Source organism: Asticcacaulis machinosus (assembly GCF_028550435.1).
In the GTDB taxonomy this organism is placed as follows: domain Bacteria; phylum Pseudomonadota; class Alphaproteobacteria; order Caulobacterales; family Caulobacteraceae; genus Asticcacaulis; species Asticcacaulis machinosus.
In genome coordinates, this window is record NZ_JAQQKV010000001.1 from 517565 (window position 1) to 977128 (window position 459564).

A 459564-nucleotide genomic window follows, 5' to 3' on the forward strand; every position below is an offset into this window, starting at 1 on the left:
CAATATATTCAGCGTCTTCTGGCCGCCAAACCTATTGGCGGCGACATTTTGCGCGCGGTTGCCGCCTATAATGCCGGCCCCCGTCCGGTTCAGGATGCCGTCAATGCGCTGGGCCCGGATGCCGACGCCCTGCTCATTATGGAATCGATACCAGTTGCTCAGACCCGGCAATATGTCGAAGAGGTCGTAGCCGCGTACTGGATCTATAGCCACCTGATGGGCGAAACACCCGCCAGCCTTAAACACGCCGCCAAGGACGCCCGCGCCATAAGCCTGAACTAGGCTTTTTTGGGTGGCTTTGGCGGAAACCCCAGCAGATAGGCTATAAAGCTTAATCCCTTGCCGATCTGGGAAAATGCCCAACCTTTGCGCTTAAAGCGCTCACCACTGGTGATTAGCGGCGTCGATATGGCTCTAAGCCGCGCCCGTCCCAGAGACAGATCCATACTCAGAGCTTCGTAAGCCGCCTGATCCTTGTAGCCACCGACCGCATCATAGAGCGCGCGTGACATAAACAGTCCGTGATCACCGGAGGGTGCCCCAAACCAGCGCGCCCGAAACGCCAGCGCCTCGGCCCAGAATGCCGCCAGCCAGGACGGATCATCAAAGGTCAGCCGAAAATAGCCCGCCCTCTGCGGGTACTGGCGCATGTGCAGGTGTATCTGATCCATCCACCCTTCACCCAATTGCGAATCCGAGTGCAGGATCAACAGCCAGTCTCCCCGCGCCTCCCGGCAGCCCTGCCACAGTTGCAGGCCCCGGCTGGCATCGGCATGAACGATGCGGCAGCCGGTAGAATCGGCAATCTCCAAGGTCGCATCGGTCGAGCCGCCATCGACCACAATAACTTCTTTGATCAGCCCCTCAACGACCCCCGGCACCAGCGCACTTAAAGTGCGCACCAGCGAATCTTCGGCATCGATCGTGGGGATAATGACCGATATCATCGTGACAATACTCCGATCACCTCGACATGACCCGACCATAGAAACTGATCAATCGGCGTAACGCTATCAAGCGTAAACCCAGCATCGCGAAGTATGCGGACATCGCGAATAAAGGTCTGCGGGTTACAACTGACCGCCACGACCCGTTTGACGGATGACAGGGCAATCTCACGGGCCTGCTCTTCGGCCCCTGCGCGCGGCGGATCAAAGACAATAGCGTCAAACCCGTTCATTTCGACTGCCAGCATCGGCCGCCGATAGAGATCACGCACCTCAGCCGTTATGGTCTTAAGACCATTCACCCGCCCCATAGCCGACTTTAGCGCCCCCACGGCACCGGCGGCCCCGTCAGCCGCATAGACCACCGCCTGCTCGGCCAGCGGAAAAGTAAAGGTACCCGACCCGCAAAACAGATCAGCCACCTTCTTTGCGCCCGCCACAGCCTGCGTGACCAGACGCACCATGTCGGCTTCTGACTTTGGACTGGCCTGAAGGAATGGCCCAAACGGCAGATCGACCATCGCCCGCCCAAAGCGCACCTGCGGTGATCTGGCCATATATTGAATTTCATCGGACAGGGTAACGCGCGCAAAATCAGCCGCCGATGCCGTCATAGCAATCTGCATCCGCCCGTCCGCGCTCAAACCACCGCTTTTGCTGCGCTCTACGCCGCGAATGTCGATATCGAGCCCCGTCTCAGAGACCGTTACATTCAAAATGGGGGCTGACTTGGGATGCTCGAACAGCGCCTGCGCCAGTTCGGTCAGATGCGGAAGTGCGGCCACAATACGCGGATCAGCCACCGGGCATTCTTCGATACGCACCTGATCCCAGGACTTGCGCATCTTAAAACCCAGTTCGACACGAAACGTACCTTTGGGCCCGTTGATGCGTTTGGCATGAAGTCCTACGCGTCTGCGGGTATGGGCCGGCGTAGTCAGTATGGGCTCTACCTGGGTTTCCAGACCAGCCTTCGTTAGCATGGATGCCACCAGATCATGCTTCCACGCACTGTAGGCCGCCATATCCCAGTGCTGAAGCGCGCAGCCCCCGCAACGGCTGAAATGGCGGCAAGGGGGCGCCACACGGTCGGGACTGGGGGTGAGCACCTCGATCAGATCGGCGCGGTCCTTGTGGATGTCAGCCCGCACTTCTTCGCCCGGAAGAGTGAGCGGCACAAACACCCCATCGGCGGTGATGCCGTCGCCCTGAAACCCTATATGGGCAATCGATAAGGTGTGTTGCGCCATAGGCTTTGAACTCAAACTGACGTGAAGGAGGCTCCTCATAGGGCCTAAGCGAGGATTTGAGAAGGGCTGGCGCAATTTAGGCCGGGTTTAGTCGCGAAATATCTGCATTAATTTTACCGGCCACCAAATGCGCTTCACTCAAAAACCACATAAACATATGATTTTATGAAATAATTCTAAGATTATATATTTTGAATGTGAACGAAAATGAACAAACCTCTCAAATCCCGTTCATGTTGGCAGGCTTATAAAGGTTCTCAACAACGGTGATGAAGTTTTTCACCACCGGTTTTCAAAGGTTAAAGGAGCAAACCATGTTGAAGATGAGCAAAACCAATAAGATCGCTTTGTCGGCTCTGGCCGCCGCCGCCATGATCACCACCGTCGCCGCCCCTGTGAGCGCTTCGGCCCGCGACCGTTACAACACCTGCTCGGTCGACCGCTCAAACGGTAAGGCCAATGGCGCCATTATCGGTGCGGTTGCTGGTGCGGCTCTGGGTAACGGCGTGTCTGCCCGTAACGCCAAGACCGAAGGTACGATTTTGGGCGCCGTCCTTGGTGCCGCCGTCGGTTCGCAGGTCGGTAAAAACAGCGCCGATTGTGATCCGCGCTACACCAATGCCTACCAAAACAATGGCTATGGCCGCCCACGTTATGAATACCGCCAAACCGGCTATGGTCACGATCGCTACGACCGCAATGACCGTTACGATGATCGCCGTGATCATCATGACGACCGCTACGACCGCCGCAGCGACCGCTGGTAATGGATAAGGTTCGGGGATCGGCGTCCCGCTCCTCCCCTTATCCCCTCCGGTTTCCGGGCCTTACCCCCACCCTCTGCGCATTCGTGCAGAGGGTGATTTTTTAGACGCCCTTCTTGCGATTCCAGGCGAACGCCTTGGCACCCCAATAGTTCCAAACACCACTTAAAAGTGCAGCACTGACGCCTGCGGCGAACCAGTGAACACCCAGGTAATCCTTCAGCAGAATAGCGACCCCAAGGCTCAACAACGCTCCTATGCTGCATGCAAAATAGAACCCGATCAAGCCAGTGATCATGGGCCATCCGCTCAGTCGTTTATCGCGGAAGGTAATGATATTATTGATATAAAAATTCCAGGTCATGGACAACCATATGGCCAGACCATAATTAATAATGTCGTCGAACCGAACCTGATAACGATAAAGAGACATTCCGCCTTCCACGCGCGTTATGGCATGGCTTAAGGCCAGCATCAAAGCATAGACGAATACGCCCGAAACACCGACCACACCGAACAACACAAATCGCGCGGATAGGAATCCGTTAGTCGCCTTTTCTATCAGGAGGGCCGCGAGATCCAGAACAACCCGCAGATCAAGCTTAGATTCACCGCCCTGTCGTTGACGAAGGGAAGCCTTAACCTCGCCAAATTTCGGACGGATAGAGGTCGACGCCACCAGATCAACAAGGATTTTAAATCCAACCCCCGTCAGCTTGGGGCGCGCATTGAGGTACCACTCACGCGTCATGATGAAGCAACCGCTTAACGGATCAGTCAAAGGTGCCTTCAGTACCAATCCTGAGACAGCCGTTGCAGCCTTTGACCCCAGATCACGGAACCAGCTCAACCCGGTATCAGCATCGCCCAGATAACGCGAAACACACATCAGGTCTTTTTTCTCAGACATAATCTTGTCGGCCATTTCACGGATAGCCTTTGGGTCATGCTGACCATCGCCGTCCATCACCCCAAGATAGCGCCCGCGGGCATGGTCCCAGCCCATAATCGCTGCTGATGACAAACCACGCTCATTGTAGCGAACATGCAGATGAACACGCGGGTTCGTCTTGGCCAGATCGAGAACTTCGGATTGGGTCTGATCCTTAGAGTCATCGTCAAGGACGATTATCTCGTAATCGATGCCGGCCAGAGCGTCACAAATCTCCGTGACAACACTGCGTATAGCGGCCCCTTCGTTAAGGGTGCAGATAATCATGCTGAGATCAGGTGCGCCGGGCCCTGCCTTGGTATCAACGTCCGACAAAAAAAACTCCTGATTTAGCTAATTCTTCGTAAAAATGCCTATGGCCTGCTATAGCGGCAAGATAATGTCCCGCCAATAGGGGTCATGAGGTCAATTGTTTCGATGAAGTCACTTTTAACGCCGAAGGTGAAATATGTCGCCACGGTTTTCATTTTCAGTCTGCCCCTTTTATCCGGCCTGATTGGCAAGATCGGCAAGTCCAAAGCGTGGTTTGGGGATTATCAGGCCATTGCCTGCGCTGGGCAAAAGATCATCGAGGGGCAGCCGATATATGACCTTCAACTGGCGTGCGAGGGTATGCGCCCGGCGGTTTTTGTCTATCTGCCGGTTATTGCGGATATTGCCGCCGCACTTGCCCGTATTTTAGGTCAGCCCGGCCTGCAAACGGCGTATGCCATAGTCTATGTCTTTAGCCTGCTGGCATTGATCTGGTTGATTTATCTGCGCAAAGAAACACCCGCTCAACTGATCCAGAAAATACCTTTTGCCGCATTTCTGACCGGCAGTGCCGTGGTGTGGGGTAATATCGCCGTTCTATGCCATGCCGCCGTCGGTTTTAGTGCCTTACTGGTCACCACCAGCTTTTGGTGGGGGCCTTGGCTGTTTGTGGCGATTGTCGCCCTCTGCGGGATCGTAAAGCCCGTGTTCCTGACCTATTTGGCGGTCGTACTGTTTATAGACGCGCCGATCGTTAAGCGCTTAGGACTCTTTATAACCGGAGCTATCCTTGGACTATTGCCGACGGTTCTGTTCGCCACCGATGGATCGGCCCTGTCAGCTATCTGGCGCGAAACCCTCTCTCATTTTGTATATCAGGTCACACCCGGTGAAAGCTATTATGGGTGGCTGGCTTTATTCGGCCTTAGCGGCAACGGAACCTTGGCGGGCTTAGGGTTTATCCTGTTTGCCGGTCTTATGACATTGGCTGGTTTTGCGATTGCTGAGGCGCTTAAGTTATCAGCAATCAACCGGGCATGGCTGGGCTTGAGCCTCGGTGTGCTGATGATCCCGCGCCTGATGTCACAGGATGTATTCCTGATCGGTGTGGGTCTGGTAGTCATTGCCTTGAACAGTCGAAGCCTTAGCCCATCACATAAGCTCGCAATCTGGATCAAGGACAAAGGTCTTACGATCCTGACATCAATCTGTGCCTTTGTCCTCATCGGTAATGCGGTGGAACTGGGCGATTATACCACACGTATAGCGACCCTGGCCTTAAGTCTTTATGTGCTGACGGCAGGTTATCTTAGCTTCAAAAGCGATCCACAGGCGGTGATGGCCCCCATAAAACGGCTTATGCCTGCACGGAAGTCTGCCTGATGTCGGCTCTGGAGTGGCTAAACCGCAAAACGCAGTCAAAATGGTCAATGGGACTGCTGATCTTTTTTTTCACCCTGCCGGTGACGTCAAGCCTTTTGGGGCGCCTTACCAAGGGCAAGTGGTGGTTCAATGATTTCGACGCCCTGATTTGTGGTGCGGATCATATCCGGCGTGGACTGTCGCCCTACGACCTAGCCCCCGTATGCGAAGGACTAAAACCCGCCGCCTATGTCTATGCGCCTCAGGTGGGTAAAACGCTCATCCCGTTCATAGACGCGGTCGGTCTGGACGGGGCAAGGCTATTATATGCGTGCCTGCTGATCCCTCTGCTGCTGCTGACCGCATGGTACAGCCTGCGCAAACCCTTTGATCATATCCCGCTGAATGTGCGGGCCTTAGGCTTTGGGCTGCTGACCGGGTCATCCATCGCCAGCGGCAATATTGGTCTTTTCCTGCACGGCCTGATCCTTCTGGTGGCACTGGGAATCCATAAAACCCGCTGGCCGTTTTTGCTGGCCGTTGTGTTTGCCGCCCTGATCAAACCGACTCTACTGACCTATCTGGTTGTCTTTCTGTATCAGGATAAACCTGTTCTCAGCCGTATCGGGTTTGCAGGCCTTGGGGCAGTGCTGGGCCTCACCGCCGTTGCTTCTGTTTTTGCGACCGCAGGCCCATTTTTTGATATCTGGCAAGCGCGCATCGATCAGATTGTCGTTTCAGAACAGTCTGGCATGAGCTTCTTTGCCTGGGCCGCTGCGTTGGGACTTGGTGCCTCATCCCCCATTACCCTCTCAGTATACTTATTATTTGCAGGCATCATGGTTCTGGCCGGATGGTTCATAGCCGAATTCTCAAACGCCACCCGTGATGAACGTATTTTACTAGGCCTTGGCATGGCCCTCATGCTCAATCCACGTCTTATGGATTATGATCTGCTGATCGTGCCGGCATTCATAGCGCTTATCGTCATGCTAAGCCGATCTTTGGGTGAGACATATTTCAATCGGATCGTCATTGGCTTCTCGGCTCTATCAGTCATGACGCTCATTTTGCGCATGGCAGATATCGAAGGCATGTCCCCCGACGCCTTAACGGTATTTATGTATGCTGTCCTGATTATTTTTTCGGGCGCCAGCATGGCAATGGTTCACCGCCATGACATAAAAGCGAAGTTATGGGCCGGGTAAGCTTATATTAAGAGGCATTTTCACCACACTTGCGCAAAGCCTTACAAACTTAAGACTTTTCGTCTCATTTGACACAAATATGGCCGGTTTCGGAGCCTATTTAGCCTCAATTCACGCTCAGTTGGATGAAAAGCTAAAAAACAACCCATCCAGCCTTTAGTGAACCTCCATGTTAGTAAACCTCCCGCCGCTTACGGTCGATGCCGCCTCATGGCTATCGGCACGATTACGCACACCCAAGGCCATAGGCTGGTATATTTTTGCCTTCACCCTGCCTTTGAGTGGTGGATTGATCGGCCGGATTATAAAAGACCGGCCCTGGCTGGTTGATTTCGATGCTCTGGCCTGCGCAGGCGATCATATGACGCGCGGCCTTTCGCCCTATGATATCACCCCGTTTTGCCAGGGCATGAAGGCCACACCTTACGTCTATGCACCGCAAATAGCAGGCATATTCGGGCATATGATTGAGGCCTTGAGTTACAATGCCCTCAAAGCCCTCTATCTGCTGGCTTTGAGTGTTGCCTTGGTGTTTATCGGCTGGGTAGGCATGGTCAGAGCCCTGCCTAACGCGCCCAATGCTTTGCGTATTCCGGTTTATGCCATCCTCACCGGCGGCAGCGTGGCCTCAGGCAATATAGGCATATTACTGCACGCTATTATCCTTTTGTGCGCGTTAAACCTGCATAAACACCGCTGGCCATTCATAGTCGCGGTGATCTTTGGCGCCTTTTTCAAGCCCACATTGATGACCTATTTCATCGTCCTGCTGTATCAGGATCGACCGCTAAAATCGCGTCTAGGCTTTGGGATATTGGCGGGTGTGGCGGGCATTGCCGCCTATATGTCGCTCATCCTGTTCGCCGGCCCGCTGGCGGTCGACTGGAAACACAGCCTTGATCAGATCGTCATGACCGAACAGCCCGGCATAGGCTTTTTCTCATGGATGCCGTGGATTGGCCTTGAGCCCGGATCACATCTGTCGCTGGCCCTTGCGGGCCTGTTTATGCTGACTATCGCGGGGATTGGCTTTGCCATGACCCATTGGGGGCAAATTACCGCCCATGAACGCATCATGCTGGGCTTAGGCATAGCGCAGCTACTCAATCCGCGCCTGATGGACTATGACATTCTCTACATAGCCCCGGCGGTAGCTCTTATGGCCACCATGAGCCGCCATTTAGGTGTCACTCAGTACCGCGTTGTAACATGGGGCTTGTTCGGTATGTGCACGGCCGTTTTGTTGATCAACAACTGGGACGCCAACGCCCTGCCGATCATTCCGATGTCAGGGCTGGCGGTCACCATTCTGATGCTGTGGGTCGGCGGGCAAATCATCTGGATGAACCGCGATAAACTTACCCGCCCGCTAAAAGGCTGGCGCAAACCGCGGCTACAGGGCGGCCTTGAGCCGCTCTAGGGCCGCGGCCAGCTTAGCCTTGCCACCTTCGGCCTCGGCCAGACGTTCGCGATTTTCCTCGATCACCTCTTCCGGGGCTTTTTTGACGAATTCAGGATTATCGAGCTTTCGGCGCGTGCCGTCGATCGATTTGTCAAAGGCGGCGATGTCTTTCAGCAAACGCGCTTCTTCGGCCTTAAGGTCAATGAACTCGGCGATCGCCAGATGCCCCGTAGCATCACCTGCTATAAATGGAACGGAGCCAGTTATGGAAGGATCACTTTCCTTATCTGTAAAACTCCATTCTCCTTTAAGGCGTCCAAGCGAATTGATTGTTTGAATGTGCCGATCCAAATATTCAGATGTTTTTCCTACAACCCCAGTAAATGCTAAGCTAGGACGCGCTGATCCGGGTACATTCATTTCTGAGCGTATGGAACGCACCTCGGAAATCAGGTCGATCAGCCAGTTGATTTCGTCGTCAGCCGACGCATCGATCCAATCGGCCTTAAACTCAGGCCATGACTGAACAATCAGGGGGTTAGAATGTACTCCGTTGGCGGTCTTGTCCCACAGTTCTTCGGTGATGAACGGCATGACCGGATGCAGGAGAATCAGGCACTGATCCAGCACCCACGCCGTTGTGGCGCGGATTTCGGCCTTGGCCACTTCATCATCGCCGTTCAGGATCGGCTTGGCCAGTTCCAGATACCAGTCACAGACCACGTTCCAGACGAATTTATAGAGCGCCGACGCGGCATCATCAAAAGCACAGGCTTCCAACGCCGTTGTCACCGCCTGCACCGTCTTTTGAACTTCGCCGCGTATCCAGCGGCTGAGGGTCAATTCCACGTTCGCCGGATCAAAGCCTTCGGCATGGGCACATTCGTTCATCTGGGCAAAGCGAGCCGCATTCCACAGCTTGGTGCCAAAATTGCGGTAGCCCTCAATGCGTTGTTTGGCCAGCTTGATATCGCGGCCTTGGCCCGACATGGCGGTCATGGTGAAGCGTAACGCATCAGCGCCAAATTCATCGATCAGCACCAGCGGATCCATGACGTTGCCTTTGGACTTGGACATCTTCTGGCCCTTGTCGTCACGGACCAGCGCGTTGATAAACACGCGCTCAAACGGGGCCTTACCGGTAAAATGCAGGCCCATCATCATCATCCGGGCAACCCAGAAGAAGATGATGTCAAAGCCGGTAATCAGGGTATGGGTCGGGTAAAAGCGCTCTAAGTCTTTGGTCTGCTCCGGCCATCCCATTGTCGAAAACGGCCACAGCGCCGATGAGAACCACGTATCGAGAACGTCTTCGTCTTGCGTCAGTTCAACGTCTTTACCGTAATGGGCTTTAGCAACGGCAAAAGCCTGACTTTCAGTTTCTTCGACGAAGATTGCACCATCAGGCCCAAACCAGGCGGGAATGCGGTGCCCCCACCAAAGCTGACGGGAGACACACCACGGCTCGATATTTCGCAGCCATTCAAAGTAAGTCTTTTCCCAGTTTTTCGGTTCAAAAACCGTGCGGCCATCTTCAACAGCCGCCAGCGCGTCTTTGGCCAGTTCACCGGCATTAACGTACCACTGATCGGTCAGATAAGGTTCAATGACCACGCCGGAACGGTCACCATGCGGCACCATATGTCGGGTCTTTTCAATCTCTTTGAGCAGACCCAGATTTTCAATCTCAGCGATGATAGCTTTGCGTGCCGCGAAACGATCCTGCCCGCGATAGGCTTCCGGCACGGTGTCATTCAACCGCGCCTGACCATCCAGAATATTGATAGACTCCAAACCCTGCCGCTTACCGACCTGAAAGTCGTTAAAGTCATGGGCGGGCGTAATCTTGACGGCACCAGACCCCTTGGCCGGATCAGCATAGTCATCAGCTACAATCGGGATACGACGACCAACGATCGGCAAAATCACCTCTTTGCCGACTAAGCCTTTATAGCGCTCATCATCGGGATGCACCGCCACAGCCGTGTCGCCCAGCATGGTTTCAGGCCGCGTGGTCGCCACCACAATGTAGTCGCGCGTCTCAAAGGTTTCATTGCCCTCTTCATCCTTGATGGGATGCTGATAGGTCAGCCCATCTGCTAAGGGATAGGCGAAATGATAATAGGCGCCGTCGACTTCTTTTTGCTCGACCTCAAGGTCGGAAATCGCCGTCTGAAAATACGGGTCCCAGTTGACCAGACGCTTATCGCGGTAGATCAGGCCCTCTTTATGCAATTGCACAAACACCTTGCGCACGGCGGCAGACAAGCCTTCATCCAGCGTAAAGCGCTCCCGCGACCAGTCGCATGACGCCCCCAGACGGCGCAATTGCCCGACAATCGTGCCGCCCGATTCAGCCTTCCAGTCCCAGACCTTTTGCACAAAGGCCTCACGGCCCATGTCCCGGCGCGATTGCTGACCGGCGGCGGCCAGTTGGCGTTCAACCACCATCTGGGTCGCGATACCGGCGTGATCCGTCCCCGGCAGCCACAAGGCCGCCTTACCGCGCATCCGCTCAAAGCGGATCAGCACGTCCTGAAGTGTATTGTTGAGCGCATGGCCAATATGCAGCGATCCCGTCACATTGGGTGGCGGTATCACAATCGAAAAGCTCTCAGCCCCCTCTTTGTCCGTCGGCTTAAAAGCACCGGACGTTTCCCACATCTCATAAAGGCGCGGCTCAACGGATTTCGGATCGAAAGTCTTATTCAACATGCTCAGGCTTTGACAATAAAAACAGGAAGGGGAAACAAAAACGGCGCCCGCAGTGGACGCCGTTCTCTCTATAACCATTTGCGGCGAAACGAAAGTCTTTAGCCGCCTCAGATAGCGTCTATGATTAGCGCCGGGCCTGACGGGCGATACGCTCGACCTCAAGGCGGACCTGCTCTTCAACGATGGCGGCCAGATTCTTATCCAGCCAGTCCTGAAGCATAGGGCGCATCAATTCCTTAAGTACGTCCTCCAAGGTGCGGCCATCTTTGGGCACCAGCAGAGCATTGGTCAGGGCACCAAAGGCATTCGCCGCCGTGCTCTCCGTCCGGTCACTGACCAGACGCGACGCGCCAAAATCAGTCTCCGGTGCCGAATAGACGGGCTTAGGTTCCGGCTTAGGCGCAGGCGGTGCCACAGCCGCAACCGGCTCATACGCATCCAGATCACCAATAGAGGCTACCGGTGCGGCCACATAAGGCTCGGTCAATTCCAGCACGTCATCCTCCGGCTCGTCCTCTTCAAACGCGACCACAGGTTCCGGCTCCGGTTCAGGCGCAGGTTCCGGTTCTGCCACCGCCACTTCAGCCGGGGCCTCAGCCGCCTCTTCAGGCGCGTCATCTTCGGAGATAATGCGGCGAATGGAGGCAAGGATTTCCTCCATAGTCGGCTCGTGTGCGGATTGGTCTGACATGGTAATATCGCCGTTGAATCGGAAAACTGTGCTATAAAGACACGGCTTAAGGGATTTTGGCAACTCTTAAGCTTATAAGCCGCCCATTAATTCGCGAAACGGGCTAATTTTCCTGTTACTCATTGAAAAATCAGCCGGTTTTGTAATGGCGAAAATGACTATTTTTCAGTCATACCGTCGGTCACGCCCGCGCCAAGACCGTCAATTGCGCGAATCACCGGCTCAATGGTCATGCCTTTATTCTTGACACGATCAAAGTTCTTGGCGGGATCATAGACCTCAGCCTGGGGCACCAGTTCACGCGCATTGAGGCTGCCCATGACCGCCAAAAGCTGGGATGAGGCCACATATTCGTCACGCTGGGCATTAATCAGCGCCAGTTGCGCCGACCGGTATTCCTGTTCGGCATTCAGCACCTCGATATTGGTACGCAAGCCGACCTGAAACTCCATCTTGACACCTTCGGCTGCCAGACGCGTCGCGCGCACCTGCTCCTGATTGGCTGCCGTTGCCGACTTGGCCGCAACCATTTGCGCCCAAGATGACGAGGTATCCTGAATGACGCCGCGGCGGTTTTCTTCGACCGTCATCTTTTGAGCCGTGTGACCTTCGGCGGCCTGACGAATGCGTGAGGAGTTAAAGCCGGCTGAAAACAACGGGATCGACAAACGCAACGTTGCCGAAGCTGCATCGCGGTTATCGAGATTATTGAAATCATTGGTCGGCGCAAAGGCGCCATAGCTGGCCGACAATCCGATCGTTGGCCCCAGGTTTGACCGGGCGGCTTTCACACGGGCCCGCGCGGCGGCTTCGGCAAACAACGCCGAGTTCAGATCAGGGTTATATTTTTCAGCCGCATTCAGTGCCACATCAAAATCGGTAGGGATATTGGGCAGGGCCGTCTCCGGCTCCAGACTGGTCGGGGCCTGGCCGACGATCGCAATATATGACGCACGGCTGGTGTCCAGTTGCGCTTTGGCCTGAGCCAGAGACGCCTGCGAGGCCGCCAAACGGGCTTCGGATTGCGCCACATCGGTTCGGGTATTGTCGCCCACCGAAAAGCGCGCATTGGCTTCATCCAGTTGGCGCTTCAAAACCTCGTAATTTTCCTGACGGATACGCAGGGCTTCCTGATCACGGCGCACGGCGGTGTAGACCGAAATCACATTCAACAGAACCGATTGTTCGACCGAACGAAGGCCCTCCTGCCCGGCCAGAACATCAGCCCTGGCGGCATCAAGTGTCGATACCAGCGCGCCCGACGCAAAAATCGGTTGGCTGGCCGACAGCGTCAAAGATGTGGTTGAGCGATTGCCCGACAAGTCAGGCAGATCATTATACCCGACATCCGCCCCGGCATTCAGCGATGGTCCAAGGCTGGAGCGCGCCTGTACATAGGTTTCGTCCTGCGCGCGCTGAAGGGCCCGTTGTCTCTGGATAGTGGGATTACTGGCATAGGCCATAGCAATCGCATCGTTAAGCGTCTCCGCAGATGCCATCCCGGCACCGCCGATACCCGCCATTAGCGCCAGAACACTTAAACCGACACGTAACTGAACAGACTTCGCACCCGTCATAAACGACTTCCCTAAAAAGATTAATGACGCCCCTACGCGCCATGCCCCAGCACCGTTGGCGCAAAGAACCCTTAGCGCCATCTCTGGCACAAGTTACGGTATTTGGCGAATTAAGCTTTTTTCACATTTGCCCGTTTGACGGGCTTTACGCGAGCGCCGATATCAAAATACGAAGCTTTTGGCCGCCTCGAAACCCGGCAGGGTCGACGGCGACGAATCAAAAGCCTCACGCGCCGAAACGCCTGAATCCAGTTGAGAATAGACCATGGCCTTACCCACAGCAGAGTTCCGTACAACAACGCCCAGCCGGCCGCCGGGCTTTAAGGCCTTGAGCCAGGCGTCTGGGACGGCGCTTACCGCACCCTCGACGACGATGATGTCATATTCACCGGCTACCGGCGTTGCAAAAGGCTGACCTTGCGTTTTAACGCCCAGGCGCTTCAGGTAAGGCTCAATAATCGCAAACGTGCGCGCGTCCTCTTCCTGTACTGTGACGTTCAGGCCCGCATAAGCCAGGACAGCCCCGGCATAAGGTGCCGCGATCGCCAAAACACTTTCACCCGCCTTGGGCGACAAAGCGTGCATGAGCTTAGAAATATCACGGGCCTTCATCAGATAACGATTGGGCGAAATAAGCGCTTCAACCTCACCGTAAGCCGCAAAGCCCTGAGACGGCGCACACAAACGCTCACGCTCGACATGACGCATGGCTTTTTGCAAGGCCATGTCGGTGACATCGTTCACCCGCACCTGAGATTCGACCATATTATTGCGAGCGGCGACATAATCCATGTTCAGACCCTTTAAACGCTGGAGAGATTCCTTCGCTTATAGGCGCTCAAAAGCGTTTCAGCAATTCTCCCACACGCCAAAACAAGCCATAAAAATAAGAGTTTTCCAAACAATTCTGCTGAGAGCCTCTCAAAACCAATTGCAGGGCGACATGTGATCTGATAGCTGCACTGACCTTACGCTCTTAGATCGGCCTGATGGCGGAGCGGTTACGCAGCGGATTGCAAATCCGTGTAGCCCGGTTCGACTCCGGGTCAGGCCTCCAAATCCCTTACAACCTAGAGCCAGACTCTCATGAGCTTGAGAGCCGTTTTGCTATGGCTGGAGTTTTGCTTAGACACGCGCCAGCACTGCGCGTCCATATCAAAACATTACAATTGCACCCATAGGGTGCATTTTATATAATTAAAATCTAAAATACACAAATCGAGTCACTATGCCCACATCCACACTCCCCACCCCTACAATTCCATTGAAGGCGCTCTCTTATCGTCTGCGTTTAGCATGGCTGCTTCTGCCGGCGTTTATATCCGCCACCGCGCTGGCCGGCGCAGTAGGATGGAAATTTGGCAAGGACAATGGCTTGGAGAACGCTCAGAAAAACCAGCCTATCGCCCATTTCCCGCAAAGGCTTAACGCCATAAAATCCCAAGCCGGTCAGATGGAGGCCAAATCCATTGTTTTTGGAGACAGCCTGACTGAGTTTGCAAAACTTGATACTCTCTGCGGAGCGCCTGTGCTTAACGCAGGCATCAGCGGCGCGACCATTCAGGACACCGCCGGATGGACCGACGATCTGATAGCCTCATCTAAGCGGCCTGAACGTCTGATCTTTGCCCTTGGCACCAATAACGCCAAGACTCATTTAATTCAGGTGCAGCCGGTTGAGCAAACGCTTATGGCCTACCGCGCGCTCATTACCCGCTATCAGGGCTACGACATTGCTATTGCGACCATCCCTAATATCGGTGCCGCGGCCGCAGATCGTTTTGATCAGGCCTATATCGACACTCTGAACGCAGGGATTCGCACCCTGGCGCATGAGACCGGTGCGACACTTATTGAACTGGGCCGCCCTATTCCTACGCATGACGGTGTGCACTTACAGCCCAGCGGCTACATTACCTGGAACGCGCAAATGGCCAGCGTTTGCAAGGCATAACCTGCGCTGGCGGCAACGATTGATTTTAATGATAACGCCGATACGATATTCATATTTGATTAACCCAAATCAGTCAGACAGGTAGTGTCTTTGCTTTTTTGAAGACACCCACCATCACCAAACTTTTAAAGCCCGAAGTCTCTTCGGGCTTTTTTTATGTCTTGTTCGCAGATCAGATAAGCGCCTAAGTCCCGGAATATTGAAATTCGTGGATAATTTGAAACTTAGGCCTTGCGCGCGGCCCTGACAGCTTGCTATAGGGCGCTCCTTCGCTGCTGAAACATTCCCCGGTAGCTCAGTTGGTAGAGCAGTCGACTGTTAATCGACTTGTCACAGGTTCGAGTCCTGTCCGGGGAGCCAGCGTCCAACTTTCAAATATATTTATACGTTATTGGCTTTCGGGCTAATAAACAATCGTGGTTTGTGCCCCGCCACCCGGCAGGCTCCAGTCAACGCGCCACGCATTGCCGGTTTGCAACACTCTGTCAGTCGCGACTTCGGTGCTCACAATATCCACCTGGCGATTGTCGATAGCGCCTTCTGAGCGAGCTTCCAATGTCACCGTCTGTCCGACCAGACTTTGACGAAGTGGCAATATGGTGTGATAAAGCCCTGTGTCATCAGCCTTAACGCGCGCAATGTCACTGCCATTTACCGCCAGTGACACCAAAGAGCCCGCTTTTGCACGCCCTGCCACAGCCACCCCTCCCCGCGAATCATAATCCACAACCGCCAGCAAAGGCGCATGAGGCGACAACGGCAGACTGGGCGATCCTGAGCGCATAAAAACGGCGCGCTCTGGCTGCGCCGGCGGCACAAACAACCGCCCCTCCGCCTTCATCAGCCGGCCAGATTCTTCCATAGACACATCATAGAGGCTACCCTGAGCATTTCCGGGTAAATCCGCCTCAAACTCACCGCGGGTATTGGCGGTGACACCAAAGGCCTGCCCCTGCCCGCTGATGAGGCGCACCCGGCCATCAGGCCGCGCTATACCGCTTATCCTGACGATACCGTTCTTACCGATGGCAACCGTCAGTATCTCAGGCGCCCGAACATAGCCCATATTCGTGGCCAGAAACGGCCCTTCGGCATTCGCCTGATTATCGCGGGGCTGACAGCCTGTTATCAGGCTGCTGACTGTCAGAAGACCTAGACAAACAATGTACCGGACGGTCGGTTTCAGGATCGGTTTCAGGGCGGATGACAAGACCATAATATCCAGATCATAAGGCATAGACGTCACCAATAAAATAGCCTCCGACCAGCCTTTGTACGAATTAAGTTCTTTTAATTTTAAGCCTCTCGCCCCTACTATAAAGCATTAAGCTGTACCTGCGCCTTGAGTTTAAGCGGCGCAGTTTGTAAGGCGATGCGAAAGACAAGGAAAAACATGACGCATCAGGACATTAAAACCATCTGCCTTTATTGCGGGTCATCCGAGGGTGCAAATCCTCAATATATGCAGGCGGCACGTGAATTTGGGGCCCTTCTGGCCCAGACCAGATTAAAGCTCGTTTATGGCGGCGGCGATGTCGGCCTTATGGGCGCTGCGGCGCGCGCCGCTTACGACGCCGGGGGCAAGGTCAAGGGCATCATGCCGCGCTTTTTGCGCACCCGTGAGCGCCTGTTCGACGAAGTTGAAACCGTTGTCGTCGATTCCATGCACGAACGCAAAATGCTGATGTTTGAAGATTCCGATGCGTTCGTTGTATTTCCGGGCGGCGTAGGTACGCTTGAGGAAGTGATCGAATTGCTGTCATGGCGGCGGCTGGATCTGCACAAAAAGCCAATCATCTTCTTCAATCAGAACGGCTACTGGGATCCGTTTTTCGACATGATCACCTACACGATCGGTCAGGGCTTCACCCCCGAAGCGTTCAAACGCACCTATATGAGCGTGGACAAGGTCTCGGATATACTTAAGGCCGTAAGCCATATGTCCACGCAGGATGAGGATATCGACACACGCAAAGTGCTGTAAATAAATTCACTTGCGAAATGAAATTGTTTTTATCCGCAAGGCTTATAGGTGAAATCGACACTTCGGGATTGGCCATTAACAACGCCCTCAATGCGCGCCGAGAGGCCGTTATCAGCCTTGCGATAAATAACACGCTGGGGAAAATCATGGGAGAGGCTCTCGAAAATCACCTCACCCTCGGCCTGGGATTTCACCGGAAAGCTGGCCTGAGCCTGTCCTGACGGGATCGCCGTAAAGGTCAGCACACCAGCAATCGCCTCAATGCGCATATGCTCATAATTGCGTAATTTTCCGGCACGCAGCGTCTTGCCCGCGCCCATCAGGACACCACCGGATGGTGTGGTCCAATATTCTTCGACCACACGATCACCGTCTGCCTGAACCCAGCAACCGGTTATCCAGCCTAAGCTAGAGGCGCCTTCAGCATTGGCAGCACCGCCTAAAGCCGCGAAACCAATTGCAATCAGCAAGGCCTTCATATCACCCTCCGTTTCCAGTCAGGGTAACGCCCTTACAGGTCATCTGCCAAGGCATTAAACGCTTAGGCCGCGACTCCCAAGCGCTTGGCGATCTTTTCACGGCCAATCAGGAACGACAAAGCCCCCATGTCCGGGCCATGCGGCTTACCGGTCAGGGCCAGACGTAGCGGCATGAACAGTGTCTTACCCTTGGCACCGGTGGCGTCCTTAATGGCTGACGTCCACGCGCTCCAGCTATCACGACCGTAGTCGGTCGGCAACAGCTCCAACGCCTTTGCCGCAAAGCCCTCATCTTCAATGACGGTTGCCACATCATCACGGACAATTGCGGCCCATTCAACGGCGTCGGCAAACTTATGCAGGTTCGGCTTTATGGTATCCCAGAACAACTCGCCCAGATTGGCGCTAAGCGCTTCCAGACGGGGATTCGCCTCGGCATAGGACATAGCTTGCAAAACACCAGCATTTAGTCGCATCAGGTCATCAAAGTCATAACGCGCCGGGGCCCGGCCCATCTTGGCGAAATCCTGAGCCTCAGCCAGAACCTCCAGCGACGGCGCAACCTCCAGCGGGTCGGACGTGCCAATCTTGGCCAGATGCGACGTAATCGCCAAGGGCTCCAAGCCATCTTCACGCATCTGGGAAATCGACATAGACCCCAGACGCTTCGACAGCCCCTCACCATCCGCCCCGACCAACAAAGTCATATGGGCAAAGGTCGGTAGAGGTGCCCCCCCGAAAAAGGCCGATAAGGCCTCAAAAATCTCAATCTGCGTACCGGTATTGGCGACATGATCTTCGCCGCGGATGACATGGGTGATCTTCATGTCGATGTCATCGACCACCGACGGCAAGGTGTAGAGAAACGCACCGTCTTCGCGGATCAGCACCGGATCAGACATGGAGGTCGTGTCGACCTCACAATGCCCACGCACCAGATCTTCCCAGGCAACGCGCTTGCCATCCAGCTTAAAGCGCCAGTGCGGCTTACGACCCTCGGCTTCAAAGGCGGCTTTTTCAGCCTCAGTAAGCTTAAGCGCGGCGCGATCATAGACCGGCGGCAGGCCGCGCGATAGCTGCACCTTGCGGCGGCGATCCAATTCATCGGCGGTTTCATAGCAGGCATAAAGACGGCTATCGGCTTTCAGCGCATCGGCGGCCTTTTGATAGATATCAAAGCGCTTGGATTGGTTGTAACGCTCATCCCAGTTGAGCCCCAGCCATTTGAGGTCGGTCTCGATCAGGTCTTCGTTTTCCTTGGTGGAGCGCTCAAGGTCGGTATCGTCGATCCGCAGCACGAAAAGGCCCTGCTGCTTCTTCGCGAACAACCAGTTGATCAGGGCGGCGCGAACATTGCCGGCGTGGATACGGCCGGTCGGCGAAGGGGCAAAGCGTACCTTAACGGTCATGGGGGATAGTCTCTGGGTTACAGTCCAAAATCAAGGGACTTCCCATACGCTTTAAGGTGGCGATTTTAAAGGCCTAATTGGGATTGTTTTTAAAACCTAATCGTCACGGTGAACGCGCTCACGGCGCTCATGACGCTCCTGAGCCTCAATGCTGAGGGTCGCGGTCGGGCGGGCTTCAAGTCGGGCCAAACCGATCGGCTCACCGGTTTCTTCACAAAAGCCGTAAGACTGATCATCAACGCGACTGATGGCTTCTTCGATTTTGGAAATCAGTTTGCGTTGACGGTCACGAGTGCGCAGTTCCAGCGCGCGATCCGATTCCGATGACGCACGGTCAACCAGGTCGGGATGGTTCTCGGTTTCTTTTTGCATGGTGTTGACGGTCTCTTTCGAGCCGCGCAGGATATCTTCCTTCCATTCCACCAGCTTTTTACGGAAATAGGCCAACTGACGCTCGCTCATATACTCTTCGCCGTCAGACGGTTTGTACCCCTCACCCTTAACCTGAATATCGAGTGTACTCATAAGACCTGCACTCCGAATCTAACTGTTAAGTCCCCAAAGGTCTCAACAGACCCCAAACCATTTAGCTCCGGCTGCAAACATCACGCCACAAACCGGTCAGCCCTTTTTTAGGCGGCTTATAGACACCGGAGTAAGACGATTCAATGACTTTGCGCAGGATTTTTTCACATGGGATACAATAGGCCGCCGTGTTGAGGCGTCCGGTATAGCTAACCCATTCATTGCTATGAAAATTTAGCTTAAGCCGCGTTTAGCCAGTTCAACCAGCGCCCGCGTTTCAATATGATCCAGAACCGCCTGAAGTTTCTCATCTTCGACGCCCTCGCGCCGATCCGAGATCATGGTTTTTAGATTAAGCAAGGTGGCGTCCGCCAGAGTGCCATCCAGAAGCGAGACCTTAACGTCCTCCAGCACATCCAGAATGTCATTGGCCCGGCGGATCTGACGGCGCCTGCGTCCCGTCAATACGTCTTCTTCCGCCTGCAACGCCAAAAGCGCATCAATGCCGCCCACACCAAAAGCCCCGGCGGCGGGCGCTGCACCGGCTGCCGATCCCGCACCTTGGGTTGAACTGCCTTTCGATAAGGAAAACCCATCACCACCAGCACGCTTGACGCCGCCTGTCGTCGCAGAAGCGCTTAAACCTTGAGAGGGATTGATCCTGAGCGTCATCGCCAAAAACACCTGTACTATGGATGAAATATGCTCAGGCCTTATGCCTGCTTTCAAAAAGCGTCCGCTTTCGGGGCGCAGGATCATAGTCCTTATGCCATAGGCCAATATTTCCCTGTGATGGTAACTTTGACGTTAATATCCGGGCAAATTTTTCCCAACACGGCCACAGCGCGCCAATTAACCAATTTATACGCTGTTTTTATTAAGAAAATTCACATCACCAATTGGCACAAACTTCGCATAGCCCCTTCCAACTAATGTAAGGTTTAGGTGATTATGCGCTTTTTCACGTCCATCCTACCTCGATTGCTGCTTTTATCCACGGCGCTTTTGACCTTTGCTGCACCGGGTTTCGCGGCGTCCCGCATCAAGGACATTGTCGATGTCGAAGGCGTGCGCAAAAATCAGCTTATCGGCTATGGCATCGTCGTCGGCCTGAACGGCACTGGCGACAGTGTGCGAAATGCGCCCTTCACCAAGCAAAGCCTTGAGGCCATGCTGGAGCGGCTTGGGGTCAATGTCCGTGATGCAAATCTGAACGTTAAAAACGTCGCTGCGGTTATGGTGACGGCGGAACTGCCCGCCTTTTCGGCATCTGGCTCACGCATGGATGTATCGGTGTCGGCTATGGGTGACGCCAAAAGCCTTTTGGGCGGCACATTATTAGTGACCCCGCTTCTCGGTGCTGACGGTGAAGCCTATGCGGTCGCGCAAGGTACCGTTCAGACCGGTTCAATCTCAGCCGGCGGCGCATCGGGCTCCTCCATAACAAAGGGCGTGCCGACGTCCGGCCGCATCGCTTCGGGCGGGATTGTTGAGCGCGAAATTGCTTTTGACCTCAATGCCATGCCGGTTGTGCGCCTGACGCTTAAAAATCCGGATTTTACGACCTCAAAACGCATCGCCTCGGCTATCAATGCCAGCTATCCCGGATCGGCTTTTGCGGATAACCCCACCATCGTGTCGCTGAAAGCGCCGCAGGGCGCCAATATGATGAACTTCATCACCGATATCGAACAGATGAGTGTCAATGTCGATACGCCTGCCAAAGTGGTGATCGATGAAGTCAACGGCGTCATCGTCATGGGCGAAAACGTCCGCGTCTCCCGTGTCGCCATCGCTCAGGGCAATCTGACGATATCGGTTCAGGAGCAACCGTTCGCCAGCCAACCGGCACCATTTAGCCAGGGGCAGACCGCGCTCGTCCCCGACTCTCAGGTCTCAATTGATGAGGAAAAGGGCAAGAAGCTTTACGATCTCAAGGCTACAACCTCCCTCAGTGATCTGATCGAGGGTCTGAATGCGCTGGGCGTGTCACCACGCGACATGATCTCGATCCTGCAAGCCATCAAAACCTCTGGTGCCCTGCAAGCCGATATCGAGGTGATGTAATGAATTTAACCAGTAACGCCCTTCTCAGCCTGCAAGGCCAAAATACAGACGCAAAGATTGCGGCCGTTGGGGATCAGGCAAAATCGGCCAATCAGGCGCGCGCTCAAAAGACCGGGCAAGAGTTTGAAACCATGGTTCTGTCGGCCATGCTACAGTCTATGTTCCAAGGCGTTGGTGATACGGACGGCCTGTTCGGCGGCGGCGAAGGCGAAGAAGCCTTCAAATCCTTTTACACCGAAGCCATCGCCAAGCAGACCGCCCTTCATGGCGGCATCGGTATTTCTGACGCCATTCAAAAACAACTGCTGCAACTTCAGGAGGCCAAGGCCGCGTCATGACCCTTTCAGCTAACAACGCCTCTGATCGTGCCCGCCAGATTCTAGGGCTCACTGAACGCCTTGGGACACGTCTGGCATCAGAGACGGCCGCCCTGGAGGCTCATCGCCCGCAGGATATCCACGCCAGCATCGAAGAAACCCGCCAGTTATCCAACCTGTATCGGATGGAAACCGCGCGTCTGAAAGCCGACCCAACCCTGCTGTCAGGCCTGAGCGATGACATGAAATCTCAGTTGCGAACCGCAACCGAAACTTTCATGGCTATCGCCAAACGTCACTCTATTGCTGTTGAGGCCGCCCGTACCGTCACCGAAGGTATATTGCACACCATCGCCACTGATATTTCCGAACGCAAGGCGCAAGGGGCAAGCTACGGCCCGGGCGCGCGGCAAGTGTATCGTGACCCGACATCCCTTAACCTGACTCACAGGGCATAATTGCTATAAAATAGAGTCATGCTGACACTTTTGGTCAGTGCCAAACCGTCCTATATAGACTTCTTACCGACAAACCGGACTATAGGACTTCATGGCTGATCCTGACTTTATCAAGATACGTGGTGCGCGCGAACATAACCTCAAAGGGGTCGATGTCGATATCCCCCGCGGCAAGCTGGTGGTGCTCACCGGTCTGTCAGGGTCTGGCAAATCTTCGCTGGCGTTCGATACCATCTATGCCGAAGGTCAGCGCCGCTATGTCGAGTCACTGTCCGCCTATGCGCGTCAGTTCCTTGAACTGATGTCAAAGCCCGATGTCGATCTGATTGAGGGGCTTTCGCCGGCAATCTCGATTGAGCAAAAGACAACCTCTAAAAATCCACGCTCAACCGTCGGCACTGTGACGGAAATCCACGACTATATGCGTCTGATGTGGGCGCGGGTTGGCATTCCCTACTCACCGGCCACGGGACTGCCGATTGAGTCCCAAACCATATCCCAGATGGTCGATAAGCTGGTATCGCTGCCCGAAGGGACGCGTATCCTCTTGCTGGCCCCTTTCGTGCGCGGCCGAAAGGGTGAATACAAAAAGGAAATCGCCGATCTCCAGCGTCAGGGCTTTCAGCGCCTCAAGGTCGATGGCACCTATTACCCAATAGAAGACGCCCCCAAACTTGATAAGAAATATAAGCACGATATCGATGTCGTCATCGACCGCGTGGTCATCAAAGATGGCCTGATGGCGCGACTGGCCGATAGCCTTGAGACCGCCCTGCGACTAGCTGATGGACTGGCCATTGCCGAATATGCCGATCTGGCCGAAGGGGAAACTGAACCCAAGCGCATTATCTTTTCGGAAAAATTCGCCTGCCCTGTATCTGGGTTTACGATTGCTGAAATCGAGCCGCGACTATTTTCATTCAACAACCCGTTTGGGGCCTGTCCGACCTGCGATGGCCTGGGCGTCAAACTTACTTTCGATCAGCAATTGGTCGTGCCGGATGAGACATTAAGCCTTAAAGACGGGGCGGTTGCGCCGTGGTCCAAAGGCACGTCGCCGCTCTATACCCAGACCCTGCAAGCCCTGGCGCTGCATTACGGTTTTGAGATGGACACCAAATGGCGCGCCCTGACACCTGATGCGCAAGCTGTCATCCTGCATGGTTCGGGTTCCGAAAAAGTCAAGTTCACCTATGCTGACGGCTCGCGCCGTTATGATGTGACGAAACCGTTTGAGGGCGTCATCCCCAATATGGAGCGGCGCTGGCGTGAAACCGAATCGGCCTGGGCGCGCGAAGATCTGGCGCGTTATCAGTCCGAAACCCCGTGTGAAGCGTGCGGCGGCAAACGTCTCAAACCCGAAGCTCTGGCCGTTAAGATCAAAGCGTTTGATATCGCACAGGTATCAGGCCTCTCGATTCGCAAGGCTCATGAATGGTTTGCCGATCTGGAAAATCACTTGTCCGAAAAGCAAATGGATATCGCCCGGCGCATCTTAAAGGAAATTCTGGATCGCCTGAAATTCCTCAACGATGTCGGGCTGGACTATCTCAATCTCTCGCGAAATTCCGGTACCTTGTCAGGCGGGGAATCCCAGCGTATCCGTCTGGCCTCACAGATTGGATCAGGTCTAACCGGCGTGCTTTACGTGCTGGATGAACCGTCGATTGGCCTGCATCAGCGCGATAATGACCGCCTGCTCGAAAGCCTTCAGGGTTTGCGCGATCTGGGCAACTCTGTGCTGGTGGTGGAACATGACGAAGATGCCATTCTGACCGCCGACTATGTGATCGACATGGGGCCTGCCGCCGGTGTGCATGGCGGTGAAATCGTGGCGCAAGGCACGCCAGACGATATTAAGGCCAATGCGAACTCTCTAACTGGCCAGTATCTGACAGGTAAGCGCGAAATTCCGGTGCCACTTGACCGTCGGCCAATCAACAAAAAGAAGATGCTCAAGGTTATCGGCGCGCGCGGCAATAACCTGAAAAACGTCACGGGCGAAATTCCGGTGGGTGTAATGACCTGCATTACCGGCGTCTCTGGCGGGGGGAAATCGACATTTACACTTGAAACCCTGCATAAAGCCGCCGCGCGACGCCTCAACAACGCTTCGGCCAATCCGGCCCTGCATGATAAGATTGAGGGCCTCGAACATTTCGATAAGGTCGTCGAAATCGACCAGTCGCCGATCGGCCGCACTCCACGCTCCAACCCGGCGACCTATACCGGTGCGTTTGGCCCGATCCGCGACTGGTATGCCGGTTTGCCCGAAAGTAAAGCCCGTGGTTATGGCCCCGGTCGGTTCTCGTTCAACGTCAAGGGCGGCCGCTGTGAAGCCTGTTCCGGCGACGGTCTGATCAAGATCGAGATGCACTTCCTGCCCGATGTCTATGTCACCTGCGATGTCTGCAAAGGTAAGCGTTACAACCGTGAAACGCTCGAAATTTCTTTCAAAGGCAATTCAATAGCGGATGTGCTTGATATGACGGTTGAAGAAGGTGCCGAAGCCTTTAAGGCCGTGCCGACCATCCGCGATAAGCTGGAAACCCTGAAACGGGTCGGCCTCGGCTACATCAAGATCGGCCAGCAGGCGACCACCCTGTCGGGCGGTGAAGCCCAGCGCGTCAAGCTGTCCAAGGAACTGTCCAAACGCGCCACGGGCAAGACGCTTTATATCCTAGATGAGCCCACGACCGGCCTGCATTTCGAGGATACCCGCAAACTGCTCGAAGTCCTGCATGAACTGACCGATAGCGGGAATACCACCATCGTTATCGAACACAATCTCGATGTCATCAAAACGGCCGACTGGATTTTGGACTTCGGCCCCGAAGGCGGTGACGGCGGCGGCGAGATTGTGGCCTTTGGCTCCCCCGAAGCCGTGGCGGAAAATTTGAAATCGTGGACCGGACGGTATCTTAAAGATCTGCTGGCCCGGCATAAGGAGCGCAAACGGGCGTAAGACAGGTTACTTAATCTAAATTAACCATTATCGGCGCATGGTAAACCTGATTGAGATTAAGGATTCTACCATGCGCTCCGCCCAACTTCGTTCGCTAACCTTAGCTGGCCTCATGCTGCTGGCCGTTTCAGGATGCAGCGGCGGCGAAAAATCTGTAAAATCGGATGAAGCGCATGGCGATAGTCACGGTGACACTCATGGTCAAGCCGACGCTCATGGCGGCACGGGTGGCGCAAAACTTACGCATTGGGCCTATAGCGGTGATGAAGGTCCGTCACACTGGGCACAATTAGGCGGAGACGCTGCGACCTGCGCCAGTGGTGCCCGCCAGTCTCCGATTGACCTGACCGGCAGCGGCCGGCCTCAGATGTCCAAAATCACGCTGGACTATCTGTCCTCCAACGCCACCATTCAAAATGACGGCCACAGCATCAAGGTGGTGCCATCTAAGGGTGGCGGTCTCATCGCCGATGGTACGCAATATGACCTGAAGCAAATCCATTTTCACAGCCCTAGCGAACACACCATTAATGGCCGCCGCGCCGCACTTGAAAGCCATTTTGTTCACCAAAATACCAAGGGTGAGTATTTGGTGGTGGCCGTTCTGTCCAATGTCGGGGTCGCCGATCCTATGCTGGCGCCCATATGGACCTATTTACCCAGTGATCAGACGACACCGGCCGCCATCCCTGATCTGTTGATTAATGCGCGCGATCTCATGCCTGCGGCTGAGGAGTTTTTTGTCTACTCCGGGTCGCTAACCGTACCGCCGTGCTCAGAGGGCGTAACCTGGATGGTGTTCTCAGCGCCCTTAAGTGTTTCGCCCGAACAGGTCAGCGCTTATGAAACTCTGCTGGGGTCGACCGCCCGCCCCATTCAGGCGCGCAAAGACCGTGATGTCCTGACAATTATCAGCGCGGGCTGATTGTTTCCGGCACGCGTGACTGAGCCTGCTCACGCAAGGTCAGCAAAAGGCGACTCTGGGCTGAGGCCATCATGAGTTCACGTAAAAATGCTGAAATCGCCGTGACCATCAGCATGACCGAAAAAAACGGCAAGAAGGGCATGAGATCATTTAAGGTTTTAACCTCAAGACCTTGCTTGAATAAACGAAACTGCTCAATGAGGTCCATATTCAAGCCAATGACGGAAATGACATGCACCGATGTCATGCAAATCACCAGCAGCACATAGGTGAACAGGTAAACCAGAAATATCGACCAGAACTGGTGCCGGGTCAGCAGAAATGAGCCTATAAAATCTATCCGTCGTTTACAAAAGCTGTCCATTGAGGCCAGCGACAGACGCAATTTTAACCAAACCACGCCTAAGAACTGTAACAGCCCCACCAGAAGCACGATCCCAAATGTGGCGTAGTTGCGGCCGATGTGGATTTCCAAGGCCATATTGGCAACCCAGGCCAAAAGCACCACCACCAGGAACAAGGCTACCGACAACACCATAATCACGACAAACTTGAGACCGTAGAACACTACCTGACGCACTTCATCCGACCCGAATGTAAGTGTAGCCGCTCTCCGGTTATCTACGGCGATCTGCGCACGATATATAGCGCATTTTACCACCAGATGTGTAAGCCCCACAATAATTCCACATACCGTTGCCGCCATCAGGGTTGTGTAAATTAAGCCTGACAGAAGTTCCGGTTGCGTGCGCAGCGCCTGCCAGAAAGCCAGCCAATGCTCACCGAACGCCAGCACACTGAAACCATAAGCCAGCCCATAGCCTATGAACATTATGGACAGCCATTTGAACGCTGTTAAAGGCCGATCACGCAACAACCTGAGACCGTCAAACGCGATGTCTTCGGATAAAACCCTGTTCACGCCACACCCCGTTTACGTCTTCAGGGTAACGCCCCTGCCCCTGAAAGACTTTTTTGTGCAAAAAAGCCAATGGCGACATTTTGCACAGACAGGGTTTAGACTGTCGCCTACATACCCCAAAACCGTGTCATTTTTTTTCGGCGCATCCCAAAAGGAGTGTCATATTTCTAAGTGTCAGTAAATTTTTAAAATCAGATGGTTGCGTGATTATTCTTGAGGAGTTTATACGCCGCCGCCTGCGCGCCAATCATGATCGCTGACAGCAATGGCGCCCTTAATGCACTCATCAGCATATAGCCAATAATCGCCGGATTATTCAGGTTTTCCAGCTTTGAAAAATCGCGCTGATAGACAACATTCAAGCTGCCCATATCCCCGCCCAAGGCCGACACCGCGACGGCCGCGAAAATAATCTCGCACAAGGTTATGACCAGAAAAATCATAATGATCGCGACGGTATAACCGCTCAAAAGTTGCCAGAAATGCCCTTTGGTCAACTTGAAGCTGCCCGTAAAATTAATCCGTCCCTGATCGAAGCTTTGCACGGGAATGAGGGACAGGCGCACTAACAACCAGATATAAAAGGCGACGGACACCACGCCGGTGACTGATGCCACGACGGTATTGGGCACAGACAAGCCACCTATCAGCACGCTGCCCAGAATGAGCAGCGCTATGGTTGAGACAATGGCCAGCAGCACCACAAAGCACAGCAACAGCACAGAAACGACAATCTGACGCAGTTCATCTTTTCCGAATTTTAAAAACCCTGCCCGGTCGCCCGTTCCGCCCAAAACCGCCCGATAAACAGCGCACAGTACAATCGCTGAAAACAACATGGAGACGATAAAAGCAGCCGCCGTTGCCGGGGTTACCTTTTGCATAAGGGACAGCATGGACATAACAGCGTCAGGATCCGTGGCGCCGTTATTACGTTGCATTTCCATCATGGCCATGAATTCCGGCCCGGCCATGAGAATAAGTATGACCGTTGACATGACCTGAGACAACAACAGAACCGGTGCCCAGAAAAGGATCAACATGGGCCGCTCGCGGATAATACGAAAGCCTTCGAATGCAAAATCAAGCGTTAGCGCCACTTCAGTCCACCTAAATCTGCCCCGGCATGGGGCACGCGCACTCTATACACCGGCTCGCACCTCAATGCGAAGCCCGCAAATCCGTAATCTGTTTATAGGCCGAAGACAGAAAACCAACCGTCACCGGCAATACGAACAACACAGCCACGACGGCATTAACCAGTCGAGCCAACCAGTGATTTTCAATCTGTTGCAGCCCATAGGCCAGCACCACAACCGGCAAGGTCAGAATAACATAGCCTACAAACAGCTTAATCACCTGCCCTGAAGACAGCGACAGGGCATTGAGCGAAATCATCTGCCGCCCGGCTATGGTCGCCGGCTGATACAAACACAATTTGAGAGATAAGATACCCAACACCACGAGCGTCAGAATGATAAATCCAATGACGACATAACCGGCCACGGCACCGTGCGTCAGTTCCTGGAACAGGCTATCCAGATTATTGTAGGTTTCGGCCCCCAGACCTGACGCACTCAATATTACCGCCAGAACCAGACTTAAGGTGATAAACACCATGATCCAGAACAGTGACACCAGAAGTGTCGCCCCGATCAGGCGCCATTCAGGTTTGGAAAACTGCAATCCCCCCGGCCCCAGGCCTTCGGCGCGCGCATACTGCTCAAATATTGCGACCCGGTACAAAGCGCCAATGGCCGCAAACTGCAACAGAATCGCGGCAATGAGCAAAATATTACTGGCCTGTTCAGGCACAATATTAGCCTGAGTGATACCGAAAATGACCAACATCAAACCCAACGACAGCCAAGCCCGGCGGATACCTTTCGGTATAAATCCGAATGCCGCCTTCACCGCCGTCACCACCGAAAAAGCCGCACCTGCGCTCATAATAAACTGCCTGCCCGCCAATACTTTTTTGCCGAAGCCCCCATAGGCTTTGATGCGGCACTTTCAAACTATCCGGCTTTTAGTGACAAATACATTCTCTTGAAAAGCATATTTATCAAAGCGGTCGCATTTCCTGAAAACAAGGGCTATAGAGCCACACTTTAAAGCCCAAACTCAGGGCCGCTATCATCAAAAACCAAGTGCGCATTCCATGACCAACATCAAACCCGTACACGTTATCGGCGGAGGCCTTGCCGGTTCAGAGGCTTCGTGGCAACTGGCAAATTCAGGCGTGCCGGTCATTCTCCATGAGATGCGAGGCGCGGCGTCTGAAGATGGGGCTGCCATAACCACAGATGCGCACCAAACTGATGATCTGGCCGAACTGGTATGTTCCAACTCATTTCGTTCAGATGACTGGCAATTCAATGCGGTAGGCCTGCTGCACGAAGAAATGCGGCGCATGAATAGCCTGATTATGGCCTGCGCGGACAAACATCAGGTGCCCGCCGGCGGGGCACTGGCCGTTGACCGCGAAGGTTTCGCTCAAGCGGTGACGCAGGCCATTCAGTCGCACCCGCTGATCACAGTCGTGCGCGAAGAGGTCGTAAGCCTGAAAGGTACCGACTGGGACAATATCATCTGCGCCACCGGCCCGCTGACGTCGCAGTCTTTGTCAGACGTCATTCTGGAACTCAGCGGCGAAGGCCACCTGAGCTTTTTCGACGCCATAGCCCCGATCGTCCATACTGACAGCATCGATATGGGCATAGCCTGGCGCCAGTCACGCTATGACAAGGAAGGCCCCGGCGGTGATGCGGCGGCCTATATCAATTGCCCGATGAATAAGGCCGAGTACGAGACCTTTATCGACGCACTCCTGGATGGCCCCAAGGCTGATTTCAAGGATTGGGAGCATGTCCCTTATTTTGATGGTTGCCTGCCGATCGAAGTCATGGCCGAACGCGGCCGTGAAACCCTGCGGCATGGCCCGTTGAAACCGGTCGGTTTGACCAATCCGCGAGACCCACTGGTCAAGGCTCACGCAATTGTTCAATTACGTCAAGATAACGCATTGGGCACGCTCTATAATATGGTGGGTTTTCAGACCAAACTTAAGCACGGCGCACAAGCCGATGTCTTTCGTCTGATCCCCGGTTTGCAAAACGCTCAGTTCGCCCGGCTTGGGGGGCTGCATCGTAACACCTTTATCCAGTCGCCTAAGATTCTGGATCGAAAACTCCGGCTTAAAACGTTGAATACCGAAGGTATATCCCTGCGTTTTGCCGGGCAGATCACCGGCGTCGAAGGCTATGTCGAGTCCTCAGCCATTGGCCTGCTGGCCGGGCGTTTCGCGGCATCTGATCGTTTGGGTCGGGACATGGTTGCTCCGCCTGAAACCACAGCGATGGGGGCCCTGATCAATCATATCACCGGCGGGCATCTGGCGGGAGGCTCTTTTCAGCCCATGAACATTAACTACGGCTTGCTGCCACCGCTCGAAGCGCCAAAAGTTGATGAAAACGGTCAGAAAATCCCGTTGAAAGAGCGTGGACGGGCGAAAAAACGCCTGATGAGCTTAAGGGCATTAAATGACCTTAATTCGTGGTTAGATGAATCGTTTAAACGATAGCCTGCCAAGGCTGTCTTAGCTTAAGTTTGTGTGTTTAAAGTCGGGTTATGGGGATGAAGGTTTCACGTATCTGCCTGGGGCTGGCAGGTTTAGCTGTAATGTGGCTGGCAGGGTGTAAGACAATGCCGGAGCCAATCACTACAACAGTCTATGTCCCTGTGGTCGTGGCTCCGCCCCCGCCGCCCAGTTCCTTAACACCCCAGCCGATCATGCTGTTCAACATGACCAAGCAGGGCCGCAAACTGTTTGTGCTCAATGACGAGTTTCCCTATTGTGATGCGGTAACCGGAAAAGTCGTGGTCGTGCCTAAGTGGTATGTCACCGACTTCGCCTCGGTTCCCTGGTATGGTCAGGGCGTGGTCAATCCGCAGGGGCCGACGGCGCGCGCGGCCATCATCCATGACTGGCTCTACACGGTGGGCGAAAAAGGCAAGCGTCAGGAAGCCGATGATATTTTCTACCGCGCCATGAAAAAATTCGGTGTATCGGATTTCGAAGCCGGCATTGCCTATAATGCGGTGCGGGCGGGCGGTGAGCGCGGCTATGGTCTGGCTGACGACTGGATGTTTATCGACCCAACTCGCCCACTGGCCAAGCAACCGGCGCCATTTGGAAAGCCGCGTACCGGTGCGACTAAAATCATGCCTAAGTGCATTGGTTTTGAGACCCTGATTGCTGGCGGCTGGAAAGCTTATCCGGTAGCGCGGGCCTCATACGCCGTGCCGCAGATGCCTACAGCCGCGCCCGCAGGAACGCCCAAAAAACCTTAAGTCGACGCATAAGGGGCCCGTTGTGCTTTTGTGCAGCATAGGTTTCCGCCAAAGCCGTGTGAGTTATCAGCGGCACCAAAGACGGCGGGATTTTCTGGAATGCGGCCGTAGCCTCTTCCCTCAAGGCCTTAAACAGCGGGGCTGGCGGCGCGATCATCTGTCCGGCATGAAGCCTTGCCAGCGCATAATAGCGGGCCGGTTCAGCAAGGGTGGCGGCATCGACATTAGGATCAAGCACCTGAGCCGCAATCCGGGCCAGCAAAACCTCGCTGCGATCCGCAAGCGTCAGGGCGTCTTTGTGGTTTAGGGGCTGCTTATCCAGCAAAACCATCTGGCCTTCGATCAGATCCAGCAGTATCTGCCCATCAAGGGGATAACGCCCGAATATGTCCTCAAGCGCAGCACTCAAAGGATGGTAGCGCACGGGCACGCCCGCCATGATTTCCTCAACCGCCTCGTACCACCAGCGCAGACGAATTTCCCCCATCAGCGGTTGGGTTACGCGCTCAGGCACTTCACGCAACGTGTCAAAAAACGCATATAAAGTACGTATATCCGCGCGCTTCACCGCATCATCGATAAAGGCCGAAGACAAAAGCAGGTCTTCGTTCTTCACGCTCAGGTCGTCATCAGACATAATAACAGACTACCCAAACAGCGTCTGGTACATCGCCATAACCGCCAGCATCGGCAGCGACAGCAGCACATTTATGCGTGAAAACCGCATGGCTTTTACGGAAGCCGCAGCCTTGGCTTCCGGCGTCGCCTCACGGATACCCAGCGCAATCCTCTGGGCCGGCCAGATGACATGCCAGACGTTGAAAAACATGATCAAAGCCAGCCACATGCCGATACCGATAAAGGCCAGCGGCAGATCGGCTGGGCTGAAACCACCGGCAAACCCGAAACTCAAAGCCTCAGCAATATAGCCCCGCGCCCAGGCCAGCCCCAAACCAGCGATCACGGTAAACAGGGCCGAATAGCGGAACCAGAACAGGGCTTCGGGGGCAATATACTTCGTCACAGCCGGTTTCATTTCGGCCGGAATTTCGGGCATGACCCGCATCTGCACGAAATTGAAATAGTATAGTAAGCCGACCCACATGATGCCGAAAAGCACATGCAGCCAGCGTAAAACTCCGTGCAGAAAGATCAGATCAAACCCGCCCGCACTGTGCATGCCAAGGCCTACGATCATGATGATCGCCAGCACCAGACTGAAAATCAGGGTCGCCGTCAGATTATTGAGAATTTTCAGCATAGTCCCGCCCCCTAAGCGCATCCCGAAAAGTGTAAAGCGGTTTTCGGCCAAGATGCGCGTTAAATTTAGAAACCTGCGGTCAGCATAAGGTATTTCACCCCAAACTGACCACAGGTTTATGAATAAGGCTTAGCGTTTGCCTTTGAAACCACCCATATCAACGATTTCAGCGTCCGCATCGCTGCGGTTCACGCCCCAGATCAGAATGACGGGGGCAGCCACATAGATCGACGAATAGGTGCCGACAATGATCCCGAAGATCAGGGCAATCGAGAAACCAAACAGCGCCTCGCCGCCCAGCACCGCCAGGCCGACCAAGGCGCCCACCGCCGTAATGCCGGTCATGATCGTGCGCGACAAGGTTTCATTGAGCGAAAGGTCAATCACATCGGCCAGCGGCATCTTTTTGTATTTACGTAAATTTTCGCGCAGCCGGTCGCAAACTACGACGGTATCGTTCATCGAATAGCCGATAATCGTCAGGATCGCCGCCACCGCCGTCAGCGTAAATTCCAGATTAAACAGGGCAAACAAACCGAACGTCAGAATCACGTCGTGCAAAAGGCCCAGAGCCGCCCCCACCCCGAACTGCCATTCAAAGCGGAACCAAATGTAGACCATCATCAGCAGGATGGCGAAAAACAGCGCCATAACGCCGCCAGTCAGCAGTTCACCGGACACTTTTGGCCCCACGACTTCGGTCCGGGTAAACTGAGCGCCTTCGAATTTACCGGACAGGTGAGTTTTAATCTCATCAACCTTCTGAGCCGGGTTACCGCCTTCGGGGGTTTCAAAGCGGATCATCGCCTCGACATTTTTCCCCCCATCGCCCTGAACCTGAACGTCATGCAGCCCTTCGGCATCATTCAAGGTGTCGCGAAGAGCGCCCAGATCGATAGGCTGGCCGCCGCGGTTCATATCAAGCACCGTACCGCCCTTGAAGTCGACACCGCAGTTTAGGCCACCACACGGTCCTTCAAACGGGATAAGCACAGATGCGATCGAACCGATCACTAAAACGACCGACAGGATCGCAGCGAACTTTGAGAAAGCGACAAAACGAAAATTCGTTTTCGCCGGCAGTAATTTGATAAGTGGCCAAGCCATATTCGTTACGCCTTTAAATCGGGAGCGTCTTGGGTTTCGCCGAGCGATACCACCAGACCAGCAGAACCTGAGTGATGAACACAGCCGTAAATACCGAGGTGAACACCCCGATCGTCAGCGTCCAGGCAAAGCCGCGAACCGGCCCTGCGCCAAAGGCAAACATGATGAGCGCTGCCCCAAGGGTGGTAATGTTAGCATCCAGAATGGTTTCAACCGCCCGTGAGAAGCCCGCATCCAGCGCCCCAATAAGACTACGCGCTTTGATTTCTTCACGCATCCGCTCATAGATCAGGACGTTCGCGTCGACCGCCACCGCCAAGGTCAGGATAAGACCCGCGATACCGGGCAAGGTCAGGGTCGCCTGCGTCACCGACATGGCGGCGATCAGCATGACCAGATTGGCAACGAGAGCCGCCACGGCGATGCCGCCGAAAATAAACCCGTAAGCCAGGATCATGAACACCACCACGAAGATGAAGGCGATCATGGTGGAGAACTGCCCTTTGGCGACCGCATCGGCACCCAGTTCAGCGCCGACGGTCTTTTGTTCTTCGACCTTAAGCGGTGCAGGCAATGCTCCGCCTTTCAGGACATTGACCAACTCAGAAGCTTCCTGAGTCGAGAAGGTGCCGGTAATCTGCCCCGAACCACCCGTGATGGCGGACTGAATGGTCGGCGCTGACACGATTTTACCGTCCAGAATGATAGCAAAACGCTTACCAATGTTCTGGGCCGTAGCATCACCAAACTTACGCGCGCCCTGACCGTCAAAGCGGAAATCGATAGCTGGACGAGTATACTGATCCGTACCCACCGACGCATTGGTCAGGTTATCGCCCGACACCAGAACTCGCTTTTTGACCACCAGATATGGCTCACCCGGATTTTCGGACGGCAGCAGTTCTGAGCCCGGCGGCACTCGTCCGGCCTGAACCTCGCTAGGCGATATGGTTTCATCAACCATCTGGAAGGTCAGCTTGGCCGTCTGGCCGATCACGCGCTTAAGCTGCTCCGGATCAGATTCGCCCGGCGCCTGAACCACGATGCGGTTAGCCCCCTGACGCAGGATCGTCGGCTCTTTAGTCCCCAGACTGTCGACCCGGCGGCGCACAATCTCGATAGAGGTATCAACGGCTGAGGCCGAATCGGCGCGGCGACCATCGGGCGTAAAGCGCAAACTGATGGTTTGATTGTCCCCGCGGACAACATTTATATCCCTTACCGCCGGATTTTTAGGCAGAGGCTGCGGCAATTTCTGCAATTCCGTTAAGGCCGCCTCAAACTGCGCAGTATCTGTAATGCGCACATTGACCGCTTCGGAGGTTGCCGCAAGCCCGCTGAAATTGATAGACTTTTGGCGCAAGGTAGAGCGCACATCTTCGGTCAGGTTCGCGGTCTTTTCACGCGCCAGCGCATCTGTATCGACTTCGAGCAGCAGATATGACCCGCCCTGAAGATCGAGCCCCAGATTAAGGGTCTGCGACGGCAGGTAATAGCGCGCCAAAGTGGTGCGCACATCCTGCGGCAGGAAGTTTGGCAGCGAATAAAGTATGCCGAAGATCGTGGCGGCTATCACCATCCATATCTTCCAGCGGGAAAATTCCATCATAGCGTTTGCGCCCTTTGAAGGCTTTCGGGACAAACCGTGCGGTTCGCCCCTCCTTATTTAATATTCACAAAAAACAAGCCCCTGCGGGACACGCAAGGGCTTGGGAACTCAAAGGCGCTTAAGCGGCCTTGGAATCGTTGGCTGGCGCCGGCTCACCCTTAGTACGGATCTCAGTGATGAAGCCCTTGACCACGCGCACGTTCACGCCTGATGCAATTTCCACCATGACCTCAGCATCTTCGACGCGGGTTACTTTGCCAATCATGCCGTTAGACAGAACCACCGTATCGTTACGCTTGATGGCGGCGATCTGAGCCTGGTGCTCCTTGGCGCGCTTTTGTTGCGGGCGCAGGACGAGGAAATACATCAGAGCAAAGATACCGATTAGCGGCAGGAAGCTGGTGAAAGCACCGGCCAGACCACCAGATGCGGCGGCAGTATCGGTGGCGGCTTGGGCAAAGGCAGGTGTGGCGAACACAAGTGTCTCCTGAAAATATGATGCCGAGCCCACTGCAGGCTTAACCGCGTGGATATCAGCGTTCAAGACTACATAAGGCCAAGTTTCAAAAGGTCAATGGGGGATGGCGGTTTACAGCGTGCCCTTAACCTTACGGCAGAACCAGATTGGGATCGATGGGCTTGGCGATTTCCGTCGACGGCGTATAGCGGATCTCAAAATGCAGTTGCGGTTTTTCGACCGCGCCGGTCTTACCGACCGTGCCAATGACTTCACCCTTTTGAATCTTTTGGTTAGTTTTTACCCCCAGCTTATCAAGGTGGGAATAGCCGGTATACCAGCCGCCCGCGTGTTGAACATAGACGGTATTGCCCAGTTCCTTCACGTGACCGCCGACATAGACCACCTCGCCGTCAGCGGCAGCCCTCACCTCAGCCCCTTCGGAAGCGCCGATATTGATGCCGTCATTGCGAACATTCGGCCCCAGTTGACCATAGGGCACCAGAAGCGGCCCCTTGACGGGCCACAGAAAACGCCCCTTGCCCATCTGCGCCAGAGCCGATGACGTCGGAAAGGTTCCGGCCCTGGCGACCACAGGCTTTTCCACCGGCTTAGCCACAGGGGCCGTGGTGGTTATCACAGTCGTTGTCGTGGGTTTGGCGGGCTCAGAGACCGCCACCGCAGTGGTAACCTTGACGTCAGGCTTTGGGGTCTCGGCAGGCTTGGCAACCGGCTTTGGTTGCGCGACAGCGATGGTTGTCACGACCTTCGCCGGTGCCGGGCCAGTCGCATGGGCAGCTGATCCCGCATCCTTCGCCGCATCCGGCAGTTTGATTTTCTGGCCAATCGACAGGCCCGCCCCTTCGGCCAGACCATTCTGGCTCATCAGGCTTTTGACCGGCACACCAAAGCGACGGGAGATACCGTAAAGCGTATCTTTGGCCTGAACCGTATAGATATGGGTCGTCTTTGTCGTGGCAACCGGCTTTGGAGCGGCGGTTTGGGTTGGCGTCTGAGCTGCCACAGGCTTGGGCGCCGCGGCAGGGGACGCCGGTGCCGGTGCCGGCAGGGCCGCTAAAGGCGACGAACTGACCTGACCACTTGGAGCCGCCACAGGAACCGCCTCGACAGGAGCCGGCGTAGGCTGGACGGGCGCACTCGCCTGCCCCATCGGATGGGGGGCCATCGCGGGCGGACGATCCTGCATATAGATCGGATATTTTGGCTCAGCATTTTGCATCGACGCACAGGCCGTCAGGGTCATAACCCCCAAGGCCGCAACGGCGGTAGTGTTAACAATCCTAGAGACAGCTTTGAAACGGTGCATGATCTTGCCCTCTCCGATCCTGAAAGACACGTAAGTCGCGACATAGTTATCAATCATGGCTAACGAATCGTTACCTTCGCACCATTACCGGTAATAAACCGTCAATAAGTTCGCAACGTGCCGGAGCGCTTACATTAAACTTACTTAACTGGCTAACCGGCACAAATGATGCTAGTGGATATATAACATTGTTATCAAATGTAACCCTGGGTTACATTTTACAGGTTTGAAGAGGGGGCTTCTTATGGGGGCGTACCGCTTCGAAGATGGAGATCACTCACTCTGGTCTCCGGATTAACTTATCCCCCTGTCATCCGGCAGGGGGATCTCTTTATTCAGGCGTCTTTCGCGACCCCTTCGAGCAGCGGTACAAAACGCACCTCGCCCAAGTCCTCAACCTCATAATGATCATCTTTGGTGCGGGTATAGCGCAATAGCTGCTGCACCGATCCGCGCCCTTGCGGGGCGACCATCACCCCATTGATCTTCAGTTGCGATAACAACGGATGCGGCTCATCAGGCAGTGCGGCGGTCACCAGAATACGATCAAATGGCGCCTGCTCCGGCCAACCGTCCCAACCATCGCCGTAGCGATAGATGATGTTTTCCAGCATCAGCCGCTTATGGCGTATTTCCGCCTCCAGCATCAGCGACCGGTAGCGCTCAATGGTGTATACATAGCGGCACAGGCGCGACAGTATAGCGGTCTGATAGCCCGACCCCGTGCCGATTTCCAACACCCGGTGCCGCGCTTCCAGCTTCAGCGATTGCGTCATCAGGGCGACGATATAGGGCTGGGATATAGTCTGTCCCGCCGCGATCGGAATGGCCGAATCTTCCCAGGACCGGTCAAGAAACAGCTCCGGCACAAACAGATCACGCGGCGTATATTCCATCGCGTGCAGCAACCGCGGCTCGGAAATCCCCTGCGCTTTCAGGCTGTTCAGCAGGCGGTGCAGCCGCGTTTCGGGAATGTCGCCCTCTTCGCTCATGACGCCACCTCGATCTTTTTGGGCGCGGCCCCACCAAGGGTTTTGCGCAAATGATGGAAGGTATCATAATGCGTCAGATCCAGATGCAATGGCGTCACCGAAATCCGGTTTTCGGCCACGGCCTTAAGGTCAGTGCCATCAACCAGCGTATGTTCCAGATTATGGAAATTCATCCAGTAATAGTCGCGCCCGCGCGGATCAACGCGTTTAACGGCGTGCATTTCGTGCAGGTCGCGGAACCCTTGCTTGGTCACCTCAACACCGGTCACCGCCTCAGCGTCACAATCGGGGAAGTTGATATTGATGACAATATCCTTGGGCCAGCCATGTTCGAGCAGGTTGGAAATCACCGGTGCACCATAGGCCACCGCAGACGACCACTGCGCCTCAACGTCTATATCGAAATCCAGACACTGTGACAGGGCAATCGACGGCACCCCCAGCGACATGCCTTGCAATGCGCCGGCGACCGTCCCCGACAGCGTCACATCCTGCGCCAGATTAAACCCGCGATTGACGCCTGACAGCACCAGATCCGGCGGCTCAGGCAACAGGTCATTGATCGCAATCTGCACACAGTCGGTCGGCGTGCCACTCACCGCATAGACCTGATGGTCGATCCGCTTGGCCCGCAGCGGTTCATGCAGGGTGATCCCCCGCCCCTTACCCGACTGTTCCGTCAGCGGGGCACAAATCCAAACATCGTCGGACAGGGCATGGGCGATATCACGCAGGACCTTAAGGCCATAAGCCTCGATGCCATCGTCATTGGTTAGTAGAATACGCATGTGACCATCATGGGGGGAAACGCCCCCCATGTACCCCCTTTTCATCAGGAGAAAAACACCCTTGGGGCGGCCCTTCGGGGTTTTTCACATTTTGGGTTTAAATAATTCAGGGCTAAACCTAGTGTGATTTTAGCTAGCTGCGCAAGGGAGAGCCAAGAATATAGCTCAAGAACTCCCCCTGATGCAGGGGGAGCTGATTTTAAGCGATAGCTTAAAGTCAGAGGGGGTTAAACGCCACCTCCGCTCTTTACCCGATATGCGTCAAACCACCCATATAGGGTTGCAGCACCTCAGGGATCGCAATCCGGCCGCCCTCGTCCTGATAGTTTTCCATAATGGCCACCAGAGTGCGCCCAACCGCCAGCCCCGACCCGTTGAGCGTATGGGCAAAGCGTGTGCCTTTTTCGCCGGTCTTGCGGATGCGGGCATCCATGCGTCGGGCCTGAAAATCACCGCAGTTCGAGCAGGATGATATCTCGCGATAGGTATTTTGCGACGGCAGCCATACCTCAAGGTCATAGGTTTTGCGCGCTCCAAAACCCATATCGCCGGTACACAGCAACATGGTGCGGAAGCTTAAACCCAGCTTTTTCAGGATGGTTTCGGCACAGTCGGTCATGCGGTCATGCTCAGCTGCCGACTGTTCAGGCGTGGTGATCGAAACCAGTTCAACCTTTTGAAACTGATGCTGACGGATCATGCCCTTGGTGTCGCGTCCCGCCGATCCGGCCTCAGCGCGGAAACAGTTGGTCAGCGCCGTCAACCGCAGCGGCAGCTCTTCTTCGGAGGTGATCGCATCACGGACAAGATTGGTCAGCGACACTTCCGCGGTGGGTATGAGGTAGCGCTCATCATTCAGGTAATTACCTGAATGATGAAGGCGTGCATATGCTACCCTGGCAACTTCCCATTCTGGTACGCTAAGTTTTCCAGCGAGCATATCGTCAAGGTTCATTTTTGAAAGATCATTGGCATAATCAGCATGATTAAATGAGATCGCCTTAAACAAATCTTCTTCAAACTTAGGCAGTTGCCCTGTGCCAAACAAGGCATGGTCGCGCACCAAAACCGGCGGATTGACCTCCAGATAGCCATGCTCAGCCGTTTGAACGTCCAGCATCCACTGACCGATGGCGCGTTCCAGTCGCGCCAGTTGGCCTTTCAACACCACAAAGCGTGAGCCGCTGATCTTGGCGGCGGCTTCAAAGTCCATCATCGACCCAGAAGGGCCTTTCAGCGCTTCGCCCAGATCGGCATGATCCTTGGCCGCAAAGCTGAGAATATTCGGCGCGCCGTGTTTGCGCAGTTCAACATTGCCGGCTTCGTCTTCGCCTTCCGGCACATCCTCAAACGGCAGATTGGGCAATGACGCCAGCAGGTCTTTCAGCGCCTCACCCTTGGCACGTTCCTGCTCTTGGGCTTCGGCAATCGCGCCTTTCAGGCTCTCAACCTCGGCCATCAGTTCGGCGGCTTTGGCCTCATCCTTCTGAGCCTTGGCCTTACCGATTTCGCCCGACAGTTTTTTCAATTGCGCCTGATTGGTCTCAAACGCGGTCTTGGCGGCGCGCAGATCTTTGTCCAGGGCCAGCAAAGCCTCTACATCAGCCTGCGCGGTCTCACGCCCGCGGGATGACCAGCCCTTGACAAAAATCTCAGGAGTTTCGCGCAAAGCCTTGATATCGTGCATGGTCTTAAGTCCTTAGATCAATGCGGGGGCTAAACCACCCCCTCTGAGATCAAAGCGTGCGCTTTGTCTCAGTGAGAATTCAGAGGGGGTTAAATTAAGCCTCATCCTTGCGGCGCAACTCGATCGCCCGCACACACCAGATCGAAATCTCGTACAGCAACACAATCGGCACGGCCAGCATAAGCTGCGAAATCGGATCAGGCGGGGTCACCACCGCCGCCACCACCACAATCCCCATAATCGCATAACGACGACCCGCGCGCAGCATTTCCGCCGACACCATCCCCGACAGGCCGAGCAAGGTCAGCACCACCGGCAACTGAAAACACAATCCAAACGCCAGCATCAGCGTGGTCACCAGCGCCAGATAGTCCGACACCTTAGGCATCAGTTGTACTGAAACCCCGGCATCGCCAATGATTTGCTGGCTTAAGCTAAACCACAGCACCATCGGCAAAATGATGTAATAGACCAGCGCCATGCCAATAATAAACAGCACTGGTGCGGCAATCAGGAACGGCAGAAACGCCGCCCGCTCACGCTTATAAAGCCCCGGCGCCACAAAGCGATAAACCTGATAGGCCAATACCGGAAAGCTCAGGATAATCGCACCAAATCCGGCCATCTTCATCTTGGTGAAGAAAAACTCCAGCGGCGCGGTATAGATAAGTTCCAGCTTACTATTCCCCATGGGCATGTCCTTGAGGCCCAGCAAAACCGCGACCAGGTCAAACATACCGGCGGGATGGCCGCCGGATTCTTGTTCGGCCGCCAATAGGCGACCTGCCATTGCAAACGGATGCAGCAGAAGCTTATAGATCGGCGTGGCCAGCGCAAAACAGACGATAAAGGCCACGGCAAACGCAACCACCATCCAGATCAGGCGGGTGCGCAGTTCAACCAGATGCTCCATCAGCGGCGCACGCGACGCTTCCATTTCGGCTTCGTCGGGATCAGTGTCCTGAACGACCAGTTGGCTATCGGAATTACTCACTGATCACCTTTTGGGTCACCTTTTTGGCACGGGGCTTTCTAGGTTTGGGCGCCGCATCGACAGATACGGTTTCCGCCGCGACTTTACGGGTACGGCGCGGCTTGGGCGCCGGATTTTCGGGCACATCCGCAGACGCAAGCGTCTCGACTTGCTCAGCATCAGCCGCATCGGGCGACGGCACTTCAGCGCCGTAAGTGTCACTGCTATAGGCACGCGACGGGCTATGGATGGTGTTGTCGATATCCGCCTGAACCGACTTCATCTCTGAATCGATGTCATCGATAATCGGCGACAGAGATTTGCCCGACCGCAAAGCCTCCACCTCCTTGCGCAGATCATCCAATTCGGACTGGCGGGCCATGTCCTCAAAACTGGTGCGAAATTCATCCGCCATAGCGCGCATCTTACCGACAAAGCGGCCCAGTTGGCGCAACATTTTGGGAAGGTCTTTCGGCCCGACAACGATCAGGGCCACGACGGCAATGACTATGAGCTCAGAGGCCCCAATACCGGGCAGCATTAATTCAGGCCCTCATCATACAGGCGTAAAAAACACACAACAGGCCGCCCGCACCTTAAAGCGGGGGCCTGACGGCAATACATGAACCAAGGCTTAGGCAGCCTTGTTTTCGTCTTTCTTTTCGGACGCGGCGACCGTGGTGTCCTTTGAGTCCGGCTCATCTTTCAGGCCGTCCTTGAACGCCTTGATGCCCTTGGCAGCGTCACCCATGATGCCCGACAGCTTACCCTTGCCGCCGAACAGGATCAGCGCCACAACCGCGACAATGGCGATGTGCCAGATGCTGAACGATCCCATGTTACATCTCCTTCACACGATCCGGAAAATTTTCGGATCAGACTTTACCCCATATAGTCAGTCTTTATCCTAACATCAAAGCGGAAATTGGGCCACCTGTCCTTTTCAAGGGGATCAGGGCTTGTCCTCTTCAAATTCAAAAAAGTCCTGATGGAATTCCGGTTGCTCCAGTTCTTCAATCGTCAGCGGATCTTCCGGCGCCTTTATGCCCGATGGGTCGGGCACAAAGAAATCAGCCGGCACATTAAGGTCCAGCAGCCCCGCCGCCCGCATCTCGGACGCCCCCGGCAGATCGGCCAGGCTGGGCAGGGAAAACTGTTCAAGAAACCCTTCGGTCGTGCCATAGGTCACCGGCCGTCCCGGAGAGCGCCGGCGCCCCCTCAGCTTGATCAGATTAAGCTCGTGCAGCACATCCAGCGTTCCACGCGACAGGCCAACGCCCCGAATGGTTTCGATCTCCGCCCGCGTGACCGGCTGATGGTAGGCGATGATGGCCAGGGTCTCAAGCGCCGCCTTGGACAGCTTGCGCGGTTCTTCGCGCTCCTCAACCATCAGATAGGACATATCAATAGCCGTACGAAACTGCCATTTATCCGCCACGATATCAAGCACGACCCCGCGCCCGGCGTAGTGCGCCTTGAGAGCGGCCAGAGCCTTACCGACCTCCGCCCCTTCGGGCAACCGTCGCGCCAAATCCGCCGCCGACAAGGGGCCTGCAGCGGCAAACAACAGTGCCTCAACGGCGCGTTCTGTGCCCTTGGTCACATCTTCAGGTGTCATGATAAACCTCCTGCGCAGATTGTTTTTGTCGCAGATAAAGCGGCTCAAAAACCCCAAGCTGCTGCAGCGACAAAGCCCCCTCCTTGGTTAGCTCCAGTGATGCCGCAAGGGTCGAGGCCAGATAAGAGGGGCGTTTGGGGCCATGTTCACCGACCGGCACCGGGGCTACACTCTCCAGCGTCGTCCACTGGGTCAACTCAGGCAGGATATCGCGCAGGTGATCCCGCGCCTCCTCAAGTTGGTAGGCTTCGGTGCGGCGGGTCGGATCGTAATGCCTATCGATTTCTTTGCGACGCTGGGTGACATAGGCCGTCATAAGGTCAAAAATCGACGCATCAATGCGCGATGACGGCACAATCACCAGCGCCTGCGGATCACCACGGGCAAAGACATCGCGCTTCAATTGCGGTCTGCCCTGAATAGCGTCCACGGCCTTTCTGATGGCGTTCAGCTTTTGCAGCCGAAAAGCCAGGGCGGCGGCCAGTTCCTCAGGCGGCGGTTCGTCCGTCGCCTTACGTTCGGTCTTGGGCAGAAGTAACCGCGATTTGAGATAGGCCAGCCACGACGCCATCACCAGATAATCCGCCGCCAGCGAAAACCGTAACCGACGCGCCTCCTGAATGAAGCGCAAGTACTGTTCAGCCAGAGTGGTGATCGAGATTTTCAGCAAATCGACTTTTTGCTGCCGTGCCAGCTCAAGAAGGACATGCAGTGGCCCTTCATAGCCATCCAGATCAAGCACCAGCGCATCATCGGCTTCGATATCCGGCGCATTGTCAGCCCGGCCATTGTCGAAATCCAGACGATGCTGGAAAACCTCGTTTTCCAGAGTCTGGGCCAGTATATCGTCTTTTGAAAGTTTGGGGGCCACCTTTGCCTACACGCCGCCCAGTTCGCGCATAGCCGCAAGAGACGTGTCCGCAAAGGCTTCGGTCGGATCGGTACGCCGTGGGGACGACTTATCGATACGCGACAAAGCTTGTTGAAGGCGCAGACGCGCTTCATCAATATTGACAGGCTCAATCCGTTTGTTCAGGCGCGCCCACGCGGCCTCAAACCGCTTTTGTGCAATCCCGCGCAATCGGGGGCTATGGGCGACCACGGCCTCCATCTCCTCCATCTTGCCATTACAGTGCAACATGACGTCACAGCCCGCGGCGCGCGCGGCCTTGACGCGGTCAGTCATCGTACCACTTAGGGCATTCATCGACAGATCATCCGTCAAAAGCAGGCCATCAAAGCCGATTTTTTGGCGGATCAGGCGGATCATTTTGCGGGATGTCGTCGCCGGATGTTTGCGTTCATAGGCATCATAGACAATATGCGCCGTCATCCCCAACGGCATATCGGCGTTCACCTCAAACGGCAGGAAATCAACGGCTTCCAGTTCCTGACGCGTCGCCGTCACCACCGGCAAAGCATGGTGACTGTCGGCCACAGCACGGCCATGTCCCGGCAAGTGCTTGATCACCGGCAAGACCCCACCCGCCAGCAAACCTTCGCAAGTCGCACGCCCCATGACGGCGACCGTCTCGGCGTCAAACCCATAGCCACGGTCACCCACTATATCATGCCCGCCCGGCAAAGGCACATCCAGCACCGGCGCGCAGTCAACATTGATCCCAAGCTCATAAAGATCAGCCGCCATCAGTCGGGCACTAAGGCGCACCAATTCGCGTTGCTCATATATATCATTACTGACACGGGCAAATGTACCCGCCGCCGGATAAGCCGGCCAGTGCGGCGATTTGAGGCGTTGAACCCGCCCGCCCTCCTGATCAATCAGGATCAATACATTCGGATGGCCTGCGCTGGCTTTCAGATCCGCGACAAGACGTTTTACCTGCTCCGGATTATCAATATTGCGACCGAACAGAATAAAGCCCAGTGGCCGCTCCCGCCGGAAAAACTCCGCTTCCCGATGGGTTAGCTCAAGGCCGGAACAGCCCAGTATGCACGCTTTAACCACAGCATAACCCTACCTGACAAAGCAGGACTTGCCTGCCGATTTCAGCGCGTCACAAAAGGCCTTAGCCTTGTCTTTCGAGGCAAAGCCGCTGAAGGACGTACGGTACAATGTCGTGCCGTCACGGTCCACGGTCTCTACCGATTTTTTAGTTCCAGACACAAACAGGCCGTAGCTGGAAGCCAGGGCAGCATATTGTTGATCTGCAATTTCACGTGACGCAAAGGCACCGATCTGAACCGCAGCCCCAGCCCCCGCAGTTACAGGCTTTGGTGTTTCAACTTTTGCAATGGGCGCAGGCACCTCAGCAGGGACTGCCGGAGCCGACGCAGGCGCTTCAACCGCATTACCCGGAATGGCGCCGATTTTAGCCTCTGCGGGCGGGGGAGCTTCGGACACGGTGGCCGAGGCGTCAGCACGCGCTATCGGGTCTTCGGTGCCCGGTGCAAATTTAGGCTCGGCATCCGGCGCTACCGGGTCAAGCAGATCCTCATCGGTCAGAGGGCGTGCATCTTCGATGCGATTGTCCTTATAGTTGGACAGCGACTCACCTATCTCTGCCATATCCTTTCGGCTGTTGAGGCCGGAATTATAGAACATAACCACCGCCAGCAGCAGCACCACCAGAACAATCCCGCTGGCAATCAGGGTAATCGGCGTTTGTGGACGCCCGCCATTGCCGCCTTGTCTGGCTTCATAGCTCAGATTATCCTCTGTGGGCGGTGTATATGTCCCGCGATCCTTATCAACCATAACCGTCAGACCCTGTGATCAAAAATTTCTGCCCCGGCTTTATCAAGCCGCCCAGAGACGCGCAACGATTCGCCAAAGGCTATCTGCGCCACCATGAGCGCAGGAATCATCTTAAACTGTAGGTCTATTTTGGCATCTATATGGCGAAAATCCAGAGGTGATTCGCCTCAGGGCCATGTTTTGTTCCGCAATCGCCCGCTTAGGTAAACGAAAACAACTTACGATGCTCGTCTATGGCGTACGAATCGGTCATGCCGGCAATATAATCGCATATGACCCGCGCCCTGCCGGCTTCTGTATCCTTTGAACAGACCAGTTGATACCATTCTTCCGGCAGCACGTCCTGCTCTTCCATATAGAGGTTGAACATCTGATTGAGGATGCGCTTGGCATGAGAGCGCGTGCGATTGAGGTGATGGTGTTTATACATGCGCGCAAACAGGAAAGCCCGCAACCGTGACAAACTCTCCATTACCGGAGCCGAGAATGTTACCATCTGGCGCGAGGCCAGACGTACATCCTCTGCGGAGGCAATATTATCAGCCTCAAGGCGGCTCAGGGTTTCCGTGGTGACATCATTAATCATGGTGCCGATCATGCGCCGCACGCCTTCAAGGCGCAGCATCCGGTCGTCTATATCAGGCCAGTCTTTTTCAGTCGACGCTAACGCCGGGCCAATCAGCGGCACGTCTCTGAGATCATCGATCGTAAACAATCCGGCCTTAAGTCCATCATCAACATCATGATTATTATAGGCGATATCGTCAGCGATAGCGGCGATCTGGGCTTCAATTGACGCATAAGTATCCATGCGTAAATCATAGATATCATTGAAATCCTTGACGGCCTTCCAGCTTGGCCGCGACAGAAGATGCACTGACGGGCCATTATGCTTTATGATGCCTTCAAGCGTCTCCCAGGTCAGGTTCAGTCCTTCAAAGGCCGGATAGCGATTCTCCAGCTTTGTGACGACGCGAAAGGTCTGAACATTGTGATCAAAGCCGCCCCACGGCTCCATGCACTTATGCAGTTCGTCCTCACCGGCATGACCAAACGGGGGGTGGCCCAGATCATGAGCCAGAGCCACGGTCTCTGCCAGATCCTGCTCAACATTCAGCGACAAAGCCAGTGAGCGCGCAATTTGCGCCACCTCCAGTGAATGCGTAAGACGCGTACGGAAATAATCGCCTTCGTTGGCGACAAACACCTGGGTTTTGCCTTTCAGGCGCCGGAAGGCCGTGCAGTGAATGATGCGGTCGCGGTCGCGGGCGAAGGGCGTGCGCGTGGAGCTTTCATCTTCACGATGAAGGCGGCCGCGGCTTTCACCTGCATTTTCAGCATAGGGCGACAGGGTCACGTCGATTTTATCCATATAATACAAGTCTGTTGTGAGACTATATTCGCCTAAATCCGAAACAAACACCTAAATTCAGGCTGTAATTGCCAAAATTTTTAAAGGATGGCTGAACTTCGGCGCAAATCCGACTATATAGGACCTATGAGCACTTCACATTCCATCTCCTTGTCCGCCGCCGCCGCGCGCCACATCAATACCCTGTCCGCTGAGTCCGGTCATGAAATCATGCTTCGGGTCGCGGTCGAAGGCGGCGGCTGTTCGGGTTTTCAGTACCAGCTTGATCTGGTCGATGTCTCAGAAGACGGGGATAGCATCATTAGCTATGAAGGCGCGCGTGCGCTGGTCGATGAGGTTTCAGCGCCTTTGTTAAGTGGATCCATCATTGATTATGTTGAGGAACTGGTAGGGTCGCAGTTTAAAATCCTTAATCCCAACGCCAAGTCTTCCTGTGGTTGCGGTGTTTCTTTTTCCATTTAAAAAACAGATATTTTCATGAAAATTGCGACCTGGAACGTCAACTCTGTCAATGCGCGGCTTGAAGTCATCATCAACTGGTTTCGTGACGAACGCCCGGATGTCTGCTCGCTTCAGGAACTAAAGTGTATCGACGAAAAATTTCCCTATGAGGCCTTTGAATCGCTGGGCTACAACATCGTCGTTCACGGCCAGAAGACCTATAATGGCGTCGCTATTCTGTCGAAATTTCCGCTTTCCGACATTACCAAAGGCCTGAAAGGCGAGGACGAAGACGAACAATCCCGCTACCTCGAAGCCGTGGTTGATGCCCCGACACCTTTTCGGGTGACCTCTATATATCTGCCTAACGGCAATCCGCTGGGGACCGAAAAATATAGCTATAAGCTACGCTGGATTGACAGGCTTTATGCCCGCGCCACTGAACTTTTACAGTTCGAAGAGGCTACGATTTTATCCGGCGATTTCAACATCATACCAGAACCAATTGACTGTTACAATCCGGCGGTGTGGATGGACGACGCGTTGTTTCAACCGCAGGTGCGAGCTGCATTTCGTAAGTTTAAAAATCTGGGCTATACGGATGCGTTCGATGTTCTGCCCCCGGCTGATAACCGCTATACTTTCTGGGATTATCAGGCCGGCGCCTGGCAAAAGAACGAAGGCATCCGCATCGACCACCACCTCTTGTCGCCGCAAGCCGCCGACAAACTATCCGGCTTTACCATCCATAAGGCGACGCGCGGCATAGCCACCGATAACGCCAAAGCTTCAGACCACGTGCCGGTCAGCGTTGAATTTGCACCCTGACTTAGCCTAAGCTGATCCTGAAAGGCTGATTCCACCTATGGATGAGACACTGCGGGTCATGTTGTGGTTTTTGGTGGGCGGCCTTGGCCTGCTCATCCTCTCGTCAGTCGTATTGTGGTGGTTTGAGTCCAGCCGCCGCCTGACGCGCGGATTATTGCGCGCACTGGGCAAACCGGCAGATGCCATAATCTATGACCTTGATGGGCAAAAGGCCGCAGGCCTTGATTTTACGGCGGGCGATGTCGCCGTTTTATGGGAACATGGTCGTCAAGGACTGGTGTTCAGCTTTGATGAGATCGATGGTGCCGAGCTGATTGTCGACGAAAAAATCGTGGCCCGCACCCAAAAAGGCGAAACCCGCCGGGTGATGGATGAGACCTACCCTAATGCGGGTCAGGTCACGCTAAGGCTAATGTTTGACGATGTTGAGACGCCTGAGTTCGAAGTCGAATTGTTTGGAAAGCTTACTCAGAACCCGGTGCACCCAAAAACCGCCGCCGATGCCGTGCGCCTGGGGCGTAAATGGCTGTCGCATGTTGATGCTGTGATTAAACGCCCGCCCAGCGTCAGGTCTCGCCCTTCAGGCGAAGATCATGACCTTGATGACACGCCGGACGAATAAAGCCGTCTAAATTCAACAAAGACTTTAACTGCCCCCTTACCCGCTGATATAATTCATGGTTAATATGCGCACATTCAGCGGGGTGGACTGATTGGAACGGTTTTTACCGACATTGATAATTCTATCGGCGGCAGGCATTGCGATTCTGCTGATCCTTTATCGTGTCTGGAACTCACGCGTTGAGCAGCCTAAAAAGCTTGAGGACGAACTCAATGAAGCGCTGGACGGCACCCGCCCCGACGTTCAGGCGCTTGAACCCGTCAGGCGGGCCGCCTGCGCCATAGCCTATAACCTCAATCGTGTGGTGATTGTGCGGGAGTTCGGAAAGATTCCGACGCGCATCTATCCCATGCGCGAATTGATGGGCATTGAAATCTTCGTAGATTCAAAGGTCGTGGCCCGGGTTTTACGCTCCGGCCCGCATAAAATGCTGGATGATATTGCCCCACAGGTTAATCGCGTCACCATGCGGCTTATCTTCGACGATCCCGCGCGACCTGATTTCGAGCTGGTGCTCTGGGATCCGAACGACAGCCTCACCGCACGCGCCGAAGGCCCCCGTGGGGCTATGGAAACGGCCCGGCGCTGGTTTTATCATGTCGAAGCCGTCATTCGCCGCCCGAAGGATGAGTTAGAGGTGAAGGCCAAAGAGGCCGCGCCGCCCGAATCTCCGGCACCGACACCGCCCTCCACGCCAACACCACCGAACACGCATAAACCGTTCCCGCCCCCTGGGGAATCAGTGGTAGCCCCGCCTGCAAAGCCGGTCGCCCCAAAAGACACGTCTGATGTACTTGATGCGCCCATCATTCCCTACCTTGACCTGAGACCCTGACGGAAAATACAACTGTCGCCACGCTGTTGCGGCCTTGTAAGGGCCAGAGCCGTCATGATAGTCATGAAGGGTTGTGAACGGAGATCGCTATGTGGACCCTTGCGCTGGCCTGCGCTTTCTTCCTGTGTATCCACCTGATGATTTCCGGAACGGTGTTGAAACTTCAGATCATTGGCGCGATTGGCCCCACCGCCTATTACATCTTGTTTTCGCTGTTTTCGCTGGCAGGGTTGATATGGATGATGCACGCCTATGCCATAGCTATGGTGGATCCGCTTAATCTACGGGTATGGCAAGCCCCTGTTTTATTGAAAGCCCTGGCGTTTGTAACCAACTTCGTCGCGTTTCAGTTGGTGATTATCGGCTTTTTAAATCGCAGCCCGACGGGCATGGGCGCTTTGAAACACCTGAGTGACAAACCGGTATACGGCATTATCCGCGTATCCCGTCATCCGATTTTGTCAGGTATCGGCTTATGGGCCCTGACGCACATGGCCTGCAATGGCAATCTGGCGGCCTGGATATTTTTCGGGTCGCTGTTTGCCCTGTGCGCACTGGGGGCGAACAGCATTGATAACAAGCGGTTGGTACTGATGGGTGACACCTATCGCTCTATTAAAAAGCGCACTTCGATTGTGCCATTTGTCGCTATCCTGACAGGCCGCACCCCGTTCGTGCCGGCTGAGATCGGAATGGTCAAATTCCTGTTTGCATCGTCCATATATTTCGTAGTTCTGGTGTTCCACGAATTTATGTTCGGCCTCTCGGCGGTATGATTTTTACGCGCAACTTATCCAAAAACCGCTTCACACTTTTTGGATTGCGCTTACCCCAATTCCTGAGAGCGCTTGAACGCCGCTTCAACGGTCGCCTTAATCAGGTCATCAAGCCCGCCGTCAGCACACAGCACTTTCAAACCAGCTTCGGTTGTACCGCCGGGTGAGGCGACTTTACGGATCAGGTCATCAGGTTCTTCACCCGTTTCATCCAGCAAACGCGCGGCGCTGATCAATGTGGCCCGAGCCAGAGTTCGGGCATCGGCAGGCGTCAGGTTCACACTTAATGCGGCTTTTTCCAGCGACCGCGCAAAAGCATAGACATAGGCGGGCCCCGAACCGGACACGGCCGTTGCCGCGTCGATTAGCCCCTCATCACTCAAGGTCGCCGTAGCCGCAATGGGTTCAAATACAAACCGTGCCGCTTCAAGTGCTGACGCATCGGCGGCATATATGCTGGCCACGCCCTTGCCCGTGGCGACACCGGTCGTCGGCATAACCCGCGCGACCTTAACGGGCGCAAATACCTCGGCCAGATCCTTGGTGCGCACCCCGGCCATGACCGAAATCAGCACAGCCTCAGGATCAAGCTTGCCGGCCAACATCTTCGCCATATCGCGCCAGCTTTGCGGCTTGACGGCCACGATAATGGTCTTGGCCCGCGCCCACACTTCGGGTGTTGGATTTAACTGCGCGCCATCGGCACCATAACTTTGCGCTTCGCCCTGCGGCTTGAGGTCAAGGATCATCACATCGGACGGCGATATGTGCCCCGAACGGCGGAAACCTTTCAGGATAGATGACCCCAGCGCGCCTGCGCCGACCAGAAGAATGGGGGTGACAGACATATTGTACTCTTTTGCTTACGCTTCGCCGACCGTTTCAAACAGGCAGGCCTCTAACGCGGCCATCGGTGAGCGCGCGCCTTTGAGATAAAAATCAAACGCCGGGAAAAACCGGTCAACGGCGTCAGCCGCCGAATTGATCATATGCGCGGTCTGCACGGCCGAGGGTTTATCCAGCGTTGTGAACGCCAGGGTATGACGAAACACGATATCATTGACCGGCTCAGCATCATCCATCCCCGGCTCGCGGTAGATTTCAAAATGCCCGAACCAGACCCGCTGATTAACCAACGACAACAGTTCATAAAGCCCGGTCACATGCTCAGGCTTAAAGCCGATATCCAGACCGCAGCACAGTTGCAGGCACTCACCTTCGGGGCGCCAGACAAACCACATGTCATAGCTTTTCCAGTCGCCGGACAGCATGAAGGTCAGTTCACCGTCTTTGGTGCGTTCAAAATTCAACCCCTCATCAGTGAGGATGGTTTCCACCATCTCCAGCGGGTCAAGGCTGAAATCGCTGTCAAAAGCCAGAGGCTGATCCATAATATTGTCTTTATCTCTATATTGCCGTCGCTTAGCGTAGTCTGACCTGAATGGGCCGGATATATACGCCGCCTAGCCGGCTTCGTCTTTTTTGGCCGCAGGCTTTTTGGCAGCCTTAAGCGTTGCCAGTTCGGCGCGCAGTTCCGCGACCTGAGCGGCCAGGGCTTCGTATTCATCACGGCGCACCAGATCCATGTCGGCCACCCATTTGTCGGCCTGAGCCCTGAACGCGGACTTGGCTTCTTCGCCCGCCGCCTGTGCCAAAGACATGGCATTGGTGGTCATTTTGGCAAATTCATCCATGAAGGGATTTTTGGTTTGCATAGCCGTCTCCTCAAGGGGGGGTACAACAGGGTCAGACGCCATATAGTACACTTTCACAAACATTTTTCATGATTCTTCATTTAAGCGCGACGATTCGATGCGATCTTGCTAAACGGACTTTTGGATATGTCACGAAAGCGCGCCCCTGCATGAGCCCTGTGCCTTTAGTTTTACCCGATTTCGATCCCGTACTTTTGCAGATCGGCCCCGTTGCCATCAGATGGTATGCGCTGGCCTATGTCGGCGGGGTACTGTTTGGCTGGATGTATGCCGCCAGATTATTGAAGAAAGAGGTGTTGTGGCCCCATGACCGCGCCCCGATCACGCGCGAGCAACTCGAAGACCTGATCCTGTGGCTGTTTTTGGGTATCATTCTGGGCGGGCGGATCGGATACATCCTGTTTTATGATCTGGGGCCGGTGCTGGCGAACCCCATTCAGGCGCTCAAGGTCTGGGAAGGCGGCATGTCCTTCCACGGCGGCATAACCGGCGTGGCGATCGCGGGCATATTGTTTGCCCGCAAATATAAGGTCAGTCCCTATAGCCTCGGCGATCTTCTGGCCTGTGCGGCACCCATTGGGCTGTTTCTGGGCCGGGTGGCCAATTTCATCAATGCCGAGCTATGGGGCCGCACCACAGATGCACCTTGGGGCATGGTGTTTTGTAATAAACATGTGCTTGCGGCCTATGGGTATTGTCCCGCAGGCCCCCTGCCGCGCCACCCGTCGCAGCTTTATGAGGCCGTGCTGGAAGGGCTGGTGCTCTTCGCTGTCGCGTATGTTCTGGCGCATATCTATAAGCAACTGAAGCGCCCCGGCCTGATCATGGGCGTGTTTGTGGCGGGTTACGGTATTTTCCGCACCATAGTTGAAATGTTCCGCGAACCGGATGAGCAAATGCTGCCGTTTTTCAAGAACGTCATCACCATGGGTCAGAGCCTGTCGCTGATCATGGTTATCATCGGGGGCTGGCTGATCTGGCGCGCCTTGTCGGGGAAAACCCAAAACACCCCGCAGAATAGTTCAGAGGATAAAGCCGCCTGATGTCGCTGAAAGACCGGCTGAAGCGGGATATTGCTCAGGACGGGCCGATGACGGTCGCCGACTATATGTGGCGCTGCCTGCTTGACCCAAAGGATGGCTATTACACGACCCGTCCGGCTTTGGGCGAAGACGGTGATTTTATCACGGCCCCAATGATATCGCAGATATTTGGCGAACTGATCGGCCTGTGGTGCGTTCAGGTCTGGCAGGATTTAGGGTCGCCTGAGCGGTTCACTCTGGTCGAAATCGGCCCCGGCGACGGCACCTTGATCAGCGATATTGTGCGGGCCGGACGGGTGGTGCCTGAATTTCTGGCCGCGGCAAATATTGTGCTGGTTGAGCCGTCTCTGCCGTTGCGCGCCTTACAATCCACCAAAGCGCCTCATGCGACGCATATAAATGATATAGCCGACATACCCGTCGATGCCCCTCTCATTATAACTGCCAATGAGGTTCTGGATTGTCTGCCCGCACGTCAGTTTATCCGGCGTGACGGCATATGGCTTGAGCGGCGCGTGGGTCTTGATGACAATGGCGAACTGATTTTTGGTTTGAGCGACGCGCCGTCTGATTTTATCCCGCCACAAGATGCCGAAGACGCAGAAATTTACGAAATCTCTCCCGCCCAAAGGCTGATGGCGCAAATTCTGGCGGATAAGCTGAAAGTATCGACGGGCGCCGCCCTGCTGATCGACTATGGCCGCGATATGCCGGGTTCAGGTGATACCTTGCAGGCCCTTTACCGCCATCAGAAATTCGGTCCACTGGATGCACCGGGTGAGCATGACCTGACAGTGTGGGCCGATTTCTCGTCCGTTGCTGCCACCGCCCGCGCCACAGGCGTCACTGTCAGTGAAATCACGTCTCAATCAGCCTTCCTTCAACGGCTTGGCATCGTCGCGCGCCTTGAGGCTTTAAGTGCTAAAAACCCCAGTCGCGCGGACATGTTGTCGCGTCAGGTTGAACGCCTGATCGCGGCAGAGCAGATGGGCGAACTATTCAAGGTGCTGGGTTTAAGCTTTCCTCAAAACCTTGCCCTGCCAGCGCTTGAACCAGCCTTATTGAAAGCCTAAACTGATCTTATGACATCTATCCCGCCCCGTATGCTTCACCCTCTGCTTGACCTGCCCGGCATTCAGCACGGTTTTTTCACCCGTCTGGGCGGGGTGTCACAAGCTCCCTACGACAGCCTCAATATCGGCTTAGGCTCCAGTGACGACCAAGCCTCCGTGCGTGAAAACCGCCGTCGTGTCGCCGCCAGTTTTGACCGCGATGAGAACCACCTCCTGACGTGTTATCAGGTGCATTCAGCCATCGCCCTGACGATCAATATGCCGTTCCTGCACGATGCTCGGCCCGAAGCCGACGGACTGGTCACCGGCAAGGCCGGACTGGTGTTAGGAGCGTTATCGGCGGATTGCGCGCCGCTATTATTTGCCGACCCGATCAACCGGGTCGTGGCCTCGGCCCATGCCGGCTGGAAAGGCGCGCTCGGTGGCATTATCGAGGCGACGCTTAACGCCATGCTGACTCAAGGCGCAGATCTGCGCCATATCCGCTGCGTGGTGGGGCCATGTATTCAGCAGGCGTCCTATGAGGTCAGCGCCGATTATGAAGCCACTTTTGCAGAAACCGATCCCGACAGCCCCGCCTTCTTTATCCCGGGTGCCAGCCCTGACAAACGCTTTTTCGATTTACCGGGTTACTGCCTGATGCGGCTTAAGCGTTTTGGAGTCACCATGACCGCCTCGACCGACCATGACACCTGCGCGCAAGGAGAATTGTTCTTTTCAAACCGTCGCGCCTTTAAGACCGGTGAAAGCGACTATGGCCGGTTAATTTCAGCCATCATGCTAAGGCCGGAATAGTCTGAAACGACGCAACCCTGCCACGCCTTCCACAAAATTACATATTTACGACGAATCTCCTTGTCCCTGTGGTTTCTCCTGCTAAAAGCCGCATAAATTCTTGTGCCTTTAAGCGCACATCCTTCGGTTTGCTCCAACCAAATTTTTAAGTTGTGCTAACGCTTCGCTCCTTGAGCACAAAGGCCCCATCATGAAACTCCTCTCCGCCAATTCCAACCGCAGCCTGTCTCAGAACATCGGCACCTATCTCGATATGCCGCTGACCAAGGCGCGGGTTCAACGATTTGCGGACAACGAAATCTTCGTCACGATCGACGAAAATGTGCGCGGCGAAGACGTGTTTGTCATTCAGTCGACCAGCTTTCCGGCCAATGACAATCTGATGGAGCTTCTGATCTGCATTGACGCCCTCACCCGCGCCTCGGCCAAGCGCATCACAGCGGTCATCCCCTATTTCGGTTACGCCCGTCAGGACCGCAAGGTCGGCGGCCGCACCCCAATCTCTGCCAAGCTGGTCGCCAATCTGATCACCCGCGCCGGTGCCCACCGCGTGTTGACGATGGATTTGCACGCCGGTCAGATTCAGGGCTTTTTCGACATCCCGACCGACAATCTGGTGGCTATTCCGTTCATGGCTCGCGACATCAAGGATCACTACCCCAATGCGGCAGAAATCATGATCGTGTCGCCTGACGTCGGCGGCGTGGTTCGTGCCCGCGCTTTGGCCGACCGTCTGGGTGGAGACCTCGCGATCGTCGATAAACGCCGCCCGCGTGCCGGTGAATCCGAAGTCATGAACATCATCGGTGAGGTCGAAGGTCGCGACTGTATCCTGTTTGACGATATTGTTGACTCTGGCGGCACGCTGGTGAACGCCGCCAAGGCTCTGGTGGAACAAGGCGCTAAGTCGGTCTCGGCCTATATCAGCCACGGCGTCCTGTCGGGCGAAGCGCTCAACCGCGTCGATAAATCGGTGCTGAAGGAACTGGTGATCACCGACTCTATCGAAGTCCCGGAAGTTATCCGCAATCACCCGAAAATCCGTATTGTCGGTGTGGCCCCGCTGATTGGTGAAGCCATCCGCCGGATCGCCAACGAAGAATCCGTCTCGAAACTCTTCGACTGATTTTCAACGGTTCGGATAGTTCCGAAATCACAATTCTCCCCTGCCTTGCAACGGGTCATAATTTCGGCGCTTTTTTTGCCTGATGTAATAAATCGGCAAGGAAATAGGCTATACAGTCGCGGAAAATTGCGCACAGTGAAAACGCCTTGCGGCATCCGCACAGGCGCCACCAGTTGCGCATATCCACCGCGCCTGATGTATTTTACGGGGAGTTGTTATGAAGTCGGTTGTTTATAAAGGCGTATTGGTGTCGATGTTCGCGCTGGCTCTGGCCAGTTGCGCCACGGAAGCGCCACCTCCCCCACCACCTCCGCCGCCAGCCCCAGCCGGCCCGCCGGTTGCCTTGTCTCCGGTCGTATCGGATGCCGCATCTGTCTACATAGATTACGTAAAAACCGCGCGCGAAATGACCCCTGATTTCGCCACCGCCGAAGCCATCCAGACCAAGCTACAGCAGGGTGCGGCCTATGAGCCCAAACAACTAGCCAGAGGCGCGGTTGCCTATGCCGCCATCGTCGCCATGCAGGAGCCCAGCTTCCGCTCAGAACTGCGAGCCTATGCTGCCAATCCGGAAACGCGCGCGCAAATCATCAATAATCTGCTAAGCAATCCAGCATCCGCCGCTAATATTCCCGGCGCCAATATCGCGGCCCGCCGTGTGATACTGGCGCTATCCAGCCACGGTGAAGGCGTTTATAAGGCAGGCGCCCGCGTCAAACAGGCTGCCTACGACATTCAGAAACAACACTGGTCACGTGAGTTCATTAAAACCCGCGATGTGCGCTTATCGCAAGCCAAGCTGAATTCTACCACGTCGCATCCCGTTGTCGCCGACAAATCAAACCAGCTTCTGGTCGCCGCCCTGACGGGCCAGGGCCTTGTGACACAAGCCACATCCGCCGCCTATTCGACTGATCAGGCAGCGACCATTGCCGCAACCTCTACGGGGCAGGGGGACCCTATTGTGGCACAAAAATTAACGGCTCAGGACTTGCAACCGGGCGTCACCCTGCCCGCTAACATGTTTGATGCCCCCTATACCGCCACGGTCAACCGCGGGTTAGCGATCGCAGCCCTTGCCATTTTGGGTGAAGGCGGCGGCGCCAACGAAGCCAACATCTCTATGCTGCTGGATGAGCGGGACGGTCCGGGCTGCCTGAACATGGCCAAGCTCAACCTTTACCAGTGCCTGGCCGTTGCCAAGCCGCACTTTGAAGACGTCTTCTGCATCGGTCAGCACATTCTTATGGATACAGGTCAGTGCATCGGCCAGATTTCATCGAACGCGCTTGATCTGGCCCCGCAACGGGTGGTCGATCGTAACGCTGACGGCACTGAAAAGCTGAAATATGCCAACGCCAAGCCCTATATAAAGCCGGCTCCGGCCAAGAAGGCCCCGGTGAAAAAGACGACGGCGAAAAAGAAAGCCGCCTGATCGATTCTTATCGGGTTTATTCTATTGGGGCCTGAAGAGCATTTGATGTTTTTCAGGCCTTTTTACTGTATAGACGGCTGAAAAAGGCGTCATATGACGCCGAAAATTGCATTTTTTGCCCGGCTTGACGGTTGCGTATTCAGGACAATGCGTGTATCAACCGGCCTCTTTGGAATTTCGGGTATTCACCCACGCCGCAGGCTTACGCTGTGTCCGGCGCATTTTGTTTGAGGAAGTGGCTTATGGCCGAGATCGTTTTAGACGTTGAAGTTCGTGAGCGCACCGGCACCGGTGGCGCCCGTGCTGCCCGCAATGCCGGTAAACTGCCTGGCGTTCTTTATGGTGGCGATAAGGCTCCTGTGCCGATCGCTGTTAGCCTGAATGAATTCAAGAAGGCGCTTTACACCGGCAAGCTGGCGGGTCACCTCGTCACGCTTAAGCATGGTTCTGAGACCCAGAAAGTTATCGCCAAGGCGATCGATTTCCATCCGGTCACTGACGTTCCGGTACACTTCGACCTTTACCGCGTCGATGAGCACCAAAAGATCAAGATCAACGTCGTGGCTCACTTCATCAACCACGAACTGTCGCCCGGCCTGAAAAAGGGCGGAACGCTCAACGTTGTGCGTCACGAAGTCGAACTGTGGGCTCCGGCTGACCACATCCCGGAAGATCTGGTGTTCGACCTGACCGGCCTTGAAATCGGCGACACCGTGCGTATTTCTGCAGCCAAGCTGCCGTCAGACGTTGCCCCTACTGTTGACCGTGATTTCGTGATCGCGACCGTTGCGGCCACCGGCGGCATGGGTGCTGATGCAGAGGCCACCGAAGCTTAAAGTTTAGCGACTTTAGCATTGAAATTGATTGAGGCCTTGTTCTAGCTTAAGAACAAGGCCTTATTCTTTGGGAGATGTCTGTGTTCCTGCTGGTCGGCCTCGGAAATCCGGGCGATAAATACGAAAAAAACCGCCATAATATCGGCTTCATGTTTATCGACGCTCTGACAGGTGGCGGCGGATTTGGGCCTGAAAAAAAACGGTTTCTATCCCTGTCCTCCGAAGGCCAGATCGAGACGGCGGCTGGTCTCAAAAAAGTGCTGTGCCTTAAGCCGCAGACCTACATGAACCTGTCCGGCAATGCGGCCCTCGAAGCGGCCTCATTCTATAAGATCAAGCCAGAGCATATTATCGTGTTTCACGATGAACTGGATCTGGCGCCCGGACGGTTCCGCATGAAGCTGGGCGGCGGCCATGCCGGTCACAACGGCCTGCGGTCGATCATGGGGCATCTGGGGCCTAATTTCGTGCGCGCCCGCATGGGCATCGGCCATCCCGGCGACAAGTCTATGGTGCATAATTGGGTACTATCCGATTTCGGTAAATCGGATATGGCGTGGGTTGATGATCTCAACCGCGCCTGCGTCAAGTCCCTGCCGCTATTACTTGGCGACGCGCACGGCAAACCCGATAATGACCGCTACCAGAACGAGGTCATGCGACTGGCGCCTGCACCTAAGTTCAGCCCGCGTCAGGTCGGCGCGGCCGAGGCAGGATAACTGCCCATGAAAATCGTCCTGGCCACTCACGGAAGCTTGGGCGATCTTCACCCGTTTATGGCGCTTGGGCTGGCGCTCAAGTCACTGGGCGCAGAGGTCATACTGGCTTCCCATCCCGACTATCGTCAAAAGGTCGAGGCTGCGGGCCTTACCTTTCATGATTATGGCGCCAGCCGTGAAACCTATACCCGCGATCTGCGCATGGCCCCCGAAGCCATCATTCACCGCCTGACTCGCGACCACGGTTTTATGATCAAACGCCTGATCGCGCCCTATCTTGAAACCTCTGTGGATCACCTGAGGCCCCTGATAACTGATGCCGATATGGTTGTCGGTTCATCCTTTGCCTACGGGGCACATATAGCCGCTCAACTTGAACAAAAACCGTTCACAGTCATAGCCTTACAGCCAACGGTTATGATGTCGGCTTACGATCCGCCCAAGGTCAAAAAAGCTCCGTTTATCTTCAACCCTACCCATGACTGGCAGCGCCATTACAACCGCTTGATCATTCGCGCCGGCGAAGCCTTCATGGCCTCCACACAATCCAGCATAAGGCGCATCTATAAAAAATTTGGCCTTGAACCCCACATAAGTCTGGGGGGAATTTTATCCGACCATCAGACTCTGGCGCTTTATGACCCTCTGATAGGTAAGGTCGAGCCTGACTTTCCGCCCAACACCCACATCTGCGGTTTTCCATTTTACGATAGTGAAGATGGGCATGCCCCACAATTATCACCTGAACTGACAGCTTTCTTGAGTAATGGCCCTGCCCCGCTCGTCTTTGGTCTGGGCAGTGCTGTTGTGACGGGCGGTGGAGCCTTCTATCGTAACGCTATAAAGGTCACGCGCCATCTTAACACCCGTGCCGTGCTGCTGGTCGGTGAGGGTAGTCCGCTATTGAGGGAAGACCACGGCCCGGACATACTGGCTATTGCCTATGCCCCACATTCTCTATTGTTTCCGCGGTGCCGTGCCATCATTCACCACGGCGGCATAGGCTCTACGGCTCAGGCCCTGCGCTCTGGCCGCCCGCAGCTTGTGGTACCGGTGTTTGCCGATCAGTTCGATAATGCGCGGCGCGTCGTCCGGTTGGGCGCAGGCAGACACCTCAACTACGATCAATGGACCTTACCAAAAGCCATCACCGCCCTGACGCCCGTACTGGATGACCCCGACATCACCATCCATGCTCAGGAAGCCAGACTGTCCTTAACCCGCCACGATGGTGCTGCCACGGCAGCCGCCCTTATTCTTAACCCTAGAAATACCGATTGGCCTTGAACCAGACATTCCCGTCACGATCATAAAGACTGTTGAACCGACGCAACAATCCCATGCCCATAACGGCATCAGCACCCGCCATATCTGGGTCATCGCTTAGCGACGGATCCGAAAAGGTCACGGGACAGGGATCAATCCGGGACGCCCCGATGTCAAAACCACTTACGCCTGTAAAGCGGGTCTTCACAAAATGCTGCGGGTCGCTGTAAGCCAGACGATCCTCGGCCTTGGGGAAGGCGTCCCAAAGATTGCGCGCCCGTACTGTTTGCGGCGGCAGCCACAGGCCATAGGCCGTGCCGGTCTGCATCAGGCACTGCGTATCCTTGCCCATCAGTTTTGCCGCCACAATCAACCGCCCGTCAGGTGCCTTTGTCACGGCCATACGCTCAAAACCGCCCGTATCCTCATCACCGCTTTTAAAGAAAACCAGACTGTTAGTGTCGAAATCCAGTAAGGACGGATAAAGCCGAAGAAAATCCAGCCCAAGCACGGCACCACTCTTGGGGTTACTGGCGACCTTAAAACGCAACCCCTCCAGTGACAGGCCCTGAATGGAAAGCGGCGCACCCTGATAATAGCCATCCGTCGCCGATAACCCAAGCCGTGCAGCCAATGCCTCACCGATTGAACTCTGGGCACCCGTATCCAGTCTGGCGATTGCCGGCAGCCCGTCCTTACCCGTCAGTCGAAACAATATCTGACGGCTGCTGGTGTAGTCAAAGCCCAGCACGGGTTTATCTGCCGATGTTTCAGGCCGAACCTCAGAAGTTACGGCCAAACGCGCAGGCGGCGCCATAGCCATCAGGTTCTGATTACGCTTGATGTAGACCGCCTTCTGCGGCGTAAACGCCACCGTGAAAGCTCTGAGGAATGGCGCGCCCACAAGGCCGTGAAAATGGTCTTTGGATTGAATCGTGTCCTTTTCCGAGGGATCAACCAATGCGGCGGCCACTTCCGGCACCCATACCCCGCCAATCTGCACATCCTTAATACTGACCAGCCGCCCCTTAAGCTTACGGCCATTGGCGCCGGTCATCTCGGCCTCACGATAAACCGGATACTTGTCCCATAGCTTATGCCGCCTGACGATATCGCCAAAGACCATCATCGGGCCCGTCGCCCCGGTATCAAGCGCAAGATTCAGCGCAACGTCCGGCAGTTTGATCTGCACATAGACCTTTTCCACGCCCCCCTGATATTCGGATCTGTAGATGCCATTCAGTTTGCCAAACCCCGTCAGATCCATAGGCGCGCCGACATAGTAGCGGATTTCCCTGGCTTCGTAGTCAAGTTGGCAAGGCAATTGGGTGAGTATATTGGCCGACAGCAGGCCGTCATATTCGCGGTCTTTGAAGGCATCCGATCCGGCAAACCGCCAGTTTTCCACCCGCAGCGTCCCGCCAAGGACAATCTCTCCCGCCGCATAGGCCTTATGGATATCGGTTCCCTTAATGCTGCCGGTCGCCGCCTTGCCATCCACGCGAAGGCCCAACTGCCGCGCCAGATCCTCACGGATCATGCTGACCGATGCCCCCGTATCGAGCATAAACGTAAAGGGCCCCTGCTTATTGATCTTGAGTTGTACCAACGGCAGCCCGCCTTTGGATAAGGTAATGGGCACCCGAACCACCTGCCCGTCAGCGGCATAAACACCGCCCGCAAAGCCCATACCCGCGGTCGCCGTAGCGCCCGTCATAAACTGACGTTTCGTGATCATAATTCCCCCTGCCGATCATTTTCGATCCTTTACCACTGGCTACCACACCCTTTTTGCGGCGTCACATTGATTTTACAACTTCGTGCCCCACAGGGTGCGGGCACTTTAAATCTGGCCTTAGCCGTGGTTCCATGATAGCGGAACGGCCAATTTACAGTTTCCCATAGTCACGGATTCCCATGGCCCTCAAAGTCGCTATCGTCGGTCTGCCCAACGTCGGCAAATCAACCCTGTTCAATGCCCTGACCCAGACCGCTTCGGCACAGGCTGCCAACTATCCGTTCTGCACCATTGAGCCGAATACCGGCGATGTCGCCGTACCTGAACCGCGCCTTGAGGTGCTGGCCAGGATCATGGGCTCCAAGGAAATCATTCCGGCGCGCATCAATTTTGTGGATATCGCGGGCCTCGTGCGCGGGGCATCCAAGGGCGAAGGCCTAGGCAACCAGTTTCTGGCCAATATCCGCGACTGTGATGCGATTGCCTTTGTGGCGCGCTGCTTCGTCGATACAGATATCACCCATGTCGAAGGCCGCATCGACCCGATCAGCGATCTGGAAATTATCGAAACCGAGCTGATGCTGGCCGATCTGGAATCCCTTGAAAAACGTCTGCCCAACCTTGAAAAGCGCGCCAAAACCGGCGGTGATAAGGATGCGGCCATCACGGTTGGTCTGATCAATGCCGCTCTGGCCGAACTGCGTGATGGCCGCCCTGCCCGCATCGCCTATGAAAAGGGCAAGGTCTCTAAAGAAGATCAAAAGGCCTGGGACATGTTGCAATTGCTGACGTCAAAGCCCGCGCTTTATGTCTGCAATGTCGATGAAGGTTCAGCCGACAAAGGCAACGACCTATCCGAGCAAGTCGCCACCCGCGCCAAGGCCGACCACGCCAATTCGGTCGTGATCTCCGCCCAGATCGAGTCGGAAATAGCCTTGCTCGACGCCGAAGAACGCGCCGAATTCCTTGAAACGCTTGGTCTCGAAGAACCGGGCCTGAACCGTTTGATCCGGGAAGCCTACACACTTTTGGGTCTGCAATCCTATTTCACGGTCGGCCCCAAGGAAGCCCGCGCCTGGACCATCCATGTCGGCGATACCGCCCCGCAAGCCGCCGGTGTGATCCACACCGACTTCGAGAAGGGCTTTATCCGTGCCGAAACCATGGCCTATGACGACTATGTCAAGTTCAATGGCGAAGCCGGCTGCAAGGAAAACGGCAAGTTCCGTCAGGAAGGCAAGGAATATCTGGTCAAGGACGGCGATATCCTGAACTTCCGGTTCAACGTTTAACGGATAAGACTAAATTCAATCTCCGTCGTAATTTCGATCCGGTCGCCCACGACATCTTTGGGCGGTTTCGGGAACGGCTGGGCGCGCTCAAGCACCGCCAATGATTCCTGATCGAAGGCCGCGATGCCGGATGATTTGACGATACGGCTGGCGAGCAATCGCCCGCTGCGGTCAATAGCAAAGCTAATAGTGACCACACCTTGCTGGCGCAGGCGTTTCGCGCCGCGCGGATAAACCTTGTGACTCTCAACATAGGCCCTCACCCGCGCCAGATAGGCGTTGGTATGATTGCGCGATGTGTTGGACATTGCAGCCGGTTGAGCCACAGGACTGGCCGCGCGGGCCGTCGCTTCGGAGACCGGTGCCGCATTTTGCGCGGCGGCCGAAGAGGATGTCTGAAGTTTTGACGGCGCCTCCTGAGCTATGGACTGATTTTGAGACGTTAAAGGCTCACTGGGGGCGCGGGTTACCGGTTCAAGCGGTGATGGCTTTACAGGCAGCGGTTTTACGGCCTCAAGCTCATGGTTTTCAGACGGCTTATTGTCTTGCTGAGTATCTGGCTGAGTGTCCGATTGGGGCAGATCAGGGGGCGAAGGTGCATTTTGCGCCTCCGAAGACGGCCCCACCATAGTCACCATCATGGCCGCCTCCTCGAACACCACCGGATGCGGTTCAGGGGCTATAAACATGACCATAGCGAGGAAGCCTCCGTTCACCAGAACGGAGGCTCCGACGGCCAGAACGTGAGTTCTTATCGACGCAGACATTGAGGATTAGAATGTCTTGCCGACGCTGAGTTTCACCGTTCTGCCTTCCGCGGGCAGGGAGGATAGATGCCTGCGGAAATATTCATCACCGACATTATCGACGCTTAAGCGCACATCCACATCGCGCAGAACCGTTTCACCCTGCGGCTTCCAGACGGCATAGAGGCTATGGATGTTATAGTCATCGGTCGTACTCGTCACAGCCCCCGTGGTGACATTGTACTTATGAGCCTCTTTGGCAAATTCACCGCGCCAACCCAGGGTCAGGTTCCACGATGGAATGACATAACCCGCGTTAAGGGTCAGCTCATCAGCCGGGATCGTATTGAGGGGAATAGCCTTTGCCCCACTGCGATCATCACCATCCACCAGCGACAGAGCCGCACGGGTGAAGAAGCTGCGGGTGGCATATTCAGCCTCAAGCTCAACACCTTCAAAACGCGCCTTACCAAAGTTTCGGAAGTAAGGTGACCCGGTTGTGCCGCGTGCAATCAGATTGTCGACATCGTTGCGGAATACCGTCAACTTGGCGTGGAATTTGTCACGATCGGCAAAGAGGCTGTCAAAAGCCAAAGCGCCGCCGACTTCGATATTGTCAGACTCTTCGTTTTTTAGCGTCAGGTTAGCCGGTTGAGCCGTCGTAGCCGAATAGACCTCATCCAGCACCGGCATCCGCACGGTGCGCGACACCGACCCGAACAGGTTGAAATTGTCGTTCAGGCTATAGAGCACCGCGATCTTCGGTGACACGCCCGTATCCTTAACTGTGTCAGGCTTCGTGCCTGTGGCAATCAGCTTTTCCGACTCCAGCTTGACGCGGTCCACGCGCACGCCGGGGATGATGGTCAGCTTTTCTTTCCAGATAAACTCACCCTGGATGAAGGCGCTGTAACGGGTCAGATCGCCTTCCGGGTGGGTGGTCGCCCCCGGATTGATGTAGGTGCCGTCCTGACGATAGCGCGGGTTGCGGCGTTCCTGCTTATAGGTTTGCAGGCCCGTCGTCACAAAGGCATTCCAGTCCGGCCCGAACGTAAAGGTCGAGGTATTTTCCAGCCGCCCCTGAACCGTCTTATAGATATAGGACGAATTATAACCCACCGTATTGGGGCTGAAACCGGCATTGTCGGTCTGATCGACCTGCATGTTGGAATAGGCCAGTTGCGCCTTTACATCCAGCCAGTCATTGCCTTCAAAGGCATTGTCGTAGCCGACAATATAGCTCTCGTTCACTGTTTTGCGGCGCACCGGTGTGGTGGCAAAGGCTTCGGCCTGATCATAGACCTGATAGGAATCGTTCTGCCATTTTTCGGCCGACGCCCACACGCTGTGCTTCTTGTCGCCGCCGACATAATAACGCGCCTTGGCCAGCACAGAATCGCCTTCAGCCTTGGACGGCACGACTACATTGCCGTTGCCGTCCTTATAGTCATCACTGACCCGCGACGACAGGCTGAACAGGACATCAAGGTTATCGCTGGGGCGACCGGCAATGATCACCGATCCGGCGCGGGCATCGGCATTGGTCTCCCCGCTGCCCTTGACACGCACGCTCAAACGATCATCGCCGCGCAGGAAATCCGACGCATCCTTGGTCTGGAAATTGATCACGCCGGCCAGAGCGCCCGCGCCATAAAGGGTGGAGGACGACGGCCCGCGCAGCACTTCGACGCGCTTATAAAGTTCAGGTTCCGAGAAAAACCCGCCCATGCGGTACTGCTCGAAAAACTTTGAGACGCCATCGACATTGATCAGAATGCGGCTATCGGAATCAGCCACCCCCGTGCCCATGCCGCGGATGTTAAAGCCCTGCCCCAGACCGCTGACGCCGCCAACCGCCGACACGCCCGGAATCCCTTCCAGCAGGTCGCCGATAGTTGAGGCCTGAGCGTTATCGATGTCTTCCTGATCAAGCGTGGTCACCGACTGCGGCGTATCGATGGCGACCTTATCGACGCCGGTCGACACCACAATTTTACCCAGCGACAGTTGCGAGACCGCGCCATTGTCTTCAGCAGAGAGATCGGTTTTGGAATCGGCATCCTGCGCCAAAGCTGCGGGTGCGATGACCTGAGCCCCCGCTGCCAGCGCTAACGCCAATCCCAAAACCGATACGCCCCCACGGCGCCCTATGTATGTCTTCGACATGCCCCATACTCCTTGAAAAATCAGACGTCACTGGACGCCACACAAAACAGATTGATATTGCGATTAATTCGCATTAAAGCGTCATTAGGCCTGCTCAAATGCCCTGTCAACCCACTTGCAAATAATAATGAGATTCATTATTAGATCGAGACAATTCAATCACAGCGGAATCGTTTCCGCCTGCTTTTACGAAGGTATCCTGATGCGCAAGATCTCATGGCTGACCGTCAGTCCGTTGTTTTTAATAGGCTTAATGGCCAGTACGTCCCTGGCCCACTCGCCCTATTTGCGTCCCAACTATTTCGGTCCGGATAAAGCGCGCAAGCACGTGACCGTCGAGGCGGCCTTTGCCGAAGGTGAAATCAACCCCGATGTCGCCATGAAGTCGGACGCCTTTAACCTCACGGCCCCTGACGGTGCGACCACCCCCCTGACCCCGGCTGCCACCCTGAAAGACGTTGTTCTGCTTGAGCCCGCACTGCCCACCGAAGGCACCTACCGGGTTTCATCGGGGGTGCGTACCGGACGCGTCGCCAAGGCTACCATCAAGGACGACAAGGTCGTCTTTGGCGAAGGCCCTGGCTCTGCGCCAAAGCCTGATGATAAGGTCGTCGATGTCCAAAGCCTGACCCGCGCCGATGTCTATGTGACCAAGGGCGCCCCCACGACCGGCGCCTATGCCAAGCCGCAAGCCGGTGTGGCTATCCAGCCCATCACCGCGCCTAATGATGCCTATGCCGGCGAAGCTTTCGTCTTTTCGGTGCTCAATTCCGGCAAACCCGTCGCTGGTGAAGACATCGAAATCGTCCGCGACGGCGAAATCTACGAAGCCCAGAAAACGGCTCCGTTACACTTGAAAACCGGCGCCGACGGCAAGGTCAGCTTCACGCCGCCAAAAACCGGCGTCTACCTCATTCAGGTGCGCGTCCGCAGCCAGAGCCCTGAGCGCGCCGATCTATGGCTATCGGAAACCGCCACCCTCACTCTTGAAGTTCTGCCTCAGTAATACAGGATAAGATTATGAAAATTCTCACAGCATTAGCGACGGCTCTGGCTTTTATCGCCGGATCTCAAGCCCTCGCGGCCTCACATTCGACCACGACCTTCATCGAGGAACAGGACACCAATAAGGACGGGGTCGTAACTCTGGCAGAATTTGATGCCGAGCGCGCCGCCCATTTTAAGGTCATGGATGCTGATGGCAACGGCACACTGTCTGAGGCCGAATATATCGGTGAATACGAAACGCGTCTAAATAAACAACTGGAATCAGTCACCGACGCTGAAAAGAAGAAAGAACAGTACCAACGCCAGATGCGTCAGGCCAAGGTGCGCTTTGGTGTGCTCGATAAAGATAAAGACGCCAAAATGACGTTCGCGGAGTTTCAGGCCTCCGGACACGCCATGTTTAACCGTCACGATGCTGATAAGGACAACACCATCACCTCAAAGGATGTCGAGCTTCTGACCCAGCAAAAGAAAGACAAAAAGGGCGACGATTTCGTCAACCCGTAAATATATCGGTGAGGCGATGAATGTGTCGCCTCACCGATACCTGCCATAGAATAGCTATGATCAGTTTTCCGGGGGCGGTGATTTCATTTTTTGGGCTATAAAGGCGCACACAATCAACTGGATCTGATGGAACAGCATCAGCGGCAAAATCACCGGCCCCAGCATGACTGCCGGAAACAGAGTCGAGGCCATCGGCACGCCGGACGCCAGGCTTTTTTTCGAACCGCAAAACAGGATGACCACCCGGTCTTCACGGGCAAACCCTAACCGGCCGGAGATAAACCACGTCCCCCACAGAACGATTGCCAAAACGACCGAGCACAGGATCAGGACACTGATCAGATCAACGCCGGAGACCTTCGACCACAGGCCCTCAACGACCGACGCCGAAAACGCCGTATAGACCACCAGCAAAATCGAGGTGCGATCGACCCGTCCCACCAGCGCCTTATGTTTAGCGATAAACCCGGCAAGGAACGGCCGCGCCAGATGGCCCAGCACAAACGGCAGCAGCAGTTGCAGGGCGATCTTTTCAATCGCCGCCATCGATACGCCAGAGGTCGCCCCCATAAACAGCCCGACCATTAACGGCGTCAGGAAAATCCCCAGCACGTTAGACAACGACGCGGCGCACACGGCGGCGGCGACATTACCACGCGCTATGCCGGTAAAAGCGATCGACGACTGTACGGTCGATGGCAGCAGGGTGAGGAACAAAAATCCGCTCAGAATCATGGGCGCGATAATGCCGCTGAGGCTTACCTGCATGAGAAGCCCGATCAACGGAAAGACAATAAAGGTCGTTGCCAGCACCACGCCGTGTACCCGCCAGTTGGAAAAGCCAGCGACTATAGCCTCACGTGACAACTTGGCGCCGTGCAGGAAAAACAACAGCACAATGGCAGCATCGGTGACAATATCCGCCACCACCGCCGCTTGACCACGCACCGGTAGAACGCTGGCCAGCACCACCAATCCCAGCATAATCACGATGAACGGATCGATCACCTTGGCGGCGTTTTTGAGTTTGTTGATCATTAGCCTATCCGGTTACAGGTCAAGCACGAGCTTAGGCGAGCGCGATCCGGAACAACATACCATCATGGTCGTGTTGGCAGCTTTTTCGGCATCGGTCAGCACACTGTCGCGATGGTCGGGGATACCCGATAAGACCCCGCATTCACAAGCGCCGCAAATACCTTCAGCGCAACTATGCGGCACATTAATGCCGTGAGCCTTAAGGGCCTCAAGGATGGTCAGCCCCGAAAGCACTTCATAGCAGCCGCCGGTGCGGGCCAGTTCGACCTCGAAACCGCCTTCGGTCGCTGCCGCCTCAACGCCGGAGAACCGTTCATAGTGAACATGGTCTGCCCCGCGCGACGCCCCCGCGGCAATATAGGCATCCAGCATACCCGATGGCCCACAGGCATAGAAATGCGTGCCGTCAGGGGCTGCCTCGAAAATATCCGCCAGATTGAGCCGGGCCCCACCGTCTTCCTCAAAACGAGTTTCAAAGTGCACACCTGCCGCCCCTAGCGTTGTTTCAATTTCCGTTAGCAAAGCGGCCTGACTGCACGCGCGGGCACCATAATGAAACGCGAACGGCCGGCCCAATTCCAGCAGGCGCTGCGCCATCGACCACACCGGCGTCACCCCGATCCCACCGGCGATCAGCACCGTATAGGGGCTGTCTTCATTCAGATGGAAATGGCAGCGCGGCGCGCTGATGGTCAAAATATCGTCAGGCTCAACCCAGTCATGGAAATGCTTTGACCCGCCACGGCTTGAGGCATCCAGGGCAATGGCCACGACATAGCGATGACGCTCCGACGGCGCATTGAGCAGGGAATATTGCCGCACCAGCCCTTCGCGCGCCACGATATCGATGTGCGCACCCGCTTCAAATGCGGGCAAGTCCGAACCATCTTCGGCTCTCAGGTCAAGGATGCGCACACAACCGGCCTCGCCACTTTGGCCAACCTCAGTCAGATTATGGACGCGCACCCGAAGCTGGGTTTCCGACATACTCACTACCTCAAAGCAGAACTCGATGAGCCACCATAGCGAGACCCGCGGTGCATGACTTGTCGATAAAGGCACATAATCTTGAACAGGTATCCGCCCTCCGGCAGGTGACCAAGTTTCAGGACGCCTCTGATCAAGACCCAGACCTCCTGTGACTTTACGGCTTATATGCCCGCCTCCCCGTTGAACTTGGGCCGGTCACAATGGACCCGATGTAGTTTTCCCTCAGATGTTTTGCACCGGGCAGCGTTCCATTGTGACCGTTTTTTGCATTTGCGAGATTTTCCGGTTTCGTCCTGCACGATTTCTTGTCTGCACGCGCACAAGGCAGCACCTGTCGTTGACAGATTTTTGCTTTACCCTGTCAATAACCCCACAGGCGACAAGGTGACGCAACGGAGCTTTCCCGAACTCACCCCGTCATTGAAAATCACAAATTAACGTTAAAATACAATGCACAAGATAGAACAATCTTAGGCAACCCCTGCACCTGCGCGTTCACCTCAACCACCGGATTAACCGATGTTACGTTTTACGACCAATGCCTACCCTAAGGAGCAACGCTGGGATTCCTGGCGATTTGCATTGCAGCGTAAATCACTCAAGCTTGAGGCCCTGAGCGCAGACACCGCCTATGGCGAACTGTCCAGTTACCAGAGTGCGCAGGGGGTCGATTTCATCAGCGTGTCCTCCACCGCCCAGATCGTCAGGATCGACATGCAGGATCAGCCGGATCATATCTGGCTGCTGCAACTGCTGGAAGGCGACCTGCGGGCTAGTCACGGCGCAACCCTTCTGAGCGTACGTGAAGGCGATATCGTCTTTGGTGATGGAACCCTTCAGGCCAATCTCGATTTTCACCGTGACCACCGCTTTTTGCTGATCAAGGTGCCAAAACCCTATCTGTCCCTGCGCGTGCGAAATCCTCTGCCTGAAGGTATTAACCTGATCGCCAGCGACACCGGCGCGGGCCGGATATTGTCGGGCATGTTGCGTTCGGTCGCCGATACCATCAATGACCTGAATACCGATCGGGTGCGCCCGGTAGAACTCAGCCTGCCGGAATTTCTGCTGACCGCCCTGATGGAAGGCGCACCGTCCAAGTCGCTGGGTGGATCAGCGGGGGCGCGCGCCATGTTGCTGGAGCGGGTATTTCAGACCATTGAAATGCACCTGTCCGACCCAAACCTGAACCTGCAACAGGTGGCGTCCGAGCATGGCATATCCATGCGGTATTTGCAGAAACTGTTTGAAACGGTTGATGAAAGCTTTGGGCATTATGTCAAGCTGCGCCGGCTAGAGCGCTGCCGGATGGACCTGTTGAGCCCGCTCCATGCCCAGAAATCCATCTCCGATATTCTGTTCCAGTGGGGCTTCAACGACTCAGCGTCTTTCAGCCGGGCCTTTCGTGAACAATACGGCGTCTCCCCGCGCGAATACCGCAAATCGCCGCCGCTTGAGAACGAAGATAGTGAGGCTCCCCGTCGGGGCCGTCCGACCGCCCGTCAGGAAAAGCCGCCCGTTCCCGAAGACGAACCGCTGGACCTCGATGAGGCCGTGACGGCAGAGGCCGATGCCGAAGACGCCCCCCTGCCCGTGCAATCCGGCGTGCGCCACCACTATCTGCCCGCCTCACCGGAGACCGTGCACTGGGGTTATATCAGCCGTAACCTAAAGCCCACGCTCAGGGTACAATCCGGCGATTACGTGACCATTGAAACCCTGACCCACCATGCCGCCGACGATTATGAACGCATGATCGAAGGCGATCCAGGTGCCGAAAGCGTCTATGCCTGGACACCCGAAGGTAAGGCGATTGAACGGCGCGGGGCCGGGCCAATGGATGGGTCTGCGGTCGGGCGCGGCGCCGGCGAAGGCTTTGGCGTCCATATCTGCACCGGCCCGATCGGGGTCATGGGGGCCAAACCCGGCGATGTGGTTGAGGTGCGCTTTCTGGAGATCAAGACCCGCCCATCCGCCAATCCGAAATTTGCGGGCCGCAGCTTTGGCAGCAATGTCGCCGCCTATTGGGGGTTTCATTACCACGACCTGCTGACCGAGCCGAAACCGCGCGAAGTCGTCACCATCTATGAGGTCGAAACCGGCCATGAACGCTGCTGTGCCCATGCCGTCTATAATTTCCGATATACGCCGCAGATCGACCCTTACGGCACCAAACACGACCGCTACGACTATCCGGGGGTGCCGATTGATCATACGACGATCCAGAAAAACTATGATGTTCTGCGCAATGTCGAAATTCCGGTGCGGCCGCATTTCGGCTTTGTGGCCGTGGCGCCCGCTCAGGAGGGGCTGGTCGATTCCGTGCCCCCGGCCAATTTCGGCGGTAATATCGACAACTGGCGCTTAGGCCCCGGCGCATCGATTTTCCTGCCCGTCAATGTGGCCGAAGCCCTGCTGTCGCTGGGCGATCCCCATGCTTCACAGGGGGATTCAGAACTGTGCGGGACAGCGATTGAGTGTTCGATGACGGCCCTGATCCAGATTGTCCTGCACCCCAAATCGACCCAGCGTGATCCGCTGCGGGATCTGGATTACCCGCTGATCGAAACCAAGGACGAATGGGTGATCATGGGCTTTTCCCAGCCCAATTATTTACGCGAACTGGGCGATAAGGCCCAGAGCGAAATCTACAAAAAAGCCTCGATCGAAGGGGCCATGCGCGATGCGTTTCGCAAGGCGCGGCGTTTCCTGATGACCACTAAGGGTCTGAGCGAAGATGAGGCCATATCGCTATTGTCGGTCGGGGTCGATTTTGGCGTCACCCAAATGGTCAATGGCAACTGGGGCGCCCACGCCATTATCCGCAAAGGCATATTCACCGGATAGTTCGCGGTAATATGCCACATGGCGAACGCACGGCCTCATCCCGTAACAAGAGGTCATGCGCCCCAGGACAAGACCATCGTTTGTGGACTTGTCATATCATGAATCCCGCCTTCGGAGAGTGTCATGTCTACGCTTGATAAAATCATGCCTAAAATTGTTGTCGTTGGTTCGATCAATGCGGATTTCATCGTTGAGGTCAAAGCCTTGCCGCGTGCCAATGAAACCGTGATGGGTAAGCGCTTTACCACCGTCATCGGCGGTAAGGGCCTTAATCAAGCGGTAGCGATGGCCAGACTTGGCTGTGATATCCACATGGTTGGCGCGGTCGGTGACGATGCCTTTGGGTCGCAGGCCCGCGCCTATCTCAAGGCTAATGGGGTCAATGATCTGCATATCGAAACCGTGGCCGCAACACCTACAGGAACGGCCCATATCACCGTCGCCGCGGATGGTCAGAACACGATTGCCGTCGCCCCCGGTGCCAATGCCTGCGTCACGCCGGAGATGATTGAGGCCGCCGCTCACCTGATCGCCGTCGCCGATGTGGTGGTGGTGCAACTTGAAATTCCGCTTGAGGCCGTGCGCAAAGCCCTTGAGATCGCCCGCGCGCATGGGGTGAAGACTATACTTAACCCCGCCCCCGTTGATATGGCGGCGCTCGACCTTATGCCGCTGGCCGATGTGGTCACACCCAACGATACCGAACTGTCCAGCCTGACCGGCATAGAGGGATTGGGTGACGCTACACTGCATGCCGCCCTGCACGCCCTCAGCAAGGCCGGAGCCGGTCAGGTGGTTTCAACGCTGGGGTCAAACGGCTGTGCGGCTCTGATTGAGGGGACATTGATCCGCCTGCCGGCGTTTCGGGTTGACGCCGTGGATGCGACCGGGGCCGGTGATGTGTTTAATGGTGCGCTCGCCTGCGAACTGGCCGGGGGACGGTCATTGATTGACGCGCTTGAGTTTGCCTCAGCCGCCGCCGCTATTTCCGTGTCGCGCCCGTCGGCCAATTCCGCCCCGACCCGCGCTGAGGTCGAGGCGTTTTTGTCAGAGACGGTTTGAAAGCAAACCTCTCTGTATTACCCGACCAGTCAGTTTGGGTCTTTTAATTTGTTCTGAGTGTCAAGCCATGCACCAAAACTGGCTGATACCTTAGAGACTTCATCAAAATCATGATTGTAAAACCATACCCCTGACCGGCCATCTCGCCTAAAGCAGAAGAGATTACCCAAATCATCACTGGCAAAAGCAATTAAATCATTGGGCAAGCCGATAGATTGCCAATTTTTTGTGGTGCTTATGATATCTGCTGGCTTAAAAAAATCACTGACCACGGGAAAGTCCGTATCTTTTTGAAGCGCGGCTTCAAGAAGGTCTCCCGTAGCGCTCAGAAGCCCTACCTCAGTTACTACAGCTTCATATTCAGGCGGAAAATTAAACCTTAAATCAGAAGCGGCTTCAAGCAGCACCGCCTTATCAATTTTTTCAGGTGGGTAATCTTCGGTCATCCATAATCGAACAAACTGCGTTGCCGAGGATACGACGTGCCTTTGCTCACTGACCTCAGCCGCCTGAGATTGAACTGCAACCGTAACAAAAGCCACGGCGAGTATAACTCCACGCACCATAATTAAGATGTTCAAGCTGGTAACCCTCAGACATAGCTACATCATTCATACATGAAGCTTACATCTGAGCCAGCCTAAAACGCGGTTCAGTCCTTAACTTACTTCGCTGTCGCAGCCTCAAGCGCATCAAGGCGGGCTTTGGCGAAGTCTTTGACCGGTGCGATGCCGTCCTTGCCAAAGTGCATCAGGGTGCGCGATTTGACGGTATAGGCAGGCCACGCCGTCAACCCCTCGCCATTCGGATTACCGGTCTTAGCGAAATTGGCCCAGTAGCGATTCATGGATGACGCCATCTTAAGGTCCGCCGCCGTCCAGTCATGACGCGCGGTGCGGCTATCGCGGATGTCAAAGACCATCTCGATCTCGTTCTCATGCCCTGCCCCCGGCGTGGTCGCCCGCAGAGTTTCCGGCACATAGGAAAAGCGGTAGAGCCAGACTTTTCCACCCGATTTGGCTCTCTGATCGGCACGCCAGCGGGCGGGCAAGGTCATGGCATACTCGCCCCACACCCGCTTTTCGGCAACGTCGCGCGGCGTGCCGTCGGCCATGTAAAGCTTCACAACTGCCTCGCCCTTGGGGCCCAGACTTTCGATCAGTTTTTTCTCAGCCCCCGGCAGCCATTTGATCAGGCTTTCTTCATAGTCATTGGCCCCGACCAGATAGGGAATATCGGCGATTTCACCGGCCAGATAAGCGTCCGGTGTCGATTTCGACACGATCTGGCCATCGGCAATGACGCTTTCAGGGGCAATAACCGGCGCGCCCAGCACGGTGGCGGCGGGTAGTTTGCGCAAATCTTCGGCAGATTTCGCTCCGACGGTTTCACCCCACGCAACAGCATCGATATGGGCCTTAGTCAGCGGTTTGACATAGGCGTTGGTGCCGCCGGACTGAGCTATGGCTTTATGGAACAGGCCCCTGGCCGCCGGTGACGCCATCAGGAAGTTGACCGAAGAGGCCCCCGCCGACTCACCGAAAATGGTGACGTTATTGGCGTCGCCGCCAAAGGCCGCAATATTGGCCTGCACCCATTTCAGGGCGGCAATCTGGTCCATCAGGCCGAAATTGCCGGTGGCTTCGCCCGGCACAGTTAACTCAGGATGAGCAAAGAACCCTAACCGGCCAACGCGGTAGTTCATCGACACCACGATCACATCCTGTTTGGCAAAGGCTGTGCCGTCATAGCTGGGGTAGGACGACGCCCCCATGATAAACGCCCCGCCATAGATCCACACCATGACCGGCAGTTTCTTGCCCGCAGCTCCTTCGGGGGCCCAGACATTGAGATAAAGACAGTCTTCGGATTCCGGATTGACGAACCCCGGTCCCGGCGGGCTGTCCATATCCATCTGAACGCAGTCAGGGCCGTACTGTCTGGCCTCAAGCACAGATGACCACGGCACTACGGCTTGTGGTGCCCGCCAGCGTAATTCACCTACCGGCGGCGCGGCGTAAGGAATGCCCAGATAGCGGTCGATGCCTGCCGCACTCCCCCCCTCAATCGTCCCCGCGTCAACCTGAACCTTTGGCCCCGCCCAAACGGCAGGCGCCGCAATGGCCATCAGGGCCGCCGACATCAAAATCGCCTTACGCATCATCCGCTCCTTAAACACACAGGAACAGGTTCGGCACCGGAGTGGACCGAACCTGTTTTTTACGCAACACACCACTGGCTGTTCGGGGTGGAACAGTCCTCACCGTACCTTAAAAAGTCCGGCTGAGCTTTATACGCATTGTCCGGCCGATACCGGGCAGGACGTTGGCATTGGCATCGGTATCGCTGTTGGCCAGGAAATATTCCTCATCGAACAGGTTATCGACATTGAAATCAAACCGGTACGGGCCGTGGATGTAATAGGCCCCAGCACGGGCGACGACATATTCCGGCAGAACGATCGAACCCGGCAGAAAGCCACCCGTTTCCGACGCATAGGTCACGCCGCCAGTGAAACCCCATTTGCCGCGCTTATCGTAGGTCGCAAACAAAGACCCGCTCGTTTCTGGCGTAGCGTGCAGGTAATAACCGTCTTCCATGCCGGGGAAGTAGTTGGCATTGGAGAAGGCATAGCCGCCGTACCCTTCGGTACATTGGATACCCGCCAGACAGGACGGCACGGTGATGAAGAAACCGGCACCGGCAGTCGGCTGCATCTTGGTCTTTTGCTTGGTCAGCGTCGCCGTCATGCCAAAGCTTTCGGTGACGAGGTAGCGCAGTTCCGCCTCAATCCCTTGCGTGCGCAGGGCGCTGACGGTCTGCACGCCCGACGGTGGCTGGCTGAGGTAGGAGCGATCCTGATCATAGACGGCCAGAGCGGCAAACAAACGGCCACCGAATTGCGAGGTCTTAACCCCGGCTTCACGCAGGCGCGAATTGCCGAGATAGGCCCCACTATTAATCAGGCTGGTGGCCAGACCACCTCCCTGATCGAGCTGAAGCGACTTGGCGCGGGCATAGGTGGTGTAGAAGGTCGCCCAGTCAAACTTATAGGCCAGAGAGGCGTTATAGCTGTAGGCCGTATCATCGTCAGCCGCGACAACATTCACGGGGCCTGTTTCGGTACCGATGTTTTTGGCTTCGACCTCATACTTGTCCGAACGGCCACCAATGGTCAGGCTGACCGGCCCCCAGGTCGCATCCGCCAGCAGGAACGCCCCATAGTTATGGATCTTAGAGGTCACATCCGTGGCCCAGTTATATCCCGCCGCAAACGGATTATTGAAGCGGTCGTCGGGGGTGGCCCCGACGCTCAGGTCACGGCGATCCTCAGAGAGGACAAAGTCATTCAGGCTGCCCTGAACATGGGCATGGGTGAAACGGTGGCTGACACCGGATACCGTCTTCCACTCGACCGGGCCGGTCGTGAAGTCCTGCGTATAGGTGATGCGCTGCTCGCTCAGGGTCGACATATATTTGCTGCCGAAGCCGTAGCTCTGGTAGTTCTCGGAGTCGAGCGTGTTGAGGAAGCCCTCGAATTTCAGCTTGCCACCGCTTTCGAATACACGTGACACACCGGCATACAGGGTGTGGGTCATGGCCTCATTGAGGTCGACGCCTTCGTCAATGAAGGTGGTGCGCGGCGACAGCTTGACCAGCTTAACGGTTGCCGGATCAAGAGTGGTGAAATCGTTCGGTGTCGGGGTCACGCCGATAGACGGCGCGGTAAACAACAGGGTCGAGCCAAAGGCCGTGCCAAAAAACTGACCGGCGGTGATGAACGGCGTCGAGCCATCATTGATCTTGGCGATGGGTGAGCCTGAGATATAATTGCCGTTGTCAATCAGGTCCTGCGTGACGCGGTTCCAGCCGATGTTCTTCAGATAGCCATCGGAATGAATGAACTGATAGCTGGTTTCCAGCGACCATTTTGAGCCCAGGTCACTGGCAAAGGCAATCTGCGCCACTTCGGACGATGGGTGCATACCCTTGTAAAAGCTGTCGGAATCTTCGACCTTGGCGAAGACGTGAAGGCCCGCACTGTTGCCTTTCCAGTCGACCGGCACCGACAGGTTACCAGTAGCCACCTTCTCGCCGTAAGAGCCGATGGTGATCGACGCATCGCCGCCCAGTTCGTTGACGTATTTGGTGTTTTCACCATAGCCGGTCTTCGGAATAAAGTTCATGAAGCCGCCAACCTGACCGGCACCGTAAACCGGAGAGGTCGGACCGCGTACGATTTCGATCGATGAAGTCGCATCAACCGGCGTCGGGTAGTTGGCAAAGTTCGACAGACCCTGAAAGCCATTATAATAGTTGTCAGCCATCGTGCCCCGAATGTTCAGGCTGCCCGGAACGCCGAAGTAGGAACCGGTATAGGTGCCGGCGGCCACCGCCGTAAAGTCATAGACACTCTTGATCGAATAGCGCGACAGCAGCTTATCCGAAATTTCGGTCACGGCGCGTGGGGTATCGACCAGCGGCTTATCGATGCCGAAGACGCTGCTGGTTGAGCGCTTTTGCTTGACGCCAGCCAGATCGCGGGCACCGGTGACGACCACTTCGGTCACCGCATCGTCCTCAGCCACCACTTGCGCAAATGCCGGAGCCGACATGATCCCGCTCAGGGCCGTCAGCCCCAGCAGATAGAATTTTAATTGTGTACGCTTGCCGTTCATCTTGCCATATCCCCTTGGTCAAAATTGAGCTTCTATTACCATGCTGCATTCGCCGGGAGGTGCGAAGACCGCGTTCAGGTTTGGTGTCCGATCCAGCCGATCGTTGCTAAAAATCTGTCACAATAGTCATGCCACCGTCTTGAGCGCCTGCGCCCTGTAACTTGCGCCGCGGCCCTGCCTGCGCGTCAAACGATGTATTTTTCCCACATGGCCAATGGCTCACCGGCCCCCTTGCGTGCGCGTGCGGACAAGATTTGACGGAGATGACATGGCCTTATGGCCCTCTGACACAAGCCAATAGCGCCGCCGAACAACAATTCAGACGCAAATTATCAAGACCGGAGCCCGTGGCATACTGATGATCGCGCCCGAATTCACAGGCGCAATACGCGTTCTCAAACTCCCATGAGGCACACTATGAAATGGTTTATCACCGGCGTCAGCAAAGGCTTTGGACTGGCGATTGCACAGGCGGCCCTTGCGCGCGGCGATTTCGTGGCGGGTACGGTACGCAGTGAGGCCGACCGTATGGCGTTTGAGGCCTTGGCCGGTGACACATTGGGCCTGATCGCTGATGTGACCGACCGCGCCAGCATAGACGCGGCTATGGCCGCGGCTGAAAAAGCCTGCGGCGGCATTGAGGTTCTGGTCAACAATGCTGGTTTCGGCCTGATCGGGGCGGTCGAAGAAGCCAGTCTTGAGGAAATCCGCAAATGCTTTGATGTCAATGTGTTTGGCGCGATCAGTGTGCTGCAAGCGGTACTGCCCTATATGCGCGCCCGTCGCTCAGGCCACATCATCAATGTCACCTCGGTCAGCGGCTATGCGCCGTGGGCCGGGTCGGGCATTTACGGGGCGACAAAATTTGCCATGGAAGGCCTTGGCCGGACACTGGCCGAAGAGGTTGAAGAACTGGGCATCGGTGTCACCAACCTGGCGCCCGGCGGGTTCCGTACCCATTTTGCCGGCAGCTCGCTCAATATCGTCACATCCAAAATCGGCGATTATGACGACAAGGCCCGCGAAGCTGAGCGCACACTGGCCGCTCACGGCGGCCATGAGCCGGGCGATCCGGCCAAGCTGGCTGCTGCCGTTCTCAAAATCGCCGGTATGAAAGCCCCGCCCCTGCATCTGCTGCTGGGGGCTGATGCCGTCGGTTACGCCGAAGAAGAAATGGCCGAGATTAAAAAAGATATCGATCAATGGCGCGACCTGTCCCTATCGACCGCCTTCGATTAGAGCACTTCATCTGATGGGAAAGCGCTCTAACAAGTTGTTGTGCGCCTAAACACAAGACCGGATGCGTCTGCGGGATTTAGGTTTACCCTCACGATGGCATCCGCCTGAGCCGAGGACTCTCAGGGGCGCTGCCACGAAACGACTGAACACGGGGTGTTCATTATGGCTTTGAAACTTCCTTCCCGCGACCTTATCGCCTCATTTGACTCGTCCGACATTGATCTGGCGGATGCGCAGACCCTGCCGCCCGAATGTTACACGGATGCGGATTTCTATGAGTTTGAAAAAGAGGCGCTCTATTATCACGAATGGCTGTGCGTTGGCCGCGAAAGCTGGGTGAAAAACCCCGGCGACTATTTCACCACCAAGATCGTCGATGAACCTATCGTTGTCGCCCGCGGCCGTGATGGCAAGGTCAATGCCATGTCGTCAGTCTGTGCACACCGCGCCATGCTGGTGGCCGAAGGCTCCGGCAATACGCGTATGTTCCTGTGTCCGTACCACCACTGGGCTTACGGCCTCGATGGCAAGCTGACCGGCGCACCGGCGATGGAAAAAACCTGTAACTTCAACAAAGAAGACCACGGCCTGACCCGGTTCGCGGTTGAAATCTGGCATGGCTTTATCTTCGTCAATTTTGACTTGGACGCCGCCCCGCTGGCCCCGCGCCTGACGGATGTGTCGGATGCCATTGCAGGCTATGATCTAGCCAATGCTGACGGCGACAAACCCGAAAAGCCCGGCGTCTTCCCGTGGAACTGGAAGGTCATGTTTGAAAATAACAATGACGGTTACCACGCCTCAAAACTGCATCAGGGGCCGCTGCATGATTTCGTCCCGTCCGATCTGGCTGAGTTTCCGGAGGCTGATCCGGCCGATGCCGGGTTCTTGCGCTACAACGGCACGCTTCACGCCGACGCCAGCTTTAACGCCACCCAAAAGGCGCTGCTGCCGGTGTTCCCGAATCTGACGGAGGCCGACCGCAACCGCATGACCTTTGCCAACATCCCGCCCACCTTATCTCTGGTGATGATGAGCGACATGGTTATCTATCTGATCCTACGCCCGACCGGTGCGGAAACAATGGAGCAGGACACGGGTGTGCTGGTCGCCCCCGGCGCCTCAAAGCATCCGTCCTTCGGGCATAAGATGGAAATGAACATGGTCGCGGCCATGCATATTATCGATCAGGACATGCACGTCGATGAGCTGGTGCAGGTGGGCTTACGCTCCAAATTCGCGCCGCGTGGCCGCTATTCGTGGCAGGAAGGGGCGCAGATCCAGTTTAACCGCTGGCTGATCAAGCGCTACCGCGACGCCTATGATCGTTTGACCGGCCCTAAACTGACGGCGGTCAAGGGCGCAGCCTGAACCACCTGAAACCTTATCGTTTTCGACTCCGTTCGGCCCGCCCGAACGGAGATAGCCCTCCCCTGTTTTTTTGCATAACCTCATAAGAGATCGCTTCATGGCCTTTATCTGCACGCCCGGTGAGACCCGTCAGGACACCGAACCGAAAAACCTGCACATCCTGCGCGCCACGCCTGAGACCGTGCACTGGGGCTATTTCCACCCGGAAGTGAAGCCATCCCTGACCGTCAAATCCGGCGACATGATCATGGCCGAAGCGGTCACTCACCATGCTGGCGATGCGCCGGAACTGATGTTTGATGAAAACATCAAACGCATCTTCACCGAAATCCCCGAAGCCGACCGTAATCCGGGCGTGCACATCATGACCGGCCCGATCTATGTCGAAGGTGCCGAGCCCGGCGACATGCTGGAAGTGCGCTACCTCCAGATGACGCCGCGATTTAACTACGGCTCGAATCTGGCCGCCAACTGGGGCCATCTGTATGAAGAGTTTGACAAGAAAGAACGCGTCACCATCTATGAGCTGAATCCCAATTCCAATACGGCGTCAGCCCTGTATGCCTATGACTTTCCGGGCGTTTATATGACGCCAGGGACCATCACGCACTGCGCCGAATGTGACCGTGTACCGGCCCTCAAAGGCATTTCCATTCCGGCCCGTCCGCATCTGGGCACCGCCGGGGTCGCACCTGCCGTTGATCAGCGCGTCTCGACCATCCCGCCCGGCCTGCACGGTGGCAATATCGACAACTGGCGCATTGGCGCAGGGGCTACCATGTACTATCCGGTGCAGGTCAAGGGCGGCTTATTCTCGATAGGCGATCCGCATGTCTCCCAGGGCGACGGCGAAATCTCCGGCACCGCCATCGAGGCCTCGCTCAACTGCCTGTTCCAGATCATATTGCGTAAAGATTTCAAGTTCCCGTCGCCGCTGCTGGAGACCCCAAACAACTGGATCGTCCACGGCTTTGACGAAGACCTGAACAAGGCCATGAAGAACGCGTCGCTCGATATGCTGGAACTGTTGACCGAGCATCAGGGCCTGTCGCGCAATGACGCCTATTCGCTGATGTCGGTTGCGGCTGACTTTGGCGTGACGCAGGTGGTTGACGGCACCAAGGGCATTCACGTACGCATTGATCGTAATATCTTCCCCGATAAGGGCGTGGTCAAAGATCCGGATTAAGATGCCGCTTTGGAAGTTCTCGGTTGATCCGCTCCCCGAAACGGAGCGTCAGGCGGCGTGGGTTGATGTCCTGCGCCGCCTGAAGCTGCCTGTGGCTGATATCGGGTCACTGGCGCGGGTGCGCGGGTCGGTCATGATCACCACCACGCCGCTGGGCTGTGAGTTTGCCGTGCTGGACTCAACGCCGCAGACCTATTCCGGGCGCAACCCAGATCACAATTCCGCCGTCTGGCTGGCCGTGCTGGCGCGCGGCGAAGGCGTGCTGGATGTCGGTGGGGTGGCCACCAAACTCAGCGCCCGCTCGATCATTTTCGGCGCATCAGGCGTGGAGACGACGCTGACACTTACCACCGAATTTCGGATGCTGTTTATCAAGATCCCGCAACTGGCGGTCAGCCCGCGTCTGGTGACACCTATGGGGCAACGTGTCGGGATCCTGACCGGCGGGACGGGGCTGGAGCGGATATTCCACGGCATGCTGATCACCCTGGCCGATACGCTGGAGACCCTGACCGACGATCAGTTCCCACCAGTCGAACAATCAATGATCGAGTTTCTGGCCGCGTCTCTGGCCAATGATGGGCGGGCGGAATCGCGCGGAGGTGCCGCCGGTGCCCGCGCTTTTCACCTGCGCCGGATCTGTCAAAAGATCGAGACCCTGCTTCATGATCCCGACCTGTCGCTAATCAAGGTCGCCAACGAAAACGGCGTATCGCCGCGCTATGTGCAAAAGCTGTTTACGGCGTCGAAGATGACGTTTTCGAACTACCTTAAGACCCGCCGGCTGGAGCGGTGTTATGCCGACCTGATCAGCCCGGTCCATTCACAGCTATCGGTATCGGAAATCTGCTTTCGCTGGGGGTTTAATGATGCGGCCCACTTCAGCCGCACCTTCCGCGAACGCTTTGGCATCTCCCCGTCCAAACACAGACAGGCCGCACAAACCAAATAAATCCCCTCGCCGCGTCAGATTAGACTGAGTGTAACGAGGGGCTTTGGTGAGATAAATTACAGCCCGCCATGATTAACACTGGCCACTTCGGCGGCACTAACCTTGATGCGGTACGATGGAAACAGCATGATCAGCCCGGCCACGATCAGCAGGCAGATACCGATGATCACGATCGACCCGAAATAGGCCTTATGGGCATCAAACCAGATATCCATCAGATACGGTGTCACCCCCTGGGCCAGCATCACCACTGAATAGATTACGCCGGTTATGACGCCGTACGCTTTAAGGCCAAAATAGCGGGAGATGAAATAGGGTAAGGCGCCGAACGCGGTCCCCAGCCCTACGCCCAGCAAGGCACCGGCCAGAATCAGCAGCGGTGTCGATGAACCGGTTTCCAGCAGCCACAGGCCAATGGTCGCCACCACAAACGACGGCGCAGCTACCCGCGGGGATTTGATGTGGTCAAGCAGAGACCCCACCGCCACCTGCCAGCCGGAGGTGACCAGCGCCAGCACCACCATGACCGTGGTCGCAATGGTCAGGCTCTGGCCACGGTCGGTCAGCACCGGAATGACGTGCGAAAATATCGCGGTCAGACACCCCGCCCCCAGACCCAGAGACGCAATAATCAGCCAGAACGGTACGGATTTCAGCGCCTCAGTGAGCGTCAGACCTTCCAGCGCCTCAGACGGCGCATTAGGATGGTATTTCGGATTAGTCGCCTCAGTCACCACCGGGCGCGGTGCATCCTTAAGCAAAAAATACGTCGCCGGAAAACCAAGCGCGAAAATCAAGAAGCCTATAACCGCATAGCTCATCTGCCAGCCCATGTAGCCCAGCAATATGGCCGCAATAATCGGCATCAGGGTCGCGCCCACGCCGTTACCCACACCGGCGGAAATCCCCAGCATCAGGCCGCGGCGCTTATCGAACCACTCCGACACGACTTTTGAGAACATGGCCGTACAGGGGATAGCCCCCGCAATCCCGATCAGGGCGAACAGCAGATAAAAATTCATCAGGTTGTTATTGACCTGACTGACGGCGGCCACGCTTAAGGCAAAAAACAGATTGCCAACCAGCAGAACCTTACGGCCACCGTAAATATCCATCAGCCGCCCGACAATCGGAAAGGCGATGATACTGACCAGAGAGATGATCCCCAGCACTGCCGTCACCTGCGACCTTTGCCAGCCGAAATCCTCAGAAATCGGCACCAGAAATACGCCGAATACCGCACTTACCGTCGCGGTCAGGCACACCACATTGCCGATGGTACAGGCAATCACAACACCCAACGCGGTCTTGGCGTTGGCTTTGGTCTCAATCGTCATTCAGGTCACTCCGACACGTAACCGCCCCAATCACAGGCGGCCTAATCCCCGCCTTCAGAGAAACCAAGAAAGGCCCGTCCGTCAAAGCCAATCGTCAGCATTCACCCTTTTGACAAAAATCAGTGCGTTTGGCGTATAGTCCGCGCGGCCAACAGCCCGCAGGATAGGCACGACCATTTTTAAGGATTAGTACCCTATGCCCCGCACTGCCTGCCTTACCGCCTTAGTCCTGATAAGTCTGCTTGCCACTAACGTCAGCGCCGATGAGGCCGCTAAGGCCCGTGCCATAAAGCTGGAGCAGGCCCTGACACTGGATGAACGCATCAGCATAGTGAATGGTACCTGGCCGGTGCCGTGGGTGCCGCGCACACCTGACAATCCGCAACCGGCCGATGCCATTCCCGCCGCCGGCTATGTGCCGGGTGTGCCGCGTCTCAATATTCCGGCTCTGTTTGAAACGGACGCTAGTCTGGGGGTGACCAACCCGTCCGATGTGCGTCCCGGCGATATCGCGACCGCACTGCCCTCAGGCCTTGCGATCGCGGCTACTTTCAATCCCAAACTGGCCTATGACGGCGGCGCAATGATCGCGTCCGAGGCCCGCGCCAAGGGGTTTAACGTCCTGCTGACCGGCGGCGTCAATCTGACCCGTGACCCACGCAATGGCCGTAATTTTGAATATTTCGGCGAAGACCCGTGGCTGGCCGGAATCATGGGGGCTGAATCCATCCGCGGGGCACAATCGCAAAAGATCATCGCCACCATCAAGCACTTTGCCGTCAATGACGCCGAGACTAACCGCGACTGGTCCAACAGCGTCATCGGTGAAGCGGCTATGCGCGAGTCCGACCTTTTAGCCTTTCAGATCGCCATTGAGCGCGGAAATCCGTTGTCGGTCATGTGCGGTTATAATCTGGTCAACGGGGACTATGCGTGCGGTAATGATCATCTGCTGAACACGGTGCTCAAAGGCGACTGGGGCTATAAAGGCTTTGTTATGTCCGACTGGGGCTCAGTCAAGGCCACTGATTTTGCCCTCAAAGGTCTTGATCAGCAGTCGGCCAAGGAACTGGACGGCGCGTTTTGGTTTGGCGAACCGCTCAAAAAAGCGGTCGAAGACGGCAGCGTACCGGCCACCCGCCTGTCAGACATGGTGCAGCGCATCCTATATGCCCAGATCGCGTCGGGCATATTCGACAACCCGCCGCAAAAAACCGCCATCGATTACGCCAAAAATGCCGAAGTCAGCCGCGCTGCCGCCGAAGAAGGCATAGTCCTGCTGAAAAACGACGGCGGCATACTACCTCTGGCCAAGACCGCCCAGACTATTCTGATCATCGGCGACTATGTCGAAAAGGGCGTGCTGTCGGGTGGTGGGTCATCGAATGTGACCGGCGATTCAGGCACCCCCGGCCTGCCGCAACCGGGCCTGCCCATGAGCGCCGAAGGCCAGTTCGCCCAGTATGTGAAGGAGCAATACCACGCCTCATCGCCGCTTACGGCCATCCGTGCCCGCGCCCCGCAGGCTAAGGTTTTGTTCGACAATGGCCGCAGCCTGAATGAGGCCGTGCGCAAGGCCAAAACCGCCGATCTGGTCATTATCTTTGGCAATCAGTGGATGACCGAATCGCTTGATGCTCCCGACATGTACCTACCCAGAGGTCAGGACGCCCTGATCGCCGCTGTGACGAAGGCCAATCCGAAAACCGTGGTGATCTTGCAAACCGGCGGGCCGGTCGCCATGCCGTGGGTGGATCAGACCCCCGCCATAGTCTCCGCCTGGTATTCCGGTGCCAGAGGTGGCGAAGCCATTGCCGATGTCCTGTTTGGTGAGGTCAATCCGTCCGGCCACCTGCCTATGACTTTCCCGCGCGATATTGCTCAAACGCCTCGCCCGGCGGTACTCGACGGTTTCGATCTACCAGCCAAGGTGCAGTTTGATGTCACCTATCACGAAGGTTCTGATGTCGGTTACCGCTGGTTCTCTAAGAACGGTGCGACCCCTCTGTTCCCATTCGGGCACGGCCTTAGCTATACCACCTTTGACTATAGCGACCTTAAGGTCAAAGGCGGTAGTACCCTCTCCGTCAGTTTCAAGGTTACCAATTCGGGCAAGTTCGCAGGCAAGGATGCGCCTCAGGTCTATCTTACCGATGCGGCGGGCCGTAAACTATTGCGCCTGATCGGATTTGATAAGCTTGACCTCAAACCGGGTGAACACCGCACCGTGTCGCTGACCGCCGACGCGCGACTACTGGCCCATTATGACGAAGCTAAACCGGGCTGGGTCATTGGGGGCGGAAGCTACGGCGTCGCTGTCGGTCATTCGGCCACCGATCTGGTGGTCAAGGGTTCGGCCCGTATTAAGTCTCAGCGCCTCAAACCCTAACTCTTAGCCCCTCCCCTCTTGGAGGGGGGCCCGAATGGAGCGGGTGGGGTAAAAAACCGTAAGCGGCTTCAACGAGATTTACCCCCTCTTATCGTCTAACTTTGTTAGCCGGTAAGCTCTCCCTGCCACAGGGGGAGTTCTCATCCCGCCGTTTTACGACAAGTTTCAAAACGCCCTCAGACAAGACGCCCCTCGTCCGTGCGCGTTAAAGCAAACTTCACCTTAGTTATGGATGAGCCTTATGCCAGATTCAGCATCACCTGCACCTGCTGCCACCCAGCCGACCCTGTTTATTCCGCACGGCGGCGGCCCGTGCTTTTTCATGGACTGGTCGCTGATGGGCGAGCCGGCCAACACCTGGGACAAGACGGCGGAGTGGTTGAAAAATCTGGCCTCGACCCTGCCGGAACGCCCGAAAGCTATCGTCGTCATTTCTGGCCACTGGGAAGAGACGGTGTTTACGGTCGCGACCTCCCCGGCGCCGGAAATGATCTATGATTACTATGGCTTCCCAAAACATACCTATGAATTGCAGTATCCCGCCCCTGGATCGGCGGCGCTCGCCAACCGCATAGTTGAGCTTCTGACCGCGGCCGGAATTGCCGCTAAAACTGATGCCGCGCGCGGCTTTGACCACGGCGTTTTTATTCCATTCCTGCTGGCTTTCCCGGATGCGACCATCCCGGTTGTGCCGCTGTCATTGAAGAAAAACCTCGATCCGGCCGAACATCTGGCCGCCGGTAAGGCCTTGAAAGCCCTGCGTGACGAAGGCGTTCTGATTGTCGGTTCCGGCATGAGCTACCACAATATGCACGCGTTTCGCACGCCGTCCGCGACCGCGCCGTCAAAGGCGTTTGACGACTGGCTGACCTCATCTTTGTCGCAGGACGAAAAGGCCGTGCGCATGGACGCCCTGTCGCACTGGTCACACGGTCCGTCGGCACGCAATGCCCATCCGCGCGAAGAACACCTGCTGCCGCTGATGATCGCCGCCGGTGCCGGTGACGACGACAAGGGCGAGCGCATCTTCTCCGACGTGGTTATGCAGGCCACCGTCTCCGCGTTTAGATTTGGATAAAGAAAGTAACTTATGACCTATCCCAATACCCTGATCTTTGTTGACCTGGCGTCTGATGATCCCGAAGCCACCGGCACCTTCTATGCCGAGGTGTTCGGCTGGGCCAACGAAGGCCGCCCCGCCGGCGTCTATCACCGTCTGGTGCCCGGCGAGAATTTCAAGAACAAGGACGGCAGCCAGAGCCAGATCGGCAACCTGCACATCGGCATCTATAACTCAAAGAATGCCCGTCCCTTCCCGACCCCCGAAGGCGCTGGTGCCAAAAGCCTGAGCCGCGGCGATCACAAGGCCCGTATCTGGGTTCTGGTGTCGGATGATGACACGCCTGAACGCATTCTGTCGGACGCCGAGGCCCGTGGCGCCAAGATCCTGTGGAAGGATCACTACTGGAAGGAATTCAACGGCTATAACTATGCCTTCGAAGATCCGTGGGGCAATGAAATCATCCTGTGGGGCAAGGCCGGTGAAAATCCAGACATCCCCGCCAGCTACAGCCGCGAATAGAACTGCGTATCAAGGGGCCGGAAACGGCCCCTTTTTATTTGACCCATCCAAAAGCTGACAGCGGTATGGCCTGCGCCATAGCGGCCGCCCCGGCATCATTAGGGTGAAGATGATCGCCCAGATCATATCCGGCCTTCAGCCAGCCGGGCCGCTCAGGGTCCTCCAGCGCCTTATCGAAGTCAAACACGCCGTCAAAGTCCTGAGATTGCCGCAGCCAGGCGTTAAGCGTCTGGCGCTCAGACTCTTTATGGTCGGTGTAATAGTCCTTAAACACCGTGCCTTTGAACGGCGTCAGGGTCGCCACATAGATTTTCATATTGCGTGCCCGCGCCCGCAGCGCCATCTGCTTGAGCCCGCCGATCAGATCCTGCGCCGACACATAGTCCTCAGCATCCGGATTTTTGGCGTGGCCCAGATCATTGATCCCGATCAGGATAATCACCGCCGCCGCATTCTGGCTCAGGACATCGCGGTCAAATCGCGCCAAAGCCCCGGTGCCAAAGCGCGCCCAGGTGCCATGATGCAGCATACGGTTGCCGCTGATGCCGGCATTGATCACATTGACCGGCAGACCCGCCACCTTCAGACGCCCATTAAAGACATCGGGCCAAGTCCGGCCTGTGTCGGGCGTAATGCCAAAACCATCGGTGATCGAATCCCCGAACGCGATGACCGTTGACAGAGGGACCACACTTTCGACCTCAACACCCGACACAAACGGAAAGGCATTACCCAGCCCGATATTGATCGTTTCTTCGGCAAACCTCTCCGTTGCCGCCTGCGCCCCCGCCATCCGGTACAGTACGCCGCGCTGGATATCGTGGACGGTTTTCAACGGCACGGGGTCTTTGGCATAGAAGCTGATCGCCAGATCGCTCATGGCCGTAACCTTAATGTCTGCCGGATCACTGATGACATAGGCACCGGGGGCAAGGGTAACACCTGCCGCGCCGTTAAAGGTCAGGCCGCGGTCACTGGCGGTTTCAATCCCTGATCCAGTCATCCGGCGGGCAATGCGCACATCCGCCAACCGCAAAGGCTTGTCACCATAGGCATTGGACAGGCGCACCCGCACCCGCTCACCACCGGCGCTGACCTTCACGATCTGGCGCAGGGTCATGTCTGAGATGATGGCCTCGGTTGAGCCCGAAGGCTCCGGTGCCGCATAAAAGGCCGGCAACCAGTGCTTGACCTCACCTTCAGCCCATACCGGCGCGGCAGGCGCCATCAGAGCCAGACTTATAACAACAGCAAGAGCACGGCGAGAAAAAGTGAGCATGGGATGGGCCTGTCAGCAAAAAAGACAGCCCCATTTAGAGTGTTTTCCTGTCAAAAAAATAGAGCCTTTCATCTGCCCCATCAGACAAAAGGCTCTGGCTTGGTTTATGCGCCTTCGTGAATGGTTTAAGGCTTAGCCGTGGTCGGCCAGCAAACGCGGCACCGGCGCATCCTTAATACGGAAGAAGCCCTGATCATCGACCGTCTGACCTTCGCGGGGCTTATGACGCACCTGAACCACGCCGTTTTTGCCAAAGCCATCAATGACCGGGCGGTCACCCTGACGGCTCAGCCACAGACGCAGCAGGTGACGGCGGCGCTGGGGTTCGGGATAATCATAAAACGTCGTGCGGGCGTGCAAAGCCGCATAGTTCGACAACCACTGAATGTCGCCGGGACGGAAATCCATCTCAATGGCCATGCCGGGTTCATAGGTAATCTTATCGAACAGCTCCAGCACTTCGATCTGCTCCGGCGTCAGCTTGGGCACGCCCTCATATTCCTGCGCAGTCAGGATATAGAGCGAACCGGCATACATCGAAAACACGCCGTCGGTCAGGTCGATGATCGGTGAGGTATAGGTGTCGGACGGCGCGTTCTTATCCTGACGGCGCCAGTCCCAGTGGTAGGGCTGAAACAACAACGGTGCCAGATCGGGCCGGCGGCGCAGGATCTCATTATAGATCTCAGCTCCCGACACCAGACACGACGCCCCGCCTTCTTTCGCGGGCCGCAGGCACATCAGCGACACCACATCCGATGAGTCCGAATGGAACACCAGATAGTCGCGCACCTTGGATGACTTGGCGGTCGGGTCGTCCATCGTCTTATCCGACGTGGCATAGACGGAATCGATCAGGTCGCCCTTTTCGTTTTGACGGATCGGGTCGCCCATATGCAAACCCAGAATATAATAGATCGCCGCCGACAGGGCATCGGAATAGAGGTGGGTTTTAAGTCCGCGCACCAGCACAAAACCGCGGCCGGAATCGACATCGCGCCCCCATTCCTTAACCGCATCAGCGCACTCAACCAGCGGATATTCTTCCTTTTGCACAAAGCGCAAATCAGGATCTGCCTCAACAAACCGTGCGCCTAAGACTTCAAGTTCCGCGATCTGGGCCTCGGACAACATGTAGACCCATGAATCGCCCTTTGACAGCACATCCCCGCGCCAGGCCGCCGAAGTGGTGATTTCTTTGAGTTCGAGCGGCTTTACGCCCTCTGGTGCGGATACAGCAATATTCATAGGTTTAACCTGCAACTGGCGTGGATATGACTATCCCAACCCTATCAAAGGCCAACCGTTACATCTTGTCCGCGCGGGCATGATAAATTGATCAAAACCGACCATGTGCGCCCACGGGCAAGCTCAGGTGTGGATGCGGTCAAATCTTATGGTCAGCTTTGCTTGCTAAATAACGTCAGCTTTGCAATGCCGGTCGATAAAGGCGGCATGGTCCGGCAGCAGGGCCACAGTCTTTGCGATCGTATCCTTGCGGGACAGTAAGGCTGCCCTGAGTTTGTGCGCGTCCTGAATTCCGGCTAGAGGGTCGCGCCGCTGAGGCATTACATCCATGCCAATCAGGATTGCCAGCCAGCTTGGCAGCACAAAGCTTTCCTGATCCAGCAGCGGCAGCAAACCGGTTTCACGGAAGGTCTCGATTTTCTCCATCAGGGTGTCCGGTAACGGCATATGCTTCACATAGCGCCAGAACGCGCTGTCCTCCCGCCCGGACAGGGCATAGTGCGCAATGATAAAGTCACGCACCCGGTCAAACTCCAATGCCTGAATGCGGTTATACTCCGTGCGCAGTCTGGGGTTAAACGTCATATCCGGCAACATAGTGATAAGGCGCGTGATACCGTTCTGAATAAGCTGAATGGACGTCGATTCCAACGGCTCAATAAATCCGCTGGATAAGCCTATCGCTACACAGTTTTTCACCCAGAATTCACGCCGCCGCCCGGTTGTGAATTTCAAAAGTCGCGGCTCCGCCAGCGCATCACCGTCCAGATTGCCCAGCAATTTGTCGCGCGCGTGGCCTTCATTGGCAAAAGCTGACGAAAAAACATAGCCGTTGCCAATGCGGTGCTGAAGCGGAATACGCCATTGCCAGCCGGCCTCCAGCGCTGTTGAGCGCGTATAAGGGGTCAAGGGACTGACCGAAGCGCACGGCACCGCCCACGCCCGATCAACCGGCAGCCAGTGACTGTAGTCAAGATAGGGCTCCCTCAAGGCTTTGTCGGCCAGCAAACCGATAAAGCCGGAGCAATCTATGAACAGGTCGCCGTCAATTGTACGCCCGTCGTTCATGGTTACAGACTGGATAAAGCCATCATCGGGACGCACAGTCACATCGACAATACGGCCTTCGTGCCGGATCACGCCTTGTGCAATGGAGCGCTCTTTAAGCAGGCGGGCATAGAGTCCGGCATCAAAATGGAAAGCGTAGTTAAAGTGACTAAGCGGCGTGCGCGGATCATTGACCGGGGCCGAAAAACGGTTGTGCCGGGCCATGACCGCCGCAATAGAATAATCGTCAAAATCACCAGCCTCAGGATCATTCTGGTCTCGCAAATGAAGCCAGTGATTGAGCGTCGAATGCGGCCCTTCGTTTATGACATAATCGCCAAAGCCGTGAAAAAACGGCTTGCCTGAACGGCTCCAGTTGACGAATTCAATCCCCAGCTTGAACGAACCGTTGGTTTTGCGGATAAACTCAACCTCCCCCAGACCGATATCCAGATTGAAGGTGCGGATGGTCGGCACGGTGGCCTCACCCACCCCGACGGTGCCGATATCGTCGGATTCAATAAGCTCGATTTGGGTGGTTTTACTATTCACCGCCTGACCCAGCGCCCGGCTAAGGGCCACGGCCGCCATCCAGCCGGCTGAACCGCCCCCGACTATGACTATTTTTCTTAAGCGGCTCATGCGATCTCATCAAGGGAAGGTGCTGCGCAATAGCGTTTTAAGACCTCATCATGCGCTGGCATACGATCAGTCGTCTGGGCACACAGCGTGCGCACCCGCTCAAGCGCGGCGATCAGATCTCTTTCAGGGATGCTGTCCGCCAGCGGATCATATCCTTTTGGCTGGGGCCCCTGCCCCATCAGAACAGCCAACCAGTTCGGTTCCTGAAAAATGGTCTGGTTCGGGAAAATCGCCAGGCCCCGCGTCTCAAACAGGCTTAATTTTTCACGCAGACTGTCCGGGATCGGCATATGGCGCAGATAATCCCACAAAGGCTCCCCCTCACGGGCATTGGCATGGTAATGCAGGATCAGAAAATCACGGATCTGCTCCAGCTCTTCGGCCATGATACGGTTGTAAAGACGGGCCGAGACCTCATCATTTTTCGACATCGGGAAGGTGGCCGCAAACTTTATAAGGCCGTGCTGGATCAGATGGATGGAGGTCGATTCCAGCGGTTCCAGGAACCCGCTCGACAGGCCGATAGCTACGACGTTTTTCATCCGCGACACCTTACGGCGGCCGGTCGTGAACCTTAAAAAACGCGGCTCAGCCAAGGCTTTATTATGGGGATGCTCAGAGCCTAGATTAGCCAGCAGGGTCTGGGCAGCCTCATCATCCGAAATATAATCGCTGACATACACATAGCCATTGCCGGTACGGTGCTGAAGCGGAATACGCCATTGCCAGCCAGCCTTTAAAGCCGTCGCCCGCGTATAGGGCACCGGCGCTTCAAAGCGGGCCGAGGGCACGGCCACCGCGCGATTGGCCGGCAGCATGTCTGACCAGTCTTCGTAACCGGCTTTGAGCGTCTGCTCTATCAGCAAACCACGAAAACCAGAGCAGTCAATGAAATAGTCCCCCTCCACACGCTGACCATCACTGAGGCTGACATACTCAATTGTACCATCGTGAGGATTCTGGCCGACCGAGGTTATGGTGCCCGCTATCCGCCGTATACCGCGTCCCTCCGCCAGAGTGCGCAAATACCGCGCATAAAGCGAGGCGTCAAAATGATAGGCATGAGCCATCGCCGCCCTGGGGTCGCGTGAATTGGGGGCGGCCCGGTCAAAGCGGTTTTTAGTCGCGGCCACATTGCTCATGGAAAACTCGGACAAGTCAGGCTTGTAACCCAATGCTCTGGCCCGCAGCCAATAGGCGTGAAACGATACGCCATTAATGGGAGAGCCATAGGTTCCGAACGGGTGCATATAGCTGTGGCCGTCGTGGCGCCAGCCGCAAAACTCTATCCCCAGCTTAAAGGACGCCTGAGTGGCGCTCATGAATTCAGCTTCGTTGATACCCACCGCCTGATTGAAAAAGGATATGGGCGGAATGGTCGCTTCGCCCACCCCGACCGTGCCGATCTCCGGCGACTCAATCAGGGTGATCTTCATTTGATGCGGTTTGAAAAAGTTGGTTAAAAACGCCGCCGACATCCAGCCGGCCGTGCCGCCGCCAACTATGACTATGTGCCGGATTGTCTCCGCAGGCGCCCCGTGTTGTGTCATTTTTTTATTCCGCCCCAAATTATAAAATAGCCCCGCCAACGTCAGGAAGAAGCGTCGGCAGGGCTAGTTTTATTCATAAGACACGCTTTGACAAATAGCTTTGACAGAACGTGCCTGTTTTTCAGATATCGGTCGAACTCCGGTTAGAAAGTTCCGCGGACAATGAACGATACGCGACGGTCATTGACGGTCCAGCTATGGGTGCGGATCAGGGCCTTGGACATATTGCCCTGTGTCCCTAAGAACCAGCTATCGCGTTGATCCATTTCAAGTTCCATCTGCGAGTTCAGAAGGTTAACCGCCTGCACCCCGACCTTGAAGTTTTTGTTGATCGAGTAAAGGATCGATCCATCAAGCTGGCCGAACGATCTGGAATAGACCGGCACCATCAGGTTGGACGCCGAAGCGCTCATCAGATAGCGCGAACGCCAGTTGTAAGCCAGACGGGCATCAAACCCGAACTTGTTATAGAGCAAGGTCGCATTGGTGGTGTAGCGCGACAGTTGCTCCAGCGGCAGATCAAGTTTGGAGGCCCCGATCTGCGCCCCGTCTGTGGTGCTGCTTGACGTATTCTTGGCGCCGCGGCTTTCCAGAATGGTCATATTGAATTCGGTACCCAGACCGCTCAGGACACCCGGCAGGAAATCGTAGAATTGCTGGTGCTGGAATTCCATGCCCCAGATTTCGCCATGCCCCATGTTCTGAGGCACTATACCGACCGCCTGAACCGACTGGCCAGTGTCTTTAGTGATGGTGATGGCACCTGTGTTGGACTGGATATAGTCATAGACATCTTTCTTGAAGATGCCGGTCGCCAGCATACCACCGTTGAAATACCACTCTGCCGACAAGTCGAAAGAATTGGCCCGCATCGGCTTCAGATTGGGGTTGCCCGAATAGAACCCGAACGCCACGTCCGTATGATACTGAACAGCCGCATTTTGGGCCAGAGCCGCATCCAGTTGCGCCTGCGTATAGGGCGCATTGGTCAGTTCGTTTATGATGCCATCTGCAACGGTCGCATTACGCGATTGCAGGGTGGCAGACATGGTAAGCGAAGGCTGCAACTGATAGAAATCAGGACGAACAATGTTTTTCGAGGCCGCATAACGAATGAAGAAGTTATCGGTGACTTTCAGGCGCAGATTCAGGCTCGGCAACACGTCGGTGTAGCTGGTGCCACCAATGGTTTCAAAGCTTTGACCGTCAGCGAAGTCGATCTTGGCCGCCGCCGTCGGTGACGCATTACGCTTTTGGGCCTGACTGATGAAGCCCACTGTCCCAAAGCCGCGGCCTTCGGTTTCGGTCTTGACGACGCGCAGACCGAAATTACCGTCCCAGCTCATGGCATTGCCATCCCACGACAGCTCTTTACCGAAGAAGGTCTCTCCGCCAAAGCGCAGCTTGGAGTAAATCGCCGTGGTCTTTTCCGATTGACGGTTGATACCGCGACCACCGAAATTCTGGAAGCCGGCATTGTAGTCGCCGTTGAAGGCTTTCCAGTAGTTGATGCCGCCGTTAGCCGATGCCCAGATCGGGTTATAGCTCAAAAGGCTGCCCTGAACGAAGGGGCTGTATTGACCGCCATTAGGCGCCCACGACGGAATGGTGCCATTGGGTCCGCCCTGAGGATAATAGCCGAACTCACCGTTGTTGTAGGCCGGCCCGCCGCCCGGAACCGGGCCGTTCCAGATGACATCATTCAGATAGTCTGACAAAGCCCCTGAATCCTTGGCCAGATCGAAGGACGGCATGATCAGAGAGGGCACGGAGACATCGCCCTTAAAGAAATCGTCGAAAGCTACGATATCCTGATTTTGCGTATAGCGATCAGCGGTTGCGGTGACACGCGTAGCCCAGGGCGCTGAAATCAGGGCCCAGTTATAACCGCCATCACGTTGCGTCGAATAGCGCGAGGTCGCCCGCAGGCCGACCTTGATGTCTTTCAGCCAGAAGCCGTCATCGAACGCATAGGTCGCGTCAAACTTACCCGTATACTGGCGGGCATCATTGTCGTCAGCGTGATCCATAGCCGCATACAGATTAAATACTGACGGGGTGCTGGTGGCGTTGGCCATAGTGATTTTAGGCAAGTCACCCGACAGATCCAGACCAAAGCCGCCCGGCAGATTAACCGTATTATAAACCGTCAGATCAGTGCCTTCGCGGTGCGATTGCACATATTGCAAATCACCGGTCAGGCTCAGCTTCTCACCATTCCACTTGAAGCCGGTTGAAATATCATTGGTGTTGTCGCTGACCTTACCATAGCGGGTGCCGAGGTTCAGAAGGAAAGAGTTGCTGGCGCCGCTGCTGGCATCAACCATCTGACCGCTGACGAAATTGCCATCGTCATCAAACACAAAGCTTGTACCCGTCGCCGGCGCGACAAGAAAGGACTGATTGTTCGTCGCAGAGCAGCAGGAAGAGGTCTGCGCAAAGCGATCCTGCAGAATCTGTTCAGCCTCGGTGCGGAAGAAGGTCGCAAACAGTTCCAGACTGTCCGACGGACGCCACTGGAACGCTGCATAGTAACCTGAACGGGTACGATCCTGATGATTGTTACGATACTGGATACCAACGGGGACAAAAACCCGATCAAAGGGCTGACCGTCAATTTCATTACACTGCGTTGACAGATTGGGAATCTGATTACCGTTACCGTCATCTATTGTATCGTTACAGTTGGCAACCGTGCCATTGAAATTTAGGCTAGTTCCACCATTATACGAAGATTGCACCCCCTCGCCGTGGGCATTGTAGGGATCAACCGCCAGCGTATTAACCGCCGTCTTGAGTTTTGATGTCGAGGCACTCAAAAGGACGCCGATTTCGCCGATATTGGTATCCCAGCGATCACTCAACAAAAGGCTGGCTGAGGGCGAGCCCTCTTTGCGCAAATCACCGCGGGTATAGTCAGCAGAAAATGCGACCTGACGACCTGCCTGATCGAAAGGCATACGGGTGCGCAGGTTAACCGTGCCACCAAGCCCGCCTTCAACAATATCCGCCGAAGGGTTTTTATAGACATCCACGCCTGAGAACAGTTCTGGCGTCACGTCTTCCCATGAAATGGCGCGACCGCCCTTGGCCGAAAACGCGTCGCGGCCATTGAGTTCCGAGCGCACCCAGGTCAGGCCGCGGATCTGAATGCCGGAGCCTTCGACGTTGAGACGATCCACATCGCGCGGCTCATTGGTGCGGCCGATGGTGATGCCTGCCACGCGCTGAAGCGCTTCGGTTACCGAGCGATCGGGCAGACCGCCGATATCGACGGCGGTAATCGAATCCACGATCTGATCTGAGTTTTTCTTGAGCTGCTGAGCCGTTTGAATGGCCTTACGCTGTCCGACGACCACAACTTCCTGAGTGTCTTCGGCCGTTTCGGCATCCTGTGCCTGAGCGGCAAAGCCTGCCGCTATCATCACAACGGTAGCTGAAGACAGCAAAAGGCAACGCTTGCGCGTATTGGATTTCATGTTTTCCTCCCTAAAGGCGCCCAGGAATCCGCCGCACTTCGTCGGTCTTAAGTCCTAAACGTCATAGTATGTTTATTTTGAATCGGACAGGTCACACGCCTGGCTGAGACTTGATGAAAATGACTCCGGCGTCAAATTGTCAAGTTAATTATTTCAACTTTCTTTAATAATTAAAAACCGTGTCACTTGTCACACAAATAAGCCCGCATTTAGCGGGCTTATCAACTTTCAAGGCTGGATAGTTACGGTATTAAGTACACCATGTGCACCGTGCCGCTATTCCCACTCGATGGTGCCGGGCGGCTTTGAGGTCACATCATAGACGACACGGTTGACCCCTCTGACTTCGTTGACGATGCGCGTGGCGCAGCGCCCCAGTACCGGCCACGGGAACTCATAGAAGTCCGCCGTCATACCGTCAGATGAGGTCACAGCCCTAAGCGCCAGCACGTCCTCATAGGTGCGGGCATCGCCCATAACACCGACCGTTTTCACCGGCAGAAGCACGGCAAAGGCCTGCCAGATCTGGTCGTAAAGCCCGGCCTTACGGATTTCATCAAGGTAGATCGCATCTGCATCCTGAAGCGTTTTGACCTTTTCCGGTGTAACTTCACCGGGTATGCGGATCGCAAGCCCCGGCCCAGGGAATGGATGACGGCCCACGAATGCGTCCGTCAGGCCCAGCTCTTTGCCCAGGGCACGCACTTCGTCCTTAAACAGTTCGCGCAAGGGCTCAACCAGTTTCAGCTTCATATAGTCAGGCAAACCGCCGACATTATGATGCGATTTGATGACGGTCGATGGCCCACCATGCGGTGACACACTTTCGACCACGTCGGGGTAAAGTGTGCCCTGCGCGAGGAATTCTGCGCCATCTATTTTAGCCGCTTCTTCGTCGAACACCTCGATAAACAGGCGACCAATGGTCTTGCGCTTTTTTTCGGGATCGAATTCACCCTTGAGCGCACCGAGGAACTTATCTTGCGCCTGAACGTGGATCAGCGGGATATTGTAATGATCGCGGAACAGGGTCACGACCTGCTCGCCCTCGTTTTTGCGCAAAAGACCCGTATCGACAAATACGCAGGTCAGTTGCTCACCGATCGCTTCGTGAATCAGCACCGCGGCAACGGAAGAGTCAACCCCGCCGGACAGGCCGCAGATGACCTTACCAGAACCAACCTGCTTGCGAATTTTCTCGATCATTTCCTGACGGAAGGCCGCCATCGTCCAGTCGCCTTTGAGGCCAGCGATCTCAAACAGGAAGTTGCGGATCATGTCGGTGCCGCGTTTGGTATGCACGACCTCCGGATGGAACTGCACCGCATAGAAGCGCTTGTCTTCATTGGCGATGGCCGCAAACGGCGCGCCCTCTGAGGTGGCAATGACCTCAAAGCCCTCGGGGATGGCGGTGACGCGGTCACCGTGGCTCATCCACACGGTCTCTTTGGCATCCAAACCTTTGAAAATCGGCGATGATTTGGTGATTTCGATCTCGGCGCGGCCAAATTCACGGTGATGACCGCTTTCGACCTTACCGCCCAGCAAATCGCACATCAGTTGCTCGCCGTAGCAGATACCAAACACCGGCAACCCCATATCGAACAGGGCCTTATCCACCGTGGGCCCGGCTTCGACCACGCTGTGCGGGCTGCCCGACAGAATGACCGCGTTGGGTTGCACGGTTTTCAAGGCTTCTGCCGCCTTGGTGAAGGGATGGATTTCGCAATAAACACCGCATTCACGCACCCGGCGGGCGATCAACTGGGTCACTTGCGAACCGAAATCGATGATCAGAACCTTTTCATGGTGCATGGGTTTTAAGCTTTCCGTTGATAGAGGGCGACGAAGAAACCGTCAGTATTTGAGGTGCCCGGCGACAGGCGTAAGCGATGGCTACCGTTGGCCAATTTGGCAAGAGCATCCGCGCCGTCAGAAGTGATTTGCGGCACACGCACAGCGTCTGCAATCGGGCGCGGCTTAAATTGCGGATGATCGGCCTCAAACCGATCCGCGGTCATGTCATTCTCATCCGGCAGGATCGAACAGGTCGCATAGGCCAACAGCCCGCCCGGCTTAACCAGACGCGAGGCGCGATGAAGAATTGCAGATTGCAATTCATGCAGTCGCGCCACTTCCTCTTCGGTCAGTTTATGAGCGGTTTCAGGCCGCCTGCGCCAGACCCCCGAACCGGAACAGGGCGCATCGACCAGCACCAGATCGGCCACGCCGATTAGGTCTTCAAGCCCGTCACCGTCCGTCGTCAACTGGCGAAACTCGGCCTCAAGGCCAGCACGGGCAAGGCGCGGCTTAATATTGTTCAGGCGCGTTTTTTCGACATCCGAAGCGATTAATCTGCCCGATGTTTTACCTTCCAGCGTCTGCATCGCCTGCAATAGGCCCAGCGTCTTACCGCCCCCGCCCGCGCAGTAATCGATCACCGTCATACCGGGTTTAGCACCGGCCAGAAACGCCGCCAGTTGCGAGCCTTCGTCCTGAATTTCGATGATGCCCTGCCTGAACGCAGGCAGTGCGCGCACATTGGGCGGCGGATCGGCCGGCAACCGCAGGCCAAACGCTGAATAGGGCGTCAATTCCGGCTTATAACCCAGCATCTCAAGGCCCTGACGGATCGGTTCGCGGTCGCCATTGACCCTCAGATCAATGGGCGCGCGCGGCAGCATCAGGGCCTCGGCCTCCTTCAGCCAGTCGTCACCATAGACGGCCTTGAGGCGCTCCGACACAAAGGCGGGCAGTCCCGCCTCCAGCCACTGCGGCGCTTCGCCCTCCCCCGCCGACAACCGATTGCGCTCCGCAAGCGAAAGCTTGGGCGGCGCATAACCTTCGCCGGTATAGAGCGCATCAATTTCATCGACACTCACCCCATCCAGCAGGTGTAAAGCGCCTAAAATCAACGACCTGCCGGAATCGGAATCCATTGCAAAAGACAAGCGCTCGCGCGAACGCAGGCATTGATATACCTTATCAGCGATCGCACGGCGGTCTTTTGAACCCGCATAGCGGTGGTTGCGGCCCCAGTCTTTCAGCACCTCTTCGGCCGCCTTGCGCGTCCCTTTGAGGATATCGAGAATGTCGGCAGCGGCGGCTAGGCGAGCAGCAGGGGTCAAGGTTTAGTCCTAAATCAACAAGGCGATCAGACAGGCGATGATACCAAACATCGATACGCCCCAGATCGCAAAACGAAACGGCCAGCCATAAGCATAGGCCGGAATATAGAATATGCGTGCCACCAGATAGACCGTGGCCCCGATCTGCGACAACTCAGATGAGCGGCCCCTCAGCGCCAGACAGATAATGATGACCGCAAAGAAAACAAAGGTTTCCTTGAAGTTGGTAAATGAGCGCTCAAGCCGCCCCGCCATGCCCGTATGCACCACCGGCTCATCGCGCGGGCCTGCCGCCCATTTCAGATTACCCTCCTGCCGACGCGCCGCCAGAGCCGCGATCGCCAAATGGATCAGGCCCAGGATCACAGTATAGACAAGAATGAACACTTCATTGGTCATGGACGGCTCCGGTACAGGTTCAAAACCGCCGAAAGCGGCGGCCCTGACTGATACGCTACTGGCGGTAGTTTGGAGCTTCGCGCGTAATCATCACATCGTGAACATGGCTTTCGCGCAGGCCCGCATTGGTGATACGCACGAATTTGGCGCGTTTCTGGAACTCAACGATATCGGGGGCACCAACATACCCCATCGAGGCCCGCAAGCCGCCGACCAGTTGGTGCACGACCGGCGCGATCGGGCCTTTGTAGGGTACCTGACCTTCGATACCTTCGGGCACCAGCTTCATGGTGTCCTGCACGTCCTTCTGGAAGTAGCGATCAGCAGATCCGCGGGCCATTGCCCCGACCGAGCCCATGCCGCGATAGGACTTATAAGAGCGTCCCTGATAGAGAATGACCTCACCCGGCGCTTCTTCGGTGCCCGCAAACATCGAGCCCAGCATAGCGGTCGAGGCCCCGGCGGCAATCGCCTTGGCCAGATCGCCCGACAGCTTGATGCCGCCGTCGGCGATGATCGGCACGCCGGTTCCCTCAGCAGCGCGTACGCAATCGATAATGGCGGTGAGTTGCGGCACGCCAACGCCGGCGACCACACGGGTGGTGCAGATCGAGCCCGGCCCGATGCCGACCTTAACCGCGTCAGCACCGGCATCGATCAGGGCGCGGGTCGCATCATAGGTCGCGACATTACCGGCCACGATCTGAACGTGGTTATAAGCCTTCTTGATGCGCTCAACGGCCTGAGACACCAAAACCGAGTGACCGTGAGCGGTGTCGATCACCACAACATCCACGCCCGCTTCGATCAGACCGACCGAGCGTTCATAGCCGGCATCACCGACTGTGGACGCCGCCCCGACCAGAAGCCGTCCGGCCTCATCCTTGGCCGCGCTGGGATAGGCCTGCGATTTTTCCATGTCCTTTACGGTGACAAGGCCCACGGCGCGGTAAGCATCATCAACCACAATGATGCGCTCAATACGGTGCTCAGCCATCAGATGACGAGCCACCGATTGCTGAACGCTGCCGTCTTTTAGGGTAATCAGCCCTTCGCGGACCATCAGTTGCGCGGCGGTTTTGGAATTGTCGCTTTCAAAACGGATATCGCGGTTGGTCAGGATACCGACCAGTTTGCCCGTATCGCGCTCGACCACCGGAAAGCCGGAAATGCCGCGCCGCGCGATGATATCACGCACTTCGGCCAGCGTTGTTTCGGGATTGATGGTGATCGGGTTGATGACCATGCCCGATTCAAAACGCTTAACTTCGCGGATTTCCTCGGCCTGACGCTCAATGCTCAGATTGCGGTGGATAATGCCCAAGCCCCCGACCTGCGCCATAGCGACCGCCAGACGTGCTTCGGTGACCGTGTCCATCGCCGATGACACCAGTGGGATATTGAGATTGATAGAACGGGTGAATTTAGATTTCGTATCGACCTGAGTGGGAACGACCTCTGACGGGCCGGGTTCCAGCAAAACGTCGTCGAAGGTTAAGCCTTCGCGTATTTCCATTACGGACTCTCCATTTTGCGGGTTGTTCCTAAGCCAAGCGGGTCTCTGCGTAAAGGGGCCGGTACGAAAAAATTGTTTCACATTCTGCTAAATCGGAGCAGTCTCGTGATTTAGGTTACCATGGGGGATATCCGGAATGACGATGATGCAACGTGTACTCTGGGCATGGTTTGCGGCCGCATTGATGCCGGGCATCGCCCTTAGCCTTTATCTGCTCATAATGAGCGGGGGCTTTGACTTATCTCTTCTTGTATTCGTTACGCTGCTTACAACCCCGATTACATTTATAATTGCGTCGCTGCATATTTTGATTTTGGGATTGCCGCTATTTTACAAACTGGAGACCCTAGGTCGCCTCAATCTGTGGACGTCAGCGCTTAGCGGACTGATAATAGCTGGCACGCCTTTTTTACTGCTGAGTTTAATGAACGCGCCTACCTCTCAGTGGCCCCCCATGATTATGAGCATCTACAGCGTCTCAGGCTTCTTCGGTATTATTGGTGGGATCAGTGCGTGGTGTGTCTGGCGATATACCGCACCGAAGGAAATCGTAACGGAAACCATCCCTTAACCACGCTTGTAACACCGGCCTTAATCACTTCGGGGTAGTGTGAACTATACCCTCACTTGATAAGGCGACACCATGAGCCATTCCACGCAGTACAAAATCGCCACAGGCCTTGTCTGGCTGTCGTACCGCCTGCGTCCACTGTTTGCCGGCCGGGTGTTTGGGGCCATGATGGAACGCCACCGCGCGCGCCTCAAGATCACGGGTGTATTGCCCGTGGTTAAGGCCTAAAACTAGAACCTCCCCTGTTGCAGGGGAGGCTGTCACTCAATCTAAAGATTGGGTGACAGGTGGGGTAAACGGCACATCAGTTACCTACAGTTAACCCCCTCTTTGATTTAAGCGATGCTTATATCAAAGCTCCCCCTACATCAGGGGGAGTTCTGCAAGCTACCCCTTAAACCCCATCGCCACGATAAAGGTCTCGGATGAGCCCTGACGGCTGGCCTTGGGCTTCATGTGCTTCACTTCGGTAAAATTACGCTTGAGGGTATCCAGCACAGCATGGGTTTCACCGCCCTGAAAGGCTTTGGCCACAAAGGTGCCGCCGGGTTTCAGGTTCAAAATGGCAAAATCAACAGCCATTTCAATCAGGCCAACGATCTTAAGGTGATCGGTCTGCTTATGGCCGACCGTATTGTGCGCCAGATCCGACAGCACCAGATCGGGCTTACCGCCCATCATTTCCATCAGCCGCGGGCCTACTTCCGGGTCAGTGAAATCGGCCTGTATAATCTCAGCCCCCGGCACCGGATCGACCGGCAGCAGATCAACCCCGACCACATGGGCCGCGCCGCGCTTTTTGGCCACCTGCACCCAGCCGCCCGGCGCGCAGCCCAGATCAACCACCCGCACCCCACGGTGCAGCAGCTTAAAGCGATCATCGATCTCAATCAGCTTGAACGCCGCCCGCGAGCGCCAGCCCTCGGCCTTGGCCCGCGCCACGAACGGGTCATTCAATTGCCGCTCCAGCCACTTGGCCGAGGATTCCGTGCGCTGCTTGGCGGTTTTGACGGCGGTGTGGCCCTTATTGCGGCCAGACAGATTACCGCCGGTTGGGGGCTTGACCATTTTGCGGCGCGCTTCGGGGGCGTCTTCAGGCGTTTTTTTATCGTTCATGGCAGGGCTATAGCGCGATTTCGTCGTCCGCAAAATGGCCTGACGTTAAATTACTTTTTGAATTACCGGCCACGATGGCCTAAGAGGGGCGCAATTGTATACGCTCAAGAGGACGCACCATGTCGGCTGATCCCGAAAACACCCTTATCCTGACGCTTGAAACCGGCGAAGTCGTCATTGAACTTCGCCCTGATCTGGCGCCAAACCACGTCGCCCGTATCAAGGAACTGGCCCGCGAAGGCTTTTACGACGGCATCGTCTTCCACCGCGTCATCCCCGGCTTCATGGCCCAGGGCGGCGATCCCGAAGGTCAGGGCTATGGTGGCTCCGGCAAGAAGCTTAAGGCAGAGTTCTCCAATGAAGCGCACGTGCGCGGCGTCTGCTCGATGGCCCGCTCGATGAACCCGGATTCGGCTGACAGCCAGTTCTTCATCTGCTTTGACGACGCCCACTTCCTTGACCGCCAATATACGGTCTGGGGTCAGGTCACGTCGGGCATGGAACATGTCGACGCCCTGCCCAAGGGTGAGCCGCCACGCGCACCGGGCAAGATCGTGTCCTTCCGCGTCGCTGCCGACGTCGCCTGATACGTAGCACAATCTTGATCTTTTAAGGCGCACGGCCCCGGCTGTGCGCCTTTTGACATTTTTGTCAAACTTACAAAAATCAACCATTCATTAAACGTCGGCGTATAGCTTAAGACGGCAGATCAAATAAAGGTACACCCGCTATGTCGATCAGGTCCCGGATTACGGTGCGGCTGGACGAAGACCATAAGGTCATCATGTTCAGAGTGGTGGGCGAAGTTGACGGCGCTGACATCGTCGACACCCTGATGAAAACTTACGAATCCCTTAGTGAGCCCTGGCAATATCATCGCCTGCTGGATCTGCGCCGGCACGATGGCCTGATGCACGTCAGCCATATTGATGATCTCAGATGCCGTTGGCAGGCGCTTGTCGGTGACCGCGTGACCATACCGGTTCGCGGCGCTATCATTACCTCGAACGCTTTGAGTTTTGCGCGATTGCCCAGTGTGCGTAAAAACTTTACCGGCAAACAAATCCATACCTTTCACAGTCTTGATGAAGGCATGGACTGGGTGCAGAACGGCATATTGCCTGAGTTTGAAGCCGAAGACACACCTCTGGCGGCCGGTTTTTAAGCTAACAAAGACTTAACGGATTTACCCTAGTCTATCTGTACCGCGTTTTCCGAAAGCTTCTGAATAAAGACCGCCGACATGTCCATTCGTCCGCGCCTCATCTTTGATGTCGATGAAACCCATCGGCTGATGACCGTCAAATATTATGGTGATCTGGATAGCAAAACCATAGCCACGTCTTTGGCAGAGCACTTCAAGACCCTTGATCAGCCGTGGCGGTATGACGCCCTGTTCGACATGCGCCGCTTTGAAGGCGTGGTCGTGCTCGAAGATTTGGCGCAGATGGCACGGGCGTGGAATCAAGGCACCAAAGGTAAGGATGCTGGGCGCCTCACCGCGATCGTCAGCAATGACCCACTGATATTCACCCGCCAGAAAGCCTACGAAGCGGGTCAGCCCTTACGCATCGTCAAAATATTTGATGATATTAATCAGGCCTCAAACTGGCTTACGACTATGCGAAAAGTCACCGACCCTAAGCTCGCCTCTTGACCTTTGGCGGCTTTGCCTGTTTGAAGCGGGCATGTTGGTATCCCAGTTCGATTTTGACCTGCCCGAAAGCGCTATAGCCTTGCGTCCCGCGTCTCCGCGAGAGCACGCACGCCTGATGACCGTAGATGGCAATGGCAATATCGGCGATCACCATGTTGCCGATCTGGTCAGTCTTATCCGGCCCGGTGACATTCTGGTCGTCAATGACACCAGGGTTCTGCCGGTTCAACTGCATGGTCAGCGTAACCGTGACGGCCACAGTGTTACGATTGAAGCCACGCTGATAAAATCCCTATCGCCGGTAATGTGGCAAGCGTTTATCAAGCCGGGCCGTCGGGTGCGGGTCGGGGATATGGTCAGTTTTGGTCATGAAGGCAGCGCGTCAACCTTAAACGCCACCGCCACCGCCAAGGATGATGACGGGCTCTACACCCTGTCGTTCGACCATAACGCCGAAGAGATGGGCACCCGCTTACATGAGATCGGCGGCATGCCCCTGCCCCCCTATATCCGCTCAAAACGCAGCGAAGATGAGCAGGACAAAACCGACTACCAGACCATTTTTGCGGCCGCTGAGGGCTCCGTCGCCGCCCCTACCGCCGGCCTGCATTTTACCCCCGTTACTCTTGAAACACTCACGGCTAAAGGGGTTGAGATCGCACAAGTGACCCTGCATGTCGGCGCGGGCACCTTTCTGCCGGTCAAGGTCGATGACACCCGTGACCATAAAATGCACGCCGAATATGGCGAGGTCACTCAAGCAGTTGCGGATAAAATCAACGCCGCCCGCGCCAAGGGTGGTCGCATCATCTGCGTCGGCACGACGGCTTTGCGGTTAATCGAAAGCGCCTGCGATGATGACGGCGTGATCCATCCGTTTGCTGATGAAACCTCAATCTTTATCACCCCCGGCGTGCGGGTCAGGTCAGCGGATATTCTGATGACCAATTTCCACCTGCCGAAATCGACCCTGTTCATGCTGGTCTGCGCCTTTTCAGGTTATGAGACCATGAAAGCGGCCTATGCCCATGCGGTTGAGACAGGTTACCGCTTTTTCTCATATGGAGACGCTTGTTTACTGAGTAATATGTCCCGTAAATAATCCTAAGCCGGGGGCACTTCATGGATGTAGCGATAGTTTGGGGAACCTTGATGCTGGCACCGCCAGCGGCTTTTGCCCTAATGGCCTTGACAAGAAAACACGTGCCGCGTTTCGCTCGCCCTGTCCTGATCGCTTCAGCCACTTTGATCGGTCTGGTTCTTTTAGCCATGATTCTGAAAATCGCCTTCATAAACCCGATAGCCAACATCGTAGCTTTATCTGTTGCCTACCTGGCCTACACACTGCTGTGGGCCGCCATTTGGCAGCTTGAAAGTCCGGCTCTGAAAATTTTACTCGGTATAGCCAGTTCTTTACCGATCGCTGCGGGTTACTTTTTTGCAGCCTTTGGAATGCTAGGGTTTATGTTTGCCGGTTATACATCCCCTCCCGTATATACAGCCAAAGTCGATGAACGATTTACCTGTGAGATAAGGTATCGTGACGGCGGCCCCTCTTACGGTACATATGAGGTGGGCGTGTATTACAGATGGGCAAATATTCCTGCGATACAGCAGCAGGTAGCCGTGTTTCCGAAAGATGCTAGGCATATGTCTAACTTTGAAGATGAATGCCCCTCATAGTTTCATCATAGCTTTACGGCAGCGTCCATCCTCGCTATTGACGCGCGATGACAGCTTTTCCCTTTGAACTTAAGGCCAGCGATGGTCAGGCCCGCACCGGTGTTTTGAAAACCCCGCGCGGCGATATCCCGACCCCGATCTTTATGCCCGTCGGCACAGCCGCGACCGTCAAGGCCCTGACGCTTGATATGGTGCGCCAGAGCCATGCCAAGATCATCCTCGGCAACACCTACCACCTCATGCTGCGCCCGACGGCAGAGCGGGTTAAGCGTCTGGGCGGCCTGCATAAATTCATGGGCTGGGATGGCCCGATCCTGACCGATTCCGGTGGTTTTCAGGTCATGAGCCTGTCGCAGATATCCAAGGTTACCGAAGATAACGTCACCTTTCAGAGCCATATCGACGGATCGCGCCACATCTTATCGCCCGAACGCTCAATCGAGATTCAGGCTGATCTGCTGGGCTCAGACATCGTCATGCAGCTTGACGAGTGCGTCTCCTACCCCGCCGATGAGGCCCGCGCCCAAAAAGCTCTGCAATTATCGGCCCGCTGGGGACAGCGCTCGAAAGCCGCCTTTGGCACCCGCGACACTCAGGCGCTGTTTGGGATTCAGCAAGGTTCGACCTTTGAGGCCTTGCGCCGCGAATCAACCGATCGGTTGCTGGAAATTGGCTTTGACGGCTACGCTATCGGCGGTCTGGCGGTCGGCGAAGGCCATGAAGCCATGTGCGACACGCTCGATTACTGCGCCCCGATCCTGCCGTGGGATCGTCCGCGTTATCTGATGGGCGTCGGCAAGCCAATCGATCTGGTCGAAGCGGTGGCGCGTGGTGTCGATATGTTCGATTGCGTCCTGCCAACCCGCTCTGGCCGTCACGGTCAGGTCTGGACGTGGGAAGGGCCGATTAATATCAAGAACGCCCGTTTTGCCGAAGACGACAGCCCGCTAGATCCCTCAAGCGATTGCCCGGCCAGCCGTGACTATTCAAAGGCTTACCTGCATCATCTGATGCGATCTGAAGAAATTCTGGGGCAGGTTTTATTATCGTGGCACAACATCGCCTTTTTTCAGGCGCTGATGATAAAAATCCGGGCTGCCATTGCCGCAGGTGAATTTGCTCAGTTCAGATCATGGTTTCGTGAAACCCACCTCGCTTCAAAGACCTAATCCTAAGACGTATGCGATTGCTAATGGCCAATTGCTGATATAAGTTCGAGTCATGAAATCAAGGGCCATAAAGCTGTGTGCGATGCTTATTTGTACAATGGCCATGCTATTGTGCGTAAGCGTCCCTGCACAGGCTGTCGCACTTCCGAGCGATGTGCAGATGGTTATGGCGCCCACAATGTCACATATGAAATGTTGTCCGGACTCTCAGCCGAACGGTCAGCGCAGTTGCGCTGTACAATGCCCTATTGTCATAGGACATTGTTTTGGGCTGGCATTATTCTTGGGGGTTTATGACGTTAAGTTCGATCAGATCAAGAATATTTTGACAGGCCTTAATAACATACCAGACGTGCCGCCCCCTCGATGAATCTTCGATGTCGAATACCACACTATTATTCAACATTTTTGGAGATTATCTAATGAAACTCATCTTTTCAGCGTCAACTCTTATGGCATTGTTATCAGCGACGTCTGTTTTTGCCGCCGCACCTGAAGCAATCACCAAGGCTGTACAGTCGTGTTGCACTTTGCTGTCAGCCTGTTGTGGCCTGCCTTGTTGCGGCTAAGTTAGCGTAGAGGGTACCCGTGCTATAACATATGGCACGGGTACTTTTATTATATCCGCTATAATTAGAACCTCCAATCGACGTACGATTGGTAATGGCATACAAAGACAAAGATACGGCCTCCGCGGATTGAAAGCGCGCCGCTTCATATCTAAGCAAGGTTTCCAAACCCGTGCTCAGGCTCAAAGGGCAGCGCAAGATTAGCCTATTTGTTCGAACTACGTACCGTGTTCGATGTGCGCACAACATCCGACGCCTCGATAACATCGCTACGGCGGCCACGCGGAGCGGTATCCTCAGCCATTTGCGGCATCACGGCCGGCACGAACCACGAAGGGGCTGCCGGTGGCGCGCAATTCTTGTTCAGACCGATCCCTTTGAGGTATGCCCGGCGGACAACGCCAGCCTGGGTGGCACGGTCGATGGATTTTTGATGTTTTTCAGCACCGGTAATTTTGCGCACCAGGCCACGCATCGGGATGATATCGCGGGCGGCTGATCTCACCGCACCTAATGTATAGTTGGTAGCGGCACGACCGCTCTTTTCCGTCATGTCGCTTTCAGGGGGCGGCGGCTCATCGAAATCATCGCCCAGAACTTCATCTAAACGGCGAATTTCAGCGGCAATGCCTTCGCAGCGCTCCATGCCGGTCAGGTCGTAGGTTTTGGTTGAGGCCCGTATCAAAATAGCCGGAATATCGTCACGGCGCAGATTGAGGTCTTCGAGGGGCGCCGCCAGCGCATCACCAAAACCATCACCGACATCCATAGCGCTCTTTTTCATGGTGGAGCCGATTTTGCCGTTTTTTGCCTTAGCCTTATCAGCATCGGCATATACGGGTTTTGATTCGACCAGAGACATCTCGCCCGCTTCGGGTTTAGATGCACACGCTGTCATGCCAAGGCAGGTAAGGGTTATAACCCCCACCGCGCGCCCTAAGCTCAACGAAATTCCAGCGATCACCGAAAACCTCCACACCTTTTACGCCATTAACCAATAAAACTGCGTCAAAATAAAGAGGATATGCTTGCGTAATCAGCAACACCTCTCTATGTAGTCCCTCACCAACCGCCGCCCGGCATTTCGGGCGGCCATTGAGGAGAGTGAGCTCTTAGCTCAGCCGGCTAGAGCATCTGACTTTTAATCAGAGGGTCCTGGGTTCGAGTCCCAGAGAGCTCACCATCTCACAAACCTCACGACATAATGCTCATTCGATTGTGGCGGCGCGCACAGTGCCATCTGATACATTTTGCCATCCGAGATCGTTGCCATATTGCATCACTCAAAAACCGCAAATCAAATACTGTGGTAACAGTGACACGATTTCAGGTGAGGTCAATACCGCAGATGAGTCTAACCGTTCTCTTCTATTATTTTATGACGGAACTTATAGGTTTTCGATTAGGGCTCGCTCACTCAAAATAAGTGACACCTAATTAGCTTAATTGGCCAGACGCATTTTGGGCAGGTAACGGCCATTTTCAAAGCGATCGAAAATCAGATCGGTTTGCGGGTGACGCAAAGGCTGCCCCGTATCATCGGCGTCAAGATTAGCCTCAGACGCGTAGGCAACATAACAACTGTCACCATTTTCAGCCAGCAGGTGGTAAAAGGGCTGGTTCTTTTCGGGCCGCACAGCCTCAGGAATGGCCAGCCACCATTCGTCCGCGTCCAGAAACTGCGGATCGACATCAAAAATGACGCCACGGAAATCGAACAGGCGATGGACAACGACCTGACCGATATCAAATTTTGCACTTCGTTGATGTGTCATCGGACTAACCGTTCTGATCCAGAATTCCGGACAAAATGCACAATTAAATTGTTACCCCCGCCCCAGATCGATTCGCATCGCTTTCATCAGGCCGCAGTCATGTTTTAGCGCGATTATTCAAAAAGGCCTTTCCCCTTCTCCCCTTGGTTGATAGTGTTTTCGCGAAGTGGGTGCATGTGGAGAGGATGCGGCAAAACCGCATCATTTCCAAGCAGACCGAAACATAAAATAACAATAAAAAAGCGGGGTATGAGCCATATGACAAAGGCTCCCTCTGACCACAACGGACGGCCTTCAGCCTCCGGCAAAGCCTTGAACCCCGCCTCGGACAGTCCGGGTGCGGCGCAACGTTCTGAGGGGTTGAAAAGACGCAGACACAGGCCTGCCCCGAAACCCGCAACGACCGATGTGGTTCACTACGCGGCGCTTGATCTGGGTACCAATAACTGCCGGTTGATGATTGCGTCTTTCCAAAATGGCCAGTTCAAAATCGTCGAAGCTTTTTCGCGCATCGTCCGCCTGGGCGAAGGGGTCTCATCGACCGGGAACCTGCAACCCGCGGCAATGGACCGGGCGCTGGCCTCGCTTAAGCAATGTGCTGAAAAAATCAAACGCCGCGATGTTGTCCGTATTCGTGCGGTCGCGACCCAAGCCTGCCGCGCGGCCGCCAATGGAGCCGACTTTATCGCGCGCGTTGAGCGTGAAACCGGTCTGAAGCTGACCATCATTTCCCCCGAAGAAGAAGCCCGTCTGGCCGTGGTCGGGTGCGCCTCCCTGCTCGACACCCCCGCCAAGGCCGCGATCGTTATGGATGTCGGCGGTGGATCGACCGAGATTTCATGGCTGGATCTCAGTCAGTATACGCCCCCTAAAGATATTGCGACAACCGGCAATCTGAAACTGATCAAAAACCACCCGCTGCCGAAATGCTGGCTGTCAATTCCCAAGGGCGTGGTCAATCTGGCTGAGCGGTTCCCAGAACCGAAAGACGGCGATCCCAAGGTCTGGTTTCAGGCGATGGTGGCTGATGTTCAGGCTGAACTGGAAAAATTTCGCGATGCCGACGGCATGACTGAGCATTTTTTCAACGGCGACACCTACATGATCGGCACGTCAGGGGCGATCACGTCCCTGGCCGGAATGCACCTGGGGCTGGAACGCTATGACAGGTCGCGCGTGGACGGCCTGTGGATGACCCATGACGACTGTAAGGCCGTAATCCATCGCTTATTGGAACTGGGCCAAAAAGGGCGGGAGTTTGAGCCGTGCATCGGCAAAGACCGCGCCGATCTGGTGCTGGCGGGGGCGGCACTGCTTGAGGCCGTGCAGAACCTGTGGCCATCCCAGCGCCTGAGGGTTGCCGACCGTGGCCTGCGCGAAGGTTTGCTGCTGTCGATGATCAAAAAGAAAACCCGGCGCCGACGCCGGCGCAAACCGGGCGCAAATAAACCGGCATAAAAAAAGCCCCGGATGTCCGGGGCTTTTTTGATTATTCGGCTTTCGTTGGCACTGTGATGTCGCAGGCGGAGAAATCAGCGCCCTTTTCTTTGCGGGTCTTTTCAATCAGATCGGCAAAAGCTTTTGAGCCGGTATTCATGACCTTAACCTTGGGACGGTCGGCTTCGGGAATGTCAGCCATGATCTGAACCTTGGTCATGGTGTCCGGATCAAGCGCCGGCTCACCGAGTTTCAGCTTACGCACCACATCCAATCCCTGCACCGTCATACCAAAGGCCGTATAGCGCTTTTCCAGAGCCGCATTATAAGAGCGCATCAGGAAGAACTGCGAATTGGCCGAGTTATTGTCACCCGCACGGGCCATACCCAGCACGCCGGCGCAATAGAGCCCCCAGGCGTGAACCTTACCGTCCTTGGCGATCGGGATCAGCTCCTGAACCTGTGACTGCACCGGCATGGCCCCAAGATAGCCAATTTGGGATCCACGCGGACGTGAGGCCGTTACCATCGGAAAATCAGCACCGTGACGGATGGTAAATTCACCGGGCACGTTGGGGAGGGTTGAACCGCCCTCACCGGTACCTTGCGGATCGCCGGTCTGGGCCATAAAGCCCTCAATCACGCGGTGGAATTTCAGACCGTTGTAAAAACCCTGACGGGTTAGTGTTTTCATGCGCTCAACGTGCTGCGGGGCCAGTTCGGGGTACATTTCAACAACCACACGACCTTTGCTGGTGTCGATCACCAGCGTGTTTTCCGCATTCAGGTCACGCCATTCCGATGCTGCCAAAGACTGAGATTGCGCGACAGCCGCACTGACCGGCGCCAGCGCCACAACGGCCGCCGTCAGCCCTAAAACTGCGGATTTAAATTTCAGAACAGACATCATGTCTTATTTTCCCACCTTCGCCAAAAGCCGTGCTGCCACGCTTTCCGATACAAACGGCGCAATATTGCCGCCCAATTGGGCTATTTCTTTGACCAAGCGCGACGCAATCGCCTGATGGCGCGGGTCAGCCATTAAAAAAACCGTCTCAAGCTCACGATTAAGCTGTTGGTTCATGGCTGTCATCTGAAATTCGTATTCAAAATCGGCCACAGCGCGCAAACCGCGGATAATCACGCTGGCGCCCACCTCCTGGGCATAGTGCATCAGCAGGCTGTCGAAGGCCGCCACCTCAACCCGATCCCCCAGATGCCGGGTCTCGAAGCGCACCATTTCCACCCGTTCTTCGAGTGTGAACATAGGCGTCTTGCCGATATTACGCGCCACACCGATCACTAATCTGTCGACCAGCTTGACGGCCCGTCCGATGATATCGGAATGGCCATTGGTGATCGGATCGAACGTGCCCGGATAAAGACCGATACGCATGAACAGCCCCCTCTTTTTTATTTATTCGGTAGCAGTGCCAGCATCAGTCTCGGGTTCTCCGGCGGCATCGCCCTCGTCCTCAGCACTTTCGGCCAGACGCTCCACCGACACAACCTTTTCGCCCGACGTGCGGAAGATGGTCACGCCTTGGGTATTACGACTGGCGATACGCACCTGCGACACACGCGTGCGGGTCAGTTGCCCGCCGTCGGTGACCAGAAGCAACTGATCACTGTCCTCTACCGGGAAGGAGGCCACCAGCTTGCCGCCGCGTTTTGAAAGGTCGATCGCGACGATCCCCTGCCCGCCCCGGCCGGTACGGCGGTAATCATAGGACGATGTACGCTTGCCAAAGCCGGTATCGGCAATGGTCAGGATAAACTCTTCGGCTGCGCCCAGTTCGGCAATGCGTTCCGGTGTCAGCGAGGCTTCGTCCGCACCTTCATCGCCGTCGTCTTCAACGGCCACAGACACGTCTTCGCCTTCTCCACTGACGGCGGCGCGCATGGCAGCCGCGTGTTTCAGATAGGCGGTCCGCTCCGCAGGCGTTGCCGCCACACGGCGTAAGATTGCCATCGAAATCACGCTGTCATCAGCCCCAAGGCGCACACCGCGCACGCCGGTTGAACTGCGGCCCGCAAAGACGCGCACTTCATCGACGGCAAAGCGGATCGAACGGCCCGACGCGGTCGACAGCAGTACATCCTGATCTTCGGTGCAGATGGCCACGCCCACAATCGCATCGCCGTCTTCCAGCTTCATGGCGATTTTGCCGGCGCGGTTGACGTTGACGAAATCCGACAGTTTATTCCGACGCACATCGCCGGAGCGGGTGGCAAAAATGATGTCGAGCTTATCCCAGGCTGCCTCTTCTTCCGGCAGGGCCAGAATATTGGTGACGACTTCGCCTTTATCGAGCGGCAGCAGGTTGACGAACGCCTTGCCCTTGGACTGAGGATTACCGAGCGGCAGCTTCCAGACCTTAAGCTTATAGGCCTTACCCGCCGATGAGAAGAACAGCATCGGCTGGTGGGTCGAAGCTGCGAAAATGCCGGTGATGGCGTCCTCGTCCTTCATGGCCATGCCGGAACGGCCCTTGCCGCCGCGATGCTGGGTGCGGTAGGCGGTCAGCGCCGTGCGCTTGACATAGCCGGAATGGGTGACGGTTACGACCATGTCCTCGCGCGGGATCAGGTCTTCGTCTTCAATATCGCCTTCGCCGTCCACGATTTCGGTCCGGCGCGGCACGGCGAACTGGTCGCGCACCTCAATCAGTTCATCACGGACAATGCCTAAGATTTTCTCACGCGACGACAGGATTTCAAGGAACCCGGCAATCGCCCCCGCCAGGGTGCGGGCTTCGCCAAAGATTTCGTCCTGCCCCAGTCCGGTCAGGCGCGACAGGGTCAGCGCCAGAATAGCACGCGCCTGCTCATCGGTCAGACGGACATTGGAGCCATCCAGCACGATCGAGCGCGGATCGGCGATCAGGTCGATCAGCGGCGACATTTCGCCGGCCGGCCAGTCGCGCGCCGTCAAACGCTCACGCGCTTCGGACGGATCGGCAGAAGAGCGGATAATGTGGATCACTTCGTCGATATTGGCGACCGCAATGGCCAGACCGACCAAGACGTGGCCGCGGTCACGGGCCTTGTTCAGTTCAAACTTGGTGCGGCGGATAACCACGTCTTCGCGGAACTCAAGGAATAGTTCCAGAAGCTTACGCAGGCCCATCTGCTGCGGCCGGCCATGATTGAGCGCCAGCATGTTGACGCCAAAGCTGGTTTGCAGCGCCGTATAGCGGAAAAGCTGGTTGAGGATGACATCGCCCGACGCATCGCGCTTAAGCTCAACGACGATACGCATACCCTGACGGTCGCTTTCGTCGCGGATGTCGGCAATGCCCTCAATGCGCTTATCACGCACCAATTCGGCAATATGTTCGATCAGGGACGCTTTGTTGACCTGATAGGGGATTTCGGTAACGACGATAGCTTCACGGTCTTTGCGGATGGTTTCCACGCTGGCCTTGGAGCGCATGATCACCGAACCACGCCCGGTCATCAGGGCCTGACGCGCTCCGGAGCGGCCTAAGATTTCGCCACCCGTCGGGAAATCCGGCCCCGGCACGAATTCCAGCAGTTCCTCAAGCGAAATATCAGGTGTCTCAAGTAAGGCCAGACAGGCATTGACGATTTCACCCAGATTGTGCGGCGGAATATTGGTGGCCATACCCACCGCGATGCCACCGGCGCCATTGACCAGAAGATTCGGGATGCGTGACGGCAGGACGGTGGGCTCTTCTTCCTTACCGTCATAGTTCGGCTGGAAATCGACCGTGTCCTTATCGATGTCGGCCAGTATCGGCATGGCAGCCTTGGCCAGACGGCATTCGGTATAACGCATGGCGGCGGGCATATCACCGTCAACCGAGCCGAAATTGCCCTGCCCGTCGATCAGCACCAGCCCCATCGAAAACGGCTGCGCCATACGCACCAGCGCCATATAGATCGCCGCATCACCGTGCGGGTGCAGACGCCCCATGACGTCACCGACCGGGCGGGCGCATTTCACATAGGACTTCTCAGGCGTATAGCCCGATTGCTGCATCATATAGAGAATGCGGCGGTGCACCGGCTTCAAACCATCACGGGCGTCCGGCAAAGCGCGTGAAACAATCACGCTCATGGCATAGTCGAGATAGGAGCGCTTCAGCTCATCTTCGATGGCAATATGGGCAATGCCGCCAGAGGGAATACCGGGAAGATTGGAAACAGTCATAAGGCTGCGGTCTTTGCGTTACGGATACGATGGGGAATCACTTAGACCACAAGTTAGCACGGCCCAAAGCGATCATCAAAACAGGCGTTAACCTCTAAACGGTAACGCGCCCCAAAGCAAATAACCGTCGCCATCAGATGTGGATATGAGCCGACGTCAAAGAAAAGGCGGTCCGAAGACCGCCTTTTTACATTACTGATTGGCCGCCGAAACATCGGTGCCGGTCTCAGACACCAGACCGCCACCCAAAGCGCGATAAAGATCGACCAGATTGGCCGAGCGATTATAGCGCGCCTGAATGAGGCCCTGCTGGGACTGGTAAAGTGTGCGTTGTGAATCCAGCAGGGTGATATAGCTGTCCACACCACGATCAAAGCGGGCCTGAGCCAGTCTTTGACTGTCAGTAGACGCGGCGACCACGCGCTCGGAAGCCGTAATTTGCTGATCAATGGTCGATTTGGTGGCCAGCGCATCCGCCACTTCGCGGAAGGCAGACTGAATGGCCTTTTCATAAGCGGCCACGGCAATATCGCGCTGAACCTGCGCGCTTTTCAGGCCCGCCCGGTTAGCGCCACCGGCAAAGATCGGCACCGAAATGGACGGCGCAAAGCTCCAGGTCGAGGTGCCGCTTGAGAACAGATCCCCGAATTCCGGGCTAACCGATCCGGTTGAACCTGTCAGTGAAATACGCGGGAAAAAGGCCGCGCGCGCCGCACCGATATTGGCGTTCTGAGCCTTAAGGTCATATTCGGCAGCCGCCACATCCGGCCGGTTGATCAGCACCTCAGACGGCAAGCCCACCGAAAGGTCGGAGCGCACGGCGCCGGTTTGCGGGAATGAGGTCGGCAGATATTCCGCCGGAACTTGTGATCCGACCAGCAGAGTCAGGGCATTTTTATCGCGTTCGACCTGCGCCGTCAGGGTGGCGACATCAGATCTCGCCTGCTCGGTCAGGATTTCAAGCTGACGCAACTGAAGCTGATCAGCCACGCCCAAATCAAAGCTGCGCTTGGTCAGATTATAGCCGTCCTCGCGCGCCTTCAATGTATCACGCGACAGGCGCAAAAGATCCTGATCCGCCGCCAGAGCCAGCCAGGCATTGGCCGTTTCCGCCATGAGCGAAATCTGAGCCGAACGGCGGGCCTCATCAGTGGCGAAATAGCTCTCTAACGCTGCCCGGCTGAGCGAGCGCACCCGGCCAAACAGGTCGAGTTCGTAAGACAGCCCCAGATTGGCGCTATAGCTTTCGGTCTCTCCCGCCGCCGGTGTGTCAGCCTTGGTGCCCGCCAAACCGGCATCGACATAAGGCACCAGATTAGCGCGCTGGATACGGTATTGAGCCCGCGCCAGTTCGACATTAAGCACCGCCTGACGCAGATCGCGGTTGTTGGTCAGGGCCAGATCAATCGTGCTTTGAAGCGCCGGATCAAGGAAGACATCCTTCCACGGCAGGCTCTCGGCCGAAGCCGTACCAGTGGTATCCGGTGCGATCGGCCAGCTTTGGGCGACCGGCATAAGCGGACGCTCATATTTCGGTGCCAGGGTGCAGGCGCTGAGGGCCAAAGCCCCCAGCACGCTGGTTGTCGTGAGCAGGACAACAGATTTTATACGCGTCATTATTTAGGTCTCCGTGCTCAATTAATGCCCGCCATGATCGCGCGGATCATCGGTGGTGGGCGGCAGGCCCGTCGCTTCGCGCTCACGCGCCAGCTTGGCCATGTGTTTTTCGTCAGCCTTGAATATCTTTTGTACGATGACAAAGAACAAGGGGATGAAGAAGATCGCCAGAACCGTCGCCGCGATAACCCCGCCTAAAAGGCCAGTACCGATGGCGTGCTGCGCCCCGGAACCCGCGCCGTTCGAAATGACCAGCGGCATAATCCCGAAGGAGAAGGCCAGCGATGTCATGATGATCGGACGCAGACGGATACGGACGGCCTCTAACGTCGCCTCAACCAGTCCCTTGCCCTGTTCATGCAGTTGTTTGGCAAACTCCACAATCAGGATGGCGTTCTTTGACGACAGACCGATGGTGGTCAGAAGACCAACCTGGAAGTAGATATCGTTCGATCCGCCGCGCAGCATGGTGGCCAGAAGGGCCCCCAGAATACCGAGCGGAATAACCAGAATGACCGAGATCGGGATCGACCAGCTTTCATAAAGGGCGGCCAACAGCAGGAACACTACCAGAATCGAGATGGCATAAAGCGCAGGCGCCTGATTGCCGGATTCGCGTTCCTGAGCCGACAGGCCGGTCCACTCATAACCGATACCCGCAGGCAGTTTGGACGCAATATCTTCCATCGCCGCCATAGCTGCACCCGTCGAGTTGCCGGGGGATGCCGCACCCTGGATATTCATGGACGACACGCCGTTGTAGCGCTCAAGGCGTTGCGGACCGTAGGTCCAGTCAGAGGTCGCAAAGGCCGTGAACGGCACCATTTGACCGGATGAGTTACGCACATACCATTGGCTCAGGTCTTCGGGACGCATACGGTAAGGTGCATCGGCCTGCACATAGACGCGCTTAACCCGGCCACGATCAACGAAGTCGTTGACGTAAGATCCGCCCCAGGCCGACGACAGGGTCGAATTGATATCAGAGATACTGATACCCATAGCCCCCGCCTTGGCATGGTCAATCGTGACCTTAAGCTGCGGGGTGTCTTCCTGACCGTTTGGACGCACGCCCGCCAGCACCGGATTTTGACCGGCCATGCCCAGCACCTGATTACGCGCGGCCAGCAAGGCTTCGTGACCAACGCCGCCGACGTCCTTAAGCTGGAAGTCAAAGCCCGAAGATGTCCCCAGTTCCGCCACCGCGGGTGGGATGATGGCAAACACCATCGCATCACGGATACCGGCAAAGGCCCCCATAGCGCGACCAGCCACAGCCGGTGCCTTAAGGTTAGCGGCCTTACGATCCTCAAAGTCCTTCAGGCGCACGAAGGCCATACCGGCGTTTTGTCCCGCGCCGGAGAAGCTAAAGCCCGTGATGGTGAAGGTCGACAATACGGCTTCGTCCTTGGAGAAGTGATCATATACCTGCTTTAGAACGCCCTTGGTGCGATCTTCCGTCGCGCCCGCCGGCAATTGAACCAGGGTAAAGACAATCCCCTGATCTTCGTCGGGCAGAAAGGACGATGGCACGCGGGTAAACAGGAAGCCTACCAGTGCCACAATGACGGCAAACACCACCATGTAACGGCCACCCTGATTCAGGATTTTTCCGACCGTGCCCTGATATTTATGGGCAGCCGAATTGAACGACTTATTGAACCAGCCAAAGAAACCGCGCTCGCTCAGGCCGTGGCCCTTGGTGACAGGTTTCAGCATGGTCGCACACAGGGCCGGTGTCAGCACCAGAGCCACGATGACCGACAAGGCCATAGCCGAGACGATAGTGATCGAGAACTGGCGATAGATGACCCCTTGCGAGCCGCCAAAGAAGGCCATAGGCACAAACACCGCCGACAGCACCAGACCGATACCGACCAGCGCGCCGGTGATTTCATCCATAGATTTACGCGTGGCGGCAACCGGCGACAGTCCCTCTTCTGCCATCACCCGCTCGACGTTTTCAACCACGACGATGGCGTCATCGACCAGAAGACCGATGGCCAGCACCATGCCGAACATGGTCAGGGTGTTGATCGAATAGCCAAAGGCCGCCAGAATCGCAAACGTCCCCAACAGCACCACCGGCACGGCAATGGTCGGAATAAGCGTCGCCCGCCAGTTCTGCAAAAACAGAAACATGACGATGAACACCAGCACGACCGCTTCGACCAGGGTCTTTACAACCTCATGGATCGACAGTTCGATGAACGGCGAAGAGTCATAGGGCACAACATACTGGTAGCCGGCCGGGAAGTTGGCTTTGAGTTCATCCATGCGTTGCTTAACCGCTTCGGCGGTTTCCAGCGCATTGCCGCCCGGTGCCAGACGAATAGCCAGACCTGACGCGGGCTTGCCATTATAGAGCGCGCTGGAACCATAGCTTTCCGAGCCCAGTTCGACCCGCGCCACGTCGCGCAGGCGCACAATGGCCCCATCGGTGGCATTTTTAACCACGATCTGATTGAACTGATCGACGGTTTGCAGACGTGACTGGGCGGTGATGGTGGCGTTAAGCGCGACCCCATCCGTAGCAGGCAAGCCACCAATCTGACCGGCCGAGACCTGAGCATTTTGAGCGCGGATGGCATTCATAACATCCGTAGGTGTCAGGCCGTAATTGGTCAGTTGCCCCGGATTAAGCCAGATACGCATGGCGTATTGTGCGCCAAACAACTGCACTTCGCCCACGCCCTGAACCCGGCTTAACGGGTCTTGCAGGTTGGCGGCGATATAGTCGCCCAGATCGGTGTTTGTGACATTGGGGTCGTCCGAATAGAGCCCGACCACCATCAGGAAGTTACGCGCCGATTTGTTGACCCGCACCCCCTGCTGCTGCACTTCCTGCGGCAGGAGCGCCAGCGCTGATTGCAGTTTGTTCTGCACCTGCACCTGGGCAATATCGATATCTGTACCCGCCGAGAAGGTCAGGGTAACCGAAGCCGAGCCCGACGCATCCGAGGTCGAATTCATGTATTCCAGGCCATCAAGGCCCTGCATCCGCTGCTCGATAATCTGAGTAACGCTGTCTTCAACCGTCTTGGCCGAAGCGCCGGGATAGCTCGCCGACACCGATACCTGCGGCAGAGCGATTTCAGGATACTGCGAAATCGGCAGAGTACGGATCGCCAGCAAACCGGCCAGCATGATAACAATGGCGACGACCCACGCAAAGACGGGCCTGTCTATAAAGAAACGCGATAACATGTGACAGGTTCCCTATTGCTTGGCCGATGACTGGGCCGGAGCGGCAGCCGCTTTGGCAGCCGGAGCGGGCGCATCGGATTCCTTGGCACCGACCACAACCGGCTTGACCGGCGCATCGCCGCGCACCTTCATCAGGCCATCCACGATCACCCGGTCATTGGATTGCAGGCCGCTGGTGACGACCCATTTGTCACCCATCATCTGAGCGATCTGAACGGGACGGGGCTCGACCTTATTGTCCTTACCCACGACCATAACCGAAGCATTGCCCTTCGGGTCGCGCTGCACGGCAGCCTGAGGCACCAGAATCCCCTGCCCCACCACGCCCTTGGACAGGCGGGCGCGGACATACATGCCCGGCAGCAGTGTGCCATTGGGGTTATTGAAGATGGCGCGCAGATTGACCGAACCCGTTTCAGGATCGACCGTCACGTCGGAAAACTCCAGCCGCCCCTTTTGCGGATAGACACTGCCGTCTTCGAGGATTAGCTCGACCTCGGCGCTACTGGACGCATTTAACGACCCATCCGCCATCGCCTTTTGCAGGCTGAGCAATTCCGAGGTCGTCTGATTGATATCGACATAGATACGGTCGGTCGCCTGAATAGTGGCCAGCGGGGTCGCCTGTGCCGCCGTGACCAACGCGCCGGAGGTCACGCTCGACTTACCTATGCGGCCGGAAATAGGCGCGGATACCTTGGTGTAGCCCAGATTGATACGGGCATTTTCGACCGCCGCTCTTTGCGCAGCCACATTGGCCTCGGCCGTCTGGAGCGCGGCCTGAGCGTCATCATTGGCCTGTTGCGAGACCGCGTTGATCTTGACCAGTTCAGTATAACGCCCGGCCAAAAGCTTGGCCGAAGTCAGGCTGGCATTGGCCTGAGCCAGGCCCGCCGCCGCGCTGTTGTAGGCGGCCTGATAGGGGGCGGCGTCAATCTGATACAGTGACTGACCGGCGCTGACGACCGAGCCTTCTTCAAACAAACGCGATTTAACAATCCCGTTGACCTGCGGGCGCACTTCCGAGACCAAAAAGGCCGAGGTGCGACCGGATAATTCCGTAGTCAGGGTTACGGGTTCGCTTTGGACAACAACAATGCCGACCTCAGCCGGGCCGCCCGCGCCCATGCCCTGAGCGGCGTTCTTATTGCCGCAGCCGACGAAAAGCACACCCGCGGCGCCGACGATCAGCGCGGCACGGCCCGTATGGCCCATCAGGGTGCGTAAATGAATGCGCATGAAAAACTCCATAGCTGAAAATATCTGGCGCATATCCCGCAAACGGAAATAAGCCCCACCTTTTGGATGACGCAGGCCAAAGAAATTACTGAGAATGAACGATCATTCTCATTTTGGCTGGATTTATGCCGTCAAATGAACTAAAGTCAACCCTACAATAGCTTACAAACGCGTAATTTTTGTGCAACCGCACAAAACCAAGCGTACAATACCGCATCCGTATCACAGGTAAATTCACGTAAAAATGAACACGTCAGTGTCACCAAAGCCCGCCTCCAAACCCCGTCAAAACCGGGAAGCCCGTCAGCAGCATATACTTGACGCGACCGCGCGTTGCGTACGTCAGTCAGGTTTTCATGGTGCCAGCATGGCCAGTATCGCTCAGGAAGCGGGCATGAGCGTCGGCGTCATCTATCGCTATTTTGCCAACAAAGAAGCCATCATCGAGGCCATAGTCGCCAACGATCTGGCGGAACTGCGTGAAAAGTTCGCTGAATTTGATGACATTGCCGATGAGGATCTGATTGATCGCCTGGTCGATATCATTCCGATGGCGATTGAACATAAGTATAACAGTGAAAAAACCGCCCTCGCCCTTGAGGTGCTGGCCGAAGCGGCGCGCAACCCCAATGTCGCGGCCATCGTCAAGAAATCCGAATCTCAGGAACGCGAACTGATTCTCCCTCTGTTGCGGCGTATCTACGGCGACGATATCGACGAGACGACGCTACTGGCACGCAACGAAATCATCAGCATGATCTTTGATGGCATGCTGGTGCGTAGCATCTGTGCGCCCAATATCGACCGGGAGCAAGTGATCCACTACTTACGCAAGGTCGTTCGCTTTGCCTTCGAAATGAAGTGCCTCTAAATCCCGGCCAGACCTTGCAGGCCACCGTTACCAATTGACAAACAGGTTGGCATGGCCAGAGACAGAGGCACGCTAATCATCCGTATGGCTTTGGTCGCGGGTCGGCGCAAGGCCTCAGTGACCATGCCGATATTAAACGCCAGCCGCAGGTCAATTTCCCTGCGCGCCGGCGATAGTGGTGACGTTAGCATGAGCGGCAGGGATTTAATGCCCGCAGTGATTGCTGATCGAGTCAGTTTGCCCGGTTGCGTTGCGGTCATGATGCGTGCGGTTGAAATCCCTTCCCAATAGGATCTTCGGCGCGCCCAGCTCCGGTCAAGGCGGTCAGGTTCGATATCATGCCACACACGGATTCGGTCAGAATGCCATATCCGCCAGCCGCGCGCTTCCAACTGGATGAGCAATAAAACCTCTTCACCGCTCAGCAGGCTGCGGCCATCCCGTCCCAAGCCGCGATTAAAGCCGCCGACCTGCTGCAAAGCATAGACGCGTACCAGCGAATGTCCGATCCCGAATTGCGGGCGCTCAGTCTGGTCGAATTCGCCCTTGGCCATAATCTCCCCCAGAAAGGCCCGCCAGCGCGGCCCGATACGGTTCATATCCGGCGCCAGTTCATAGGCCGGAATCACCACGCCCCCGCAGGCCGCGCAGTCTTCGGGCAGGCGACGGATCAGCGTCATGGCTTCATCCAGCCAGTCCTCAGACGGGACTTCATCGTCGTCGATAAAGCCAATCCACTCGGCACGGGCGTGCGCCACGCCGGTGTTACGCGCCAGAGAGACGCCTTTTTCTTCAACCCGGATAAGTCGCACATCCGCAAACTGCGCCACGATATCAATCAGCGCCCGGCGATGATCGTCATGACTGGCGCTATCGATCACCAGAATTTCAGCCGCATGGCCTTTTAACTGCGGCGTCAGGGCTTTGAGCAGGCGTGCCGTCAGGCTTGAGCGGTTATGGGTACAGATAACGATGCTTAAATCCGGGCACACCACGGCAAACGGCGGCTTCGGGCCCTTAACTTCGCGGGCTTTGTGCGCCGGCGGTATTTTGGCATGTTTCACATGCTACTCCATGTAGACCGTTCTGACGTAGCGGCTGACAAGCTTCTGCCTGACCGGAAGCATTTCCGTCACCGCCACACCCCTTGCCTGTGCCGTCAGCAATATCTGTTCCAGAAGAATGGAAGCGACCTCCCCGACATAGGGCGTGGGGACTCCGATCGGGTCTTCGTGCATCAGGATCGTCGATCCTAAAAAGTTCGGATAAGCGAAGGCCGCCATAACCGCGGCCTCGCAGTTGCGCGTGACATCGGCCACGCTTTCGCACCCGTCAGCCAGCGCAAAATCCTTGAAATCATAACGCCAATGGCCAATCTGACAGCCCGGATGCCAGGTCTTTAATAGCCGGTGCATATCAGGTGATCGATGCCCCGAACCATAGGGCAAACGCACAATGTAGTCTTGTGGCGTAGGCCGGGCCTTTGCCAGAAGCGCTTCGGTGCGCTGCAGTTCATCAAGGGCAGCTTCGGGCGCTAAACGGTCAAGCCGGACGTGGGAATAGCCGTGGGCATATATCGTATTGCCACTATCCACTATGGCCTGTACCAATTCGGGATACCGCTCGGCCCGCTCTCCCGACAGGAAAAACGTCGCCCTGGCGTCATAGGTTTTCAGAAGTTCCAGCACCTTAATCGTGGTACGCGGCGACGGGCCGTCATCAAGGCTTAAGGCAATGCGAGACGGCCCTTTTGGTGCCTTATGTACAATCGGCAGCCACGCCCCGTTCGACACGCCAAACTGTTGCCTCAGATAGCCGAACATATTACCCGCGCCCCATGACGGAACCTGTACAGGTTCCCATAAGGTGCACACTATAGCCGTTAACCGTTAAATCGCCGTAAGACGACACGGTTAAGAAATGTAAAAAGCCACGCTAAATCAATAACGTGGCCTTAAATTTTCACCTGGTTTTCTCAAAACTTTAGAACGGGATTTCGTCATCCAGATCAAAATTTTGAGCCGGGCCGGAGCCCTGCTGACGCGGGCCGGAACTGGCCGGGGCGCCGCCGTAGCCGCCGTCATCACCATAGCCGCCCTGATCATAACCGCCGGAAGACTGGCTGCTTTGGCCGCCGCCATCACCGCGCCCGCCCAACAGAGTCAGTTCACCGCGGAATTTTTGCAGCACGACTTCGGTCGAGTATTTTTCAACGCCCTGCTGATCGGTCCATTTACGGGTTTGCAATGAGCCTTCCAGATAGACGGTCGAACCCTTACGCAGGTATTGTTCGGCAATCTTGGCCAGATTGTCATTGAAAATCACCACGCGGTGCCATTCGGTCTTTTCCTTACGCTCACCCGACATCTTGTCGCGCCAGCTTTCCGAGGTGGCAACCGTCAGGTTGGCAACCCGGTCACCGGAATTAAGCGTGCGGATTTCCGGATCGCGACCCAAATTTCCGACCAGAATAACCTTATTTACACTGCCCGCCATCACGAATACCTTTCTGTCACAGGCCCCGCGACCAAAGCGCTCAGGGGCCGGAGGGTTTGCCCCTCTGATTCCAAGCCCCGACACTATGATGAAGCCGCCCACACGCCAAGCGCAGAGTTCGCATCATTAACACTTAATTAAAGCAGCCAACCACTAAGGCAGATTGGCGGGCTCACGGATCGGGCCTGTGGGTTTTGGCGGCGGCGCTTCTACAATCGAGCCCGGCACGACCAGACGGTCTTCGCTGGGGTGTTTGACCAGCAAAGTCATGCGCCGCCCATCGAGTTCCTGCGAAAACTTGACGTAGCGCGCATCCACAAACAGGAAGTTACCCTGATAGGCCCCATAGACGATCTTGCGGCTGACGCCTTGTTTCAGGAACTCAAGTCGCAGTTTAAAAAGCTGAGCCGCGCAGTATTCGATTGACGGCTGATTACGGGCGACGACGTTGTATTTAATGTCGCCGGATTCCGGGAACCCTATCTGATAACACACGCCCTTATCAAGCGGCGCTTTGACACCGGGCTTTTCACATGACGCCAAACCTATGGCCGCCGCCAGCATCAGGCTAAGACCGGCAATCTGTTTCATCCCATTTGACATATTATCCACCTGATTTCTATTTCACTAACGGGACACTGCAACCCTTGCCCTGCTCAACAAAGGTGCGGAAACTCTTGTTATCGTTAGACACTTCAACCCTGCCCGGCACCAGCCGCAGGGTCTGCTCCCCCCACCGGCCATAGGAAGCCGATCCCGGACGCTCACATCGGCCATCATAAAGCAGTTGCGCGCAGGTGCCGAGGCTCAGGCCCTCAGACAGGCGGCGCCACTCGCCACCTGCATATCTGAGGCAAGCCGCCATTGGCCCACCAGAGTCATCCAGATTCCCAGGCATGACCTCGCCACCGGCTGCCCCCCCCTCGGTCTCTACCGGTGTTGACGCCACAGGCTCCGCCGGCGGTGGCGCCAGAGAGGCCGTAGGGGCCGCCGACAACTCACCACTCTCATCGACACCAACATCCAGAGCCTGCGCTGCAACGCCGTTTTTCTGCGCACACTCAGCCAGCGTAAAGGTACCAACATACTCGCCGCTGACAAAACAGCGCAAAGTGCGCGAGGCGTTGATAGCCGGAGCTTCGGCGATATCCAGTTGCAGGCCCGGCGGCGCTTCGTTCATGCGCTCACCATCCTTTTGACCGGATGACATCGCAAAGGCCAGCACAATACCGATCAACAGCGCGGCACCGGCACCAATGCCCAGATAAATCATCTGCTGCTTTTGCATGATATCTGTTTTCCCCCATTTCATGGCCAATTTACGGCCCATGATAAGCGACACTTAAAATTTTAGGCACACTAAAGCGCAAACCTAAATGTGTGAAGTGTTTTTAGGTTAATGGGGTAGCAGAGTTGGGTCGCTTATCAGCCACCGCCCAGACGGTTCAGGGCATCCTGGTAATTGGCGATCTGCTTGGTCAGATAAGCCGGCACAGTGCCGCCGGTCTTGCCCTTTTGATCAGCCTCTTCGGAACTGTCGCCGTAGCGCAGGTATCGATAGGCGCTGCGGACGTTTTTCATCGCGTCTTCGAGGACTTTTTTGACGGACTCAAAATCGTCTTCGTTGGCGATATTGAGATTGCTGTCGAGATTCAGGCCGAACATTTTCACGTCCTTGCCGCCCTTTTTACTCGATTCTGATGCGGTTAATGAGGCCGCATTGGTGACCAGTCCTTCGCTTAAGCCCAGACTGTCGAGCGCATCCTTACCCTCACCGCCCCGTATGATTTCGATCTCAGCGCTAGCGTATTTGGGCGAAATTGTCAGCACGGATTCGGGCTTGCCCAGCACCTTTGTGACCTTGACATCCATCTTATAACCCGACGCGCGATTGATCTTGGCGGCCAGACTTTCCAGAGTGTCCTTGGCCTCGATGACAATCTTTTTCTTTGAACCGCTCTTAGGATCGCGAATATAAAATTCATCCCCCGGCCGTGCGGTTGTATTGGCCACAAGACTGGACGAATCCTTATATTGCAAGGTTCCGGTCGGCAGGCCCAGCTTATCCAGAATGCTGGAGGAGTCCTTTGATATCGCAATCGCGTTGGGGTTAACCTCGCCGTTCTTGCCGGTATAGCGCGTCTGCCATTCAACATCGCCGCTATCGACATCAAGACGCGCCAGAACGGCATCCTTTTCACCGATCTTGGTCGTACCATCAATGGCGCCCTTAGTCTGGAAGGCAATCCACGCCTTGCCATCACTGAACGTTACCTTGGCGTTTTGTTCGCCCTCTGAGGAGCCATAGAATGACACCCGGTCTTCAGACGTGTCGCTCAGGTCGGTGCTAACCGACAACGCATAGGCATCCTGCCCCCCCGTATAGGCATTGCCCACCGCAACACCGTCCATAAGCTTGGGGTTCGATCCGGTCGCCGCGGCACTTTGGTTAGCGCTACCGCCGACATAGACCTTACCATCATAGACCGAAACCGAACTGATCGAACCGCCGCCCAGATTACCCAGATTGCGCGTTTCAGACAGCACAGGCTTGCCTGACGTCAGATCATAAGACCGCAAAACCGCATTGCCGTTTTCATTGGCCGCGACATAAAGCGTATTGCCATCAACGGTCATGGCATTGGCCGCGTCGGTGCCGCTGGTGCCGAACTGGGTCGTTGACTGATAGCTGCCCGTCGCCGAAAATTTCATGACATAGGCGTCCCAGCCACCCGCGCTGGTGACGCCTTGGGCTGTCGAACCGGCATCGGTCGCGCCAGTCATAGTGCCTTGAGCGCGCCCGCCGACATAGACGGCCCCATCATTACCAAATGACACAGACAGCGCTTCATCCATCCCGATAGAGCCACGACGCTGGGTCCACAACTCTTCACCTGCTGCATCAAAAACCGTGACAAAACTATCTGAAATGCTTTCATTATAGCCTTTGGTCGTCTCATATGTGGAGGTCGTATAGGTCTTACCATCCGCACTGGTAAAGGTCTTGGTGGTCTGGATACCCAACTCCCCCGTCACCGAGCCTGCAATGGCGACCTTACCATCGGAGCTGACCGTCATAGCCATTCCGGACGCCTGATCTGCAGCGCCAAGGGTGCGGGTATAAAGCACCTTACCGGCAGAATCATATTTGATCAGAGCAACATCCTTGGTGCCCTTGATCCCCTGCCCGTCAACTTCGCCGTCAACATCCGCCAGCACATAGACCGAACCATCCGCCCCGGACACGGTCTGGCGCACATTGGTAATGTTTTCTTCCAGTACGGCCTGCCCCGTCCGCCCTTCTGACCAATAGGTGTCAGTCACGCCGGCCACCGCCGTAGACGGATTAGTGCCCGAAATATCGGCCTGAAATTTCACAAGTTGAGTCGACAGATCGTTCAGCGTGTCAGGATCATCCTTGTCGTCATTATCGGTATCGCCGCTGGTTTGCACGACATAGACCGAATCAGCCATCTGAGCCGCTGAAAAGCGGACAAGCTCCGTGGTTGTGCCCTGAACCTTAAGCGAAAAGGTATCCACACCGCTGTTGACCGTAACGTCTTTTTCACCGACCTTGATAGTCTCAGCCTTGGCCGGCGTGCGTTCAACCGCAAAACGGGTGGTGGCACCGGCGTCTTTGAGCTTTGAATTGATGAAGTTCACGACATTACCCATTGAACGGGTCGTTGTGCCCATCTCGGACAAGTCGATTTCAATGCTTTTCGGCGCATAAAGCCCCGCGGTCGGCGGGTTAATGGCAATATTAAACTTAACGTCACCCTCAAACGCCTTCACCGAAGAGGTGACCGAGCCCTTATGGATATCCTTGGCGACATAGGTGGCGTCGGTACGCGCCACGCCAGTCGTGCTTTTCAGCTTTTCAGTCAGCGCCCCCTGAACCAGTCCCACATGTTCAAGCGTTGAGTCAGCAACATAGTCCTGAATCTCCGACATGCCACTGGTGAACAGGCGCTGCAAGGTGCGCATCATGGTCGAGGTCGTCGTATTTTCCTGCGTCTTGTTGGCAATCCTCATCAGGGTGTTCAGCCCCTGATAGAGCGTGAACAGCTTTTTGTAGTCCTGAGACGCGCCGGCCAGATCGAGTGACACATTGGATTCTTTGATAAACTTTGACCCGGCCATGACTTTTTTGACCAGCTCGTCTGAGCTGGCCGCACCGGATTTTGATTCCCACGGCGCGCTGGGGGCCTTGGTAGTGCCTGTGGGGGAGTTGGTCGTTGTCGCGGTGCCAAGCGCTGCCGCGCCGGTTTTCACACCGGCCTTGGCATTATAAAAGCTTAGCAACATATTGGCATCAAGGCCGATCACGACAACTTACCCTTTGAGGCATCAATTTGATACTCAACTATGCCCGAACAAAGCTTAAGATTCGTAAACGAATGTCGTGAAATCCTTTTTGCGCCAAACAAAAGAAAACCGGCCAGAACGATCTGACCGGTAAAATAGCACGCAAATGACAGACGAAACTTAGCCGCCCTGGAACAGGCTCAATATGACCTGCGGCCCTGAGTTGGCGATAGACAGGGCTTGCGTCCCCAACTGCTGCTGAACCTGCAGGGCCTGAAGTTTGGCGCTCTCCTTGGCCATGTCGGCATCGACCAGATTACCGATACCCGCCGTCAGCGAGTCCGTCAGTTTGGAGACAAAACTCAAATGACCATCGATTTGTTTGGCCTGAGACCCCAGCGCCCCTAAGGAAGCGTTGACGTTCTGGATAGAGCTGTCAAGCTGCGTCAGTATATTAGTGGCCAGAGTCGCACTCAGGATGGTGCTGTTCGATGTCAGGGTGACAATCGTGCCCCCCAGTGACAAATCGCGTGTAGACAGGGTGATATTGGCCGTGGCGTCCGCATCGGCGATAAACTGAATACCGTTTGGCAGGCTGCCGTCCAGAATATTGGCGCCGTCGAAATTGGCGCTATTGGTTGTCTGACGGATCTGATTTAGCAGGGCGCGATAGTCAGCATTAAGTGCGTTACGCGAGGCTGAATCGATCGACGGATCCATCGCCGACACGACCTTTTCACGCAATTCAACCAGAAGATCCGAAATCGTTTCGCCGGCCGCCAGCGACACATCCGAAATGGACGCCGCCCGGTTAAGGCTGGAGGTTACTGCCGCTAATGAACTGACGTCAGCGCGTTGCCCCTGCGCGATAGCATAGACCGAGGCATTATCCTTGGCGCTGTTGACGTTAAGACCGGTTGAAATTCTGTTTTGAACACCGTTAAGATTACTCGTGGTGTTATTCAGATTTTGCAAAGCGATCATGGCAGACTTATTCGTATGCACACTGACCGTCATGATCTTACCTCCATAAATTCTGCGCCCCGTGATCCAATAGCTGAACCCTAAAATGCCGGTATTTTCGGCACAGGGAATCGGCGCGACTCACAGTCTTAAAAATTATGGTAAGCAAAAGGTTAACATTAACCAACGACTTTATCCGTACATCTTGCGATGCACGGTGACAATTAACCGATATCAGACATCAGAACTTTATTCTAAATATCTGTTTTAATGACAGAACCTGCGCGATAATTCGCGTCATGCTTCATGTCTAATAATTCTTTACGCGGCAACTGACTAACCACCTGCCCGGTGACGCGGTTAATGGCTTTATAGACAAAATCGCCAGTGTCAGGATCAATTTCGACCACGAGTTTGAGCTGATAAGCCAGAGGCTTAGCCGCCTGCTCGCTCTTTGAGCCCTTGGGCGATCCGTTATTATCCGCTGAACCTTTGCCGGCGCCAGCTTTTACAGTATTCGGCAATTCCTTAGGTACATCAGGAACAGCTCTGACGGGAGTTACGTCTGAAACCTGAGGTACGCCTGATACATTATTGATCATCTCCTGCTACGCTTCACCTTGGGAGATCCGAAACCTTCGGAATTCGATGAAACGCCCTCTGTTGATTGGACCGCGCGTTCCGCGGCCTGATTGAGAGAGGAAGGCAGCGCCTTATGCGCCGCCTTCCCTTCCGAATTAACGGAACAAGCTCAAAACAGTCGAGGTCGACTGGTTGGCGATCGAGAGCGCCTGAATGCCGAGCTGCTGCTTGGTTTGCAGAGCCTGCAGTTTAGCGCTTTCCTTAGCCATGTCGGCATCGACAAGGTTACCAATACCGGCTTCCATGGCGTCCTGAAGCTTCGAGACGAAGCCCGCATGGTTTTCAAGAGCCTTAGAGGACGTACCCAACTTCGACAAAGCCGTCGACACGTTCTTGATGGACGTATCGATCGTGGCCAGCAGGTTGCTGGCCGATGTGGCTGTCGAGAAGGTCGCGTTCGTTGCCAACGAGATGATGGAACCGCCCAGAGACATATTCTGGCCAGAAACCGTCAACGTACTCGAACCCTTAGCATTAGCCAGAGCCTTGATATTGGCATCCGAGCCGTCAACCAGGTTAATCCCGTTGAAGGTCGCATTGGTGAGGGTTTTTTTGATCTGATCGCGGATAGACGCAAAGTCTTCCTTCAGAGCGTCGCGGCTGGTGGTGTCAAGGCCGGTGTCCGAAGCCGCCAGAGCCTTTTCCTTCAGTTGCGTAAGCATGTCGGAAACCGATTCGCCGGCCGCCATCGACACGTCAACGACCGACTGGCCGCGCGACAGTGACTCTGATACAGCGTTCAGCGCGCTGACTTCCGAACGCTGGCTTTGCGCGATAGCAAAGATAGCGCCGTTGTCCTTAGCCGAACCGACTTTCAGGCCCGTATTGATACGTTCCTGAGTGGTCGCCAGAGAAGCATTGGTTTTGTTGAGGTTTTGCAGAGCAATTGCTGCACCGACGTTCGTATTAACGCTATTGAGCGCCATGATTCTATTCCTTCTAATAGATGTAACCAGCGACATTTTGTCTGCTGGCGGCATTTTGCCTGAGCCGAAGGATGCAAAGGCCGCGCCAGATCGCGCGCCATAAGAAATTTTATGTAAACCTATGAAATATTAGAGTTATATGTTTGTTAATTATGATTTTTGACGGTAATTTCTGCCGAGTAAAAATAGCCAAATAGGCAATATTTGCCCACGACGGCAAAATATGCCGCCTAAAAAGGCTGCCGGAGGAGATGGCGTAACCACCCCACTCCGGCCAATGCGATTAGCCCTGGAACAGGCTGAGGATCGTCTGCGGCGCCTGATTGGCAATAGACAGAGCCTGAATGCCCAACTGCTGCTTGGTTTGCAGCGCGGTGAGCTTGGCGCTTTCTTTAGCCATGTCGGCATCCACGAGGTTTCCGATACCCGCTTCCATGGAATCGACAAGTTTTGAAACGAACGTAGAATGAGCCTCCAGAGACTTTGACGATGTTCCCAGACGCGACAGCGCCAGAGAGACGTTCTTCACGGAGCTATCCAGGGTAGACAGCAGGCCACTTGCCGACGTCGCCGTCGAGAAAGTCGCATCTGACGCCAGAGACAAAATCGTTCCACCAAGGGAAAGATCCTGCGCCGCCACCGTCAGCTTATTCACCCCGTCTGCCGAAGCCAACGCATTGATACCATCAGCGCCCGCCTCGATCAGATTGATACCATTGAAGACCGCATTCGAAATCGTCTTCTTGATCTGGTCACGCAACGACTGAAAATCTTCCTTCAGGGCGTCACGGCTGACCGTATCAAGACCGGTATCCGAAGCTGATAGAGCTAACTCCTTCATTTGGGTAAGGATATCCGAAATCCCTTCGCCCGCCGCCATCGCCACATCCACAGCGGACACAGCCCGACTCAGCGAACCCGACACCGCCCCAAGCGCTGCGACATCAGCGCGCTGACTTTGGGCAATCGCATAAACCGCACCATTGTCTTTTGCGCTGGCCACTTTCAGGCCGGTGTTAATACGGTTCTGGGTTTCCGAAAGATCCTTATTCGTTCTGTTCAGGTTTTGGAGCGCGATCATTGCGCCCACGTTGGTGTTGACCGATACGTTTGACATCGGGTGTTCCTTTCCATTCTGGTCGGGGATTTTGCGCGGCGATTTTGCCGAAAAGCCATTTTGGCTTGCGTTAACCATAGCAATGCCAATGCCAGCGCGCGTCGCCGCCATTAATTATTTAATCAGTTGAAATTAAATGATATTTTGAAATTGAAAACGGCGAGAATCAGATGACTCCCGCCGTTCAAATTTTAATACCTAGGCAATTTTGTCCTAAAGGCAAAATTAACCCCGCAGCTTGCGCGTATTTAGCCCAGCGACCCGCGTACACGGCTGGCAAACGCGCCATCAGCCGCACCTTGCGCCTGATTTTGCGGCATAAGCCCCTGCATGATGATACGATTGACCTCAATCAGCGGCGCAATCTCATCCTTGTTACGCATGACCAGCGAGGTGTGCTTTGACACCCAGATCGACAGCGAAATAATCTGGGCCCGCAAGGGCTCAGGCAGGCCATTGGTTGGCGAGGCGCAATCCATGCCAAATACCGACCACATGCGCCGGTTCCAGTCGAGCGCATGAATACGCACCTGAAAATTAGACGTATCGGCGGCCTCCGCCTCCATGAGCGCGCGGGTCACCTGCCCAAACAGGCGATATTCGGTTTGACGAGGATCCTCCGCACGAGCGGCCGTTCTCTGATACGCCTGAAGTGACATTTATCTACTCTTTAGCCCCTAAAAGTGCATCTTCGTAGTCTACCATCTTACGACACCCCATAAGGGCCTTGTAATACTCATGCGCCATAATGCTTTTTGACACAGCCACACATTCGGCCAAAACTGCCGGATTTGAGACAACGCTCATGAATTCAGTCATTCGCCGCAGGAACTCGTCATAATATTTGTCAGCCCCGGATTCATCGAGATACATCATCATGACCGGGAAATAGATATGGCGGGCGGGCGAATTGGCCTCATGCTCCTGCATGATGTCTTTTTCACGTAAGACCGAGGCTTTGTTTTGCAGGATCAGTGAACAGCGGCGATCCCCGTTTTGCACGACGGCACCATTTAAAACGAACTTCTCTCCGGGCTTCAGAGACAGTTTCAAAGGCATAAAGGCATTCCTCAATCTGAAGCCGGTGCGAATCTTAGACCAAGTTCTACCCCCGACCGGGTTAACATCAGGTTCACGCTTATTCCGCCTTTATATTTGGAGTCCAAATTTATAGGCGGTCACTGCACGAATCCTTATATCTACACTGCCACGACAAATCCTGCGGAGCTAGTCATGGTTAAGCGCTCATCTGGTGCTATGCCTTTTATATTGTCCACGCCTTCGGCGTCCGACGCAGACATTCCGGTTTTTCGACCGGCTTTTGATCCACGCCCAAGCGCCAGTCTTTTAGGTGATGCCGGATCAAATGATGCGCTGGCCCGACTTGATTTTGCCGCCAACCGCTCCCGTCAGGTGCAGACCCTGACCTATCTAAAAGCCGCCCTCGTAGCGCTGAAGAAAGCGGATTGGCACGGCGGTGCAGAGCAGGCCATCAAGGCGCTTGAGGTCGATGAAAAAAGCGGCGAAGCCTGGCATGTGCTGGCCATCGCCCGTGAAAAAACAGGTGATATGGCCGGCGCGTTTGCCTGCTATGAAGCAGGCCTGAAGCTGTTGCCTGACAATATCCCGATCATTAATGATCTGGGCCGTCTGGCCGTGCGGATGGAACATCTTGATATTGCGGAAAAGTTTTTCAATTTCGTGCTACGGCTCGATCCCGGCAATACCGAGGCGGCCAATAATCTGGCAACCACCCTGCGTGAGGCCAGCCGATACGAAGAGGCGATCGAAATTCTGCGCATCGCCATTACGCTTAACCCGCAAGACGCCCAATTATGGAATGCTCTGGGCACCGTCGTAAACACTCAGGGCGATGTCGACACCTCGATCATATTTTATCAGGAAGCCTTGAAATTCGATCCCAGGCACGTCCATGCGCTCTATAATCTGGGCAACGCCCTGGGGCTTTTGGGGCATTATGAGGAGGCGCTGGAGCATCTGATGCGCGCCTTACCGCTGTTTGATGATCCGCTCAATTTATACACCTGCCGCCTGTCGATCGCCTTTATTAATGCCGTGCTCAATAATTTCGATGTGGCCTGGGACTACTACGATGCCCGGGTCAAAGACGGCACCACCGAAAAAATCGTCTTCCTGATCGACCGGCCCAAATGGACGCCCGATACCGATGTGGCGGGTAAGCATATCTTTGTGTCTGCCGAACAGGGGCTTGGGGATGAGGTGCTGTTTGCTTCGCTCCTGCCCGATCTGATCCGCGATATCGGCCCCGAGGGCAAGCTGACCATTGCCGTTGAGCCACGCCTGGTCAGCCTGTTTGCGCGCTCATTCCCAAATGCCACCGTCATTAAACATCACACCACCAAGCACAAAGGCCGGGTGGTGCGCCTGTTCCCCGACCTGACCGACGCGGACAGTATCGATGGCTGGGCGATGATGGGCGATTTGCTTAAGCGCTATCGCCGGTCACTGGATGATTTCCCGGCAGCCAATATTTTCCTGACGCCTGATCCGGATCGCGTTGCCTACTGGCAGGCGGAACTGGCAAAGCTGGGGACAGGCCCCAAGGCGGGTATCTTGTGGAAATCATTAATTAAACACTCCCGCCGCGATCGCTACTATTCGCCGTTTGAGGCCTGGAAAGAGGTCATCGCCACCGAAGGCGTTCACTTCGTCAATCTGCAATACGGCGATGTCACCGCTGAACTGGCTGAAGCCGAAGCGGCGGGCTTACGCATCTGGAACCCGCCAGGCATAGACCTTAAGCAGGATCTCGACGATCTGTGCGCCTTGTGTTGCGCACTTGATACCGTCATGGGCCCCTCCAACGCCACCAGCAATATCGCCGCCGCCGCAGGGGCCACCATCTGGATGTCTGTGCCGTTCAAAAGTGCCTGGCTGTGCCTCGGCACCGACCATTATCCGTTCTATCCGACCGCCCGTGTGTTTGCGCCCGCCGTACTCAATGACTGGGGAGATGCGCTGGGTCAGATGAAACAGGCCCTTACATGTGACCTGATCCCGGCCAAGGCACATATTCAGCCCCTATGATACCCGATCCGCTAACCGACAGCATCGCCACCGGAGATTGGCCCAAGGTCGAGGCACTGGCGCGGGTACGTCTGTCACTAAAGCCCGACGATACCGAGGCGCGGCGTTATCTGGCGCTAGCACTGGAGCGGCAGAACCGCCTGCCCGAAGCCTTTGGTACCTATCAGGCGTTGCTGGCGCACCTGCCGTCACCACCGCCGTCTGATATTGTGCATGATCTGGCGCGGCTGGCCTTTCGGCTGGACCACATGGACATGGCTGAAAAGCTGTACCGCTTTGTGGTACACGCCGAACCGGATAATGTCGCCGCGATCGCCGGTCTGGCCGCCAGCCAGCGCCAGCAGATGAAATATGACGCGGCTATCGATGGCCTTAAAATCGCGCTCGATGCCCACCCTGAAACCAGCGAACTGTGGAATGTGCTGGGTACGGTTGTGAATGCGAAGAACGATCCGCAGACGGCCCTGACCTTTTTCGATGAGGCTCTGCGCCTTGATGCGGACAATCATCAGGCCCGTTTCCACAGAGGCATTGCCCATGCCGAACTTGGCGATTTCAACAGCAGTCTGAATGATCTGTTTGCCTGTATCGACGGCTTTTCCGATCCATCCAATATCGCCAGCGTGCGCCTGACGACCGCTCAGATTGCCCTGTGTGCCGGAAAAACCGATATCGCCTGGCCACTATATGAAGCCCGCCACAAAACCGGCACGGCGATGGAGGTTCATTACCCGTTTACCGCGCCGCGCTGGCAAACCGGCCAGCCTCTGGCGGGTCAGCGTCTGTTTGTGTCGGCGGAACAGGGACTGGGTGATGAAATCCTGTTTGGCACGCTTATCCCTGATGTTATTCGCGATCTGGGTGATGAGGCCTTGCTCAGTCTGGGGGTCGAACCGCGCCTTCGCAGCTTATTTGCGCGCTCCTTCCCAAAAGCTCATGTCTATGCCCACCGCACCCGCCGCGAAGATGGCCGCATCAGCCGCCAGTTTGACGATTTCATTGAAGCCCAAACGCCGATCGACCAATGGGCGCTTATGGCGGATTTTTGTGCGACTTACCGCCCCACTCCGGCTCAGTTTCCAGCACATAACGCCTATCTGAAGGCCGATCCAGCAAGGGTCAGCCATTGGCAAAACTGGCTAAACCGTCTCGACGACCGCCCCAAGGTCGGCATTTTGTGGAAAAGCTTAAAGACCGACATCATCCGCGAACGCTATTACTCGCCGTTCGATGACTGGGAAATTCTGCTGCGGCGAGAGGATATTACCGTCATTTCCCTGCAATACGGCGATGCCCGTGCCGAACTGGACGCGGCCGCCGCCCGCGGGCTCCAGATCATCACGCCGCCCGATATCGACCTTAAGGACGATCTGGATGATCTGTGCGCGCTCACCTGTGCCCTTGATCTGACCCTGGGGCCGGCCAATGCCACGACCAATATCGCCGCCGCCGCCGGGGCCCGAACATGGATCATCACCTCGCCCAACAACTGGGTTCAGATGGGTGAGCGCCACTATCCGTGGTATCCGGCTGCCACCGCCTTTATGCCGCATGACCTAAGTTCATGGGATGAGGTTATGGGCCGCGTTGATCAGGCCCTGACCAACCTCATTAGTGGGCCATATAGAGATTAAGCGTTGTGTTCTGCAACAGCGCGCGGGTCGTGCCGCCAAAGGCAAATTCGCGCAGGCGTGAATGGCCAAACGCACCCGCCACCATAAACGCCGCATTATGGCGGACATTGGCGTCAACCAGCGCGCCGACAACATCACCGCCCTTAGGCAGAACTTCAACCTCAGCCGTAATGCCGTGCGCGGCGTAATAATTGGCCAGACGGTTCAAATCGACCGGACGATCCCCGATCGGGGCGCCAATGATCACAACCTTACCGGCCTTTTTCAGCAGCGGCACCGCTCGGCGGGCGGCGCGCGACGATGGCTCCTTACCATCCCACGCCACAATTGCCGTACCCGAAAGATTCAGAGCCTGACGGGCGATGAACACGCCGGTGCGCTCTTCCATCAGGACCTGCGTAAAGGCCTCAGCCAATAGCCCCTGCCCTTTAGCGCTATCGGCACCGAACACCATCAGATCCGACAAGCGCGTCTCACAGGCCAGATCCTGCCACACCGGCGACTTCAGGCTGTAAAATGACTTGGCGGTATAATCGAGGGCCGCAAACTGCGCGCGCGCCAAAGCTTCGGATTCCTCTGCCACCGACTTCAGGCTTTCCATAGCCGTAACCTGCACCGTGCCCATAAAGCCTTCGCCCAGCCACGGGGCGAGTTCGGCCGGATCGGGCGGCGCAAACAGGGTATTTAACTGTGCATCAAAGGATTTCGCGATCTCAAGCCCCACCTCAAGCGGTACACGTTCGGCTTCTGCGCCGGACAAGAGCACGCTGATACGGGCCCAGCCTGAGTGACCTGTGTTGGCATTTGTCATAGCAAACTCCTTTTATGTGCACAGTTTCAACTTTATGCTCCGATTATAAACCTTTAGCCCTAAAAAGGCGATGCGACAGTTTCACCCCATATACCGATTTCCCCGAACACGTCTCTGCACCTTGACATGACCAAGAACCGAAAAACCGCTACAAAATTACCGCCGCGGGCATGGCAGCGCATGTTGTCCGGCCGCCGGCTCGACCTGCTCGATCCGGCGGCCATTGATATTGAGATCGAAGATATAGCACTGGGCCTGGCGCGGGTTGCGCGCTGGAACGGTCAGACTTTAGGCGATCATGGTTTCAGCGTCGCCCAACACAGCCTGATTGTCGAAGATATCTGCGCCCATATCGTGCCGGATCTTGAGGCCAAATGGCGGCTGATGGCCCTGCTGCACGATGCGCCGGAATACGTCATCGGCGACATGATATCGCCGTTCAAAGCGGCCCTCGGTTTTGACTACCGCCGTTTTGAAGACCATCTGGAGCAGGCCATTCACATCCGTTTTGGACTGCCCGCCCTGATGCCCAAGGAGATCAAGGTCTTGATCAAACAGGCCGACCATGCCTGCGCCTATTATGAGGCCACGCAACTGGTCGGGTTTACACCTGATGAGGCGCGAACCTTTTTCGGCCACCCGCCGGAGGGGTATGATCTGGCCTTACATCCCTGGGACAGCCTGACGGCCAAAACCCGTTTCATTGACAGGTTCAACCAGCTTAGTGCTATGCTGAACGCCTGATGGGGCAAACTACGGATCGCACTTGTCGCTTGTAATCGAACTCTCCGCCGTTGTCGTGACCATTCGGGACCATCAGGCCTATGTCCTGTGTTTGCCCTATGACGGCCTGCGTAACGACGGGCCGCAACTGGCGCTACCGTCGGGGCCGTTTCTGCCCCATAATCACCGCACCTTTGATCTGGCGCTGCGGGCTTTTGTGACGGAACAGACCGGCTTTACGATCGGCTATGTCGAGCAGCTCTATACCTTTGGCGATGATGGCCGCTACGCTCCCGTCATTACCGAAGGTCACGCCGTCGCGGACCAACAGGCTGAGCGAATTATATCGCTCGGCTATCTGGCCCTGACGCCGGATAAGGCCTTTCATACAGGCCTCAAAACCGAATGGGTGGCGTTTAACGAACTCTTCCCGTGGGAAGACTGGCGCGAAGGGCCGCCCGCGTGCCTCAGCCGGTTAAAACCAGCGCTTGATCAATGGGCGGCCAGCGCCCCGGCTTCGGAACAGGCTGTGCGGCAAATCCGCATTCAGACCCTGTTTCCCGCCGGTTTCGATCACTGGAACGAAGAACGCGTGCTTGATCGTTATGAATTGCTGTACGACGCCGGCCTGATCCCCGAAGCCCACCGCCATCAGGGCAAGGCGCCTGACCCGCGCACTGGCGGTCATGAGATGATGTCGGATCATCGCCGCATCATCGCCACCGGACTGTCACGTCTGCGTGGCAAGATCAAATATCGCCCGGTGATTTTTGAACTGATGCCGGAGCGATTTACGCTGCTGGAGTTGCAGCGCGCACTTGAGGCCATTACCGGCCTCAACCTGCATAAACAGAATTTCCGGCGCGCACTGGAACGCACCGGCTTTGTCACGCCGCTTGGGGTCTATAAGGATGATACCGGCGGACGACCGGCCGAGCTTTACAGCTATAACCGCGAACAGTTCCGCTTCAGTCCGTCTCAGGGCCTGAGCCTGCCGACCTTACGCTAACTTTGTTGCTTATGATCTTTTAAGAATAAAAGTAAAATCGGGCACAGAGCCGCCTCAAACCCGATTTTTCGTATCTTTTCCCGTAAAAAGTACACTGAGCGCAGCGAAGGACTTTTTACGGATTTTCATTACGCTAGTTTCGCCAGACGCGATTGCTGTAAACGTGCAGCCTGCGCCATCCAGTTTTCACGCGCGATACGGTCGCCATTGTCGATCCGGTGAGCCAGCCACGCGACATTTTCCGGGGTCCAGCTTGCAACCTGCCAGAAGTGGTAAATCCCCAAGACATTCAGCGTCTTTTCCAGAGCCGGGCTGATACCGGAAATGATATGCAGGTCGTCAGCATGGCCCTGTGAGGTCGACAACCGCATAGGCTCAAGCCCCGTACCCGCCTGTACCACTGCCGCCTCAACACTATCCGGTGTCATAACCGCCAAAGTTGATACGGGAGTTGCGATTCTGGCGCGATCACTGCGATCTTCGTAAGCCACTTCGGTTTCTACGGCCACTTCCGGCACGCTGGTGGGTGAGGCCACCGGCGTAGAGACCTGTTGTTCAAACACTTGCGCGGCAGACGGGGCTTCAAACAAAGCCACAACCGGTGCGGCCGCCCGAACGGGTTCAGCCACAGGTTCTGCAACGATCTGCATTTCGGGCTCGGCCTTAGCCGGTGTTTCCCAGTCCCAGTTATGGGCCACAAACGGTTTTGCCACCGGCTGGGATTTTCCGGCTTTTTGGCCAGTTGTTTGACCGGTTTTTTGGGTGGCCTTATCCAAACCGCCCACCAGCCAGCCAATACCGCCCCCCAGCGCAAAACCGATGAGGCATAAGACCGCCGCCTGCAACATCATGACCTGCATCACATCCCCCTACCTGGCCTTACGCGCCAGAAAGCCGGTCAGGAAGCCGATCATGACGGCCCCCACGATAAACCAGCGTAATTCCGAAATCAGATAAAGCATCCCCGCCCCCCCTAAGAATTGCCCGGCGACGTCACATCGTCACCGTGATAGTCGGTTGTCATGACCTTGCCCTTGTTCTGGCTGGGCGGCAAATCCTGCATATAGGCGGGCACAACAGGCTTTTTAGGGGCCGGGCCATAGGTATCCGTGGCCACATCCGCCGCCGACACAGCCCTGTGGGCCGGATGAGGCGCGTCCTGTGTCACCACGGTCGCGACCCGTCCGGTCGCCGCCGGTAAGGCTTCGGTCGTCACCTCAGCCGCCGCTTCGTCAGTCGCAGTCATGACCGCCGGTGCATGATCGCGAACGGAGACCGGCGTCAGGGTTACCCGCGTCACCGGCCCGAATATCGGCCCGCCCTGCCCTTTCAGGCTTAAGCGCTGCGGCCCAACCTCAGGCAGATTAACATCGGTATAGTTACCCGGAAGACCGTTATCGAGGCTCATGACCACCGATTTGGCATCGCGCAGCCTCTGGCGACCATCGGGCGGTGTCGCCCCGTCTTTCAGTTTCAGGGTTACCGCCTGCCCGTCGACCACGGCATCGACATCATCAATACCCTCGGCCTTGAGCGCCTCGTCAACCTGCGTCCGGATACCGGTCTCAATCGCGATCAGCCGCTCACGCACGCCAAAAGCGCCCATGATACTCATGGCGATCAGCCCCAGCCCCCAGACCTTAAGTGATGACATATAACCCCCGTATTATGTCCGCGCGTCGTTAACCCTAATGATGTAGGGCCAAACCTGTGACAAAACAACTGACCTTTGCGGCAGGGATGCGTAATTTTCCAGACTTTACCCCAGCGGCGCGAACGTCTTTTGGCAGCTATGGTAAATGGGCCACGCAAAAAAGAACTCCCCCTGTTGCAGGGGGAGCCTTCATTTGAGGCCCCCTCAAATGAATGAGGGGGTAAACTGTACTTTTTAAGCGTTCTTGATCGCTGCCTGTGCTGCGGCCAGACGGGCGACTGGCACACGATAAGGTGAACAGGACACGTAGTTCAGCCCAACCTTATGGCAGAACTCAATCGAAGCCGGATCGCCGCCGTGTTCACCGCAGATACCAAGCTTGATATCAGCGCGGGTGGCTTTACCCTTCTCTGCCGCGATTTTGATCAGCGCGCCAACGCCGTCCTGATCCAGACTGACGAACGGATCTTTCTCAAAGATACCGGCTTCGATGTACGGGTTGAGGAAGCGGCCCGAATCGTCACGGCTGATGCCGAACGTCGTCTGGGTCAGATCGTTGGTTCCGAAGGAGAAGAACTCAGCCGTTTCCGCCAGCCGGTCCGCCTGCAACGCCGCACGCGGCAGTTCGATCATGGTGCCGACCTTGTATTCCAGAGCCACCCCCGAAGCGGTAATCACTTCGCGCGCAATGGCATGGGTCATGGCCGTCAGCTTGGCCATTTCTTCCTTGGTGGCCACCAGCGGGTGCATGATGTCAGGCTTGGGCGATTTGCCCTGCTTGACCAGATCACAGGCCGCCTCAAACAGCGCACGAAGCTGGCTCTCATAGATTTCCGGGAAGGTGATCCCCAGACGGCAACCACGCCAGCCCAGCATCGGGTTGGTTTCCGACAGTTCCTTGGTACGCTTATAAAGCTTTTCCTCAGACACTTCAGTCACTTCGGCCACATGCTTGATGTCTTCCGGTGTGTGCGGCAGGAATTCATGCAGCGGCGGATCGAGCAGACGGATCGTCACCGGCAGACCGTCCATGATCGACAAAAGCTCGACAAAATCGGCCTTTTGCATCGGCTGGATCTTGGCGAGCGCCTTACGACGGCCAGCTTCGTCATCAGCCAGAATCATTTCCCTCACGGCGGTGATGCGCTCATCGTCAAAGAACATGTGCTCGGTCCGGCACAGGCCGATCCCTTCTGCGCCAAAGCCCTTAGCGGTGTTGGCATCGGCCGGCGTTTCGGCATTGGCCAGAACCTTGAGGGTACGGAACTCATCGGCCCATTTCATGATCTGATGGAAGTCGTCGGAAAACTCCGGTTCGATCATGCGGATCGAGCCTTTGTAGATTTCACCGATCGAGCCATCAAGCGTGACGATATCGCCGTACTTGAACGTCTGACCACGCGCCGAAAACTCCCCACGCTCGGTATATATTTGCAATTCGCCAGCGCCTGACACACACGGACGCCCCATACCGCGCGCCACAACCGCCGCGTGCGAGGTCATGCCGCCGCGTGCCGTAACAATGGCTTTGGCTGCGTGCATACCGTGGATATCCTCAGGTGAGGTTTCATCGCGAACAAGGATCACTTCCTCGCCCGCCGCCGCCAGACGCACCGCGTCATCCGCCGTGAACACGATCTTGCCCGAAGCCGCCCCCGGCGATGCCGGCAGCCCCTTGGCAATAATGGTCCGCTCAGCCTTGGGGTCGAGCATCGGGTGCAGCAACTGATCAAAGCTCGACGGCTCAATACGCATCAGCGCTTCCTGCGGCGTGATCAGGCCCTCGCGCGCCATATCAACCGCGATCTTGAGTGCCGCCTTTGAGGTGCGCTTGGCGTTGCGGGTTTGCAGCATGAACAGCTTGCCCTGCTCAACCGTAAACTCCACATCCTGAACGTCGCGGTAGTGCTTCTCCAGCGTCTCAACGGTCGTTTCAAACTGCGCAAACACCTCCGGCAGAGCTTCCTGCATCGACGGCTGACGGTCGCCCATTTCTTCGCGGGCACGCTTTGTCAGGGCTTGCGGCGTGCGGATCCCCGCCACCACGTCTTCGCCCTGCGCGTTCAGCAGGAACTCGCCATAAAGATTGGCATCGCCGTTCGACGGATTGCGCGTAAAGGCAACCCCCGTGGCCGAAGTGTCGCCCATATTGCCAAACACCATCGACTGGATATTGACTGCCGTACCCCAGTCTTCGGGGATATCGTGCATCTTGCGATAGAACTTGGCCCGATCGTTCATCCACGATCCGAACACGGCCTTAACCGCGCCCCAGAGCTGATCCTGCGGGTCCTGCGGGAAGTCGTGGCCCAGATCGGCTTTAACCTTGGCCTTGTAATCGGCAATCACCCGCGTCCAGTCATCAGCCGTCAGGTCGGTGTCGATCGTGATGCCTAAGCGGTCTTTGTGATCATCCAGAATATCTTCAAAACCGTGGTGCGACACGCCCAGCACCACGTTGGAATACATGGTTATAAACCGGCGGTAGCAATCCAGCGCAAAGCGGCGATCGCCGGTCAGCTTGGCCAGCCCGTCAATCGTCTCATCGTTCAGGCCAAGGTTCAGAACCGTGTCCATCATGCCCGGCATGGACGCCCGCGCGCCGGAGCGAACCGATACCAGCAGCGGATTATCGACGCTGCCAAAGCCCTTGCCGGTCGTCGCCTCAAGCCGCTTCAGCGCCCCGGCCACCTCGGCCTCCAGCCCCTCAGGGAAGGTCTGGCTGTTCTTATAGTAGTGGACGCAGGCCTCGGTCGTGATGGTAAAGCCCGGCGGCACCGGTAAGCCCAGCGACGACATCTCAGCGAGGTTGGCCCCCTTACCGCCGAGAAGATTTTTCATACCGGCATTGCCGTCGGCTGTCCCCGCCTTGAAGGCATAAACCCAGTGATGTGACATGATATTCCCTTTTTTGCCTTGCCACAGGTTTAAAAACACGCCCGTGGCAACTTGTCTGACCAAGTTGATGTATTAAACGTCCCGCTTGAGCACAGGATCATTTGTAGTATTTATTCGCTGCCGTTGTGCCGGAATGAAGCATCCGGACTACTCATTTATAAAAATTACGCCTTAAACTGACTCGATATGCGTTGCGTTGCAAAAATTGCGCATAGTTTGGCGATATAATCCTAAAACCCGTTATCTTTGAATAAGTAATTACAACATATTTTTTCACTGCCGCCAACCCGCCACAGATATGGCGGGTCAAGCTTAAGCGGCTGCATCATAAAAATTCGATTACTGGGTAACCTTTGACAGGTCCGCCACGCTTTCAACCAGTCCGCGAATATCCTGAAGCAAGGCCAGACGGTTCTGCCGGACCGACGCATCTTCGGCATTGACCAGCACCCCGTCAAGGAAGGCATCAACTGCGCCGCGCAAAGTCGACAGCGCTTTGAGAGCCTCAAGATAAGCCTCGCCCTCGATATGCTGACGCACCGTGGCGCCTACACCTGACATGCGCGCGATCAGGTCGGTTTCAACCTCCGGCGCCCCTGACATGATACGGGCATGTCCGCTTGGCAGTTCGCCCTTTTTAGCTTCGGCATTGAGGATATTGGCCACACGTTTATAGAGCGCCAGAACATCCTGCCCTTCAGGTGTATCAATGATGGATTCAAGCGCGCGGATGCGTTCGATCATGCGGATGACATCATCGTCTTTCAGCGCAAACACGGCGTCGATCAGGTCAAACCGAACCCCTTCGTCGCGTAATTGCACCTTGAGACGATCAGCGAAAAACTCAAGGAACTCAGCCTTCACGACCTCAAACGGCCGGAAGGTCAATACCGCGTCCTTAATATCCTGCTTGTTGGTGACATGCTCAAACAGGATATCCAGATCATAGTCGCGCGTATTCGGCACTACCCAAATCTGGCTTTCCAGCAGGCCCTGTTTGAAATCGCGCAGATAGTTCTCATAGGTGTCCGTCGTCCCTTGCGCCCAGCGTGGCCCGGCCGATCCGCGCCAGTTCTCCGTATCGACATGAACCGCGCGGTCAGCATTGGCATAAGTCAATGTTGATTTATACCAGGCTTCGACCAGATCGCTTAAAGATGCCCGCACGCAATGCTCACGCAGGATGCGCAGCACCCCAAGGGCGGCCCGGCGCAGCGCATAGGGATCTTTCGAGCCTGTCGGCTTTTCATCAATGGCAAAGAAGCCGACCAGAGTATCAATCTTATCCGCCAAAGCCACGGTCGCCGCCACCACATGGGCAGGTACTGTGTCGGACGGCCCCTGCGGCTTATAATGGTCGCGCACAGCCTCAGAGATCTCCGGGCGATGACCTGCGGCGACACTGTAATATCCGCCCATAACCCCTTGAAGTTCCGGAAACTCCCCAACCATGTAGGAGGCCAGATCGGCCTTGGCCAGACGTGCTGCCTCACCTGACGCCGTCACATCGGCGCGCATTAGAGGGGCGATATCTTCGGCGATCAGCTTAAGCCGTTGCACCCGCTCATAAAGCGTGCCCAGTTTGGCGTGGAAGGTCACACCTTTCAGCTTTTCCAGCCAGGCGTCGAAATTACCGGCGCGGTTATCCTCCGACCAGAAGAACACCCCGTCCGACAACCGCGCCGACAAGACCTTGGCATTGCCGCGCTTGATTTCTTCGCCACCATCAGCCGCTGCCATATTGGAGACGACCACAAAGTTAGCCGCCATGTTCCCAGTTTTGTTATCCTTGACCGCAAAATATTTCTGGTGAGTCTTCATCGACGTCTTGATGACCTCCGGCGGCAGGGTCAGGAACTTCGGGTCCATATTGCCGAGCAGCGGCGTCGGCCATTCGCTCAGGCCCGCCACCTCTTCCAGCAAGCCCTGATCATCCATCAGCGTCAGGCCCGCCTTGGTGCAGGCCTCACGCGCCTTCGACAGGATCACATTCTGGCGTTCATAATGATCCAGAATGACAAAATTTTCCAATAAGCCATTCTTATAGCTGTCGAAATCGGAAACCTTGATCGGCTTTTTCGAGCCTAAGAACCGGTGACCTTCGGTGATATTGGACGCCGTGATCCCTTCCAGTTCAAACGGAATGACCTTGCCGTTAAACAGAAAAATAATGCGCTTTAATGGCCGCACCCAGCGGAAGGTCGACGTGCCCGACCGCATCGATTTCGGCCACGGGAAGTTCAGGATCACGTCCTCAAGGATTGCGCCCAGAACCTCGGTCGTCTTGCGGGCCGCCTTCTCAATCCGGGCGATATAGATACCGTTTTCAATGACCAGCTTATCAATGGTCAAACCGGTCTTGCGCAGGAAACCTTCCAGCGCCTGCGGTGGCGCGCCTTCGCGCGGCCCCTTGACCTCTTCGGATACCGCCGCCTGCTCCAGCGGCAGACCTTCGATATGCAGCGCCAACCGGCGCGGCCCGACATAGGACTTGATCGTCTCATAGCTAAGACCAGAAGCTTTAAGCTTTGCGTCAAACAAGCGCTCGAAATCACGCGCCGCACCCAGTTGCATACGGGCGGGAATTTCTTCGGAAAACAGCTCGATCAATAGTTGAGGCATGGTACGTTCTTAATCTGAAATCTTAAAGGCTGGGGATGGGCGCGGCATCATTGCGTGCCTCTTCCTGTGCGGCCCATTCGAGCGCACAGGCCTTACACAGGTCACGGATGCGGCCGATATAGGATTGACGCTCGGCCACAGCGATCGCCCCGCGCGCATCCATCAGGTTAAACAGGTGCGACGCCTTCAGCACATGATCATAGGCCGGCAGGACCAGCTTATAGCCCAGTGAATTTTCCGTATTCAGGATGCGCGTGACATTACGCTCCATGTCCTCAAACTGGCGCTTTAAGGTGTCAACATCCGAGGCCTCAAAGTTAAAGGCCGAGAACTGGCGCTCCTGCTCCTTAAACACATCGCCGTAGGTCGTACCGGCATTGTTGAATTTCAGGTCATAGACGTTATCGACGTTCTGCACATACATAGCCAGACGCTCCAGGCCGTAGGTCAGTTCGCCCGACACCACATCGACTTCGATACCGCCAACGCCTTGGAAATAGGTATATTGCGTGACTTCCATGCCGTCACACCACACTTCCCAGCCCAGGCCCCAGGCCCCGACGGTCGGGTTTTCCCAGTCATCCTCAACAAAGCGGATATCGTGAAGATCGGGATCAAGACCGATAGCCTTCAACGAGCCCAGATAAAGCTCCTGAAGGTTGTCAGGATTGGGTTTCAGGATGACCTGATACTGGTAATAGTGCTGCAAACGATTAGGGTTTTCACCATAACGACCATCAACCGGGCGGCGCGACGGCTGCACATAGGCAGCTTTCCACGGCTTTTTACCAAGGGCACGCAAAACCGTCGCCGGATGAAGCGTCCCCGCCCCGACCTCGACATCATAGGGCTGGAGAATCGCGCAGCCCTGCTTACTCCAATAGGCATGAAGGGTGAGGATAAGGTCCTGAAAACTTAACGGTTCGGCAGATTTTGCAGTCATGATCCAAGGTCAGCTCTTACTGATAATGGCCGGAACATAGAGGCTGCGCCCTGACCTGTGAAGCGCTTTATCGGCACCCGCTCATGAAAACCTGTTGTTTTCGGACAGAATCGGCTTTGCTGAGGGCGCACCACCGGAATTTGCCCCATGTCCGCGATCTCTGCTGCCCATACCCGCCTCGCGCCCGTGCTTGACGCCCTGAAACGCGCCTCCGCCTGGCTGATGTTGGCGTTCGGGTTTTCGGCAGGCCTGCCGTTTTTGCTGACCGGCACAACGCTGGGATTATGGCTGCGTCAGGACGGCCAGAGCCTGACGATTGCCAGTTTCGTGCAGTGGGTCAGCCTTATTTACGGCCTGAAATTCCTGTGGGCGCCGGTAATGGATAAGGTGCGCCTGCCTTTATTGCATCGCCTGTTGGGGCAGCGGCGATCCTATATGCTACTCGCTCAGTTGGGCGTCGTGGCAGGCCTGTGCCTTATGGCCGCGATCGGCCCCAGCGGCGGACTGGGCTGGTTTATTACCTCGGCAGCGTTGGTGGCCTTTTCGTCGGCGTCACAGAACGCGGCCATCGACGGTTGGCGGATTGAGCAAACGCGAACCGAGGCTGATGAGGCGCTCAATCCGGCCTTTTATGCCTTTGGCTATAAAATCGCGGTTCTGATCAGCGGCAGTTTGATCCTGATTCCGGCCGAGCATTGGGGCTGGCCCGCCGCGTTCTTCATGCTGGCGGCCACCATGATCATAGGTATTGCCGCCACCCTGATGGCCCCGCGTCCAGTAGATGACGGGATGATCCACGCTGAGCGTAAAACCATCAAAAGTCTTTATGTTGATCCGCTGAAAAGCTTTTTCGGCACGCATGGCAAGGCCGCCGTGTTGATACTCATCACCGTCGGGCTTTACCGTTTGCCGGATTATCTGATCGGGCCGGTCGCCCTGCCGCTTTATAATGACACCGGCATCAGTAACACCGAAATCGCCGCTATGCGATCAACCGTGGGCCTTGCGGCCTCATTCGTAGGGATTGCCATTGGCGGCGCGTTGATTCTGGGGATCGGGGTGGTACGGGCGTTCTGGATCGGGGCGCTGGTCGGGCCATTGTCCAACATCTGTTTTGCGGTTATGGCGAGCTACCCCGGCAATTTGAATGTGTTCGGGGCCACGCTGTTCGTCGATAACATTGCCAATGGCGTGGCCGAGGCGGCGTTCGTGGCCTTTCTGACGCGGCTGTGCGTGCGGGAATTTTCGCTGACGCACTATGCCCTGCTCTATTCAGTGGCCGATTTCAGCGGCAAACTGCTCAAAGGCTTTGCCGGTCAGATTGTCGATAGCCTGACGCCGGATCTGGGCCTGTTCGGAGCCTATCAGGCGTTTTTTATCGGCACGGCCTTGATGGGCATACCGGCCATGCTGTGCTGTTTGTGGCTGGCGCGGACGCAAGCCATTAAACCCGCGACCTCGTAAGCCTGCTCCAAGTTCCGGGTTAAGGGAGCTTGCCCCTGCTTATCTTTTTGCGCTACCGCTTCGCTGCTTGAGCGCTACATTTGCTCCGGTGCGGTTAACCCCATTAAATCAAGGCCTTTTTCGAGTTGCTTAAGCGTCAGATCGACCAGTGCCAGACGCGAGGATTTGGTGGCATCATCTTCGGCAATCAGCACCGGACAGGCGGCGTAGAACTTGGAAAAGGTCTGGGCCAGACGATAGACATGATCCGCCAGAATATTGGGCGCGCGTTTCAGGTAGCTTTCTTTTAACGCGCTATCAAACCCATCCAGCAGCAATACAAGTTCACGCTCGGCCGGTTCGGTTACCGTCACGACAGCCGCGTTCACGCCCTGATCGGCGGCTTTGCGCAGGATCGATTTCATGCGCACGGTCTGATACAGCAGGTACGGCCCGGTCTTGCCCTCAAAGCTCATAAAGCGATCAAGATCAAAGATATAGTTGGTCAGACGGTGATTGGACAGTTCGGCAAATTTCAACGCCGCAATGGCGACCTTATGGGCGGTGTCGGCGAAATCGGCCTCAGACAGATCCTTGCCCAGACCAGCCTCATTAAGACGGATTTTGGCCTTGTCCAGCGCACTGTCGATCAGGTCATAGAGCTTCAGAACCCCACCTTCGCGGGTCTTAAACGGCTTGCCGTCGGGGCCGTTGACCGTACCGTTGGCGGCGTGTTCCAGCTGCCCTTCAACCGCATAGCCGCCCAGATAGGCCGCGCGGAAGACCTGCACAAAGTGGGTCGCCTGACGCTGATCGACGCAATAGAGCACCAGATCCGGCGCAAATTCGACCTTGCGCTGTTTAATCGTCGCCAGATCGGTCGTGCCGTACATGGCCGAGCCTTCGGAAGATACCACCAGCATCGGCGGGATTTCGGATTTGTCATCCTCACGCGCCACACGGATGATCTGCGCCCCCTGATCCGGCACGACCAGCCCTTTGGCGGTCAATTCTTCAACCATCGGCGCCACATAAGGATCAGCGTCGGATTCACCGTACCACAGATCAAACTCAACCCCCAGCGCGCCATAATCACGGATCAAAGCTTCGCGGCTGACGGTCACAAAGTGCTGCCACAGGGCACGATAGCCCTTGCGACCATCCTGCAATTCCTTGGTCGCTTTACGGGCCCGGTCGCGATATTCAGGGTCTTCCTTGCCCTTACCGGACGCCAGCGGATAAAGGCGTTCCAAATCAGACAAACTGACCGGCGATTGCGCCGGATATTCTCCCGCAAAGTCCGCATCGAAATAGGGCAGATCGGGCTGCTCATCGGACACGGCTGTAATCAGCAGCCCCATCTGATAGCCCCAGTCGCCAAAGTGGGCATCGCCGATAACCTCATCGCCCATAAAACGGAAGATGCGTTTCAGGCTTTCGCCGATCACCGCCGTGCGCAGATGGCCGACGTGCATGGGCTTAGCGACATTGGGGCCGCCGTAATCGATAATGACCTTACGGCGCGTATCAACGATTGATGCCCCCAGCCGCTCGTCTTCACGCAAAGCATTGGCGCGATCACTCAAGGCGTTGTCAGAAACCACGAAATTCAGAAATCCAGGGCCAGCAATCTCCAGAGACTTGATATGGGCATCCCCACTCAAATGTCCGGTGATCTTCGTTGCTACCTCACGCGGATTGGCCTTGGCGGCCTTGGCCACGGCCAGCGCACCGTTACACTGGAAATCGGCCAGATCGGGCCGGTCGGAGACATTGACCTGCCCAAAACGCGCCTCAAACCCTTCACGCACGAAGGCACCGGCGGTCAAATCGCCAAGCACGGTTTTGAAGTCTTGCGAGCCCCTAAAGGCTTCGGCTTTCAGATCAGTCATCTTGGCACCTAAAACAAATCAGGACGCTCCGATACCGGAAGCGTCCTGAAAAGTCATTAATTTTAACCGTAAAACTTACTGGCCTGCGCTCACATAACGGAAGCGTTTGCCGTCGCGGTTAAACTCAGCCATTTCCGGCGTCACGTCAAAACCGACCAAAACCTCAAAGTTAGACCCCGCCACGGTCGCGGCCGCCCGCGGGATCACGATGTTTTCAAGTTTGGTGGCCACATCAACGCGGCTCTGATCTGTGCCAAAAGTTACCGGCAGATCGAAGTATTTTTTGGCCAGCACAGCCTGATCCTTATCGGTTACGGCCACCCAATAGCGGTAATTATTGCGATTGCCCTCGGCCGCCGGGCCACGGCCCAGCGAAAAGCCGATCATCATCTCAAGCTCGATCGGATCGCCGCCTTTGTAAGCACAGTCGGACACCACGCCGTTGATTTCACCCGTCCATTTGACAGAGGCGGTAGCCACCTTGCCATCCTGAAAATCCTGATAGCGGGCGGCATCATAAAGCACCTTAACGAATGGGCACGGGCCGTCAGCGCGGCGTTTATCAAGGCGCAGATCGCGGCCTTCCCATTCTTCGCGGTCTTTTTCCTTATCGGCGGCAGACTTTTCGGTGTTTTCACGGCCCGAATCGCGGTCACCGCGGCGTTGTTGCGCAAAGCTGTCGGTCGGCACAGCGCTTAAGGCCACCGCCGCCAAAGCCATGCCGGCTAATAATTGACGCAAAGGAATAGACGAAATCAGCGACATATGGCGTGTGCGCCCCTAAAATTATGATCTGGCTCAAGGCATAGCCAAGCCCTGAGCGATTGTATAGAGTTTTTACACCAAGCGTCATGACGTTAGACTTATGACGCTTGGCAAGGCCGACTGGCCGCCCGAGCTTTGCGAGGAGCCATGCGGCGATTGAGCTGAAGAGATGAATACCAACGAAGCGGTTCTACACCGCGCAGTCTGGTATTTAAAGCGGGATAAAGGCCAAATCACGGCAGATATGTTTGCAGGCCGCCATAGCCAAAGCGCCCATAAGCCCTTATGTTGACCCCATGTCGAACCTTGCTGCCTCCAAATCGCCCCTGAAAGTTTATTTGGCCACACCGCGCGGTTTTTGCGCCGGGGTTGATCGTGCCATTCAGATTGTTGAGCGCGCCATCGAACTTTATGGCGCACCGGTCTATGTGCGCCACGAAATCGTGCATAATAAGCATGTGGTTGACCGGCTGAAAGCCTTGGGCGCGGTGTTCGTCAAGGAACTGGATCAGTGCCCGACTGATCGCCCCGTGGTATTTTCGGCTCATGGCGTACCTAAATCAGTGCCCGCCGCCGCCCAGAACCGCAAGATGTTCTTTCTCGACGCCACCTGTCCGCTGGTGTCCAAGGTCCATGTCGAGGCTGAACGCCACCACCGTGAGGGGCGCGAAATTATCCTGATCGGTCACGCCGGCCACCCCGAAGTCGTCGGCACTATGGGACAGCTTCCGGACGGCGTGGTTCGCCTGATAGAAACCGCCGACGAAGCCCGCGTGTTCACGCCGGTTGATCCGAAAAATCTGGCATTTGTCACCCAGACGACCCTGTCGGTCGATGATACCTCTGAGATTGTCGGCATCCTAAAAAGCCGGTTTCCCGACATTGCCGTACCCCACAAAGAAGATATCTGCTACGCCACCACCAACCGGCAGGACGCCGTCAAAAACGTCAGCGCCGATTGCGATCTGTTTCTGGTGATCGGCTCCAAGGCGTCGTCCAACTCCCAGCGCCTTGTGGAGGTCGCCCTACGCGGCGGCGCCAGGGCCGCCCACCTGATCGACGACGCCAGCCACATAGACTGGTCGTGGTTTGAGGGGGTTAAAACCGTGGGCGTATCGGCGGGGGCGTCAGCTCCTGAAAACCTGATCTCCGACCTGATCAGGGCCATTGGCGATGTCTATGACGCCGAGGTGATCGAAAGCAATGGCGTACAGGAGACGGTGACCTTCAAACTGCCGCGCGTGCTCACTGAAGTCTGATGAAAAAAGTCACGATCTATACCGACGGGGCCTGCAAGGGTAATCCGGGCAAGGGCGGCTGGGGCGCTGTGCTGATGTTCGGCCCGCACGAAAAAGACCTCTATGGCTATGAAGCCGAGACCACCAACAACCGCATGGAGTTGATGGCGGTGATCATGGCGCTGGAGACCCTGAAAGAGCCCTGCGAAATCGAGCTTCACGCCGACAGCCAGTACGTCCTTAAGGGCATCAAGGAATGGATTCACGGCTGGAAGGCACGCGGCTGGAAAACCGCTGACAAAAAGCCGGTCAAGAACGAAGATCTTTGGAAGCGCCTCGATGCCGCCCGCCAGCGCCACAAAATCCACTGGCACTGGGTCAAGGGCCACGCCGGTCATGAATATAATGAACGCGCCGACCAGTTAGCCAATCGCGGGATCATAGAGGCGGCAAGGGAGCAAGCTCCCTTGACCCGTTAGTTGGTGAAGACTGTCAAGATGGTTCTCTATATTCTCCTCCCTACGCTTGCGTGGGGAGCGGGGCGGCCCGTGCCGTGGCTGAGAGCGAAGCGATCAGACGGAGGGGGATTGGCACTCAAAGTGGAGTGCCTCTCTACGCTAAGCAGCTTTATAAAATGAGAGAATTCTTCGCTAGAAATCGAAGATGTCCATGATGCCTTCGAGTTTGGATTTCTTTTTGCGCTTATTGCCGTATTTATCGACGTAATAGTCGTCGTCTTTTTTGTAATACTTGTCCTTACCGTAGTGCTCGCGGCGGCGGTAATCATCGTCGTCATCGCGGTAACGCGGCTGCTCATAGCGCGGCTCCGGTTGACGATACTGGGGTTGAGGCTGTTGCGGCGGCGGATTATCCCGATAGGCCCGCTGCTCCTGCGGGGCCGGAGCCGCCTCATCACCCCCGCGGGCCAGTTCCAGCAGTTTGTCCAGTTCCCCGCGATCCAGCCACACACCCCGGCATTGAGTGCAGACATCAATCAGAATCCCTTCACGCAAAACTTCGCGAAACGCACTCTGGCAGACGGGACAGCGTAGATCGGACATTATGAAAAACCCTTTTTGAACTTGGCATATCTATTTGAGATTGGGTCTCAAACCGATATGTCAAGGCGGCAGGTCGCTAAATCTCGGCCATATCGGCCTTAAATCTCTGCCAATTGGCGATATAGTGCGCCGCCGATCCTTTAAGCCCCTCTATCTGTCCTGGTGTCAGTTCGCGCACTACCCGCGCCGGCTGCCCCAGCAGCAGCACCCCGTCGGGATAGACCTTGCCTTCCGGCACCAGCGCCCCGGCCCCGACGATCGAGTTTTTGCCGATCACGGCACGATTGAGCACCACCGCACCTATCCCAATCAAGCTGTTATCCCCGATCGTGCAGCCGTGCAGCATGACCTTATGACCGATCGTTACCCCCTCACCTATGCTCAAAGGCGAGCCGGGGTCGGAATGCAGCACTGATCCGTCCTGAACATTGGTGCGCGCCCTGATGATGAGCGGCTCATTATCGGCCCGCACCACAGCATTAAACCAGATGCTGACATCTTCCCCCACATGGACATCGCCAATCACCTGAGCGCCCGGCGCCACCCAAAAGCGCTGATTATCCGGTAACTTAGGGGATTTATCACCCAGACGATACAGGCCCATTTCGGCATCCCCTTACAGTGTGGCAAAAACTATCCACAGCCTTTGATCTTTCGCGCACGCAATAAAATTAACTTCCCGGTAACGAGACTCAGCGAATCTGTTAGCGTGAGTGTACGACGTTAGAACAACGCCCGGCAGTTTGGTTTACCATAGGCCATCTGCGACTAAAGACCCAAAATGTTCCTGTCTTTTGACTGAGGTTCTCAAAGTGGCTTTTAAGGTTGCGTCATCTGTCAGCCCCCCGATCTCCGCCCCGGCGGCACTTGGGTCTGACTCGCGCTTCACGCCGCCGCCCGCACCACCACCCACTGCGTATGAGGCCCGTGACTTTCACACCGCCTCGCCCTCCTCCCTGATACATTTGCCGCAGACGAGCCTTTTCGGGTCTCGTCTTTTTTTATGCCCTTAAAGGAGCCATGATTATGACCAAGCGCACTGCCAAACGTTTCTTACGCGAAGGCCAGTTGGATACGGAAGCTTTTGCCACCCCTGATGCAAAAGTCCGCCGTATCCATGTCAATCATGGTAGCTGGTCGCCTATGGGGGCCAACGAGGACCGTGATCAGTCCTATGTCAAAACCATCAAGCCCAAGTCGGACGGTCAGGCCGCCCTCATCAGCGCTATTGATGAAAAGAATCTGGTGCTGGCGCTCGGCCCCGCAGGCACGGGTAAGACCTATCTGGCCATAGCAAAAGCAGTCGAAGCGCTTGAGGCCGGTCAGGTCGGTCGGATCGTCCTGTCACGGCCGGCGGTCGATGCCGGTGAATCGATCGGCTATCTGCCGGGAGACATGGAAGACAAGTTGGCGCCGTACCTGCGTCCCCTCTATGACGCCCTGACCGACCGCCTCAGCATGAAGCGCGTCAAGGCCCTGATGCAGGAAGGGCTGATCGAGATCGCCCCCGTCGGGTTCATGCGCGGGCGTACCCTCAACAATGCCTTTGTGGTCATAGATGAAGCCCAGAACTGCACCTATACCCAGCTTAAGATGCTACTGACCCGTCTGGGCTGGAACTCAACGATGGTCGTGACCGGCGATCCGCAGCAGTCCGACCTGCTGCCCGGCCTGTCAGGACTGGCCGATGTCGCTGATAAGTTCGAGGCGGTTGAGACCATTAAGGTTGTGCGTCTGGCTGATCGCGATATCGTCCGCCATCCACTGGTCGCCCAGATGCTTGGCGTACTCTGAGTTTATAAAAACAAAGTTGCGTACCCATTTAAGCGGCCGGTCATTCCGGCCGCTTTTTTATGTAGACAGCACAGCAGAAACAACAGCGCCCGACCGGGCGTCGGCGATCGTTCGCCGCCCCCGCGGAGCGGTGAGCAAACCGCGCGCCAATCTTGGCGTGCTGCGAACATAAGCGTGAGCATAACAGGAGCGAAGCGACTAGCGCCATTGAGGCGCGCAGCCCGCGCGGCGCCAAGGCGAACGAAGGTGAGCTGAGCGCAAAACCAAAGAGCATTTCGGCTTTGCCGAAATGGTGCGGGCGGCCGGACTCGAACCGGCATGGGATTGCTCCCGACGGATTTTAAGTCCGTTGCGTCTACCGATTCCGCCACGCCCGCTTAAAACCAGCGGCCCTTATACTTAAGGGGCATGGCGGCGTCGAGACTAAATGCGCGTCAAATGGATAAAGCGGGAAAGGTTTGCCGAGATTATCAACACGTTCTCTGTTCTTGGCCCCGATCTTGGCCCAAATTGCGGCTACTTAGGGTTCGGCGCGAAGGTGACGCTGGTATTGGCGATCATCCAGACCGTAGCGGCCCAGGCGGCGACATTCTGATCCATTTTTTTCGGGTCGATGCGATCAAGCACATCATCGACCGTGTGGTGGACATCGAAATAATCTGTGCCGTTTTGCTGAAGGCTGAATACGGGGACTCCCTTGGTTTTCAAAGGCCCGGTGTCCGGCCCGCCGCCGGTAGAGTCTGCGCGATCGGCATAGATATTCAAGGGAAACAACACATTGCCGAGTGTCGCTTTAAATGTCTCATCACTGGCTTTGGGCAGGTTGAGGCTATAGACGACATCGGCACCGAAATCGGATTCGGCGGCGGCGATGTGGGTTTCACCTGATCCGGCAATCGCATATTTTTCAGCATAGGCCACAGCCCCCGACAGGCCCTTATCGTTTGGTTGGGAAACCTCTTCGGAACCCCAGAACACGACGCGGACGGTGCGTTCAGGGCGCATTTTGTTATCAATCATGACCTTGGCCGCCGCCATAGTGATGGCCACACCGGCCCCGTCATCGATCGCCCCGGTGCCCAGATCCCAGCTATCGAGGTGCCCGCCGATGGTGATGATCTCGCTTGGGCGAGTCCGGCCTTTGATTTCAGCGACAACGTTCTGTGACGTGCCATTGCCCAGAAATTTAGGTGTCGACAGTAGTTTCAGCCGCAGCGGCCCGGCCTTGCCTTCGCGTTGCAGCTTCAGCAAGCGCTCAAATTGCTCGGCATCGGGGGGGGAAATCGCCAGCGCCGGCAGGCCCTCGTCCCCTAAGAACCGAGTCGCACCGGTGTGCGCAAAGCGGTGATCTTCGGTGCCTAATGAGCGCATGACGTAGCCGATCGCGCCACGTGCCTTGGCCGATTCCGGCCCCTGACGACGCATGGAGCCTGAACCTACGCCATAGCCGACACCGGTTTGGGTACGCACCGTCGGTTGCAGAATAACGACAATCTTACCCCTCAGATCAGCGGTTGAGGTCGTGAAATCCTGATAGGTCTCAAAAATAGCCGCTTCGCCCGTAACGCCTTCGGGCGGCGTCGCCCCCGATCCGCCCAGCGCCGTGACTACCATTTTTTGGGCGAACGGGCCGGTGATCTCCAGCCCTTCGGCGCCGCGCTCCCACAGCGCTAGCGGGAACGTATCGATGCGGACAGTGTCAAAGCCCATTTTTTTGAGTTCTTCGGCGGCCCAGACCGCCGAATTGCGCTCAGACTCAGACCCTGCCGGACGGGCGCCAAACCGGGTCGTCAGTTGCGAGACAAATTCATAGGCCTCATTAGATTTCAGCGCCGCATCGCGCAGTTTGGCCGCCTCGACTTCGGGCGCCAGCTTGATATCAGGCCTTACCTGTTCCACCTTTTTGGCCTTGCTCTGCGCCACCACAGGCGATGCGGCCATAGCGATCAAAGATAGCCCCATCAGGGCCGACACACACACAGTTTTCGTTCTCATCGTCACTCTCAAATAGGTTTTACGCTGTAATTTCTTCAAACGTTGCTTCGGGGAAGCGCAGTTTTGCCTTGTCCACCACATCATTCATCCCCGCAATCAGACGATCAAACGCTTCATCCAGACTGTCCTTATTACGCCCGCGGATCACCAGTTGCGTGCCGAACGCGTCGGGGAACATGCCGTAGGGATAGCTGCCGAGGCTAAGATCGCTGTAAGCCCTGTCAAGTTCTGTCAGTATATCGGCGGCCAGACTTTCCGGCACATAGTGAGCCTTGAGCGTGCGCGACAAAACCTGACGGCCCTGACGCAGGCGGTGCGGCAGATCATTCAGCATTCCCGCCATGATGCGCGGCACACCAGCCATGACAAAGACATTGTCAAGCTGAAACCCCGGTGCCCCCGATACCGGATTAAGGATCAAACTGGCCCCTTCCGGTACGCGCGCCATACGGCGGCTGTTGACATTGAGCTTATCCAGCCCGCCATAGCGGTCGATCAGTACCTGTAAGGCATCGGCCCGCTCGGCAATCGGCAGTCCAAACGCCTTGGCGACACAATCGGCGGTAATATCATCATGGGTCGGGCCAATGCCGCCGGTCGTGAACACATAGTCGTACTCAGTCCGCAAAGCGTTTAGGGTACGCACCACCTGGGCTTCATCGTCATGAACCATGCGCACTTCCATCAGGTCGATCCCCAACGATCCTAAAAACTTGGCGATGGTGTTGACATTGGTGTCCTGCGTCCGCCCCGACAGGATTTCATCGCCAATGATAACAATAGCCGCCGTCGGATTGGCATCATGGATTGAATTTTGGGCATTGACCGTCATGCGCCGGGCTCCTTATGGACGTATGAACCATACAGGAAATACGTGTCGATCATGTCATCGGGCCACATACAAACTACCCCTTTTGAACATCGCGTGGATGGGCTCATAAAAGGGCGATTGGTGTCAAGATACAAACGCTTCTTTGCCGACATAAGGCTGGAATCGGGCGAGATCGTCACCGCCCATTGCCCTAATCCGGGCAAGATGTTGGGGCTTTTGGTTGAGGATACGCCCGCCCTGATTACCGAATCAAAGAACCCGAAGGCCAAGCTGAAATACCGGCTGGAGGCCCTGAAAGAAGGTGATCAATGGGTGGGTGTCAATACCGGCTGGCCTAATATGCTGATCAAGGAAGCGATTATCGCGGGACTTGTTTCGTCTTTGAGCGGCTATCCGGTTATCCGGCCCGAAGTCAGGTATGGCCACAATTCCCGCATCGACCTTAAGCTGGAGGATCATCCGTCATTTGCCGACGCCTATGTCGAGGTGAAAAACGTCCACTTGTCGCGCACATCGGGTCTGGCAGAATTTCCTGATTGCGTGACCGAGCGCGGTGCCAAACACCTTTATGAACTGATCGATATGGTCGCCGCCGGATACCGTGCGGTCGTCGTCTTTTGTGTTCAGCGCGACGATGTTGATCGCTTTGATGCCTGCGCTGACCTTGATCCGAAATTCGCCGCCGCCTACCGCACCGCCCGTGCAGCGGGAGTGGAGATCATCGCCTTAAGCTTTGGTTTTGATGAAAACGGCCTCAGTTTTAAGCGAACGCTGGAAATCCTGTAGCCTCACGTCTATATTACGCCCATGACCACAGATTCAGATTACCTCGTCCGCTCCCAGTCGATCCGCATCCATACGGCGGAAGACTTCGAAGGCATGCGCAAGGCTGGCCGGCTGGCCGCCGATTGCCTTGATATGCTCATCCCCTATGTGGTGCCGGGGGTGAAGACGTCGTACCTTGATGATCTGGCGCGTCAGTTCATTTTTGACCACGGTGCCCTGCCCGCCTGCGTCTACTATCGCGGCTATTATCATACGGTCTGCATCTCACCGAACCATATCGTCTGCCACGGCATTCCGGGTGAAAAGACGCTTAAGGAAGGTGACATCGTCAATATTGACGTAACCGCCATTGTCGATGGCTGGCACGGCGATACCTCGCGCATGTATGAGGTCGGCCAAGTGAATTCCAAGGCCAAACGTCTGGTCGATATCACCTATGAATCCCTGCGTCTGGGGCTGGAGCAGATTAAGCCCGGCAACACCTTTGGCGATATCGCTGCGGCTATTCAAAAATATGCCGAGGCGCAGCGCTGCTCGGTCGTACGCGATTTCTGCGGCCACGGTGTTGGTCAAATTTTCCACGACAATCCCAATGTTCTGCACTTTGGTAAGGCGGGCACCGGCCCCAAGCTGGAAGAAGGCATGTTCTTCACCGTCGAGCCGATGATCAACCTCGGTAAGCCCGACGTGAAGGTGCTGAACGACGGCTGGACCGCGGTGACCCGCGACAAGTCCCTGACCGCCCAGTGTGAGCACAGTGTCGGCGTCACCAAGGACGGGGTTGAGCTTTTCACCGCCTCACGCACCGATCAATTCCGCCCCATACCCGTGCTTTAAATCCGATGGCTGAGGGGGAAGCCAATCTTGATCCGGCAAGCCCAAATCACGGCGGCCACCGCAATCGCTTACGGGACAGGGCGCGCAAGGCCGGGGTGTCTACCCTGCCTGATTATGAACTATTGGAACTGTTCCTGTTCCGCTCAATCCCTCAACGCGACGTCAAACCGCTGGCCAAGGCGCTGATTGCCCGCTTTGGCAGCTTACCGGCGGCCCTATCGGCGCCGATTGAGGACATGCTTCAGGTATCTTCGCTCGACAATGCCGGTCGGGCGTTGAAAATAACACCGGAAATCGCGCTGGATCTGCAACTGATGTTTGAAGCCACGCGCCGGCTGTTGGCTGAACCGTTGAAACGCACCACCGTTTTGTCATCATGGTCGCAACTGATCGCGTACCTGCGGGTGACACTGGCCTATGAGCCGCGTGAGCAGTTTCGCATTATTTTCCTCGATAAAAAGAACCAGCTTATCGCCGATGAGATCATGGGCCACGGCACCGTCGACCATGCCCCCGCCTATCCGCGCGAAGTCATGCGCCGCGCCTTGGAACTGTCGGCCAGTAATGTGATCTTAGTCCACAACCACTGTTTGGATTACCTAACGCGGACGTTCTTACCCATTGATAGCATTAATTTTTTTCGCTTGAGGATGGTAAGGGTGTAGAAGCATACTTTGGCACCGTGAGGCGGTAATTTTTTGGGCTATCGATCCCAATTAACATCGCGTCTCGGGAAATTGATCCCAGTGAAATCGAGGTGATCGCGGTGCCATATCTAACCAATCTACAGATCGTCCACGCCATCAAGCGGGTGGCCCAAACTGCAAAGCAGGAGAACCTTGTCGACGGCGAAGGTCGTGGGACTGGTCGTCTTCTTCTCTGCATCAAACTCATGCCATCGCGCGTTACGACCGATTGGATGGCGCAGCAGTACCGGGATGGCAAACGCGTAAAGCGCAAGATTGGCACATACCCGACAATGACACTTGCAGAAGCCCGCGAGGTATTCTCGCGGGACTATGCCAAGGTCATTGAAAAAGGTCAGAGCATAAAAATAGCAATGGACACTCGGGCGGGTTCGGTCGAAGACCTCTTCGCTGGGTACGTCTCGCATCTAAAAGAGGCGAACAAAACCTCTTGGTCGCAGATCGAGTACACACTTGGTAAGGTCGCCGTTCTGTTGGGAGCGAAGCGACCAGCACGAGACATCGAGGCCGAGGATATCATCGCAGCAATCCGGCCCATATATCTCCGTGGTAAGCGTTCAATGGCCGACCACGTAAGAAGTCATGTGCGGTCTGCCTATAGCTGGGGGCTCAAATCCGAGCACGACTATCGATCGACCTCTGCGCGAAGATTTCATCTAAAGGGCAATCCAGCCGCCACCATACCGACAGAGCCGAAAGTAGTTGGAAGCCGGTGGTTGAACGAGGACGAATTTGTGAGGCTGTTCCGCTGGCTCGAATGCCCGGACACCCCTGTTCATCCGCCTTACACTCGCGCGACGCGGGTCATCATGCTGACGGGCCAGCGGGTTGAAGAAATTGCGCGGTTGCACATTTCGCAATGGGATAGCTCCGAGCGCATCATTGATTGGTCCAAAACGAAGAACAACCGACCTCACGCGATCCCGGTGCCTCCCCTCGCCGCAGAATTGCTTGACGACATAATCCCGAACGAATTCGGCTGGCTATTTCCTTCGCAGTTCGACCCATCGCGCCCTGTGACAGCAGGTACACTTTACAGCTTCACTTGGCGTCAGCGGGAACGTGGTGTCATCCCATATGCGTCGAACCGAGATCTACGACGGACTTGGAAAACCTTGGCAGGGAAAGCGGGCATATCGAAGGAAATTCGGGACCGAATCCAAAATCACGCTCTCCAGGACGTGAGTTCGAAAAACTACGACCGGTGGACGTACATGCCTGAAAAGCGGAAAGCTATGGACGTCTGGAATGCGTTTGTCGTTGATATGCTTAGACAGCCACCTCAGTCGCCTATGGAGCCCCTTGACAATGAGCTTAGCCCAAACATGGTCCAATTGATCGATTTCGACGAAGCGAGGTCCCGCCTTCGGTGACATCTCCACGGTCAAAATAGAGAACCAAGCCACCCATTTTCGGTTCTTTGTCCAGAGGAGTTACCAATGAAAAATTCCACAACCACCGCCCAGCACGACGAAAGAGGCTGCGGTGCTGTTCAGCCTCTCCCCCCAGACCTTCGAAAAATGCGCATAAGCGGTCGCGGCCCGGTCTACTCTAAAGTTTGCAAGCACTTACGCTACAGGCGCGCCGCGCTTGATACGTGGTTCGAGTCAGGATCACGTACCCGTATTTACGAAGATGGAGCCTGGCGTGCGCTAGAGACACTGGAGATTAGAATGCCAGAATATTTGCCGAAGTCAGATAACGTGAAACGTACGGGCATGAAGAAATGGAATTCCTGTGCAACCCGTATGCTGGCAAAAAGAGGAGATCGTCTTGCCGCATAAGAGACCCTATTTCAAAAAATATGTGTGGCAGACGATTCTCGTCGCCTGCCTGATCGGGGGCGCGGTCGTCCCTTTCGTTTCCAAACCCAATCCATGGTGGCTGTTGTTTGGCGTGGGAGCGATTGTCTTACACTTTCTAGCGCCCAAGAATTAGCCGTCGTCGGCGCCGTTGAGACGGACAACTGATAACCCGAAAAACGATGGACCCAATCCATAAATGTGTATGATATGGTTGGGATAGGAGAACAGATATGGCAATCGCGGTTGATATAGCAGACCGGCTCTACGATTACACTGACGAGGAAAAAGCGGCTGAAGCTGTAGCGTTGTTCCAATTGCAGAACAATTTGGATGACCACGCGTTGATCGCCTTGTGGGAAGACGAAAGGAATCCGAAACGCGTAGAATTGGAAAGATCCATTTTCGAGGCGGTCGATACCAATGGATCGGCCAAACGAGCCGAAGAAACCATTCCGGCGGGCATTTCTCTCGTGATCGAGACGGAGGGTGCCTAAGATCCGACGTCCGCTGGAAATCCTCCCAGGTCACAACTACTTCTGCAAGCCATCGGCCGCAATCGGCGAAAGCGTGGTCATATCGCTGACCTTCTGAAACTGACGCAGTATCTCCGGCTGGTGCAACCCTAAATATCGCACGATGCGAGCGTTTCCCAGAAGTGTACCAAGGTAGCCACGGGCCAGGGTCAGGTTTAGAACGTCCCTTCCATAGGTCTCCTCAACCAACCTGAACTCCCGCTGCAACCCCTCCATCTCGGATTCCATACGGGCCATCTGTGCGTCGTCGAGCCCCTTTATTTTCTTTGGTCGGTCAGGATGCACAAGATGCGCCTTCGGCGTGGCGGCGAGCAATGCCTTCGCATAAGTCGTCGTATATGTGTCGGCGTCATTCATGAGGGTCGCGGTTTCGATCTGACGCAAGGCTGTCATTTTCCTTAGAATGGGAAAGACCTTCGGTGCGACGAATTTGTCCTTCAGAAGGTCTGCGGCCTCCGGGCAAATACCCATAAGTAGATTTCGGATTTCAGCGATCTTGCGGATATCCAGGTTCAGTACCTCCGAAAGCTGCTCCTCCGGAACACCTTTGTCGATCGCCCGCCGGATCATCTTATGCTCTTGAATGGCGGGCATACGACTGAGCTGCTTGTTGTAGGTATAGGTTTCGTCGTCCAGAGCGATCAGGCACGTCACGGATTTCTCACCTAACTCCTTCAGGGCCATAATCCTTAGATGCCCATCCCGGATGAAATACCGGCCCGACTCCGCCGGACTTACCGCCGGCGGCTCGATCACACCAATAGAGCGGATGGAAGTAACGATCTGACGGTACTTGTGGGTCTTCAAAACCTTCGGATCGACCACTTTCGTCGGCATCAACTGATCGAGCGTCACGTCAATCGTACTGTCCTCGAAGCTCGCTCGTATTTCACGTGGTGGAAGCTTAGGTGGCTTTGGCGGCTTTCCTTTAGAAGGCATGACCACCGCCTCGCTCGGCCATCAGCGTGGCCAGCGGTTTAGGCAGGGTATCCAACCCCTCCGCCCTCAGTAGGGTGCAGAAATTTTCATCCTCCATCAATTCCCGTAGGGCTTCCGTGATGAACATTAACCGCGTGGCGACCAAATCGGCCTTACGAGTCATGACCCTTTTCCGGTCCACTTCCCGCTGAAACACTTTCATGACGTCCTGAACGGAAAGACTACGAGTACTCTGTTCGCGATTGGGGCGAGGCCCCTTTCGATAGGCCTTGCCCTGGTTTCTTCGCGTATCGATCAGGCGCTTCGCCATAAGCAGTCGCGTGCCCCGGAGTTGTTGTGTCTCGTAGGCCTCATGTAGGGCGCGCTGCTCATCAGCCGGATTTTCGGCTATTTTTACTGCCAAATAGACAGGAAGATGCCCGTTTTCGACGGCCGTCAGCAGACGCTCCTCCCCCTTCGACATCAGGTTCAGGACGCCATCTACATACTCAATGGAAAGGCCTGTCTTCTTCGCTATTTCCGCAGCCTTGTAACCCTGCCGCGACAGGATTTCGAGGCCTTGAAGCAGGTCGGCCGATCGGTGGTGGCGCCGAGCGAGATTCTCCACGAGACTCATGACGAGCGACTCCCGCTCGTCGGCTTCGATAATCATCGCCGGAATCTCGGTCTGCCCATAGGCCAGAAACGCTTCAAGACGCCCCTGCCCGCAGATCAGATCGTAATCTTTGCTCGACACCCCGGAGCGGCACGGTGTGACCATGATGGGCCGCTTCATGCCAACCTCGACCATGTTGGCCGCGATCTCATGGAATATTTTTTGATTTCGGCTCCGGGGATTCAAGATGTTTATGCGATCGATCTTTATCTTCGCGATTTGACCTTTCCGAATGCCCCGGCTCATGCCGCCACCGGTAGCTCGGCGCGTTCGGCGAGGCGGAAGAACGGCTCAAGCTCGTCGAATCGATAGGCTTCGAGCGCCAGAGGATTTCGGTCGGCAAATCTCAGAGCGGGCGCTTCAACGTCAAGGGCCGGGATGAGGTAGTAATCGAGGATATCCCGGTTATTAGCGCATAGACGCGCTACGATGGTGATGTCGGGCATGAGCCCGGCATCGAACCTGATTTTCCACTGATTGCGCCCGGAGGCGTTCCGACCACATCTTGAAATCACCAACGACGCCTTGATCTCGTCATTGACGATCAGGAAGTCCGTGCCCTCCTCCACACGGACCGCGCCTCCCAACCCGCGTATGCGCATCAGTACTTCCGCGATCACGTCCGGGTGCATTAGACGTATGTGCTTATTGTCGTCGATGAATGACAGGTCCCGGCCCGGGTCGTAACCGATCAGCCGATAGGCGCCTACCAGCCCCCCAAACCTGTAGGCGTAGGCGGCGCTGGACGGCATGCCATCCGTGTCGTCAATCAGAATGCCTGACAGCCAGCCCTGCCGTTCGTGCAACGCCTTTAAGCGATCAAGCATGTCAGCATCGCTGAACTTGCGATTCCGCTCCCGTATGATCCCTTGCGCTGTGTAGAAATATCTAGGCTCGACGACGGCCTGAAATACACCGTCGGCCCTCACCCACATTTCCGGACCGTTGGCTACTCGCCGCTTTTTAAGTTTGAATGACCGGCGATTGAAGACATTGTTGCCGATGTACTTTTCGTTCGTCAGAATGCCATGCACGACGCCTCGTGTCCACGGGCGTCCAAGGTCAGTGCAAATACTGCGCAGGTTCAGACGTGCCGCGATTTCGGATTCACGCAAGCCCTCTTCTGTGAAGGACTGATAGATCCATCTTACGATTTCCACTTCCTCGTCAGGGCCTGCCATAAGTATCACGCGGTCGGTCTGAAGGGATTTGTGCTCACCTCTTTTCAGCAAGCCCTTTATATTACGCTGTTCGTCCAGAAGGACGCGCCTCAGTCCGAATCCCGCAGGCCCGCCTTGCCGATAGCCCAGCTCGATCAGGCGGCATTGACCAGCGAACACCTTGCTCGAAAGCTCGCGGCTGTACTCGCCCGCCATGGCGCGCTTGACACCTTTGACGATCGTTGAGACCGGACTGCCGTCGTTCTCGAATTGCTCGGCGACATAGATGACGTCAATGCCCGCACGGCGACAAATGTACTCGTGAAACGCACTCTCGTCGGCATCCTGAAAGCGTCCCCAGCGCGTGACGTCCAAGACCAGGATAACATCAAAGCCCGGACTGCCTGCTTGCACGTCCTCTATCATTCGCTTCAGAGCGTCCCGCCCTTCCAGGCTCAGACCGCTTTTTCCCGCATCCTCGTAGATGCGGACAATGCGAATGCCATGCCGCGACGCGTATTCACGGATAGTATCCGCTTGGTTTTCGGTGGAATATTTTTGGTGATCCGTGGACATGCGTACGTACATCGCACCGCGTTTTTCGCCCGCCTCGCCACACTCACTTGTCATCGGGTCGTGCATCCTAGGGCTTCCCGTCTCTGACCTTGCCTTCTTGGCGATGGGGAGTTTAAATCGGAGGTCTCCATTTTGTCCCCGTTAAAAACAGGTCGACTTCTGGGCCGGAAAAAAGCCGCTGACGAGGTGCGCCGCATCGCCTCGACGGTATCGGATGCCCTCCGAGAGGACTTTGGCGACTCCCCCTCCGCCATCAAGCAAATCGGACGGATCACAGGCGCCAGTCTGAACACCATCGCGAATTGGTATCGCGCCCGAAACATGCCTTCTTCCAATCACTTATTGGTACTTGCTCGCAGTTCTCCGACCATACTGGTATTTGTCGTCAGAGAGATCGGCGGGGACGATCTTGTCGATGCCTTCGAAACCTTTTCCCGACGACGCACCTCCACTGAAGTAAGCTCTACACCGCCGTTTGTACGGTCAATCAACGTCTCAAATAATGGCACATTAAATGGCACAATAAGTCTAAACCGGCGTCAGACTTGGTTCGTGAGCGAACTCAGTAAGGGCCACGCCTGTGACGCAAGGAATATCGTCAACTACTGGAAAGTCTCTATTCGCACGGCCAGACGGGATCTGGCCGAACTTCTCCGCCATAAACGAATTCGGTACATAGGCGCCAAGCGCAAAGGCATGTATGAAATACAGGGGCTTGGTGGCTCTCCCTGACGGCCGGTCACTACCAGAAAACAGCGCATGTCTGGAATACACAAGCGAGAGATAAAACCGCAGATATACCCCAGACGCCTGCTGGATCGACTTGGCTATTGGTTCAAGCTGAGTTGGTGTGACCTTCCCGGAAGCCCAAATCTGGTCTTAGTGAAGTATAGGGTGGTGGGTTTTGTTGATGGATGCTTCTGGCATTTACATCCAGCCACGACGTGCCGCCTTGCACGGATGCCTAAATCGCGTATTCAGTTTGGGCAAACCAAATTCAAAGCGAATCGGGCGCGTGATGCGCGTGTGATCACTCAACTCGAATATCTTGTTGGGCGGTTATGGGTGATATGGAATGCGAAAGCAGAAATGAGGAGGAGATGGCGCCAGTCATCAACGCCTTTCTTAAAAAGGAGTGAGTAGTGCGAGCGATTGAATTGTTCGCCGGTGCGGGCGGCTTAGGCATGGGCGTCAGCCTTGCCGGCTTCAAGCCAGAGTTGGTGGTCGAATGGGATCGCTGGTGCTGCGACACGCTTCGTCAAAACCGTAAGCTAGAGAAATCCGTCATCCGATCTTGGCCTGAACCCATTGAGGGGGATGTCCGACGTGTCGATTTCAAGTCCTTTGAGGGAAAGCTCGATCTGGTTACGGGTGGACCGCCGTGTCAGCCCTTCTCGATTGGCGGACGACACATGGCGTATGACGATCATCGTGACATGTGGCCAGAAGCGGTAAGAGCGGTTCGGGAGACCCGCCCTCGCGCGTTCATCTTCGAGAACGTGAAGGGGCTCACGCGCGCCTCTTTCGCTACATATCTGGGCTATATCTTGCTTCAGTTACAATATCCTTCTTTGGCTCGCCAAGTAGACGAGAGCTGGCGAGACCATCAGGACCGCCTCCAACGCCATCACACCTCCGGCGGGCGGATTGAATATCGTGTAGTCCATCAGTTGGTGAATGCCGCAAATTACGGCGTGCCCCAAAAGCGCGAGCGGGTTGTATTCGTTGGGTTCGCGGAGGGTATTGATGCCAATTGGTGTTTTCCCCGTGAAACGCACTCCCTGGACGCCCTACTTTACGATCAATTCAAAACCGGCACCTACTGGGACCGGTTGAAGCTCGCGGTCAAGGATCGTGTGATCAACCCCTCCTTGGAATCACGTGCGGGACGTCTGCGCGAGCGCCCTGATGAATTGGCTTGGCGCACAGTTAGAGACGCTCTCGAAGGGCTGCCTGATCCCGAGCACGATAAGTCCGCGTCAGCAAAGATACTCAATCACCGCTTTCAAGCCGGAGCCCGCTCCTATGTGGGGCACACGGGAAGTTCGTTGGACGAACCTGCTAAAACCTTGAAGGCAGGCGTGCATGGTGTGCCCGGAGGCGAGAACATGCTTCGCCGCGCCGACGACAGCGTGCGGTATTTCACCATCCGCGAAAGCGCGCGTCTGCAAACCTTTCCGGATAACTTTGTCCTCCACGGAGCTTGGAGCGAGGCGATGCGCCAGCTCGGAAACGCGGTGCCGGTAACTTTGGCGGAAGTCGTCGCGCGATCCGTGCGCGATCACCTGCGCGCTCACGCGCCTTTTACGGGAAACGCATGACGTCGCCGTACAATCCTCTCGACAAACTCAATCTCGGCAAGTCGGTTGCCGAGGCGCTCCTGAATCAACCAGATCATCCGATGGCCGAAATCCCGCCCTTCGAGGGAGCTGGCATATACGTCATCTACTACAAAGGCGCATTTCCACTTTACGCACCCATTCGTGAAGCGAATGAGGAAGCTCTAAATTGGCCTATTTACATCGGTAAGGCTATTCCCAGCGGCGGTCGGCGTGGCGCGAATGTCTTCGGAACGTCCAAGGGGCGCTGGCTCGCCAACCGATTGTCGGAGCACAAAGACAGCATCGCGGCGGCAGAGGTGGGATCGGCTAGCAACATCAAGGTCGAGGACTTCCGGGTGAAGTACCTTATTGTAGATGACATCTGGATTCCTTTGGGTGAAAGCCTCCTAATCGCAACCTTCAAGCCCCTGTGGAATCGGGTGTTGGATGGTTTCGGCAACCATGATCCAGGTGCGGGCCGCTACAACGGCCTCCGCCCTTTGTGGGATGTCCTCCATCCGGGTCGCGGTTGGGCACTGAAATGCCGTGAACGACCAGAGGGGACCGAGGAAATCGGTCAGCGTGTGTCCGATTTCCTGGAGGAGCATCGGCCGCCCCGAGGGGGACACATGGTTTTTAATCCCTGACCATGATGAATAGATCCCTTCCTCAGCCATGAATCATGACGGTTGTCGTAAAACCTGTGTTTGGGTTTTGATCGACTCTAATAAAATCGATTTGAGGCTTGCCCGCGATGAAGGCTTCGACCTCAACCCCGGGATGCTTGTAGGTGTTTGGGCCGACGGCAACGATTGTATGTTCGAGGTTTGGATAGGCCTCGACCAGATCAGCATGAAAGCTAGGAGTGGCCCCATGGTGGGGAAGGCAAAGCTGACCAACCATGCTGCTGTACCGATGATAGTATTTGATCAGGCTATTGCGTCGCTTGGCGACGGACGCGTCATAGTCACCGGTCGAAATCCACGCCGGATTTAGCGCATTGCCTTCGAAGCTACCCAACTCCGCTGTGCTGAGATGATAGGTCTTGACCGGATGTATCGGGCCTGAGTAAAGTGCCATTGAATGAAGGTTATTGTCAGCTAGCGTTGCATCATAGCATTCGCGTAATTGCTCCCTGCCTGCAGGGGACCGGGCCAGGCCAGCGATTTCTGTCCGCGACTTCGTTCCGAACTTCTGGACGAGCTTGGCCTCAAACACTTTCATCTTTGCCTTGGACGGTCGAAAGGCAAACGGCGAGAGAACCCAGTTGACGACATTCCCCCCAACAACGATAGCTGCCGTTGCACGTGCCGGGACCTGCCGCGCTACAATCCGGGAGGATGTGCCCTCGGCAATGATCTGCCGTTCAGCAACCTTCGTTGGCCGCCGAGTCCACTCTAACTGCGCGCTGCCTGCCTTGAGGTCTCGACGTCCTTCACCGGAGGGGCTTGGATCAGTGGGGCCGTCTTCAAAACCCGGTCCGTCATCATCATCGGACGCGGCAGTCATGTATATGATTTCTTCGGTGCCGCGATCCATGAACCACTGTAGCGGATCACTCACAAGACTGATGAAATTGCCCGATATCGCCCCATCGTTAATGCCGCGCCCCAGATAAAACAGCCAGTCGGTGTCACTGAGGTAAGGAAGCACTACCGTCTTCGCCGGCGCCTTTAAAAGGAGTTCGTCAACGCCAGATACATGGTCCTTATCGAGGTGGGATAAGAAGAGCACATCAAGACGGCTACAGCTTACGGCGTTGATTTCCCTGGTCAGAGCATCGCTCTGATTCGAGCCACAGTCATATGCCCACGTAAAAATGAAATCGGCTGAGAAAACGTCTTGCGTGGTGTCGCGGGCAATTTCATGTATAGCGCCGAAATGGAACCCACCTTGACCCACGGGTCGCTGAGACTGCTCGAAGAAAAGGTACTCCATCATCATCTCCCTGATGCCTATTATTTTGCTTTTTGATTTGCGGACGTGACGATGCCACAGGACTACCAGGCCCCGTGGCAATGACGTAATCATTTTGGGTAGTTTCATCTTAGTCCCGCGACCTCCCCTTTGTCACAGCTATCCTCCAACGACCTTCTGCCTTTCCTATCCCGCTGCCCTGCCCCTACCACGCGCCCCCCTCATAATTCGAACAGGCAAGGCGGCTATGCGGAGGGGCTTAATTATGCATCTCGCGCCAAAACAAGCTGAGACAGAATTGACCCCTGGTTGGCAGGTAGCTGGGCTAGCAAAGCTTCCCAATCATCTTCGAAGTGATCGAACGGGCAGATCAACTGCTGCCCGAAAATAGGGCGACCGCCGTCTACGGCGATGGTGTAAAGCCAAAGTTCGCCGCCGATGCCTACACGTTCCATGCGTGGACGCTCCCTTTCGATCCTTTGTTGATGCAGGCAATATTCAACGAAGGATTGTATGTCGGCGATTCCTTCAAAGGCGGATGCGTCAGCCGGTGCCGGCTTCAATGCCATGCCGTAGCCCAGTTCCTCGCTTTCGAAATTCGAGGTGGACCGGTACGCAAAACCTCGAACTCGTCCCGCTTCCTTGTCGAACCCGAAGGTGTAGATAGTGCTAGTTGCATCAGGATGGAGTTTAGCTTCGTAATCGCTCCAAATCCCCCGCAACCTTTCAGGGGCATATTCAGCCAGGTGCACGATGTCGCGCGCGACTATATGCTCTTTGGCGGATATGAAAAAATCTGAGATTAGCGGTGCCAGACCGATGCCGGTGATCAGGCCATTTAGATGTGGCAAAACGAAGATTTTCGTCATGAAGTTCCGGGGACGCATATCGTCTGCATTCAGAACTAAGGTATCACTAAATATCGCCAGCGACTGCTCTGACATCTCCCAATTTATTAAGGTCATCGTCGCCCCCTCTCCCCAAAATTGTGCCGAGGATAACTACACCAATCTGACGCCTCTGGTTTGAGAATGAAAGGCGTAAATCCCTTTGAGGGGGCTGGTCTGATTTTTGAAACCACAGCCGGGAGAACACGACACTTACATTGATCGCATTTTTCCCACAACCGATACCACTATGGGAACGCCATCACTGGAAGATTTAGGTACTCTTTAGATAGGCTTTAGAGGTGATTTAAACGCCATCACAGATTGTAAAATTGCTACGTTGTGAGAGGCGGTTTATCGCAGTGCCCATTCAATCCCTTTCCGCTATTGATATGATGCACCTAGCGATAAGCAGGCCGCTACCCCGTGACCGTACCGCAATACTCCGTGAACACCTTGACGTTGTCCCGATAAGCCCGAGCCCTTGGTCCGGACCCGTTGTAGGCACGGATGGCCTCCCACAGAACACCTTTTTGAGCGATCAGCTTTTTATCCAGCACCATGGTGGCCTTCCTCAGACACGTATCAAAGCTGCGCCATTCCTTGTTCCGGAAGAACTTTTCATCAGTCTGTATGTGTTGAAGGTCGTATTGAAAGAGTCCATACCCTTTGTACACCCAAGCCTTGTCGCCATAGCCCTGCATACGGCGGGTCTTGTTTGCTTCCTCAATCAATTCGTTGGTAAACGCATCGCCATAGCGAACTCGGAACGCGTTGGTATTGACAGGGAACGCCGAACGCGAGGTGTCCGGAAAGTCGCCGCTGGCATCGTAGACCGCACGTTCAACGATCGTCTGAACCGAGTGTCTACCGATCCAAGGCACCCATTTGTACGCCGTCTCTTGACAGACAATCGCACACAAATGCTTCGCGCCATAAGCCTTGTTCGTCGTCGCCGCTTTGATCTGGTCGCCGAAATTTTGCATTAACCATTGGGCGCACTTGATTGCGGAACTTTTGGAAATTGGAAGAGATGGTGTTTCCGCCTCCGCTAAGGACGATGCAACAATAGCTTCTTCCGACGGGAGAATCTCAGCCATCGGCTCACCGATAATTTGAATTTTGGCTGTTCCAATCCGCGACATGACCTCATGCCTAAAGGCTTCGGGGGCGTGCTGTCGCAACGAATCAAGCATCGCAATTACCCGGTCGCGCGAGTCAAAGAAATTGATGGGATCATCAGGTCCGATTGCGGAGGTCGGATTCAGGCATCCAACGCTTGAAAGGTAAAGCTTGGGTGGATGAGCAGGGTGAATAAGGATGGCTGACCGTTTGCCAGTTGCCGCGAGCGCAATTGCCGGCATTGGATTCTCGCCAGACAAGGTACCATTCGCATACCCCGTCGAACGGTATTTGCCGAACTGCGTCCACAGTGGATAGCTACCGGCCTGAATGCGTTTGCCATTCCCAGGTTTCGAATTGTCGCCCGGTCCCAATCGTTCGCACATATAACCGCTAAGCCCGGGCACTACTACTCCGTCAATACAGACGTCATATTTTCCGTAAGTCCTGCTTTTTGTGGCGGTTGCCCTTTGCACACCGATCCGCTCAACGCGAAGCTCCCAGTTCGCCATCTCCAACTCTCCCTGAATACGGACTCACTGCATGCCACCATGATGAGTTCACCTAGAAAACTGCTCAGCGCGTTGAAGCCACTCGCCGATACCGACGATACCACTGCCAGCTTGGGTTGCATATTGGAAAATCCGTCACCTCAAGGCATGATGCTGTTTATTGTACGAGAGCATTCTCACACCTCAACCAAAAGCTGCCTCCCATTTAACGTAAAATAACCGAATTCGGCGGATGTCTTTATCCTGCCCGGTCAAGCGTTGCGCTATATCGATTAGCCGAGACATCTGTCCAGTATGATCGGCAAACGAACATAGGGTTCGAAGGGCCTGGCGCGCACCTCGCGGGGTGCTGCACTCTTCAGAGAATTTTGACGGCCTGAGATCGTAAGGTTTAATCGGCCAGCACCGCCACATATAATCCGATAAGCGGTACGCAATAGTCTGATCCGAAAGGTAAGTTTCCAGAACTGATGCTAAAGGCATAACAAAATCTTCGGACCGTTTGACGATGGCACCACTATCGGCGCTCCAGTACCCTCTATCGGATTGTTCATTTTCGTGTTCCACAAGCAAAGTCAAAACCTGCTCTGCGCTTAAGTCCCGCGCATCTTTCATCAAGCTCTTGGGCAGGAAGGAGTATCCGCCGCGACGCATGACCAGCTCCAGGTCTGATTTAGACACATCACGGTTCTGAAATAGCCGCCGCTGCTGCAACCGGCCCAACACTCTAATCAAGCGTAAATTATCGGTTGTCTGGCGGTGCGCTTTGCGACTCGATCCCAAGGCCATAAGAAGATCGTACAACTCATCATCTGGTTTGCTTGGGTTATCAAAGCGGCCGAAAATTGCTCCAAACGCAAGGTACCATTGGTTCACCCTCGAATGGACACCTTCCGCATGCTGCTTCAACTCTTCGGCAATGGTTTTTCCTCTCATATCTTGAGCAAGATATGCGGCAAACCATGGTAGATAATACGGTCTAGCGGAACCGAAATTCAGCGCAGGTAAAGTCGGATCGCTTACCAGTGGAGCCGCAACCCGAACGCCCATGTGCCATCGACCAGACGCAATAAACGACCGCAAAACCATTCTCGCCATCGTCGGCGTTCGGCCGCGATCCTCCACGGGAAGCCCTCCAGCGAACTTCAGCCCTTCAACGGGCTCTCGCCGCCGTTCGAAGCCTTTCATTAAATCAACGATCACAGAACTGCGAAGGGCTGAATTCATCTGGCCTAGCAATTGTGGGATTTTGTCGGGCTGATCAAACACGCCCATCAGGGCCTGAACCAGGGGTCGAAGGCCTTCTGGAAAATCATAGAGGAGTCCTTGGAGGTCAACACCGTTAGCCCTGAGTTCGCCGGATCTAAGATTTCGCATGCTGCCGCCTAAAGTGGCAGCCGCAACCGCATAGTAGACAACGCCGGTGCGGTGGAATGTCAGTTCTGTACTGGTCGCTGCAGTTATCTGAGTGCGATGCCAAGCCAATGCAGCGTTGTTGATGCGCAGCGCCTGGCTGCGCGTATCGCCGCTTGTATATAAATTTTGAAGCATCAATCGCCGCAAGTCCGGCCGGTGCTTCACACGCATAGGAGTTGAACTGGCGACCACATCCACCAGCCATGTTTCGGCCACGAGCTGAGCAAAAATCTTATCAAATAACGGCTCCGGATGTTTGTTGTACTCTTCCATCCGGATAACCGGCCAAACCACGGCTTTCAACATCTCAGCCGACACCTCACGCAGAAGAAGTCCGGCCGTCGCAAACCTAGCCAGTTGATCAGGCAAATGGTTCAGCACGCGACCGTAAAGATACTGCGTTACCGCCTCAGCGTTTACCGCGTCTTGGATACTTCGAGTGTCTGACGAGGTCAGATCAACGGCACCTTCGCTTACGAGCCTGGTTAGTAGGCTTAAAATTAGCGGCACACCGATAGTCTGGCGAAAGGCTCTTTCGTCCAGGTGTTCAAAAGATTTCAGAAGTTTCTCGATATTTTCGGAGTTGATAGTCTCACGTTTCTGCAAAAATGCTCTTGCACCCTCAACTGAGAGGCCTGTGAGTTCACGCAGATGCTCCTCCGGCTCAACAACGGGCGTCCCACCAAAACCTGTCGAGAATGCCCGACGACCGGACGCAATCACCACCATCCGCAGCAACGCGTCCCGCCGCAGAGCATGCAACATGTGTACGACATCGTGCTGAGGAACAGGCGCACGTTCCAGGTGTTCGAGTGTGTCGAGAACAAGCAAGACGGGGCGCTCAATCTTCCCTTTTTGCATGGAAATATGCCGAGACAAGATATTAGACGTCAGATTGCTAGAGGTTCTTTCTGACGTGTACTCTCGTGATACTTCGGACGCGCTCGGAGCCAAGCCCGATGGACGGAATCTTCGCAATTCAGTGCGGGCCTCCGCCATTTGCTCAGCCAGATGCGGCAGAGCCCAACTAAGCTGGCGGCTGATGTCGAGCGCAATCGTTGTGACGTCCTCTGAGCGGATGCGTAGGCGATCGTAATCGATCCAAATCACAATGGCTTCAGGGTCAATCAACGGCAATCGATCGCGGATAAAACCGGCGACCAAAGTAGATTTACCTATACCTCCCATCCCTTCTAGACAAAATACAGGTAAGGAACTTGGTGGCAAAGACCAGTTTTGCCTCACGAACGCATGAAGCGCTCTAAGCTCATCTTCGCGACCGACCATGCCGCGGCTGAGGCGTTCGAGTTCTGCATCACGCAAATTCTGCTCCAGCGTTCCGGTGATTTCAGCGGCACTAGGAAGTGACACGGGCACCGAGATCTCGGTCAACCACCTCGCCACATCTTTCACAACTGGGAGGGTACTACTGTCCTCCTTCGCAAGCTGTACCCTTGAAGACAACAACCGGGCCAAGGTCTTGCTGTAGACGTCCTGTGCCATCGACTCCGCTGTTTCGTGTAGAGTACCCGCCTGAGAGAGCTTCTGAAGCTCGGGTAACCTAAACTGGTCTAGCAACATCCAGCGATTAGGGGTTTCGGGATCTACAAAACTCATTCTTCGGAGACTACCAATCCACTCCAGTGGGGCAGCCCCAAGCGATTGCGACGCAAGGCGCTGCCAAATCACCATAGGGTCGAACCAACCGCTGACGGACGCGTATCTCAGACCATCTTGGACCAGATCCGGACTGGTTTCCTCCACCTTTGCTGTATGTGCCTCTTTGTCAGCAGCGGCAAACAGGGCAGCGAAATCGGCTATTGTCTCTTCATTCTTCCCGTTCATGACACCGCCTCCAACATCAGTCCCTTGGCATGATATTTAGCGAGAAACGCTATGAGTTCCTCGTAAGGAGTGCGATTACTTGCCGCAGCCTGCGATTGAAGATGGTCCAGAAAAAAGTCCGGTTTCTCTAGAAATCCCTCCACAAGCCTTTTAAAAGCCGGGGCGACGCCGCCCGACGCCCCCTTCAAAAACCTATGTAGAAAACTACTCAAGTTCTCGGTTGTGAGAGGGTCACCTTCCCAGATCTCTACGCCAATGTCGGATCGATCTTTCAAAATGTCGCGGACAACATCGGCAATCGCTCGATCGGAGCCGGTTATTACAAGACGCCCTCGATCGCCGGGCACAGAGAGTGCGGCACGGTAGAGATGGGCAAGCGCCTCAGACATTTCTCCATCGAGCTTGAGGGTACTGATTTGAACGACCGTCCACACAAGCTTGTTCGACGGTAGGCTGCCGTACCGATCGTTCAAAAGCGTTTCAAAAGAAAGCGCTCGCTTGATATCAGTTGTAAAATTCTCACCGATATCCCCTTCCAAAGGTGCCGGCGTCACGCGGTCGGCAAGCAGCTTTAGTATCTCGCATACGAAACCGGAAGAACCCGGCAGCGCGAAACGCTCAGCGGCAACACGAAACACATCATGAAGAACCGCTCTGTGAATTGGAACAACGATGGCCTTGTCGGCTGGAAGTGTCTCAGGGAGGGCATCACAGAGAACTCTGGACGCGGTGTGGTTTAGATTAGCCACCCACACCCTTTGCCTTGCGCCTTGGACACCGTTGGTCGCTTCGGGTGGGGTTGGTTCTGAGCCCTCGTCCCTCCCTGACATTCTCAGACCAAAATTGGCACCTGCCGCTTCCTGCTCCCTAAGGACTGCCGACAGAATGCGCTCCATACCGATTATGGGATACCCGGTGCCCGCCCCTCCACTTCTTAAAACCTCCCATACCGGGACCACACCTGTTGGCACGGTTGCATGTTCGGCCCCCCATCTCGCCAGCAGTTGTCCCCCTCCAGCAATAAATGTCGCCGGATCTGAACCCAATACCCGCCCATGGTGGACTCCCACTAGTCGGGCATTTCCGTTCAAAATACCCCCTCCGGAACTTCCCCCGAGGCAGACGCAGGTGTGGTGAAACCTTTGCGGCAGGGTGCGCGGCACCAGTCCAAAACTGGTTCGCTGGTCACCAGCTAAAGGGTGGCTGAAGCACACGACACTGTTATGCCCCCCCGCTACCGGAGGCTGAGCTCTGGATAGGTCTAACCAGCCACGCCTGTGTCCAGGTGCCTCGGCCAGCCGCAGAAGCGCCACGTCCTCTTCGCCGATTTGGAGTTGATCGATATCATCGTCAGGCTGTTGCGGAAACGCTCGCGTAACGTCGGCGTCAATCAGTGTATCTATTGGGATATAGGGACCTCCACCCTGCGGGTTGCTGCTGAGCACATCGAAGCGCACGCCAATCGGTTTGGTGAACTCCTCTTTGCCAATGGGTTTGGTGAACGCCTGCCCGTCGAATACATCCTGAATCACATGAGCAGCAGTCAGGACGAGATCGGGTCCGACCAACAGGCCAGTTCCAAAGGGGGTTCCTTGAGACTCTATTCGGCATATGTAGCGCGGTACATCCCTTAGAATTCCCCAAAGAACGCCCGTGTCAATATTGGGCCCTTCCTGGCCGTCTCCGGAGTTGGTAACAACCACATGAGGTAAGTAGTTTTCAAAGACGCTAAAATGACGAGCGATGGCGTCAACAAACCGTCGGCTCCGCTCGCCTTCGTCGTCAATCAGTCGGTCCTGAAATGCACAGTTGAGAAATTTTTTTAGAAACAGGTTCTGATTGGCAAAATGTAGTGCGGCGGCAACGCCGCCCTGGTGTCGTTCGCTAACTACTTCAGCGATCCCATATTCTAGGTCACGACCGTCCTGCGATCGGCGAAATGTACGGTCCAGGGCCGGTACGGACTGTGGAAAAAAGGCCTCCAGGGCGTTCAGATCGGCGTCATCCAACATAGCCGGCTCCTACAGATCAGAAACAATGCTTGAAAGCCATTGCCCGGTATTGCCATCCGTTTCCTTCCCTCCAAGATGGATAGCACCGACCCGGCCTCCCGCTGCAGTCAGGATGGGACCACCGGAAGCGCCTTGCGTTGTCGTTGCGTTGTGCAAGAACGTCCTTGCGTCGAGGGTACTGACTTCGGGGCGGTCTGCGGGAGTAAAAATCCGCGCTGGCATCATGCGCTTCACATTCCAGATGCCCTCGAACAGCCTGTACCATACCGAATCTGGATCTAGGTTAGATCTCACGTGTTCCGGTTTCGCTGGATATCCCACGATCGCGATCTGTCCTCCAGCCGAAGGCCTTGGCCGTATGTCGATCGAAGCTGGACTGGGAAGCGGCCTTTCTGACAGGGGTGGACCAACTTTCAGCAGGGCATAGTCGAAGGTATCAATCGGAGAAGTGTCGGTGATTTCGTCAGCAGAGCACTCAAGGATGCCCGTGAGGGTATGAGCGTTCTGTCCGCTCCCTCCGAACTCACCCAAGAAATCAATCGCAGCGTCGGCAAACATGGCGCCTGACCGATGGGACATAGCCTGAGCGACATGACGGGCCGTCAGGACGCCTTCAAGAGATTGTCCGTTTTTTTCAAGCCGGACAAGCACACCTGTGCCGACATGGCGTGCATTTCCGAAAATTCTACCGGTAGCCAATACAGCCTCTTGCGTGCCATCGAGCAGAAAGAAATCCCGCACCCGTGTATCCAGTGCGTTACGGATGGACGGCCGCCCATTTAGTAGAAGCGTGGCGGGATTTGAGCCATCCGCTTCAATCAGCGCCTGCAATTCTACGCTGCCAGCAGCGCTTGCAGGCACATCACGCGCTCGAATGAGCTCTGCCGCAAACTCTCCCGATCTTTCAAGTTCCTGTTCGAGCCTGAGCCCTTCAATATCTGTGAGTTCGCCCTTTGATTGATCCAGCATGGCAGCAAGCAGCATCGCCGAACCGTACCATCGGGCGTCTGTAATCCGCCCCCGTTCAGACACTGACTGTCGACTGAGATGCGCCTCGCCTAAAACAGGCAAAAGCAAACGATCCATTTTCTCGCGCGCACTTGACATTGATACGCCTCCCCGCCGTCGCCGATAATATGCGCGCAAAAATTGAAGTCAATTGCGCAGAATCTATTTTGACGCGATCAACTTTATCGGTTAGTTTCGTGGTTAATGAGGGGTAAATTCAGCTACGGGGGGAAAATCCGTGTCGAACGAAGAAAGCCTTAGACGTGCATCGCGCATCCTGGAGACTGCGTCAGATTTCGCTGATCGTCTCAAGAACGAGGCCTATGATGGTGACAGCTATACCGGCCAGCTACTGTTGAGCGCCGGCATCTCACCGGATGATCTCGTAGCGGCGCTAGAAGGCAAGCATGTGACCGCCGGATCGAGGCTGGAGTCAACTGACGACGGACGGAACTTCGCTCTTGAGGCCATAATCGAGCGGATTGGCCGTCCGAGCTATCTCATTCAAGCTAATGAAATCAACTGGAAATCGGGCGCGCCCTTCCCAGTTAACATCAAGGAATCTGCATCCGCCTTACAGCCTTTTTTCCGCTCGACCGGGCGGATCAGAGCGATCAACCACCCGACGAAAACGTGGCTTGGGACGGTGTGGCTGGTTGAGAATGACGACGGCAAACCCTTAGCCATCACCAACCGGCATGTGGCAAATGCGTTCGCTGAAAGACGCGCCGGTGGAGCTGCCGTGTTCAGTCGGCTGCCGTCCCTCGCCCCACTGGGGGCCGTTGTCGATTTCTGCCAGGAAGAAAGAACTGCGGATGTTTTTGAAGCGTCCGTAAAATCGGTCCGATATCTGGCCGCCGACACTCACCCCGATATAGCCGTCCTGGAGCTTGAGGACAGTGCGCATTTAGGACCACGTCTTCAGTTAGCTGATCGGGAGGCTCTTCGTGACGAGCTGATTGCCAGTGTCGGCTACCCCGCCCGGGATTCAAGAAATGATGGATCAGCACAACGCGACATTTTCGGAACGGTGTTTGGGAAGAAACGGATCGCACCGGGTTACGTGACGCAAGCGGTAGGCAGAAACACCCTCATATCACACGACGCCTCGACGCTCGGTGGTAGTTCGGGCTCGGCAATCGTAGCTCTTGACGGCAACGATCAAGGCCGAGTTCTTGGTTTGCACTTTGCCGGCGAGTACCTGGAGACGAATTACGCCGTTTCCGTCGCATCGCTTAGGAATGCTTTAAGAAACACCAGTGTGCCGGTAAACCAGCCCATGCCTTCGTCCGCCGACGGGGAAGGCCAATCAGATGGGAAGCACGACGTGGGGCACTTTGACGGACGCGACGGATATGACCCCAATTTCCTGAAAACTGAGACTATAGTTTTCGAGCTGCCTTTGCCGAAACCGCCTGGAGACGAATTGGCCGAGTTGATCGGTAAGCCGGGTACGCACGAACTCAAATACACCCATTTCAGTGTCTTATATTCCAAAGTTCGTCGCGCCCCTCGCCTGACCGCTGTCAATATCGATGGGCGAAAGTCAGTCAAGATAAAGCGGGGCGATGATAAGTGGTTCGCCGATCTGCGGATAGCCGAAGACCTTCAACTCACCCGAAAGGACTTCCCTGGGGATTTCGACAGGGGGCATCTCGTTCGCCGTGAAGATCCAAACTGGGGTGATCAGGCAACCGCCGAACTCGCGGATACTGACACGTTCCATTACACTAACGCCGCTCTTCAACACGCCCTACTGAACCGTAACAAGCAGCGGTGGCTGGGACTTGAAGACTATGTTTTGAATTCAGCTCGGACCTTCGGGTTCCGGGCAACTGTTTTCTGCGGCCCTATTCTGAAGCCCGACGATCCGGAATTAAAGGAGCGTGACGGCATACAAGTGCCATTGGCCTTCTGGAAAGTCATAGTCATGGTGGCAGCCGATAAAAGGCGGCTGCACACAACCGGATACGTCCTTGGCCAAGCGGACTTTGTCAGAACCCTTACTGAAAGCTTCGAGTTCGGTGATTTTAACCAGTTTCAGGTTCCGATCGACATGATCGAAAAGCACACCGACATCACCTTCGGATTGCCAGTGGATGCCGACCCGCTCAAGAAGAGCGCTCGCAATCTCTCCGAAACCGAATATTTAAGGGTCGTTCCGATCGGCTCCTACGAAGACCTAATCTTATAGTGTCCAAACTCATCAGCTCTGGGTAAGTCCGATGGCAAACCTTTTCAAATGGCTCGCGTCCTGGGTGGACGGCGACGCAAAGCATCTCACCGCCATTAATCTACTGGACAGAAATGTCATAACCGAGGCACCACAGACGGGTGTGCCGGTTGTCTCCGAACGTCATTACGTTCGGTTATGGCTGAGCGAGCTTTTTCTTCGCCAGAATAATGTCTGGTTCACAACCCGCTACCCACTTGTCTATTCGCTGGTCCAGACGACCTATGCCGACAAGACACAGGAATTTTCCAATGTCTCGGGTAAGAACGCTCTGGAAATTCCCCAGTCCAAAATCAACAAAACCATTCCCTTTAACTACCCGCTGACTCCACTGATCCCGTTTCGAGGTAATACCATCGGCTTGGATTGCGGACTGGTGTCCATGAAAGCCGACGATCTCGTAAAAGCCTTCGCGGGCGTCTTAAGTGACATCGCTTCAAAAGCGAGCAGTGCGCCCGCCGGGGAAATGATCAAACTTACCGCATCTGTAGCCGAAGGCATTCAGAACCTCTTAGGCGCGGGCGCGGCGGTTCCCAAGCTCTATTTCCATCAGAGCTTCACAGCCAGCGGAGGCGCCGCCCCGCTGAAATCAGGCTATATTTTCCTATCCGAGAAGACGGCAGGTTCAGTGCCGCCCGAAAAGCTCTGGATGACGCCGGACGGGCTGCGTTTCGGAGACACACAAGAGAACTTATCGACCCTCCCACCTCAGGACTACATGGTCCTACACGTACAATGCGTCGAGAAACGCGACGACTACACGTCCTTCTCCTATATCAAGCAACCTTTTGATGCGGCCCTTGATGCCAAGTACGCCGGTTCGGAAGAGCAAGCTAAGGCGCTTCTAGGTCAAGCCTTAAAAGCGGTTCGCACCAGCCTGGACTTCACCAACACAGACCGCGCGCGTATCGTAAAGGCCCTAAACGACTCCTATGTGGAGGGTGCCCTCCCACTTCCGTCCGAGTTGGAGGACGATTTCACTCCGAAGCTCGTGCGCGAGGGAGTTGCACCGCATAGAGTGCGGCTTCAAAGTTATCTAGCATCGTTTCCGTTCGACGAGTCATACCCGGAAGAAGAGCTGCAACTTTGAAGCCCGGCGGCGGCGCTTACCGTCGCTGCGCCTTCAAAATGATTTAGGTCACCGACTCATTAAATCGTAACCAGATAGGGATGCCTGCGAGCTTGACCGAGGCGAGGTAGTGCTCGGCTCTTTTGCTGTATCTAGTAGCGATGGCCCTGAAGTGTTTGAGTTTGCTGAAGAAGCGTTCGACGAGATTTCCGTTCCTGTACGAGAACCATCTTATGTGACGCGATTTGGCATGGGCTTGACGCTAGCCCAAGCACGGTGACGTTCGCACTGTTCAGATTGGACACGGCGTACCGCACCGTTATCGTCGTCCTGGTCTACCTCCGGCTTTGTCGCTCACCAAGAATGCTTCAAGTATGAAAGGAATTAGCTCTACAACTGGTTCCCTGGCCCCATAAGCTTGGGCATAGCGGTCTGCATAGGCTTTCAAAGCTTCGTTCAATTCAGAGCCAATAACGATTGTCAGCTTGACCGGCGTGCGATCTGGCAGCTTGGGCAATTTCAGGTCAGCCATTGGCTGTTTCCCCTTTCAAGTCGAATTCAAGAGACAGGGGATTAGTCAAAATGATCCGGACGGGCCAACCCGGACGAACGGTGATCGTGGCCGGTGCGTCGACGGCCTGTTGAACGATCCGCTGGCCGGTCTGGTTTAGGGTCCGACCAGAAGCCTCGCGAATAGCTCGGGTCAGTTCACCTTCCTCACCGGCGTCACGGCCATCGGCGAGTGCGAGAATGGTCGACAGACCGACGCCTTTGGCCAATGCGGTGGGATGATAGTCAACTCTATCCTTGAGCCCGACATAGCCCGCCTCATCAGCCGCTAAACTATCAACTAGCATCAAGACCCGCCCATCTGGCAGTACCAGCTTGTCCCAACTCACATTGATCCGCTGCTGGCGGGTGCCTGTGGCGCGCTCATATCGACCGATCAGGCGACTTCCTACGGGAATGACCATCGTCCGTCCGGTTCGGCTATCGAAAACCGGTTCTGTAGTCTGGGCCAGAGCGACACCCGGCAGGTCGGAATTCAGGCCCGTGATGAGCGTGGCGGATATGATCGTACCGGCGGCCACTTCAAGATCAGGGGCGTTCCGCATGACCGATACGGGATTTACTGCCCCCAGAACCGTATGGGCCGGGACAGGCTGTGATACCGATACGAATAGCCCGCTCGTACGCGCCTCAACCGCCGGGCTCGCCGCCGTAACAGGCTGCGGTCGCCCCATTACGTCCGATGGCTCAGGCACCTGCGGCAGTTTTGCTCGCTGTGCTTCCAGCATCGGGCCACCTAAATCGCCGGGCAACGGCGGCCCCAGTTGCGGCACATCCGCATAGGTCTTCGGCAGACCGCTCAGGGTTTCCGTTGGTGGGCGCACACGATTTTCGAGGTCTGCGCCTTTCTCCGCCGTCGCTACGGCTTTGATCATGGGCGGTGACAGGCCGATCCATGTAACGCCGGCCAAGGCCAGCGCGCCCACGGCACCGGCGCCGATCAGCAGGTTTCGGCGGAACCGGACGGCGCGACGTGGCTTGGCCCTCAGCACGAGTGTTTCCGGATCTAGCTTTTCTGTGGCTTTGGGCTCAGTCATTGCGACGTCCCTTTGAAGCCGGCGCCGGGATATCTGCCCGGCGCAGTCGCACGACCGTTTGGGGTGCTTTTCCCAGTCGCAGTTCGGCCACCTCAATCAGTCGGTCCACTACATAGTATCCCGGCTCGACGCGGTAATTCACAAGTTGGGCCTCGCCGGTGGGGGATATCAAAAACAGTGGTGGGGCGGCAGACGTGGTCGATGTGGACGGGAAGACAATGTAGGTTTTACTGCCGTCGTCGAATACCTGCCGCGGTCGCCATGACGGAGCCGCCCCCTCGATAACGTATTGGAAATTCAGTTTAGCAATATCGAAACCTTGCGGTTTCGTTTCGACCGCAGGTTTTGGAGTGGCCTCCATCTTCACGATAGGCGGCGTGGGGTAGCGCCACGAGACGGCCGCCATATAGGTCGAGGGCGTGCTTTCAAGCTGGAGGTGGTAGGTGCGGACGCTCGTCAGCACCACGAGGTTGGTTTTCAGCCCGGAGGTGTGCGGCTTGATCAGGATGTGGGTGCGGGTGGCGGCACCTTCGCCGCTCTTGGTGTCGCCGATGATCCAACGCGCCGTGTCGCCCGCAGAAATCGCCTGCACGATTTCTCCCGGCTCCAGCATGAGGTCGGTTACGCGATCCGGCGCAGAATAGACGCGGTAGAGGGCCCCTTCCATATAGGGATAGGTCTGAATCGCATTGAGATAGCTTTCAGTCGCCGGTTCACGGACAGCCGCCCGGTTGGCCGCGTCCACCCGACCGGTGGGCGGCAACTTCTCCACGCGAACCGACGCTTCAGACGGCGCGACGGTGTATTTGACCGGGGGCTTCTTTACCGGGCTGGCCACGGCCATTGTCGTGGCCAAAGACAGGGGCAATAGGCCCCACAGGACAAGCGGCTTCATTGGTCTCTCCTTCAGGGATTGGATTTGGACAGTTCGGGGGCGTAGTCGCTCGACCAGGCGAGGTCGGTGACGTAAAGGCCGAGTGGATTTTTGCGTAAGGTCTCTTCGCGCGTCGGCGTCTGAACCTTGATGCCGACAATCGCGGTCCAGCGGCTGGAACGGACAAGCTGACCATTTTCAAAGACCTGTTCTGTCCACTTCACCTGAAACGACGACTTCGAAGCCCGGACGACGTTGGTGATCGCAACGGTGATGGATTGGCGGCCCACATTGGCGAAGGGATCGTTCAGCCGGGCGTGCTCGCTGAGAAAGGTCGCCGCTTCACCGCTGGCCATATCGTAGGCGTCCAGCCATTGGCTTCTGACCAACACTGGGTCCGTCGGCAGGGAGCGAACCAGGGTAATGAAGCGGCCGAGATGCCAGGCCAGTTGCGCGTCGGTCGGGTTGTAGGCGGTCGTGACCGGCCCTACCGCCCTCACTGCACCCAGACCATCGACTTCGACGACATAGGGCACTACCCGGCTCTGCGTGGTGCTCCAGATAAGGCCGCCGCCCAGGCCGAAGCTGAGGCTTAGTGCGCCAAGCGCCAGATGGCGCCAATTGGCGGCTTGCGCGACGGCGGAGCCGATGCGGTTATCCCAGACCTGCGCCGCCTTTTGGTAGGGTGTGACGGGCTCCGGGGTGACGCCGTAGCGTTGAACGGGACGTTTGAACATGGCTTAGTCCTTTTGCGAGAGATTGGGGGATGCCGAAGTGGAAGCCTGATCGCCGGCGAGGATGGCGGCCTGAACCATCTGGATGCGGGCGCGCGTGCGCTGCTCAGATTGCATCTTCTTCGCCCAAGCCGGCGGTGTCGCTCCATCTGAGAGCGATGCGCTCGTCGGGCTGCTCTCCCCGCCGCCGGATGACGACGGCTGCGGCGGTGGCGGGGGCGGCGACGCCCCAGCGCCACCCGACGTCCCGCCCGAACCGCCCGAACCGCCGCCAAACTTGGACGCGGCCGAGGAAATCGCCTGCATCCCCCCACCGCCGACTCCGGCCAAAGCGCGGGCTGCACCCGACACCGCGCCCCCGGCCAGCAGAGCTGCACCCGCCGCCGCGCCGAGCGTACCGGCAACTGAACCCGCACCAAGTTGCGGCGCACCCGACACCAGACCCGATGCGACGGTCGGACCGAACAGACCGAGGCCCAGAAGGGTCAATGAGGCCAGCACAAGCGTCATGGCCTGCATCAGGTCGGGCTCCGCACCGTCCAACGCCGTGATGAAGGTGTCGAAAAAGCCTGAGCCGATACCGACGATCACCGCCATGACCATGACCTTGATACCGGAGGTGACCACATTGCCGAGGACGCGTTCGGCCAGAAACGCTGTCTTGTTCCACAGGGCGAAGGGCACCAGCACGAAGCCCGCCAGCGTCGTCAGCTTGAATTCCAGCACGCAGATGAAAAGCTGAACGGCCAGCAGGAAGAAGGACAGGATGACCAGAAGCCAGGCGACCAACAGGACGACAATGGTCAGGAGATTACCGAAAAACGTGTCGAGGCCCAGCAGGTCGGCGATCTGCTCCAACAAGGGGTGCGCGGCCTCGAAGCCCGTAGCCGCCAGTCTCCCCGGCCGCAGGAGGTCGTGGGCTGACACCCCGCCGCCGCCTGCCCGCAAGCCCAGACCGGCAAACGAGTCGTAGATGACTTCGGCGAGGAAACTGAAGTGGGTGATGATGAAAGCAAAGGCGCCGACATAGAGCACCTTGCGGATCAGGCGACCGAACAGGTGCGCCTCTTCGTCCATCACCCAGAACAGGGCGGCCAGCGTCACGTCGATGGCAATGAGGATGGCGGCGAGATGTCCGACATCGCCTCTCAGAAGGCCGAATCCGGAGTCCAGATAGGCCAGAAAGGTATCGAGGAAAGTGTCGATAATGTTGAGATCGGCCATGACTGCGCGTCCTGAATAAAGCTACTGCCCGGCCTTGCCGGACCCGAGAAAACGACGAGTGGCAGCCTTGGCGGCGGCTTCCGCTTCCGCTTTGCGCGCGGCGTCGAGCGCCTCGGCACGCCCCTGCGCCGCCAGCAGGGACTGAATTTGCATCTGTTGCTTAGCGGTCAGGGCGAGAAGCTGGTTTGACGCCTGTTGCGCCTCCAGCGCGCCGTCCGAGCTTTCCGCAGCGGAGACAATGTGGTTCAGCGCGGCAGCGTCATCGGCTAGCGTCTCGGAAATCTGGGCCTGTACATTCAGGGTGTGACTGTAGGCATCCATGACGGATTTCCAGCGTGTCTCCGCCCCCGACAGAAGATCGCTGAACTTGAGGTCGCGGCCATAGGCACCGGGAAACTGGAGGGAAAAGGCCTGACGTGTCGCATCGAGGTTCAAGGCAATGCCCTTGGCCTCCTTCATCAGCGCGTCGATGGCGGCGATGTTCTTGTTTAGGCCGGCGAGCGCGCTGACGTCGAATTTTTTCAGGTTCTTCGCCATGTTCTGAAGCATCACCGCCTCGTTTTGCAGGCTAAGGATCTGGTTATTGATCTGCTGCAAGGCGCGGGTGGCCTGAAGGACGCTCTGGGCGTAATTACTGGGATCGTAAACCACCATCTGCGCCTGCGCGGGAGCTGTGACGATCACCGCTGGCGCGGCTGTAAGCGCGAAAGCAGATAAAGCGAATAAGGCACTCTTTTTCATAACGAATAGCTCCATTGCTTAAGGTTTTAAATTCGGCTCATTGACCCCAAGCCGGCGGGGTTTCTGTGACCGTCATCAGGTCCGCCACCCAGGGCAGACCGCGCGCGGCGAGATAGCGGACGCCAAAGGTTTCCGGTGGCCCTTCGGCTAGCACCGCATCGATCAGCCTTTGGTCGTCCGGGCTCGATGCCGCGCAGACGGCCAGCGCCACTGGCCCCAGGCGTAGGTCGAACAGACGGTTGCCGCGCCGGGATTGCAGGTAGTAGTGGCGCTTGGGTGTGGCTTGCCCGATGAGGCTGATCTGACGATCGTTCAAACCAAGGCGTTGATAGGCCGCCCGGCTTTGCGGTTCGACGGCGCGCTCATTGGGCAGGAACAAACGCTGCGGGCAGGATTCGATCAGCACCGGGGCGATGGGGCTATCGACCACATCAGCAAGGCTCTGGGTGGCGAACAGGACGCTTACATTCTTTTTGCGAAGGACTTTCAGCCACTCCCGGATGCGGGCGGCAAACAGCGGGTGGTCGAGGAAGACCCAGGCTTCGTCAAGGATCATCAGAGTCGGACGGCCATCGAAGCGGGCTTCGAGGCGGTGGAAGAGATAGGTCAGGACTGGCGCGACCAGTTGCCGGTCGTTCATCAGGTTTTCCATCTCAAAACCGTGGATCGCCGTCAGCGCCAGCGTCTCGTGGTCGGCATCGAGGATGTGCCCGTAGGGACCGTCCAACGTAAACGGCCGAAGCGCTACCTTGATGTCGTTGAACGACAGGACCGCACAAAGACCCGTGAGCGTGCGCTGTTCGACCGGTGCGCCCGCCAGCGCTTCCAGCGCCGCCCAAAGCGCATCACGTCCTTCCAGCGACAGATCAAAGCCCTGCTGGTCGAGCAGCGCCGACAGCCAATCGAGCGCCCAGGTCCGCTCGGACACCTCATCGATATGGCGCAGCGGCTGAAAAGCCACCTCCCCGTCCCGGCCGATCGCGTGATGGCTGCCGCCCAGGGACAGTATCGCGGCCCGGGCGGAACCTCCCTTGTCGAACACAAAGACCTGCGCGTCGGCATAGCGCGGGAACGACACCGCCATAAAGGCCAACAGCACGGATTTGCCAGCCCCCGTTGGCCCTAGCACCAGCATATGGCCGACATCGGCGACATGGGTCGAAAACCGGAACGGCGTCGAGCCCGTGCTGACCGCGTGGAACAGCGCGGGACCGTTGAGATGGGCGTTGCGCTCAGGTCCCGCCCATAGGGTCGACATCGGCGCCAAATGGCCAAGGTTCAACGTGTGAACCAGGGGTTGGCGCACATTGGCGTAGAGATGCCCCGGCAGGCTGCCGAGCCAGGCTTCCACGGCGTTGAGGCTTTCGGCGATGGCGGTGAAGCCCAGCCCATTGATGACACGCTCGATCTGACGCAGGCGGTCATTGACCGTCTCACGATCCGGCCCCATGACCGTCAGCGTGGTGGTGAGATAGCCAAAGCCCACATGATCACCGCCGATGGCTTGCAAGGCGAGATCGACGTCGGCGACTTTATTGTCGGCATCGGTGTCGGTGAGCGCCGAGGCTTCTTTGTAGAGCACTTCGCGCATGAGCGAGGCGACCGACTTGCGCTTGGCGAACCACTGCTTGCGCAGCTTCGTCAGGGTCTTCACCGCTTCGGGCTTATCAAGCGCGATAAAGCGCGTGCACCAGCGATAATCGAGATCAAGGTGATTGAGCGCGTCGAGCAAGGCCGGGCGGGTGTGGTTGGGGAAGCCCAAAATCGTCAGTGTGCGCAGGTGCTGATCACCCAGTCGGGGCTCCAGTCCGCCGGACAAGGAAGTATCGGTCAGGATGGCGTCGAGATAGACCGGGACGTCCGGCACGGCGACGCGGTGGTCCTTGGTCGAGACGCAGGCGTGCAGGTAGGTCAGTGTCTCCCCATCGTCCAGTGCCCGGATAGACGGGAGGACTGAACCCAGAAGATCGAACACCGCATTGGTCCGGTCGACGAATTTGCGCAGGACGTCGTGCCAGTCGCGGCCCGTCACCTTGTCTTCGCGCTCGACGAAGGCTTCGCCCATGCCATCGATCTGATCGGCCGGGGGCATGAAGACCAGCGTCAGATGATAGCGCGATTCGAAATGTTGCCCTTCCTCGCCCGCGAAGGTCGCTCTACGTTCTTCGTCGATCAGTCGGGCCAGACCGGTTTCGGCACCCACATCAGGGTAAGCTTGGGCCCGACCGCGCCGCGCCTCAAAGAAGACCGCCCAGCCGGAGCCCAACCGCCGGAACACGTTGTTAAGCCGGGCCGACAGCGCCACCAGTTCTTCGGGCGTGGCGCTTTCGACGTCCGGCCCTTCGTAGCTGGCGGTGCGCTGGAAGCTTCCGTCCTTGTTGAGGACGACGCCGGGGGCCGCCAGCACAGCCCAAGGCAGATGATCGGCCAGACGATCCAGGGTCTGACGGTATTGACGCAGGTTCAGCATGAGAAATAGCCCTTCTGGCGCAGGTGGCGCAGAGTGACGGCGACGCAGTGGGGATCGTGTTTGGCGGCGAAGACCGCGAGGGTGTGACCCGATACCCAAAGGCAAAGGGCTGGAATCCACATTTGCAGGCCTAGGCCCAGCGCTGCGGCGAGCGTGCCGTTGAGCAAAGCCAGACCCCGGGGCGCGCCGCCCAGAAGCAGGGATTGGGTGAGCGCCTGATGCAGTGGCACCTCGAAGCCTTCGACCGCCGCGCTCATCAGATCAACGCCCCGCCGCCAAAGGAGAAGAACGTCAGAAAGAAGCTCGACGCCGCAAAGGCGATCGAGAGCCCGAGCACGATCTGGATCAGCTTGCGCAAGCCCCCGCTGGTCTCACCGAAGGCCAGGGCCAGGCCGGTGATGACGATGGCCAGAACCGCCACGATCTTGGCGACCGGCCCTTGTACGCTGTCGAGGATCTGCTGAAGCGGCGCCTCCCACGGCATACCGGAACCGGCGGCCAGCGCGCCGGAGGTCGAGAGGGCGAGTGCCAGACCAAGGGCCAGCGGAAGCGCGTAACGCGCCCGGTCCATATTCGAAAAAGATTTATACATCAGATATCTCCAGGTTGAGGTTGAAGTCAGGTCTCCGCCGCCTCTAGCGGTCGAAGTCGGTAATCGCCCTCGGCGATCAGGCCATCGAGCGCCATCACGGCCTCGACCCGACGCGGCGTGCGGGTAAATGGGTTGTGGTTTTGGATAAAGACGACAACGTCGACGGCATCGGCGATCAGACGGCGCGGTACGTGGACGACCGCTTCCTGAATGAGTTGCTCCAACCGATAGAGCGCACCGATCGCCGAATTGGCATGAAGCGTGGCGACGCCGCCGGGATGCCCGGTGTTCCAGGCCTTGAGCAGTTCTAAGGCTTCGCCGCCGCGCACTTCGCCGACGATAATCCGATCGGGCCGCAGGCGGAGCGTCGAGCGCACCAGATCGCTCAACGACGCGACCCCGGCGCGCGTGCGCAAGGCCACCACATCGCGTGCTGCACATTGCAGTTCGCGCGTATCCTCGATGAGCACGACGCGATCATTCAGGGCCGCGACTTCCGCCAGAAGCGCGTTAGCGAAGGTGGTCTTGCCCGACGACGTGCCGCCGGCAATCAGGATGTTGCGGCGATCCTGAACGGCCGAGCGCAAAAGGCGCGCCTGAACCGATGACAACATGCCGTCACTGACATAGTCCCCCAGGGTGAAGACGCGAGACGCCGGTTTGCGGATGGCGAAACAGGCCCCTTCCACCACGGGCGGCAACAGGCCTTCGAAGCGTTCTCCCCGGCGGTCCGGCAGAAAGGTCGGGAGTTCCGCCGAGACGATCGGCGCTTCGGCATGCACCTCAACGGCGACGTGGCTGGCCACCAGACGCACGATGCGTTCACGGTCGGCGGGCGGCAGGACCACATCGGTCACTACACGTCCCTCGCCGGCCCTATCGAGCCAGACCGTACCGTCGGGATTGACGAGTATTTCGATCACCAAGGGGTCATTGAGGGCGGCGTTGATTGCGTCCCCAAAGGCGGTGCGCAGCATTTCGCGCAGGCGGCGCGCGGACGGAGACGGCGTCATGACGGTAAGTCCTCTGAGGGGGAGAGGTCGGAGCGGCCTTGAGCCAGCTTGCGGCCGACCTGTTCGATGAAGGCTTCGAACCGCTCGCGGCCCCGGGCGCGCGCGGCGGGATCGGGGTCCGGGAGATGGGCGTCGCGCTGAAGCGTTTGGCGGATGTAAAGGGCCAGGCTTTCGAGGATGATCTTCTGGTCGCGCTCAATGCGATCAAGCTGACGGCTCAAGCGGTTGAGGCGGACAGAGAAGCGTTCATCCAGTTCATTGGCACCTCGCCGCTCGATCCAGGCCAAGATAGCGGCCTCCAGCACGGCGGATTTAGTGCGCCCGGGCTCGGTGGCCAGCGCATCAAGTTTGCGGCTCAGATCAGCATTGAGATGAAACTGATGGCGAATGCGGTGAGGTTTCATCGATCCACTCCAAATTCGCGATCGACGTTCAGGGCGGCGGCCCGTTGCACCGGCGTCAAGGTCCGCACGCGGTCCAGTGCCCGCTTGTCCGCCGCCAGATCGCTGTCGTCTTCAGCCGTGCGCTCCGTGTCGCCCTCGATAGCGGGTTCAGTGGCGTCGGTTTCATCACCCAGACTGGGGTGGCGCTGAAGCTGTAATCCGCCCTCGTCTTCCGCCTCTTCGGGCTTGGCTTCCAGCGCCGCAGCGAGCTGGCGGGAAGTGGCGCGTACGCGTCCGTCCCAATCATCGGGGCGCGCGGCCGGACGATCAGCATAACCAGCCTCGGTCAAGGCAGGGGGCGGCAGGCGACGGCACATGAAATTGGCGTCTTCGAAATAGCGAAGCTTCTTGGCCCGGACCGGTGCCAGGCCCGACACCAGTACCAGTTCATCCTGTGGCGGCAATTGCATCACCTCGCCGGGCGTGAGAAGCTGGCGGGCGGTCTCCTGGCGGGACACCATGACATGGGCGAGCCAGGGCGACAGCCGATGACCGGCGTAATTCCGCTGCGCGCGCAGTTCCGTGGCGGTGCCCAAAGCGTCGGAGATCCGCTTGGCGGTGCGCTCGTCATTGGTCGAGAAGGCCACGCGCACATGGCAGTTATCTAGGATCGAGTTGTTTTCGCCGTAGGCCTTGCTGATCTGGTTGAGGCTTTGGGCGATTAAGAAGGCGCGGACGCCGTATCCGGCCATGAAGGCCAGTGCCGTCTCAAAGAAGTCCAGCCGTCCCAAAGCGGGAAACTCGTCGAGCATCATCAACAGTTGATGGCGACGGGATTTGGACGGGTCGCCTTCGAGGCGTTCGGTCAGGCGGCGTCCGATCTGATTGAGGATCAGGCGAACCAAGGGCTTGGTGCGCGACAGGTCAGACGGCGGAATGACCAGATAAAGAGAAACCGGGTGTTCGGCGTCCATCAGGTCTGAGATACGCCAGTCGCAATGCGAAGTAGTCCGCGAGATCACGGGATCGCGGTATAGCCCCAGAAAAGACATGGCCGTCGACAAGACGCCTGAGCGTTCGTTTTCGGACTTGTTGAGAATTTCGCGGGCAGCAGAGGCCACCACCGGATGGGCTTTGGGATGGGCCTTGTCCCCCAGATGGTTTGTGCTGAGCATGCGGTGCAGGGTGTAATCAAACGTGCGCTGCGGGTCCGACAGGAAGGTGGCGACCCGCGCGAGGGTCTTTTCCTCCTCGGCGTAAAGCACATGAAGAATGACGCCTACGAGTAAGGAATGACTGGTTTTTTCCCAGTGACTACGGTGTTCAATCGACCCTTCCGGATCGACCAGGATATCGGCGATGTTCTGAACATCGCGCACCTCATTGGGGCCCTTGCGCACTTCCAGCAGGGGATTGTAGCACGCCGAGCGTAAATCGGTCGGATTGAACAGGAGGCAATGTGAGAAGGTCGAACGCCACCCGGCGGTGAGTTCCCAGTTTTCGCCTTTGATATCGTGGATGACAGCGGAACCGTTCCACGATAGCAGAGTCGGCACCACAAGGCCGACGCCTTTACCGGACCGCGTTGGCGCAAACGCCATGACGTGTTCGGGGCCGTCATGGCGCAGATAATCGCCGCCGACCCTTCCGAGGAACACGCCCTTATCTCGAAACAGACCTGCGGCTTCGATTTCCTGGCGCGACGCCCAGCGGGCGGAGCCATAGGTGGTGACCAATTTGGCCTGACGAGCGCGCCAGACCGAACCGGCAATCGCAGCACCGCATGCCAAAAACCCACTGGAGGCCGCCAGCACGCCTGCGCGGTAGAAAACCTCAGGCGCGTAGGCCTCATAGTGAAACCACCAGATGAAGACTTGCCACGGACGATAGACCGGTACACCCCACCAAACCGCCCAAGCGGGACCGAGTTGCGGCTGGTAGGCCAGTTGCGCGGCAGCCCATTGCGTCGCCGCCCACGCGCCCAACACGACTATGGCGAGGACGATCAGGATTTGGCCGAAAAGGATTTTGGTGGGGGTCATTGCGCAGGTCCGAAAACAACTTGCGCGATGATGGCAATATTGACTGAAATCGCAGATAGCCCGTTTGTACCCATTACCTCCTTTCTGCACCGGTACATCTCTAAACCCGGAGGTCCGTAGTGAAAAAGTTTCCGCCTCCCCTTGATATCCGTTCTACAGAACAGACCTGCCCAAAGTAGCCGTCCGGGCTAAGGCCTAGAAAACGAGAAGTCCTGGTTCTTTTGGGGGGCCAGACTGATCTAAGCCAAATACCCGTCAAAGGGGTAAGCGCAGCATTTTCGCCACTCATGGAAATGGAATCCGATAGGCAGATTGCGTAGGTTGCAAGACGGTGTTTATCTTCAAGGTTTGGGTCGGGGGACTGGACGTGGTCGGAGTAGTTTTCGGAACTTCTGCAGTACTGTGGGCGTTTGTATCGGCAGGTGCTGCGGTTTTAGCGGGCATCACAGGGATTATCGTGCCGATTGTCACGCACAACCAGACGACTAAAGCCAACAAGGCTGGCTTCTATCTGGAATTTACACAGCGTTACAACACTCCTGAGATGCATGATGCACTTCTAAAGCTTACACTTCTTCACACAGAGCTCGGTGCGAGCCTTCCAGAACGGTTTACCTCTGAATTTGCGCGAGGAACTGAACTTGGCCGTGAACTCGATCGAGCACGCCGAGAGGTGAATCGGTATTTCGTCAATATTGCGGAAATGCACACAAATGGCTTGATTGATCGAAAACTGGCTTCAATGCTGTGCAACTTTCAAGGATTGAATATTTTTTACACCGTCGTCATCCCTATGAACGACGCAAAGTACGGCAAGCTGACTCATACACAGCGGCTTTACTCAAAATTAAGACGAATCCGTCCCCAGTATGAAGATGGGACATTTGGGTTGAGGCCATGATCCAGCTTAGAGCGGACGACACTCCTCTACAGAACAGCAGTTGGATACAGGCATGTAATTCATATCTGTCTGATAACTGCATCGCCCCTTTATTTGACTTGTATCACTATAGACGCAGCGTCGCTCGGCTAGCCGCTGAGCCCTACAGTCGTCTGGTTGATGCGGGCCACCCTTTAACCATCGACAATTTCAACTTCTGCGCAAGTTCGCACTTTCTACGAATCACGAATCGATTCCTCTTGAGAACACGGATACCTGAATGGAGTATCGAATGGCTGAACTAGTTCGAGTCGCGAGGTACGATTTTTTAAGTAAACTCTCTGAACCTCAGGCCCCTTTTGGCAGGACTGTTTACACCGGCCGGGATTCATCTGGTCAGGCGATCAGAAGGACCCGGTACATTAAAGTCGTGTTCGACATGCCTTGGCCGGAAAATAAGAAGGCAAATTTAGGGACCGATCTACCGCAGAGCCGTCGAGGCGTGTTCGGAGCGATTTATCGAGTTAAAAGCCTGTTTCAATCGACCCTCGGTGACGAAGTCGATGTGCTCGACATAGTTGTGGGGTGCGTGACAGTTCGCTACGGTTTTCCCGATCACGTTCCGGCCGGTCTCGTGGCCATTGCCGCTAAGCGCTTGTGGGAAACCAGGGACATGTTCACCGTGATCGATATAAAAGCGAACGCCGACGGAAAAGCTATTCGTATAAAATGAAAAATAACTCACGTAGACCAAAGCCGTCGGGAAATACCCCGGCACCACCGCACGGTATCCCTTACGCAGCCATCATCGTCGTTGTGATAGCGCTGCAAGAAGAAAACAACACCTTTCATTCGGTCCTGAGAGCGCGCGGTAATACGAGATGGAAAAACGTGCCGCCTTCGCCTCGACGTACCTATACCTGTGATTTCCACTCTGAGGTCGGTCCCGTCCTCATATCTGTGCAGGGCCTGAAGGGGATGGGCAATATCGAGGCGGTTTTAGGCACAACCGAAGCGACGACTCGCCTCCATCCCGATCTTGTCATTTTGGTGGGCCTTGGTGGCTCTTTGCACCCGGAAAAAGTGCAATTGGGTGACGTTATTTTATCTAACCAAGCCAAATTGTATATGAGCGACAAGGTCGCGGACATCGGAGCAAAAAAGCAGGGTAAAAACCGCTATAGGTTTAGCGATGCTCCCGATCAAGGCGCAGCGTTGATTGTTGATAAACGTGACAAATTTATGGACTCTTCGTTTTTTCGCTACGAGCGCCGATTCATCGAGTCCGAGGGGACACATGATTTATTGGGGAAAGCGGAGCATGATTTATGCACCGATCTCACATGGATGAATCGCGTGCCAGACGCGGTCGTGCCTGATAAATACAAGGCAGCCTACAGTGCCCGGTCAGGCGGCGCTATTCATAGTGGTTGGCTTCTAGCGAGTTCGCAGGTCGTCGACAGCGCGGAATTTCGCGACTATCTACTCGATAAAAATACCTCCCTTCATCTTGATATCCACATGCAAACGGCGGAGCCGGATCGATCGCATTGGAAGGCCGGTGAGATTCTGGCGGTTGATATGGAAAGTTACGGCGTACTAAAAGCGGTCGAAACCCTTCGGGTAAACATTGGCAACACTGTCGGCGGCATTGTGGTCCGTGGTGTGTCAGATCTTTGCGAAGAAAAGGTTGGCACCGATGATTTGTCCGGCAATGCAACCCGTTTAGTCGCGGTCCAAAACGCGTCAGAAGCAACACTCCGAATAATAGAGGGTATGGATTTCCTAAGTCTATTCGATACCTAGTCCACGCCCCTTCCTCGGGAGCGTCCAATTGACCAGTTGATGGTGCCTCTGTCGAATACACCGGCCACACTCTTGCCCACATGCGGCTCCAGCACCGGCCGCCACGGCACCAGCGTAAAATCCCGCGCGCGCTCGATGACGGCCAGACGTCCTTCGGCGGTGTCGCGATAGCCCAGAAGTTTGCCTTCCACGCGCTCACCCTGCCGTGCTGGCACATAGGGCTTCTCGCCGTCCGCCACGACACGCCGGGCGATTGAGTCCCATTCACGCCGCCGAAGGCCCTCGCGCTCGGCTGGCGACAGTACCTGCTGGCCCTCGACCGGTACGCCCATCCCTTCAGACGCCAACCAGGCTGCACGGGCGATACGGGCCTGCCCGACCCGGCCACCGAACGCCACGTCGGAGACATCGGGCCCCATTTCCCGGTCAAGCCAGGTCAGCCCCGGATACTGAGCCAGTCGCTCCAAAGGCAAGGACGATAGCCGCTCGATCTGCACGGGTTTGAGGCGGGCCTGATGGCGCTCGTAGGCCAGTGCGTTTTCGCCGTAGGAAGGTGAGATTACAAAGCTTCCGCTTTCCAACCGCTCGACACCGCCGGTCGCGCGTCGAATGGCTTCCAGACGCCGAATATGGGTCTGGGCAAAAGTATCGGTAGCGGAGGGATCAGCCTTCAGGTGAGCTTCAATATCATAAAGGCTGCCATTGGCCGTCGCCACGCGGAAAATAGTGTGGTCGGCAGGCTTCAGTTCTGGCGTCACAGACACCACCCGCACGATCATCCCTGGCTCGATGCTGTCGGCCGGTCCCAGTCGACCGATGTCGAACACGTGGTCGCGTCCGTCGGTCGCGGCCACGGCCAGATATTGCCGCTCCCCGAAATCGTCCAGTTCGCCCCGGCGACGAACCTCACCAATGATGGCAGGTGCCTGCTCGCTGGCATCCAAATGAAGGACGGCGTGACGCAGGTCCGTTCCGTTCATGTCGTAGGTCAGGGATTTGATGAGATCGCCGCGCTCACCCATCTGTCGTAGGGTCGTCTCCATATCGTTGCTGAGCCGCCACAGGCCGCCGCCCATGTCTTCCGCCAATCCGAAAGCTCCCAGGGTCTGGAGGCGGCCCGCGCGAAGGCTATGTTGGAACGCATCACTATGCCTGGCAACGACGGTCTGATCCGCGCCCTTGTCACGCCAAAGCTGACGGTCAATACGGGTTAGGCGCGGCTGATCGATTTCGCGGCGCAGACTGTCGGCGATTTCGTGGTCGGTTTGTGGCCCGAGATCGAGCGTGACCAGGGCCTCCGCCCGCGCACGAATGCCAGTGCTGATATAGTCGCGAGCCATGACCAGATCCTGCCCCTGATCGTCGCGCCCCCGGATGGCGATATGGGTGTGGGGATGGCCCGTGTTAAAGTGATCGACAGCCACCCAATCGAGCCCCGTGCCCAAGTCCTTTTCCATCTGGGACATGAGGCGTCGGGTCAGTCCCTTCAGGTCGTCATACTGATCCCCATCCTCGGGGGCCACGATGATCCGAAACAGGTGCCGGTCGTCGGCGCAGGTTTCCAGGAAGGCCTTGCCGTCCGCGCGGTCATTGTCGCGATCATACAAGGCCCCGGCCCGCCCGTCGCGTGTGGTACCATCGCGTTGCAGGTATTTGAGGTGGGCGCGGGCGGCTCCCAACCCCTTCCCGGCCAGCCGGGTGAAACGGGCTTTGATAATGACGTGGCGGCTGCCTTTGGGCCGGATACCGATGACCGCTCGCCCGCGCCCCATACGCGCCTTAGTGACAAAGCGCACGCCGCCCTTTCGCGTGCCGCCAGCGCGCTGAACGGCGTGCAAAACCTGACCGCGAAAGCTGCCTTCGCCCCTCGCGCGCATCTTTCCGAGCCGAGGTTTGAACTCATCATCCTTTGAGACCATGGAGGCCACCTTTTCTGTTACTTTTCAGTGTTTTAGACCTAAACACCTCCACACGCCCGGCCTTGCCTCCCTAAAATCCGATGTGCAGACAATGACTTGGCCGACATAGGAGGCCGTGGTTTTATCTTGCCATCCCTTTTCCCTTCTCTTCACGGCCCGCCCTCCGGTCGCGCCATCTGACTCAGCGGCACGAACAAGCCGTTGGCGCCTTCGGGGGGCACCGGCTCAGGGGGCGTGTCCGCTCCGACAAAAATGGCTATGCCCGAGGCCAGGGTGGGCTCGGCGCGAACAACCGTTCGGAGGTAAAGGCGCGTTTCCAAAGGCAGGGGACGGCCTTTGAGCCAGTCAGCGTACCGTCCGGGCCCGGCGTTGTAGGCGCCGAACAGACCGGGGTAGCCGAAGCGATCGTACATGGCGCGCAAATAGGCTGTACCGGCCCGGATGTTGTCGCAGGGGGCGTGCGGATCAGGTCCCAAACCATGTTGGACGCGCATCATGTCGTAGGTGCCGGGCATCAATTGCATCAACCCCATGGCTCCGGCTTTGGAGGTGATCGGCCGACCGTTCAAATGCGTCCGTCCCCCACTTTCCGCCTGTATGACGGCGTCGATCCATGGAAAGGGAATAGCGAAATCTGCACTCGCTTGCATAATGCAAGCCCGCCAGAAACTTGTCTCAGACTGCGCCCACACCGGCCCGCTTACCAGTCCAAAACCGGTGATTAGGCACGGTAGAAACCGCAACGCCCGCATCACATAGGCTCCAGTCGGCCGCGTACTAAGGCCATGGAAACGGCCCCGAAATAGCGACCATCGAAGGAGTGCGGACTGTTAGGATTGAGCGGCAGAAATTCGCCGGATTGCAGAGATCGGCAGTCTTGCCACTGTGGCAAAGGACGCCCCTGCCCGTCGCGGGTTTGGCGTGTGGCAATGCTGTGGCCATTGATCAAAATCGTCATCCCAATGGCGCATATCTCGTCGCCGGGGAGTGCGGCGACGGTCTTGATCATGGGAACCGATTTGGGGAGATACCGGCGTTTGTCCGCCAGATCTCGGACATTCGCCGGCGTGGTCATGAGCACCACATCGCCCCGGTGCAGGACCTTTACAGGGTATACACGGTAGAAGCCTTTGGGGACGCTGGCGCTGGCGTTGTAGACGACCATGGGCGTCTCCCGACCCCACTGATTGAACGCCAGACTGAGGAGCGCGGCCGTGGTGATCCCGGACAAAACCAGGTGGCGACCACGACGGCGGCGCTGGTGCTGGGGTGACGGGGTTTGCCGCATTATTTGGCCTCCCCGTTCGACGGAATTTGCACCCCGTGCGCCTGTGACCACGCGTCGAGATCATCGATATGGTAGCGGATATGGCGACCATGCTTACGATAGGCCGGACCGCGCTTTTTGGGTCGCATCTTCTCCAGGGTACGCGGCGACAAACCGATGTAAAACGCGGCTTGTTTGGTGTTGAGAAACGGGCTGCCCTTCTTGGCGGCGGCCGCACGATCTTGTTCATTGGACATGGAATTCGCCTCTTGTCGGATGGTGGACACCGGCGCGCAATTGAGCGGGCCTGCCGACAAGACTGGGCGTGAAACACGAGACCCGGCAGGGTCGAAAACGGGGGGATGCGAAAACGTCCGTCCCTCCCGCGCGCTGGCTTTGTCCCTGTGGCTGTCTGACTATGCTCGACCCGCGAGCCCTGCCGAAGGCAGGGCGAGCCGCCGGACAATGCTCGGGCTGGGGCTCGGTCCGGGCTCAAAAAAAGGAACCCGCGCGGCTTAACCCAACCGCGCGGGAAAGGGGTTTCAGATGACGGCGGCCATGAGTTTCGTGGCCTTCATTTCGAGGTCGAGGCGGCTGTCTTGGTGCGGCTTCTGACGTGCTAATGCCGTGATGCCCTGCACGAAATCGAAGACGCTTTCCGGCTTCTTGCCCTCTTCTTTCAGCACGGTGTCGATGATTTTCTGGGTTTCCGACTTGGTAAATCCGCGCTTGGTGAGGAAGCCTGAGCGCTCGTCATCGGTCTTTGCCACCACGGTTTCGCGCGCGGCTTTGACGCCTTCGATAAACGGCGTTGGGGACGAATTGGCGAAGCGGGTCAGGGCGGGGGCAGCCTCATAGGCGAAGCGTCCGGCGGCGAATTTGGAATGCCGGATGGTGATGGATTCGAAGTTTTCGACCCCCCAGATATTCCGGTTCTGACAGACGCCACGCAGGTAAAACGACGCAATGCCGAGGCTGCGCGATCCCACCTCAGAGTTCCAGCAATAGAAGCCCCTGAAATAGACATCGGGGTCGCCATTGGGCAAACGTCCCGCTTCGATGGGGTGCGTATCATCCACCAAAAACAGGAACACGTCCCGGTCTGAGGCGTAAAGAGTGGTCGTTTCCTTGGTCACGTCCACATAGGGGTTGTGGGTTCGGGTCGTCCAGTCCATCACACCGGGAACTTTCCAGCGGGTTTCGCCGAGGCCATTCCCGGCGATCTTGCGCACGGCATTGACCAGTTCATGGTCCCAGATGCGGCCATAGTCTGGCCCTGTCACAGCGCGCAATTCGATGCCACCATCTGCGGTTTCCAGTGTCTTGATCTGTTCGGCGCGGTGGTTCATCAGACCGTGTTGCAGGTTAATGCCTGACAGGGGCGCGGGCAACTGGCGCAGGTATCCCGAAGGGGCACCGACAAGGGTACACAGTTGGCCGAAACTCCAATGGGTCGGGGCAATCGGATCGGGTCTGCCGGGACAAATCAGAGCGAGGCGTTCGGCGTCTTCTAAGCTGGCTTCCACACGGACTTGATCACTGGGGACGGTGCGGACATGAGCGCTGTCGGCCCGCCCTCTCACAGCGTCATAAAGGTCATTTAGGTTTAGAAACCGCTCGTCATCGGGGCGGGCAAACCACTGCGAGGACACACGACCATCACGATTGCCGAGGAACGGATTGACGGCGAAGGCTCCGGACACGGCGGTCGGATCAGAGGGGATATTGGACATTTGAAACGCTCCTTTTGGGCTTGGGTTGCAGCGCAAGACCGCGCTGAAACCCTGCCCCTCGGCGAGAGCTGGGGTAGCAAGGGTCAAGGGCGTTTCCGGCGGAGGGGGATCACCCGGCCTGCACGGAGCCGTTGCGGAGGAAGGCCGGGGAGACCGCCGGAAACGGGACTGCAGGGACGCTCCCTTGACCCGCGCGAGGGCGGAGCCCTTAGCCTTAAATTGTCTTATTCCGATCTCAATTCCGCTGCTTTCGGTGGATATATTGTTCTCCAGTCGCCGGAACGCCCTAACACGGACTCCGGTGGCTTGCGGACGGTCTCCCAGCCCCCCTGAAGACCGTTCGCCCCCTCTCAAGGCTAAACGACAGACCCCGCCGTTGCCCCCGGCGAGGTCTCTTTTTTTTACGCTGCAATTCGATTTGCCTCACACCCTTGTGTGTGGCGGCGACAGGGGTCAGGCGATAGGTTCCCCCATGGTCATCGGGATCATTCCCCCCCCCCCTCGACTCCGATGACCGGAGCGGCTTCGCCCCCCGAAGCCGCTCCCCAACCGCCTCCGCATGCATACGAAAAGACCCCGCAGCGCTGGCCACGGGGTCGGGTTGAGGCGTTATTTCGACTGCGGACGGGTCCACAGCAGATTGTAGGTGTCCGGGTGTTCGTCCTGGAACAGGCTGGCATAGATCGGATGCGGGAAGGAGGGGTCGTCGAGCTTGAGGGAGACGTAGTCGCGCCCGTTGTCGGCGGTGCGCTTCCAGCCGGCCCCGATTTCCGCCGGCCCGGTATAGACACGGTAGTCGGGGGCGTTTTCGGAAGCGGGCTCGCTTTCGACCAGACGGGCCTTGAAGTTCAGGGTCGCGGTCTTGATGGAGCCAGAGAAGCCGGATTCGGATTTCGAAAAAGTGCCGATAATGGACATAGGTTTGTTCCTTTCTGCGCTCGGGCCGCGCCAATCGCGACCTCGATGGGGGTCGTGCGAACGGGGCCGGACCGCGCGCACCCGCAGGGCCGAAGGACTGGCGGTGGGGGCTTTTTTGCTTCGCGATGCAAAGCGCAAAGCGCGGCGGAAAAAAGCTCACAGCGCCGGTTGCGCGCTTAGGGCCGGTTGCGTTCAGACCTCTCATCGTCGAGGTCGCGCCAAGGCTTGCGGCTCGGCCAGACAGAGGCGAACCGTGCGCCGTCGTCGCCCGCCGGGACATCCGCACCGGGTTCTCTGGCTCCATCGGGATGGGGCTCCGTTCGAATAGCCCTCGGCGGGGCGAAACGTCTGCGGCCCTCCGAAACAGCCCCCGATGGCCGCGCCCGTATCGGGTCGAAGGGACACGCCAAAAGACGGGAAGCGTACCACCGACGCGGGACGTGAACGCGCGGTGCAAGATGGGTGAGCCACCTTTTCGGCCTCTGGTCTATGCCCGCCTGTTTCAGGGCAAAGCCCTGCCAAAGGCAATTATGAGAGACCGGCGAGTGGTCGAAGCCCCCCTCAACCGATCCCGTGTTCCTCGCTGCCGGGTCTTTTCGAGGGCGTTGGGGCGACAAAAAAAGCCCCGCGCCACCGGCGCGGGACCGTCTAAAAAGATAAGACCGGGACCGCCCAAGCGGTCCCGGTCCCCTCTACTCTGCGGCTTCGGGCAGGTCCGGCAGACCGTCCGTCTCCTCCGGCGCGGGCAAGGCCAGCGCCTCATCCGGCTCATCCGGCTTATCCTGATCCGGCAGCACGGGTGTACGCAGGCACATCGGAAGCCAGCCCGTCGCGGCCACCAGTTGCTCGGCGGCAGCGGCCATTTCCGGCTTTTTCAGTTTGGTCAGACGGTCGGCGGCGTCATCGCCCACGGCTTGGCGCACGGCGGCGAGAATTTGGCCCTTGGTCACGCGGCTGAAATAACTGCGCACGGTCGGACGCCAATGCCCCGTCATATCCAGACCGAGGTGCGCCGCCATGTCGATAGACGCGGCATAGGCCGCCTTGGGCATGTAGGGCTGGATCACGGCGAAGACGGTCGAGGCCGTGCAATGGGCCATGAGCGCCCCCAAGGTTTCGGCGTCCAGTGTCAGAATATGCGCCCACAGGTCGCCCGGAAAATCCGGCAAACCTTCGGCCCATGCGTCATGCCGGGTATTGAGCGCCGCCGCCGTGGGCGTCTCGTCCAGGCCGTCGGCGAAGCTGGAAATTGGTCCGCTGCGGGCGGTGATGTCGAGACAGGTGACGCTGCGCTGCCTATAGAAGGTGTCGAGGGCGAGCTTATGGACGAGGAAGCGTGCGGCCAGTTCCGGCTGTTCGGCTAAAGCGTAGCGCAGGGCGAGTGTGCGGTGGGTGGTCAGGTCGCGCAGCAGGAGGTCGGACAACGGCACGTCCTCCGCCACGTCTGCCTCCCCGTCTTCCTCCGCATCCGGGTCTGGGTTGGCTTCGGTGCTGTCGCGGGTAAAGCCGTCCGTTTCCGGTGCGTCCGCCGCTTCGTCTTCCGGTTCGGGCACCTCGTCTTCGGGGCGGATCAGGCCCCGTGTGATATTGACCGTGCCGTCATGGGCGAGGCTGACAAAGACACCGCCGCGCGCGATATCGTCCGGTAGATAGGCCTCTTGCAGCGCTTCAAGGCGCTCGATTTCGGCCTCCAGTTCGCCCGCCCGACGGTCGATGTCATCGGGCAATTCGTCGGCCCCTTCAAAGGGGGCGACGAGGTCTTCGAGGGTTTCGTGTGCAAGCGACAAAGCTGCGCGGTCGTCGGCTGACAGGTCTTGCGGCTCCTTGTAAACGCGACCCCATCCGTTGCTATAGGGGTAATCCAAAGCGACTTCGGCCCATTTCCAGCCTTCGGCTTGGCGGGTGGTAGCGGCAACCTGCGCCAGATGTTGCATGACCAGTTGGTCCAGCAACGCCGCGTCGGTGAAATAGCCACCACCGTCTTCGGTGAACAGGTCGCGCTCGATGACGCCCCCGGCGGTTTCATAGGCGTCAATGCCGATCAGCCTGGCACGGCGGTCGGTGTGGGGCACCTGCCCCTCGGTCAGAAGACGTTTGATGTGGTAGGGTTCATTATAAACGCCTTTCAGCCGGTCGAAGGCCGCTTCCTGACGGGCGTGGTCTTCGGTGACGGCGTAGGCCATGAGTTGGGACAGGGTCAGCTTTTCGTCGCGGTAGGCCTGCATCAGGACGGGCGACACCGCGCCGAGGCGCAGCCGTTGCTTGACGGTCTGGTCCGACACGCCGAAGCGGGCGGCGATCTCGGCGGCGTCCATGCCGCGATCAATATTCAAGGCGCGGAACGCCTCATACTGATCGGCGGGGGTCATGGCTTCGCGGGTGACGTTTTCGTCCAGACTGACCTCATGGGCGTCATCGGTTTCGCGAATGACGCAGGGCATGGGCGTGTCACGGGGGATTTCGCCGTCCTTGGCGCGGGCGATCTGGGCCAGTCTGCGGCCCTCGCCCGCCGTCACGAAATAGAAGCCGGTTTCGGCCCCGGCCTCATCCACTTCGGCCTTGACGATCAGGTTTTGCAGGATGCCCTTGGCGGCGATACTGGCGCGCAAACCGGCCAAAGATGCGGCGCTGTGCGGGGTCTTGCGGGCATTGTCAGGGGATTTGGTCAGGCGATCCAAGGGGATCAGGGTTTGAAAGCCGGACTGAACCAGATCGGTAGAGACGGGCTTGAGAACAAGTTTAGACATAGCCAGTTCCTTTTCTAGGTTAGGGTTTCAGCGGGCAAAAGGCCGCGCTGAAACCCTGCCCGTCGGCGAGACCGGGGTAGCAAGCGCAAGGGCGGTCGGGCGGAGGGGGATCACCCGACCTGCACAAGCGATGACTGGCGTGAAACTAAGTCTGAACTGAGCGCGCGGAAGGCCGGGGAGACCGCCCGGCCGGGCCGGAGGCCCCTGCCCTTGGGCGCGCGAGGGCGGAGCCCTTAGATCTTTTGAAAAGATACATTGCTTGCGGGATCGCTACCTTGCGCAAACAGACATGGGAGATTTTACGGAAGTCTGCGTCGCCCTCCATAAGGGTATCGACTACGAACAGACTATCTATCGCCGGGAAGTCACCGGCTATTAAAGCGCTAAACACGCCCTCATCGAGGTCTACGCGCCGTTCCGCCGCGAGGACCCGACACAGTCATTCTGGGGTGACATCACCATGGATTACGACACGGCGCGTTGGCCAGAGCCCGCCCGCGTCGCCGAAGCCCTTGAAAACAACAAAATTTAAGTAAGCGCGTCCCTTGAACAGCGCCTACCTGCCCCCTAAATCCAGAAGATTGCATCGTGCCCTTTTTCGGCGCTGAAGATTGCCGCGGGGGGCCTTATGCACATAGACGTAGAGGGAAAGGCGATCGTTCGCCACAAGGAGACGGGCGAAACCTATAGGTTCGACGCCGATGACCTGGACTGGTCTTCCGCTTCGGCTGGAGAGGCGCCTATGGGCGTTCGGATCGAACATAACGCGGAAATTGACCATCCCGCCCTGGGCCCTATCTCGTGGCGCCTGTGGGAATATCGAGGCGGCGCAACTGGTCGTTGAGACGCTCGCTGACACCGACCTTCTGGAGCCCGAAGTCCACGCCGAATTGGAAGCCGAACGTGTACCGTTCATTCTCCCCCTGGAAGGGGATCGCGGAACCGGTATCGAGCGCAAATCCTTCCTTCGCTCGGTCTCAAATACACTGTCGACTATCGCCGACATGGCAGGGAAGTACATTAAGGCCGTTGGTGGGCGTATGAAGATCGGTCATATGAAAGCTTGGGAGACGCTTGGCGAGAGCACAACGCTCACCCTCTTTACGATCGCGATGACGCCGCTTTCCACGCTTGCCGCAGGTTATCCTTATTTTGCTTTCCTCTTGCCCATAATTGCATTCGTCGGTCAGTTTACGGACAAAAAGTGACCTTCGTCACTTCGCCGCCCCTAAGCCCCCTTTTTCTTATGCGCGCATCCGTTTTACCCAACGGGACATCTCTTTGGGCGGTCGTACTTCGAACTGGAACACTTTGCTTTCAAAGGCTTGTTAGCACGACCGCCGGAGTAGTTTAGAACAACTCTACACGCAATTGTGACACTTTCGCATCTGTCGAGATTAAGTCCTTATCGCACTTGCGTTATAATCCAATTATAATCGGCTAACCGCCCAAACCATATTAGATTCAATAGCCTCGGAAGGGCGTTCGGGTATTTGGTTCCTTCACAACTCTTGATTTTACCCCCCTCCTCCCACACTCTTTAAATCCCCTGAGACCTGATGGGTGATGCGCCGCCTTCCGGTTTCGCACATTTTATTGGAGCGGTGGTAGGAGTTTGGCCGATGGTGGGTAAGCCGCTGGCGTATGAAAGGGTGTATGGGATTATCAAACAGGCCATCTTAGAGGGTCTGTTCTGGCCGGGGCAGCGTATCGACAACGAACGCCTGAAATCGCTTGTGGGCACCAGCCACATCCCTATTCGCGAAGCGCTGAGGCGTCTGTCAGCCGAGGGGCTGGTGGAAGCCCATCGTCGCGAAGGCTTCACGGTTCCCTACGTGACCGAACCCATCATCCGCGGTCATTATGAATGGTTGCATATGGCCCTTTTATCTTCAGCGCGCAAAGGCACCCCGCCAGGGGCGGACATCCTCGCCGAGATCGACTTCCCAGAGATGCAGGCCATGTCTATTGCAGATGCCACTGCCCGCTTTTTTCTCGCCGTGGCCATCGCTGGCGGCAATGACGGCATGGAGGCGACTGTCCGGAGGGCCAACGACGGTTTGCACCTGATCCGGATACTCAAAGAGGACCTCCTGACAGACCGTCGGTCTGAACTTGATCAACTCATTGCTCTGTGGCGCTTCGGACCACTGATCGAATTTGAGACCGCGCTGGACGCCTACTTTACGCGCCGATATGCGATCTTACCGGAGATGGTGCGCCTCCTCCACCGCCGTTTTCCCAAGAACTAAAAATAAGACGCGCTTGCATCTAATCCGATCCCTAGACCTCGTCCGTTATAATCGGATTATAATTGTATTATAAAATTCATATAGCCACGCTTCGGCTCTACTCTCGGTTTTGCCATGATCCCCATGGCTTCAACCTTTGATAGGAGCTTTCCATGAATACCCAAACGGAAAAGACCACTGACTTCGCGCCACTCGTCGAAGATATCATCGAACTGGGCGTCGCCTCTGTGGACACCCTCGGCCCTCCGGGCTCGGGTGAAGCCAACGGCTTTCAACCTACCGGCATTTCCGAAGACTGACACGGGCCGGAAGGCGTGCGGGCCCGCTCGCACGCCTGTCCCTAACCGCCATCCCCCATGTCACAGAGTTATCGCCTCCCTAAAACGCTCACCTATTGCCTTATTGCGGGGCGACCGGTGTTTTTTGACGTTTCCAAAGACCGGTATTTCCATCTCCCCACCTCACTGGAGGCCCCTTTCGCGGAAGGTCTCGTGCCGGACGACCTCCCCGCACACACGCTTCACGCATTGCAACACCGAGATATTATCGTGCCATCTGCGCAGCCGTCCCTCGCGTTCTCACCGGTCGTCCATCCCGTTCCGTCTCACAGCTTGTTGGAAATGGGACAGGGCGAGCCTAGGTGCGGCGTTGGCGACATTCTCGAAGTCTGCGCGGATGTTGGTCGCCTTCAGAGGCACTTAAGAACCCGGCCCCTCCTCAGCCTTCTGGAAGCGACGGCAGCCCGTCCAAATTCAGCAACCCGCACCCACCCCGACATTCACTGTCTTGCGCTCAGGCACCGGCGCGCGCGTCGGTACAGCTTCATCGATACCATCTGCCTGCTGGACTCGCTGGCGTTGCTCGCCTTTCTGCGCCGCCGCGGCCACGCTGCAAAGCTTATCTTCGCCGTTAACCTGACGCCCTTTGGCGCGCACTGCTGGGTGGAACATGATGGCATCATTTTGAACGACACGCTCGGCAGCACGCAAACCTTCCAGCCGATTCGGATACAATGAGGTGACGGTGTTTGCCCTCAAGTACAATGTTCACGGCTTGGCACAGAGCCGTGTCGACGCGCCCGCCCCACCACCCCATATTCGATTGGCATGCCAGAACGATGTTCTTTTGTTCGGTGACGTGTATCACCAAGACGTGTCAGATCGTCTGCGCCTACGAGCCTTGTTGGGCCAGATAACGCCGGAGGACTTGCGGCGGACACTCCTCACCAAGTGTTGGGGAAATTTCGTTTGCGTGTTCCCGGCCTCGGCCGAACGCCCTTATCTGGAGGTTCTCCGCTCACCGTTCAGCACGCTCGACTGCTTTACGGCGCTTAATGACAATCACCTTTATATTTTCTCGGATCTGACGCTCGCCCAGGGACTGGGTTTGCCCATCAGGGCCATCGACTGGACGTTCGTGCGTCAGACACTGGTTTATGCCAATCTCGCGGGCGGCCGCACAGGGCTGACCGGCATCTCGCAAATTCTGCCTGGATTCAGTGGCGTCTGGCAGGCTGGAAGCCTCGTCCAAAAGCCTATCTGGTCGCCGTGGCCCTTTACGGATCGCAATCGACAATTTCGGACCTTGCCAGAGGCCACTTTCGCCCTTCGGCAAAGCCTCGACCACACCATGTCACGGCTGACCGACGGCCTGACGCACGCCTTCATCGAACTCTCCGGCGGGTTGGATTCGTCGATCATCGCAGGCTGTCTGGCTGGACGCGGCTTCCCAATGACGGCCCTCAATCTGATCACGCCTGTGCCGGGCGCCGACGAGCGCGTCTACGCGCGTGACGTTTCCGTCCTGTCCAATATCGATACGAGTTATCAGGAACTCGACCTTGAGGCCGTTGAAGCTATTGTCGAACCGGAGACCTTGCACCCTCTTCCGGGCATGGAGATGCTACAGGCAGCGGTTGATCGCATGTCTGTGACCCACTTTAAGCCAACACGCACCGATACCTTGTTCACGGGCGCTGGTGGCGACAGTGTGTTGTGTTACCTGTCAACCGCTGGCAGCGCGGCAGATGCATTACTGACGTTCGGCCCTGGGTCCCGTTTCTGGACAGCGCTGCATGACCTTTGTTCGCTCTACAATATCACGCTCTGGAAAGGCGCCAGGCTGGTTCTGAAAAAGGTTTTTGCTAAGCCGCACCTCGGGTGGAAAGCCGAAAGGCGTTTTTTGAGCGATGAGGCCACCGCCGTCCAACCGTTCGACCATCCCTGGCTGACCCGACCACCCGGCGTACCGCCGGGTAAGGCGCAACACGCATTGGAGTCTCTTTCCTCGAAGTTCTTTATTGAGGGCATGGGCCGACGCTATACCGCACAGGTTCATCTGCCGCTTTTGTGCCAACCCGTCGTGGAAACGTGCTTGCGCATCCCAACGTGGATGTGGACCGATCAGGGTCAAAATCGCGCGATCGCCCGGTACGCCTTTGCTGACCGCCTGCCAGACCGCGTCCGCCTCCGACGCAGCAAAGGCAACTTTGTCGGCTACTATGGCCAGGTATATGAGCGCGCTCGCGATCAATTGCGACCTTACCTGTGCGAAGGTGAACTGGCCACCGCGGGCCTGATAGATGTTGCGGCATTGAATACCTATCTTAACCAGCCCATCGCCAAACGCGACCGCGAGTTTCAGCGGGTGTTCGAGCTGGCGCGCATGGAATCGTGGTTACGGTCTACGAAGCGGCGGTTGGGCACCCCGACCTGACGCTTCTTGGCGAAGCCCTGTATGCGTCCCGCATCTTCGACCAGATCGCGAACTGCTCCGCCTTTTCGTTGGATGGGTCAATCCTGTCAGCCAGCCAGAAGCGAAACCAGTCGATGTTTCGAGTGTAAGCAGCATACTGATGCCGGGGTTGAAACTTCATATGCGGCTCGTCCGGAAAGACATACATATCAACGGGCGTACCTGCGTGACGCATGGGTACAATAAAGTCGAGCATTTCCAGATATTCCTGCTCTGGCACCTGAGCCAGCAAGGGAACGCGCAAGCGGTCGATCTGAAGCGCCGGCGAAATCTCCTTCCAGCGTTCTGGTGTCTCTTCGGGCGCGCCCAGCCCCCAGGTCGCGCGCAGTTCGTCGCGAAACGCCTGATCGCGGAACCCGCGATACCAGTAGTAGCTTGGCGAAATGGCCGTAGAGGTAACCGAAGCCGCCGCTAACAGGTCAGAATGCATCATGGTCCAATAGGTGACCTCGCTGCCAAAACTCAGCCCCCCCATGCCGACGCGGCAGCGGTCGATCTGGCCCTCTTTGCTGAGGCGATTGACGATGGCGCTGATGGCAGACGGTGCGCGATTGTAGCGCGTCAGGGCGTTTCGCGGCGACGGCGGCGGATTATTGATGCAGAGGCTGGCAACTCCTTGCGCCGCCAGAGCGGCGAACGGCCATTCGTCACCTAAGCCCCCGCGCAGGAACCCCCGGCACGTGTAGTAGTTGACGAAAAGCGGGGCGGGTCCCGTTCCGTCGGTCGCCGGATAATAGATACCGCTGTAGGCCTGACCCTCGTCACTCACCCAGTTGAGCGTTTCCGCGACAAGGGGCTTGCCCTCAAAGAGCCCCTGATTTGGGGCATCCAACATGGCCTTCCGGCGCCCCTGGCCATGGAAAGCCACCAATCTCGGCGGCGTGCGGGGATCGGCCTCCACGCAGACGAGAACGGAATTGCCGACGGCGCACGGCGCTTCCGGCAAGCGACCGCCATTGAGTAAGCCGTTCGATCGGGCGACCCTGTCTACCCTGCCCGTATCCGGAAACCATCGGTAGACGCTCTGTGCGTTCGCGCGCGTGTAGTCCCGTGACGCGAAAACAACGGCCCGTCCGTCGGGCGTCCAGACGAGCCATTCCAGCATTCCTGCCGTACAGGCCACCGCGTCACATGACAAAGACATCCCCCGATTGTCTGTTACGACGAGACTGCGCGTTCGGGAGGACGCCATAACCGTCTCATTGGTTTGAGCGATAATTGCGGCGCGACGTCCCTGCCGTGATGTCACGGCCATGACTTCACCAGACAGCGCCGTGCTCGCGCTCACAACACCGGCCAGATCGCCTGAAACCTCGCTCCACGCACCGCTCTGCGTATCCAGACGCCGTACGACCGGCGGCTGATCCGCCAGTAGGGGGGCGCGATCCATCCACGACCCCGAGTAACGCACCGTCGACGGTTGTCCCGTTGTTAGGTTCGATCGGAATAAGGGCTGACCGATGGGAACGGATGCGTCAAGACGTACGCCTTGCGCATATTGACGTGCTTCCTCGCGTGCGATCGCGTCGCGACTTGGGAAGAACGACGCTGTTACCCATCGGCCATCCTCACTCAGGCGGAAGTCCCGGAGATTTGCCCCCGCCCGTGTGACTTGTTCGCTCCGTGCCGTCGACACCTCGACTCGCCAGAGTTCGATCTCTCCTTTGAAGGCCGCCCGGTAATACAGAAAACGGCCGTCCGGCGACCACTGCGGGGCCTCAATCATAGACTGCCCCGCGCTATCGCGCAGTGGCCAACCCCCGTCACTCAGAGGGTGCCCTTCACCGCCCGCAACCCGCGCCACGTACCAGTGTGACTGGATGCTATTATCTTCTATGCGGGCCTGTTCCCGGCGATAGGCGACCCATTGCCCATCGAGGGACAGAGCTAGACCGGACAGGTCGACGACTTCGACCAAATCGCGTGCGGTTGCGTCCGCCAGAACGGGCCCCGCGCCCATCGCGACTATGGCCATCGCCATCAACGCCCCTGTGCAACACTCCCCGCCCCACGCACAGGCGCGCAGGGAGGCATGGGAGCGGCGAACGCCGCTCCCTTTTCTGGCTTTATTCATGGGAGGCCCTTTTAGAAGCGCTTCTTCAGACTTAGGGCCACGTACCGACCAATGGCCGATGTGTTGGCGCTATCAAAGGCAATGCCCTCCTGCGTCAACGCCGGGCCATAGGCATAGGGTGGGTCACGATCCAGCGCATTTTGTATCGAGAGGCTAATATCAACATCCGACAGGGCACGCGTCCCCTCCGGCCGCCAGACCAGTGTCAGGTCGACGGTGGTCCATGACCCCACGTCACCATTGGGTGTGACGAAGGTATCGCGCGATCCCGCCACGTAGTTGACGATGGCCGTGGTTGTGAAGGTGCCCACTGACCATGTCGCCCCGCCCCGCGCGCGCGTTTTTGGCGGATTGAACACCGTTCCGGTCAATGTGCGTTCCGGCATCCCCTCCACCGTGACCTGAACGATATCTAGGCAGGTCGCATTGACGAAAACCTCTAAAGTTTGATCGCCAATATCTACAGGTGCGCGGAACGAAAAATCTGTGCCCTCAATTTCCTGGCGACTGACATTGAGTTTCCGGTTGTCGGCCAGGGCTACAAGGGTGTTGGGATCATAGACCTGACCGCTATAGTTCGACAGGCGGCGCGATATGGCAATGGCATCGGCCTGTTGAGCCGGTGTCGGCGCCAGCGTCACGAATGGGGCATAGACTGGGTTGGACAATGCCTGCGTATACGGTGTGACCGGTGCCAGAACGCGGTCCGTGTAATCTATGCGGAAGCGCGACACCGATAAACGGGCACCCGACCACGCCTCTGGCGACCAGTCGGCACCAATGGTCCAGGTCTTGGCGCGCTCAGGCTTCAGATCGACATTGCCGCCAACGAGCAACATAGCCACCCCCGATGAGGCGGACCCCATAGTCTGCGCGCTGTACAGTAACGCGTTCACAGGACTGGCTAATTCGCTGAGCCCCGGCGCCTTGAAGGAGGTGCCGATAGAGCCACGAATAGCCAAATCGGGCACCGGGTGATAGCGGAACCCGTATTTGTAGGTCGAGGTCAGATCGTATCGATCGTAATCCTCCACGCGGCTGGCCACCGTCAGGTCGAGACGGTTCAAACCGGTCCGATTCTCCGACGGTGCGACAACTGGAATGAGGGCCTCAGCATAGGCAAACGAGACCTTGCGACGGAAATGGTCTACGGCTGGGGTGACCCGGCGATAATCCTCGTCACGATAGCCCGCACCTACAGCCAATTTAACAGGCCCACTTGGCAAGGTCAGAAGTGTGCCGGTCGCCGAGACCTCTCCGGATTTGAGAAGGGAACGGTAATAGTCCGTATATCCCACACCGCCCAGCGGCGCGTAACCATAAGACCCGGCTCCGCGCGAAACGGTCACATCAGCCTTCAGGCTCCAGTCACCGCCCAGTCGCACATCGAGACCCGGTGCCAGCATGTAATTTCGGACATCGTTAAAACCGAGATAGGGGGTGCCCGTACGAGTATATTGGATTGTCGAGCCGGATTTATGCGCGTTGACCAGAGCGTCGACACTCAACTCGATGCGACTGGTAAGCCTGTAACCGCCATTGAGGAAGACCGATTTACGCTCAATCGGGCGCATCAGCGTATTGTATGGACCGGCATTGGCGGTAACTTTTCGATCCTGGGTCAGGATTTCGTCCTGATTAGAATAGTCGAGGTGCACGAGGGCATGCCCCCTCTCCCCGACCCGCCCGATGAGCAGCGTGTAGTTTTGCTCGAAGTCGCCGCCTTGCGTGGCGGCCCCCAGACGTGCCCCAATTTCTGCGCCGTCATAATCTTTGCGTATGATGAAGTTGGCGACACCGGCCACAGCGTCCGAGCCATAGAGGGCGGACGCCCCATCGGTGACGATTTCCACGCGCGCCAGCGCTGAAAGCGGAATGCCGGTGATATCGCTGCCGCCGTAGGGTCCAACGGCGGCCAGACGGTGCCCGTTGACCAAGACGAGATTGGCGTCGGTACCGAGCCCGCGCAGATTTATGGTTGAGGCATTGAACGTGTTGTTATTGGTGTCGATTGGACTTTGCATCATGCCCGGATTCTGGCCACCGGCGAAGGTCTGCGGCAGGCTGCGGATCAGATCACCGGTCTGGCTGTAACCTGACCGCTCAATGTCCTTGCGTGACACGACGTGTACAGGCGAGGTTGGATAGGCGTCCTGAATGCGGGTGCCTGTTACCACAACTTCGGTGGGTTCTTCGACGGCGGCGTCACCGATTGCACTGGCTTGCCTCTCCGACACCTTTAAATAAATAGCGCTATCGGATTCGGAGGCCACGACGAAGCGGGTATTGGCCAAAAGAAACGCCAGCGCTTCTGCCCGCGTGAAGTTGCCATTCACCGCTGGCGCCGTGGTTTTGGCCGCCTCGCTGTAATCAAACATGATGGCGACGCCAGACTGACGCGCATATTCATTTAACGCCGACGCCGTCGATCTGGCTTCGATGTGATAGGCGCGTTTGCCATCGTCGGCTCCCGCGCAAGACGCAGATAGCACAACCATTCCAGCGGCAAGCGCCCAGGCCGAGGTGCGAGTGGCCCAAAAGGAACGCGATTTTACATACATGAACTTATCCCCTCAGATGTACGTCACTTTCGTGACAGGCGGCCGTTATGCGAACGGGCGAGCCTCATCCCTAATTGAGAGAGTAAGATTTAATCCCTAGACGGACAAATACGTTTTATCGAGAAAGTATGATGCTGTGGCTTTCATGCGCCACATGGATACCGAAGGACGCTTCCAAACCGGCGAGAAGTTTTGAGGGATCGTGATTGGCGAACCGCCCCCCCATGGTGATACCGCCCAGCTCTGGGTTGGCGATGATAATTTTTTTGTCGAGATAGCGATTATACTCCTCAACGACTTCGCTCAGGACCTGACCATTCAGAACCAGCTCGTCGTTTCGCCATCCCGTCAAGAAGTCCATATCGTTCGACGATACCGGCCGCACCCGCCCCGCCCCATGCGTCACGATCGCGGCCTGCCTCGGTGCAATTTTCACCAGAGGCGTGCCCCCGCCAGCAATCGTCGCGGTGCCGGACAGACTTATCAAATCCAGAGAGGTGTCGCGCAGTCGGGCGATATATTCCCCAGGAGCCAAATCAGCGGCGTGCTTCCCGGCCTGCAAGCGTAACGCCTTGGTGTTCGGCGCGATCTGTATGGCGATTTCACCCCGTTTCAGCCACAGATCACGGTGCCCCTCCGTCAGCCGCCACTCCACCTGCGTGTCGGTATTAAGTTCGAGTAGGCTTCCATCGGGAAACTTCACAGCTTTACGTTCACCCACCACCGTCTCGGCGCGGACGCGACCGCTGCCGAAGTTCACGGCTACCGCGCCTAGGGCCACCATGGCGACGACACCTGCGGCGATGCGGCCAGACGTCAAAATCGTTCGACGCGTAGGCTGGGGCAAAGGTTCGACTGGGGCGGTCAGCCCCCGAAGTTTTTCCAACTGGCGCATGGAGGCATAGACACGGGCGAAGGCAGCGGCGTTGCGCGGATCGGCCGCGCGCCAAGCTTCGAACTCAGCGTGATCCCCCTCACCGCTGTCCATGCGCGCAAACCACTGCGCGGCGATCTCAGAGAGTTCGTCGATGGTGGAAGCTTCCGATGTCATGCGATTGTCATTCCGCTCAGCCCAAGGATACGCTTAGGTGTTTCTACCGGAGCATAGTTCAATTTTAAGCGGTAGTCTAATCGACGTCTCGAACGATCTTGCGCTTTCCGCCACTAAGCGCAAAGCCCCCTCCCCCTAGTGTGTCCACGCCTTCAAAGCCAGCGTCCATCATGGCCTGATTGAAGAGAAACGCCCCTCGAGCGATATGGTAGTCAACCCCCTTGACCGTCAGGCCCAGTCGGTGGGCAATTTCCTTCACAGACAGCCCATCAAGTCTGCGCATGAGCAGAACGCGCCGCGTCATGTCTGGCAAGGTGTTGATCGCGTCCAGGCCGGCGCGAACCTGCTCGCGAACGGACACTGCTTCAAATCCATCAAGGCTCTGCGTTGCGAATTCCAGCGTTTCGACATCGGGTAAGGCCCGCATCGAAACGATTTTGGATCGGCGGATACGGTCGACGCCGCGCGTCAGGACCGCTCGCATCACCCACGTGTGCGGCCTCTTGGTGGACCGCCACGTCTCACCTGTGAGCAACTCCGCATAGACGTCATGCAGCAGATCGCGAGCTGCCTCCTCTTCGCCCATCAAGCGCTTTGCTAACCAAAGGTACTGGCGCTCGTACGGCACGACGAAATCGGCAAACCAGCGGTCAACATCACGAATCCAAGGCAATTCCTGAGCCGCAGAACTATAGCGACGCTGCAACACTTGCACGAGCCGATCATCTTGAATCGCAGAATTTGGTCCCGGAGGCTTCACTTTTTCACTCAGAAACTAAATGCACTTTCTAAAAATGTGACATTTTATCACTGAATGCGCAATTGATTTCCGCATTATAATTAAGCGAAATTCACTTCAATTTATTTATTTGTGAAATTGAACAACCATGAGGCATGGGAAATGATTTAATGTCTAGATTTGGAGCTTTACTCGCTGCACATCGCAGGGACAAAGATCTCACGCAGGCTGAACTAGCTGAAAAAGTCGGCTTGACGCGCGAAATGATCGGTTTAATCGAGACCGGGAAACATGGGACTAACTTCCTAAACATCGAACTTATTTGCTCGAAACTTGAAATTGACTATTCCGAATTGTTTAGTCTCAACGTCTCAAATCCCGTGGTGGGAGATCCGAAGCTACAATCTATCCTACTGCGGCTAGTCAATTTGCCCGACTCCGATTTGGATTGGGTGGAGAATGTGCTCGAAGTCGTGTTGACAAGAAGACAGTGAAAGGCGTTGCAATCGGCTCTTCAGAAGTGGCATGCGCATTATAAAAATCGACAAATTAAATGCACACGCGCACTCTACTTCCGCATAATAATTATAAGGAAACCAGATTAATTTCAATGGTTTGATTTTCCGCTTACCCAAGTAGATATGTCTAGTGAACTTGCGGATAGATTCGGCTCATTACTAGCCGCCCATCGGAAACGAAAAGGCATGTCTCAAGCTGAGTTGGCTGAAGCGGCTGGTTTAAGTAGAGATATGATCGGCCGTATGGAAACCGGTAGGTCGGGTGCGAGATTTCCAAACATAGAACGGCTATGCGCGGCACTAGATATAGATGTCGGTGAACTCTTCAGCATCGCATCCAATAACCCAGTAGTCGAAAATCCAAAGTTACAGACAATCATGCTTCGCCTTGCAAAGATGTCCGATACGGATCTGGATTGGGTCAGTGGCGTGCTGGATAGCGTTCTTACACGGCGCACGTAGGTTGCGGATTACAAAGACAGCTATCGGGAGGCTTCCCTCATTTAATTAAATCGCTGTAGGCCCCGTCAATCATGCTCCGGGAATAGGCGAGCAGTCGTCGCACCCTTAGCCGCATATAATCCGAACCATCCGCCCACTCGTCCGCAGCGCTTTCTCCGAACAGAGCGATGGCAATATCACGCTGACTGGCACCTGCGGTGTAACCGTCGTACGCGCGTAAAGCGTGAACCCACCGCTCGGCTTTGGTTTCCATGGGATAGAGCTTCTGCACGAACCTGCCCTGCTGGTGTAACCCCACCAGTCGACGTAGGCTCATAATCCGGGGTTCCAAGTGCTTGAACCCGGACAGTGCGTAGCGAAGGTATACCGGCCCCGACAAAACCGAACCTTCGAGAACAAAGAGCTGAAGGTGGCGAACGCCATCGGTCAACAGCACCACCTCAAAGCCTTCTTCGAGTATCAGGACGTTGGCCAAGCCCCCATACTGGTGCAAGTCAAAAGCATTTTCTGCGCTGTAGGCTGGCAGCGTGCGCACCAAAAGAACCGATCTATCCCAGTCCGGTCGCCAGAACACACGCGCCGTATCACCAAAGGACACCTCATCCAATGCGAAAGGATACCCCCCATTGGCCGGCATCTACGGCCGACCGTGCACGAACTACTCTGACCCCGCGCTGCTGGGGGAAGCTAATGGGAGGCATCTCGCTTTGCGGTCGTTCCCGATAACGAGGGTTTCGCCTAAGCCATGCCCACGCCCAGCCAACCCTATCCATTTCGACAAGCGGCCGGTAGGCGGCCCCGTCCCTCCACTGATCAGCGCACGTCATCATCCGCAACTCCATGCCTACTGCGTTGACCGCGTTTAGGTAATTTGTTCACCATAAGTATGATAATGCCGTTTACGGCATTTAAGAAATGATTTTATCCACAGGTCACGCTGTTATTCACAAACACCCTTAATGTTTGTGACAATGCCACAGTCAGAAATGTACCCGCGATAGGGGGTGCGGCTGACTGAAAGCCCGAAAAAAGACTCCCGATTTTCGAGATATCGAGATATCGAGATTGGATGAGAACTTCTCAGCAACTTTCTGTCTAACCACGGATTTCGATCTAGGAAATAGCGCACTTACTGCCATGCGCCAGAAGCAGTCACCAAGCCAAACCGCAAACTCCCATGATCAGACGCCTCGGCATATGATCCTTCGTGGCCCAGTTATGTCGCGGACATGTTCGCGAACACTTCCTTGGCCGCAAACAGCCCGTTGAGCGCCGCTGGGAAACCGGCATAAACCGCCATCTGCATGATGATCTCGGTGATTTCGTCCCGTGACAGTCCGACGTTCAGGCCCGCCTCGATATGTACTTTCAGTTGGGGAGCAGCGTTGCCCATGGCCGTCAGCGCTGCGATGGTAGCAATCTCTCGGGCGCGCAGATCGAGTCCGGGGCGGCTGTAGATATCTCCGAACGGGAACTCGATCAGATAGGTCGCAAAGTCGGGCGCTATATCTGCAAGCGAGGCGACGACGTTCTCTCCGGCCTGGCCGTCGATATCAGCGAACGCGCGCTGCCCGCGTTCCAGTCGGCTTTCGTCGGCGCTCTGGTGGTGTTGCGTCAAAATCTTTCATCCTCTGTTGTTGACCGGCGTACCCGGCGATCTTGCTGTCGAGGACGAGAAGAGAGGCCTGGAGTTCGGCAGCATGGGTGCGGACGCGCTCACGATGCTGTTCCAGCAATTCTCGCCGCTCTGTCTCTGTACTGACGCCGCTCTCCCGCAGAGCTGCATAACGCAGCATGTCCCTGATCGGCATCCCGGTCGTTCGCAGACGCCCAAGGAATTCGATCCAGATCAGGATTGATGCGTCGTAGTCCCGCTGGCTCGACTGGTCCCTGTCCGCACAGGGAAGTAGCCCGATCCGTTCATAGTAACGGATGGTATGGGCTGACAATCCCGAGCGCTTCGCCAGTTCACCGATCTTCATGAGCACCTGTTCTCGTCACGACGCATCAACAGATACGAGTTAGAGTGCACTCTAAGTCAATAGTGTTTTTATGTGAAAAATGGAGGTCTTTAATTTCTGACACCCTTGGACCATCTGCGGGATCAGTCTCATTCGCGCCCAAATGTATGGACCGGCTGCCGATCGCAAGTGAGAATATGCAGGGATAGCAGAAGTCGCTTATATGTATTCGGCCTGTTTGGTCGGCATGCGAGCCGTGGCCTTGATGGATATACGCACACACGTTTGGCCTCATTAGCGGACAGGTCGTTCAATGACCAATTGGGCGCCCAGGCTCAGGGTGTGTTTATCGATCCGTTCCATGCAGTTGTCTCAATCGCGAACTTGGTAGAGGACGGCGGTTAAATCGCCTCGACCTCGATTCTGTGGGTGTCGAATGCTTTGCCGGTGTTCAGGACGCTCCAGGCAATTCGGGCAAGTTTGTTGGCCAAGGCCGCCGCCAGCTTATTTCGATGCATGCGCGCTGCAGCATTGGTGAGCCACTCTCCGAAGCTGAACTTCTCCCAGTTTTGAGGTCGCATCAGCAGGACATTGGCCGCCTGTACAAACAGAGTTCGCAGGTATCGGCTGCCACGCTTGGAAATGCGCCCCAGTATCGTGCGCCCGCCCGTGCTAAACTGTTTCGGAATCAGACCGAGCCAGGCGCCAAAGTCACGGCCCCTGTCGAAGGCTTCACCTGTGCCGATAGCCGCAACGACGGCCGTAGAGATCAATGGACCGATACCAGGCACGCTCATCAGGCGCTTGCAGTTAGACTCAGACTGGCTGATCTCTTCGATCTCGCCGCTAACGGTCTCGATGCGTTCATCGAGCCAGAGCCAATCTTCATAAAGGCCTACGATCAGATCGCTCATGCGTGGTGATATCTCATCCTGCCTGTTCTTCAGTATCTCAAACAATGAGTTGCGCAAGGCCCGAACGCCAACCCTGACGGTGATGCCCTGTTCGATCAGGAAGGCGCGGATCTGGTTGATGGTGGCCGTCCGCCGCGATACCAGCCGGGAGCGAACGCGATGACAAGCCTGAAGGTCGAGCTGATCTTGCGTCTTCTCCGTTACGGTCGACAGGTTCGGTCGCAGCGCCGCTTCTGCAATAGCCTCTGCGTCATTGTAGTCGTTCTTCTGTCCCTTCAGAAACGGCTTCACATATATCGCTGGGATAATACGCGGATCATGACCAAGCCGTCGCAGGGATCGGCTGACGAAGTGGGCACTGAGGCACGCCTCCATGCCGACAATACAAGGCGGTAACGTCTTAAAAGTCTCGACCAAAGCCAACCGTTTGATTTTACGGCGAAACGCGATCTGGCCGTCTGTACTGAACCCGACAAGGTGAAACACGTCCTTGCCGATATCGATGCCTATCGAGGCTAATTGAGGAATGTTGCCCATGGGATGCTTCTCCAAAGTGGAGCGGAGCAGTTTACGCCAACTGTTCCGCAAGGGAAGCAGCCGGTCCATCCCATTACCGGACATTTCCGTTCGACGACACACAAAGTCGCGCGAAGGAAAAGCGGACATTGGGCAAACGAACTCGATGACCTAAATCACAAGTAGCTACTACTCATGAGCTTGCCTGTGGACTATATTGCTACCCATGGTCGTTTTGCCGAGTTGCGCCGAGTATATCAATTGCTCTAAGTCTCTGAGAAAGCCGCTAGCCCGCTGAAGGAACGACAGCTAAATGTGCTCACCCGCAAAGCTATTTTCCATGGCTAGGTTTAAGGCAACTTGTGGTCCGGCCGTCGTTTTCTTCGGAGTAAAACTTTCGTTAAAGTTGTAGAGGAATAGCTTTATGTCGGATAAAAAACTCTCTACCAGTAGATTCATGTAGGTGAATTGAACGAAGCGACAAATCGTCTCGATCGCATCCGGATACTACATCGTTTGGAAACTCTTTTCGTATTCGCTCCAACCATTCGCGCAGCATAATATCAACACGTTTTTCATAGTGATATATTATAAGGTCAGCGTTTGATTGATTTCTTAATCCTGTACCATATTTGAAATTTAATTGGTGAATCCCTTCAATTAACTTTGAATAGCCTCTGTAAATCTTTGCTTCCGCTATCCAAAGAAAACTCTCTCGCCCCTCCACAACAATATCGCAATGACCGCCAAATTGCGTATCGTGCGCCGCTCGAAATCCCATAGATCTTAAGCAGGCGACTATATAAATTGTTAGCTCGTCTTCTTTCTTTTCCTGGTATGCTTGGCGGTGTCGAACCATGTCTTGTGCTATGTAATCAATTGCGTCTTCAACAGCACGAACTTGTTCCGCAGAATTTGATGCAAAGGTCATATCCATTAAAATGCGTGCAGGAACTGACTCCGCGAAACGATTGCGTAAGTCAGTTAAAGTCATGAAATTTTCATCGCTAATAGAGATCAATTGGCTAACCGTCGGAGGAATTCTGGAATACCCGAGTCATCTTCAATTTTTTCAAAAGCGGACCCAACTTCAAAAACGGGAATCAAGTACCTCTCAAAATCATCTATTTTGCTGTGGTATACAGGATGCGCAAGACCGCCTGCAGATTTTGCATGACTAATTTCCTTTTGAGAAAGAAGCTTTCGACATATTTCACCGTCAACAAACAAATACTTAGGGGTAAATATTTGGAAATTTGAATTCGAAATAAAATTAATAGAAGAAAGAAATTTTATGTCAGTCATATCCATTCCAATTCCATTGGATAGGTGTTCGTATGTAATGATTGACCCTTCTTCAACATTTGATGTGTAAATGTATTCGATTATATTTCTGCATATTGCTAATAAATCTGTTCCAGAAAGCTCATGCTTTATCTTTAAAAATAGCATCTCAAGCCGAATTTTTGCCTTATCATTCGTGTCGGCCGTAATCAGAAGACGTTCGCTGATTTTTAAATCAGAACTGTGCTCAGTATTTCGAGTGGCGTCGTTCGGACTACGCACTTTAGTGGTATATGGCTCACCTTCAGTCTCTACATGCTTCTGATTAGTCGGAGTTTGTCGAGCAAGTGGGGGATATAGCTCAGCGGATCGCTCGCTTGAAGAATCCTCGCGCTGGCGTGTACGGAAAACACTCCAGATCGAATGGCGAGTCTCTTCATCCGACGAATGGCGTCGCGGAGGAGCGTCCGTTGCGCTGGGCGCTGCGTTTGGCCTTGCTGGGCCTGAGCCACTGTTGAGTGCCGCGCGCGAAATGGCCCGGCCATCGTCATCGACGTTGGGGTCAACAATGCGGCCAACGATGCGCTGCCGAGTCTCAGGTGCTTTTGGAATTGGTGACAGGGGAGCGACCGGCGTAAAGCCCCTACGCTCACGAGATGTGGGCGGTGCCTGAGCGACATTGTCCATGCCGGTGGCAACGACGCTGACGCGCAATTTTCCCTCAAGGGATGGGTCAAACGCGGCCCCAAAGATGATATTGGCGTCGGGATCGACCTCAGACGATATCGCATTGGCCGCTTCGTCGACCTCAAGCAGGGTCATATCCAGACCGCCGGTCACGTTGACCAGCACAGCCTTGGCACCCTTAAGCGAGGTTTCATCCAGCAGCGGGTTCTGAATGGCGTTTTGCGCCGCCTGCATGGCACGGTCATCGCCCGAAGCTTCGCCGGTACCCATCATAGCCTTGCCCATTTCGGACATAACCGAGCGCACATCGGCGAAATCGAGGTTGATCAGGCCCGGCAGCACCATCAAGTCGGTGATGGAGCGTACGCCCGAATGCAGCACCTGATCCGCCAGCCCAAAGGCTTCGGCAAAGGTGGTGCGCTCATTGGCGATGCGGAAAAGGTTCTGATTAGGAATAATGATCAGCGTATCGACATAGCGTTGCAGCTCGGAAATCCCGGCATCGGCCAGACGCATACGGTGGCGGCCCTCGAACGAGAACGGCTTGGTCACGACCCCGACAGTCAATATGCCGCGTTCACGCGCCGCGCGCGCGATAATGGGCGCCGCGCCCGTGCCCGTGCCGCCGCCCATACCGGCGGTGATAAAGACCATGTGCGCGCCTTCGAGGTGTTCGGCGATTTCATGGATGGATTCTTCGGCGGCGGTCATGCCGACTTCGGGATGCGCACCGGCCCCAAGGCCTTGCGTCACGCCAATGCCAAGCTGCACACGCGCGTCAGTTTTGGAAAACTGCAATTGCTGCGCGTCGGTATTGGCGACGACGAATTCGACCCCTTCAAGGCCGGCTTCGATCATGTTGTTGACGGCATTACCCCCAGCGCCACCAACGCCGAACACGATGATCCGCAATCCTACTGGACGATCACTCATTTAAGATCCAGAAGCTTTAAGTCTCGCAAAATTTCCCTCAATGATTGTGATAGTTCAAACTTTCATACTTGCCAATAGCTGATAAGCCGAATTCCGGCTTCGTCAGATCTCAGCTCGCGGCGAAATAGGTTTTCGCGTTTTGGATCCTCCGACCTTGTGATTCTGAGTCCGAGCTCTTGGGCTTGACAAGTTCGCCCGATCTAGGCGTGAAATTTTAGTATGGCTTCACTTTGTATAGGTTTGCCTCTTACTTTTTTTAACTAACTCCGCTATCTCAGATTGAAATTAATATTTGGGTGGTGCCGTGAAATTTGAAGTCGAGATCGATGACGCCCTGATTGCGTCCCTGTCGCCCGTGATCGGCAAGCAGTTGGAAGCCGATGCCGGAAAACGTGCGCAACTGGCGGGATTCGCCCTTCAGCAGATGTTGGGCTGGATGAACGGCCAGGTCCGTCACCAGTCTATGACGGAGCAGCACACCGAATGGTTGACAGAACTCCTGCCGGTCTTTTATCCGGGTGAGGCACCCTCGGCGGAGAAGATCTTCAACAACTTTTCCGTCCCCTATGGCCGCGCCGCCTATATCTCCCGCGTTCTGCTCGAGAAGCAGCAGACCGAGTGGCGCAAGAAGAGCAAGGCGAACCTGCTGGCGGCGCTCAAGACGAAGAACGCTGAGGCTGAAAAGAACAACAAAGGTGGCGACGCCTTCAAATATGTCCCGGTATCCATCGACAATGTCAGTTACCGCGAACTGAGCGTCATCCTCGAGGAACTTTACGAGGTAGAGGCTGAACTGCCGCCGCCGGTCAACAAAAGCACCTCGCCAGGCCGCCGGACCCTAGATGTGCCGTCGATGCTGTTTCCGAAACTGATCGCAAAACTGGAGAACTGATCGTGGAGCCCACAACCCTGACCTCGCTCGCCGGATCGTTGATGAGCCTATTCGGCGTCCTAGTCAGCCTCTTTTCCGTCCACCTCGGCAACTGGCTAGCCAAGCTCCAGGGCCTGCGGACGAAATGGGACATGAACAACGGGTCGGACGAGAAAGAAATCTCCGCCCGGCGGGAGTGCCGCTATACCATGGCGGAGATATATACCTGGCAACCGTTCATCATGACGGTCATCATCCTAGGGTTTGCCATCGGCGTCATCTACTTCTTCCATGATGTCAGCTGCCATCTGAAGGTGGTCTTTCCCAGCATCTTCGTGCCGCTCTATTATAGCTTCTTCGGGATCATGATCGTCCTGGAACTCTTCCTGCTTTATAGCGGCTGGCAGTTGGGTAGGGCTCTGACGGCTGACATCAAGGCGCAGTTCAAGCCCCAGGGATGATCACCAAGCCGCAGGCCAGGACCTTTCTGCGCCAAGCCCTCGATCGCGGCGCCGAGTTCAACGCATATGATCTGCGCGCCTACCAAGTGACCGCGGCCTATAAGGCCGCGGATGCCCTTCTGGCCGGGCGCCACGCCGTCCTTACGCTCCCGACCGGCACCGGCAAGACCCTGATCTGCGGCATGGCGGCAGCGCTTTATCTCCAGAACCGAACCGTCGGCCGCGTGCTTTTCACCGCGCCGCGGAGGACGCTGCTCAACCAACTGGGCACGAGATCAGCCTGGCTCAACCCGACCTTCCCGGCGACGGCGGTTGGTGCCGATCCGCGCGAGGACGACCGGCATGTCATGGCCAAATTCCGCCACGGCCGGGTCATCTTCGGCATGCCGGAATTCATGGGGACGCGTCTGGCAGCCGGCGTGATTTCTGAGAAGATCCTGTCGCAGGTATCGCTTCTGATCATCGATGAGTTCGATCATTTCCTGACCCTGCGCTACCGCGTAGCCGATGCCGTGGTCACGTTTCACGAGGCGATCGAAAACCTGCTCTCGGCCTTGCCGAGGGACTGTCGCCTTCTCATGGTCAGTGCGACGACGCCTGCAGTGGCTAAGTCACCTGCCGGACTTCGTCTATGAAGACATGGCCCAGGACGTGTCGTCCTATGTCGCCGACACGTTTCGCTACGATCAGGAGCTCGAGCGCAAATACGAAGCCCAGGTCAGCCGGATCGATGGACCGCCGGAGGGCCCGGACGGGACTAAGGTTATGTATCCGCGGCTGGGCCGCAAGGCTGAGGCCCTATTCCGTATCCTTAAGCGCCACCCCGGGCAGCGCGGGGTCCTGTTCTTCCGCAACATTCGCATCCTAGAACGCTTAGAAGCGGAGCTTGTTGCGGTCGGCTATCCTTGTGTCACCGTTCACGGCCAGAAGAAGCCGTCGCAGAACGACCAAACGCTTGACCAGTTCCGCCAGACTGACGGCTTGCTCCTGCTGATCACGCGAGACACCGGAAAGCGCGGTCTCGATCTGCCCGAGGCCGATTTCGCCGTCTTCTACAGCCCCAAGTCGCGCGACGACGTCACGTGGCAGGAGGTTAGCCGGATTCGGAGCACCCTCACAAATCGCAAAAGCACCTATATTCTATATTACAAAGGCACTGGTGAGGAAGAAAAACTCGACAATATGGTAGCGGGCCTCCGCGAAACAACTTATTCGGTTGGTATCCGGAAGGTGAGCGTTTCATTATTCAACGATCTAGATGATTTTGCCGAGACGGCTTGATCTATCTTAACAGGCTTATCTTTTTATGTTTGGGCTCTGTGTGCTCATGTCAGGAATTCTTTATTTCAAGCAGTGAGAAGAGTTTGTAGATACGCCCTTAAGTTGTCAAAGCTGTACTTCAGTGCGGGCTCAGCCTCTAACTGTAGGGTCGCGATTTCTTCCAGAGCCTGTGACGCTGTCCGCCATGGACCGCTTGCCGGTACGCAAATTCGGTCCTTAAATTCCCTACTTATTTCTGTGCGATGTTGTTCGGTAAGCAAGTGGGGGCGTTCGAAATAGGCCAGTCGAGCAGCAAAAGTTTTCAATCGAATGTCTGTCATCCTGTCGACGATGCTGCCTCGCTTTTCCCAGGGCAAATTATGAAAATCGACAGACAGCCGTGCGTCTAAATCCGAGATCCATTCACCATGTAGTCTCTCTTCGGGGTGTATCGACTGGGGATAAAACTTTTCTTTAGATCGGGCTAAGGCAAGCAGCCGTGCCTTGAGTTGGGGATGATCAGCTATGAATGCTGCGCTCTCTTCGGCCTGATCGCAACCGATACCGGTGACGGAAGCATCGTCGAGGTCCCACGCTGCCCAAAGCATGGGCGAGGCATTTGTACGGAAACTACGAAAGACGCCGTCGTAAGTCCCCGCCAGCGCATCGAGATCCTCGTCGGTCATTTCCGCCATCGCGTGGGCATTCGCTCGTAGGTCAAGGCAATGAACCAGGTTTTGATCGCTAATACTGCGTCCCAGTTCTGCTGCCATTGTGAGACCAGGAATGCCGCCACGCACTTCCAGCAGGGCGAAAGCGGGCTCGTTCGCGATGAAAGCATTCGTTGCTTGCTTTGACACGAAACGCAGGAAGGCTGACCAGATATTTGACGCTCGCGATCGTATCAGAGCGCATAACGCAATGGTTGTTTCAACGTCGGCGGCCGCATCATGCTGTTTTCTGACCTGAATGTTGTTTGCAGCGGCCAATGCCTGCAGGGCAAAAGTTGGATTGCCAGTTGGCGCCGTTGGGACCTGCAGCACACCTGGAGCGACGACCGCCGTCGCGCGGGCCACATGCAAAGCATCCCCCCGCAGATTGCCGTTTAGACTGGTAAAGTAAGGTGGATGTAGGGTCTGGAAAAATGCTTGGCGCAGAAACTCTTCATCGAACTTGATCGAGTTGAAACCAACGTAGATTGCTGGGCCCCACGAAGTCAGCTTCTGAACTATCTCGCGAACCATCTCATAATGAGAGAGGCGATCTTCACTGTGCAATTCAGAGAGACTAAGTCCCGTAATACTCAGCGCTTTTGGCGCAGGTATGACGTTAGGTAGCAATTTAGACTTTACTTCGAACCGATCCATTGGAACCAGATTGTCGTCCGTCTTAACAGCGGCGAAATGCAAAATCTGATCGAAGCTTCTGTTCAAGCCCGTGGTTTCAACGTCGTAGAAAATCAGGGGCATATTGATCTATCAGGGCTCCTGAAACGCCAGCAGCCGAAATTGAAGCGCCATTGTGCTGACCTTAAACCGTCGAGCCAATTCGGATAGGCTTTCCTCGTCCTCAACGTCCAGGCTCTTATCCCTCAGGAACTCTCTCAGGAAGGTCTCGGGCATAAGTAGTTCAGCAGCAAACCGATTCGCTTGAATCTCTATGGGGTCGCTCCCTGTCGTAGCCAAGAAATCACGCCGCAATGTGCCCGTGTCGACGTGAACTGAACTTTCGAGAAGTTGCTGGTGCAAAATCATGTGCCCCAGTTCATGTGCAATAGTGAACCGTTGGCGATTCGGGTGATGGGCATTGTTGACCCCAATGACCTTCACACCGTCCTTGATGAAGGCCATGCCGGAGAGTTTGTCGTCAAAGGCGCCGTATTGAATAGTGATACCTAACGATTTTGCGATTCGCTCGACATGTACGGGTGGCGACTTGACTTCAAACCTGGAAATCACGTCTCTAGCGGCTTGAATTTCTAGCAAAACGCTCACGACGAGCGGCCCATCGAGCGTAGAAATTGGTTTACTTGCGCCAGTTGAACGTCGTTAATCGAACTGCCGGACAACTGAATATTGTCGGGTTCAGCACTGAACAAAAACGCAGGCGGAACCAATTCCGATATCGACGATAAAGATAAGGCGTTCGCCAATTTATAAATATGATGCAGCATAAACTTCTGCCTTCCTGTCTCAATATTGGCCAGTGAGGCTCTTGTTAGGCCAATTTCCTTGGCAACTTCAGCCTGGGTCAAATTGAGCTTTTTGCGTTGCGCTGCGACCGCCGCTCCGACGACCTTATATAGTTCCATTTCAGACATGTTGTAACGCTAGGCCGTAACGGCCGTTGATGTCAATAGCACAAACAATATATGTTTGTGATAAAAACATTATGAATAAATACGTGCTTATCATTGACATTTATTGAGTCGTCTGTGCTTTATAGCGACACCGCTCTCATCATCCCTATGCTGGCGGCCAGTTGAAGGATTGTTTTTCCTATGAGTGTTCCTCCCCCCAATGAAGGCGTGAACGGTCATCCCGGCCGCCGCGTGTATGTGTTCGAAACCGGCAATGAGAATTTCGATTTTCAGCGCCATGAGACGGACGACGAAAAGGTCGTTGGCGTCCAGATCTGCGCTGCCGCTGGCAAGCACCCCGTCGAGGATTACGCGGTCCTCCAACAGCTGCCGTCTGGCGAAATCGAGTCGATCCGCCCGACCGAAAGCGTCACGCTGTCGATCGGCCAGGTCACCCGCTTCTTCGTTATCGAAGGCTTCAGCAATCGTCGATTCACCATCGATGGCTTGAGCTTCGAATGGCCGAAATCGGCGCTCGCTGTGTGTCACGCCAAGACACTGGCAGGGGCTCACCCGGAAGACGTCTTGGTCCTGGATCGCGATGATGGCGACATTGTCCTTCACGATCATGATTTCGTCGATCTGGACTCCGATGGTGTCGAGCGTTTGAAGCTGCGTAAGCGCCCGAAGTTGGTCGATGTGATCTATAATGAGGCGGTCTTCCAGCTCGAACGCCGTGACTACACGGTGGCGGAACTGATGGCTTCGTTCGGCGTCAAGCCGGGCTACGTCCTCGAATTGATCAAACCTGACGGCGAGTTCAAAGAACTGAAACCTAACCAGATTGTCAATGTTCACGAAGGGCTGGTCTTCGTTTCGCACGCCTACTGCGGTCACTCGTCATGACCGATCTCAACCATGAGATCGCGCGGTTGAAGGCCGTGTGCGCTCTGGCTGAGCCCTGGCAGGAGGGCGGCACGATCGCTGTCTATCTGCCGGGGCTCAAGATCATAGGGCCCAAGGGAGAGGTTCACATCTTGGACGCGCTCCTTTGGCCTCACGCGCGCGATAGCTATCCAACCCGCCTCTATTTGGAGCGGGCAATTCCGCATTCAAGCACCGCTGGTTGGACGGAGTCGGTCATCATGGGCCGTACCTGGCAAGTCCTATCCTGGCGCGATGTTCCGGCTCATCTGCCATGGATCGAAATCCTGGCGAACCACATGAGGCCCTTTCGATGAACGTGTGCCTGAAAATTACGTCAGCCATGTTGGCGGCCATCCGGGAGGATCTCGGTCGGCGTCATGCGTTCGCGCATGAACGGGTCGGCTTTCTGACGGCGGGCGCTTCGGCGCTGCTGGGTCCCGACCTTCTGCTGACCGCAAGGACCTACCGTCCCGTCGACGAAGAGGACTACATGCCTGACCCATCGGTCGGAGTGAAGATCGGCCCGGGCGCAATGCGCAAAGCACTTCAGGCGGCTTACCGTCCGCCGGCCGCGATCCTTCACATTCACACTCATGGTGGATGTGGCCGACAGCATTTCAGCGGCGTGGACAAGCAAAGCGCCGGCGACTTCGTACCGAGCTTCTTCAACGTGGTGCCGCGCATGCCTCACGGGATCGTAGTGCTGAGTGATGATTGCGCCAATGGGCTCCTATGGCTCGGTCCCGACCATCAAGCTCGATCCTTCGTCGACATCGTTGCCGTCGGCGCCCCGTTATCGAAATACGGAGATATGTAGATGGCCTGGTTGGATCGGCAAAGCTTCCTCGGCGCGAATTCCGATACGGTATTGCGCAATGCGAAAGTCGGCCTTGCGGGGCTCGGCGGCGGCGGCTCGCACGTCGCCCAGCAGTTGGCCCACGTGGGAATCGGTACCTTCGTCTTGGTGGACGATGACAGCCTTGAGGATTCAAACCTAAATCGACTAGTCGGGGGGCGGTTCGACGACATCGCGCCCGAAACCGAAAAGTTTGAAATCGCGCGACGCCTAATCCTCGGCATCAACCCGAATGCTGACATTAAGGGTGCTGCCAAACACTGGCAGGCCTTCATCGATGAATTCAAGTGCTGCGACCTGATCATAGGCGGGCTTGACTCTGTGAGGGCCAAGCACGAACTTGAAGGCTTCTGTCGGCGGTTCATGATCCCTTACATAGATATGGGGATGGATGTGAACCCGATTGGAGAAGGCGAATTTTTCGTCTCTGGCCAGGTCGTACTTTCTATGCCTGGGCGACCATGCCTTCAATGTTTTGGTGTGGTGAGGGAAGAAGACCTTGATCGAGAGGCGCGCAACTATGGTGCCGCCGGCGGCAAGCCCCAGGTCATCTGGCCGAATGGTGTCCTTGCTTCCAGCGCGGTTGGACTTTGCATTCAAATACTGACGCCTTGGCACGGTCGGCCAAGCGACTCCATCTATCTTGAGTATGATGGCAACGAGCATACGGTGAAGCGCCGCGAAGGCCTCGACCGAATGTTGGTCCACGGATGCCACCACTATCGCGCTGAAGACACTGGTGATCCGGGGTTTGACATTCGAAAGCACTTGCTCAACTCCACAACGGTCTTCGCCGAAGCAGTGTCACCAACTCCAGAAAGGTTGTCATGGTGGCAAGCGCTCTGGGCGCAAATTCGACGGAAGAATTAGGTTTCGCGCACCAAATTTGCAAGCGCTCACAATATCTGTTTTTGAGATGATCGCGCAGAGGCAATGGCTGATAACGGCGCACTAGGACCTGAAGCTATATGTCTGCATTGGAAACAGCTCTACCGCCCGCTTAAGGCCATAGGCCGAACCCGACGGAATGTCCGGTTTGCGCCGCTGCGTAAAATCAGTGAGTGTCCGCTAAGGGCCAACTCCGGTCTTCCGGAAAGAGGTCATCCGGCACTCACCTACCTAGTAACCGCCCATAGCCGCCCTGGGTCATGAAGCGCCCGTGGCTTAAAAGCCGCTTGATCCGTAAGCGCAAGAAATCTGACTGACCATTCCAGTCATCTTCAACGGCCTTACGGCCAAACAAGCCGATGGCGATTTCCCTTTGGCTCGCCCCCTCCAGATACCCATCAAATGCTCTTAGCGCTAAAACCCACCGCTCGGCCTTCGTTTCCATCGGGTATAGCTTTGGTACGAACTGGCGGTGCTGGTGGAGACCAATCAAGCGCCGCAGACTTAATATGCGCGTTTCCAAATGATTGAAGCCTGACAAGGCATAGCGAAGATAAACCGGCCCATTGAGGACTGAACCTTCAAGAACGAACAGTTGCAGATGCCTGACACCATCGGTCAGCAGTACCACTTCGAAGCCTTCCTCCAGGATCAGGACAGTGGCGAGCGCACCATAGCTATGCAGATCAAACGCGTTCTCAGGTGTAAAGGCGGGTAAGGTGCGCACCATCAGCACTGATTTGTCCCAATCCGGACGCCAGAATACGCATGCCTTATCGTGTTCAGCGCCTACGACGAAAGGATACCCCCCAGTGACCGGCATCAAAAGCCGATCTCGCACGGATGATTTGTACCTCATTTCGCACAGGTTTAAGATCGATGTTTAAGTCGCGCCCTCCCCGGTCGCGATAACGCTCATTTCGGCGCAACCACAGCCAGGCCCAACCGGCGCGGTCCATTTTGAGCAAAGGGTGATAGGCCGAGGCCTCCCTCCAATCGACTTGCGCCATTTCTTCCTCCGCCAACGGCCTAAATCCCCATACCCACCCCTGTATGATAATGCCGCAAACGACGTATCCGCGAATTGAAATCGCTATTTGGATGCAATTCAAGTCCGCAACTCACCCACTGATTGTATAGGTGTTTAGCCTTTGCTTTACGCCCTCCCCGTAACCTGCAACCCTATCTTCACGCAAAAAAGTTCATGGTTAAGATATACCGTCTGTCCATAGGTTAACCCTTTGCGCCGGTAGAACTTATCCAGACTCCATCCCCCTACCGCCATATTCTGTCAGCATTAGATCTGAGCGACGTTCCCCCATCGTCCTATTGACTCCCACCACGCTTATGGAACAAAAAGAGAACTTAATTAATGTAAAGCGCCCTCATGCCTCAGAAAGATGCAAACCTGTGCCCGCCCCGTCCCGTTCCACCCTCACCGATCTCAGAGCCCGTATCCGACGTCTGGAAACCGTTGATGGTCGCGAGCGGACGTACCTGCCGTTTGGCATCCGGGAGATTGATCAACGGCTGCCGGGGGGCGGCCTGGCGTTAGGCTCTCTGCATGAGGTGGCCGGTGGCGGCTCCGGGGCCATTGATGGCGCGGCAGCCGCCGGATTTTGTGCCGGCATTGCGGCCCGGACGGGTGGCCAGGTGCTGTGGTGTCTAACCCGCCTCGATTTATTTCCCCCCGGCATTGCTCAGGCAGGTCTGCCTCCGGAGCGTTTGATCCGGGTCAGGGTTGATGACGAAAAATCTGTGCTTCTGGCGTTCGAAGAAGGCTTGCGCCACGGCAGCCTAACGGCGGTGGTTGCCGAGGTCGCCAAACTTGACATGACCACATCAAGACGCCTGCAGCTTGCGGCTGAAAGCACGGGTACGCTGGCTTTAGCCTTAAGACGCTGGCGGCGCGAGACGGAGGCCGGGGATTTCGGGCAACCGACGGCGGCGCGCACCAAATGGCGGGTAAGCGAGGTGATGCCGGAAGCCTTGAGCGTGCCTGGCGTTGCCCGGGCCCGCTGGGCGCTGGAATTGTTACGCGTGCAAGGTGCGAATTGCGCCGATTTTATAGTGGACGCTTGTGATGAGCAGGGTTTTATCGCTCTACCTTCCGTATTGGCCGACCGAACGGCTGCGCCGGACGTCGGGATCTGGGGCGCCCGGGCGTGAGGTCCCTCTGGTTTTAAAAGGGGTTGAGCGCGGCAAACGGGTGGTGACCGCCGTGGATGACCTGGCGCAAAAAATTGGCGTGCGTCCCGGCATGGCCATAGTGAAAGCCCAAGCCCTGTTCAGCGATCTTGTCCTGATGGACGCCGATCCCCGCGAAGATGCTCAAGCCCTCGAACGATTAGCGCTATGGGCGCTACGCCTGTCGCCTGTGGTTGCCGCCGATCCCCCCGACGGGCTGGTGATCGACACGACGGGGGCGGATCACCTGCATGGCGGCGAAGCTAACATGATCGAGACGGTTACCCGGCGCCTTAGCGAGACCGGGATTACCGCCGTGCCGACTTTGGCTGACACTTGGGGTGCGGCCCATGCTTTGGCGCGTTTTGGTCGCAGCGTGTCTCCTATTACCCCGCCGGGCGAAACCGCTCAGGTTCTTCTCGACTTGCCGGTGGCCAGCCTACGGCTCTCCCCCGCCCTCGTTGACAGTCTAAGGGGACTGGGGTTTGAGCGCATAAGCGATCTGGCCTCTCAGCCGCGGGCACCGCTGACCTTGCGGTTTGGCCCGGAGCTTGGCCGGCGGCTGGATCAGGCGTTCGGTCGTGAGCGGGAGCCTATCAAGGCGGCGGTTGAGGCTAAAACTATTAGGGTGGAGCGTGTCTTTGCCGAGCCCATTGGCGCACCCGAGACGATCAGGCGATACGCACTCAAGCTGATTGTTCAATTGTGTGACGCGCTGGAAGTGGCGGGGCTTGGGGTCCGCACCGCCGATCTGTTGTGTCAGCGGGTCGACAACCGGGTGGAAAGTGTTCGGATTGGGACGGCGCGCCCTTTGCGGGATGTTAAACAGTTAACGCGGTTGCTCGGGGATAAGCTCGATACTGTTGATCCGGGGTTTGGGATTGAGGTTATGAGCCTGGCCGCCACACTGACGGAGCCCCTGGGGGCGCGCCAACTGCACTCCAGTCTGATCGGCCCTGACACGCCGGACGTCGGCTCTCTGGTTGATATTCTGGCCAATCGACTAGGGGAGAACACCATTGAGCGCCCCTGCCCGGCCGCTTCTGACCTGCCTGAGCGCAGCGTGCAGTGGATCAGCCCCATGAGCGCGGTTAAAACGCCGTGGGCTCATGACTGGAAGCGGCCGACACGGCTTTTGCCCCGGCCTGAAGCCATTGAGGTTCTGGCCTTGTTGCCGGATAGTCCACCCCGGACCTTTAAGTGGCGTGGCATACGGCGCCGGGTCATGCAGGCCGATGGACCTGAACGGGTCTTTGGGGAATGGTGGAAGCGTGATCCTGAGCTGGAATCGATCCGGGATTACTACTACCTCGTCGATGAGACTGGCAAACGCTACTGGGTGTTTCGAATGGGCGATGGTGAGTTTGATGCCACCGGCGATCAGAGTTGGTATATGCACGGCCTTTTCGCTTGATCACGCCTATCAAGCCCCTATGAGCCCCCGCACAGTCCAATCCGCACATGGCTCGCACCCAGATTCTCATGGAGTCTAGGCCTCCTGATGCGCGTCCACCTCTTCTTTCAGACCCTGAAGGCTATGGTCTAGGACGGGCGTATCGGCGTCAGTCGAGCCACTGTCATCCACGCTTTGCTCCTGATCCTCAAGCGGCTGAGTGTGAAGGTGTGCGACATGCCCATCGTCATCAGCGTGTGGGGCCACGTTCCCGGCTGCGACGGGTAAGGGTGCGGATTGTGGTGCATGCTTCATGGCTTCTTCGCGCAGCCAACGGGCGATGGCCTGGTCCCGTTCCTGGAGGGCGCGCAAACCTGCCCGGATCACTTCGCTGGTGGCGGCATAGTCACCGGACTTCACCTTTTCGTCGATATAGGCCACCTGATCCCGGGTTAAGCTGATGGTTCTTTTTTCAATAGACATGGATCACCTAGGGTCTTTGCCGACTCAGTTTGACGGCGTGTCATCGGCGGACGTGCTCATGAAAAAAAAAGAGCCGCCCCACAAGGCCGTTTGGCAGAGGTAATGGCCGGCCTCACCTGCGGCCATAGACTCCCATGTGAAAAGAACATAGAGTGAACACATTATTCATTCGGGCCTTACGTGATCGTCATGCGTTATGCTGAACTTCAGGTGACCAGTCATTTTTCCTTTCTGCGCGGGGCGTCTTCAGCCGATGAGCTATTTGCCACGGCTAAGGTCTTAGGGATTGCGGCCTTAGGCGTTACCGATCGCAACAGTTTGGCGGGCATGGTGCGCGCGCATGTCGCGGCGCAGGCGCACGGGGTCCGCCTGGTGGTTGGGTGTCGTCTGGATCTCAGGGATGGGAGTTCTGTCCTCGTCTACCCTATGAACCGCGAGGGCTATGGTCGTTTATGCCGCCTGCTTACGCTCGGCAAAGGCCGGGCCGGCAAAGGAAAGTGTGACCTGGATTGGGATGATGTGGGTCATTACCATGAGCATTTGATCGCAGTGCTCATCCCCGACGCCCCTGATGAGGTGACCGTTCGTAACCTGCGGCGCCTGAAGATGATATTTGGTGACCGGGCGTACCTGTCACTGTGTCTACGCCGTCGTCAGAACGATCAGGTACGTCTGCTTGATCTGTCAAACATGGCCATGGCGGTCGGGGTCGATACGGTTGTGACCAATGATGTGCTCTATCATGAGCGGGGACGTCGTCAACTTCAGGACGTTCTGACCTGTATTCGTAATCGCACCACGATTGATGATGTGGGATTTCATCGTGAGCGTTTTGCCGACCGCTACCTCAAGCCCCCTGAAGAAATGGCCAGGCTTTTTCCGTCTTATGGCGCCGCCCTGCGACGGACAATGGAGATCAGCGAGCGGTGCACGTTTTCCATGTCGGAACTCACCTATCAATATCCTGAGGAAAGGGTGCTGACCGGCATGTCGGCACTTGAAGCGCTCAAGCGATACACCTGGCAGGGCGCACGGCAACGCTACCCTGAAGGCGTGCCCGATAAGGTTATGACGATCCTGCGTCACGAACTGGCGTTGATCGAGCAACTGGACTATGCCCCCTATTTCCTGACGGTGCATGCCATTGTCCGCTATGCCAGAGGTCAGGGCATACTCTGTCAGGGACGCGGGTCTGCGGCCAATAGTGCGGTGTGCTATGTGCTCGGCGTGACGTCGATCGATCCGGATCGCAATGATTTGCTATTTGAGCGGTTTATCTCGGCGGAGCGCAATGAGCCGCCGGATATTGATATCGATTTCCAAAATGACCGCCGTGAGGAGGTCATTCAATGGGTGTACGAAACCTATTCCCGTGATCGGGCGGCCCTGTGCTGCAATGTCAGCCGTTATCGGACCAAAGGCGCGCTCAGGGACGTCGGCAAGGCTCTGGGGCTGCCGCTTGATGTGATCGAGACCCTGACGTCGCAGGTATGGGGCTGGTCCAGCGAAGGTCTTCAGCCGCAACACACCCAAGGCTTAGGGATTAATCTCAATGACCGGCGCATTCGCCTGACCCTGCAATTGGCGCAAGAGCTTGAAGGGACACCGCGCCACCTCAGCCAACATCCGGGCGGCTTTGTGCTCACCCAGGATCGGCTTGATGAGTTGGTTCCGATCGAGCCCGCCACCATGGAAGACCGCCAGGTCGTCGAATGGGACAAGGACGATATCGACGCCCTCAAGTTTATGAAGGTCGATCTTCTGGCGCTGGGAATGCTGACCTGTGTGCAAAAGGCGCTTGATCTTCTCTATGCGCATAAGGACATTGATCTCGATATGGCGAGCATTCCGGCCGAGGATCCGCGCACCTACGCCATGATCCGTAAAGCCGATACCTTGGGGACCTTTCAGGTCGAAAGCCGCGCGCAAATGAACATGCTGCCGCGTTTGAAGCCGCGCAGCTTTTACGATCTGGTCATTCAGGTGGCCATTGTCCGGCCCGGTCCAATTCAGGGAGATATGGTCCATCCCTATCTGAGACGCCGAGACGGATTGGAAAAGGTCGAGTTTCCTACACCTGAACTGGAAAAGGTCTTGGGTAAGACCTTGGGCGTTCCGCTTTTTCAGGAGCAGGCCATGCAGGTGGCCGTCGTTTGTGCTGGCTTTACACCTGGGGAATCCGATCAATTGCGCCGAAGCATGGCGACATTCAAACACACGGGCGGGGTGTCCAAATTTAAGGACAAGCTGATCAGCGGTATGCTCACCCGGGGCTACAGCCAGGCATTTGCCGATCAAACCTTTGGGCAGTTGGAAGGCTTTGGGGCTTATGGCTTTCCGGAGAGCCATGCGGCCTCGTTCGCCTTGATTGCCTATGCCTCGTGCTGGATAAAATGTTGGCATCCGGACGTGTTTTGCGCCGGCTTACTCAATTCCCTGCCCATGGGCTTTTATCAACCGGCCCAGATCATACGGGACGCTCTTGAACACAAGGTTGAGGTCCGACCGGTGTGCATTAACGCCTCACGTTGGGACAGTACCTTGGAGCCTACCAAAAACGAGGGGCGGTTCGCGGTGCGCCTGGGCTTTCGAACCATCAAAGGCGTGAATAACGCCCATATTGCCACCCTACTGGCCAGTCGTATGGACCGGGCGTTCACCAGCGTTGAAGATGTCTGGCGCCGCGCCAAGGTCCCTACCGCCACCCTGGTCACCTTAGCCCATGGTGACGCCTTTCAAGGTTTGGGTCTCAGCCGTCGTGAGGCCTTATGGGCGATTAAGGGCCTGCGTGATGAACAATTGCCCTTATTTGCCGCTGCGGCGCGCGCAAGTGAGGATCAGTTTATACCGGAGTTTGAGGAAGCCCCGGTGCAACTGAAGGCCATGACAAGGGGCGGCGAAGTGGTTCAGGATTATAATCACTTAGGTCTAAGCCTTCGAGACCATCCGGTGACGTTCCTGCGCCCGAGCCTGACCAATCGTAAAATCCTGTCCTGTCGTGAGGCGGGCCTGGCTCAGGACGGTAAATATGTCCCGTGTGCCGGCCTGGTGTTGGTGCGACAGCGGCCCGGATCGGCATCGGGGGTCGTCTTTATCACCATGGAAGATGAGACCGGGATCATTAATGTGATCGTGTGGCCGAAAACTTTTGAGCTTTATCGCCGCACGGTGATGCAGTCGAGCCTTCTGCTGGTCTCAGGGACGATCCAGCGCGAGGGCGAGGTTGTCCATTTGATCGCGCGTAGCCTTACAGACCTCACACCTGAACTGTCAGAGATAGATAAGCTTGAAGGCCCTTTACAGGTGCGCTTTGGCCGGGGGGATGAATTTGCGCACGGCGGGCCAGGCCGGGACAGCCGCACACATATGCCCAATGGACAGGCACTGCGGCTGAAATCCAGAGACTTTCATTGAAAAGGCATCACCGCAATAGTCTTGCATCCCTTTTACATCTTGGGATAGCGGATGAGAAAAAGTCGTGATAAATATAAGGAATGAACAAAAAGACCCTCTACCGACTCACCGCCGCGGCCTGCGCCGTGCTGTTCATTACCGGCTTTTCAGGGCTTGCGGGGGTAGAATACCAAAAGTCAAAGCCCGGCCCTGCCCTACCCGTCGACCATTTTAAACAACGGGTCAAAGCTGTGATTTCACAAGCCAGCCAGGTTCAGGCCGAGACCTTGATCGTCGGTGACAGTCTCACGGAATTTGCGTATTTGCCGGAGCTGTGTGGGGCCAGCGTTTTGAACGCCGGGATCAGTTCGGCTACCATTCAGGACGCCTCAACATGGACACGCAGCTTGATTGAGGCGTCGAAACCTAAGCGGGTCGTGTTCGCGCTTGGGACCAACAATGCCAAGCTGGCCGAATCGAAGACGCCGGTACCTATGGTTATGCAAACCTATGCCGCCCTGATAGATGAGGCCAAGGGCCACGACATTTATGTGGCGACCTTGCCCGCGGTTTCGCCTGAACGGCCTGGCTTTGATGCCACTCACATTAAGGCCCTAAATGAAGGCATTAAAACCCTGGCTGCCGAAAAAGGGGTCACCCTCATCGATCTTGACCGGGAATTACCGATGACCGATGGCGTTCATCTGACCTCAGAGGGTTACGCAATTTGGCGCACACAGTTAAACGCAGTCTGCACGTGAGGTCGACTACGCGGAAAGCCTCGCGTACGGTAGTCCTCCCCCACAAGGTCAGGCTTTAAAGCGATCAACCGCTGACATCAGCCGCACGAGCGGCTCAGCGTCCGACCTCTGGTAAATTTCGGTGCGCAGGTAGGTGAGTTCGGTGTCCAAGTCCGCCTCGCCCACCTCTGTCCACCACGATTTGGGTTGGCCGTCGCTGCCATCCGACCATCTGTAGCCTCGGCCCTTAAGCAAATCCTTGGCCTCGAACGGGCTATTGAGCGCCCAGATCCTCGCCCTCGATTGCAGGCTGGCCTGATAAAGCTCAACAAAAGGGGACGTCCCGTCCAGGTCATCGCCAGCGGTGAGCACTTCAAGTAGGGCAAAGCAATCATCGACGGCCCGATGGCCGTCATGAAAAAAACCAGACTGCGCCACAAGGTAACCGAGCTTTGAGCCTTCAAAGCCACGCGTGCTCCATCCGATCTCACTGTTGGAACAGGCCCATGGCAGGTCGGCAAACCTTGGTGAGATGCGCTCACAAAACGGCCGATCAAAACGGGCATTGTGGGCAATGACCAGGTCGGTGCCCTTCAGCAAGCGCTCGATAAGACCTACGTCCAGAGTTTGTCCCGATACCATAGCGTCGGTGATGCCGGTGAGCTTTGTTATCTCCTCGCCGATCGGAGAGCTTGGTTGCTGCAGGCCGCTGTAAACTTCTAAAACATCGCCAATCTTACCGTCATCCGAAAAACTAAAGACCACGGCGCCAAATTCTATGACTTCATGCGTTCGAAAATTAAGTCCGGTGGTTTCGGTATCGACAATAACCCCTATTCTGGGAAAACCCGGCCGCGGATCCTCGACAACGGGGCGTGGGGACAGCTTAGACAAGATACGGTAGCGTCCGGTAGCCTTCAGGCGTCGCACCATCTCGGCGTCATCAATAGAGGCTTCGACCTTAGACGCCTTCACTCTACGGTTTCGCGCACATGTCACCGCCACGCCTTCGAACATTTCAAATTGGTCAGGGCTCTTCACCAAAGCCGCCCCAAACCTTCGATCGGGTAGTTGGCCCGGACAATGGGTATGGTGGGTGACGCCGGATCAGGCACGCTTGGCCTGCCGTTCGTTAAAGCTATGTCCCGGCGGGGCCAGAGCCACGAATTTAACATCGATATGACCCGTGATTTCCACATAGATGCTCTGGAGTTCACCGCCCAGACGCAATCCCTTTGAGACAATATCCGTCTGCAGTTCGGCCGCCGTCAAGGCCGGCACATAGCCGATATGAAACCGCTCGGTGATAGGTGCCATGAATGGCCACTTTCTTGCCACCACGCCGATGATCTGAATGGCATTTTCATCATGCGCATTGGTAGGCTCCGGCACCAGTTCCAGGCCATAATATAGCCCAAGCCTTTCGGCCCGTTTGACGGCGCGCATCCAGGAACGAACATAGGGCAATAGGTAGGGAATGCCTGCGACCGATTCCGCTAAAGTGGCCTCTACCCATGCACCGGCCGGTGTGTGGCGGTCCAGGCCGAATTTTTGATAGGCCATCTAACACCCCAAGTCCTGACGATTCAGCAAGAATCAACGACCACATATATTACCTAAAGCCTGTCAGCCAGAGCAATAGCCGGTCGGCGCTTAGCGCGTTTGCCCCGGTATTTGCTCTGGCCAAGCGATCGGTTAGTCGCTAACGCCTTATTTGGTCGGTGACGCAGACCTCATGCCCGCGCGTCTGCATCGACGTCGCAAGGACTGACTGACACTTGTGTGTCTCGGTCTTTGAGCGAAGTCCCTGATGGCAACACCTCACAGGTCTCATAGCGTCGGATCAACTCCGAAAGGGATTGCGCCGGAGGGTTGGAGATGAGTTTTCGGATTTCAGACAGCCGGGCATAGGGTATGGACGGCCAAAAATGGTGCTCCCAGTGATGCCAGGACTTATGTGGCGCGAGCAGTGGCCCCTGCCACCAGTTTAGATGTAGCCGTTGAGTTGTATCTGTCTCCTGATGCTCGATCCACATCCGTAGTCTGAAGAACATGATAAATGACGTAAGCAGAGATACATACCAAAGCAGGGCCACCCACCACAATCCGAGGCCGATGAGAGCCGCATTGAATGTCGCATGCCAGACGCCCAACATGACGTACGAGCTCGACTTGGTCGGTTTAGAGTATTGAAAGATGATTTTGTAATCTATCACCCCACCACCAACGAGATCCCCAACCGCAAGCTTGAGAACGCTAGATAAACGGTTTGGGAGATCCCACTGGTTTGCCCGCAGGCCTTTGTAAACGATTTCAGGATCCTGGGCGGTGCCCAAATCGCGATGGTGTAGCAGGTGCAGGTTTCGATAGCCATCACCGGTCAGACCCAAGGGCATCCAGGCCAGTAGATCGTTGAGGCCATCATTGAGGCGCTTGTCATAGCAAATGGTGAAATGGGTTCCGTCGTGCCCTAGTAGGGCCAGGGCGTGCTGCCGATTGCCGATTATAAGGATAGCCGGCAGGATCAGCCAAAAATTCTGCGTAATAGCTAAAACGGCAAAGCTGGCGGCGATAACCGCCCAGTCGAGACAGGCATCCTTGATCCAGGTCAAGGGGATGCGTTTACTAAATCGTTTGAGGTCGGCGGGGGCCAACATTCCATTGATGCTCTGGCTGCGGTCGTAGTCCATTTTGTGCTCCTGATCTGAAAACAACCTCTGGAGCGTAAGGGCATCACCGATGGTCAAACATCACGCGCGCGCGTGATGCCGATAATTTTCCCCTAAAGCGCGAATTGTTCACCATAACTAAATTGGCCAGCATCCGGCGGGAGGTGCCCGATGTGAGAGGCCATTCGTAATGGGAGCTAAAAATGTTATTCAAATCTGAGGGCTATAAATTCGAGGACTATGTCGAACACACCAACCGGATACTCAACGCTGACATACTGTTTGACCACTTCGTTGAGACTATGAAAGGTCAGGGTTACGATCGTATCATTTTTTCAATTCCAAGAGATATTGAGCTATCCAAGGCTCAGAACCGCCTCGGCCTGTTTCACAACTATCCCGATGACTGGCAGAAATTCTATGCTGAGAAAAAATTTGAGAGTCTGGATCCGGTACTCAAATTTGCAGGGTCCTACCCGTGGGCTTTCAGATGGCGTGACATTGAACGGACACACACCTTAAGTCACAGGCAAATCCGCTTTTTCCGGCAAGGCGAAGAGGCTGGTCTGAATAACGGCATAGGCATTCCCCTGCATGGCAAACATGCCCAGATAGCCGGCGTTGCTATGGCATGTTCGGTGATGAACCCGGGGCGGCAATCGAACCTCGACCTCATCAGTGCCTACTGCCAGCAGTTTTACTTGAGCTTCAAGCGCTTAAACTGCCGGGACGCTCCCCCTGTGGGTGTCGTTGCGACGCTAACACCTAAGGAGACCGAGGTCCTGACCTGGCTGGCCACAGGCTGCAGCGACGAGGAGATTGGCCGCAAACTCGGCATAAGCGCCAACACTGTGGATAGCCACCTACGGAGTATTTATCATAAGCTTCAGGTCAACGGGCGTCTCCCCGCCGTCGTTAAGGGGATAATGTCAGGTCTAATAAATCCTTAGGGTCACGCGAGCGCGTGATGTTTTAAGGCGCCAAGCGGACTCAGACTGTAGCCTCCAAAGGAGGTGCTACATGATTATCGCCATTTCATATCACAATCTCAACGCTCACTACGGTCTCTATCTCAGTTCACTTAGACTGCGGCACCAGGAGTTTATTGAACGCCAACGCTATGACGTCCGCACGCTTAACGGCATGGAGTTCGATGAATATGACACCCTTGCCGCAGTCTACCTGGTTTACAGTGAAAATGGACAGGATTGTCTCGGTGTCAGCCGGCTAACCCCCACCGACAAAGGTTGCATGCTGGCGGACCATTGGCCGGAATTGGTCGATGATAAGTCGCTACTCAATTCGCCGGAAATCTGGGAAGGCACAAGGTTTTGCATTGACAAGGGCCTCCCCTCAGACCTTAGGCGCCGTATTTGTCACGAGCTTGCCTGTGCCTATCTTGAATTTGCGATGGCGAACGGCATTCAAAAGATCATCGGGTTGATGCCAACCTTTATCCTGCGTTCAGTCTTCGAGAGATCGGGCATTACTTTGGAGCGCTTGGGTAAAATCATGCAGATCGGCGCACATCCCAAGATTCAAGCCGCGTCTATTTTGGTGACGAACGATCAACTCAAAAGCGTTGAAGCCACGACCGGATTGTCGGGCGTATTGGAGCAAATGCAGTCCACGGCGAACTATCTTCTGGCCCGCGAGGGTCGGGCCGCTTGACTCCGATAAATCCGCGGCCAGCACTGTCGACGCGCGACGATACCCTAATGGGTATCGTCGACTCACTGCTTTTTTTGCATCAATCCGCGTCTGAGCAGCAACTCTATGAAATCGCTGATATTCTGGAACAGGCGCTTACCGCCTGTTTGATTGAAGGGTCACAGTCACGCTTAAAGTCATAAATAAATTTCTAATGTGGTAAATTACAACCGGGTCCGCAGGCGTTGTAAGTGCGTGCAACACATGCTACCTGCAACCCTAGTGTGTAAAATATTCCCTCAAAAATCAGGATATAAAGCTATGAGCGATGACGCTAAAAGCCCTCACCCAATTGATGTTCATGTCGGCAACAAGGTCAAACTTCGGCGAAAATTTATGGGCATTAGTCAGGAAGAACTGGGCTTGGCCGTCGATGTAACCTTTCAGCAAATTCAGAAATATGAAAAGGGATCGAACCGTATTAGCGCTTCAAAGCTCTACGAGATTTCAAGATATCTAAAGGTCCCACTTGATTATTTTTTCGATGTTAACATGCCAAATGACAACCCCGTGGAAGAGATTGCTGCGGAGCAAGCCGTGTCCGCGTTTTTGCTGACCTCTGAAGGCCTGGAAATCGCGCAATCCTTTCCAAAGATTCGCAAGGGCCCGACACGCCGCAAAGTCCTGGATCTTGTTCGTACTCTAACTGACGAAAACTGACCCTTGAGCATCGCAATATTTGCGAAAAAATTTATGCGACATCACGAAGGTTCGTTATGCACAAATCACTTATCTGATGATTGAATCGGGGTGTGGTTAGGAGCTTTATAATGATACATTTCAAAGATTTCCCCCCCGGCGCCGTGAAGTCATACCCTCGTGCCATGGGCTCGAGTTATATTCCCACAGCCACTTCACGGGTTAAGGGCATTTGTCATGCCATCTAAACTCGCACGAAAGCCGGCCAATAATTCGGGTTCGAACGATCTGCAGTATGACGATTTTGTCGATCGTTTAGTCAACGCGCTAGAATATTTAAGCCGGGAAGCCAAGGCCGCTAATCTTACATCCATCTCCGAGGTGATCACTGACGCGGCACAAAAATCACTGGACATCTATGTGACCCAAAAGTGGGCCGAACTTGAACAAGCGTTGCAGGGTCAGTCCTCGGAATTGAAATCCAAGATGAATTGACCTTGCAGGGGATGCGGACGTCCCCCCGCATCCCCATTCATATCGAAGTTCCTGCGTCCAGAACTTGATTTGCATTGACGATAATCCGCGCAATGCGACATAGTTTCGCTTAGGCATTGACAGCAAGCCTACGGGACTTGTCCTCGCCCCGTCGAGACCATGCCTATGACCAGAAGGACTTGATGAACAAACCCAATCCGTTTCTAACCAAGATTGTGACTAACGGCCGGATGAGAGATTTCCGCCGCGCGCCCTTTCATATTCGGCGCGGCAATTGGATCTCACATTTTCCACCACGCCTAATCCTTGCGGTGATATTTTTAGCTCTGATGTTGGCCGCCGGCACCCTAACGGCTTTTGCACTGAGACGCACAGATGGTGTCGTAAGCCTCAAGGGTGAATAACACCTATCATAATACCCCGCACGGATGCGGCTACACGGCTATTGACGTCAAGTTTCCGAAAGATATGGCGCATATGCGAATCAACGGTGTTACGAGAAATGTTAAGGGCTGCGCCAATCTCATCATCCGTTCGTCCCGTCGCCACGCGCATCAGTATCTCTCTTTCCTGAGGGGTTAGGGTGATAGGCAAAGAAGGCTTAGACTTTGCATTTAAACGCTTATACGCCGTGTAAAACCAGGTGCAGTAGGCGTTGATCAGATCCAGATCTTTGAGGCATTCGTCCTGTTTGTGGGACGTTGCCAGGGCGACACCCGCTATTTGAGCGCCTTTTCCGCGCAAGGGGATGCCCACACCGTTATTTAGGCCCGCCTCTTCGCCTAAGCGCATGAATTTAACTTGCGCCTTGCTTAGGGGCAGGTCGCGCTCAAGGTCAGACCACTGAAACGCAAAGTCATAGGTAGCGGCGCATTTCAGGACGGGATCGATTCTCGCAAAATCTTTCTCAAGGTAGAACTTATGCCAGTCCTCAGGGTAGCGGTGAAACAGTCCGATCTGGTTTAAATGCTCAGGCAGATCGGGATCGCGGGGAACGGAAAAAATAAGGCGATCATAGCCGTAGCTGCCCATGACAGAGGTGAACCTGTCAAATAGCGCTTCAGTCGATGTCTCTTGAGAGTTTTGCGAGATAAAGTCCCCGAAACTATCAGATCGCATCATTGGACACCCCGAATCTATCCCACCCACACTGATCCTTTATCACTGCGTACTCAATTGCAATCCATGTCGAATTCACACACTCGTTACCACCTATGGGTGTGCCCGTCATTCAAACTGAGAATTAGCAGATTGGGTTTGATTGAATTGCTTCGCTATCGCTAAGGGTGGCCTTGCGTCCTTGAGGACGAGGTGACGGACAAGCGCAGTATTTCAAGTCATTAGGCGTACCCAAGGCAAACCAATACCTCAGTCGCTGCCACAAAAAAACAGGCACGACTTGACCCGGCTCAGACTTTTGTCGCCTCTTGCAAAGATATCCTTATAGCTTCCATTGCCTCGACAAATGACAGCTTAGCGCTCATTTCCGGCAGGCCGAAGTAGACGCCTTCAAAATCTGCCGCAGTATCCTTGAGTAGCCACTCCAATGTCGAAGCATCTTGCGACACCTGACGAAGATCGGCCTCGGTCATGGCCCGTGTTTCCCAAACGGTCAGGAGGTTCTCAACCCGTTTGAGGATGGCCGCGAGCGTACCCAAGGCGCAGGCCCTCCCCTTAACAATCGGCTGTGGCAAACTTTTCATGGCGTCCGTAACCGCGGTCAGCCGTTGCTGATATAACCGGGTGCCTTCCGGATTTAGGCTCATATCTCGCTCCATACTCAACCTGGCACGGCGTAATCCGACTCGCCCATGCCGTATAGGCTTGGCAATCCGACCGTATTGGTTTTCATTGGACGCTCGCGGAGGATCGGCCAATGTGCAATCTATATTCGATGACGAGCAACGCAGAAGCTATCCGAGCTTTGGCGAAAGCTATGAAGAGTTCCGTTGGCAATCTGCCCATCTACGAATTTGTCGGCGCGAATGGATTTGGCCCGTTGGTGCGCAATACACCAGGGGGCCGCGAGTTGGCCCTGAGCCGCTGGGGCATGCCGACACCGGCCAAGTTTCTGATTGGCAAAAATTACGATGCCGGGGTGACCAATGTCCGAACGACCGCGTCACCACATTGGCGGCGATGGCTGGGCGTTGAAAACCGATGCCTGGTGCCTTTCACCTCTTTCAGCGAACCGGATCAAGCCAGCGGAAGTAAAATCCTTCATTGGTTTGGCGCCAATGCGGAAAGGCCACTTATGTTTTTTGCCGGAATCTGGACGCCAGCGTTCACCAGTGTCCGGAAGGTCGCAGAAGGTCCCACCACAAACGATCTCTACGGGTTCCTGACGACAGATGCCAATGCGGAAGTAAAAGCCATCCACCCCAAAGCGATGCCGGTGATTCTTCGGTTCGAAGAGGAGCGCGAGCTTTGGATGACCGGAACATGGGAAGAGGTGCAACACCTACAACGTCCCTTGCCCGACCGCAGCCTGACCGTGGTCGCCACGGGGCGAAGAAAGGACGGAACTCATCTCGACGGGATGGCGTAATCTGTGCCCCCTGCCGCTTCCGGCCAAGGCGATCTGTTCTAATGGTCGACGATCCGTTTCGACTCGAACGGTTCGTCGAGGCCCAGGAGACAGTGTACGATCAGGTCACGTCGGAACTCGCCGCCGGACGCAAGCGCACACATTGGATGTGGTACATATTTCCGCAACTGGCAGGCTTGAGCTTTTCCAGTATGGCGACGCATTTTGGCATCACTTCGCTATTAGAGGCCGAAGCCTACCTTGCTCACCCCGTACTGGGTCGACGACTGTACGAATCAACACGACTAGCCATCGAGGCCCCAGCCCCATCCCTTAAGCACTTACTCGGATCGCCAGATGATCTGAAATTTCGCTCATCGATGACACTGTTCGAAGTTGCGGCAAACAGCCGGGAATTCATTTTCCACGAGGCTCTCGACAAGTGGTGCAGTGGCGAGGCGGATCAGCGAACTCTAAAAATTTTGGCTTCAAAATAAGTCAGTATGAAAGAGATCAAAACGCGGTAGGTTAGGAGAGCTATTCGGTTTGGGTGCCAGAATGACCTACAACCCGACACTTACCTATCCTCATAAACACCCCCTGAAAATAGGTCGAGGAATTTTTCCCCTTTTAAATCAACTCTCTATTTTTAAAGTAGGATGATCCACAATCACCCCAGTGGCGACCCCATGCCCTCGCAGGGCGACATCGATATGACCAAGGCCATCATCGCCGCCGGAAAGCCGCTCAAGATCACCGTCCACGATCACCTGATTGTGGGCCGCGAGGGCGTCGCCAGCATGAAACAGATCGGGTCGATCTGAACCTAAGAACTCCCCCTGTTGCAGGGGGAGCTTTCATTTAAGCTGAGCTTAAATGAAAGAGGGGGTAAATTTTCTGGCTTGCGTCAACTTACCCCACCACCATCTACGCCCTGCGTGCTTGATGGTCCCCCTCCCCTCCAAGAGGGGAGGCTCCCCCCCCCCCTTACTGCCTGTACCCCCAGGTGATCATCCAGCGATCCAGTTCGACCAGCGACGTCAAATCCTTGCCGCGGTCGTACTCAAGCCCAAACGCGAAATGGCTGGTGTCGGTGGGATAATACATAGCCCGCGCCCCCAGCCGGTCGGCACTGGCACGGTTTGAGGTCACATCTTCGCGGGCGCTATATTGCATATTCATGCCAAAGGTCGGCAACCCCGCCGGCCGTTTAAGGCGCACACCCCATTCAATATCATATCCCAACCGGCCATATTGCTTAACGTTATTCAGCGTGACCTTATCGCCGGGATCATCAATGCCGACATAGTCCGCCACAATGGTCATGTTGGCGTTCTGGCACCATACGCAGTATTCGCGCTTGGGGTCACTATCGCCATAGAGCCAGTATTGCACTGGCGGCTTTAGCGAGGCCTCAAAACGCGTCAGAGACGACTGGAATTCATCATCAGACTGCCAGGCCGCCGTCAGATTGCCGATATAGGCATGTTCGGCCTCATCATCGGCAAAGCGGAAACGGCTGCGGATACCGAAATCAAGGTTATTGACTTCGCTATAACGGTTCCAGTGGGTGACCCGCTCATAGGCCACGAACGGACGGATATTGCCCGAGGTCTTGGTTGCGTCGGCTTCATCGCCCCACTGGGCTATATCAGGCGCGGCAATCGCGGCGCGGATATTGACGATCGCTGACTTGTCCGAAGCGCTTTTGTAATATGAGATTCTGGCCGGATCACGTTGAGAATATTTCTCTTTTTCGGTTTGGCTAACGTTTGACGCGATCCTGAACCGTGACAGGAAACTGCGCTTTTCCTGAATGGCGGGCAGGGTCTTTTCCGTGACGGTTGGCGGCGTGACCTCAGCCACCACCGGCGGCGGCGGCGGGGTCGTGCAGGTCAGGACATAGCCCGCATTATTCGGATCATAAAAGGCAGCTATACGGGCGATATCGCCTTCGGGTTCCGGCCAGTTGGCTTTCCATTCCAGCTTAAAGCCCCGCCCCTCACGCACGCTCAGCATACGCGAGGCGGCATTACGAAGTTGCGCCAGTGACGCCTCAGCAGGCTGACAGGATGCACCGTCGCAGATGGTCGTGGCTATCCGCTCCCCCAACGGCACCGATTGTGGCCCCATGAACGTCACATCCAGCGTCACCGGATAGCGTGATAACAACTGGGCAATCGCCAGATCACGCGGCAGGACACGCTCATCGCCACTGGGTTCGCACGCTTTGGCTTCCAGTTCGACAAAGGCCGCGTCTGTAAAGTTGACGGTACGCACCGGCATTTCGGAGCTGGCCATATTGGCGCTTAACAGCAAGGCAGCGATCAGACTTCCCAAGGACAAAACCCGTAATCGTGTGTTTGGCGGTGAGTTTGCAATGCAATAGTTTTCAAACTTTTACCGCCCACACCAGCATTTGCAAGCGCCAAGGGATAAAATCAATTTGAATAGGGTGATTAACGGCGGCGCTTTGCCGCCTCAAACAACCGCCAACCTAACAGAACCATCAGGATCGCCCCATAAATCAGCGGCATGGTCTTATCGGCCTTGGCCAGCAGGAAATAATGCAAAACCCCCAGCGGCACGATGACATAAATCAGCTTATGCAGGTTGCGCCACACCCGCCCGCCGATGGCCTTGATCGCCGCATTGAACGACGTGAGCGCCAGCGGGATCAGCAACACAAACCCGATCATGCCAAAGGTGATATAGGGGCGCTTGACAATATCCTTCCAGATCGCGGCCCAGTCGAAATACTGATCGACGGCGATATAGCTGGTCAGATGCAGTAAAATGTAGGCAAAGGCAAAAAGGCCGATCGGGCGGCGCCAGCGGATCAGGCGCGGCTGTTTGAAGATGCGCGCCACCGGCGTAATGGCCAAACCGACAATCAATAATCGCAGGCCCCACACCCCAAGCTGGCGCACAATCGTCTCGATCGGATTAACGCCCAGGTCACCGTTATAACCCCGCCAGATCAGCCACAGAAGCGGCAGCAGACACAACAGGCAGATAAAAGCGATATCTAAGGTAAAGCCTTTTTTATTTGATTTTACCATGACTTAGAAAAACTTCTTCAAGTCCATATTGCGGTACATGCCAGCCACCTGATCACCGTAACCGTTGAACATCAGGGTATCGCGCCGGCGGAACTCACCAATGCGTCGTTCCGTGGCCTGCGACCAGCGCGGATGATCAACATTCGGGTTCACATTGGAATAGAAGCCGTACTCATTAGCGCCGTACCTCTGCCACGAAGTCGGCGGCTGGCGCTCGGTAAAGGTGATGTCGGTGATCGATTTGATCGACTTAAAACCATATTTCCACGGCACCACCAGCCGGATCGGTGCGCCGTTTTGGTTGGGCAAAAGATCGCCGTACAACCCTACCGCCAGAAAGGCCAGCGGGTTGAGCGCTTCGTCCAGCCGCAAACCCTCCACATAAGGCCAGTCGAGAACATTTGAGCGCAAACCACGCATTTCTTTTGGCTTTTCGGCCGTCTGAAACGCAACATATTTCGCTTTTGAATTGGGCTCAGCCTGCTTGATCAGGCTGGCAAGCGGAAACCCAATCCACGGAATAACCATCGACCAACCCTCGACGCAGCGCAGGCGGTAAATACGTTCTTCAAGTGCGTTTTTCAGAAGGGTTTCAATGCCAATCGTCTGCGGTTTTCCGCACAGCCCACCGATTTTCACCGTCCACGGCCGGGTGTTCAGGCTGGCGGCATATTTGGCCGGATCGAGCTTATCGGTGCCAAACTCATAGAAGTTATTGTAGCCGGTAACCGCGTCATATTCTGTCTTTTTCTCATGGGTCGAAAACGGCCCCGGCTTATAGGCCAGCTTGCCCTTGACCTGCGCGGCCTCGGCATCCGTACCGTCCATCATATCGCAACCGGCGACCGCCGCGGTTATACCAAAGCCTAAGCCCAGCTTCATAATCTGGCGGCGCTGATCATAGACGCCTTTGGGCGTGACCTCGTTTTCGCTGATGTCGCCATTACCCGGACGGATGCGTTTGATGAACACGGTAACCTCCTGCATTTACGAAAGCCTACACTAACTACTGTAAGTGTATACGCCCGTCGCCGGATTCAGGTTACCGCTTCATCGGATTTAATGCAGCGACACGCCCAATTCTTTGGCCGCATCGACCGAAATCTGCCCCTGCGCCAGACCCTGATCGGCCTGAAATTTCTGCATGGCAGTGACGGTCTTGGTGCCCAGAACGCCATCAATCGCGCCCGGATCATAGCCGCGCTTTTTCAGCGCCGTCTGGATTTCACGAATCTTGGCAGGCGTCGCGTTACGCTCACACAGAACCTCTGACCATACCGGCTCAGCGTCCTTTAGGGTACGGGTTTTGGTCACCATCCTATAGGTCGCGGGGATGACGATCTTTTCCGTGCGGGCCTCTTTGACCACTTCCTGAACTTTTTTGGTGCCATAGACTGCCGGAATGACACGCTCTTCAAAGCGTTCCGGTTCAATGATCTCAGTCCGCGTCACCTCACGGGTCACCGCCGGTATTTTGATTTTACGGACACGCTCAGGCTCGATCTCAACCTTACGCTCAACGATGTCGTACTCTGCCGGGATCAGTTCCAGACAATAGACATCCTGCGTGCGGGCGTCCTTGCGATACTTTTTGCCATCATTATGGTGACCGTCATGGCTGCGGGTCGGCTGTTCCTTACCCGGCCAGGTCAACTTGCCATCCTGACGGTAAGCGACCGGCTGATAGTCCCCGGCGGAGATCACCGCCACCTTCGGGGCGATCGATTTTTGCAGCACCCATTCCTCGCGCGCCTCACGCACCATGACGCGTTCCTTGCGGTACTCATAACGGGCGGGGATGATCTCTTCGCGGTAGCTGGCCGCTTCTACCACCTCGGTGTCACGAACCTGACGGGTAACGGCGGCGATACGCACGCGCTCGACCCGCTCAGGGCGGATAACGGTGTCTTTCTCAACCCAGCGCGTCACGGCGGGAATGGTGCGGGTTTCATAGCGCTCAGGTGTGGCCTCAACCTTGGCCTGATAGGTCTCGGTCACTGGCGGCTTAATCAGGCGCGTATAGCACTGACCGGCGCGCGCCATCTTGCGCACGTCGGTCGGCAGGGCGTGATGTTCTTTGGTGCCTTCCGGGCAAGGTTCTTTCAGTTCAGCGCGCACCTTGGCCGGTTCGGGCGCCGGCGCCGGCGGCATCGGGCCGGAGGTCACCTTGACGGTTTCCGTCACATCGGCCACACGTACCGGCCTTTTGGCCTGCTTTTCGACCTTTTTAACGACGGGACGGGCCTTTACGGGCGGCGCATCATCTCCACCGGCAAAGGCAGGCATCGACGGAGCGGACAGGCTAAGGATGGCAGCCACCGCCACCGAGATATTCAAACCGCGCATGTTTAATCTCCTAAACCGTAACGCCGTGCCCACGGCTCATCCTACCACGAATAACGCGGCACAGTTTAGAATATTAACACAAACTTAACCAACATTAATCTCCCGCAGGCGGGTAAATTAACGATATTATTCAGCTTTTTACTTCCGCTCATCCGCGATGAACGGCAAGGGCGACCGCCCGCCCGAGCGCTTGTGCTCAAAAAGCGAAGCGTTAGCACGCTTCATGGGCGAGGAGCCTAGCGGCGCTTGAGCGACTAATTTGAAGAAATATAAGCGGCTAACCAGAACAAAGGCGCGTTCCAGTTAATGGCCACTTCGTTGGTCGAATAGCTGTCGATATGGTCGATATAGCAGGTCTGCGGCTTGCAGTTGGCGAAGATTTCTTTCAGCGCCGGGTCAGCCGCATTACGGTTTTGCGGCCCACCGGCCAGCACACCCGGTGGCGGTGGCGGCAAGGTTTTGTCCTTCGACGGTGCCCAGAAGCGGTGGTGCGGGTGCTGCATTGCGTTTAAGCCATAACCGGACACATAGGAAATCATATTGGGGTTACGGCCCAGCAAATAGTCCATCAAATGAATAGATTGATCGAAATAGTTCTGATTTTTGGTGAAGCTATGCGCGTAGCTTAAAATCATGCCGCGGTTGGCGAAATCGGCGTTCGATCCCCACACATAGGGCCGGGTCATCGGGATCATATAGCCCTCGCCCGCCGTCTGGGCGGCATAGGCGTCGGCGGTTTTGATAATCGCCTGACGCGCCCCGTCACGCATATCCGCCGGGATATTGGGCGCGATGCTTAAACTCAGCGTGCCCAGCGCCTGCACCGAGCCCCAGGAAATATCACCGTTACCTTGGGCGTCACCGCTGGGCGAGGCCAGATAGTCTGGGGATGCCCGCACGATTTTCTCATACTCCGCCTCACCTGTGGTGATGAAAAGCTCCGCTGCCGCCCAGTAAAACTCATCCGTGGCCTTGGGGTCGCCATAGCCGCCCCCGCCGCCTTGCAGCACATCAATGGCCAGCACATCCGGTAATCTTTGCGCAGCCGCGAACGCCCGTTTGGCCGAGATCAGACATTTGGCGGCATAGGCATCATCGACACCTTTGAACAGGCGCGCACATTGGGCCGCCGTGGCCGCCAGATTAAGCGTCGCGGTCGTTGACGGATAGCTCAGGTAACGCTTTTCGGTATCCAGATGCGGCAGCATGGGTACGGCGGTCCAGTGCTCATCGTGCATCTTATGATGAGCCATGCCCGACGCATCGACCGTGCTGAACTGAAGTTTATCGAGCGTTTTCATCTGGTTGCCGCGCGGCAGTTTCAGGGTCGTGCCGTCCGGCACCTGCATGGCCATCATGAAGTCCATTTCAAAGCGAACTTCGTCGAGCAGATCATTGATGCCGTTAGTATTTTCCGGAATGTGGACCTTGCCGTCGGCAAAATCAGAAGCGCCCTTTGAGAACTCATACCAGTTCATCAACGTCCAGACGGCGATCCCGCCATTGACGACATATTTGCCCTGATCGCCCGCGTCGTACCAGCCTTTGGAGACATCGAGCGTGTAGGGGCAGCCACCCCAGTCATTGCCACGAAAATCCTTAGGCCCATAGCAGGTGGCCTTATCAGGATTGTGCGCCACCGGCCGCGCCCAGCGTTCCCCGACATATTTGGCCTCAATCGCCACACTGGCGCGCTGATGATAAAAGAAGGCCAGCGAATCGTAGCGCAAGCGGTCATAGACTTTAGGGTCGATATCGAAGGGTTGGCTGACCTTATAGCTCTGCCCCTGCTTAACCCCGACCAGATAACCCTGCCCCGGTGTTTTCAGGCTGGAAAAATCGATCCGGTATACCACCTTGCCCGATCCGGTATTCAGGCCGAACGGCTCAGACGTACCGGACAGGACTATTTTATTGATCGCATCCTTAACCACCCATTCGATAGGGCCATAGGCCACATCGCTGCGCGCGGGCGCATCTTCCGGCACGGCATAGATAGCCATCTTGGGCGATACCGGTAAAAAACCGGTCTGGTTCAGGGCCGGAAACTCTTTGTAGTGGTATTGCAAGGCTTTCGGAAACTGCGGCTGCCCCACGGCCCCGCCGCCGTAAAAACCAGCGCAGGCCGACACAATAAGGGCTAACCCCATACCGATGACCGACGTCAAAACACGTTTAGCCATGACTGATCTTCCCTGATGTTAGCGTTATCTTTCGTTAGCCCTAGCTAACCCCGTCAATCCCCAAAAGTACATTTAAATCTTGACTCAGCGCCCGCATCCGCCCAACAGAACCGCATATTTTCTGTCCCCCAAAATCGGATGCCCGCCATGATCCCCCGTTACGCCCGCAAAGACGCCACCATCATCTGGGACCCGGCCACCAAGTATAAAATCTGGTTCGAGATCGAAGCCCACGCCGCCACCAAGATGGCCGAACTGGGCGTGATCCCGACTGAGGCGGCTGAGACCCTGTGGGCCAAGGGCAAGGACGCCGCTTTTGATTCCGACCGGATCGATGAGATCGAGCGCACTGTAAAGCACGACGTCATCGCGTTTCTGACCCACGTGTCGGAAATCGTTGGCCCCGAAGCCCGTTTCCTGCATCAGGGCATGACGTCATCGGATGTGCTCGATACCTGTTTCGCAGTTCAGCTTCAGCGCTCGGCTGATCTGCTGATCGAAGATGTCGATCTGCTGCTGGCGGCGATTAAGAAACGCGCGCTGGAGCATAAATTCACCCCGACCGTGGGCCGCTCACATGGCATCCATGCCGAGCCCGTCACCTTTGGCCTGAAACTGGCCGGTTACTACGCTGAGTTCGTGCGCGCCCGTAAGCGCCTCGAAATCGCCCGCGAAGAAATCTCGACCTGCGCCATTTCCGGTGCCGTCGGCACCTTTGCCAACGTCTCCCCCGATGTCGAAGCCTATGTCGCCGATAAGATGGGCCTGAGCATCGAGCCGGTATCGACGCAAGTCATCCCGCGCGATCGACATGCCGCGTTCTTTGCCGCTTTGGGCGTGGTTGCGTCCTCGGTTGAGCGTCTGGCGACCGAAATCCGTCACCTGCAACGCACCGAAGTGCTTGAGGTCGAAGAATTTTTCTCCGCCGGCCAAAAAGGCTCATCGGCCATGCCACATAAGCGCAATCCGGTGCTGACTGAAAACCTGACCGGCTTGGCCCGTCTGGTGCGCTCCGCCGTCGTGCCCGCCATGGAAAACGTCGCCCTGTGGCATGAGCGCGATATCAGCCACTCCTCGGTCGAACGCGGCATCGCGCCGGATGCCTGCGTCCATCTGGATTTTGCCCTGCGCCGTCTGACCAATGTGGTCGATAACCTGCTGATCTATCCGGAAAATATGCAGAAAAATATCGATCGCCTGGGCGGTCTGGTCTATTCGCAGCGCGTGATGCTGGCCATGACCCAAAAAGGCATGTCGCGCGAAGACAGCTATTCGGCCGTTCAGCGCAACGCCATGAAGGTCTGGCGCGGCGAAGGCAACTTCCTCGATTTCCTGTCGGCCGACGAAGATGTCTCGAAATTCTTCACCCGTGCCGAACTGGAGCCGTTCTTTGATATCGGTTACCACACCAAGCATGTCGATACGATCTTTGCCCGCGTGTTTGGGGCGTAAAAGGTAAAGCCTCCCCCCTGATATCAGGGGGGACACCGGCTAAAAGCCGGAGGGGGGTTAATCCAGCGGCAGTAACCCCACCCGTCTCGCCGCTTCGCGCCGATCCACCCTCCCCTGATATCAGGGGAGGTGCTTTGGAGTACACCATGTCCCTCGCCCTTAACGACGCTTTCGATTTTGCCGGTTACCAGAGCCGCTTTGCCTCCAAGGGCCGTATCCGCCTCGAAGGCGCGCTCGACAGCGAAGACGCCCTGCAGGTGCATCACGCGCTGGAGCAGCAAACAGCGTGGGAGTTGCACCTGATGTCGGCCCAAGGTGAGCCCGATGTGATTTCACGCACCGAATTGTCGGAACTGAACGACATGGCCATTCAGGATCGCCTGTCGGCGGCGGCGGAACGCGCCCAGACCGGCCTGTCCTATCTGCACCTCGGTTATGACCTGACGTCGAAAGCGGCCATTGAAAATCTGGACGAAGGCCATCCGCTGCTTGATCTCACCCGCCTGATCTGGTCGGCAGAGTTTGCGGCGTTTTGTGAAAACCTGACGGGCCTCAGCGGGTTGAAACTGCGGTCTTTGATTGCCACCGCCTATCGCCCCGGTGATTTTTTCACCATGCACCAGGATTCCGGCGCAGCGCTCAGTTTTGAATGGAACTTCACCCACGACTGGCGCTCGGACTGGGGTGGTCAGATCCTGTTTCATTCGCCGTCCGGCGATATCGAAGGCGGCATCATGCCCCGCATGAATGACTTAAGCCTCTACAGCGGCGAACAGCCACGCTCCATCAACAGCGTCGCCGCCTTTGCCGGTGCCCCGCGCTTTGCGGTTTCCGGCCGGTTTGAATAGATCAATATTAAACGGCACGCCTTTTGCTTTTGTTCCGACCTCAGCTTTTAGTTGAGCCGAAATAATACAGAAAAAGGCGTACTCAGATGGAACCGCAATCCGCCACGCTTACGATGTGGAGCAAGCTTGTCGACCTTCATGTCTTTCATGATAACTTAAAGCAGGAGCGACTGCGCCGCTTCATGCCCTTTCAGCTTGGGCTGATGGCAGGCTTTGCCCTGTCGGTCATGCAACTGATTGCCCCGACCTACCCGTTCTCGGTGCCGGATGTGGGCTACCGGATCATATGGTTCACCTTTGCACTCGGCTTTTGTTATATGGGCTTCAACTATGCCCGCCGCACGATGGCGATCGATACGCGCAATGCCGAATATGCCCGCACCATCAAGAACCAGCTTCGTCACTTTGAACAGCGCCTGAAACCTCTGTTCGGTGATATCGACTTCATGCCCTATGAAGGCCAATATAAGGTGCTGAACGAACATTCGGTCCATCTGGATTCCAACGGTGATTACCTGATCCCGCGCACCCGCCGCTCAGAGCCCGCCCGTATCGATCACCTGGGCGAGCATGATGAAGACATGGTCGAGACTTTGCCCGCCGAAGACGCCCCGCGTCGTCGCTCATCATCCAGCCGCCGCCGCAAGTCCGGCAAATATTTTCTGGACTTCACCCATGTGGCCCGCCCGGCCGCCTTTCATGAGGCCCGCATCCTTCAGGTCGTGTCGTGGACCTGGGTGGCGTCGCTGATCTGCCTTTTGATGACCTCGGCCTTTGTGTTTAATTTCATTCACTGGCGCGTGTAATCGACAACGACAATAAAAAAGGCGGCGCATACCAGCGCCGCCTTTTTTGTGTCTTGCAAAGACGTATGGATTTATTGCTCGCCCTTCAAAGCTTCGCGGGCCTGAGCGTGATATTCGGCAACCTTAGTGCGAACTTCTGATTCGCTGACCGACAGGTTCGACGCCTTAAGATCACCTAAAACCTTGCGGATCACATCTTCTTCGCCGGGCTGCTCAAAGTCAGCGCGCACGACGGCCTTAGCATAGTCTTCAAGGATTTGGCCTGTCAGGCCCATTTTTTCACCGGCCCAAAGACCCACCATGCGGTTGCGGCGGGCAGCAGCCTTAAATTCCAGTTCCTCACTGTGGGCGAACTGGTTTTCAAAGCCCTTGGAACGATCTTCAAACGTAGTCATCTGGTAAAAACCTCTATAGTGCTTTTAAGCTTTAATGCGGCTTATTCCGGCGTGCAATCGAAACCGTCATTTACATCGTAAAAGTTTTTGATTATTTGCAGCCACTACACGCATCAGATATGATGTACAGGCCTTATCCCAAGGTATCCGAAAGGCAGTTTCAGACGGCAAATCCTGCTCCGCCCCCTGATGTTTTCTATCATCAGGGTTTTGGTGTTTTTGCTGACCACGCCGCCTTTCTTAGTTTGACTGGAGATGGTGATGACCACCAAAAGCCGTAAGAAAATCTACGAAGGCAAGGCCAAGATCCTTTATGAGGGCCCTGAGCCCGGCACACTGGTGCAGTATTTCAAGGACGATGCCACCGCCTTCAACGCCCAGAAAAAGGCGGTTCTGGACGGCAAGGGTGTCATCAATAACCGCATCTCCGAATTTGTGATGACCAAGCTGAACAATATCGGCGTTCAGAACCACTTCATCAAACGCCTCAACCTGCGTGAGCAACTGATCCGCGAAGTCGAGATCATCCCGCTTGAGGTGGTGTGCCGTAATGTGGTCGCAGGCAGCATGGCCAAGCGCTTTGGCCTGCCGGAAGGCCAGCAACTGCCGCGTTCGATCATCGAATTCTACTATAAGAACGACGCCCTCGAAGATCCGATGGTCACCGAAGAGCATGTCACGGCGTTTAACTGGGCCAACACTCAGGAAATCGACGAAATCCTGGCTATGACCCTGCGAGTCAACGATTTCCTGTCAGGCATGTTTGCTGCGGTCGGCATCACCCTGGTCGATTTCAAGATCGAATATGGCCGCCTGTTTGAAGGTGAGTTCTCGCGCGTTATTCTGGCCGACGAAATCAGCCCTGACTCGTGCCGTCTGTGGGACGCCCAGACCGGCGATAAGCTGGACAAGGACCGCTTCCGCCGCGATCTCGGCAATGTCATCGAATCCTATGCCGAAGTCGCCAAACGCCTCGGCATCATGGGCGATATGCCCAAGGTGATCGAAGGTGGAATCACCTCGTAAGAAAGTCCCTCGGCCCCAAAGCGTTGCTCTAACGCTTCGCTTGTTGAGAGCGGCCTCGGTGTACTTTCTTACGTTTCGATATTAAGAAAATTTTCTTGGGGCGGCCCTTCGAAAATTTTCGCTTTGATTATTAGATGAAGTGAAAATTATGAAAGCTAAAGTTCACGTATTCCTGAAACCCGGCGTTCTGGACGTTCAGGGCAAGGCGGTTGAGGGCGCCCTCAATGGTCTGTCGACCGTTCAGGGCTGGGCGAATGTATCCCACGTCCGCGTCGGCAAGGTGCTGGAGTTTGATGTCGCGGCCACCACCGCCGAAGAGGCCAAGGCTCAGGTCAAGGACATGTGCGATAAGCTGCTGGCCAATACCGTCATCGAATCCTATACCATTGAGGTGGCGTAAGATGTCGTTTAAGGCCGCCGTACTCGTATTCCCCGGCTCTAACTGCGACCGCGACTGCAAGGTGGCTGTTGAGCGCTCAACTGGCGGCCATGTCGATATGGTCTGGCATCAGGACACCGCCCTGCCCTCTGGCCTCGATCTGATCGTAGTCCCCGGTGGCTTTTCCTATGGCGATTACCTGCGTTGCGGCGCTATGGCATCTCTATCGCCGGTGATGGCTGAGGTCGTCAAGGCGGCTGAGCGTGGCGTCAATGTTATCGGCATCTGCAACGGTTTCCAGATCCTGTGCGAATCCGGCCTCCTGCCCGGTGCCCTGATGCGCAACAACACCCTGAAATATATCTGCAAGCCGATCGAGCTTAAGGTCGAAAACCACAACACCGCCTTCACCCAGGGCTTTACCCCCGGCAAAAGCGTGTGGATGACGCAAGGCAACGCTGACGGTAATTTCGTGGCCGATGCCGACACACTCAATGCCATTGAGGGCAACGGTCAGGTCGTTTTCCGCTATGTCGAAAACCCCAATGGCTCAGCCAATGACATCGCAGGCCTGATGAATGAACGCGGCAATGTGCTGGGCATGATGCCCCACCCTGACCGCGCATTCGAAGCTGAACTGGGATCAGACGATGGGGCTATCTTATTCCGCAGCCTGATGGAACGGGTGGCTGCGTAACGTTATTTCTCGTTTGGCAACCCGATCATGCCCGTCGCGGCCTGCACCGTGACATCGACAAAACCCTCGTGCGAGAATACGCGATTCACCGTATTTTCAATGCCATGCTGAGTTTGGTAGCTGGAGCCATAGCCCGTCGCCGGATTTAACGCGTAGCCGTGATTTGTTCCGATACGCGTCTCGAGCGTATTGACACTTTTACCCACAAGCTTTGGATTCGATTGCACCAATATATATCGTTCATGAGGCAGAGGACGAAACTGAACCCCCACGATATTGCCGAGAACCGCAAAGCGATCATCAGCAAACTGACGTGTGGTTTTACCGTCCGCATCTAAAAGCCGAACCGACGGAGCAAACGTCCTTATAGCCTCTTGCCTGCCGCCAACGGACACGGTGTGGTTTTCCGCACTCAGGGGCAAGGCATAGACAACATAGCGGCTAACCTCGGTATCCGCAGTCAAGCACGGCCTGACCTCATTGATCAGGGTAGAAACCGTGTAATAGGCCTTCTTTTTCTCAGGCGTTAAGGACACCGCATCCGTGAGCAAGGGGGCCGCCACACAGCCCTCGCCCGACAGGGTCAGAACCGCTACGGATGGCGGCGGAGGCGGCGTGGAGGCGCAAGCCGACACCAAAACAGCCGTCAAAAGGCCAAAAGACCATTTTAAGTTACGCATGGGATGGCCCCTATTTCAGGAGTTGCGCCGTCGCCCGCGCCGATTCAACGAGAGCAATTCTCAGACCCTCGGTGGCCTTGGCCGGATCGGCTTCAATATCCTCGACCTTATCAAAGGCATAGTCGGGATTTCCGGGGACATTAACCGTCAAGGGCACGGGGGCCACCGCATTATATTCGACGCGATTGTCGAGCAGGATTTTTTTAGGGTCTTTGCTGTCGACCATTCTGACCAAAATCACGACGTAGGGCCGCCACTTCGTGCCGCCGACCTGCTGGTAACCGTAGGCTACACCAGCGACATCGAGCACAGCGCTTCCGTCCGGAGCGTTGGCTTGCGGCGTTACGGCCACGAGGCTGCGGCTGGTATCACGCTCTGCCTTGAAGCTTGAGACTTCGTAATTCAGCCCCTTTAAGGACGCTTCAAAAGCTTCGTCGAAAATCGCTTCACCATCAAACTTTTGCGACTCTAAAACTGTGTTGATCTTGCCGTTTTGGTTGTTGGCGATACCGGCTTCAATACCCGCAGCCGCCATCCCCACAACAAGCCCTGCCAAACCAAGGCCGCTGGTGGCAGCGGCCATATTTTGGCCGTTGGTAGCCAGTTTGCGAACGCCGGTTTTGGCCGGTATCGCATCTTCGACCACCTGAATTTTTGATATCCCGGATGTCGCCTGATCGAAAGGCACGGGCCGGTAAGGGCTTGCACAGCCACCCAGCAAGCCAACAACCAGAAGTGATCCCATTAAACGCTTCATAATAGCCCCCAATATTTTGTGACGATCCAATAATAACAAAGACCTACCCCCCGCCACATACCCGGATACAGACCTTTATGGGTTCCTTATTATTGTTAAATGTGGCATCTGGCAACCTCCCCGATTATTTTTCCAAAGCAAAGTTGTTGTGCCCTCCCAAGGTTTCTCTCCGGCTGACATGGTGACATGGTGATAAGAATCCGCTAGAGACCGCCCATGAGCACGACATCTCCTTCCCCCGCCCCCAAAACCATGATGCAATTGGCCGCCGAATTTGGTCTGAAGCCTGATGAATATCAGGTCATTCTCGACCGGCTGGGGCGCGAACCGAACTATGTCGAACTGGGCGTATTTTCGGTCATGTGGTCGGAGCATTGCTCCTATAAATCCTCGCGTCTGCACCTGAAGAAGTTTCCGGTCACCGGTGATCGCGTCATCTGCGGGCCGGGCGAAAACGCCGGCGTCATCGACATTGATGACGGTCAGGCGTGCATATTTAAAATGGAATCGCACAACCACCCGTCCTATATCGAGCCCTATCAGGGGGCGGCGACCGGCGTCGGCGGCATCATGCGCGACGTGTTTACGATGGGCGCGCGCCCGGTCGCCCTGCTCAACGCCCTGCGTTTCGGTGAGCCTGACCATCCCAAAACCAAGCGCATCGTCGAAGGCGTGGTCGCCGGTATCGGCGGCTATGGCAATTGCGTCGGCGTGCCCACGGTTGCCGGTGAGACCAATTTCCATGCGGGCTATAACGGCAATGTGCTGGTCAACGCCATGTGCGTAGGCCTGGCCGATGCCGATAAGATTTTCTATTCCGCTGCGCCTGAACCCGGTCTGCCGGTCGTCTATTTCGGCTCCAAGACCGGCCGCGACGGCATCCACGGCGCCACCATGTCGTCGGCTGAGTTCACTGAGGATTCCGAGGAAAAACGCCCGACCGTTCAGGTTGGCGATCCGTTTGCCGAAAAGCTGCTGATCGAAGCAACACTTGAGCTTATGGCGACTGGTGCTGTGGCCGCCATTCAGGACATGGGGGCCGCGGGCCTTACCTCATCATCGGTCGAAATGGCCGGTAAGGGCGGGCTTGGGATCACGCTCGACCTCGATAAGGTGCCACAGCGCGAAGAAAACATGTCGGCCTATGAGATGATGTTGTCGGAATCGCAGGAGCGCATGCTGGCCATCCTCAAGCCCGGCCGCGAAGCCGATGGCTACCGCGTGTTTGAAAAATGGGGCCTTGATGCCGCCGTCATTGGTGAAACCAATACGTCCGGTCATATTGTGCTGACCCATAAGGGCGAAGTGGTGTGCGACCTGCCGCTGGCCCCGCTCTCGGACGATGCGCCGCTCTATGACCGTCCGTGGGTTGAGCCTACGTGCGAGCCGGAACTTAACCTGGCGGATATCCCCGCCCCGGCCAACCTCAATGACGCCCTGCTGACCATTATTTCCAGCCCTGACATGTCGTCAAAGCGCTGGCTGTGGGAGCAGTATGACCGTCACGTCATGGCCGACACCCTCTCCGATTCTTCGACCGGCCACGATGCCGGTATGGTCCGCGTTCACGGCACGAAAAAGGCGCTGGCGGTCACGTCCGACTGCACCCCGCGCTATGTCAAGGCCAACCCCTATGAAGGCGGCAAGCAGGCCGTGGCCGAAGCGTGGCGCAACCTGACCGCTGTGGGGGCTGATCCGATCGCCATCACCGACAACCTCAACTTCGGCAGCCCCGAAAAGCCTGAGACTATGGGCCAGATCGTGCGCGCCATTGACGGCATGGCCGAGGCCTGCCGCGAGCTGGCCTTCCCGGTCGTATCGGGCAATGTCTCGCTCTACAACGAAACCAATGGCGTTTCCATTCCGCCTACCCCGACCGTCGGCGCGGTCGGCCTGCTGAAAGACTATGATCAACGCGCGGGCTTTAATGGCCTGAAAGCCGGTCAGGTTCTGGTGCTGATCGGGGCAACCGTCGGCGAACTGGGCTCTTCCATTTACTTGCGCGAAGTCCACGGCATCGAAGCCGGTGCCCCGCCCAAGGTCAATCTCAAGGTTGAAAAGCGTAACGGCGACTTCGTGCGTGACCTGATCAAGTCCAAATCCGTCAGCGCTGTGCATGACCTCAGCGACGGTGGCCTTTTGATCGCGACTCTTGAAATGGGACTAGCATCTAAGGTCGGGATCGAGCTTAAGAACCCGAGCGACCTCGACGACCATGTGTTTGCCTTTGCCGAAGATCAGGCCCGCTATCTGGTTGGCGTGGAAGACGCATCCGCTCATACCTTGCTGGCGCAGGCCGCCGAAGCGGGCGTACCGGCGCAGGTGGTGGGTCTCGCGACCGGCTCAGACCTGTGCTTCAAGGGCCTGTGCCTAAGCCTGTCGTCGCTTAAAGCCGCCAATGAAGCGTGGCTGCCGGCCTATATGGGCGCGGCCACTTAAGCGCAAAAGCTGAACCAAACCCAATACACAACCCTTGATTTTAAATCAGGTTGCGGATGGTTGAAATATTGGCCCCTGCCCCCATTTTCGCCGTAAGCTTAACCAGCTTGTTAACCTTCGGGTCATAACCGCAAGGCTAAGATTTTCATGTTCATTGCCTTTGAGTCCCATCATGCCCATTGCCCAGAGCGACCTTGAAACCCTTTTGAAAGACGCGTTCCCGCACGCGCAGATCGAGGTTGTCGATCTGGCGGGTGATGGCGATCACTATAAGGCGATTATTGCCGACGCGTCGTTTGCGGGCCTCTCAAAGGTCAAGCAGCACCAAAGCGTCTATGCCGCACTAAAGGGTCGCGTCGGGGGGGAAATTCACGCCCTGGCGCTAGAGACCCGCGCCCCCTGACGGAGCGCGCGCGATGCGATACCGCCCCTTTGGACGTTCCGGCATGGCGCTATCAACCGTAGGCCTGCGCCTGAGTTGGGACACGTTCAATAAAAACCGCAATACCGCCTCAGCTCTGATGACGGCGGCGCTCGAAAACGGCATCAATACCTTCCATTTCGACACCACCGATCTTGAGTTGCTCAAACTGGCGGCTGAGGTATTTTCCGTCGTCGATCGTAAGCTGTTGTTTATCGGCTGCACCGCGCACGGCCGCACGATTGACGGCCCGGCCACCAGCTATGAACTGACACCTCTCAGATCTCGCCTGAAAGGAGCCATCAAGGAGTCCGGCCTGATGTGGCTCGACATGCTGGCCTTTGAGCGGCCCATCAACTACGTCCTGCCCGAAGACAGCCGCGCCTTTTTGAGGAGCCTCAAAGAAGCCCGTATGCTGCGTTACACCTGCGCCACTGTCGATGTCGCCGACATGGACGAAGTGATCATGAGCGGAGATTTCAACGTCATTGATACCCGCTTTGACCTCGACACTTCATGGGATAAACGCAACCTGATGGATAAGGCGGTGGCCAGCGATATGTGCGTTTTGGCCCGCGACTACTACCCCGATGCCTATAAAAAAGCCTCCGATCTCATGCCGGCGGATGGCAAGAAATCGTGGTTCTTTAAGAAGCCTGAAAACCCGCTGACCGGCGCCGGCACCTATGCCTTTTTGCACCAGACCCCGGACTGGACGGCGGAGGAACTCTGCTTATCTTATGCTCTGCACCAGACGGCTATTTCCTGCGTGCTGATCGAGCCAAAGTCGGTGGACCAACTGGAACTGCTGGCCCAGGTGCCCGAACGCCACATGCCCTCCTCCGTCCCGGCCCAGATCGAAATGGCCCGCTTTACCGAGCATGGCCCGAAAAACCGCGTAAAGGCTTAGATACTTATCTTAGTCCCTCGCCGGGCGGTGGCTATGCCACCTTGGCCACCGCCTCAATGGCGGCTTGAGCGGAATGATTTCCACAAAAATCATTCCGCTCTGGATTTCCATCCGCCACACGCCTATATCGAAGTCATACATTTATGCGGAGCCTGATACCGTGAGCACAGACATCAACACCGAAGCCCACCAGTTTATTGAGACGACGATCAAGAACAATCCTGTCGTCCTGTTCATGAAGGGCACACCCGATGCGCCGCGCTGCGGGTTCTCGTCACTGGTCGTGCAGGTGCTCGACCATCTGGGCGTAGAGTTTGCCGGCGTTGACGTGCTTCAGGACGAAGACCTGCGCGAAGGCATTAAGGCCTATACCGACTGGCCGACCATCCCTCAACTTTATGTCGCCGAAGAGTTCGTGGGCGGTGCTGACATCGTGCGCGAAATGTTTCAGTCGGGCGAACTGAAACAACTGCTGACCGACAAAGGTATTGTCGCGGCTTAATCTCGCCACTTATTCTTGGAAAAGGCCTGAGTAAACTCAGGTCTTTTTTTGTGTCTCGTGCGTAGGGATCTGTACGCGCAGCCCCACCCCCAGCATCTGGACGATATCAGACGACAGGAAATCGGCACCATAGCCATTCAGGTGCAGATTATCATAATAAAGCGGCTTCCCGCCTTTTTCCGACGCACAGCCGGAGGCCGTGACTGAACAGAGCCTTTGCGCCGGATCGTAATACATGACCCCCGCCTTGGCGCTTTGGCGATCCAGCAGATTACGCGCCACCCGCGTGCGCTTAAGATGATCCTCAAGCGACAGGTTGGGCAGATCATGATTACGGCGCGCACTCTTGATCGATGAGAACATGTAACGCGGCACATGGTGGCTCATCTGCGGGATGGGATAGACCACGATGATCTTCTTACCGGCCTTAAGATAGGCATCAAACTCACGGTCCATAACCGCGGCAATGGCCGCTTCCCGTTCCGGTTCCCGACGGCCGCGTACCAGTTCCGGCCGCTCCGCCGAGGTGTAGCATTGGCGGGCCTGCGGGCAGCTAAAATAGTCGGCCCAGTTCGAGACGACGATGACGGTATCGATGTTTTTCGAGTCCAGAATATACTGATGGGCCTTGGTGTGAAACTGGGCACACGGCTCAGGGTCTTCGCGACGGATAAGCCCCGCAAACGGCGGGCAACCGGTCCAGGTAAACTGCTGCATACCGATCGGTTGCCCGGTCAGGTGTTCGGCCAGTTTCCATGACACCTCGGTCGACATGCTGTCGCCGACCACCGCCACCGTGCGGCCCGACGTGTCGCCAAACCGACAGTAGCTGTCGAACGAGGTCGGTATCTGGTTCAGGCAATCCTTGCCATAGGGGCTGGTATATTCGTTGCCCGCCGAGATCATGCGCTCTTCGGCCGTCAGGCGCTGAGGCAGTCCACCGGTGATATGCAGGGTCAGGCCCACCGCCACCAGCCCCACTGCACAGGCCGCGGCACCGGCAAATAGCTGATATTTTGGCAGTTTGAGCCCCTTACGAAAGGGTTGCTCGATATAGCGCCAGGTCAGGTAAGCCAGCCCCAGCGAAAACACTATCAGCAGAATATACCCACCCGGCGATACGCCGTCCGGCGACAGCAGACGCGCAAACACAAATACCGGCTGATGCCACAAATAGGCGCTGTAACTGATCAGGCCGATACCGACCAGATAAGGCTGGGTCAAAACCCAGTATGCCCATGTGCCTTGCCGCGCACATCCAATGATCAGCATGGCCCCGCTGACCGGAATGAGCGTCATCAGGCCAGGCCAGGGAATAAAGTGTTCAATCACCAGAACCGGCGCAATGATCATGATCAGCCCTGCCATAGACAGTATCTGATGAACTTCCGCCCGGCTCAGCAGGCCGAGCAGGCGCTCCATGACCGGCGGGTGGACGGTTTCATGTCGGTCATTGTGGAGCCAAATCGCCAGAAGCGCGCCCGCCAGTAATTCCCACGCCCGGCTTGTCAGCAGGTAAAAGGTAGCGTTAGGATCATGGCGCCAATTGTATTCCGCCCAGATCAGGCTGATGAGCGCAATCCCGCCGAAGATCGCCATCAAATAGCGGCGGGCGTACGTCCATACCGCAAACAACAACAGCGGAAACAGGACATAAAACTGCTCTTCGACCGCCAGAGACCAGGTATGGAGGAAGGGTTTGTATTCCGAGGCGCCTTCGAAATAACCGCTTTCGCCCAGAAAAAACACGTTCGACAGAAACAGGTTGACCGCAACCAGACTCTGGCCGAAATCGCGAAACTCTTCGGGCAGCATGGTGAACCATGCAAACGGGATCGATACCGCCATGACAAGGATCAGCGCCGGCGCGATGCGTCGCACCCGCCGCTCATAAAACCTGAGCAACGAGAACCGGCCTTGCCCGATTTCATCAGCCAGTATGCGCGTGATCAGGTATCCGCTGATGACGAAAAACACGTCAACACCGACGAAACCACCTGAAAACATTGAAAAACCGGCATGACTTAGCATGACCGGCAACAGTGCCAGTGCGCGCAGCCCGTCTATTTCGGGCCTGTACTTGTCTTGTACGTACCTCAAAGCCTGCCTCACGAACTGCTGCAGCGACGCACATGCGCCACCCGGGTTTTCTGCCCGTGCATTAGTCAAAAGCCAGTGCTGTTCGTTTCCCCGATACCGTTCAAAATGCGAACGGCCCCTCAAAAAGCGCGCGGATTAAAAGTTTCTGCCTTGCGCGCCCGGCTGGCCCTTTGGGCCCGCCATAAGCGTTATGCTACCGTACAAATACGCAACGCCACATTAACCATAAAATCGCAGAGCCTTATGGATACACGACTTTATCGCCTGTGGATAGAAAAAAGTCATATCGACTACGTTTTTGCATGACTATAACCATACCGGCACAATTGACATTATTGAGATCAATCTTCATCGTTGACCGATGGGAAAGGGATGTTGCGATCAACATCCGATTGGGGGATTAAATGAGATTATTACAACGGATGGCCATATCCGTGGTCATGACTTTGGTTACGCTGCTGGTGGCAGTCCCCACTCAGGCCGCCGGTTGGCTACGCGTCGAAAGCCCTAATTTCATAGTCTACAGTGATGTCACAGAGGCTCAGACACGCGAATATATTCAAAAACTGGAGTCGTTTCAGTACATAAGCGATCTGTTTTACATTGATCTGGGTGACGCGCCCCTGCCCCAGCAAGACAAAACCGTCTTCTATCTGATGCGGTATGTGAATGATTACCGTATCGTGCGGCCCGACACGAAACCGAACAGCTTCAATCCATATTATGTCTGCGAAGAAGGCGATCAGTTCTTCTCCACCAAAGAAGTCAACACCAATAATGAAAGCGCCATGGGCGGCGAACTGATTCAGGGGCTCGACCTCGACCTTGGCTACATGCTGTTTTCACTTAACCGGACACGGTTGCTTCAGCATTTTTCTTACCGGCCGCCCGCCTGGCTGGCCAACGGGCTCAACTGGTACATGATGACAACCATCATTGATGAGAACCGGGTGATTATAGGCAGGCCTGAACCGCGCATTGCCTATGCCTATACTTACGGCGAGCGTGAAACCGACATTACAGGCGGTGGTTATCTTTCGGACTTTGCTGATATCATTGCCGAAAAACCAGTAGCTGAGAGAAAGGAAAAGGCGCTCACCTTACAAAACTGGGTCATTACCCACTATATGATGAGCGATAAGGATCGCCGCGCAAAACTCAAAGCCTTTCTGGACGTCTACGCGACAAAAAGCAAACCGCCGCTGGAGGCTTTCATCAGCACCACCGGTATAACCCCCGAAACGTTTTCAACCGTTCTGAAAGACTATAAAACGAAAGGCATTCCAGCCACAGCCTATACCCTGCCCTCACTGGAGCAGACCAAGGTCGCGATTACGGTCACGAAACTGCCCGATTATAAGGAACCGCTACCGCTGCTGAATGCGGCGACCCTGACCTGCCCGGATGCAGAATATGGGGCAAAACTCCTCAAACGTATCCGTAAGCAGGCGCCGTTGAGTCCGAACGACGATCTGACACAAATGGCCCACGCAAGGGCAGAGATCCTGTTTGGCGCCCCCTCTGTGGCGCTGCCCATACTCACCGCCCGTTTAGCCGCTGACCCTAAAAATTTCGAGGCTCAGTACTGGCTCGGGCGGCTCTACCTGCAACTGGCCCAAAACGGCCCGCAGCCGGATAAGGCTAAAGCCTACGTCAATGCCCGGCGCGAATTGGGCAAGGCCTACCAGTTGAATGATAACTCGGCTCTGGTACTTTATAACTATGCTCAAGCCAATGAGAACAAGCCGGGCTTCCCGGATGATAATGCCCTGAATGCCGCCAAAATGGCCTATGAGCTTACGCATGGCCGGTACAACACATATTATATCCGGCTTTTGATCCTTCGCGGCGATTATACAGCCGCCTCAGCACTGATCGCGGACCTCATACCCCGGATAAAAGATCCTGAATGTCTCAAACTTCTGACGAGCCTTCGGGACTCTATAACCGCCAAACAACCTGTTGAGACCGTGATAAAACAGGTCGATGCCTATGAAGTTTGGGAAGACACCCACAAAGAAAGCTAAATAAAAAAGGCTCCGGAAACTCCGGAGCCTTTTTAATTCTATCCCGAAGGAAAACCTTACGACGAATAATATTCGACGACCAGGTTCGGCTCCATCTTGACCGGATAAGGGACTTCCGACAGTTCCGGCATGCGGATGTAGGTAGCCTTCATACCCTTGGCGTCCAGTTCGATGTAGTCCGGCACATCGCGCTCAGGCGATTGCAGGGCTTCGAGAACCAGAGCCATGTTGCGCGAACGCTCACGCACCTCAACGACGTCGCCGACCTTGACGCGGTAAGAGGCGATGTTCACCTTCTTGCCGTTGACCAGGACGTGGCCGTGGTTGACGAACTGACGCGCCGCCCAAACGGTCGGCACGAACTTGGCGCGATACACCACGGCGTCCAGACGCGACTCGAGGAGTGCGATCAGGTTTTCCGAGGTGTTGCCCTTGCGGCGATCGGCCTCTTCGTAGGTCTTGGAGAATTGCTTTTCGGTGATGTTACCGTAGTAACCCTTCAACTTTTGCTTGGCGCGAAGCTGGGTCCCGAAATCGGAGATCTTTTGCTTGCGACGCTGACCGTGCTGGCCGGGGCCATAGGAGCGCTTGTTGACGGGAGACTTAGGACGGCCCCACAGGTTTTCACCCATGACGCGGTCGAGTTTGTACTTAGCGGCATGGCGCTTAGACATATCTTAGACCTTATCAAACCCTGACCGGCCTGAAACCCTTATGTTTCAGACGATTGCAACGGCGGCGCAGGATCAATCCGTACTAAACTCGGGCAGTATCCGAATTTGAAGCGGCGCTTATGACCGTTAAACCCTTAAGAGTCAAGGCGCAGATGTCATCAAAACATCATAGCGGCAGCCATTATGGTTAACCTTTGCGCAAGGGATTCACCACAGACTTACACACAGCTTTATCACAACCCGGATGCTTTGTATGTTTTCTCGCTCCCTGTCCGCCAAAATCGCCGGCGCTGGCGCGCTGACCGTCGCGGTCGTCTTTGGCCTTGGCACCCTGTTCATCTCCCAACAGACGAACACCACCCTGTCCAGCCAGAACCAGAACCTGCAAACCCAGGCCGCCGAAAATCAGGCCGCCAGAGTGCAGAACCGGCTGGATCTGGCGGCGCGCACCGCTCAGGAAACCGTCACGGCCCTGTCTGCCATCCGCCAGCAGGGGGTGACAGACAGGGCGGTCTATGACGGCGTGCTCAAGGCAGGCCTTGAGACCAATCCGGATCTATTGGGCGTGTGGTCAGGATGGGAGCCCAATGCACTCGATGGCAAGGACGCCGAATTTGCCAATACACCAACCAATGACGCCACCGGCCGTTTTGTGCCTTACTGGAACCGCGGGTCGGGTCAGGCCATCCGTGAACCATTGGTCGATTATGATAAACCCGGCGCCGGCGACTATTATCTGCTGCCCAAGCAACAGGATCGCATGATCGCCATCGAGCCCTATAGCTATACGGTTGGCGGCAAGAACATGTTGATCATGACGTTTAGCGCCCCCATCAAGGTCGATGGTCAGTTCTATGGCACCGGAGGGGTCGATATCGCCCTTGATACCCTCAATAAGGAAATCGCCGCCGTAAAGCCGTTTGGCACCGGCTTTGTCACCCTGGTCAGCCATTCCGGCATCGCCGTCAGTTATCCGGACGAGGCCAAGACCGGCAAGCTGATGAAGGATGTCGATCCTGCGGCGGCCCGCGCCGCTGCGGACGCCATCGCTGGCAATAAGGCTGCCACCATTGATGCCGCCGGCACAGGCGGCGACTGGCGCTATCTGGCCCTGCCGGTATCGGCTGGCGGCACGAAAGATCGCTGGGCTGTGGTTGTGGCCGTACCGGTCGCGACGCTCAATGCCGAAGCCAATAAAAACAACACCACCATGCTGACCCTGTCGGCCCTCAGCATTGTGATTGCCGCCCTGATCCTGTTCTTTGTGCTGAGCCGTCTGGTCGGTTCACCGCTCAAAGGCCTCGGCAAAACCTTTGATCGCATGGCATCCGGTGACCACAATGCCGAAGTTCCCGAAGCCAAACGCATCGATGAAATCGGCCTGATCGGTAAGGCGGTCATGGGTTTCCGCGAAAGCCTGCGCCTGAAAGCGCGTGCCGATGCCGACGAAGACACCCGCCGTCAGGCTCAGGCTTCAGAGGAGCGCAAAGTCGTCATGGCCCGTCTGGCTCAGGAGTTTGAGGCGGCGGTCGGCGGGATCGTCGAGACGGTCTCTCAGGCGTCACGCGACATGAAAAACTCGGCCGAAGCGCTTAACATGATCGCCGCCAATGCGTCGGGCCAGACCATCACTATCGCCTCGGCCACCGAAGAAGCAGCCTCCAATGTGCGCACGGTCGCCGCCGCGTCTGAGGAACTGACCGCCTCGATCAACGAGATCACCTCGAAAGCACAACAGTCCGGCGCCATTGCCCGCAAGGCGGTCGAGGAAGCCAACAAATCCGACGCCCGTATTCAGGAACTGGAATCCGCCGCCTCAAAGGTCGGTGAAGTCATCAACTTCATTCAGGCCATCGCCCAGCAGACCAATCTGCTGGCGCTCAACGCCACGATCGAAGCAGCCCGCGCCGGTGATGCCGGCAAAGGTTTTGCCGTCGTCGCCACCGAGGTCAAATCTCTGGCCAGCCAGACTGCCAAGGCCACGGACGATATTTCCGAGCAGATCGACGCCATCCAGAACGCCACCCGCGGCACGGTTGAGGCCATCCACGCTATCCGCGACGTCATTCACGACATGAGCGATATCGCGCTCGCTATCTCGGCGGCGATGGAGCAGCAGGGGGCGGCCACTGACGACATCGCCCGCAACGTCCACGAAGCGTCCAAAGGCACGGATGAGGTCGCCAGCCACATCCATTCCATCTCGGTCGCCACTCAGGAAACCGGAGATGCTTCCTCGCAGGTACTGGAGACCGCGGATAATCTGGTCACCCAGTCGGACTCACTGCGCCAACAAGTGCAGCAGTTCGTGGCGCAGGTTCGCCACGGCTGATGTGAGCTTACAGCCCTACTCACGGTGTTTGTTATTTGCCAACGCCCTGTCTTTTCTGGAAAAGACAGGGCGTTGACATATTCAAAGGAACCCTAAGTATGCTTGAACGGCTGATTGAGCGCCTGATCTTATCCAGCCGTTGGATACTGGTGATCTTCATATTAGGGCTGTCGGCCTCGCTGCTGATTTACGCGGTGTCGTTCTGCCTGAAGTTCTACAAGGTCGCGCTCCACGTTTTCGACTATTCCGAAAACCAGATGATACTGGCCATGCTGGGCCTGATCGATGCGGCGCTGGTGGCGTCACTGATCGTTATGGTCATGATCTCAAGCTATGAGAATTTTGTCTCACGGTTCGGCGATGATCATGACGATAAAGAACAGGTCAGCTTTCTGGGTAAGCTTGATTCCGGATCGCTCAAAATCAAGGTCGCCTCTTCAATCGTTGCCATTTCGTCGATCCATATGCTGCAGATATTCCTCAACATCGACACCATCGCTAATGACAAGGTGATGTGGATCGTGATCCTGCATATGGCGTTTGTCGTGTCGGCGCTGTTGCTGGGCTTTCTGGAACGGATCATGGACAAGAAAAAAGACCTGCCGAAAACCTGATAAAAAAAGCCCGCTGGTTTCTTTGACGCGCATTTACTTCCGAAAACCGCTTACACTTTTGACTACGTCGAACTGCGTTTCAGAATGCGCTTTTGCCAGCTGGCATTTTCCTTATCGGTTTTCCGGATGGAACAGCACCTTATCGATGCGCCGTTCGTCCATATCCATGATTTCGACATCATAGGGCCCGACCCGGACGATTTCGCCCTCTTTCGGGAAGCGGCCCAGTTCATTGAGAATGAGCCCGGCCACCGTGTGAAAGCCCGCACCGGATTCAAAGTTTTCACCAATGGCGTCGCCCAGTTCCATCAGATCAGCGCGGCCATCGACCAGAAACGAGCCGTCCTCGCGGCGCACGATCATCAACCGGCCATCGTCATGGGCCTCGTCAAAATCACCGGCGATCATTTCCAGCAAATCGGTTGGGGTCAGAACCCCTTCGATGGTGCCAAACTCATTGACCACAAGGGCAATATGCACCTTTGACGACTTAAACAGTTCCAGAGCGTGCAGCAGCGATGTCGTATCCGGGATAAAGATCGGATCATGGACCAGCGCTTCGAGATCAAATTTTTCCCCACGCATAAAGGCATCGGCAATGTCGCGTTTATGAGCGACACCAACCGGATTTTCAAAGTCCTGCCCGCGTACCACCACAAAGCGTGAATAGGGACAGGCGCGGATATCATCGATCACCACCGCTTCGGGGTCATCCAGCGACACCCAGTAAACTTCGGGGCGCGGTGTCATGGCCACCCGCACCACCCGGTCGCCCAGGCGCATCACTTCGGTCATCATCTGCTGCTCGGCAGGTTCAATCAGCCCCGCCCCCATGCCTTCGGCCAGAGCGGTTTCGACCTCTTCCTGAGTGATGGTCTCGCCCTTTTCGTCCTTGATGCCCAGCCCCCGCAGCACCAGCATGGTCGATCCGGTCAAAAGCGACACGAACGGCCCCATTGCTGCGGCCAGAAATGACAAAGGCCGCGCCACGACACCGGCGATCGTTTCAGGGAAAATGAGGGCAATGCGCTTGGGCACCAGTTCGCCGACGATCAGCGACAGATAGGTCAGCATAACGACCACAACACCGGTGGCTATGGCTTCGGAATAGGGCGCCAAGGTTGGGACACTGGTTTCCAGCAGCTTATCCAGTTCGCTGGCGATCGTCGCCTGTCCATAGGCGCCGGCCAGAATACCGATCAGGGTGATGCCGACCTGAACGGCCGACAGGAAACGGGTGGGATCTTCGGACAGTTTGAGGGCGGCCTTGGCCCCCTTATCACCCCGGTCGGCACGGCTTTGGAGTTTGGCACGGCGGGACGACACCACGGCCAGTTCGGACATGGCAAATATGCCGTTCAGCACTACCAGCAGCAGCACAACAGCACAGGCAAAAAGTAACATTGAAAGTGGATTCCAGACGAAGCCTCATTCGGCTCCGTCTGTTATGGTAGTCATTAAGCTTAGCAGATGCAATAAATTACCCTGAAATTTTCAGGGGACGGCGGCTAACAGTTTCGTTATTTCAGATTCTCGATTTCAACCGTGCGGCATGGAACGCCAGATGATCATCGATGAAGCTTGTGATAAAATAATAGCTGTGGTCATAGCCCACGTGGCGGCGCACGGTGATCTTCTGACCCACACTGGCCGCCGCCGCTTCCACCAGATGCGGCTTAAGCTGACTTTCCAGAAACTGATCGCCAAGCCCCTGATCAATAAGGATATCGTCGAAGGGAGCCGCCTTCCCCTGGGCCATCAGCGCGGCGGCATCGTGACGCTGCCACGCGGATTGGTCATCGCCCAGATAGGCGCTCAATGCCTTTTGCCCCCACGGGCAGTTGAGGGGCGAAGCGATCGGCGCAAAGGCCGACACCGACTTGAAATGATGCGGGTGATTCATGGCTAGCGTCAGCGCGCCATGTCCGCCCATAGAATGGCCACTGATGCCCACACGCGTCATATCCGCCGGAAAATGCTCAGAAATTAAAGCCAGTACATCCTTGGTGACATAGGATTCCATCTGAAAATGCGGGCCCCACGGCGCCTCGGTGGCATCGACATAAAAGCCCGCGCCCTGCCCCAGATCGTAGCCGTCATCATTCGCGACCCCATCTCCGCGCGGGGAGGTATCGGGGGCGACAATAATCATCCCAAGTTCAGCCGCCTTTTTATAGGCTCCGGCCTTTTCGGTGAAATTATTGGCCGTGCAGGTCAGGCCCGACAGCCACACCAGCACCGGATGCGGCCCCTCACCTTTGGGAGTAAACACACTCAAGGCCATAGATGTGCCGGTCGCCGCCGAATCATGACGCACAAATTTCAGATCGCCGCCAAACAGGCGGTGATGGGCCGTGACTTCCATTCTAACTATCTTTCACAGGCCGGCGCATATCAACCGAAGGCAAGGGAACCCCGCCCAGGTCGATATCCATAGCGCCCGCCCGCTCAAAGCCCAGCTTGGCGTAAAATGCCTCGGCATTCAGGCCCGACAGGCAGCGGATTTCGCGCACTCCGGCATTGTTGATGAGGCTACGGCAATGCCGGAACAGCTTGCGCCCCAGACCAAAACCCGAAAAATCAGGGTGAACGGCGAAATGGCGAATATGAGCGACGCCTTCAATGACTTCACCCGTGATCGGATCATCCAGCGTCCAGCCGCCCGACGCCACCACCTGCCCGTCCATGTCGGCCAGCACGTAAAACGTCCCGCTGGTCAAAAGCTTGGGGTTGATTTTCGAGATGGTCGGCAAGACCGCATCGACCAGATCCGTACCGTATGACCGCCGCAGACCTTCGGCAAAGGCAGTCTCCAGCATGTCCTCGATCTCTTCGCGGTCTTCGGGCCGAGCGACACTGATCTCCAGCGACTGGGCGTATTCCTTATCGGCCCCGGCCTCAAAGCCGTAGAGGATATGTTCCTCCCACGGCCATTGGCCTTTCCAGCCCTTTTCAAGACAGGCAGAATGGGCCCAGAAATCCTGCGCCAGCGGGGCAAACTTATCGGCCCGCCAGTGCGGCATCCAGGTCGCGGTCAGCATGACGGCTGAGCTTTCATCCTCAATCGCCACTCCGCAAAACACGCAGTGAAATTCGTGGGCATCCACAATATCGTCGTCGTCGTCGGTCATGTTCGTGTGTCGATTCCCTTAACTGCTTAAAAGACTACGACAGAACGGATGCTTTCGCCACGGTGCATCAAATCAAAGGCATCATTGATTTTCTCTAAAGGCAGGATGTGGGTGATCATCGGATCGATCTCGATCTTGCCATCCATGTACCAGTCAACAATCTTCGGCACGTCTGTGCGCCCGCGCGCCCCGCCAAAGGCCGAGCCTTTCCAGACACGCCCCGTCACCAACTGGAACGGACGGGTCTTGATCTCAGCGCCGGATGGGGCAACCCCGATAATGATGCTCTCGCCCCAGCCGCGGTGGCACGCTTCCAGCGCCTGACGCATGACATCGACATTACCGGTGCAGTCAAAGGTATAGTCCGCCCCGCCGCCGGTCAGTTCGACCAGATGAGCCACGATATCGCCGTCAATTTTCTTAGGGTTGACGAAGTGGGTCATGCCAAAGCGCCGACCCCATTCGGCCTTGTCGTCATTGATATCGACGCCGACGATCTTATCAGCCCCAACCATCTTCAGGCCCTGAATGACATTAAGCCCGATCCCGCCCAGACCAAACACCACCGCATTGGCGCCCGGCTCAACCTGAGCCGTGTTGGTCACCGCCCCAACCCCGGTCGTGACCCCGCAGCCGATATAACAGACCTTATCAAACGGCGCGTCAGGACGAATCTTGGCCAGAGCGATTTCCGGCATGACGGTGTGATTGGCGAAGGTCGAGCAGCCCATATAGTGGTGGATGGCCTGACCTTTGTAGGAAAACCGCGACGTACCGTCCGGCATCAGGCCCTTACCCTGAGTTGCACGAATCGCCGTGCACAGATTCGTCTTGCGCGACAGGCACGACTTACATTGGCGGCATTCCGGCGTGTAAAGCGGGATAACATGGTCACCCGGCTTTAAGGAAACGACGCCCGGCCCGACCTCCACCACCACGCCGGCACCTTCGTGACCGAGGATCGAGGGGAACAGTCCTTCCGAATCCAGACCATCCAGAGTGTAGGCATCTGTATGACAAATGCCGGTCGCCTTGATCTCGACCAGAACCTCACCGAATTTGGGCCCTTCGAGATCAACCTCCACGATTTCCAAGGGCTTTTTGGCTTCAAAGGCAACGGCGGCACGGGTCTTCATGTGGTATCCTTTTAGGGGCATAAACTAATGGACATGGTAACATGTCACATGCCCGATGCCAGCGTTTATATTTGAAATTATTTTCCAATGAAATCAAAATATTGACCTACCCACACAACTGAACGTGATGGTCAAAAATCAGCTTTTGTTAACGATAATTGACTATGTTCGGAGGTCTCAGAGTTTCGCTTAACCGGAATACACCCATGACTATAAAGTCCAGAATTCTCGCCCTGGTTGCTGCGTTCGCGCTGATGGCCAGCGCTATCACCGGCCTTGGCCTGATCACCATCGGTGACTATGATAAAATGATCGATGACTACGGCAGCGCCTATGAAAACGCCTATAATGGTGAACGTCTGAACCGCATCGTGACCGCCGTTGTGATGGAATCACGCGGCGTCTATATGGCCAGCGACATTGATGGCGCCAAGAAATTCGCCGATGGCATCGACAAAAACCTTGATGAAATGATGGGTATGCTGACGACGTGGAAAGCCTCCCTTGGCGCCAATGAACTGCCGGAATTCGCCAAGGTTGAAGCCCGCGCGCAGGAATTCAATACCTTCCGCCGCGAAGTCGCCCGCCTCGGCCGTGACGTGTCACCGCAGGATGCCAATGTCATGGGCAATAACGACGCCAACCGTGAAAACCGCAAGGCATTCCAGCAAGAGATTGACGCGATGGTCAAGACCATCCGCGCTGATCTTGATCACTCCGAAACCGCGATCAACAAATATAACGACACCCGCGCCATGCTGTTTCTGCTGATGGCGGCATCGGGCATCATTGCTCTGGTCTGCGCCTCTTTGTGGGTGGCCATTAATTCGATATCCCGCCCGCTGCAAAACGTCACCGGCAGCGTCACCAAAATCTCTGACGGTGCTTACGACACGGTTATCCCCGAAGCCAAGGGCAAGGACGAAATTTCCAGCCTGTGGCGCTCCATACGCGTCCTGCGTGACCGCGCCGCCGAAGCCGAGGCGCTCAAGGGCGAACAACAACTGGCCGAAAAACGCGCCTACACTGAGCTGATGCAGGAACGTAACCGGATCGCCTCCGAGTTTGAAAAGCATATGGGAGACCTGGCGACCCGCTTTATCAACTCGTCGCGCACTGTGGCCGATGCCGCCCGCGGCCTGTCGGAAACGGCAGACGATACCAACCACCGTGCGGCGTCTGTGTCCTCGGCCGCGATCGAAGCCGCCAACAACGTCCAGAACGTCGCTGCCGCTACCGAAGAATTGTCGGCCAGTGTTGGTGAAATCAACCAGCAGGTCATCCGCACCTCTGAGGTTACCCGTCTGGCCGTCGATGAGGCCCAGAAGACCGAGCAGGCCATCCAGACCCTTCAGGTCGCCGCCAATGAAATCGGTGAGGTTATCAACCTGATCCAGGCCATCGCCGCCCAGACCAACCTTCTGGCGCTCAACGCCACCATCGAGTCGGCCCGCGCCGGCGAGGCTGGCAAAGGCTTTGCGGTTGTGGCCTCCGAGGTCAAGCAACTGGCCCAGCAAACCGCCAAGGCGACCGACGATATCCGCACCAAGATCTCGGAAATCCAGTCGGCAACCACCATCACCGTGGGCTCGATCGACGCCATTGTCCGCACCATTGAAACGATCGGTCAGTTGACCTCATCGATCGCCGCCTCGGTTGAACAGCAAGGGGCCGCGACCAATGAAATCGCCAATAACACCAACCTGGCGGCTTCTGGCACCCGCGACGTGACCGGCCACATCACCGGCGTCGGCCGCGCGGCCCAATCGACCGGCGAAGCGGCACAGTCGCTGCTCAGCCTGTCGTCCGATCTCGAAGGCCGCTCAGAAGACCTTCAGGCCGAAGTGGTCAGCTTCGTGACCCGCCTGCGTGCCGCATAAACCTCTAAACACCTCAATAAAAAGCCGCCAGTGTCACACCGGCGGCTTTTTTCATGCCTGATCCAAAGTTCAAGCCGTTTGGGCTGCCGGCATAAACTGCTCAAAGGCAGCAATGGCATCAGCCGCATACATCAGCGACGGGCCGCCGCCCATATAGATGGCCATGCCGAGCGCTTCCTCAACCTCGGCCTTGCTTGCGCCCAGCCGAACCAGTGCTTCGCTGTGAAAGCCTATGCAGCCGTCGCAACGCGTCGATACGCCAATGGCCAGCGCAATCAACTCCTTGGTTTTCTTATCCAGCGCACCGTCTTTGGTCGCCGCCTGCGCCAGAGCAGAAAAGCCCGCCATTGTCTCAGGAATATCGCGACGCAGGGTCTTCATATTCGCTGAAATACGACGCGTGATGTCGGGATAGGATTTTGTCATGTGTTTTAGACCTCAATAAAATTTCGCCATCATTGGCTCTTGAATAAATTAGATAATGCTAATATATTTGCAAGGCCACAAGGACAAATAATTTTATGCCCACACCCGACACCCCCGCCGACGTTCTGGAACGCAATGCCGCTGAAGCCGAGGCCATGCTCAAACTTTTGGCCAACCGGCATCGCCTGCTCATCCTGTGCCAGCTTATTGATCAGAGGAAATCTGTCGGAGAAATAAATGAAAATATTAAACTTTCTCAGTCAGCACTCTCTCAGCACCTGGCCAAGATGCGCGCACAAGGTCTGATAGAGGCCGAAAAACAGGGGCAGATGGTCTATTACCGCCTGGCTAACCCCAAGGTCACCGCCCTGTTGTCCACCCTTTATCTGATTTATTGCCAAGCCTGATATAAATTAGATATTACTAATAAATTGAGTGAAACATGTCTGTAAAATCTGTTGACGCCCTAACGCTAAAACAATGGCTCAACCATAATGAAGCCATTCTGATTGATGTACGCGAACCTTCTGAATATGCCGCCGAACACATTGCCGGAGCCCACCTGATTCCGCTCGGCGCTCTGGGCACCACGCCCCTGCCCGATATGAATGGTCGCATCCTTGCGGTTCACTGCCTTAAGGGCGGGCGCGGTCAGTCGGCTTGCCAGACCTTAAGCCAGCTTTATCCTGATCTGGAGATACATAATCTGGACGGCGGTATCGGCGCGTGGTCGGCGGCGGGCTTTGCCACCGAAAAGCTAAGCCCCCGCCGCACCTTGCCGCTGGATCGCCAGACGCAACTTACGATCGGGCTGGGGATTTTGGCGTTCACCTTACTGAGTGCCTTTGTAAATCCTCTGTTTATCTGGGGCGCAGCCTTTTTCGGCGCGGGCCTGACCTTTGCGGGTCTGACCGGCATCTGCGGTCTGGCCAGAGTTCTGGCGCACATGCCGTGGAACCGCCCAAAGCCCACCTGATAATCTTTGGTAATCACTGTTGAGTGAGCATTTCAGAGGCGGGCGCGTAACAGGCTTTACATTTTTAACTGATTGGTCATGTCTATACTTTGAATATACGCTCTACGATAACAGAGAGGACAAAACCTTTGAGTCCCGCGCCAACCTCCGAAGCCACCGCCCGCCATCTGCTGGTCGTCGATGACGATGACCGCATCCGCACCCTGCTCAAGGAATTCCTGTCCCGGCAGGGCTTTCGTGTCACGGCTGCCGCCCATGCCGACGCCGCCAAGCGCATGTTGCAGCTTCTGGATTTCGACCTGTTGATTCTGGACGTCATGATGCCGGGCGAAGACGGCTTTTCGCTGTCAAAGTGGGTGCGCGCCAATTCCAATGTGCCGATCCTGATCCTGACGGCGCGCGGCCTGCCCGATGACCGGATCATGGGCCTGTCGCTGGGGGCCGATGATTATCTGTCCAAACCTTTCGAGCCACAGGAACTGTTGTTGCGGATCGAAGCCATCCTGCGTCGTACCGGTGTGAAACCCGCTCTGCCGCGTGAAATCCACATCGGCGCCTTTACCTTTGATCTTGAGCGCTCCGAACTGACTAAGGGCGGGTCTCTGGTGCGCCTGACCGAAGCCGAGGCCCAACTGCTGAAATATCTGGCCGAGCGGGCCAATGTGCCGGTCGACCGCATGGAACTGGCCAAGGACAGCGTCGATACCACTGGGCGCGCGGTCGATGTTCAGGTCACCCGCCTGCGCCGCAAGATTGAAAACGATCCGAAAAACCCGCGCTACCTGCAAACCGTGCGCGGTAAGGGCTACATGCTGGCCCCGGATTAATGGAAAAGCCTTAATGCGCTTGCGCCTGCCCAAAATCAGCCTGTGGCCAAAGTTCATCAAACGGAGCATCCCCAAGACCTTATGGGGGCGCGCCCTGCTGATCATTGTCCTGCCTATAGGTCTCATGCAGTTTGCCGTGACCTGGGCGTTTTTTGACATGCACTGGGAAACCGTTACGGCGCGTCTGTCGGAGGGACTGGTCGGTGATATTGTCTGGGCCGTAGATGCCTATGAAGCCGACCCGACCACGCAAAACATGACACGCATCTCCGAACAGGCCCAAAAGGCCATGCAGTTGTCGATCGTTTATCAGCCGCACAAGACCCTGCCCGAAGGTAAGCGGCCTAACCCATGGGCAGCGCTAGATCGCTCGCTCAAGCGCGCTTTACAAACCCAGCTTGACGATCCGTTCTGGTTCGACACGACCCGTTATGCCGGCGCCGTCGATATCCGCGTTCAGGTCGATGGCGGGGTCATGCGCGTTATCGCCCCCCGTGAACGCGCCTTTGCGACGCGTGCCCATATCTTTATCCTGTGGATGGGCGGGGCGACCTTTATTCTGACGACCATCTCCATCCTGTTTATCCGCAATCAGGTCCGCGCCATTGAGCGCCTGTCCCACGCCGCCGAAGCCTTTGGCAAGGGTGAGGATGATCCGGGCTTTAAACCCTATGGGGCGGCTGAGGTGCGCGCCGCCGCCCACGCCTTCCTTAAGATGAAGGCCCGCATCCAGCGCCACATCGAACAGCGCACAACCTTGCTGGCGTCCGTCTCCCACGACCTGAGAACGCCACTGACCCGGCTCAAGCTCGAACTGGCTATGGCCCCGCAGGACACCGCGACCGAGCGCATGAAGCAGGACGTATCGGAAATGGCCTATATGATCGACGAATATCTGGCCTTTGCCCGCGGTGAGATGCAGGACACGCAGGATGATGTCTCGATCAATAGCCTGCTGACCACCCTAAATGACAGTATCGAACGCTCAGGTCATAAGCTGGCTGTGTCGCTGCTTGGCGAAGATGTCACCCTGTCGGCCCGTGAAATGGGCCTTCAGCGCGCCCTGACCAATCTGATCATGAACGGCTTTCACCACGCCAAAACCGTGGCGGTCAGCGCAGAGATCGAAACCAGAGCCAATACCACCCGCGTCCTGCATATCTATGTTGATGACGACGGCCCCGGCATTGCGCCTGATAAGCGTGACGACGCCATGAAGGCCTTTTCACGCCTGGATGCCGCCCGCAACCAGAACATCAAGGGTGTGGGCCTTGGGCTGTCGATTGCACAGGACATCATCCGTGGCCACGGCGGCGAACTGGTGCTGGACCAAAGCCCGCTGGGCGGGCTTCGGGCCGATATCCGGTTGCCGGTGGCATAAAAAAGCGCCTGCCGTTTCGGGCAGGCGCTTTATCAGATGATCAAGACACACTTAGAAGTTAAAGCGCACCCCGCCAACGAAGCGGCGTCCGAACTTCTCAAACTCAATCGGATTGCCAACCGAGTCGGCATAGCGCTTGGCACCTTGATTGGTCAGGTTGGAACCGTCGAAGAAGACTTCAAAGTTCTTGTTGACCTGATAGCGGGCCGAGAAATCGACTTCTTCGTCGGCATCCCAGAAGATATCGCCATTGCCAGACGGCACAAGTGCGCCACCGACCGTCGTGTAATCACCGACCGACTGACCCCACGGTGTGCGGTACTGATAGGCCAGACGCACGGTCAGGCCGTACTTTTCATAGGTCGCCTGAACATTATAGATCGCATCGGACGAGCCCTGAACGTTGATATTCCGGGCAGGAGACGTGCCGACTGCCAGAAGCTTGACTTCCGACTGGGTGAAGGTTGCCGACGCCTTGGCGCCAAAGCCTTCCATCCAGGTCGGCAGGCCCGCATCCTGAACCCACGGCGAAATATTGCCGGAGTAATAGATCTCGGCGCCTTGCAGATAGCCGTCACCGCCATTGTCAACGGTATTGTAGCCGTAGGTCGAACGGTCAAAGCCCGGGGTGTTCAGATCGGTACGACCAAAAGTTACCTTGCGACGCAGAAGGACATCGGTAATGTCCTTATAGAACAAGCCTGCCGAAATAAAGGTGTTGGGCTGATACCATTCCAGATAAGCGTCGAAGCCGACCTGCTTTTCCGGCTTGGCGTCAGGGTTGCCGCCCGTGATTTCGTCCAGCGTGTCATCGATGGTGAAGTTCGGGCGCATATCGTCATAATCTGCGCGCGACGCCGAGGTGGTGACGCCAAAGCGCGCCTTAAGATCGTCTGAAACGTTCCAGTTCAGATGAATGCTCGGGTAGAACAGAGTTTCATCGCTTTCGGTTTCAACCAGACGGTAGTTCAACGCCGAAGAGGTGTCAAAATCGACATAGGCTTTACCGGTGTTTTTGATCTGCTCGACACGGGCACCGTAAACCACATTACCCCAGTCGAACTGAGTGGTGGCCATCAGATAACCGGCGGCGATATCTTCACCGACGTTCCAGTAATCAGGGATCGAATAAACCAGATTGTTAGCGCCTGCCGAACTGTTGAGCAGGTCATAGGCCTTTTGGCGGTCGGTGTAGCGGAAGGTGTAACCCAGACGCTGCTCACCCAGATAATCGCCGTTTTGAGCGATCGAGCTGTAGGTGGCGGTTGTCGACAGGGCCCCCGTGCCGTTGAAAACTTCGTTCTTCTTTTCCCGCATGGTGTAAAGGCCGCCGAACTCGATCTTGGTCTCACGGCCGAACAGTTCAGTTTCATAATCGAAATCAACCTTGGCCGTGTAGGCTTCGGTGGTCTCGGAGGCGTTCTGACGGGTGGCCTGGCTCATCGGCATCGCAAAGTCTTCGACGTTCTGAACCTGCGCGCCCTGAGTACGGGCCGAAGTTGTGCCGGTTGTACGATACAGAGTCGCAATATTGCTGTCACCATCACGGAAGTCATAAACAACCGTTGGGCGAGCGGTAAAGGTCGAGGGGCTCTGGAAGCGAATTTCCAATGGGTTATCCCCGGTGTTGTCAGCCCAAGTGTAGTTCAGGCGCCATGATGCGTCGAGCTTACCGAATTTGTGCTCACCACCAAAGGTATTGGTCGACATACGGTCGTCGTTGTCGCGGTAAGTCACGCGGGCCGAAATGCGCGCACCATAGACCGTGCCGAACTTCGGGTCGTTGCCGGTGACGAAATTGGTTGACGTGTAGCTCTGACCGGCAGCATTAGTGCCTTGGTTCAATTGGAAGATGAACTGGTCGCGCAGCTCGTCGTCATGAAACACAGTGTTGATGGTCGAGAAAAAGACCTGATGATTGTCGTTGAACTTATAGTCCAGACGGGTCGAGGCCGAATAGTTTTCACGGATCAGACGGTAGTGCTTGTTCTTGGTTTCCTGGGCGAAACGCTTGCGGATGTCGGCCGCATTGACCGTCAGATAGGGATCGGTTTCCCAGTTTTCCGTGGCCATTTCACGCTTATAGTACGACCCCTGAACGACAACGCCCAGTTTGCCGTCGAGGAAGATGTTGGAATAGACCAGCGACGAGTCGTATTCATTGCCTTCGCCCAGTTCAACGCGGCCGGCAGCCAGCTTACCGGTGATCTTCTGACCATTGTAATCAAAGGCGCGACGGGTGCGGATATCGACATTACCGGCAACGGCATCGCCCGGCATGGACGGCACCAGCGCCTTTTGCACGCTGATTTGCGAGGCAATGGCCGATGGGATGTTGTCGAAGCGCGAGGCGCGGCCTTCGGGAGAGACCACCGACAGGCCGTCGAACGACAAGGTCGTCCAGTAGTTCGGCGCACCACGCAGGTTGACATAGCGGGCCTGCCCCTGATCGCGTTCAATGGCAACACCCGGCAGTCGACCAACAGCGAAGGCGATGTTCTGGTCAGGCAGGTCGCCGACGTCATCGGCGGCAATGATGCTGACCAGCGAGTCAGAGGCGCGTTGCGCTTTCAGCGCTGAAGCTTCCGACTCCGCGATCGGGCGACGGCCCGTGACGGTGACTTCCGTGACATCCTCGTCAGCAGCAGCATCAGCCGAAGCGGTTGCAACCGTCAGCGTGCTGGCCAGCGCGGTGGTGGCCAGAAGCGTCACAGCCATAAGGTTGCGGTTTTTAAAGGTGGTGAACATGAGTGCCCCTCAATGAAATATACAGCGGGGCAGGTAGCGCCAGGCCATGACAGTTTTATAACAAACCAGAACATCGATAGCCTGAAACAACAACTGTTGCCAAATTACCAGATACATTCGCCATTTAAACACTTAATAATAGAGTTTAATTTTGCACATGCGTTTTGAAAAATAACTGCTATGAGGCATATTAAATTCTGACGCGGAGACTTTGAGATGCTTTTTTTACAGTTTCATGACAAATTCAAGACAGTATTGATGGCAGGACTTTCAGCGATCGCTCTATCAGGCTGCATCCACTCTGAACTGATTTCCGACTCCAAGAAAATGACGCAGGGCACAGGTACGCCGGTACTGGCCTCAGGAGAGACTATCGCCGTCGGCACAGGGGCTGCCGATGCCGCCGATGACCCCGAAGTCTATGTCAGCCCTTACCGCCCTGAAACCCCGGTCATTCTGGGCACGGACAAGAAAGCCGGACTTTATGTCTATAACATCGACGGCAGCGTCCGTGACTTTGCGCCGACCGGCCCGCTCAACAATGTCGACCTGCTGGAGATGGACGGTCAGGCCCTGATCGGCGCGTCGGATCGCGTCAAAAACGGTGTCGCCCTGTTCGGCTTCGACAAAGATCTTAAGCTGCGTAACCTCGGCTTTGTCAGCTTAGCCACCTCTGAGGCCTATGGCTTCTGCATGGCCGCCGTCAATTTCGGCGACAAGATCAGCCCAGTCGTCGTCGTGGTTGGTCAACGCGGCGATGTCGCGGTGGCCCGCCTGAACGATGTCGGCGGCTATTCGGTCATGGACACCCAGCGCTTTGAGGTTGGCTCCCAATCCGAAGGCTGCGTCATCGATGCGAAGACCGGCGCGCTCTATATCGGCGAAGAAGCCAAAGGCATCTGGCGCTATGATGTGCGCGCGGCTTCCAATGCTACCCGCGTCCATTTTGCCCCCGCCCCATCCGATATTCTGAAACCCGATGTTGAAGGCCTGACCCTGCTGCGCGAAGGAGAGGCGACCTATCTGATTGCCTCCTCTCAGGGCGACTCAGCCTTTGCCGTGTGGCAGGTTAATGCCGATCCGGTTTATAAGGGCCGCTTCTCGGTCATGGCCGGCAACGGTATTGATGCGGTTACCGGAACCGATGGCGTCGCTGCTCGCGGCGGGCCGGTCGGCCCCTACCCCAACGGCATTGTCGTCATGCAGGACGATGTTGACTCCGACGGCGAAGCCGCCTCCACCACGCGCATGAAGCAGAACTTCAAGATCGTGGACTGGAATAACGTCAAGACGGCTCTGAATATTCAGTGAGGCGTCAAAAAAACTAAGCCGTGGCCGGCTGATCCGACACCTTGGCGCTCATCATGGCGGTCGCCTTGATCGAGGCGTGGGTGACACCGGCCATCCGCGCCACCGCCATCTGACGATAGTTATCAAAACCCTGCACCATGCAGGCCCCCGCCGAAGCCTTGGCGGCCGTGCTCAGCGCACTCAGATAGTCGTTGAGCGCAGCGTCTTCGCGTTTGACGCCGTCATATTCGACGCACACACCCGACAGGCCGCACTTATGCAGGGCGGCAATGGATTTGCGATCGGCCGACACAGAGCCCACCACCGTCATGCAGAACGGCTTGATCAGGGAGACAATCTCTAAAATCCGGTGCGGCGGCACACCATCGAGGCCGCGCACCTCAAACAGCACCTTCAGATTCATCTCAGCCGCCGCTTTTGACACTTCCTGTGTGATACGCGCCCGCGCACGGTTCGAGGCAAAGGTCGAAAAGGCCGCAGGCACAACCATCAGCATCTTACGGGCGTCAGGTTCTTTCAGGCGGATCAGCTTGATGCCCTGTTCGATATTGGCGACATCGACCTGTTCGCGCAGGTTCCAGTCCATATTGGCCAGCGCCTTACGATCCAGCAGGGTGTTCTCGCTGCCCTCAATAACCATCGCCTCAAGGCGGTGACCGATCATCACCATCTTACGCATCTCAAACAAAGGCTCTGCCGAGGACGCCACCCTGACCGTGCGCCCGGCATAGGCAACCGACTGCGCCACAATCACCGGACGCTGGATGGCCGCCATCTGCGGGCTGGCCTCGGTGCGCTTTTCCGCCGCTTCGGGCATAGCGCCGGGCCGCGCCCTGACGGAGTGAGCTTCTTCTTCGTCGCGTTCAAAAAAGGTATTCATACGGATACGCGCAATCGCAAACTTATCGACATCATAGGCCTCAACGGCATAGAGGGGGACATCTGCGTCGCTCAGGTCGCCCACAAAAAAGTTCCCCAGATCCAGCCACATATCAACCACCGACATGGCGCCTTTGCGCGACGCTTCGGTCGGCAAGACCGCCAGCCAGGTGTTTTCGGATACGGCAATGCACCAGTTGGGCTCAGGAAACCGCCGCTCAAACCCGGTCTTCAGATGCTCAAACACCACTTCGCGCTTAGCCTCCCAGCGTGCGCCCATGCGCAGTATAAGCGGTGTGATATTCAGTAAAAACGCCCGACCACGCTGATCATGATGGGTTTCACGCAGACGTTCGATGATCTCAACCGCATCGTCGCGCTCAAGTACCATAATCTCACGCTCCGTCCCCGTAAGGGACGAAACCGTGGCTGTTGTTACACCTTCGGAAGTCTGGGACATTGCGCCCTGCGGTTCCTGTTTACTTATCTGACCAATTTAAGGTCACACTGTTGAAACAAGATTAATAGCGCTGCAAAAATGTATACAATCCGTGCGCACCCCTCGAAATTCTGCATTAGCGTAAAAATTAAGCAATCGTTCACCCTGTTTTGTCACTGTTGAGCCTATTCGAACTTCTTGATTCGGACGGTGCCTTGGCTCAACCCGCTGTAAAATCATCGCCGCCTGAACGCGCCCCCCTTGGCGGTCGCGATCGGGACAGCTATGTCAGCCTGCTGGAAGCCTTAAAGACCGCCACTCAAACCGTCAGCCGTATCCCAGACGCCCCGGCCCCGGTTCCCCCGACGGCAAGAGAGGCGCGCCCCTCCGGTGACCTTGATCATTTTACCCGCCTGCTGATCGACACCCTCCGTAAAAGCGAGAGCCGCGAACAAAGGGCGCGAATTGCGCAACTGATCGACGCGCCGTGGCTGCCCGAAGCGGCACGGCTTGAACTGTGCGCCCTGCCCGCTGAGGTCAGTCAGGCCATGCTGCAACAGGCCCCGCTCAGCGATGCGGCCCTGTTCAACCTGCTGAACAACCAATCCGAAGCCCATCAGATCGCCATTGCCCGCCGCCCCGGCCTATCGAACAATCTGGTCAAGGCGATTATCAATCTGCCGCCGTATCTGGTTCAGATGGCGTTGCTGAATAACGCCTCTGCACGCTTTGAGCCGGAGGATATCCAGAGCCTGTGCCAGCTGGCCCAAGGCCATGCCGCCCTGCGCGGGGCCCTGATCCGCCATCCGCTGTTTACCGAGGCCCATGCCAAGGCCCTGATGGCCTCGGTCGGCCCGGCCTTACGCGACGCCTTAACCGCGCGCTTTCCGTATCTGGCCGTCCCTACCGCTACGGCCACCTCGGCGCAGGCGGTTGCCGAATTGAAACTGTCTTCCCTGACCAATGGCCTGCTGCTGAACCTGCTCAATGTCGGCCAGCTTGACGCCTTTCTCGAAGGCATGGGCCGCAAGCTGAACCTTAATAGCGCAAAGCTGCGTGACAGCCTGAACGGCCAAAGCTGCGTGACACTGGCGCTGTCGATGACTGCGCTTGGCATTGACCGCGCCGCCTTTGGTACTGTGCTGGAGCAGATCCAGCGCCTGAACAACCAGCGCCCGAAGGTGACCAGTGCCCATCACCTGCTGGCTCGGCCGGTGTTTGATCTGCCCCCGGCGATGGCGCGGGAAAAGCTTCAGGCCATATTGGGCTAAGCTATAACGCTTTGATTTCCTGAAATATCAGCGTATAAGGCCGCCCACCCCGCGCGCTAATGGTTACCAAAGATGCCCCTTAAACTGGCTTTTAAAGCGTCCGAACGGCCAGAGGCCCAAAGCGCGCGCGACCGGCTGATTGAACGGTATGGCTCAAGCGACAGCCCCGATGTGGTGGTGGCGCTGGGTGGTGACGGGTTCCTGCTTGAATGTCTGCATGAGCATTTGGGCGACAGCGTGCCGATCTTTGGCATGAACCGCGGTTCGGTCGGGTTTCTGCTCAATGAGTACGGCGAAGACGATCTGGTTCAGCGTATCTATGCCGCCGAGCGGACCCTCATTCATCCCTTGCGGATGCGGGCCACCAATCGTGACGGCGAAAGCTTTGAAGCTCTGGCGCTCAACGAAGTCTCCCTGCTGCGCCAAACCCACCAGAGCGCCAAGCTGCGCATTCTGGTTGATGATAAGGCGCGGCTCGAAGAACTGATCTGCGATGGCTGCCTTTTGGCCACGCCGGCAGGATCGACGGCCTATAACCTCTCGGCCCACGGCCCGATTCTGCCCCTGACGGCGCAGGCTTTGGCGCTCACCCCTATCAGCGCCTTTCGCCCCCGGCGCTGGCGTGGCGCGGTCCTGCCCCACACAAAACGCGTGCGCTTTGAGGTACTTGAAGGCGATAAGCGCCCGGTCAGCGCATCAGCGGACACTTTCGAAGTCCGTCATGTTCGGGATGTGCAGATCGAGGAATGCCGCGACATCTCGGCCACCATCCTGTTCGATGCGGGCAAGGGCTTTGACGAGCGCGTGCTGGCGGAAATGTTTACGGCGTAAGGGCACCGATTAGCCAGAATAATCCCAAAACGCCGATTGCGATCATGACGAAGGCGTGAAAGGTCATGGCTATGTAGAAGCCAAGCCCCTCATCACCATCTCTTTTGATAGTCGTGGGTGGTTGCGAGATTTTATGGAACGGAAACATATTTCGGGGCGGCATTTCCATAGTTTCACCATCCCGCATGCCTCGGTAAAACCACCAGGCGGAATATGCAAATGTGTAACCAAACACGGCAATAGAAATTACAGAGACAATAAAATACATGGGCATATGCTCTACGGTATTAATACAGTAGTTCATCATGCAAAACCATGCAATCTGGCTCAAGCGGCCGGGCCAGTGCTCGGACAGCCTCCCGATCGAAGATGGGGAGGCAAGGCAGATTCAACTTGTCTTCGAGTAGTAAAAGAGCCCCCACCACCACATCTCGCCTTCGGCTCGTGCGGTCCCCCTCCCCGGCACGCCGGGGAGGTATAAGTAAGAGATATCTCATTCCCCTATACTCCCCCAACTTGTTTGGGGGAGGTGGCGCGCCAAAGGCGTGACGGTGGGGGGCTTTTTGCAGACTTTTGGGCCTTAACTGCTGTCGGCAATGATATCCGACATGCTCTCCGGCAAGACCAGCTTGACCTCTCCGCGGGCGACGCGCCAGTACATCTCACCGCCGTCGGCTTCAAACCACGGCGGGTGCTGGGTGGCCAGAATCGTCCGCTCATTCAGCCACAACAGGCCGGTTTTCGGATCGAGGCGCGGCGGGGTTTGCGACGCTTCCTCAAGATCATCCTCAAGATCGTCATCAATTCCGAAATCAGGATCAGCCAGATCAAGGCCCTTGATGCGCGTGAGCAACTCATCCGGCGTGAGCGTTTCCGCCTCTGAAAGAGGGTTCAGTTTCGGGGCCAGTTTGGCGCTCACCGCCTCATGGGTGGCGCGCAAGGCCGCCAGTTTCAGGCCGAACTCTTCACGGCTGCGGGCGGCCTCTTCAGGGGTGAGCTGCTTTGACGCCGTGCGCTCGGACGCATCGACGCGCGCATAGATGCGCTCGATCAGCAGTCCGGCCCGTGTCATTTGCTCCAGCTCCGGGCCATCGTATGGCGACGGCAGATCACCCAGCCGCTCCAGCATCCGGTCAGCAAAGGCCCGCAACCGTGCCCGCCGTTCTTCCGGCGTGAAGCGTTCCTGAATTTGCAGATCGGTGCTCATCCCCTCAGCATGGGGGAAAAGCCAACAGAGGGGATAAGTTGCTTTCCTCCTCCCTATGCGTAAGCATGGGGAGGTGGCGGCACGCGCAGCGTAGCCGACGGAGGGGGATGGCTGATAGATTGTCACCACGCTGCCTTTAAGGCGTTATTCCTACAAAAGCGGGGAGGCATTAAGGGCGGCGCAATCCCCCTCCGTCGGCTTCGCCGCCACCTCCCCACGCAAGCGTAGGGAGGAGAATGGGCACCGACATGTCTGGCGTCCCAGGTTCCGGGTGCAGGGGCCGTGCCCCTGCCCGTGCCCTGCCTGCAAAATTCGTAAAAAGCGGCCGCTGTTTTAGGGGTTCTTAAATCTGTGCCGGTTATGGTGAACGCAGATTGCGATCATAAGTCCCCCAAAGCCTGCCCCTAAGGACCCCTCTGCCATGTCGGAAAAAGCTCAAATCATTCAGGTTCCCAATACCTTACGCGCCAAGGTCGGCGGCAAGATGGGCGCCCTTGATCAGGCGGCCATTGCCAAGGCTGAGGCGGCACTGGCGGATCTGTCGTCGAATTTCGGTGACTGGCTGCTGGACGAAGTCAAGAAAATCGAAGCCGCTCAGGCCGAGATCAAAGCCACAGGCTTTACCCCCGCCAATGCCGATAAGCTCTATTTTCACTGCCACGACCTGAAAGGGTTGGGTACGACCTACGGCTATCCGCTGGTCACCCGCATCGCCGGCTCGCTGTGTAAGATGATGGACGACGAAGCCATCCGCCTGCAGGCCCCGCGCCATTTGATCGACGCTCACCTTGACGCCATCCGCGCCGCGGTACGCGACAGCATCAAGGAAGACACCCATCCGGTCGGCAAAATTCTGGCCGATACGCTGGAGGCCCGCGTTAAGGAACACCTCAACGCCATTGGTCATAAGGAATAGGTGGCGGCCATAAGGAATAGGCGTCAAACGCCAGTAACAAAAAAGCCGCCGGAGTGATTTCCGGCGGCTTTTTTGTTGTGATCAGATCAGTGATTAAGCCGCTTCAAATTCTGACTTCGCCTCTGGCTCACCCTTGGGCAGATTGGCCCATGAATGGCCCTTGTGGTCAAAATCCAGACGCTCCATCAGATAGGCGATATCTTCGCGCGACGCCGTTGGGGTCTGGGTCAGGAAACGCTCGATCAGGCGTTCCTGCAAGCGGATGGGATCAAGATGCCCCTGCTCGGCCTTAAGGTCATGGTAGGTCTCGACCGCCGCCTTAAAGGTTGCAAACATGCCACCCGGCAAACCGGCGCGATCATAAATCGCCCGCAAACCCAACGAGCCGGCATCGTGAATCATCAGCCAGGTGCGTTCATGAGGCACACCCGACAGCTCCGCCAGAGCATGCTCGAAAAACGTCATCTGTCCGCGCACCAGCGCCCGCAGCATCAGCGACGGTGTCATGCGGCCAAAATCAACCAGATGTCGCGCCAGCGTCTTAGGGTCATGGGCATTAGGAGTGCGTCCCGCCATATCGAGGGTCGCGCGCTCCTGCACAGATTCGGCAATACGTGCCGCCGTTTCCGGCGTGACCGCATGGCGCGCCACCAGTTGTTCGCGCAAGGCGCCGCTGACCAGATGAACCAGCTTTTCCGTCACCGTCACCGGCAGGGCCTGCCGGTTGACCAGCACGGAGTGCATAATCTCAGACTCACCAAAGCGGTCCATCACCCGGCCAAACCCGCCTTCGTCAAAACGGGCATTATCGTTGGCACAGGCAATCACCACCGCCTCTTCGACACCGTGGGTGGCCAGAGCGCCCGTCACGACTTCGGATAAGGTATCGCGCTTGGCAATCGCAATCTGACGCGCCGGATTACCGGCTTCGATCACCGCCCGCAGATCGTCGTCGCTAAACACTGGCGAATAATGCAGAACCGGCACCGCCACTGATACCACATCCTGAGCCAGCTTCATGGCCACATCGTGCGGCAAAAGATCAGACGTACGCATGGTCACTGACAACGCGCGCCTGACCAGTTCGGCCGCGTCATGGGCCATCAGGCGGATAATTTCGTGGGCGGCTTCGCGTTCGGCATCGCCTACCGCCTGCCGCTCCATGACCCGGCAAATCTTATGGGCGGCCACGGCCCGGTCGTCAGCATTTTCGCTTTTGACCAGACGCTTAAGGTCTTCGTCGGATAAAACCAGTCTTGAGGTCATCATGGGTCGAAATCCTGAGAGCACGGATATGAACCCCGATTGTCGCGCCTTATCCCTAACGAAGCTTTACTTTTTGGTCATAAGTTCGCTTTGGGCGCTAAAAAACGATCACATTATCTTGAGAATGGCCTAAAATTACAACCTTAAGAATACATAGTGTATAATTTTCGCATACGGTAACGGGACGGCAAGATGTTTGAGTTAAGGTTTGCGCTAAGTACGGAGCCGTTATGTCACCCCACGATCAGCCTTTGACGACTCAGCCTCCCGCCGTCGATGAGGCCGTTATCCTCGATTACGGCCTGCGGGCACAGGCGCGGATGCTGCCCTATGCGCTTGGGTTCTTTGGTGTGGGGTTGCCGCCGTATCTGTGGGCGGCGTCCTATTTCATGCCACCAGCCTTTATTGGCTTAAGCCTGACCCTGTTTGCGGTTAACTGGGGGTTTTTCCATTATTTGCGCGCCAAGTCACGCGCCCTGCTGACACCCGAAGATCAGGTGCCGCCGAAAGCCTTTTTGGCCCGCCGCATGGTCTATCAGGGCGTAAGCGCGGCCTTATGGGTCGTGGGCCTGATGACCTTAAGCTATGTGGCGGCCCTGTCTGGCCACAATGCCCATATCTTTCTGCTGATCTGTGCAGGCGCGGCCGTTGGCATCATATTTTTTTGCACGCCGGTGCTGCGGTTCCTGCTGACGCTGGGGCCGCTGTCCGCCGCAGGCCCCGTGATTGCGCTCAAAGCCGTGCCGGGTGGTCAGGACCTGAGCAATCTGGCCATAGGCGGCATGGCGCTGGCTCTGGCGCTGGGGTTCATTCTCAACCGTCATTTGCGCGAGCATTACCAACTGGCCCACGATCAGTTACGACTGGCCAGAGAACGTAACGCCGCCGTCGATACCTCCGAGAGCTTAAGCGCCAGCAAGATCGCCCTGATGCACACCCTGTCGGACGAGTTGCGCACCGGCCTGAAAGGGCTAAGCGCCAGCCTGCACACTGGCCTCACTCAGGCCAGCCGCGCCCCCGCCATTCGCCAGCACATCTATTCGGCGCTCAATGAGGCCCAGCATCTGGAAAACATGCTGGTGACCACCCTTGATAATGACACCGCCGAACAGGGGCTGATGCAGATCACCCCCGAAGCGCTCGATATCGATGCCATCTGCGTAAAAGTCATTGAGGACTTTAGCGCTCAGGCCACCGCCAAAGGCCTTGAGCTGACGCTTAATCTTGAAGCCGTACCGCATAAGGGCGCGGTCATGGCCGACGGCGCGCGGGTTACCCAGATACTATCTCATCTGGTGTCCAACGCTCTGGCCTATACCGCCCGCGGCCGGGTGGAACTGAAGGTGTCCATGACCACGGAGAACCTGCTGCGGGTCGATGTGCTCGATACCGGCCCCGGCCTTGATACGGACGAACTGGATCAGGCCTTCAAAGCCCATACCCGCATTGCGCGCACCGCCGCCGGTCATTCCGGTGCCGGATTGGGCTTAAGTTTGTCAACGCGGCTGATTGCCATGATGGGCGGCCGCATCGGCGCCGACAGCACGGTCGGCCTTGGGTCCAAGTTCTGGGTGGAACTGGTCTTTGATCCCCATGCCCGCCGTCCCGAAAAGCCCGATACGGCACCGCCTGCCGTGGCCACAGAGATGCGCAACGGCCTGCGGGTTCTGCTGTTGTCCAATGACAGCTTGAGATCGGCCCAGTTACGCGACAGCCTTGAGCGGCTGGGCCATAAGTGCCTGACCTCCACCACGCGTGAGCGCGCGCTCAATCTTGCGGGTAAGGCCGAACTGGACGCCTGCCTGATCGCCACCGGCCCCATGAACGAAGTCGCCGACGCCGATGGCCGCGAAACGCTGGAGGCCTTTTTATACCGCCTGCGCACCAGTCAGTCGGAGGCAGCGATACAGATCCTGGCCCTGTTGCCGCAAGGTGATCACGCGGGCACCCTGCGCGATATGGGCGTGAAACCCCTGATCCTGCCGCAAAGCGAAGCCGATCTAAATCGCGCCCTTTCGGCCTAAGTTGGTGTCACAAACCGACATAAAAATCACAGATTTCACAAAATCGGGATAACTTCAGTTTTCAAGTATTCACGACCTGTGCGGCTGCTCACATAAACAGCCCTTAAAACTGCAAAAAGCTTACGCTGTCGTAAACTTTGATTTGTCTGGAATTTTTGCACTATCCCCTACAAAACACAGACATATCAAAGCCCTGTTTCCTTTAGGTCAGGCGATGTTTCATTGTGCAATGCCGCAATATTTGTCCGTTGTGTTTCTTAAGCCTTGTGTCATACATTTTTGGTAATTGTATAGGGTTACTTGATTTCATAAGTGCCCGTATACCGTTCAACAAAAAGTCTACAGGTTACAGGAAACACGGAGAATGATTTTCAAATGCTCGCACCGCGAATATTTGGATTTCAAACCCTGCTTTACCCAAGGGAAATGGCATGCGTAAAACGACATCTCATCGCGGCGGCAAAATTTTTAACAAAGTCTTACTGACCGGCACCTCGCTGGCCCTGCTGGGGACCGCCTTGCCGGCTCTGGCGCAGGGCGACGCACCGCCCGCAGATGAACCGGAGGAAATCTTAGAGATTGTCGTCACGGCCCAAAAGCGTGAGCAATCGCTGCAGGACGTGCCGATCGTGGTCACCACCCTGTCGGCCAAGCTGCTGCAGGATGCTGGTGTGCGCGACATCAAGGATATGCAGGTCTTAACCCCCGGCCTGACGGTGACCTCGACCCAGAATGAGAGCCTGACCACCGCCCGTATCCGCGGTGTCGGCACGGTCGGTGACAACCCCGGCATGGAATCCTCGGTCGGCGTGGTCATCGACGGCGTTTACCGCCCGCGTAACGGCGTGGGCTTTGGCGATCTGGGCGAACTGGAACGCATCGAAGTCCTGAAAGGCCCCCAAGGCACCCTGTTTGGGAAAAACACCTCGGCGGGTGTGATCAATATCATCTCCAAGAAGCCGTCCAACGTCTTTGGCGCCGAAGCCGAAGCGACCGTCGGCAATTATGACGCGCGCGGCTTTTCCGCCGCCGTCACCGGCCCGATCGCCGGTGATGAAGTCTTAGGCCGCCTCTATGTCGCCAAGCGCGAACGCGGTGGCTATTACGATGTCAAAACCGGCGACGGTCAGCGCACTACGACCGAAGATGCCACCCAGGATTTCACGACCGTACGCGGTCAGTTGCTGTTCCTGCCTAACGACGACCTGAGCATCCGCGTCATCGGTGACTGGTCGAGCCGTGAAGAACGCTGCTGCGTCACGGTGCAGACCCGTACCGGGCCGACCGGCGCGCTGATCAACGCCCTGACCGCCGGTGGCCAGGGGATTGATCTTACCGCCAGCCCCGAAGACATGATCGCCTATGCCAACCGCGATACCCGTCAGTTCATTGACGACAAAGGCATCTCGATAGAAACCAACTTGAAACTGGCCTTCCTGGATTCGACCCTGACCTCGGTCACCGGTATCCGTAACTGGGAAAACGTCAATGGTCAGGATATCGACTATACCGGCGCAGACATTCTCTACCGCCGTGACAACGGTGATTTTTCGGCCGAGTTCAAAACCTTTTCTCAGGAACTGCGTCTGGCGGGCGCCACTGAGCGCCTGAACTGGCTGGTAGGCGTCTTCTATGCCGAAGAAGATCTCGACCGGATGGATTCTTATGTCTACGGCACCAAGTACGCCGCCTACATCAGTGCTTTGTTGTCCCAGCAAATTCCGGGTACAACCGCGGCAAACGTCCTGCCCCTCCTGACCGGCCGGGCGGCCGGGACCAACTTCGTGGCCGGGCAAGGCGCGCTCGATCACTATACCCAAAGCGCCAAGTCGTTTGCGCTGTTCACCAATAATAGCTATCAGGTGACGGATTCACTCGAACTGACTCTGGGCCTGCGCTACACGGCCGAAACCAAAGAGATGACGGCGGTTTATACCAACTCTGACTCTGGCGCGACCTGCGGGGCGGCTATTGCCCGCTCAGGCCTTACGGGCGGCTCACCCACCGGCATCTGGGCGCTGATACCCGCCGCGTCACGCCCGACGGTCTTAGGCGGTCTGTGCGCCTTCTGGGCCAACCCAGCCTTCAATAACCGTCAGGTTGCCGATAAACAGGACGAAAAAGAGTGGTCCGGCACCTTTAAGGCCGCCTACCGCTGGAACAACAACATCATGACCTACGCGTCCTATGCGCGCGGGTATAAGGGCGGCGGCTTCAACCTTGACCGGGCCCTGACCGGCCTGACACCGGACTCATCTTTGTACTTCCCGTCAGAAACCGTCGACAGCTATGAACTGGGGATCAAGACCTCCCTGTTCGACAAGAAGGTGCTGTTCAACCTGACCGCCTTCGATCAGACCTTTACCGACTTCCAGCTCAACACATTTCTGGGTACGGCCTTTGTGGTCGAATCCATCCCTGAGCTGACCTCAAAGGGCTGGGATGCCGATGTGTATTGGTCAACCCCGATCCGCGGCCTGAATTTCCAGGGCGGCATTGCCTATGCCGACACGAAATATGCTGAGTTCACTGCCGCCGACCTTAACAATCCGGCGCGCTTTGCCCAGTTGTCCCTGCTGCCGGGCGCCCAGATGTCGTTCGCGCCTAAGTGGACTTCATCAGGGTCGGTGACCTATACCCGCTCGATTGCCGGCCTGCGCTGGCTGGCCAATCTGTCGGCCAAGCACACCTCCAGCTACAACACCGGCTCCGACCTCATCCCGTTCAAGATGCAGGAATCCTTTACCCTGCTCAACGGCCGCATCGGCGTCGGGTCTGAGGACTCGCGCTGGATGGTCGAAGTCTGGGGTCAGAACCTGACGGATGAGAGCTATCGTCAGGTCGTAATCAACGCCCCGCTGCAAGGCACAGGCTTCCAGTCGACACTTCAGTCGAACGGCACCTTCTATAATCGCGGGCTGGATTCGAACACCTATGACGCCTTTATGGGCGCGCCCAAGACCTACGGTGTTACGCTTCGGGTAAAGTATTAAGCAACTTCCCTCCTCCCTGCGCGTGCGTGGGGAGGTGGCAGCCCAAAGGGCTGACGGAGGGGGAATACTGCGGACGACTGTTCGGAATATACCTTTAGTTATTGTAAACTGACACATTCCGCGCCACATCAGGGGTATGACCTATATCCCTGATCCGCGCCTGCTCCATAGCGGCCTTGACCTGTTTGATCCGGTCAGGGCTGCTGACTTTCCGCAAACAACCTTACGCTACCGCAATGATCGCGCGGCGATAACCGTTAGCCTTGATAGCTTAAGCGATGCGGACTGGATCAACCATTTCGGCCGGTTTACCCCCCTGCCCGACAATCAGCCCGAACCGCTGGCCCTGCGCTATCACGGCCATCAGTTTCGCCATTATAATCCTGACCTCGGCGACGGGCGCGGCTTTTTGTTTGCGCAACTCCGCGATGATCAGGGGCGGTTGCTCGACCTAGGCACCAAGGGCTCTGGCCGCACGCCGTGGTCGCGTGGTGGTGATGGGCGCCTGACGCTCAAAGGTGGGGTGCGCGAAGTTCTGGCCACCGCCTATCTGGAGGCGCTGGGCGTGCCGACGTCACGGTCGTTTTCGCTGATTGAGACCGGCGAAGCACTCCATCGCGGCGATGAACCCTCGCCCACGCGGTCTTCGGTGCTGGTGCGGCTGTCGCATAGCCATATCCGCTTCGGGACGTTTGAGCGGCTGACCTACCTCAACGATCTTGAAACCATGCGCGCCCTGATCGGGTTCGTGGCCAACACTTACTACCCCGATGCTGCCGGTCTTGAGGGCGAAGATCAGGTGGCGCGTGTGTTCGATCTGTGCGTTTCGGCCACGGCGAAACTGGTCTCCCGCTGGATGATGGCGGGCTTTGTTCACGGGGTGCTCAACACCGATAATATGAACATTACCGGCGAAAGTTTCGACTACGGCCCCTACCGATTTTTGCCGCATTATGATGCCTATTTCACCGCCGCCTATTTCGATGAGGCCGGGCTCTATGCCTATGGCCGGCAGGTCGATGCGGTGTTCTGGAACCTGACGCAACTGGCGCGCTGTCTGGCGCAAATCTGTGATGGGGCGCGGCTGATCGGGAGCCTAAATGACTTTGGCCCGCGTTACGAAGCCGCCGCCCGTGAGGCGGTGCTTAACCGGCTAAATCTCAAGCCTTTGACCGCTGATAAGGAACAGGCACTGGTTGAGGCGACGTTTAAACTTCAGGCCAGTCTGCATCCGCAATCAGGGTCATTTGAGGGTGTTTATTTTGACTGGTTCGGTGGGGTAATTAGTGAAAATCGCGCTATGTCCGGCCCGCGTAGTCAGTTTTATACCGGCGAAATTTTTGATAATTTTAAAGCCCTGCTGGGTAATTTTGAACCGAAAGATGCAGACCTTTTGAAACATCCGCTGTTTGCCGCGCCTGAGCCTGTCAGCCTGCTGATTGATGATATCGAAGCTCTGTGGGCCGCCATCGACCGCGACGACGACTGGTCAGGATTCCATGCCAAGCTGGACGAAATCGAAACCTACCGGCAGGCGTTGGGACTGGAAACAAATTAAGCCCCCCTCCGGCGCTGCGCGCCACCTCCCCCAAATGATACACCGAGTATAATCGTGAAGTTAGTGCGTTGGGGGAGTAAAAAATACTATTACTCCCCCAACACACTTTGTTTCAATTCTATGTATATGCTTCATTTGGGGGAGATGTCACGCAGTGACAGAGGGGGGCTGACACCAGCCCTTAACCGCTCAACGGCCATCAACCACACCCCATCAGCGACTTCATCCGGCCGCTCAAATATATCCTTGGCCGGTATGCGTAAGGTCTCAATGCCCTGGGTTTTCAGCCAGTTTATACGCGCCTCATCATGTTGCGCCTTAGCGGGCAGGTTATGAACCTCACCATCAACCTCAACGGCCAGCCGTGCCTTAATGCAATAAAAATCAAGAATATAGATGCCGATGGCATACTGCCTGCGAAAGGTCGGTCCGTCCGGTTGCCTAAGCTTTACCCTGTCCCACAGCATGAGTTCAGGCGGCGTAAGCGCTCTGCGCAAGCCACGGGCCAGTTCATATTTCGGTTTCACAAGCCCCCCTCCGGCGCTGCGCGCCACCTCCCCCAAGGGATACGTTAAGTATAGCCGACAAAGGTGTGTGTTGGGGGAGTAAAAAAATTATACTCCCCCAACACACAATCGTGAAGATTACACTCAACATGTCATTTGGGGGAGATGTCACGAAGTGACAGAGGGGGGCTGACACACCCGGATCACAACACCGAACAATTGGTCAGGCGGCTGAAGTGTTCCAGCGCCGACACCCCGACGACCGAGGTGCCATAGCGATCCAGTTCCGGCGACCACACCGCCACCGCTGCGCGGCCGGGGATAACCGCGACAATCCCGCCGCCGACCCCGCTTTTGGCGGGCAGGCCGACCCGGTAGGCAAATGACCCAACCGAGTCGTAAATCCCGCAGGTCAGCAGCAGCGCATTCAACCGCCGCGTCAGGCGCTCAGGGAAGATGCTTTCCTCCATCACCGGTGAATAACCCGCCGCCGCCAATGGAAGGGCGGCCCGTGCCAATTGCCGACAGGTGATAGAGACCGCGCATTGACGACAATAGGCCTCAATCACTGCCGACGGATCATGGGTGATCGTGCCCTGTGCCCGCATCAGATTGGCGATGGCGCGGTTCTTATAGGCCGTTTCCATTTCTGATCGCGCGACCGCATCATCAATGCTCAAAGGTTCCCCCGCCAGCACGCCCATGAAATCGCGCACCAGATTTGCCGGTTCCCTGACTACATCCAGCAGAATATCGGTAATCGCCAAAGCCCCCGCATTGATGAACGGATTGCGCGGAATACCGGCTTCCTGTTCAAGCTGCGACAGGTAGTTGAACGGCGTCCCCGACGGCTCCTTACCGACCCGCGTCCACACCTCATCCCCCAGCCGGTTGAGCGCCAGCCCCAGCGCAAACAGCTTGGTGATCGACTGGGCCGAAAACGGCTCATCGGCATCACCGACACCGTAGTGGTCACCTTCGACGGTCGCGACCGCCATGCCGAATTTCATGGGATCAACGGCCGCCAATTCGGGGATATAGTCCGCTGCCCGCCCCTTGCCGAAGTGGGGCTTAACCAGCACCGACACCTCATGCAGCACATCGTTTAACGAGGTCACTTCCTTCGGGGGCAGCGGTCGGCGCATGGGGGCTCGCTAAGAATCGGATCGCAGAACCAATACTACATTATTTGTCTGTGCCATGATCAGCCATTATATGCCCATGTTTGGTAAGGTAATCGCGCCAAGCCGCTACAACATTCTCTAGGCAGGTGGTCAGAAAACGTTTCGTATTGTCGTTGCACAGAATAACCACTTCATCTACGCCCCCATATTTATAACTCATAATCCCATACTCACTACTAGTTGCCAACACTTGGTCTCGACTAGACACAAGACGGTCAGTTCGTCTTAAAATTGAATGCTTTAAAGCATCCGCAGCATCAGCCAGTATAGATATGTCATTGACAGCCGCACCGCTTCGCAAACACCTACAATGATCATGTTCAATTTCTTGACGAAAAGCCTCGGCTTCACTTGGTTTTGCACCGCGTTCATTTATCCTGGTAAATACAATCTCTGCAAAATGGTGAACATGCCAAATCGCATTGGTTCCGATACGCAGTGCATCGAACCTTGCAAGGTTAATAAGGTCGCTATCTTTCGAAAGAACAGCATCAGTGAGACGCTGCTCAGCTTGGTCGTATTCCTCCAGTTGCTTCAGAATAACGAATTCAAAGTGGTCTGAAATACTGAAGTCCATAATCGGTTCCCTGCTGAATCGGTGGCCCAATTGATGATACCTCATAATTAAGGCCAACTGACCCGCATAAAAAAAACGGCTGAGGTTTAAGTACCTCAACCGCTTTTCCCAAGAAAAAATATCGGCAATACTATTTTGCTTCTGCGGTGTTTTCTTTCAGCCAGTCGGTCACGGTCTGGTGCCACAGCAGCGAATTTTGCGGCTTTAAGACCCAGTGGTTCTCATCGGGGAAGCGCAGGAATTTCGACTTAATACCTTGGCGCTGCAACGCTGTAAACGTGCTGATCCCCTGCTCCGGCATCACCCGGAAATCAAGATCGGAATGGATAACCAGCATCGGCACAGACCAGTCCTTGGCATGAAGCGCCGGATTGAACTTATCGTAATTGGCGGTGTGATTATAAACATCACCGCCGTTCTCATACTCCGTGAACCACAGCTCTTCGGTGCCATAGCCCATCGAGCGGGTGTCAAACAGGCCGTCATGATTGACCAGACACTTCCACGGCCCTTTCCACTGTGAGGCGATCCAGTTGACCATATAGCCGCCATAAGACGCCCCCAGCGCACAGGCGCGGTCTTTGTCGATGAACGGGTATTTCGCAAGTATGGCCGCATAACCTTTTTGCAGGTCTTCCAGCGGGCGGTCGCCCCAGTGTTCGGATACGGCATCGGTGAACGCCTGCCCATAGCCGGTCGAGGCGTGGAAATCGATCATCACCGCCACAAAACCCGCCCCGGCATAGGTCTGAGCGTTCCAGCGATACGACCAGGCATCCGAGAACGAACCCTGCGGTCCGCCGTGGATCAGGAAGGCCAGCGGATATTTTTTGTTCGGATCGAAATCGGCGGGTTTGACCATGTAGCCATAGACCGTGTCATCGTTCCAGCCTTTGAACGAAAACTGTTCATATTGACCACGCGGGCGAAGGTCGAGGCGGGCCTTGTTGAACTCGGTCACCGGCTTGGCGGTGGCATCAATCAGGGCCGAGCGGTCGCGCCCTTGCAGAAAAAGCTGCGCCGGAGCCGCCAATGAATCCTTAAGGAATACAGCGCCCTGCGGCGTGAAATCAAAGCCCGCGATATGACCGTCTTTGGTCAGCGGCGTCACCTTACCGGTCTCCACATCTATGCGGAACAGGCGGGTTTTGCCGACATCGGCGGCCACCGCATAAAGCGCCTTACCGTCCTTGGACCAGGTCAGGCTGTCGGGCGAGCGGTCCCAGTCGTGGGCCAGTGGCGTGACCTTACCCGTTGCGATATCTTTCAGGTAAATCCAATAGCGGTCGGCCTCGAACTTCGGGCGCTTCATGGCCTTATAGGCCAAAGTCTTGCCATCGGGCGAGACGCGCGGTTCGGCATCCCACGCCTCATTTTCCGGCGTCAGATTGTGGGGCGTGGTCGCACGCAGCAATTCCGGCTTTTGGGCGACATCCTGCGGGTACTGCATATCGACCTGCCAGACATCGAAATTGGTGCTCCACGGCTCAGTCTTGCCCGCCACACGGGCCGAGAAATAGACGGTGCGGCCATTGGGGGCGATCTCGTACTCGCCTTCGTCGCCAAAGGGCTTTGACGGCACATCGCCATCAAAGCCGTCGGTCAGCGGGGTGGCAAAGGTCGCCGCTCCGCCCCCATTCAGGCCAACATAAAACAGGTGGTTACGCTTAAAATCAAACCAGCTATCCCAGTGGCGCACGAACAGCTTATCATAGATCACGCCGCTCGATTTTTTCGCCTTTTGCGCCTCATCGGCCCTGAGCGTGCAGGCAATTTCCTCACCCGCGCAGCCCTCAGTGATGGCCATCGACACCACAAAGCCCTTGCCGTCGGGGCTGACCTTAAAGCTGTCGATGCCGATCGGTAATTTGGTGATTTGTGTGCGCTCAGTCCCCTTGGCGTCGGTCATGTAGATCTGGCCGCCGGACAGGTAAAAGATCGACTTGCCGTCGGCGCTCCAGGCGGGGCTTGAGGCGCCTTTATCGGAAATCGGCAACCGCCATTCCTTGAGCGCGGGATTGCTGAGATCCTTGATCCACAGCGAGGTCACACCCTTGTTTTTCTCAAGGTCGGTGGCCCGCACCGCCATGACCGCAAACCGTCCGGTGGGGTCGACTTTCAGAGAGCTAACGCGGTCAAGTTCGATCAGATCATTATAGGTAAAGGGTTTGGTCTCAGCTTGAGCAAGGCCCCCGGCCACAGCCATAAGCGAAACCGATGCCGCAAGCGCGGCCATCCTCAGCGATCTGATCATAATACAAAACCCGTCACGTTTGAAACGAGCCGTACTTAAGACCGTTTTGGGGTTGCGATCAAGGGCTTAGCCGCTGACCACCACCAAAGGTTCAGGCTTTTTTACCGGCTTTTTGCCTTTCAGATCATCGGTGAATTTGATGCGCCAGCTTACGACATCCTCGCTTATAATGCCGTGGATGAGGCTTTCATAACGCGCAACCCGTTGTTTCAGCGGCATGGACAGGGCCTCATGAATAGCCTCTGATACCGCTTCACGGTCGAACGGATTGACGATCAGCGCATCCCCCATTTGCGCAGCGGCGCCGGCAAACTCCGACAGCACCAGCACACCAGGATCGGCCGGGTTCTGGGCCGCGACATATTCCTTGGCCACCAAGTTCATACCGTCGCGCAAAGGCGTCACAAGACCTACATGGGCGGCGCGGTAAATCCCCGCCAGTTCATCGCGGCGATAGGCGCGGTTGACATAGCGCAGCGGCACCCAATCAATCGTTGAATGCTCGCCATTAATGTGTCCGGACAGGGTATCCAGCTTGCCGCGGATGTCCTGATAGGCCCCGACTTCACCGCGTGACGGCGTGGCGATTTGAAGCAGAAAGACATTGCGCTCATACTGCGGATAGTCGCGCAGGAACTGATCATAGGCTGTGAAGCGTTCTTCTAAACCCTTTGAATAATCGAGTCTTTCCACACCCACGATCATCTTTCGTCCACTTTGTGAATCGCGCATCAGATCCCAGTAATCCTTGGCGGTTTGTGAGCGGCTGGCCTCAACAAATTCCTTGGCATCAATCCCGATCGGATAGAACCCGACCTGAATCGTCTTGCCATAGGCGCGCAGACGGCCATCGCCTAAGTCTTCGCCGCCCGCCTGATTGATCACATATTCGGTGAAGGCATGTAGATTATCTTCGGTCTGAAAACCAACCAGATCGTAGTCGAACATCGTCTCAACCAGTTCGCCGTGCTTAGGCAGGGTCATTAGCACCCGCATGGCCGGCCACGGTATGTGGAGGAAAAACCCGATCCGGTTTTTCACCCCCTGCTCGCGCAATTTCGACGCCAGCGGGATCAGATGATAGTCCTGCACCCAGATCAGGTCATCTTCGACAATCAGCGGCGAAACGGTATCCGCAAAGCGTTGATTGACGCGGGTATAGCCTTCATCAAACGACCGCTCAAAGGCTACCAGATCGGGTCGGTAATGAAATAGCGGCCACAGGGTCTTATTGGCGTAACCGTTGTAATATTCGTGTACGTCCTGTTCTTCGAGGTGGGTCAGGGCGACCGTCACGCCGCCGATTTTCTGGATCGAAATCTGGCCGGAGCTTTCAGCCACCTCCCCGCTCCAGCCGAACCACATGCCGTTTTCTTCGCGCAGGGCCGCCGACAGAGCCATCGCCAGTCCGCCAACCGAAGCGTTACCGGCTTCGGCGGGCGGACTGACCCGATTTGAAATCACGATTAATCTACTCATCTTATGTCTTTCCAGGGCCGGCTCAGCAGAACCGCACAATTGATGATGCCGACCAGCGAATAGGTTTGCGGGAAGTTTCCCCACAGGGTGGCGTCATGAAACGAGGTGTCTTCGGACAACAGGCCCGACGGCGTGCGCTGCTTCAACATGCCCTCGAACAACTCACGCGCTTCATCGGTACGTCCGGCATAATGCAGGGCCTCAATCAGCCAGAAGGTGCAGAAATTAAACGCCGTTTCCGGCTCACCAAAATCGTCGGGCAAGGCATAACGCAGCATGTGCGGCCCGCGACGCAGCATCTTTTCGACCGCTTCCAGTGTCGACAAAAAACGCGGATCGTCCTTTGAGATGTAGCGCAGGTCGATCATCTGCAGCAGGCTGGCGTCCACCTCATCGACATCAAAGGCCGATGAATAGAGGTTAGCCTGCGCGCCTTCGGTGACAAAAAGCGCCCGTGAATCAATTGTTGATTTTATCGTCGCCGCCCGCGCTTTCCACACCTCCGCCCGATCGGTCAGGCCAAGTACCAGCGCCGCATTTTCCAGCCGATCGCAGGCCGCCCAGCACATGACCGCAGAGTATGTGTGCACCTTGGCAAAGGTGCGGAACTCCCACAAACCGGCATCAGGCTGATCGAAAACCTCAAACGCCTTGTCACCGATTTTTTCCAGTTGCTCAAAATCGGCCGCAGTCCCCGGCCTCAGCAGACGATGATCGAAAAATGCCTGCACTGACGACAGGATAATCTGGCCGTAGACATCATGCTGATGCTGGACATAGGCCAGATTGCCAACCCGCACCGGGCCCATGCCGCGATAACCTTTGAGGTGCTCGGCAATGGACTCAGTCAATATTGATTCATAGCCAATACCGTAGACCGGCTGCATCTTGCCGGAGGCAGCCCGGTCAACAATATTGCGCAGATATTTCAGATAGTTCTCTAAGGTTTGCATCGCCCCCAGCCGCGTCAGGGCCTCAACGACATAATAGGCGTCCCTGATCCAGCAATAGCGATAATCCCAGTTACGCTGCGACCCCGGCGCTTCGGGGATCGAAGTGGTCATGGCGGCAATAATCGCACCGGTTTCTTCATAGACGCACAGTTTCAGGCCAATGGCGGCGCGGATCACCGCTTCCTGATACTCCATCGGCAGGGCCAGACCCCGCACCCATTCGCGCCAGTGCAGGTCGGTTTTTTCCAGCATGTCGCGCACGCCGGTGCGGATATCGACCGAAAAGCTCTCATCCGGGCCTAAGAAAAACGACAGCTCTTCTTCAAGGCGAAATTCGCGCTCCTCCAGCACATGGCTGACCGCGCAATTGGTCGATAGCCGCAGAATGGCCTCAGAGGCATAGTAGCGGATATGGTTGGAGCCGGACGTGGTCTGGGCTTCGCTTTCGCCATAATTGCAGGCCGGCCGCAACCGGATGCGAATACGCGCTGAGCCCTTGACGGGCCGCACGATCCGGCAGAACGACACAGGGCTATAGAGCCGGTCATTGCGTTTAAAGCGCGGGCAAAAATCAATGATTTCAACCTCGGCGCCGTTTGTATCGGTCAACCAGGTATGCAAAACAGCGCTATTGCGGCCATAGGCCTGCCGCACATGGGCCAGATCGAGCACATCAATGGCCCACAGCCCCAGCGCCTGCGGATCATTCGTGCTCACACCGGATACCAGATTGCAGAAGGCCGGATCGGAATCAAAGCGCGGGACACATCCCCACACCCACGTCCCATTAGAATCAATCAGGGCCGAGACCATGCAGTTACCGATGGGAGACAGGTTCAGGCTGTGCGTCTGCCAGTGCTGCGCCAGAACCGGCTGGACGCTATCACCGACAACAGGCGCGGTCATGTCAGGCATAACAGGCTCTCCTCCAGCCAGGCCGTCACCGCAGGCACATCTTTCAGACCATAATGGGCCACAGATGCTCCCGCCCCCACCCGCACGCCAAAGCCGCCCAGACTGTTGACCGCCTCAAAGCCGACCTCATCGGTCAGGTCGTCGCCAACAAACACCGGCACATGGCCGATAAACGGCGCTTCGCACATGAAGGCGCGAATGGCATCGCCCTTGTTCGGGCCGGGCGTGCGCAATTCGATTACCTCATGACCCGGTTGCAATCTGAGACCATGAGTCTCGGCCATGCGGGTGGCCAGTCCGATGATATTGGTCTTGTGGTCGGGTTCATGACGGTAATGGACAGCGACGCTGACGCCCTTATCTTCAACAATCAGCCCTTCCAGCACACGGTTGAGCGCGCGAAATTCGGCCACAACGCTATCCAGCGCCGCATGGGCCTGAGTATTTTCGCACAGCCCCGACGCTGTGCGCCGCTCCAAGCCGTGGGCACCTGCCACGGAGGCCACAGCCCCTTCGGTAATGCGATCGACGGCGCTGACGGAACGGCCGGATATGACCGCCAGACGGCCGCCCAGCTTATCATTCAGGGCTTTCAGCAAACCATTGCGGGCGGCTTCCGGTTCAACGTCATCCGGACGCGGCATGATCGGCGCAATCGTACCGTCCAGATCAAGGAACAGGGCGACCTTGAACAGATCCAAAGGCTCAGGTTTAGGCTTCATCTCATCCTCTTTGACCGCCCATTAAGGCCGCCCTGAATTCATGTGGATTTTAAATGCAGCGCACAGGTTAACTATCTGACGCGCTTACAGGTAAGAAAACAATATGGATTATGCCTATGATTTTGCTTGTATTTTTACACAATCACATAACAATTCCGTTACCCCGCAGCGCGGGAGGCCGTTCAACCTTTAAGTTTATGTGATTTTTATTTGCCTCATAGCCGTCATGCCAATACCCTGAGATCACACGTGAAGCCCTTGATTCATTTAAGCCTTATTTTCAGGAAGCCCTCTTGCCCAAAACCGTCAGCGCCAGCGCGATTGCCTTGGCTGCCGCCCTCATGGTTTGGGCACCGCTGACCTATGGCCAAAGTGCGCCGCCGGTCGAAATTGCGCCCGCAGATGCCCCGATTATCACGGATCAGGATTTCGAATCCGCCCTGCCTACGCTGGACGCCCCCGCCGATATGACCGAAGACCCGGTGCCGGATCTGCCGCCTGCCGAAACCCCAGATGCCGAAACCGATATCGCGCTTGAGACCCTGCCCGAAATCCCGCCCGCCACCGATGAAGCCCTGACCGAGCCCCTGCCGTCGCTGGCCGACTTTGATAAGGTTCCCGCACCGTCTGCGGTTGCGGCCACTGATGAGCAAACGCCGGAAATCGCCTATGACACCACGTTGAATGGCCTGAAAGACCTGAACTTAGAGAAAACCTTCTGGGACCTGAGCGCCCTTAAGGAAGGCAAGGGCAAGGCTGCCAATGCCGTCATGGTGCGTGCGCGCCTCAAGCAGGATGAGATACTGGCGTTGCGGCTGCTAAAGGCCGAGGGCTACTATGACGCCACCGTCGTCACCTCAATGGAAAATGAGCCGAATCAGCCCGGTCGGGTGCGGGCGACCTTAACGGTTGCCCCCGGCACACCCTACCGGCTTGATGAGATTGTGATAACCGCCGGCCCCACCACACCGCCCAACCTGATCCGCGATGCCCTGCCGTTGAAAACCGGCGATGCCCTAATCGCTGACCGAGTGGTGGCGGCTGAGGCCAGCGTCAGTCTTAAATTGCCGGAAAACGGTTATCCGTTTGCCGAAGTCGGACCCCGCGATATTCTGCTCGATAACACGACCTACACTGCCGACTACACCCTGCCGGTTGAGACGGGCCCGCGCGCCCGTATCCGCAATTTCACCACCGAAGGCCAGCAGGCCTTTGGCGTCGATCATATCGAAATCATAGCCCGTTTCCATGAAAATGACCTTTACGATAACCGTATGGTCGATGATCTGCGTCAGGCGCTGGTGGCGACTAATCTGTTCCGCTCGGTTTCGGTTGAGCCGGTGCGAACCAATGCCCCCGCCCCAGATGGCACGGAATATGTCGATATACTTGTGCGACAACAAACCGGACGCGTGCGAAAACTGGCCGCCGATGTCGGCTTTTCGACCGGTCAGGGTGTCCTTCTGAAAGGAAGCTGGATCAATCGCAACTGGCGTCCTCCCGAAGGAGCGCTGATTGTGGAGACCACACTCGGCAGTAATGAACAGACGCTGGGGGTAAGCCTGCGCCATTCCAATTACCGTAAGCGTGACCTGACCCGGCTGATTTCGACCGAACTGGCCCGTTCCGACTACGATACCTATGAGGCGCAAGGACTCAAACTGGGCTACAGCCTGTCGAGGTCATCCACCCCCATCTGGCAAAAACGCTGGACCTGGTCAGCCGGGATTGAGTTCAGTGCTATCCGCCTGAATTCCAAGCTGGATCGCATGCTGGGCGATAGCTGGATCAACTACTATACCGCCGACATGCCGCTTAAGCTGGCGCGCGATGTGACTGACGATCTTCTCAATCCAACCAAAGACTTCCGCGCATCTGTTGAAACTACGCCGCAGGTATCACTGTCAGGTTTATTCAGTAACAACATTAAGAACCAGTTCGATGTCTCGACCTATCGGCAGGTCAATGACCAGACGATTCTGGCGGCCCGTTTCCGCACCGGCACCATATTAGGCAGCGATTTTATCGATGTCCCCCTGACCACGCGGTTTTACGCCGGCGGCGGCGGCAGTGTGCGCGGCTTTGGTTATCAGGAGTTGGGTCCGCGCGATGCTGCCAACACGCCAACCGGCGGCCTGAGCCTGATTGAGATGGCGTTTGAGGCGCGCTATCGCTTTAAAAATATCTTAGATGGCAATCTGGGGGTCGTGCCATTTATCGATGCCGGTCAGGTCTATCAGGATAAGACGCCGGACTTTAACGATATACGCTTTGGCATCGGCATCGGGGCGCGTTATTACACCAATTTCGGGCCGATCCGCATCGATGTCGCCACCCCTATCAGCCGCCGCGACGGCGAGTCGCCGGTATCGCTTTATGTCGGGATCGGGCAGGCCTTCTGATGACCGATACACCCGAAACCAAACCCGAACCGAAGTCCAAGCCTAAGCGCGGCGCCACCATCGCGAAAATCGCGGGCCTGACCGTCGCGTTTATCGCGGCTCTGCTTATGCTTGTGGTGTGGGGGCTTGATAGCGGTGTGGGCAAGGGTTTTCTGATCGACCGGGTCAACACACTGAAATTCGATAATGGCCTGAAAATCAGTATCGGGCGTATTGACGGCTCGCTTTATAAACGGGCCACGGTTCACGACATCAAAATCTCCGACCGCAAAGGTGTGTTCGCCCAAAGCCCGCAGATCACCCTCGATTGGCGGCCCTTTGCCTACCTCAACAAGCATGTCGATGTCCGCGAATTGTCATCGCCCCAGATTGACGTTTTACGCCGTCCTGAGTTCACACCGACGCCCAAGAAACCCAGCGAACCGTTTAAGTTACCTGACCTGAAGGTTGATATCGCCAAGATGTCAGTAAAGCGCATCAACCTGTCTCAGGGTGTAGCCGGTGATGCCCAAATCCTTACTTTGTCGGGTGATGCCCATCTTAAAAAAGGCCAGATCCTGATCAATACAGCCGCCAGCTCGACCCGCGCAGACCGTCTGGCGCTTAAGGTTGATGCCACGCCCAAACAGAACCGGCTGATCATCGACGGCCTGCTGATCGCACCAAAGGACGGGGCGGTTGTGGCGCTCATTGGGCTCAAAGATGCCCTGACGGTGACCGCGAATGGGCGTGGTAACTGGGAAGTCTGGGACGGCCGTATCGATGGTCATCTGGGTGATAACGATCTGGCCGATGTCGCCCTGACCGGTCGTAATGGCACCTTTACGGCTAAGGGTAATGTGCGGCCTGACCTGCTGCTGAGTGGGGTGACGCAGGCGTTAGTGACACCCGCTGTCAATATTGATCTGACCACCACCTTCAAGGATCGCGTAGCCGATGGGCAACTGGCCCTGAAATCCGACGCGCTTGATATCGAGGCTGACGGCATAATCGACCTGAAAAACGCCCGTTTCGGTAAGCTCAATATCGATGCTGAACTGACCAAGGCGGCGGTCATCGATAAAAACCTGTCGGGCAAAAACGTCCACCTCAAGGCCCTGATTGACGGTGATTTCAAACGTCCGCTGATTGACTACGACCTGTCCGCCGATTGGGTGAAGTTCAACAAAATTACCGTCGAAGCCGCCCGCATCGAAGGCCGGTCGCGCATTGATGGCGACCGTATTCTCATTCCGGTTAAGGGCGGCGCCAAGCGGGTGTGGGGCGTCAATGCCGCTGCCGATGGCCTGCTGACCAATGTCCGGTTGGACGGGGATCTAGCCTACAGCGACAACCGTATCTTAAGCGATAATATGAAAATCAGCTCGGATAAACTGAACGGCACAGCCTTGCTGGTGGCGGATTTTGGCACCGGTATCTATCAGGGCGCGCTCAAGGGGCGGGTTAATGACTATCGGATCGAAGGCTTAGGGATTGTCAGTGTCGTCACCGATGCCGAACTGGTGCAACGGCCTGTTGTGAATGGTCAGGGCGGCGGATTTGGCATCAAGGGCACGTTTTCGGCTCAGTCGAAGCGCCTGTTCAATAGCGGTTTGCAGAGTTTTCTGGGCGGCAATGCCAAAATATCGGGTGCATTTTCGACCGCCACCAATGGCGATATTATTCTCAATAATTTCAAAGGTACGTCGCCATCTTTTAATATGACCGCTCAGGGACGATACGCTCTGAAAAATGGTGACTTGACCCTCAAGGCTCAGGCCACATCGAAACAATATGGCCCCCTCACCGCCAATGTGACAGGTACTGCCAGCAACCCGAAAGTCGTGCTGACCGCCGCCAGTCCCGGCCTTGGGCTGGAACTACGTGAGGTCGTGGCGACCCTGACCACCTCCAAAGCCGGTTATAATGTCAAGGCCGAAGGGGCCTCCGCCTATGGCCCACTGCTGGCTGACGTCAATATTCGGACGGGTGACGGGCCGCTGACGCTGGACGTCCATCAGGCGCGGGTGGCGGGTATCGACGCGCAAGGCGTCATTCAACAAACCGCAGGCGGCAAGCTCGCCGGCGATCTGAACCTGAGCGGTTCCGGCATCACCGGTGTCGCCTCCCTGATGGAAATCAATGATGTACAGGGCGCCAAAATCAACGCCCGCGCCCAGGGTGCCACCCTGCCCGGCGATTATAATATTCAGGTCGGACGCGCCCTGATTGACGCAACCATTGCCCTTTATGAAAAGCCAGAAATCGTTGCCGATGTTCAGGCGCAGAACCTTAATTACAACGTCACTTTTGTCGAAAAAGGCCGCGTCAAGATCAACTATCGCAATGATCGCGGCACGGCGCAGGCGGTACTGAACGGCTCATCGGGTGTGCCGTTCACTCTGGCCGTTAATGCCAGCCTGTCGCCAGAACTTTACCGCGTCGCCGCGAACGGCGTCGTCAACGGTATCAATGTTAAAACCGAGGCTCCGGCCCGGATCGTGAAACGCGGCGCGGGTTATCAACTCCTGCCGTCCACGATTGTGACCAATCAGGGCAAGGTGCAACTGGCCGGACAGTTTGGCGACGGCATCAAGGCGCAGGCCCGTTTTGATGATTTCGATCTGGCCATCATCAATGCGGTGGCACCTGACGCAGGCATTGGCGGCACGGCCACCGGCAGTGTCGATTACAGCCAGAACGGCGATGACATCCCTGATGTGCGCGCGCGCCTGACGGTTGATGACTTTACCCGTTCCTCGATTGCGGCTGTATCCGCCCCCGTCGATATCAATATTGATGGCACCCTCAATCCTGAGCGCGGCGACCTGCGGGCTGTGTTCCGTCAGAACGGGGCTAATTTGCTGGGCGGCGTCATTGGCCGGATGCAGGTGCAGCTTGATCCACAAGGCGGCGGTGCCAACTGGGTTGAGCGTCTGCGTCAGGGCGGCATCACCGGCGGCATCCGCTATAACGGTCCGGCCAGTGTGCTGTTTTCGCTGGCAGCTCAGGGCGATCAGAGCATGACCGGCAATATTGCCGTGGCCGCCGATATCTCAGGTCAGGTGCGTGATCCACGCCTGAGCGGCGTCGTACGCGGCAATGGTCTGGCCTACGAACATTCCGGTTTTGGCACGCGCATCACCCGCATCACGCTGGATGGGGAATTCAGCAATGATCGTCTCGAAATCCGTAAATTCGATGGCCGCGCCGGCGAAGGAACAGTGGCGGCCACCGGCTGGGTCTCGCTGGCGGCCGATAACGCCTTCCCGCTGCAACTGAACGCCAAACTGAACAATGCCCGTCTGGCAGCCTCGGATCAGATATCATCGACCGTTTCGGGGACACTCGATATCACCAATGGCGATGACGGCGCGCTGATCAAGGGCAACCTCACCCTCCCCCAGACCCGCTATCAGATTGTCACTCAAGGCGCAGCCGAGATCATTGAACTGGAAGGCGTGCGCCGTCCGGTCATTGCGACTTCGGGCCCGCCCCCCCGCCCCAAAGCCCCCCCGAAGGACTGGCGTCTGGATGTGCGGGTACGCGCCGACAACCAGATTTTTGTGTCAGGCTTAGGCTTGGAGTCGGAATGGCGTGCCAATATCAATGTCGGCGGCACCACCCGCGCCCCGCGGGTACTGGGCAACCTTAACGCCATTCGCGGCACCTATAATTTCGCCGGCCGTGAGTTCAGGCTTGATACCGGCGTGATCAGTTTTGAGGGCGGACAACTGACCAATCCGGAAATCGAGATCGCCGCCTCGACCGTCGTGGACGACATTACCGGCACCATCAATGTCACCGGCACGGCCCAGCGTCCATCGATTGCCTTCTCAAGCAGCCCCACCTTGCCGCAGGATGAAGTCCTGTCGCGCATCCTGTTCGGTGAAAGCGTGACCAACCTGTCGGCCACTCAGGCCCTGCAACTGGCCGCGTCGCTCAATCAACTTAGCTCAGGGGGCAATGGCATCAATCCGCTGGGGACACTCCGGGCCGCGACCGGTATCGACCGTCTGCGCGTACTGGGTGAAGATGACGCGACCGGGCGTGGCACCGCCGTAGCCGCCGGCAAATACCTGACCAACAATGTCTATGTCGAAATCGTCACCGACACCAAGGGTTTCATGGCCACCCAGCTTGAAATTGCCCTGTCGCGATCCTTGAGTATCCTGTCGCAGACCGGGACCGCCAGCGGCACCGCGGTGAACCTAAGGTATTCGCGCGATTACTGATTGCCAAAACACGCGCAATACCCCTTACTATTGTTACGGCAGCGCGAGGGGGTAATAAGGTGTTGAATACCGGAGCCAACTGGGTAATCGCGCAGCTTGATTATGTGTGGGTGATGGCAGGCCTTGCGTTCCTGTTTATCGGTGGCGAAGGCCTGGTGCGCGGTGCCACCGCTCTGGCGCGCAGGCTTAAGCTGTCAAACCTGATTATCGGTCTGACGGTCGTGGGTTTTGGCACCTCCATGCCGGAACTGATGGTCAGCCTTCAGGCGGCGCTGAAAGATACCCCCGATATTGTGGTTGGGAACGTGGTTGGTTCCAACATCGCCAATATTTTACTTATCATGGGCGTGGGCGCGCTGATCTATCCGATGGACAGCAAAAGCGCCAGCATCCAACGCGATGTGGCGGTCATGATTGTCGCCACCATCGGCCTTCTGGTACTGGCCTATCGCGGCGGCATTGACCGGCTGGATGCCCAGATCATGCTGGGCTGCCTTATCACTTATCTGGTGGTGGTTTACGTGTTGGAACGTGGCAACCCGGAGCAGGAACCTTCGACTCAGGACAACCCGGCTGAGTTAGGCATCTTCATGGCGATGGCCTGGGTATCTCTGGGGCTATTGGCGCTGGTGGTCGGCGCTGACAGCCTCGTTAAAGGCGCTACCAATATCGCCCGCAGCTTTGGCGTCAGCGAAGGGGTAATCGGCCTGACCCTCGTGGCGGTCGGCACCTCCCTGCCCGAACTTACCGTAACCATGATCGCAGCGTTTAAGCGCCAAAGCGATATGGCTTTGGGCAATCTCATCGGCTCATGCATTTTCAATATACTGGCCATTCTGGGCCTGACAGCACTGGTCGCACCAATTGCCATCGACGCGCGGTTTACACAGGTCGATATCCCGATTGCCTTGGGCGTCGCCGTATTGGCCGGACTGTGCATCTACATCTTCGGCAAAATAGGCCGCCTGATCGCGCTGGGCTTTTTGGCGGCCTATGCCAGTTACATGGCGTTTCTGTTTATGATCTGACTACTTCTTCTCGGTCAGGATATCGTCGAGATAGGCCGGTTTGCCCGCAATGCGCTCAAGGCGCGGATAACGCAGGCCGCCCTTATAGTCGAGCGTCACCGTACGATAGTTTTTGCCCTTTTTGATCAGCAGCTCGATCGGCTTACCGTCTGGTTTTGCCGCGTCTGTCACCGCTGACTTGATACCATCGGCCTCATAGGCCACGCCGTTCACGGCCACCACCGACATGCCCTGCCCCAGACCGGCCTTGAACGCCGGACCGTCCCAGAGGGTCGCGGTAATATCACCCGCCGTATTGAGCGTGAGGCCCAAAGAATAGCTCAGATCAGTATTTTTCTGCACCTTCTCACGCGACTTGATCCAGTCGGTCGGCGTTGCACTGTAGACCAGCTTATAGCCGCCGCGCTCAAGGCCATCGAGCGGCGCGCCCTTCATCGGCTTATAGAGGCGGTCTTTCAGGAAGGTATCCCAGTCATAGGCATAGACGCTGTTGAGCGTATCCACGACCTCTTTGAACTCATAGGTATCCACCACCCATGAACCGTCCTTTATACCAAAGAACTTACCGGCAAAATCATCCAGCGACTTCTTGTTGCCAGTCTTTTCGCGGATCAGGGTATCGGCATCCAGCCATATCAGCAGGCCGACATTGTAATAATCTTCGGAGCGCTGCATCGACAGCCAGTTTTTAGGCGCGCGGCTGGAGATCACCGGATCATTGGTGGTATCCACCGTCGGGCGCCACTCCGTGCCCTTGAAATTGTCATAGATGGCGGCGATCAGGGCGATGGCTTCTCGCGTTTGTTCCTTAGTGAACATGCCCGAACGTGCCGTCAGCATATAGCCCCAATACTGGGTCTGACCTTCATAGACCCACAACAGGCTACCGCGCATCGGTTCCTGAAAATCGGGCGTATAAAGATCGGCCCCGCGCCGGAACTTGCCGTCCCAGGAGTGGGTAAATTCATGGGCCAGCAGATCACGGCCGATGTAGCCATTGGCCCAGTCGGTAAAATACTTGATATCGTGGCCGTTTTCGGATGAGCGGTGATGCTCTAAGCCAATATCGCCCAGTTCTTCCGACAGATGCACCAAAAAGTCATAGTGGTCATAATGTTCAGATTTGAACAGCTTAACCGACTGATCCACCATCTTGCGATGCAGGTCGATGACTTCGGGTTTGGCCTCCAGATAGTCGGGCTTATCGGCAAAGACATTGAGGCGAACCGGCTTTTTGCCCTTAGGTGTCAGATCCCACTGCTTATAATATTTGCCGGCAAACATCGGTGAGTCGATGAAGTTATCATAGGAGATCGGTTTGAAGGTGACGGTGTTGTCCGCGCCCGTCGATTCCACTTCCAAAGCGCTGGCATGAGACCAGCCCTGCGGCAGCTTCAGAGTCAGTTGCACCGGAATACGGCTGGTGAAATATCCGGCCGGATACATGGACGCCAGTTCCCACTGAAAATTGGCCATCAGGTCGGTCTGCACCACCCGTCCCGCGGTTGAAGTCATGGGTGCCAGATATTCAAACTCGGCCACCACTTCGGTCACGCCATCCGGCACCGTAAAGCGGAACGCATTGACCGCCACCGGATCACGCAACCATGTCAGGGGCTGCCCGTTTGCACTAAAGCGGACATTGGCAATCTTATCGGCAAACTTCTGGGCCGAGTGCTTACCCGGCAACCACAGCGGCGTCATCAGCACCATCTCACCAGCCTTATCCACCGGCACGACCTGACGCACCACCCAGCGGCGGTGATCCAGATCGGTGGCATCAACCGACACCTTCAGCATACCGGTATAGGCAATATCGCGGGCGGCGGGAATGGCGGGGGTTGCGGGGGCCTGATAAGGCGGTGCGTCCCGGGTTTCCGCCATTGCGCCGGAGGCCATTAAGGCGGCCAAAACCAAACTCACTGACGTGCTGAACCTAGCCGCCGAAACCCACTTTTTCATAGAGACGCCCTGCTTAACCAACGCAAAGACGACACTATTGAAAAGCGGTTCGGGTTTGTAAAGCCCTAAAAATTACAAATGAAACGGCTTAACCCGCCGATGGCACAGCCCGCAGGCGCGTATCGCGGGTAATCATTTCACCGCGAACTGGCTCATGACGAAGGCTTACACTGGCGTCAGCCATGGACGCATTGAAGGTGCCATCAAACGGCAAGTCAAACTTCGTGACCTGAAACAAAAGCAGACCCCAGACCACAAGGCTAAAGGCAAAGGCGCAAGCATAGCCACCTAAGACATAACCATTCAGGACTTTTTTCTCATACATGGGTTTAACTCTTATACTTGTTACCGGTCTCGGCACCTACCGAGGGAGGAATCCGGCGCGTTTTTCGCCTATGAGGCAATAAAGCGCATATTAACCCTAATGAAAAGCAAAAAATAAACACAGCGGTCAAAATTTTTACTTAAACCCACCCCCAAAAGGTAAAGAAATGATTAATTTTGCAATTTTATCGTTTAATTTCAGATTGTTATTTTTTTGACAAATCCGTTAAAAATGACAAAGAAAATGAGTTAAGACTTGTAAATTTTTAGTAAAAATTCGGTTTTGAAGTCTAAACGCATCCCGTATGGCATAGAGATGGGCACCTGCCTCTATGCTTACGGATATACTTGAAACGGGGATTTTACCGGACGTCAGGCCCGATTTTGCGCCGGTATATCAATATCGGGCACCGTCTCGATCGCCGTATCCGACGCCAGCAACGTGCGCTGAACCGGACATTTGGACGCAACCTCGATCAGCTTTAAGCGCTGTTCATCCGTCAAAAGATCACCCGTAATATGCACGGATTTGGTGAACACATCCTGCCGCCCGCGCTTTTCGTGGGCGACACGCACCTCAATCTGATCAACCGGCCAGCCCTGACTGCGGGCATACCAGCGCACGGTCATGGCCGTACATTCGCCTAAAGCTGAGGTCAAAAGATCATAGGGCGACGGCCCCAGATCAAGCCCGCCCTTATCGGCCGGCTCATCACCGATCAGGCTATGGGCGCCGACCTCAATGGCAACGCTGTAGGTACTGGCGTGGGTCTCATATATGCGAACTTTAGTCATATCAGTTTTCCGGTAATGGGATGAATTCGATCTCGTCACCGGGCACCTTGGGGAACCGACCGGCTTTCCAGTCGGCCTTGGCCTGCTCGATCCGCTCAGGGCGCGAAGAGATAAAGTTCCAGTAGATATGGCGCTCATTCATGCCCTCACCGCCAATAATGGCAATGCGGGCATCCGTCGTCGCGGTCAGGGCTGCCGTCGCTCCGCGCTTAAGGATCGCCATGTGGAATTCATCGACCGGAACACCGTCAACTGACACGGTTCCTGCCGCGACATAAACCGCCATCTCATCCACCCCCTCCGGCAGATCAAGGGTTTGACCGGCTGTAAGGGCCGCCTCGGCATAGAGGGTCGGGGAATAGGTCTTGACGGGCGATGTGACACCAAACGCCTGCCCCATCATCACGCGCACCGGCACGCTGGCAACCTCGGTTTTCGGTAAATCAGCGCTGTCGTAATGAAAAAAGACCGGATCGGTTTCCTCATCCGCTTCGGGCAGGGCCAGCCACAGTTGCAGGCCGTGCATGCGACGCGGCTGATCCAGGGTTTCGGGGACTTCGCGTTCGGAATGGACAATACCGCGCCCCGCCACCATCAGATTGATATCCCCCGGCACGATCGTTGCGACCGACCCCACCGAATCGCGGTGCAGGATCGCCCCTTCAAACAGATAGGTCACGGTCGCCAGATTGATGTGCGGATGCGGCCGGACGTTAGATCCGGCGCCCGGTGCAAAATCAACCGGCCCCATGTGGTCAAAAAATATCCACGGCCCGACCATGCGCCGTTTGGCAAACGGTAGCAGCCGACGCACCTGAAACCCGCCCAGATCCTTGGCACGCGGCGGCACAATCATATCAATAACGCTATCGGTCACACCTGAGTCTTCGGCAGACATGATTACCTCTTAAAAGCTGGGGTTATACCAAACGGAACCTATGATTATTCAGGATTAACGTCACCCTGAAATATGGGGGCACTTCATAATTTCATTTTCGGCCGAAATATTTTTTTGAGCGCAACATCAAAAAACACCGGCATTAACCTCACATTAATCAAAAATCACTATCTATGGTTGCATGAGACGTATCATAAATGACATCTCAGAAGCGAAGAGCGCGTCCGGGCCCCGCCGCAGACCAAAGCCTTGGACGCGCTTTTCTCGAACCTCATTTTTCCGGCATTTTGCACGCAACACAAACGCCGCCACCGCCGTGGAATTTGCCCTGATCAGCCCGATCCTGATCCTTATGTTAGCAGGGATTGTCGACTATGGCGGCTATTTCTGGACCTCCCATGCCGTCCAGCAGATGGCCAATGATTCCGCCCGCGCCGCTATTGCCGGGACGACCGCGCCGGAACGGCTAAGCCTCGCCCAATCCATGTTCGATGCCCAAAAATCAGAATATGACTTCATGACCCCCGGCGAGCTATCAATCAACCTCAACGAGCAAGCCAACACCTATCAGGTTACCATTACCTTTACCCCGGATAGCGGCAGTTTTGAGCTGATCGGTGCCCTGCCCGGCATGCCCACAACCATCACCCGCACCGCCGCCGTCGCCCGCGGCGGCTATTAAAAGGCGACCACCATGCTCCGCCGCTTCTTAACCGACGAACGCGGCGCTTCGGCCATCATCATGGCCCTGTCGATGAGCATGGTGATTTGTCTGGCGGCACTGGCGGTCGATGTCGGCTCGATATTTCTTCACACCCGTAAGCTTCAGGGGGCCGCCGATCTGGCCGCTATGAGCGCCGCCGCCGACCTCAGCCGTGCCGAAGCCGCCGCGTCCGCCACCGTCGCCGCCAATGCTGCGGGCATCACCACCGTCACCGAAATTGGCCAGTATGATCAGGCCCTCAGCCACGATAACCGCTTTACTGCCACGGCCCTGACCTCGGCCAATGCCGCCCGAGTTACCCTGACCGCGCAGGCCCCGCTCTATTTCGGGCAGGTGCTGCTGGATAAACCCTCCATCACCATCAGGCGCACGGCGACCGCCAGTCAGACGCAACTGGCCGCATTCAGCATCGGCTCACGGCTAGCTTCACTCAATGGCGGTTTGCTCAACAGCCTGCTCAGCGGCCTGACCGGTTCCAGCGTCAGTTTGACTGTGATGGATTACAATCATCTGGCTGGCGCGCGCATCGACCTGCTCAGTTACGTCAGCGCTCTGCATGAAACGGTCACGGTGGATACCGTCAGTTTCGATGACACCCTGAACGCCGAGGTGGAACTGGGTGACGCGCTCAACCTGCTGGCCGATGAGGTCGATCTCAATGCCCGCGGCCCGCTTAAGGTTCTGGCGGCGACCAACATCAAAGACACTAAAATCAAGCTGAACGACCTGATCGATCCGGGGGTTTACGGCGATCAGGACTATATCAAAGGCGGGCCGGACTCAGGCGTTTCGGTCGATTCCCTGTCGCTGGTGAACGCCATGCTGACCACGGCCAATAAAAACCGGCAGGTTGAGCTTAATCTGTCGTCTGAGGTGCCGAGTTTAAGCGCCCTCAAGGTCTGGCTGGCCATAGGTGAGCGGCCCAATAAATCGCCGTGGATCACCGTCACCCGTACCGGCGAGCCCATTATCCGCACGGCCCAGACCCGGCTTTATGTCGAAGCCTCCATCGGCGGGGTCGGATCGGTCCTAAGCGCGTTGGGTGTCAAGGCATTGAAACTGCCGGTCTTTGTCGAACTGGCGTCAGGTGAAGCGAAACTGGCCGGGATCACCTGCACCGGCTCAAAAAGTGTGACCCTAAGCGTTCGCCCCAGCATCGGTCAGGTCAATATCGGCGAAATCAACACCGCTGATCTCAACAATTTCAAGAAAACCCTGACGGTCAGTGACGCTACCCTGGTCAATATCAGCGCCCTTGGCCTGCCCGTCATCAGCGCCACCGCCAAGGCGCAGGTCAAGCTGGGCGGCGAGACGTGGAAATCGCAAGCGTTCACGGCAGACGATATCAACAACCACACCATCAAGACCGTCAAAACCGATGATGCCGTCCAGAGCCTTACCCAATCTCTGGTCGATAAGGTCGATCTGACGGTCATTTTGGCCGGCATCAAGATCAAGGTCGGCCCCGCGGTGTCGGCCATCGGATCGCTGCTGAGCTTTGCAGCCCCGCTGATCGATGGGGTGCTCAACGCGCTGCTGGGTACGCTCGGCATTGGTCTGGGCGAAGCCGATGTTCAGGTCCACGGTCTTCGGTGTTCGGGGGCGGCATTGGTGGGCTGATTTGAGGTCACCATCCTTCATATAGACAGCCCGTTCGACGCAGAATAAACAGTGGTCATGCCTAACGACCTTCTCTCTCCGACCGAATCGACTAATGCCGCCCCCTATTCGGTGTCCGAACTGGCCGGTGCCCTGAAACGCACCCTGGAGACGACCTACGACCATGTGCGGGTGCGAGCCGAAATTTCCAAGGTCACGCGCCATTCGTCTGGCCATGTCTATCTGACGCTCAAGGACGACCGTGCCGCCATCGACGGCGTCATTTGGAAAGGCAATGTCAGCCGCCTGAAAGCCCAGCCGGAAATGGGCCTTGAGGTCATAGTGACCGGTAAGATCACCACCTTTCCGGCCTCATCCAAATACCAGATCGTCATTGAATCGTTAGAGGCCGCCGGCATGGGCGCGCTTTTGGCCCAGCTTGAACGCCTGAAAGCCAGACTGCATGCCGAGGGCCTGTTCGATCCGGCGCGAAAAAAGCCGCTGCCGTTCGCCCCCAAAACCATTGGCGTTATTACCTCCCCCACCGGTGCGGTCATCCGCGACATTCTGCACCGCATCCGCGATCGCTGGCCGTGCCGGGTCATGGTCTGGCCGGTGGTGGTTCAGGGCGATGCAGCACCCAGTCAGGTGATCCGCGCTATCAAGGGGTTCGAGAGCGGCGAAGCGCCCAAACCTGACGTGCTGATCATCGCCCGCGGCGGTGGCTCGGTCGAAGATTTGTGGCCGTTTAATGATGAAGCTTTGGCGCGTGCCGTTGCCGCCTGCCCCATACCGATTATCTCGGCCGTAGGGCATGAGACCGACACCACCCTGATCGATTTCGTTTCCGACCGGCGCGCGCCGACCCCCACAGGGGCTGCGGAAATGGCGACGCCGGTGTTGAGCGAACTGAAAGGTTTTCTGCTTGATCTGGAACGCCGCCGCGTCGGCACCTTCGGGCGATCTATGGAAAGCCGCCGTGAACGGGTGGCCCTGTTGAGCCGCGCCCTGCCCAAGCCGCAGGATCTGATCAATTCAGCTCAGCAACGACTTGATTATATTGGCCATCGTCTGGGCGGCGGTCTGTCCAAAAACCTCAATTTGCATGAAACCGCACTTGTGCGGGTAGCGGGGCGGTTTAATCCGGCCCTGCTGGCCCGCCCGCAGTCGCTCAAAGCCGATCAGGTGACACAGTTATCAAACCGCGCCCTGGCCGCCCTCACCCGCCGCGTGGCTCAGGCCGAAAGTCATGCCCGCCTGCCCGCATTGACACAGCGTATGGATGACGCCGTGCAACGCCAGTTAAAACAACGCTGCGACCGCCTGTTGTCCCTTGAGCAATTGCGCCAGAGCCTGAACCCTGACCGGCCGCTTAATCTCGGATTTGCCCGCGTGCATCGTAAGGACGGGGCTCTGGTAGCGTCAGCCGCCGCCGTGACGACCAACGATGCGCTGGAGCTGCATTTCAAAGACGGCGTCGTCGATGTGGTCGCCACCACCGATGCGCCCCCGCAAACGCCACCCACCTCCAAGCCCACGCCCAAAAAAGTCACACCGCCGCCCTCTTCGGATCAGGGGAGCTTGTTTTAGGCCGCCATCTACCCCTATATTACGATCATGAATATGCACACCAAACCTCCCCTGCCCGATCAGGCCGTATTGCATTACGGCGACGGCGAATATGTCGTCATGAAGCCGGGCAAGTTCGTCATTTGCGCCGTGTCGGGTAAGCACATCCCGCTGGAGGCCCTGCGCTACTGGAACCCCACCACTCAGGAAGCCTTTGCCGGCCCTGAAGAAGCCACGGCCCGATGGAAAGACCTGAACCAGCGCTGAATCGCAGACATTTATTAAAAGCCGCGGGCCTGATCGGCCTTGCGGCAGCGCCCGCCTATGCGGTGCCCCTGATCCCACGCACCTTAAACCTTCGTGGCCGATTCCGTCAGGGCGGCTATGCCATAGGCCAGGCCGATCCCCACGCCGATGTCTGGGTGGACGGCGAATGGCGCACGAAAGCCTCTGATATCGGCAGCTTTTTTATCGGGTTTGATCGTGACAGTCCGCCACACTGCCTGATTGAGATCAAGGGCCCGGTGCCGGGCCAGTACCAAAAGACGACCTGCGAAATCTATCCCACCCGCTATGAGGTTCAGCGCGTCGATGGCCTGCCGCAAAGCACGGTCACGCCGACCGATCCGGCTTTGCTGGAGCGCATCGCCGCCGAGGTCGCGCTCAAGAACGAAGCCTTTGCCCACCGCGAAGACGCCGACTGGTTCCGCGACGGGTTTTCTTGGCCGCTGGATATCTACCGCGTGTCGGGCACCTTCGGTAATCAGCGCATCTTAAACGGCACCCCGTCGCGACCTCATTATGGCTATGACATGGCCGCCCCCGTCGGCACGCCGGTTCACGCCCCTCAGACCGGCAGGGTGGTGCTGGCTGAACCCGACCTGCACTTTGAGGGCGGCTTGATCCTGATTGATCACGGTCAGGGGGTGATTTCCATGTACCTGCACCTGTCGCAACTGTTTGCCGCCAAAGGCCAGCTTGTCCCGAAAGGTCAGTTGATCGGCTATGTCGGCGCCAAGGGCCGCGCCACCGGCCCGCACCTGTGCTGGCGACTCAAATGGCGTGACCGGGCGCTTGACCCCAGCCTGATAGTCGTCGGTTAAGCGCCACAACACCTTAGGATAGCAGATTGTGACACCCCTTAAAAAAGCGTGATCACTTTTCATATTTAAATTCTGGTTTTCGGGAACCAAAGGCTTGATATTTGGCGCGGTTTTGCTTAACCGCTTGCGATGCACGCAGCCCTGAGTCTTCAAAACGAACGGTCGCCAAAAGCTTAAAGTAACAGCGTACCCATACTTTCACGATTATCTTAGTATCGCCTGTACGGCAGTTGGAACTTGCGTGTTATGACAGATTACGGCGCTTTGAAACTTTTGCTGGTCGAAGACAATCAGCACATGCGCTCCATCGTCATGGCCATCCTCAAAGGCACAGGTCTGCGCCACATCCGTGAGGCCCGCGACGGCGCCGAAGCGCTTGAAATTCTGCGCCAATATGATGCCGATATTGCTCTGGTCGACTTCAATATGCAGCCGATCGACGGGGTTGAATTTACCCGTATGCTGCGTAATTCCAGTGACAGTCCCAACCCCTATCTGCCGGTCGTGATGATCACCGGCCATTCCGAGAAAAGCCGCGTGATGGAAGCGCGCGACGCCGGTGTTAATGAGTTTGTGGTCAAGCCGCTGACGGCGCGCGCCCTGCTCGGGCGGCTGGACAACATCATCATGCGTCCGCGCCCGTTTATCCGCTGTTCAACCTATTTCGGGCCGGATCGCCGGCGAAAGACCGACACCGGTTACAACGGTCCGTTCCGGCGCAATACCGACGGCATGTTTTAGAGCCCGCTTTAAAAGTTAACGCTGGCCTTTGCGTCTGCGGAAAATCACCCCATAGTGCGCATTAAGCATATTAGTGATTCTTCGGGAACGCGCGTTTATGGCCAGAGCCACCCCTGCCCTGCTGCTGGGCACCTATTTCTTTTTGTCGCTGACCATTGCCGCCCTGTTGTGGCGCGGCGGGTCTGACGGCGGGGCGTGCGTGGCGGCCTTTCTGGGCACTATGGGCCTGTGTACGGGCTTTCATGTGTTTGTGGGCCAAAAGCTGATGGCCGCCCGTATCGATAAGGATATCGACCGGGTGCGCGAAGCCCACCGCCTGATGGTCGAAGCCATTGACGCCACCCAAAAAGACATGCTCGATCTGGCCGACAGTGTGCAACACCAGCGCACTACCCGCACCGAAGAATTGACCAGTGAGGTCAAGATGCTGGAAGGGCTGGTGCTTAAGCTGGGCGAAAGCATCGAGGATCGCCTGAACGAATGGCAAAACCGCACCCCGGCGCCCGCGCAGCCAAGCTATGGGCGCGGCCCCAATGCCGCCGAAGCCGTGCGCCAGATGTCGCGCCGGGAGCAGCAGGCCATAGCCCTGATCGAGACGGTGCGTGAGGCCCTGATTGAGAACCGCGTTGATCTCTATCTGCAACCGGTCGTGTCCCTGCCGCAGCGTAAGACGGTATTTTACGAAAGCTTTTCCCGTCTGCGCGATGAGACCGGCCGTGTGATGATGCCGGCGGAATATCTGACCGTGGCCGAGCCCGAAGGTTTGTTGCCGTCAATTGACAATCTGCTGCTGTTCCGCTGCGTGCAGATCGTGCGCAAACTGGCCAAGAACGACCGCCGTATCGGTATTTTCTGCAATATTTCGCTCTCGACCCTGCGAGACGACAGCTTTTTCCCGCAGTTTCTGGAGTTCCTTAAGGAAAACCGCGACCTGTCCGGCGCGCTGATCTTTGAACTGGGCCAGGACGCCTTTATCGCGCGTGGATCTGCCGAAGCGCGCAATATGGCCAAGCTGGCCGATCTGGGCTTCCGCTTCTCGATCGATAAGGTCACGACAATTGATTTCGATGTTCATGACCTGCAACGCTCAGACGTGCGCTTTGTCAAGATTTCGGCCAAGCTGTTGATGGAGCAACTGCTCGACATTGACGGCCGCCCGGCCATGAAGTTCCTCAAAGATATTCACGCCGGTGATTATGCCTCGCTGCTGGCGCGTTACGGCATAGAAGTCATTGCTGAAAAGATCGAGTCTGAGCGTCAGGTTGTCGACGTACTCGAAGCCGATGTCGGCTATGGTCAGGGCCATCTGTTTGGTGAGCCGCGCGCCATTAAGGAGCAGGTCTTGCTGGAAACCGCCCCGCCCGCTGGCTTTGCCCGCTCGACCCTGCCGCCCCTGCGCCGCCGGGCTTAGAGCGCTGTCATTATATCTTTTGCACGGCCCCATTGTTGAATAGCGTCGACAACCGTATCGGGCGCTTCCTCCAGCACCCAATGGGAAATGTCTTCTAACGGCATCAGGGTGAAGTCATCAACTAAGGCATCGTTTCCCCTGGTCAGCGCTTTGTCAAGGAAAGGGTCGTTCATGCCCCACAGCATAAGAACCGGAACCTGCAAAGACTTGCGCATATAGGGGGCTACCAGTCGCGTTACGTTCGCCCGGTAATAGTTGATCATCGCTGTGGCCGCACCAGAGGTGCAAATATTACGGGCATATACCGCCAGAGCCTCATCGCTGAACCCGGATGACTGCCGCCTCAAGGTATTCACCAACCCCTGCCCACGTCGGCGCGTAACCTGCCATTCCGGCAATAAAGGTAACAAGAAAAATAATACATAGAGTGATCGCAGTCTTTGTTTCAGACCCGATTTAAGCAAATTGTCGAATATAATGGGATGCGGCGCGTTAATGACGGTAAGTCCATCAATTTTATCGGCATGATCCAAGGCCGTACGCCAGGCAATAACACCGCCCCAATCATGGCCGACGACAATACGCCGTCTGGCATTGAGAGCGTCAAATAGCCCGATTACATCCCCGGTCAAGGCTTCTATGCGATAATCCTTAAGACGCGACGGGCGTTCCGTATCCCCGTAACCGCGCATGTCCGGGGCGACGATTCTCCATCCAGTTCTGGCCAATGACGACATAAGCGGGGTCCATGCCACGCGGCTTTGCGGAAATCCGTGCAACAGCAAAATGACATTGTCGCCTTCACCGGCTTCATCGACGGTAAACTCCAGATTGTTTGCCCGTATCTTATAGCTGCGCATATCCCCCTCCGATCCGCCCTTTATCCCGCAGTTTTTTCATACTCTGCCCAAATCCGATAGAGTTATTCAGTTGTCGTCAGATCATTTATTCGCTTTTTCAAATCCTTGCCCTTGCCTCATTGGTCACACACGCTAAAAGGCTGCTGAACAATTAAAGGTGCCCGAATGCCCTCCCCTGAATTGATTACGTCGCTTGCCTCGGTATCCAACCGCTATGACGCTGTGTTTTGCGATATCTGGGGGGTGATCCATAACGGTAAATGGCATTTTCCGGCGGCCTATGCGGCACTGAAAACCTTTAAGGCCACGGTCGGGCCGGTCGTACTAATCTCCAATTCGCCGCGCCCCAATGACGGGCTGGCCGCGCAACTGGCCGAACTGGGCGTTTTTGAAGATGCCTACAGCGCCATTGTCTCCTCCGGAGATGCTACCCGCACGTTTTTGAGCCAGTACGCTCCGCTGGGGTCGGCCTGGATCGTTGGGCCTGAGCGCGATGACCACCTCTATACCGGCCTTGATCTTGACCGTAGCGGCACGCCGCAAACCGCCGCCTTTATTTCCTGTACCGGTCTGTTCAACGACGAGAGCGACACGATCGAGCAGTACCGCGCTGATTTCGAGATCGCCGCCAAACGCGGCATTCCGCTGATCTGCGCCAACCCCGACCGCATCGTTCAGCGCGGCGATAAGATCATCCTGTGCGCCGGATCGCTGGCTGATCTTTATACGGCGCTGGGTGGTGAGGTCATCATGGCCGGTAAGCCCTATCCGCCGATCTATGACCTGTGCTATGCCGCGCTCGAAAACCTGACCGGCAAAGCGGTGGATAAGTCACGCATTCTGGCGATTGGTGATGGTCTGCCGACCGATGTGCTGGGGGCCAATGCGCAGAACCTCGACCTTCTGTTCATCGCCGCCGGTATTCACGCTGTTGAAGCCACAGGTGCAGACGGCAAGCTGGATCCGCATCTTCTGACCGCCGTGCTGCAATCCCAGAACGCTCAGGCGAAGTATGTGGCGGCAGAGTTGGCGTAATACACTTCCCGCCCCGGCTTTAACCGGATGGGGATTAAACCCGCCGCTATTAACCCCACCCGTCATCCGAACCTAAAGGATCGTCTGCCACCCTCCCCTGAAATCAGGGGAGGTTCTAAGGACATAAAAAACCGGCCGCGAGGGGATTCGCGGCCGGTTTTTCACCATCACCAGATCTTCGTCTGACTTTATTTGCTTATTTATTTTGTCGCGCATCTGATCCAAAAACCGCTGCACACTTTTTGGGATGCGCTTGGTTAATCAAACAGGGCGTCGATATCGTCCTGTGAGTTCGTCTTGTTCAGGTCTTCGGGGCTCATGTCGAACATGGCGTCGATATCATCCTGAGAATTGCTTTCCTCGGCCACAGGCGCAGGGGCTGGCGCCGGTGGGGCGGGTTTTGGGGCTGGCGCCGGTTCAGGTTTAGGCTCTGGTTTTGGTTCCGGAGCTTTCGCCGCAGGTGCCGGTTGCGGTACTGGGACTGGAGCTGGGGCCGGTTCTGGTTTAGGCTCTGGTTTAGGCTCCGGGGCTTTTGCCACAGGTGCAGGTGCAGGTGCAGGTGCAGCTTCTACCGCGTCAAAGCTATCAAAACCACCGTCAAACAGGGCATCAATCGAGTCCTGCTGGGTCTCAGGCCCACCGATTGCCGGACCATTGAGCAGCAGATCACGGTCGCGCTTTTCACGCTCGGTCAACTCAACACTCTTGTCCTCGATGCCCAGCTTATCGGCCAGACGCGTGACGCGGTCCTCGATCTGTTTCAGGACATTGACAACCTTGGAGACGCGCTGACCCGTGATGTCCTGAAAGCTGCACGCTTCAAAGATTTTCATCACTTCGTCATCGACCGCGGCCTTGTAGGCTTTAGGATCATCAATAGAAAATCCCATCATGGCTTCAGCGCAGTTCATGATCGTGTGGGTGGCGTTTTCCGTGTCGCGGGTAATGGCCTCAAGCTCGGCCCCCGCAGTGGGGATACGCTCTTGCGACAAATCATGCGGGCGCAGTTCACGGATCTCTTCCTTGGCCTTGGCGATATAGCCCGCGATGATTCTGAACTCATCGGAACGGCGCTTATCAAGCTGCTGGAAAAAGCCACGCATCAAAGCGACCAGCGCCTCGGATTGCTGCATCAGATTGATAAGCTTAGGCTCAAGTTCCTGAACCAGAGCGGGGTCGAACCCGTCCATGTCAGTCTCTGCCTTATGTGATGCCTGGGCCATTTATGAACCTGTTATTATGATAGTTTAAGGCTACTGTAGTATGCTTAAAGCTTAGAAATCACCAAGAACGGCGGTGATTTTTTGCTTCAAGGTCGCGGCGTTGAACGGTTTCACGATATAGTTGTTCACCCCGGCCTTTTTGGCCGCGATCACGTTTTCCGTCTTGGATTCCGCGGTGACCATGATGAAGGGCGTGCGCTTGAGCGTATCGTCAGCGCGGACCTTCAGCAACAGTTCGTAGCCTGTCATCGGTTCCATGTTCCAGTCGGAAATGACCAGACCGTAAGAGCCTTTTTTCATTTTATCGAGGGCTTCGGTGCCGTCCGAAGCTTCTTCGACATTTTCAAAGCCCAATTGCTTGAGCAGGTTGGAAATGATCCGCAGCATGGTTTTGTAATCATCTACGACCAGAACCGGCATGGACATATCGATGGCCATGTAAACGCCCCACCTATTATTTGGGCCCGCAACACGCGACGCCCTTCATTTGAAGACAGGGCCACTATGACAAAGACAGACAAAAATTCGGTTAAGAGCCGATTTTAAAAATACCGTTTAAAAACAACGATATACCTTACATTAACCACAATTATGGTGAAATTTTGGGACAGGTTCTAAAAAAATTTGTCAGTTTGGGACACAATTCCGTAGCCAGGATTGCAAAAAAACTTTGGCTTTTCACGCCGCCACATAATAACGGTGACGCTCTTTATGATTACGATCTGAGCCGATATGTCCGATTTCGCTAATACTGTGTACCTCGAAGACCTGATGATCGATCAGGAAATCAGCCGTGTGTTTCAGGTGACCGACGCGGTCATCGCCGCCTTTGCTGAGGTTTCCGGCGATCATAACCCGATCCATGTCGATGAGGCCTATGCGGCCGCGTCGTCGTTTAAGGGTAAGGTCGCGCACGGCATGCTGGCCGGGGCCTATATTTCGGCGACGGTTGCCGGCGGCTTGCCGGGCTGGGGTACTATATATGTCGGCCAGACCCTTAGCTTTAAGCGCGCCATCCGGCCGGGTGATGAAGCCACCGTCCATATTCGCGTCAAGGACATCAATCTAAAAACCGCCCACGTCGAGCTTCAGACCACGGTGCGGGTGCGCGGTAAGGTCTTTGTCGATGGCGTGGCCGAAGTCATCGCGCCGAAAAAGCCGGTCTCTGTATAGTCGTGTCTCCGTTCACCGCCCATCATATTAAGGCCTTTCATCTGCGGCTCAATGCCGACGGTAAGCTTGAGGCCTATGCCATCAATGAACCGGCGCATGGTGAGGGCATCCCGCCGCACCTGTGCGTGGCGATCGGCAGCTTTGACGGCGTGCACGAAGGCCACCACAGCGTCATTGCGGCAGCGACCGAAACCGCCCACGTTCGCGGCCACAAAAGCGCGGTCATCAGTTTTGATCCACACCCGCAGCAATATTTTCAGAGCCTCAGAGGCATAGACGCTGAGCCGTTCCGCCTGATGCACGTCCCGCAGCAGCTTCGCGCCTATGAAGCTCTGGGGGCAGATTACGCCCTGATTTGCGATTTCGATGCCAACCTGTCGGCCCTAAGTGCTGAGGACTTTGCGCGTATTATCCTGAGTGAGCAGCTTAGGGCCTCCCACGTCAGTGCCGGGTTTGATTTCAGCTTTGGCAAGCGCGGCCCGAACCAGCCGGCGGGCGAAGCCTCCGATCTGGTGGCGTTTGGGGCCAAATTCGGGTTTACGACAACGATTCTGGATCGTCAGGACGATGCCGACGGTAATAAGCTGTCATCATCGGCGGTACGTGAGGCTTTGCAGGCCGCAGACTTTGAACGTGCAACGGCTATTCTGGGCCACCCGCAAGCCTATATGGGCACGGTTATCAAGGGCGATCAAATCGGCCGCACCCTGGGCTTTCCGACCCTGAATGTTGATTTAGGTGATTATGTCCGGCCAAAATACGGTGTCTATGTCACCCGCACACGCTTTGAAGACGGCAAGGTTCTGGGCTCGGTTACCAATCTGGGCCGTCGCCCGACGATTGCCGAAGGTTTGAGCGAACGGTTTGAGACCTATGTCTTTGATCTGCACCATGAGGTTTACGGCCAGACAATCGAGGTCGAACTGCTGCACTACCTGCGCCCCGATATGAAATTTTCATCGCTGGATGAGCTTAAGGCGCAAATCGCCAAAGACACAGATGATGCGAAAAAGGCTCTTAAACGCCTGTAACTTTGCCGCATCAAAAATTCCATGCTCTATTACTCCACGCTTAATTCGTACGGGGGGTAACGATGCGCATTTATACAAATTTACGGCGCCTGCTCGGCAATATGGCAGGGCTGAATACCTTATGGCAAGGCATAGTCGCCGTGCTGGTGGCCGCCATATGGGCGGTGTTGAAGTTTTCAGGTGATTTTCCACAGCACATGCAAACCATACAGGACGCAGGACTGATACTAGCTCCCGCGGTGCTCATAGTCCATGTATCTATGTATCTTATACTATATGTCATACGGCGTGCACAGATAAAGGACGCTGAGACCTCATTTTTGCTTAAGCATTTTAAATCTATGGATCAGTTTTCACAGGTCTTCGATGGTAAGCTCATTTTTAAAAAAGGCGCGATTGTTTTTACTGGCGATATGATGAAATACAGCTTCATGAGTTTTCCCAAAAAAGACGCTGATATAGGCGAAATTACCAGAATCAATATTAAAGCCTTTGAAAACACGCCGTGGGAAGACAGCTTTGATTCTAAAATGAAGCGAAATCTGGGCATATGGACACAGAATAATTTGTCCTTCATGCAGCTTTGCACCTTTGATAAAGGCCTGTTGAAAGACTTTTGGTTTAACAGCACCAAGGACAGCTTTTTCTTTTCATGTATCATCCCGCTGACCGAAACCGGGCACAACCGATACTTTCACGAGCACATCGCCGGAGATAATGACTTTCGGGAAGACTGGGTGGCAAAAGAAGGTGAGAAAACACATTCCGTTATTATGTTTACCTTTGCGCGCGACCCGGACCAGGCCAGATCAATAGACTCTTTAGCCCAGCACCAATTACCGTTCCTTTACCTCAGAAGTGTCGCCGTACATCTGCAAACCCTTTTGTGTCGGCAATATCCTGAAGGCTCCGAAGCTACGGTCTATTTTCAGAACAATGACCCAAAATTCCGACGTCTGGCGACAAAATTGGCCGGCATGGATATCAGTAAACTCAAATCCAAAGACAATGAAACGGTATACGTAACTACCGTGAAAGACTTTCATTCACAATAATACCGTCAAAAATTGCTGCAATAGCGAATAAAGTTTCGACAGACTCACTGTAATTTTCACCTGTTGTTACAGACTACACGACCTAATAACATAGCGGTGATCAGTTATCACTTTCTTTGCACACAACGGGTTTCGCCCTTTTTTATCCACATCCTTATGACTAACTATGTACCTCAAACAGGATGAATATGCTGATACCTGATGGACGGTATAATCGCCTTATGAGAGAGTACCGTACATAAAATAGGGGTTTAAGAAACATAAAGGCAAAAGCCATGTCACTGCGAGGTTATGGGTTTTTGAGCATCATCGCGTTTTGTGCCGCCATGTGGTGGCTTGTGATCAGTGCGATTTTTGCACCGCGACAAGACTGCGCGTCATTTGACGGTGCGCTACAGGCCGGACACGAATGTGAATATAAGGTCATGACAGCCCGATAACACCCCAAAAGTTCTTTTTTGTCGCGCATTTTATCCGAAAACCGCCTTACACTTTTCGGAATGCGCTCTAGGCAATCAAAGTTCGCTCTGATAAACGCTGAGGCCATGTTTTTTGCCGGTGCGATGCCCTGTGCGCACGCGTAACCCGGCCTGATGAGATTACCCCAATGGCTTCCGAAACTGACACGACGACTGAAACTGCGGCACGCGATTATCGCGAAACGGTGTTCCTGCCTGAAACCGACTTTCCTATGCGCGGCGGTCTGCCCAAGGCCGAGCCGGAAATGCTCAAAAAATGGGAGGCAGCCGACCTCTATAACGAAGTGCGCAAAGCCCGTCAGGCCAAGGGTGCGCCTTTGTTTGTCATGCACGACGGCCCGCCCTACGCCAACGGTAATATCCATATCGGCCATGCGCTCAATAAGCTGCTGAAGGATTTCGTGGTCCGCTCAAAGTTCCTGATGGGCTATGATGTTGATTACGTTCCGGGCTGGGACTGTCATGGTCTGCCGATCGAGTGGAAAATCGAAGAAGAGTTCCGCGCCAAGGGCCGCAAAAAAGGCGATGTCCCCGCCGCTGAGTTCCGCAAGGCCTGCCGCGAATATGCCGCCAAATGGATCGACATCCAGCGCGAGGAGTTTAAGCGTCTGGGGGGCTTAGGCGACTGGGACAACCGCTATGCCACTATGGATTTCGATACCGAAGCTAAGGTGACCGAAGAGTTCCACAAATTTATGATGTCAGGGCAGCTTTATCGCGGCTCAAAGCCGGTCATGTGGTCGCCGGTCGAGCGCACCGCGCTGGCCGATGCCGAAGTCGAATATGCCGATCATGTCAGCCCGACGGTATGGGTGAAATTTCCGGTGAAAACCCTCCTCCCTGTCGAGCCATCCGGCGAAGATGGGGAGGTGGCAGCGAGCGTAGCGATGCTGACGGAGGGGGGCAGCACTGGCGGTCATGCCCCCTCCACCGCTTCGCGGTCCCCCTCCCCCGTAAACGGGGGCGGAGAAAATACTTCTGTCGTGATCTGGACCACCACGCCGTGGACCATTCCGGCCAACCGCGCCGTCAGCTATAACCCGAAAATCACGTACGCCCTTTACGAGGTCACCGAAGTCGCCTCTGAAGAAAGCTTAGGTTTTGCACCGTGGGCCAAGGTCGGTGACCGCCTGATCGTGGCTGAAAAGCTGGCCGAAGGTATCCGTACCGCGGGCAATATCACCGCGTGGACGCAGGTGAAATCCGGCGTGGAACTGGAAGGCGTCACCCTTTCCCACCCGCTCGCAGCCCTGGATGAAGGCTACGGCTTTGATGTGCCGATGCTGGCTGGTGATCATGTCACCGACGATGCGGGTACGGGCTTTGTGCATACCGCCCCCGGTCACGGCGCGGACGACTATCTGGTTTGGCTAAAATCAGGCTACAGCCTTGATTCCATCCCCGACACGGTTGACCCTGACGGCGCCTATTACCCCCATGTGCCGCTGTTTGCAGGTCTTAAGGTGCTGGAAACCGAAGGCAAGAAGGCCGGTAAGTTCGGTGACGCCAATAAGGTCGTCATGGAAAAGCTGATCGAAGCTGGCAACCTGCTGGCGCGCGGTCGGGTCGAACACTCCTATCCGCACTCGTGGCGTTCGAAGGCCCCGGTCATCTTCCGCAACACGCCGCAGTGGTTTATTCGGATGGATAGCGCGCTCAAGGAGCGAAGCGTTAGCGCAACTGAAAAATCTCTGCGTGAAACCGCCCTTTCCGCCATCGACCAAACTGCCTTCTATCCGGCCCAGGGCAAGAACCGCATCCGCTCGATGGTCGAGACGCGCCCGGATTGGCTGATCAGCCGTCAGCGCAACTGGGGCACGCCTTTGGCCATGTATGTCGACAAGAAAACCGGCGAACCGCTGCGCGACGAAGCCGTCAATGCCCGCATCATCGACCGTATCCGCGACGGTGGGGCCGATGCCTGGTTTACCCTGCCCGACGCCGAGTTTCTGGGTAACGGCTATAATCCGGACGACTATGAAAAGATCACCGATATTCTTGATGTCTGGTTCGATTCCGGTTCGACCCACGCCTTTACGCTGGAGGGCCGCGAGAATACCCGCTCGCCCGCCGATCTCTATCTCGAAGGCTCGGATCAACACCGCGGCTGGTTCCAGTCGTCGCTTTTGGAATCATGCGGCACCCGCGGTCATGCGCCGTTCAAAGGCGTGCTGACTCACGGTTTCGTCCTCGATGAACAGGGCGAGAAGATGTCGAAGTCCAAGGGCAATGTCGTAAGCCCGCAGGACGTGGCCAAGGAATCCGGCGTTGAAATCCTGCGCCTGTGGGTCGCCCTCAGCGACTATTCCGAAGACCTGCGTATCGGTAAGCAAATCCTGCAAACCACCGTCGATGCTTACCGCAAGCTGCGCAACTCGATCCGCTACCTCTTGGGCGCGCTCAACGGCTACACCGATGCCGAACAGGTGGCTTATAAGGATATGCCGTCACTGGAACGCTATATCCTGCACCGCGTTCACGCGCTGGATGCGCAGGTGCGCGACGCTTACGGCGTTTATGATTTCGCCGGCGTCATTCGTCCGGTCGCGGATTTCGCGTCGCAAACCCTGTCGGCCCTCTATTTCGATATCCGCAAGGATTGCCTCTATTGCGACCGCCCCGACAGCGTTAAGCGTCGTGCCACCCGCACCGTGCTTAATATCCTGTTTGAGCGCCTGACCGCGTGGCTGGGACCGATCATGAGCTTCACCACCGAGGAGGCGTGGTCGTACCGCTACCCTGATGCCTCCGAAAACGTCTTCCGCACCCTCACCCCCGTCCCGGCTGAATGGCACAATGAGGCCGAGGCGGCGCGCTGGGAAAAGATCGAGCATGTGCTGGATGTCGTCACCGGCGCGTTAGAAGAAAAACGCCGTGAAAAGGTCATCGGCGCCGCGTTAGAAGCCGCACCGCACGTCTATATCGATAACGACGTGCTGATGGCCGCCTTTGACGGCATTGATGCGGCTGAAGTTTTCCGCACGTCTCAGGCCGTGTTGTCCAACTCAATGGGGCCGGAGCATGCTTTCCGCCTTGAGGACGTGAAGGACGTGAGCGTGGTGGTGTTGCTGGCCCACGGCCAGAAGTGTCAGCGCTCATGGCGCATCCTGCCGGAAGTTGGGACCGATCCGCGCTACCCTGATCTGTCGCACCGCGATGCCGACGCCGTTGCCTATTGGGATAAGTTACATGGTTGATATATTGACGGGGATTGAAACCCGTTTGAAGGGCCGTGTGAGCCGTTATGGTGCGTTGGGTCTGATTGTCGCGATAGTCGCCCTGATTCTCGATCAGATCTCAAAGCACTGGATTCTGTTTGGCATCAATCTGCCGGTTCGGCAGCAGATCGAGGTGTTACCGTTCTTTCACCTCAGTATGGTGTGGAATGACGGGGTCAGTTTCGGATTGTTGGGGGCAGACGGTCTGGGGCGGTGGCTGCTGGTGCTGTTCTCAATCGTAGTATCAGCATTTCTGGTCAATTGGGTGCGTAAGGTCGATAAGCCTTGGCTGGCTTGGTCACTGGGCCTTGTCATCGGCGGGGCGATTGGCAATGCCATTGACCGCATAAGGTTCGGGGCTGTGGTCGATTTTCTGGACTTTTCCGGGCTTTATTTCCCGTGGGTTTTCAATATTGCCGATGCCTGTATTTCGATCGGCGTGGTCATGCTGATCTGGGAAGTGTTCACCACCAAGGAAAGCGACCCGAAAGTTTAATTACGGGCGAAAAAAAGGCTTAATTGCCGGTTAGGTTTCCTCATCTTTGGGGACTTGGCATACGTCGTTAAACACAGTAACGGTAGGTCAGATAATTTAAGTGCCCTGCCATTTCAGGCGGGTCTGGAGCGAAATATGAAGTCGGTTAAGGTTGTTTTGGGTACGGCATTGCTGGCGGGTCTGACCCTTACAGGTTGCGAATCCACCAAGTCGGCCCTGGGTCTGAACAAGGTTACGCCCGATGAGTTCCGCGTGGTCACTAAGGCCCCGCTGATCGTACCGCCCGACTACGCCCTGCGTCCGCCCGCCCCCGGTGAGCCCCGTCCGCAGGAGCTTCAGCCTGAAAGCGCTGCGCGTGAGGCCCTGCTGGGTCAGCGTCAGGGCTTTACCCGCTCAGAGGGCGAAAAGATTTTTGCGTCTAAGACCGGGGCGGATCGCGCCGATCCGCTGGCCCGCTATGTGGTTGATGATGAATTTGGCGACCTGACTTACAAAGAAAAGTCGTTCGCCGATTCGGTCATGTTCTGGAAAAAGCCGGATGTGCCTGTGGTCGCGGGCTCTAATGCCGCTCTGGGCGCCGAAGTCGCCCCTCTGGATGCCGCCGCCGAAAAAGAACGCCTTAGCAAACTGGTCGGTGAACAGCCCATTGTCATCGAGCAGAAAAAAGACGCCAAGTTCAAGCTGCCGGGCCTTTAGTCCTCATTTGAAAGTTCCTTCGGATACTTTCAGGTGGTTTTAAGAATTAAAAGAGGCGGCTCTTAACGGGCCGCCTTTTTTGTTAACGCGGATGTAACTTGCATCCCAGCCGCCCTCGCCTATCCTCCCGCCACCTGACCGCAGGAGGAAATCATGCGCCTTTATAAAAGCCTTGCCTTAGCCCTTGTTCTCACAGCGTCTGTCGCAGCCGCCCCCGCGATAGCCCAAAGCGTCACGGTCGAATCGGCCATGTCCGCCGCTGATCGGCCACCCCAACACACCGAACGCGATGCCGCCCGTAAACCGGAAATGGCGTTCCTTTTGCCCTATCTTAAGGCCGGCGACACCGTGCTCGATATGGGGGCCGGTGGCGGCTACACCTCCATGCTGATGTCCACGGTGGTGGGCGATACCGGCCACATCTATGTGCAAAATCCGGCCAGTTGGGTCGAAAACTATAAGATGCAGCCCGCCCTTGATTACCTGACCTCAAAACGCGCCAATGTCACCGTGGTCGTGGCCCCGTTTGAGGATATTCCGTCGCCCGCCAAGCCCTATGACATCATCTTTGCGGGGATGATTTACCATGACACCTTCAATGATCCGAAAGCTGATGTCGCCAAGATGAACGCGGCTTTGTTTAAGGCTATGAAATCCGGCGGCTATTTCATCATCACCGACCATAAGGCGCCGGATGGCACCGGCACCCGCGATACCAACACCACCCACCGCATCGACACCCAGACCGTGATCGACGGCGTGACTAAGGCCGGTTTCAAGCTGGTGACCGATTCTCCCGCCCTCAGCCACCCCGAAGACGACCGCAGCCTGAATGTCTTTGATCCCAAGATCCGCGGCAAGACCGACCGCATGACGCTGGTGTTCCAGAAGCCGTAACCGCATTTAGAACTCCCCCTCTTGGAGGGGGAGCTGAGATCAAACCCTAATGGTTTGATCTCAGAGGGGGTAATCTTCCCCCACCCATTTATTTACCCCCTCTTCTGTTTAAGCGCGCTTAAACAGAAGCTCCCCCTGCAACAGGGGGAGTTCTTTCGTTGCCCCTAAAGGCGGACTCACCTAAGTTACGAATATGAGTTCGATCATTGCCCGTTTACCGACTGAAACTATCAACCGCATCGCCGCCGGTGAGGTGGTCGAGCGGCCATCATCCGCAATCAAGGAACTGGTCGAAAATGCCATCGATGCCGGCGCGCGCGCGATCGACATTCAGGCCGAAATGGGCGGGTTGTCGCGCATTATCATTGAGGACAACGGACGCGGCATGTCCGACATCGATCTGCCGCTGGCGGTCGAGCGCCACGCGACCTCAAAACTGAAACCGCAGGCCGATGGCACCTGGGATCTGCTGCATATCCAGACCCTCGGGTTTCGCGGCGAAGCCCTGCCGTCGATGGGTTCGGTGGCGCGGCTGAATATCATCTCAAAACCTGCCGATCAGGACGCAGCCTATGCTATTGAGGTCGACGGCGGCCGGATCGCGCCCTTGCGCCCCGCCGCCTTTTCGCGTCCCCACGGTACTCGGGTTGAACTGAAAGACTTATTTTACGCCACACCGGCTCGGCTCAAGTTCATGAAGACCGACCGGTCCGAGAACATGGCCATTACCGAAGAGGTCAAGCGGCAGGCTATGGCCCACGAAGATGTCGGCTTTACCTTGGAACTGGACGGCAAGCGCCAGTTGCGCCTGTTTCCAGAGGCCGCCGGTTTCGAAGGCCGCCTCAAACGATTGGCAGCCATATTGGGCGATGATTTCGGGCGCAATTCCCTGCTGATTGATCAGGGCCGCGAAGGCGTGCGCCTGACCGGTTATGCGGGTTTGCCGACCTTTTCGCGCGGCAATGGCCAGCATCAGTACCTGTTCGTCAATGGCCGTCCGGTGCGCGATAAGCTGCTGCAAGGGGCGTTGCGCGGGGCCTATGCCGATTTTCTGGCCCGCGACCGCCACCCGATGGCGGTGCTTTATCTCGATATCGATCCGCAGGACCTCGACGTCAACGTCCATCCGGCCAAAACCGAAGTGCGTTTCCGTGACCCCAATCTGGTGCGCGGCCTGATTATCGGCGCCCTGAAACATGCGCTCGCCTCGGCCGGTCACAGGGCCGCCACCACCATCGCCGATCAGGCCCTGTCTGGCCTGCGCCCTCAGATTGCGCCGTTTCAGCCCAGCCTTGATTACCAGCGGCCGGCGTATCCGTCCCCTACCCCTCAGCATTTGGCCTATACGCTGGAGGCGCCGCATCCCAACTATATGTCGGCAGCCACGGCCTTTATGCCCCCCCCTGCCTTTATGCCCTCCGCGCGGGTCGAGGCGGATATGGTGCCCCATTACGGCGAACTGGCCGAAGCTATCGCCGATATAGACCTGTCCGCGGTGCCGCAGGAGGTGGCCAGCCAGCATCCCTTGGGAGCCGCGCGGGCGCAAATCCACGAGACCTATATCCTTGCCCAGACCACGGATGGCCTTGTCATCGTCGATCAGCACGCCGCCCATGAAAGGCTGGTCTATGAGCAGATGAAAACCGCGATGGCGCAGGGGCATGTCGCCCGCCAAAGCCTGCTGATCCCCGAAATTGTCGATATGGAGCCGGCCGATGTGTCACGCCTGATGACCAAGCAGGCCGATCTTGATGTGATGGGCCTGGCGATCGAAGCCTTTGGGCCGTCGTCAATACTGGTGCGCGAAATTCCAGCCCTGCTGGGCGATTGCGATGTCGGGGCGCTGATCCGCGACCTGGCCGACGATATTGCTGAACATGGCCAAGCTCTGGCGCTCAAAGAGCGCATGGCCGAAATCTGCGGTAATATGGCCTGCCGCAATTCGGTGCGCGCCGGACGCCGTCTGACCGGCGAAGAGATGAACGCCCTGCTGCGTCAGATGGAGGCCACCCCCCATTCCGGCCAGTGCAATCACGGTCGCCCGACCTATGTCGAGCTAAAACTCAAGGACATCGAAAAGCTGTTCGGGCGTCGATGAGCCGTGTATGTGCCATAAAAAAACGCCTACAGCTTGGTTTTATTTTTACGCGCATTTATTCTGAAAACCGCTTCACACTTTTCAGAATGCGCTCATACTGTAAGCGTTCAAAAATCAGCGGGCGATATTCAGTACAATCAGGCTGAGGCCCATCAGCACACCCCAGGCCTGCACGCTTAAACCGGCAATTAGCAACAGCTTAAGAGCGTCCGAACGCCCCTTTACCGGCTTGATGTCTGCCGAGTTGATATTCCCCGCATTGATATTCATTGTCTGCGTAGCCATCACATAACCCCTTTAGTGATTTAACTTAAGACGCAGTTCTCCGGCCCGAAAAGAACCTGTGTTCAAATTCGGCGAAAATGCGCATGTACTGTTTCGAGTACTGCAAGGTATATGCCGGACGGCCTGTCTCTCCCCATGGCCCCCTTACCCCGCTTTTGACGCCCCTAAAAAAGCGCCGCCCCCGGCTCCCGACGAGGGTCATGACGGGCATTTAACCCCTCATTAAGCATATATTGGGGATAGATTTGGAAAGGCGTCAAGCCGCTATTTTGGCGTTTGCGCCAATTATACAACAAAGGCGCGAGACTACCTAAAAATCTCTATATTTATCAAAAACTTATAATTTAAGAATTTTTTGTTTCAGGAAGAAAACCTGCGCTGCACCATAGTTTCGGGTGTCGATTATTTCCCACAGTTCGGACAAAAACGTCGCTTCATCGGCCCCTTTTTCGAGCACGGCGATGCTATTTTCGTGCACCCATTTACCTTCGACAAGCTCCACCAGGGCGACCTCCCCCAACCCCTTGTGGTAGGGCGGATCCAGGAACACAAGATCAAAGGGCGCACCCGCCGATGCCGGGCGAATCCCCAATTGGGTCGCATCGCGGCGATGCACGCGGGTCACGCCGAATTTACCAAACGCTTCGATATTTTCGCGAATAGCGCCGCGGGCGTCATCATCGGTTTCGACAAACAGGCAAAAAGCCGAACCGCGCGACAGGGCCTCAAACCCCAGCGCGCCGGAGCCTGCAAACACATCCATAACCCGAAGGCCCGATAAGGCGGGCATCCAGTCAGCATGTTCGAGGATATTGAATACGGCCTGCCGCGCCCGATCTGAGGTCGGGCGCGTCGTTTTACCTTCGGGGGTCGCTATGGCGCGGCCCTTCAAGTCTCCGCCGACGATCCGCATGAGGCCTATTCGCCTCTGGGCTTACGGGGCCCGTCAAAACGGGGGCCATTCGACCTTGGGCCAGATGAACGCGGGCCAGAACCGCCCGGTTTGGAGAATGACGGACGGCCTCCGGACGGTTTGCCCCCAAAGGAAGGTCTGCCGCCTGCGGGGCGATCACCCCCACTTTTATCAAATCTGGGTTTGAAATCACCACGGGGCTTATCGCCAAAGCCGCCACGGTCAGGACGGTCACCACGGGGCTTGAAATCGCCACGGGGTTTGTCGCCAAAACCGCCACGATCAGGGCGATCACCACGGGGCTTGAAATCGCCACGGGGTTTGTCGCCGAAACCACCGCGATCAGGGCGATCACCACGGGGCTTGAAATCGCCGCGTGGTTTGTCACCAAAACCACCGCGCTCAGGGCGATCACCGCGCGGCTTAAAATCACCACGGGGCTTGTCACCGAAACCGCCACGATCAGGACGATCACCGGCTGGTCTGTCAGATCTAGGTTTGAAATCACCACGCGGTTTATCACCGAAACCACCGCGATCAGGGCGGTCACCGCGAGGTTTGAAGTCGCCACGAGGTTTGTCACCAAAACCGCCACGATCCGGACGGTCACCGGCGGGTCTATCAAATCTAGGCTTATCGAAGCGCGGGCGTTCAGCCCCCGCGCCTTCTCCTCTGGGTTTGTCAAATCTGGGTTTATCAAAGCGTGGCTTATCGCCAAAGCTGCGTTGTGGGCGATCCGAAAACTCCGGACGCGGCTTGCGGTCGCGGGCATCGCCATCGCCTTCAAAGCGCGGACGATGATCGAAATCGCGTTCCTTGAAATCGCGGTCATCGGTGAACTTCGGACGCCAGCCGGCATTGCCACCGCGATCTGAACGCGGCTTATCTCCGAACGGCTTTTTGTCGCCGAAGGATTTTCTATCGCCAAACGCGGGTTTATCGCCAAAGCCGCGTTTATCGCTGAAACGATCGCCACCACCCCGTCTTCCCTCAGTAGGACGGCCCTCCGACGGACGGCTGTCATCACGGCCACGACGCGGGGCATCGGCGGTCTGAGAGGCGCCTTCCAGCGGCAGATTATTGAGCGGCACCACCCCGCTCAGCATTTCGCGAATGACACGCGGGCCGATTTCCTCAGCCTCACCGGTCGGCAGATCGCCCAACTGGAACGGGCCATAGGCCAGACGGATCAGGCGATTGACCTTCAACCCGATCGCCTCAAGCACCTTACGGACTTCGCGGTTCTTACCTTCGGTCAGCGACACGGTCAGCCACAGATTGGCGCGGCCATCGGCCTTTTCCTGCGCCTTATCAAGCTTGGCGTCCATCGATCCATAGTGCACGCCTTCGACCGTCAGGCCGTCTTTCAGGCGATCCAGACGCTCTTGTGTAGTACGCCCCAAAGCGCGCACACGGTAGGTGCGTATCCAACCCGACGACGGCAGTTCCAGTGCCCGTGCCAGACCGCCATCATTGGTCAGCAGCAGCAGGCCTTCCGAATTGAGATCGAGGCGGCCAACCGAAATCACGCGCGGCAGGCCTTCGGGCAAGTTGGCAAACACAGTCGGGCGGTCTTGCGGATCGGAATGGGTGGTCACCAGGCCGACCGGCTTATGGTAGCGCCACACGCGGGTAGGCTCCGCCTTACCCACGGGCTTGCCATCGACCGTGACCTGATCGTCAGGTTTAATAAGGGTTGCCGGTGTATCGAGGATGCGGCCATTGACCTTGATCTTGCCCAGACCGATCAGGCGCTCAACTTCGCGGCGCGAGGCAATGCCGGCGCGCGCCAGAACCTTGGCGATGCGCTCACCCGAATGGGCGGCAGCGCCTTTTTTATCCGCGGCTTTTTTGGCGTCGTGTTTTTTGAGAAAGGCGGCCTTGCGGAAGTTATCGCGCTTTTCTTCGCGGGCCGCGGCGCGGGCCTCATCGGTCATTTCAACCGGAATGTCATTTGAGTTTTCGGGTGTGTTTTGGTCATCGACCATGGTCGTTTTCTTTCTAAGAGTGAGGGCCTAAACCACTTAGGTCCTTGAAATTGGTCAGCGGATCGTCTGTAAGAGCCTATGGATCACACAGATGAAACCCTGATGGCACTGGCGCTGGATGCCGCGCGTGACGCAGCCCTTGCCGGTGAGGTGCCGATAGGCGCTTTAATCTACGATCCGTCAAGTCAAAAGGTGCTAACAACTGTATCAAATGCACCGATATCGACCCATGATGCCACCGCTCATGCCGAAATCCTGGCGCTGAGGGCGGCGGGGCAGATCATGGGCAATTATCGCCTGACCGATTTGTGGCTTTATGTGACGCTGGAACCGTGCGCCATGTGCGCGGGCGCCATCTCCCATGCGCGCATAGGCCGGGTCGTTTACGGTGCCCCCGATCCCAAGGGTGGCGGGGTGGAACACGGCGGCAGGTTCTTTGAGCAGCCGACCTGCCACTGGCGACCAGATGTGCGCGCCGGTGTGCTTAGCGACGACAGCCGCGACCTGCTGAAAGCGTTTTTTAAAGACCGACGCAAACCCCGCACCTGAAGTCTTAGCGATCCTCCCGCGCGTGCCACACGCGCAAGATTACGATCCGTTTGGCACGAAGTTCATAATGCACTTCGTAATCTCCGGCCATGAAACTTCGTACATCGCGGCCGGCATAGGCGTCCTGTGGTCGGCCTAAATGCGGAAATGACGCCAGCCCTTCGACACCATCCATGATTTTTATCAGGATGCGTTTCGCCGCCAAAGGGTTGACCGGTGCCAGAAACTCATAAAGCCGGATCAAATCCTGCTGCGCGGCCTCAGTCCATTCGATAGTCATGATGCAGGGATTATTCGGGCAAGCCGTCTACCCACGCCTTAATATCGGCATGGCTGACCACACGGCCTTCGTCAACGTCCGTCAAAGCTTCCAGCACCATAGCGTGGCGGCGGGCCTCAAGTTCCACATAAGAGGCCAAGGCCCGTTTAACGATCCATCCCTTGGGACGATCGAGTCTGGCACTGATGTCATCAAGCTGATCCGCCAACTCAACTGGAATATGGGCGGTGACAACACGCGTGTTCATGATCAACTCCGCTGAATTTATGAGACACCCTACCATTTAATCAGTTTGATTAAAATCGATTAGATACGCATTTATCCGCTTTAAGGGTTCACCCTGTCACAAATTTGGTCTTTAATTACCTCAAGCTGACCACAGAGGTGTTGGATGACATTTGATTTCAAAGCAATCGAAGCGTTTGTAGACCAGTATTCGGCCCATGCCGAACGCCAGATTGCCCACCTGAGCCGTAATGCCGACACCATTATCGAAAAGACGATCATCATCGTCATAATACTGGCGGTCACCCTCATTATCTCAGGCTGGCTGTCGGGCATGGTGCGCAAGATGGCGCGCCGGCTGTCGCACAACCCTGCCGACCGCACCCTGCCGGAGTTTTTCTCTCAGGTCGTCAACTGGCTGATCATGCTGATTGGTCTGGTAGCCGTTCTGTCCCAGCTTGGGGTACAGACGACCTCGATCATCGCGGTTTTGGGTGCGGCGTCACTGGCGATCGGCCTGGCATTACAAGGCACACTCAGCAATGTCGCTTCAGGCATAATGCTACTGGTCATTAAACCCTATGTTATCGGCGATGTGGTGCGCATCAATGACCTATCCGGCACCGTGTACCGGCTGGGTCTGTTCACCACTGAAATCGTCGATGCCAATAATCTGCGTATCAATATCCCGAACTCCAAGATATTCTCGGATCAGATCACCAACTTCACCCATAATGGCACGCGCCGGATCGAAATGATGATCGGGGTCGGGTACGATACCGACCTTGATCATGCGCTCAAGGTTTTAAAAACCATCGCCGAGAACCACCCGAAAACCCTTGAGGCTCCGGTGAGCTGGACCGGCGTGCGCGGCTTTGCCGATTCATCCGTGACCTTGAGCCTCCAGACCTGGGTGCAGGCCGGAGATCACTTCCAGACCGAGACCGATCTTTATCTGGCGATCAAAAAAGGCTTTGATGCGGAAGGGATCGTCTTCCCCTACCCGCATCAGGTGCAGGTTGATTATGAGCGCGGCCACCCTAAAGCCGCGCTCCTGGAACCTGTTCCAACGGAATAGATTAGAATTTCATACGCAAACCGACGTTGAGCGCCGGGTAGACTTTAAAATCATCCAGTTCGTCTTCTAACCGGCTTTGCTCCTTGGCCAGTTCAGACATGAAGGTGGGATCCGACGCCAGCGATCCGTTGGATGCCAGCGATACCTTGGCTGCCCCTTGCATAAAGGCTCCGGCCTCAAGGTTCAACTCAACTGGGCCTATGCCCTGACGCACACCGAGTCCCAGATAAGGCACGCCTTTGCTGAATTTGGTATTTTGAGTGATCGTGCCAATTTGCGAAGGCGTAAACGTCGTATCACCGATTTCTGTATTACCGGTCGGCGTACCTCTCAGATCCAGCTTATTGTCATTGGCATAGTAGCCGCCGGTAACATAAAAGCCGGGAAACACCTTCAAATCGACCTGCGCGCCGACAGAGCCCAGCTTGAGGTCGCCCTCATATTTAACGCCGTCAAGCGTATCATCATAGCTGTAGTCAAACTTATTGATGATGCCGCGCACCGTGATCAGCGGATTGACCTCAACCCCCACCTCGGCGCCAAGACCCAGTGTGGACACCCGCGCCCCCACATAATCCAGTTCAACAGCCTGTGCGGCTATGGGTGCGACCGACATAACGGCCACAGTCGTTGCCAAAATTTTCAGGTTCATCTCATATCCCCATGGAGCGATCACGCCTGTCATGGGCGCGCACTTATAAGCGATAGGCTTGAAACCTTAAAAAGAGTTTGCGGGTATCTGTGCTACGTCACAATTTGCCACAGATGTAGTAAACTTAGCTCAGACCGATCTTGCCAATGGCATAGAACCGCTCGGCGCGCTGGGCCACCAGTTCATCGGCATTGAGGAAGCTCATGGCCTTAAGCTCTTCTTCCAGCACGTTACCGACCGTGCGGATCATCAGTTCCGGGTCGGAATGGGCGCCACCGGCGGGTTCTTCGATGATGCGGTCAACAATTCCGAATTTCAGCAGATCGGGTGCTGTGATCTTCATGCGGTCGGCGGCATCCTTAGCGCGTGCGCCGTCTTTCCACAGGATCGAAGCCGCCCCTTCGGGCGAAATCACCGAATAGATAGAGTGTTCAAGGATCAGCACGCGGTTGGCTGCCGCAATGGCAATGGCCCCGCCGGAGCCGCCCTCGCCGGTCACGGTCGTGATCATCGGCACTTTCAGGGTCAAACCGCGTTCGGTCGAGCGGGCAATGGCCTCAGCCTGACCGCGTTCTTCGGCGCCAATGCCGGGATAGGCGCCGGCCGTATCAACAAAGGTCAGAACCGGCAAACCAAACTGTTCGGCCATATCCATCAGACGCACGGCCTTACGGTAGCCTTCGGGGCGGGCCATGCCGAAATTGTGTTTGAGGCGCGTGGTGGTGTCGTGGCCCTTTTCGTGGCCCATAACGACGACGCTTTGGCCACGGAACCGGCCCAGACCACCGATGATCGCCTGATCATCGCCGAATTTACGATCACCGCGCAATTCGACGAAATCTTCGATGAGACCGTCAATATAGTCGACAAAATGCGGACGCTCAGGGTGGCGGGCTACTTGCGTCTTTTGCCAGGGCTCAAGCTTTGAATAGGCTTCCTTGCGCATCACATGGGCGCGGCTTCTCAGGGCATCCAGTTCAGGCCCCATGTCCGTACCGCCGCTTTCGGACAGGTTGGACAGTTCTTCGATCTTGGCTTCGAGATCAGCAATCGGACGCTCGAATTCGAGATAATGACGCATCAGGGAATCCCACAACCACCGGCAAGCGCATCCCCAAAAGTGTGCGCGGTTTTGGGATCAGATGCGCGTAAAGATAAGATGGTTGCGGAATCGACCCGCAACCCATGAGCAAATTATAAAGTCTGGCCTTATACAGCAAGCAATCATTCGGGAAAGCCGAAAAATGAGAGAGATCTCCTCCCTACGTAGTGGGGAGGTGGCGGCAAGCGTAGCGAGGCCGACGGAGGGATAGCTTGTTTTGCGACAAAAATACCCCTCCGCCTCGCAAACTCGGCACCTCCCCACTACGTAGGGAGGAGAAGCTTACCGTTTCCCAGATAGCGGATGATGGGTTTCCACCACCTCCCTAAGTCTCTCACCGGCCACATGAGTATAGATCTGGGTCGTGGAAATGTCCGAATGGCCCAGCAGGGTCTGCACCACCCGTAAATCTGCCCCGCCCTCCAGCAGATGGGTGGCAAAGGCATGGCGCAGAACGTGCGGCGATACACGCGCCGGGTCAATGCCCGCTCCCACCGCCGCTTCATCCAGCAACTGCCCGACCCGGCGGCGCGTCAGATAGCCATCGCCCCCGCGTGACGCAAACAGAAACCCATTCCCTTTGTCTCCTTTGGCCACAAACAGCTCACGCACTTCCAGATAGTCCTTGATCGCCGCCCGCGCCGACGGATTAAGCGGCACCAGCCGCTCCACCCCGCCCTTACCCTTAATGATCAGATAGGCCGGGTCTTTCATGACCGCATCGAGCGGCAGGGACACGATCTCAGACACCCGCATACCCGACGCATAGGCGATTTCGATCAGGCATTTCAGGCGAATCGCATGGTGCGGGCCTTTCAGTTCGGCCGCCGAAATCAGCGCCTCAACCTCCTCGCGGCTGATGATTTTAGGCAAAACCTGCGCTTTTTTCGCCGCCGGAATTTTGCGGCTGGGGTCGACCTGAATGAAACTTTCACCGACACAGAAGCGGTAAAACTGCCGGATGGCCGAGCGTTTTCGCTGTAGCGTGGCCCCCGTCAGGCCCAGCGCATCCAGATGCTCGAAAAACCGTGCCAGATCGCCCTCGTTTAAGGCCAGCAAGTCATTCTTCGCAAAGGCTTCGAGATCGCCTAAATCCTGCCCGTAGGCCTCCAGCGTGCGCTTAGACGCATTGCGTTCCACCGCCATCATTTGCAAAAACTGCTTAACCGGATCACGCTTCATCTCACTCTCCCACATCCCATTGCGGGTGGTTCAGCATAAACACTGGAAAACATCACTAAATATAATGTAAACCCTATTATTATGAGCTGTTTTTTTCACCTGTGCCGCCCATGACCGGGCCGTCCGATACTACTGAATATGTCAGGCCGCGCTTTGACCTGCCCAGACCTCTGGTTCTGGTCGGCCTGATGGGGGTTGGCAAAACCACCGTCGGCCGGCGTCTGGCCGATCATTTTGGCCTGCCCTTCCGCGATGCCGATGAGGAGATTGAGAAGGCCGCCGGTCAGAGTATTGCCGATATTTTCGCCACCTTGGGTGAACCAGCCTTTCGTGACGGCGAGCACCGCGTTATCGCCCGCCTGGTCGACGAAGGCCCGCAAGTTCTCGCCACCGGCGGCGGCGCGTTCATGCACCCGCAAACGCGCGACCTGCTCAAGCAAAAGGCGATTGTCGTCTGGCTCAAGACCGATCTTAAGGTGCTGGCCCGCCGCGTCGCCAACAAACCCCATCGCCCGTTGCTGAAAGACCGCGACCCGATGGAGGTGCTGCGTGAACATGAGAAAAACCGCTATCCCCATTATGCCGAGGCCCATCTGACGATTGATACCGGTGATCAGTCTCATGCGAGAAGTGTTGATCTGGTGCTCGAAGCGCTCAAAACCCATCTGGATATCTGAAGACTATGACCACCATCCCTGTCGCTGGCGGCGATTTCAAACCCTATGACGTGCTGGTCGATACCGGGCTGGTCAGCGATGTGGCGAGCCACGTCTCCCCATATCTGAAAAACCGGCGCGTCCTGATTGTGTGCGACGCCAATGTCGATGCGCTCCATGCCGATGGCGTTGTGGCGCAATTTGAGGCAGCCGGTTTCAAGACCTTTAAGACCGTCGTCCCTGCCGGTGAGCAAACCAAGTCCTGGGAAGGGCTTGAGACCGTCACCGATGCCTTTGTTGACGCAGGTCTTGACCGCAAGGATGTGGTGATTGCCCTGGGTGGCGGCGTGATCGGCGACCTGACCGGTTTTGCGGCCAGCATCTATATGCGCGGCATCGATTTCATCCAGATACCCACCACGGTTCTGGCTCAGGTCGATTCCAGCGTCGGCGGCAAGACGGCTATCGACCATCCGCGCGGCAAGAACCTGATCGGCGCGTTCCATCAGCCGCGCAAGGTTTTGTGTGATCTGGATGTGCTGTCGACCCTGCCGCTGCGTGAGATCAAATGCGGCTATGCCGAAATCATCAAATACGGCCTGCTGGGGGACAAGACGTTTTTTGAGTGGTTGGAAGTCAATGATCACAAGGTTTTGGCGCTCGATATCGACGCCATTCGCGATGCGGTCGCCCGCTCGGTCGAGATGAAGGCTGAAATCGTCGCCGCCGATGAGCGCGAAGGCGGCCAGCGTGCCCTGCTCAACCTCGGCCACACCTTCGGCCATGCGCTTGAGGCCGAGGTCGGTTTTGGCGACACCCTGCTGCACGGTGAAGCGGTGGCGATCGGCATGGCGATGGCGTTCCGTTATTCCGCCCGCGCCGGTCTGTGCCCAAAAGCCGATGCCGACCGCGCTGTGGCCGCCATCGCGCAATCGGGCCTGCCGACCACGATGGCCGAAATCCGCAATGAGCCCTTTGATGGGATGCGCCTGATCGAGCATATGGGCCACGACAAGAAGGCCGAAGGCGGCAAACTGGTGTTCGTGCTGGCCCGCGCCATCGGTGACGCCTTCGTGGCCAAGGACGTGCCCGCCGCCGATATCTATGACTTCCTGCTGTCTGAGGGTGCCGTTAGCCGCATAGAGGCCTGATTATGCTTACCACCCTGCTCGTTCTGGCGCCGATTTTAGTCGGTCTGTTGTTTGTCTCCGCACTGTTTTCGGCGGGGGAAACCTCGATGACGGCGGCCTCACGCGGGCGGATGCACCAGCTTGAACGCGACGGCGATAAGGCGGCCAAGCGCGTCAACCGCCTGCTGACCGATCAGGAAAAGATGATCGGGGCCATATTATTAGGCAACAATCTGATCAATATCGGGGCCTCGGCGCTGACGACCTCGGTGTTGGCCGCCATGTTCCCCGGCGCTATGGGCATTGCCATCTCGACCGGTGTCATGACCGTGCTTATTCTGGTATTCGGAGAAGTCCTGCCCAAGACTTTGGCCATCACCAAGCCCGATGACGTAGCGCGCGGTATGTCGCGGATGGTGTTGTGGGCCGTCTATATCTTCGGCCCTATCGTGCAGGGGGTGCAGTGGTTCGTGCGTAAGACCCTGAAACTGTTTGGCGTCAACATGTCGATGGAAACCGATGTACTGGCCGCCCATCAGGAAATTCGTGGTGCCATTGAATATCATCACGACGAAGGCTCAGTCGAAAAGCGCGACCGCAACATGTTCCGCGGGGTGCTTGACCTGTCTGAGTTGGATGTCAGCCAGATCATGGTCCACCGCAAGCAGATATTCATGATTGACGCCGACTTGGGTATCGAGCGCATCATCGATGAGGCCCTCAAAATCGGCCACACCCGTATTCCGCTTTATCGCGACAATCAGGAAAATATCGTCGGCGTCCTCCATGCCCGCGACCTGTTTGCCGCCATCACCAAGGCCAGAGGCGATATCTTAAGCCTCGATATCGACGCCATCACCCGTGAGCCGTGGTTCATCCCCGACACCACCAATCTCAAGAGCCAGTTGAACGCATTCCTGAAGCAAAAACAGCACTTTGCGCTGGTGGTCGATGAATACGGCGCATTGCAGGGCATGGTGACCTTAGAGGATATCTTAGAGGAAATCGTCGGCGATATCGAAGACGAACACGACACCGCCCAGACCGGTATCCGTAAGCAGGCCGACGGTTCTCTGATCGTTGACGGTGATGTGCCGATCCGCGACCTGAACCGTTTTATGGACTGGGATTTGCCCGATGATGACGCCGTGACCATCGCGGGCCTTGTCATCTATGAGGCCCGCACTATTCCTCAGCCAGGTCAGGCCTTCATCTTTTTTGACCGCAAATTCCAGATTCTGCGCCGCCAGCGCAACCAGATCACAGCGCTAAAAATCACCCCGATCGTGATCGAAGACTAATCTTTATACCTCCCTGAGCGCTCTACGTTCGGGGAGGTATAAAGATAGCTTACCCGCGACATTCAGCGGAACGGCGTAGCGTTTTCCGCGCGGTACTGGCGCAGCCGGTATATGTCATCCCGAACATAGGCTTCCCAATCAGGAATATTTGCCCACCCATAGTTTGCGTTAAAGTAGCCTTTGGTCGTCTCAGCATAAGCCGCAATAGTATCATAGCTGAATAACAGGTGATCGTGGTCACCATTGTCAGGATAGTCCCGTAATTCCCATGTCGCCGCCTCATCCATAACGGCGTCCATAAATTCCGGCATCCACCACCCTTGATAATAGTACGTCTCACCGGCTAAAGGGTATTTTTGATCATGAAGATCAAAGCGTTCAAAGGTTACATTTCGGCCACTGCGGGCGACGAGACGATGCAACTCAGCGACAGATGCGCGGTTGCTGTCACTCACATATAAGTTGCCGGGGGCCAGCGGCGCCGGAAACGGGTCCGCCAAATCGTCCCAATTCATCTCACACTTGATGAGAATGCTCTCTGTCGTGGATTGAACATCCAGAATCTTTATCTTGTGACCCGCCATGCCCTTATGATCTAAACTGAGCCGTCATAGTCTGCCCTTGGCGAACTATGCTGATTTTCCAGGACGCCGGACGGGTATTCAGGATCTGCTCTAACTGAGCGGCCGACGTAATCGGCGTGCCGTTGATGTCCTTGATGATATCACCGGGGCGGAAACCGGCGCGGGCGGCATAGACGCGGTTGGATTCAAGACCGTAAACCAGCACCCCACGCGGCGCGGCAAAGATGTCTATGCCGGCTTCTTCGGCGACAGCCGGCGACATATTGACGACCTTGGCGCCGTTCAGAGGCACATTGGCCTTGATCAGGCGCTCATCCTTGGCCGGTGTCGCCGACGGGGCCTGTATCTTCACTTTCAGGCTCTGCGGTTTGCCATCGCGGACAATGTTAAGCTGAGCCGTCTCCCCCGGATTACGCACACTGAGGCGGTAAGCAATGGCGCGGGCATCATTGACAGGCTGACCATCAACGGCAGTAACCACATCGCCGGTACGCAATCCGGCCTGATCGGCGGGGCTGCCCTTATAGATGTCGCTGACCAGCACCCCTTCCGGACGCGCAAGGTTCATAGAACGGGCAATATCAGAAGTGACCGTATCGCCCTTGGCCCCCAGCCAGGGCCGCACCAGCGTTGATTTCCCGCCAAGTGCGGTATCAACCACCCTGCGCACCATAGCCGACGGAATGGCAAACCCAACCCCCGCTGATGAGCCCGACCGCGACAGGATAAAGCTATTAATACCAATCAGGTCACCGTCCATATCGACCAGAGCGCCGCCGGAGTTACCGGGGTTGATGGCGGCATCGGTTTGAATAAACGCCCCCTCGCCCGGCCCGACATCGGTACGGTCAAGCGCTGAGATAATGCCGTTGGTCACCGTCTGCCCCACCCCAAACGGGTTGCCGATCGCCAGCACCAAATCACCGACCTCAAGGTCGCGTCCGTCATCCAGATTGAGCGTGGTGAACTTTTCGCCGCTGGTTTCCAGTTGAAGCACGGCGAGGTCGGTGCGCTCATCGGCCAGCAGCAGCTTGGCCGGGAACTCACGCCGGTCATTGAGCACGACCATGAACTCCTGCCCGCCCTGAACGACATGGTTATTGGTCACGACCACGCCGTCGCCGCGCACGATCACACCAGAGCCCAGGGATTGCTCGACCTGCGGGCGCGGATTGACTCCGCCGAACATCTGCCAGAACGGATCGACCTGACGGCGGGTGACGCGCTTAGCGTAGACATTGACAACGGCAGGTGCGGTATCGCGCACGACCGGCGCAAAGGACGACTTCATGCCGATGGCGCTGTCGGGCACCTTGCGGTTGGGTGTGCTGAGCGGTTGCTGATGAAAGCCCGAACCTTCGTAATTATCCTGCGGCTCTGTCTGGCCTGAGCAGGCGCTCATCAGACCGGCCATAGTCAGGGCGATAATGGAAGCCGCTTTGCGTAAAGATGTCGTCATGGGTTGGGTCAGGCTCACAAAAGGAACAGTCATCCAATTATGTAGAGGTCTTTGCGGCGCTATCAAGGCATTGAAAGATACCAAAAGCGCCAGCTACCGATAATGTTGCTCCCCGTGAGGTGACGATGTAGTCTTATATGAGGCAGCTGTAGGGGGGTATATGAAGCTTAAGACTGCGATTGCGTTCGTTCGCAAAGGCCAATGGGCACAACTAAAGCATTTGGTGGCTAGTTTATCGCCTGAAGCGGCTTACGAACTTATAAAGCTCATTTACGCCCAGATTGATATGAAGACTTCATTCGCAGGGCTGGTTGATAGTCCTGACGATGTTTTAGGCAACACCATACTAGGCGGCATATTGTTCGGCATCGCACGGCGTCATCGTGGTGGTGGGACTTTCGTTGAGGTTACGCCTGAGAGATTCGCGCGTTACCGCGATGTATTGGAAGATTCCGAAGCCTGCCTCAGGCAGGCTCTCGATATCGATCGCTCATTCGGACTGGCCGCAGCATTTTTCATGGCCGTTAATATGGATCCTAATGAGGACGTCGAACGCGACATTGCCGAGGCACGATTACTTGCCGCCGATAATGTACCGCTATCAGGCTATATGAATTTGTTACTGGCGCGGTGTGAAAAATGGGGTGGCGATCACGATACCATGTTCCGCATAGGCCGCGCTCACATGAACCCGGACAAACCCAGTTACTATGCCTTGATTACACGGGCACATTGGGAACGGCATTTTTATTACGCCGCTTTTGACGAAGCTCCCAATGCAGATCGCCTTGCAGAGCGATATTTCCAGCAGCCAGAGGTCATTCGCGACCTTAAAGAAGCTTCGGATAGCGTGTTAAGCGCTAATCTGGCTGATCCTGCCGAAATACGCCTCGCCAATGGCTGGCTATTGTTCACCTTTATACGCGCTTGCAAATGGAAACTCGCCCGCCAACACCTGCAGGCACTTAAGGGCTTTGAAGACCCCAGTATATGGTGGTTTTCTTCCACATCGTTCAGCCGACTGGCGCTATGGGTTCGGTTAAGGGCGGCTCTGGCCTAACATGTACAGAAGCTCACAAAAATCAGATCTCAATGATCGACTTTCAACGCGGGCCTGAACGGCTTTACTGTGCCGTCATAGGGTTCAGGCTTAAGATCAAGCAGTTCCATGATCAGGCCATAGACATCGACATTATCAAATGTCTTTAACGCCACACCGGATTTAAAGGCCGGGCCGCTGGCGATAAACACCGCCTGCATTTGGGGATCATAGGGGTCATATCCGTGGCTGCCGCCCTCTGGCTTTGGCATCCAGTTATCGCGTGACGGGGCCACGATGTAACCGCCGACATCGGCCATGCAGACAATCTTGCGCACGCGGATATGTTTACCGAAATGGTAGCGTGCCGGTATTTTGCCTTTCGGCCAGCAGGTCATGTGCGGTGGTTTATTGCGGATCAGTATCCGGTTTACCTCCGCCTCATGGCCCGGCTTGGGGTCAAGCAATACAACCTGCCCGCCCGCCACCAGATCATAACTGCCTTCCGGCAAAACATCGGCGATGCGCACAAACGTTTCGGGCTGGTGTTTGGCCATGCCGTGATCCGATACGATGACGATATTGGCATTAATGCCTCTAGATTTCAGTCCCTTGATCAGTTGCCCTATCGACTGATCGACATCGGCAAGGGCGGCATTAACCTCATGACTATCCGGCCCAAAATCATGACCTTCATGGTCGACGGTCGAGTAATAGAGCGTCACCACATCCGGCCGATCTGAGGTCGGCATATCCAGCCATGCCATGACCTGCGTTATACGATCAGGGTGCGGCATTTCCTCATTATAGGTCATCCAGTAGCTAGGGCGTACTCCACGAATATCGGCCTCAGACCCCGGCCAGAACATGGTCGCGACCTTAAGGCCCTGCGCCTGCGCCGTAATCCAGAACGGCTTGCCGCCATCCCACCAGAAGCGATCGGTCACGGCTTCACGGTTCGACAGCCGGAATGTCACGTCCGGCTTACGGGGATCGCGCATAGTGTTGCCGATAATGCCATGATGGTCAGGCCGCAGCCCCGTCACCAGCGTATAGTGATTGGGAAAGGTCAGGCTGGGGAAACTGGGGCGCATGGCCGCACGCGCCCCATTATCGGCCAGCTTTTTCAGATTAGGGGTTATGCCACGATCCAGATAGTCCGCGCGAAAGCCATCAATGGATATCAGGATCAGCGGTGCCGGTTTTTCGATGACCGCTTCAACAGGCACCACAGGCGCCGACGGTTTGGAGACGCACGCCCCCATGCTCACCATAACCAGCGCAATTGCCCCCAAAATCTGTTTACGCATAAAGCACCCGGCATAACCCAACCATCACAACAGACTACATAAAAGATGCGTCAGCGTGGTGACAAGTGGGCACGACATCGACCCATAAAAAAAGCCTCCGCAACCGCGGAGGCTCTTAATATGTCGATGGTGTTCGCTTAGTCGCAGGTGCGGATGCGATCCAGAACGTCCAGGTCGGACGCATCGCTAAACGCGGGTTCATCATGCCCGAAAAGGGTCTCACTCAGCAGCGCTTCCGAAAGAACCGGCGCGCCTGCGGCAGGGGTGTACGCATGGCTTTGTACGTCATTGGACATAGCAACCTCCTGGAATATGGGTGATGTAAAAGTGAAGACTTGACCCCGTGGCCTTAATCTTCACCCAAACCGTAGGGTATAAACCTCAGCAAGAAAAGTCACAGTCCTTATGCGGACGATCACAGACGCGTTAACTAAGTAGCAATAAATAATTATGTGATAAAATTAACGCGCTGCACAACCCTCTTACCGCCAGGTTCACAGGCTCTGCGCGCTTATGCGGCAATAATTTACGCAAGTGCAAACGTAAAAAAGGCCCTCTGGCAATCCAAAGGGCCTTTTTCTAAATTAGTATGAAACGAGAGGGGATTAAGCCTCTTCGGTCTCAACCGACAATACCGGGCCGGAATCCTTACCCTTTTCGTTTTCGTCACGCTCGACGAATTCGATGATGGCCATAGCGGCATTGTCGCCGTGACGGAAACCGGCCTTCATGATGCGGATGTAGCCGCCGTTGCGGTCTTTGTAGCGCGGGCCCAGCACTTCGAACAGCTTGCCGACCTGAGCCACGTCGCGAACGCGCGAAATGGCGATACGGCGGTCATGCAGGGTGCCCGACTTGGCCAGGGTCACCAGCTTTTCAACGAAGGGACGCAGTTCCTTGGCCTTCGGCAGGGTGGTGATGATTTGTTCGTGCTTGATGATCGAAGCGGCCATGTTGGCGAACATGGCGGTGCGGTGAGCGGTGGTACGACCGAGTTTACGGTAACCAGAACCGTGACGCATAATAAAATCTCCAAAAGACCGGCGGCACGCAGCCTGTCCGATCTCCCAAAAACGAGCCCATGATCTAAAGACAACGGCCCGAATGGCCCCTGCCCGTCATGAACGTCCAACCGCAAAGTGGCTGGAAATTACCGGGACAAGGTTTTGGTCTTTCCCGATAAGTCTCGCATAGCGAGGTGTCGCTAATGACAAATCAGGCCTTCAAAGTCAACCCCCTAACCTGATTAAACCCCTAAATGGTATTGTCCGCGGGACTTACATACTGGCCTTGCAGGGTTTTCTTTAAAAGCGGGCGCGTGAATTCCTCAACAGGGTCAATACTAGGATTGCCGTGATTATATTCTCCAGCATCAAAAGACAGATAAACACTCCAGAAAAACGGCGAAAGAGTCAGCGTTCCGCTTGGCACTCCGCGATTTAGATCATAAAAAAGCTCAATTATAATGCCGTTACAAAATTCAAAATCACGCTCGCCTGATAGGAAAAGTTGGGCTAATGCCTCAGCAAGTTGGTCACAAATCACCTGTTGGGCTAACCCTAATTCTCTGCACCATTGATCCCAATCTTGGTCTGTGAGTTGACCTAAGCCATTCTCAGTCCGGCGGCGGATGAAATCTTCAAATTGAGCAATGGAATACGGCGCCATATACAATGCCTGACATAGAAAAAGCCGGACGCAAATTTGCATCCGGCTTCCTATATTTAACTTACACTTAAAAGTACACTGAGCAAAGCGAGGGACTTTTAAGTGAGGTCTCTTAGATCTGGTCTTCGAACTTCTTGGCCAGATCCTCAACGTTCTCAGGCGGCCAGTTCGGCACGTCCATGCCCAGATTCAGGCTCATGGACGACAGAACTTCCTTAATTTCGTTCAGCGACTTACGACCGAAGTTCGGGGTACGGAGCATTTCCGATTCCGTCTTCTGGATCAGGTCACCGATATAGACGATGTTGTCGTTCTTCAGGCAGTTGGCCGAACGCACCGAAAGTTCCAGTTCGTCCACCTTCTTGAGCAGAGCCGGGTTGAACGGCAGCTCAGGCTTACCTTCTTCGACGACAGCCGGCTTAGGCTCTTCAAAGGTGATGAAGATTTGCAGTTGATCCTGAAGGATACGCGCAGCAAAGGCCACGGCATCGATCGGGGTCACAGCGGCGTTGGTTTCAACTTCCATCACCAGCTTATCGTAATCAAGCGACTGGCCCTGACGGGTCGGCTCGACGCGGTAAGCAACTTTCTTGACCGGCGAATAGAGCGCATCGACGGCGATCAGGCCAATCGGGGCATCTTCCGGACGCAGACGGTCAGCCGGGACATAGCCCTTACCGGTCTGGACGGTGAATTCCATACGCACCGAAGCGCCTTCGTCCAGCGTACAGATGACATGGTCAGGGTTCAGAACTTCGATATCGGCGGGGACATCGATCTGACCGGCGGTTACCGGGCCTGCACCAGAGGCGCGTAGCACCATGCGCTTAGGGCCTTCGGCGTGCATACGCAGCGCCAGTTGCTTGATGTTGAGGATGATATCCACGACATCTTCACGCACGCCTTCGATGGACGAAAACTCGTGAACGACACCATCGATCTGAACCGCGGTGACGGCAGCGCCTTGCAGCGAAGAGAGGAGAACACGTCTCAAAGCGTTACCGAGAGTTACCCCGAAACCGCGCTCCAGCGGCTCCGCGACCAGACGCATCTTGCGCGTGGAATCCACGCCGGACTCGATCTGGGGCTTCTCGGGACGAATTAGCTGTTGCCAGTTTCTTTCGATCATTGCGTCCCTCAAATTGTGGGAAAGGCCGCCGCTTCGCGATCAAACGAAACGGCGGCTGTTAAATAGAATTAGACGAAATTAAACGCGACGACGCTTCGGCGGACGGCAGCCGTTATGCGGGATCGGTGTGACGTCACGGATCGTGGTGATCGTGAAGCCTACCGCCTGCAGGGCGCGCAGAGCCGATTCACGGCCCGAACCCGGACCGGCAACGCTGACTTCCAGCGTCTTGACGCCATGCTCCATAGCCTTACGGCCTGCGTCTTCAGCGGCAACCTGAGCGGCGTAAGGGGTCGATTTACGCGAACCCTTAAAGCCCATGTGGCCAGCCGACGACCACGAAATCGCATTACCCTGCGCGTCCGTGATGGTGATCATGGTGTTGTTGAACGAAGCGTTGACATGCGCCACGCCCGAAGTGATGTTTTTGCGTTCGCGCTTTTTAACGCGTGTAGGTTCCTTAGCCATTGCTCAGCGATCCCGATTACTTCTTCTTGCCAGCGATAGGTTTCGCCGGACCTTTGCGCGTGCGCGCATTTGTGTGAGTGCGTTGACCACGCACCGGGAGGCCCTTACGGTGACGCAGGCCGCGGTAGCAGGCCAGGTCCATCAGGCGCTTGATGTTCATCGAGACTTCGCGACGCAGATCGCCTTCGACCAGATAGTCACGGTCGATGGTTTCACGGATCTGCAGCACTTCGGCATCGGACAGGGTGTTGACGCGGCGCGCATCTTCGATGCCCACCTTTTCAACGATTTCCTTGGCCTTTTGCGGGCCAATGCCATGAATATATTGAAGCGCGATGAGGACGCGCTTGTTGGTCGGTATATTGACGCCTGCAATACGGGCCACGTCTAAATCTCCTCGGGGCGCAACCTGACGGCGCGCCAAAAAACGAAAGGCGACACGTATGCCTATCTGCCCGCCTTTTGTAAAGGGTAGCTGATAAGAATACGCGTGTTATTTTCGCGGAAGCGACCCCTTATAATAAGGAATCATCATCCGTCAATGGTTTTTTACTCAAAAGCTTAAGGTTTAAGGCCTTAAGCCGGATGAGCGGCGAAATGGCAGACCAAGACCTGACCCAGAGGTGAAATATAGCGGGGCCGCGCCTTTAATCTTGAGTTGAACACCGGCTTTGGGGTGAAAATTCAAAACCGGTAAAGTGTCTCTCAGGCCTTCTAAGGGAGCCTGAAAGGAATCTGGTGTTAAGCGAGTGCCGACTCGATACGGGCGGCGACCTCTTCCATTGAGCCCATGCCCTCAACCTCAGCAAGCTTACCTTGCGCGGCATAGAAGGGCAAAAGCGGCGCGGTCTCAGCATTATACTTGGCCAGACGCTCCTTATAAACTTCGGGGTTGTCGTCGGAGCGGCCCTGCTCGGCAAAGCGTGTCTCGATCCGGTCAATCAGCGCCGCTTCATCAACATTCAGGCGCACGACCTTATCGATCTGCGTACCACGCTCGGCCAGCATGGCGTCAAGCGCCTGCGCCTGGGCCACAGTGCGCGGAAAGCCATCAAAGATCGCCCCACCGGCGGCTTCGGCTTCCGGCAGACGTTCACGGATCAGGGCGATGACGATTTCATCCGCCACATAGCCGCCGCTGGCCAGAATATCCTTGACCTTGAGGCCCAATTCGCTTTCGGCAGCAATAGCGGCCCTCAGCATATCGCCGGTCGACAGTTGCACCATGTTGCGGGCAACGACCAGACGCTTGGCCTGAGTGCCTTTACCGGCCGCAGGCGGCCCGAAAAGTATTATGTTCATCGGGCTCCCCCGCGGAGTCTTGGCGCTCCGCCCTTCATTTTTGATTTCTTGATCAGGCCATCATACTGATGGGCCAGAAGATGCGACTGGATTTGCGCGACCGTATCCATCGTCACCGACACCACGATCAGGATCGACGTGCCGCCAAAATAGAAGCTGTTGCCAAGGCTGGAGATCAAAAGCTCCGGCAGCAAACAGACGATGGTGATATAGGCCGCACCAATCACGGTAATGCGCGTCAGAACGAAATCCAGATATTCTGCCGTGCGCTTGCCCGGACGGATACCCGGCAGAAAGCCGCCGTATTTACGCAGGTTCTCAGCGGTTTCGTCCGGATTGAACACCAGCGAGGTGTACAGGAAACAGAAAAAGATAATCAAGGCCGCATAGATAGCCATGAACAGCGGTTGACCATGCGTCAGTTGCGTCGTCACCGCCGGCAGCCAGCCCAGCCATGACGGCATGGCCTCGGGGTTGGAGCCGGCAAATTGCAGGATCGTAGTTGGCAGCAGCAGCAGCGACGAGGCAAAGATCGGCGGAATAACACCGGCCGTATTGACCTTCAGCGGCATGAACGAGGTATCGCCGCCCATAATACGGTTACCGACCTGACGCTTAGGGTACTGCACCAGAAGACGGCGCTGGGCGCGCTCCATGAACACGATAAACACGATCGTGGCAATCAGCACAGCCACGACCAGCAGCAGCACCAGTGGCGCGATCTGGCCTTCTTTGGCCAGAGCCAGAAGCTGGGCAATGGTCGACGGCAGAACCGCGACAATGCCGGTAAAGATGATCATCGACGAGCCGTTACCAACACCGCGCGCGGTGATCTGCTCACCCAGCCACATCAGGAACATGGTGCCGCCGGTCAGCGTCGTCACGGTCGAAATCAGGAAGAACGGTCCCGGATTGAGCGCCAGCCCCGACGCCTGCATCCCTGCGGCGATCGAGAACGACTGAACGATGGCCAGAACCAGCGTCAGATAGCGGGTGTACTGGTTAAGCTGCTTGCGGCCCGCCTCTCCGCCTTCCTTGCGCAGCTTTTCCCACGGCCCGTAGATCGAGCCCATGAGTTGCACAATGATCGACGCCGAGATGTAGGGCATGATGTTCAGCGCGAACACAGCCATACGTTCCACGGCGCCGCCGGAGAACATATTGAACATGCCCAAAATACCCTGAGACTGCCCCGAAAAGGCGCGGTCAAAGGCGGCCATATCAATGCCCGGCACCGGTACATAGGTGCCCAGACGGCAGATAATCAGCGCGCCCAGCGTGAAAAGAAGACGCTTATGGAGCTCCGTTGCCTTGGCAAAGGCGCCGAAATTCATATTCGCAGCAAGTTGTTCAGCAGCCGATGCCATCAACTATCCTTAAAAATCAGAAAGTCCCCAATTGAATCTGATCATTCAGACTCACGACCTCCGGCAGATATAGGCGGGTGAGCACCAAACGCCAATAGGCAGGGTTAATCAAAGCCCCCTGCCCCTTGGCCGGATGACGCATCACCCGTGGATAACTTACTCAGCCGACTTCTTGGCCGGACGAGTTTGGGTAAGCGTGCCACCGGCAGCTTCAACGGCCTTCACGGCCCCTGCGGTCGCCGAATAGACGTTCAGGGTAACCTTGGACTTCAGCTCGCCTTCGCCCAGCAGACGCACGCCATCAAGCTCACGACGGATAACGCCCGCAGCTTTCAGTACAGCACCGGTGATCTCAGCCTTGGCATCAATCTTACCGGCATCAATGGCTTCTTGCAGGCGCCACAGGTTAACTTCAGCGAACTTCAGCGCGAACGGGTTGTTGAAACCGCGCTTAGGCATACGCATGTAAAGCGGCATCTGACCGCCTTCAAAGCCCAGCAGCGAAACGCCCGAACGGGACTTCTGGCCCTTCACACCGCGACCGGCGGTCTTGCCCTTACCGGAGCCGGGGCCGCGGCCTACGCGCATACGGCCCTTTGTGGAGCCTTCGTTGTCGCGGATTTCGTTCAGTTTTGTCATTTTATGCCTCATATCTGAATGCGCCCGCACGTTGCGGACTCGGCGTTGATGTAGTTCCCTCTCCCCGCTTGCGGGGAGAGGGTTAGGGTGAGGGGCAAACCTTTATGAGGGGCAAAACCTGTATGTAAGAGGCCCCTCATCCGGTTCTTCGAACCACCTTCTCCCCGCAAGCGGGGAGAAGGAAGCTTCTATAAATAGCAAAATGCCCGGAGTTTCCTCCGGGCATTTGTTTAGTCGACGATTTCAACCAGGTGAGCCACCTTGGCGATCATGCCGCGAACCGAAGGCGTATCTTCCAGAGTGGAGACACGGCCCATCTTGTTCAGGCCCAGACCGGCGAGCGTTGCGCGCTGATCTTTGGTACGGCGGATGGGCGAACCCGTCTGCTTGACTTTGACTTGTGCCATGATGATTAGCCCTCAATCGCTTCCGGCGACGAAGCGCCGTCATTACGGCGCGTCAGGATGTCGCCAACCTTCTTGCCGCGCTTGGAGGCGATCTGACGGGGCGAAGACTGCACCTTCAGCGCTTCAAACGTGGCGCGCACCATGTTGTAAGGGTTCGAAGACCCAAGCGACTTGCCGACCACGTCGGAAACGCCCAGGGTTTCAAGCACCGCACGCATCGGACCACCCGCGATCACGCCGGTGCCCGGAGGGGCCGCGCGAAGCTGGATCTTACCGGCGCCCCAACGGCCGTAGCCATCGTGGTGCAGGGTGCGGGATTCACGAAGCGGCACGCGAACGAGCGACTTCTTGGCTTCTTCGGTAGCCTTGCGGATAGCTTCCGGCACTTCACGGGCCTTACCGTGACCGTAGCCAACGCGGCCTTTTTGGTCACCAACGACCATCAGAGCGGCGAACGAGAAACGACGACCACCCTTAACAGTAGCGGCGACGCGGTTGATGGCGACGAGCTTTTCAACGAACTCCGAAGGTTCTTCGGTGCGTTCGCGACGCTCATTGCGGTTTTCGCTAGGACGAGCCATGAACGTACCCCTTAGAAGTTGAGACCGGCTTCGCGCGCGGCATCTGCCAACGCCTTCACCCGGCCATGATAAATGTAACCACCACGGTCAAAGACGACGTCCTTGATACCGGCTTCGATGGCACGCTGGGCAACCAGCTTACCAACTTCAGTGGCGGCGGAGGCGTCCGAACCACGCTTAGCCGACGCTTCGAGGGACGAGGCCGCCACGACGGTCACGCCCTTCAGATCGTCGATGATCTGAGCGTAGATGTTTTTATCCGAACGGAACACCGACAAACGCGGGCGGCCGTTGGAGAGCTTCTTGAGGCGCGTACGATTACGTTGCGCGCGACGAGCCAATTGTTCACGAGGAGACAGAGCCATGACTTACTTCTTCTTGCCTTCCTTGCGGCGAACCTTTTCGCCGGCATAACGAACACCCTTGGCCTTGTAGGGCTCAGGCGGACGAATTTTGCGGATCTTGGCGGCCAGTTCACCGACGACTTGCTTGTCGATGCCCTGGATCTTGATTTCCGTTTGCTTTGGCACAACGAAGGTGACGCCGGTAGGCGCCGGCACTTCGACCGGATGCGAGAAGCCGAGTTGCAGCTCAAGCGCCGTACCCTTCATGGCCGCGCGGTAACCCACGCCAACCAGTTCAAGGTTCTGCTCGAAGCCTTCAGTCACGCCCTTCACCATATTGGCGATCAGGGTGCGGCTGAGGCCCCACATTGACTTGTGACGCTTCGTATCACCACGAGGCGCTACGGTGATTTCGTCAGCTTCGTATTTGACTTCGATTTCTTCAACGACGGTCCAGGCCAGTTGCCCCTTGGGGCCCTTGACCGAGATGTCCTGCCCGTTGAGCGTAACGGTTACGCCCTTCGCGACAGCAATAGCTTTTTTACCAATCCGAGACATGGTCTTAATTTCCTATCAGCCGGCCTTAGTAGACGCGGCAGAGGACTTCGCCGCCGACGTTATTGTCGCGGGCTGCGTTGTCAGACATGACGCCCTTAGGCGTGGACAGGATCGAGATACCGAGGCCGTTCTTGATAGGCTTCAGATCTTTGATCGACGAATAGACGCGACGGCCAGGCTTTGACACGCGGGCAATTTCCGCGATGACCGGCTCACCGTCGAAGTACTTCAGTTCAATCTGGAACTGAGGAAACTCGCCAGGAACTTCCAGAAGCTCGTAGCCGCGGATATAGCCCTCGTCCTTAAGGACGTCGAGCACGCGACCGCGCAGCTTGGAGGCCGGGGTCAGAACGCTGGAACGCTTACGCATGGCCGCATTCTTGATACGAGCGATCATATCGCTCAGAGGATCGTTAACGAACATATTTCAATCCTCCCTTACCAGCTTGACTTGGTCAGACCGGGGACTTGTCCCTGGTTACCAAGCTCACGCAAAGCGATACGGCTCATCTTAAGCTTACGATAGAAAGCTCTCGGACGACCGGTGACTTCGCAGCGGTTACGAACGCGGTTAGGCGCCGAGTTGCGGGGCAACTTGGCCAGTTTCAGACGGGCTTCGAAGCGTTCTTCCAGCGGAAGGGACTCATCGACAGCGATCGCTTTGAGGGCTTCGCGCTTGGCGGCATATTGAGCCACCAGCTTCTTGACCATCTCATTGCGGTTGATTGCGCTTTTCTTTGCCATGATATCTTTCTCCCCGCTTACGACGTGAACGGGAACTGGAAGTGCTTCAGGAGAGCCTTGGCTTCCTTGTCGCTCTTCGCCGTGGTGCAGACAACGATGTCCATGCCCCACATCTGATCAATTTGGTCGTAGTTGATTTCCGGAAACACGATGTGTTCCTTCAGGCCCATAGCATAGTTGCCACGACCGTCGAAGGAGTTACCGTTCAGACCGCGAAAATCCTTCACGCGCGGCAGCGCGATCGTGATCAGACGGTCGAGGAATTCATACATGCGATCCTTGCGCAGGGTCACCTTGGCGCCGATCACCATACCTTCGCGCAGCTTGAAGCCGGCGATGGATTGACGGGCCTTGGTTTCAGCAGGTTTTTGACCGGTGATGGCAGCCAGATCCTTGATCGCAGCCTTAACCTTCTTGGAGTCAGCCACAGCCTCGCCGATACCCATGTTCACGACAATCTTGTCGAGCTTGGGAACCTGCATTTCGTTGGTGTAGCCGAATTCAGCCTTAAGCGCATCGCGGATGGTGCCGGTGTAGACCGACTTCAGACGCGGAATGTATTTTTCATCAGCCATTGATGACCTCACCGGACTTCTTGGCGACGCGCACCTTCTTGTCACCATCGATCTTGAAACCAACGCGGGTCGGCTTGCCAGACTTAGGGTCAACGTGAGCGACGTTCGAAACGTGGATAGCAGCTTCTTTATTGACGATGCCACCCTGCGGGTTCGTCTGGCTGGCACGGGTGTGGCGTTGAACCACAGCAATGCCCTGCACGACGACGCGGTTTTCTTCGGTCAGAACCTTGAGAACCTTGCCTTGACGGCCCTTGTCCTTACCGGTCAACACAACAACAGTGTCGTTTTTCTTAATCTTCGCAGCCATATCAGATCACCTCCGGAGCCAGCGAAATGATCTTCATGTGGTTCTTGGCGCGCAATTCGCGCGGAACCGGGCCGAAGATACGCGTGCCAACAGGCTCGGACGACTTATTGACGATCACGGCCGCATTGGTGTCGAAACGGATCACCGATCCGTCTTTACGCTGGATGTCTTTCGCGGTGCGAACGACGATGGCGCGCAGCACATCCCCCTTCTTAACGCGACCACGCGGAATGGCTTCCTTAACGGAAACCACGATCAGGTCACCCACCGAGGCGTAGCGGCGCTTAGAGCCACCCAACACCTTGATGCACATGACCCGGCGTGCGCCGGAATTATCGGCAACATCCAGGTTAGTTTGCATCTGAATCATGTTCAAACTTCCTTGAGACTCAAACCAAAGTCCTTCGCTTGCGCTCAGTGTACTTTGGTTTGCAACGATATGGACAGGTTAAGGCTCGGGACGGCCCGTCGCCATAACCTGAATTTCTTTTTCGGCAGGTTTTGCGGCCAAAGCAGACCACAACGCTATACCGACAAATATTCGCGGAATGTGGCATAAGCCTCATTCCGCGTTAGAAGTAAACTCAAAAATGCTCGAAGAACCGCTTCGAGAGCATTTTTTCGGGATTGACCCGCCAAAAACGTATTGAAAGCATAGCTTTCAAACTTTTTGGCGAAGCCACTATGCTTCTTTAGGAAGCACTTCCCAGGTCTTCAGCTTCGACTTAGGCGCACATTCAATGATGCGTGCCGTTTCGCCAGCCTTGTAGGTGTTAGCTTCGTCGTGGGCGTGGTAGCGCTTCGATACGCGAACCGTCTTTTTCAAGAGCGGATGCAGAACGGTGCGCTCAACCTTCACAACGATGGTCTTGTCGCCCTTATCGGAAACAACCAGACCTTCCAGAATACGCTTGGGCATGGTCTCTCCTTAGGCCTTTTGGGCCGTCAAAAGGGTCTTGATGCGGGCGATGTCCTTACGAACCTCGTCCACACGGTGAGTCTTTTCCATCTGGCCGGTAGCCTTCTGGAAACGCAGGTTGAATTGCTCTTTCTTCAGATTGAGCAGTTCTTCGTGCAATTGGTCAGGGGTCTTGCCCCGCAGGTCAGCAATCTTGGTCATGATCCTACTCCGCAGCCTCGGCGACCGGCGCAATGCCGGCGTCAAGGCGGGTCACGACGCGGGTACGAACCGGCAGCTTAGCCGCGCCGAGGCGCAGAGCTTCGCGAGCGATATCGTCCGGCACGCCGTCGATTTCAAACAGAATGCGACCCGGAGCCACGCGGGCGGCCCAGTAATCCACCGCACCCTTACCTTTACCCATACGGACTTCGGCAGGCTTACCCGTGACCGGCAGGTCAGGGAAAATACGGATCCAAACGCGGCCTTGACGCTTCATTTGGCGGGTGATCGCACGACGGGCAGCTTCGATTTGACGAGCTGTCAGGCGCTCAGGCTCGACCGTCTTCAGGCCATACGAACCAAAGTTCAGCGTATAGCCGCCTTTGGCGTTACCATGAATCCGGCCCTTAAAAGCCTTGCGGTATTTGGTACGCTTAGGGAGCAACATGGCTCTTAAGCCTCCTTCTGGTTACGGTCGCGGCGAGGACCACGGTTGTTACGCTCACCGCGTTCCGGACGCTCGTTCGACGACGGGCCGGATGCTTCCAGAGCCCAACGCTTGTCCTGAGCCATCGGATCGTGCTCAAGGACTTCGCCCTTGAAGATCCACACCTTGATACCAATGATACCATAGGTGGTCAGGGCTTCGGCGAAACCAAAGTCGATGTCAGCACGCAGGGTGTGCAAAGGCACGCGGCCTTCACGGTACCATTCCATACGCGCGATTTCAGCACCACCGAGGCGGCCCGAAAGGTTCATACGGATGCCCTTGGCGCCCAGACGCATGGCCGACTGGATCGAACGCTTCATGGCGCGGCGGAAAGCCACACGGCGCTCAAGCTGCTGAGCGATAGACTCGGCAACCAGTTGGGCGTCGACTTCGGGCTTGCGCACTTCGACCAGGTTCAGGAACACTTCGCCTTCGGTGAGGACGGCGATGTCCTTACGCAGCTTATCGATGTCCTGGCCTTTTTTACCGATCACGACGCCCGGACGGGCAGCGTAGATGGTGATGCGGCACTTCTTGTGAGGACGCTCGATGATGATGCGCGACACGCCGGCAGCGTTCAGCTTTTCCTTCAGTTCCTTACGGATCTTCAGGTCCTGGTGAAGCAGCTTGGCATATTCCTGACGGGCCGCAAACCAGCGCGAGTCCCAGGTACGGTTGACGCCGAGGCGCAGACCGATCGGATTAACTTTCTGACCCATTACGCAGCCCCTTTAGCAGCTTCGGCACCGAATTCGCGAACCACGATCGTGATTTCCGAAAACGGCTTGAGGATACGCGACGAACGGCCGCGGGCACGTGAAGCGAAACGCTTCATGACAATGCCCTTACCCACATAGGCCTGAGCGACAAACAGGTTGTCGATGTCCAGGTTGTGGTTGTTTTCGGCATTGGAGATGGCCGAATACAAAGCCTTACGAACGTCTTTAGCGATGCGCTTGTGGCTGAATTCCAGTTCGTTGAGGGCGCGTTGCACCTTCAGACCACGAATGGATTGAGCGACCAGATTAAGCTTACGCGGGCTGATGCGCACCGAAACCAGCTTGACGCGGGCTTCGTTGGCTTCAACGCGGCGAGGATTTTTTGTCTGAGACATAATTACTTCCTCTTCGCCTTCTTGTCAGCGGCGTGACCGGGGAAGTTCCGCGTAGGCGAAAATTCACCGAGCTTCATGCCGACCATGTCTTCCGACACGATCACCGGCACATGCTTCTGACCATTATAAACGCCGATCGTCAGCCCAATGAACTGGGGCATGATGACCGAGCGACGCGACCAGGTCTTGATGACCTCTTTGCGACCGGAACTCTGCGCGGCGTCAGCCTTCTTAAGAAGGTGACCATCCACGAAAGGACCTTTCCATACGGAGCGTGCCATGGATTAGCGAGCCTTCTTAACGTGACGCGAGCGGATGATGAACTTATCCGTCGCTTTGTTGGTACGAGTCTTACGACCCTTGGTGGGCTTGCCCCAAGGTGTCACAGGGTTACGACCACCGGAGGTACGGCCTTCACCACCACCGTGCGGGTGGTCGATCGGGTTCATGGCGACACCGCGGACGTGTGGACGGCGGCCCTTATGGACAGCGCGACCGGCCTTGCCGAGGTTTTCGTTCATGTGGTCCTGGTTGGACACAGCGCCGACGGTAGCCATGCAGCTATCCAGCACCATGCGCAGTTCGCCCGAACCCAGACGAATCTGAGCGTAACCGGCGTCGCGACCGACAAGCTGAGCATAGGCACCGGCGGAGCGGGCCAACTGACCGCCCTTAAGCGGCTTCAGCTCAACATTGTGAATGATCGTCCCGATCGGCAGGCTGCGCAGCGGCGCGGCATTACCGGGCTTCACGTCAACCTTTTCAGAGGCGATGATCTGGTCACCAGCCTTGAGGCGCTGCGGGGCCAGAATGTAAGCCTTTTCGCCATCTTCATAATTGATGAGAGCGATGAAAGCCGTACGGTTCGGATCGTATTCCAGACGCTCAACCGTGCCCACCACATCAAACTTGCGACGCTTGAAGTCGATGATGCGGTACAGGCGCTTGGCACCGCCGCCGCGGAAGCGGACAGCGATACGGCCACCGGCACCACGACCGCCGGACTTGGTCAAACCTTCGACCAGCGACTTTTCGGGGCGACCCTTGTGCAGTTCCGAACGGTCAACCAGAACCAGTTGACGACGGCCGGCGGAGGTCGGATTATATTGCTTTAAAGCCATTGCTCAAACCTCTCCTTACAAGCCGGTGGTGATGTCGATGGATTGGCCCTCTTCGAGGGTGACAATCGCCTTCTTGACATCGTTGCGGCGGCCCTTGATGCCCTTGAAGCGCTTGGTCTTGCCCTTCTGGACGATCGTGTTGACCTTGGTGACCTTCACGCCGTAAAGCGCTTCAACCGCCGAGGCGACTTCGTCCTTGGAGGAGTCCAGCGCCACCTTGAAGACAACCTTGTTCTGCTCGGACAGCAGAGTGGCCTTTTCGGTGATGTGCGGCGACAGGAGAACGTCGTAATTGCGAATAGTAGCAGCCATCTCTTAAGCTCCCACTGCAAAGCGTGCTTCGATGGCTTCGACCGCAGACTTGGTCAGAACCAGCTTTTCACGACGCAGAATGTCATAGACATTGAGACCGGCGTTCGGCAGCACATCGATATTCGGGATGTTGCGCGAAGCCAGAGCGAAGTTGGTATCGACTTCAGGGCCCGCGATAAACAGCGCGTTCTTGAGGCCGAGCTTCTCAAAAGATGCCAGCAGGCTTTGAGTCTTCGGCGCATCGACAATCGCCTGATCAAGAATGATCAGCGAGCCGGACTTTGCCTTCGACGACAGAGCGTGACGCAGGCCGAGCGCACGAACCTTCTTAGGCAGGTCAAACGCATGCGAGCGAACGACCGGACCGAAAGCGCGCGAACCGCCGACGAACTGAGGCGCACGACGTGAGCCGTGACGAGCGCCGCCGGAGCCTTTTTGCTTGTACATCTTCTTACCCGTACGAGAATTTTCGTTGCGGGTCTGAACCTTGTGCGTACCGGCGCGGCGCTTGGCCAACTGCCAGTTCACGACGCGGGCCAGGATGTCAGAGCGGATGTCTTCCAGACCGAAAACGGTATCCGAAAGCTCCAGCTCGCCAGCCTTACCAGCATCAAGATTGGTAACTTGGATTTTCATAATTATTCAGCTCCCTCTTCTGCAGCAGGAGCCTCAGCCGGAGCTTCGTTTGCAGCGACCGGAGCGGCAGCTACAGACTTGATACCAGCAGGGAACGGCAGACCTTGCGGAGCGGCCTTCTTCACGGCGTCACGGATCTTAACGAAAGACCCTTCCGAACCGGGAACAGCACCGCGAATATAAAGAAGGCCACGCTCAGCATCGACGCGAACCACTTCAAGGTTCAGGGTCGTGACGGTTTCAACACCGTAGTGACCGGCCATCTTCTTACCTGGGAAGGTACGGCCCGGATCCTGACGCTGACCCGTTGAACCGTGCGCCCGGTGAGACACCGACACACCGTGAGTTGCGCGCATACCACCGAAGTTCCAGCGCTTCATGGCGCCGGCAAAGCCCTTACCGATGGTCGTGCCCTGAATGTCGACTTTCTGACCTTCAACGAAGTGGTCAGCCGACAACTCAGCCCCGACGTCGACAAGCGCGTCTTCGGAAACACGGAACTCAGCGAGGATCGCCTTGGGCTCAACCTGAGCCTTGGCGAAGCGCTCACGCTCCGGCTTCGTGGTGTTCTTGGCTTTCGCAGATCCAGCACCGAGCTGGAGCGCGACATAGCCGTCCCGATCCTTAGTACGCTGCGCCACAACCTGGCAGCCCTCTAGGGAGAGAACGGTCACTGGCACATGGACGCCATCGTTATCGAAATAACGCGTCATGCCCAGCTTTTTGGCAATCAAGCCCGTCCGCATGGTCAATATCCTCAGATCTTAATCTCGACATCGACACCCGCCGACAGGTCGAGCTTCATGAGCGCGTCCACGGTCTGAGGAGTCGGATCGACGATGTCGAGCACACGCTTGTGCGTGCGAATTTCAAACTGTTCGCGGGACTTCTTATCGACGTGCGGCGAACGGTTTACGGTGAAACGCTCAATGAGCGTAGGCAGGGGAATAGGTCCCCGAACGGTAGCGCCCGTTCTCTTGGCCGTATTTACGATTTCACGTGTGGAATGATCCAGCACGCGATGATCGAAGGCCTTGAGTCTGATGCGGATATTCTGACGATCCATATCGCTCGTATTCCAATAAAAGAGCTTGCGGGTTTAACGCGTGCAGTGAACCATTTCAAAGACCAACTCAGGCTCTAAAAAAGAGACTGAACGCATATTCCGCAACTACCACCCTCACCCACCAGTTTCCTGACAGATGAAAGCAAAAAAACAGACACCGTTTCGAGCCCTACGGTATAAGGCTCAATTCCGTGCCTGAACGTTTGATTTGCGAACCGCGTCTGACACCTCAATCACTTGAGGCACCACAGCCGATCCAACAGAGGTCGCGCTTATGCCCAAGGATTCCCTCCCCGTCAAGGCCTGATGTCGGAAAAATCCAAAAACAATAAGGGGAAACGCGTTTCCGGAGCGTCTTGGTTTACCCCCGCACCGGACGCGGCCTTTGACATCACCCGATGCACCCCACAGATGATCAATCTTGATCAATAGCTGATTGCAGTTGACGGCTCCACCAAAGCGGGCATTATGTACCGCAATAAACCGGCGCCGCATTGAAGCCGCCAACAGGGACTACATTCAGGGGGACAGTCATGTCATTGAAATCTACCGCCGCCACAGGTGCGTTTATCGCGCGTACACTCATTATAAGTGCAGGCCTTATCCTGCCTGCGTCTGTTTTCGCACAAACGACGACACCGACGCCCGCAGCAGAAGCGCCTTCTGAAACGACCGTAACTGTCGAAGGCAAGCTAAAACCTAAAACAGCCGAACGCGCCCTGAGGCTAAACCCCAGAACGGCCAGTTCCTGTAATTTCATGTCCTCAGGCATGGGCAATTCCGAGACCTACCTCATTCAGGACTATATCGCGGCCACCACCGGCAACTCCAGCCCCGAAGCTATGGCCTCCGCCGGTGTCACCTATAATGACGATGGCACGATCTCTCAGGGTGACGGCAACACCTATTTCCGCGAAAACAGCCCTTATGGTGACGCCTCAACATCGTCCAATGCGGCAGCCGGTTTCATGAACCGATTTGATGGCAGCCAATCAACTGAATCGAATATTGCGGCCTATTGTTCACCCGGCGATCTGGCCTACACGGCCGGGCGCGCTCATATCGCCCGCCGCGATAAGACCCTGCCCGAAGCCTATGCCCTGTTTGATGCCAAGAAATACCCCGAAGCGCTGGAGATGGCGAAAAAATCCTACGCCAAGCTGACCGATTCCGAAGGCGGGGTCGAAGCCTCCCTGATGATCGGCAAGATCTATGTTTACGGCCTGCACGGCACTGCCGATGTCCCCGAAGGCTTGAAGTGGCTGGAGCGCGCCGCGGGCAGCCGCTTTGACATCACCCAACAGATGCCCGCCTTTGATCCGAAATACCCCGAAGACAGCCTCACCCCCATAAGCGAAGCCGCCGTTCTGATGGCCAAGGTCTATATGGTCGGTTTGGGCGTGCCGAAAAACCCGAAAGAGGCCCGCAAGTGGTTTGAGCGCGCCAACTATGTCGGCTATGTCCCGGCGGCCAAGACTTTGGGTGACATCTATTATTATGGCTATGACACGCCCAAGGATGTCAAAAAGGCTGTCGAATATTATACGCAGGCGGCAAAGCTTGGCTTCACGCCGGCGCAGTATTCGCTGGCGGAAATCTATTACTACGGCGACGACGGCACCAATGCCGACGTTAAAACCGCCGTCGCCTGGTATTATGAGGCGTCCAGACAAAGCCATGCCGGTGCGCTCCATGCCGTGGCCCGCGCCTATGATGCTGGCGAAGGCGTGGCCGCCGACCCGAACAAGGCGCTGGTCTATTATAAAGAGGCCGCCCTTGCCGGTAATGCCGATGCCCAGAACGCTATGGGCACCTATTTCTATCAGGGCGGGCAGATCGCCAAGGATGATGTGTCGGCGCGTAAATGGTTCGAAGCTGCCGCCCGTCAGGGCCAGGATGAGGCCATGTTTAACCTCGCCGTCATGATGATGAAGGGCGAAGGCGGTGACAAAGATCCGGTCATGGCCTGGGTATGGTTCCGCCTGGCTCAGGCTAAAGGCCACGAAAACGCCAAAGCCGCCCTCACCGCACTGGAAAAACGCATGACCGATGCCGATAAGGCGCAGGCTCTGGCGATCCTGTCGCCACCGGCAAAGTCTTAAACGCATCAACGATAACGGGAGGGGAAAAATGAAAACGATCAACAAGAGCCATACCCGCGTGCTTATGCTCGCGGCAGCGGTTGCATGTCCGCATAGTGGAGCAATTGCACAGACTGAGCCCGCTCAAAAACCAGCCCCGGAGGCATCCAAACCTGCAAATGCAGAAGAAGGTGATATCACCACCGTAACGGTATTTGGGAAACTCACCCCACCAACAGATTCCCTGACGATTGATGTAAGCTCCGCTTCATCTTGTGGCTTTATGTCATCTACCGGCTCCGGATATGACGGATATGCTCGACGATTTATCCGTGACGACAGTGGCGATTACAAATTTAGCGCTCGAAGCCCTTACGGTGATGCCTCACGTGATGACAATGGTGACCGTGCAGCAGAGGGCCTTGGCTTTGGTGGCGGTCGTAGAAGCGTTGGCGGATGCGGCCCTGCGGACTTTGGTTTTGCCTCCGGACGCGCCCAAATCAGAGCCCGCGACACCACTATGCGTGAGGCGGTCGATCTGTACAACGCCGGAAGATACTCAGAATCTCTGGCGATGTTCAAAAAATCGTACAGCAAGATAGGGTATCATGAAGCCGCACTCATGATTGCCAAAATGCACCTTTATGGTGTGGGTACGGAAAAGAATGTTCCCGAAGCCATAAAGTGGTATGAAAAACTGGCACTGCAACCCAACCGGTCAGGCCGTAAGAGCATCTCAACTTACATGACGCCTATGGTCGAAGCCTCCATGACCCTGGCGAAAATATATCTGATCGGTTTTGACGTCCCAAAGGATTCAAAGGCCGCTCGGAAATGGTTCGACCGCGCCTATGATGTCGGCTATGCCCCTGCAGGAAAAACTTTGGGCGACATATATTATTTTGGCTACGACACACCACGCGATCTGGCCAAGGCCGTGAAGCACTATACGGAAGCCGCTCAGCATGGCTATGCCCCTGCCCAATATGCGCTGGCTAATATTTTGTATTCCGGTGAAGAGACCATCAAAGCCAATCCGAAGATGGCGCTGGACTGGTACTGGCATGCGTCCAAACAAAAGCACCCCGGCGCGACCTATGCCGTGGCGCGGGCCTATGATCTGGGCGAAAACGTCAAGGCCGATCCCGACCGCGCTTTGAGCCTCTATAAGGAAGCCGCCATCGGGGGCGACGGTGACGCTCAGAATGCCCTGGGCACCTATTTCTACAATGGGCAGATACTGCCAAAGGATCAGACCACCGCCCGTAAGTGGTTTGAGGCCGCCGCTGTACGCGGTCAGGCCGATGGTATGTTCAATCTGGCGGTCATGATGATGAAGGGCGAAGGTGGCGATACCGACCGCACCAAGGCCTATGCGTGGCTGACCTTGGCGCAGAAAGCCGGTCATCCCAACGCCGAAGCGGTGCTCAAAATTCTGGAGGGCCGGATGACACCGGCTGAAAAAGCCGCCGCTGACGCCCTGCTGGCGCCGCAAACCTGAGATTTGGCCTTAGCCGAACAGACCGCCCTTATCCTGTCGGTCTTCGTCCTGTTCCGGGCCGAAGGCCGACAGGAGCTGGGTCTGGAACAGCAGGCCCTTATCGCCGGTGTCCGAGCCAAACATCATGTCGAGCAACGCCTGATTGGCATCAACCCGCTGGGCCCGCGCCACCAGAAACCCATTCAGGTTTTCCTCAATTGCATCAGGCTGTGCATCGGGCATGGTCACCACCCCGCCCGCTTTGCTGGTCAGATTGGCCATGACTTCAGCGACCGTGGCCGCCCGCCCCTGTTTGTAGAATATCGAGCGATTGGCCGCCGCCGCCTGCGGGAACATAGATGCGGCCGAAGCACCGGGGCGGCTGTCATGGGCCTGCATCAGTTGCGCCGCCCCCGCTGGCCCCAGAAAGTGCGCGGCATATAGCTCACCCGCCGACGGATTACGGCCTGTGCGGCCTTTGAGATAAGCGGCATTGCCCGCCGTTAGTTCCGCGCCCATGGTCGAGGCGGCTGTGGCGTCATAGCGCAGGCCCAAAACCTGCTTGCGGGCGGCGGCATCCGGCACGCTGTAGCGGCCGTTGGCGTTCCTGACGATCTGATTGGCATAGGCCCCGTAGCCGTGCTTGGCGCCGTGGCTTTTGACGGTCGCCAGCCAGGTTTGCTCGATAAACTGAAACAGGCCCGCCGCCGATGAGGTCGGGGCTTTGGCGCGCGGATTAAGCGAGCTTTCGCGCTGGGCGGTCTTGACCAGATAGCTGAAATCCACGCCAGTTGTCTGCGAAGCCCGTTGCAGGGCCTGCATAACCGGATTGGTGCTGGTCTTGCCCTGTGCTTGGGCCGCAGCTTCACCGCCGGATGTGGGAATCGAACCGAATTTCATACGGCAAATTTTGCCGGTTTATAGTTAACAGGAAATTAACCAAACCTGTTCGGATCATATACCCCGGCATCGTCCGGCAAAATTACACCGGTCATCCCCGCAATAATCACCTCAGCGGCATAGGGCCCATAGATCCAGCCATTGCGGCGCATGGCTGTGGCCACCCATACGCCAGACGCCGCGTCCTGACCGATGAGCGGCCAGTGATCGGGACTGGCAGCCCGCACTCCTACCCGCGCCACCGCAGCGTCATCAACCGCGGGCATAAGGCCGGACGTGAATTTCAGCGACTTATCTTTTAAGGACGCGACCGCGCTATCTTCGATATCCACATCGCCGCGTCCGCTTTGCATGGTCGCGCCGAATTTCGACAGGCCATCATAGAAAACAAAATAGCCCCACGGTGAGCGCACCATACGCCCCGCCAGCACCGGATCGGATTTGCGCGTCATGTCCAGCAAATGGCCCTTAATGGGCGTCAGGGCCGACAGCGACGGCACCTCAGCGCCAAAGCGAGCCGAGCCATAGCCCGCGCACACCACGACATGACCGGCGCTCAAACGTTCCTCTCCCGCCAGCACCACCTCATGGGCGGCGACCTTAAGGACATTGGCATCACGCCATTGCCCGCCGCGCTCAAGGAACAGGTATTTGAGATAGCCCAGCACCGGCTCCGGCGAAATGACCCAGTCACCGGAAAGTTCGATACCCTGAAACGGTGCGTCATAACCAATCGCCCCTAAGGCGGGCTCAGTCATCAGCTTAGGCCGCGCCCCCATGTCGGTGAAGCGTTTCAGCATATCCTCAGCCGATGGCCCCGGTTGCCATAACCATACGCCAGGTTGCGCCATTTCAAGCACGGCGGTCAGCCCAATGCCGTCCGCAAAAGCGGTCCAGGATTTCTGCGCCGTCGCATAGCGGGCAAAGCTTAAGGTTGGATCGGCCTCGGTCATGGCCTCCAACGCCGGCGCCACCATCCCCGCCGACATGGCTGAGGTCGTGGCCGTTACATCGTCTTTGGCCACAATCGTCGCCGACAGCCCAAGATCGAGAGCGCGCAGCCCCACGCACAGCCCCACTATGCCGCCGCCGATGATGATTACGCTATAGGGTGATGCTGTCATCGCATATCCGCCTCAACTTAAGCCGCCTGTTTAGACGCAAAGCCATAAGCTTCGCCACAAAAGATTGGCGAACTGCGGCATTATGACCATTTGAGGAAATATTAGTGATGGTACCGTCTGCTGGTTTCGAACCAGCTACCTCCAGAGCCACAATCTGGCGCTCTACCAAGTGAGCTAAGACGGCATATCATCAGTGCATAAGTCATAAGACTTATGATCAGGGCGCTGTCTCTAACCGAGGCCGCGCCCGTGATCAAGTGCGAAGTTAAGCCAAACCCACAATTATGCCCAGCAAAGACTTAAACACGATCAGGATCAGTTATAGCCCTTGGACTTGATATAGGCCTCTAGCTGGTTGATACGGGTCTCATCCGACGGGTGGGTCGACAGGAACTGCGGCTGGGCCCCTCCGGTGCGTTGCGCGGCCATATTGCGCCACAAGGCAATCGATTCAGACGGCTTGTACCCGGCCTTGGCCATCAGATCGACACCGATTTTATCGGCTTCAAGCTCATGCTGGCGCGAGAACGGCAGGATAACGCCCAGTTGCGCGCCGATACCGCCATAGCTTGAGATCACCTGCTGAGTGCGGCCAGACGTAGCCCCTGCGGCCACCTGAATACCGACCGAGGTCGCCACCTGCTGCGAGTAACGCTCGGCGGCGTGCTGAGCGATGTTGTGACCGGTTTCATGACCCAGCACCGCCGCCAGTTGGTCATCGTTCTTGACGACCTTGAACAGGCCGGAATTGACCCCGACCTTATTGCCCGGAATGACAAAGGCATTGGGTTGCGGGTTATCGAACACCACATATTCCCATGATTGCCCCGACAGGCCCGCAGCCTGAACGATACGCGCTCCAACGGTTTTGACCCGGCGGTTCATCTCAGGATCGGTCGAGATTTTTGAGGTCTTGAGCGTTTCCTGCCAGGCCGCCATCGCCGGTGCCGCCAGTTGGTCATTATCCACCAGCAATAACTGCGACCGCCCAAGGGTTTCATTGGTGGTACAAGCCGCAACAGACACCAGCGCAATGGCCGCTATACCTGCGATTAAATGCTTTGAATTCATGAGCGATGTCACCTGATGCCTGTTCCAGTTTTCACGAACTATCGCCCAGCCCGTATTAAATTACAATCAGGCAATCTCACCATCTGGCTCATCATTTAGCCGCGGGTGGCTTCCAGTCGAAACCGAATGATATCTCACCTTCCGATGGAATCAAAAGTGTCGGGCCACCAAAAACGACCAGCCCCCTATCCTCAAACAAGGTTTGCGCCGAAGCACCTAACCCTGTTCCCTTTGGCTTTTCACTCGTCACGGTACAATGCGTTATGTCTCCGACGGTCTCTGACTCAGCAACCTTATAGGCACACCGCAATTTTATATGCGCGCTCTTTTGGCTGCCTTTGGGGTAATAGTCATCTGCATTAGTGCCAGCCTTAAAGCCAATAGTCTCACTTTCAGGCCGAAGTGGCCCTCCTTGCAACACCCATCTGTATCGCAAGGTTATGCGTCCGGCTTGCAAGCTTTCACCGTACTGTGTCCTCACTCGTCCGTAGCGGTGTATAATATCTTCCGTGGCTTTACCAAAGCCCATGCCTGCAGGATATTCTTCAAGCGTCCGGCAGCTTTTTATAGAACTCGTAGTTTCCCCGGACGGAGGGGCATCAAAATCACATTCAATGCGCGCGACACCAGACTGTTCGGCGTCCAAAGCCTTAGCAGGATAATGCTTTAATGCCTCCGTTCCGCTTGGATATCTGGCCCAAACGAGGGGCTGCTCTGACGGGGCGGACGCAGGGTTTACCGACGCCACCGTATCATCCTGCGCTTCGCCAACGCCCGCCGTTATCAGGCTGATGATAAATCCCGCCACTAATGTTGCGCTACGGCCCACACTTCTGTTGATCATCCCCATCCCTCACGTTACTAATCGAATTCGCCTGTTTCCGGCAGGTACCACAGGAAAAACACCGGAAATCCCCCCTCGCGTTTATCTGTATCTATGCCGGTGGAATAGATGCGGGTTTTGGCCTCAAACAACTTGCGGGTTGCCTCTCCAAAGCCTTTGTTCTTCGGGAACTCACGCACCACGTCACAGCCGGTGACTTCGTCCTTTCCGCCCTCGCTTTTCCACTTGCACCACAGGCTGACGATCCCCGCCGTATCCCCGGTCATCAAGGCCGCAGGATAGTATGGCTGCGCGTCGGCCAGGGTCGGCTTTATGATGATCATACCGTCAACTATGCCATCACCTTCCAGCGTCCAGTGATAGCGGATTTTTATGGTCCGCTTTTCCGGCGGCAGCTTTGCGGTCTTTTCCAGATCGACCGTCCCATAAACCATCAGCAGCCGACGGGTAGCGTCGCCAAAACCATAGCCGTCCGGTGCTTCTTTAAGAATATCACAGTTCGTAATACGGCCTTTTTCGTCCCACCGGCACTCTAGGGTCGCGCTGCCGGGGACTTCCTGATCAAGCGCCGTATCCGGATAATAATCCAAGGCCTGATCGCCGGTCGGGTAGGTTTTCCAGAAAACCGGCGGCGGCGGGATTTCGGGGATTTTGTTAAATTCAGGACGCTCAGTCGGTGGCGTCTGAGCGGGTGAGGCTCCGTAACCAACGGACGCCACCCCGCAGGTTATCACCGCGACCGTAACTAAAAATCGTAACCCCATAACGCCCCCTGCCACTACAGTTTCATAATACCGTGGCGAGGTTGTAAGGCAATAAAAAACACCCTGAGACGAAACTCAGGGTGTTTTCAGTGTATCAGGAATTTTTAGTCGAGTGACCAGCGATAACGGATCTTCATCTTATCGCCGTCGCGTAAGGCACCATTGGCCGTCTGCGGTTTGGCGCGGGCATGTTTGACCATTAAGTCTGCTGTTGCCTGACCGAAGCCGTAACGGGCCGGATTTTCGGACAGAACCGAACAGGCCGTGATTTTACCTGACGCATTGAATGTGCATTCCACCAACGCCTCCCCTTCGATTTCCTGATCCAGAGCCCGTGCGGGGTAATAATTCAGCGCCGCCTCCCCCGTCGGATAGCTGGCCCATTGCGCCTTGACATAAGGGCTTGTCGCCGGCTGCGAGGATGTCCCCGCAGTTTCAGTGGGTGTGCCCGTCGCGATCGTCGCGGGCGGCGATGTCGTCACCACCGGGCCCGCATCAACCGGTGACGGCTCCACCGGTATCGGCGGCGGCGCCAGCGGGGTTATAGGCGACTTATGAAGATCAATGGGTGGTGATTTCGGTGCTTGGGTCGGCGGTGGCGGTGGGGTAAACCTGATCATAACGCCGTCATTAATATGCACTGGGGGCGGCGGCGGCAGTTCAATCATCTGAAAATTCTGATTGATCAGATAGGCCGCAATCCCCGCATGCAGCAGGGCCGCAACGCCCAGCCCGGCCAAAACGGACGGCGATAACCGGCGATGAGCGGTCGTTGCAAACAGCGGATGATAAACATTATGCGCCACTTCGGACATGATGAACCCCTGTGAAAGGTCGTGACGCCCTCCGGTCGGTTGCGTCTGTCATGCCACATATCTGGGCCACCGGCATTAAGCGCAGTCAGCCCGAAAGGCCAAAATATCAAGCGGCTTTGGCCACGACATCGTGACACACAAAAGCTCATGAACCCTAAGAACGACAGGACTTATGGTTGTTGCGCCTCCCCAATCTGACGCTGGGGAAAGCAGCATCAGAATACCGCAGAATTTTGCGTCTCAAAGTCAATAAACTGTGATCACAAAAACTCGCGCCCTGCACGAACCGCGTTGACATAGAAAAACACCCCGCAGTCGCCTGCGGGGTGTTTTTTTAGCGGGTATCAGGTGGATTAGTTCAAGGTCCACTTATAGCGGATCTTAATCTTGTCACCTTCTTGGATTACGCCATCAGAAGTCTGCGGTTTAGCACGGGCATAGCGTACCAGAACTTTAACCGTAGCCTCACCAAACCGATAACCGGCTGGCTTTTCGCTGATGACCGTACAGCCTGTAACCTTACCACTACTGGCCAGAGTACATTCAACCGTAGCCTCCCCTTCCACTTCACCGTCCAAAGCGCGTGGTGGGTAGAAGTTCAGCGAAGTTTCGCTGTTAGGATAGCTGGCCCATTCCGCTTTCACGTAACGCGGTCCAGCGGGAACCACAGGTGCAGGCGGCGGTGGCGGTCCGGGGATGACCTGAGGGGGGCCCTCATATTCAACCCGGTCTTCCTTCTTGGTCGGCTCGATCCGGATAGGTTCCGGTGCCGGTACATCCGTTACCACCGGCTCACGAATCTGGAGCTTAGGTGGCGGCGGCGGCAGATCGGGCGGCGGTGGCGGAGGCGGTGGAGGCGGCGGCGGAGGTGGCAAAAGCTCCTCCAGCGTCGTATCTATCTTCTCATCCACATACTGGACTTCTTTGATCTCGAACCTTTCTTTGTAGATATAGTAACCGAGAGCAACGTGGAATACGGCGGCAACACCGACACCGATAAAGATAGCACCCTTGTTCTTGTTAGGGGGCGGATCCAGAATCGGGTCGCGGCGTCTGTGGGGGGTCTCTTCCATAGTGTCTGGGCCCTCCTTACTTGTTACCGTCTTCGCCGACCAGAGCCACACTGTAGAAACCACTGTCCTGCAATGCGTTCATGACTTCCATGAAGGTGCCGTAGCGAACCTTCTTGTCAGCACGAATAAAGATACGCTCTTCGTCGGGATTACGCTTACCAATCAGACGCTTCAGATCTGCACCTAAGCCATCGACTGATGTGGGACCGTCACCGATAAACAGATCACCATCAGCCTGGATGGAGATGAATACCGGTTTGGGCGGGTTTTCTTGCGGTGGGGCGACGGCTGTTGGCATTTGAACTTCTACCGACACAGTGGCCATTGGGGCGGCCACCATGAAGATAATCAAAAGCACCAGCATGATGTCGACGAACGGCGTAACGTTAATTTCGCTGTTCTGCTCGATATGAAACTTCGAGCCGCCGCCACCTGATAGCTTGGCTCCCATCTAAATTACGCCCCTTTGTCGAGTTGACGCGACAGCGTATTCATCAGTTCCGAAACAAATTGCTCCGAACGGGTGCCGTAAGCAGCGATCATGGTGTTGAAGATGTTGTACATGGCAACGGCCGGAATAGCGGCGGCCAGACCGATACCGGTCGCCAGAAGGGCTTCAGCGATACCCGGAGCCACAACAGCCAGGTTGGTGGTGTTGGTGTTCGCGATACCGATGAAGGAGTTCATGATCCCGTAAACCGTACCGAACAGACCGATGAATGGCCCAAGCGACCCGGTCGAAGCGAGGAAGGTCAAGCCACCCGACAGGCGCTTGGACAGACCGGCCTGAACGGCGTTGATCGAGGACGACGCGCGGTGCAGGGTCGAGTCGCGGTGTTCACCGGAGATCGACAGGCCAGCGGACTTGGAGATCTGAATTTCTTCGGTCGCCACAGCGGCCATGTCGGCCATCGGGTTACCGGCAAATTCGTCAGACACCGAAACGCGGTTGATGTCAGCGATCGAGCGAGCGCCGCGGAAAGCTTCGAGGTAGTTGTTCGACGCTTTGTTCAGGCTGCTGAATTCGATCATCTTCACGACCAGGATAATCCAGGACAGAACCGACATCAGCACGAGGCCGATCATCACGACCTTAACGACCGGCACGGCCATCATGAACATGGTAGCAACGGTCAGTTCACCGTGACCTGCTTCGGCCGGGGCCGCAGCGTCTTCAGCAGGCTCAGCCGCAGGGGCTTCAGCAGCAGCGGCAGGCGCCGCTTCAGCAGCCGGGGTTGCCGGAGCGGCAGCCGCCAGACCGGGGACGCTCATGAACAGTGCAGCCGCACCGAGCAGAGCAATGAGAGGGTTGTGTTTCTTGTGTTCGAGCATTTTTCGCCAATTCCTGAATTAGGACATTACCCGTAACGGGCTGACCAAGGACTAAAGGGGGAAGCGTTTACCCCGTGTTAAAACCTAAATTCCCCTCAAAAAAAGCCGGACCTTTTGGCCCGTCTTTGCCCTTTTGGGGAATCTTCTTGTGATACAAACACCCATACCGAGTTCTGAACGCTCTGTCAGGGGCCGTTATGCACACACAATCCAAGCCATTATGGATCATAAAGATTCAAATGGCGATCACTTTGTTACTCCCAACGAAGTGATTTGTGACTAAAAAAGCCGCGCCAGCGCTAAACGTCAAGGTGCCTGACAGGACTTTTTAAGGCTTAACCCCGTGTATCGTCAGGATAAACACATAAGGAAATTATAAAAGCTCAACCTTGTCCGCACCTTAACCAAAATGTGGCTAATGAAATTATTTTAATGTGCATTTGACTTTTTTTCGCATTGGCACTGTCACCTGCACGGTTACACTCCCAGAAGGCGAGTTTGCAACGACTGTTACCGCTAACGCGTGAGTCGGACACAACTCATCAAACGACACAAATGTGTTACAAATGAGCGGTTTGTGAGGCGGATACCATTTTATGAGCCGCCACGCCCAATTCAACAGACGGCGGAAAACGGCTGACGGTGCATCCTTATAGGCAAGACGACCTTAGGAACCCCCTTATGCAATTTGTGAAATCCGCCCTACCCGCTGTGTTAAGCGGCCTAATCGCGCTCGAAGGCACCCCCGCACTATCCCGCGATTACTATTTCGGTTCTGATCTGTCCTACGTCAATGAGATGGAAGACTGCGGCGCCACCTATCGCCGGGGAGACAAACCCGAAGATATCTATGGCATATTCAAATCTTCCGGCGCCAATCTGGTGCGGTTGCGGCTGTGGAACGATCCGAAGTGGACGCCCTATTCCAATCTGGCCGATGTGACCAAGGCCATGCGCCGGGCCAAGGCAGCCGGTTTGCCGGTTCTGCTCGATTTCCATTATTCCGACGACTGGGCCGACGGCGACAAGCAACTCGTGCCCGCGGCGTGGGCGCCCCTTAACCTCGATCAGCAGGTCGAGGCACTTTATAACTTCACCTATGACACCCTGATGACCCTGCACGCGCAGGGGCTGATGCCGGATCAGGTGCAGGTCGGCAATGAGACCAATGGCGAGATGATGGGCTCGGTGACCTGGAAACAGGGCGATCCGCATAAGCCGACCAACTGGGAGCGCAATGCCCGCCTGTTCAATGCCGGCATCAAGGCCGTGAAAGCCGCGGGCGAAAAGGCCGGTAAGACACCCCGCATAATGCTGCACATCGCCCAGCCGGAAAATGTCGAAAGCTGGTTCCTCAACGCCACCAAGGCGGGGATTACCGGTTACGATCTGATCGGCATCAGCTACTATAAGAAATGGTCGAAGATGGACATGGCGGGCTTAGGCGCCGTCATCAACCGCGTACGTCATACCTATCCGGACAAGGATATTGTGGTCGTCGAAACCGCCTACCCCTTCACCGACAAACACCTTGATACCAACGTCAATCTGATGGGGGAGGATTCAACCTTTGCGGCCTATGGTTTTTCACCGCAAGGTCAGGCCCGCTATCTGCACGACCTGATGCAGTTGACTCTCGATAATGGCGGGGTCGGTGTCGTCTACTGGGAACCGGCGTGGGTGTCGACCAAGTGCAAGACCCGCTGGGGCGGCGGCTCGAACTGGGAAAACGCCGCCTTCTTCGATTTCGACGGCAAGGCCCTGCCCGCACTCGACTGGCCCAAAGCGGCCTATGTCTATCCGGTTGAATTGACATTCCGGGTCAAGGATACGGGACAAAGCGCCATGTATCTGAGCGGCGATTTCACCGGCGGTCTGGCCGTACCGATGATCCGGCGCGACGGTTATTTCCGTTATTCGAGTTGGCTGCGACCGGGAAGCGTTATACTGGCTGGGGTTGCGACCACGCCGGACGCGCTGAAAGACGCCCCGGCTCAGGAAATCAAGGTGCCCCCAAAAGCGGCCGCCCTGATTTTGTCAGAATAGTTTCCGACTTAGTAGTTTGCGGCCCACAAGCCACACCCCAACAATTATCATACAAATATATAGCCAAAGGCAGAGACCTGTGATTAGCTGCCCTCAAATGCCCGCATCAGACGGTCATGTGAGGGAAGCGTCATGGTTATGCCTGCACAAAACCGAAATCCGGTAAAAAAAATCACATCGCCACCGGCGGAAAATGCCCGTTCGTGCATCTTATACCACATGGCCACATTTTTGGAGCGCAGGTCATGACCGCTCGGTCTGGAATGTGCACCAAGCATCTGGCTTTTGTCGGCAGCCAAATTCTGCCGCATGAGGCGGGGTTGCGGCAGTGGCTCACGCGCGCAGGTTTATCCGCCAGCGAGCGTGACGATCTGGTGCAGGAAGTTTATTATCGCCTGCTGCGTCAGACGAGTTTTGACCATATCGAAGACCCGCGGGCCTATATGTACCGGACGGCCCGCAACATTATGCTGGAACAGATCAGAAAGAACCGGGTAGTGTCGATTACGACCGTGCAGAATATCGATGAACTGGGCAGTATCGACATCGCCCCGTCACCTGAGCAGGCTGTGTCTGCGCGGCGCGAACTGGCACGCGTCATGGGCTTTATCGAGGCCCTGCCCGCCAGATGCCGCGCGGTGTTTGAACTGCGCAAGGTTCACGGCCTGTCGCAGGCCGAAACCGCACGGCGATTGTCTTTGAGCGAGAATATCATCGAAAAAGAAACCGCTAAAGGCTTGTCGCTGATCCTCAAGCGTGTGGCCGAGGATAACCCGCCGCCTGCCGACATTGTGCCGGCACCTACCCGGAATGCGCATGTCAACTATTGACGACATTGCGGCACAGTGGGTAGCCCGCCAAGCTTCGACCCAATGGGATAACGAGGCTCAGGCGCAGCTTGATGACTGGCTGATGGCTGATGTCCGCCATCAGGGCGCGCACTTTCGGGCGCAGGCGGCGTGGCTGATGCTGGACCGCGCCAGTGTTATGGGCGCAGGTGGCTCTGTGCCTGAGGTGCCGGAATTCAATGATACCCCGTTCGTCGTGACCCTGGCCCCTCACCCGCCGCTGACCAGACGCCGGATACTCACGACCCTGGGCGGAGGTGCCGTGGCCGCATCACTGACGGTGGGGCTGGGGCTGGCCTATGCGCTCAAAGACCGCGTAAATTTGACGACCGAAGTGGGTGAATTGCGCAAGATCCCGTTGAAAGACCGCAGCATTGCCAGTGTCAACACCGACAGCCGACTTGAGATCGACCTCAAAACCAGCCAGCGCGACATCAGGCTGATCCGGGGAGAAGCGTGGTTTGATGTCGCCAAAGACAAGACCCGCCCCTTTGTGGTCGCCGCAGGAAATGTCCGGGTGCGCGCGGTGGGTACGGCCTTTAGCGTCCGCAAATTTGATCACGGTGCCGAAGTGCTGGTTACCGAAGGCGTGGTCGAAGTCTGGAACACCAATACCGACACCGCCCCTGCGCGTCTCACCGCCGGAACCCGCACCTTTGCACCCGATGCCGCAGCCCTAAAGACGGTCGAGTTCCGCCCCGACGCGGTTGACCGGGCGCTGGCCTGGCGTGAGGGACAGATCGCCCTTGACAATGACACCCTGCAAACGGCGGTGAACGAGTTCAATCGCTATAACAGCCAGAAGATCAGGCTGGCCGACCCCGCCCTGAATGATGCCCGTCTGGTCGGCTGGTTCCGGACGGATCAACCGGAAACCTTTGCCCGCGCGGTGCATGGCGCGCTCAATGTCACCGTCAACATCCGGAACGATGAAATCATTATCGGTTAAAAACCCATTCGTATGATAATTTTTGCAGGCCTGGCGGCGGAAATTTTGCGCAGGTTCATCCTTAACTACAGGGAGGGATGAAGCCCTACACAACGGCTTCGTCTGCAAAATCGCCACACTCTGTCCCAGGGTGCTGGCACATAAAAGTGGGAACACCATATGAGCCATCTTTTCGGGCCTTCACGGCTGGCCTTAGCCGTCGCCCTGTCCACATTTGCGGGCTTTGTGCCTGCGATCGCGCCGGCCTTTGCCGAAACACAGGCCCCTGCTGCGGCCAGCAAAGCTTTCTCCATTCCGGAACAGTCCGCCGCCAAAGCCGTGCAAAGCTTTGCCCGTCAGGCCGACCTGCAAATTCTGGCGACCGCCGCCGACCTTGAGGGCGTGCGCACCAATCCGGTCGAAGGCACGTTTGCAGTCAATACCGCGCTGGAAAAACTGGTCGCGGGCACCGGTCTGGTGGTTAAATCCAATGATGGCAAAGCCGCCGTGCTGGTCAAGGCTTCCGCCCCCAGCGCCGAACGCGTGGCCGGAACGGCTCAGGCGACCGCTCAGGCCGAGGCCGATGCCCCTGTCGAAGAAGTCACCGTCGTCGGCATCCGCAAATCCCTGCGTGACGCCATCGGCCAGAAGCGCGCCAGTTCGGGCGTCGCTGAATTTATCTCGGCCAAGGAAATCGGCGTCCTGCCCGATGTGACCATTGCCGAATCTCTGGCCCGCCTGCCGGGCGTCAACACCTCACGCGACCGCGGCAATGACAGTCAGGCCGCCATCCGCGGCATCGGCCCGCGCATGGTGCTTGGCACCGTCAATGGCCGCGAAGTGGCGACGTCTGAGCCCGACCGTAACGTCCGCTGGGAAATCTATCCGTCCGAAGTGGTCGCCGGTGCCGCTGTTTACAAATCCTCCGAAGCCCGCCTGCTGTCGGGCGGCATTTCCGGCACGGTTGATATCCAGACCATCCGTCCCCTGTCCTATTCCGGCCCTGAGTTCGTCACCCGCGCCGGTGGCGTCTATTATGACGGCGGCGCGGAATTTCCGGGCTATGACGGTCTGGGCTGGCGTGCGTCCGGTTCGTGGGTGAAAAAGGTCAATGACCAATTCGCCTTTGTTATCGGCCTGACCGGCCAGAACCAGAAGAACGGCTATGAAAGCTTCCGCGGCTGGGGCTTTAATGATGACAGCATCCGCCCCGGCAATTCGACCGGCTCGATCGTAACCGGCGGCCCGAAGGTGCCGACCCCGTGGGGTGCGGGCGCCGAAGCCAAATATCTTGATTCCGACCGCTATTCGGCCTCATTCGGGGCACAATACCGTCCGAATGCCAATTTCGAGCTGACCTATGACCTGCTCTATTCCAAGTACAAGATCAAGGAAGACCAAAATCAGGCCTGGTACGGCGGTAACAACTGGGGCAACTGGGCCGGCGGCAATATCAACAGTTACACCAATCCGGTAATCGTCGATGGCGATCTGATCGGGGCGACCACCGCCTGGTCGGAAATCACCGCCGTCGTTGCCCGCTATGAGGAAGACAAGTCCCTGCTGGTCACCGGCCTGAACGGCAAGTGGACCTATGACAAATGGACGGTGTCGGCCGATCTGTCCTATTCCAGCGCCGAACGCAGCAACCTGTGGCGCTCGGTTCAGATGAACGCCTATCCGGCCAGCATGACCTGGCTGCTGACCGAAGATCCGTCGATCACGGTGACCCAGCAGCCGGAGACCTTAAGCTTCGCACCTGAGTTTGGCGAAGCCACCCCCGGCCGCGTCGAAGATGAACTGACCGCCGGTCAGCTCGATTTCAAGCGTGAGTTCAGCGGCGACTTCTGGACTGAGCTTATGTTCGGGGCACGCTATGCCGATCGCACCAAGCAGGAAGCCAGCGGCTATGGCCAGTATCCGGCACCTTTATCCGTGACCATCGCGGGGTCTTCGCTTCAGGCCTATAAGTTCAACAACTTCAACATTCCGTCGATGCTGAACGGCGATTTCGACAGCCTGTTGCAAACCGCCTATGGCGCCAATGCGGTCAATCCCGATCCGGAGAGCCTGAAGTTTAACTCTGAGGTCAGTGAAAAGGTGTGGGAAGCCTATGTACAGGCCAATTTCGAGAGCACCTTTATCGACGCGCCGGTCAGCGGCAATATCGGCCTTCGCGTAGTCGATGTCGACAGCCAAAGTGCGGGTGAATCCCGCTCCGGCGGCGGCTGGTTCCAGAACCCCGACAGCTCCTGGACCGAGTACCCGCTGGTCGTCACCACGGCTGAGGGCGGCGTAAGCTACACCAAGGTTTTGCCGTCGGCTTCGGCCAAGATCGAGATCATCAGTGGCGGCTTCCTCAAGCTGGGGGCGGCCCGCGTCATCTCCCGTGCCCCGATGAACGAGCTTAAGGCCAACCGCAGCCTGTCACCGGTCGCACCCTATACCGGCTCGGCGGGCAATCCCTACCTTAAGCCGTTCGAAGCCGATCAACTCGACATCGCCTATGAATACTACTTCCGTCCGGACTCTCTGTTTGCCGTGTCGGGCTACCATAAGAACGTCAAGAACTATGTCGGCTATGACCAGCGTTCCGAGACCATCATGGGTCGCCCCTATGTCCTGACCTCACCGGTCAATTCGGATAAGGGCGGCTATATCTCAGGCGTCGAATTCACCTTCCAGACGCCATTTGATACGCTGTTCAATGTGTCGTGGATGGAAAAATTCGGCATTTACTCGAACCTCGCCCTCGTCAACTCCAACATCAAGGAAATGGTGCCGGACAGCGATCCTCTGCCGATGAACGGCGTGGCCGACACGACCGCCATTCTGGATCTGTGGTATTCGGACGCCAAGTTCGAAGCCCGTCTGGGTGCCAAGTATCACTCCGAATATACCGCCATCCTGGGTTGGGATTCGACCAATCTGGTGCGCGTCCTGCCGGAAACCACGCTTGATTTCTCGGCCGGTTATAATGTCAATGACAAGATAGCTCTGCGCTTCCAGGCGGGCAATCTGCTCGATACGCCGATGAAGATCTATACGGACTATAAGCGTAACCGCGTCGGCGACATGAGCTATTACGGACGGCGCTTCCTGTTCGATGTAACCTATAAGTTCTGAGCGTAAAGACTAAAACGGGGGAAAGACTGACCGCCGGGTTTTCGCTTGAAAGCCCGGCTTTTTTATTTGTAAGATAATTCCAACGAAAAACGAGGAAACCCAGTGATGTCCGATCTGAACCGCCGCCACCTTCTGCAAAGCGCTGCCGTCACAGGGGCGGCCCTCAGCACCAGTTTGGGTGCGAGCCTAAGCGCCGGTTCGGCTCTGGCCGCCCCAAAAACACCGGCAAAGACCGTTGATATGGCGGACTTTTTTCCGCAGGATGATCTGACGCCGCGCGAACGGACTTTGCTGGATTTCGACTGGAAATTCCATTTCGGTCACGCCAGCGACATCTATAAGGATTTTCGGTATGGGGCGGCTCAGGCCACCCATGCCAAGCAAGGCGCCAACGTCGCCTCATGCCTTGGGGCCGATTATGATGACAGCAAATGGCGCAGCCTGAACCTGCCCCATGACTGGGCAGTGGAGCTGCCGTTCAATCCCCACGCCGATTATATTCCGGAAACGGTGCGTGAGCATCACCCGCCGTCGGATCACGGCTATAAGCCGATTGGTCGCGACTTCCCCGAAACCTCGATCGGCTGGTATCGCAAGATCGTGCCGGTATCGACAGCGGATAAGGGCAAGCGGTTATGGATCGAATTTGACGGTATCTTCCGTAATGCCCTGATTATCTTCAACGGCTTTATCCTTAAGCGCCACGAAAGCGGCTACACCTCGTTCAATGTCGATATCACCGACTTCATCAATACCGACGATAAGCCCAATGTGCTGGTTGTGCGCGTCGATGCCACCGAAGGCGAAGGCTGGTTCTACGAAGGGGCTGGCATCTACCGCCACGTCTGGCTGGTTAAAACCAATCCCGTCCATATCCCGCAATGGGGCGTGTGGGTGCGTGGTAGCGCCGACGGCAAGGTCTCCGTTTCAGTCACCATCGCCAACACCTCCGCCGAAAAAGCTGACGTTAAATATGTTATTACCGCCTATGATGCTGACGGCAAGGTGGTTGTGACCGAAGACCATGTTCTGGATTATGCCCTGCTGGCCGGTGACCGCCGTGACAGCACGATCTTCACTCAGGTGCCCGCGCCGCGCCTGTGGTCGATCGAGGCCCCTCACCTCTATCGGCTGGAAACGAAGCTGTTCGTCGGCAGCCAGCATATCGACACCCATGTCATCTATTTCGGCCTGCGCGATATTAAATTCGATGCCGAAAAAGGCTTTTTCCTCAATGGGAAACACGTCAAACTTAAAGGGACAAATAACCATCAGGATCACGCCGGTGTCGGCAGCGCCATACCTGATGCCCTGAACCTGTGGCGGTTGCAGCAGCTTAAGGACATGGGCAACAACGCCTATCGCTGCTCGCACAATCCACCGACGCCTGAGGTGCTGATGGCCTGCGACCGGCTGGGCATTGTGGTCATCGATGAGACGCGCAAGATGTCGTCGTCCGAAGAGGGCCTCTATCAGCTTGAAGCCATGATCGTGCGTGACCGCAACCACTCGTCGGTCATCGCCTGGTCGATCTGCAACGAGGAGCCCCTGCAAGGGACCGAGCGCGGCATCGAAGTGGCCAAGACCATGAAGGCCCTGTGCAAGCGCCTTGATCCGACCCGTCCGGTGACGGCAGCGCTCGATAACTCCTACGGCAAGGGCATTACCTCGGTCGTCGATGTGCTGGGCTTTAACTACCGTCACCATCTGATGGAACAGTTCCACGCCGACTATCCGCATATTCCGATTCTGGGCTCTGAGACCGGCTCGACGGTTTCAACCCGCGGCGAATATGTCACCGATGCGTCGAAATCCTTTGTGCGCGCCTATGACACCGAACATCCGTGGTGGGCCTCAACCGCCGAAGCCTATTGGCCGCTGTTCGACGAAAAGTCGTTCATCGCCGGCGGCTTTATCTGGACCGGCTTTGACTATCGCGGGGAGCCGACACCCTATAACCGCTGGCCTGCCATTTCATCACAATTCGGGATTCTGGACACCTGCGGCTTCCCGAAGGACAACTATTACTACTACCGCGCCTGGTGGAAGTCTGAGCCGCTTCTGCACCTGTTCCCGCACTGGAACTGGGAAGGCAAAGAGGGGGAGAAAATTCCGGTTTGGGTGCATTCCAACCTTGATGAGGTCGAACTGTTTGTGAATGGCAAGTCGGCGGGTAAAAAGCCGGTCGTCAAAAACCGCCACCTTGAATGGGACGTCGCCTATCAGCCGGGCAAGATTCAGGCCTTTGGCTATAAGGGCGGCAAGGTGGTGATGAAGCAGACCCGCGAAACGGCAGGCCCTGCGGCCAAACTGGTGCTCACCGCCGATCGCACGACGCTCAAAGGCGATGGCCGCGATGTGGCGATCCTCAAGGTTGAGGCGTTCGACGCCAAGGGCCGTCCGGTGCCTAAGGCCGACCATCTGGTCACATTCGAGATCACCGGCCCCGCCAGCGTTATTGGCGTCGGCAACGGCAATCCGGTCAGCCATGAGGCCGATAAGGCCTCCCAGCGCAAGCTTTTCAACGGTCTGGCGCAGGCGATCGTGCAAACTGATCGAACGGCGGGCCGCATCACAGTCAGGGCCATCAGTGACGGCCTTAAAAGCGGGCTGGTTACCCTCACATCGGGCTGATCGTAACATAACTGTCAAACAGGGCGGGTAAGGCAAGGTACGTCTTAAAAGGATTGTACCCATGCGCTTACCTGTAACCCTCACCTCCATTCTGGCTCTGCTGGCAGTCACGGCTACCGCAGAACCTGCGCGTCAATGGCTGGCCGGGGATCACCATGTCCACAGCCGCTTTTCGGGCAAGGTTAAGGACGGGCAGTATGTGCTGGGCACGGACGGCATCTATACCATCCCGAAAAACGCCGAGATGGCGCAGACATATGGGCTGAAATGGTTTGTCTCGACCGATCATGGCGGGCTTGGCCTGTCGCAGTTACACTATGACCAGACCTGGCCTGAGGTGGTCGAGGCGCGCAAGGCCACACCGGAACTGATTATATTTTACGGTATGGAATTCGATACGCCGGGCGGGGATCATTCGTCGATTATCCTGCCGGTTGGGCCCGATGAGCGTGAGACCCTGCGCCGTCTGGAACACAGCTATTCCGCTCATGAAGTTGATGATCCGGGCCGTGATACGACTGAACATATGTTGAAAGCCCTGCGCGATATGGACAGCCTAAGCCCTAAGCCACTGGTTTTTGCACACCATCCGTCGCGCTCAGCCAAGGGCATTGACCAATATCATGGACATACGCCGTGGGAACTCAGGGCCTGGCATGACACCGCCCCAAGCGTCGCCGTCGGCATGGAAGGCGCGCCGGGCCATCAAGGCACGTCGCTGAAAGTCACGCACAGTCCTCGTAAGCGCGGCTACTACGTCAATTCACCAACTTACGGCGGTTTTGACATCATGACAGCCAAGGTCGGCGGGATGTGGGATTCGTTTCTGGGCGAAGGCCGCCGGTTCTGGATCACTGCCACGTCGGATTCTCACCGTAATGTCGCAGATGGCGGCGAGGACTTCTGGCCGGGTCAGTATGCCAAGACCTATGTGTGGGCGAAGCCTGATCAGTCAGACATCATTGACGGCCTGAGACACGGGCGGATATTCGTCGCCACCGGCGACCTGATTAGCGAACTGGATATGGAGATTGCGGGCGCTCACAATGGCGGCACGGCTCAGGTCAAGGCTGGACATACCGTGACCCTCAACGTCCGCCTGCGCGATCCGGCGGGTCCTAATGCCAATGGCGACCGGCCGGAGCTAAAACGCGTCGATGTGATCATGGGCGATATCACCGGCAAGAGCGATATCAAGGCCGATACCAACCCGACCACCCGCGTGGTCAAACGCTTTGGCCCCGCCGACTGGACGCGCGACGGTGAGATCATCACGCTTTCCTATTCATTCAAAGTCGAACGTGACGGCTATGTCCGTCTGCGTGGCACTTCGACCAACGAGATGGAACCTGAAGCTGATCCTTTGGGCGAAAACCCGTGGCCGGATCTGTGGTTTTATTCTAACCCGGTGTTTGTTAAAGCCAAATAAAAACACCCCCGAAGTCTGAACTTCGGGGGTGTTTCTTATATATATTCCATCCCAAAATATTTTGGCCAACGGCCAATAACTTTGGGGTGAGCTCAATTAAAACGTCATGCTCACGCCGACAAACACCGTCTTGCCGGATGTGGTGGTGTTCCACAGACGCTTGGCGCCTTGCTGACCAAAGCCGTTATAGAAGCTGTTGACCTGCTCTTCACGCTCATCGGTCAGGTTGACCCCATCAACCGTCAGGCGAATACGTGGTGTGATCTGCCAGAAGGCCGCCGCATCGACATAGGTGGTCGAGTTAAAGCTGCCGCCATCGATGGTGTAGTCCGAGCGGAAGTTCTCGGAGATACGCGCGCCCCAAGTCGAGGTTTCATAATAGATCGTCAGGTTGTGATTGACGTCCGACATGCCATAGAGGGAGCCTTCGACGAACTGGCCACGGATCAGGTTTTCCGTCTCCGATTTGACAAAGGTCATGTTAGCGATGGCACCGAAGTTATTAAACGGCGCCGACAGGAAGAAAAAGTCAGTCTGCGCGTTCAGTTCAAGCCCGGTCAGCTTGGCGTCTTTCAGGTTCACGGGACGGGTGTATTCGTTCACCGTGGTCGTACCCACAACGCCGGCCACCAGATTTTCCGGCAAGCCGGTCGAGGCGTAGCTAACATTGTTGAGGGTGCGGTTGATGATGAAACCGTCGATCTTCTTATGGAAGACACCGGCGGTCAACATGCCGACCCGGCCAAAGTACCACTCACCTGACAGGTCAAACTCATCCGAGGTATAGGGGTCGAGGTTCGGATTGCCCGCAGAGACCTTCACATAACCGTTTTCTTCGCTGACCGAGCCCTGCATGGCATAGGCGCTCAGGCCCGGACGGTTGAGGTTTTGCGAAACCGCGGTACGTATCTGGAAGCTGTCGGACAGTTCCAATACGGCGTTGAACGACGGCAGGAAGCCGGAATAGTTCTTCTTCACCTGCACAGCAGTCACGACAGCCGGCAAGGTAGCCGACGGTTTGACGCTCATGAAACCGTCCGAGGTCAGCTCGGTTTCATAGGCACGAACCCCGACGTTTCCGCGCATGTGCTTACCGAAAAAGTCGCCGTTCCAGTCCATTTGACCGTATGCCGCCGTGGTATCTTCCTTGACGGTATAGTTCGACGGCTTTTGCAAAGTGACGCTGCGAGTGATGCCATAGTGCTTCAGCGCCTTGTCCCAGTCAACGATGATCCAATCCTGATCGTCGTGCTTATCGAAGACGATGGCATAGGCATTGACCTTGTTGTCCGGCCCGGTGCCCCAGGTACCTTTTTCCCACTCGGTCTTTTTGACGTCATCATTGGTGTACTGGCTGCCGCTGTTCGAGAAGCTGCGGTACGATATACCACCTTTGTAGGTCAGGTAGTCGTTCTGAACGAAGGTCGCGTTGATTTCGGCATTTTCCAGTTCGGTCGTCTGATAGGTCGAAGAGAAATCGATTTCGTGGGCACGGTAGTTGTTGGCGTCGGTCGTGTCCCACTTATAGGTGTTGTGCGCGTCAGACGTGCCCCAGTATTCGGTGATGAGGCCACCGAAAGCTTCGGTATAGAACTTGTCCGAGATCGGCAAATCGTAGTCCGAGGTTTCCTTGCCGATATGACCGTCGATCGTCAGTTGATCAGACACCTGCCATTGGCCGGTCAGCACTACCTGATTGAAGGTGTTCTCGGCTTCCTGGCGACGGGTTTCGGTGGCGAAAACCGTGTGGGCCGCGTCAACATAGTTGACTGAGTTATATTGATCATAGCGAATCGAATTCAGCGACGGTGCCGGAGCGACCAGATTGCCGGAGTGCGGCGTTGACGCACCAAGAACTGACGATGAGCCCAGCGACGCACGGGTCGCCAGATGGTTTTCGCTGCGGTTATTGGTGAACTTGCCATAAAGCGCATCCAGCGTCAGGGTGACGTTTTCAACCGGACGCCATTGGAAGGCCGAGGTGATGCCAAGACGCTCCTGCTCGGAACCCCATACCGACAAACGGTTACCGCGCTGGAAAATAAGTTCACCGTTCATGGCCTTGGCCTGATCGGCAGCGCTGAGGTTGGTCACGTTATTGGCAGGCGCCCTGATGGTAGCCGCACCATAGGTGTTGTAGCCCTGCTCTTCGGTGTCGCGCTTGCCGTAAGCGACCGATATCAGTGCGCCAAACTTGTTGTCCCAGTTATAGGAAAACTGAGCGGCGGAACGGGGCTGGAAATCCTTGGTGGCGGAGTTTGTACCGCCCTGAAACGAAACCGCGCCCTTAAAGCCCGTGGCGTAATCGAAGGGTTTAGCGGTATAAAGACCGACGGTGCCGGCCATGCCGCCTTCGTCCTGCTCGGCCGAGAACGACTTGCGCACTTCAACCTTTTTAAACAGGTCAGACGCAAACAGGTTGAAATCGAAGGCCCGGTCGCGTGAGGTCTGACCGCGGCTGTCCATCGGCGAGTCAACATTGCCCAGCACTTCCATGCCGTTCAGCTGCACGCGGGTGAAATCCGGCCCAAGACCACGCAAAGACACCCGACGGCCTTCGCCGCCTTCACGGTTGATCGCGACGCCCGGCAGGCGTTGCAGCGATTCCGCCAGGTTCAGGTCCGGGAACTTGGCCATGTCTTCGGCGACGATGGTTTCCGAAGTGATGTTGGCGGTCTTCTTGGCCTGACGGGCCGCGCCCATCGACTTACGGAAGCCGCGCACGACCACTTCCTGAACATCGCTGTCATTGGTCTGGACGGCAGCCTCAGACGCGTCCTGAGCATGGGCGGCACCGCCGACCAGCGAGAAGGCCAGGACGCTGAGCGCCGCACCCGACCACAAAGACAAATTCAATTTAGACATGTAAGGCTCCATTATGCCGCCTTCATAGGGAGGAACGGCGTATGGAGCGCCCGTTATGGCTAAATTGTGAACGGGATTTTGCGAATTTGTTGCAGAAATGTGAATTACGATATTACCCAATGATATCGCACTTAGATTTGCGTATTTGTCATGTAACCGTGGTACGGCGGACACATACCAATTTGCAGCCTGCACGAGTTGAACCATGCGTCGCCACTTTATAACACTGTTCTTTTACTGCCTTGCTACATCAGCGATAGCGCAGAATTTAGAACCTTCCGCAACGTCAGATTTGCACATGAACGACCTGCAAGCGATTGGTACGCACAACAGCTACAAAATTGCCATACCACCGGCGGAGTTGGCTGTGATTGCCACCCACTCCGAAGCCGGTGCGCGGTCGCTCGACTACGGACATCTGCCGCTAAAGGATCAGCTTGATCTGGGCATGCGCCAGCTTGAGATCGACGTTTTGTATGATCCCAACGGTGGGCGATATAGCCACCCTCTCCTGCCCCGCCTGAGCGGCGTCGCCTATGACGCGACCGGCATGGACCGCCCCGGCTATAAGGTGCTGCACATGCCGGACGCCGATGTGCGCAGCCATTGTGCGACCTTCGTGCAGTGTCTGCAACAGATCAAAGTCTGGTCAGACACCCACCCAGACCATGTACCGATCCTGATCATGATGAACGCCAAGGATGGCAAATCAACCGTGGACGGCGGCACCGATGCCCTCAGTTATGACGCGGCCGCCTTTGAGGCGCTCGATACTGAGATCCGTTCGGTGTTCGGGCCAGATAAGCTGATCACACCCGACGAAGTGCGCGGCGATCACAAAACCCTGCGTGAAGGGGTAATGGCTGGCGGCTGGCCTTCACTCAATGCCACACGCGGTAAGGTGTTCTTCGCGCTCGATGAAGGCCCGAGCAAGGTCGCGGTCTATATGCGCGGCCATACCTCACTCGAAGGGCTGCCGGTGTTTGTCAATTCGGTCAGTGAAAGCGCCGATCATGCTGCCTATTTCACCCTGAACGATCCGGTAAAGCAGTTCGACCGTATTCAGGCCGCGGTCAGATCAGGCTTTATCGTCCGCACCCGCGCTGACGATTCCACTACCGAAGCCCGCACGAATGATACGAGCCGGTTCGAGATGGCGCTAAAATCCGGCGCTCAGTACATCTCGACCGACTACCCGACGCCACGCCCTGAGTTCAGTCCCTATAAGGTCGCTCTGCCGGATGGAGTCGCAGCCCGTACTAATCCAGTCACAAAGCCTTAAAAAGTCGCTGCGCCCACAGATCAACTCCCGCAGGATCGCTGATAAGATCCTGACGGATTTCGATCATGATGGCTGGGGTCCCGCGATCATCGCCGTGGATAGGGATGCCATAGTCTTCGTCACGGCTGGTCTGGTACGGCACATTGGCCCCAAGGATCAGACCGGGTTCGCGCAAGCGTTCAAGCACCGTCTCACCATAGGTTTGGGCCTTATCGAACAGCACACCGCCATGCCATTGGCGCGCCTCACCATGATAGACCGGCGTAAAGCTATGGATGCTGACGATACGGGTGGGTTGCCCCTTAGCTTGTCGCTCATTAAGATGAGCCGCGACCTGATCATGAAACGGCGCAAATATGGTTTCGATCCGGTGGGCACGCTCCGCCTTATCAATATTGATATTCCCCGGTATATCGGTCGCTTCTGAGCGCGTGACGATGCTGTTTGGGCTTTCCAGCGGACGGTTCAGATCGATCAACAGCCGCGAATAACCGCCCAGAAATGCCGGCGTGCCCAACATATCCGACAACCTGCGCGTCACCTCGGCCGCGCCAATATCCCAGGCAATATGGCGCTGAAGATCAGCCTCAGAGAGGCCCAAACTGTTGTAATGCTGAGGGATATGGTTGGAGGCATGTTCACACAGCAGCACAATCTCGCTTGTGCCACCCTCGCCTCTCACCTCTATCGGATCAATATGTATCACGCATATTCCGCCTCTTCGGTGACGACTTCAAACCGACTTAGGACACCCGGCCCGAATTGGGTAGATATAGCCACATCCGTCGCATCCCGTCCAATCGCCATCAGGATGCGTCCGACGCGTGGGGTATTGTGACGGGCATCGGCTGTGTACCAGTGCCCGCCCAAAAAGACTTCAAACCAGCCGGAAAAATCCATCGGGGCCGGTACCGGATCAACCTTGATATCGCCCAGATAGCCGGTGCAATAGCGCGCCGGAATATTCAGGCACCGGCACAGGGTCAGGGCCAGATGAGCAAAGTCGCGGCACACCCCGACCTTTTGCTGATAGGCCTCGAAAGCGCTGCGGGTACGGTCGGCCAGTTGGTAATCAAAGCGGATATGGTCATGGCAGAAATCCAGTACCGCCTGCACCCGCGGCCAGCCGGGGACGACATGACCAAACAGATTCCAGGCGATGTCCCCCAGCTTATCGGTTTCGCAATAGCGCGACCCCAAAAGATAGAGCAAAACCTCATCGGGCAGGTCGCGGATGTCGTGCTGAACCGCCTCTAGCGGCACATAGTCAGGCCGACCAGTGTCATGGATGATAAACTCGCTCGATACGGTCATAGGCCCGGCCGGCGCAGTAACTCGCGTACAGACATTACCAAAACTATCGAGATAGTCCCACGTCTCAACATTGGGTGAAAACACCACATCCTGCGGAGTCAAAAGATCGGCCCGCCGCGACGGATGAATGTTCAGACACAGCAGCATCGGCGTCGGCTGCGGGCATTCATAGGTCAGCACATAACCAGCCTTGATTTTCATGACTATCCTTCAGGTCGTGGGTCAGGGTCTGCGCCGTCACTCAGCGTCGTAACGTTAACCTGAACGTCCATACCTAAAAAATCCATGCGGGTTCCGGTGTGGGTTCCCCATAAAGGAATAGCCTGACGCGGGGTGCGGGTCACCCCAACCCGGATCAAGTCACGATTGCCGATAATGCCGTTGGTAGGATCAAACTCGACCCAACCCGCGCCCGGCAAATAGACCTGAACCCAGGCGTGGGTTGCCCCACCGCCCAGCAGTTCCGCACCATCGCGCGTCGGCACATAGATGTAGCCGGTCACAAAACGCGCCGCAAAGCCCAGCGACCGGACGGCTTCCATCATCAAAAGCGCATAGTCGCGGCAGGTGCCGCTCAGACTATAGAGCGTCATTTCCGGCGTCTGGGTGCCGGGATTGGTGCGCCGCGCATAGTTGAAATCGTCATGAATGGCGTGGGTCATGGCCTCGAGCAGGCCCGCCGTATTGGTCGGGCCATTCGGATTGATGAATTTGCGTGCCCAGGCCTCGGTCATGCCGCCGTCGCTATATTGCCGCTGCATCGACGGCATCAGATCGGGAATATCCTCTTCGTCATACTCGAATGGCCAGTGCCGTGCACCATCTTCGGTGCGGTAGTGCAGCCCGATCAGCGGCGAGTGTTCCAGCACCACCGCCGTTTCAAAGCGCAGGTGATCAGAGGTCTCCCCAAAACGCGCCACGGCAATCGAATTATTAAAGGCGTCATGCACCCAGAACAGATCGCTCGGCACGGGCGAAATGCTTAAAGACGACGAAATCAGGCGCTGATCATGGCTGATGCGTGGCCGGAACATCAGGCGATGTTCACCAAATCCGATCGGGCGGCGATAATTATACTGGGTGACGTGATGCACCCTAAGCCGGGTCATGGTGCGTCTCCATTATCTGTGAGACGCACTATACACCCGTCACAGGTCAGTGATAACGATAAAGCCTGACCTTCTGGATCGAGAAGCGGTCCGGCGGAAAGCGGATATGGCGGCCCTGATGGGTCTGGTCGCCGTTCAGCCAGCGCCCGTCTTTCCAGACGCCGTTCTCATAGCTGCCCTCAATGGCCTGCTCAATGCCGATACGGTAGCCGGAGTTTGCCGCCGCGTCGGCAAAGGTCAGAGTCACCCCCGATCCGGCCATCAGGAACTCATCGCCGCCCAGATGGATGATCAGCCCGCCGTGCGAGGCGATGTCCTGCTTGTCTTTCGGCGTCCACGGATCAACCATGGTCGCTTTGAAGCTATAGCCACCCAGATCAAAGGTGCGCGGCGCTTCATCGACCACGCCCTTAATGTCGACGGGGGCCTTAAAACCGCGCATTTTGCCCTTGCCCTGATGGGCCAGCATGACCGGCGTCAGTTGATGCAGAACGCTATAGGCCTGCGTCAGACGGTTGGTGGCGGGATTGGGCAGGTCCTCAATCGAAAACGGTGAAAAGCCCATCGCGTCGTGCTCACCAAACACATAAAAGGCATTGCCGCCCGCTTCGGATTTTCCGGCCTGATTGGCTTCGGGCACAAATAACGGATTGTCATGGCGCTTGAACTTGTCGGCCCAGCCAACAAAATCCGGCCAGTAGCTGTCGATGGCCAGTACATCGATGTCAGGCCCCGCCGCCTTCCAGACATCAAACAGATGCGGCAATGGGCCGGCGCTGGGGTACTCACCCGGCTTTTTATCGGGATGATTAAGCGCGGCATTGACATACATCGGCAGCGGATAGGCCGCCTTGCCAGCACGCGTCAGTTCATTGGCAAAGGTGGCAAAGCCCCAGGCCTGAAACACTTCCTGCCCTTCGGTTCCGCTCCCGAACACCTCGGCCCAGGTGCCTTTGGTCTTAAAACCATTGGCGGCCCACAGATCGCGCAGAAACGGATTGAGTCGCCCTTTGTTCGCCGCCATATATTTTATCAGTTGGGCCGGCACGGCTTTGCGATACGCGGCTTCGGCTTGCGGGCTGTAGTCGCGCACCACCGGCAACATGCCGATCTCGTTTTCGACCTGCACCATGATGACGGTGTGGTCAGTATCGGCCGTTTTCAGATGCCCCAGCAAGGCCGCAAACGCCGCCTTATCCGCCGCCAGAGTGTCCGGGTCGTAGGGGCTTAAAATTTCCTGCGCCACTTTCCTGTCGTCTTCGGCGCGGTCATAGGTCTTATAATCGCGCTTCACATAAGCCGGCACATAGGTCGACATGGAATTTTTCCACGCCCCGAACCACAGGATCACGATCTTTATATTCTGTTCTCTGGCCTGCGCGATCATGGCATCGACCACTTTGAAATCGTAGCGGCCTTTTTCGGGTTCGATCTGATCCCATTCGACCGGCGCCAGTATGGTGTTGACGCCAATGGCTTTCAGGGCTGACCAGTGGGTTTTCAGGTGCTCAGGGTCAGAGGCCGTCGAATTGCCCAGCTCGCCGCCGATCATCAGGAACGGTTTATCATCCACGATCAATTGCGTGGCTGACCCTTGCGGTTTCAGATGCGGCACCTCTGCGCCCACAGCCGGACCGCTAAGCGCGATCAGGCTTGCGGCCATAAACCAGTACAGTGATTTTCTATAAGACGGTGTCATTGGCAATGTCCCTGTTTTTTGCCGCTAACTTGTCATACCAGTTGCAGCTTTTTGTCAGACCTTTGTATTGGGTTAGCGCTAACATCGCAACTCTAAAAAAGTATGGGCCGTAATTTTCGCTCCCGCCTTAACCAAACTCATGGATTTCTTACGGGCCATCAGGCACACTCGTATAAGGAGAATCGCTGCTGCGAATGAAACCTGCACAGGGAATAACATGATCCGCGCTCTGCCGCTTAGATACTGGCTGTTCGGGGCCGCCGCCCTTGCGATCGTGGCGGTATGGACTCTGATGCCGGCTCAGGCCCATCATGGCTGGTCGTGGGCGGAGGCCGAACAAAGCCGCCTGACCGGCAAGGTTGAGAAAATCTCTATGGCCCCGCCTCATCCGGTTTTACACGTCAAAGCGGCCGATGGCGTGCTGTGGCAAATCGACCTTGGCAATCCTACCCAGACCGAGCGTTCTGGCTTTACCGACACTACCGCCAAGGTTGGCGATGACATCAGCATTTTAGGCAACCGCTCGCTCGATAAGGACAAGATGCACATGAAGGCCGTGCGCATCACCCTTGGCGACCAAAACTACGACATGTATCCGGAACGCCTTAAGGCGCATTAGGGTTACTCGACCCAGTCGGCTGTCATCCGGCGCGAGGCCGCAAAGAATAATCCGGCGGCGATCAAATAAAATAACAGCCCGGTCAGGAAGGCATATTTCATTGAATCTTCGCCGTACTGCGGACGCAGATAATCCGACATAAAGCCAAAAAACCACGTCCCTACCGCAATACCGATCAGATTGTTGATCAGCAAAAACAGCGACGACATCATGGTGCGGGAAGCGGCAGGCCCCAGATGCTGAACCGCCGTGATCACCGGCCCCATCCATACCAGCCCCAGGGCCTGCGGAACCACCAGCAGGATAAATACCCACACCGGCGCCGTCGCATTAACCCCCAGCGCATAGAGCGGTACGCAGATCAGTAAGGCCACCGCCGGTATCAGCGGATAGGCCGCCCGTGATGTCTGCCCCAGCCGGTCGCCCAGAAGCCCCCCAAGCGTCATCCCCGCCATGCCACCGATCAGCAGGAGTGCCGCCAGAAACCATGATCGCGACACCAAATCCATTTCTAATGACCGCGCCAAAAAGGTCGGCAGCCAGTACATAAAGCCGTAGCCGGTCATGGAGGTAAACGCTGCCCCCAGCGACAGCAGCCAGAAACCGGGCTTTGCTGCGGCCAGTTTAGCGGTTGCTACAAATCCCATCGGCTTTTCAGCCTTAACCGCCAAATCCATCCCACCTCTGCGCGGGTCTTTGACCATCAGGCGAAATACCGGCGCAAACACAATACCCGCCAACCCAACCACGATAAATGCAAAGCGCCAGTCAACCTGCTGCGCCAAAAGCCCGCCAAACAGCACACCCGCTGCCGAGCCAATCGGGATGCCAAAGGCAAAAATCGCCAGAGCCCGCGCCCGTTGCTTTGGCGGGAAATAGTCGGAAATCAGACTATAGGCCGGAGCCACGCCCCCCGCTTCGCCCACACCAACCCCGACACGCGCCAGAAACAACTGACCAAAGTTCCCCGCCAGACCGCACAGGGCCGTAAAACCCGACCACAGCGCCAAGGCCCCGGTCATGATCCAGACCCGTGAAAACCGGTCAGCCAGCCAGGCTACCGGCACCGCCAGAGTGGTATAGAGCAAGGCAAAGGCCAGCCCCCCCATCAGCCCCAGTTGGGTATCGCTGAGGCCCAGTTCTTCGGCAATCGGGTCTTTGAGAATGCTGATGATCTGCCGGTCGAGAAAATTAAGCGCATAGACGACCACCAGCAAAGCCAGCGCCACATAGCGGCCTTTTGGGGCGGCAGGTTCGGTCATGGATGGCGTCCTTCAAAAAAGCCCGCACCTGAGCATCAGGTGCGGGCCGTGGCCTATCTATTTCAAACGCCGTTACTGATCAATGTCGCGCTTAAAGGTTTCCGGCAGGAACAACAGCCCGATGATGACGGTGCCGACCGCCACCACAATCGGATACCACAGGCCGTAATAGATATTGCCGGTCGCCGCCACCATCGCAAAGGCCGTGGTCGGCAGGAAGCCACCAAACCAGCCATTGCCGATATGATAGGGCAGCGACATGGAGGTGTAGCGGATCTTGGACGGGAACAGTTCGACCAGTAACGCCGCAATCGGCCCGTAGACCATAGTCACCAGAAACACGAGGTAGAACAGGATACCCACTACCAGCGGCTTATTCATCTGGGTCGTATCCGCCTTGGCCGGGTAGCCTGCAGCCGTCAGCGCGCCTTTCAGATCCGCCTGATAGGTAGCGATGGCGGCTTTTTTAGCGTCGCCGGAAAGGGATGCCGGATCAGGTGCTGTAAAGGTCTGATCGCCGACCTTCACGCTGGCGACCGTGCCCGCCGGCGCTTCGACATTGGTATAGCTGATACCGCTCTTGGCCAGATAGGTCTTGGCGATATCGCAGCTTTGGACATCAAACTTGTTCTTGCCGACCGGATCGAACTGAAAGGAACAGTCGTCCTTGTGGGCCGTGACCGTTACCGGCGCACTGACCTGTGCCGCCGCAAGTGCCGGATTGGCCGCATCGGTCAACAGCTTGAAGGTCGGAAAATAGGTCGCTGCCGCCAGCGCACAGCCGAACAGGATGATCGGTTTACGCCCGATCTTATCCGATAGCCAGCCAAAGAACACAAAGAACGGCGTGGCCAGCGCGAGCGAAATCGCAATCAGAATATTGGCCGTCGCCCCATCGACCATCAGGGTTTTCTCTAGGAAAAACAACGCATAGAACTGACCGGTGTACCACACCACGCCCTGCCCTGCGACCGCTCCCAGAAGGGCGATAATCACCCATTTCAGATTGCCCCATTTGCCGAAGGCTTCGGTCAGCGGCGCTTTTGAGGTCTTACCCTCATCCTTCATTTTCTGGAAGACCGGGCTCTCATTGAGTTGCATCCGGATCCACAGGGACACCATCAAGAGCAGGATCGAAACGATGAACGGCAAACGCCAGCCCCAGTCTTTGAACGCCTCTTCGCCAATGACCGTGCGTGTGCCGATCACCACCAGCAAGGCGGCAAACAGGCCCATAGTCGCCGTCGTCTGAATCCAGGACGTATAGAGCCCGCGCTTATTATTGGGCGCATGTTCGGCCACGTAGGTCGCCGCCCCGCCGTATTCGCCGCCCAGCGCCAGCCCCTGAATCAGGCGCAAACCCACCAGAATAATCGGTGCAGCCACGCCAATCGAGGCATAGGATGGCAGCAAACCGACCGCAAAGGTCGACAGCCCCATCAGGCCCATCGTCACCAGAAACGTGTTCTTGCGCCCGACAAGATCACCGATACGCCCGAACACCAGCGCCCCGAACGGTCGCACGGCAAAGCCGGCCGCAAACGCCGCCAGCGCAAAAATAAAGCCGGTTGTTTCATTCACGCCCGAAAAGAACTGAACGGAAATATAGGTGGCCAGCAGGCCATAAAGGTAAAAATCGTACCATTCAAACACCGTCCCCAACGACGATGCGGCGATGACCAGTTTTTCGTTCTGGGTCGCTTTATGGTGCTTAGGCGCAGTTTCCCCTGCGGTTGCCCCTGGACTTGCCATGCAATCTGTACTCCCTGATGTGGCATTTTCTTATTGCGCGCAGGTTTGACTGACTATCCGGATTGGTCAAGCCTTTGTTTGCCTTTAGGGAAAGGATTATACCGAGTTCGCGCCACGGGTATTGACATAAAGGCTGAACAGCGACTGCCCGGCCACCATGAACAGGCGGTTCTTGGCCCTCCCCCCAAAGCAGAGATTGGCGCAGCGGTTGGGCAGATGGATGTGGCCGATCGCCGCGCCGTCCGGCGCAAACACGCGCACCCCGTTCAGGCCCGCGCCGCCGCCCCAGCCGCACCACAGATTGCCGTCCACATCGCAGCGAAAACCATCCGGCGCGCCCTCACCACAATCAACAAACACCCGGCCATTCGTCAGCGTCTGCCCATCGGTCGCGACGTCATAGACACGGATGCGTTTAGGCTTTGCGTTAGATTCAGCGATATAGAGCCTTGTTTCATCGGGTGAAAAGCAGATCCCGTTCGGATGATCTATATCGGCAGCTACCACCATCGCCTCACCTGTGGCCGGATCAAGGCGATAGACATTCGTCGGCAGCTCAGGCGTCGCGCGATGGCCCTCATAATCACCGCCGATCCCAAAGGTCGGGTCAGTGAACCAGATCGAATTATCAGACTTGACCGTCACATCATTGGGCGAATTGAGCCGCTTGCCCTCAAAGCGATCGATCAGGGTCGTGATTGTACCGTCATATTCAGTGCGCGTGACGCTGCGGGTGCCGTGCTGGCACGAAATCAGTCGCCCCTGCCGGTCGCGTGTGTGGCCGTTGGTGTAATCAGACGGTTTACGAAAATGGGTAACGCCCCCCGTTTCTTCATCCCAGCGCAACATTCGGTTGTTGGGGATATCACTCCACAGCAGAAAGCGCCCATCGCCAAACCACACCGGCCCCTCACCCCAGCGTGTGCCGTCATTAAGCTTTTCGACCGCACTTAAGCTCAGGCGATAGCGCTCAAAGCGCGCATCGAGGATTTCAATCGACGGGTCGGGATAAATTTCGCTGGGCTGCCACATGAATCGTTTCTCACTTTAAATCTGTGCCGTTTGTACGGCAGAGGCGGCCCCTTGCCCACCCCGCGGCAAAAGGTTAATACTAACCTTAGACGGGGGCAATCAATCATGGACAGCGGTCAAGATACGGAGTTCACGCGCATATTGCGTGAGACTCAAACCCGCATCAGCCATTCCCAGCACGCCCATTGGGAAGCCACCCAGACCTTTGAATCCCTGGCACGCACATTGATGTTGTTTAACCTGATCGGCGGCTTTGTGGTGTCGCTGCTGGCGGCTATGCCGATCGTGGTGCCCAACCTCTATGAAACCCACAAAGACGCCGTGAGTATTCTTTTGTTTGCCTTGGGCGGGCTGGTCTCGGTGACCTCTATCCTCCAGGCGAGCTTACGCTGGTCGGAGCGATCGCAGCAGCATCTGAATGCCGCCAACGCCTATACCAGCCTGCGCCGCCAGCTTGAGATCGTAACATTACAATCGCGCACCGAGGCGGGGCTCAGCGACCTGATTGCCAAACTGGCCGACCTGTCCGAAACCGCGCCGGCCGTGCCGCAGAACATCTGGAACCGTGCGATTAAAAAAGCAGCGCATAAACTTAAATGATTGGTATCAGGTGATTAGCCGCTTCTTCAAGAACGCCAGAACCAGAATTTCTTCCGGCGTCAGGTGCTCATATTTACGCGCCAGAGTTATGTTGATTTCATGGTTGATTTGCTTGATCAGGCTGCCATCCATATACCCGCCGCATATTTTCGTTCCGCCTCAGTAAGTAAAGCTGATATTTCTACCGCTTTTATCTCGACCAAGCGATTAGCCTCACGGCGATCTTTGGTTTTAAGTGAAATCTTAAATTCAGTACGAGCCTTACCGCCCGCCGTTTTGAAATAAGACCGAAGGTGCTCAGGGACTATCCGACAAAAATAGTAGGTCGCGCCGACCTTTTCCATGTAGGTTTTCAAGGGTGCCTCTTCTGTTACAAATGTAACACCCAGCCGTCGCAAACCCTTATTTTCCTTTGATTATTTAGACCAATCAACCACTTGAGGTGGGATGGCGGAGACGCAGGGATTTATACAATCCATAATAGTCAATTGTTTAATTGAGATATATTAGTTTTTCCTTCCCTTTCAGCCCATACTTTAGCCCATACTTTTAAGGCCGCTACAACGTGAATAGCTGACGCTATAACTATGCCGGTAGCGGTCGCTCGATCATCGCAGCGGCTTTTATTATGACATAAATTAAACGCGAAGCGCAGAGGCCTTCAAAATTTCGGAGCTAAGGCGGGAAAGGAGTAACATAAGTAATGTTGTTGAATTTAAACGGTAATTTATGTAATATTTCATGTAATGTTCTTGTAACCTAATTACTCATATTTATGTATTTTCAGCCGAATTATTTAATCAATAAAATCAATGACATTACAAAAACGCCCCCTCAAGATTACTTCATATTACAGATTTTTGTAACTTTTACACCGCCTGTAAACAATTGAAATAAATCATCTTTTTTCGGACAATCTGCAAATGTTCACGGTTCAGGTTACTAGGTTACTCCTTTCCCGCCACGCATCCTGACTTTTCAAAATCTCACATTAAAAAATTTCCAAATTTGCAGCCTACCACACCCCTGAAAAACAGGCTCCTGACTGCGCTAGATTGCGCTGTGTGCTACCTACCTAAATCCTGCCTCTAATCCCTGCCGCGTAAGGCCTGCGCTGATCTGGCCAAGTGCATAAAAAGTGATACAAAAAGCGCGCGGGCGAGGTGGGGGGACGAGCGCGGCGCGCAGGGCCGGACACCGACGCCCTCGTATCATTCCGCCCCGCCCCGCTGAGCGTCGCAGGCGCACAAAAAGAAACCCGACAGGCGCAGGCCTGCCGGGAAATACCGTCGCTGTACGGCGCTCTAATTGGCTATGATGACCTCTCCGGCGATCGTGCTTTTGTCCGCCCCGCTGATCGTATACCGAACGCTTGCCGCCTCGATCTCGAAGCTCCTAAAGATCGCTCTCACCTCTGGCCTGTCATTCAGGCTCAGGATGAACCGGCCCTTGATCCCCGCCAGTACCTCGGACATCGCCTCGAACTGATCACGGCTGAACAGGTCACGGCCATAGTCGCCCTCGTTGCCGTAGTAAGGCGGGTCGAGATAGAACAGCGTCCCTTCCCGATCATAGCGCCGGATGAACTCAGCCCACGGCAGGCGCTCGATCACAACACCGGCCAGCCGGTCGTGAACCTCTTCAATCATCGGCACCAGCTTGGTCACGTCGAACGCGGCAGGCCTGCCGGTCGATACCCCAAAATTCCGCCCGGCTACCTTGCCGCCGAAGGCCAGCCGCTGCAGATACAGGAATCGCGCCGCCCGGTGCATGTCGGTCAGAGTGTCAGGATCTGTAGCGATCAGCCGTTCAAACTCCGCCCGACTGGATATCCGCCAGCGGATCATATCGGTGAAGGCAACATAATGATGCTGCAGCACGCGAAAGAATGTGGCCACATCCTCGCTGTAATCATTGATGACCTCCGCCTTTGGCCTGAGATCCCGCCGGAAGAATACCCCGCCCATGCCGACGAACACTTCGGCATAGGTTTCATGTGGAATGGCCTCGATACGTTCCCCGATCCTTCTGGCCAGCCCACGCTTACCGCCAATATAGGCCGCGACCGGCCTCACCGGCTTTACCGTTGATAACTCACTCATTGAAATTGCGCTCCGCTTTAATGTTCGCTAAATGTTCCACGCCTTCCCAAGGCGGCGGGGTGCGATCTCAACGGAGACCTTGGGGGTTTTAAGCCCCTGCCCCGCCAACCGGCTGAAACTCCTTAAACACGACCGCCTCGACGCCCAGCCAGTCATTGATCTGCAGAAACTTCGATTGCAGGGGCTTGATTTCGTTCTCGAAGAACACGTCGCGGGCTTTGCCGATATCGCCAAAGCCGCCCGAATTGGCTGGAACGATCCCCAGCAACTGAGGCGGCACACGGTGCGCGGCCAGTACATCGTCGCGGGTCGTGTTTTTGATGCCAAGGAACTCGTCTTTTGCCGCCGCCTCGCTCATGGGGACTATCTGCACTCCGTCCTTTTTACCGTTCGGCACATGCAGGAATAGATTTTTGAAGTTCCCCACACCCTTGGCCTTGCGGATTTGTTCACGGATGGCATCCACGTCTTTGACGGCAAGAGTCGATTCCGACAGATAGAAAACGAAACCGGCATGGGCGCCATTGAGGTAATACCGGCGACGAAACAGGGTCGCGGCCTCATTGAGCAACAGGCTTTGCAGCGCGCCCAGATATTCCGGCAGGCCGTAAATCTCCTGTGACAGATCATATTCCATGATTTGCAGGATCGAGCCCTTGGCAAACTCATGGGCCTGAAACCGGTTATTGACGTAATAGAACTGATCGGCCTCGACACCCCGGCGGGTATACATGGCCATTGAGCGCTTAAGCGCCATCGGCCTGCCCATCATGTTATCGACGCGCTCGACATAGCAGTTTGCCACCGCCAGATAGTCCAAAGCCAATTGCTCAAAATCAGCCCGCGACAGCAGATTGGTCGGAATAAAGCTTTCGGCCAGAAGGTTCTTTTTAAGGACGATAGCCGACCGATGATGCGATCCGGCGTTCATGACCCGTGCCAGTGACTTTAGGCTGATCGGCGGCTCATACCATTTGCCATTGCGCCAGCACTCGATATGCTCGAGCAATTCACGACGATCCAGAACGCTTTCGGCCTCGCCAAACGTGAAGGCTTCCACCTTCCCCTTTGAGCGCGTGGCGGGTGTTTTAGTCGCAGGGGCGGCATCGGTCATTAGAAAAACTCCACGGTTGCGGTAGGGGTGACGCCGTCTGTGGCGTTCATCGGTTCACAGGAAAGGGCGTTTAAAAGCGCCCAAGCGATATCGCCATGTCCGGTTTCCGCCGACCGGCGCGACACATAGGTCACGTCCCGGCCACTGGCGGTAATTTGAGGATGGATTGAAGCCAGCGCGGCATAGAGATCTATCCAGCCCGCGTCGAATTCCAGACGGCCATTGCGCATGACGTTCTGGGCCTTAAGCACCATCTGGCCTTTGGATTGCGACGAATACTGAACCGACCTGGCGGTCGGGAACCACTGTTTAACGATCTGATAGACGCCCTCACCCACGCCCTGCGTGTCGATGGCGATCTCAGTCACGTTGTATTTTCGGCAGTATTTTTTAATTTCGGCGGCTTGTTCCTCGAAATCCTTGCCTATCAGGCGCACTCGCTCCAGCACACGGAACTTGCCCTTAGAATTACGCGGCGCGGCCAAAACCACCAAGCCCGCCGGATCGCCCACATTGCCCTTGTTCGGATCATAACCGATCCAGCACTCACCGGCATAAGGCCGTAAGGCATAGGGCTCATAGTCATCCCACACCTCATAGCTGTCGACCATGCACGGCCTGACCAGCGAGAGCGGGAAGCACGATTCACTGTCGTCAATGAACTCGCATAAAAACAGGTTGGCGAATTCCGCGACTGAGTAGTCGATCATCAACTCGTCAAGATCGACCAGGTCGAAGCCGCCCGCGATGGCGTCATGAACCGATATGATCTGACGCCAGATACCGTCCGGGCCTAAATGACCATCTTTCAGCACATTATGGCTGACATCTATCTTAACCCGCTTATCTTTGGCGCGGCGGCGGTTGAACCGCTCACCCGTCCACATATGATAGGCCTGATGGGCGATGGTCGAAGGCGTCGAAAACAACGTCCGGCGATACCGCTTGTGGGTCGCCATAGCCGATGCGACCTTAAAGATTTCGTCAAAGCCGTAAATCCAGAAGGTTTCATCGATATAGACATCGCCGTGATAGCCTTGGGCGGTACGGTAATTGGTGCCAAGGAAGTAGAGCGTAAACGGCTCTAACATGTTGCCTTCGGCATCCGTTCGCTCAATCACCATAGGATCGCCGGTCAGCTTTATGCCGGTCGCGGCCCTGACAAACTCAACGATGTATTGCCTGAAGATATTGGCCTGCGCTCGACTAGCCGATATGAATATCTGATTATTGCCGGTCTCAAGACCACGGATAAAGGCCTCACGTGCAAAGTAATAGGTTGCCCCGATCTGACGTGATTTCAGTATAAAGCGGGTACGATAAGACGAACTATCACGCCAGCCTTCCTGATACTGGAACAGGCCTTCAGAGAACGCTTCTATCAACTTGGCGGCGCTTTCGGCGTCGATCAGATTTTTGTCCGGTGCCTTTTTTGGCCCCTTGTTCCGGTTCTCGACCTTCGGATTAAGATCGCCCTCGTGCCCGCCCGGTTCCTGATATCGCTGCACCCGCGCAAATCGCTCGAACTGGCGGCCTATAAGGTCGATTTCCTTGAAATCAGAACCTGTCTTCTTCTCCTTCATGATCAAGGTATTGTAGCGGGTCAACACGCAGTCTTCGGCCTTGCGGATCGCCGGAGCGTCATCCCATTTGTCCCGGTTTTTCCAAGAGGAAACCGAGCTGGGATTGAGGTTCAGTTCTTCGGCAATCTCGCTGACACCCCAGCCACGCCAATAGAGGCTACGCGCCATTCGGCGCGCATCATAAGGGATATAGGAGGGGTCGATACAGGTCATAACGGACAGTTATGCCCGCCATAGGAAGCCTCGCGATTACTCAGTTTTGTTATGTGCGCCTATTACAAAAGCGGGTCGTTGCCTTCAAACACCTGTCCGCGCCTCTTTGGCCCCAAACGTATTTTTACGCCCCGTTTGTCCCAAGGAGCCGCCAGCTATGGCCAAATCGAAGTTTCACCGTGTAGCCACCGAGGGCGCGACCGCCGATGGTCGCAAGATCGAGCGCAAAGACATCGAAGACATGGCCGCGACCTATAATCGCCAGACCTATGCTTCTCGCGTCAACATGGAACATTTTCGTGGCCTGACAGCGGACGGGCCTTTTAAAGCCTATGGCGATGTGCTGGCCCTCAAAACTGAAGAGATCGAAGTTGAAGTCGGCGGCAAAAAAGAAAAGCGGCTGGCCTTGCTGGCACAGATTGACCCGACCGAAGAATTGATCGCATTCAACAAAAAGCGTCAGAAGCTTTACACCTCTATCGAAATTAACCCGAATTTCGCCCAATCGGGCAAGGCTTACCTGCAGGGCCTTGCCGTCACAGACAGCCCCGCCTCTCTGGCAACGGAGATGTTGGAGTTTGCGGCTAGTGCCCCCGTCAATCCGTTTGCTATGCGCAAAGTCGAAGCGGGCAACCTCATCACCGCCGCCGAAGAATTCAAACTGGAACTGGAAGACGAAGCGGCTGGTGAATCTAGCGAAGTCATTTCAGCGTTTTCGGCCATGAAGGCGTTTTTCACCGGTCTGGCCACGCCCGCAAAGACCGAGCCATCGCCACCGGTCGTGACACCATCCGCCGATGCCCCAGATTTTTCCAAGTTCTCAGCGACCATTGCCGAAGGCTTTGCCAAGATCGGCACAGTGCTCGAAGCCACCGCCAAGGCTAACGATGATCGGTTCACCAAACTGACCGGCGATCTGGCGGCGCTTCAAACCAAGCTGGAAACCACCCCGGCCACCACCTTCACCCAACGCCCCGTTTCCCCCGGCGGCGATAACCGCCCGCGCGCCGACTGTTAGCCCGCGCCCCCTTCGCCCAGCCACTTAATCGGAGCCTCCCCTCAAAATGCGCAACAAAACCCGCCAACTGTTTACCGCCTTCGTTTCCCAGATCGCCCTAATCAATGGCGTGGCCTCTGCCGAGACGAAATTCAATGTCGATCCGACCATCCAGCAAAAGTTGGTCGATAAGCAGCAAGAGTCGGTTGACTTCCTTAAGCTGATCAACATCGAAGTTGTGAAAGAGCAATCGGCCCAAATCGTCGGGCTAGGTGTCAGTCGCCGGATTGCCTCGCGCACTAATACCGCCGGTGGCACTAAGCGCTCTACTAAGTCCGTCCACGCTATGGATGGGCGTGAGTATCTGTGTAAGCAAACCAATTTCGACACCCACCTGAAATATGCCGAAGTTGACCGCTGGGCTAAATTCGATGATTTTGAGGTGCGTATCTCAAACCACATCGCCCATGCTCAGGGCCTTGACCGCATATGCATCGGCTTTAATGGCACCTCCGCCGCTGCAACGACTGATCTTGTTGCCAATCCGCAGCTTCAGGACGTCAACATCGGCTGGCTCCAAAAGCTTCGCGTCGAAGCCCCGGCGCAGGTGCTGGATAAAGCTCCGGCGGGCGGCACCAAGGTCTATTTCGGCACCCATGCCAGCAACGTCTATAAGAATCTCGACGCCATTGTTATGGATGCGGTTGAGGAACTCCTGCCATCTTGGGCGGCGGACGACACTGGCCTCGTCGCCATTGTCGGTCGTGACCTCCTGCATGACAAGTATCTGCCGAAGGTCAACCAGCCGCTGGCCCCGACTGAGGAAAATGCGCTTAAGTTGATCATGGCTGAAAAGCGCCTGGGCGGCTTGCCTGCCTACCGCGCGCCATTTTTCCCGGCCGGAAAAATCCTGATCACGAAGTTTTCCAACCTGTCGATCTATGAGCAGGAAGACACCCGACGCCGCAACATCAAGGACAATCCCGAACTCGACCAGGTAGATGATTTCCAGTCGGTCAACGAAGCCTATGTCATCGAAGACCTTGATTATGCCTGCCTGATCGAAAACATCGAAGAGCGCAACGCCGCTTAACCCGTTCCTCCCTGCAACTGAGGGGGATCGGCGCGTCCGCTCCCCCCTTTTTTTTAGGTGCTTAATGACCAGTCCCGCCCGCGCCCACCGCATTGCTGTCCTTGCCGGAGCCGCTATCCTCGCCGCCGGATCTATCGGGCGGGCCGCAGACCGTCCGCAAGAAGGCAAGGAAGCCACTGAGTATGAATTGCTCCGCGCCAAGTTCGGCGTGCACCGTGCCCAGCTTAAGCAGATCGAATCCACCGAAGATAAGATCGCCAAAAAACGCGAAATGCTGCCGGAATATGACGACTATATTTACGGTGTCCTCAGCGCTGCAGAAGACTCAGGCCTTGCCCTGCAGGATGAAATCTTCGCTAATCTGATGGTCTGGCAACTCGATGTGGGCAATTTCTCATCGGCCTTCACGATGGCCGAACATATCCTTGAACACAATATTGATCTGCCCACACGGTTCAAATCTTCCCCGGCGACGTTCCTGATCGATACCGTGTCAACCGCCGCCATCAAGGCCTATACCCTGAGCGACGAATTCCCCGTCGAACATCTGCAACGGGCCTCCGCCCTGACCTTTACCCATGATGTGTTTGATCAGGCCCGCGCCAACCTTCATAAGGCTATCGGCCTGTTGCTCATGCGCGAAGCTGACCGGCTGATGGACAATAAGGAAGCCTCGGTCAGCGCCCCATCCGCCGCGCGCCGCGAAGCTTTGAAGCATCTGCGTCGTGCCTATGAACTGAATACCAATTGCGGTGTCAAAAAGGAGATTGGTGTCCTCACCCGTCTCCTGAAGAAAGAGCCAGTGGAGCCGGAGACCAACGGTGAAACGGACGCCCCGGCTGATACTTCCGACACCTAAAGACCGCCCCCCGGCGCTCGGGGGCGGTGATGGTCTCAGACGGCATAAACACCGGCCTGACACCTGATCCCCACCCCCGAAACTATCTCAACCGCAGAGGCTACATGTCCGGTTTTATAGCATCCCCGCCCGAACCCGCCTCCGCCCCCGGATCAAAAGTTACAGGCGGGGCGTTCTGGCCGGATATCGACCTCAATAACTTCCGCGACACCATGCGGATCGGCGGCTCTACTATCCCCGATCCCCGCCTGATCAAGGCCATCGAAGCGGCTATCATTACCGTCACTGCTGACCTGCGCGAATGGCGGCTCGACAAACTGTCCGAGGGTCACCCCTCGCTGGCTGCCGTCAGCGACGAAGAGATCAATGGCGAAAAGGCGCTTGTGGTTATCTGGAAACGGGCCGTTATGTCTTTCGCCACCGCTGACCTGATGGAAACGCACCGCGACGTGAGCGCCACCAATGAAGGTGCGAAGCGGGCCGAAGAACAGTTGCCGACCGCGGCTGATCATCGCCGCAACGGCGTCCATGCCATCCGCGATATCTTGGGCGTTAGCCGCACGACTGTGGAACTGATCTAATGGCTGACGCCACAACAATGACAGCGACGGCGCTGCAAGGCGAAACGCTCGACGCACTGGTCTGGCGCGTGGCGCGTGGCAGGGCCGAAATGGTCGAGAAAGTCCTTTTGATGAACTATGGACTGTCGGATATCGGCACCATTCTGCCTGAAGGCCACGCCGTCATATTGCCGGTCGTAAAGGCCGAGTCCGTCCCCGTCTACGATATCGTTCAGCTTTGGAATTGATTCATGCTCTGGCAAGTCATTCGCGACAACGGAAAGACAGTTTACCGCGTCAATAAAATTACAGGTAAACGCTCAATTTATCAAAAGCCGGGTGGTCATCAGCCGATTGACAAAGGGTGGCTGATTACGGGGGAATTTAGACATGGATAAAACGACCGCCGTGCGTGACTTTATCGAAGGCAGTGTTCCAGAGCTAAAGCGCAACCCCGACCGGCTGCGCATCTTCATCCGTACCGGCAGCGTCGCACTGCGCTATTCCAATGATCATCACGGCTACCAGTATAATTACGTTCTGAACATAGAGGTGCGCGATTTCGGCGGTCATCCGGATCAGGTATTTCTGCCTCTGGCGCTGTGGCTGCGCCGGTATCAGCCCGACCTCCTGCTAAACCATGATCGGGCAAATCGGGCGATTTCGTACCAGGCTGACTTTCTCGACAACAAATCCGTCGATCTCGATATCACGATTGACCTGACGGAATCGGTCGATGTCACGCCCTTTGAGGATGGCTTCAAGATCACGCACCGCGATGACGCACTCGACAATGACGCGGCCAATGTGGCCCTGAAAAAAATCTATGATCAGGACGGCAAGTTCATCGCCGGTTATCCGTCCATGTACTTCCTGACAGGCGTGGGTGGCGACCATCTGCTCGGTACCGATGGCGCGGCCCTGAAAGAGATCAATCTCTATGAGTGAACTAAGGGCGCTTGAGGAGCTGGAGGCTATCGTTTCCGGCCTCTTGCGCGATCTGTCATCACCTGGTCGCCGCCAGCTCATGCGCAAGGTGGCACGTGATGTGCGCAAATCTCAGTCTGACCGCATTAAGGCGCAGAAAAACCCGGATGGCTCGGCCTTTGAAGCCCGTCGCCCTAAGCCTAAGCCGTCGATGGGGAATTATGCCGTTCACTTCCTCTATCCGTCCGGCGGTTCTGGCCCTCCGCGCGCGGTGCTTATGAAATCGTGGATGCGCGATGGCCAGATGCTCACCGGCTATGACATCGAAGCCGGTGGCATCCGCTCATTTTTCTGGGATAAAATCATCAAGTGGCTGGGCGTCTCACCGGACGACCAGAACAAGAGCGGCGGTAAAATCCGCAACCGGCCCAGCCTTAAAGAAAAGGCTATGTTCCGTAAGCTCCGGTCGCCCAGATTCTTGAAATCTGGCGCCAATGAGCGCGAAGCATGGATCGGCTTTGTGGGCGATGTCGCGCGCCTGGCATCGGTGCACCAGCATGGACTTTCGGAAGAGCCGGCGAAAGGTCAGAAGGCCGTAAACTATGCCATGCGCCAGCTTCTGGGGCTGTCGATCGAGGATCGCGAGGATCTGCTCGATAGCGTCTTAAAGCATCTGGCAGACTGATCAGGGCCGTTCAAACAGGCGCAGCCACGGCGGGACATGAAGCCCCGCCATAACTAACCACATTCCCCACATGCTGACCCAGATATTCGCCCCGCCGCAGAGCGCGAAATCTGGCGTCAGATAGTTGATGGCCGCCAGCGCAAGGCACACCGGAGTGGCCGATAATTTTAAGGCCTGAATTATGGTGCTGATCATCCCAGCGTTACCCCGTGGCGTTCGGCCATATATATCTCGGCTCCGAAGTGGTTCGCATTGCGGGCAGTGTCATTGGAGATCATGATCTCGCCAATTTCACCATTAAACGCGCTGTTCCATGACCAATCCCAAATAGAGCCGATGACAAAGCGGTTGGCATTGGTGCCAAGCGTCGGCACGTTGACATCAGCGGCGGTAACGACCTGCGCGCCGTTAACCCAGACATCTGCCGTGGTGCCTGAAACGACGATGGTGACGATGTCCCACGCATCCTGATCAAAGACATTGACCGGGCTGATGGCTGACTTGGTCGTGCCTCCGCCCGCCTTGCGTACAACCGACAATCCATTATTGGCGTTCATCAGGTGCGTGCTGAAATAATCGCCATTGCTGCTCATGCACCATGCGAGCAGCGTTCCGCTTGAGCCGCCCGCGCCTCGTCTAACGGCCATAACAACAGAATAGCCGTTATCGTCGCCGGTTGCTGCATTGATGATCGAAGACGCTGTTGATGTCAGACGCTCAGTCGCGGAGGCCGTAAATTTGACGGCTTTCTTGCCGTTGATGCTGTCAATGACGTAGCTCGGATAGTTTCCGGCCTCACTCAGGTGGTTGTTGTTGCCCGATTTATCGCGCCATAGCCTGACGCGATCCGCTCCGGCAACCGCCGCCGTGGTGCCGCCGGTATTGCTAAAGATCGTGGTATTGTCCTGCGCATCGTACCAAGCGACCTTTGTCCAGTCGGCTGGGGCCCATGCCACACCGGCAACCGGCTCGGTGACATCAGCATAAATAGCGGTCGCCCCGCCATCAGCATTATGGGCCGTGACACGCGGGCGGACGATTTTGCCATAGTCGGCCTGCACAAGGGTGTAGGTGGCACCATTGGCCCCCTCAATCGGAGCGTTGCCCCGATACCACTGGATCGAATAGCCTGTCGGGCTATTTGACCAGACGCCGTTTGACGCGGTTCGCGTCGCCCCGACAGTATTGCTACCGGTGACCCCCGGCAGGGTGGTGTTTACCGGCGCAGCGGGTGGCGAAATCAGCCCGGCGCGGTAGGCATTAAGCTGGAACCCGATGGCATCGGTCTGGATACCGGCCCGTCCACGATAGAGCCCTACCCGCCCCGCCGCAGTCACGGTACCGTCGCTACGGGTGAGGAACTCTTCTCCGTCGATGGTAACGGTGATGTTGCTGCCGTTGATCGATCCTCTGAAACGCTTGCTGGTTTTCGCATCCCAGATGAAGGTTTTCTCGATCAGGTAGTTCCAAGTCCCGGCACTCATGCGGAAAATTTTAATCTTTTTAAACTCTTCCTCGTGGGCGATAGTTATCAGGTACCCCGTCATGGCGGTCTCATTGAACCGCAGCATGATCCCTTCCGAGCCTTGTTGATGGGACAGATAGTCGATATCGAGTTCGACATAATGGTTGGCGCTCGACGGCACCCCGGAAGCCAGATAATAGCCGCCGGTCGTATGTGGATGGATCAGCTTGCCCACAGCGGTGATAACTGATGGATTGGTGGTCGAATCCGGGCTTGCCGGGTGGGCAATCCACCCCGCCCCGCGCTCGCCGGTATGGGCCAGTAGGGTGGTGCCTGCAGCATCCGTAAAGCTATCGGACACGAACACCTGCCGGAGGGTGACCGAAATTGCCGCCGTCGAGACGTTACCATAAAGGTCTTTGCCTTTGAGGGTAACATTGTAGCTGTTGTTGCCGTCGGCATCTTGCGGCGCAAAGGCTGATTTGACGCCGCCCGCCCAATCGAGTTGCCGCTGATCGGTAACCGTGAACATGGCAGCATCCGTGCCCCCATCGACTGTCCAGAAGATCGGTGCTTTGTTGGCCCGCAGCGGTAGCGCCAGGGGTCGAAGTTCCGGCTCGATCAAATTGGAAAGCTGCAGCACGGGCGGGTTAGTATCCGCCACCAACTGACGACCGGGGATATATTCCGGCAGCACTGACAGTTGCGGCTTCACGTTCGGGTTCACAGTGTTTGTTGCTAAAAATGACCCAGAAAAGCCGGTTAACGTAACATCGACGGGAAACTGGAAATAGTGACCGTTGTAGCGCTCAACGTCTGGGAACCAGAGGCGTGACTTCCAAGTGCCGTTATCGTTAAAGCATCCATTGCGCAGAACAAGCGCTTCGCCGGTCAGGGTCGGCCCGGTGCGTGCGCCACGGATGGACAGCCCGACGCCACCGGTATCTAAGCCTTGGTGGTCAGGGTATCGCCGGTCGCCAACACAGTCCCTGATGACGCCGAATATAGCGATCTGGCCCGTAATACCCCCGGCCTGCACCGTCAGATCAATGCCGTTGGTGGTTAGGCCATCCCCCAGCACAAAATAAGGGGTATCGCCCGGTGCAACGGCTGGGTAGGATGATCCCAGCTTACGGCCATAGGGCTCAAGCGGATAGGGCTGGGGCAGGTCTGCCCGCGTAATGTTCGCCCAGGTACGCGCAATAACGGCCTTAGGATCAGTCCCACTGATAACCCACGGCCCCATCACATCTTTTTGGTGGTGGGTGGCCGCGTTCATATAAAGGCCGTCCCATTTGTTCAGGAAATGGGTGTCCACATTGTCAAACAGGCCGTCGATCCAGAAACCATCATAATTTAGAGCGCCGCCGCCGATATCTTGGAAGCCGACACTGAAATTTTTGATCTTATAGTTGACGAACATGAACCGCCAACTGACCGTACCGATGACACCACCCACGCCGCCTTTGGTGTCGTTAACCCACAGGAAGTCATAGAAATAATAGCTGTTTGAATAGTTGTGCAGATGGAACGGATTACTGACGTTGACGCAGTGGAAGCCCCGCGCGACCATCGGGATCGCGTCTTGGCGCTCAGGCCCCCGGTGGGCGACGAAGAAGCCAACCTTTGCGTTCCACCCGCCATTGTCATGCCAGTCCGGGATCTGGGCGGTTCTCAAGCCATAGGTGTTATCGTCTCGGTACTGGTTTCCGGCGTCGCCGCCCTGACTGATCGGGTCGAACAGCCTAAGGGAGGTGTCTATGGGCGTGCGCAGTGCGATCAACGCCGCATTGTGATATTCAATTTGCTGATGGTAAATCCAGCCGTAGTTACAGGATGAAAATTTGTTGCCCTGACATAAGACTTGCCGCGCCTGACACTCGTAAGCATTGCCGACATGGCCGTTATGGTTGGTATAAAACTCCGACCGGTCGCCCCACCCAATTGGGTAGCCGTCACCCCGCGCCCAACATACAAGGTTGTTCAGCCATTGGCCGATTTCATTGCCGAGTTCGGTGACGATACCTGCGCCGCGTACATTAAAGACGAGGCATTCTTCAATGGCCGCGCGGCTGGCATGATGGGTGATACCCCAGCCCGGTATCGGCACTTCACCGGCCGGTGCCCATGCCACACAGCCGAGCATAACCACTTGCCTGCGGCCCAGATATGCCCCCGTCCAGTGGATATGCAGGGCATAGCGCCCCCGCACATTGACCGGATCGGTAACGCTTACTGTCTGAGCGGCAGTCGTATAAATCAGCCGCCCGTCCGGCGTCGCAAGGCTCGGATCGGTATCGGTACGGCCCATATTCAGCGTTTCGACAAAGCGGATATCCTGATCGTCGCAGTGCATGAACATGGAATGGGCGCGCTTCTGGCGCGGCGTTGTCTCGGCTGACCGCCACCGGATCGAACGCGACAGGTTCGCTACCAACGGCTTAATGACCACGACTTCGCCGTGATCGAGCACATCGGTATAGCGGTTATGGGGATAGGTCAGCGCCGAATCGAACGTCACCGTATTGCCGGAGATATTCGTGATTGTGCGCACTTCATCGTGGCTCAGTTTGAACCCGGCATTATTCTGCCGCACTGCGTCACTGCCTTCATAGGGAAGGTAAGCCTGCGTCGGGCCGGTATACTGAGGGTCGTTTGTGGTCGTACCGGATAGCGTCGTCGCCACGAACAATATCTTGTCGCCAATTTTCCAGTTGGCCGTGGCCACGCCTTCTAAGACAACGGAAGTCGCGCCCACCGCCATATTGCCGTTGCAGGTCAAGCGCGCAGCCTTCGCGGCACCATGAATACGGGTCGGCCCCATCGTGTTGAGGCCAAGTCGCGCCGTCGCGCCGGGGGCTTCGGATTGCCAGAACACGATCTCAGTGCGCGGCTTACCGGCGGTCGTGCTTTCCGGTACCGGGCTTGTGGTATCGCCCATCCAGAAGACGCCGTGACTGATGATCGTATCGACCCACAGCCGGGTATCTTTGGTGATGTCCCATTTCAGAGTGCCGCCGTTACAAACGCACAGGTCTTTGATCTTAACGTCGCTTTCGACATCATAGATGACCTCATAGGTCATCGTCCTGACAATAGCGTTTTCACCGGGAACTGTGCCGGTATTCCACGTTGTGCCGTCTGACCACCTGCCGTTTTTCACGGCGTAGTGGGTGGACGCCCCAAGCGTCGGATGGGTGTTCGGGTCGTTGGCGTCCCTTTGCACGAAGTCATAATACGACTGTGGCACAGGGGCAGCGCGGCCCCCATAAATGGTGTCAATCTCAGGGATGCGCCCCGTGGTTACCGATACTGTGACCGGGGTGCTGTATGGGCTGTTCGACGCATTCGGGTGGGATTTGACAATCGCGCCAACAATTTCACCGGCAGATACCGCCGACGTTCCGCGCAGCAATTTCCAGCCGTTAACCTCATCGCCGCCGACGATAAAACGGCCGTCATTTGGCATGAAGGCCGGCGTCGCTCCCGGCTCGACACCGGTGATATTAAAGATAACCGCGCCTTGCTCTGCCGACAGTATGATCGATGCCGACGTCGGATTAATCGGCCCCAGCAAGTAAATCTCAGGCACTGCCACCTTAGGCGCGGCCCAGATGACATTCTCGTACGTCCAGTCAATATCGCAATTGGCATCTTCGGCCACCTGCAGATACATGGGGGCGGTCGCACCGAAAATCTCCGCCCCGTCGCGCCGCCACTGGATGTCGGCATAGATAACGCCATCAGGTAAGATAGCCTGAAGCGTTTTGCCGACGCCCGGTTGTCCCAGCGTCTTCCCTTGGCCAGCGGCCTTAACGGCTTTTATCTCAGCCGCAACACGTTGAAAACCGGCGATGACGCGCGCGACCAAATCCATAGGACTTACAGGCCCCCTTCAAAACTCGTGACAAAATTGGTGTCCGGATCGCCGATCCCCAGGTTGGTGCAGCCGTTCAGCTTTTGCTGCGCCGTCAGGCCCTGATTGGGGATGTCGATGCGCAGCCGGTTCGACAGCGCCGTCGTGATGTTGGCGGCAAAATTGGCGTCATCTCCCAGCGCGGCGGCAAGCTCATCCAGCGTATCGAGAGCGCCGGGAGCGCTGGAAATGACCGAATTGACGGCGGCAGCTATCTGGTTTGAAATCTTGGTGACCGACCACGTTTTGCTGGTCGAGGCCACGGCGGCGTCATCAATCTGCGCTCCGATGGACGCGGCCACCGTGTCAAGATTGGCCTTGAGTTCATTCAAAGCCGCGACCAGACTGGTCTTCGCAGTCGTGGTCAGCATCGATAAATCGGCACTATTGCCGTTCAACAGGGTGCGGATTGATTTGCATTCAGTGGCGGCACGAACCGCCAAATCGATGGTGCGCTGTGCGGAAGTGGACATGGTGTCTCCTAGATCAGGCGGTTGTTGAAAATCAGGGTGAAGTCACCGGGGTCGTCATCGGTTTTTATGACCTCTGTATCCATCGCCACGCCCCGGTCGTTGAGGAACGCAGGTGTCACGGCCTCTGGGGTCAGAGCGCCATTGTCGGCGAGGAAAGCCTTGGTCACGTCTGCCCTGATGACGGCTCCGGCCATACGCAGGTCGTCCGTTGAAATCGGTCGGGATTCGGGGGTGTCGTCGGCCATGTCTGGGCTCCTTTAAGCGGCGGTCAGGGAAAGGCGGGCAAAGGTGGCAACCCGCGCGGCGGGCACGATCCCGATTGAGTTTTGAGCCACAAGGCCCTGCACGAATTCAAAGTGAGACCGCACCGGCTTGGTTCGCCGAACCTCATTGATCACGTGCTCGATGTATTCGGCGCTGGCGGGCGCGCCGCTGGCGTCGGTGACGTTGAGCGCTAACTCAAAGGTGTGTGGCGTCCCCTTCGGAACCATCTCGAACCACTCCCGGATCGCGACTTGCGCGCCGACAGCCCGCACCACGTCATGAACCGATTGGGCAGTGCCTTTTTTCCGCTGCAGGGCGATGGCGATCCGCACCCGGTCACGCTTTGCAGCCTCAGGCCAGTCCGCCGACCAGTTATCGATGCTCAGCGCCCACGCTAACCACGGCAGGACATGCAGCGGGCAGGTATCGGCGTCCCAGATCGCCCGCAAAGGGATCGGTGGGGTGCGGTCAGTCGCAGCCTCAACGGCGCGCTCTAAGGGTGAAGAATTGGGGGGGAGCAGGCTCATTCATCCGTCCCCACATGCGTAATCGTTATGCCCGTGCATCGGCTGGCCTGATGGTCAGCAATAACGATATCGGCGGCAGGCGATGTCAGGAGCGTGTTCTGAGCCCCTTCGCCGTTGATGGCGGCGAAAAAGGCCGCGCGGTTCACGTCGCGGCCAAGCTTATGAAGACGCACCGCCAGCGCTTGCGCATTGGCCAATCCATTTTCGATAACGATGCCGCCGTCGGGGCCGGGGTAGGTTTTAACCTGCGCTGTCACCTGATATTCGATGATCTGCGCGGCCTGTACGGTGACCTCATCAGTCAACGGGCGTTTATCACTGGCGGACAGGGCCGCTTGAACCGTGTTGATCAGTCCGGAGGTAGCGACGCCGCTGCCCGTCCGGGACAATATCGTGACGACGACTTCACCCGGCGCAGGGCTGGCGACGGAGGCGTCCGCCACATCGCTGTGAGCCGATCTGGCGTGATAGATATAGGCCCCGGCAGGGCCTGCGACGCTGTAGCCTTCGGGCGCAAGCTGAATGCGCTCTCTGAAATCCTCATCGCCTTCCATAACGGCAGGCGCACCGGTTTCCGGATTGGCAGGGGTAAGCATCAGTCGCTCAACCCCAAAGGTTGCGCCTATGTGATCGAGGTCGCTCCCCATTGCATAGGCCAGCATCCGCGCCTTTCCGGCGTCATTAATGCGCTGACGCATCAGAAACTCGCGGTAGGCCACGACTTCCAGCAGCTTGACGATGGGGTCGGATTCGAGCGTGTCATCAAAATCAGGGATGAAGGCTTTCAGGCTCGCCACGGTATCCGCAAGGATTTGCTCATAGCTCAACGGCTCGATGACGTTGGGCGCGGGCAAGCGGGAAAGATCGATAGCGTTGAAAGTGGCGTCGCTCATGCCGCCATTTGCGCCCCTCTCTGTCTAAGGCGCGACACGGCCCTTTTGTAATAGGCGCACATGACAAAATCCCAGACTGGTCTTCGCCCGCCCGCGCGATGAACGTGCGGCCATGACGCATCCCGAACTGGCCATTCTCTGGTTAATCAGCTTTTTTGCGGGCCTGACCTCAATTACGGGCAGGCTGGGATACATGCTGTTTGGCATTGGAAAACAGCCCCCGACCGACCCGGTTGAACTCAGCCACTGGCGTCGTAAGCGCCGCTGGCTGGCGATCTCCGATCTGTCCGCTCTGCCCGCCTTCGCGACCGTCAGCGTCGCCGTCACGGTCTATTCCAACTTCCCGCCTGTCGTCTCGGTTCTGCTGACCATGATCATGGGGGCGCTGGGCTTCGGCTTCCTGCTGAACGGGCTGCAATTCTTTATCCGCCGAGAGTTGAAAATGGAGAACACGCCATGATTCCAACCTTGGCCGTGATTGGCCTGATTTCCCTTGTCGCCGCCGCCCTGACCTTCCGCCGCGCCGTGCACCACGCCCGCCGTGAAATCCATTGCCGCCACAATCGTGAGTCCTGAATCATGACACCCGCCGAAGTGAAAACCGCTCAAGGGAACCTGACCCGTCTGGGCTATCAGCCGGGTCTGATCGATGGTGAGTTCGGCGCGAAAACCTTGTGCGCCATGATGGCTATGGCGGCGGGTCGCAAAGCGGACGCCAAGCTGCAAACCTATGCCGATGCGCTTTGTCCGCAACTGATCAAGGGCCAGATCATCGGTCGCTACCGCCTCGCCCACTTTCTGGCCAATGCCGCTATTGAATCGGGCTGGTTTGGCAGGCTTACGGAAAGCCTGCACTACAAAGACGCCGCCCATCTGGACGCCACATTCTCGGCGGTCAAAGGCGTGAATGATGCTACACTTCTGATCCGTCAGGGCGAAGCCGCAATCGGCAACCGCATCTATGCCAACCGCAATGGCAACGGTAATGAAGCCTCCGGCGACGGTTTTAAATATCGCGGTCGCGGCTTCCTGATGCACACCGGCAAGGCCAACTATGCCGCCCTCGAAAAGGCGGTCGGCAGGCCGCTGGTTACTCAGCCGCAGTTTCTGGAACAGCCGCTATATTCGGCCATTGCCGCCGTCGAATTCTGGAATTCAAACAGCCTGTCTGTGCCTGCCGACCGCAACGACGCCAAATGGGTGCGGCGCGGGATCAATGGCCCGGCTATGCTGGAACTGGCCACGGCCAAAAAAATCGCGGAACGCCTGTCGGGGTTATTCGTATGATCGATGCCCTCAAAACACTCGGCCTATGCCTTGGGATGGTCACGCTCTCGTTTGGTGCCGGTTATCTTGAAGGCAGCAAGGACGCTTACGAGAAAGCAGAACTGGCATCTGCCCGCCAAGCCGAGGCCGCAATGACCTCGATCCGCAGGCAACAGGCCCTGATCAACATTTTGAGCCGCGACGCCGCCATTGCTGAAACCCAGCGCCAAACCGCCGTAAAGGAAATTCACCGTGAAACTCAGCGCATTATTGAGCGCCCTGTCTATCGCACTGTCTGTATCGATACTGACGGCCTGCGCATCCTCGACCAAGCCGCCGATATCGCCAATTCCAAAACAACCGGCTATCTCCCCGAGCCTGCTGACGCCGCCTCCGGAATTGCCGAAAGTCCGCCGCCAAGCACCGCCGGAGACCTGACGCATTCAACGGGTGCAGACTGCGTTCAGTCCATTGTCGATCTCTATGACACGGCGGGCCAAATCCGCGCTCAGCTCATCGCCCTGCAATCTCAAGTCACAGCATCCCAAGAGGCGCAGCCATGAGCCTGTCTTTAGTCATCACCAATGCTGGTCGCGCCGCCTTAGTGAATGCGGCCAATACGGGGACAAACACAGTTCTGGTAACTCAGATCGGCGTCTCGGCGACGGCGGTGACCGCAAACCCCACCATGACCGCCCTTGCCGGTGAGATTAAACGGCTGGCCACATTTGGTGGCGTGGCCGTGGCGGATGACACGCTCCACATGACCATCCGCGATGAAACCGCGTCGGTATATTCCCTGCGGTCGTTCGCGCTTTATCTTTCCAATGGCGTCCTGTTCGGCCTGTTTGGTCAGGCGTCACCCATCATGGAAAAGACCGTCAATTCGACCCTGCTTCTGTCGGTTGATATCAAACTGGCGGATATCGCCGCACCCACCATAACATTCGGATCGACCGAGTTCCTGAACCCGCCGGCGACAACCGAAGTGCAGGGTGTGATCGAACTGGCAACTGATCCCGAAGTTGCAGGAAAAACCGACGCTACCCGCGCCGTGACGGCCAAGAGCCTGTGGTTTGCCTTTTCTACGTGGCTGGCGGCATGGGGATCGGACGTCTGGCGGTCATCAAACGATGGCTCCGGCTCAGGCCTCGATTCCGATCTGCTCGATGGCCAGCAAGGCGCATGGTATTCCAATATTGCCGCCCGTTTAGGTTTCACACCGGCCAACAAAGCTGGCGATACTTTCACAGGCCCTATCCGTCGCGATGAACTGGCCTATCTCGATATTCAGGGTGGCAACCCTATCCTCAACTTTGACGCCGCCGATTACATCTATTTCAGCCGCGCTACGAATGTCCTCTATTTCATAATCGGAGGCGCAGCGCGGGCGTCGCTTGACCCCTCTGGAGTTTTCTCAAGTGCGGGCCAAATGGGGGCTGCGGGTCAGATTGTCTGGAACGCGGGCAATGATGGCGCGGGCTCAGGCATGGATGCCGACCTGTTCCACGGTCGCCCACCGTCAGCTTACACGCGGAACGATGGGACGCCCAATGCGGCACGAAGTCAGGGGCAAATCAGTGCAGGCGATACGCCCAATGAAGGCTTTCACTCTGCGCCGATCCAGATCCGTGAAATAGGCTATGTTGGCACTGCGACCAGATCGACGGCCTACGCGCCGTCGATAGCCTTTCATTGGGCAGGGGTAAACGCCGCCCATCTTAAGATGTATGAGGATGGTTCATTACGCGCGCGCGGTAATAACAATGACCCAGCCTCCTACGTGCCTTTCTATGCCGCCAATGTATACTCACACAGTCAAATTGTCTGGTCGGCAGGCAATGATGGCGCGGGCTCAGGCCTCGATTCCGATCTGCTCGATGGCCAGCAGGGTGGATGGTATGCGGACATTCCGGGGCGGTTAGGGTTTGTTCCGGTCAGGCAAGGCGGTGGCTCCGGCCAAGGCCCGAACATCGTCCATATCGGCTGGTCTGGCTCCCGCCTTAAAGCCCAGGTCGATAGCTCGGATCTGGGCAGTATAGTGTTTGATCCGCATATTGCCGATGTCTGGCGGGCCTCAAATGATGGCGCAGGTTCTGGTATGGATACCGACCTGTTCCGTGGCAACCCGCTGGAAGCCTTTGCCCTGCTGAATCAATTTGATTTCAACGCCAATCCTGTCGGCCACTTTCAAATGCCCGGTGGCTTTGTCGTGAACTGGGGAACGTCAGGTGTCCTGAATGGAGACCAGCCAGCGACCATCAATCTCAGCAAACCAGTCTCACTCCACCTTGCTGCCGTCTGCGTTCCCAACGGCTCAAATGCGAACGTGGACAATCACGGGATCATGGTTAATCAGCCGATTGGTCAGCCTGCCACCTCCCTGACGGTAGGGCGCGGCTTTATCACCGGCGGCGGTGGCACATCGGGCACAGTCACATTTATCGCCATCGGAAAAGTTTAAGGAGCCTTTTATGAAAACTACCATTGGCAAATACGACGCTGATAATGGCCATGTACCGGTTGTGTTCGTCCATGCGGGCGTCACTCATAACCGAACGGTGAACGCAGTGATGAAGGACGGTCAATATGACGCGGTCGCCACAAAGGCCCGCGTAGCCGAAGTCGCGGCCGGTGTTGAGGTTAAGATCAACACCGGTGTCATCCGAAACCCGCCGCCCGAATCCCCGCCCGCCGCGTAAGGTTTTGTAATAGGCGCACACAACAAAACGCCCCTCTGGCGCATAGTCCGAGGGGCGATGATCGTGCGCCCTATGAGCGCCAATGACGACATTCCCGGCCTGATCGGCGATGTGATCCGCAAAGGGATCATTGACACGGTCGATCTGAGCACAGGTACCGCCACGGTTAAGGTCGGGGATATCACCTCCCCGCCTTTGCCGTGGTGCGAGTGTGCCGGTGCGGTGTCCACCTGGTGCCCGCCGTCTGAGGGCGAGTCCGTCATCCTTTTGTGCATGGAAGCCGACATCGAAGCCGCCGTAATCCTGCGCGGCCTCAACACCACAGCCAATCCCCCGCCGATCACGGGCCCCCGCGTTCATATCAAAATGCCTAACGGCACCTTCTTTGATTATGACTATGAGGCCAATGTCCTGACCCTCGACCTGACCGGCAAAGCCATCCTCAAAGCCCCTGACGGCTTTGAGTTCGAGGGCGATGTGAAAGTCACTGGTAAGGTAGACGCCACCGGCAAGATCACGTCTGACGATGATGTGTTGGCTGCAGCCATCAGCCTGAAGGGCCATAAACATGGCGGGGTATCCGCCGGTGCAGCCAAGACGGCGGTGCCGGAATGACGCCCTCAAGAAACGAAGTGTTAGGGCAACCAACATGAGCGGCATGGATCGCCTGACGGGTAAGCGCATCGAAGGCATGGAACATATCGTCCAGTCTATCCGCGACATCCTGACCACCCCCCTCGGCACACGCGTTATGCGCCGCGACTACGGCTCTGAACTGTTCGCCCTGATCGATCAGCCCATGAACACGGCCATGTCCTTGCGGATCGCCGCTTCCGTCGCCGGAGCCGTGCATCGGTGGGAGCCGCGCGTAAGGCTGACGCTCGTGCGCTTCCATTCGGCATCCGCACTGGGCGGCGCGGCCATAGATATCGAAGGCCGTCGCCTCGATCTGCCTTTGTTTCCCGCCTTCGCCCTTAAAGTCCCTCTCTAGGAGCCCATCCCATGCCCAACCATCACGGCGTAAAAACTCTTGAAACCACGACCGGCACCCGCCCCAGCGCCAGCGCCTCAACCGCCGTTATCGGCATTGTCGGCACCGCGCCCGCCGCGACGTCTGATGATTTGCCTTTGAACACGCCCAGACTCTTCACCGATATCTATGCCGCCATCGCGGCAGCGGGCGCGACCGGCACTCTGGCCAATGCCCTGCGCGCGATTGCTGATCAGGTCAACCCGACCGTGGTCGTGGTGCGGGTCACCGAGGGTGCAAATCCGGGCGCAACCAACATCAATGTCATTGGCGACATTACGACCGAAGGTCAAAAGACGGGGGCGAAGGCGCTGCTGTCTGCCAAATCTCAATTGGGCGTCACCCCCAAAATCATCGGTGCACCGGGCTTTGGCGCTCAGGAGGTGACCGCCGCACTGGCGGTAATCGCCAAACAACTCGACGGCTTTGTTTATGCCCCGGCTATCGGCGAAAACATAGCTGAGGCCAAGACCTATCGCGCAGGTTTTGCGCAACGCGAGTTAATGCTCCTGTGGCCGGAATTTTCAGACTTTTCAGGCTCAGCCGTCGCCCGTGCTATGGGCCTGCGCGCCCTGATCGATCAGGAAGTCGGCTGGCATAAAACCCTGTCCAACTATCCGGTGCAGGGTGTGACCGGCCTGTCAAAGGGCGTTCACTTCGATATTGCCGGGGTATCGACCGATGCCTCCGAACTCAACGATTCCGAAATCACCGCCCTGATCCGTGACGGCGGCTATCGCTTCTGGGGCAACCGCACCTGTTCGGACGAACCGTTGTTTGCCTTTGAAACCGCCGTCCGCTCCGGCGCGGCGGTGCGGGAAATCATCCGGGAATCGCTCCGCTGGGCTATCGATAAGCCCCTGACCAAATGGCTGATCAAAGACATTGTGGACACCGGCAACGCCGCCCTGCGCGGCTTGGTGTCTCAGGGATATCTGATCGGCGCGAAGATGTGGTACGACCCCGCTAAGAACGCAGCATCCGCGCTCGCGGGCGGTAAGCTGATCATCGACTATGATTATACGCCGTGCGCGCCGCTGGAATCTCTGACGATAAATCAGCGCATCACCTCCGAATACTACTCGGACATCCCCGCCATTTCCTAAGCCCCGCAATCAGCATCACGCCTCCTGATTAGTCAGGGGGCTAAACCTCTTTTTCAGCCACAGGATCACATACCATGTCACTGCCTTCTATCCTGAAATTCATGCAACTGTTCGTGGATGGCGGTAGCTTCCTCGGCCAGATTCCCGAAGTCACCCTCCCCAACATCGCGCTTAAGCTGGTCGATTACCGCGCAGGCGGGATGCTGTCAGAAGCTAAGATCGAAATGGGGGTCGAGCCGATCGAGTTCGAATGGAAAGCGGGCGGTCTTCTGGTCGATGCCTACCGTCAGTTTGGGGTGCCGACCCTTGACGGCACTCAGCTTCGCTGGGTCGGCGGCTATCAGTCCGACGACACCAATAAATGGACGCGTGTCGAAATTGTCATGCGCGGTCGCCACGGCCAGATTGCACCGGGTACCGCCAAGGCGGGTGAGCTGGGCGATAAGACCATCACCACCCACTGCCCGTACTACCGCCTCGAAATCGACGGCAGAACCGTCATCGAAATCGATATTCTGGCCCCGACTCTGATCATTGACGGCGTGGATCGCCTCGCCGGTATGCGCGCCGCCCTCGACCTGTAGCCTTAATCCAAAGAAAGTCAGACCATGTCCGACCCCAAATTTGCCGTTGTCGATCTCGAAAAGCCCTACAAACTGGGCGACACCGAACATAAATCCATCAAAGTCCGTAAGCCCGGCGCAGGTGAATTGCGCGGGACGAACCTCAACGCCCTCCTGAATTCGAACGTCGATCAGATGTTGACGCTTCTGCCGCGCCTGACAATGCCACCGATTTCGGAACAGGAACTCGCAGATCCCGACATAATCGACGTGGCCGACTTTACAGCGCTGGTAAATGAGGTGGTCATTTTTTTGACACCGGCTTCGCTGCGGGGCTGAAAGCCGCATCGATCGACGAAATGATGCGCGATATCGCCGCGATCTATTCGGGATATTGGACGCAAGGTACCCTAAGCGCCCTGCCGCTCGAAGAACTTGTCGCGGAGCATCAGGGCGCCATTAAACGCTATAACCTTATGAATGGGATCAAGGATTAATGGCCGAGCGTAAATTAGCCCTACTCCTTCAATTCAAGGGTGTTGATGGCCTCTCCGGCGTCTTAAAAGGTATCGTCGGTGCCGGTGGGGCCGCGCAGGATAAATTGCGCGGCCTCAACCACACTCTGAAGGAAGAGCGTAAGGAGCTTAAGGAGCTTCAAAAAGCCATCGGCGCGGTCGGCGTTCCTACCCGTCAAATGGTGGACGATCAAAGGCGCCTCGAATCCCAGATCGCAGCGACCACCAAAAAGGTTAATGCCCAAAAGGATGCGATATCGCGTGTGGGCCGCTTTTCGGCTATGGGCGATTCCGCGCGGTCAAAGGGGACGGAAAATATAACGACCGGCGTAGCGATGGCCGCGCCGCTTTTTCTGGCCGGTAAAGCCGCCGCCAGCTTCGAAGACGGCATGATCGATATCCGCCAGAAAGCCGGGCTGACGGTCGCGGAAACCAAAAAACTGGAAGGGAATATACTGCGCGCCGCCAAAGCCGCGCACCAGATCCCAGAAGCGATGCGCATGGGCGTCGATACTCTGGCAGGTTTTGGCATGACGCCACAGCAAGCCGGGGTGATGATCGCCCCAATCGGTCGGGCCGCGACCGCCTATCGTGCCGAGATCGCGGATCTGGCCGCCGCGTCATATGCCAACTTCGACAACCTGAAAGTCCCTATAAATGAGACCGCGCGCGCCCTCGATGCGATGGCCAGCGCGGGTAAAAACGGCGCATTTGAAATTAAGGACATGGCTACCTTCTTCCCGAACCTTACGGCTCAGGCTCAGGCACTGGGTCAAAGGGGGGTGCCCGCCGTAGCTGATCTGTCGGCCGCATTGCAGATCGCGCGAAAAGGCGCAGGCAGCGCAGAAAAAGCGGCCACCAATGTTGAAAACCTGCTGGCGAAACTCAACACAGAGGAGACCGAAAAGAAGTTCGCTAAAATGGGTGTTGATCTGCCCAAGGCTTTGAAAAAGGCTTATGCCGAAGGCAAGACCCCGCTTGAGGCCATAGCCGAGCTAACCCAAAAAGCGACTGGTGGCGACCTGTCAAAGGTCTCTAAATTATTCGGCGATATGCAAGCTCAGGCGGCACTTCGCCCTCTTGTGCAAAACATGGAGGAATACCGGCGCATCAGGGCCGAAGCCTTGAAAGCATCCGGCGTAGTCGATCAGGATTTCGCTATCCGGTCGGCCAGTGCGGGCACTCAGGCGCGCGCGATTATGGGCGATCTGTCCCGCCTGGCATTGGTTGTCGGCACCGCCCTGATGCCTGCCTTCTCAGAAGTGTCAGGCCATATCCGCACGGCGGCGGATCGTTTTGAGGCGTTTGCCTCGAAAAATCCGCAGGTCATATCGTTCATTGTGAAAACCATTGCCGTGCTGGCGGGCCTCAATATCGCGCTGGGGGCCTCACGGTTCGCCTTTGGCATGGTCATCGGGCCCATAGCGCACCTTTACAACGGCTTCCTCATGCTGGGTAAGCTGGGGCCGGTCATGCAGGGGATTATCGGTTTTGCCCCGCGCATCCTGCAGGCGTTCACGATCATGCGCACGGCGGCGATCTTTCTGGCTCAGGGTATCGCCCGCGCGGGTCTGATGCTGCTGGCCAACCCTATCGTTCTGATCATCACGGCCATAGTCGCGGCGGTCGCCATAGCCGGTTTCCTGATCTATAAAAATTGGGACAAGATCAAGTCAGCGTTTGCTGTGGGATTGACCTACCTTCAGGGGCTTTGGGGCACCTTCAAAACCATCGGCGGCAACATTATGCAGGGCCTGATCGGCGGCATATCCGATAAGATCGCGTTGGTGAAATCGATGATCACTGGCATTGCCGGTAAGGTCGCCGGTTGGTTCAAGGGCATATTGGGCATCCATTCCCCTTCACGCGTGTTCGCCGGATTCGGGGGCAGTATTGCCGAAGGGCTTAGGGTTGGGATGCGCCGGGGCATGGATGGCCCGCTGGGCGAAGCGCGGCGAATGGCGGAGGCCGTGTCGTCCCCATTCTCCGGCACATCGATCCGCCAGAGCCAGACCGCTGCCGGTGCCGCCACTCAGGCGTCAGGCGCTATACATATCGGCAGTATTCCGATCACAATTAACGCGGCCCCCGGTCAGTCTCCCGACGACATCGCGGCGACCTTAGAGCGTAAGCTCAAAGACATGATCCGGGAATTGTCGAAACCGTCTCTGGCGTCATTCCGCGACCGTGACGATTAAGGAGCACCCGACATGATGATGGCCCTTGGCTCTTTTATCTTTGAACTGGCCTCCCTGCCCTATCAGGAACTGCAGCGCCAGACCGCCTACCGCCACGCCACAACCGATCGTTTTGGCGCGCGGCCCGCTGCGCAGTATCTGGGCGAAGGCGACGACACGATTACCCTGACCGGCGCGCTGGTCGGCGGCGGGCTGGGCCGGTTTGCCTCTATGGATGAAATTCGCGATCTGGCGGCAACCGGTGACGCCTATACCTTAGTCAGCGGGTCGGGCGATGTGCTCGGCGAATGGTATATCGCCAATATCGCTCAAAACGACAGCACTTTCATGAAGGATGGCAAGCCGCGAAAAGCCGATTTCACCATCTTGCTTAAGCGGGATGATGATCCACTGCCCCCGATATCTGAGGCCCGCGCATGAGTTTTGAAAAACGGATGCCAAAGGCGACCTGGCGCATCACGCTCGACGGCCGCGACCTGACCGACAAGTTGCGTCCGCTGCTGATTTCCCTCACCCTGACCGAAAAGCGCGGGGAGGAAGCCGACGAGTTGGAGCTTATCATCGATGACAAAAACGGCACGGTCGAAATTCCGCCGGCCGGAAAAAAACTAAAGGTCGAAATGGGCTGGCAGCAGGGCCAAGGCCTGCCGATTGGCCTTGTCGATAAGGGCGAGTTTAAGGTCGATGAGGCCGAGTGGGAAGCCGATCCGGATAAAATCATTATCCGTGCCAGATCCGCGGACTTTACCGACAGCTACCGTGTGCGGCGTGAGCGCTCCTTTGTGAACACGACGGTCGGCCATATTGTTGAAACCATCGCCTCTGAAAATGGCTTGACCGCGCACATCGACCCTAACTTGAAATCAAAGTCCGTACCGGCACTGGGCTCCGGCGCGAAATCCGATTCCGCCCGAATCATGGAATTGGGAAAAAGGTTTGATGCCGTCGCGACCGTAAAGATGGGCAAGCTCATTTTTGCGCCCATCGGCAAAGGCCAGACGGCGGGCGGCACATCCCTACCCGTTGAGACAATTGATCGCAGCCAGTGCGGGCTGGGCGCGCGCTACGGGCGCGCTGAACGCGATACCTATAACGGCGTCGAAGCGCAATATCACGACAAAGCCACCGGCACCAAAATGACCGTGGTTGCCGGTGGCGGTAATGGCGACGGTAAACCTAAGCGTCTGCGCAGAACGTTTGCCAGTGAGGCCTCAGCCCGTCAGGCGGCAGAAGCCGAACACAAACGCGTGGTGCGTTCAAAGGCAAAGATGTCCCTGCCCTTGGCATTAGGCCGTCCAGACCTGACGCCAGAGCGCCCGCTCAAACTGACCGGCTATAAGACTGAGATAAACGACCATGACTGGCTGATCGCCGAGGCCTCGCATTCAATGGATGGTCGAGGCGGTCTCATGACGCGGCTCAGCCTTGAGACCGGTAGTTAACCGAAATATTTGGTCGACCTCCGGATCAATATCAAGTGAAGGCTTGAGAAGCTATGTTTTCAAACGCCGCTAATGCCGTTCCAATCCCTATGGTTCCACCTTGTGTGGCGATACCATCGTTTGAAATAATGGGAAAATCAGTCTTGCTCAGATTAACACCTCTGTAGTGCAGCGCCTTAGAGTAACTTTCGTTACTCGCCACAGCTTTAATGTCAGAAATAACCGCGAGGACGACCGCCTCATCATCGACATTTGGCTCCCTTGTCTGCAAAGACTCATGCAAATCTGCCAGCCGCTTCCCAGCAAAGTGAACGGCGGGTAGGATAGACTGAACACCATCGTCAAGGCTAGTTCCCCCGGCAATGGTTTGCTGCTCAATGGAAAACAACAATTCCGATAAAGGCAGCAGCGCCTCTTTTTTCAACGTCATGCATTCCTCCTGTTAATCTAAAATTGAGGTGGACTGGGGCTTGAAGATCGCCACCGCTCTCGCGGCCAACACGGTCTTAACCCCGATCCACCATTTTTCACTGGCCTTGATCTGGCCTCTAAAGCCCATCATGGGCTTTTCGATCCAGTTCCATGACACCCAGCCAATCACAAAACAGATAGGCAGCGCGATGAGGATGTTCCAGTACCATTCTCTTAGATCAGGGAACAGATGCACGATGGTTTGCTGAACCACAGCGCCATAGAGGAATATGCCGTATGAGTAATCGGCGGCACGGCTAAAGGCGCTCCTGACCGGATTACAAAGCCCCAGAAAAACGGTGAAATAGGTGGCCGGGATGACGCCAAGATACTCGCCGCCTGTGACATATGACAAAAGGACAACCGACAGCACGGCGCTGATCGCAAACAGCACCCAGTTAAAGGCGATCCGGTCGCGGTAAAGGTACATCGCCACACCGGCAAGGAAGAACGGTACTAAGAACTCACCGCCGATCACGCCGGGCGATTCCAGACCTTGCCAATCGTTCGCCGCCTTTTTCATCAGGTCGCGGCCCATGACCAAAGCCAAGGCGATCCAGACCAAGAATTTTCTTCGTTTCAGGCCCAGCACAAACAGTATCGCCAGCACGATGTAGCATTTAAGCTCATAGGGCACCGTCCAAAGCTGGGAGTTGACCTGACGCGGGAACGGATTGGTCTCGAAAACACCCGGCAAATAATAGCTGATATGGCCGGTGACATTGACCAGATAGCGCAGGAAATCGGGATGCGTGAAATATTCGCCCAAAGGCAGCATCGTAACGAACGTACCGATCAGCAGCGCCGACAGCAGAACCTCGACCGTCAGGGCCGGATAGATGCGTATGAATCGTAAGCCAAGGAAATTCACCAGCGTCTGAGATCGCTCAAGACTTCCGGCGACCAGAAAGCCCGACAGGGCAAAAAACATAGGCAGGATCAGCTTAAGCACCGGGCGCGCCGGACTATCCCAGAATTGATACGCGATGGCATCGCCGTAACAATAAAGGACGCTGTGGCTGACCACGACGCCCAGCGATAAAATAAGCCGCATATAGTCGAAACCGCTGGGGCGATGATCAGCCCGGAGCATTTCAGATGCCAGCGTCATGTTCATAATAGCCCCCGACTCCCAAATACCCCGGCCCGATATCAGGCAGGGGTATTATTGTATGGACACATCGTCAAGTTGATTTCAGGCGATCTTGCTCTAGGGTGGTGAGGGCTTTTTCGATTAGCTCTTGATCTTCACCTAGACCCTCAAATGAATAAGAAGCAGGCTGATCAGATATCCACGCGGCCATATGTTTTGCATGGAACCATGCCGATTTAAGCGCCGCCTCCAATTCCGCTATCCGTGCGGACTGATCGGGCGGCGAGGTGTAAAGAGGGATAAGCTCAGCACCATGTCTTCTAAGGGTTTCTATGTCGCCTGCTAGCGTGTATGCTGTATATTCACGGTCAGGTAACTGACTTTTTACAAGATACCCTACCGGCTCACCGCTTGTGGGTTGAAGGGCGGCGCGGATGATCGCAAACCGCTTTTCATTCGGGCTTCCTTGCTCTGCATTTGTTAGCAGCTCAATTTGGCTCAACGCCTCTAAGGCGGATGGGTTAGGTTGGGTCATAGCAGCCACCCCATCGGCGTCAGGGCTATAGCAAGCATGGTCAGCAGCACAATCGACAGCCACGGCCATACTTGGCCTTTGTCTCGCGGATCAAAGCCATCCGGCGTGAAATCGGTTATAACCGTCTCAGGCTGGGCCGTCAGTTCGGCACTGGGCAGGTACCCCGCCTGATTAGCCTTCTTCAACCACACCGCCGTCATGGTGTCAGAGGCGCACGACATTGCCGCCGTGGTAAGCTTAGCCCGTATGTGTGCGCGGCGGGTGATGATGACGGGGCGCGGCTTGAATTCCATGACCTGAGCCGTTTTCGCACGGATCAGGCGCAGCCGCCCGTCGTGATCGCGCCGCATGCAGACTATGCCGGACACGTCGCTATTTGCGCGGGCGGGATCGAAACCGATGACAATGCTCATGCCGCACCGCCTGTCACTTCATCTATCGCAGCACGGATAATCGAAAGTCTGTCGTTAATCCCGTCTTGCAATTCATCATCTTCAAAACCTGAAATGAATGTTTCAGCAGTCTGAAGCGCCTCAATCAGATTAGGCACGTGGCACAGCATACGCGCCGCCTTTTCGCTCAGATTTTCAGCAAGCACTTCACGATAAGGCGCGGGTGTTTGAACCCACCATGATTTGCCATTTGTATGGGCCTCATAAGGCCCGATCAGGCTTTGTGTGTGTGTCATGCCGCCACCTGACCAGCCGCGATGAAACCATTTGCGGTCGCCAGCAGGATTTTCACCTGCCCCGGATGCAACTTGGCCAAGGCATCAAACAGTTCGGGGTGCTCAACCGACATCGCTTGGGCGTCATCGACCCACCGGGCGCTGTTTTCGACCTGACAATCCCAGTCACGCTCCGGAAACAGGCTCTCGATGCGAACCTCCAGAACTTTGGCGATTTTGAAAAGCTTTGAGGCGCTCACGCGGTTCGCCCCGCGCTCATACTTCTGCACCTGTTGGAACGTAAGATCGATGGCCTCAGCCAAGGCTTCCTGAGACATTCCCCGCTGTTTGCGCACACGGCGGACGTTCATGCCCACGATCACGTCAATCGGGTCAGGGCCATTATCTAAGATGGATAACATGTGTGTAATCTCCCATAGCGTGATAAGCTATGAGTTGATTAAAACACTGAGTTACACCACACCGTCAAGTGTTAAATACACCGTGCTAGTGTTTTTTACACTCTGATGCCAACGGGATAGACTGCCATAACGTCCTTAAGGTGATATTTCACAACGCTTTCCTGATACGCCGTGACGCCGCCCTCAAGTTCGACAGGCTCATATTGAATGCACTCAACATGGGTATTCGTCGTCCGGATGTACTTTTTCACAAACACCTGACCGTCGTGATACCGGACGATGACGCCTTCATCTTTTTTAGGTGCGCCGACCATATTGTAGGAAATATACCCCCCCGACGACGCGTAGGGATAAACGCTCTCACCAAAGACCCGCATAAATCGCGTGTTTTTGTCGATGAACATAGACAGGTCAAAGGTTTCGGTACCATCGCCCTGATAAATATGCACCCCCTCCGGTGACGCGCGCGCGACACCATCAAGCGGAAATACAAGGCTTTGACGCTCTGGACGGTCTGTATCATCGCGTAAAAGCGGCGGGCTGGGCATGTCGAACATAGGCCGACCATCCATCACGGCTTCGACCTCGCGCTCAAGCGCGTCCATTGTGAAGCCCAACGCCTCTACGCATTTCCGCTGCAAAGCCACATCGAGGAATGCCTGATTAGAGCCGGTTTCATATCGCTGCCAGGATTGCTGATTAATACCAAGCTTTTCGGCAGCTTGAGCCTGCGAGAGGCGCGTTCGCGCCCGTAGCCTCGCCAATGCGTGGCCATAAAGAATCGCCTGCTCTTTCGGTGTCAAATCCTTCATGACCCGATAGTGCAATAACGACACGGTGTTTGTTATCACCATCATAGACAGAGTTAACTACACATTTACTATTGCCGGATACACCAAATCAGTAGCCACATACACCGACCACTCACATTGATTCGATCACAATGCAAATTTGTCACACAACGCAACCACCAAAGCCTGTTGAACGCGCGCCATTCCACCTATGGCTTTTCAAGCACGGGATGAGCGTCGCACAGGGCGCTCGCGCGATTGGCGTAAGCCAGCAGACATTAGAGCGCAACCTGCTGCCACCGTCAAACGAGCGCTTCTCACCGGCGTCGGTCGAAACGCGGGTCGCCGTGCGCAAATATACCAAAGGCGAAATCAAGCTGGATGATTGGTTCGAACGTCCTGAAACCGATGAGGAAGGGGATGACCAGTGAAAAAACGCATTTTCGCCCGTGGCGATCAGGTGTGCTTAGCACCCGACTTTCAAAAAGCGCGTGAGCATTTCAGAGCCGCGAAGTTGGCGGGCATATTTGATATCACGGACGCCCTGAAAGCCCTGACCGATTTAGCCATCGGCCCGGCAATCCAGTGGCAGCGGCGCTACACCCTCCGTATTGGCGAAGGCCGATGCGTCGAGGGGGATGTTACCACTATCGACTTCCTCAGCCGCGAGCTTGAACGCCTCGAAGCCTATGACCGTGACGCCCGCCGAGCAGTGGCACGGAAAGATCAAAGCCTTGAGGACATAGAGGCCGATCTGCGCCGGACTTACGACCGGCCCGCAGCAAGCCTCACACTCAATTTCGATAAGGTCGCCAGCTTAGACGCCGCAGCCCTCGAATCCTATCAGCACATCCCGGCGGACATTAAGGCCAATGGATGGGGCGAAGACCTCTCACATAAGCAGGGGCATTAAAGATGGTGGTGGGACACCCTCAATCAAATCAATCCGGGCTGGGTATCATGAGTAAACCAACTGAACAGCGAGCTGAGTGGCTGGACGCCCAGCGCAAACGCAGTCGCGAAAAAGGCCCTATGGCCCCTTGCGAAGTGTGCGGGGCAAAGTCCACGGCCAGAAGCTCTTACCGCTTAGGGCCGCGAACGCGGTGCCTATATTACACCTGCAAAAACCCTGAGTGCGGACACGAATGGGTAATGAACCTTGAATGGATCAAGACGACGCGACCCTCCCGGCTAGTTTGTGAGCCGGTCGCCAAGCCGACCTAACGCCTACCCCGACGAATTTTCCAAAGCCACGCGCCTAATGGTTCAGGCCGCGAACGCTATTGTCTTGTCTGCCATCGGCCTGCCGATGCCTCTGAAAGTACCCCTGCCCTATGTCGATGCGACAGGACATATATGATGAGTTGCTACCGCGCCTTATGGCCGATTTCCGGTTTAAGGTCGAAGGTGACAACCTGCGCAAAGGCGAATGCCCGCAATGCAAAGGCCGTGAGCTATTTGCCTATAAGGCCACACCCTGGACGCTTCACTGCGGTCGGGCCAATAAATGCGGCGAAAAGTTCAGCGTAAAAAGCCTTTATCCTGAAATATTCGATACCTGGTCGAACCGTGTAAAGCCCACCCCTCAAAATCCGAACGCCAGCGCGGAAGCTTATCTCGAAGGGGCACGCGGCCTGAAACTGTTGGGCCTGCGCAAAGCCTTCTCTCAGGAAATTTTCAAAGACTACGACCGGAACATGACCTCCGCCACCGTGCGGTTTCAGCTTTCCAACGGGGCGAAATGGGAGCGTCTGATCGACCATCCCGGACGGTTCGACCGCAAAGCCAATTTTATAGGCTCCTATCGCGGACATGTCTGGATGGCGCCAGATCAGGGCCTTGAAGTTCTCGCCCGTGCAGACCGCATATGGATCACCGAAGGCATTTTCGACACATGCTCTTGGCGGCAGGCGGGTGAGTGCTCGGTCGCCGCCATGTCCACCAATAACTACCCTGATCAGTTTTTGGCCGATCTGAAAAAAGAAATCGCGGCACAAAACCTGCGCGGCCCAGAATTGATCTGGGCGTTCGATAATGGGCGGGCGGGCGTTGAATACACCCGCAAATACCATGCGGAAGCCATGAAAAACGGATGGCGGTCAACGGCGGCTCAGCCGGTGCCCGAAGACAGCAAAGCCGACCACGATTGGAATGACCTGCTTATGGCGGGCAAGCTGACGCCCGAACTGATACCGGAATATCTGTGGAATGGCCGCTTGATACTGGCCGACAACGCCACCGACAAAGCCATTCTGCTATGGGAAAAACAACGGCGCGCCAGCTTCCATTTCATCCACGACAGCCGCACATGGTGGGCGTCCTTCGATCAAAAAAAGATCACTGAAACCAAGGACAAGGAAGAGGTTACCGAAAACTTTGCCGCACGTTCATGCGCCGAAGTCACCCAGATCGCCAACTGTGCATTTCGCGTACTCTACGCTCAGTTAGATTTAGGCACCGGCGAAAACCATTTTTTTCTCGACATCGACGTTCATGGCAGACCGGGCCTCTTTAAGGCGCGCATGTCCGCCGCCGCATTAACAGCCGGATCAGAATTTAAAAAGGCCCTCATGGGGGCTGCGGGGGCTTTATGGGAAGGCGGATCGCGCCAGCTTGACCGGCTTGTGGCCGAACAGACCTTCGGCATGAAAACCGTCACGGCCCTGCCCTTCGTTGGCTATTCCGGCCGCAAGGATAAGAAAGAACAGCCGGTTCATAATGCATGGGTGCTGGGCGATTTCGCCGTCCAAAATGGCAAGGTCTATAAAATCAATGCCGAGGACTATTTCGATTTAGGCAGCATGCAGCTCAAGCTGGCCAGCCGCGATCCTTACCTTGATATCAAATACGATCCGGATGCCTTTGATATCTCGTGGGTCATGGTTGTGTGGCGCGCCTTCGGGCCTAACGGCATGGTCGTTACCGTCTTCTGGCTGCTGTCGTTTTTTGCGGAACAAGTCCGCATTCATCACCATAAATCTCTGGGCTTTGTCGAAATGTCGGGCATCCCCGGCACCGGCAAATCCACACTTATCGAATTCCTATGGAAGCTGTGTGGGCGGGATAATTACGAAGGCTTTGACCCTTCCAAGGCCACAACCGCCGCGCTCGCCCGCAATCTGGCCAAGGTCGCTAATCTGCCGACCGTCTTTATGGAAAGCGACCGCGCTGACACCAATTCACACGCCAAAAAATTCGACTGGTCAGAGGTAAAGCCCTTTTTCAATGGCCGGATTGTGCGCTCACGCGGGAAACCCAGCGGCGACAATTCAACCGATGAAAGCCCGTTCCGAAGCGCACTGATCATCAACCAGAATGCACCGGTCGTGGCTGAACAGGCCGTTATGGAGCGCATCATACAGATGGCGTTCACTAAGGAAGGCTGGAGCGCTGACACTAAGGAAGCCGCGACCCAACTTGAACACTGGCCGATGGACGACATCAGCGGCACCATAATCCATATCATCCGACGGGAAAAAGACATTCTTGAGAAGTTCTCTGCCCTTAAGGATAAATATGAGGCGGCGTTTCTGGCCGCTGACAACCGGGTTAAAAATGGGCGGATACGGCTTAATCACGCGCAGTTACATGCGGCGCTAGAGGCCTTCGCACCGATCCTGAAACTGACACCGGATATTCTGCGCACCACCCACGATCATATTAACAGTCTCGCCATAGCCCGCGACCAGCTTATCGAAAGCGATAATGAGACTGTGGCTAAGTTCTGGGACATCTTCGATCACCTCGAAGACGATCCCAAAACCCTGACCCCAGAAGGGGAAGTGCGCGGCCTCAACCACAGCCGTGGCACCGATTTCATTTCGGTCAACCTCCTGCAGTTTGAACAGGCCGTAAAGCGCGCAGGCCTCGCCGCGCCGACAACAGACGAACTGAAAGCCAACCTCAAAAACTCGAAATCCCGCCCGTTCGTCGAGTCGAACAAGGTCATCAACTCCGGCCTAACCCACGCCTCTGTGCGCTGCTGGGTATTCCGCCGCGAACCTCAAAAGAAAGGAGGCTGATCATGAAACGCTTCATCTGCTCCGGCTGTGACGCCACGGCTGACGGCCCCGCCGATGCCCTGCCCGAAGGCTGGCATTGGCAGACGACCGCCCGCCTGGGCGAAGTGCCGCGGTGCCATGACTGTGCCATCAAAAACGCCAGTCGCATCGCCACCGGTCGCATGAGCACCGAGGAAATCCTCAATGCGGGCAATGATGGTGCCGAAACCGATGCCATCACATCCGCCGCCCAGTCGCGCCTTAAATCCTTTGTCGAACGCTTCGACCGCCTGCTCGATGACGCCGAAACCATCCGCATCGACATTAAGGAAGTTGGCCTCGAAGCCAAAGGCGAAGGCTTCGACGTGAAAATTCTTAAGCGTGTCGTGATCGCCCGCCGGAAAGACCCCACCAAACGACAAGAGGAAGAAGCCCTCTTCGACCTATACGCCTCCGCCATTGGCGGTCTGGGCTAACTCAATCCCGAAAAGGACAACCCTGATGAGACTTGAATTAAGCGGCCACGATTGGGCGTTCGTAAAAAGAGTTATCGCGTCAGCTAATGTTGAGCACGACCCGCGCTTTGCTGAGAGATCACAATCGCTTTTAAGCCCAGGCTATATTGAAAATGAGGCGCTGCAATTAAACCTTAGCCTACTAATCCATGCCGCGCGCAAAGAAGGATTTGATGAGGGCAGGATATCCATCACTGCCCATAAAATGGCCGTTGAAAAAATGCAGGCCAACGCTGTCAGCGGTCGGCCAACGGCTGAGGTTATGGCCGAAGCTAACGCGCAGCTTGACGACGCCGACCAACCGGCCCCGGCACATCCCGGCTGGCTGGTCTGGAACCCCAACGGACGCCAGCCTAACTATCATCACGCCAGCATAGCCAGTGCCGAAACCGAGGCCCAACGACTGGCAGACATTAACCCTGACCAGCCCTTCTATGTGTATGGCCCGCTGACCTGCGCCCGCGCGCAGCGTGTTCTCGTGAAATCGAAATCCATCCCCGTCCCGCCAAAAACGGAGGTCGATCTCGATGACGAAATCCCTTTCTGACCAAGGCGGCATTGCCGTCCACTTCACTGAGGACGCCCCTTGCGGGCGGGCCTATGACTGGCGGCTCTACTGGTCACCAGCGGAAGTTGTGGAACTGATCACCGACCGTCTCAACCGCCCCCGCCATGCGCTCGAATTCCGCACCGTTCCGCTTGGCGACGGCGACGGTATCGAAGTTCGCGCCCGCCCCGAAGGCAAAACCGTCCCCGTCTACATGGCCCTGATCTGGGGCGACATCACCTTCCGCGATCTGATCGCGGTCGGCCACCACAGGAAAACCGCATGAAACAGCATAATTGCCAACCTGACCATAAACTCGGCCGCTTTGTCTGCCGCGCCTGCCTTCGTCAGTCCCTTAAGCCCCTGACCGGCTTCACCTGCACCGGCGTTCCGATCCGCTCGGCGTTGAAAGGCGGTGCAGCATGATCGTCCCCGCCCTCTCTGGAATTCAGATCAAGGTGGTTGATAGCGGCACGCCGGTTTCGGTCGGTCAATCGATCCATTTTGTCGATGACGCCCATTACGTCCTCGACGGGGGCACGATCCATATGACCAAGCCCATGCTCGATCAGCTTAAGGCGGCCATCGCCCGCCAAGATTCACCGTCCGTACTCACATCGCCGGGGGACGCATAACCATGACCGCCCCCTTCACCCCGAACACCGAATGCACCCTGTGCGGCGACGAAGCCACCTTCTTCGGTCAGGACGATTGGAACATGTGCCGCGCTTGCCATGCCCGTTTCACGGCTCAGCAAACCGGCATCGTTCAGCCTGCCGCCCCACCGGAAAAGCCGACGCCACCCCCACCTCATTTGTACTGCGACGACCACCCATTGCTGCCGTTCGCAGCCGCCGCTGGGGCCGTAGCCCTCCTGATAACCGTCATCATCTCACTTATGAAAGTTGCCGCATGACTGACCTTCCCAAACTCGCCCTGTCGATCCGTCAGCCGTGGGCCTACGCGATCATGAACCTCGGCAAAGACATCGAAAACCGCTCGTGGCGTCCGCGCAGCTTTTTACCCTTTGATATCTGCATTCATGCGGCATTGGGCATGAAGCGCCACGAAATGACCGACGCCTTTGAATTCATCGATAAGGCCGCACCTCTGGCTTCACCGCGCGACTGCCTGCGCCGTCAAAACACAATCCTGAACGATGCCCGCCACGGCGGCATTGTCGCCGTGGCCACGGTCACAGATTTCGTCACCGAGTCCGACAGCCCTTGGTTCACCGGCCCCTATGGCTGGGTGCTCGAAAACGTCCGCCCTGTCGATTTCATCCCGGTACGCGGAGCCCTTGGCCTCTTTCCTTGGCGCGACCGGATCGAACGCTCGACCGGCAGGGCCTCCCTTCTCACCTCAATCCAACAGGCTGACTAATGAGCAACCGCGAAACCATTGCGGTCTGGTTTTCATGTGGCGCACCAAGCGCCATAGCCGCAAAACTGACCATAGAACAATGTGGCGATACCCATGATGTGCGGATCGTCAATAATCCCGTCATTGAGGAAGGCCCTGATAACCTCCGATTTCTGCTCGATGTCGCGGCTTGGCTGGGCAGGCCTATTGAACAGGCCATCAATCCCAAATGGCCGACCTGCTCTGCCGTCGATGTCTGGGAAAAAGAACGCTACATGTCCGGCATCAACGGTGCGCCCTGCACTCGCGGCCTGAAAAAACAAGCCCGCCAGCACTGGGAAAAAGAAAATCAGGTTGATTGGCACGTCCTCGGTTTCGCAGCGGATGAGAAAACGCGCCATGATCGATTTGTCCTGACTGAACGCGCCAATGTTCTGCCCGTGCTAATCGAAGCAGGGCTGACCAAGGCCGACTGCTTTGATGCAGTAACCGATGCGGGCCTTAAACTCCCGCAGGGTTACCTCGATGGGTTCGACAATGCGAACTGCCAGGGGTGTGTAAAGGCGCAGTCACCGACATATTGGAACCTCACGCGCGTGGTTTACCCTGATGTCTTCGCAGCGCGCGCCGAAATGTCGCGGCGTTTGGGCGTTAAACTGGTCAAATATAAGGGCCAGCGCATACAACTCGATGAATTGCCGGCTCATGCCAAGGGCAGGCCAATGAAGTATTTGCGGATGCCAGATTGCGGTATTTTCTGCGAAGAACCGGCCTTGTTTGCAGAAAACGCAAAGAACGATCATTTTGCCGACGCCGGGAAAATGGTCACCGCGACCGGCGGTGCCGCATGAGCGCTTTTGGCAAACCCCTATTACCCGCCGTTATGGCGCTCAAATGCGTCCATAGTCAGTGGGGAGGTGGCCTGACATTGGGCAAAATATATAGCGGCGTTATGGCTCAGTCTCAATATGGAGACCAATACGTTCTGGTTCGTGATGACAGAGGCGACCATGTCGAATTTTCCGCTTTCCGCTTTGAGCCTTTAAATCCGGCACGCAGGCCACTGTTCATTCATCTGCGCCCATCGTCTGACCAGATCGCCTACGCTAACCGCGTAAAGGCAGGTGCCGCATGATGCGCCCGACCTCCAAAGGCAAGGCGGTGTCTGAACAGCACCGCCCCGCCCCTATCGGCGGCTATCAATCCGATATGTTCAAAAGCGTGGAATTCTTCGACCGCGCCAACCACCTGCAGCTTTTCCCATCGCACCCGTGGACGGTGCGCGCGCTCTGGGAAGTCTTAGGCCCGATCCTGTTTCCCTCTTGGCCTGATATCCCCAAAGGCGTAGTGATCTATGAACCGTGCGCGGGCCTTGGCCACATGGTCGCACCCTTACGTGAAATTTTCGACCCGGTAATACCCTCTGATGTCTATGACTGGGGAAAGGGATACTGTGTCCGTGATGCTCTGACCTTTGAGGGGATGCCTCAGAGCTTGAATATCTGTTTCACCAACCCGCCCTTTGATAAGCCCCTCAAAGGCATGGCCGAACGGATCGTCAGGCAGGCCCAAAAATCCTGCGACTATGTGATCATTCTGGCCCGTAGCGGCTTCCTGTTCGGTCAGGAGCGCCAAAAACTGCACCACCATAACGCGGCGGGCAATCTGCGTTACCTTTTGCCCTTGGCCGAGCGCGCCCCCATGCAACTGGGCGAGTATAACGCCAAGTGCTCAAAGCCGCAGGAATACGCCTTCTTTGTCTATGAGCGCGGTTACACCGGCACCTATACCGGCCTCCCCATCCCCGTCGGTGCCAAGGCCCGCCACTTCCGCCCGGAGGACATTAACATATGACCGACATCCCTATGCCTCCGGTGTCCTACACCATCAAAGACTTCTGCGCAGTGACCGGCCTTGGCAAAACCACGGTCTATGAGCGGATAAAGACCGGCGAAATCAAAGCCATCACCCTCTTCGGTCGCCGCCTAATTCCGGCGACCGAGGCGAAGCGTCTGATTGAGGCGGCGTCCCATTGAGGTACGCTGCCCAGTCTGCCATCAATTGCCGTCGCTTTCTTAACGCCGTGGCCCGCCTGTAAGCTTTTTGGGTATCATCCCCAACCGAATGGGCGAGCGCATGTTCAGCGGTTTCCTCAGAATGGTCAGTCTCATCTCCAGCCCAGTCCCTGAAACTGGATCGAAAACCGTGCGGTGTGTAATGACCGACCCCCATGCGCTGCATTAAAGCCCTCAGGGCATTGCTTGAGATATGTCGCCCCGGTCTCTGCCCCCAAAACACCACATGCTGGCGTATGAAGGGTTTAAGCTGCCCTAAAATCACAAACGCTCTCTCACTCAGCGGCACGATATGATCGCGGGGAAGCTTCATTTTTGCCGCCGGAACCACCCACAGCTTTTCATCCCAGTCAATTTCATCATCGGTCATGGCCTCGACCATGCCGGGGCGGCTGGCGCATAATATATGAAATTCCAAAGCCCGCGCAGTAACCGCATCCCTATTGCGCAGATCCTGCACAAAGGCGGGCAGTTCAATGTAGGGCATGGCCGCAAAATGGCCGCGTGTCAGCTTTTTGCGGGGAGGCAATAGGTTTTCAAGATGACCTTTCCAGCGGGCGGGATTTTCAGACGTATAAAAACCCTCAGTCTTGGCGGCATTAAGTACCTTCTCGATACGTCCCCGAAGCCTCGAGGCGGTTTCGGGCTTGTCGTACCAGATAGGAAGCAAGACGGCGTGGATATCGGCTGTGGTGATGTCGGTAATTTTAAGCTTGTGGAGCGGGGAGGCATAGACATCAAGTGTCATTTTCCATTGCGCCCGGTGCTTGTCATTTTTCCACTGATCTTCGATCCCGGCGATATAGCTTTCTTTATATTGCCCGAACGTAGGTATGCTGGACTTGATCAGACCGCCGGTTTTACGCTCAATAATCGGATTTAGCCGTTGCTTGTGCAATTTTTTGGCTTCATAGGCCAGTTCGCGGGCGGATTTGAGATCGACATCAGCAACAGCTCCCAGCCCCATTTCATGTAATTTTCCATTTTGCCGAAACCGATAAATCCACGTTTTGGAGCCGGAATCGCGCACATGCAAATAAAGCCCGTCGCCATCGGCGTACCGCCCAGGGGCCTTCATCTTGATCACGCCCATAGCTGTCAGTCGCTTTGAAACACGCGCCGCCATCAGATTAATCTTCCCCGCCCATACTTTAGCCCATACTTTCATGCCGGATAGCGGCGGAACGATACGGAAACATACGGAAAGCGCAAGCGAAAAAAGCCAATAAAAAACCGCCACTTAGTTCAAGGGCGGTTCGCGGCGGAAAGTTGGATGGCGGAGACGCAGGGATTCGAACCCTGGGTACCCTTTTAGGGGTACGCTCATTTAGCAAACGAGTGCCTTCAGCCTCTCGGCCACGTCTCCGTTATCGCTGATTTAGCGCGTTCGTTTCAAAAAGGCAACGGCCTGAGATAAATTGTGCACATGTCGCTGTTAAGCTTAGGGACAATCAGCCTTATCTGCTATTGACGCGCCACTTCGGGCATTAAAAAAGCAATTAAAAGTTGAGTAAATTCGCCTGAACAATGTGCGTTAACGTGACTCTAAGGGATGCGTGATATCCCTTGGCATAAAATAAAATTGTGATGGTTACGCCCTCCTATGCTCATCGACCTAATCCGGCCCGACGCGGCCAAAACGGGCCACAGCCACCGTCAGGTGCCTGATGCAGAGCGTGCGCGCCTGACCGAAGCCCTGCATGTGCGCCGCGGGCCCTTCCGTCCCCAGCGGCTGGTGTCACTGCGGGAGCGCAAAAGCGGTTACTGGGCCGCCTATGTCTTCCGCATGGTCGATATATGCGCATTGATTTTCTTTGGGTTTCTGGGCGTCCGCGCCGAATCGCGCGGCAATTTGCTAAGTTTACCGGTCGGGCAGGTTCTGCCTTTCCTCGTGGCCACTCTGGTGGTGGCCATGACCCTGTCAGCGTTTGGGCTTTACCGGCTTAATCGCACGGAAAAGCTATGGGAGCGCCTGCTAAAAGTCGCGGCATCTGTTGGCCTTGGCGCCGCAGCAGGCTTTGCCGTTACCCGCTTGACGCTGGAGCCTGGCATCGTACCCTATGCGCTTGAAATGTGGACGATGGCCTCTCTGGCGTTTTTCAGCCTGCTGCATCTTTTGTGGTTCACCACCGTCGCGCGCTGGCGCAAGCAGGGTCGGCTGACGCCGAATATCGTCATTGTCGGGGCCACCAAACACGCCCAGCGCCTGATTGACGGGGCTCTGGCACGGCGCGATGTCAATATCTTAGGCATTTTTGACGACCGGCTGGCGCGTAACCCGGACACCGTTCTGGGCGTGCCGGTGCTGGGCGACACCAAGGCGCTGCTGAGCCACAAGATCACCCCCTATGTCGATCAGATCGTAGTCGCGCTTGACCCGTCGGCCAAGGCCCGCGTCAAAGACATTATCACCCGCCTGAAAAGCCTGCCGAACGAAGTCTCTCTGCTGGTCGACGTGCATAATGACGAAGGCCGCGAAGCCGCCCTGTCGCGTATGGCCGATCAGCCTTTGGCGCGGGTTTCCGGCATTACCGAAGACGATAAGCGCGCCTTTAACAAACGGGTTCAGGACATGATCGTCGGCGTGACCGCCCTGGTCGTATTTGCGCCGGTCATGGCCATGATCGCCATTCTGATCAAGCTGGACAGCAAAGGCCCGGTCTTTTTCCGTCAGCGCCGCCACGGCTTTAATAATGAGCCAATCATGGTGTGGAAGTTCCGCTCCATGCGCAAGGATGCCGAAGATGCCACCGCGTCGCAGCAGGTCACCGCCGGTGATGAGCGTGTTACCCGTATCGGCCGCATTATCCGTAAGACCAGCCTTGATGAACTACCGCAATTGTTCAACGTCATCATGGGCGAAATGTCTCTGGTCGGCCCCCGCCCCCACGCGATCGGCATGAAGACCGGCCCGGACGAGTCAGCCCGTCTGGTGGCTGAGTATGCCTGGCGCCACCGCATGAAGCCCGGCATGACCGGCTGGGCCGCCGTCAATGGCTCACGCGGTCCGCTGCATAATGCTGACGATGTCCGCCGCCGGATTAGTCTGGATGTCGACTATATTGAGCGGCAATCGCTGTGGCTCGATCTCTACATTATGATGATGACGCTGCCGTGTATACTGGGTGATCGTAAGGCGATCCGTTAAGTATGCGGATATAACACCTTGGCCGTTCAAGGCTTTTAAAGGTTTGCGTGACACAATCGTCCGATCATTCACGATATATGGCCACAAAATACGCCCATGTTCCGTAAAGGCCTGATCGGTTATCTGCCCGCCAATATTCTGCAAGGGGTGATCGGGTTCGCCACTCTGATGGTGTTCACCCGTATCCTGTCGCCGGAAGATTATGGCCGTTATGCGCTGGCGTTCGGGGTGTCGTCTCTGGCCCAGACCGTGTGTTTTACCTGGCTGGAAGCCGCGATGGCCCGCTTTTATCCGGCCGAGGCCAAAACCGATCCACATGCACCGGCCCTCTATGGCAGTGTCTATCGCTTGTTTGCGTTTGTAACCGTCGTGTTTGCCGTCATCTGCGGACTCGGCCTGTGGTTATGGCCCGCGGGTAATGATCCGGCCCTCAAAATCGCGGTCGCCTATGGACTTGGGGCCGTGGTGTTCCGTAGCCTGATCAAACTGGTGCAGGAACAACGCCGGTCAGAAGGCCGCGTAGGTTCAGCCTCCATTCTTGATATGCTGCAAACCGCAGGCGGGTTCGGGTTTGGGGTTATGTTTGCGCTGCTCGGCACCGGCGGCGGATCGCCCTTGCTGGGGGCGGCGGTGATTGCCCTGCTCTGTTTGCCGGCCTTTGCCCGCGAAGACTGGGGCCGCGCCGTCCGCGGCCGGTTTGATGCTGAACGCGCCAAATCTTACGCCCACTATGGTTTTCCGATTGCCGCCTCACTGGTGCTGACCTTGGCGCTATATACCGCCGACCGGTTCCTAATCGCACATTATCTGAGTGAGGCCGACGCCGGCGCCTATCATGCCGGTTACAGCCTGGCGTCGCGCATACTGGATGTGCTGTTCATATGGTTCGGAGCCGCAGGCACACCAGCTATGGTCCACGCTCTGGAAACCGGCGGCGAAAAGGCGCTGAAAACCGCCGCCGCCGAGCAGATCAAAACCATGAGCTTTATCCTGTTTCCGGCTGTGGGAGGCCTGATTATGGTCGCTCCCGCCTTTGGCGAACTGATGATCGGCGAAGACCTGCGCGCCAAGGCCTTGAGCATCACCACACTCGTGGCCTTAGGGGCGTTGTTTTCGGGGCTGAATACCTATTATTTCCTTCAGGCGTTCACATTGGCCAAGAAGACCCGCCTGCTGGTAGTCGCCATGCTGATCCCGGCGGTGGCCAATATCGCGCTTAATGTGT

The 459564-nt window shown here is 56.4% G+C and carries 439 protein-coding genes, 6 tRNA genes and 3 pseudogenes (2 of these 448 only partly in view); 198 read left to right on the forward strand and 250 right to left on the reverse strand.

What is annotated here, in order from left to right:
- On the forward strand, positions 1-282 hold the 3' portion of the coding sequence (locus PQU98_RS02505) for a lytic transglycosylase domain-containing protein (RefSeq protein ID WP_272743290.1). 1524 nt of this gene lie to the left of the window's left edge; 282 of the gene's 1806 nt are visible here — the last part of the coding sequence; the start codon falls outside the window, past its left edge; the stop codon is at positions 280-282.
- Here PQU98_RS02505 and PQU98_RS02510 read toward each other — a convergent pair.
- Positions 279-947, reverse strand: a complete 669-nt coding sequence (locus PQU98_RS02510; protein ID WP_272743291.1) for a glycosyltransferase — start codon at positions 945-947, stop codon at positions 279-281. The genes PQU98_RS02505 and PQU98_RS02510 overlap by 4 nt on opposite strands.
- Positions 944-2197, reverse strand: a complete 1254-nt coding sequence (locus PQU98_RS02515) for a class I SAM-dependent RNA methyltransferase (protein ID WP_272743292.1) — start codon at positions 2195-2197, stop codon at positions 944-946. The genes PQU98_RS02510 and PQU98_RS02515 overlap by 4 nt, the downstream gene beginning before the upstream one ends.
- Before the next feature lie 314 nt (positions 2198-2511).
- Between PQU98_RS02515 and PQU98_RS02520 the strand changes: the two genes are divergently transcribed.
- Entirely contained in the window at positions 2512-2964 is a 453-nt protein-coding gene (locus tag PQU98_RS02520) for a glycine zipper 2TM domain-containing protein (RefSeq protein WP_272743293.1), read from the forward strand.
- A 100-nt stretch (positions 2965-3064) separates the two neighbouring features.
- Here the strand turns inward: PQU98_RS02520 and PQU98_RS02525 are convergent, their stop codons facing one another.
- A complete protein-coding gene (locus PQU98_RS02525) occupies positions 3065-4228 on the reverse strand; it encodes a glycosyltransferase (RefSeq protein WP_272743294.1) in 1164 nt (387 codons plus the stop codon).
- Positions 4229-4330: 102 nt separating this feature from the next.
- Between PQU98_RS02525 and PQU98_RS02530 the strand changes: the two genes are divergently transcribed.
- From PQU98_RS02530 to PQU98_RS02540, 3 genes are all read left to right on the forward strand, one after another.
- Positions 4331-5548, forward strand: a complete 1218-nt coding sequence (locus PQU98_RS02530) for a hypothetical protein (RefSeq protein ID WP_272743295.1) — start codon at positions 4331-4333, stop codon at positions 5546-5548.
- On the forward strand, positions 5548-6735 hold the full coding sequence (locus tag PQU98_RS02535) for a hypothetical protein (protein ID WP_272743296.1): 1188 nt from the start codon (positions 5548-5550) through the stop codon (positions 6733-6735). Before PQU98_RS02530 ends, PQU98_RS02535 begins: the two co-directional genes overlap by 1 nt.
- Positions 6736-6904: 169 nt before the next feature.
- Positions 6905-8155, forward strand: a complete 1251-nt coding sequence (locus tag PQU98_RS02540) for a hypothetical protein (RefSeq protein WP_272743297.1) — start codon at positions 6905-6907, stop codon at positions 8153-8155.
- Here the strand turns inward: PQU98_RS02540 and PQU98_RS02545 are convergent.
- The 4 genes from PQU98_RS02545 to PQU98_RS02560 all read right to left on the reverse strand — a co-directional run bounded on the left by PQU98_RS02545 (position 8129) and on the right by PQU98_RS02560 (position 13912).
- Positions 8129-10852 carry a valine--tRNA ligase gene (locus PQU98_RS02545; protein WP_272743298.1) on the reverse strand — a complete coding sequence of 908 codons (2724 nt, stop codon included), beginning with the start codon at positions 10850-10852 and terminating at the stop codon, positions 8129-8131. The two genes, PQU98_RS02540 and PQU98_RS02545, sit on opposite strands and share 27 nt — an antisense overlap.
- A gap of 124 nt (positions 10853-10976) precedes the next feature.
- Complete coding sequence (locus PQU98_RS02550) at positions 10977-11543, reverse strand: DUF2497 domain-containing protein (protein WP_272743299.1); 567 nt, start codon at positions 11541-11543, stop codon at positions 10977-10979.
- Positions 11544-11701: 158 nt separating this feature from the next.
- Complete coding sequence (locus tag PQU98_RS02555; RefSeq protein WP_272743300.1) at positions 11702-13120, reverse strand: TolC family outer membrane protein; 1419 nt, start codon at positions 13118-13120, stop codon at positions 11702-11704.
- A gap of 162 nt (positions 13121-13282) precedes the next feature.
- Positions 13283-13912 carry a protein-L-isoaspartate O-methyltransferase family protein gene (locus tag PQU98_RS02560; protein ID WP_272743301.1) on the reverse strand — a complete coding sequence of 210 codons (630 nt, stop codon included), beginning with the start codon at positions 13910-13912 and terminating at the stop codon, positions 13283-13285.
- Positions 13913-14103: 191 nt separating this feature from the next.
- Here PQU98_RS02560 and PQU98_RS02565 point away from each other — a divergent pair.
- The 3 genes from PQU98_RS02565 to PQU98_RS02575 all read left to right on the forward strand — a co-directional run bounded on the left by PQU98_RS02565 (position 14104) and on the right by PQU98_RS02575 (position 15434).
- A tRNA-Cys gene (locus tag PQU98_RS02565) sits at positions 14104-14177 on the forward strand.
- 171 nt (positions 14178-14348) lie between these two features.
- Positions 14349-15074 (forward strand): GDSL-type esterase/lipase family protein, encoded by a 726-nt coding sequence (locus PQU98_RS02570; protein WP_272743303.1) that lies wholly within the window; start codon positions 14349-14351, stop codon positions 15072-15074.
- A 284-nt stretch (positions 15075-15358) separates the two neighbouring features.
- Positions 15359-15434 (forward strand) — tRNA-Asn (locus PQU98_RS02575).
- Between the two features lie 43 nt (positions 15435-15477).
- Here PQU98_RS02575 and PQU98_RS02580 read toward each other — a convergent pair.
- A complete protein-coding gene (locus PQU98_RS02580) occupies positions 15478-16311 on the reverse strand; it encodes a hypothetical protein (protein WP_272743307.1) in 834 nt (277 codons plus the stop codon).
- A gap of 156 nt (positions 16312-16467) precedes the next feature.
- Between PQU98_RS02580 and PQU98_RS02585 the strand changes: the two genes are divergently transcribed.
- A complete protein-coding gene (locus PQU98_RS02585) occupies positions 16468-17058 on the forward strand; it encodes an LOG family protein (protein WP_272743308.1) in 591 nt (196 codons plus the stop codon).
- Positions 17059-17087: 29 nt separating this feature from the next.
- On the opposite strand, the gene PQU98_RS02590 is transcribed toward PQU98_RS02585, so the two are convergent.
- From PQU98_RS02590 to PQU98_RS02605, 4 genes are all read right to left on the reverse strand, one after another.
- The gene (locus PQU98_RS02590; RefSeq protein ID WP_272743309.1) at positions 17088-17537 is read right to left on the reverse strand and encodes a DUF6265 family protein; all 450 of its coding nucleotides are present in this window, start codon (positions 17535-17537) and stop codon (positions 17088-17090) included.
- Positions 17538-17599: 62 nt separating this feature from the next.
- Positions 17600-18946 (reverse strand): glutamate--tRNA ligase, encoded by a 1347-nt coding sequence (gene gltX, locus PQU98_RS02595; RefSeq protein WP_272743310.1) that lies wholly within the window; start codon positions 18944-18946, stop codon positions 17600-17602.
- A 96-nt stretch (positions 18947-19042) separates the two neighbouring features.
- A complete protein-coding gene (gene dksA / locus PQU98_RS02600) occupies positions 19043-19471 on the reverse strand; it encodes an RNA polymerase-binding protein DksA (RefSeq protein WP_272743311.1) in 429 nt (142 codons plus the stop codon).
- A 234-nt stretch (positions 19472-19705) separates the two neighbouring features.
- Positions 19706-20230, reverse strand: a complete 525-nt coding sequence (locus tag PQU98_RS02605) for a flagellar assembly protein FliX (protein ID WP_272743312.1) — start codon at positions 20228-20230, stop codon at positions 19706-19708.
- 192 nt (positions 20231-20422) lie between these two features.
- On the opposite strand from PQU98_RS02605, the gene PQU98_RS02610 reads away from it, so the two are divergent.
- The 5 genes from PQU98_RS02610 to PQU98_RS02630 all read left to right on the forward strand — a co-directional run bounded on the left by PQU98_RS02610 (position 20423) and on the right by PQU98_RS02630 (position 26203).
- A complete protein-coding gene (locus tag PQU98_RS02610; RefSeq protein WP_272743313.1) occupies positions 20423-21538 on the forward strand; it encodes a flagellar basal body P-ring protein FlgI in 1116 nt (371 codons plus the stop codon).
- Positions 21538-21876: a rod-binding protein gene (locus PQU98_RS02615; RefSeq protein WP_272743314.1), complete on the forward strand. Its 339-nt coding sequence runs from the start codon at positions 21538-21540 to the stop codon at positions 21874-21876. Before PQU98_RS02610 ends, PQU98_RS02615 begins: the two co-directional genes overlap by 1 nt.
- Positions 21873-22313 (forward strand): flagellar basal-body protein FlbY, encoded by a 441-nt coding sequence (locus tag PQU98_RS02620; protein ID WP_272743315.1) that lies wholly within the window; start codon positions 21873-21875, stop codon positions 22311-22313. Before PQU98_RS02615 ends, PQU98_RS02620 begins: the two co-directional genes overlap by 4 nt.
- Positions 22314-22404: 91 nt before the next feature.
- Entirely contained in the window at positions 22405-25278 is a 2874-nt protein-coding gene (gene uvrA, locus PQU98_RS02625; protein WP_272743316.1) for an excinuclease ABC subunit UvrA, read from the forward strand.
- Positions 25279-25348: 70 nt separating this feature from the next.
- Positions 25349-26203, forward strand: coding sequence for a carbonic anhydrase (locus tag PQU98_RS02630; RefSeq protein ID WP_272743317.1), 855 nt, complete (start codon positions 25349-25351; stop codon positions 26201-26203).
- Here the strand turns inward: PQU98_RS02630 and PQU98_RS02635 are convergent.
- The 3 genes from PQU98_RS02635 to PQU98_RS02645 all read right to left on the reverse strand — a co-directional run bounded on the left by PQU98_RS02635 (position 26190) and on the right by PQU98_RS02645 (position 29075).
- Positions 26190-27125: a hypothetical protein gene (locus PQU98_RS02635; protein ID WP_272743318.1), complete on the reverse strand. Its 936-nt coding sequence runs from the start codon at positions 27123-27125 to the stop codon at positions 26190-26192. The two genes, PQU98_RS02630 and PQU98_RS02635, sit on opposite strands and share 14 nt — an antisense overlap.
- Positions 27126-27316: 191 nt before the next feature.
- The gene (locus PQU98_RS02640) at positions 27317-28225 is read right to left on the reverse strand and encodes a hypothetical protein (protein WP_272743319.1); all 909 of its coding nucleotides are present in this window, start codon (positions 28223-28225) and stop codon (positions 27317-27319) included.
- A gap of 61 nt (positions 28226-28286) precedes the next feature.
- Positions 28287-29075, reverse strand: a complete 789-nt coding sequence (locus tag PQU98_RS02645) for a hypothetical protein (protein WP_272743320.1) — start codon at positions 29073-29075, stop codon at positions 28287-28289.
- A 211-nt stretch (positions 29076-29286) separates the two neighbouring features.
- Between PQU98_RS02645 and trmFO the strand changes: the two genes are divergently transcribed.
- Together trmFO and PQU98_RS02655 are read left to right on the forward strand one after the other, a co-directional pair.
- A complete protein-coding gene (gene trmFO / locus PQU98_RS02650; RefSeq protein ID WP_272743321.1) occupies positions 29287-30708 on the forward strand; it encodes a methylenetetrahydrofolate--tRNA-(uracil(54)-C(5))-methyltransferase (FADH(2)-oxidizing) TrmFO in 1422 nt (473 codons plus the stop codon).
- A gap of 122 nt (positions 30709-30830) precedes the next feature.
- On the forward strand, positions 30831-31478 hold the full coding sequence (locus PQU98_RS02655; protein WP_272743322.1) for a DUF1353 domain-containing protein: 648 nt from the start codon (positions 30831-30833) through the stop codon (positions 31476-31478).
- Here PQU98_RS02655 and PQU98_RS02660 read toward each other — a convergent pair.
- From PQU98_RS02660 to PQU98_RS02740, 17 genes are all read right to left on the reverse strand, one after another.
- Positions 31441-32115, reverse strand: a complete 675-nt coding sequence (locus PQU98_RS02660; protein WP_272743323.1) for a squalene/phytoene synthase family protein — start codon at positions 32113-32115, stop codon at positions 31441-31443. The two genes, PQU98_RS02655 and PQU98_RS02660, sit on opposite strands and share 38 nt — an antisense overlap.
- A 9-nt stretch (positions 32116-32124) precedes the next feature.
- Positions 32125-32739, reverse strand: coding sequence for a hypothetical protein (locus PQU98_RS02665; RefSeq protein WP_272743324.1), 615 nt, complete (start codon positions 32737-32739; stop codon positions 32125-32127).
- A 129-nt stretch (positions 32740-32868) separates the two neighbouring features.
- Entirely contained in the window at positions 32869-33846 is a 978-nt protein-coding gene (gene secF / locus PQU98_RS02670) for a protein translocase subunit SecF (RefSeq protein ID WP_272743325.1), read from the reverse strand.
- Positions 33847-33859: 13 nt separating this feature from the next.
- Positions 33860-35455 (reverse strand): protein translocase subunit SecD, encoded by a 1596-nt coding sequence (secD, locus tag PQU98_RS02675; protein WP_272743326.1) that lies wholly within the window; start codon positions 35453-35455, stop codon positions 33860-33862.
- A 118-nt stretch (positions 35456-35573) separates the two neighbouring features.
- The gene (gene yajC, locus PQU98_RS02680) at positions 35574-35933 is read right to left on the reverse strand and encodes a preprotein translocase subunit YajC (protein WP_438263854.1); all 360 of its coding nucleotides are present in this window, start codon (positions 35931-35933) and stop codon (positions 35574-35576) included.
- Positions 35934-36063: 130 nt separating this feature from the next.
- Positions 36064-37239 (reverse strand): M23 family metallopeptidase, encoded by a 1176-nt coding sequence (locus PQU98_RS02685; protein WP_272743327.1) that lies wholly within the window; start codon positions 37237-37239, stop codon positions 36064-36066.
- A 335-nt stretch (positions 37240-37574) separates the two neighbouring features.
- Positions 37575-38231, reverse strand: a complete 657-nt coding sequence (locus PQU98_RS02690; RefSeq protein ID WP_272743328.1) for a protein-L-isoaspartate(D-aspartate) O-methyltransferase — start codon at positions 38229-38231, stop codon at positions 37575-37577.
- Positions 38228-39019, reverse strand: a complete 792-nt coding sequence (gene surE, locus PQU98_RS02695) for a 5'/3'-nucleotidase SurE (RefSeq protein WP_272743329.1) — start codon at positions 39017-39019, stop codon at positions 38228-38230. The genes PQU98_RS02690 and surE overlap by 4 nt, the downstream gene beginning before the upstream one ends.
- Positions 39020-39266: 247 nt before the next feature.
- Positions 39267-40706 carry a serine--tRNA ligase gene (gene serS / locus PQU98_RS02700; RefSeq protein ID WP_272743330.1) on the reverse strand — a complete coding sequence of 480 codons (1440 nt, stop codon included), beginning with the start codon at positions 40704-40706 and terminating at the stop codon, positions 39267-39269.
- 94 nt (positions 40707-40800) lie between these two features.
- Positions 40801-41643 carry a twin-arginine translocase subunit TatC gene (gene tatC, locus PQU98_RS02705; RefSeq protein ID WP_272744477.1) on the reverse strand — a complete coding sequence of 281 codons (843 nt, stop codon included), beginning with the start codon at positions 41641-41643 and terminating at the stop codon, positions 40801-40803.
- 49 nt (positions 41644-41692) lie between these two features.
- Positions 41693-42220 (reverse strand): Sec-independent protein translocase protein TatB, encoded by a 528-nt coding sequence (tatB, locus tag PQU98_RS02710; protein WP_272743331.1) that lies wholly within the window; start codon positions 42218-42220, stop codon positions 41693-41695.
- Positions 42221-42313: 93 nt separating this feature from the next.
- Entirely contained in the window at positions 42314-42517 is a 204-nt protein-coding gene (gene tatA, locus PQU98_RS02715; protein WP_189486785.1) for a twin-arginine translocase TatA/TatE family subunit, read from the reverse strand.
- A 114-nt stretch (positions 42518-42631) separates the two neighbouring features.
- Positions 42632-43297: an SMC-Scp complex subunit ScpB gene (gene scpB / locus PQU98_RS02720; protein WP_272743332.1), complete on the reverse strand. Its 666-nt coding sequence runs from the start codon at positions 43295-43297 to the stop codon at positions 42632-42634.
- Entirely contained in the window at positions 43287-44168 is an 882-nt protein-coding gene (locus PQU98_RS02725; protein WP_438263855.1) for a segregation and condensation protein A, read from the reverse strand. The genes scpB and PQU98_RS02725 overlap by 11 nt, the downstream gene beginning before the upstream one ends.
- Positions 44169-44174: 6 nt before the next feature.
- Positions 44175-45266 (reverse strand): beta-N-acetylhexosaminidase, encoded by a 1092-nt coding sequence (gene nagZ / locus PQU98_RS02730; RefSeq protein WP_272743334.1) that lies wholly within the window; start codon positions 45264-45266, stop codon positions 44175-44177.
- A 9-nt stretch (positions 45267-45275) separates the two neighbouring features.
- Positions 45276-46016 (reverse strand): SPOR domain-containing protein, encoded by a 741-nt coding sequence (locus tag PQU98_RS02735; RefSeq protein ID WP_272743336.1) that lies wholly within the window; start codon positions 46014-46016, stop codon positions 45276-45278.
- 199 nt (positions 46017-46215) lie between these two features.
- Positions 46216-47388 (reverse strand): deoxyguanosinetriphosphate triphosphohydrolase, encoded by a 1173-nt coding sequence (locus tag PQU98_RS02740; RefSeq protein ID WP_272743338.1) that lies wholly within the window; start codon positions 47386-47388, stop codon positions 46216-46218.
- Positions 47389-47514: 126 nt separating this feature from the next.
- Between PQU98_RS02740 and PQU98_RS02745 the strand changes: the two genes are divergently transcribed.
- The 5 genes from PQU98_RS02745 to PQU98_RS02765 all read left to right on the forward strand — a co-directional run bounded on the left by PQU98_RS02745 (position 47515) and on the right by PQU98_RS02765 (position 50890).
- On the forward strand, positions 47515-47850 hold the full coding sequence (locus tag PQU98_RS02745; protein ID WP_272743339.1) for a HesB/IscA family protein: 336 nt from the start codon (positions 47515-47517) through the stop codon (positions 47848-47850).
- A gap of 15 nt (positions 47851-47865) precedes the next feature.
- On the forward strand, positions 47866-48657 hold the full coding sequence (xth, locus tag PQU98_RS02750) for an exodeoxyribonuclease III (RefSeq protein ID WP_272743340.1): 792 nt from the start codon (positions 47866-47868) through the stop codon (positions 48655-48657).
- Positions 48658-48694: 37 nt separating this feature from the next.
- Positions 48695-49279: a hypothetical protein gene (locus PQU98_RS02755; protein ID WP_272743341.1), complete on the forward strand. Its 585-nt coding sequence runs from the start codon at positions 48695-48697 to the stop codon at positions 49277-49279.
- Positions 49280-49370: 91 nt separating this feature from the next.
- The gene (locus PQU98_RS02760) at positions 49371-50114 is read left to right on the forward strand and encodes a hypothetical protein (protein ID WP_272743342.1); all 744 of its coding nucleotides are present in this window, start codon (positions 49371-49373) and stop codon (positions 50112-50114) included.
- A gap of 89 nt (positions 50115-50203) precedes the next feature.
- A complete protein-coding gene (locus tag PQU98_RS02765; protein ID WP_272743343.1) occupies positions 50204-50890 on the forward strand; it encodes an NnrU family protein in 687 nt (228 codons plus the stop codon).
- A 50-nt stretch (positions 50891-50940) separates the two neighbouring features.
- Here PQU98_RS02765 and proC read toward each other — a convergent pair whose 3' ends face one another.
- The 3 genes from proC to PQU98_RS02780 form a co-directional block, all read right to left on the reverse strand.
- On the reverse strand, positions 50941-51738 hold the full coding sequence (gene proC, locus PQU98_RS02770; protein WP_272743344.1) for a pyrroline-5-carboxylate reductase: 798 nt from the start codon (positions 51736-51738) through the stop codon (positions 50941-50943).
- 15 nt (positions 51739-51753) lie between these two features.
- Complete coding sequence (locus tag PQU98_RS02775) at positions 51754-52281, reverse strand: type III secretion system chaperone family protein (protein WP_272743345.1); 528 nt, start codon at positions 52279-52281, stop codon at positions 51754-51756.
- A 72-nt stretch (positions 52282-52353) separates the two neighbouring features.
- Positions 52354-52605 (reverse strand): accessory factor UbiK family protein, encoded by a 252-nt coding sequence (locus PQU98_RS02780; protein ID WP_272743347.1) that lies wholly within the window; start codon positions 52603-52605, stop codon positions 52354-52356.
- A 149-nt stretch (positions 52606-52754) separates the two neighbouring features.
- On the opposite strand from PQU98_RS02780, the gene lgt reads away from it, so the two are divergent.
- From lgt to PQU98_RS02820, 8 genes are all read left to right on the forward strand, one after another.
- Complete coding sequence (lgt, locus tag PQU98_RS02785; protein ID WP_272743348.1) at positions 52755-53648, forward strand: prolipoprotein diacylglyceryl transferase; 894 nt, start codon at positions 52755-52757, stop codon at positions 53646-53648.
- A complete protein-coding gene (locus PQU98_RS02790) occupies positions 53648-54721 on the forward strand; it encodes a class I SAM-dependent methyltransferase (protein WP_272743350.1) in 1074 nt (357 codons plus the stop codon). Before lgt ends, PQU98_RS02790 begins: the two co-directional genes overlap by 1 nt.
- A gap of 9 nt (positions 54722-54730) precedes the next feature.
- Complete coding sequence (gene pgeF, locus PQU98_RS02795) at positions 54731-55516, forward strand: peptidoglycan editing factor PgeF (RefSeq protein ID WP_272743351.1); 786 nt, start codon at positions 54731-54733, stop codon at positions 55514-55516.
- Positions 55517-55706: 190 nt separating this feature from the next.
- On the forward strand, positions 55707-56642 hold the full coding sequence (locus PQU98_RS02800; RefSeq protein WP_272743352.1) for a ribose-phosphate pyrophosphokinase: 936 nt from the start codon (positions 55707-55709) through the stop codon (positions 56640-56642).
- Positions 56643-56859: 217 nt separating this feature from the next.
- Complete coding sequence (locus tag PQU98_RS02805) at positions 56860-58077, forward strand: hypothetical protein (protein ID WP_272743354.1); 1218 nt, start codon at positions 56860-56862, stop codon at positions 58075-58077.
- A gap of 242 nt (positions 58078-58319) precedes the next feature.
- Positions 58320-58913: a 50S ribosomal protein L25/general stress protein Ctc gene (locus PQU98_RS02810; RefSeq protein ID WP_272743355.1), complete on the forward strand. Its 594-nt coding sequence runs from the start codon at positions 58320-58322 to the stop codon at positions 58911-58913.
- Between the two features lie 80 nt (positions 58914-58993).
- Positions 58994-59632 carry an aminoacyl-tRNA hydrolase gene (gene pth / locus PQU98_RS02815; protein ID WP_272744479.1) on the forward strand — a complete coding sequence of 213 codons (639 nt, stop codon included), beginning with the start codon at positions 58994-58996 and terminating at the stop codon, positions 59630-59632.
- Between the two features lie 6 nt (positions 59633-59638).
- Complete coding sequence (locus PQU98_RS02820; RefSeq protein ID WP_272743356.1) at positions 59639-60919, forward strand: glycosyltransferase; 1281 nt, start codon at positions 59639-59641, stop codon at positions 60917-60919.
- Here the strand turns inward: PQU98_RS02820 and PQU98_RS02825 are convergent.
- Complete coding sequence (locus PQU98_RS02825) at positions 60897-62636, reverse strand: aspartyl protease family protein (protein ID WP_272743357.1); 1740 nt, start codon at positions 62634-62636, stop codon at positions 60897-60899. The two genes, PQU98_RS02820 and PQU98_RS02825, sit on opposite strands and share 23 nt — an antisense overlap.
- A 179-nt stretch (positions 62637-62815) precedes the next feature.
- Between PQU98_RS02825 and ychF the strand changes: the two genes are divergently transcribed.
- Positions 62816-63928 (forward strand): redox-regulated ATPase YchF, encoded by a 1113-nt coding sequence (gene ychF, locus PQU98_RS02830; RefSeq protein ID WP_272743358.1) that lies wholly within the window; start codon positions 62816-62818, stop codon positions 63926-63928.
- On the opposite strand, the gene PQU98_RS02835 is transcribed toward ychF, so the two are convergent.
- Both PQU98_RS02835 and PQU98_RS02840 read right to left on the reverse strand, forming a co-directional pair.
- A complete protein-coding gene (locus PQU98_RS02835; protein WP_272743359.1) occupies positions 63925-64695 on the reverse strand; it encodes an energy transducer TonB in 771 nt (256 codons plus the stop codon). The genes ychF and PQU98_RS02835 overlap by 4 nt on opposite strands.
- Before the next feature lie 6 nt (positions 64696-64701).
- Positions 64702-66840 carry a TonB-dependent receptor domain-containing protein gene (locus tag PQU98_RS02840; RefSeq protein WP_272743360.1) on the reverse strand — a complete coding sequence of 713 codons (2139 nt, stop codon included), beginning with the start codon at positions 66838-66840 and terminating at the stop codon, positions 64702-64704.
- 202 nt (positions 66841-67042) lie between these two features.
- Between PQU98_RS02840 and PQU98_RS02845 the strand changes: the two genes are divergently transcribed.
- Positions 67043-67846 carry a DUF4198 domain-containing protein gene (locus tag PQU98_RS02845; RefSeq protein ID WP_272743362.1) on the forward strand — a complete coding sequence of 268 codons (804 nt, stop codon included), beginning with the start codon at positions 67043-67045 and terminating at the stop codon, positions 67844-67846.
- Between the two features lie 14 nt (positions 67847-67860).
- The gene (locus PQU98_RS02850; protein ID WP_272743364.1) at positions 67861-68355 is read left to right on the forward strand and encodes an EF-hand domain-containing protein; all 495 of its coding nucleotides are present in this window, start codon (positions 67861-67863) and stop codon (positions 68353-68355) included.
- Between the two features lie 60 nt (positions 68356-68415).
- On the opposite strand, the gene PQU98_RS02855 is transcribed toward PQU98_RS02850, so the two are convergent.
- Positions 68416-69393, reverse strand: coding sequence for a bile acid:sodium symporter family protein (locus PQU98_RS02855; RefSeq protein WP_272743365.1), 978 nt, complete (start codon positions 69391-69393; stop codon positions 68416-68418).
- Positions 69394-69405: 12 nt separating this feature from the next.
- Positions 69406-70380 carry a PDR/VanB family oxidoreductase gene (locus PQU98_RS02860; RefSeq protein WP_272743366.1) on the reverse strand — a complete coding sequence of 325 codons (975 nt, stop codon included), beginning with the start codon at positions 70378-70380 and terminating at the stop codon, positions 69406-69408.
- A gap of 522 nt (positions 70381-70902) precedes the next feature.
- Between PQU98_RS02860 and PQU98_RS02865 the strand changes: the two genes are divergently transcribed.
- Both PQU98_RS02865 and rbsK read left to right on the forward strand, forming a co-directional pair.
- Positions 70903-73230 (forward strand): acetamidase/formamidase family protein, encoded by a 2328-nt coding sequence (locus PQU98_RS02865; RefSeq protein WP_272743367.1) that lies wholly within the window; start codon positions 70903-70905, stop codon positions 73228-73230.
- 123 nt (positions 73231-73353) lie between these two features.
- Positions 73354-74292, forward strand: coding sequence for a ribokinase (gene rbsK / locus PQU98_RS02870; RefSeq protein WP_272743368.1), 939 nt, complete (start codon positions 73354-73356; stop codon positions 74290-74292).
- Between the two features lie 29 nt (positions 74293-74321).
- Here the strand turns inward: rbsK and PQU98_RS02875 are convergent, their stop codons facing one another.
- From PQU98_RS02875 to PQU98_RS02885, 3 genes are all read right to left on the reverse strand, one after another.
- Positions 74322-74873 (reverse strand): SMI1/KNR4 family protein, encoded by a 552-nt coding sequence (locus PQU98_RS02875; RefSeq protein WP_272743369.1) that lies wholly within the window; start codon positions 74871-74873, stop codon positions 74322-74324.
- A gap of 83 nt (positions 74874-74956) precedes the next feature.
- Positions 74957-76453: a carboxylesterase/lipase family protein gene (locus tag PQU98_RS02880; RefSeq protein ID WP_272743370.1), complete on the reverse strand. Its 1497-nt coding sequence runs from the start codon at positions 76451-76453 to the stop codon at positions 74957-74959.
- 109 nt (positions 76454-76562) lie between these two features.
- The gene (locus tag PQU98_RS02885) at positions 76563-78971 is read right to left on the reverse strand and encodes a TonB-dependent siderophore receptor (protein ID WP_272743371.1); all 2409 of its coding nucleotides are present in this window, start codon (positions 78969-78971) and stop codon (positions 76563-76565) included.
- A 417-nt stretch (positions 78972-79388) separates the two neighbouring features.
- On the opposite strand from PQU98_RS02885, the gene PQU98_RS02890 reads away from it, so the two are divergent.
- The 4 genes from PQU98_RS02890 (at position 79389) to PQU98_RS02905 (ending at position 83722) form a co-directional block, all read left to right on the forward strand.
- The gene (locus tag PQU98_RS02890; RefSeq protein WP_272743372.1) at positions 79389-80210 is read left to right on the forward strand and encodes an oxidoreductase; all 822 of its coding nucleotides are present in this window, start codon (positions 79389-79391) and stop codon (positions 80208-80210) included.
- A gap of 162 nt (positions 80211-80372) precedes the next feature.
- Positions 80373-81581, forward strand: a complete 1209-nt coding sequence (locus PQU98_RS02895) for an aromatic ring-hydroxylating oxygenase subunit alpha (protein ID WP_272743373.1) — start codon at positions 80373-80375, stop codon at positions 81579-81581.
- 97 nt (positions 81582-81678) lie between these two features.
- The gene (locus PQU98_RS02900) at positions 81679-82770 is read left to right on the forward strand and encodes an acetamidase/formamidase family protein (protein ID WP_272743374.1); all 1092 of its coding nucleotides are present in this window, start codon (positions 81679-81681) and stop codon (positions 82768-82770) included.
- Position 82771: 1 nt separating this feature from the next.
- Positions 82772-83722, forward strand: coding sequence for a helix-turn-helix domain-containing protein (locus PQU98_RS02905; RefSeq protein WP_272743375.1), 951 nt, complete (start codon positions 82772-82774; stop codon positions 83720-83722).
- Positions 83723-83778: 56 nt separating this feature from the next.
- Here PQU98_RS02905 and PQU98_RS02910 read toward each other — a convergent pair whose 3' ends face one another.
- Positions 83779-85059, reverse strand: coding sequence for an MFS transporter (locus tag PQU98_RS02910; protein ID WP_272743376.1), 1281 nt, complete (start codon positions 85057-85059; stop codon positions 83779-83781).
- A 196-nt stretch (positions 85060-85255) separates the two neighbouring features.
- Here PQU98_RS02910 and PQU98_RS02915 point away from each other — a divergent pair, with 196 nt between their 5' ends.
- From PQU98_RS02915 to PQU98_RS02925, 3 genes are all read left to right on the forward strand, one after another.
- A complete protein-coding gene (locus tag PQU98_RS02915; RefSeq protein WP_272743377.1) occupies positions 85256-87448 on the forward strand; it encodes a beta-glucosidase in 2193 nt (730 codons plus the stop codon).
- Between the two features lie 241 nt (positions 87449-87689).
- Positions 87690-88526, forward strand: coding sequence for a DODA-type extradiol aromatic ring-opening family dioxygenase (locus PQU98_RS02920; RefSeq protein WP_272743378.1), 837 nt, complete (start codon positions 87690-87692; stop codon positions 88524-88526).
- 12 nt (positions 88527-88538) lie between these two features.
- Positions 88539-89030, forward strand: coding sequence for a VOC family protein (locus PQU98_RS02925; protein WP_272743379.1), 492 nt, complete (start codon positions 88539-88541; stop codon positions 89028-89030).
- 34 nt (positions 89031-89064) lie between these two features.
- Here the strand turns inward: PQU98_RS02925 and PQU98_RS02930 are convergent, their stop codons facing one another.
- The 9 genes from PQU98_RS02930 to guaB all read right to left on the reverse strand — a co-directional run bounded on the left by PQU98_RS02930 (position 89065) and on the right by guaB (position 103318).
- Complete coding sequence (locus PQU98_RS02930) at positions 89065-90309, reverse strand: SGNH/GDSL hydrolase family protein (protein WP_272743380.1); 1245 nt, start codon at positions 90307-90309, stop codon at positions 89065-89067.
- A gap of 132 nt (positions 90310-90441) precedes the next feature.
- Positions 90442-91557 carry a TauD/TfdA family dioxygenase gene (locus tag PQU98_RS02935; RefSeq protein WP_272743381.1) on the reverse strand — a complete coding sequence of 372 codons (1116 nt, stop codon included), beginning with the start codon at positions 91555-91557 and terminating at the stop codon, positions 90442-90444.
- 165 nt (positions 91558-91722) lie between these two features.
- Positions 91723-93246 (reverse strand): tryptophan halogenase family protein, encoded by a 1524-nt coding sequence (locus PQU98_RS02940; protein ID WP_272743382.1) that lies wholly within the window; start codon positions 93244-93246, stop codon positions 91723-91725.
- Positions 93243-94796 (reverse strand): tryptophan halogenase family protein, encoded by a 1554-nt coding sequence (locus tag PQU98_RS02945; RefSeq protein ID WP_272743383.1) that lies wholly within the window; start codon positions 94794-94796, stop codon positions 93243-93245. The genes PQU98_RS02940 and PQU98_RS02945 overlap by 4 nt, the downstream gene beginning before the upstream one ends.
- 143 nt (positions 94797-94939) lie before the next feature.
- Positions 94940-98275, reverse strand: a complete 3336-nt coding sequence (locus PQU98_RS02950) for a TonB-dependent receptor (protein ID WP_272743384.1) — start codon at positions 98273-98275, stop codon at positions 94940-94942.
- Positions 98276-98551: 276 nt separating this feature from the next.
- The gene (guaA, locus tag PQU98_RS02955) at positions 98552-100090 is read right to left on the reverse strand and encodes a glutamine-hydrolyzing GMP synthase (protein WP_272743385.1); all 1539 of its coding nucleotides are present in this window, start codon (positions 100088-100090) and stop codon (positions 98552-98554) included.
- 5 nt (positions 100091-100095) lie between these two features.
- Positions 100096-101403, reverse strand: coding sequence for an RsmB/NOP family class I SAM-dependent RNA methyltransferase (locus PQU98_RS02960; RefSeq protein ID WP_272743386.1), 1308 nt, complete (start codon positions 101401-101403; stop codon positions 100096-100098).
- A gap of 9 nt (positions 101404-101412) precedes the next feature.
- The gene (locus PQU98_RS02965) at positions 101413-101802 is read right to left on the reverse strand and encodes an MAPEG family protein (protein ID WP_272743387.1); all 390 of its coding nucleotides are present in this window, start codon (positions 101800-101802) and stop codon (positions 101413-101415) included.
- Between the two features lie 55 nt (positions 101803-101857).
- Positions 101858-103318, reverse strand: a complete 1461-nt coding sequence (gene guaB / locus PQU98_RS02970) for an IMP dehydrogenase (protein WP_272743388.1) — start codon at positions 103316-103318, stop codon at positions 101858-101860.
- Between the two features lie 136 nt (positions 103319-103454).
- Between guaB and PQU98_RS02975 the strand changes: the two genes are divergently transcribed.
- Complete coding sequence (locus PQU98_RS02975) at positions 103455-103889, forward strand: hypothetical protein (protein ID WP_272743389.1); 435 nt, start codon at positions 103455-103457, stop codon at positions 103887-103889.
- Between the two features lie 72 nt (positions 103890-103961).
- Positions 103962-104117, forward strand: coding sequence for a hypothetical protein (locus PQU98_RS02980; RefSeq protein WP_272743390.1), 156 nt, complete (start codon positions 103962-103964; stop codon positions 104115-104117).
- Between the two features lie 159 nt (positions 104118-104276).
- Here the strand turns inward: PQU98_RS02980 and PQU98_RS02985 are convergent, their stop codons facing one another.
- The gene (locus PQU98_RS02985) at positions 104277-105005 is read right to left on the reverse strand and encodes an RlmE family RNA methyltransferase (RefSeq protein WP_272743391.1); all 729 of its coding nucleotides are present in this window, start codon (positions 105003-105005) and stop codon (positions 104277-104279) included.
- Positions 105006-105124: 119 nt separating this feature from the next.
- On the opposite strand from PQU98_RS02985, the gene PQU98_RS02990 reads away from it, so the two are divergent.
- The 6 genes from PQU98_RS02990 (at position 105125) to tgt (ending at position 109514) form a co-directional block, all read left to right on the forward strand.
- On the forward strand, positions 105125-105592 hold the full coding sequence (locus tag PQU98_RS02990; RefSeq protein ID WP_272743392.1) for a peptidylprolyl isomerase: 468 nt from the start codon (positions 105125-105127) through the stop codon (positions 105590-105592).
- Positions 105593-105735: 143 nt separating this feature from the next.
- Entirely contained in the window at positions 105736-106170 is a 435-nt protein-coding gene (locus tag PQU98_RS02995; RefSeq protein WP_272743393.1) for a hypothetical protein, read from the forward strand.
- A 78-nt stretch (positions 106171-106248) separates the two neighbouring features.
- Positions 106249-106662, forward strand: a complete 414-nt coding sequence (locus tag PQU98_RS03000; protein WP_272743394.1) for a hypothetical protein — start codon at positions 106249-106251, stop codon at positions 106660-106662.
- 31 nt (positions 106663-106693) lie between these two features.
- Positions 106694-107764: a tRNA preQ1(34) S-adenosylmethionine ribosyltransferase-isomerase QueA gene (gene queA, locus PQU98_RS03005; protein WP_272743395.1), complete on the forward strand. Its 1071-nt coding sequence runs from the start codon at positions 106694-106696 to the stop codon at positions 107762-107764.
- Positions 107765-107784: 20 nt separating this feature from the next.
- Positions 107785-108345: a hypothetical protein gene (locus PQU98_RS03010; protein ID WP_272743396.1), complete on the forward strand. Its 561-nt coding sequence runs from the start codon at positions 107785-107787 to the stop codon at positions 108343-108345.
- 47 nt (positions 108346-108392) lie between these two features.
- Positions 108393-109514 carry a tRNA guanosine(34) transglycosylase Tgt gene (tgt, locus tag PQU98_RS03015; protein WP_272743397.1) on the forward strand — a complete coding sequence of 374 codons (1122 nt, stop codon included), beginning with the start codon at positions 108393-108395 and terminating at the stop codon, positions 109512-109514.
- A 774-nt stretch (positions 109515-110288) separates the two neighbouring features.
- On the opposite strand, the gene PQU98_RS03020 is transcribed toward tgt, so the two are convergent.
- Positions 110289-110945, reverse strand: a complete 657-nt coding sequence (locus PQU98_RS03020; protein WP_272743398.1) for a vWA domain-containing protein — start codon at positions 110943-110945, stop codon at positions 110289-110291.
- A gap of 244 nt (positions 110946-111189) precedes the next feature.
- On the opposite strand from PQU98_RS03020, the gene PQU98_RS03025 reads away from it, so the two are divergent.
- Positions 111190-111266: transfer RNA gene (locus tag PQU98_RS03025), tRNA-Lys, on the forward strand.
- A gap of 259 nt (positions 111267-111525) precedes the next feature.
- Here the strand turns inward: PQU98_RS03025 and hspQ are convergent.
- On the reverse strand, positions 111526-111858 hold the full coding sequence (hspQ, locus tag PQU98_RS03030) for a heat shock protein HspQ (RefSeq protein ID WP_272743399.1): 333 nt from the start codon (positions 111856-111858) through the stop codon (positions 111526-111528).
- Between the two features lie 258 nt (positions 111859-112116).
- Between hspQ and PQU98_RS03035 the strand changes: the two genes are divergently transcribed.
- Entirely contained in the window at positions 112117-113316 is a 1200-nt protein-coding gene (locus PQU98_RS03035) for a Ppx/GppA phosphatase family protein (protein ID WP_438263856.1), read from the forward strand.
- Positions 113317-113347: 31 nt separating this feature from the next.
- On the opposite strand, the gene PQU98_RS03040 is transcribed toward PQU98_RS03035, so the two are convergent.
- The 6 genes from PQU98_RS03040 to PQU98_RS03065 all read right to left on the reverse strand — a co-directional run bounded on the left by PQU98_RS03040 (position 113348) and on the right by PQU98_RS03065 (position 123535).
- Positions 113348-114205: a peptidylprolyl isomerase gene (locus PQU98_RS03040; RefSeq protein WP_368408129.1), complete on the reverse strand. Its 858-nt coding sequence runs from the start codon at positions 114203-114205 to the stop codon at positions 113348-113350.
- Between the two features lie 3 nt (positions 114206-114208).
- Complete coding sequence (gene coaD / locus PQU98_RS03045) at positions 114209-114691, reverse strand: pantetheine-phosphate adenylyltransferase (RefSeq protein WP_272743400.1); 483 nt, start codon at positions 114689-114691, stop codon at positions 114209-114211.
- 21 nt (positions 114692-114712) lie between these two features.
- On the reverse strand, positions 114713-117472 hold the full coding sequence (gene gyrA, locus PQU98_RS03050; protein WP_272743401.1) for a DNA gyrase subunit A: 2760 nt from the start codon (positions 117470-117472) through the stop codon (positions 114713-114715).
- Positions 117473-117664: 192 nt separating this feature from the next.
- Positions 117665-119089, reverse strand: a complete 1425-nt coding sequence (locus PQU98_RS03055) for an efflux transporter outer membrane subunit (protein ID WP_272743402.1) — start codon at positions 119087-119089, stop codon at positions 117665-117667.
- A 21-nt stretch (positions 119090-119110) separates the two neighbouring features.
- Positions 119111-122296, reverse strand: a complete 3186-nt coding sequence (locus PQU98_RS03060; RefSeq protein WP_272743403.1) for an efflux RND transporter permease subunit — start codon at positions 122294-122296, stop codon at positions 119111-119113.
- A 12-nt stretch (positions 122297-122308) separates the two neighbouring features.
- Positions 122309-123535 carry an efflux RND transporter periplasmic adaptor subunit gene (locus tag PQU98_RS03065; RefSeq protein WP_272743404.1) on the reverse strand — a complete coding sequence of 409 codons (1227 nt, stop codon included), beginning with the start codon at positions 123533-123535 and terminating at the stop codon, positions 122309-122311.
- Between the two features lie 244 nt (positions 123536-123779).
- On the opposite strand from PQU98_RS03065, the gene PQU98_RS03070 reads away from it, so the two are divergent.
- Positions 123780-124406 carry a TetR/AcrR family transcriptional regulator gene (locus tag PQU98_RS03070; protein ID WP_272743405.1) on the forward strand — a complete coding sequence of 209 codons (627 nt, stop codon included), beginning with the start codon at positions 123780-123782 and terminating at the stop codon, positions 124404-124406.
- Here PQU98_RS03070 and PQU98_RS03075 read toward each other — a convergent pair.
- The 12 genes from PQU98_RS03075 to flbT all read right to left on the reverse strand — a co-directional run bounded on the left by PQU98_RS03075 (position 124403) and on the right by flbT (position 135917).
- The gene (locus PQU98_RS03075) at positions 124403-125470 is read right to left on the reverse strand and encodes a glycosyltransferase family 2 protein (RefSeq protein ID WP_272743406.1); all 1068 of its coding nucleotides are present in this window, start codon (positions 125468-125470) and stop codon (positions 124403-124405) included. The genes PQU98_RS03070 and PQU98_RS03075 overlap by 4 nt on opposite strands.
- 3 nt (positions 125471-125473) lie before the next feature.
- On the reverse strand, positions 125474-126229 hold the full coding sequence (locus PQU98_RS03080; RefSeq protein WP_272743407.1) for a polysaccharide deacetylase family protein: 756 nt from the start codon (positions 126227-126229) through the stop codon (positions 125474-125476).
- Between the two features lie 160 nt (positions 126230-126389).
- Complete coding sequence (gene ssb / locus PQU98_RS03085) at positions 126390-126902, reverse strand: single-stranded DNA-binding protein (protein WP_272743408.1); 513 nt, start codon at positions 126900-126902, stop codon at positions 126390-126392.
- A gap of 153 nt (positions 126903-127055) precedes the next feature.
- Positions 127056-127505, reverse strand: coding sequence for a hypothetical protein (locus PQU98_RS03090; RefSeq protein WP_272743409.1), 450 nt, complete (start codon positions 127503-127505; stop codon positions 127056-127058).
- A gap of 16 nt (positions 127506-127521) precedes the next feature.
- On the reverse strand, positions 127522-128232 hold the full coding sequence (locus PQU98_RS03095) for a hypothetical protein (RefSeq protein ID WP_272743411.1): 711 nt from the start codon (positions 128230-128232) through the stop codon (positions 127522-127524).
- 95 nt (positions 128233-128327) lie between these two features.
- Positions 128328-131231 carry a PQQ-binding-like beta-propeller repeat protein gene (locus PQU98_RS03100; RefSeq protein ID WP_272743412.1) on the reverse strand — a complete coding sequence of 968 codons (2904 nt, stop codon included), beginning with the start codon at positions 131229-131231 and terminating at the stop codon, positions 128328-128330.
- Between the two features lie 159 nt (positions 131232-131390).
- Positions 131391-132227, reverse strand: a complete 837-nt coding sequence (locus PQU98_RS03105) for a flagellin (RefSeq protein WP_272743414.1) — start codon at positions 132225-132227, stop codon at positions 131391-131393.
- Positions 132228-132427: 200 nt separating this feature from the next.
- On the reverse strand, positions 132428-132775 hold the full coding sequence (locus tag PQU98_RS03110) for a FlaG family protein (protein WP_272743415.1): 348 nt from the start codon (positions 132773-132775) through the stop codon (positions 132428-132430).
- Positions 132776-132910: 135 nt separating this feature from the next.
- Complete coding sequence (locus tag PQU98_RS03115) at positions 132911-133741, reverse strand: flagellin (protein WP_272743416.1); 831 nt, start codon at positions 133739-133741, stop codon at positions 132911-132913.
- A gap of 283 nt (positions 133742-134024) precedes the next feature.
- Entirely contained in the window at positions 134025-134858 is an 834-nt protein-coding gene (locus PQU98_RS03120) for a flagellin (RefSeq protein ID WP_272743417.1), read from the reverse strand.
- 248 nt (positions 134859-135106) lie between these two features.
- Positions 135107-135517 (reverse strand): flagellar biosynthesis regulator FlaF, encoded by a 411-nt coding sequence (gene flaF, locus PQU98_RS03125; RefSeq protein ID WP_272743418.1) that lies wholly within the window; start codon positions 135515-135517, stop codon positions 135107-135109.
- A 4-nt stretch (positions 135518-135521) separates the two neighbouring features.
- Positions 135522-135917: a flagellar biosynthesis repressor FlbT gene (gene flbT / locus PQU98_RS03130; RefSeq protein WP_272743419.1), complete on the reverse strand. Its 396-nt coding sequence runs from the start codon at positions 135915-135917 to the stop codon at positions 135522-135524.
- A 174-nt stretch (positions 135918-136091) separates the two neighbouring features.
- Between flbT and PQU98_RS03135 the strand changes: the two genes are divergently transcribed.
- Positions 136092-137927, forward strand: a complete 1836-nt coding sequence (locus tag PQU98_RS03135; protein ID WP_272743421.1) for a tetratricopeptide repeat protein — start codon at positions 136092-136094, stop codon at positions 137925-137927.
- Positions 137924-139561, forward strand: coding sequence for a tetratricopeptide repeat protein (locus tag PQU98_RS03140; protein WP_272743422.1), 1638 nt, complete (start codon positions 137924-137926; stop codon positions 139559-139561). Before PQU98_RS03135 ends, PQU98_RS03140 begins: the two co-directional genes overlap by 4 nt.
- On the opposite strand, the gene PQU98_RS03145 is transcribed toward PQU98_RS03140, so the two are convergent.
- Positions 139539-140372: a universal stress protein gene (locus PQU98_RS03145; protein ID WP_272743423.1), complete on the reverse strand. Its 834-nt coding sequence runs from the start codon at positions 140370-140372 to the stop codon at positions 139539-139541. The genes PQU98_RS03140 and PQU98_RS03145 overlap by 23 nt on opposite strands.
- A 126-nt stretch (positions 140373-140498) precedes the next feature.
- Here PQU98_RS03145 and PQU98_RS03150 point away from each other — a divergent pair, with 126 nt between their 5' ends.
- A complete protein-coding gene (locus tag PQU98_RS03150) occupies positions 140499-141116 on the forward strand; it encodes an HD domain-containing protein (RefSeq protein WP_272743424.1) in 618 nt (205 codons plus the stop codon).
- Positions 141117-141138: 22 nt separating this feature from the next.
- Complete coding sequence (locus PQU98_RS03155; RefSeq protein WP_272743425.1) at positions 141139-142104, forward strand: NUDIX hydrolase; 966 nt, start codon at positions 141139-141141, stop codon at positions 142102-142104.
- A gap of 128 nt (positions 142105-142232) precedes the next feature.
- Here the strand turns inward: PQU98_RS03155 and PQU98_RS03160 are convergent, their stop codons facing one another.
- The 5 genes from PQU98_RS03160 to PQU98_RS03180 all read right to left on the reverse strand — a co-directional run bounded on the left by PQU98_RS03160 (position 142233) and on the right by PQU98_RS03180 (position 150221).
- On the reverse strand, positions 142233-142964 hold the full coding sequence (locus PQU98_RS03160; RefSeq protein WP_272743426.1) for a helix-hairpin-helix domain-containing protein: 732 nt from the start codon (positions 142962-142964) through the stop codon (positions 142233-142235).
- Positions 142965-143077: 113 nt separating this feature from the next.
- Positions 143078-143758: a hypothetical protein gene (locus tag PQU98_RS03165; RefSeq protein WP_272743427.1), complete on the reverse strand. Its 681-nt coding sequence runs from the start codon at positions 143756-143758 to the stop codon at positions 143078-143080.
- Between the two features lie 234 nt (positions 143759-143992).
- Positions 143993-146656 carry a pyruvate, phosphate dikinase gene (gene ppdK / locus PQU98_RS03170; protein WP_272743428.1) on the reverse strand — a complete coding sequence of 888 codons (2664 nt, stop codon included), beginning with the start codon at positions 146654-146656 and terminating at the stop codon, positions 143993-143995.
- A 339-nt stretch (positions 146657-146995) separates the two neighbouring features.
- Positions 146996-149278, reverse strand: coding sequence for a glycine--tRNA ligase subunit beta (gene glyS, locus PQU98_RS03175; RefSeq protein WP_272743429.1), 2283 nt, complete (start codon positions 149276-149278; stop codon positions 146996-146998).
- Positions 149279-149300: 22 nt separating this feature from the next.
- On the reverse strand, positions 149301-150221 hold the full coding sequence (locus tag PQU98_RS03180) for a glycine--tRNA ligase subunit alpha (RefSeq protein WP_272743430.1): 921 nt from the start codon (positions 150219-150221) through the stop codon (positions 149301-149303).
- 147 nt (positions 150222-150368) lie between these two features.
- Here PQU98_RS03180 and PQU98_RS03185 point away from each other — a divergent pair, with 147 nt between their 5' ends.
- Positions 150369-151685 (forward strand): AmpG family muropeptide MFS transporter, encoded by a 1317-nt coding sequence (locus PQU98_RS03185; protein ID WP_272743431.1) that lies wholly within the window; start codon positions 150369-150371, stop codon positions 151683-151685.
- A gap of 74 nt (positions 151686-151759) precedes the next feature.
- On the opposite strand, the gene argS is transcribed toward PQU98_RS03185, so the two are convergent.
- Together argS and PQU98_RS03195 are read right to left on the reverse strand one after the other, a co-directional pair.
- Positions 151760-153556, reverse strand: a complete 1797-nt coding sequence (gene argS / locus PQU98_RS03190; protein ID WP_272743432.1) for an arginine--tRNA ligase — start codon at positions 153554-153556, stop codon at positions 151760-151762.
- 75 nt (positions 153557-153631) lie between these two features.
- Positions 153632-154321, reverse strand: a complete 690-nt coding sequence (locus tag PQU98_RS03195; RefSeq protein ID WP_272743433.1) for a Tat pathway signal sequence domain protein — start codon at positions 154319-154321, stop codon at positions 153632-153634.
- A 296-nt stretch (positions 154322-154617) separates the two neighbouring features.
- On the opposite strand from PQU98_RS03195, the gene ispH reads away from it, so the two are divergent.
- Both ispH and rnhA read left to right on the forward strand, forming a co-directional pair.
- A complete protein-coding gene (gene ispH, locus PQU98_RS03200; protein ID WP_272743434.1) occupies positions 154618-155580 on the forward strand; it encodes a 4-hydroxy-3-methylbut-2-enyl diphosphate reductase in 963 nt (320 codons plus the stop codon).
- Positions 155577-156038, forward strand: coding sequence for a ribonuclease HI (rnhA, locus tag PQU98_RS03205; RefSeq protein ID WP_272744482.1), 462 nt, complete (start codon positions 155577-155579; stop codon positions 156036-156038). The genes ispH and rnhA overlap by 4 nt, the downstream gene beginning before the upstream one ends.
- 171 nt (positions 156039-156209) lie before the next feature.
- Here the strand turns inward: rnhA and PQU98_RS03210 are convergent, their stop codons facing one another.
- Entirely contained in the window at positions 156210-156620 is a 411-nt protein-coding gene (locus PQU98_RS03210; RefSeq protein ID WP_272743435.1) for a TFIIB-type zinc ribbon-containing protein, read from the reverse strand.
- Between the two features lie 76 nt (positions 156621-156696).
- On the reverse strand, positions 156697-157224 hold the full coding sequence (locus tag PQU98_RS03215; protein WP_272743436.1) for a gamma carbonic anhydrase family protein: 528 nt from the start codon (positions 157222-157224) through the stop codon (positions 156697-156699).
- 416 nt (positions 157225-157640) lie between these two features.
- Here PQU98_RS03215 and PQU98_RS03220 point away from each other — a divergent pair, with 416 nt between their 5' ends.
- Positions 157641-158414 carry a PhoH family protein gene (locus PQU98_RS03220; RefSeq protein ID WP_272743437.1) on the forward strand — a complete coding sequence of 258 codons (774 nt, stop codon included), beginning with the start codon at positions 157641-157643 and terminating at the stop codon, positions 158412-158414.
- A gap of 290 nt (positions 158415-158704) precedes the next feature.
- Here PQU98_RS03220 and PQU98_RS03225 read toward each other — a convergent pair.
- From PQU98_RS03225 to PQU98_RS03235, 3 genes are all read right to left on the reverse strand, one after another.
- Positions 158705-158791: transfer RNA gene (locus PQU98_RS03225), tRNA-Leu, on the reverse strand.
- 139 nt (positions 158792-158930) lie between these two features.
- Positions 158931-160409 (reverse strand): M20/M25/M40 family metallo-hydrolase, encoded by a 1479-nt coding sequence (locus PQU98_RS03230; protein WP_272743438.1) that lies wholly within the window; start codon positions 160407-160409, stop codon positions 158931-158933.
- Between the two features lie 19 nt (positions 160410-160428).
- Positions 160429-161241, reverse strand: a complete 813-nt coding sequence (locus PQU98_RS03235) for a competence/damage-inducible protein A (protein ID WP_272743439.1) — start codon at positions 161239-161241, stop codon at positions 160429-160431.
- A gap of 51 nt (positions 161242-161292) precedes the next feature.
- On the opposite strand from PQU98_RS03235, the gene sfsA reads away from it, so the two are divergent.
- The 5 genes from sfsA (at position 161293) to PQU98_RS03260 (ending at position 165870) form a co-directional block, all read left to right on the forward strand.
- The gene (sfsA, locus tag PQU98_RS03240; protein ID WP_272743440.1) at positions 161293-162027 is read left to right on the forward strand and encodes a DNA/RNA nuclease SfsA; all 735 of its coding nucleotides are present in this window, start codon (positions 161293-161295) and stop codon (positions 162025-162027) included.
- 21 nt (positions 162028-162048) lie between these two features.
- Entirely contained in the window at positions 162049-162864 is an 816-nt protein-coding gene (map, locus tag PQU98_RS03245; RefSeq protein ID WP_272743441.1) for a type I methionyl aminopeptidase, read from the forward strand.
- A gap of 5 nt (positions 162865-162869) precedes the next feature.
- Positions 162870-163529 (forward strand): JAB domain-containing protein, encoded by a 660-nt coding sequence (locus tag PQU98_RS03250; RefSeq protein ID WP_272743442.1) that lies wholly within the window; start codon positions 162870-162872, stop codon positions 163527-163529.
- A gap of 92 nt (positions 163530-163621) precedes the next feature.
- Positions 163622-164944, forward strand: a complete 1323-nt coding sequence (locus PQU98_RS03255) for a tyrosine-type recombinase/integrase (protein WP_272743443.1) — start codon at positions 163622-163624, stop codon at positions 164942-164944.
- Between the two features lie 662 nt (positions 164945-165606).
- Complete coding sequence (locus tag PQU98_RS03260; RefSeq protein WP_272743444.1) at positions 165607-165870, forward strand: hypothetical protein; 264 nt, start codon at positions 165607-165609, stop codon at positions 165868-165870.
- A 36-nt stretch (positions 165871-165906) separates the two neighbouring features.
- Here the strand turns inward: PQU98_RS03260 and PQU98_RS03265 are convergent, their stop codons facing one another.
- Genes PQU98_RS03265 through PQU98_RS03275 form a run of 3 tightly spaced genes read right to left on the reverse strand, consistent with a single transcriptional unit; the run spans position 165907 to position 169305 of the window.
- Positions 165907-166848, reverse strand: coding sequence for a plasmid partitioning protein RepB C-terminal domain-containing protein (locus tag PQU98_RS03265; protein WP_272743445.1), 942 nt, complete (start codon positions 166846-166848; stop codon positions 165907-165909).
- Positions 166838-167749 (reverse strand): plasmid partitioning protein RepB C-terminal domain-containing protein, encoded by a 912-nt coding sequence (locus PQU98_RS03270; protein WP_272743446.1) that lies wholly within the window; start codon positions 167747-167749, stop codon positions 166838-166840. Before PQU98_RS03270 ends, PQU98_RS03265 begins: the two co-directional genes overlap by 11 nt.
- On the reverse strand, positions 167746-169305 hold the full coding sequence (locus tag PQU98_RS03275) for a recombinase family protein (RefSeq protein ID WP_272743447.1): 1560 nt from the start codon (positions 169303-169305) through the stop codon (positions 167746-167748). The genes PQU98_RS03270 and PQU98_RS03275 overlap by 4 nt, the downstream gene beginning before the upstream one ends.
- A 66-nt stretch (positions 169306-169371) precedes the next feature.
- Here PQU98_RS03275 and PQU98_RS03280 point away from each other — a divergent pair, with 66 nt between their 5' ends.
- From PQU98_RS03280 to PQU98_RS03290, 4 genes and pseudogenes are all read left to right on the forward strand, one after another.
- Positions 169372-169971: a hypothetical protein gene (locus tag PQU98_RS03280; protein ID WP_272743448.1), complete on the forward strand. Its 600-nt coding sequence runs from the start codon at positions 169372-169374 to the stop codon at positions 169969-169971.
- A 24-nt stretch (positions 169972-169995) separates the two neighbouring features.
- Positions 169996-170382 (forward strand): annotated as a pseudogene (locus PQU98_RS17000) (hypothetical protein); the annotation flags it as partial.
- On the forward strand, positions 170382-171560 hold the full coding sequence (locus PQU98_RS03285) for a DNA cytosine methyltransferase (RefSeq protein ID WP_272743449.1): 1179 nt from the start codon (positions 170382-170384) through the stop codon (positions 171558-171560). The pseudogene PQU98_RS17000 and the gene PQU98_RS03285, both read left to right, overlap by 1 nt.
- Positions 171557-172207 carry an Eco29kI family restriction endonuclease gene (locus PQU98_RS03290; protein ID WP_272743450.1) on the forward strand — a complete coding sequence of 217 codons (651 nt, stop codon included), beginning with the start codon at positions 171557-171559 and terminating at the stop codon, positions 172205-172207. The genes PQU98_RS03285 and PQU98_RS03290 overlap by 4 nt, the downstream gene beginning before the upstream one ends.
- Positions 172208-172229: 22 nt before the next feature.
- On the opposite strand, the gene PQU98_RS03295 is transcribed toward PQU98_RS03290, so the two are convergent.
- The 6 genes from PQU98_RS03295 to PQU98_RS03320 form a co-directional block, all read right to left on the reverse strand.
- Complete coding sequence (locus PQU98_RS03295; RefSeq protein ID WP_272743451.1) at positions 172230-173606, reverse strand: ComEC/Rec2 family competence protein; 1377 nt, start codon at positions 173604-173606, stop codon at positions 172230-172232.
- A gap of 134 nt (positions 173607-173740) precedes the next feature.
- Entirely contained in the window at positions 173741-174442 is a 702-nt protein-coding gene (locus PQU98_RS03300) for a hypothetical protein (protein ID WP_272743452.1), read from the reverse strand.
- 341 nt (positions 174443-174783) lie between these two features.
- Positions 174784-175998 (reverse strand): lysozyme family protein, encoded by a 1215-nt coding sequence (locus PQU98_RS03305; protein ID WP_272743453.1) that lies wholly within the window; start codon positions 175996-175998, stop codon positions 174784-174786.
- A 183-nt stretch (positions 175999-176181) separates the two neighbouring features.
- Positions 176182-179259, reverse strand: a complete 3078-nt coding sequence (locus PQU98_RS03310) for an ATP-binding protein (protein WP_272743454.1) — start codon at positions 179257-179259, stop codon at positions 176182-176184.
- Complete coding sequence (locus tag PQU98_RS03315; RefSeq protein WP_272743455.1) at positions 179256-181271, reverse strand: trypsin-like serine peptidase; 2016 nt, start codon at positions 181269-181271, stop codon at positions 179256-179258. The genes PQU98_RS03310 and PQU98_RS03315 overlap by 4 nt, the downstream gene beginning before the upstream one ends.
- A 9-nt stretch (positions 181272-181280) precedes the next feature.
- On the reverse strand, positions 181281-182378 hold the full coding sequence (locus PQU98_RS03320) for a trypsin-like peptidase domain-containing protein (RefSeq protein ID WP_272743456.1): 1098 nt from the start codon (positions 182376-182378) through the stop codon (positions 181281-181283).
- A gap of 139 nt (positions 182379-182517) precedes the next feature.
- On the opposite strand from PQU98_RS03320, the gene PQU98_RS03325 reads away from it, so the two are divergent.
- Both PQU98_RS03325 and PQU98_RS03330 read left to right on the forward strand, forming a co-directional pair.
- Positions 182518-184473, forward strand: coding sequence for a DNA/RNA non-specific endonuclease (locus PQU98_RS03325; RefSeq protein ID WP_272743457.1), 1956 nt, complete (start codon positions 182518-182520; stop codon positions 184471-184473).
- 31 nt (positions 184474-184504) lie between these two features.
- Positions 184505-185602 carry a hypothetical protein gene (locus tag PQU98_RS03330; protein WP_272743458.1) on the forward strand — a complete coding sequence of 366 codons (1098 nt, stop codon included), beginning with the start codon at positions 184505-184507 and terminating at the stop codon, positions 185600-185602.
- A gap of 43 nt (positions 185603-185645) precedes the next feature.
- On the opposite strand, the pseudogene PQU98_RS03335 reads toward PQU98_RS03330, so the two are convergent.
- The 13 genes and pseudogenes from PQU98_RS03335 to PQU98_RS03395 form a co-directional block, all read right to left on the reverse strand.
- A pseudogene (locus PQU98_RS03335) lies at positions 185646-185801 on the reverse strand (IS5/IS1182 family transposase); the annotation flags it as partial.
- A 99-nt stretch (positions 185802-185900) separates the two neighbouring features.
- Positions 185901-186113, reverse strand: a complete 213-nt coding sequence (locus tag PQU98_RS03340; RefSeq protein ID WP_272743459.1) for a DUF2274 domain-containing protein — start codon at positions 186111-186113, stop codon at positions 185901-185903.
- The gene (locus PQU98_RS03345) at positions 186106-187188 is read right to left on the reverse strand and encodes a TraB/TrbI/VirB10 family type IV secretion system protein (protein WP_272743460.1); all 1083 of its coding nucleotides are present in this window, start codon (positions 187186-187188) and stop codon (positions 186106-186108) included. Before PQU98_RS03345 ends, PQU98_RS03340 begins: the two co-directional genes overlap by 8 nt.
- Positions 187181-187960 carry a P-type conjugative transfer protein TrbG gene (gene trbG / locus PQU98_RS03350; RefSeq protein ID WP_272744483.1) on the reverse strand — a complete coding sequence of 260 codons (780 nt, stop codon included), beginning with the start codon at positions 187958-187960 and terminating at the stop codon, positions 187181-187183. The genes PQU98_RS03345 and trbG overlap by 8 nt, the downstream gene beginning before the upstream one ends.
- A gap of 134 nt (positions 187961-188094) precedes the next feature.
- Complete coding sequence (gene trbF / locus PQU98_RS03355) at positions 188095-188799, reverse strand: conjugal transfer protein TrbF (protein ID WP_272743461.1); 705 nt, start codon at positions 188797-188799, stop codon at positions 188095-188097.
- A 3-nt stretch (positions 188800-188802) separates the two neighbouring features.
- Positions 188803-190020: a P-type conjugative transfer protein TrbL gene (gene trbL, locus PQU98_RS03360; protein WP_272743462.1), complete on the reverse strand. Its 1218-nt coding sequence runs from the start codon at positions 190018-190020 to the stop codon at positions 188803-188805.
- A gap of 21 nt (positions 190021-190041) precedes the next feature.
- Positions 190042-190761, reverse strand: coding sequence for a P-type conjugative transfer protein TrbJ (gene trbJ / locus PQU98_RS03365; RefSeq protein ID WP_272743463.1), 720 nt, complete (start codon positions 190759-190761; stop codon positions 190042-190044).
- Between the two features lie 37 nt (positions 190762-190798).
- Positions 190799-193231 carry a conjugal transfer protein TrbE gene (trbE, locus tag PQU98_RS03370; RefSeq protein WP_272743464.1) on the reverse strand — a complete coding sequence of 811 codons (2433 nt, stop codon included), beginning with the start codon at positions 193229-193231 and terminating at the stop codon, positions 190799-190801.
- Positions 193225-193488, reverse strand: coding sequence for a VirB3 family type IV secretion system protein (locus PQU98_RS03375; protein WP_272743465.1), 264 nt, complete (start codon positions 193486-193488; stop codon positions 193225-193227). The genes trbE and PQU98_RS03375 overlap by 7 nt, the downstream gene beginning before the upstream one ends.
- Positions 193488-193823 carry a TrbC/VirB2 family type IV secretion system protein gene (locus tag PQU98_RS03380; protein ID WP_272743466.1) on the reverse strand — a complete coding sequence of 112 codons (336 nt, stop codon included), beginning with the start codon at positions 193821-193823 and terminating at the stop codon, positions 193488-193490. The genes PQU98_RS03375 and PQU98_RS03380 overlap by 1 nt, the downstream gene beginning before the upstream one ends.
- A 26-nt stretch (positions 193824-193849) precedes the next feature.
- The gene (gene trbB, locus PQU98_RS03385) at positions 193850-194836 is read right to left on the reverse strand and encodes a P-type conjugative transfer ATPase TrbB (RefSeq protein ID WP_272743467.1); all 987 of its coding nucleotides are present in this window, start codon (positions 194834-194836) and stop codon (positions 193850-193852) included.
- Positions 194833-195240, reverse strand: coding sequence for a ribbon-helix-helix domain-containing protein (locus PQU98_RS03390; protein WP_272743468.1), 408 nt, complete (start codon positions 195238-195240; stop codon positions 194833-194835). Before PQU98_RS03390 ends, trbB begins: the two co-directional genes overlap by 4 nt.
- Positions 195237-197261: a conjugal transfer protein TraG gene (locus PQU98_RS03395; RefSeq protein ID WP_272743469.1), complete on the reverse strand. Its 2025-nt coding sequence runs from the start codon at positions 197259-197261 to the stop codon at positions 195237-195239. Before PQU98_RS03395 ends, PQU98_RS03390 begins: the two co-directional genes overlap by 4 nt.
- A 367-nt stretch (positions 197262-197628) precedes the next feature.
- On the opposite strand from PQU98_RS03395, the gene PQU98_RS03400 reads away from it, so the two are divergent.
- From PQU98_RS03400 to PQU98_RS03410, 3 genes are all read left to right on the forward strand, one after another.
- Complete coding sequence (locus PQU98_RS03400) at positions 197629-198162, forward strand: hypothetical protein (RefSeq protein WP_272743470.1); 534 nt, start codon at positions 197629-197631, stop codon at positions 198160-198162.
- 271 nt (positions 198163-198433) lie between these two features.
- Positions 198434-198874: a hypothetical protein gene (locus PQU98_RS03405; protein ID WP_272743471.1), complete on the forward strand. Its 441-nt coding sequence runs from the start codon at positions 198434-198436 to the stop codon at positions 198872-198874.
- Positions 198871-199947, forward strand: coding sequence for a 5'-methylthioadenosine/S-adenosylhomocysteine nucleosidase family protein (locus tag PQU98_RS03410; protein WP_272743472.1), 1077 nt, complete (start codon positions 198871-198873; stop codon positions 199945-199947). The genes PQU98_RS03405 and PQU98_RS03410 overlap by 4 nt, the downstream gene beginning before the upstream one ends.
- Here the strand turns inward: PQU98_RS03410 and PQU98_RS03415 are convergent.
- The 7 genes from PQU98_RS03415 to PQU98_RS03445 all read right to left on the reverse strand — a co-directional run bounded on the left by PQU98_RS03415 (position 199944) and on the right by PQU98_RS03445 (position 208531).
- Positions 199944-201866: a DUF3363 domain-containing protein gene (locus tag PQU98_RS03415; protein WP_272743473.1), complete on the reverse strand. Its 1923-nt coding sequence runs from the start codon at positions 201864-201866 to the stop codon at positions 199944-199946. The two genes, PQU98_RS03410 and PQU98_RS03415, sit on opposite strands and share 4 nt — an antisense overlap.
- Positions 201867-202015: 149 nt before the next feature.
- Positions 202016-202618: a lytic transglycosylase domain-containing protein gene (locus PQU98_RS03420; RefSeq protein WP_368408130.1), complete on the reverse strand. Its 603-nt coding sequence runs from the start codon at positions 202616-202618 to the stop codon at positions 202016-202018.
- Positions 202618-203154 carry a S26 family signal peptidase gene (locus PQU98_RS03425; protein ID WP_303649418.1) on the reverse strand — a complete coding sequence of 179 codons (537 nt, stop codon included), beginning with the start codon at positions 203152-203154 and terminating at the stop codon, positions 202618-202620. The genes PQU98_RS03420 and PQU98_RS03425 overlap by 1 nt, the downstream gene beginning before the upstream one ends.
- Entirely contained in the window at positions 203154-203390 is a 237-nt protein-coding gene (locus tag PQU98_RS03430; protein ID WP_272743475.1) for a helix-turn-helix domain-containing protein, read from the reverse strand. Before PQU98_RS03430 ends, PQU98_RS03425 begins: the two co-directional genes overlap by 1 nt.
- A 285-nt stretch (positions 203391-203675) precedes the next feature.
- Positions 203676-204866 (reverse strand): DUF932 domain-containing protein, encoded by a 1191-nt coding sequence (locus PQU98_RS03435; RefSeq protein ID WP_272743476.1) that lies wholly within the window; start codon positions 204864-204866, stop codon positions 203676-203678.
- Positions 204867-205475: 609 nt separating this feature from the next.
- Positions 205476-205784, reverse strand: coding sequence for a DUF736 domain-containing protein (locus PQU98_RS03440; protein ID WP_272743477.1), 309 nt, complete (start codon positions 205782-205784; stop codon positions 205476-205478).
- A 692-nt stretch (positions 205785-206476) separates the two neighbouring features.
- Positions 206477-208531, reverse strand: coding sequence for a ParB/RepB/Spo0J family partition protein (locus PQU98_RS03445; protein WP_272743478.1), 2055 nt, complete (start codon positions 208529-208531; stop codon positions 206477-206479).
- A gap of 773 nt (positions 208532-209304) precedes the next feature.
- Between PQU98_RS03445 and PQU98_RS03450 the strand changes: the two genes are divergently transcribed.
- The 5 genes from PQU98_RS03450 (at position 209305) to PQU98_RS03470 (ending at position 213498) form a co-directional block, all read left to right on the forward strand.
- Positions 209305-209739 (forward strand): hypothetical protein, encoded by a 435-nt coding sequence (locus PQU98_RS03450; RefSeq protein WP_272743479.1) that lies wholly within the window; start codon positions 209305-209307, stop codon positions 209737-209739.
- Between the two features lie 351 nt (positions 209740-210090).
- Positions 210091-210783, forward strand: a complete 693-nt coding sequence (locus tag PQU98_RS03455) for a GntR family transcriptional regulator (RefSeq protein WP_272743480.1) — start codon at positions 210091-210093, stop codon at positions 210781-210783.
- A gap of 152 nt (positions 210784-210935) precedes the next feature.
- Positions 210936-211082: a benenodin family lasso peptide gene (locus PQU98_RS03460; protein WP_272743481.1), complete on the forward strand. Its 147-nt coding sequence runs from the start codon at positions 210936-210938 to the stop codon at positions 211080-211082.
- A 117-nt stretch (positions 211083-211199) separates the two neighbouring features.
- Entirely contained in the window at positions 211200-211799 is a 600-nt protein-coding gene (locus tag PQU98_RS03465) for a lasso peptide biosynthesis B2 protein (protein WP_272743482.1), read from the forward strand.
- 1 nt (position 211800) lies between these two features.
- Positions 211801-213498, forward strand: coding sequence for an asparagine synthase-related protein (locus PQU98_RS03470; protein WP_272743484.1), 1698 nt, complete (start codon positions 211801-211803; stop codon positions 213496-213498).
- On the opposite strand, the gene PQU98_RS03475 is transcribed toward PQU98_RS03470, so the two are convergent.
- From PQU98_RS03475 to PQU98_RS03490, 4 genes are all read right to left on the reverse strand, one after another.
- The gene (locus tag PQU98_RS03475; protein ID WP_368408131.1) at positions 213467-215611 is read right to left on the reverse strand and encodes an Atxe2 family lasso peptide isopeptidase; all 2145 of its coding nucleotides are present in this window, start codon (positions 215609-215611) and stop codon (positions 213467-213469) included. The genes PQU98_RS03470 and PQU98_RS03475 overlap by 32 nt on opposite strands.
- Positions 215612-215622: 11 nt before the next feature.
- A complete protein-coding gene (locus PQU98_RS03480; RefSeq protein WP_272743485.1) occupies positions 215623-218172 on the reverse strand; it encodes a TonB-dependent receptor plug domain-containing protein in 2550 nt (849 codons plus the stop codon).
- A 115-nt stretch (positions 218173-218287) separates the two neighbouring features.
- The gene (locus PQU98_RS03485; protein WP_272743486.1) at positions 218288-219223 is read right to left on the reverse strand and encodes a FecR family protein; all 936 of its coding nucleotides are present in this window, start codon (positions 219221-219223) and stop codon (positions 218288-218290) included.
- Between the two features lie 76 nt (positions 219224-219299).
- Positions 219300-219932: an RNA polymerase sigma factor gene (locus tag PQU98_RS03490; RefSeq protein WP_272743487.1), complete on the reverse strand. Its 633-nt coding sequence runs from the start codon at positions 219930-219932 to the stop codon at positions 219300-219302.
- A gap of 200 nt (positions 219933-220132) precedes the next feature.
- On the opposite strand from PQU98_RS03490, the gene PQU98_RS17005 reads away from it, so the two are divergent.
- Positions 220133-220456 carry a helix-turn-helix transcriptional regulator gene (locus PQU98_RS17005; RefSeq protein WP_368408132.1) on the forward strand — a complete coding sequence of 108 codons (324 nt, stop codon included), beginning with the start codon at positions 220133-220135 and terminating at the stop codon, positions 220454-220456.
- Between the two features lie 147 nt (positions 220457-220603).
- Positions 220604-220942: a helix-turn-helix domain-containing protein gene (locus tag PQU98_RS17010; RefSeq protein WP_368408133.1), complete on the forward strand. Its 339-nt coding sequence runs from the start codon at positions 220604-220606 to the stop codon at positions 220940-220942.
- Between the two features lie 37 nt (positions 220943-220979).
- Here PQU98_RS17010 and PQU98_RS03495 read toward each other — a convergent pair whose 3' ends face one another.
- The 7 genes and pseudogenes from PQU98_RS03495 to ftsZ all read right to left on the reverse strand — a co-directional run.
- Positions 220980-221579, reverse strand: a complete 600-nt coding sequence (locus tag PQU98_RS03495; protein ID WP_272743488.1) for a DUF2285 domain-containing protein — start codon at positions 221577-221579, stop codon at positions 220980-220982.
- The gene (locus PQU98_RS17015; protein WP_368408134.1) at positions 221542-221784 is read right to left on the reverse strand and encodes a transcriptional regulator domain-containing protein; all 243 of its coding nucleotides are present in this window, start codon (positions 221782-221784) and stop codon (positions 221542-221544) included. The genes PQU98_RS03495 and PQU98_RS17015 overlap by 38 nt, the downstream gene beginning before the upstream one ends.
- Before the next feature lie 374 nt (positions 221785-222158).
- Positions 222159-222560, reverse strand: coding sequence for a carboxymuconolactone decarboxylase family protein (locus PQU98_RS03500; protein ID WP_272743489.1), 402 nt, complete (start codon positions 222558-222560; stop codon positions 222159-222161).
- On the reverse strand, positions 222496-222924 hold the full coding sequence (locus tag PQU98_RS17020) for a MerR family transcriptional regulator (protein WP_368408135.1): 429 nt from the start codon (positions 222922-222924) through the stop codon (positions 222496-222498). The genes PQU98_RS03500 and PQU98_RS17020 overlap by 65 nt, the downstream gene beginning before the upstream one ends.
- A 380-nt stretch (positions 222925-223304) precedes the next feature.
- A complete protein-coding gene (locus PQU98_RS03505) occupies positions 223305-224354 on the reverse strand; it encodes an IS110 family RNA-guided transposase (RefSeq protein ID WP_272743490.1) in 1050 nt (349 codons plus the stop codon).
- Between the two features lie 379 nt (positions 224355-224733).
- Entirely contained in the window at positions 224734-225327 is a 594-nt protein-coding gene (locus tag PQU98_RS03510; protein ID WP_272743491.1) for a hypothetical protein, read from the reverse strand.
- A 950-nt stretch (positions 225328-226277) separates the two neighbouring features.
- Positions 226278-227237, reverse strand: a pseudogene (gene ftsZ / locus PQU98_RS03515) (cell division protein FtsZ); the annotation flags it as partial.
- A 304-nt stretch (positions 227238-227541) separates the two neighbouring features.
- On the opposite strand from ftsZ, the gene PQU98_RS03520 reads away from it, so the two are divergent.
- Genes PQU98_RS03520 through PQU98_RS03535 form a run of 4 tightly spaced genes read left to right on the forward strand, consistent with a single transcriptional unit; the run spans position 227542 to position 229850 of the window.
- Positions 227542-228129: a hypothetical protein gene (locus PQU98_RS03520; RefSeq protein ID WP_272743492.1), complete on the forward strand. Its 588-nt coding sequence runs from the start codon at positions 227542-227544 to the stop codon at positions 228127-228129.
- A 2-nt stretch (positions 228130-228131) separates the two neighbouring features.
- On the forward strand, positions 228132-228569 hold the full coding sequence (locus PQU98_RS03525; protein WP_272743493.1) for a hypothetical protein: 438 nt from the start codon (positions 228132-228134) through the stop codon (positions 228567-228569).
- Positions 228566-229204, forward strand: a complete 639-nt coding sequence (locus tag PQU98_RS03530; RefSeq protein WP_272743494.1) for a DEAD/DEAH box helicase — start codon at positions 228566-228568, stop codon at positions 229202-229204. The genes PQU98_RS03525 and PQU98_RS03530 overlap by 4 nt, the downstream gene beginning before the upstream one ends.
- Before the next feature lie 4 nt (positions 229205-229208).
- Entirely contained in the window at positions 229209-229850 is a 642-nt protein-coding gene (locus PQU98_RS03535) for a C-terminal helicase domain-containing protein (RefSeq protein ID WP_272743495.1), read from the forward strand.
- Positions 229851-229915: 65 nt separating this feature from the next.
- Here PQU98_RS03535 and PQU98_RS03540 read toward each other — a convergent pair whose 3' ends face one another.
- Genes PQU98_RS03540 through PQU98_RS03550 form a run of 3 tightly spaced genes read right to left on the reverse strand, consistent with a single transcriptional unit; the run spans position 229916 to position 232149 of the window.
- The gene (locus PQU98_RS03540) at positions 229916-231298 is read right to left on the reverse strand and encodes an exonuclease domain-containing protein (RefSeq protein WP_272743496.1); all 1383 of its coding nucleotides are present in this window, start codon (positions 231296-231298) and stop codon (positions 229916-229918) included.
- A gap of 9 nt (positions 231299-231307) precedes the next feature.
- On the reverse strand, positions 231308-231823 hold the full coding sequence (locus tag PQU98_RS03545; RefSeq protein ID WP_272743497.1) for an ImmA/IrrE family metallo-endopeptidase: 516 nt from the start codon (positions 231821-231823) through the stop codon (positions 231308-231310).
- The gene (locus PQU98_RS03550) at positions 231820-232149 is read right to left on the reverse strand and encodes a helix-turn-helix domain-containing protein (protein WP_272743498.1); all 330 of its coding nucleotides are present in this window, start codon (positions 232147-232149) and stop codon (positions 231820-231822) included. The genes PQU98_RS03545 and PQU98_RS03550 overlap by 4 nt, the downstream gene beginning before the upstream one ends.
- 180 nt (positions 232150-232329) lie before the next feature.
- On the opposite strand from PQU98_RS03550, the gene PQU98_RS03555 reads away from it, so the two are divergent.
- The 3 genes from PQU98_RS03555 to PQU98_RS03565 all read left to right on the forward strand — a co-directional run bounded on the left by PQU98_RS03555 (position 232330) and on the right by PQU98_RS03565 (position 234781).
- Complete coding sequence (locus PQU98_RS03555; protein WP_272743499.1) at positions 232330-233034, forward strand: multiubiquitin domain-containing protein; 705 nt, start codon at positions 232330-232332, stop codon at positions 233032-233034.
- 292 nt (positions 233035-233326) lie between these two features.
- Positions 233327-233872 (forward strand): hypothetical protein, encoded by a 546-nt coding sequence (locus tag PQU98_RS03560; protein WP_272743500.1) that lies wholly within the window; start codon positions 233327-233329, stop codon positions 233870-233872.
- Positions 233873-234781, forward strand: a complete 909-nt coding sequence (locus PQU98_RS03565) for a HesA/MoeB/ThiF family protein (RefSeq protein WP_272743501.1) — start codon at positions 233873-233875, stop codon at positions 234779-234781.
- 241 nt (positions 234782-235022) lie between these two features.
- On the opposite strand, the gene PQU98_RS03570 is transcribed toward PQU98_RS03565, so the two are convergent.
- A complete protein-coding gene (locus tag PQU98_RS03570) occupies positions 235023-235622 on the reverse strand; it encodes a DUF2285 domain-containing protein (RefSeq protein ID WP_272743502.1) in 600 nt (199 codons plus the stop codon).
- On the reverse strand, positions 235582-235809 hold the full coding sequence (locus PQU98_RS17025) for a transcriptional regulator domain-containing protein (RefSeq protein ID WP_368408136.1): 228 nt from the start codon (positions 235807-235809) through the stop codon (positions 235582-235584). Before PQU98_RS17025 ends, PQU98_RS03570 begins: the two co-directional genes overlap by 41 nt.
- A gap of 400 nt (positions 235810-236209) precedes the next feature.
- Between PQU98_RS17025 and PQU98_RS03575 the strand changes: the two genes are divergently transcribed.
- Together PQU98_RS03575 and PQU98_RS03580 are read left to right on the forward strand one after the other, a co-directional pair.
- Positions 236210-236968, forward strand: a complete 759-nt coding sequence (locus tag PQU98_RS03575) for an ImuA family protein (RefSeq protein WP_272743503.1) — start codon at positions 236210-236212, stop codon at positions 236966-236968.
- Positions 236883-238400, forward strand: a complete 1518-nt coding sequence (locus PQU98_RS03580; protein ID WP_303649420.1) for a Y-family DNA polymerase — start codon at positions 236883-236885, stop codon at positions 238398-238400. Before PQU98_RS03575 ends, PQU98_RS03580 begins: the two co-directional genes overlap by 86 nt.
- A gap of 75 nt (positions 238401-238475) precedes the next feature.
- Here PQU98_RS03580 and PQU98_RS03585 read toward each other — a convergent pair whose 3' ends face one another.
- Positions 238476-238862: a type II toxin-antitoxin system ParD family antitoxin gene (locus PQU98_RS03585; RefSeq protein ID WP_272743505.1), complete on the reverse strand. Its 387-nt coding sequence runs from the start codon at positions 238860-238862 to the stop codon at positions 238476-238478.
- A gap of 189 nt (positions 238863-239051) precedes the next feature.
- Between PQU98_RS03585 and PQU98_RS03590 the strand changes: the two genes are divergently transcribed.
- Both PQU98_RS03590 and PQU98_RS03595 read left to right on the forward strand, forming a co-directional pair.
- Entirely contained in the window at positions 239052-242276 is a 3225-nt protein-coding gene (locus PQU98_RS03590; protein ID WP_272743506.1) for an error-prone DNA polymerase, read from the forward strand.
- A gap of 80 nt (positions 242277-242356) precedes the next feature.
- Positions 242357-243016 (forward strand): SGNH/GDSL hydrolase family protein, encoded by a 660-nt coding sequence (locus PQU98_RS03595; RefSeq protein WP_272743508.1) that lies wholly within the window; start codon positions 242357-242359, stop codon positions 243014-243016.
- Positions 243017-243064: 48 nt separating this feature from the next.
- On the opposite strand, the gene PQU98_RS03600 is transcribed toward PQU98_RS03595, so the two are convergent.
- The 3 genes from PQU98_RS03600 to PQU98_RS03610 form a co-directional block, all read right to left on the reverse strand.
- Complete coding sequence (locus PQU98_RS03600; RefSeq protein WP_272743509.1) at positions 243065-244036, reverse strand: 3'-5' exonuclease; 972 nt, start codon at positions 244034-244036, stop codon at positions 243065-243067.
- Between the two features lie 66 nt (positions 244037-244102).
- Positions 244103-244558: a hypothetical protein gene (locus PQU98_RS03605; RefSeq protein ID WP_272743510.1), complete on the reverse strand. Its 456-nt coding sequence runs from the start codon at positions 244556-244558 to the stop codon at positions 244103-244105.
- 170 nt (positions 244559-244728) lie between these two features.
- On the reverse strand, positions 244729-245685 hold the full coding sequence (locus tag PQU98_RS03610) for a fatty acid desaturase (protein ID WP_272743511.1): 957 nt from the start codon (positions 245683-245685) through the stop codon (positions 244729-244731).
- Between the two features lie 182 nt (positions 245686-245867).
- Here PQU98_RS03610 and PQU98_RS03615 point away from each other — a divergent pair, with 182 nt between their 5' ends.
- The 4 genes from PQU98_RS03615 to PQU98_RS03630 all read left to right on the forward strand — a co-directional run bounded on the left by PQU98_RS03615 (position 245868) and on the right by PQU98_RS03630 (position 248508).
- Positions 245868-246614 (forward strand): helix-turn-helix transcriptional regulator, encoded by a 747-nt coding sequence (locus tag PQU98_RS03615; RefSeq protein WP_272743512.1) that lies wholly within the window; start codon positions 245868-245870, stop codon positions 246612-246614.
- Positions 246615-246684: 70 nt separating this feature from the next.
- Positions 246685-247335: an acyl-homoserine-lactone synthase gene (locus PQU98_RS03620; RefSeq protein ID WP_272743513.1), complete on the forward strand. Its 651-nt coding sequence runs from the start codon at positions 246685-246687 to the stop codon at positions 247333-247335.
- A gap of 300 nt (positions 247336-247635) precedes the next feature.
- Complete coding sequence (locus tag PQU98_RS03625; RefSeq protein WP_272743514.1) at positions 247636-248034, forward strand: helix-turn-helix domain-containing protein; 399 nt, start codon at positions 247636-247638, stop codon at positions 248032-248034.
- Between the two features lie 216 nt (positions 248035-248250).
- Positions 248251-248508, forward strand: a complete 258-nt coding sequence (locus PQU98_RS03630) for a hypothetical protein (protein WP_272743515.1) — start codon at positions 248251-248253, stop codon at positions 248506-248508.
- 390 nt (positions 248509-248898) lie between these two features.
- On the opposite strand, the gene PQU98_RS03635 is transcribed toward PQU98_RS03630, so the two are convergent.
- Together PQU98_RS03635 and PQU98_RS03640 are read right to left on the reverse strand one after the other, a co-directional pair.
- Positions 248899-249630, reverse strand: a complete 732-nt coding sequence (locus tag PQU98_RS03635) for a helix-turn-helix transcriptional regulator (RefSeq protein ID WP_272743516.1) — start codon at positions 249628-249630, stop codon at positions 248899-248901.
- A 287-nt stretch (positions 249631-249917) separates the two neighbouring features.
- On the reverse strand, positions 249918-250274 hold the full coding sequence (locus PQU98_RS03640; protein ID WP_272743517.1) for a hypothetical protein: 357 nt from the start codon (positions 250272-250274) through the stop codon (positions 249918-249920).
- Between the two features lie 110 nt (positions 250275-250384).
- Here PQU98_RS03640 and PQU98_RS03645 point away from each other — a divergent pair, with 110 nt between their 5' ends.
- The 3 genes from PQU98_RS03645 (at position 250385) to PQU98_RS03655 (ending at position 251859) form a co-directional block, all read left to right on the forward strand.
- A complete protein-coding gene (locus tag PQU98_RS03645) occupies positions 250385-251056 on the forward strand; it encodes an SOS response-associated peptidase (protein WP_272743518.1) in 672 nt (223 codons plus the stop codon).
- Between the two features lie 41 nt (positions 251057-251097).
- Positions 251098-251532 carry a DUF1810 domain-containing protein gene (locus tag PQU98_RS03650; protein WP_272743519.1) on the forward strand — a complete coding sequence of 145 codons (435 nt, stop codon included), beginning with the start codon at positions 251098-251100 and terminating at the stop codon, positions 251530-251532.
- 162 nt (positions 251533-251694) lie between these two features.
- A complete protein-coding gene (locus PQU98_RS03655) occupies positions 251695-251859 on the forward strand; it encodes a JAB domain-containing protein (RefSeq protein WP_272743520.1) in 165 nt (54 codons plus the stop codon).
- 163 nt (positions 251860-252022) lie between these two features.
- Here PQU98_RS03655 and PQU98_RS03660 read toward each other — a convergent pair whose 3' ends face one another.
- The 5 genes from PQU98_RS03660 to PQU98_RS03680 all read right to left on the reverse strand — a co-directional run bounded on the left by PQU98_RS03660 (position 252023) and on the right by PQU98_RS03680 (position 258626).
- Complete coding sequence (locus PQU98_RS03660) at positions 252023-253336, reverse strand: hypothetical protein (protein WP_272743521.1); 1314 nt, start codon at positions 253334-253336, stop codon at positions 252023-252025.
- A gap of 158 nt (positions 253337-253494) precedes the next feature.
- Positions 253495-254097, reverse strand: coding sequence for a protein-methionine-sulfoxide reductase heme-binding subunit MsrQ (msrQ, locus tag PQU98_RS03665; RefSeq protein ID WP_272743522.1), 603 nt, complete (start codon positions 254095-254097; stop codon positions 253495-253497).
- A 3-nt stretch (positions 254098-254100) separates the two neighbouring features.
- Positions 254101-255069 (reverse strand): protein-methionine-sulfoxide reductase catalytic subunit MsrP, encoded by a 969-nt coding sequence (gene msrP, locus PQU98_RS03670; RefSeq protein ID WP_272743523.1) that lies wholly within the window; start codon positions 255067-255069, stop codon positions 254101-254103.
- 87 nt (positions 255070-255156) lie between these two features.
- Entirely contained in the window at positions 255157-256443 is a 1287-nt protein-coding gene (locus PQU98_RS03675) for a peptidoglycan-binding domain-containing protein (RefSeq protein WP_272743524.1), read from the reverse strand.
- Positions 256444-256697: 254 nt separating this feature from the next.
- Positions 256698-258626, reverse strand: a complete 1929-nt coding sequence (locus PQU98_RS03680; RefSeq protein ID WP_272743525.1) for a glycoside hydrolase family 9 protein — start codon at positions 258624-258626, stop codon at positions 256698-256700.
- Between the two features lie 147 nt (positions 258627-258773).
- On the opposite strand from PQU98_RS03680, the gene purB reads away from it, so the two are divergent.
- The 3 genes from purB (at position 258774) to PQU98_RS03695 (ending at position 261732) form a co-directional block, all read left to right on the forward strand.
- Positions 258774-260078 (forward strand): adenylosuccinate lyase, encoded by a 1305-nt coding sequence (gene purB / locus PQU98_RS03685; RefSeq protein WP_272743526.1) that lies wholly within the window; start codon positions 258774-258776, stop codon positions 260076-260078.
- Between the two features lie 146 nt (positions 260079-260224).
- Positions 260225-260926, forward strand: coding sequence for a 2OG-Fe(II) oxygenase family protein (locus tag PQU98_RS03690; protein ID WP_272743527.1), 702 nt, complete (start codon positions 260225-260227; stop codon positions 260924-260926).
- Positions 260927-261012: 86 nt separating this feature from the next.
- Entirely contained in the window at positions 261013-261732 is a 720-nt protein-coding gene (locus PQU98_RS03695; protein ID WP_272743528.1) for a hypothetical protein, read from the forward strand.
- A 71-nt stretch (positions 261733-261803) separates the two neighbouring features.
- Here PQU98_RS03695 and PQU98_RS03700 read toward each other — a convergent pair whose 3' ends face one another.
- Entirely contained in the window at positions 261804-262127 is a 324-nt protein-coding gene (locus PQU98_RS03700; protein ID WP_272743529.1) for a DUF1476 domain-containing protein, read from the reverse strand.
- Between the two features lie 261 nt (positions 262128-262388).
- Between PQU98_RS03700 and purC the strand changes: the two genes are divergently transcribed.
- The 3 genes from purC to purQ all read left to right on the forward strand — a co-directional run bounded on the left by purC (position 262389) and on the right by purQ (position 264229).
- Positions 262389-263153, forward strand: a complete 765-nt coding sequence (purC, locus tag PQU98_RS03705; RefSeq protein ID WP_272743530.1) for a phosphoribosylaminoimidazolesuccinocarboxamide synthase — start codon at positions 262389-262391, stop codon at positions 263151-263153.
- Between the two features lie 148 nt (positions 263154-263301).
- A complete protein-coding gene (gene purS / locus PQU98_RS03710) occupies positions 263302-263553 on the forward strand; it encodes a phosphoribosylformylglycinamidine synthase subunit PurS (RefSeq protein ID WP_272743531.1) in 252 nt (83 codons plus the stop codon).
- Position 263554: 1 nt separating this feature from the next.
- Positions 263555-264229 carry a phosphoribosylformylglycinamidine synthase subunit PurQ gene (gene purQ, locus PQU98_RS03715; RefSeq protein WP_272743532.1) on the forward strand — a complete coding sequence of 225 codons (675 nt, stop codon included), beginning with the start codon at positions 263555-263557 and terminating at the stop codon, positions 264227-264229.
- A 2-nt stretch (positions 264230-264231) separates the two neighbouring features.
- Here the strand turns inward: purQ and PQU98_RS03720 are convergent, their stop codons facing one another.
- Together PQU98_RS03720 and PQU98_RS03725 are read right to left on the reverse strand one after the other, a co-directional pair.
- Positions 264232-264909 (reverse strand): hypothetical protein, encoded by a 678-nt coding sequence (locus PQU98_RS03720; RefSeq protein ID WP_272743533.1) that lies wholly within the window; start codon positions 264907-264909, stop codon positions 264232-264234.
- 10 nt (positions 264910-264919) lie between these two features.
- Positions 264920-265666, reverse strand: a complete 747-nt coding sequence (locus PQU98_RS03725) for a hypothetical protein (protein ID WP_272743534.1) — start codon at positions 265664-265666, stop codon at positions 264920-264922.
- Positions 265667-265882: 216 nt separating this feature from the next.
- On the opposite strand from PQU98_RS03725, the gene purL reads away from it, so the two are divergent.
- From purL to grxD, 4 genes are all read left to right on the forward strand, one after another.
- A complete protein-coding gene (gene purL / locus PQU98_RS03730) occupies positions 265883-268105 on the forward strand; it encodes a phosphoribosylformylglycinamidine synthase subunit PurL (RefSeq protein WP_272743535.1) in 2223 nt (740 codons plus the stop codon).
- Between the two features lie 172 nt (positions 268106-268277).
- Complete coding sequence (locus PQU98_RS03735) at positions 268278-268508, forward strand: BolA/IbaG family iron-sulfur metabolism protein (protein WP_272743536.1); 231 nt, start codon at positions 268278-268280, stop codon at positions 268506-268508.
- A gap of 13 nt (positions 268509-268521) precedes the next feature.
- Positions 268522-269436, forward strand: a complete 915-nt coding sequence (locus tag PQU98_RS03740) for an aldo-keto reductase family protein (RefSeq protein ID WP_272743537.1) — start codon at positions 268522-268524, stop codon at positions 269434-269436.
- 160 nt (positions 269437-269596) lie between these two features.
- Positions 269597-269938 (forward strand): Grx4 family monothiol glutaredoxin, encoded by a 342-nt coding sequence (gene grxD, locus PQU98_RS03745; RefSeq protein ID WP_272743538.1) that lies wholly within the window; start codon positions 269597-269599, stop codon positions 269936-269938.
- Between the two features lie 36 nt (positions 269939-269974).
- On the opposite strand, the gene PQU98_RS03750 is transcribed toward grxD, so the two are convergent.
- A complete protein-coding gene (locus PQU98_RS03750) occupies positions 269975-272038 on the reverse strand; it encodes an acyltransferase family protein (protein WP_272743539.1) in 2064 nt (687 codons plus the stop codon).
- Between the two features lie 404 nt (positions 272039-272442).
- Here PQU98_RS03750 and PQU98_RS03755 point away from each other — a divergent pair, with 404 nt between their 5' ends.
- The gene (locus tag PQU98_RS03755) at positions 272443-274065 is read left to right on the forward strand and encodes a tetratricopeptide repeat protein (RefSeq protein ID WP_272743540.1); all 1623 of its coding nucleotides are present in this window, start codon (positions 272443-272445) and stop codon (positions 274063-274065) included.
- Positions 274066-274121: 56 nt separating this feature from the next.
- Here PQU98_RS03755 and rpsD read toward each other — a convergent pair whose 3' ends face one another.
- Positions 274122-274739: a 30S ribosomal protein S4 gene (gene rpsD / locus PQU98_RS03760; RefSeq protein ID WP_272743541.1), complete on the reverse strand. Its 618-nt coding sequence runs from the start codon at positions 274737-274739 to the stop codon at positions 274122-274124.
- A 253-nt stretch (positions 274740-274992) separates the two neighbouring features.
- Between rpsD and PQU98_RS03765 the strand changes: the two genes are divergently transcribed.
- Both PQU98_RS03765 and PQU98_RS03770 read left to right on the forward strand, forming a co-directional pair.
- Positions 274993-277071: a methyl-accepting chemotaxis protein gene (locus PQU98_RS03765; protein WP_272743542.1), complete on the forward strand. Its 2079-nt coding sequence runs from the start codon at positions 274993-274995 to the stop codon at positions 277069-277071.
- A gap of 98 nt (positions 277072-277169) precedes the next feature.
- Positions 277170-277685 carry a TIGR00645 family protein gene (locus PQU98_RS03770; RefSeq protein ID WP_272743543.1) on the forward strand — a complete coding sequence of 172 codons (516 nt, stop codon included), beginning with the start codon at positions 277170-277172 and terminating at the stop codon, positions 277683-277685.
- Positions 277686-277796: 111 nt separating this feature from the next.
- Here the strand turns inward: PQU98_RS03770 and PQU98_RS03775 are convergent, their stop codons facing one another.
- The 4 genes from PQU98_RS03775 to PQU98_RS03790 form a co-directional block, all read right to left on the reverse strand.
- Entirely contained in the window at positions 277797-279089 is a 1293-nt protein-coding gene (locus PQU98_RS03775; protein WP_272743544.1) for a hemolysin family protein, read from the reverse strand.
- 121 nt (positions 279090-279210) lie between these two features.
- Positions 279211-280050: an S-formylglutathione hydrolase gene (gene fghA / locus PQU98_RS03780; protein ID WP_272743545.1), complete on the reverse strand. Its 840-nt coding sequence runs from the start codon at positions 280048-280050 to the stop codon at positions 279211-279213.
- Position 280051: 1 nt separating this feature from the next.
- Positions 280052-280816, reverse strand: a complete 765-nt coding sequence (locus PQU98_RS03785; RefSeq protein WP_272743546.1) for a GNAT family N-acetyltransferase — start codon at positions 280814-280816, stop codon at positions 280052-280054.
- A 26-nt stretch (positions 280817-280842) separates the two neighbouring features.
- Complete coding sequence (locus tag PQU98_RS03790; RefSeq protein WP_272743547.1) at positions 280843-281952, reverse strand: S-(hydroxymethyl)glutathione dehydrogenase/class III alcohol dehydrogenase; 1110 nt, start codon at positions 281950-281952, stop codon at positions 280843-280845.
- Between the two features lie 206 nt (positions 281953-282158).
- Here PQU98_RS03790 and PQU98_RS03795 point away from each other — a divergent pair, with 206 nt between their 5' ends.
- Entirely contained in the window at positions 282159-283832 is a 1674-nt protein-coding gene (locus PQU98_RS03795) for a methyl-accepting chemotaxis protein (RefSeq protein WP_272743548.1), read from the forward strand.
- A 69-nt stretch (positions 283833-283901) separates the two neighbouring features.
- Here PQU98_RS03795 and PQU98_RS03800 read toward each other — a convergent pair whose 3' ends face one another.
- Positions 283902-284258, reverse strand: coding sequence for a carboxymuconolactone decarboxylase family protein (locus PQU98_RS03800; protein ID WP_272743549.1), 357 nt, complete (start codon positions 284256-284258; stop codon positions 283902-283904).
- 95 nt (positions 284259-284353) lie between these two features.
- Between PQU98_RS03800 and PQU98_RS03805 the strand changes: the two genes are divergently transcribed.
- The 4 genes from PQU98_RS03805 (at position 284354) to PQU98_RS03820 (ending at position 287442) form a co-directional block, all read left to right on the forward strand.
- Entirely contained in the window at positions 284354-284665 is a 312-nt protein-coding gene (locus PQU98_RS03805; RefSeq protein WP_272743550.1) for an ArsR/SmtB family transcription factor, read from the forward strand.
- A gap of 35 nt (positions 284666-284700) precedes the next feature.
- Positions 284701-285234, forward strand: coding sequence for a rhodanese-like domain-containing protein (locus PQU98_RS03810; RefSeq protein WP_272743552.1), 534 nt, complete (start codon positions 284701-284703; stop codon positions 285232-285234).
- 128 nt (positions 285235-285362) lie between these two features.
- The gene (locus tag PQU98_RS03815; protein WP_272743553.1) at positions 285363-286061 is read left to right on the forward strand and encodes a response regulator; all 699 of its coding nucleotides are present in this window, start codon (positions 285363-285365) and stop codon (positions 286059-286061) included.
- Positions 286062-286074: 13 nt separating this feature from the next.
- Complete coding sequence (locus tag PQU98_RS03820) at positions 286075-287442, forward strand: ATP-binding protein (protein WP_272743554.1); 1368 nt, start codon at positions 286075-286077, stop codon at positions 287440-287442.
- A gap of 51 nt (positions 287443-287493) precedes the next feature.
- Here the strand turns inward: PQU98_RS03820 and PQU98_RS03825 are convergent, their stop codons facing one another.
- Entirely contained in the window at positions 287494-290190 is a 2697-nt protein-coding gene (locus PQU98_RS03825) for a TonB-dependent receptor (protein ID WP_272743555.1), read from the reverse strand.
- A gap of 258 nt (positions 290191-290448) precedes the next feature.
- On the opposite strand from PQU98_RS03825, the gene PQU98_RS03830 reads away from it, so the two are divergent.
- Positions 290449-291501, forward strand: a complete 1053-nt coding sequence (locus PQU98_RS03830) for a phytase (protein ID WP_272743556.1) — start codon at positions 290449-290451, stop codon at positions 291499-291501.
- Positions 291502-291514: 13 nt separating this feature from the next.
- On the opposite strand, the gene PQU98_RS03835 is transcribed toward PQU98_RS03830, so the two are convergent.
- Complete coding sequence (locus PQU98_RS03835) at positions 291515-292840, reverse strand: hypothetical protein (RefSeq protein ID WP_272743557.1); 1326 nt, start codon at positions 292838-292840, stop codon at positions 291515-291517.
- Between the two features lie 194 nt (positions 292841-293034).
- Between PQU98_RS03835 and PQU98_RS03840 the strand changes: the two genes are divergently transcribed.
- Together PQU98_RS03840 and PQU98_RS03845 are read left to right on the forward strand one after the other, a co-directional pair.
- Positions 293035-294090 (forward strand): DUF2336 domain-containing protein, encoded by a 1056-nt coding sequence (locus PQU98_RS03840; protein ID WP_272743558.1) that lies wholly within the window; start codon positions 293035-293037, stop codon positions 294088-294090.
- 72 nt (positions 294091-294162) lie between these two features.
- A complete protein-coding gene (locus PQU98_RS03845; protein ID WP_272743559.1) occupies positions 294163-294921 on the forward strand; it encodes an NAD kinase in 759 nt (252 codons plus the stop codon).
- On the opposite strand, the gene PQU98_RS03850 is transcribed toward PQU98_RS03845, so the two are convergent.
- Together PQU98_RS03850 and PQU98_RS03855 are read right to left on the reverse strand one after the other, a co-directional pair.
- Positions 294911-295252, reverse strand: a complete 342-nt coding sequence (locus tag PQU98_RS03850) for a hypothetical protein (RefSeq protein WP_272743560.1) — start codon at positions 295250-295252, stop codon at positions 294911-294913. The genes PQU98_RS03845 and PQU98_RS03850 overlap by 11 nt on opposite strands.
- A 249-nt stretch (positions 295253-295501) precedes the next feature.
- Positions 295502-296128, reverse strand: a complete 627-nt coding sequence (locus PQU98_RS03855; protein WP_272743561.1) for a hypothetical protein — start codon at positions 296126-296128, stop codon at positions 295502-295504.
- A 421-nt stretch (positions 296129-296549) separates the two neighbouring features.
- Between PQU98_RS03855 and PQU98_RS03860 the strand changes: the two genes are divergently transcribed.
- Positions 296550-297044 (forward strand): Hpt domain-containing protein, encoded by a 495-nt coding sequence (locus PQU98_RS03860; protein ID WP_272743562.1) that lies wholly within the window; start codon positions 296550-296552, stop codon positions 297042-297044.
- Between the two features lie 93 nt (positions 297045-297137).
- Here PQU98_RS03860 and spbR read toward each other — a convergent pair whose 3' ends face one another.
- Positions 297138-298313 (reverse strand): SpbR family protein, encoded by a 1176-nt coding sequence (spbR, locus tag PQU98_RS03865; protein ID WP_272743563.1) that lies wholly within the window; start codon positions 298311-298313, stop codon positions 297138-297140.
- A gap of 227 nt (positions 298314-298540) precedes the next feature.
- Here spbR and PQU98_RS03870 point away from each other — a divergent pair, with 227 nt between their 5' ends.
- From PQU98_RS03870 to PQU98_RS03880, 3 genes are all read left to right on the forward strand, one after another.
- Positions 298541-300334, forward strand: a complete 1794-nt coding sequence (locus PQU98_RS03870; RefSeq protein ID WP_272743564.1) for an ATP-binding response regulator — start codon at positions 298541-298543, stop codon at positions 300332-300334.
- 431 nt (positions 300335-300765) lie between these two features.
- Positions 300766-303327, forward strand: a complete 2562-nt coding sequence (locus tag PQU98_RS03875) for a TonB-dependent receptor (protein ID WP_272743565.1) — start codon at positions 300766-300768, stop codon at positions 303325-303327.
- 136 nt (positions 303328-303463) lie between these two features.
- On the forward strand, positions 303464-304885 hold the full coding sequence (locus PQU98_RS03880) for a protein adenylyltransferase SelO family protein (protein WP_272743566.1): 1422 nt from the start codon (positions 303464-303466) through the stop codon (positions 304883-304885).
- A 131-nt stretch (positions 304886-305016) separates the two neighbouring features.
- On the opposite strand, the gene PQU98_RS03885 is transcribed toward PQU98_RS03880, so the two are convergent.
- The 7 genes from PQU98_RS03885 to otsB all read right to left on the reverse strand — a co-directional run bounded on the left by PQU98_RS03885 (position 305017) and on the right by otsB (position 313475).
- Positions 305017-305412 carry an endonuclease domain-containing protein gene (locus PQU98_RS03885; protein ID WP_272743567.1) on the reverse strand — a complete coding sequence of 132 codons (396 nt, stop codon included), beginning with the start codon at positions 305410-305412 and terminating at the stop codon, positions 305017-305019.
- Positions 305413-305594: 182 nt separating this feature from the next.
- A complete protein-coding gene (locus PQU98_RS03890; protein WP_272743568.1) occupies positions 305595-306536 on the reverse strand; it encodes a glutaminase in 942 nt (313 codons plus the stop codon).
- Positions 306537-306576: 40 nt separating this feature from the next.
- The gene (locus PQU98_RS03895; RefSeq protein ID WP_272743569.1) at positions 306577-307152 is read right to left on the reverse strand and encodes a hypothetical protein; all 576 of its coding nucleotides are present in this window, start codon (positions 307150-307152) and stop codon (positions 306577-306579) included.
- A gap of 130 nt (positions 307153-307282) precedes the next feature.
- Complete coding sequence (locus tag PQU98_RS03900; RefSeq protein ID WP_272743570.1) at positions 307283-309406, reverse strand: S9 family peptidase; 2124 nt, start codon at positions 309404-309406, stop codon at positions 307283-307285.
- Between the two features lie 66 nt (positions 309407-309472).
- Positions 309473-310885, reverse strand: coding sequence for an alpha,alpha-trehalose-phosphate synthase (UDP-forming) (locus PQU98_RS03905; protein ID WP_272743571.1), 1413 nt, complete (start codon positions 310883-310885; stop codon positions 309473-309475).
- Entirely contained in the window at positions 310882-312651 is a 1770-nt protein-coding gene (locus PQU98_RS03910; RefSeq protein WP_438263866.1) for a glycoside hydrolase family 15 protein, read from the reverse strand. Before PQU98_RS03910 ends, PQU98_RS03905 begins: the two co-directional genes overlap by 4 nt.
- A gap of 89 nt (positions 312652-312740) precedes the next feature.
- Positions 312741-313475 (reverse strand): trehalose-phosphatase, encoded by a 735-nt coding sequence (otsB, locus tag PQU98_RS03915; protein WP_272743572.1) that lies wholly within the window; start codon positions 313473-313475, stop codon positions 312741-312743.
- 293 nt (positions 313476-313768) lie between these two features.
- On the opposite strand from otsB, the gene PQU98_RS03920 reads away from it, so the two are divergent.
- From PQU98_RS03920 to PQU98_RS03930, 3 genes are read left to right on the forward strand one after another with little or no spacing between them, the layout of a single operon-like run.
- Positions 313769-315877: an autotransporter assembly complex protein TamA gene (locus PQU98_RS03920; protein ID WP_272743573.1), complete on the forward strand. Its 2109-nt coding sequence runs from the start codon at positions 313769-313771 to the stop codon at positions 315875-315877.
- Positions 315877-320091 carry a translocation/assembly module TamB domain-containing protein gene (locus tag PQU98_RS03925; protein ID WP_272743574.1) on the forward strand — a complete coding sequence of 1405 codons (4215 nt, stop codon included), beginning with the start codon at positions 315877-315879 and terminating at the stop codon, positions 320089-320091. Before PQU98_RS03920 ends, PQU98_RS03925 begins: the two co-directional genes overlap by 1 nt.
- A 59-nt stretch (positions 320092-320150) precedes the next feature.
- Complete coding sequence (locus PQU98_RS03930) at positions 320151-321119, forward strand: calcium/sodium antiporter (RefSeq protein WP_272743575.1); 969 nt, start codon at positions 320151-320153, stop codon at positions 321117-321119.
- Here PQU98_RS03930 and PQU98_RS03935 read toward each other — a convergent pair whose 3' ends face one another.
- The 4 genes from PQU98_RS03935 to PQU98_RS03950 all read right to left on the reverse strand — a co-directional run bounded on the left by PQU98_RS03935 (position 321120) and on the right by PQU98_RS03950 (position 325098).
- Positions 321120-323081: a M61 family metallopeptidase gene (locus PQU98_RS03935; RefSeq protein ID WP_272743576.1), complete on the reverse strand. Its 1962-nt coding sequence runs from the start codon at positions 323079-323081 to the stop codon at positions 321120-321122. It lies immediately after the preceding gene.
- Between the two features lie 88 nt (positions 323082-323169).
- The gene (locus PQU98_RS03940; RefSeq protein WP_272743577.1) at positions 323170-323406 is read right to left on the reverse strand and encodes a hypothetical protein; all 237 of its coding nucleotides are present in this window, start codon (positions 323404-323406) and stop codon (positions 323170-323172) included.
- 371 nt (positions 323407-323777) lie between these two features.
- Complete coding sequence (locus PQU98_RS03945) at positions 323778-324200, reverse strand: OsmC family protein (RefSeq protein ID WP_272743578.1); 423 nt, start codon at positions 324198-324200, stop codon at positions 323778-323780.
- Position 324201: 1 nt separating this feature from the next.
- The gene (locus PQU98_RS03950) at positions 324202-325098 is read right to left on the reverse strand and encodes a pirin family protein (RefSeq protein ID WP_272743580.1); all 897 of its coding nucleotides are present in this window, start codon (positions 325096-325098) and stop codon (positions 324202-324204) included.
- A 316-nt stretch (positions 325099-325414) separates the two neighbouring features.
- On the opposite strand from PQU98_RS03950, the gene PQU98_RS03955 reads away from it, so the two are divergent.
- The 7 genes from PQU98_RS03955 (at position 325415) to tipF (ending at position 332245) form a co-directional block, all read left to right on the forward strand.
- Complete coding sequence (locus PQU98_RS03955) at positions 325415-325780, forward strand: TadE/TadG family type IV pilus assembly protein (RefSeq protein WP_272743581.1); 366 nt, start codon at positions 325415-325417, stop codon at positions 325778-325780.
- A 12-nt stretch (positions 325781-325792) separates the two neighbouring features.
- On the forward strand, positions 325793-327442 hold the full coding sequence (locus tag PQU98_RS03960; RefSeq protein ID WP_272743582.1) for a pilus assembly protein TadG-related protein: 1650 nt from the start codon (positions 325793-325795) through the stop codon (positions 327440-327442).
- A 57-nt stretch (positions 327443-327499) separates the two neighbouring features.
- Entirely contained in the window at positions 327500-329011 is a 1512-nt protein-coding gene (gene xseA, locus PQU98_RS03965) for an exodeoxyribonuclease VII large subunit (RefSeq protein ID WP_272743583.1), read from the forward strand.
- A gap of 27 nt (positions 329012-329038) precedes the next feature.
- Complete coding sequence (locus tag PQU98_RS03970) at positions 329039-329257, forward strand: DUF2093 domain-containing protein (RefSeq protein WP_272743584.1); 219 nt, start codon at positions 329039-329041, stop codon at positions 329255-329257.
- Positions 329233-330093, forward strand: coding sequence for a M23 family metallopeptidase (locus PQU98_RS03975; RefSeq protein ID WP_272743585.1), 861 nt, complete (start codon positions 329233-329235; stop codon positions 330091-330093). The genes PQU98_RS03970 and PQU98_RS03975 overlap by 25 nt, the downstream gene beginning before the upstream one ends.
- A gap of 246 nt (positions 330094-330339) precedes the next feature.
- Entirely contained in the window at positions 330340-330834 is a 495-nt protein-coding gene (locus PQU98_RS03980) for a response regulator (RefSeq protein WP_272743586.1), read from the forward strand.
- Between the two features lie 97 nt (positions 330835-330931).
- A complete protein-coding gene (gene tipF / locus PQU98_RS03985; RefSeq protein ID WP_272743587.1) occupies positions 330932-332245 on the forward strand; it encodes a flagella assembly cyclic-di-GMP phosphodiesterase TipF in 1314 nt (437 codons plus the stop codon).
- Here the strand turns inward: tipF and PQU98_RS03990 are convergent.
- A complete protein-coding gene (locus PQU98_RS03990) occupies positions 332242-333105 on the reverse strand; it encodes an alpha/beta fold hydrolase (protein ID WP_272743588.1) in 864 nt (287 codons plus the stop codon). The genes tipF and PQU98_RS03990 overlap by 4 nt on opposite strands.
- Before the next feature lie 165 nt (positions 333106-333270).
- Here PQU98_RS03990 and PQU98_RS03995 point away from each other — a divergent pair, with 165 nt between their 5' ends.
- Entirely contained in the window at positions 333271-334140 is an 870-nt protein-coding gene (locus tag PQU98_RS03995; protein ID WP_272743589.1) for a TIGR01459 family HAD-type hydrolase, read from the forward strand.
- 257 nt (positions 334141-334397) lie between these two features.
- Here the strand turns inward: PQU98_RS03995 and PQU98_RS04000 are convergent, their stop codons facing one another.
- Together PQU98_RS04000 and PQU98_RS04005 are read right to left on the reverse strand one after the other, a co-directional pair.
- Positions 334398-335363 (reverse strand): protein phosphatase CheZ, encoded by a 966-nt coding sequence (locus tag PQU98_RS04000; protein ID WP_272743590.1) that lies wholly within the window; start codon positions 335361-335363, stop codon positions 334398-334400.
- 51 nt (positions 335364-335414) lie between these two features.
- Positions 335415-335801 carry a response regulator gene (locus PQU98_RS04005; RefSeq protein WP_272743591.1) on the reverse strand — a complete coding sequence of 129 codons (387 nt, stop codon included), beginning with the start codon at positions 335799-335801 and terminating at the stop codon, positions 335415-335417.
- Between the two features lie 294 nt (positions 335802-336095).
- Between PQU98_RS04005 and PQU98_RS04010 the strand changes: the two genes are divergently transcribed.
- The 8 genes from PQU98_RS04010 (at position 336096) to mutL (ending at position 346506) form a co-directional block, all read left to right on the forward strand.
- Positions 336096-336536 (forward strand): MaoC family dehydratase, encoded by a 441-nt coding sequence (locus PQU98_RS04010; protein ID WP_272743592.1) that lies wholly within the window; start codon positions 336096-336098, stop codon positions 336534-336536.
- A gap of 2 nt (positions 336537-336538) precedes the next feature.
- Positions 336539-337567 carry a riboflavin biosynthesis protein RibF gene (gene ribF / locus PQU98_RS04015; protein ID WP_272743593.1) on the forward strand — a complete coding sequence of 343 codons (1029 nt, stop codon included), beginning with the start codon at positions 336539-336541 and terminating at the stop codon, positions 337565-337567.
- A gap of 62 nt (positions 337568-337629) precedes the next feature.
- Complete coding sequence (locus PQU98_RS04020; RefSeq protein ID WP_272743594.1) at positions 337630-338622, forward strand: hypothetical protein; 993 nt, start codon at positions 337630-337632, stop codon at positions 338620-338622.
- 607 nt (positions 338623-339229) lie between these two features.
- Positions 339230-342298: an isoleucine--tRNA ligase gene (ileS, locus tag PQU98_RS04025; RefSeq protein ID WP_272743595.1), complete on the forward strand. Its 3069-nt coding sequence runs from the start codon at positions 339230-339232 to the stop codon at positions 342296-342298.
- Entirely contained in the window at positions 342291-342815 is a 525-nt protein-coding gene (lspA, locus tag PQU98_RS04030) for a signal peptidase II (protein ID WP_272743596.1), read from the forward strand. The genes ileS and lspA overlap by 8 nt, the downstream gene beginning before the upstream one ends.
- A 135-nt stretch (positions 342816-342950) precedes the next feature.
- On the forward strand, positions 342951-343511 hold the full coding sequence (locus PQU98_RS04035) for a DUF3035 domain-containing protein (protein WP_272743597.1): 561 nt from the start codon (positions 342951-342953) through the stop codon (positions 343509-343511).
- A 153-nt stretch (positions 343512-343664) separates the two neighbouring features.
- Positions 343665-344408, forward strand: a complete 744-nt coding sequence (locus PQU98_RS04040) for a class I SAM-dependent methyltransferase (RefSeq protein ID WP_272743598.1) — start codon at positions 343665-343667, stop codon at positions 344406-344408.
- 193 nt (positions 344409-344601) lie between these two features.
- Positions 344602-346506, forward strand: a complete 1905-nt coding sequence (gene mutL / locus PQU98_RS04045; RefSeq protein ID WP_272743599.1) for a DNA mismatch repair endonuclease MutL — start codon at positions 344602-344604, stop codon at positions 346504-346506.
- Positions 346507-346620: 114 nt separating this feature from the next.
- Here the strand turns inward: mutL and PQU98_RS04050 are convergent, their stop codons facing one another.
- From PQU98_RS04050 to PQU98_RS04060, 3 genes are all read right to left on the reverse strand, one after another.
- Positions 346621-346791: a hypothetical protein gene (locus tag PQU98_RS04050; protein WP_272743600.1), complete on the reverse strand. Its 171-nt coding sequence runs from the start codon at positions 346789-346791 to the stop codon at positions 346621-346623.
- A gap of 337 nt (positions 346792-347128) precedes the next feature.
- Positions 347129-347704, reverse strand: a complete 576-nt coding sequence (gene rsmD / locus PQU98_RS04055) for a 16S rRNA (guanine(966)-N(2))-methyltransferase RsmD (RefSeq protein ID WP_272743601.1) — start codon at positions 347702-347704, stop codon at positions 347129-347131.
- Positions 347705-347709: 5 nt separating this feature from the next.
- Positions 347710-349692 carry a pseudouridine synthase gene (locus tag PQU98_RS04060; protein ID WP_272743602.1) on the reverse strand — a complete coding sequence of 661 codons (1983 nt, stop codon included), beginning with the start codon at positions 349690-349692 and terminating at the stop codon, positions 347710-347712.
- Positions 349693-349770: 78 nt separating this feature from the next.
- Here PQU98_RS04060 and PQU98_RS04065 point away from each other — a divergent pair, with 78 nt between their 5' ends.
- Positions 349771-350241, forward strand: a complete 471-nt coding sequence (locus tag PQU98_RS04065) for a nucleoside deaminase (protein WP_272743603.1) — start codon at positions 349771-349773, stop codon at positions 350239-350241.
- A 4-nt stretch (positions 350242-350245) separates the two neighbouring features.
- Here PQU98_RS04065 and PQU98_RS04070 read toward each other — a convergent pair whose 3' ends face one another.
- Together PQU98_RS04070 and PQU98_RS04075 are read right to left on the reverse strand one after the other, a co-directional pair.
- Positions 350246-350521, reverse strand: coding sequence for a type II toxin-antitoxin system RelE/ParE family toxin (locus tag PQU98_RS04070; protein WP_272743604.1), 276 nt, complete (start codon positions 350519-350521; stop codon positions 350246-350248).
- A gap of 10 nt (positions 350522-350531) precedes the next feature.
- Positions 350532-350768 carry a CopG family ribbon-helix-helix protein gene (locus PQU98_RS04075; RefSeq protein WP_272743605.1) on the reverse strand — a complete coding sequence of 79 codons (237 nt, stop codon included), beginning with the start codon at positions 350766-350768 and terminating at the stop codon, positions 350532-350534.
- A 144-nt stretch (positions 350769-350912) separates the two neighbouring features.
- Between PQU98_RS04075 and PQU98_RS04080 the strand changes: the two genes are divergently transcribed.
- Positions 350913-351824: a mechanosensitive ion channel family protein gene (locus PQU98_RS04080; RefSeq protein WP_272743606.1), complete on the forward strand. Its 912-nt coding sequence runs from the start codon at positions 350913-350915 to the stop codon at positions 351822-351824.
- A 1-nt stretch (position 351825) separates the two neighbouring features.
- On the opposite strand, the gene PQU98_RS04085 is transcribed toward PQU98_RS04080, so the two are convergent.
- The 3 genes from PQU98_RS04085 to PQU98_RS04095 all read right to left on the reverse strand — a co-directional run bounded on the left by PQU98_RS04085 (position 351826) and on the right by PQU98_RS04095 (position 354760).
- Positions 351826-352476 (reverse strand): hypothetical protein, encoded by a 651-nt coding sequence (locus PQU98_RS04085; RefSeq protein WP_272743607.1) that lies wholly within the window; start codon positions 352474-352476, stop codon positions 351826-351828.
- A gap of 124 nt (positions 352477-352600) precedes the next feature.
- Positions 352601-353560, reverse strand: a complete 960-nt coding sequence (locus tag PQU98_RS04090) for an acetyl-CoA carboxylase carboxyltransferase subunit alpha (RefSeq protein ID WP_272744487.1) — start codon at positions 353558-353560, stop codon at positions 352601-352603.
- 300 nt (positions 353561-353860) lie between these two features.
- Entirely contained in the window at positions 353861-354760 is a 900-nt protein-coding gene (locus PQU98_RS04095) for a tyrosine recombinase (RefSeq protein WP_272743608.1), read from the reverse strand.
- 110 nt (positions 354761-354870) lie between these two features.
- Between PQU98_RS04095 and PQU98_RS04100 the strand changes: the two genes are divergently transcribed.
- The 3 genes from PQU98_RS04100 to PQU98_RS04110 are packed head-to-tail and all read left to right on the forward strand — an operon-like array spanning position 354871 to position 357847.
- A complete protein-coding gene (locus PQU98_RS04100) occupies positions 354871-355437 on the forward strand; it encodes a shikimate kinase (protein ID WP_272743609.1) in 567 nt (188 codons plus the stop codon).
- 5 nt (positions 355438-355442) lie between these two features.
- The gene (aroB, locus tag PQU98_RS04105) at positions 355443-356567 is read left to right on the forward strand and encodes a 3-dehydroquinate synthase (protein ID WP_272743610.1); all 1125 of its coding nucleotides are present in this window, start codon (positions 355443-355445) and stop codon (positions 356565-356567) included.
- A 2-nt stretch (positions 356568-356569) separates the two neighbouring features.
- Positions 356570-357847 (forward strand): HlyC/CorC family transporter, encoded by a 1278-nt coding sequence (locus PQU98_RS04110; protein WP_272743611.1) that lies wholly within the window; start codon positions 356570-356572, stop codon positions 357845-357847.
- 62 nt (positions 357848-357909) lie between these two features.
- On the opposite strand, the gene PQU98_RS04115 is transcribed toward PQU98_RS04110, so the two are convergent.
- The gene (locus tag PQU98_RS04115) at positions 357910-358431 is read right to left on the reverse strand and encodes a hypothetical protein (RefSeq protein WP_272743612.1); all 522 of its coding nucleotides are present in this window, start codon (positions 358429-358431) and stop codon (positions 357910-357912) included.
- Between the two features lie 4 nt (positions 358432-358435).
- Positions 358436-359923 (reverse strand): Do family serine endopeptidase, encoded by a 1488-nt coding sequence (locus tag PQU98_RS04120; protein WP_272743613.1) that lies wholly within the window; start codon positions 359921-359923, stop codon positions 358436-358438.
- Between the two features lie 127 nt (positions 359924-360050).
- Here PQU98_RS04120 and PQU98_RS04125 point away from each other — a divergent pair, with 127 nt between their 5' ends.
- The gene (locus tag PQU98_RS04125; RefSeq protein ID WP_272743614.1) at positions 360051-360950 is read left to right on the forward strand and encodes a hypothetical protein; all 900 of its coding nucleotides are present in this window, start codon (positions 360051-360053) and stop codon (positions 360948-360950) included.
- A 29-nt stretch (positions 360951-360979) separates the two neighbouring features.
- On the opposite strand, the gene PQU98_RS04130 is transcribed toward PQU98_RS04125, so the two are convergent.
- From PQU98_RS04130 to rpsJ, 30 genes are all read right to left on the reverse strand, one after another.
- Positions 360980-362239: an alkaline phosphatase family protein gene (locus tag PQU98_RS04130; protein ID WP_272743615.1), complete on the reverse strand. Its 1260-nt coding sequence runs from the start codon at positions 362237-362239 to the stop codon at positions 360980-360982.
- Between the two features lie 137 nt (positions 362240-362376).
- A complete protein-coding gene (locus tag PQU98_RS04135; protein WP_272743616.1) occupies positions 362377-362535 on the reverse strand; it encodes a hypothetical protein in 159 nt (52 codons plus the stop codon).
- Positions 362536-362844: 309 nt separating this feature from the next.
- A complete protein-coding gene (gene rplQ / locus PQU98_RS04140) occupies positions 362845-363261 on the reverse strand; it encodes a 50S ribosomal protein L17 (protein WP_272743617.1) in 417 nt (138 codons plus the stop codon).
- Positions 363262-363493: 232 nt separating this feature from the next.
- Entirely contained in the window at positions 363494-363907 is a 414-nt protein-coding gene (locus PQU98_RS04145; RefSeq protein WP_272743618.1) for a hypothetical protein, read from the reverse strand.
- Positions 363908-364019: 112 nt separating this feature from the next.
- A complete protein-coding gene (locus PQU98_RS04150; RefSeq protein ID WP_189488246.1) occupies positions 364020-365036 on the reverse strand; it encodes a DNA-directed RNA polymerase subunit alpha in 1017 nt (338 codons plus the stop codon).
- Positions 365037-365114: 78 nt separating this feature from the next.
- Positions 365115-365504, reverse strand: coding sequence for a 30S ribosomal protein S11 (gene rpsK, locus PQU98_RS04155; protein ID WP_189488244.1), 390 nt, complete (start codon positions 365502-365504; stop codon positions 365115-365117).
- 16 nt (positions 365505-365520) lie between these two features.
- Positions 365521-365889 carry a 30S ribosomal protein S13 gene (gene rpsM / locus PQU98_RS04160; protein ID WP_272743619.1) on the reverse strand — a complete coding sequence of 123 codons (369 nt, stop codon included), beginning with the start codon at positions 365887-365889 and terminating at the stop codon, positions 365521-365523.
- A 356-nt stretch (positions 365890-366245) separates the two neighbouring features.
- A complete protein-coding gene (locus tag PQU98_RS04165; protein ID WP_272743621.1) occupies positions 366246-366806 on the reverse strand; it encodes an adenylate kinase in 561 nt (186 codons plus the stop codon).
- Complete coding sequence (gene secY, locus PQU98_RS04170) at positions 366803-368173, reverse strand: preprotein translocase subunit SecY (RefSeq protein ID WP_272743623.1); 1371 nt, start codon at positions 368171-368173, stop codon at positions 366803-366805. The genes PQU98_RS04165 and secY overlap by 4 nt, the downstream gene beginning before the upstream one ends.
- A 156-nt stretch (positions 368174-368329) precedes the next feature.
- On the reverse strand, positions 368330-368812 hold the full coding sequence (rplO, locus tag PQU98_RS04175) for a 50S ribosomal protein L15 (RefSeq protein ID WP_272743624.1): 483 nt from the start codon (positions 368810-368812) through the stop codon (positions 368330-368332).
- 230 nt (positions 368813-369042) lie between these two features.
- Complete coding sequence (gene rpmD / locus PQU98_RS04180) at positions 369043-369219, reverse strand: 50S ribosomal protein L30 (RefSeq protein ID WP_272743626.1); 177 nt, start codon at positions 369217-369219, stop codon at positions 369043-369045.
- 5 nt (positions 369220-369224) lie between these two features.
- On the reverse strand, positions 369225-369800 hold the full coding sequence (gene rpsE, locus PQU98_RS04185; RefSeq protein WP_272743627.1) for a 30S ribosomal protein S5: 576 nt from the start codon (positions 369798-369800) through the stop codon (positions 369225-369227).
- 11 nt (positions 369801-369811) lie between these two features.
- On the reverse strand, positions 369812-370165 hold the full coding sequence (gene rplR, locus PQU98_RS04190; RefSeq protein WP_272743628.1) for a 50S ribosomal protein L18: 354 nt from the start codon (positions 370163-370165) through the stop codon (positions 369812-369814).
- A gap of 3 nt (positions 370166-370168) precedes the next feature.
- The gene (gene rplF, locus PQU98_RS04195) at positions 370169-370702 is read right to left on the reverse strand and encodes a 50S ribosomal protein L6 (RefSeq protein ID WP_272743630.1); all 534 of its coding nucleotides are present in this window, start codon (positions 370700-370702) and stop codon (positions 370169-370171) included.
- A 25-nt stretch (positions 370703-370727) separates the two neighbouring features.
- A complete protein-coding gene (gene rpsH, locus PQU98_RS04200) occupies positions 370728-371126 on the reverse strand; it encodes a 30S ribosomal protein S8 (protein WP_189488225.1) in 399 nt (132 codons plus the stop codon).
- Between the two features lie 14 nt (positions 371127-371140).
- Positions 371141-371446: a 30S ribosomal protein S14 gene (gene rpsN / locus PQU98_RS04205; RefSeq protein WP_272743631.1), complete on the reverse strand. Its 306-nt coding sequence runs from the start codon at positions 371444-371446 to the stop codon at positions 371141-371143.
- Positions 371447-371463: 17 nt separating this feature from the next.
- Positions 371464-372021, reverse strand: a complete 558-nt coding sequence (rplE, locus tag PQU98_RS04210; protein WP_272743633.1) for a 50S ribosomal protein L5 — start codon at positions 372019-372021, stop codon at positions 371464-371466.
- The gene (rplX, locus tag PQU98_RS04215; RefSeq protein WP_272743634.1) at positions 372014-372331 is read right to left on the reverse strand and encodes a 50S ribosomal protein L24; all 318 of its coding nucleotides are present in this window, start codon (positions 372329-372331) and stop codon (positions 372014-372016) included. The genes rplE and rplX overlap by 8 nt, the downstream gene beginning before the upstream one ends.
- Position 372332: 1 nt before the next feature.
- Positions 372333-372701: a 50S ribosomal protein L14 gene (rplN, locus tag PQU98_RS04220; RefSeq protein WP_189488211.1), complete on the reverse strand. Its 369-nt coding sequence runs from the start codon at positions 372699-372701 to the stop codon at positions 372333-372335.
- A 312-nt stretch (positions 372702-373013) separates the two neighbouring features.
- On the reverse strand, positions 373014-373250 hold the full coding sequence (gene rpsQ, locus PQU98_RS04225; protein WP_189488209.1) for a 30S ribosomal protein S17: 237 nt from the start codon (positions 373248-373250) through the stop codon (positions 373014-373016).
- A 9-nt stretch (positions 373251-373259) separates the two neighbouring features.
- Positions 373260-373451: a 50S ribosomal protein L29 gene (rpmC, locus tag PQU98_RS04230; protein ID WP_189488207.1), complete on the reverse strand. Its 192-nt coding sequence runs from the start codon at positions 373449-373451 to the stop codon at positions 373260-373262.
- 4 nt (positions 373452-373455) lie between these two features.
- Complete coding sequence (gene rplP, locus PQU98_RS04235; RefSeq protein ID WP_272743635.1) at positions 373456-373899, reverse strand: 50S ribosomal protein L16; 444 nt, start codon at positions 373897-373899, stop codon at positions 373456-373458.
- Between the two features lie 5 nt (positions 373900-373904).
- Positions 373905-374660 carry a 30S ribosomal protein S3 gene (gene rpsC, locus PQU98_RS04240; RefSeq protein ID WP_272743636.1) on the reverse strand — a complete coding sequence of 252 codons (756 nt, stop codon included), beginning with the start codon at positions 374658-374660 and terminating at the stop codon, positions 373905-373907.
- Positions 374660-375055, reverse strand: coding sequence for a 50S ribosomal protein L22 (rplV, locus tag PQU98_RS04245; protein WP_189488201.1), 396 nt, complete (start codon positions 375053-375055; stop codon positions 374660-374662). Before rplV ends, rpsC begins: the two co-directional genes overlap by 1 nt.
- 2 nt (positions 375056-375057) lie before the next feature.
- A complete protein-coding gene (gene rpsS / locus PQU98_RS04250; protein ID WP_272743637.1) occupies positions 375058-375336 on the reverse strand; it encodes a 30S ribosomal protein S19 in 279 nt (92 codons plus the stop codon).
- A 3-nt stretch (positions 375337-375339) separates the two neighbouring features.
- A complete protein-coding gene (rplB, locus tag PQU98_RS04255; protein ID WP_272743638.1) occupies positions 375340-376176 on the reverse strand; it encodes a 50S ribosomal protein L2 in 837 nt (278 codons plus the stop codon).
- Between the two features lie 15 nt (positions 376177-376191).
- On the reverse strand, positions 376192-376488 hold the full coding sequence (locus PQU98_RS04260) for a 50S ribosomal protein L23 (protein ID WP_272743639.1): 297 nt from the start codon (positions 376486-376488) through the stop codon (positions 376192-376194).
- A gap of 3 nt (positions 376489-376491) precedes the next feature.
- Positions 376492-377124, reverse strand: a complete 633-nt coding sequence (gene rplD / locus PQU98_RS04265) for a 50S ribosomal protein L4 (protein WP_272743640.1) — start codon at positions 377122-377124, stop codon at positions 376492-376494.
- Between the two features lie 2 nt (positions 377125-377126).
- Positions 377127-377870 carry a 50S ribosomal protein L3 gene (gene rplC, locus PQU98_RS04270; protein WP_189488185.1) on the reverse strand — a complete coding sequence of 248 codons (744 nt, stop codon included), beginning with the start codon at positions 377868-377870 and terminating at the stop codon, positions 377127-377129.
- 11 nt (positions 377871-377881) lie between these two features.
- Positions 377882-378190: a 30S ribosomal protein S10 gene (gene rpsJ, locus PQU98_RS04275; protein ID WP_006273890.1), complete on the reverse strand. Its 309-nt coding sequence runs from the start codon at positions 378188-378190 to the stop codon at positions 377882-377884.
- A gap of 533 nt (positions 378191-378723) precedes the next feature.
- On the opposite strand from rpsJ, the gene PQU98_RS04280 reads away from it, so the two are divergent.
- Together PQU98_RS04280 and PQU98_RS04285 are read left to right on the forward strand one after the other, a co-directional pair.
- Positions 378724-380292 carry a tetratricopeptide repeat protein gene (locus PQU98_RS04280; protein WP_272743641.1) on the forward strand — a complete coding sequence of 523 codons (1569 nt, stop codon included), beginning with the start codon at positions 378724-378726 and terminating at the stop codon, positions 380290-380292.
- Between the two features lie 262 nt (positions 380293-380554).
- Positions 380555-381772 carry an SEL1-like repeat protein gene (locus PQU98_RS04285; RefSeq protein ID WP_272743642.1) on the forward strand — a complete coding sequence of 406 codons (1218 nt, stop codon included), beginning with the start codon at positions 380555-380557 and terminating at the stop codon, positions 381770-381772.
- A gap of 9 nt (positions 381773-381781) precedes the next feature.
- Here the strand turns inward: PQU98_RS04285 and PQU98_RS04290 are convergent, their stop codons facing one another.
- The 10 genes from PQU98_RS04290 to PQU98_RS04335 form a co-directional block, all read right to left on the reverse strand.
- Complete coding sequence (locus PQU98_RS04290) at positions 381782-382651, reverse strand: transglycosylase SLT domain-containing protein (protein ID WP_272743643.1); 870 nt, start codon at positions 382649-382651, stop codon at positions 381782-381784.
- A gap of 35 nt (positions 382652-382686) precedes the next feature.
- Positions 382687-383775 carry an NAD(P)/FAD-dependent oxidoreductase gene (locus PQU98_RS04295; RefSeq protein ID WP_272743644.1) on the reverse strand — a complete coding sequence of 363 codons (1089 nt, stop codon included), beginning with the start codon at positions 383773-383775 and terminating at the stop codon, positions 382687-382689.
- Between the two features lie 108 nt (positions 383776-383883).
- A tRNA-His gene (locus tag PQU98_RS04300) sits at positions 383884-383959 on the reverse strand.
- 131 nt (positions 383960-384090) lie between these two features.
- Positions 384091-384846 carry a M48 family metallopeptidase gene (locus tag PQU98_RS04305; protein ID WP_272743645.1) on the reverse strand — a complete coding sequence of 252 codons (756 nt, stop codon included), beginning with the start codon at positions 384844-384846 and terminating at the stop codon, positions 384091-384093.
- A gap of 91 nt (positions 384847-384937) precedes the next feature.
- On the reverse strand, positions 384938-385690 hold the full coding sequence (locus PQU98_RS04310) for a hypothetical protein (RefSeq protein ID WP_272743646.1): 753 nt from the start codon (positions 385688-385690) through the stop codon (positions 384938-384940).
- A gap of 17 nt (positions 385691-385707) precedes the next feature.
- Positions 385708-386454 (reverse strand): energy transducer TonB, encoded by a 747-nt coding sequence (locus PQU98_RS04315; protein WP_272743647.1) that lies wholly within the window; start codon positions 386452-386454, stop codon positions 385708-385710.
- Between the two features lie 104 nt (positions 386455-386558).
- The gene (locus PQU98_RS04320) at positions 386559-387269 is read right to left on the reverse strand and encodes a TonB family protein (RefSeq protein ID WP_272743648.1); all 711 of its coding nucleotides are present in this window, start codon (positions 387267-387269) and stop codon (positions 386559-386561) included.
- A 353-nt stretch (positions 387270-387622) separates the two neighbouring features.
- A complete protein-coding gene (locus PQU98_RS04325; RefSeq protein WP_272743649.1) occupies positions 387623-388342 on the reverse strand; it encodes a TonB family protein in 720 nt (239 codons plus the stop codon).
- 16 nt (positions 388343-388358) lie between these two features.
- Complete coding sequence (locus tag PQU98_RS04330; RefSeq protein WP_267526319.1) at positions 388359-388793, reverse strand: biopolymer transporter ExbD; 435 nt, start codon at positions 388791-388793, stop codon at positions 388359-388361.
- A 5-nt stretch (positions 388794-388798) separates the two neighbouring features.
- On the reverse strand, positions 388799-389674 hold the full coding sequence (locus PQU98_RS04335; RefSeq protein WP_272743650.1) for a MotA/TolQ/ExbB proton channel family protein: 876 nt from the start codon (positions 389672-389674) through the stop codon (positions 388799-388801).
- Between the two features lie 681 nt (positions 389675-390355).
- On the opposite strand from PQU98_RS04335, the gene PQU98_RS04340 reads away from it, so the two are divergent.
- From PQU98_RS04340 to PQU98_RS04365, 6 genes are all read left to right on the forward strand, one after another.
- Complete coding sequence (locus tag PQU98_RS04340) at positions 390356-391720, forward strand: glycoside hydrolase family 53 protein (RefSeq protein WP_272743651.1); 1365 nt, start codon at positions 390356-390358, stop codon at positions 391718-391720.
- A 245-nt stretch (positions 391721-391965) separates the two neighbouring features.
- Positions 391966-392550, forward strand: coding sequence for an RNA polymerase sigma factor (locus PQU98_RS04345; RefSeq protein WP_272743652.1), 585 nt, complete (start codon positions 391966-391968; stop codon positions 392548-392550).
- Entirely contained in the window at positions 392537-393517 is a 981-nt protein-coding gene (locus PQU98_RS04350; RefSeq protein ID WP_272743653.1) for a FecR family protein, read from the forward strand. The genes PQU98_RS04345 and PQU98_RS04350 overlap by 14 nt, the downstream gene beginning before the upstream one ends.
- Before the next feature lie 159 nt (positions 393518-393676).
- Entirely contained in the window at positions 393677-396622 is a 2946-nt protein-coding gene (locus PQU98_RS04355) for a TonB-dependent receptor (RefSeq protein WP_272743654.1), read from the forward strand.
- A 105-nt stretch (positions 396623-396727) separates the two neighbouring features.
- Positions 396728-399256, forward strand: coding sequence for a beta-galactosidase GalA (gene galA / locus PQU98_RS04360; protein WP_272743655.1), 2529 nt, complete (start codon positions 396728-396730; stop codon positions 399254-399256).
- Between the two features lie 61 nt (positions 399257-399317).
- Positions 399318-400685, forward strand: coding sequence for a CehA/McbA family metallohydrolase domain-containing protein (locus tag PQU98_RS04365; protein WP_272743656.1), 1368 nt, complete (start codon positions 399318-399320; stop codon positions 400683-400685).
- Positions 400686-400781: 96 nt separating this feature from the next.
- Here the strand turns inward: PQU98_RS04365 and PQU98_RS04370 are convergent, their stop codons facing one another.
- The gene (locus tag PQU98_RS04370; protein WP_272743657.1) at positions 400782-403550 is read right to left on the reverse strand and encodes a TonB-dependent receptor; all 2769 of its coding nucleotides are present in this window, start codon (positions 403548-403550) and stop codon (positions 400782-400784) included.
- Positions 403551-403848: 298 nt separating this feature from the next.
- Between PQU98_RS04370 and PQU98_RS04375 the strand changes: the two genes are divergently transcribed.
- On the forward strand, positions 403849-404832 hold the full coding sequence (locus PQU98_RS04375) for a phosphatidylinositol-specific phospholipase C1-like protein (RefSeq protein WP_272743658.1): 984 nt from the start codon (positions 403849-403851) through the stop codon (positions 404830-404832).
- Here the strand turns inward: PQU98_RS04375 and PQU98_RS04380 are convergent.
- From PQU98_RS04380 to PQU98_RS04395, 4 genes are read right to left on the reverse strand one after another with little or no spacing between them, the layout of a single operon-like run.
- Complete coding sequence (locus tag PQU98_RS04380; RefSeq protein WP_272743659.1) at positions 404819-405538, reverse strand: N-formylglutamate amidohydrolase; 720 nt, start codon at positions 405536-405538, stop codon at positions 404819-404821. The two genes, PQU98_RS04375 and PQU98_RS04380, sit on opposite strands and share 14 nt — an antisense overlap.
- Positions 405535-406347 carry a transglutaminase-like domain-containing protein gene (locus tag PQU98_RS04385; protein ID WP_272743660.1) on the reverse strand — a complete coding sequence of 271 codons (813 nt, stop codon included), beginning with the start codon at positions 406345-406347 and terminating at the stop codon, positions 405535-405537. Before PQU98_RS04385 ends, PQU98_RS04380 begins: the two co-directional genes overlap by 4 nt.
- Positions 406348-406349: 2 nt before the next feature.
- Positions 406350-407255: a transglutaminase family protein gene (locus PQU98_RS04390; protein WP_272743661.1), complete on the reverse strand. Its 906-nt coding sequence runs from the start codon at positions 407253-407255 to the stop codon at positions 406350-406352.
- Between the two features lie 46 nt (positions 407256-407301).
- The gene (locus tag PQU98_RS04395) at positions 407302-408954 is read right to left on the reverse strand and encodes a GH35 family beta-galactosidase (protein ID WP_272743662.1); all 1653 of its coding nucleotides are present in this window, start codon (positions 408952-408954) and stop codon (positions 407302-407304) included.
- Positions 408955-409171: 217 nt separating this feature from the next.
- Here PQU98_RS04395 and PQU98_RS04400 point away from each other — a divergent pair, with 217 nt between their 5' ends.
- Positions 409172-409573 (forward strand): DUF6152 family protein, encoded by a 402-nt coding sequence (locus PQU98_RS04400; protein WP_272743663.1) that lies wholly within the window; start codon positions 409172-409174, stop codon positions 409571-409573.
- A 2-nt stretch (positions 409574-409575) separates the two neighbouring features.
- On the opposite strand, the gene PQU98_RS04405 is transcribed toward PQU98_RS04400, so the two are convergent.
- From PQU98_RS04405 to PQU98_RS04415, 3 genes are all read right to left on the reverse strand, one after another.
- Positions 409576-410835 (reverse strand): spinster family MFS transporter, encoded by a 1260-nt coding sequence (locus PQU98_RS04405; protein WP_272743664.1) that lies wholly within the window; start codon positions 410833-410835, stop codon positions 409576-409578.
- A gap of 72 nt (positions 410836-410907) precedes the next feature.
- Positions 410908-412587 (reverse strand): MFS transporter, encoded by a 1680-nt coding sequence (locus tag PQU98_RS04410; protein WP_272743665.1) that lies wholly within the window; start codon positions 412585-412587, stop codon positions 410908-410910.
- A gap of 96 nt (positions 412588-412683) precedes the next feature.
- Positions 412684-413619 (reverse strand): SMP-30/gluconolactonase/LRE family protein, encoded by a 936-nt coding sequence (locus PQU98_RS04415; protein ID WP_272743667.1) that lies wholly within the window; start codon positions 413617-413619, stop codon positions 412684-412686.
- A 105-nt stretch (positions 413620-413724) separates the two neighbouring features.
- Between PQU98_RS04415 and PQU98_RS04420 the strand changes: the two genes are divergently transcribed.
- Positions 413725-414219: an SLATT domain-containing protein gene (locus PQU98_RS04420; protein WP_272743668.1), complete on the forward strand. Its 495-nt coding sequence runs from the start codon at positions 413725-413727 to the stop codon at positions 414217-414219.
- A 6-nt stretch (positions 414220-414225) separates the two neighbouring features.
- Here the strand turns inward: PQU98_RS04420 and PQU98_RS04425 are convergent, their stop codons facing one another.
- From PQU98_RS04425 to PQU98_RS04445, 5 genes are all read right to left on the reverse strand, one after another.
- A complete protein-coding gene (locus PQU98_RS04425) occupies positions 414226-414351 on the reverse strand; it encodes a hypothetical protein (RefSeq protein ID WP_272743669.1) in 126 nt (41 codons plus the stop codon).
- The gene (locus PQU98_RS04430) at positions 414336-414575 is read right to left on the reverse strand and encodes a DUF6538 domain-containing protein (protein ID WP_272743670.1); all 240 of its coding nucleotides are present in this window, start codon (positions 414573-414575) and stop codon (positions 414336-414338) included. Before PQU98_RS04430 ends, PQU98_RS04425 begins: the two co-directional genes overlap by 16 nt.
- A gap of 948 nt (positions 414576-415523) precedes the next feature.
- Positions 415524-416321, reverse strand: a complete 798-nt coding sequence (locus PQU98_RS04435; protein WP_272743671.1) for a DNA adenine methylase — start codon at positions 416319-416321, stop codon at positions 415524-415526.
- Positions 416322-416409: 88 nt separating this feature from the next.
- Entirely contained in the window at positions 416410-417435 is a 1026-nt protein-coding gene (locus PQU98_RS04440; protein WP_272743672.1) for a phage portal protein, read from the reverse strand.
- The gene (locus PQU98_RS04445) at positions 417435-419231 is read right to left on the reverse strand and encodes a terminase large subunit domain-containing protein (protein WP_272743673.1); all 1797 of its coding nucleotides are present in this window, start codon (positions 419229-419231) and stop codon (positions 417435-417437) included. Before PQU98_RS04445 ends, PQU98_RS04440 begins: the two co-directional genes overlap by 1 nt.
- 157 nt (positions 419232-419388) lie before the next feature.
- Between PQU98_RS04445 and PQU98_RS04450 the strand changes: the two genes are divergently transcribed.
- The 7 genes from PQU98_RS04450 to PQU98_RS04480 all read left to right on the forward strand — a co-directional run bounded on the left by PQU98_RS04450 (position 419389) and on the right by PQU98_RS04480 (position 424352).
- Positions 419389-420249, forward strand: coding sequence for a GPO family capsid scaffolding protein (locus PQU98_RS04450; protein WP_272743674.1), 861 nt, complete (start codon positions 419389-419391; stop codon positions 420247-420249).
- Positions 420250-420295: 46 nt separating this feature from the next.
- The gene (locus PQU98_RS04455) at positions 420296-421321 is read left to right on the forward strand and encodes a phage major capsid protein, P2 family (RefSeq protein ID WP_272743675.1); all 1026 of its coding nucleotides are present in this window, start codon (positions 420296-420298) and stop codon (positions 421319-421321) included.
- A gap of 64 nt (positions 421322-421385) precedes the next feature.
- Positions 421386-422180 (forward strand): phage terminase small subunit, encoded by a 795-nt coding sequence (gene gpM / locus PQU98_RS04460; RefSeq protein ID WP_272743676.1) that lies wholly within the window; start codon positions 421386-421388, stop codon positions 422178-422180.
- A gap of 104 nt (positions 422181-422284) precedes the next feature.
- Complete coding sequence (locus tag PQU98_RS04465; RefSeq protein WP_272743677.1) at positions 422285-422761, forward strand: head completion/stabilization protein; 477 nt, start codon at positions 422285-422287, stop codon at positions 422759-422761.
- A complete protein-coding gene (locus PQU98_RS04470) occupies positions 422761-422988 on the forward strand; it encodes a tail protein X (protein WP_272743678.1) in 228 nt (75 codons plus the stop codon). The genes PQU98_RS04465 and PQU98_RS04470 overlap by 1 nt, the downstream gene beginning before the upstream one ends.
- 142 nt (positions 422989-423130) lie before the next feature.
- Positions 423131-423688, forward strand: coding sequence for a phage tail protein (locus PQU98_RS04475; RefSeq protein ID WP_272743679.1), 558 nt, complete (start codon positions 423131-423133; stop codon positions 423686-423688).
- Positions 423681-424352, forward strand: a complete 672-nt coding sequence (locus tag PQU98_RS04480) for a phage virion morphogenesis protein (protein ID WP_272743680.1) — start codon at positions 423681-423683, stop codon at positions 424350-424352. Before PQU98_RS04475 ends, PQU98_RS04480 begins: the two co-directional genes overlap by 8 nt.
- Here the strand turns inward: PQU98_RS04480 and PQU98_RS04485 are convergent, their stop codons facing one another.
- Genes PQU98_RS04485 through PQU98_RS04510 form a run of 6 tightly spaced genes read right to left on the reverse strand, consistent with a single transcriptional unit; the run spans position 424353 to position 431890 of the window.
- Entirely contained in the window at positions 424353-424547 is a 195-nt protein-coding gene (locus tag PQU98_RS04485) for a hypothetical protein (RefSeq protein ID WP_272743681.1), read from the reverse strand.
- Positions 424544-429694, reverse strand: a complete 5151-nt coding sequence (locus tag PQU98_RS04490) for a LamG-like jellyroll fold domain-containing protein (protein ID WP_272743682.1) — start codon at positions 429692-429694, stop codon at positions 424544-424546. Before PQU98_RS04490 ends, PQU98_RS04485 begins: the two co-directional genes overlap by 4 nt.
- Positions 429695-429699: 5 nt before the next feature.
- Positions 429700-430206 carry a hypothetical protein gene (locus PQU98_RS04495; RefSeq protein ID WP_272743683.1) on the reverse strand — a complete coding sequence of 169 codons (507 nt, stop codon included), beginning with the start codon at positions 430204-430206 and terminating at the stop codon, positions 429700-429702.
- Between the two features lie 8 nt (positions 430207-430214).
- Positions 430215-430451 (reverse strand): hypothetical protein, encoded by a 237-nt coding sequence (locus PQU98_RS04500; protein WP_272743684.1) that lies wholly within the window; start codon positions 430449-430451, stop codon positions 430215-430217.
- 12 nt (positions 430452-430463) lie between these two features.
- A complete protein-coding gene (locus PQU98_RS04505) occupies positions 430464-430997 on the reverse strand; it encodes a phage tail protein I (RefSeq protein WP_272743685.1) in 534 nt (177 codons plus the stop codon).
- Positions 430994-431890: a baseplate assembly protein gene (locus PQU98_RS04510; protein WP_272743686.1), complete on the reverse strand. Its 897-nt coding sequence runs from the start codon at positions 431888-431890 to the stop codon at positions 430994-430996. Before PQU98_RS04510 ends, PQU98_RS04505 begins: the two co-directional genes overlap by 4 nt.
- 112 nt (positions 431891-432002) lie before the next feature.
- On the opposite strand from PQU98_RS04510, the gene PQU98_RS04515 reads away from it, so the two are divergent.
- The 14 genes from PQU98_RS04515 to PQU98_RS04580 all read left to right on the forward strand — a co-directional run bounded on the left by PQU98_RS04515 (position 432003) and on the right by PQU98_RS04580 (position 442712).
- Positions 432003-432350 (forward strand): hypothetical protein, encoded by a 348-nt coding sequence (locus PQU98_RS04515; RefSeq protein ID WP_272743687.1) that lies wholly within the window; start codon positions 432003-432005, stop codon positions 432348-432350.
- A 119-nt stretch (positions 432351-432469) separates the two neighbouring features.
- Entirely contained in the window at positions 432470-433177 is a 708-nt protein-coding gene (locus tag PQU98_RS04520) for a hypothetical protein (RefSeq protein WP_272743688.1), read from the forward strand.
- Positions 433174-433719 (forward strand): hypothetical protein, encoded by a 546-nt coding sequence (locus tag PQU98_RS04525; protein ID WP_272743689.1) that lies wholly within the window; start codon positions 433174-433176, stop codon positions 433717-433719. Before PQU98_RS04520 ends, PQU98_RS04525 begins: the two co-directional genes overlap by 4 nt.
- Positions 433716-435620, forward strand: a complete 1905-nt coding sequence (locus PQU98_RS04530; protein WP_272743690.1) for a hypothetical protein — start codon at positions 433716-433718, stop codon at positions 435618-435620. Before PQU98_RS04525 ends, PQU98_RS04530 begins: the two co-directional genes overlap by 4 nt.
- A gap of 10 nt (positions 435621-435630) precedes the next feature.
- Complete coding sequence (locus PQU98_RS04535; RefSeq protein WP_272743691.1) at positions 435631-435858, forward strand: hypothetical protein; 228 nt, start codon at positions 435631-435633, stop codon at positions 435856-435858.
- Positions 435859-435930: 72 nt separating this feature from the next.
- Complete coding sequence (locus PQU98_RS04540; RefSeq protein ID WP_272744488.1) at positions 435931-436473, forward strand: phage baseplate assembly protein V; 543 nt, start codon at positions 435931-435933, stop codon at positions 436471-436473.
- 34 nt (positions 436474-436507) lie between these two features.
- Positions 436508-436849: a GPW/gp25 family protein gene (locus PQU98_RS04545; protein ID WP_272743692.1), complete on the forward strand. Its 342-nt coding sequence runs from the start codon at positions 436508-436510 to the stop codon at positions 436847-436849.
- 11 nt (positions 436850-436860) lie between these two features.
- Positions 436861-437994, forward strand: coding sequence for a phage tail sheath subtilisin-like domain-containing protein (locus PQU98_RS04550; protein WP_272743693.1), 1134 nt, complete (start codon positions 436861-436863; stop codon positions 437992-437994).
- A gap of 74 nt (positions 437995-438068) precedes the next feature.
- Entirely contained in the window at positions 438069-438578 is a 510-nt protein-coding gene (locus PQU98_RS04555) for a phage major tail tube protein (protein WP_272743694.1), read from the forward strand.
- A 24-nt stretch (positions 438579-438602) separates the two neighbouring features.
- Complete coding sequence (locus PQU98_RS04560; RefSeq protein WP_272743695.1) at positions 438603-438896, forward strand: phage tail assembly protein; 294 nt, start codon at positions 438603-438605, stop codon at positions 438894-438896.
- A 20-nt stretch (positions 438897-438916) separates the two neighbouring features.
- Positions 438917-439054, forward strand: a complete 138-nt coding sequence (locus PQU98_RS04565) for a hypothetical protein (RefSeq protein ID WP_272743696.1) — start codon at positions 438917-438919, stop codon at positions 439052-439054.
- The gene (locus PQU98_RS04570) at positions 439054-441270 is read left to right on the forward strand and encodes a phage tail tape measure protein (RefSeq protein WP_272743697.1); all 2217 of its coding nucleotides are present in this window, start codon (positions 439054-439056) and stop codon (positions 441268-441270) included. Before PQU98_RS04565 ends, PQU98_RS04570 begins: the two co-directional genes overlap by 1 nt.
- 12 nt (positions 441271-441282) lie before the next feature.
- On the forward strand, positions 441283-441690 hold the full coding sequence (locus PQU98_RS04575; protein WP_272743699.1) for a phage tail protein: 408 nt from the start codon (positions 441283-441285) through the stop codon (positions 441688-441690).
- Complete coding sequence (locus tag PQU98_RS04580) at positions 441687-442712, forward strand: contractile injection system protein, VgrG/Pvc8 family (protein WP_272743700.1); 1026 nt, start codon at positions 441687-441689, stop codon at positions 442710-442712. The genes PQU98_RS04575 and PQU98_RS04580 overlap by 4 nt, the downstream gene beginning before the upstream one ends.
- Positions 442713-442743: 31 nt before the next feature.
- On the opposite strand, the gene PQU98_RS04585 is transcribed toward PQU98_RS04580, so the two are convergent.
- From PQU98_RS04585 to PQU98_RS04615, 7 genes are all read right to left on the reverse strand, one after another.
- Positions 442744-443142 carry a hypothetical protein gene (locus tag PQU98_RS04585; protein WP_272743701.1) on the reverse strand — a complete coding sequence of 133 codons (399 nt, stop codon included), beginning with the start codon at positions 443140-443142 and terminating at the stop codon, positions 442744-442746.
- Positions 443143-443154: 12 nt separating this feature from the next.
- Positions 443155-444294, reverse strand: coding sequence for an acyltransferase family protein (locus tag PQU98_RS04590; protein ID WP_272743702.1), 1140 nt, complete (start codon positions 444292-444294; stop codon positions 443155-443157).
- Between the two features lie 73 nt (positions 444295-444367).
- Positions 444368-444811 carry a hypothetical protein gene (locus PQU98_RS04595; RefSeq protein ID WP_272743703.1) on the reverse strand — a complete coding sequence of 148 codons (444 nt, stop codon included), beginning with the start codon at positions 444809-444811 and terminating at the stop codon, positions 444368-444370.
- On the reverse strand, positions 444808-445224 hold the full coding sequence (locus tag PQU98_RS04600) for a hypothetical protein (protein WP_272743704.1): 417 nt from the start codon (positions 445222-445224) through the stop codon (positions 444808-444810). The genes PQU98_RS04595 and PQU98_RS04600 overlap by 4 nt, the downstream gene beginning before the upstream one ends.
- Positions 445221-445499 carry a hypothetical protein gene (locus PQU98_RS04605; RefSeq protein WP_272743705.1) on the reverse strand — a complete coding sequence of 93 codons (279 nt, stop codon included), beginning with the start codon at positions 445497-445499 and terminating at the stop codon, positions 445221-445223. Before PQU98_RS04605 ends, PQU98_RS04600 begins: the two co-directional genes overlap by 4 nt.
- Positions 445496-445900, reverse strand: a complete 405-nt coding sequence (locus PQU98_RS04610; RefSeq protein WP_272743706.1) for a helix-turn-helix domain-containing protein — start codon at positions 445898-445900, stop codon at positions 445496-445498. The genes PQU98_RS04605 and PQU98_RS04610 overlap by 4 nt, the downstream gene beginning before the upstream one ends.
- Before the next feature lie 95 nt (positions 445901-445995).
- Complete coding sequence (locus PQU98_RS04615; protein ID WP_272743707.1) at positions 445996-446712, reverse strand: helix-turn-helix domain-containing protein; 717 nt, start codon at positions 446710-446712, stop codon at positions 445996-445998.
- A gap of 209 nt (positions 446713-446921) precedes the next feature.
- On the opposite strand from PQU98_RS04615, the gene PQU98_RS04620 reads away from it, so the two are divergent.
- From PQU98_RS04620 to PQU98_RS04685, 15 genes are all read left to right on the forward strand, one after another.
- The gene (locus PQU98_RS04620; RefSeq protein WP_272743708.1) at positions 446922-447122 is read left to right on the forward strand and encodes a hypothetical protein; all 201 of its coding nucleotides are present in this window, start codon (positions 446922-446924) and stop codon (positions 447120-447122) included.
- Positions 447119-447604, forward strand: a complete 486-nt coding sequence (locus PQU98_RS04625) for a hypothetical protein (protein WP_272743709.1) — start codon at positions 447119-447121, stop codon at positions 447602-447604. Before PQU98_RS04620 ends, PQU98_RS04625 begins: the two co-directional genes overlap by 4 nt.
- 119 nt (positions 447605-447723) lie before the next feature.
- Positions 447724-447915: an ogr/Delta-like zinc finger family protein gene (locus tag PQU98_RS17030; protein WP_368408148.1), complete on the forward strand. Its 192-nt coding sequence runs from the start codon at positions 447724-447726 to the stop codon at positions 447913-447915.
- A gap of 110 nt (positions 447916-448025) precedes the next feature.
- Positions 448026-450713, forward strand: a complete 2688-nt coding sequence (locus PQU98_RS04630) for a toprim domain-containing protein (protein ID WP_272743710.1) — start codon at positions 448026-448028, stop codon at positions 450711-450713.
- A 2-nt stretch (positions 450714-450715) separates the two neighbouring features.
- Entirely contained in the window at positions 450716-451168 is a 453-nt protein-coding gene (locus PQU98_RS17035; RefSeq protein ID WP_368408137.1) for a DUF2312 domain-containing protein, read from the forward strand.
- Between the two features lie 244 nt (positions 451169-451412).
- Positions 451413-451754: a hypothetical protein gene (locus PQU98_RS04640; protein ID WP_272743711.1), complete on the forward strand. Its 342-nt coding sequence runs from the start codon at positions 451413-451415 to the stop codon at positions 451752-451754.
- Complete coding sequence (locus PQU98_RS04645; RefSeq protein WP_272743712.1) at positions 451735-452040, forward strand: hypothetical protein; 306 nt, start codon at positions 451735-451737, stop codon at positions 452038-452040. Before PQU98_RS04640 ends, PQU98_RS04645 begins: the two co-directional genes overlap by 20 nt.
- The gene (locus PQU98_RS04650; protein ID WP_272743713.1) at positions 452037-452180 is read left to right on the forward strand and encodes a hypothetical protein; all 144 of its coding nucleotides are present in this window, start codon (positions 452037-452039) and stop codon (positions 452178-452180) included. Before PQU98_RS04645 ends, PQU98_RS04650 begins: the two co-directional genes overlap by 4 nt.
- Complete coding sequence (locus PQU98_RS04655; RefSeq protein WP_272743714.1) at positions 452177-452389, forward strand: hypothetical protein; 213 nt, start codon at positions 452177-452179, stop codon at positions 452387-452389. Before PQU98_RS04650 ends, PQU98_RS04655 begins: the two co-directional genes overlap by 4 nt.
- A gap of 2 nt (positions 452390-452391) precedes the next feature.
- Positions 452392-452670: a hypothetical protein gene (locus PQU98_RS04660; RefSeq protein ID WP_272743715.1), complete on the forward strand. Its 279-nt coding sequence runs from the start codon at positions 452392-452394 to the stop codon at positions 452668-452670.
- A complete protein-coding gene (locus tag PQU98_RS04665) occupies positions 452667-453137 on the forward strand; it encodes an ASCH domain-containing protein (RefSeq protein ID WP_272743716.1) in 471 nt (156 codons plus the stop codon). The genes PQU98_RS04660 and PQU98_RS04665 overlap by 4 nt, the downstream gene beginning before the upstream one ends.
- Positions 453137-453967, forward strand: a complete 831-nt coding sequence (locus tag PQU98_RS04670) for a hypothetical protein (protein WP_272743718.1) — start codon at positions 453137-453139, stop codon at positions 453965-453967. The genes PQU98_RS04665 and PQU98_RS04670 overlap by 1 nt, the downstream gene beginning before the upstream one ends.
- Positions 453964-454251 (forward strand): hypothetical protein, encoded by a 288-nt coding sequence (locus tag PQU98_RS04675; protein ID WP_272743719.1) that lies wholly within the window; start codon positions 453964-453966, stop codon positions 454249-454251. The genes PQU98_RS04670 and PQU98_RS04675 overlap by 4 nt, the downstream gene beginning before the upstream one ends.
- Positions 454248-454970, forward strand: coding sequence for a hypothetical protein (locus PQU98_RS04680; protein WP_272743720.1), 723 nt, complete (start codon positions 454248-454250; stop codon positions 454968-454970). Before PQU98_RS04675 ends, PQU98_RS04680 begins: the two co-directional genes overlap by 4 nt.
- Positions 454967-455152 (forward strand): helix-turn-helix domain-containing protein, encoded by a 186-nt coding sequence (locus tag PQU98_RS04685; RefSeq protein ID WP_272743721.1) that lies wholly within the window; start codon positions 454967-454969, stop codon positions 455150-455152. The genes PQU98_RS04680 and PQU98_RS04685 overlap by 4 nt, the downstream gene beginning before the upstream one ends.
- Here the strand turns inward: PQU98_RS04685 and PQU98_RS04690 are convergent.
- Positions 455082-456317 carry a tyrosine-type recombinase/integrase gene (locus tag PQU98_RS04690; protein ID WP_272743722.1) on the reverse strand — a complete coding sequence of 412 codons (1236 nt, stop codon included), beginning with the start codon at positions 456315-456317 and terminating at the stop codon, positions 455082-455084. The genes PQU98_RS04685 and PQU98_RS04690 overlap by 71 nt on opposite strands.
- Positions 456318-456465: 148 nt before the next feature.
- A tRNA-Ser gene (locus PQU98_RS04695) sits at positions 456466-456557 on the reverse strand.
- A gap of 237 nt (positions 456558-456794) precedes the next feature.
- Here PQU98_RS04695 and PQU98_RS04700 point away from each other — a divergent pair.
- Positions 456795-458339: an undecaprenyl-phosphate glucose phosphotransferase gene (locus tag PQU98_RS04700; RefSeq protein ID WP_272743723.1), complete on the forward strand. Its 1545-nt coding sequence runs from the start codon at positions 456795-456797 to the stop codon at positions 458337-458339.
- Between the two features lie 96 nt (positions 458340-458435).
- A protein-coding gene (locus tag PQU98_RS04705; protein WP_272743724.1) for a lipopolysaccharide biosynthesis protein crosses the window boundary here: on the forward strand, positions 458436-459564 show its 5' portion. 329 nt of this gene lie beyond the right edge of the window; the window shows 1129 of its 1458 coding nt (coding positions 1-1129); it begins with the start codon at positions 458436-458438; its stop codon lies off the right edge, out of view.

What these genes read in the sequence shown, in the direction of transcription:
- PQU98_RS04415 (WP_272743667.1), bottom strand. Translation starts at nt 413,619, where the DNA reads ATGTGGCAGCCCAGCGAAATTTATCCCGACCCGTCGATTGAAATCCTC.
- PQU98_RS03060 (WP_272743403.1), bottom strand. Translation starts at nt 122,296, where the DNA reads ATGTTATCGCGTTTCTTTATAGACAGGCCCGTCTTTGCGTGGGTCGTC.
- PQU98_RS04495 (WP_272743683.1), bottom strand. Translation starts at nt 430,206, where the DNA reads ATGTCCACTTCCGCACAGCGCACCATCGATTTGGCGGTTCGTGCCGCC.
- PQU98_RS03120 (WP_272743417.1), bottom strand. Translation starts at nt 134,858, where the DNA reads ATGTCAAACGTATCGGTCAACACCAACGTGGGCGCAATGATCGCGCTC.
- PQU98_RS03540 (WP_272743496.1), bottom strand. Translation starts at nt 231,298, where the DNA reads ATGCCCCTGATTTTCTACGACGTTGAAACCACGGGCTTGAACAGAAGC.
- trmFO (WP_272743321.1), top strand. Translation starts at nt 29,287, where the DNA reads ATGACCAACATCAAACCCGTACACGTTATCGGCGGAGGCCTTGCCGGT.
- PQU98_RS04550 (WP_272743693.1), top strand. Translation starts at nt 436,861, where the DNA reads ATGCCCAACCATCACGGCGTAAAAACTCTTGAAACCACGACCGGCACC.
- PQU98_RS02560 (WP_272743301.1), bottom strand. Translation starts at nt 13,912, where the DNA reads ATGGATTATGTCGCCGCTCGCAATAATATGGTCGAATCTCAGGTGCGG.
- PQU98_RS03580 (WP_303649420.1), top strand. Translation starts at nt 236,883, where the DNA reads ATGAGCAGGGTTTTATCGCTCTACCTTCCGTATTGGCCGACCGAACGG.
- PQU98_RS02580 (WP_272743307.1), bottom strand. Translation starts at nt 16,311, where the DNA reads ATGCCTTATGATCTGGATATTATGGTCTTGTCATCCGCCCTGAAACCG.
- PQU98_RS04340 (WP_272743651.1), top strand. Translation starts at nt 390,356, where the DNA reads ATGCAATTTGTGAAATCCGCCCTACCCGCTGTGTTAAGCGGCCTAATC.
- PQU98_RS04390 (WP_272743661.1), bottom strand. Translation starts at nt 407,255, where the DNA reads ATGACCCGGCTTAGGGTGCATCACGTCACCCAGTATAATTATCGCCGC.
- PQU98_RS03655 (WP_272743520.1), top strand. Translation starts at nt 251,695, where the DNA reads ATGATCCACAATCACCCCAGTGGCGACCCCATGCCCTCGCAGGGCGAC.
- PQU98_RS03315 (WP_272743455.1), bottom strand. Translation starts at nt 181,271, where the DNA reads ATGTTGGATGACGCCGATCTGAACGCCCTGGAGGCCTTTTTTCCACAG.
- flaF (WP_272743418.1), bottom strand. Translation starts at nt 135,517, where the DNA reads ATGTCACTTCAGGCGTATCAGAGAACGGCCGCTCGTGCGGAGGATCCT.
- otsB (WP_272743572.1), bottom strand. Translation starts at nt 313,475, where the DNA reads ATGAAGCCTAAACCTGAGCCTTTGGATCTGTTCAAGGTCGCCCTGTTC.
- PQU98_RS04420 (WP_272743668.1), top strand. Translation starts at nt 413,725, where the DNA reads ATGGACAGCGGTCAAGATACGGAGTTCACGCGCATATTGCGTGAGACT.
- PQU98_RS04475 (WP_272743679.1), top strand. Translation starts at nt 423,131, where the DNA reads ATGGATAAAACGACCGCCGTGCGTGACTTTATCGAAGGCAGTGTTCCA.
- PQU98_RS17005 (WP_368408132.1), top strand. Translation starts at nt 220,133, where the DNA reads ATGTCTAGATTTGGAGCTTTACTCGCTGCACATCGCAGGGACAAAGAT.
- aroB (WP_272743610.1), top strand. Translation starts at nt 355,443, where the DNA reads ATGACCACCATCCCTGTCGCTGGCGGCGATTTCAAACCCTATGACGTG.
- PQU98_RS03595 (WP_272743508.1), top strand. Translation starts at nt 242,357, where the DNA reads ATGAACAAAAAGACCCTCTACCGACTCACCGCCGCGGCCTGCGCCGTG.
- rbsK (WP_272743368.1), top strand. Translation starts at nt 73,354, where the DNA reads ATGTCTACGCTTGATAAAATCATGCCTAAAATTGTTGTCGTTGGTTCG.
- PQU98_RS02915 (WP_272743377.1), top strand. Translation starts at nt 85,256, where the DNA reads ATGCCCCGCACTGCCTGCCTTACCGCCTTAGTCCTGATAAGTCTGCTT.
- PQU98_RS03950 (WP_272743580.1), bottom strand. Translation starts at nt 325,098, where the DNA reads ATGTCTGCCGAAGACTCAGGTGTGACCGATAGCGTTATTGATATGATT.
- PQU98_RS03160 (WP_272743426.1), bottom strand. Translation starts at nt 142,964, where the DNA reads ATGCAGGTCATGATGTTGCAGGCGGCGGTCTTATGCCTCATCGGTTTT.
- rpmC (WP_189488207.1), bottom strand. Translation starts at nt 373,451, where the DNA reads ATGACCAAGATTGCTGACCTGCGGGGCAAGACCCCTGACCAATTGCAC.
- PQU98_RS03660 (WP_272743521.1), bottom strand. Translation starts at nt 253,336, where the DNA reads ATGGCCAGCTCCGAAATGCCGGTGCGTACCGTCAACTTTACAGACGCG.
- PQU98_RS04480 (WP_272743680.1), top strand. Translation starts at nt 423,681, where the DNA reads ATGAGTGAACTAAGGGCGCTTGAGGAGCTGGAGGCTATCGTTTCCGGC.
- PQU98_RS04070 (WP_272743604.1), bottom strand. Translation starts at nt 350,521, where the DNA reads ATGACTATCGAATGGACTGAGGCCGCGCAGCAGGATTTGATCCGGCTT.
- PQU98_RS03640 (WP_272743517.1), bottom strand. Translation starts at nt 250,274, where the DNA reads ATGAGCCTAAATCCGGAAGGCACCCGGTTATATCAGCAACGGCTGACC.
- PQU98_RS03480 (WP_272743485.1), bottom strand. Translation starts at nt 218,172, where the DNA reads ATGTATGTAAAATCGCGTTCCTTTTGGGCCACTCGCACCTCGGCCTGG.
- PQU98_RS04600 (WP_272743704.1), bottom strand. Translation starts at nt 445,224, where the DNA reads ATGAGCATTGTCATCGGTTTCGATCCCGCCCGCGCAAATAGCGACGTG.
- rplE (WP_272743633.1), bottom strand. Translation starts at nt 372,021, where the DNA reads ATGGCTGATGAAAAATACATTCCGCGTCTGAAGTCGGTCTACACCGGC.
- PQU98_RS02570 (WP_272743303.1), top strand. Translation starts at nt 14,349, where the DNA reads ATGCCCACATCCACACTCCCCACCCCTACAATTCCATTGAAGGCGCTC.
- PQU98_RS03740 (WP_272743537.1), top strand. Translation starts at nt 268,522, where the DNA reads ATGCGATACCGCCCCTTTGGACGTTCCGGCATGGCGCTATCAACCGTA.
- PQU98_RS03570 (WP_272743502.1), bottom strand. Translation starts at nt 235,622, where the DNA reads ATGCCGGTCACTGGGGGGTATCCTTTCGTCGTAGGCGCTGAACACGAT.
- PQU98_RS03905 (WP_272743571.1), bottom strand. Translation starts at nt 310,885, where the DNA reads ATGAGTAGATTAATCGTGATTTCAAATCGGGTCAGTCCGCCCGCCGAA.
- PQU98_RS02930 (WP_272743380.1), bottom strand. Translation starts at nt 90,309, where the DNA reads ATGCTCACTTTTTCTCGCCGTGCTCTTGCTGTTGTTATAAGTCTGGCT.
- PQU98_RS03510 (WP_272743491.1), bottom strand. Translation starts at nt 225,327, where the DNA reads ATGACTTTAACTGACTTACGCAATCGTTTCGCGGAGTCAGTTCCTGCA.
- PQU98_RS04650 (WP_272743713.1), top strand. Translation starts at nt 452,037, where the DNA reads ATGAAACAGCATAATTGCCAACCTGACCATAAACTCGGCCGCTTTGTC.
- PQU98_RS03140 (WP_272743422.1), top strand. Translation starts at nt 137,924, where the DNA reads ATGATACCCGATCCGCTAACCGACAGCATCGCCACCGGAGATTGGCCC.
- PQU98_RS04330 (WP_267526319.1), bottom strand. Translation starts at nt 388,793, where the DNA reads ATGGGAGCCAAGCTATCAGGTGGCGGCGGCTCGAAGTTTCATATCGAG.
- PQU98_RS02540 (WP_272743297.1), top strand. Translation starts at nt 6,905, where the DNA reads ATGTTAGTAAACCTCCCGCCGCTTACGGTCGATGCCGCCTCATGGCTA.
- PQU98_RS02645 (WP_272743320.1), bottom strand. Translation starts at nt 29,075, where the DNA reads ATGAGCGCAGGTGCGGCTTTTTCGGTGGTGACGGCGGTGAAGGCGGCA.
- argS (WP_272743432.1), bottom strand. Translation starts at nt 153,556, where the DNA reads ATGACTGATCTGAAAGCCGAAGCCTTTAGGGGCTCGCAAGACTTCAAA.
- PQU98_RS03405 (WP_272743471.1), top strand. Translation starts at nt 198,434, where the DNA reads ATGGCTGAACTAGTTCGAGTCGCGAGGTACGATTTTTTAAGTAAACTC.
- PQU98_RS04465 (WP_272743677.1), top strand. Translation starts at nt 422,285, where the DNA reads ATGTCCGGTTTTATAGCATCCCCGCCCGAACCCGCCTCCGCCCCCGGA.
- PQU98_RS04515 (WP_272743687.1), top strand. Translation starts at nt 432,003, where the DNA reads ATGACGCATCCCGAACTGGCCATTCTCTGGTTAATCAGCTTTTTTGCG.
- trbL (WP_272743462.1), bottom strand. Translation starts at nt 190,020, where the DNA reads ATGGCCGATCTCAACATTATCGACACTTTCCTCGATACCTTTCTGGCC.
- purQ (WP_272743532.1), top strand. Translation starts at nt 263,555, where the DNA reads ATGTCGTTTAAGGCCGCCGTACTCGTATTCCCCGGCTCTAACTGCGAC.
- serS (WP_272743330.1), bottom strand. Translation starts at nt 40,706, where the DNA reads ATGCACGATATCAAGGCTTTGCGCGAAACTCCTGAGATTTTTGTCAAG.
- PQU98_RS02880 (WP_272743370.1), bottom strand. Translation starts at nt 76,453, where the DNA reads ATGCGTAAGGCGATTTTGATGTCGGCGGCCCTGATGGCCATTGCGGCG.
- PQU98_RS17025 (WP_368408136.1), bottom strand. Translation starts at nt 235,809, where the DNA reads ATGGCGCAAGTCGATTGGAGGGAGGCCTCGGCCTATCACCCTTTGCTC.
- rplN (WP_189488211.1), bottom strand. Translation starts at nt 372,701, where the DNA reads ATGATTCAGATGCAAACTAACCTGGATGTTGCCGATAATTCCGGCGCA.
- PQU98_RS03550 (WP_272743498.1), bottom strand. Translation starts at nt 232,149, where the DNA reads ATGTCTGAAATGGAACTATATAAGGTCGTCGGAGCGGCGGTCGCAGCG.
- PQU98_RS17035 (WP_368408137.1), top strand. Translation starts at nt 450,716, where the DNA reads ATGAAACGCTTCATCTGCTCCGGCTGTGACGCCACGGCTGACGGCCCC.
- PQU98_RS02895 (WP_272743373.1), top strand. Translation starts at nt 80,373, where the DNA reads ATGGCTTTGAAACTTCCTTCCCGCGACCTTATCGCCTCATTTGACTCG.
- PQU98_RS04040 (WP_272743598.1), top strand. Translation starts at nt 343,665, where the DNA reads ATGCGCCTTTATAAAAGCCTTGCCTTAGCCCTTGTTCTCACAGCGTCT.
- PQU98_RS04005 (WP_272743591.1), bottom strand. Translation starts at nt 335,801, where the DNA reads ATGGCCATCGATATGTCCATGCCGGTTCTGGTCGTAGATGATTACAAA.
- PQU98_RS03620 (WP_272743513.1), top strand. Translation starts at nt 246,685, where the DNA reads ATGATTATCGCCATTTCATATCACAATCTCAACGCTCACTACGGTCTC.
- PQU98_RS04385 (WP_272743660.1), bottom strand. Translation starts at nt 406,347, where the DNA reads ATGAAAATCAAGGCTGGTTATGTGCTGACCTATGAATGCCCGCAGCCG.
- PQU98_RS04440 (WP_272743672.1), bottom strand. Translation starts at nt 417,435, where the DNA reads ATGACCGATGCCGCCCCTGCGACTAAAACACCCGCCACGCGCTCAAAG.
- ychF (WP_272743358.1), top strand. Translation starts at nt 62,816, where the DNA reads ATGGCCCTCAAAGTCGCTATCGTCGGTCTGCCCAACGTCGGCAAATCA.
- purS (WP_272743531.1), top strand. Translation starts at nt 263,302, where the DNA reads ATGAAAGCTAAAGTTCACGTATTCCTGAAACCCGGCGTTCTGGACGTT.
- xth (WP_272743340.1), top strand. Translation starts at nt 47,866, where the DNA reads ATGAAAATTGCGACCTGGAACGTCAACTCTGTCAATGCGCGGCTTGAA.
- PQU98_RS04525 (WP_272743689.1), top strand. Translation starts at nt 433,174, where the DNA reads ATGATCGATGCCCTCAAAACACTCGGCCTATGCCTTGGGATGGTCACG.
- rpsC (WP_272743636.1), bottom strand. Translation starts at nt 374,660, where the DNA reads ATGGGTCAGAAAGTTAATCCGATCGGTCTGCGCCTCGGCGTCAACCGT.
- PQU98_RS04700 (WP_272743723.1), top strand. Translation starts at nt 456,795, where the DNA reads ATGCTCATCGACCTAATCCGGCCCGACGCGGCCAAAACGGGCCACAGC.
- PQU98_RS03690 (WP_272743527.1), top strand. Translation starts at nt 260,225, where the DNA reads ATGTCCCTCGCCCTTAACGACGCTTTCGATTTTGCCGGTTACCAGAGC.
- rsmD (WP_272743601.1), bottom strand. Translation starts at nt 347,704, where the DNA reads ATGCGGATCGTCGGCGGAGACTTGAAGGGCCGCGCCATAGCGACCCCC.
- PQU98_RS03430 (WP_272743475.1), bottom strand. Translation starts at nt 203,390, where the DNA reads ATGTCCAATGAACAAGATCGTGCGGCCGCCGCCAAGAAGGGCAGCCCG.
- PQU98_RS02780 (WP_272743347.1), bottom strand. Translation starts at nt 52,605, where the DNA reads ATGCAAACCAAAAATCCCTTCATGGATGAATTTGCCAAAATGACCACC.
- PQU98_RS03375 (WP_272743465.1), bottom strand. Translation starts at nt 193,488, where the DNA reads ATGAGCGCGGCGGTCGAAGGCTTCGAGGTGCCACTGCATCAGGCGCTC.
- tatB (WP_272743331.1), bottom strand. Translation starts at nt 42,220, where the DNA reads ATGCTGCCCGGTATTGGGGCCTCTGAGCTCATAGTCATTGCCGTCGTG.
- PQU98_RS04670 (WP_272743718.1), top strand. Translation starts at nt 453,137, where the DNA reads ATGAGCAACCGCGAAACCATTGCGGTCTGGTTTTCATGTGGCGCACCA.
- PQU98_RS02980 (WP_272743390.1), top strand. Translation starts at nt 103,962, where the DNA reads ATGAGCCATTCCACGCAGTACAAAATCGCCACAGGCCTTGTCTGGCTG.
- dksA (WP_272743311.1), bottom strand. Translation starts at nt 19,471, where the DNA reads ATGAGTACACTCGATATTCAGGTTAAGGGTGAGGGGTACAAACCGTCT.
- PQU98_RS02690 (WP_272743328.1), bottom strand. Translation starts at nt 38,231, where the DNA reads ATGAGCGAAGAGGGCGACATTCCCGAAACGCGGCTGCACCGCCTGCTG.
- PQU98_RS04285 (WP_272743642.1), top strand. Translation starts at nt 380,555, where the DNA reads ATGTCATCTACCGGCTCCGGATATGACGGATATGCTCGACGATTTATC.
- queA (WP_272743395.1), top strand. Translation starts at nt 106,694, where the DNA reads ATGTTGGTATCCCAGTTCGATTTTGACCTGCCCGAAAGCGCTATAGCC.
- PQU98_RS03475 (WP_368408131.1), bottom strand. Translation starts at nt 215,611, where the DNA reads ATGAATAAAGCCAGAAAAGGGAGCGGCGTTCGCCGCTCCCATGCCTCC.
- rpsD (WP_272743541.1), bottom strand. Translation starts at nt 274,739, where the DNA reads ATGTCTAAGCGCCATGCCGCTAAGTACAAACTCGACCGCGTCATGGGT.
- gpM (WP_272743676.1), top strand. Translation starts at nt 421,386, where the DNA reads ATGACCAGTCCCGCCCGCGCCCACCGCATTGCTGTCCTTGCCGGAGCC.
- trbF (WP_272743461.1), bottom strand. Translation starts at nt 188,799, where the DNA reads ATGTTCAAACGTCCCGTTCAACGCTACGGCGTCACCCCGGAGCCCGTC.
- PQU98_RS04080 (WP_272743606.1), top strand. Translation starts at nt 350,913, where the DNA reads ATGACATTTGATTTCAAAGCAATCGAAGCGTTTGTAGACCAGTATTCG.
- rplR (WP_272743628.1), bottom strand. Translation starts at nt 370,165, where the DNA reads ATGGCTCTGTCTCCTCGTGAACAATTGGCTCGTCGCGCGCAACGTAAT.
- PQU98_RS04320 (WP_272743648.1), bottom strand. Translation starts at nt 387,269, where the DNA reads ATGTCCGAAGTGGCGCATAATGTTTATCATCCGCTGTTTGCAACGACC.
- PQU98_RS04000 (WP_272743590.1), bottom strand. Translation starts at nt 335,363, where the DNA reads ATGGCCCAGGCATCACATAAGGCAGAGACTGACATGGACGGGTTCGAC.
- PQU98_RS03440 (WP_272743477.1), bottom strand. Translation starts at nt 205,784, where the DNA reads ATGTCCATTATCGGCACTTTTTCGAAATCCGAATCCGGCTTCTCTGGC.
- PQU98_RS02865 (WP_272743367.1), top strand. Translation starts at nt 70,903, where the DNA reads ATGTTACGTTTTACGACCAATGCCTACCCTAAGGAGCAACGCTGGGAT.
- PQU98_RS03110 (WP_272743415.1), bottom strand. Translation starts at nt 132,775, where the DNA reads ATGATCAATAATGTATCAGGCGTACCTCAGGTTTCAGACGTAACTCCC.
- PQU98_RS03445 (WP_272743478.1), bottom strand. Translation starts at nt 208,531, where the DNA reads ATGTCTAAACTTGTTCTCAAGCCCGTCTCTACCGATCTGGTTCAGTCC.
- PQU98_RS04130 (WP_272743615.1), bottom strand. Translation starts at nt 362,239, where the DNA reads ATGCGTAAACAGATTTTGGGGGCAATTGCGCTGGTTATGGTGAGCATG.
- rpsJ (WP_006273890.1), bottom strand. Translation starts at nt 378,190, where the DNA reads ATGGATCGTCAGAATATCCGCATCAGACTCAAGGCCTTCGATCATCGC.
- PQU98_RS02765 (WP_272743343.1), top strand. Translation starts at nt 50,204, where the DNA reads ATGTGGACCCTTGCGCTGGCCTGCGCTTTCTTCCTGTGTATCCACCTG.
- rplQ (WP_272743617.1), bottom strand. Translation starts at nt 363,261, where the DNA reads ATGCGTCACGGTTCTGGTTACCGTAAACTCGGTCGTACCACCGCTCAC.
- PQU98_RS04575 (WP_272743699.1), top strand. Translation starts at nt 441,283, where the DNA reads ATGATGATGGCCCTTGGCTCTTTTATCTTTGAACTGGCCTCCCTGCCC.
- purL (WP_272743535.1), top strand. Translation starts at nt 265,883, where the DNA reads ATGAGCACGACATCTCCTTCCCCCGCCCCCAAAACCATGATGCAATTG.
- PQU98_RS02905 (WP_272743375.1), top strand. Translation starts at nt 82,772, where the DNA reads ATGCCGCTTTGGAAGTTCTCGGTTGATCCGCTCCCCGAAACGGAGCGT.
- PQU98_RS02850 (WP_272743364.1), top strand. Translation starts at nt 67,861, where the DNA reads ATGAAAATTCTCACAGCATTAGCGACGGCTCTGGCTTTTATCGCCGGA.
- PQU98_RS03625 (WP_272743514.1), top strand. Translation starts at nt 247,636, where the DNA reads ATGAGCGATGACGCTAAAAGCCCTCACCCAATTGATGTTCATGTCGGC.
- PQU98_RS03390 (WP_272743468.1), bottom strand. Translation starts at nt 195,240, where the DNA reads ATGAAACCTCACCGCATTCGCCATCAGTTTCATCTCAATGCTGATCTG.
- PQU98_RS03295 (WP_272743451.1), bottom strand. Translation starts at nt 173,606, where the DNA reads ATGAAACTACCCAAAATGATTACGTCATTGCCACGGGGCCTGGTAGTC.
- PQU98_RS04290 (WP_272743643.1), bottom strand. Translation starts at nt 382,651, where the DNA reads ATGAAATTCGGTTCGATTCCCACATCCGGCGGTGAAGCTGCGGCCCAA.
- PQU98_RS02885 (WP_272743371.1), bottom strand. Translation starts at nt 78,971, where the DNA reads ATGAACGGCAAGCGTACACAATTAAAATTCTATCTGCTGGGGCTGACG.
- PQU98_RS02615 (WP_272743314.1), top strand. Translation starts at nt 21,538, where the DNA reads ATGAATTTAACCAGTAACGCCCTTCTCAGCCTGCAAGGCCAAAATACA.
- PQU98_RS03945 (WP_272743578.1), bottom strand. Translation starts at nt 324,200, where the DNA reads ATGACTAAAGTTCGCATATATGAGACCCACGCCAGTACCTACAGCGTT.
- rpsS (WP_272743637.1), bottom strand. Translation starts at nt 375,336, where the DNA reads ATGGCACGCTCCGTATGGAAAGGTCCTTTCGTGGATGGTCACCTTCTT.
- map (WP_272743441.1), top strand. Translation starts at nt 162,049, where the DNA reads ATGACCACAGATTCAGATTACCTCGTCCGCTCCCAGTCGATCCGCATC.
- lspA (WP_272743596.1), top strand. Translation starts at nt 342,291, where the DNA reads ATGGTTGATATATTGACGGGGATTGAAACCCGTTTGAAGGGCCGTGTG.
- PQU98_RS03675 (WP_272743524.1), bottom strand. Translation starts at nt 256,443, where the DNA reads ATGCGCGGTTTGAATATCTCGGTGGCGGTGGCTGCCATCCTTAGCCTG.
- PQU98_RS04110 (WP_272743611.1), top strand. Translation starts at nt 356,570, where the DNA reads ATGCTTACCACCCTGCTCGTTCTGGCGCCGATTTTAGTCGGTCTGTTG.
- PQU98_RS03645 (WP_272743518.1), top strand. Translation starts at nt 250,385, where the DNA reads ATGTGCAATCTATATTCGATGACGAGCAACGCAGAAGCTATCCGAGCT.
- PQU98_RS03880 (WP_272743566.1), top strand. Translation starts at nt 303,464, where the DNA reads ATGACCTATATCCCTGATCCGCGCCTGCTCCATAGCGGCCTTGACCTG.
- trbE (WP_272743464.1), bottom strand. Translation starts at nt 193,231, where the DNA reads ATGCTGAACCTGCGTCAATACCGTCAGACCCTGGATCGTCTGGCCGAT.
- PQU98_RS02950 (WP_272743384.1), bottom strand. Translation starts at nt 98,275, where the DNA reads ATGAAATCCAATACGCGCAAGCGTTGCCTTTTGCTGTCTTCAGCTACC.
- PQU98_RS04370 (WP_272743657.1), bottom strand. Translation starts at nt 403,550, where the DNA reads ATGTCTAAATTGAATTTGTCTTTGTGGTCGGGTGCGGCGCTCAGCGTC.
- PQU98_RS02910 (WP_272743376.1), bottom strand. Translation starts at nt 85,059, where the DNA reads ATGACGATTGAGACCAAAGCCAACGCCAAGACCGCGTTGGGTGTTGTG.
- PQU98_RS04560 (WP_272743695.1), top strand. Translation starts at nt 438,603, where the DNA reads ATGTCCGACCCCAAATTTGCCGTTGTCGATCTCGAAAAGCCCTACAAA.
- PQU98_RS04645 (WP_272743712.1), top strand. Translation starts at nt 451,735, where the DNA reads ATGACGAAATCCCTTTCTGACCAAGGCGGCATTGCCGTCCACTTCACT.
- PQU98_RS03775 (WP_272743544.1), bottom strand. Translation starts at nt 279,089, where the DNA reads ATGTTACTTTTTGCCTGTGCTGTTGTGCTGCTGCTGGTAGTGCTGAAC.
- PQU98_RS02820 (WP_272743356.1), top strand. Translation starts at nt 59,639, where the DNA reads ATGAAAATCGTCCTGGCCACTCACGGAAGCTTGGGCGATCTTCACCCG.
- PQU98_RS03230 (WP_272743438.1), bottom strand. Translation starts at nt 160,409, where the DNA reads ATGAGAACGAAAACTGTGTGTGTGTCGGCCCTGATGGGGCTATCTTTG.
- PQU98_RS03995 (WP_272743589.1), top strand. Translation starts at nt 333,271, where the DNA reads ATGCCCTCCCCTGAATTGATTACGTCGCTTGCCTCGGTATCCAACCGC.
- PQU98_RS03340 (WP_272743459.1), bottom strand. Translation starts at nt 186,113, where the DNA reads ATGGCTGACCTGAAATTGCCCAAGCTGCCAGATCGCACGCCGGTCAAG.
- PQU98_RS04655 (WP_272743714.1), top strand. Translation starts at nt 452,177, where the DNA reads ATGATCGTCCCCGCCCTCTCTGGAATTCAGATCAAGGTGGTTGATAGC.
- PQU98_RS03535 (WP_272743495.1), top strand. Translation starts at nt 229,209, where the DNA reads ATGGCCCAGGACGTGTCGTCCTATGTCGCCGACACGTTTCGCTACGAT.
- ispH (WP_272743434.1), top strand. Translation starts at nt 154,618, where the DNA reads ATGTCGAACCTTGCTGCCTCCAAATCGCCCCTGAAAGTTTATTTGGCC.
- PQU98_RS03435 (WP_272743476.1), bottom strand. Translation starts at nt 204,866, where the DNA reads ATGTCCAATATCCCCTCTGATCCGACCGCCGTGTCCGGAGCCTTCGCC.
- PQU98_RS02925 (WP_272743379.1), top strand. Translation starts at nt 88,539, where the DNA reads ATGACCTATCCCAATACCCTGATCTTTGTTGACCTGGCGTCTGATGAT.
- PQU98_RS04505 (WP_272743685.1), bottom strand. Translation starts at nt 430,997, where the DNA reads ATGAGCCTGCTCCCCCCCAATTCTTCACCCTTAGAGCGCGCCGTTGAG.
- PQU98_RS02900 (WP_272743374.1), top strand. Translation starts at nt 81,679, where the DNA reads ATGGCCTTTATCTGCACGCCCGGTGAGACCCGTCAGGACACCGAACCG.
- PQU98_RS03585 (WP_272743505.1), bottom strand. Translation starts at nt 238,862, where the DNA reads ATGTCTATTGAAAAAAGAACCATCAGCTTAACCCGGGATCAGGTGGCC.
- rpsH (WP_189488225.1), bottom strand. Translation starts at nt 371,126, where the DNA reads ATGTTCGTTAACGATCCTCTGAGCGATATGATCGCTCGTATCAAGAAT.
- PQU98_RS02860 (WP_272743366.1), bottom strand. Translation starts at nt 70,380, where the DNA reads ATGTCGGAAACCCAGCTTCGGGTGCGCGTCCATAATCTGACTGAGGTT.
- PQU98_RS02610 (WP_272743313.1), top strand. Translation starts at nt 20,423, where the DNA reads ATGCGCTTTTTCACGTCCATCCTACCTCGATTGCTGCTTTTATCCACG.
- PQU98_RS03290 (WP_272743450.1), top strand. Translation starts at nt 171,557, where the DNA reads ATGACGTCGCCGTACAATCCTCTCGACAAACTCAATCTCGGCAAGTCG.
- PQU98_RS03610 (WP_272743511.1), bottom strand. Translation starts at nt 245,685, where the DNA reads ATGGACTACGACCGCAGCCAGAGCATCAATGGAATGTTGGCCCCCGCC.
- PQU98_RS04510 (WP_272743686.1), bottom strand. Translation starts at nt 431,890, where the DNA reads ATGAGCGACGCCACTTTCAACGCTATCGATCTTTCCCGCTTGCCCGCG.
- PQU98_RS03035 (WP_438263856.1), top strand. Translation starts at nt 112,117, where the DNA reads ATGACAAAGGCTCCCTCTGACCACAACGGACGGCCTTCAGCCTCCGGC.
- PQU98_RS04680 (WP_272743720.1), top strand. Translation starts at nt 454,248, where the DNA reads ATGATGCGCCCGACCTCCAAAGGCAAGGCGGTGTCTGAACAGCACCGC.
- PQU98_RS03795 (WP_272743548.1), top strand. Translation starts at nt 282,159, where the DNA reads ATGACTATAAAGTCCAGAATTCTCGCCCTGGTTGCTGCGTTCGCGCTG.
- PQU98_RS03960 (WP_272743582.1), top strand. Translation starts at nt 325,793, where the DNA reads ATGCTCCGCCGCTTCTTAACCGACGAACGCGGCGCTTCGGCCATCATC.
- PQU98_RS03150 (WP_272743424.1), top strand. Translation starts at nt 140,499, where the DNA reads ATGACCAAGAACCGAAAAACCGCTACAAAATTACCGCCGCGGGCATGG.
- PQU98_RS02620 (WP_272743315.1), top strand. Translation starts at nt 21,873, where the DNA reads ATGACCCTTTCAGCTAACAACGCCTCTGATCGTGCCCGCCAGATTCTA.
- PQU98_RS04315 (WP_272743647.1), bottom strand. Translation starts at nt 386,454, where the DNA reads ATGGGGTTACGATTTTTAGTTACGGTCGCGGTGATAACCTGCGGGGTG.
- PQU98_RS03235 (WP_272743439.1), bottom strand. Translation starts at nt 161,241, where the DNA reads ATGACGGTCAATGCCCAAAATTCAATCCATGATGCCAATCCGACGGCG.
- PQU98_RS03145 (WP_272743423.1), bottom strand. Translation starts at nt 140,372, where the DNA reads ATGACAAATGCCAACACAGGTCACTCAGGCTGGGCCCGTATCAGCGTG.
- PQU98_RS03875 (WP_272743565.1), top strand. Translation starts at nt 300,766, where the DNA reads ATGCGTAAAACGACATCTCATCGCGGCGGCAAAATTTTTAACAAAGTC.
- PQU98_RS03505 (WP_272743490.1), bottom strand. Translation starts at nt 224,354, where the DNA reads ATGGGCAACATTCCTCAATTAGCCTCGATAGGCATCGATATCGGCAAG.
- PQU98_RS02995 (WP_272743393.1), top strand. Translation starts at nt 105,736, where the DNA reads ATGTCGATCAGGTCCCGGATTACGGTGCGGCTGGACGAAGACCATAAG.
- PQU98_RS02755 (WP_272743341.1), top strand. Translation starts at nt 48,695, where the DNA reads ATGGATGAGACACTGCGGGTCATGTTGTGGTTTTTGGTGGGCGGCCTT.
- guaA (WP_272743385.1), bottom strand. Translation starts at nt 100,090, where the DNA reads ATGCACCATGAAAAGGTTCTGATCATCGATTTCGGTTCGCAAGTGACC.
- PQU98_RS03080 (WP_272743407.1), bottom strand. Translation starts at nt 126,229, where the DNA reads ATGTTCGGCTATCTGAGGCAACAGTTTGGCGTGTCGAACGGGGCGTGG.
- PQU98_RS03725 (WP_272743534.1), bottom strand. Translation starts at nt 265,666, where the DNA reads ATGAAGCGTTTAATGGGATCACTTCTGGTTGTTGGCTTGCTGGGTGGC.
- PQU98_RS03805 (WP_272743550.1), top strand. Translation starts at nt 284,354, where the DNA reads ATGCCCACACCCGACACCCCCGCCGACGTTCTGGAACGCAATGCCGCT.
- PQU98_RS02535 (WP_272743296.1), top strand. Translation starts at nt 5,548, where the DNA reads ATGTCGGCTCTGGAGTGGCTAAACCGCAAAACGCAGTCAAAATGGTCA.
- PQU98_RS02685 (WP_272743327.1), bottom strand. Translation starts at nt 37,239, where the DNA reads ATGCACCGTTTCAAAGCTGTCTCTAGGATTGTTAACACTACCGCCGTT.
- rpmD (WP_272743626.1), bottom strand. Translation starts at nt 369,219, where the DNA reads ATGGCACAAGTCAAAGTCAAGCAGACGGGTTCGCCCATCCGCCGTACC.
- ileS (WP_272743595.1), top strand. Translation starts at nt 339,230, where the DNA reads ATGGCTTCCGAAACTGACACGACGACTGAAACTGCGGCACGCGATTAT.
- PQU98_RS02510 (WP_272743291.1), bottom strand. Translation starts at nt 947, where the DNA reads ATGATATCGGTCATTATCCCCACGATCGATGCCGAAGATTCGCTGGTG.
- PQU98_RS04325 (WP_272743649.1), bottom strand. Translation starts at nt 388,342, where the DNA reads ATGGAAGAGACCCCCCACAGACGCCGCGACCCGATTCTGGATCCGCCC.
- rpsN (WP_272743631.1), bottom strand. Translation starts at nt 371,446, where the DNA reads ATGGCAAAGAAAAGCGCAATCAACCGCAATGAGATGGTCAAGAAGCTG.
- PQU98_RS02655 (WP_272743322.1), top strand. Translation starts at nt 30,831, where the DNA reads ATGCCGGAGCCAATCACTACAACAGTCTATGTCCCTGTGGTCGTGGCT.
- PQU98_RS04450 (WP_272743674.1), top strand. Translation starts at nt 419,389, where the DNA reads ATGGCCAAATCGAAGTTTCACCGTGTAGCCACCGAGGGCGCGACCGCC.
- PQU98_RS03320 (WP_272743456.1), bottom strand. Translation starts at nt 182,378, where the DNA reads ATGTCAAGTGCGCGCGAGAAAATGGATCGTTTGCTTTTGCCTGTTTTA.
- PQU98_RS03090 (WP_272743409.1), bottom strand. Translation starts at nt 127,505, where the DNA reads ATGTCAAATGGGATGAAACAGATTGCCGGTCTTAGCCTGATGCTGGCG.
- PQU98_RS17030 (WP_368408148.1), top strand. Translation starts at nt 447,724, where the DNA reads ATGGCCCCTTGCGAAGTGTGCGGGGCAAAGTCCACGGCCAGAAGCTCT.
- PQU98_RS02920 (WP_272743378.1), top strand. Translation starts at nt 87,690, where the DNA reads ATGCCAGATTCAGCATCACCTGCACCTGCTGCCACCCAGCCGACCCTG.
- PQU98_RS04490 (WP_272743682.1), bottom strand. Translation starts at nt 429,694, where the DNA reads ATGGATTTGGTCGCGCGCGTCATCGCCGGTTTTCAACGTGTTGCGGCT.
- PQU98_RS04605 (WP_272743705.1), bottom strand. Translation starts at nt 445,499, where the DNA reads ATGACACACACACAAAGCCTGATCGGGCCTTATGAGGCCCATACAAAT.
- PQU98_RS03555 (WP_272743499.1), top strand. Translation starts at nt 232,330, where the DNA reads ATGAGTGTTCCTCCCCCCAATGAAGGCGTGAACGGTCATCCCGGCCGC.
- PQU98_RS04150 (WP_189488246.1), bottom strand. Translation starts at nt 365,036, where the DNA reads ATGATCGAAAGAAACTGGCAACAGCTAATTCGTCCCGAGAAGCCCCAG.
- PQU98_RS04075 (WP_272743605.1), bottom strand. Translation starts at nt 350,768, where the DNA reads ATGAACACGCGTGTTGTCACCGCCCATATTCCAGTTGAGTTGGCGGAT.
- PQU98_RS02935 (WP_272743381.1), bottom strand. Translation starts at nt 91,557, where the DNA reads ATGAATATTGCTGTATCCGCACCAGAGGGCGTAAAGCCGCTCGAACTC.
- PQU98_RS02630 (WP_272743317.1), top strand. Translation starts at nt 25,349, where the DNA reads ATGCGCTCCGCCCAACTTCGTTCGCTAACCTTAGCTGGCCTCATGCTG.
- msrQ (WP_272743522.1), bottom strand. Translation starts at nt 254,097, where the DNA reads ATGGTAAAATCAAATAAAAAAGGCTTTACCTTAGATATCGCTTTTATC.
- PQU98_RS03010 (WP_272743396.1), top strand. Translation starts at nt 107,785, where the DNA reads ATGGATGTAGCGATAGTTTGGGGAACCTTGATGCTGGCACCGCCAGCG.
- PQU98_RS04660 (WP_272743715.1), top strand. Translation starts at nt 452,392, where the DNA reads ATGACCGCCCCCTTCACCCCGAACACCGAATGCACCCTGTGCGGCGAC.
- PQU98_RS03020 (WP_272743398.1), bottom strand. Translation starts at nt 110,945, where the DNA reads ATGTCTCTGGTCGAATCAAAACCCGTATATGCCGATGCTGATAAGGCT.
- PQU98_RS03185 (WP_272743431.1), top strand. Translation starts at nt 150,369, where the DNA reads ATGTCCGCGATCTCTGCTGCCCATACCCGCCTCGCGCCCGTGCTTGAC.
- PQU98_RS04435 (WP_272743671.1), bottom strand. Translation starts at nt 416,321, where the DNA reads ATGAGTGAGTTATCAACGGTAAAGCCGGTGAGGCCGGTCGCGGCCTAT.
- PQU98_RS03975 (WP_272743585.1), top strand. Translation starts at nt 329,233, where the DNA reads ATGGAAAGACCTGAACCAGCGCTGAATCGCAGACATTTATTAAAAGCC.
- xseA (WP_272743583.1), top strand. Translation starts at nt 327,500, where the DNA reads ATGCCTAACGACCTTCTCTCTCCGACCGAATCGACTAATGCCGCCCCC.
- PQU98_RS03785 (WP_272743546.1), bottom strand. Translation starts at nt 280,816, where the DNA reads ATGACCGACGACGACGACGATATTGTGGATGCCCACGAATTTCACTGC.
- PQU98_RS04065 (WP_272743603.1), top strand. Translation starts at nt 349,771, where the DNA reads ATGGATCACACAGATGAAACCCTGATGGCACTGGCGCTGGATGCCGCG.
- PQU98_RS03825 (WP_272743555.1), bottom strand. Translation starts at nt 290,190, where the DNA reads ATGTTCACCACCTTTAAAAACCGCAACCTTATGGCTGTGACGCTTCTG.
- PQU98_RS03310 (WP_272743454.1), bottom strand. Translation starts at nt 179,259, where the DNA reads ATGAACGGGAAGAATGAAGAGACAATAGCCGATTTCGCTGCCCTGTTT.
- PQU98_RS04125 (WP_272743614.1), top strand. Translation starts at nt 360,051, where the DNA reads ATGAAGCTTAAGACTGCGATTGCGTTCGTTCGCAAAGGCCAATGGGCA.
- PQU98_RS04050 (WP_272743600.1), bottom strand. Translation starts at nt 346,791, where the DNA reads ATGGCTACGCAGACAATGAATATCAATGCGGGGAATATCAACTCGGCA.
- proC (WP_272743344.1), bottom strand. Translation starts at nt 51,738, where the DNA reads ATGTCTGTCACCCCCATTCTTCTGGTCGGCGCAGGCGCGCTGGGGTCA.
- PQU98_RS02940 (WP_272743382.1), bottom strand. Translation starts at nt 93,246, where the DNA reads ATGAGCCGCTTAAGAAAAATAGTCATAGTCGGGGGCGGTTCAGCCGGC.
- PQU98_RS03305 (WP_272743453.1), bottom strand. Translation starts at nt 175,998, where the DNA reads ATGGCGAACTGGGAGCTTCGCGTTGAGCGGATCGGTGTGCAAAGGGCA.
- sfsA (WP_272743440.1), top strand. Translation starts at nt 161,293, where the DNA reads ATGTCATCGGGCCACATACAAACTACCCCTTTTGAACATCGCGTGGAT.
- surE (WP_272743329.1), bottom strand. Translation starts at nt 39,019, where the DNA reads ATGCGTATTCTACTAACCAATGACGATGGCATCGAGGCTTATGGCCTT.
- PQU98_RS02985 (WP_272743391.1), bottom strand. Translation starts at nt 105,005, where the DNA reads ATGAACGATAAAAAAACGCCTGAAGACGCCCCCGAAGCGCGCCGCAAA.
- PQU98_RS03250 (WP_272743442.1), top strand. Translation starts at nt 162,870, where the DNA reads ATGGCTGAGGGGGAAGCCAATCTTGATCCGGCAAGCCCAAATCACGGC.
- PQU98_RS03455 (WP_272743480.1), top strand. Translation starts at nt 210,091, where the DNA reads ATGGGTGATGCGCCGCCTTCCGGTTTCGCACATTTTATTGGAGCGGTG.
- PQU98_RS03055 (WP_272743402.1), bottom strand. Translation starts at nt 119,089, where the DNA reads ATGACGCGTATAAAATCTGTTGTCCTGCTCACGACAACCAGCGTGCTG.
- PQU98_RS04445 (WP_272743673.1), bottom strand. Translation starts at nt 419,231, where the DNA reads ATGACCTGTATCGACCCCTCCTATATCCCTTATGATGCGCGCCGAATG.
- PQU98_RS02810 (WP_272743355.1), top strand. Translation starts at nt 58,320, where the DNA reads ATGGCCGAGATCGTTTTAGACGTTGAAGTTCGTGAGCGCACCGGCACC.
- PQU98_RS04365 (WP_272743656.1), top strand. Translation starts at nt 399,318, where the DNA reads ATGCGCTTACCTGTAACCCTCACCTCCATTCTGGCTCTGCTGGCAGTC.
- PQU98_RS03895 (WP_272743569.1), bottom strand. Translation starts at nt 307,152, where the DNA reads ATGGACTTCAGTATTTCAGACCACTTTGAATTCGTTATTCTGAAGCAA.
- PQU98_RS04020 (WP_272743594.1), top strand. Translation starts at nt 337,630, where the DNA reads ATGCGCATTTATACAAATTTACGGCGCCTGCTCGGCAATATGGCAGGG.
- PQU98_RS04630 (WP_272743710.1), top strand. Translation starts at nt 448,026, where the DNA reads ATGTCGATGCGACAGGACATATATGATGAGTTGCTACCGCGCCTTATG.
- PQU98_RS03900 (WP_272743570.1), bottom strand. Translation starts at nt 309,406, where the DNA reads ATGATCAGATCGCTGAGGATGGCCGCGCTTGCGGCATCGGTTTCGCTT.
- flbT (WP_272743419.1), bottom strand. Translation starts at nt 135,917, where the DNA reads ATGCCTTTGAAACTGTCTCTGAAGCCCGGAGAGAAGTTCGTTTTAAAT.
- PQU98_RS04485 (WP_272743681.1), bottom strand. Translation starts at nt 424,547, where the DNA reads ATGATCAGCACCATAATTCAGGCCTTAAAATTATCGGCCACTCCGGTG.
- PQU98_RS04520 (WP_272743688.1), top strand. Translation starts at nt 432,470, where the DNA reads ATGACACCCGCCGAAGTGAAAACCGCTCAAGGGAACCTGACCCGTCTG.
- PQU98_RS04500 (WP_272743684.1), bottom strand. Translation starts at nt 430,451, where the DNA reads ATGGCCGACGACACCCCCGAATCCCGACCGATTTCAACGGACGACCTG.
- PQU98_RS02745 (WP_272743339.1), top strand. Translation starts at nt 47,515, where the DNA reads ATGAGCACTTCACATTCCATCTCCTTGTCCGCCGCCGCCGCGCGCCAC.
- PQU98_RS03410 (WP_272743472.1), top strand. Translation starts at nt 198,871, where the DNA reads ATGAAAAATAACTCACGTAGACCAAAGCCGTCGGGAAATACCCCGGCA.
- tatA (WP_189486785.1), bottom strand. Translation starts at nt 42,517, where the DNA reads ATGGGATCGTTCAGCATCTGGCACATCGCCATTGTCGCGGTTGTGGCG.
- tipF (WP_272743587.1), top strand. Translation starts at nt 330,932, where the DNA reads ATGGCCAGAGCCACCCCTGCCCTGCTGCTGGGCACCTATTTCTTTTTG.
- PQU98_RS03300 (WP_272743452.1), bottom strand. Translation starts at nt 174,442, where the DNA reads ATGACCTTAATAAATTGGGAGATGTCAGAGCAGTCGCTGGCGATATTT.
- PQU98_RS04640 (WP_272743711.1), top strand. Translation starts at nt 451,413, where the DNA reads ATGGCCGTTGAAAAAATGCAGGCCAACGCTGTCAGCGGTCGGCCAACG.
- PQU98_RS03800 (WP_272743549.1), bottom strand. Translation starts at nt 284,258, where the DNA reads ATGACAAAATCCTATCCCGACATCACGCGTCGTATTTCAGCGAATATG.
- rplV (WP_189488201.1), bottom strand. Translation starts at nt 375,055, where the DNA reads ATGTCTCAGACAAAAAATCCTCGCCGCGTTGAAGCCAACGAAGCCCGC.
- PQU98_RS04060 (WP_272743602.1), bottom strand. Translation starts at nt 349,692, where the DNA reads ATGGTCGATGACCAAAACACACCCGAAAACTCAAATGACATTCCGGTT.
- PQU98_RS04010 (WP_272743592.1), top strand. Translation starts at nt 336,096, where the DNA reads ATGTCCGATTTCGCTAATACTGTGTACCTCGAAGACCTGATGATCGAT.
- PQU98_RS03925 (WP_272743574.1), top strand. Translation starts at nt 315,877, where the DNA reads ATGACCGATACACCCGAAACCAAACCCGAACCGAAGTCCAAGCCTAAG.
- PQU98_RS03195 (WP_272743433.1), bottom strand. Translation starts at nt 154,321, where the DNA reads ATGTCGCTGATTTCGTCTATTCCTTTGCGTCAATTATTAGCCGGCATG.
- PQU98_RS03560 (WP_272743500.1), top strand. Translation starts at nt 233,327, where the DNA reads ATGGATCGAAATCCTGGCGAACCACATGAGGCCCTTTCGATGAACGTG.
- PQU98_RS02665 (WP_272743324.1), bottom strand. Translation starts at nt 32,739, where the DNA reads ATGCTGAAAATTCTCAATAATCTGACGGCGACCCTGATTTTCAGTCTG.
- PQU98_RS04310 (WP_272743646.1), bottom strand. Translation starts at nt 385,690, where the DNA reads ATGATCAACAGAAGTGTGGGCCGTAGCGCAACATTAGTGGCGGGATTT.
- PQU98_RS04690 (WP_272743722.1), bottom strand. Translation starts at nt 456,317, where the DNA reads ATGGCGGCGCGTGTTTCAAAGCGACTGACAGCTATGGGCGTGATCAAG.
- PQU98_RS03040 (WP_368408129.1), bottom strand. Translation starts at nt 114,205, where the DNA reads ATGATGTCTGTTCTGAAATTTAAATCCGCAGTTTTAGGGCTGACGGCG.
- PQU98_RS04335 (WP_272743650.1), bottom strand. Translation starts at nt 389,674, where the DNA reads ATGCTCGAACACAAGAAACACAACCCTCTCATTGCTCTGCTCGGTGCG.
- PQU98_RS02585 (WP_272743308.1), top strand. Translation starts at nt 16,468, where the DNA reads ATGACGCATCAGGACATTAAAACCATCTGCCTTTATTGCGGGTCATCC.
- rplX (WP_272743634.1), bottom strand. Translation starts at nt 372,331, where the DNA reads ATGGCTGCGAAGATTAAGAAAAACGACACTGTTGTTGTGTTGACCGGT.
- PQU98_RS04400 (WP_272743663.1), top strand. Translation starts at nt 409,172, where the DNA reads ATGATCCGCGCTCTGCCGCTTAGATACTGGCTGTTCGGGGCCGCCGCC.
- PQU98_RS02775 (WP_272743345.1), bottom strand. Translation starts at nt 52,281, where the DNA reads ATGGATCAGCCTCTGGCTTTTGACAGCGATTTCAGCCTTGACCCGCTG.
- rpsE (WP_272743627.1), bottom strand. Translation starts at nt 369,800, where the DNA reads ATGGCTCGTCCTAGCGAAAACCGCAATGAGCGTCGCGAACGCACCGAA.
- PQU98_RS03270 (WP_272743446.1), bottom strand. Translation starts at nt 167,749, where the DNA reads ATGAGCCGGGGCATTCGGAAAGGTCAAATCGCGAAGATAAAGATCGAT.
- PQU98_RS02790 (WP_272743350.1), top strand. Translation starts at nt 53,648, where the DNA reads ATGTCGCTGAAAGACCGGCTGAAGCGGGATATTGCTCAGGACGGGCCG.
- rplD (WP_272743640.1), bottom strand. Translation starts at nt 377,124, where the DNA reads ATGAAAATCCAAGTTACCAATCTTGATGCTGGTAAGGCTGGCGAGCTG.
- purB (WP_272743526.1), top strand. Translation starts at nt 258,774, where the DNA reads ATGATCCCCCGTTACGCCCGCAAAGACGCCACCATCATCTGGGACCCG.
- PQU98_RS03970 (WP_272743584.1), top strand. Translation starts at nt 329,039, where the DNA reads ATGAATATGCACACCAAACCTCCCCTGCCCGATCAGGCCGTATTGCAT.
- ssb (WP_272743408.1), bottom strand. Translation starts at nt 126,902, where the DNA reads ATGGCGGGCAGTGTAAATAAGGTTATTCTGGTCGGAAATTTGGGTCGC.
- ppdK (WP_272743428.1), bottom strand. Translation starts at nt 146,656, where the DNA reads ATGTCACATCACTGGGTTTATGCCTTCAAGGCGGGGACAGCCGACGGC.
- PQU98_RS04260 (WP_272743639.1), bottom strand. Translation starts at nt 376,488, where the DNA reads ATGGCTGCTACTATTCGCAATTACGACGTTCTCCTGTCGCCGCACATC.
- PQU98_RS04355 (WP_272743654.1), top strand. Translation starts at nt 393,677, where the DNA reads ATGAGCCATCTTTTCGGGCCTTCACGGCTGGCCTTAGCCGTCGCCCTG.
- PQU98_RS04095 (WP_272743608.1), bottom strand. Translation starts at nt 354,760, where the DNA reads ATGAAGCGTGATCCGGTTAAGCAGTTTTTGCAAATGATGGCGGTGGAA.
- rplC (WP_189488185.1), bottom strand. Translation starts at nt 377,870, where the DNA reads ATGCGGACGGGCTTGATTGCCAAAAAGCTGGGCATGACGCGTTATTTC.
- gyrA (WP_272743401.1), bottom strand. Translation starts at nt 117,472, where the DNA reads ATGACTGTTTCCAATCTTCCCGGTATTCCCTCTGGCGGCATTGCCCAT.
- tatC (WP_272744477.1), bottom strand. Translation starts at nt 41,643, where the DNA reads ATGGAAGCGTCGCGTGCGCCGCTGATGGAGCATCTGGTTGAACTGCGC.
- PQU98_RS04345 (WP_272743652.1), top strand. Translation starts at nt 391,966, where the DNA reads ATGACCGCTCGGTCTGGAATGTGCACCAAGCATCTGGCTTTTGTCGGC.
- PQU98_RS03940 (WP_272743577.1), bottom strand. Translation starts at nt 323,406, where the DNA reads ATGTATGAGAAAAAAGTCCTGAATGGTTATGTCTTAGGTGGCTATGCT.
- PQU98_RS03830 (WP_272743556.1), top strand. Translation starts at nt 290,449, where the DNA reads ATGGCAGGACTTTCAGCGATCGCTCTATCAGGCTGCATCCACTCTGAA.
- trbB (WP_272743467.1), bottom strand. Translation starts at nt 194,836, where the DNA reads ATGACGCCGTCTCCGTCCGCGCGCCGCCTGCGCGAAATGCTGCGCACC.
- secD (WP_272743326.1), bottom strand. Translation starts at nt 35,455, where the DNA reads ATGATGGAATTTTCCCGCTGGAAGATATGGATGGTGATAGCCGCCACG.
- PQU98_RS02990 (WP_272743392.1), top strand. Translation starts at nt 105,125, where the DNA reads ATGTCGGCTGATCCCGAAAACACCCTTATCCTGACGCTTGAAACCGGC.
- PQU98_RS03910 (WP_438263866.1), bottom strand. Translation starts at nt 312,651, where the DNA reads ATGGTCTCGGCCCTGATTGATTCTAATGGGACGTGGGTGTGGGGATGT.
- PQU98_RS03770 (WP_272743543.1), top strand. Translation starts at nt 277,170, where the DNA reads ATGCTTGAACGGCTGATTGAGCGCCTGATCTTATCCAGCCGTTGGATA.
- PQU98_RS03565 (WP_272743501.1), top strand. Translation starts at nt 233,873, where the DNA reads ATGGCCTGGTTGGATCGGCAAAGCTTCCTCGGCGCGAATTCCGATACG.
- PQU98_RS04410 (WP_272743665.1), bottom strand. Translation starts at nt 412,587, where the DNA reads ATGGCAAGTCCAGGGGCAACCGCAGGGGAAACTGCGCCTAAGCACCAT.
- PQU98_RS03495 (WP_272743488.1), bottom strand. Translation starts at nt 221,579, where the DNA reads ATGCCGGCCAATGGGGGGTATCCTTTCGCATTGGATGAGGTGTCCTTT.
- secY (WP_272743623.1), bottom strand. Translation starts at nt 368,173, where the DNA reads ATGGCATCGGCTGCTGAACAACTTGCTGCGAATATGAATTTCGGCGCC.
- PQU98_RS02855 (WP_272743365.1), bottom strand. Translation starts at nt 69,393, where the DNA reads ATGATCAACAAACTCAAAAACGCCGCCAAGGTGATCGATCCGTTCATC.
- lgt (WP_272743348.1), top strand. Translation starts at nt 52,755, where the DNA reads ATGAGCCCTGTGCCTTTAGTTTTACCCGATTTCGATCCCGTACTTTTG.
- PQU98_RS03720 (WP_272743533.1), bottom strand. Translation starts at nt 264,909, where the DNA reads ATGCGTAACTTAAAATGGTCTTTTGGCCTTTTGACGGCTGTTTTGGTG.
- PQU98_RS03860 (WP_272743562.1), top strand. Translation starts at nt 296,550, where the DNA reads ATGTCGGAAAAAGCTCAAATCATTCAGGTTCCCAATACCTTACGCGCC.
- PQU98_RS03425 (WP_303649418.1), bottom strand. Translation starts at nt 203,154, where the DNA reads ATGCGGCAAACCCCGTCACCCCAGCACCAGCGCCGCCGTCGTGGTCGC.
- PQU98_RS04135 (WP_272743616.1), bottom strand. Translation starts at nt 362,535, where the DNA reads ATGTCCAATGACGTACAAAGCCATGCGTACACCCCTGCCGCAGGCGCG.
- PQU98_RS04590 (WP_272743702.1), bottom strand. Translation starts at nt 444,294, where the DNA reads ATGACGCTGGCATCTGAAATGCTCCGGGCTGATCATCGCCCCAGCGGT.
- PQU98_RS04035 (WP_272743597.1), top strand. Translation starts at nt 342,951, where the DNA reads ATGAAGTCGGTTAAGGTTGTTTTGGGTACGGCATTGCTGGCGGGTCTG.
- PQU98_RS04455 (WP_272743675.1), top strand. Translation starts at nt 420,296, where the DNA reads ATGCGCAACAAAACCCGCCAACTGTTTACCGCCTTCGTTTCCCAGATC.
- PQU98_RS04595 (WP_272743703.1), bottom strand. Translation starts at nt 444,811, where the DNA reads ATGACCCAACCTAACCCATCCGCCTTAGAGGCGTTGAGCCAAATTGAG.
- PQU98_RS04350 (WP_272743653.1), top strand. Translation starts at nt 392,537, where the DNA reads ATGTCAACTATTGACGACATTGCGGCACAGTGGGTAGCCCGCCAAGCT.
- PQU98_RS03180 (WP_272743430.1), bottom strand. Translation starts at nt 150,221, where the DNA reads ATGACTGCAAAATCTGCCGAACCGTTAAGTTTTCAGGACCTTATCCTC.
- PQU98_RS04610 (WP_272743706.1), bottom strand. Translation starts at nt 445,900, where the DNA reads ATGTTATCCATCTTAGATAATGGCCCTGACCCGATTGACGTGATCGTG.
- PQU98_RS04570 (WP_272743697.1), top strand. Translation starts at nt 439,054, where the DNA reads ATGGCCGAGCGTAAATTAGCCCTACTCCTTCAATTCAAGGGTGTTGAT.
- PQU98_RS04580 (WP_272743700.1), top strand. Translation starts at nt 441,687, where the DNA reads ATGAGTTTTGAAAAACGGATGCCAAAGGCGACCTGGCGCATCACGCTC.
- PQU98_RS03695 (WP_272743528.1), top strand. Translation starts at nt 261,013, where the DNA reads ATGGAACCGCAATCCGCCACGCTTACGATGTGGAGCAAGCTTGTCGAC.
- PQU98_RS03590 (WP_272743506.1), top strand. Translation starts at nt 239,052, where the DNA reads ATGCGTTATGCTGAACTTCAGGTGACCAGTCATTTTTCCTTTCTGCGC.
- PQU98_RS03980 (WP_272743586.1), top strand. Translation starts at nt 330,340, where the DNA reads ATGACAGATTACGGCGCTTTGAAACTTTTGCTGGTCGAAGACAATCAG.
- PQU98_RS03700 (WP_272743529.1), bottom strand. Translation starts at nt 262,127, where the DNA reads ATGACTACGTTTGAAGATCGTTCCAAGGGCTTTGAAAACCAGTTCGCC.
- PQU98_RS04120 (WP_272743613.1), bottom strand. Translation starts at nt 359,923, where the DNA reads ATGACTGTTCCTTTTGTGAGCCTGACCCAACCCATGACGACATCTTTA.
- PQU98_RS04530 (WP_272743690.1), top strand. Translation starts at nt 433,716, where the DNA reads ATGAGCCTGTCTTTAGTCATCACCAATGCTGGTCGCGCCGCCTTAGTG.
- PQU98_RS02545 (WP_272743298.1), bottom strand. Translation starts at nt 10,852, where the DNA reads ATGTTGAATAAGACTTTCGATCCGAAATCCGTTGAGCCGCGCCTTTAT.
- PQU98_RS03605 (WP_272743510.1), bottom strand. Translation starts at nt 244,558, where the DNA reads ATGGCCTATCAAAAATTCGGCCTGGACCGCCACACACCGGCCGGTGCA.
- PQU98_RS03115 (WP_272743416.1), bottom strand. Translation starts at nt 133,741, where the DNA reads ATGGCGCTCAATAGCGTTAATACGAACGTCGGTGCAGCAATTGCTCTG.
- PQU98_RS02965 (WP_272743387.1), bottom strand. Translation starts at nt 101,802, where the DNA reads ATGACCAATGAAGTGTTCATTCTTGTCTATACTGTGATCCTGGGCCTG.
- guaB (WP_272743388.1), bottom strand. Translation starts at nt 103,318, where the DNA reads ATGGAAATACGCGAAGGCTTAACCTTCGACGACGTTTTGCTGGAACCC.
- PQU98_RS04620 (WP_272743708.1), top strand. Translation starts at nt 446,922, where the DNA reads ATGAGCGTCGCACAGGGCGCTCGCGCGATTGGCGTAAGCCAGCAGACA.
- PQU98_RS17010 (WP_368408133.1), top strand. Translation starts at nt 220,604, where the DNA reads ATGTCTAGTGAACTTGCGGATAGATTCGGCTCATTACTAGCCGCCCAT.
- scpB (WP_272743332.1), bottom strand. Translation starts at nt 43,297, where the DNA reads ATGACACCTGAAGATGTGACCAAGGGCACAGAACGCGCCGTTGAGGCA.
- trbJ (WP_272743463.1), bottom strand. Translation starts at nt 190,761, where the DNA reads ATGAAAAAGAGTGCCTTATTCGCTTTATCTGCTTTCGCGCTTACAGCC.
- PQU98_RS03095 (WP_272743411.1), bottom strand. Translation starts at nt 128,232, where the DNA reads ATGGGCCGTAAATTGGCCATGAAATGGGGGAAAACAGATATCATGCAA.
- pgeF (WP_272743351.1), top strand. Translation starts at nt 54,731, where the DNA reads ATGACATCTATCCCGCCCCGTATGCTTCACCCTCTGCTTGACCTGCCC.
- PQU98_RS04545 (WP_272743692.1), top strand. Translation starts at nt 436,508, where the DNA reads ATGAGCGGCATGGATCGCCTGACGGGTAAGCGCATCGAAGGCATGGAA.
- PQU98_RS04145 (WP_272743618.1), bottom strand. Translation starts at nt 363,907, where the DNA reads ATGGCGCCGTATTCCATTGCTCAATTTGAAGATTTCATCCGCCGCCGG.
- PQU98_RS03275 (WP_272743447.1), bottom strand. Translation starts at nt 169,305, where the DNA reads ATGCACGACCCGATGACAAGTGAGTGTGGCGAGGCGGGCGAAAAACGC.
- PQU98_RS03870 (WP_272743564.1), top strand. Translation starts at nt 298,541, where the DNA reads ATGTCACCCCACGATCAGCCTTTGACGACTCAGCCTCCCGCCGTCGAT.
- PQU98_RS02890 (WP_272743372.1), top strand. Translation starts at nt 79,389, where the DNA reads ATGAAATGGTTTATCACCGGCGTCAGCAAAGGCTTTGGACTGGCGATT.
- PQU98_RS03835 (WP_272743557.1), bottom strand. Translation starts at nt 292,840, where the DNA reads ATGTCCCAGACTTCCGAAGGTGTAACAACAGCCACGGTTTCGTCCCTT.
- PQU98_RS03210 (WP_272743435.1), bottom strand. Translation starts at nt 156,620, where the DNA reads ATGTCCGATCTACGCTGTCCCGTCTGCCAGAGTGCGTTTCGCGAAGTT.
- PQU98_RS04535 (WP_272743691.1), top strand. Translation starts at nt 435,631, where the DNA reads ATGAAAACTACCATTGGCAAATACGACGCTGATAATGGCCATGTACCG.
- tgt (WP_272743397.1), top strand. Translation starts at nt 108,393, where the DNA reads ATGACAGCTTTTCCCTTTGAACTTAAGGCCAGCGATGGTCAGGCCCGC.
- PQU98_RS03820 (WP_272743554.1), top strand. Translation starts at nt 286,075, where the DNA reads ATGCGCTTGCGCCTGCCCAAAATCAGCCTGTGGCCAAAGTTCATCAAA.
- PQU98_RS04295 (WP_272743644.1), bottom strand. Translation starts at nt 383,775, where the DNA reads ATGACAGCATCACCCTATAGCGTAATCATCATCGGCGGCGGCATAGTG.
- PQU98_RS17015 (WP_368408134.1), bottom strand. Translation starts at nt 221,784, where the DNA reads ATGGAGTTGCGGATGATGACGTGCGCTGATCAGTGGAGGGACGGGGCC.
- PQU98_RS02975 (WP_272743389.1), top strand. Translation starts at nt 103,455, where the DNA reads ATGACGATGATGCAACGTGTACTCTGGGCATGGTTTGCGGCCGCATTG.
- rplO (WP_272743624.1), bottom strand. Translation starts at nt 368,812, where the DNA reads ATGACAAAACTGAACGAAATCCGCGACAACGAAGGCTCCACAAAGGGC.
- PQU98_RS02740 (WP_272743338.1), bottom strand. Translation starts at nt 47,388, where the DNA reads ATGGATAAAATCGACGTGACCCTGTCGCCCTATGCTGAAAATGCAGGT.
- rplP (WP_272743635.1), bottom strand. Translation starts at nt 373,899, where the DNA reads ATGTTGCTCCCTAAGCGTACCAAATACCGCAAGGCTTTTAAGGGCCGG.
- secF (WP_272743325.1), bottom strand. Translation starts at nt 33,846, where the DNA reads ATGGCTTGGCCACTTATCAAATTACTGCCGGCGAAAACGAATTTTCGT.
- PQU98_RS03810 (WP_272743552.1), top strand. Translation starts at nt 284,701, where the DNA reads ATGTCTGTAAAATCTGTTGACGCCCTAACGCTAAAACAATGGCTCAAC.
- PQU98_RS03630 (WP_272743515.1), top strand. Translation starts at nt 248,251, where the DNA reads ATGCCATCTAAACTCGCACGAAAGCCGGCCAATAATTCGGGTTCGAAC.
- PQU98_RS03890 (WP_272743568.1), bottom strand. Translation starts at nt 306,536, where the DNA reads ATGCGCCGACCGCTGCCCCCGAAGGAAGTGACCTCGTTAAACGATGTG.
- PQU98_RS02555 (WP_272743300.1), bottom strand. Translation starts at nt 13,120, where the DNA reads ATGACGGGTGCGAAGTCTGTTCAGTTACGTGTCGGTTTAAGTGTTCTG.
- coaD (WP_272743400.1), bottom strand. Translation starts at nt 114,691, where the DNA reads ATGCGTATCGGTCTTTATCCGGGCACGTTCGATCCGATCACCAATGGC.
- PQU98_RS02530 (WP_272743295.1), top strand. Translation starts at nt 4,331, where the DNA reads ATGAAGTCACTTTTAACGCCGAAGGTGAAATATGTCGCCACGGTTTTC.
- PQU98_RS03265 (WP_272743445.1), bottom strand. Translation starts at nt 166,848, where the DNA reads ATGCCTTCTAAAGGAAAGCCGCCAAAGCCACCTAAGCTTCCACCACGT.
- PQU98_RS04085 (WP_272743607.1), bottom strand. Translation starts at nt 352,476, where the DNA reads ATGAACCTGAAAATTTTGGCAACGACTGTGGCCGTTATGTCGGTCGCA.
- PQU98_RS04405 (WP_272743664.1), bottom strand. Translation starts at nt 410,835, where the DNA reads ATGACCGAACCTGCCGCCCCAAAAGGCCGCTATGTGGCGCTGGCTTTG.
- PQU98_RS17020 (WP_368408135.1), bottom strand. Translation starts at nt 222,924, where the DNA reads ATGAAGATCGGTGAACTGGCGAAGCGCTCGGGATTGTCAGCCCATACC.
- PQU98_RS02945 (WP_272743383.1), bottom strand. Translation starts at nt 94,796, where the DNA reads ATGACACAACACGGGGCGCCTGCGGAGACAATCCGGCACATAGTCATA.
- PQU98_RS02825 (WP_272743357.1), bottom strand. Translation starts at nt 62,636, where the DNA reads ATGATCACGAAACGTCAGTTTATGACGGGCGCTACGGCGACCGCGGGT.
- PQU98_RS02735 (WP_272743336.1), bottom strand. Translation starts at nt 46,016, where the DNA reads ATGGTTGATAAGGATCGCGGGACATATACACCGCCCACAGAGGATAAT.
- PQU98_RS03380 (WP_272743466.1), bottom strand. Translation starts at nt 193,823, where the DNA reads ATGTATAAATCTTTTTCGAATATGGACCGGGCGCGTTACGCGCTTCCG.
- PQU98_RS03735 (WP_272743536.1), top strand. Translation starts at nt 268,278, where the DNA reads ATGCCCATTGCCCAGAGCGACCTTGAAACCCTTTTGAAAGACGCGTTC.
- PQU98_RS03650 (WP_272743519.1), top strand. Translation starts at nt 251,098, where the DNA reads ATGGTCGACGATCCGTTTCGACTCGAACGGTTCGTCGAGGCCCAGGAG.
- hspQ (WP_272743399.1), bottom strand. Translation starts at nt 111,858, where the DNA reads ATGACACATCAACGAAGTGCAAAATTTGATATCGGTCAGGTCGTTGTC.
- PQU98_RS03330 (WP_272743458.1), top strand. Translation starts at nt 184,505, where the DNA reads ATGGCAAACCTTTTCAAATGGCTCGCGTCCTGGGTGGACGGCGACGCA.
- PQU98_RS02590 (WP_272743309.1), bottom strand. Translation starts at nt 17,537, where the DNA reads ATGAAGGCCTTGCTGATTGCAATTGGTTTCGCGGCTTTAGGCGGTGCT.
- PQU98_RS03135 (WP_272743421.1), top strand. Translation starts at nt 136,092, where the DNA reads ATGGTTAAGCGCTCATCTGGTGCTATGCCTTTTATATTGTCCACGCCT.
- PQU98_RS04665 (WP_272743716.1), top strand. Translation starts at nt 452,667, where the DNA reads ATGACTGACCTTCCCAAACTCGCCCTGTCGATCCGTCAGCCGTGGGCC.
- PQU98_RS03765 (WP_272743542.1), top strand. Translation starts at nt 274,993, where the DNA reads ATGTTTTCTCGCTCCCTGTCCGCCAAAATCGCCGGCGCTGGCGCGCTG.
- PQU98_RS02800 (WP_272743352.1), top strand. Translation starts at nt 55,707, where the DNA reads ATGAAACTCCTCTCCGCCAATTCCAACCGCAGCCTGTCTCAGAACATC.
- PQU98_RS03530 (WP_272743494.1), top strand. Translation starts at nt 228,566, where the DNA reads ATGATCACCAAGCCGCAGGCCAGGACCTTTCTGCGCCAAGCCCTCGAT.
- PQU98_RS03485 (WP_272743486.1), bottom strand. Translation starts at nt 219,223, where the DNA reads ATGACATCGGAAGCTTCCACCATCGACGAACTCTCTGAGATCGCCGCG.
- PQU98_RS02835 (WP_272743359.1), bottom strand. Translation starts at nt 64,695, where the DNA reads ATGTCTGCGTCGATAAGAACTCACGTTCTGGCCGTCGGAGCCTCCGTT.
- PQU98_RS04425 (WP_272743669.1), bottom strand. Translation starts at nt 414,351, where the DNA reads ATGGATGGCAGCCTGATCAAGCAAATCAACCATGAAATCAACATAACT.
- PQU98_RS03935 (WP_272743576.1), bottom strand. Translation starts at nt 323,081, where the DNA reads ATGAAAAAGTGGGTTTCGGCGGCTAGGTTCAGCACGTCAGTGAGTTTG.
- PQU98_RS04555 (WP_272743694.1), top strand. Translation starts at nt 438,069, where the DNA reads ATGTCACTGCCTTCTATCCTGAAATTCATGCAACTGTTCGTGGATGGC.
- rplB (WP_272743638.1), bottom strand. Translation starts at nt 376,176, where the DNA reads ATGGCTTTAAAGCAATATAATCCGACCTCCGCCGGCCGTCGTCAACTG.
- PQU98_RS03065 (WP_272743404.1), bottom strand. Translation starts at nt 123,535, where the DNA reads ATGCGCATTCATTTACGCACCCTGATGGGCCATACGGGCCGTGCCGCG.
- PQU98_RS03395 (WP_272743469.1), bottom strand. Translation starts at nt 197,261, where the DNA reads ATGACCCCCACCAAAATCCTTTTCGGCCAAATCCTGATCGTCCTCGCC.
- PQU98_RS02845 (WP_272743362.1), top strand. Translation starts at nt 67,043, where the DNA reads ATGCGCAAGATCTCATGGCTGACCGTCAGTCCGTTGTTTTTAATAGGC.
- PQU98_RS04615 (WP_272743707.1), bottom strand. Translation starts at nt 446,712, where the DNA reads ATGAAGGATTTGACACCGAAAGAGCAGGCGATTCTTTATGGCCACGCA.
- PQU98_RS04565 (WP_272743696.1), top strand. Translation starts at nt 438,917, where the DNA reads ATGATGCGCGATATCGCCGCGATCTATTCGGGATATTGGACGCAAGGT.
- rplF (WP_272743630.1), bottom strand. Translation starts at nt 370,702, where the DNA reads ATGTCTCGGATTGGTAAAAAAGCTATTGCTGTCGCGAAGGGCGTAACC.
- PQU98_RS03755 (WP_272743540.1), top strand. Translation starts at nt 272,443, where the DNA reads ATGAGATTATTACAACGGATGGCCATATCCGTGGTCATGACTTTGGTT.
- PQU98_RS02840 (WP_272743360.1), bottom strand. Translation starts at nt 66,840, where the DNA reads ATGTCGAAGACATACATAGGGCGCCGTGGGGGCGTATCGGTTTTGGGA.
- PQU98_RS03260 (WP_272743444.1), top strand. Translation starts at nt 165,607, where the DNA reads ATGGCAATCGCGGTTGATATAGCAGACCGGCTCTACGATTACACTGAC.
- PQU98_RS03215 (WP_272743436.1), bottom strand. Translation starts at nt 157,224, where the DNA reads ATGGGCCTGTATCGTCTGGGTGATAAATCCCCTAAGTTACCGGATAAT.
- PQU98_RS04375 (WP_272743658.1), top strand. Translation starts at nt 403,849, where the DNA reads ATGAACGACCTGCAAGCGATTGGTACGCACAACAGCTACAAAATTGCC.
- PQU98_RS03990 (WP_272743588.1), bottom strand. Translation starts at nt 333,105, where the DNA reads ATGCGCAGCTATAAGATACGGGCAAACAATCTGGAGTTTACCGTCGAT.
- PQU98_RS03855 (WP_272743561.1), bottom strand. Translation starts at nt 296,128, where the DNA reads ATGAGCACCGATCTGCAAATTCAGGAACGCTTCACGCCGGAAGAACGG.
- PQU98_RS02805 (WP_272743354.1), top strand. Translation starts at nt 56,860, where the DNA reads ATGAAGTCGGTTGTTTATAAAGGCGTATTGGTGTCGATGTTCGCGCTG.
- PQU98_RS03220 (WP_272743437.1), top strand. Translation starts at nt 157,641, where the DNA reads ATGATTATGACCAAGCGCACTGCCAAACGTTTCTTACGCGAAGGCCAG.
- PQU98_RS04100 (WP_272743609.1), top strand. Translation starts at nt 354,871, where the DNA reads ATGACCGGGCCGTCCGATACTACTGAATATGTCAGGCCGCGCTTTGAC.
- mutL (WP_272743599.1), top strand. Translation starts at nt 344,602, where the DNA reads ATGAGTTCGATCATTGCCCGTTTACCGACTGAAACTATCAACCGCATC.
- PQU98_RS02605 (WP_272743312.1), bottom strand. Translation starts at nt 20,230, where the DNA reads ATGATCCTGCGCCCCGAAAGCGGACGCTTTTTGAAAGCAGGCATAAGG.
- PQU98_RS04305 (WP_272743645.1), bottom strand. Translation starts at nt 384,846, where the DNA reads ATGAATTCAAAGCATTTAATCGCAGGTATAGCGGCCATTGCGCTGGTG.
- PQU98_RS03000 (WP_272743394.1), top strand. Translation starts at nt 106,249, where the DNA reads ATGTCCATTCGTCCGCGCCTCATCTTTGATGTCGATGAAACCCATCGG.
- PQU98_RS02515 (WP_272743292.1), bottom strand. Translation starts at nt 2,197, where the DNA reads ATGGCGCAACACACCTTATCGATTGCCCATATAGGGTTTCAGGGCGAC.
- PQU98_RS04165 (WP_272743621.1), bottom strand. Translation starts at nt 366,806, where the DNA reads ATGAACATAATACTTTTCGGGCCGCCTGCGGCCGGTAAAGGCACTCAG.
- PQU98_RS04395 (WP_272743662.1), bottom strand. Translation starts at nt 408,954, where the DNA reads ATGACACCGTCTTATAGAAAATCACTGTACTGGTTTATGGCCGCAAGC.
- galA (WP_272743655.1), top strand. Translation starts at nt 396,728, where the DNA reads ATGTCCGATCTGAACCGCCGCCACCTTCTGCAAAGCGCTGCCGTCACA.
- PQU98_RS03615 (WP_272743512.1), top strand. Translation starts at nt 245,868, where the DNA reads ATGTTATTCAAATCTGAGGGCTATAAATTCGAGGACTATGTCGAACAC.
- spbR (WP_272743563.1), bottom strand. Translation starts at nt 298,313, where the DNA reads ATGATGACCTCAAGACTGGTTTTATCCGACGAAGACCTTAAGCGTCTG.
- rpsQ (WP_189488209.1), bottom strand. Translation starts at nt 373,250, where the DNA reads ATGCCCAAGCGTATTCTGGAAGGTCTGGTTGTTTCCGATAAGGGCGAC.
- PQU98_RS03105 (WP_272743414.1), bottom strand. Translation starts at nt 132,227, where the DNA reads ATGACGGTCAGTGTGCATACGAATAAGTCTGCCATGATCGCTTTGCAA.
- PQU98_RS03635 (WP_272743516.1), bottom strand. Translation starts at nt 249,630, where the DNA reads ATGATGCGATCTGATAGTTTCGGGGACTTTATCTCGCAAAACTCTCAA.
- PQU98_RS04685 (WP_272743721.1), top strand. Translation starts at nt 454,967, where the DNA reads ATGACCGACATCCCTATGCCTCCGGTGTCCTACACCATCAAAGACTTC.
- PQU98_RS03680 (WP_272743525.1), bottom strand. Translation starts at nt 258,626, where the DNA reads ATGGCTAAACGTGTTTTGACGTCGGTCATCGGTATGGGGTTAGCCCTT.
- PQU98_RS04585 (WP_272743701.1), bottom strand. Translation starts at nt 443,142, where the DNA reads ATGACGTTGAAAAAAGAGGCGCTGCTGCCTTTATCGGAATTGTTGTTT.
- PQU98_RS02550 (WP_272743299.1), bottom strand. Translation starts at nt 11,543, where the DNA reads ATGTCAGACCAATCCGCACACGAGCCGACTATGGAGGAAATCCTTGCC.
- gltX (WP_272743310.1), bottom strand. Translation starts at nt 18,946, where the DNA reads ATGACCGTTAAGGTACGCTTTGCCCCTTCGCCGACCGGCCGTATCCAC.
- PQU98_RS04540 (WP_272744488.1), top strand. Translation starts at nt 435,931, where the DNA reads ATGAGCGCCAATGACGACATTCCCGGCCTGATCGGCGATGTGATCCGC.
- PQU98_RS03070 (WP_272743405.1), top strand. Translation starts at nt 123,780, where the DNA reads ATGAACACGTCAGTGTCACCAAAGCCCGCCTCCAAACCCCGTCAAAAC.
- uvrA (WP_272743316.1), top strand. Translation starts at nt 22,405, where the DNA reads ATGGCTGATCCTGACTTTATCAAGATACGTGGTGCGCGCGAACATAAC.
- PQU98_RS02520 (WP_272743293.1), top strand. Translation starts at nt 2,512, where the DNA reads ATGTTGAAGATGAGCAAAACCAATAAGATCGCTTTGTCGGCTCTGGCC.
- PQU98_RS03420 (WP_368408130.1), bottom strand. Translation starts at nt 202,618, where the DNA reads ATGCGGGCGTTGCGGTTTCTACCGTGCCTAATCACCGGTTTTGGACTG.
- PQU98_RS03345 (WP_272743460.1), bottom strand. Translation starts at nt 187,188, where the DNA reads ATGACTGAGCCCAAAGCCACAGAAAAGCTAGATCCGGAAACACTCGTG.
- PQU98_RS04675 (WP_272743719.1), top strand. Translation starts at nt 453,964, where the DNA reads ATGAGCGCTTTTGGCAAACCCCTATTACCCGCCGTTATGGCGCTCAAA.
- PQU98_RS03165 (WP_272743427.1), bottom strand. Translation starts at nt 143,758, where the DNA reads ATGTCATCACTTAAGGTCTGGGGGCTGGGGCTGATCGCCATGAGTATC.
- purC (WP_272743530.1), top strand. Translation starts at nt 262,389, where the DNA reads ATGACCACCAAAAGCCGTAAGAAAATCTACGAAGGCAAGGCCAAGATC.
- PQU98_RS03460 (WP_272743481.1), top strand. Translation starts at nt 210,936, where the DNA reads ATGAATACCCAAACGGAAAAGACCACTGACTTCGCGCCACTCGTCGAA.
- PQU98_RS04470 (WP_272743678.1), top strand. Translation starts at nt 422,761, where the DNA reads ATGGCTGACGCCACAACAATGACAGCGACGGCGCTGCAAGGCGAAACG.
- rpsK (WP_189488244.1), bottom strand. Translation starts at nt 365,504, where the DNA reads ATGGCTAAGGAACCTACACGCGTTAAAAAGCGCGAACGCAAAAACATC.
- PQU98_RS03790 (WP_272743547.1), bottom strand. Translation starts at nt 281,952, where the DNA reads ATGAAGACCCGTGCCGCCGTTGCCTTTGAAGCCAAAAAGCCCTTGGAA.
- glyS (WP_272743429.1), bottom strand. Translation starts at nt 149,278, where the DNA reads ATGCCTCAACTATTGATCGAGCTGTTTTCCGAAGAAATTCCCGCCCGT.
- PQU98_RS02660 (WP_272743323.1), bottom strand. Translation starts at nt 32,115, where the DNA reads ATGTCTGATGACGACCTGAGCGTGAAGAACGAAGACCTGCTTTTGTCT.
- PQU98_RS03845 (WP_272743559.1), top strand. Translation starts at nt 294,163, where the DNA reads ATGCCCCTTAAACTGGCTTTTAAAGCGTCCGAACGGCCAGAGGCCCAA.
- PQU98_RS03415 (WP_272743473.1), bottom strand. Translation starts at nt 201,866, where the DNA reads ATGGTCTCAAAGGATGATGAGTTCAAACCTCGGCTCGGAAAGATGCGC.
- fghA (WP_272743545.1), bottom strand. Translation starts at nt 280,050, where the DNA reads ATGGAAGTCACGGCCCATCACCGCCTGTTTGGCGGCGATCTGAAATTT.
- PQU98_RS04280 (WP_272743641.1), top strand. Translation starts at nt 378,724, where the DNA reads ATGTCATTGAAATCTACCGCCGCCACAGGTGCGTTTATCGCGCGTACA.
- PQU98_RS04115 (WP_272743612.1), bottom strand. Translation starts at nt 358,431, where the DNA reads ATGGCGGGTCACAAGATAAAGATTCTGGATGTTCAATCCACGACAGAG.